The following is a 441,639-nucleotide window of genomic DNA, read 5'->3' as shown; positions in this document are numbered from 1 at the left end:
GGAGACCTCCTCCGGCCTGTTATTGCCGATATTGATCAGACGGGCGCCGTCCGCTGAACTGGGCGGACGGTCGAGGCAGCGAATCACCCCCTCCACAATGTCATCAATATAGGTAAAATCCCTCTTCAACCGGCCATGATCGAAAAGCTGGATCTCCTCTCCCTGGGTAATGGCTTTGGCGAAGGAATAATAAGCCATATCCGGTCGCCCCCACGGGCCATATGCCGTGAAAAAGCGCAAACCGGTCTGAGGAATCCCAAACAGGTGATCATAAGCCGCACTCATCAGCTCATCAGCGCGCTTTGTCACGGCATACAGCGAAAGCGGGCGCTCAATCCGTGCCGTCTCCCGAAACGGGGCTTCCAGATCGCCTCCGTAAACAGATGACGAGCTAGCATATACCAGATGACGCAGGTCCGGCAGGGTACGGGCCATCTCCAGAATGGCGAGATGTCCCATGACATTGGAAGCAACATAGGCGTAGGGATCCTGAAGCGAGTATCTCACCCCGGCCTGTGCCGCCAGATGCACAATTCTGTCCACGGAGTGAAAGCTTCGCGTAAACTCGGCCATCGCCAGGCGATCAGCCAGATCGACCTTAAAGAAACTGAACCTTGTCTCTCTTTCCAGCACAGCCAGTCTGGCCCGCTTGAGACCGACATCATAATAACTGTTCAGATTATCAATACCGATAACGGTTTCGCCCTGACGCATTAAGGCACGGGCGACGTGAAAGCCAATGAACCCAGCGACACCGGTAACGAGCACAGGCAATTATGTGGACCTTTTAATGTATTACGCTTCGCCCAGAAACCCGTCAGCAGCTACAGAATGACCAACGATCGTCTTGACTTAGCCTTCCCATAGCCAATTCCGCCATAGGATATGGCTCTTAAATGAGATGAATTCTCTTTCATGTTCATAAGGAGAAACGCCACCTCTGTTTTATGACAAAATCGCCCGGATGCTGTTCACTGGACCAACACCATCTCAAACCTTTGAAATGATGGCGAAATGGATATTGTCCGACAACAAGGCAGCTTACTACGGCGTTCAGGAAGGCTTCACGGATATGCGTCACTACCCGGCATTCATGGATATTATAGGGCGGAAAGCCCTTGTTATTGGTCAGGGCGAATCCGCAGACCGTAAGGCACAGGCTCTGCGCCGCGCCGGTGCCGAGGTGAACATATCGCCGACATTCAAGCCCGGTCTTCTCGACGGCTGCACGATTGCCATCGGCGCGGAAGCGACTGACGAGGATTTGCAAGCCCTTTCCAGAACCGCAATCGAGCGTGGCATTCCAGTCAATATAGTAGATCGCCCGGAATTATGCAGCTTTATCACACCCGCTATCGTTGACCGTAGCCCGTTGACCATCGCCATCTCCTCCGGTGGGGCGGCGCCTGTGCTGGCCCGGTTGCTGCGGGCAAAGATTGAAGCGCTGGTTTCACCCAGCTATGCCAGACTGGCTGCCCTGGCCGAGCAGTTCAAGGACAGATTACGCGCGGCTTTTCCTGATATGGCGATCAGGCGTCGGGCATTGGAGAGCCTGCTGACCGGCCCCGCTGCCGATCTTGCCCTGAACGGGCAAGAGAACGAGGCGGGAAAACTGTTCGAGGCTGCCATCAGCCAACCCGACACAATCTCTCGCAAGGGAATCGTTTATCTGGTGGGCGCCGGGCCTGGTGCACCCGATCTGCTGACGCTGCGCGCGCAACGCCTGTTGGGTGAAGCGGATGTGATCGTGCATGACCGGCTGGTCACCGATGAAATTCTCGACATGGGCCGTCGCGACGCCAGCCGTATTTTTGTCGGCAAGGCCCGCGCCAATCACTGCATGCGGCAGGAAGACATCAACGCCCTTCTGGTCCGTCTCGGACAGGAAGGGAAACGCGTCGTCCGACTCAAGGGGGGTGACCCGCTTATTTTCGGTCGCGGCGGAGAAGAGGCCGAAGCTCTGGCTGAAGCCGGAGTCGCCTTTGAGATCGTCCCCGGCATTACCGCAGCCCTTGGTTGCGCGGCGGGCTCCAACATCCCGCTCACACATCGAGAAGCCGCACGCGCCGTGACCTTCATTACCGGTCACACCAGAGATGGCACGCTGGAGATGGATTTTCACGGGGCGGTACAGCTGGGGGGTACTCTGGCCGTCTATATGGGTATCGTGACGCTTCCGCGCCTGAGGGATGGATTACTGGCCGCAGGACTGCCGGCTGAAACGCCCGCCGCCCTCATCGAAAGGGGAGGAACAAAGGCACAGCGCGCCCTGTTCGGCACCCTGGATTACCTGGTGGAAACCGCACCGGACTGGAGTGAAGGCGGCCCGGCTCTGGTCCTGGTAGGAAAAGCGGTCGGCCGAACGGTACCTGCGCATCAAGGCTAGCAGTCAGAGGGGAGATGGCCAGCACCTCCCCTCCCTCTTCTATCAGCCTCAGCCGCGAATCAGGGTGCCGATTCCCCCTTCTGTAAACATTTCCAACAGACAGGCGTGCGGCTGACGGCCGTCCAGAATCACCGCGCCGCGTACACCTTTTTCAACCGCATCGACACAGCATTCGACTTTCGGGATCATACCACCCGTAATCGTGCCATCGGCAATGCCTGCCTTAACATCCGTCGCACTCATTTCCGGAATCAGCTTTTTATCCGTATCCAGAACACCGGGCACATCCGTCAGCATCAGAAGACGCTTGGCGCCCAGCGCACCAGCAATGGCACCGGCGGCAGAATCAGCATTGATATTATATGTCTGACCGTCTTCCCCAATGCCAACCGGCGCAATGACCGGGATCAGCCCGGCTCCGGTCAGGGCATGAATGACGCGGACATCAATATGAGCAGGCTCTCCCACAAAACCGAGATCGAGCGCTTTCTCGATATGGCTGTCAGGGTCCATCGCCGTACGCTGCAATTTGCGCGCATGAATCAGACCGCCATCCTTGCCGCAAATCCCAACCGCCATGGCGCCCGCACGATTGATCAGGCCAGCGACCATCTTGTTGACAGTACCTGCAAGTACCATCTCGACGACCTCAACCATCGCCGCATCGGTAACGCGCAACCCGTCCACAAATCTGGACTGGATCGCCAGACGTTTGAGCATGTCATTGATCTGCGGACCGCCGCCATGCACAACCACGGGGTTGATGCCCACCTGCTTGAGCAGAGCGATATCAGCGCCGAACTGTTCGGCCAGACGCTCATCACCCATGGCGTGGCCGCCATATTTCACCACAACTGTTGCACCCGCATAGCGGCGCATAAACGGCAGAGCATGAGCAAGGATTCGCGCCTGCTCCCCTGCCGAGCCGAAATCATCGGTGTTCACATGGACCTCCGTCTGCGACGCGCCCGTCATACGTTCTCTTTCACTCGACATCATTCCATCGGGATAGGAAGTCCCCGCCGCCCTCACCACACACGGAACAGGCCACATTCGTCAAGAAACTGTCTTGGTGTGCCTTGAAACCGTCTTATTTCTGCCATGAAAATACTGGCTGAATGATACTGCGACCTTGACCTTTCCGCTGCGTTCACAATGCCGTAGGAATGGACAAAACTGAATAGAAAGGGAAACACTCGGATGTACAGTCGTATTGCAGGACGCATATTGCTTGCCGCCAGTATTCTCAGCCTGGGCGCCTGCACCAATCCTTATGATCCCGGCCAACGAGCCATTGGTGGAGCGGCCCTTGGTGCCGGCGGCGGCGCAGCTCTGGGGGCAATCGCCGGGGGCGGCAGAGGTGCTGCAATCGGTGCATTGGCGGGTGGTGCGCTGGGGGCTGTCGGCGGGGCCGTCACCACACCTCAGCAAAACGCTTATCCGGCTGGCTATTACCAGCGTCCCGCTCCCGGTCGTTACGGCTACTGACGCTCTTTCGAAGAGAACCGGCTGACCATCATCAGGGCACCTCGGATTTATACGAGGTGCCCTGCCTGCTTTTATAATCCTCATAAATGCTTAAGAAACTCCAAGCCTGCTCTCATCCCGTATGATCGCCAGACGTCTCCATTTATATTAATGGGTTCCAACAATGACTCGCTGATTCGCTTGATGGCGAGGGAACCCGAAATGGACTCGCCTGATGGATTATTACGATCTTAAGAATTTCCTGGCCGTGACACTGCTGTTTGTGCTGCTGCTGGGGGCCTATCGTGCCGGACTATGGCTCCGTATCCGCCTGCCGCCGCATCATCGCAACAGCGAGACATCGGCTGTCGTTCATGCCGTGATCGGCATGCTGGTGACATTCGGTGCCATTGTTCTGGGTCTGATGGTGACATCCGGCAAAGAATCGTATGATAGCCTGTCACGTTCCGTGAACGAGGAAGCCATCCAGATCGTTCAGTTCAACCGGCTGCTTATAGAATATGGTACTGATATTGCAGACGCCCAAACTCTTCTGAAAGAATTCACGGCCCATTGCATCTATGATTTCAATGACCCGGCCCCCAAAGCAACCGCTCAGGCCAAAAGACTGATGCAGATGGAAGCAATCGTGCGTGACTGGATGCCGAAAACCATCGAAAAGAAGCGGCTGCAATTTGAACTTGAGGAGCGCCTTTCTCCGCTGAACCGGGTTCACTGGCAGATTATTTCGCAATCAGCATCCTCTATCAGCAAACCGTTTTATATCACGCTGATCCTGTGGATGCTGGCATCTTTCTTTATATATGGGCTGAATGCTGATTTCAGCATTTTCATCAGTGTTGCGCTTGTTGTTTCAGCCATTTCAATCTGCGTCGCCCTGTTCGTCGTCATGGAAATGGCAACACCGCTTGGCGGAATTGTGGCTGTTTCCGATGAACCTTTCCGCTATGCGCTACAACAGATCAAAAGCGATACGTCCAGTCTGGTCCAATGAAAAAGCCGGAGCAAACAGTCAGAGTTTCACCAGCCAGCCAATGATACCACAGCAAGCCATCACCGCCACCGGATGCAGGTGCCACCGACACAGCACAAGCGTCGAGGCGGCCGTGATGGCATAAGCCGGCCAGCTATGGTCATTGCTTTTGGTGATGATGATCCCACTGGCCAGAACCAGCCCGACTGCCAACGGCGCCATGGCGCGTTCAAAGATACGCCGGAACCGGCCCTCCCCCATGCTTTTCCAGAGCATGGCGGCTCCGAATACCAGCAGGCTGCTGGGGATGAGCATGGCGATTGTGGCCAGCACCGCCCCCGAAATACCCGCCGCATCATAACCCAGAATGGTGACCAGCAATGTGCTTGGCCCCGGTGCAACCTGCGCCATGGCATAGGCATCAGCAAATTGCTGGGCTGTCAGCCAGTGATAGACCTCAACCGTCTGCATCTGGAGATGCGGCACGATAGCATTGCCACCGCCGAATGACAGCAGGGAAGCGCCGCCGAACAGCACAATAATATCGAGCAGTCGCGGCGGGATCATCCTTTCCGATCCTTCTCTGTTGTCAACCAGGCCCATACAAAACTGACCGGCAGCAGGATCAGCAGCATCCAGAGCAGAGACATGCGGACGACAGCCGATAACAGAACGCTGGCAGCAAAAATAAGGGCTGGAGCAGGGGCGGTCAGCACTTTCCTGCCCGTCTGCCAGGCCATGGAAAATGTCAGCCCGACAGCCCCCGCCGCCAGCCCGGCCAGCACATGCTGCAACCAGAGCGCATGCTGAAACTCCAGATAGCCGACACTCAGAGCAAGGATGATCAGAAATGGTAACATTACCAGCCCGGCAATGGCAGCCACGGCACCGCTGACACCTCTCAGGCGTGTGCCGACAAACACGGCGAGATTGACCTGATTTGCACCGGGCAGAACACGCGCCACCGTCAGAGCGCTCAGGAAGGTTGCTTCACTGAGCCAGCGGCGACGTAGAACCAGTACATCCCGTGACCATGCGGATAACCCTCCTCCGAATCCAAGCAGGGCGATCTGATTAAAGGTCATTGCGATACGCCACAGGCTGGGGCGCTCAACTGGGCTTATCGCCTCATCCGGCGACATGATGCACCCGGACACGGGATATGATCATTCATGAGCCACTTCGATATCATGAGGCTCATGGTCATCTTCGACATGCAGATGCACGGTCAGCGGATCCGGTGGATCATAGCGATGAGAGATTTTCCAGTCGCTTTTGAATATTTCGCGCAGATGCTTTGTCGTGCCTTCCCCATGCAGCACAATGCCCAGCTCCCGCCTGATATCGAAAGCGCTGCGGTCGATATTCATGGAGCCGATCAGGGCCGTTGTTTTGTCGGCAATCATCAGCTTCGCATGGGCACGGAGCGTTTTCTGCTTGTGAATGGCGATCTCCATACGCTGCATGATGCGCAGCGAGGAAAATGTGTCCAGCAGGTCAACTTCGCTGATGCCATGCCGCCCGCCACACAGGATACGCACCACAACACCCCTCGCCTGTGCCGCAACGATCCGGTCCAGCACAGTGGCATCAACGAATTTGGGGTGCTGAATCCACAGCGTTTCCTGCGCCGAATCAATAAAGGCACACATGGCCGTACGGGCGGAGGTATTACTCCACACCAGAGGGGAACCCGGGCGCGGCCAGAAAGGCTGCCGGTTCCAGTCAGCATCGAAACCTTGCAGGATCTCCGTAACCGTCGCCTGATCTTCGATAATCGCTCCATAATCCCTGGTGCGGGTGAAGTATTTTTCGACGAAATTAAAGGTGGCAATCAAGGCACGCTGCTCGTCGATCACCATCGATTTTTCATGCGTGACCGGGAAAGCCGGATTGGACCAGATCGCCTCGATTCCGGCGGCACGCAATTCTGCCATTGTCTCATCATTCGCGCGTGACCCCGATGAACGGGCCGGATTCAGCATAACGCGCACGCTGACGCCCCGATCGTGAGCCGCCTTGAGTGCAGTGATGATCGGCTCGTAGGTAAAGGTGAACATCTTCAGCCTGACCGAGCGGCTTGCCCCTGCAATCAGTTCAACGACCGGAGCAACACCATCATCAGGCTGCACGATGATCCGTGCTACGGGCAGAGCATCGGGTAAAGTCATCATTCCCCGCTTTCGGAAAGACATTCGCCGACATCATTCCAGAGTCGACCCGGATCGCCAAGCCACAGGAAACCCTGAAAAGTCAGCCGGTTTAAAAGGTTTTGCTTTTCCATCAGGGGCTACAATCAACCCGCCCCGCTGCCGCACAATCCTGAAACGCAATGAACGCTTGCAGACGTGGAAACAGCATCCACCCTGCCACAGCCAGACAGAGCAGACCCAGCAGCACCAGAACCGGCATCCAGTCCTGACCACGCATGGATGCTCAGTCCGTCAGGCCGGCCAGAGCCGCGCGCAACTCAGCGATTCCCGATCCTGTATCGCTGCTGGTGACAAAGACATGGGGATGCGCCGCAGGATGGGCGCGGGCCGCCGCATAGACATCCTCCACGCGGCGTTGCAACGGTGTCGGCTTCACGGCATCCGCCTTGGTCACGACCAGTTGGAAAGTGACGGCCGCCTTATCGAGCAATTCCATCACCGCAATGTCGGACGCCTTGAACTCGACCCGTGCATCGACCAGCAGCATGACCCGGCGCAGATTGGGTCGCCCGCGCAGATAGCTGAACATCAGCCCCTGCCAGTCTTCCTTCACATCCTTCGCCGCCTGTGCGTAGCCATATCCCGGCATATCCACCAGCACGAGCTGGTCAGCGAGGTTGAAGAAATTCAGCTGCTTGGTCCGTCCCGGCTGGGATGAGGCGCGCGCCAGCGTTTTCCGTCCGGTCAGGGCATTGACCAGAGTGGATTTGCCCACATTGGAACGCCCGGCAAAAGCGATTTCCACCCCCATAGGCGGCGGAAGCTGATCCAGCCTCTGCGTGCCATGGAAGAAGGTACACTCACCGGCAAAGAGCTTCCGCCCGGCCTCCAGAGCCGCCTCATCTGGTTCAGCTTCGGAGGGTATCTGCCCGAATTGCGGGGTCTGATCAGACATAAATCCCGCTCAGACCTTGGCGAGCTCGGGGCGCGGCAGCTTGGTGCGGCGCTGGATCAGCCATTGCTGCCCGATCGACAGCAGATTGTTCCAGCTCCAGTAAATCACCAGCCCCACAGGGAAGCGCGCCAGCATGAAGGTAAAGATGATCGGCATGAACTGGAACATCTTTGCCTGCACCGGATCCGGCATCGGCGGGTTCATCTTCTGTTGCAGATACATTGTGCCGCCCATGATCAGCGGCCAGATGCCCAGATGCAGGAAGGGCGAGATATGGGTGGGGTCGAAAGGCAGCAGCCCGAACAGATTGAACAGATTGGTCGGATCGACCGCCGACAGATCGTGAATCCAGCCGAAGAACGGAGCATGCCGCATTTCGATGGTCACGAAGATGACCTTGTAGAGTGAGAAGAAAATCGGGAACTGCAACAACATCGGCAGACAGCCGCTGGCGGGATTGGCGCCTTCAGCCTTGTAAAGCTGCATGACCTCCTGCTGCATCCGCGTCGTATCATCCTTGTAGCGTTCACGCAGGGACTGAATTTTGGGAGCCAGCAGACGCATCTTGCTCATCGAGCGATAGGATTTGCTCGCCAGCGGATAGAAGGCCGCCTTGACCAGAACGGTGAAGATCAGAATGGCAACACCGAAATTGCCAACCAGATGATACAGCCAGTCCAGCGCATAGAAGAACGGCCGGGTGATGAACCAGAACCAGCCGAAATCAACCGCCTCCCAGAAGCTGGGAATATGATACTCCGCCTGATAGTGATCGAGCAGGCTGACCACCTTGGCCCCCGCGAACAGATGCGTGGTGCTGGCGCTTTCTGCCCCTGCCGCAACCTGATCCGGAGTATGGGAGATGATGCCGACCTGATAGCCGTCCCGGCCATTCGGCTTGGTATCGCGGAAACTGAAATCGACCGAACTGGTCTGATCAGGAATCAGCGCCGTCAGCCAGTATTTGTCCGTGATACCCGCCCATCCGCCGGTGGAGGCATGCTCGAAAGCAAGGCCGTTATTCTTGGCCCCATCGCTGTCGGCGCTCTTGTAGGTGATCTCATGCAGGATGCCGTCCACCACACCGATCAGCCCTTCATGCAGAACGGTATAGCCCTCGACCTCCGGCCGGTAATCACGACGCACCCGTGCATAAGGATGCAACACAACCGGCTTACCGGTCGCATTGCGCACGGATTGGGTCACCGAGAACATGTAATCGGCATCGACCGCAACCTTGAGCATGAAGGTCAGGCCCGCGCCGTTATCCCAGCTCAGCGTCACCGGCTTGTTGGGGGTCAGGGTGGCGGCATCGGCCTTCCACTCCGTATCACGGCCCGGCGTGGCAATGCCCGATTCTTCCGGCACCCAGCCATATTCCACATAGTATGGCTCCGGCCCGCTCAGCGGAGCCAGCAGGCGGACCAGCGGGGAATTCTTGTCGACCGTCTCATGATAATCGCGCAGGACCAGATCATCGAAACGCGCACCGACCAGGCTGATGCTGCCCTTCACACGCGGCGCATCGACAGCCAGACGGGCTCCTTCCTTCGGAGGAGGCGACTGGGAGGCCGTGGCATCGGTCGGAACCGCGCCCAGCGTATTATTTGGTTTATCCTGCCCGACATTCGTGGCCGTCCGGGCCGCAGCAGGAGGCTCCGGCACGAAATGCCGGTACAACCCCTGGAAACCCAGCAGAATGCCCAAAGAAATCGCAATCGCGAGGAATAGCCGTTTCTGGTCCATCAACCCGCCGTCTGTCCTGAATGATCTTTGCAGCGGCATCTTCCGGCAGGAACCGGATCATAGCCGCCCTGGTGCCATGGGTTGCAGCGCAGAATGCGCCGCCCTGCAAGCATGGAACCCTGAAAAGTGCCGTGTTCGCGCAATGCCTGAAGCGCATAATCACTGCAACTGGGAACAAACCGGCAATTCGTCCCCAGCACGGGCCGCAGAACCAGTTGATACAGCCGCACCACAAGCCTCAGCCCGTATCCGATGATACGACCGGCGATCATACGACTCCGGCCTTGGCCAGAGCACGGCGCAGATCATCCAGCAGGGAATCGAATGGCCGCCCGCGTGTGCTGTCTCGTCCAATCAGAACCAGATCATGCGCCGATAAAGGCGTGCCTGCCTGATCGTATTCCCGCGCCACCAGCCGCGCCGCCTCGCGCAAGCGCCGACGGGTGCGATTGCGTACAACCGCATTGCCGACTTTTTTGGTCACAGTATAGCCAATGCGCAAAGGGGCGTCGGCAGCCTGCGCGGGCAGGGCCTGAAGAACCAGACCATGCACGGCGGCCTTGCGCCCCTTTGAGGCAACGCGGAGGAACTCCGCGCGCCGCTTCAGACGTTTTTCCCGCATGACTGCGGAACCCTTTCGTTGGGAGCCGGGCCGCATATCAGGGACATGCAAATCCGGCCTTACCGAAACAGGGCTGTCCGAAATCAGGCGGACAGACGCTTGCGGCCCTTGGAACGCCGGTTGGCAATCACCTTGCGGCCACCAACAGTCGCCATACGCGCGCGGAAACCATGCCGCCGCTTGCGGACCAGCTTCGAGGGTTGATAAGTACGCTTCACGTCAGGCTCTCCGAGGCTAGGGGCGTCCCAGCTTCGGGATCGCGCCCGGTCGAAATTTCCGGTACAAGACAGATGGTCCGCAGATGCCTGCGCATCTGACTGGCCGAGGCGCGGCTTATAGGGGGGTGAATGGCTATCCGTCAATCAGAAGCTGCGCATAGCGGACGATCCCGTGCTGTGATCCGCTTTTTTAACTTTCTGCGAGTCTGATCTCCCGTCATGGAACATGCTCTTGCTGCCCTTCACGCCTGGCTCGATCAGGCGCTTCCCTGGGCTGACCGACACCCGGTGCTGACTTTCACCCTGTATATGCTCGCCTATGCGCTCAGCGTCCTGCTGCTGCTGCCTGGCGGGCTTTTTCTGGGGCTGGCCGGCGGCGCTTTGTGCGGCACGCTGGCCGGGTCCGTCTCCGCCATTGCCGGGGCAACGCTCGGGGCCGCGGCTTTTCACTCTCTGACCAGACGATATATGCTGATGCACCTGCGGCGCTGGCTGCCCGCGCATTGCCTGCGCCGGCTCGATCAGATCGCCCCGCAAATGCAGCAGGACGGTTTCAATTACATGCTGGCGGCAAGGCTGATGCCGATGGTGCCATTCTGGCTCAGTACACTGGCCGCGCCATTTGCCAGCCATCGCATCCTGCCATTCGCCATCGCCACCGCGATCGGCAGCGCCCCCCTGATCAGCATCACGGTCAGCCTCGGCGCAGGATTGCGTCAGAGCATACAGCAATCCCTCGCCCCGGCAGACACGTTAATGAGTCCCTCGGTGCTGCTGCCGCTCTTTATCCTGTCGCTGCTATCCCTGCTGCCAGTCGCGCTGCGTCATGCAAAGGCGAAATTCGACAGGGCCTGATCCGGCCCTTCAAACTCGCTCTATAACGGCACGCCCGCAATATCGCGGCTGGTGCGAATCGTCTGGAGGGTCTGGACCCGCGTGACACGCTCCATCCCGGTCAGGCGCTGGGTCAGCTGATTTTCATGCGCCGTATCACGTGCCACCAAACGCAGCAGAAAATCGCCGCCGCCGCGAATCATGTGGCATTCACGCACTTCGCTCCACTCCCCCACCGTCTTTTCGAACTCGGCCAGAGCCTGTTCCTTCTGACTGTCCAGACCGACAATGGCGAAAAACTCAATCTCCCAGCCCAGTGCCTGCGGGTTGGTATCGGCGTAATAGCCCCGGATGATACCTGCTTCCTCCAACCGCCGGACACGCCGCAGGCAGGGAGGCGCCGAAATACCCGCACGACGCGCCAGCTCGACATTGGTCATGCGGCCATCGGCCTGCAATTCCGCCAGAATACGCCGGTCGATAGCGTCCAGCTCATGGGGAAGAGAATGATCGGCGGTCATGCGCTGGGGATGCTCATTCGTGGTGAAACGGAAAATTGTCATGAATGCTCTGGCTGCGCAATATTATGACTCAACGCGCTGGCTGCAAGCCATTCTCAGCCCGAAAAATTAAAAACTTTGTGCGAAGGCTTCAGCCTTGCCCGCAAGGGAGATTGGCCTCATATCCTGAGGCATGCCGTCCCTGTGTTTCAGATAGACAAAAACCATGATCCATCGCAGCAAGGTTCTCATTATCGGTGCAGGGCCTGCCGGCTATACCGCCGCCATCTACACTGCCCGCGCCAGCATGAAACCGATTCTGGTATGCGGCCTTCAGCCCGGCGGACAGTTGACCATCACCACCGACGTTGAAAACTACCCCGGCTTTGCAGAATCGGTGCAGGGCCCGTGGTTGATGGAGCAGATGGAAGCGCAGGCGCGTCATGTCGGCACCGAGATCGTGTATGATCTGATCACCGATGTGGACTTTACCCGCACACCTTTTCGCTGCACAGCGGATTCAGGCGATGTGTTCGAGGCGGATTCGGTCATCATCGCAACCGGTGCCCAGGCACGCTGGCTTGGGCTGCCGAATGAGAAACGACTTCAGGGAGCAGGCGTATCGGCCTGCGCCACCTGTGACGGCTTTTTCTTTCGGGGCAAGCGCGTGGCGGTGATTGGTGGCGGCAATACCGCCGTTGAGGAAGCCCTGTATCTGACCCACCATGCCAGCGAAGTGGTGTTGATCCATCGCCGCGATTCGTTGCGGGCCGAGAAAATCCTTCAGGACCGCCTGTTTGCGCATCCCAAAATCTCCGTCGTCTGGAACAGCGTGGTCGAGGACATCACGGCTTCCGGTCCACCGGATCGGGTGGACGGGATTGTCCTGCGCAACACCGCGACGGGGGATACCAGCACGCTGCCGGTGGATGGCGTTTTCGTGGCAATCGGCCATTCCCCCAACACCGCCATCTTCCGCGGCAAGCTGGAACTGGATGAAGAAGGATATGTGGTGACCCGCCCGGGAACCCCCTGCACCTCAATCCCCGGTGTGTTCGCCGCAGGGGATGTACAGGATAAAATATACCGTCAGGCCGTTACTGCTGCCGGAACAGGTTGCATGGCGGCGCTGGAGGCGGAAAAGTGGGTAGCTGAACATACCGATTCGTCAATGCTGGCAGCAGAATAGCGAATCGTCCGCCAACACCCGGCTTACGGGAGGGATGCGCGGAGAACAGGAGACCGCGGCCCGGCAGGCCGAATCATCGATGGGTCGCACATAGCGCACCCGGAAGCGGGGAGTGGCGTAAACAATGGACTGGGACAAACTGCGCGTCTTCCACGCCGTGGCCGAAGCAGGCAGCTTCACTCATGCTGGCGATACGTTGAACCTGAGCCAGTCTGCCGTGTCCCGCCAGATTTCGGCACTGGAGGAGGCCCTTCAGGTTCCCCTGTTTCACCGGCATGCCCGCGGCCTGATCCTGACCGAGCAGGGTGAAAGCCTGAACCGCACAGTGCGTGAAGTTTTTGCCAAGCTGGCCATGACCGAGGCTTTGCTGACCGAAAGCAAGGAAAAACCCGCCGGTCGTCTGAAAGTCACCACCACGGTCGGCTTTGGCGCTTCGTGGCTGGCACCACGCCTGCACCAGTTCCTGGCCACCTACCCCGACGTGTCTCTGTCACTGCTGCTGGATGATGCCGATCTTGATCTGGCCATGCGGGAGGCCGATGTGGCCATCCGTATGCATCCGCCCAAGCAGCCCGATCTGGTGCAGCGCCATCTGATGACTATCAAATGGCATGTGGTCGGCACACCTGCCTATTTCGAGCAATATGGTCGGCCGCAATCAGCGGAAGACCTCGATAATCACCGCCTGATTTTGTTCGGCGACTATCACTCGCCGGTCAACAACATCAACTGGCTGGCCGAAGCCGGGCGCAAGAGCGGCACGCCGCGGCGCCCATTGCTGGATGTCAACTCACTGCAGGCAATGGCGCTGGCCATTCAGTCCGGTCTGGGGATTGGTGCTCTGCCCGATTACATGAGCAATGAAATGGACGGGCTGGAGCGTGTCCTGCCGGAGATCGAATCTCCCAAAATCGACGTGTATTTCGTCTATCCGGAGGAGTTGCGCAGCTCCAAGCGCGTTTCCGTGTTCCGTGACTTCCTGCTCGGCAAGCTGGCCGAACTCGGCTGACGCAACGCCTGTGTCAGCCGGTTGCCACCAACTGGCTGACACGGCAGCGTCCGGCTTTCAACACTGCATCCACCAGAATATCAGCATCCTCCCGCCTCGTCCGGTGATTGACGATGGCAGCACGAATCGCGAGCCTCCCCTGCAAATGCGTCGTTGAGGGGACCGCAACACCGGATTCCTGAACATCCGCGACCAGCTCTATGTTCAGAAGGTCGAGATCACCCGGAGCCGCGATAAAGCGGAAACACACGACATTCAGCCCGTTCTGACCGGGCAGCGGGGCCAGCAACTCCAGCTCCGGCTCAGCTGCCACCCGTACGGCCAGATAGGCGGCGACGTCGCAGCACGTCTCTACCACCGCGCCGAGCCGGTCGGCACCGTAGGTTTTGAGCATCATCCAGACTTTCAGCGCCCGAAACCCACGTGACAGGTCCGGCCCAAGATCGCATGGCCATGGCGCGCCGCCGGACAAGCCCCGGATATCGCGCCGCAGATAAGCCAGATCCTGGGCAAAAGCCTGCCGGTGCAATACCGGATCGCGCACAAGCACACAGCCTGCGTCGTAGGGTACCTGCGGCCATTTATGGAAATCGAACGCAATGGAATCGGCCCGTGCCAGCCCCTTCACGCGATGGCGCAACACAGGCGAGAGGGCCAGCATCGCGCCGAACGCCCCATCCACATGCAGCCGCATCCCTTCGGTGGCACAGAATGTGGCCAGCGCATCCAGATCGTCGATAGCCCCGGTATCAACACTTCCCGCGGTCGCAATGACCAGAGCAGGCAGCCTCCCCTGCGCCCGATCCTCCGCCACCATGGCAGCCAACGCATCCAGCCTCATGCAATGCGCATCATCCAGCGGCACAGAACGCAGGGCATCGCTGCCGAACCCGGCCATATCCATCGCACGGGGAATACAACCATGGGCATTAGCCCCGGCATAAGCGGTGAAGCCGCTCTGCCCGACCCCTTCGTGCCGCACATCCGGCCCGAGCGCCGCCAGACGGGACACGAGAATACCAATAAAATTCGCCATGGAGGAGCCGGTCACCAGAATACCGGAGGTCTCCGGCGGCATGCCCAGCAGTTCAGCCGACCAGCGGATCACCTGCCGCTCCACCTCGACCGGAGCATGATCCCGCCCGCCCAGATTGGCGTTCAGCCCGGCCGCCAGCATATCCGCCAGCATCCCGACCGCCGTGCCGCCACCATGCACCCAGCCCATGAAGCGCGGATGAATATTTCCAGTCGCATAAGGCTGCACATGATTGCGGAACTGTTCGTAGACGGAGTCCAGACTGCTGCCATCACGCGGGGCGGGCGTTTTGAACGCATCCCTCACCTGAGTCGGTAAAGGCCGCCAAACCGCTCCGGAGCGTGCTCCGGCCAGATGGTCGAACATGTCATCCAGCATGCGATGACCAAGGCTGCGCAGCGCGTCCCAGTCATCAGGATCCAGCCCGTCAGCCACGCACGGAGTCTCCGATACGGGAAGCCGTCATGGCTGGATCGCTCGGCAGATGACGTTCCACGAAATAGAGTGGACGGCGCTTGGTCTCATTGAACACGCGACCGAGATATTCCCCGATCACACCCAGCGTCATCAACTGCACACCGCCCAGAAACAGCACCACCGCCATCAGGCTGGGATAACCCGGCACGGGATTGCCGAAAAACAGCTTGGACAGCACGATATTACCGCCATACAGCACCGCGAACAGTGCAACGAGAATACCCAGATACGTCGCCAGCTTCAGCGGCACGACGGTAAAGCCGGTGATCCCCTCCAGCGCAAGGTTCCACAGCTTCCAGTACGACCATTTGGACTCGCCCACCGCACGGGGGGCACGGTCGTACTGTACCGCAACCGAGGGATAACCGATCCAGGCGAACAGCCCCTTCATGAAGCGATGCTGCTCCCGCAGACGCAGCAGAGCATCCACCGCACGACGGCTCATCAGACGGAAATCCCCGGCATTGGGGGGCAGGCTGACATCCCCGAGCCGTGTCATCAGACGATAGAATGCATCGGCCGTGGCTTTTTTCAGCCAGGTCTCGCCTTCCCTGACACGGCGCTGGGCATAGACCATGTCGAAACCCTGCCGCCATTGCGCGGCCAGTTCCGGGATCAATTCCGGCGGATCCTGCAAATCCGCATCGGTGACGATCACCGCCTGACCGCGTGCATGATCCAGCCCGGCGGTGGTGGCAATTTCCTTGCCGAAATTACGGGACAGGCCCACCACGCTGATGCGGGGATCGGCCTGACGCAGACTCTGCATCACATCAAGCGTGCGGTCACGGCTGCCATCGTTGACATAGACCACCTCCCAGCTCTCCCCCATCCCATCCATGACGGAGGCCAGCCGGGTATGGAACATCTCCAGCCCGTCCTGCTCATTGTAGCACGGGACCACGATGGAAAAGACCGGATCGCCCTCCTGCAGAATGGGCGAAGGCGCGGAGCATGAAGTCTTTATCTCGGACATGGCCCCTCTCCTAACATGGCTCTACCGGCCTCACACCATTCTCTTTCCGCAAGGAGCATCCCCAGATCAGCGTACGGTTTCACAGAAGGTCACCAGACGCTCGCAGGCACGCGCCAGAGATGTCTCATCCGTGGCGTAGCTCAACCGTAAATAGGGACTCATGCCGAAGGCCGCACCATGCACCACGGCCAGATAGGATTCCTCCAGCAAAGCCAGCGCCACATCCTCATCGGTCTGCAACAGCCGACCGCCTGCGGAATGGCGGCCAAGCAGCCCGGCGACACCGGGGAAGACGTAAAATGCCCCCTCCGGCTTGTGGCAGGTCAGGCCGGGGGCCGATTGAAGGGCGGACACCACGAAGTCACGCCGCGCTGCATACATGGCTGCCCGCTCCGCCAGCAGGGCCGGATCACCATTCAGGGCCGCCGCTGCGGCCGCCTGTGCGATACCGGCGACACCAGACGTCGCCTGGCTTTGCATATTGTTCATCGCCTTGATCAGGGATGACGGCCCTCCCGCGAAGCCGACACGCCATCCAGTCATCGCATAGGATTTGGACACGCCGGAAATAGTGAGGATCCGGTCCCGCAGATCAGGCGCGACGGCTGCCATGGTGCGATAGACGAAGCCGTCATAGAGCAGATGCTCATAAATATCGTCGCACATGACCCAGACATGCGGATGGCGACGCATCACCTCGGCCAGTGCCGCCATCTCCGCAGGCATGATCGCGGCCCCGGTCGGATTGTTGGGAAAATTCAGCAACACCCATCGGGTTTTGGGGGTGATCGCCGCCTCCAGCACTTCCGGCTCCAGACGGAAACCAGTCTCCTGCGGGCAGTTCACGATCACCGGGATGCCTCCCGCCAGCCGGGTTACCAGCTCATAGGCGACCCAATAGGGTGCAGGAATAACGATTTCATCCCCCGGATCCACCGTCGCCATAATCGCGTTGTAGATGATCTGCTTGGCACCATTGGCGATGGCGATCTCGTTCGCTGCGAAATCCAGCCCGTTTTCCCGGTGGAATTTGGCCCGGATCGCACTGACCAGCGCCGGAGCACCCACAATAGGGGGATATTTCGTATCCCCTGCCAGCGCCGCCGCATGGGCTGCTTCAATCGCTGCCGGTGGAGTCGGAAAATCCGGCTCCCCAATCGACAGGGAGATGACATCATGCCCCTCCGCCCGCAGCACGCGCGCACGCTGCGTCACAGCGATGGTGGGGGAGACATCCAGCCCATTCAGGCGTTGCGCAAAACTCGGCATCAGAGGGCGTCCGTTTTTCCGTCGATACGATCAGCGCCATGCACTTAACGAAAAGGGCCGGACACGCAAGCGCCCGGCCCTTTTTCATTCTGTCAGGCCAGAGGATGCTTCAGGACAGAGCTGCACAGAAACGCTGGATACGCGTGCAGGCCTCCCGCAACGCCTCGGTGCTGGTGGCATAGCTGATGCGGAAATAGCCCGGATAGCAGAAGGCGGAGCCATGCACCGCCGCCACGCCTTCTTCCTCCAGCAGCGCAGTCACGAAGGATTCGTCATCGACGATCCTGACGCCCCCCTTGCTGGTCTTGCCGAAGCAGCCCTTCACGGAGGGGAAGACATAAAACGCACCTTCCGGCTTATGACATGTCACGCCCGGAGCCGCATTCAGCATCTCCACCACCAGATCACGACGCTCCTGATAGGTGGCCAGCATATCGGCGATGCTGTCCTGCGAGCCGATCAACGCCTCGACCGCCGCAGCCTGGCTGATGGAGGAGGTGTTGGAGGTAGACTGACTCTGCAACTTGTCCATCGCCTTGATCAGCGCCTTCGGACCACCGGCAAACCCGATGCGCCAGCCGGTCATTGCATAGGCCTTGGAACACCCGTTCACAGTCAGGGTGCGATCTTTCAGACGCGGCTCCACCTGCGCCAGCGTGGCGAAGGCAAACCCGCCATAAACCAGCTTCTCGTAGATATCGTCGGTCATGATCCAGACATGCGGATGACGCAGCAACACGTCTGCCAACGCCTTCAGCTCCGCCGCGGAATAAGCTGCCCCGGTCGGGTTGCCGGGGCTGTTGAGCATCAGCCATTTGGTTTTCGGCGTGATGGCGGCCTCCAGCTCCTCGGGGCTGATCTTGAAGCTGCGCTCCTCGCGACAGGAGACCAGAACCGGCTTGCCGTCACACAGGGCAACAATATCCGGGTAGCTCACCCAGCACGGGGCCGGGATGATCACCTCATCACCCGCATTCAGCGTGGCCAGCATGGCGTTGAAAATCACCTGCTTGCCGCCGGTGGAAACGATGATCTCGTCCGGAGCATAATCCAGACCATTATCGCGCCTGAATTTTTCCACGATCGCGTTGCGCAGGGCCGCAGTGCCCGCAACGTCCGTGTATTTCGTGTCACCCTTCTCAATGGCCTTGATCGCCGCTTTCTTCACATTGTCCGGCGTATCGAAATCCGGCTCTCCGGCGGAAAGGCTGATCACATCACGACCAGCAGCCTTCAGCGCACGGGCTTTGGTGCTGATGGCAATGGTCTGGCTGGGGCTGATACGGTCGAGACGCGCGGCAATCAGGCTCATGGGAACACTACAGTCCTGCTGAAGATAATCTGTTTAACCCTAACGCCGCCTTCCCTTCAGCGGCAATCGATCACCTCGTCAGCCCTGCCATCCCCTTTTCCCGCATCTGGCGACCCGCTTATGATCTCTTGCGACAAAAGCGGGGGCGACAAGAGCGGGGGCGACAGAAAACGCTGGCCGTCATATTCTGTCAGTATGGCATGTCATCGCATCATCGCTCTTTTTGCCGTTATCACGGCTTCTCTGGCGCTCGGCGTGGCTTTTTCCGTGGAGTGGTGGGCGCACCGGCCGCCTTGTGCCCTGTGCCTGGTGGAACGCTGGCCTTACCGGATTGCAATCGCACTGGGCGTGATTGCGTTCTTTCTGCCTCCCCGCCCGGCTCTCGTGCTATGCGGACTGGCGGCGCTGAGTTTCTGTGGAGCAGCCGGAGCCGGATTGCTGCATGCCGGGGTCGAGTGGCATTTCTGGCCCAGCCCTCTGCCGGAATGCGCGGCGCCACGCTTCAGCAGTCAACTCTCCATTACCGATATGCTGGCGCATATGCCGACCCGGCCTGACAAGCCCTGTGACGAACCAACCTATCTCATTCCTGGCTTTCCGGTTTCCATGGCATTCGGGAACTGTCTTTATGCTCTGGCTATGGCCATCATCATGGTGAAAATGCTGTTGGCCCTGAAACCAGACCGCGCCTGATCCGGAGAAACGCTGCATGACGCACACAGCTTCAGCCTCGGCTCCCATATCGCCTTCCTTGCCCGGCGATCTTCCGGCCCGTGAGCGGCTGGCGCGGATGATCCGGGTGGACCACGCAGGAGAATACGGCGCATCACGGATCTATGCCGGGCAACTGGCCGTTTTGCGCCGCTCCCGCCACGCGCCGACACTGGAACACATGAAGGCGCAGGAGGATGTGCATCGCGAAACATTCTCCCGCATGATCGCCGATCGTCGGGTCCGCCCGACCGCGATGCTGCCTTTCTGGCATGTGGCCGGTTTTGCGCTCGGAGCCCTGACGGCCGCCATTGGCGAACGCGCTGCCATGGCCTGCACCGTCGCCGTCGAGGAAACGATCGACAATCACTACGCCCGACAGATCGAGGCTCTGCCCGATGAAGAACACGCGCTGAAAGAAACCATCGCCCGCTTCAGGGAGGAAGAACTGGAGCACCGCGATATCGGCCTTGCCAATGAGGCAGAGCTGGCGCCAGCCTATCGGCTGCTATCCGGCGCAATCAAGGCTGGCTGCCGTCTGGCCATCGCCATCAGCGAACGCGTTTAAACTCCATCCTGTTCAGATCATACCGTCATTGCAGTTTGTTTAATGCTGTATCGAAATATTTTTGCATGCGTTTTTTGGCTTTCTGGTCCGGGATGTTCCTTTCACACCTTTGCCTGATTGTGAGGATACTGACCGGGATTCTGGTCGGTGCGGCGATGGGATTTTCGCTGATAACGCAGGCCTATGCACAATCTGAAACGCCGGGACTTGGCTCCATGCCGTCCCGGTCCCTGACGCAACCGCCTGATCCGACAATCCCGCCCATCGCGCCCAGAGAGCATTTTTTCGGTCACTGGGGCGGTATCAGGCCCTCTCTGGAACATCACGGGATCGAACTCATTGCCGGCTATCTCAGCGAGACGATGGGCAATGTCACCGGCGGTCGGGGGCGTGGCATTGCCTATGCCGATAATCGCGGCATCGAACTCAAGATTGACTGGAATAAATTGGCGGGCTGGAAAGGGTTGACCACACGCGCGATCGTTATCAACCGCGCCGGGCGCAGTCTGAGCAGTACCGTGATGGGGGATTCTCTCTATCCCGTGCAGGAAATCGCGGGCGGCGGCGGCAATGTCGCTGCCCATTTGTCGATGCTCTATGCTGAGCAGCTCCTGCTGAAAAAAAGAGTGTCGATTGCCGTGGGGCGATTGCAGGTCGCGACCGATTTCGCATCGTCGCCTATCTATTGCGAATTTGTCAGCAATGCTTTCTGTGGTGTGCCCACACCTTTATCAGCCGGCGACAGACCCGCCTTTACCAATGGCGCCGCCGCCAACTGGGGCGGACGCATCCGCGGTCGCCCTACACCGGAAACCTATGTGGAAACCGGTGTTTTCGAATCCAATTCCGCACGCGGCGGTCGTACGGGACTTCAGTTCAGCACGGCCACAGCCAACGGCATGATGATCCCGGTGGAAATCGGTTGGGAACCGGGTGGCGGGAATAACGAGCGGCCTGGGCATTATAAAATAGGGGCCTACTATGACAGTGCACGCACCAACACCCTGTACCGCGATCTCCCCTCTGACGAGGGATATGGCCTTCCCGTCCCTTCCAACAACAATCCGGCCACACAAAAAACGATCAGAGGCCGCTCGGGATTCTGGATCATGGCTGACCAGATGCTGCTGCGGCGCGGCCCCTATGCACGGGAAGGGCTGATCGTCTTTGCCGGTTTCACCCTGTCGGATGACAGATTTTCACCCTATCGCAGCCTCGGTTTTGTCGGCATGGTGGACCGTGCTTTCTGGCCCGCACGTCGCAGGGACAGCTATGGTTTCGCCGTCTATTACGCTCAGCAGAGCCGGGGCCTGAAGGCTCTCCAAAAAGCCGAGCAAGCCGCAGGGCAGCCCCTGACGGGGGGCGTTCCCGGGCCACAGGGTGATGAAGTTATCATAGAGGCCGAATATACGATCCATGCCTGCGAAGGTCTGGCAATCGAGCCTGACCTTCAGGTCGTGGTGCATCCCGGCGGTGTGCGGCAGTACGGAACGGCTTTGGTGCTCGGTTTTCGCACCAATCTGTCGTTTTAATATTTCCTTTCAGCCCGGCCCTTTCCGATCTGCCGGTGCAGTCGGCGGCTGGGGCGTCGCCTCCGTCGCTTTTGCTGGCATGACCTGTTTCAGGTAGGCGATGATATCCCGCCGGGCGACAGGATTATCGATGCTCATGGGCATCGCCGCACCGGGCAGCATGGCAGCAGGTCCGGCCAGCCAGCGGTCCAGATGCCCCTCATCCCAGATGAAATCCGCAGCCGCCAAAGCTTTGCTGTATGGATAACCCGGCACAGAACCGGCCTTACGGCCGATAATGCCTGCCAGACGGGGGCCTTCCTTATCGGTCCCCATCTCATGACAGCCTGAACATTGAGCGGCGAATATTTTCTTTCCCAGCGCCGCATCTGGCGGTCCGTCATGGAAACGCGCCAGATCCGCCGGAGTCTGCCCGGTCTCGGAACGGAAAAACGTGTAGGACAGCGTGATCTGATCCACATCCTGCATGGCCGGATCGTTGGCCATGGCCGGATCAACATAGAACAGCACCGGCATCTGCACCGAGCGATGCGCAGCCAGCCTCTCCTCCGTAAAGCAGAAGCACTCGATCTTCTTGAAGTAGATGCCCGCTTTATCCGGAGTCACATTGAAGGTGGCATGGCCCACGATATCCTGATCGCTGGTGTTCTCCGCTTCATAGAAAATCGGCACCTGCTGTCCCAGATGTACTTTGACGCTGCGTTGCAGAGGACGAAAACGCCAGGGGAGCTTCGGGGAAACATCGGCGTTGAAAAACACCGTGACCATGCGGGATGAGACTGCTTTGGCCGCCTCATCCTCCGTGACGCGCTGGGTTGTGCCGCCTGCCCCGGTCACCTGGCAGAACAGCCGGTACAAAGTCACCGAATAGGATACCAGCCCCGTCATCCCCGCGACCATGATCATGAGCGCCAGAGGAATACCGTATTGTCTCAGCCTGCCTGCCATTTTCTTTCTCTGCTGGCCGTACGGCCAGCAGAGCGGCGGGCCGTGCGGGCTCAGCTCTCCAGTTCGCTGTCCCAATACAGATAATCGCGCCAGCTTTCATGCAGATAGTTCGGGGGGAAAGCCCGCCCATTATCCTGCAATTCCCACGTTGAAGGCTGACGCGGCGTCGTCAGGGGCAGCATATTGCATTCACGCGGCAACCGCGAGCCCTTGCGCAGATTACAGCTTCCGCAGGCAGTAATAACGTTTTCCCAGGTCGTCCGCCCACCGCGGCAGCGTGGAATGACGTGATCAAAGGTCAGTTCAGGCGTCGGCATACGCTGCCCGCAATACTGGCAGGAAAAGGCATCGCGCAGGAATACGTTAAACCGGGTGAAAGCGGGGCGCCGGGCTGTGGGGACATAATCCTTCAGCGCAATCACACTGGGCAGTCTCAGCGTACGGCTGGGGGAACGAACTTCGTGATCGTATTCACTGAGCACTGAGACGCGATCCAGAAAGACCGCTTTTACCGCATCCTGCCAGGACCATAGCGAGAGCGGAAAATATGAGAGCGGGCGGAAATCCGCATTGAGAACCAGAGCCGGAAACTGTGCCGGTCCACCCGTTCTAACAAGGCTGTGCAACTGCTCACCATCAGGCATTGCCGCTTCCTATTCAGGCGGTCGCACACTCTGGTGAAGAAATCCTAGCCACGAACTGCCAGATCATGTGCGCCGCGGAGAACTTCGACTTTTATCGCAGACAAGCCGTGTTGTAGCAACCCGGATACAGGCACACGTCATGACTTCGTCATGAACCACCATGCCAGAAAGCGTCTAAGCATCCGCCTGTAAAACCCTGATGATAAACGCAAGTGTGCAATCAGCTTCTGCAGCGGTGACCTCATGCCCAATCCCCGGCAGGATAGTCAGTGTGACCGGCACATGCATGGCTTTCAGCCTGGAATCGGCCACCATACTGCGCGTAAGGGGCACCACATCATCCTGATCACCATGGAGCAGCAGAACCGCTGGCATATTATCCGCTGACGGGATCAAAGCCTCCTCAGCCAGGTGCAAGGCTCCGGCGATACTGACGATGGCACTTGCCACTTCTCCCGCGATCCGGCTTTCCGCGAACAGCCCGGCCGCCATTACGCTCATGGCGCCCTGGCTAAAGCCGACCAGCGCCACTTCCCTTGCGGTCAAGCCAAGCCGCACGGTGGCAATCCTGATCGTCTCCGCCAGAACAGGGCCGAGACGCGCCGCGCCGGCACGGTCGGTTTCCGGTGTGCGATCACGCAAAGACCACCATTGGCGCGTGCCGGGATGCAGCACACATGGCTCCCACCCGTTCAGAGATAAAAAAGCGGCATCGGGCAAATGCGACGCCCAACGCTCCGCCAGCCACATCATACCACCCGCATCATTGCCATGGCCGTGGCACAGCACGATCAGACATTGCGCCCGACTATTCACGGGCGGCTTCATCCATCCTGTGATTGCGGTTTCAGGACCACCCCCCTCATCAGAAGGCCAGGCTATCCATCCTTGTGGATGAGGCATCATGCATTCGTCTCCGCCAGAGGCCATGATAAACGCTTTCCATGACTGTCATCACCCGTTTTGCCCCCAGCCCCACCGGCTATCTGCATCTGGGCCATGTCTATGCCGCGTGGCAGGCCAGAAAGCAGGCCAGCCATGGCCATTTCCTGCTGCGGATTGAGGATATCGACACAACACGTTGCCGCCCGGAATGGAGTGCAGCCCTGCTGGAGGATCTCGACTGGCTGGGCTTTGAATGGCAGCAGCCTGTACGTATCCAGTCCCGCCATATGGCGGACTACAGTCAGGCACTGGAGCATCTCCGGTCAGAGGGGCTGCTCTATCCGTGTTTCTGCACCCGTGCCGCCATTACCCGCGAAATCGCCGAAGCCGGTCGTGCGCCACACAGCCCGGATGGTGTGCCGCTTTATCCGGGCACCTGCCGTTCTCTGTCACCGGCTGAACGAGAGGCGCGCCTGACTACTGGAGAAGCCTGTGCATGGCGGCTCGACATGCAGGCCGCATTACACCGCCTGTCTCATCCGCTGGAGCGGATCGAACATGGCATCCGCTTTCCATGCTACCCGGAACGCTTCGGTGATGTAGTACTGGCACGGAAGGACGTGCCTGCCAGCTATCACCTCTGTGCCGTGCATGACGATGCCGTGCAGGGCATTACACTGGTCACGCGGGGGGAGGATTTGCTGGCGGCCACCGATCTGCACCGACTGCTACAGACCCTGTTCGGCTGGCCGGAACCCGCTTATGCGCATCATGGCCTGCTGAGGGGGGCTGATGGACAGAGGCTGGCGAAACGCGATGCTGCTCTGACCGTGCGATCCCTGCGGGAAAGCGGAGCCTCCCCACAGGATATCATGGAACGCATCCGGCGGGCTGAAACTGTATCCTGACCTTAATTGCGGCTGATCACAACCGGTAGGGCGGCAGAAGCCAGCGCATGGTCATGCGCGTTCACGGCAACAACCTGTGCATGGGCGCTGGCATTGAACACTCTGGTGAAGCTGGTCGGGTAGAACCCCATCCACAGCGTCAACACGGCAAGCGGCACCAGCACCGCCATCTCCAGGCGCGTCATATCATGCAGAACGGCGACAACCCCGCTCAGCTTGCCGAACATGACCCGCCAGTAAAAGCTCAGCATGTAGATCGCGCCCAACACCATGCTGGTGCCAGCCAGCAGGGCCAGCCAGAAATTGACATGCAGGGCACCGAAAATAACCAGCACCTCGCCGACGAAGCCCCCCGTTCCCGGCAGGCCGATGCTCGCCATGGAAAAGGCCATCGCCAGAGCCGCCAGCCGCGGAGCGTAATTAACGACACCCGTGACTTTCACGAAATCACGGGATCCTGCGCGGAAGCTGACCATGCTGACACAGAAGAACAGGCCCGCGATGATAATTCCGTGCGAAACCATCTGAAACAGCGCGCCATCAATACCCTCGGTGGTCAGGCTGAACAGGCCAACCACCACCAGCCCCATATGGGAGAAGGAGGAATAGGCGACCATTTTCTTCATATCGGTCTGCGCACAGGCAATGATGGCTGCGTAGATCACCCCGACGACACCGAGGATCATCATCACCGGCGCATAGTGGCGGGCTGCATCCGGTGCCATACCAATGGCAAAGCGCAGCAGACCATACGCCCCCGCCTTGGCCATGACACCGGAGAGCAGCGCAGTCGCAGGTGCGGGCGCTTCGCCATAAGCATCCGGCAGCCAGGAATGCAGCGGCCAGATCGGAAGCTTGGTGCCGAAAGCCAGCACGAAAGCCAGGAAAATCAGGCTCTGTGCCGTCATGGGGAAGCGCGTATGCAGCAGCACATCCATATCGGTGGAGCCGGTGACATACCACGCATACAGCAGCACCAGCAGCATCAGCAGGGAGCTGCCGAAAGTCAGCAGGAAGAACTTCATCGCCGCGAAAGCGCGACGTGGACCGCCCCACAGGCCAATCAACAGGGAACCAGGAACCAGCGTCGCCTCATAGGAGATGTAGAAAACCACAAAATCCTGAGCAACGAACACGCCGATCATTGCCGCCTGCAACATCAACACGGCCAGCATGTAATGCGAAACACGCTCGTGAATGACCCGCCATGCCGCCAGAATGGAAATCGGCGTCAGCAAGGTTGTCAGCAGAAGCAGCAGAAGGCTGAAACCGTCCACCCCGAGATGATAGGAAACGCCGAAGCCCGGCATCCAGTTTGCCCGCTCCTCGAACTGGAGTCCCGTTACCGAAGGATCAAACTCGATCCACAACACCAGGGACAGCAGGAAGGTAATCAGGCTGACGCCCAGCGCGATACCCCGGGCTGTCGCCGCCTGCGAAATTCCCGTCCCCCGCAAGAACAGCAGAAGAAAGGAGCCAAAAACTGGCAGACCCACAAGGATAGACAGAATAGGAAGATGCAAGGCGATCACCAAAATTCACGGGCAGAGCGAACGGGACGGCGCATCGGGATGCTGGCTTGGGCAGTTTTTGCTGCACCGCAGCATCCATGGCAAGACCTGCCATCAATATTTTTAGCCAAGGCATCGACCAATGTCAGATGCTCCCCTCTGTAGCCGCCCCTCCCTCCTCCGCCAAGATGGCATTTAGTCCCTCCCTGAAAGACGGATAAAGCCAGTCGATTCCCAGTTCCGCCTTGGTAGCAGCACAGGAGACACGCCGGTTATCATCCCAGAAGCTGCGGGCCATCGGCGACATGGTGGTGACTGCCTCCTTGAACAGCACAGACGGTGGCAGGGGTGCATGCAGCAGCCGCGCTGCCTCCTCCACCACAGCGGCGCTTTCAGCCGGGCAATCATCCACAAAATTCAATATCCGCACGCCTCCCCCTGCACGGGAGGCTGCCACCAGCGTGGCACGGGCAATATCGTCCCGATGGATGCGCCCGAAAGCATGGCCTGGTTTGATGACGCGCCGCGCCCGACGGGCCCGAACATCATCCAGTGCAGAACGGCCCGGCCCGTAAATGCCAGCCAGCCGGATGATATCAACGGCACGATGATCGGCCAGAGCCTCCCATGCCTGCTCCGCCTCCAGTCGCCGCTGGCTGCGGGCGTGCGTCGGTCGAGGCTGGGTTGCTTCGTCCACCCATGCTCCGTCCCAGTCGCCATAGACGCCGGTGCTGGAATAATATCCAATCCATCGCAGCCGGGGAGCACCGCGAATAGCCTCCCCCCATCGAACCAACACCGGATCCCCTCCTTCATCCGGTGCGGCCGTCACCAGCAGATGGGTCGCGGAAAACAACCTCTCGGCGATAGCAGGATCATCAAAAGCCAAAACCTCTCCGCCTGGCAAAGCCGAGGAATCTGCCTGCCGTTTCGTCCCGATCACGGACCAGCCATCGGAAAGCGCCATACGCGCCGTCGCCGTTCCCGTGTAACCGAGGCCGAAAATCAGGAGTTTGCCTTGATCCATCGCTCACGCTCTTGTCAGGGGTGCAGACACGGGCCGCCATGCGAAACGCAAACCCGCCATTTCCGCAAGCCACATTAGCAGGCTAGACTGTTACCCGTCATGAAACCACCAGCGCCCCCGCATGTTCTGCTGATGATCCTGCTGCTTGCGGGCGCGGGTGGCAGTATCTGGTGGATCAGCCAGGATCAGTCGCCCTTCCCTGCGCCGATCAATAATGAAAACGCCACCGACTCAACCGAGGATCTCCCCGTCCCGCCAGTGCCTCCCCGGATTGCACAGGGCGCGGATTACGACCGTTGCCTGTCCATGCTCACAACCGATCCCTCCGGCGCTTATCAGATGGCGGAAAACTGGAAAACAGGGGGAGATGGGGCGGCCCATTGTGCTGCCCTGGCGGAAATCGCATTGGGCAATGCTGAAACGGGCGCCCGCATGCTGGAAACGCTGGGCACCACCAGCAAGGCATCCGCCATTGCGCGGGCCAGTATTTTCGGTCAGGCCGATCAGGCATGGATTATGTCAGGGAATACGCAGAAAGCTTTGGAAGCCGCCAGCCATGCGCTGGCTCTGGCCCCTGATGATCCCGACCTGCTGATCGATCGGGCTGTTGCCTTCGCGACACTGGATCGTTTCAAGGAAGCCATCGCCGATCTCAATCACGCGCTGGATATCGATCCACGCCGAACCGATGCGTTGGTCTACCGTGCCGCTTCCCTTCGGCGGCTGGATAAGCCGGATCAGGCGGCGGACGACATCGCCAGAGCGCTGGATCAGGACCCGGATAATGTCGATGCCCTGCTGGAACGCGGTATTCTGCGGCAACGACAGGGAAATGAAGACGGCGCCAGACAGGATTGGGAGCGGATCATCTCACTGGCCCCCGATTCCGCTACCGGCGATCTCGCGGCACAAAACCTCGCTTTGCAGGAAGCGGGACCGGAGCGGAAATAACGCCCTCCCCTTGAGCCAGCGCTGAAGATTCTAAAAATCGAGATCGGCGTAATGGGCGGGCGGAATAATACCGGGTACACGGTCAGCGAGAATACCACGGAAGCTGGGGCGACTTTTGATCCTCGCATACCAGTCACGGGCAGAAGGAAATTTCTCCCAGTCGATATCACCGCCGAAATCCAGACAGGATACATGCGCCGCCGCTGCGAAATCGGCCAGGCTGATAGCCGCACCTGCCAGCCATTTCCGTGTATCCGCAAGGTAGCCGAGATATTCCATGTGATAGCGCAGGCTGGTGAACCCTGTCCTGATCGCTGTCGCATCGGGATTGCCGCGCCCTAGCAGGCGTTTCAGATATTTTTCACCCACCAGATTTTTTGTCACTTCCTGATAAAATCTGCCATCAAACCAGGCCGCCAGACGGCGGGTCTCCACACGCTCGGCCAGGCTGCGCCCGAGCAGGGAGATATCAGGATAGGCTTCCTCCAGATATTCACAGATGACCGAGGAATCCGGGATGGGCAGACCATTCTGCTCCACCAGCACCGGCACCGTAGCCGCCGGGTTCATCTCCAGATACTCCGGACGACGTTCCCAGACTTTTTCGACTTTCAGTTCGAAAGGAAGCTTCCTCTCCGCCAGAACGACACGGACTTTCCTGGAAAACGGGCAAAGAGGAAGATGATACAAAGTGCGCATGCGGAAACTTCTATCTCATCCTCCACCGGCTCGATAAGCCCCATGCGCAGGACACGGGTACGAATTACTATCAATACCCGAAAAAAAGCAGGCGCCCCCTTATGGAACGCCTGCTTTCATCATCAGTCTTCAGTCTCTTTGAGCATAACCGTGAACGGCTTGATCAGGCCCTGATTGCATCTGCCCTGGTCTCATCCTTGATGGGCATAGGCAGATATTTCACGTAGTCCTTGGGCACGACCATCCAGAAATCACCGACATTCTCGTCCCAGTCATGCAGCAATGTGGCAGCATAGCGGCTGCCGGTTTCCTCTACATGCTCACGCACCAGTTCCCTGAGGAGATTGGCCCAGTCAGATGAGAAGTCACGATGCCAGGCGATGGTATCGGGATTGGCCCGCCCCGCGAAGCTTTCATGCGGATCATAGATGAAGGCCACACCACCGGTGAAACCGGCACCGAAATTATCCCCGACCGATCCCAGAATAACGACAGTCCCACCCGTCATATATTCACAACCGTTGGAGCCGCAGCCCTCGACCACGGTGCTGGCGCCGGAGTTACGCACCGCGAAGCGCTCACCGGCCCGACCTGCCGCAAAAAGCCTGCCGCTGGTGGCGCCATACAGGCAGGTATTGCCGATAATGGTGTTTTCCTCGGTCCGCAGCGGAGAAGACGGAGAAGTCCGGATCACAATGGTCGCACCGGACAGGCCCTTGCCGACATAGTCATTGGCATCGCCGAACACTTCCAGCTTCAGCCCCTGCACCGCGAAAGCGCCGAGTGACTGACCGGCATTGCCACGCAGACGCACGGTGACATGGTTCGGCTGGAGGCCGGTCATACCGAATTTCCGCACGATTTTCGAGGACATCTTCGTGCCGACCGCACGATGCGTATTCCGCACCCCGTATTGCAGCTGCATCTTCTCGCCACGCTCAAACAGGGGGGCGGCGTCAGCAATCATGCGGGCATCAAGGGTTTCGGGAACCTCGTTCCTGCCCTCGATGGTGCAATAACGGGCATGCGATCCCGGATCGGCCTGCACCAGCAAGGGATTCAGATCGAGGTCATCGAGGAATTCTGAGCCACGGCTGACCTGATGCAGCAGATCGGTCCGACCCACCACCTCCGCCAGCGTCCGCACGCCCAGAGACGCAAGAATTTCCCGCACTTCCTCAGCGATGAAGGAGAACAGGTTGATCACCTTCTCCGGCGAGCCATCATATTTCTCGCGCAGTGCCTCATCCTGTGTGCACACGCCTACCGGGCAGGTATTGGAATGACACTGACGCACCATGATGCAGCCCATCGCCACCAGCGATGCCGTGCCGATGCCGAATTCCTCGGCACCCAGCATCGCGGCGATAACCACGTCGCGGCCGGTCTTGATGCCGCCATCGGTGCGCAATTTCACGCGGTGGCGCAGACGGTTGAGCATCAGCACCTGATGCGTCTCCGACAGCCCCATTTCCCAAGGCAGGCCCGCATATTTCACTGAGGTCTGCGGGCTGGCACCGGTGCCGCCCACATGACCGCTGACCAGAATCGCATCCGCCTTGGCCTTGGCGACACCGGCAGCGATGGTACCGATGCCGGAGCGCGCAACCAGCTTCACGCAGACCGTCGCATCGGGATTGATCTGCTTCAGATCATAGATCAGCTGCGCCAGATCCTCGATCGAGTAGATGTCATGATGCGGCGGCGGGCTGATCAGCATGACCCCGGGGGTGGAGTGACGCAGCTTCGCAATCAGCCCCGTGACCTTGAAGCCGGGCAGCTGACCGCCTTCACCGGGCTTTGCACCCTGCGCGACCTTGATCTCGATTTCGCGGCAGTTGTTCAGATATTCCGCCGTCACACCGAAGCGGCCGGAAGCAATCTGCTTGATGGCAGAGGAAGCATTGTCGCCGTTCGGACGCGGCTTTGCGCGGGCCGGGTCTTCACCGCCCTCCCCGCTATCGCTGCGCGCGCCGATCCGGTTCATGGCGATGGACAGGGTCTCATGCGCTTCCGGGCTGAGTGCGCCGAGCGAAATGCCCGGTGCCACCAGACGCTTGCGGATCTCGGTGATGCTTTCGACATCATCAGTGGAGATAGGCGTGCGCCCTTCCATCCTGAAGTCCAGCAAATCACGCAGCGCGACCGGCGGCAGACGACGCACCATATCGGTGTAACGCCGATAGGTGGTGTAACTGCCGGTTGCCACTGCTTCCTGCAGGGTGTGGATCAGCGGTCCGTCGAAAGCATGAACCTCGCCACGACGACGCAACTTGTAAAAGCCGCCCACGGGAAGCGTCACCGCATCGCTGGACCATGCCGTCCGGTGCAGTTCCAGCGCCTTGTGCGCGATACCGCCCAGACCGATGCCGGAAATGCGGGACTGCATGCCGGGGAAGAACTCGCCCACCAGAGAGCGAGACAGGCCGATCGCCTCAAAATTATAGCCGCCACGATAGGAGCTGAGCACGGAGATACCCATCTTGGACATCACCTTCAGCAGCCCCTTGTCGATCGCCTTGCGATAACGGGTCACGCACTCCTTCAGCGACAGGTCACCGAACAGGCCGCGGCGATGCCGATCGGCAATGCTCTCCTGCGCCAGATAGGCATTCACCGTGGTAGCGCCCACACCGATCAGCACCGCGAAATAATGCACATCAAGGCATTCAGCGCTGCGCACATTCAGGCTGGTGAAAGTGCGCAGAGACTGCCCTACCAGATGCGTATGCACCCCGCCCGTGGCGAGGATCATCGGGATCGGCACGCGCATGGCAGACGTATTTTCGTCGGTCAGGATGACATGGGTGCATCCGGCCCGAACGCCTTCCTCGGCCTCCCGCTTCACCCGGGCGATGGCGGCGCGCAGGCCGGCCTCGCCTTCCTCAACCGCAAAAGTGCAGTCCACCACACAGGCTGATGCGCCCATGTAATCGCGCATCGCGTTGTATTCAGCATTGGACAGGACCGGGCTGGCCAGTTGCAGCAAATCGCACTGGGACTGATCCTCATCGAGGATATTGCCCAGATTACCCAGCCGCGTTTTCAGCGACATCACCTGCGTTTCACGCAGGCTGTCGATCGGCGGATTGGTGACCTGCGCGAAAGTCTGACGGAAATAATGGTGCAGACCGCGATATTTCTCACTCAGCACGGCAATGGGTGTGTCATCGCCCATGCTGCCTGTCGCCTCAATCGCATCCTCCACCATCGGGTGCAGAATGACTTCCAGCTCCTCCATCGTCACGCCGACGCCGAGCTGACGGCGACGCAGTTCCTCGCCCTGGAACAGGCACGGCTCACCCGCATCGGCGCGGACGATGTCGTCAAGCTGGGTAATGCCCTTGATCCATTCGCCGAAAGGACGACGCGCCGCCAGTGCATCACGCAGACGGGTAGAGGAATAGAATTCCCCGTTATCCAGATCGACGCCGATGGTCTCACCGGGGCCGACATGGCCTTTTTCGAGAATCTGACTCTCGTCGAGCTTCACCATACCGGCTTCGCTGCCGATGATCAGGCGCTGATCGGTGGTGATGGTGTAACGCAGCGGACGCAGGCCATTGCGGTCCAGACCGGCGATCATCCAGCGCCCATCAGTGCCGCACACCGCGGCAGGGCCGTCCCACGGCTCCATGACGGCATTGGCGTACAGGTAAAGGTCGCGATGCTCTTTCGGCATGTTCTCGTTCTGAACAGCCGGGATCAGCAGCGCTTTCGCCATCGGGGCATCACGGCCGCCACGCACCAGCAGCTCGAACACCGCATCCAGCGAAGCGGTATCAGAGCCACCATGCTGTACGATCGGCTTCAGATCCTCGAAATATCCGTCCAGCGCCGGATGGGCGAGGCGCGTTTCATGGCTGCGCATCCAGTTGACGTTGCCGATCACCGTGTTGATCTCGCCATTATGCGCGATCATGCGGAAAGGCTGCGCCAGCTTCCATGTCGGGAAGGTGTTGGTGCTGTAACGCTGATGATAGATCGCAAAGCGGCTGACGAAACGCCCATCCAGCAGATCGGGATAGAAATCCGTCAGGTTCTCCGCCAGGAACATGCCCTTGTAGATGATCGAGCGCGTGGAGAGCGAGCACAGATACAGCTCGGAAATACCATCGGCAGCAGCCTGCTTTTCGATACGGCGACGGATCACATACAGATCGCGCTCGAATTCCTGCTCCGACACGCCACGAGCGTTCCAGATCATGATCTGCTCGATTTCCGGCCGGGTCTGGTTGGCCTTTTCACCGATGCAGGCATAGTTGATCGGCACCTGACGCCAGCCATACAGGCCATAGCCGAAAGCCAGAATTTCAGTCTCCACGATCTGGCGGCAGCGTTCCTGCGCATTCAGATCGGATTTCGGCAGAAACACCTGACCAACAGCAATCTTGCCCGGATGCGGATCATGGCCACCACGGCGTACCGCTTCGGCAAAGAAATCCTGCGGAATTTCAATATGGATACCGGCCCCGTCACCGGTCTTGCCATCGGCATCCACCGCGCCGCGATGCCACACGGCCCGCAGCGCCTCGATCCCTGCCTCCACGACATCACGGCGGCGCTTGCCGTCCAGCGCGGCCACCATGCCGACGCCGCAGGCATCATGTTCCTGGTCAGGAGAATAGGTGTCGCGCAGAGCGGCAACATTCGCATCCCATTCTGCGACAAAATTCGTGGAAACGACGTTCATGGGCCGGGTTTCCTTTGCGTTCTCGCTGTTCATACGCCGCCTCATTCCGCCGCCGCCGGGACGCCCTGCGGCTCGCTCTCATGTTCTTTCAGGGTGCCGGACGCCTTGCCTTGCAGGAAACGATGCATCTCCGCCGCTGCATCACGGCCATCGCGCACCGCCCAGACCACCAGACTCGCACCACGCACAATATCACCGGCCGCAAACACCCCCGGCAGAGTGGTCATGAAGGTTTTGGGATCCACCTTCAGCGTGCCCCAGCGGGTTACCCCCAGCTCCGGCGTGCCAAACATCACCGGCATATCTTCCGGATCGAAGCCGAGCGCCTTGATCACCAGATCGGCCGGGATGGTGTAATGGCTGCCCTCCAACGGTTCCACCGACTGGCGACCGGACGCATCCGGCAGACCGAGATGCATCCGCACGGCCCGGACCCCATTGACCCGATCCTCACCGAGGAACGCTTCCGGCGCGGAGAGCCATACGAATTCGACGCCCTCCTCCTCCGCATTTTTCACTTCCCGCATCGAGCCCGGCATGTTGGCCTTATCGCGGCGGTACAGACACTTCACTGATTTAGCGCCCTGCCGGATGGAAGTACGGACGCAATCCATCGCCGTATCACCACCGCCGATGACAACGACATCCTTGCCAGCCGCATTCAGAACACCGTTATCGAAATCCTCCACCTTGTCCCCAAGGCCGACGCGGTTGGAAGCGGTCAGGAAGGTCAGAGCGGGCACGATCCCCGGCAGGCCGGAGCCGGGGCCACCCAGTTCGCGGGACTTATACACACCTGTCGCCACCAGAACCGCATCATGCTTTTCCTGCAACGAGGCCATGGAGACCGCACCCGGACCGTTGCCGATCTCCACGCCGCAATGGAACACGACGCCAGCGTCTTCCAGCAGCTTCCAGCGACGCAGAACGATGTCCTTTTCCAGCTTGAAGCCGGGGATTCCGTAGATCAACAGGCCGCCAACACGGTCATAGCGATCATAGACATGTACCTGATAACCGAGCCGGCGCAGTTGCTCCGCCGCGGCCAGACCAGCCGGGCCAGCACCGATGATCGCCACCGACTGCTCAAGCTCATGAGACGGACGGGGCGGCTTCACCCAGCCTTTTTCCCATGCCGTATCCGTGATGTAGCGTTCAACCGAGCCGATAGTGACCGAGTTGAAATCCTTCTCAATCACGCAATTGCCTTCACACAGGCGATCCTGCGGGCAGATACGGCCGCAAATCTCAGGGAAGTTGTTGGTGGCGCTGCTGACTTCGTATGCTTCCTCCAGCCGGCCTTCAGCGGTGAGCTTCAGCCAGTCGGGGATGTTGTTGGAAAGCGGGCAGTGGATCGAGCAGAAGGGAACCCCGCACTGGCTGCACCGCGATGCCTGCTCCGCCGCCTGTTCAGGCTGGAAATCAGCATAGATCTCGTCGAAATCCTCCACACGCTGCTCTGCCGCGCGTTTGTCGGGATAGGCCTGCGCACGACGGACGAACTGGAGCATGCGTTCAGCCATAAGCAATCTCCTCAAGGGGCGGCGGGCCGACCATGGTATGGATACGGCACAGCCTTTGCGTGGGCGGTGTGGAGCCGGACGCGCAAGCGCGACTATTCTGGCCGAAAGGGGATATTCGACCAGAGCAAATTGCTTATAAACAAGGCTGCATCATTTGACGAGCCTATTTTTCAGTCATAGGTCAATAGATATGACCAAATAATTTGTAATGCCTGATTTTAACCTCAAAAATCCCTGTCGCACCACGAAAAAAGGTCCATTTCGGACCTATTTAGGATATGGTGATCTTTCTTACCCGCCGCGCTACCAGCCCGCCTACCCGATAACGGGAGAGATAATGGGGCACCACAAGATCAATCGGGGTCGGCACAATCCGCAACGTCTCCAGCGTCAGAGCCTGCGGCGACACGACACTGCCGGACCCGAGCATGGCAAGTTGATCAGTGGTCAGCGGACGACCAGGCATTTTTTCCGCGATCATCGCCAACGCCATTGCTACCTTGTCAGGAATATCGATCAACGGCTTTTTCCGACCAATCATGGTCAGGATACGGTGTTGAATATCACGCATCGTCAGGACCTCTGGCCCGCCCAGTTCGATGACATTTCCAGCCGCCTGCATGGAAGCCGCCAGAATCGCACGGGCTACATCCTCTACATAGACGGGCTGCATCAGACTGTTGCCATAGATCACCGGTACAATCGGCAAGCTCACCGCCATAGCGGCAAAGCGGTTGAAAAAATGATCCTCGGCCCCGAAAATAACGGACGGGCGCAGAATGGCGGCCTGCGGCACGGCAGAGCGCACAGCCTGCTCGCCCTCTGCCTTGCTGCGTCCGTAAGCGGAGGGGCTGGCTGGATCAGCCCCAAGAGCCGATATATGCACAAAGGCCGAAACACCAGCACGGGCGGACAGGGATGCAATCAGCCCCGCCGCCTGCACATGGACGCGCTGAAAATCTCCTTTCCGTGCTTCCGCCAGCAGCCCCACCAGATTGACCACCAGCGATGCTCCCTGCACGGCCCGGGCAATGCCGGTCTCGGCATCAGGACTTCCCAGCGACACGCCCAACGGCACGATCTGCCCGACGCTACCTGCGCTCTTCAGCTTCAGAACCTGCTCAGGATCACGCACCGGAACCCGTATCTGATACCCCTCCCGCGCCAGCAGCCTGATCAGCGACTGCCCCAGAAAGCCCGAGCCTCCGAAAACCGTGGCGATCCGGCCCGGCATAGTGGATGGCGTAACCGGCACCGATTCCGTGGTGGTCATGACTGCATTCTCCCTGATAAGCATGTGCCGCCCATTCCCGTAACGCGCACCGGAACCATGACAAGGGTGACCTGACCTGTCTTGCGGAGCAGGATTCGTGATTTTTCAGCGTTCTGCAACGCGCCTAACGCTTCAGGACAAGGGATTTTCCATGACCGACAGAGGGCATGGCATGCAGCCTGTCACGTTTTTTTCAAAAAACCTGGCCGGCGGTCATTGACGCTCCATGCTGCGGACGCTAAATGCCGCTCCACACAACGCCCCGATGCCCAGGTGGCGGAATTGGTAGACGCGCAGGTTTCAGGTACCTGTGGCCGCAAGGTCGTGGAAGTTCGAGTCTTCTCCTGGGCACCATCTTCCCTCGGTTTGAGGGAGGCGGTCATGACTGAACAACCGGCGTTCTTTCCCTACAGTGACATGCGAGTTTGCAGGATGCAACGTTTTCCGTTGTCGTCCCTGCATTTCATTTATTCTTGCCTGTCTGGCAGGATACCGGGAATGAAGCGTGCTGCATTCCATCATCCGCCCTTCATCCATCGTAAGTCTCAGCCCGGTGATCACACAGTTCATGGCCGACAAAACCATTCATCTTCATCGGCACGACCTTCCCCCTTCGCTGGATCTTGGTTCCCTTATCGCCATCGATACTGAAACGATGGGGCTGAATCATCACCGGGATCGGCTGTGCCTGATCCAGATTTCCGCCGGGGATGGTCATGCCCACCTTGTGCAGATCGTGCCGGAGCGACTGGGCGGCAGAGGTGCCGACTGCCCCAATCTGAAGCGGTTGCTGAGCAATCCGGCCTGCGTGAAGCTGATGCATTTCGCACGGTTCGATGTCGGCATTTTGCAGAACGCACTCGGTATCACGATGTCCAACATCAAATGTACCAAGATCGCCGCCAGACTGGTCCGCACCTTCACCGATCGCCATGGCCTGAAAGATCTGTGCCGCGATCTGCTGGGGGTAGATATCAGCAAGCAGCAGCAGAGTTCCGACTGGGGCGCCCCTGAACTGACGCCGGAGCAGATGGCCTATGCTGCCTCCGACGTGCTGCATCTGCATGCGCTGTGGAACCGGCTGGAAGGATTGCTGATCCGGGAGGATCGGCTCGCTCTGGCCGAAGCATGCTTCGCCTTTCTGCCTGCCAGAGCACGACTGGACTATCTGGGATATGATCAGCCGGATATTTTTTCGCACTGATGAATCAGCGTAGATTACAGGATGATAGCAGAGGACAGGCTGCCGTATTTCTGACAAACTGTTATCCGATTTTCATGAAATGTCTGAATGCTGTATTTCGGGATCGTGGCCAGGAGCAACCTGCTTCAAAGCAAATATGGCATGGCTGTTAGTCAGTGGCTGTAAATCGGCAGCCTCGTGACGATTTGTCACACAATCTGTTTCGCCAGTCTCTGGATTTTTCTTATGTTTGCCACCATTCGGGTTTCCGAGCATAAGGTGACCGATCGGTCATTCCAATATTGCCGCACCGGTGCCGATGCCATCGTGGCATGAACATGATTCTGGATATGAGGATCGCCCTGTCATGACTGCGCAAACGGTCACCATGGCCACAGAGTCCGCTTCAAAACCTGTTTTTTCCGGCACGGATAAAGCCGGGCTTGTCGTAGCTCGTGATGTGCTGTTGACAGAGGCAGACGCGCTGAAGGTTCTGGCAGACGCGCTGGACGAGCAATTTCTGCATGCAGTGGCGATGATCGCTGCCAGCGCCGGACGGGTCGTGGTCAGCGGAATCGGTAAATCAGGGCATGTGGGGCGAAAAATTGCCGCAACCCTGTCTTCCACCGGTACCCCTGCCCTGTTCGTGCATCCGGCCGAAGCCTCTCATGGGGATCTCGGCATGATCGTGAACGGTGATATCGTGCTGGCCCTGTCGAATTCCGGCGAGACCTCGGAATTGGCTGATCTGGTGGCCCATACACGCCGCTTCGGCCTTCCCCTGATCGGTGTGACAGGTCGCTCCGGCAGCGCTTTGGCACGGGCCGCCGATATTGTGTTGCTGCTCCCCCCGGTGGCGGAGGCATGCCCGATGGGTCTTGCCCCCACCACCTCCACCACTTTGCAAATGGCGCTTGGGGATGCGCTGGCCGTGGCGCTGCTCAAGCGACGCGGCTTCACTGCCCGGGATTTCGGCGCCTTTCATCCCGGCGGCCGTCTGGGTGCGCAATTACGCACCGTCGGGGATATCATGCGCAGTGGGGACGACATGCCACTGGTCCCCCCCGACATGCGGATGGATGAAGCGGTACTGCTGATCAGCAGTAAAAGCCTGGGTTGCGTTGGGGTGGTGGATCAGGAAGGCAGGCTGATCGGCATCGTCACCGATGGGGATCTGCGGCGGCATATGGCCCCTGATCTTTGGCAACGGCCGGTGGCAGATATCATGACCCGCGATCCACGCACCATTGCCCCCTCCGTTCTGGCCGCTGAAGCTCTGCACGCCATGACCGGCCCGAACCGAAACGGCCCCCCAAACAGCAGTCAGACGGCGCGGCCAATCAATGCTTTATTCGTCGTCGACGCAACGCATACACCGATCGGGGTCATTCATATTCATGACCTGTTGCGCGCAGGAGTGGCCTAATGAACACCAGCCAGCCCCTCACCATGCAGGATAAACCTCGCCTCACCCAGACCGCCCCGATCAAAAGGGCCAAGGTGCCTTCCCCCAGACGGATTGCACAACGGCACCGTATGGTCATGGCTGTTAAATATCTTCTGCCGGCCACGGCCGCCCTGCTGTTGACGATGCTGGCAATCTGGCCGGAAATCGACCATGAGGTTGACGCCGCCCGCGTCACCTATCGACGCCTTGCGGCCACCGCTTCCAACGGAACGCGGCTCACCGGCGCCACCTATCGCGGCGTGGATGAGCAGAACCGCCCCTATACCGTGACCGCTCATGCCGCCGAGCAGGTTGATCAGGAACGGATCAATCTGGCCCAGCCAAAGGCCGACGCCACATTGCAGAACGGCAACTGGTTGATGGTGCAGTCAAAAAAAGGTGTTTATCTGCAGCATCTGGGTATGCTGGACATGACCGGCGACGTAACATTGTACCGTGATGACGGGACAGTCATGACATCCCAGACTGCCTCCCTCAACATGCATCATGGCGCCGTTTCCTCCAGCGACAAGGTCAGCCTCGAAGGGCCGTTCGGCACGCTTGATGCCAGCCATGGCTTCACCTTGCTGGATCGGGGCAATATCATGCAGTTTCATGGTCCTTCCCGGATGGTGCTCAATGCTGCCAGATCATCCGGCACAACGCAGGCGAAAACAGCCCCATGACTATTCGTGCGGTTCTTCTGACCACCGCGCTGGCGATCAGCCTGCCCTGCATCGCCTCGGCCCAGAGTCTTGATCTGTCTCATGGCGGACCGGTGCAGGTCACGGCGCAGGACGGAATCGACTGGCGGCAGCAGGAAAAGGAAGTCGTGGCCCGCGGCAATGCCGTGGCAATCCGTGACAATGTAACGGTTCGCGCCGATACGCTCATCGCCCATTACAGAAAAAAACAAACCCCGGACCAGACGCCAGCCACACCCACGCCCGCCAAAGCCTCCGCCAATCCGGCTGATGATAGCGGTGCCAACGAAATCTATCGGTTGGAAGCTGTCGGCAACGTTCACATCTACACCGACACTGATCAGGCTTGGGGCGATCGTGCAATCTACGACATGGATCAGGCCATTCTGCTGTTGACCGGGAAAAAGCTGAAACTCACCACGCCGCAGGATGTGCTGACTGCCCGCGATAGTCTGGAATACTGGGCGCAGAAGCACATGTCCGTTGCACGCGGCGACGCCGTGCTGACAACCAATGATGGTAAACGCATCAAGGCTGATACCCTGGTGGGCTACACCACCGAGCAATCACCGGACGCGAAAGCTGCCTCACAGCCCAAACCCGCTGCCCAGGATGCGAAAAAAAGCACTGATCCCGCTTCCGCGGCCGGCAAGCTCCAGCGCGCCGAGGCCTACGGCAATGTCGAGATCCGCACCCCTACGGAGACAGCTTATGGCGATCGCGGTGTCTATGTGCCGGATACCGGCATTGCCCGTCTGATCGGCCATGTGCGCATCACCCGCGGCCAGAATCAGGTCAATGGAGCTGCTGCGGATGTGAATTTGAAGACGGGCATTTCAACCCTGCTCTCTGCCCGGGACAGTCGCGTGCAAGGCATGATCGTCCCCACTGAAACGGGCAGTGAAAAGCCTGCATCCTCAGCAGCGCCCAAAAAAGACAAGACGCGATGAGCATGAACGAGCAACCTTCTGCCTCCAGCCTTGCCGCAGAGCCCTCTTCTGCCTCCGGATATGATCACGGGTCACAGGGGAGCGGATACAAGCCGAGGGTCGATCCGGCTAAAATCACGCATGGCCTTGCGGCCATCGGTGTTGGCAAAACCTATAAGAAACGCCCTGTCGTGCGGAACGTCTCGGTCTTCGTCCAACGTGGCGAGGCTGTGGGGCTGCTGGGACCAAACGGAGCCGGCAAAACCACCACCTTCTATATGATCGTCGGCCTCGTGCGACCTGATACCGGCTCGATCCAGCTTGATGGCAGCGATATTACCGGCCTGCCCATGTATCGGCGTGCCCGTCTGGGCATCGGCTACCTCCCGCAGGAAGCCAGCATCTTTCGTGGGCTGAATGTCGAACAGAACATCATGGCCGCTCTGGAGGTCGTCGAAAGCAACCGCACCACACGCGAGCATATGCTCGCGGAGCTGTTGTCCGAGTTCGGCATCGGCCATCTGCGGCGTACTCCCGCCCTGGCCCTGTCGGGCGGAGAACGACGCCGACTGGAAATTGCCCGAGCCCTGGCGACCCAGCCCGGCTATATCCTGCTGGACGAGCCGCTTGCAGGCATTGACCCCATCGCAGTGGGCGAAATCCGTGATCTGGTTGGTCATCTGAAGCAGCGCGGGATTGGCGTGCTGATCACGGACCACAACGTGCGTGAAACACTGGAAGTCATTGATCGCGCTTATATCCTGCATGGTGGACAGCTGCTGATGGAAGGCGCCCCTTATGAAGTGGTGCAGCATGAAGGCGTCCGCCGCGTCTATCTGGGTGAGAGTTTCTCTCTCTGATCTGATCGCGTATCCGCCTCGGAAGAGATCCTTTTTGGCAGGGTGACATTTTCGCCGCGGCTGATGCAAATCTCAGGCCATCAATGCAAATCTCGGGCCATCTTCTTGGCAGCCCGGACAGTCTTGCGATATTTTGATATCGTTCTGTTCGGGAAAAGGCACTCGCCGCATGGCGCTTGGCTCAGCTTACGGCACGGGCATCGGCCCCCGGCTTGATCTTCGCCAGTCCCAGTCTCTGGTGATGACGCCCCAGCTGCGTCAGGCTATCAAGCTGCTGCAGTTCAACAATATGGAAGTAGCCGCCTTTATCGAGGAGGAGCTGGAGCGTAATCCTCTGCTGGAGCGCGATGAAAGCACGGATCTGACCCAGGAACGGCCAGCCCCTGATCAGACCGGACCGGAACCGGATTTTCTCGATAGCGCCCAAGCCGCCAGTTCCGACCGATTGATATCCGATGGCAGCCCCCTGGATGTCGACCCTGGCTCCCTCTACGACGATCCGGGAGAAACCTCCCCTTTTCTTTCCAGCCAATCAGCCAGCAACCGCACAGAGTCTTTCGATAACAACCCGTTCGACGTCATCAGCCAGCGACTTGAATACCGGCCCAGCCTGAGGGAGCAATTGGCCGAGCAACTGCGTCTGTGTTTTGCAAGCCCACAGGACCGGCTGATCGGTGCACATCTGATAGCCGTGCTTGATGCGGCAGGCCGGCTGACCATGCCCCCCGCCGCGATTGCCCAGGCCCTGAACTGCACCCTGCCTCACCTGGAAACCATTCGCACGGCAATGCGCCATTTCGATCCACCGGGGCTGTTCTGTGTGGATCTGAAAGAATGTCTGACAACACAGTTGCAGGCCTTCAACCGCTATGACCCCGCCATGGCCATTCTGCTGGAGCATCTCGATCTGCTGGCCCAGCGGAATCACCGGCGATTGATGAGCCTGTGCGGGGTGGATGCGGAAGATCTGGCGGGCATGATCGCCGATATCAAACGCTGTAACCCCAAACCAGGTGCCGGCTTCGACTCTGATCTGCCCCAGACCATGATCCCGGACGTGCTGATGTCCCGCCGCCCCGCCACTGCCCGCAATGATGATGATGATCAGCTCTCCGCCCCGCTGCTGTTGGATGCCGCGATTGCCGGCGACTGGCTGATCGAGCTGAACCCCGACACGATGCCCCGCGTGCTGGTGAATATGGGCAGCCATCTCCGACTCGCCCGCCGGTCGATGAGCCGGGATGATCGCTCCTTTATCAATGAAAAATTAAATACCGCTCACTGGCTGGTGAAATCCCTTCAACAAAGGGCGCAGACCATTCTGCGCGTGTCCGCGGAGATCGTCCGACAGCAGCAGGCTTTTTTCCGCCACGGCGTCAGCCACCTGAAGCCCCTGATCCTGCGGGATATCGCAGAGGCGGTGGACATGCATGAAAGCACCGTCAGCCGGGTCACTGCCAATAAATACATCGCCACCCCTCGTGGAACGCTGGAACTGAAATATTTCTTCACCACCGCGATCAGCGGTACAGATGGGGAAAATGTCAGTGCAGAAGCCATTCGCCACCGCATCAGAACGCTGATTGATCAGGAACCAGCCAGCGATATCCTCTCCGATGACGCCCTGGTCACACATTTGAAACAGGAGGGTATAGACATCGCCCGCAGAACAGTGGCCAAATACCGGGAAGCGCTGCGCATCCCCAGTTCGGTGCAGCGCAAAAGGGAGAAAGCGATACTGGCCTGATTGGGTTGATTGCTATTTCTTGAGGCGGAACACATCCACCCGCGGTTTCGTCAGCCCATTGGCCAGAACTCGCCAATTCCGGAGACGGAACTGGAGACACTGGCTGATCGAGGTTAGAAACATGCATATTACGGTTTCCGGCAAGCAGATCGATCTATCCGACGCCCTGCAGGAGCGCGTTGCCAGTCAGCTCGATACCATCAGCCGAAAATACTTTGATCAGGCGCTGGAGGCTCAAGTCACCTTCAGCCGCCTGCGCAGTTTTTTCATCTGTGATATCAATCTGCATGCAGGACGAGGCCTGGTCCTGCGTGGCGAAGGCGAAGCCGCTGACGCAAATGGTGCTTTCGATGATGCCGCCGAACATATTGCCAAACGCCTGCGCCGTTATCGCCGCCGTATGAACGCACATGCGCGGGATATGACTCATCGCAAAAAACCAGAGCTGGCGCGGGAATATATTCTGCGCGAGGAAGATGAAAGCGCTGCCCCCGAAGCTCCGGCCAAGCATGATGACGCTCTTTCAGAAACATACGCCACGGTAGTGGCCGAGGCGCCAACTGACATTAATATCCTTACGGTACGGGATGCCGTGATGCGCATGGACCTCGCGGATCAGCCGGTTATGATGTTCCGCAACAGCGCCACTGGCACTCTTAACGTTGTCTATCGACGCACGGATGGACATGTCGGCTGGATTGATACGCAGTCAGGCAATCCCGGCTGAATATATTCTTTCCTACGCTCATAAAGATGCCCCGCGTCAAACGCGGGGCTTTTTTCATCAACACACCAGATCAAATCCGCGGCACCATGCCCGTGCATAAAAAAGGGCGCCCTTGCAGGAGCGCCCTTTTTTTGAAATCAGATTGGAAATCAATCCGGTTGATTGTGATCAATGAATGTAAGTCGGTATCATATCGTGATCCTGAATGGCTTCAAAAGCCGCAGCACACTCCTCGGCCAGCGCCATAGCGGTGCCATCGGCAGCATGAATGGAAAAAAGTGAATTTCCATCAACAATAACTGGCTTGATATAAGCAACCTGAGAAACACCAAGCATTGCGAGTTCCTTGGGTGAGATACGGCGAATATCGAACATGCCAGTGGTGTCCGACATCATGGAATCTGCCGGAATATCACGGCTGGGGCGAAAACTGGGATGAGCCATTTGAATGCTCCTGAATATTCTGCCAACACAGCAGCCTGATCAGTCAATCCGATTTGAAGACGTTTTGCACGCGATCATTTCTCAACCAACTTTGCAGTCAATAAAATAGTTGGTTTTCAAGGTTATCCCGGATCGCACTTATTGTCCGTTCGAAATACGCTCGACAATAGGGGCAACGGGTGCGCTGGGGCTACGGATGGGAATGGTGCGGATTTTTGTCTCCGGCTGAGGCCTCGCAATATCAATATGCAGCAACCCGTTATCCATCCAGGCGCCTTTAATCTCAATTCCCTCGGCGAGCACGAAGGCACGCTGGAACTGTCTGGCAGCGATGCCGCGATGCAGGAAAACCCGACCCTGACTGTCGTCGGCCTGACGCCCGCGAATGACGAGCTGGTTATCCTCCTGCGTGATCTGCAACTCGTCCATGCTGAATCCGGCCACTGCAAGAGTGATACGGAGTTCTGCCTGACTGAACTGCTCGATATTATAGGGAGGATAGCCGTCTGACGTGTTTTTGGATGCACGTTCCAGCATTTGTTCCAGATGATCGAACCCCAGAAACATGGGGGAAGTGAACAGTCGGGTTGACACACCGGCCTCCTCTGACGTGAGCGAAGCATTAAAAGCAGCCCATTCCGGCACTGCCCGCTGATAGTATGTCGGCAGGACGAGGCTGTCTTGCAAGAGGCGACTTTTTTCCAGGGCTCACCAGCAGGACGGCGCTTGCCGACAGGGGCATGGCATCGCTACATCACCTTCATGTCAGAGACCCGCACGGCAGAGCTGCTGCCCATCCTTATTGCTCCGCACAAGACGCTGAAAACACGCGCCCGCCCCGTCACGGCCGGAGATGCCTCTCTCATACGTGATCTGGTGCCACGCATGTTCGCGACGATGTACAAAGCTCCCGGCATCGGCCTTGCCGCACCGCAGATTGATAGTCTGTTGCGGCTGGCAGTGGTGGATGTGTCCCCGGATGATCAGAAAGCACCGCTGGTGCTGATCAATCCGGAAATTATTGCCCGCAGCGAGGAAATGGCCACCCGTGAAGAGGGGTGCCTGTCCCTGCCCAACCAGTATGCAGATGTCACCCGTCCGGCACGGATCAAGCTGCGCTATGAGGATCTCGATGGCAGCAGACGAGAAATGGAGGCTGACGACCTCCTCGCCACCTGCATCCAGCATGAGATCGACCATCTGGACGGCATTCTGTTCGTGGATCATCTCTCGACCCTGAAACGCAATATGCTGATGCGCCGCCTTGCCAAGGAGCAGCGCCAGAACAGCGGGGGCTGAGCCAGCGCCATGGCGGAACGTCTGACCCTCGCCTTCATGGGCAGTCCGGATTTTTCAGTCCCCGCACTGCATGCCCTGCATCAGGCGGGACACCACATTGCCGCCGTCTATACCCAGCCCCCGCGTCCGGCAGGGCGAGGCCACCGCCTGACCCCCTGCCCCGTCCATCGCGCTGCGGAGGCGCTGGGGCTGGAAGTCCGCCACCCGTCACGGCTGAAAAATGCCCCTGATGAGCATGAGGCTTTCCGGGCGCTGAACCTCGACGCTGCCGTGGTGGCGGCCTACGGGCTGATCCTGCCCCGGGTGATGCTGGATACGCCGAAGCGCGGTTGCCTGAACATTCATGCCAGCCTGCTGCCGCGCTGGCGTGGCGCCTCTCCGATCCAGAGCGCTATTCTGGCGGGCGATACCGAAAGCGGCGTTACCATCATGCGCATGGAAGAAGGGCTCGACACCGGTCCGATGCTGCTGAAGCGCGCCGTACCGATCACCGAAACCACCACCACGCCAGAACTGCATGATGCCCTTGCCGCAGCGGGCGCCGAAGCGATCCTGCATGTGCTGGAGACCCGGCCGGACGGCGAGAGTCAGGATGATACCCTTGCCTGCTATGCCCCCAAGCTGAGCCGCGCTGACGGCATGCTGGACTGGTCCCAGCCTGCCGCCGTGCTGGCAAGGCGCGTGCGGGCGCTCAATCCATGGCCGGGAACATTCAGTGGTGGCCTGAAGATTCTCGCGGCCCATGCGGTGACAGAGGCGTCCGGCATACCCGGCACCGTGATCGGCACCGGAGATGACAGGTTGCTGATCGCCTGTGGTGAAGGTGCGCTTTGCCTGGACAAGGTACAGAAACCGGGCCGCCCGGCGCTGGATGCCGCCGCGTTCCTGCGGGGCCATCAACTGCCGGCGGGAATCAGGCTGGATGAGCATGGGTTTTCCTGAGCCACCACCCGGATGGACCCGCTACGCGCTGCGGATCGAGTATGATGGCACCCCCTTCATCGGCTGGCAGCGACAGGGCACGGATGACAGCGCAGTGGATCAGGGACGGCCAGTTTCCGTGCAATGGGTGCTGGAAAAGGCTGCTGCCAGGCTGGCACAGGACCAGGCGGTCGCCAGTATCGTCGCGGGTCGCACCGATGCGGGGGTGCATGCGGAGGCTCAGGTCGCGCAGATAGACCTTCCCACCCGATTTCCCCCTGAGCGCGTACGGGAAGCCCTGAACTTCCATATGAAGCCTTACCCGGTGGCGATTCTGGAGGCTGCCTACGCACCGGAAGGCTGGAATGCCCGTTTTTCAGCGATTGGCCGATCCTATCGTTACCTGATTCTCAACCGCCGTGCGCGGCCAGCGCTGATGGAAGGGCGCGTCTGGCACGTTGCCCAGCCGCTGGATGCCGATGCCATGGATAGTGCGGCCAAGCATCTGCTGGGGCGTCACGATTTCACCTCATTCCGTGCCGCAGCTTGTCAGGCCAAAAGCCCGCTGCGCACTCTCGACCGGCTGGATGTGCGCCGTAATGGCGATATCATCAGCATCATCGCAGAAGCCCGCAGCTTCCTGCATCATCAGGTACGCAACATGGTGGGAACGCTGAAACTGGTCGGCGACGGACGCTGGACAGCAGAGCATATTTCCGCTGCGCTTGCTGCCTGTGACCGCGCCAAAGCCGGACCAACCGCACCACCGGACGGGCTGGCCCTGACCGGAGTAGTCTATGAACAGGACCCGTTTACGTGATCAGCCGGGCGCCATAGCCACCAGGCCGACAGACAGCATCGTATCCAGCGCCACCAGCCCGGCGGCAGCGAGTCCTGGCAGGCCCAGAGTATTCCGGGTTGCGAACCACTCGACCCACAACGCCCAGCCGCCGAAGCAGAGTGCGGCAAGCTGTATCAGCAAGGACGGCCAGTGCAGAAGCTGCGGCACATAGCTGATGGCGGTCATGACATACTGGATCAGAAACACCCAGTTGATGACCATGACGAAACGCGGCCATTGTGCCCGCCGCTCCGCCACGCCTGCCAGTTCGTAGGACAGAGCCAGATAACCCAGCCACGCCAGCATCAGCAGCAGGACATGCGCCGCCAACATATGCCCTGTCGAAATGCCGGGCGGGAGTGTGACGGCTCCTGACCTTACATCATACAGTCTGAGCAATCCGCCAATGATCAGACAAAGCGGTAACACCGCAAAACTGACCAGCAGTTCCCTCCCGCGGACCGGACCGGCAAGCTTGTCAGAACCATGCCCCACCACCATGCCGCATGCTATCCGGGCCGGAAGCAGGCAGTTCCGACCACTCACCCTGCTTTCTCCGCAGGAACAGACGCGTGGTGCGGAGGGTGCATCATGCGGGATATCTGCGCCGGCCCAAATGCCAGCACCGCAGTACCCAGATTGGTCAGCACGATCAGGACAATGATACGCAATGCAGAGATATTCAAAATGACCCGCGCCAGAAAACATTGCAACGCGATGCCATAAACAGCCAGCAGCATAACCAGCACAGCCACGGCATCTTCCTGCTGTAATCCGGCGCTGACCATCACCTGTGCCGCAAGCAACAGAATCATGCCCGCGAACAGTGCGATCCACTGGCTCCAGATCAGAACGGTTGCATACAGCCCCCATTCCTGCCGCCTGTTCCAGAAATGCACCAGAATGTCCGACACCAGCAGAGGGGTCAGCAGCAAAACGATGCTTTGCAGCAGATAGGCAAGTCCTGCCCGGCTTGCATGATTGAACACCAGCAGCAGTGACACCGCCAGAGCGCAGCCGATGACGGGCGCCAGAGCACCGAGCAGCGCTTCGATCCCCGATCCGAAATCACTCAGGCCACGCCGGTCAAAACGCGCCAGTCGCACCAGCCCGCGCAGCACGATACGCTGACGCGACTCTCCCGAAGGTGCGTCACCTTGCCTGAAACGGTTCGGGCCGATCATGAGCCGTCCTTTCCGAGATAGAGATCCAGCAGGGCTTCATAAATTCTGGTCAGATCCCGCAGATCCTGCACCGCAACTGCCTCGTCCCGCTGATGCATGGTGGCCCCCACCAGACCAAACTCCACGACAGGGCACAGATGGGTGATGAACCGCGCATCCGATGTGCCACCCCCCGTATCCAGCCGGGGTGACAGGCCGGTGATCTGCTGGATCGCCCTCCGCAACGCCGCGATGCCATGGCTGGCGCCGGGGCGCGGATCGCGATCAGGGTCCGTGACGAAAGCCTCACCGGAAATGGCGATATCCACCTCCGCATCCGGCGCATGATCCCGCACGATTCCGCGCAGCCATCTCGTCAGGTCAGCACCGTGATGCAGCGGATTGAAGCGGATATTCAACCGTGCCTGCGCCTGTTCCGGAATGACATTGGTGGCCGGATTACCGACATCCACCGTCGTCAGTTGCAATGAGGAAGGCTCAAACCCTTCCATGCCGTCATCCAGCCGCGTGGTCGCCAGGGCGTGCAGCGCCGCCACCAGACGGGGCAGCGGATTATCAGCCCGATGCGGATAGGCGACATGGCCCTGCCGTCCACGCACAGTCAGCGTGGCATTCAGGCTGCCGCGCCTGCCAATCTTGATGACCTCTCCCAGACGCGCCGGATTGGTTGGCTCCCCCACTACGCAGAAATCCGGGATTTCTCCGGCCTGCCGCATCCAGTCGAGCACGCGCACGGTGCCATCTGTGGCAACCCCCTCCTCATCCCCGGTGATCAGCAGGCTGATCGTGCCGGGATGATCAGGGCGGCCCGCACAGGCAGCAACAAAACTGGCAATCCCGCCTTTCATGTCGCAGGCGCCGCGGCCGATCAGAACACCGTCATGCACTTCGCCAGCAAAGGCATCCACACTCCATGGGGCATCACCGGGCGGCACGACATCCGTATGCCCGGCAAAGCAGAGATGCGGGCCGGGCCGTGTACCGACCCGTTTGGCATAGAAATTGACAATATCCCCGAAAGGCAACGGCGTAACCGTAAAGCCCTGCGCCGTCAGAGCCTGTGCCAGCACGGACTGCGCCCCCGCATCAACCGGCGTGACGGAGGGACAACGCAGCAGCGCCTGTGCCAGCGCCAAAGGATCAGACATCAGAGGATCAGACAAAGGAACAGGCACAGGGTTATCCTTCTTCATCCTCTCTCTTTGTCCTCTCTGGGTATCCTGACAAAGCCGCCTCCCATCCCGTTACGAGAGAGACGCAACGGGACCGGAAGCACCTTTACCAGCCACGTATCAGGCCCGCAGCAGCTCGTTGATCGAGGTCTTGGAACGGGTGCGCTCATCCACTCGCTTCACGATCACCGCACAGGCCAGAGAAGGACCGGGCGTCCCATCCGGCAGCGGCTTTCCGGGGAGTGAGCCGGGAACAACCACAGAGTAGGCCGGAACGCGGCCATACAGAACCTCACCGGTCGCACGGTCGATGATCTTGGTGGACGCGCCGATGAACACGCCCATTGAAATCACGCTGCCCTGTTCCACAACCACGCCTTCCGCAACCTCGGAGCGGGCGCCGATGAACACGTTGTCCTCAATCACCACCGGACCGGCCTGCAACGGCTCCAGCACGCCGCCAATACCGGTGCCACCGCTGATATGGCAGTTTTTACCCACCTGCGCACAGCTTCCGACCGTTGCCCATGTATCGATCATCGTGCCGCTGTCGACATACGCGCCGACATTCACGAAGCTCGGCATCAGCACGACGCCCGGTGCGATATACGCGCTGCGGCGCACGACTGCGCCAGGAACGACGCGGAAGCCGCCCTGAGCAAAGCGGGCCTGATCCCAGCCTTCGAACTTCAGCGGCACCTTGTCATAGGAGGCCACCGCACCAAATCCCGGCGCCGGAGTGGAATCGGTCAGACGAAAAGACAGCAGCACCGCCTTCTTCAGCCACTGATTAACCGACCAGCCACCTTCGGCCTTCGGTTCCGCGACGCGCACCTGGCCGGAATCAAGCAAACGCAGAGCTTCTTCGACCGCGTCCCGTGCCTCACCTGTCGTGGCGGAGGACAGACCCTCCCGGTTTTCCCAAAGGCGATCAATGCTATCCCGCAGGCTGTCGATGCTCATTCCAGTCTCCCCGGCTTGTCATTCAGTCATGTTCCGGGCCGGACCATGCTCAGGGCATGCCCGCCCTGTCAACGCACCATCATCGTACTGACTGTCAGAACAGCGGAGCAGACGCCCGTATTCCCATACCTTTATTCTCATAGGAGCCTTACGCAGGACGGGAATGTCGAAACCGAAAGGAAACGCTTATCCTCTCGCTCGCGTTGGAGCACAAAGCGCCTTCCAGCCCGGAAGACCGTAACCTGCACCAAGCATTGAGGAGAGAGGCATGCCGGATTCCAATCTCGCGAAGGCAAAAAGCCACGCCGCGCTGACTCACAAAAATCACATCGACCTTCAGTCCAATGCGCGCAAAGTCTCTATCGAGCTGCTGAACGCCCGTCTGGCGGATGCCATCGATACCGCGCTGATCCTGAAACAGGCCCATTGGAACATCAAAGGCCCGCAATTCATCGGCGTGCACGAACTGCTCGATACCCTGCGCACCCAGGTGGATGATCTGGTCGACAAATTTGCTGAACGCGTCGCAGTCCTCGGCGGCACCGCCTTTGGCACCCTGCAGACGGTCAGCGCCACAACTTCCCTGCCGCCCTATCCGACGGATATCTATACGATCAAAGACCACATTGTCGCACTGGTGGAACGGTTCGGTCTGTTGGCCAATGCGGTACGCAAAAACATCGACGATACCGATGAAGCCGGGGATGCAGGAACATCCGACCTGTTCACCGAGGCTTCGCGCGCCTTTGATAAGTCTCTGTGGTTCCTGGAAGCCCATATTCAGGAGCCAAGCGGCTTCTGATCCGATCCGGAGTCGGCGCTGAAGGCAGTTTCTGCCTGATCATAACGCCGGGGGCGGAAACGTCCCCGGCGTTATTGCTGACGGCACCACGCTTGCCCCACCTGCCCCGGACCGTTAAACGACATGGGGCAGCGGCACGGGAACACACCATGAACGATCTTTTTGGCGGCGCGAAATCCCCCCCTCCGTCTCAACGCGGCGCAAAGCAGCGGACGGAGATGCACGAGGATGATTACTCCGCCAAGGATATCGAAGTTCTGGAAGGTCTGGAGCCAGTTCGCCGCCGCCCCGGCATGTATATTGGTGGCACGGATGAAAACGCCCTGCACCACCTTGTTGCCGAAATTCTGGATAACGCGATGGATGAAGCCGTGGCCGGACATGCCACGGTCATTGATCTGACGCTCGATACCGGCAACACCGTGACCGTCCGCGATAACGGGCGTGGCATTCCGATCGATCCGCATCCGAAATTCAAGACTCTCAGTGCTCTGGAAGTCATTCTGACGACTTTGCACTCCGGCGGGAAATTCGCTGGCAAGGCATATGCCACCTCCGGCGGCCTGCATGGGGTCGGCAGCTCTGTCGTCAATGCCTTGTCCGCCACGATGGAGGTCGAGGTCGCACGCAACCGGGTGCTGTGGCGGCAAAGCTATGCACGCGGCAAGCCAATGACGCCGTTGATCGAGGTCGGCGCCACTCCGAACCGTCGGGGGACGCAAATTCGCTTCACCCCGGACGAAGAGATTTTCGGACGCCTCAGCTTCTCGCCCGCACGGCTTTACAGGCTGTGCCGGTCCAAAGCCTATCTGTTCCGCGGTGTGCAAATCCGCTGGAAATGCGATCCATCCCTGCTGAAAAACAGCGGCAAAGAAGACATTCCCGCCGAAGCAACCCTGCACTTTCCCGGCGGCCTGCGTGACAGTCTGGCCGAGGATATTGGCGAGACCCCGCTTGCCGTCTCCCAGATATGGTCCGGAGAAGCGGATATGAAGGGGGACGGACAAAAGGAAAACAGCACAGGCGGACGGGTTGAATGGGCGCTGGCCTGGCTGGAGGGCGCAGACGGTTTTGTCCACTCTTACTGCAATACAGTCCCGACTCCCCTTGGCGGCACACATGAGCAAGGATTTCGCGCAGCCCTTTTAAAGGGGCTGCGCGCCTGGGGAGAACAGCGCGGTAATAAACGCGCATCCGCCATTACCGCGGAAGACATCATGGGATCCCTGGCGGCCAAGCTGTCAGCCTTTGTGCGGGAGCCACAGTTTCAGGGCCAGACCAAGGAAAAACTGACCAGTCCGGAAGCGGTACGACTGGTTGAATCCGCAATGCGGGACCGCTTCGACCATTTTATGGCGGGCGATCCGGCCGGAGCGGATAATCTTCTTGCTTACGTCATCGAACGGGCGGAAGAGCGAATCCGGCGACGCGAGCAGAAAGACACGCCACGTAAATCAGCCACAAGACGGCTGCGTCTGCCCGGCAAACTGGCTGACTGTTCCAGCGAAAATGCCGCCGAAACCGAACTGTTTCTGGTTGAGGGCGACAGTGCGGGCGGATCAGCCAAGCAGGCCCGCCGGCGTGAAACACAGGCCGTACTGCCTCTGCGCGGCAAAATTCTCAACGTCGCCAGCGCATCCGCCGACAAATTACGACAGAATCAGGAACTTAAGGATCTGATCGAGGCGCTCGGCTGTGGGGTCGGGGAACGGTTTGACATTGCGCGGCTCCGCTATGGCCGCGTGATCATCATGACTGATGCCGATGTCGATGGCGCGCATATCGCCAGCCTGTTGATGACATTTTTCTACCGGGAATTGCCGGAACTGGTCCGTCGTGGACACATCTATCTGGCACAGCCGCCGCTATACCGTCTGACGCAAGGAGCCATCTCCCGCTATGCAATGGATGATGCGGAACTCGACAGGCTCATGAAATCCGGCTTCAAGAAAACTGGAAAAATCGAAGTCAGCCGCTTCAAGGGGCTCGGCGAAATGCCACCGGCCATTCTGAAGGAAACCACAATGGATCCCGCACGCCGGGTTCTGCTGAAAGTTCTGACGCCACCGGAAGATCGGGCACGGACAGGGGAACTGGTGGAAAGCCTGATGGGCAAGAAACCGGAACTGCGGTTTCAATTTATTCAGGACAACGCGCCCCGCGCAGGAGATCTGGATATTTGAGGCTTCAGAACAAAAAATCCAAAGAACAGACTACATAACAAAAACGGCCGCTTCCCCAGCGGCCGTTTTGCTTCAGTCAGACAGATTTTTTCAGGTTCGGAGAGGCCTTGAAACGAACTGTCTTTCCAGCCTTGACCTTGATCTGCTCACCTGTCCGCGGATTGAGACCCTTGCGCGCCTTGGTCTTCCTGACAGTAAAGGTACCAAAGCTCGGCAGTGTAAATTTGCCGTTCTTCTTCATCTCCTTCACGATCGCGGTGATAAGATCGCTCGCCGTGCGGTTTGCCGCCACGCCGGTCAGATCAGCGCTTTCCTGAATAACCTGGGCAATAAAAGCCTTAGACATCAAAATCCCCTTATTTGTCGCAAGCGTTGGCAAAACGCCCCCGAGGCCGATCATGTTTATAGTGATCGAGAATCGCTTTTCGCTTCTAGTCAAAGCTTTTCTGCTTTGCCAGCATCAGTGAAAAAATAAAGAACGATTTTATAAGGATTATTGCAGCGATAACACGCGCAATGTGTTGTGCAGGCACTTAACAGGCTCCTGCCAGTCCATCGGGGTGGTTTGGCGGAACAGCTGCATCGACGGATACCATCGCGTTTTCAACCCACCGGTTTCAGTATTCGGCACAGTGGATATCAATTCACAGGGGTCTGACCAGCGCCAGCAATGGTCCAGCCGATCCAGCATCAGCACCGGCACCCCCAATGCACCTCCAAGATGGGCAATGGATGTATCCACAGTCACCAGTGCGTCAAGCATACTCAGAATAGCAGCGCTGTCAGCAAAATCCCTGATCTGACCAGTAATGTCAGGGGCAAAGCGAAAAGCGTGCTTTTCCTGCGCCTGAATAGATGGAGGCCCCATCTGTAGATTGACGAAAACCATATCCGGAATTTCTGCCAGCGATGCCAGATCCTGCAAAGACATACTGCGACGTCGATCAATGGCGGTGGCATCAGGATGATTGCGTGAGGCCCCGGCCCAGACCAGACCGATCCGCCCACGCGCCGGACGGGGAGGAAGCAGCTCCCGCCAGTGTCGGGCACGCGATTCTGAAACCGCAAGATATGGTTCATGCATCGGAACAAAAGCGACATCCAGCAGATAAGGCAAACTCATCATCGGCACATGACGGTCAAAAGCGGGCGCAATGCCATCCATGCCTGCCACGCTTTCCACCCCCGCCACTGTCTCCGCCACAGTAACCAGTTCAGGAGGCACAAACAGCCGCACCCGTGCGCCACGGGCAGCAAGGAGCGGAATATAGCGGAGAAATTGGATGGTATCGCCAAAACCCTGCTCAGAAACGACCAGTATACGCACACCATCCAGCCCGGATCGGCATTCTTCTTTCTGCAACAGAGAAGAAACCGGAAACATGAGGCGATCTCCGATTGCCAGACGGGCTTCGTAATCAGCCCATCCCTCCGCATAACGGCCTGCTTTCAAAAGGGTCAAGGCCCGGTTCATCCGCATGCGTGGATCGTTGGGGGCGCAGGCAGCAGCCCGGTCATGAGCCTGCTGAGCAGCCGGGAAGTCTTTCAGCGCCGTCAGAATATTCGCCAGATTGGTCCATCCGGCAGCATGGTTCGGCTCCAGCGCGGTGGCACGCTTCATCGCCTCCCTTGCTTCGGGCAGAGCGTTACGCCCTGCCAGCAGCAGAGCATAAGCACGCAGGACGGCAGCCTCTCCGGCGGATTTTTTCAGGCTCGCCTGGGTCAGGAACTGTACAAGACGCGCTTCAGCCGCCTGTTTACGGCCTCGGAGCTCCAGCCATTCTGCATGAAAAATGGCGAGATTTGCATCCTCCGACGCATGCGCCCCTGCGGCGATCAGGAGTACCTCCATGGCGTGGTCACGGCCATGCATCAATCCGGCAAGATCACGAAACGGATGCGCTGCCTGTGGATGAGCACGGGCCACGCCCAACAGAAGCTCCAGCGATTCAGCTTTTTCTTCCTGCACTGCCAGAGCCAGCCCCAACAATAGACGGGCCTGATCGGCAGAGGCGGTCCTGTTTGCCAGCAGGCGACGACAGATGGTTTCGCATGCGGCGGCCTGTCCCGACCGCAATGCTATCAAAGCCTGCTGGAGACTCAAAACCCCGCCGCCTCCCGCAGCAGCGATGCCATACCGAGATAATCGGCACCACGCGGCGCATTATGCCGCCAGGCAAGCCCCAGTTCCCGCCATGCACCATCCCCTTCAAGCGGTCGCAGCACCAGCGACGTACCCGCCATCACCCCGGCATCCACCGCAATTTGCGGGAGCAATGTGATGCCCAGTCCACCTGCCACCATCTGCACCAGCGTATGCAGGCTGGTAGCCGCGAACTGATCAGTCAGGCCATCTCCGTTCTGGACGTCGCGGCTGCGTGTTTCGACAGTCCGGACAGGGTCACCCTCACTTTCCTTCTTACTGGCACTTTCCTTCTTACTGGCACTTTCCTCCTCACTGGCGTTTTTCTCATGCGCCATGAGCAGCCCGCAGGCGGCCAGCGCGTGCTCGCGCAGGCAGTGTCCGTCTTCCAGCAGCAACAAATTCTCCATGCTGAGAGCTTCAATAGGAATAACCTCCCGCTCCGCCAGCCTGTGCCCCTGTGGCAGGGCAACCAGAAACGAATCCCGCCCGATCGACACCGTATCCATTCCCCTGCAGTCACAGGGCATCGCAAGCAGCAGCAGGTCCAACCGTCCATCCCGCAGCCTTGCGACCAGACGGTCGGTGGTATCTTCCCGCAGATAGAGCCGGAGACTGGGATATTCACGCCGCAGGGCCGGCATCAGACGGGGCAGCAGAAACGGGCCGATCGTTGGAATGACCCCTACCCTCAGTGGCCCACTCATCGGTGCGCGAGCGGCAGAAGCGGCCTCCGACATTGCTTCCAGCGCATGCATGGCATCCCGGGCACGCTCCACCAGTTCTCGTCCCAGCGCCGTAAAAATCACGCGCTTTCCGCCGATCCGGTCGAGAATCTGCACATCCAGCTGCCGCTCCAGCGCCAGAATACCTGCCGACAATGTGGATTGTGTGACCGCACAAGCCTGCGCTGCCCGGCCAAAATGCTGGTATTCGGCCAATGCCATCAGATACCGGAGCTGCTGGGGAGTAGGCAGGGGTGTCATCGTTTCATTCGATCAAAAATTCAGGAATTATTCATTGGCATGAAATTCAGGGGCAGCCTATCGTGCAGTGCAGCATTAACACGCCCCTTCTGTGCAACGTCATCGCTGTGGCCTTACTCCTGCAGCAGCGTCGCATTATATAGGGGTGCGACGTGCCTGTCTTAACGACTTCGTGTGAAGGATATTCTGTATGCTCTCAGTGGGCGATAAATTTCCGTCTTTCAAGCTGACCGCCGTCAAGCCGGGTAAGGAAGGCCTGGATCTGAAGGATCCGTTCTTCGAGGTGACGGAGAACAGCGCCGAAGGCAAGTGGAAGGTCGTGTTCTTCTGGCCGAAGGATTTCACCTTCGTCTGCCCGACCGAAATCGTTGCTTTCGCCAAGCTGAACAGCGATTTTGCCGATCGTGATGCCGTGCTGTATGGCGTGTCCACCGATAATGAGTTCGTGCACGTTAACTGGCGCCTGCATCACGATGATCTGCGTGAACTGCAGATCCCCATGGTCTCCGACATCCGGCGTGAGCTGTCGGAAGCTCTGGGCATTCTGGATCGGGCCGAAGGCGTGGCACAGCGTGCGACCTTCATTGTGGATCCGCAGAACATCATCCGCTTTGCCTATGTGACCGACCTGTCCGTCGGCCGCAATCCGGCGGAAGTGCTGCGCGTCCTGGATGCTCTGCAGAGCGATGAGCTCTGCCCGTGCAACTGGTCCAAAGGCGACGAGTTCATCAAGGTCGGCTGAACCAGCCACTTGGCTGCACCGCCTTCATCTGACGCTTTCAGCGCAGATAAAGGCCGGTGGTATCGCAGCGGCCCGGCCCTGCCGGGCCGTTTCTGCGTCTGACGCACCCCTTCTCGTGACAGGAGTAAACAGCATGTCCATCGAAAGCCTGAAAAACGCACTGCCCGAATACGCCAAGGATCTGAAGCTGAATCTCGGCTCTCTGGCCAATGAAGACGTACTGAACCAGCAGCAGAAAGCGGGCACTTTCATCGCCTCCGCCCTCGCTTCCCGCAGCAACACTGTAACCGCAGCCATCCTCGCCGAATTCGGACCGCAGCTGAGTGCCGAAGCCCTTGCCGCTGCCAAGGCTGCCGCTGCCATCATGGGCATGAACAATGTCTATTACCGCTTCGTGCACCTGGTAGGAGGCGATTACGCGAACCTGCCGGCCCGGCTGCGAATGAACGTTATGGCCAAACCTGGTGTCGACAAGGTCGATTTCGAACTGTGGTCTCTGGCGGTTTCTGCCATCAACGGATGTGGCATGTGCATGGAAAGCCATGAGAAAATCGTGCGCCAGAATGGCCTGACGCAGGAACAGGTGCAGGCAGCAATCCGTATCGCCGCCACCGTGCATGCCGTGGCCGCCACCCTGGATGGTGAAGCCGCCCTGTCATAAGGAACGCCTTCGGCGCGGTTATAGAGCGCCGGCTGTATCTTTTAATGGAGATTGCATGCAGCCACTCCCTATCTTCAGCGTTAGTGATGTCAAAGCGGACTGGACCACAGCCCGGTTCTACGCATGAGGATGGGCCATGACTGGAGCAATCACCAGACAGGATGAGAGGGTACGAATTCGCGCATACCTTCTATGGGAAAAGGCAGGTCGCCCACACGGACGTAATGAAGAGTTCTGGGAAGAAGCACTGATTGAAATTTTGCAGGAGGAGACAGAGTCGCTGTCACCGACCCCTTCTTCGTCCTCCCTGATGACCGAAGCGCGGTAGCAGGCGACTGTCTTCGTCCCCACCTAGAACAGAAGACGAAGTCCGACGACCGTCAGGATACAACCGAGGACAGGGCGCAGAATATCCGCAGGTATGCGGGATGACAGAAGAGCGCCAACGATTACTCCCGGCAATGATCCTGTCAGCAGGGACAGCAGCAAATTCGTGTCCACCGCACCCAGCATCCAGTGCCCCAGACCGGCAATCAAAGTCAGGGGCACTGCATGTGCGACATCTGAACCGACAATCCTCACCATCGGCAATTCTGGATAGAGCGCAATCAGCACAGTAACGCCGATGGCACCCGCCCCTACGGAGGAAAGTGACACCAGCATGCCGAGGCATATGCCAAACAGGACAGTCAGAAGCGCTACAAGTCCCGGGGGAAGAGGTTTTCTTCTGGTCCCCGCAATCCGATGCAGCCATGGACGGAAAAACAGACTTCCCGCCGTCAGCAGCAGCGCACTGCCCAAAACGTAGGCCATCATACGGGATATGTCAGGCCCGAGCCCGCCATGGCTGTGTAGCCACAGCAACGTGCCTGCCGAGGCCGGGACACTGCCGGATGCAAGACGTCTGACAACGGCCCAGTCAATAGTGCGGGAAAAACCGTGAACCGAGGTGCCAACCGATTTAGTGACGGCGGCAAACAGCAGATCGGTGCCAACGGCCGTCTGGGAATGAACCCCAAACAGCAGAACCAGCAGCGGCGTCATCAGCGAGCCGCCGCCAACCCCGGTCATGCCGACAAGAAAACCCACTCCGAGGCCGGATAATAAATAAACGGGGTCGATATGTGTAAGCCAGCCCAAAACAGAAACCGTCCGCTGCCCTGAATCATCCAAAAAAAACTGAATGGATAAGCCGCCCGAAGCGACTGGCTATTTCCAGGTCAGCCCATGATCAGGCGGTGTATGTCCCCCCTGACAATACGGCAAGAGGAAGAAGGACAGGGTCATCATAAAAAGGGCGGCATGATGCATGGCATCATGCCGCCCTGTACTGACTAATCCAGTCTTTTCAATTAGCCGTGGCAGGCACAGCCAGCATGGTGACAGCCAGAGCCATCCTTGTGATGAGACGCACAGGCTTCATCGCAATAGGTATGCCCATCGCGCTGGATGCCCTTGCCCTGCTCCACTTCGCACACGCAATCCGGGCACGCACATTTAATGGTATTGGCAGCACTCATGGGTTCATTCCTCGATCATTTTTCTGATGACCGCAGGGAGCATCCTGGTGACCGCTGCGGCATGATCATTCCCTAATCCAACACCACCAATATATCAATACATATAGATATATTTGATACGAATTTGTAACCTGACTGCGCTTCAACCCAGACTGCGATCAACGATCTCCCTGACATTCCCGGACAGATCAGGCTTGGCTGCAATACGTCGCAACTGATCCTGCATCAGTTCTGCACGAGCCTGATCCTGCCGCCGCCATGCCCCCAGAGGAGCCGTCATCCGGGCCGCAATCTGGCCGTTGATTCCATCCAGACGCAGAATCGCGTCTGCCAGAAACGCATATCCTGCCCCCGACGCATCATGGAACCGGACCTGATTTCCGGAAGCAAAACTGGTCAGCACCGCCCTCACCCGGTTCGGATTGCGCCAGTCGAAATCAGGATGACGGATCAGCTGCCTCACCTGCTCCAGCGCGTCCGGTCGAGAGGACATGGCCTGGATGGCAAACCATTTATCCAGCACCAACGCATCCCCCCGCCAGCGATCATAGAACAGAGCCAGCGCCTTCTCCCGCTCCGGCACGCCCGTATCCGCCAGCACCGACAAGGCAGCCAGTACATCCGTCATGCAGCGATTGGCCTGAAACTGTTTCCAGGCCAGTGTCACACCCTCACCGGCTTCTCCCTCATCGGCTGCGACCAGATAGCCGAGACAGGCATTGCGGAAAGCCCGGCCGCCCATTGCCCTGCCATCCAGCGCGGTCACATCGCCCGTGCTCCATGCCTCATATCCTGCCCGCAACGCGGCCCCCAGTTGCTGGCCGATCGCAGCCCGCGCGGCACGGCGCACGGCATGAATGCCATCGACATCCACCACCTCCATCGCATCAGCCAATGTGGTTTCCGCAGGCAGGGCCATCGCCTCCGCCGCCAGTGCCGGGTCTTCCGGCGCACGGGCGATGGAGGCAGCCACACTCTCCATAATGCCATCATCCAGCGATGGAGCCGCGCCATTCCGGTAAGCCGTTACCTGCTGCAACAGTTTCTGTGTGGCGTATTGCTGCCCGGAATCCCAGCGCACGAACGGATCGGAATCATGGGCTGCAAGAAAACGCAGCCTTTCCGCAGGCGTATCGGCCAATTTTACCGGTGCAGAGAAATCCCTCAGCAGGGAAGGCTGTGGTGGCCGCGCCACATCATGGAACACGAAGCTCTGTGTTTCCTGTTCCAGACGCAGGATTCTTGTGTCGGGACGGGCTTTATCCTCCCCTTCCAACCGGAATGACAAAGCCGCGCCGGTTTCATCCAGCAACCCGACCGCAATGGGGATCAGCAAAGGCTGCTTTTCCTCCTGACCTGGTGTCGGCGATGTATGCTGGGTCACACGCAGGACATAACGGCGCGCCGAGGCGTCATACTCATCCGTAACCCGCAGAACCGGCGTGCCCGCCTGCCCGTACCAGCGCCGGAACAGGGACAGATCCACCCCGGATGCATCCTGCATGGCAGCGGCGAAATCCTCCAGTGTCACGGCGTGGTTGTCATGGCGCTGGAAATACAAATCCATCCCCTGCCGGAATTTCTCGCGCCCGATCAGGGTCCGGACCATACGGACGAGCTCGGCTCCTTTCTGATAAACGGTCGCCGTGTAGAAATTATCGATCTTCACATAAGCGTCCGGGCGCACCGGATGAGCCAGCGGCCCGGCATCCTCCCGGAACTGTGCTGCGCGCAAGGTGCGCACATCGGAGATGCGCTTCACCGCCCGGCTGCCCATATCGGCGCTGAATTCCTGATCCCGGAAAACCGTCAGCCCTTCCTTCAGGGTCAGTTGGAACCAGTCCCGGCAGGTGACGCGATTGCCTGTCCAGTTATGAAAATACTCATGGGCGATAACGGTCTCGATACCCTGATAATCGCTGTCTGTCGCAGTATCGGGACGGGCCAGCACATATTTGGTATTGAAGACGTTCAGCCCCTTATTCTCCATCGCCCCCATATTGAAGTCGCTGACGGCGGCGATATTGAACACGTCCAGATCATATTCCAGGCCGAACACATCCTCGTCCCAGCGCATGGAGCGTTTCAGGCTGTCCATCGCATGGGCACAGCGGTCCTGATCCCCATCCCTCACCCAGATCGCCAGAGCAACCGTCCGGCCAGAGCGTGTGACGAAACTGTCCCGCACGGCAGCCAGATCGCCAGCCACCAGCGCGAACAGATAACAGGGCTTCGGGTGCGGATCCTCCCACTTCGCCCAGTGCAATCCGCCTTCAGCCTCCCCCGCATCAACCGGATTGCCGTTTGACAACAACACCGGCACCGTACGCGGCGCGACGATGGTGGTGATATAGCGTGCCATGACATCCGGGCGATCCGGGAAATAGGTGATGCGCCGGAACCCTTCCGCTTCGCACTGCGTGAAGAATGCTCCCTGTGAGACATACAGCCCGCTGAGTTCGGTATTCTGCTCCGGTGCGATGGCAGTATCGATCTCCAGCACGCTTTCGGCAGGCAGACCGGCTATGTCCAGCCCGTGCGGGGTGAGGCGGTATTCTTCTCTGCTGGCCTCCCTGCCGTCGATGCGGAGGGACAGCAGTTCCAGCGCCTCCCCATCCAGGTGGAAAACGGCCCCTTCCGGCGTACCGGGCTGGCGGATCACATGCAGCCGCGATTGCACCACGGTTCGGGCGGGATCCAGACGGAACACCAGATCGACCTGCTCCACCCCGTAGGCGGGCGGCGTGTAATCACTCAGCCGGACCGGCACCGGAGCAACGGTGGAAGACGGTGCGGAACTGGCATCTGCGGGCATGAGGTCTGTGTCTTTCATCCGGAATGGGCATCAAAAGCCAAAAGGCGCGATCCCGTGCAGGATGGAGGGCATTCCCGACCGGCTCAACCACCCATCCACACGCACCATGTATCAGCCAGATGCATCAGCCTCATGCATTTTCACGGCTTCCCTCCACCACTGCGAAATGATATGCCGAAAATGAGGGGAGATTATGATATGAAATTGCTTAGACTTGGCCCTCCCGGGCAAGAAAAACCTGCCATCCTGGACGCTGCCGGTCGTCCACGCGATGTCTCGCATTATGTCAACGACTTCGCAGGCAGCGTATTGTCGCCGGAAGGCCTGGCCAGACTCGGTCGGCTGGACCCGGAAACCCTGCCGCTGGTCGAAGGCTCCCCCAGAATCGGACCATGCGTGCCGCTGCCGCTCAATTTTATCTGCATCGGCCTGAACTACGCTGACCACGCCGCCGAAACCGGTGGCAAAATCCCGCGGGAGCCGATCCTGTTTCTGAAATCGCTGGGTGCTTTCTGCGGCCCTTATGACGATGTCCGCATTCCGCCCGGATCAACCAGCACAGACTGGGAAGTGGAACTGGGAATCGTCATCGGCAGCCTCGCCCGTAATGTCAGCGAGGATGATGCCATGAAGCATGTCGCTGGCTACTGCATCATCAATGATGTCAGCGAGCGCGAATACCAGACCAAACGCGCAGGCACCTGGGACAAGGGCAAGGGCTGCGACACGTTCGGGCCGGTCGGCCCATGGCTGGTGACACAGGACGAAATTCCAGATCCGCAAAACCTTGATCTGTGGACCGATGTGGATGGCGAGCGGATGCAGACCGGTAACACACGCACCATGATCTTCGGCGTACGGACCCTGGTCAGCTATGTCAGCCAGTTCATCACCCTGCATCCGGGTGATCTGATTGCCACCGGCACCCCTCCGGGCGTCGGCATGGGCAAAAAGCCGGAGCCAATCTATTTGCGCCCAGGCCAGACCATGACTCTGGGCGTCTCCGGTCTCGGCGAGCAGCGACAGACCACCTATCAGGGCTGAAGGACGCCCCTCCCTGCTTGCGCCGTCAGCAACCGCGTGGACGGCGCGGCAGGTAGGAGCCGAGCATACGGGCCACCGCACAGGGGCTCTGCCTGCGATGGATGCGGGCAGGTTGGCGGCGGACATTGATCGCCAGTGATCCTCCCCCCGCCAGCGCCATATGCAGCGTCCCGGCCCGCTTTGCTGACAGGAAAGTCGGCGGAAAGGCAATGACCGTCGAGACCACTCCCGCCCCTACAGCCGCCACCCTGTTGCGATAATCAGCCGCCAGAGCCGGGGTCGAGGAATGGTAGAGTCCCGCAGCCAACCCCCAATCGCTATTGGCCGGACCATCATGCAGCGCTGTCAGAAACCGGGCGGCGTAGGTCACATTCGTGTGAGGATCAAACGCCTCCTCCACGGTTTTGAAGGCAGCAGGATGCATCTGCAAATCCACCTGCATGCATCCGATATCCATAAATTGAACGCGTTTCCGGGCGAGCGCCTGCTTTGCCCATGCAACCGCCGCAGCCTTGCTGTCAAAAAAATAGCCCTGCCCGTCCGCATTAATAGTCCATGGCCAGGGCTCCAGTGACTGTGCGGCTCTGTTAGCCTCAATCTGGATAGGGCGACCGCTTTCAACCCGGGAAATGGCCAGCAATAATCCTTTTTTGACGGGGAAAAGGCGCTCGGCCTTATCAATCGCGTTCCGGCACAGTCTCGATTGCTCACGCGCCCATGTTTCTGGAGAAACCTTCTGCTCCCGCACCGGTTTCTCCACGGGCGCAGCCATCAGGACTGGCTGTCCGATGACGAGCGGGACAAAATATACAACGAGCCTGAAACAGCGCATCTGAACGATCATGGCAGCAATGAACATGCGGCATGTCGGCCGAAAGGCCAAATATGACGCCATCAAGGCAGAACAGTATAATCGTTATCAACGATTGACCGTTCCGTACCTGCGTCATTATTGGTTGACCAATCGGTCAGATGACATGCTGACCGGCAATGGTAAGGCAGGATCTCACTTCCATGCATGATCGCTTCGTTCACATCCCTACCTCATCCGCATCGACGCATCGCTCCGATGTGGTGAAGCGTCCATCGCATGCAGGGGGAGGCTTGATGAAAGCGGCTTCTCTGGCCGCCTTCATCGCTGCTGCACTTCTGACCGGCACGGCTCAGATAGCGCTGGCGCAGGGACGGCCCGGTGGAGGGCCGCCGCCGGTTGGGGTCATTAAGGCCGAGAAGCTTCCATACACCCAGACCAACGAGTTTGTCGGACGTATTCAGGCCACTGACCGCGTTAATCTGGTGCCCCGTGTCACGGCCTTTCTGGAACAGCAGTTGTTCAAAGAAGGGGCCGAGGTCAAAAAGGGTGACCTGCTCTATACGCTGGAAAAGCCACCTTTCGAGGCGGATGTACAAGCGAAAGCCGCAGCGGTTCAGCAGGCGCAGGCCACGCTGAACAATGCCCAGCTTACCATGGGTCGTGCCAAGGCGCTGTTGAACACGCCTGCAGGCCAGCGCTCGGTCTATGATGACAGCCGCGCCGCTGTGCTGGCGGATGAAGCGCAGGTCATGGCCAATCAGGCCCAATTGCGTTCAGCCCAGATCAATCTGGCCTATACGGATATCCGTGCCCCGATTGCAGGCAAGATCGGTCGCACCAGTCTGACCATCGGTAACGTGGTCACACCGAATACCGGCACGCTGGCCACCATTGTCAGTCAGGATCCAATGTGGATCCTGTTCCCGGTTCCGGTGCCAGAGGCGCTGGAGCTGCGGAACCGCTACTACAAAAAAGGCGGCCTGAAAGCCGTCAAGATCAAGCTGCGCCTGCCGGATGGCCGTATCTACGACCAGACAGGCGATTTGAACTTCACCGACAACACCATCAGCAGCACGACAGATACGATCATGCTGCGCGCTACCATCGCCAATCCCATTATCAGCAAGGACGGTGATCACGCGGTAAGGGAGCTGATTGATGGTGAATTCGTGCAGGTCATCATGGAAGGTGTCCAGCCGGTCGAGGCCCTGACCATCCCGCGCGCTGCCGTTCTTTCCGACCAGGAGGGTAACTACGTTTATACCGTCAATACCCAGAACGAGGCCGTCCGCACCAATGTCGAACTTGGCGCCTCTGATCAGAAAAATGTCGTGGTGCTGAAAGGGCTGACACCCGGCCAGACGGTTATTGTGGAAGGTGTGCAACGCGTCATGAAGCCGGGCCAGAAAGTAGCACCCGGCCCGGCATCCCCCAATCCGGCGACCACTCCTCCTCCTCCGGCGCGCGGGTAAGCCCCGATGATCTCAGCCGTATTTGTCCGACGCCCACGACTGGCAATTGTCATCGCGATCGTCACTACAATTGCAGGACTAATTTCCCTCACCCGGATCTCGGTGGCCCAGTTCCCCGATATCGTGCCGCCACAGGTTCAGGTTACCGCATCCTATCCGGGCGCATCTGCCGCCGTGGTCGAAAGCTCCGTCGCCCAGCCGATCGAGGCCCAGGTCGTCGGTGTGGACCAGATGCTCTATATGAAGAGTACCGCGGGCAATGATGGCAGCTATAACCTGACCGTCAGTTTTGCGCTGGGCACCAACCCCGATATCGACACGGTCAACACCAACAACCGTGTGCAGACAGCCACATCGCGCCTGCCGGAAATCGTGCAACGGCAAGGGCTGACGGTGCAGAAGCGATCCTCCGCCATTCTGGAGTTCATCAGCTTCTACAGCAGTGATGGCAGCAAGGATCCTCTGTTCATCACCAACTATCTCCAGATTTCAGTGATGGATGCGATCAGCCGCACCTCCGGCGTGGGGCAGGCGATGCTGTTCAGCCAGCAGATGTACTCCATGCGGGTCTGGTTCGACATTCACCGCCTGACCAGCCTGAATCTTTCTCCATCCGACATTGCCGCGGCCATTCAGTCACAGAACACCGTCGCCCCGGTGGGACGCATCGGCGCGCGCCCAATCGGGCCGGATCAGCAATTTCAGTTCAATGTCCAGACGCAGGGCCGCCTGATCACCAAGGAGCAGTTCGGTAATATCATCGTCCGTGCCAATCCTGACGGCTCGATTCTGCGGGTTCGGGACGTGGCCCGTGTCGAACTGGGCGGTCAGAATGAGGACAGCGAAACCCGCCTGAACGGAAAACCGTCCGTCACCGTTGCAGTCTATCTGTCTCCCGGTGCCAATGCAGTGAACACGGCAGAGGCCGTCAATAAAAGACTGGCCGGACTGGCCGAGCGCTTCCCGCCAGGCATGAAATATCAGGTCAGCTATGACAGCACGACCTTCGTGACCGATACGATTCACGAGGTGCTGCGCACATTGGCCGAAGCCTTTGTTCTGGTCGTGCTGGTGGTGTTTCTGTTCCTTGGCAGCCTGCGCGCCACGATCATCCCCAGCGTGGCGGTGCCCGTCAGCCTGATTGGTGCCTTCGCCGGTCTGCTGGCCATGGGATATTCCGCCAATACGGTCTCCCTGCTCGCAATGGTGCTGGCGATCGGTATCGTCGTCGATGACGCCATTGTGGTGGTCGAGAACGTCGAGCGCGTGATGGAGGAGGAGCCGGAGCTTTCACCACAGGACGCAACCATCAAGGCGATGGAACAGATCACAGCGCCCATCATCGCCATCACGCTGGTGCTGCTGTCCGTGTTCGTCCCGGTCGCCTTCATTCCGGGTATTTCCGGTCAGTTGTTCCGGCAGTTTGCCGTCACCATCAGTATTTCGATGCTGATTTCAGCGATCAATGCGCTGACGCTGTCACCAGCGCTTTGCGCGGTGTTTCTCCGTCATACCGGTGAAAAGCGAGGCATTCTCGGCTTCATCTCGCGAGGGATCGACAAGGTTCGTGACGGATATGCCGCCATCGTGCTGCGCCTGTTGCGTATTTCCGCCCTGTCGATTCTGCTGGTCGGAGTATGCGGCGGCGGGATCTTCATGATCTCCCGCATGACCCCCACCGGGTTCCTGCCGGAAGAAGATCAGGGTGGCTTCTTCGTCATCGTCCAGCTGCCGGATGGAGCCTCCGTCAATCGTACTGCCGCCGTGATGGAAAAACTGAACAATATCATCCATCCCATCCCCGGCGTCCGGGATGTGGTGCAGATCATCGGTCGCTCCATTCTGGACAGTGCACAGGAACCAAATGCCGGCTTCATGTTCGTGAAGCTGAAAAATTTCGATCAGCGTACCGATCCTTCCATGTCGGCGCAGGCTATTATCGGCCGCATCGCAGGCGCGGCACAGCAGATCAGAGAAGCCATCGTCTTTCCGCTGAACCTGCCGCCCATCATCGGCCTGTCGACAACAGGCGGGTTTGAATATCAGCTTGAAGGTCTGGAAGGTCAGGATCCAGCCTCCCTCGGCAGTGTGGCACGGGGGCTGATCGCTGCCGCCAACCAGAATCCGGCCCTCTCCCGTGTTTTCACCACATTCACCAGCACCAATCCGTCCCTGTACCTGGATATCGACCGGGACAAGGCAACGGCGCTGGGACTGTCAATCAGTGATGTGTTCACCGCGCTGCAGGCAACCCTTGGCGGGCTTTATGTGAACGATTTCAACCTGTTTGGACGCGTCTGGCAGGTCAATATCGAAGGTGAGGCCGCCAACCGTAATGATGTACAGGATCTGTGGCAGATCTATGTGCGCAACAAGAACGGTGAGAGTGTACCCCTGCGTTCCATCGCAACGGTGCATTTCGTGGTCGGTCCGCAGGTCATCACGCGGTATAACAATTATCGTTCCATTACCATCAATGGCGGCCCTGCTCCGGGTATATCCTCCGGCACAGCGCTGAACACCATGGCGGCGGTGTCGAAAAAAACCCTTCCCCCAGGATATGATTTCGAATGGACCGGTACAGCCTATCAGGAAGTGGCTGCATCGGGACAGACCGGCGCCATTCTCGGGCTGGCATTGCTGTTTGCATATCTGTTCCTGGTCGGACTTTATGAAAGCTGGATGATCCCGGTTCCGGTGCTGATGTCTGTTGCCGTTGGCGTGCTCGGCTCTTTTGCCGGTATTCTGATCGCGCATCTCTCACTGGATATTTACGCTCAGATCGGGCTGGTGGTGCTGATTGCACTGGCCGCCAAAAACGGCATCCTGATCGTCGAGTTCGCCAAGGAAAGACGCGAACATGGTGACAGCATCAAGGAAGCCGCCATGCAGGGCGCAAAAACCCGGTTCCGGGCGGTGATGATGACCTCCATCGCCTTTATCCTCGGTCTGCTTCCCCTCGTGGTAGCGCATGGTGCCGCCGCGATCAGCCGGCGGGATGTCGGCACGTCGGTCATGGCCGGCATGCTGGCCGCCAGCTGTATCGGTATCTTCATGATCCCGATGCTGTATGTGACGTTCCAGAGCCTGCGCGAACGCATCAAAAGCGTCTTCTCCCGCAAGGAGAAACCACAACACTGAAACAGAAAGGCCGGGGGCATCCCCCGGCCTTTTGCATGTCAGCCGATGTTCCTCACCCGCAGACCATGACCAGAAAGGCGGCACAGACAGCACATTGCTCTGTCGCGCCCAGTACGTCCCCGGTGAAGCCAGCAAGCGTCCTTCGCGCATAGCGCCCGACCAGCCATGTGCTCAGCAAAGCCGCCAGAAAGGCGAGCCAGCCATGGATGCCTGCCAAAGAAGCCATTACCACCGTCGAAATTGCCGCCATGCCAAGCTGCACAGGGCCGATCCCTGCCATCATCGCCCCTGATCCTTCCGGTCGTGCAGGATTCAGGAAAAAAGGGATCAGCAGGATACAGAAACGAGACACTGCCAATGAGGCGATCATCGCCACCACCGCATACCCATCAGGAGGCAATGAAGCGATACAGGCCGTCCGTATCATCAAGGACAGCATAAGGGAGACAGCACCAAAACTGCCGATCCGGCTGTCATGCATGATCGTCAGCTTTTTCTCTGTCGTATGGCCGCCGGCAGCATCGGTAAAATCAGCCAGACCATCCTCATGCAGGGCACCGGTCATAAGGACACCCAGCGCCACGCAGATGACGGCGGCAGGCCATGACGGCATCCCGCACAGATCGATCAGCATGACCTGCACGCAACCGATCATCAGACCCAGCATGCCCCCAACGAGCGGAAACGCCCATGCCACCGATGCCATAGCGGGAAAAGAATGCTCAAAACGCAGGCCGGGCAAGCGCGTCAGCACCATGGCTGCCGCCGCGACCTCCCGGAAACGGTCATTCAGCCAGCCCATCAACGGATAGCCGCTGAAGCCCTTGCCACACTGGCTTCGGCGAAGGTTGCCATTCCGTTGTAACAGGCAAGCGCGGCCCTCAGAACGGAAAGCGCGATTGCCGCACCGGAGGCTTCTCCCAGTCTCATGCCGAGATCGAGCAATGGTTCTTTTCCCAGCCGCTCCAGAATGCGGCGATGTCCCGGCTCGACCGACAGATGCCCGACCAGAGTATGATCCAGCCCACCTTCGACCAGCACGGCCAGCGGAGCTGCCGCGGAGGTACAAACAAAGCCGTCCAGCATCACCGGAATACCAAGGCGTCTGGCCTGCCACACGGCACCCAGTATCGCTGCCAGTTCTCTTCCACCGAGTGCCGCCATCACGGCCAATGGCGTAGAAGCATCACGATGCAGCGACAGGGCTCGGTCGATCACCTTGCGTTTCACACTCAGCCCCTCATCATCAAGGCCGGTTCCCCTCCCGGCCCAGTCTGTTCCATTTCCCCCGAACAGACCCGCAGAGAGAGTCGCAGCAATGGTGGTGTTACCGATTCCCATCTCCCCCAGACACAGAAGGTCACAAGCCTTCACCGCCTGCGCGCCCACGCGCATTGCATTCAGAAGAGCAGACTCATCCATGGCGGGTGCCTGCGTGATATCTGCCGTGGGTCGATGAATATCCAGCGCAATCACCCTTAATCCGGCCTGTCCAGCCCGGGCGAGCTGATTGATCGCCGCACCGCCATTGGCAAAATTCGCCACCATTTGTTCCGTCACCTCAGCCGGGTAAGGTGACACACCCTGATTCACAACGCCGTGATTGCCGGCAAAAACCAGAATATCGACACTCTCCAGCCTTGGTCTGGAACGCCCCTGCCACCGCGCCAACCATCCGACCGCGTCCTCCAACCGCCCGAGACTGCCCTCCGGCTTGGTCAGCTCCGCCATTCTGGTGGCTACATCCCGCTCGGCCTGAGCATCTCCCCCCTGAAAAGCCCGCGCGTCAGAAACAAAGGCATCAAGGTCACTGATCAGGGTTTTCGATTTCTGCGACAACGGCTCTTTCCTTTTGAATGCCCTGTCCGTCATCATGGACATACACCAGACTGGACAGATCCACCCCGCAGGAGAGGGGGCAACCGTACCCGCATCCTGCAAGACTCCATTTAGTGTTTGATGCCAGGGGCGAACCTTTGCAACCATGCCCAGAGTAGTTATTCCGTTAGCACAGCAGGATACAGAACCGGCATGACGGCAGTTCCGGCCCCTTCAATCTCCTCCTCCCATGCCGCCCCCCCTATCGATCAGTTGCCCCGCAACTGTACCTTCGAGGCCGCAGACTGGCAGAAACTGGCCCGGTTCTGGTACCCGGTGGCCTTGGCACGGGAGGTAGGGGAACAGCCTCTCTCCGCCCGATTGCTGGATGAAGAACTGGTGATCTACCGCGCCGGACAACAGATCGTCATCGCTGGTGATCTTTGCCCGCATCGCGGCGTTCCTCTCAGTATGGGACATGGGGATGGACAGTCGATCACCTGTGCCTATCACGGATTCCGCTTCGGTGCGGAAGGACGCTGTCTCAAGGTGCCCGCCCATCCTGGCAGCGCCATTCCCGGAAAACTGCATCTGCGCACGTATCCGAGCACAGAGCGCTATGGTCTGATCTGGACCTGTCTGCGGCCTGATGAAACAGGATCCGCCTCTATCCCGCCCATGCCACATTGGGACGATTCCGGATTCCAGCAGATCACCTGTCCGTGGATCGATATTTTCGGCTTTGCCGGACGCCAGATGGAAGGATTTCTGGATGTAGCCCATTTCGGCTTCGTCCATACCGGAACGTTCGGGGATCCCGAGAATACCACTGTACCTTCCTATATTCCCGTCCCGACCCAGGATGGGTTTGAAGTCGAGTATCGCAGCTCTCTCAGCAATTACCCGCATGGTTCAGATAAGCCCGTGCCGGAAGATTTTGTATGGCTGAGGCACTTTCGCGTGCATCTGCCTTTCACCGCAACACTCAGCATTGATTTTCCGGATCATGGCAGGCTGGTGATCATGAATGCGGCCTCCCCCGTTTCGGCCCGCGTCACGCGCCTGTTCGTGCCGATTGCACGGAATTTCGATACGGACCGGCCCATTCAGGAAGTCTATGACTTCAACCGCCGTGTTTTCGAGGAAGACAAGGCCATCGTGGAAGCCCAGAAACCGGAATGCCTGCCGCTTGATCCGACGCTCGAAGCGCATGTCATGGCAGATCGAAGCTCGATCGCCTATCGTCGCGCCCTGCGGGAACGTGGATTCAGCCGCTTCTTTACGGCATGATCGAAAAAATCATGTCAAGACAAGGGTTTTTACACGCCGTTCGTGGTGAGATCATTTCTGTTTCTCATCATCCCCAACAACATGGCAGTGCTGCCATCCGCCATGATCCTGATGGCATGCTGGTGTTTGAGAACGGCATCATCATTGCACGTGGCCCCTATGCCATCGTCGCAGAACAATTTTCTGATGTTCCGGTCACGCATTATCCGGGCAAGCTCATCATTCCGGGACTGATCGACACCCATGTTCACTACCCGCAGACAGGGTGCATTGCTTCCCACGGATCGCAGCTTCTGGAATGGCTCAACCGCTATGTTTTTCCGGAGGAAATGAAGTTTTCAGATCCTGCCTACGCACAATCCTCGGCAGAGTTTTTTCTGGATGAGCTTCTGCGCAACGGCACCACCACGGCGCTGGTTTTTGCCACAGTGCATGCGACCTCGGTCAATGCCCTGTTTGCAGCCGCCAGCACACGCAACATGCGGATCATCTCCGGCAAAGTTCTGATGGATCTCGGCCCGGAGCATCTGCATGATACGGTCGAGACCGCCCGTGATGACACGCACAGGCTGATCAAACGGTGGCATGGCTGCAACCGGCTCGGTTACGCCATCGTGCCACGCTATGCACTGTCCTGCACGGATGCCCAGTTGCATCTTGCTGCCGATCTGCTGGGGACCTATCCCGATGCGCTGTTTCACACGCATCTGGCCGAGAACGTAGCCGAATGCTCCGCTGTGGCGGAGCGGTTTCCACCAGAGGCAGGATATCGGGATTATCTGGACGTTTATGCACGGTTCGGCCTGCTGACGGCCCGATCCGTTTTCGCGCATGGTGTGCAACTCGATGCCCGCGCCTTTCAGGCGCTGGCCGAGGCACAGGCCGGTATTGCGTTCTGTCCGACATCCAACAGTTTTCTCGGCTCCGGCCTGTTCGATCTGCAACAGGCAGAGGAGCACGGTGTTGGCATCGGTCTCGGCACGGATATCGGAGCGGGCACGAGCTTCTCCCTGCTGCATACGATGGGCGCGGCCTATCAGACCGGCCAGTTGCGCGGCACCAGCCTCGATCCTTTCACAGCACTTTATCTGGCGACGGCTGGGGGCGCCTCCATTCTCGGCCTGCGCGACCGGATCGGCGCACTGGAAGAAGGACAGGAGGCCGATTTCGTAGTGCTCGATCCAGCCGCAACCCCTCTGCTGGCCCGCCGCACACAAGGCCACTCAGCGGGAGGACATTCGCTGGCAGATCGTCTGTTTGCCCTGCAAATTCTGGGCGATGACCGTGCCGTGGTGGAAACATATATTGCCGGGCGCCCCTCCCGGCCCGGTCAGGCGGCCTCGCTGGCCAGCACGTGAAAAAAGCTGCCGCTGACCCGCCCGCGTATCCCTCCTGACAGGCCGAGCGCCCGCCCTTCCGCATCTGACAAACGCGCCAGAGGAGCATCACTACCGGGATCGATCACCCGCGCATAATGGAATTCATGCCCCCGCAGCACCGCTCCCTGCGACCCAAGCACGCAAGTATCCTCCAGAATAGCCTGCCTGTATCCAAGATTGAGCCGCCGTTGCCGGAAACTGGTAACATGCGACAGCAGAGAGAGCATGGGGTGGATCATACCCTCCGCATCTTCCAGACCGGCCCCGAGCACCATGTAGCCACCACACTCGCCATGCACCGTCCCCTGCTCCGCCGCCCGGAGCATGCCGGTCCTGAAGCGGGAGGCCGCGGCCAGCCGTGCTGCATGCAGCTCCGGATAGCCACCGGGCAGCCAGACCGCATCACACCCCTCAGGAGGCGGCTGATCGGCCAGCGGTGAGAAACAAACGATCTCCGCCCCATCCCTGCGCCATCCAGCCAGCATATGCGGGTAGGCAAAGCTGAACGCATCGTCCCAGGCCAGTGCAATCCTTTGTCCCGGAGGCGGAAGCGGAGGCACCGAATCCTCTCGGGGGGGCAAAATAACCGGAACGGCTGCGGACAGGATCGCCTCCAGATCAAACGAGGCCTCTGCAACACTGGCCAACGCCTCGAACAAGGACGGTAATGTGCCATGCTCCCGTGCCTGCACCAGCCCCAGATGCCGCTCAGGCAGGGAAGGCACAGCCCCGCGCCGCACGGTTCCCAGCAGCGGCAACCCGGCACGCTGCATGGAATGCGCCACGCCCCCTGCATGGCGGTCACTGGCAAGGTTATTGGCAATCACCCCCGCCAGACGCACCGCGGGATCGTGCGTGGCAAATCCCCGGGCCACCGCCGCAGCACTTTGCGACTGTCCACTGACATCCAGCACCAGCAGAACCGGCACCCCGAACCGGGCAGCAAGATCAGACGCCGCCCCCATCCGTCCCGGCTGGCTGCCGCCGCCATCGAACAATCCCATGGAAGCCTCGATCAGGATCAGGTCGGTCTCTACGGCCATCTCCGTCCAGATTGCATCCAGCGCGACCGGCGGCATCGCCCAGCTATCCAGATTAAAACAGGGCAACCCCACCGCTTCGGCATGAAAGGCCGGGTCAATATAGTCCGGACCGTTCTTCGCGATCCGCACCCGCACCCCACGCTGACGCAAGGCCAGAGCAAGGGCCAGCGTCACGGTCGTCTTGCCGGAGCCTGATTTCGGCGCGGCCACCATCAGTGCTTTTGTCACCGTCATGAAAGCCGCTCCCGGCGCGGTCTGTCCTGCACACCATGATCCTTTTTCATCGCGCCGACCTTCTGACACGTCATGGCGATGTGCAAGGCGCGGTTTCGCGTTACACTCGATGCTGTGACCTCATCCCCTTCCCTCCGGCGCGGATGGACCACCGGCGCCTGCGCCACCGCGGCGGCCCGTGCGGCCTTCTCGGCGCTTCACACCGGGCATTTTCCCGATCCGGTGGAAATATGCCTGCCCGGAGGAGCGCGACCGCTTTTCGCGCTGGCTGATCATCGGATCATGACGGAAACCCCCGATGGCATCGCCGCCATGGCCGGCGTAATCAAGGATGCCGGAGATGATCCCGATGTCACGCATGGCGCCATGATCCGCGCCACCGTGCGCAGCCTGCCGGACAAGGCCGGGCTGGTGTTCCGCGCCGGGGCGGGCGTCGGCACCATCACCCGTCCCGGCCTGCCGCTGCCCCCCGGTGAACCCGCCATCAATCCGGTTCCCCGCCAGATGATCACCCAGGCCATTACCGAGGAAGCCGCGATCCTTGGATGCGCACCCTCCGCCAGTATCGAGATTTCCATTGACCATGGCAGTGCGCTGGCAGAGCGCACACTGAACGGGCGTCTCGGCATCGTCGGTGGCTTATCGGTGCTGGGAACGACCGGGATCGTGGTGCCATTTTCCTGCTCGGCCTGGATCGACAGCATCCATCGCGGCATCGATGTGGCCCGCGCCAGCGGTCTCCGTCATATTGCGGGCAGCACCGGCCATGCCTCGGAACAGGCGGTGAAAAAACTGCACGCCCTGCCCGATACCGCGCTGATCGAAATGGGAGATTTCGTCGGCGGCATGTTGAAATATCTCCGCCGCCATTCTGTGCCGCGCCTGTCCATTGCGGGGGGGATTGCGAAAATCACCAAGCTGGCACAGGGAAGACTCGATCTGCACTCGCGGCGAGGACATGTGGATATGGAGGCGCTGGGCAGTCTGGTCAGCACGATGGGGGGCAGTCCGGCACTTGCCGCACAGCTTGCCGCCGCGAATACCACGCCCGAAGCATTTGTCATCGCCGCCCATGAAGGCTTTCCGCTGGGCGATACCATGGCATGTCGCGCATGGGAAACTGCGGCCAGTCAGTTGCAAGGCACCGGGATCATGCTGGATGTGCTGATCTTCAGCCGGGACGGCCAGTTGATGGGGCGCCACGAACAGGATTGCTGAGCCGGTTACGGCTGCCCGCCCCGGAAACGCCGACGATAATCGGTGTCATACAGCGCACTGTTCTGAAAATCCTCTTCTCCCAGCGCCGGACCGACCAGAATCAGGGCGGTGCGTTCCTCCGCCCCCGCCTCCACCAGCGCCACGATGGTGGCAAGCGTGCCACGATACAGGGCTTCCTCCGGCCAGCTTGCCCGCGCCGCCACGCAGACCGGGCAGTCCGCGCCATAAAAAGGCAACAGCCGAGCAACGACATCGCGCAAAACATGCACGGCCAGATGGATCGCCAGCGTTGCCCCGGTCGCAGCGAAGGCTTCCAGCGTTTCGCGTGACGGCATGGAGGAGGCACGGCCAGAGACACGCGTCAGCACCACGCTCTGCGCCACGCCCGGGAGTGTCAGTTCCCGCCCGATTGCCGCTGATGCAGCGGCAAAGGCCGGAACGCCCGGCGTGAAGCTGGTGGGAATACCCATCTGTTCCAGCCGCCTGCGCTGCTCCGCCACCGCGCTGTAGATCGACAGATCACCGGAATGCAGACGCGCGACATCCAGCCCGCGCTCATGCGCGGAGCGGCAATGCGCCATGATCCCCTCCAGATCGAGCGATGCCGTATCAATGATCTCCGCTCCGGGTGGGCAATGTTCCAACAGGGCTGCCGGAATGATTGATCCGGCATAGAGACAGACCGGACAGGAAGCGATCAGATCGCGCCCGCGCACTGTCATCAGATCAGCCGCCCCCGGTCCTGCCCCGATGAAGTGAACCGTCATGCCATCCCCTCTGTTGCCGATGCCGCCGCCAGCGCACAGGACACGCCATCAGCCGCGATACGTGGCAGGATCAAGTGTGCCAGCGGTCCCGCTGCCGCCAGTGCGGCCGCCTCCGCCACCGAGGCCAGACCGGTTGTCCGTAATGCCGCCGCCGAGCGGGTCACACAGCGATGCTGTACATCCTGCAAAGCCGCCATGCTTATCACCTGTACCGGATAACCAAGCCGCGTCAGCGCTTCCATCAACCCATCCGCTCCGGTGCGGAATTCCGGGATCGCCACCATGCTGAAAGGCGCCGTCTGCGCCGCCTGATACAGCAGCGCGATCACCGCCTCTGCTGCACAGAGCGGGCGGCAGCCGAGCCCTGCCACAACCCGCCTTCCCTCACTCATGAAACGGCTTCTGCCAGACCCATTGCGTCACCGTCATAGCGGGACGAAACGCATGCAGTCGTCCCACCGCACCCACCGTCGCAATCGAAAGCCGCGTCAATCTGCCACCATGGGTCTGATATATCCCGGCCAGCAGAGCCTCCGTCTCCAGCGTCACGGCATTGACCACCAGCCGCCCGCCGGAGCGCAGTTCTGCCTGACAGAAGGCAATCACCGCAGCGGAACAGCCTCCACCGATGAAAACCGCATCCGGCACAGGCAGGCCATCCAGTGCCTCCGGCGCACGCCCTTCGATCATGCTCAGGCGCGGCACGCCGAGTTGATGAGCATTCTGCCGCCCACGCTGCGCCCGCACCGTATCAGCCTCGATACCGATTGCCCGCATGGATGGATGATGTCGCAACCACTCGATCGCGATCGAGCCGGACCCGCATCCGATATCCCACAGCAATTCTCCCCGATGCGGAGACAATGCCGCCAGTGTCGCCGCACGCACATCCTGCTTGGTGATCTGCCCGTCATGCGCGAACCATGCATCCGGCAGGCCGGCACTCAATGGAAGAACACGCGCCGTCTGGTCTGCAACCACCTCAACCGCCAACATGTTCAGCGGCGCGATATCAGAGAAGCTGAAGGTCTGCGCTTCACTGTTACGAATGCGCTCCTCATTCCCGCCCAGCGCCTCCATCAGCCAGAGAGTGCTTGAGCCAAAGCCGCGCCGTGTCATCTCGCCGGCCACAAGCGCAGGTGTCGAAGCGTCTGCCGACAGAATCAGAATCCGACCGCCCGGCTGAAGAAACGGATGCAATGTCTCCAGAGGACGTCCGCATAAAGACACTGTTTCCGTCTCCGCTTCCGCCCAGCCGAGCGCGGAGCGCGCCAGAGACAGGCAGGATGGCACAGGAATGCAGAACCATTCCTCCCGCAACAGAGTGTCCGTCAGCCATGGACCGATCCCGTAGGAAAACGGATCCCCCGAGGCCAGCACAGCCACTTTTCGTCCCCGTTTCTCCATCAATGCAGGCAGGGACGATGACAGCGGGCTGGACCATGGAATACCGGTATCCCCGATCAGCGAAGCCGCCAATGCCAGATGACGGGTGCCACCATAGACATGGTCAGCCTCCGCCAGCCATTGCCTGGCCCGCTTGCTCAACCCCTCGACACCATTCTCGCCGATGCCCAGTATGCCGAGCCATGCTGTCCGGCCTGCGGGCGCACTCACGGCGAATTCTCTTTATGCATGTTCCATCCGATCCGACACGCTGCCTGATACTGGGTGGCACCAGCGAAGCCTCCGCCCTCGCACGCCTGCTGGCAGGCGATGAGCGGTTTGCGCCACTGCTTTCCTTTGCCGGACGCACACGCTCCCCTGTTCTGCCACCAATCCCCTGCCGCACCGGAGGATTTGGCGGTGCCAGCGGACTGGCCGCGATGCTGGAACAGGAAAGCATGCATGCGCTGATCGACGCGACCCATCCTTTCGCCGCCCGCATCTCCGCCAATGCAGCTCAGGCAATCGCGATGCGGCCTTTGCCGTTTCTTGGCATCGTCAGACCGGCATGGCAGCCGGTTACAGGCGATCACTGGCAAATGGTGGACTCGCTCGAAGAAGCCGCCACTGCGCTCGGCATGATCCCGCGCCGGATTTTTTTGACGATCGGTCGGCAGGAACTGGCGCCTTTTCGCGCCTGTCCCTGGCATCACTATGTCATTCGCAGCGTCGATGCGCCCGAGCCGCATCACCTGCCGCCACAAGCGACTGTTCTGACGGCGCGCGGCCCGTTTGCAACGGATGATGACATTGCCCTGCTGCGCCTGCATCGGATTGACGGTATCGTGACCAAAAATGCCGGTGGGAGCGCAACAGAAGCAAAACTCGCCGCATGTCGCGCGCTCGGCCTGCCCGTCTGGATGGTGCGCAGACCGGTGATGACACCTCCCTCCCATACCGTCACCACCGCAGAGGAAGCCATGCACTGGCTGGAGAGGCTGCATCATGAGCGCGTAACCGAGCGCGGGGCATAAACCCAGTGTTCACCGTTTGATTTCGTGATCAAACGCGTTGCTTCCGTGCAGATCAGCACAAGAGTCCGCATATCAGCCAAAGCCGCTTTGGCTTCCCGCAAGGGGCGGACAAGCAGTTTTTCATCGGGACGTGTGACGGCACGGGCGAAAATCACCGGGACCTCGCCCGGCAATAACGCCCGCAGCAGATCGAACGCTTGATCCAGTTGCCATGGACGCGCGGCGGAGACCGGGTTGTAGAGGGCCATGGCAAAACCAGCCTCTGCCGCCGCACGCAGGCGGTGCAGCAGCAGATCCCACGGCTTCAGATTATCCGACAGCGACAGGACGCAGAAATCATGGCCCAGCGGCGCACCGGCCCGCGCCGCCGCGGCGAGGCAGGCGGAAATGCCGGGCACGACTTCGATATCCAGACCAGTCCAGGCCGGATCGCCATTTTCCACTGCCTCGAACACTGCGCTGGCCATGCCGAACACACCCGCATCACCGCCAGAGACCACCGCCACACATCTTCCCGCCTGTGCCATGGCCAGCGCATGGCGAGCACGGGCCAGCTCTTCCCGGTTATCACTGGGATGAAGGCTCAGGCCCAGCCTTGCCGGAACACGGGCCACATAAGGATGATAGCCAACGACATCCGTTGCCAGTGCCAGCCATCGCGTGGCATCGGGCGTCAACAGCCCGTCACTGCCCGGCCCCAGCCCGATAATCCTGATCCAGCCCGCCATCGACGTTTTCCTAACGCGGTCCTTGCCGCCCCGGCACCAGAACGATGGAAAAATACGGAGCCTCTTCCTGCGTCAGGGCATGGAGCGCACAAATCCGCTCCCCTTCCATCGTGCCACGCTCGACATAGAGCGCACGTTCCGACAACCCGGCCCGTTCCAGCGCCATCCGGATTTTCGGCAGATTACGGCCTACTTTCATGATCACTGCCGCATCGCAACTGTGCAGCCGTGCCGTAAGCGTTTCCACATCCAGCGTGCCGGGCAACACGGAAAGCACGTCATCACCATGCAGCATCGGCACGCCGGCCTGCGTCCAGCAACCGCTCATTCCCGTCACGCCGGGAATCACCCGCGTCGGATACGCGCCGCCCAGCCGGTCGAACAGATACATGGAAGAACCATAGAAAAACGGATCGCCCTCGCAGAGCAGCGCAACATCCCGCCCATTATCAAGAACATTGGCGACACGCCGGGCGGCCTCATCATAGAATTGCGTGATACCTTCCGCATAACGCGGATCACGCAGTGCGATCTCGGTCGTGTAAGGATATTCGAGCCGTATTTCCTCGATGGCAGGGTGCAGATGCGGCCCGGCAATGCCGCGTGCATGTCCGCTGCGCCCGCGTTTTGCGAAAAAGGCAATCGCATCCACGCATCCCAGCAACCGGGCCGCCTTGAGCGTAATCAGCTCCGGATCGCCCGGCCCCATGCCAACAGTGTAGAGTGTCCCCACATGCCCGGTTGTCATTCTGGCCGTATCATGGAGCGGGATCATTCGATTTCGCTCGCCAGCGCATTGAGCGCCGCTGCCGTCATGGCGCTCCCTCCGCGCCGTCCATGGACCGTCACAAAGGGAATCCTCTCTCCGGAGGGAAGACGATAGGCTGCCAACGCCTGCTTGGATTCCACAGCGCCGACAAAACCCACCGGAATACCGATGATTGCCGCAGGCTTCGGCGCCCCCGCATCCAGCAATTCCAGCAGCCGGAACAGGGCGGTCGGCGCATTCCCGATGGCGACGATCGCCCCCCCCATCTTCCCAATCCACAAATCCAGCGCCGCAGCGGAGCGTGTATTGCCGATCCGGCGCGCCAGTTCAGGAATACCCGGCGCATCAAGCAGGCACAGCACCTCATTCTCGGCTGGCAGGCGTGAGCGGGTCACACCCTGCGCCACCATCTTGGCATCGCACAGAATGGGCGCTCCGCCTCGCAAGGTCTGACGGGCCACCGACACAAGATCACCGCCAAACACGACATCCTGCGCAACATCGACCATGCCGCTGGCATGAATCATCCTCACCACAATCTGCGCCTGGTCCTGCGTAAAACCGGACAGATCAGCCTCGGCGCGAATGGTGGCGAAAGACTGCGCATAGATCGCAGCACCATCTTTCTCGTAATGGTAGCAGGACGTCATGGATCGGCCTTCGTCTGTAACGCGGCCAACACCTGCCGCAAGCTCAGCCCCTGCGCAACCGGCTTATCCAGAGGGCCGCCATCCCGAATGAGATCATAGCCCTGCATGGTTCCCACCAGCGTGAGGCCACGGGGCTCCCGCCCTGCACAGCCTTTGGCACAACCGGACACATGGATATCGGCTCTGCCCAGCGCATCAAACAGACGCAGCGCATCCTCCTGCGTGCGCGCCAGCGTGGCTGCACAGGATGGCGCGCCCGGACAGGCCAGCAGGGTGCGCCGCTGATCCCCGGCGGAGACAATGACGCCCAAACCGGAATCGGTGGCCCGCTCCACAGCCTCCATGCGCGTGATTCCCGTCAGCAACAGACAGCGGAACGGGGAAAGGTAAAGCAGCCCATCCCCTTCCTCGGCAGCCATGGCGGCGATCCGTTCCAGCGTCTCCGCATCCATCTGCCCGAACAAGGGCTGGAGTGACAGCACGCCGTTTTCTTGATCGTATCCCGCCCCCCGGGCAGGTGGCGCAAGCGGAGCAGTTGTGAGCTCCGTCATTCCAGCGCGACGCAGTATTTCTACCGAATCATGCCCGGCCAGTGCCGTGCGCATACGGCCATGAGTCTGGGTAATCAACCATGAGGTCAGGGCGGCGATCCGCTCCGGCACGGCATCGACCGACAGCAGTGCGGCCATGCTGCCGCCATCCAGCGCCACCATGACGGCATCATCCCGCCATGTCAGGCGTATATCGGCCGGCATGGCGGCAATCGGATACGCAGTCTGCACCTCATCCAGACAAAGCCCGTATTTGGGGGGCAATCGGGGAGCCAGTGGCAGCAGCGCAGCCTCTATCGCATCTGCCAGATGGCGCACTGCTTCCCCACAGAGCGGGGGTACGGTGACGATCCGCGCTGCCTCCCGCAGCGGATCGGCAGAGGCCAGACCGGCTTCCACCATGGCATCGGCAAAAGGCTGCACCGTCTCTGCGCGAAAGCCACGGAGTTGCACATTCCCCCGCGAGGTCAATTGGATGACGCCACTCGCCCAAAGCCGGGCTGCCCGTGCCAGAGCATGCGCCGCTGCCACATCCAGACGCGCATGCGGCACCCGGACCCGGAGCAACAGCCCATCTCCTGATTCCATCGGTCGATAAAGGGAGGGGCACCAGCCTCGCCGCGTCACGTCTCCAGAGCCTCCGCACTGTCGGCAGCCAGACTGTTGCGACGGGGACGCCACAGATCACGCCGGATGGCTTCCGCAAAGCGTGCTTTCATGGCCGCATGAGCCGATTCATTGGCCTGCGCCATGAAGGCATCGACTTCACTGTCCTCGATAATGGCGGCATGCAGTGCCTCGAACTGCGCATCCAGCCGCTGCGGCAGCATGGCGGCAAAAGCGAACAGCCCTTCCACACCCCTCGCAATTTCCGCGGCGCCCCGAAAACCGTGCCGCATCATACCGCGCAGCCATACCGGATTGGCGGCACGGCCCCGGACGACGCGCGACAGTTCCTCACTCAGCAACCGCATGCGCGGGGTTCCGGCGGTAGACAGATCAGCATGATATAAAGTCGGAGAAGCCCCCAGCATGGCAGAAGCCGCCGCGAAACCGCCCTCATGCGCCGCGACCTCGGTCGTATCCAGCAAATCGGTTTCGGCGTTGTCCTGCTGGTGCAGGAAGATATCGGCCCCCGCCACACGGGCGGCGAGACCATCCCGATCCTGCCCCGCCGCATGCTGGCCGTAGGCATAGGAAGAGGCATCGAGATAGGCCGCACCGAGTTCATCCCGGCTCTGCCATGCACCCCGGTCGGTCAGAGCCGTCGCCCCCGCGCCATAGCTGCCCGGAGGGGCCCCATAAATACGGACCGGACGCGCCTCCCCGCTTTCCGCCAGAGGATTCCAGCCTTCCGGCTCCTCCAGCGCCGCCACCAGACCGACCGCCATGTCGAACAACGTCATCTGGTCGGCGAAAACATCCCGGAACAAGCCGGAGACACGCAGCGTCACATCCACACGCGGACGGTCCAGCACGGCCAGCGGCACGGTCTCGACCCCCGAGACCCGTGCCGAACCTTCATGCCAGACCGGGCGCACCCCCATCAGCACCAGCCCGAGCGCGAGATCTTCCCCGCCCGTGCGCATCGTGGCACTGCCCCAGAGATCGAGCACCAGACTGCGTGGATACAATCCATGATCGCGCATATGGCGTTCCAGCAGAGCAGCCGCATTCCGCTCCGCCAGCACCCAGGCGGAGCGCGTGGGAACGGCCCGCGGATCAATCGCCGTCAGATTGCGCCCGGTGGGCAGCACATCGGCGCGTCCCCGGCTGGGTGCTCCGGCGGGACCAGGAGGGATGAAACGCCCGTCCAGCGCCGCCAGCAGGGCATGCCGCTCCGCTCCGGCGCAGGCATCCAGCCGTGCGGCAATACCGTCCTTATCCTGCCCGCCCGCCGCATCGGTAACAGAGGTCAGCAGCGCAGCGCGACGCGCCTCATCCTGTGCCCGGCCGAACACATGCAGCCCGTCGCGAATCTGCATGTCCTTCACATCACACAGAAAAGCATCGAGGCGTGCCAGTGCGGTGTCTTCATCCTCCCCGGCGCTGACGCCGCTTTCAGCAAGCAGCCCTGCCGAGGCGGCCCGATCCAGAATCTCCCTCTTCAGCAGCGCCGTGCGGGCACGGTCCAAACCATCAGCCGCCGCATATTCATCGAGCAGTCGTTCGAGCATGCGTGCGTCTCCATGCAGCCCCGCCCGGCCCAAAGGTGGTGTCAGATGGCCGATCAGCACCGCGCCCAGCCGCCGTTTCGCCGCTGCCGCTTCCCCCGGATTATTGACGATGAACGGGTAGATCACCGGCATGCCACCCAGCAATGCAGCCGGGTAGCATGCCTCCGACAGCGCCACTGCCTTGCCCGGCAACCATTCCAGCGTGCCATGCGCGCCGAGATGGATCATCGCATGCACATCCATCCGGCCGCGCAGCCACAGATAGAAGGCAGCATAAGCATGGCGCGGCGGTAAATCCGGATCGTGATAACTGGCCTTGCGATCCAGCCGCTCACCGCGATCCGGCTGCACCGCCATCAGGATATGGCCGCAAAGAATAAAGCGCAGATGGAAATGCCCGTTTATGACGGACGGATCATCCTCCGCGGCACCCCATGCCTGTTCCATACGCAGGCGGGTCGCCTCCGGCAACGTCATGAGCAGGGCCTGATATTCTGATAGGCTCATGATCGGGTCGGGCGACGCAAGGCAAAGCATCCGGGCCAATGTCGCCTCATCGGGCAGTGTTTCGCCCGTCCGATATCCGGCCTCCTTCAGGTCATCGAGCATCGCCCGCAAGCTGGCAATACTGTCGAGACCGACCGCATGCGCCGACTGCCCCTCCGCCCCCGGATAATCGGAGAGAACCACCGCAATACGTCGATCACCCCGCCCCGTCCGGGCCAGACGCGCCCAGCCCAGTGCCCGGTCAGCCGCCAGGACGATACCGGCCTCGTAAGGCATATGCGCCGCAAGGGCCGCGCCATCCTCTGTCACGGTCAGACCGGTATCCTGCTTGAACGACACCACGCCGCCCAGCAATCGGCCATCATATTCCGGCAGCACGACCTGCATCGCCAGATCGGACTGGCTCAACCCCCGCGTCGATTCCTGCCAGGCCGGACAGGTGGACGCGGACAGGACCAGTTGAATCACCGGGGCATCGGCTGCATCCAGTGGCGATGTTCCCTCCTCCCCGATCCGGGCCGAGAAACCGGTTGCATTCAGCACGACATGAGGACGCCACAGGCGCAGATGCTCCGCCACGGACCGGGCACAAGCAGGATTTTTCAGGCTGTCGATGAACACCGCGCTGACACTGAAGCCTCGGGCTTGCAGGGCTTCCGTCATGGCTTCGACCGGCGCCATGTCTCCCGCCAGCCAGTAGGAGCGGTAGAACACCAGAACCGCCCGCAGCCCATCGGCAGCATGATCCCGGTCCTCCCGCCAGATGCCGAAGGGTGGTACCTGCCGGACCGGCCATGCCTCATCAATTCCCTTGCCCGCCAGCGACGCCATCACGTGCAGGGCAGAACAGAGATTCTCCGGACCACCATGCCGACAATACATGTCCAGACGGGTCCAGACCTCTTCCGGCACGGTACTGAGAGCAAGCCATGTGGCTTTCGCCTCCCGGTCCGGCGGCCTGCCATCACCCGGAATGACTGCGAACGGAATCGCGCGGTTCCGGCACAGTGCAGCCAGTTCCTCCAGCCCGTAGCGCCAGTATTCCGCGCCACCCAGCAGACGCAGTAACACGGCACCGGACCCGGCTACGGTCTGCTCCAGATAGAGATCGACCGACATCGGATGACGCAGCCGGGCCAGATTGGCCAGACGTAACGTCGCCTCAGTCTCTACCCATCCGGTCCGGGCCGCGCCGAGATCGCTGTCGGAAAAGGACAGAAACACCACATCGCCCGGCTTCTGGCCCAGCTCCTGCGCATGATCCGCCTGCTCCAGCGACCGTGTTTCCCGGACCAGCAGATGCATCAGGCAGGCACCGTCGCACCCAGACCGCTGTTGATCAGCGATGCCTCGATAGCAGCGCGGTCCAGGCCGGTGCGACCAATGATGACAAGCTGCCCCTGCCGCACCTCCCCCGGCTTCCACAGGCGATCGAAAGACTGGCGGAACCGTGTGCCAACCCCCTGCACCACGCCGCGCATGGGCCTGCCCTGCACCGGGACGAACCCTTTCATCCGCAGAATGTCATGCGCCTCCGCCAACGGACGCAGCAGGACGGCCACATGATCCAGATCAGCCTGTTCTTTCAAAGGAACAACGAAGCTCTCGAAATCATCATGTTCATGCTCGCCATCCACGCTGTCATGATGCGATGGCCGTGCGGAAAGATCGTTCTCCGCCGCAGCCTGCAGGCCGAGCAGAACGGCTGGATCCACCTGTCCCTCTCGGGTGGCGATCACCTTGACCGCACGTGGCAGATGCCGCTCCACCCCTTCCCGCACCGAAGCGAGCGCCGCATCATCCAGCTGGTCAGCCTTGTTCAGCAGCACGAGATCGGCGGCGGAAAGCTGATCCTCGAACACCTCGGCCAGCGGATTGTCATGATCAAGGTTCGGGTCCTCCGCACGCTGCCGAGCCACTTCCTCCGGATCATCGGCAAAGCGTCCGGACGCCACCGCGGGGGCGTCCAGCACCGTGACCACGCCATCTACCGTGACGCGACCTTTGACACCTGGCCAGTTGAACGCTTTCAGCAGCGGCTTCGGCAAAGCGAGGCCGGAGGTTTCAATCAGGATATGCTCGGGGGGCTGGGCACGACCCAGCAATGCCTCGATCGTCGGCAGGAAATCGTCGGCAACAGTGCAGCACAGACAACCATTGGCGAGCTCGACGATATTATCCTCGGTGCAGCCCTCGATGCCGCAGCTTTTCAGCAGATCACCATCAATCCCCAGAGAGCCGAACTCATTGACGATGATGGCAATACGACGCCCGCGCGCAGCGCTCAGCACATGCCGCACCAAAGTCGTTTTGCCCGCGCCGAGAAATCCGGTCACGATGGTCGCGGGAACGGGGGAGGCAATGGCCATGGCTGTTCTTCCTCGCACAGAATACGGTCTTGCAGAAACCGGTCAGGGTGCGCGAACAGATAATCGCCTCCAGACCGCTGGCCTGAAGCGGAAAGACGATCCCGGCGCACCCCGCGCGGTTTCGCGATCCGGACGATGGCAGGTCTCCTGGCTCACGGATCAGACGTATTTCACCCGCCTTCCCAATCCCGTATCCGGGATCAGTGGCGATACGGTGCTCCGGGTTTATTCTCCGGAGCGGACCGGGCAAAACACTCTCCGCCTACAGTTGCGGGGGCAGCCGCGACATCGCACAACCAACGGCCTGGCCGGAGCATGTGCTGGATCGCGTTCCCTTTTCATTTTCCGGCACGGAGATCGGTCCGCACGGAAAAACCATCGTGCAGGGATTTAGGAGCCGCCCCCTGATGAAGTCAAACACGATCATGCCAAATGCGATGGCAACAACACGCTGGCCGCATACGACCCTGATCATCGGCGGCGCACGATCCGGCAAAAGCCGCCATGCCGAGGTGCTGATCACCTCTCTGCCCCCCCCATGGCGCTATATCGCCACTGCGCAAGCCTTCGATGCGGAGATGCGGACACGGATTGCCGCACATCGCGCCGCACGGATCGATGGCTGGGAAACCGTCGAGGCTCCACTGGATATCGCCACCGCCCTGACCGAGCATCCGGAACGCCCCGTGCTGGTAGACTGCCTGACCCTGTGGCTGACCAATCTCATTCTGGGCGAACATGATCTGCCAGCCGCTGCAGAAGCACTTGAAAACGCACTGGCACGCCGCAGCGCCTGCACCATTCTGGTTGCCAATGAGGTCGGGCTGGGCATAGTCCCTGACAACGCACTGGCACGCCGCTTTCGCGATGAGGCCGGATTGCTGAACCAGAGGATCGCGGCAGGCGCGGGCCGTGTGCTGCTGATCGCGGCAGGGTGCGCACTGCCGCTCAAACAGCCTGATGAGGAAAGCCTCCGATGATGGAAACACCGGGAACCGAGACGGAAGAAGAACGCCGCCACCGGGACAAGATGGCCCATCGCAAGGCGGTACAGGATGCCGAGGTTGCCTCCAAGACACAGGAAAAAGGGCTGCTGATCGTCCATACCGGGCCGGGCAAGGGCAAATCGACCGCCGCCTTCGGCCTGATGCTGCGCAGCCTCGGCCGGGGCAAACGCTGTGCCGTGGTGCAGTTCATCAAGGGGGCCTGGTCAACTGGAGAACGCGACGCCCTGACCGTGTTCGGAGACCGCATCGAATGGCACACGATGGGCGAGGGCTTTACGTGGGAAACGCAGGACAAGGCGCGCGACATTGCCGCCTGCCGCCGGGCCTGGGATCAGGCGCTCAGCCTGTTGCAACGCTCCGACATCGACCTGCTGGTGCTGGATGAGCTGAATATCGCCCTGCGCTACGACTATCTTACGCTGGAAGAAGTGTTACAGGGGCTTTCCACCCGCCCCCCTATGCAGCATGTCGTCATCACCGGGCGCAATGCGAAACCCGGTCTGATCGAGGCCGCCGACCTCGTCACTGAAATGACCGCCGTGAAGCATCATTTCTCCGCCGGGGTAAAGGCGCAGGAAGGAATCGAGTTCTGAGCAGGGCCCTCATGATACAGGGAACCGGCTCCTCGGTCGGGAAATCCCTGCTGGTGGCCGGTCTGGCCCGTGCGCTCACGCGGCGCGGGCTGGCCGTGCGCCCGTTCAAGCCGCAGAACATGTCCAACAATGCCGCCATTGCCGCTGACGGTGGTGAGATCGGGCGGGCACAGGCTCTACAGGCCCGCGCCTGTCGAGTCAGCCCTTCCCACCACATGAATCCCGTCCTGCTGAAGCCGCAGAGCGAGATCGGCGCACAGATCGTGGTGCAGGGAAAAGTGCATGGTCAGGCCGCGGCCCGTGCCTATCAGGCCATGAAGCCACGGCTTCTGGGGGCCGTGCTGGAAAGTTTCGGCATCCTGCGGGAACAGGCCGACATCGTGCTGGTGGAAGGGGCCGGAAGCGCGTCGGAAATCAATCTGCGGACAGGCGACATCGCCAATATGGGCTTTGCCCGCGCCGCCAATGTTCCGGTCGTCATTGCGGGTGACATAGATCGCGGCGGCGTCATTGCCGCGCTGGTCGGCACCAAAACCGTGTTGGAGCCGGATGATGCCGCCATGGTACGGGGCTTTCTGGTGAATCGCATGCGCGGCGATCCATCGCTGTTCGCGGAGGGAATGCGACTGATCGAACAGCATACCGGCTGGGAAGCGCTCGGACTGGTACCACATTGCGAGGCCGCCCGCGCCCTGCCGGCCGAAGATGCCGCTGATCTCCTGCGCGGCCTGTCAGCCCCGACAAGACAGGGGAGCGCCGTCATTGCCGTGCCGATGCTGCCGCATATTGCCAATTTCGATGATCTCGATCCTCTTACCTCCGAAGACAGCGTGACACTGGTCATGGTGCCTCCGGGACACCCCCTGCCCGTTGCGGATGCGATTATCATTCCGGGATCGAAAACCGTAATCGCCGATCTGGCGGCTCTCCGTCACCACGGCTGGGACATCGATATTCTGGCGCACCGGCGCAGAGGACGGAGCATCATCGGTCTGTGCGGGGGCTATCAGATGCTGGGGCGTGCCATTCACGATCCGCAAGGGTTTGAAGGGCCCGCCGGCAGCGCCGCCGGGCTGGGGCTGCTGGAGATCGAGACCGTGCTGGAGCCGCATAAAATCCTGACCCCGCGCAGCGGTCATCTTTTCGGTCAGGATATACCGGTCAGCGGCTATGAAATGCATATGGGGGTCACGACCGGGGCAGGATTGCGGCGGCCCTTTCTGTCGCTCGGTCCCGATGCGCCGGAAGGATGCGTTTCAGCAGATGGGGTGGTGATGGGAACCTATCTCCACGGCCTGTTTCATGGGGGGGCCTTCAGGCGTCACCTGCTCGCGACCCTTGATGTGAGCAGCCATGGCGGCGATCACAAGGACGCTGTCGAGCATGCTCTCGATGCGCTGGCCGACCATATGGAGGCGCATGTCGCTATCGATCGGCTGCTGGCCCTGTCAGCATGAGATACGGTTCAGCCAAACGCCACAGCAGCGATCAGGGCCAGCAGCACCAGCAGCCAGAGCAGCAGGCAGGCGCGACGAAACAGCCCGAGTGCGCGCAGGATATCCTCCGCGTCAGCGTCCTTGCGGCCATGCCCCATCCAGGCATCCTCCACCGCGACACCATGATACAATCTGGGACCAGCCAGACGCAGCCCGAGCGCACCGGCCATGGCGGCCTCCGGCCAGCCAGCATTGGGGGAGCGGTGCAATCCGGCATCCCGCCTTATCGCTGTGAAAGCCTCCCCGCGTCGCCGCCGAGCCGCAAGGGCAAGGCATACAGCTGCCAGGCGGGAGGCAGGCAGGTTCACCACATCATCCAGACGCGCCGCCGCCCATCCGAACGCGGCATAGCGGGGAGAGAGATGGCCGATCATGCTATCCGCCGTATTGATGGCCTTGTAGGCAACAATGCCCGGCAGCCCCGCCAGCAGACACCAGACAGCAGGCGCCACCACCCCATCGGAGAAATTCTCGGCCAGACTTTCAATGGCAGCACGGGAAATGCCGGCCTCATCCAGTGCCGCGACATCCCGCCCCACGATCATGGAAACAGCCTCCCTGCCACCGGACAGGCCGTGCCGATGCAACCCCTCCGCGACGGCAGCGACATGCTGGTACAGGCTTTTCTGCGCGATCAGTGCCGAAACCGGCAGGGCAGACAACAGCAGGACGCTCCAGAGCGGAAGCCAGCGCAGGGCCAGACACGTTACGCCGATCGCTGGCAGCACTGTGACCGCCAGCAGCAGGATCATGGTCACAATCCCGAACACTCTCCGCCAGAGCGGGGAAAAAGCAGGTCGGTTGCCAAATCGCTCCAACAGCGTGATCAGGGCGCCAATCCATTGCACCGGATGGCCAATCAGACGCTGAAGCAAGGATGGATATCCAAACCGGGCATCAAGACAGAGCGCCACCAGCAGGATCAGCGCATGCGCCGGAAACAGGACATGCCAGAAGGAAGAACCGTCGAAATGCATCATCGGGGATGGGGTGCCGCGTGAGCATCAGAAAAGCAAGCACGCCGTCTCATGGCGGCCGGATCTCCGCCTTTCTCCGTGCCAATCCCGATGCGCCAACCCCGGTGCTGGATCTCTCCACCGGGATCAATCCCTTCAGCTATCCTATCCCCGCATTGCCCGCCCATGCTTGGAGCGCCCTTCCCGATCCTGATGACCTTACCACACTGGAGCAGATTGCGGCCGAGCAATACGGTGTGGCCGATGCATCCCGGGTCGTGGCCGCCCCCGGATCGCAGAGCCTGATCGGCTTGCTGCCGCTGTGCCTGGGCGGTCAAAACCGGATCGTGAATATCGCTGGCCCTACCTATGCAGAACACGCAGCCTCATGGGTGCTGCATGGGCACCGCGTCGTCCAGACATGCAGCTTCCCCGGCAGCTTCCCCGATCCGGATCAAAATCCGGAAGCCAGCATCAGCATTGTCTGCAATCCTAATAACCCCGATGGTACACGCTACATGCTATCCGATCTGCGCACCCTGTCTGATCGCATGGCAGACCGGAACGGATGGCTCATCGTAGATGAGGCCTTTGCCGATTTCGAGAAAGGAATCCAAAGCATTGGCACAATACAGCATTCTGCCGCCATTGCCCTTCGTTCCTTTGGAAAGGCTTATGGCCTGGCAGGGCTGAGGCTTGGTTTTGCGATTTTACCACCAGACCATGCTGATTTTCTGCGACGTATTTTGGGACCATGGCCGGTCTCTGGGGCTGCGATCACCATTGCCCGAGCAGCCCTGACGGATCATGCGTGGCAGCAAGCAACCATAACACGTATTCAGGCCGCGGCAGAACGTCTGGATACGTTGCTGATTTCAAAAGGGTTCGAGATTCTCGGGGGAACCCACCTGTTCAGACTGACCCGTCACCCGGAAAGCATCATGATTCATGACCGGCTGAGCCAAGCAGGTATTATGACAAGGCGCTTTGATTGGGATGATCGCCTGTTCCGTTTCGGGCTGCCCGAAAGCAACTGTGACTGGAACAGGCTTGATCAGGCATTGAGCTAAAATAAAGATAAAATCAAAAGAAATAAAAAGCCCGGTGCCCGAAGGCACCGGGAAGTGGTTGGAAATATCATGTCCCAGGGAGGACATGCCTCGACGATTTACTCGACGGCAAACACCGTGAGCACACCGCCAAGCTGCGTGTAGCTGGACAGAGCCTTATAGGCACCGACCGCACCCAGACCTTCGGTGTCACCCGCCAGACCAGCGGCCATACCGATACCGGCCCAGCCACCGACGCCAGACAGAACGGCGATGTATTCCTTGCCCTTATGCTCGTAAGGAGTGACATTGCCGATAATGCCGGACGGGGTCTTGTACTTGTAGAGTACCTTACCGGTCTTGGCATCGACTGCCTTCAGGAAGCCATCCAGCGTGCCATAGAACACGACACCGCTATCCGTCGACAAAGCACCGGCCCAGACCGAGAAGGTTTCCGGGATCGACCAGTTGATCTTGCCCTTGTCGACATCATAGGCGATGAAATTGCCCAGATGATCCTCGCCCGGGGGCGGGAACATGGAGAGCGTTGCACCTACGAAAGGCTGGCCCGCGGTGTAGGACACCTTGAACGGCTCATAATCCATGCAGACATGGTTTGTCGGCACATAGAACATATGAGTCTTCGGATCGAACGTTGCAGGCTGTTCGTCCTTGGAGCCCAGAGCGGCCGGACAGATGCCCTTCGTGTTGTGATCTTCACCACCGGCTTCAGTGGAGTATTTCTTCACACGATCAGGCAGACCGGTTTTCAGATTCACACCCGTGGCCCAGTTCACCGCCGGATCGAACTTGTTCGCCTGCAGCAGTTCACCCGTCACGCGGTCGAGCACATAGGCGAAGCCATTACGGTCGAAATGCACCAGCGCCTTGGTTTCCTTGCCGTTCACCTTGGTGTTGGCGAGGATCATTTCGTTGATGCCGTCATAGTCCCATTCGTCATGGGGGGTCATCTGATAGACCCACTTCGCGACACCGGTATCCGCATCACGGGCGAAAATGGTCATGGACCACTTGTTGTCGCCAGGACGCTGCACCGGGTTCCAGGTGCTGGGGTTGCCAGAGCCGTAATAGACAAGGTTGGTGTCCGGATCATAGGAAATCCAGCCCCAGGTGGAACCGCCACCCGTCTTCCACTGATCGCCCTGCCAGGTCTTGATGGAGCTGTCCTTGCCGACCGGCTTGCCCATTGATGTGGTCTTGTCATCGAACAGGATCTGGTCATCCGTGCCGACAGAATACGCCGTCCAGGCCTTGGAACCGTCCTTCAGATTGAAGGACATCAGACGGCCCTGAATACCGAATTCACCGCCGGAGATGCCGACCATTACCTTGTCTTTGATGACCAGCGGTGCAGAGGTGCCGGTTTCGCCTTTCTTGGCGTCGCCCGTCATGACCTTCCACACTTCTTTGCCGGTCTTGGCATTCAGCGCGACCAGCCCGTTATCCGCCTGGTGAAGAATGATCTTGCCATCACCATAAGCAACACCACGATTCACAGTATCACAGCACATGACCGGAATAACGTCCGGATCCTGCTTCGGCTCATACACCCAGATGATACGACCATTGTCGTTCAGATCGAGGGCGAACACCTTGTTCGGGAACGGCGTATGCACATACATGACATCGCCGATGATCAGCGGACCACCTTCATGGCCGCGCAGCACGCCGGTGGAGAAGCTCCATACCGGACGCAGCTTGCTGGCGTTGGCAACCGTAATCTGCTTCAGGGCGCTATGGCGCTGGTTTGCATAATCACCAGCAGGCATCGACCAGTTTGCAGAATCCTTGGACAGCTTCATCAGCTCATCATTTGCCTGAGCCTGGAAGGAAACCGCCAGAGCGCCGATGCCCAGCATCATGGCACAAACACGGGACAGCGTTTGCTGTTTCATAAGAGACATTTCCCCTGATTTAATTTTATTCTGGATTATTCTTGCAGTTTTGATGATGGTCCTTATCCGGCAGGCTGTTTGCCATGCGAGGTCGGACCATCTGAAAGCAATGGAAATTTCAGCGATGCATCTTCCATCGTCTCCTTGAGTCGTGAAACCGGAGCAGTCGAAAACTCCGTCGACGCAGGACTACCGAAGACAATACAGCCAAGAAAGCGGCTGATGTTCCGATTCCTGCCCATCACGCCTTGGCGCGATGCCATGAGACTTCACCTGACCGGCGATAGAGGAAATCTCTTTCCTGAGAGAATTGTTATTTCAGCTTTTGGGACTAAGTCAACATGCTTTTGCACTAACTGCAAAATAATATCTGCATAATCCGGGAAACGATTATTGTGCGATGCACAAAAAATATCGAATGTAATTGTCGCAGTGCAGCAAAAACGCGTAATGGCTGAATAGTTCCTCAGCCGAGTAATTCGTTGTAAACGTCCAGCGTGGCTCTCTGCATCGCATCCGTGGTGTAACGCGCCAGCACTTTCTGTCGCGCCCGCCATCCGGCATCGGCCCGTACATCCGGCGGCAAGGCCAGTGTTTCAGCCAAAGCAACCGCCAACGCCTCTACATCCCCAGGTGGAACCAGCAAACCACTGACTCCATGCTCCACCGTTTCCCGAGGCCCTCCGAGATCGCTGGCGATGACCAGCCGCCCCATCGCCTGCGCCTCTATCACTGTTCGTCCGAACGGTTCCGCTTCCAGCGATGCATGCACCACACAATCGGCAAGGCTCAATGCGGCCGGCATATCATCACAAATACCGCCCAACCGGATCTGCCCGGCAATACCGTTTTCTTTCGCCCGCTCCATCAGGGAACGGGCATAATCCTGCTGCCCCTTATCTCCCCCGATGAAAACACAGATCACATCCGGGCGCTGAAGGCGGCCCAGAGCATCAAGCAGAATGTGCTGCCCCTTCCAACGGCTGAAACGCGCTGGCATCAGAACAAGGGAAAAAACATCTCCTTCCGGCAATTGCCATTGCTGAACCAGACGCTGAATACGGGGGCCGGTGATCGTGGCCGGGTCGAACAGCACCGGATCGACACCGCGGGGGATAATACGCAGCCGGTCAGGCCCCACCCCGTGACGCTCCGCCACCAGATTCGCGACATGATGACTGATCGCAATAACGCGATCTCCCTTTGCCATCACCGCATTATAATGTCGTTTGAGGGGAAAGGACTCGCTATATACACCGTGATAGGTGGTGACAAACGGGACATTCATGCGCCGCGCTGCACGATAAGCCGCCCAGGCCGGAGCACGGGAACGCGCATGAACCAGCCGGACATTCTCCTGACGGATCAACCGCTCCAGCGTGCGGGCATTGCGCAAAATCCTGAATGGCTGCTTAGCCGGCATATCCGGGATCAGAACGTGTTCTCCTCCTCTACGCTCCAGCCCCGGCACCATACGACCACCCGCACTGGCGACCAGCGCCCGACCGCCGGCCTCTGTAATCGCCTGTGCCATTTCCAGCGTGCCACGCTCCACGCCGCCTACATCCAGGGCAGGAAGCACCTGTAAAACGCATGGCGCGGTATGAATCTGGTCCGCCCGATCAGAATCCGGCATTCTCTCTCCCGTTTGCGGTCGTCAGGCGAAACGCAATAAACCGGGTATAAATCCCTGTCCTTCGTTGGAGAAGAGGAAGCCCCTTATGACAGCAAGCCGTATCGTCCGCCCCGATGGTATCAGGCTGGCAACACATCACCATGCGGGGCGCAGTCCCACCGTGGTTTTTCTGCCAGGATTCCGTAGTGATATGGAGGGAGAAAAAGCCCTGCGGCTTGCTGCATGGTGCGAGGCTCAGGGACAGGCCATGCTCCGGCTGGATTACAGCGGCCACGGTCAGAGCGAAGGACGTTTCGAGGATGGCTGCATCGGCACATGGCTGAACGATGCCCTGACCGTGATTGAAAAAACCATACAGGAAAAATTGATCCTCGTTGGCTCCTCTATGGGAGGGTGGATCGCTTTGCTGGCGGCCCGACAGCTTGGTGACCGGGTTGTCGGACTGGTCGGTATTGCTGCGGCTCCGGATTTTACCGAGCGGCTGATGTGGGATGCCATGCCGGCAGAGGAACGCGCAACCCTGCTTCGCGAGGGTGTATTAATGGCCCCCAATCCCTACGGACCGCCTGTGCCGATCACACGGCTTCTGATCGAGGAGGGGCGCACACATCTGCTGCTGGATGCACCTCTGCCTTTGTCATGCCCGGTCAGGCTGCTGCAAGGGCAGGAAGATCAGGAGGTTCCGTGGGAAACGGCGATTACCCTCTCCCGCACCATAACACGCCCTGACGGAAGCATCCCTGATCTTCTTGTGACACTGATCCGCGATGGAAACCATCGCCTGTCACGGGAAAGCGATATTTCACTGGTCATCGCGTCAGTCAAAAACATCCTTGATCTTACCAATACATGAAAGCCAATACATGAAAGAAGATAAAAATATATTTTTTACAGTCCCTAATATTGCAAAAATACTTTGAAAAGCAGCCATCTCCTTTGCACGATGCTGCATTGTCTTGAGGATCGAAAAAAATATCGGGATGGCTCTTGCACCCTTATGACAGTCAGGCTACATCGCCCCCGTCAGCGCGGCGCCCGTAGCTCAACTGGATAGAGCACCAGACTACGAATCTGGGGGTTGGAGGTTCGAGTCCTTCCGGGCGCGCCATCATTTCAATGAATTAGCCGGTTTTTAACATTCTGCCATTGGCAGATGTTTTGCAAAACTGCTTGCACACGGCTCCCGGCTATTCGGTCGTTATTGTCATACCAGCCGCTCTTCGGCACGTGATGGCAGGTCCGTTATGCCTGCCATTGCAGCAAGAAAAAACTGTCCCCATCCAAATATAGAATGCAGCGGCAAGATTGTGTTCAGTGGCCTGCACAGTCTTTTCCCGAATATATTATCTGAGCCTTTGGGGAGACACCTGGCCATCCCAAAGGCTCAGCGCCTGGGATGATCTTTTGCCGTCCAGCGATACATCCAACTCTCCGAGATCACCTTTTTGCCTCGCCTGACACGAACCGTCAGATCGACCAAAGATGCATCACCGGGTTCAAGCTCGAACCCCACACGGTACAGAGCCATGCCGGAGCGTTGCATGCCGTGCATCGATGCCACCGGATAGGCAGGAATACGCTTGATCTCGGCCCATTTGAGCTGACCGGCCGAACATATCACCTCCGGCACCAGCATGGCGGCCAGCTGACGGGGAGATGCGGGCGGAGCCATCGCATCCAGCATTTTCTCATCGGCTTTTAAATCGCCTCCCGCCAGATCAAGCATGAAAAACCGCCTTTTGGGATCAGCGCTGGCACCGGCCCTGAATGCAACCACCCTCGCCAGAGCACGAGCCGGGATATCATCGCACCAGCGCAAACGATAGGCGTAGCGATACTGCTGCCCACCCTTCAACGGTGCGGTCGGACGCCAGAAAGTGACAATGTTATCCTGAAATTCCGTGCCGGTCGGCAGTTCGGCCAGATGCACCGCCCCCTCGCCCCAATCCTCATCAGGCTCCACCCAGGCGGAGGGACGCAGATCATAGCGGGCACCGATATCTTCATAAGCAGGAAAGCCACGCTGACGCTGCATCAGCCCGAAACCACGGGGAGAATGATCGGCAAAAGACGAAAGCTGCACCTTCTCCGGGTCTGCAAGGCTGCGCCAGATTATCTCTCCGGCACCGGTATGGATCAGCAAACCATCCGAATCATGGACCGCCTGCCGATAGTCATCCACGCCCACCCGATAGCTGGGGTCGAACCAGAACATGCTGGTCAGCGGAGCTATACCGATATTGTCGATATCCCGGCGTGGAAACAGGACGGAATCGACATCCATCACTGTCTCGACATCGGAACGCAGCACGAACCGGAAGGCGCCCGTGATGGAAGGACTGTCCAGGAGCGCATAGATCACCAGATGATCCGCATCCTGTACCGGACGCTCCAGCCAGAACTCCCGGAAAACCGGAAACTCCTCCGTGCCGCTCTCACCGCTGCCCAAAGCCAGCCCGCGCGCCGACAAACCAAAATTCTGCCCCGGTGCTACCGCCCGAAAGTAACTTGCCCCCAGAAAAACCACGATTTCCTTGCGATCCCGGTGCGCGGTGCCAGGGAAACGGGCCAGAATACGGAATCCGGCCAGCCCGATATCATCCTCCGGCGGCGAGATATCGCCCAGATCGAACCATGAGGGATTGTAGCGGATTGGATGGCTTATGCCGTCCACAATCTCGTTGATGGTCACACGATCCTTGAACAGATAGCCACGATGGAAAAACTCGGCTTCAAACCGCTCCCCACGCCCGCGCCACAAGGCGTGATCGGGGAGAAATCTGATTTTACCATATCGGTCGTAATCAAGGCCTGCCAGCATTTCGGGCAGTTGCTGCGAAGGGGGACTATAAGGCTGGCGGGCCAGGCTGCGGGCCCTCTCTTCCAGCGTTTCGGCATCAAAGGATGCAGGTTGCGACACCTGCCCGGCCAGCGCAGGTCGTAATGACAATCCCAGCGAAGCCAGTCCGGCTGCCATCCCCTTCTGCAATACAGCACGCCGAAAAACAGGAGAGGACAGTCGGGGTGATAAACGGGGTCGTTGCAGCATCGAGTCTCCTGCATCCTGATCTGCCGAAGAAGAGAATATCTTGGAGCCGGATTATACGATAGTAGTTGGCTGCATTCCGTTTCGGTCCCTGCCCTGATCCTTATTCCCATTCGAGGTTCTGTTTTGAATCGCTCTTTTCTCCATAAAGCATTACTGGCGGGCCTGATTGTTGCCATCCTCGCGGCACTCTGGTCGAGCCTGCATACAAGCTTTGATGTGTTCGGGTTCGACAGCGATAATGCAGCCCCCTACGTTGTCTGGCAGGGTATCCGTCAGAACGGGCTATCCTTTATCCGTTCATGGCATGCGACCCAGGATAACTGGCTGTTTTCTCTCTACCCTTTTTATTATGCCGCTTTCGAAACCATAGGCCCGGCAGCACTGAACCCGGCATGGGCAGGATGGGCTGTCTTTGTGGCACTCTGCTGCATGGGCGGCATACTGACAGCCAGGTTGGCAGGCCCCCTGGCCGGCCTGACAGCCGCCGCGCTGATGCTGGCTGCCGATTGCTCCGCGGTGGCTCATCCCGGAAACCTTGCCCATCCTGTCAGCCATAATATTTCTCTGTTCTGGGGGCTGGCTGGATTGCTGGCAGCCTGCTGTGCCCTGACACCCCGCAACGGATGGGGACATGCAGGCTATACTCTCCTTTCAGTTCTGGCCTTCATCATCGGAGGACTTTCGGATCCCTGGCTGAACGGCGCCATGCTGCTGCCTGCCATCGCCGCCTGCGGATGGGTTCTGGCCACCGCTTCGGGAATAAGGGAAAGAATTGTCTCTGTCGCACTGGCTATAGCCCTTGCCGGTGCCCTTGAGCTGGACCGTACCAGAATTTTCGGGCTGGCGACGTTTTTCGCTGCCTCAGCTCCGCAAATGAGCTTTTCTCCCGAACGGGCATGGCCAGCACTTAAAACCACCCTGCTGATTATCCCGGCATGGTTCAATCCGGTTCCGCTGGGGCATAGTGCGCTGACAGACAGACTATCCCTGCCCGCCATCGTTGCCTGTGTCGCTTTTGTGATCGCAACCATCATCCTGCTGTTCCCTCTGCGGCGCAGTTTGATGGACCGGACATCTCCCCAGCTGCGATTTATCACCGCTACTGCGCTTCTGTCCTATCCGGCCATTCTGGTTCTGTTCCTGCTGGTTTTCTCTGATCCAGCTTTTGGGTCCCTTCGCTTTTTCATTGCCCCTTTCGCATTATGGATTATTGCCGGGGTCAGCCTTGCCGCACGGCGCCGGGCCGATATGGCAGCATGGCAACAATACGGACTGACAACCTATGCGGTCCTTATGGTCATATCCGGCCTGCTCAGCGGACGGGAAAGCTGGTCGCATCCCTTAAAAGCAAACACGCAGTTCATCGATGGACTGAGCAGCTTCCTCGTGGAAAACGGGCTGTCGTATGGCTATGCCCCCTATGGAGAAGACAGCGCCAATGCGGTGCACTGGGCCAGCCACGGTAAAATCACGCTCCGTTCCGTGCATGCGGAAGCTGTAAGCGGCCATATTACAGAAGGAGGCGCCCAAACCTCCGATACCTGGTACGAAGCCAGTGATATCCCGCCCGACGCAAAAGAGCTGTTTCTGATCGTGCCGCATCATTGGTTCGACTGCGGAAAAGCCGGCCATTGCGAGGAAACGGCTGTGCAGCAGTTCGGACCACCTGCCCGTATCCTGCATTATGAAGACAATACCATCATGGTCTGGCCTTACTCCATCTGGACAGACCCGGCTGCAGTCGCCACAAATCTGCGGCCAATCGCTCTCGGGAAAGCAATCTCGTTCGGTGCAGAGGGAGAGGGCCTCCATCTGCTCGGCAAAGGATGGTCCAATCCGGCAGCAACAGGCACATGGAGCGACGGGGCCAATGCATGGATCCGTTTCCGCCTGCCCGAAGGAGCCACCTATCCCCTCCACCTTTCCTTCAGTCTGGCTGCTTTCACTGCCAGACATCATGACAGGCAGCGCATCGGATTATTCGCCAATCAGCATTTCATTGGCTGGTTCACAACGAGCAAGTGGGATGACCGGTTCGAAGCCACCATCCCGGCTCCGTCAGAGGACAAGGAAAAAAATGGCGTCGTTGTCCTGAAATTCGTGCTGCCTGATGCAGTGAAACCATCATCCGTTATGTATTCGGCCGACGATCGCAATGTCGCAATTCTACTGCATACGATGACAGTAGAGACCAGCCACAGATAAGTATCTCACCAAAAGGAAGGAAAAGCGGCTGAAAAGCCCCGTCTTTTCCTTCCTCTCCGCATCATGCCTCTGCATCCGCGGGCACATCACGGGCAACACTCTTTGCAGCGAGCGCCGCAACCGTCGCCGCCACAGCCTTCGGCTGCGTTGTGACCTGCGGCAATCCCATCAGCTCTCCATGTGTGCCACGGGCCAGCGGTCCTACGACAAAGGCATCGGGCCACGCCGTACCGTCACGATCCAGCACCCGGCTTTCCCAATCCACATCAATACCCAGACGGCAAGGGTCGGAGCGTAATGCGCCTTGCTGCGCCAACGCATGCAGAACCGGATGCACCTCTACCACCGAGCGATGGCCCGGGCCGGTGCAGTTCACGACGGCCCGTACGGTCAGGCGGCTGATATCTGCCTGCCCCCTTGGGCGGGACGTGATCACAATGTCACCGGATTTCTCACTGACCGCCGAGACCAATGATGCGGCCCGTACTGTCAACCAGCCCTCCTCCAGCCCTTGTCTGACCACAGCATCGATCTGAGGAGCGCACTGGAAACGGTGTACATCCCAGAATGGCCGCACATGTCGTAACAGACGCCGTTTTTCCGCTGTCTCCAGAGCACCCCATACGACGGGAGCCTGAACACGCAGCGCATCAATCACATCCTCCCATGGGCGCCCCTGTGCTTCACCCGCAGCAATGGTGCTGCGGATACGGCGCAGCAGAGATGAAGCCGTGCGGGCAGGCTCGGTGCTGAAATCTCCAGCAGCCTCAACCGGCAGAAGAGTCCGTGGGCGGGGTAGTAATCCGCGGCGGGACAAGGCGGTCATGGGCGCGCGATGCCCCCGCGCCCGCAGGGAGGCGATCACGTCGCACGCTGTCAGCCCCGTGCCGATAATGCAAACCGGCGCATCAGGCGCAACATCCGCCAATGCGTCAGGCCGCCACGGATCGGCGACCAATCCCTTTTCTCCCGCCAATCCGCGCAGAGCTGCGGGCAAGTCAGGGGCGGTGTGACTGACGCCCAACACCAGAATATCCGCTGCAATGAGCGATCCATCTTCCAGCGTAATCCCCCAACCAGTCTGATTGCGGGATGCCGACATAGCACGCAGCCGAAGATGACGAACTATAACCCTTCCAGAGGCGGCTTCTATCATGGAGCGGATCGTATCATCGACATAATCCCCAAATACCGATCTTCTGGCGTATATCCTTCCATCCTCCATCGTGGAGTGCGCATCACTCTGGGGCACGTTTCTCTGTCTGAGCCATTCATCAAAATGATCAGGCAGGTCTGGAAAAAGCGACATACGGGCTGCCGCGACATTGGTGCGGTGGACAGGGTCGGATGTGCCATACGCCAACCCGGCCCCCAGCTTTTCTGAAGGCTCCAACACCGTGATTCTGCCTGAAAAATCAGGATGATCACGGATAAGATGGGCCAGAAAAGCAGCTCCGGACAGACCACAACCGATCAGGGCAATATGTCTGCACACCCCATGATCCCTGATAGGCTGTAATTCTTTTGCGGGTTCAGGCTGCACGAGCATCGCTTGAGAATTTCCAGATCAATTTCACTATTATTTTTAGTTATTAATTCAAAACCATCATAGTTTGCAAATTTCCTCTTGCATAGTCGCCCCTTATGCACTCTGATAATCGTATCTTAAAAATTAAACGATCAAGATAAGTAAATACCGGAGCCGATCATGAGCGTGACGGAACTCGATCCCGCAAGCCTGCGGACAGTATCGACCCCAGACACATCTTCCACGCCGCATCGGGTAGGAAGCGGTGAGCGGGGAGTTCCCGGCGTGCCGCGTCCAGCTCAGCCCGCCCATGTCATTGCCAGCGATGCGGAAGCGATCGAAGTCGCTCACCGCCTTGCAGCACGCTTTGCGGAAGGCGCATCGGAACGAGACCGACATTCAGCCATTCCCAGGGATGAACTGGATGAATATTCCCAGTCTGGTCTATGGGCGATCAATGTGCCCCGTGCTTTCGGTGGCGCAGATGTTTCCTATGCGACCGTGGCTGAAGTCATCAGGATCATTTCCGCAGCCGACCCCTCCATTGGCCAGATCACCCAGAATCACCTGGGCATCGTCTTCTCCATCCGCGCCAACGGAACACCGGAACAACAATCGATCCTGTTCGAGAAGATTCTGCGGGGCACACGTCTCGGCAATGCATTCTCGGAACGGGGAACCAAGAACGTTGCTGAATTTGTCACACGTTTTACCGATGATGGTGATCATGTCATCGTCACCGGGCGCAAATACTATTCCAGCGGTGCATTGCTGGCGCATCTCGTGCCGATTGTGGCGCTGGATGATCAGAACCGCGCATGGTATGCCATTGCCGATCGTAACGCACCGGGTCTGACAGTCATCAATGACTGGTCTGCTTTCGGCCAGCGTGGCACAGCCAGCGGCACTGTGCTGATCGATCATGTCAGGGTGCCCAAAACCCATCTTATCGCCGGTTTCAAAGCCTATGATCCGGCCACGGTGCAGGCGGAAAGCGCTATCTTCCAGATCATTCAGGCGGCTGTCGATGCCGGCATCGCCGAAGCCGCCATCAAGGACACCATCCAGTTCGTCCGGGAGAAGGCACGTCCCTGGATTGACGCCGGACAGGATAATGCCTGGGAAGATCCCTACACCATTCAGACGGTTGCTTCCCTTCAGATTCGTCTGAATGCCGCATTGGCCATACTGGAAAAAGCAGGCCACGCCATTGATGAGGCTGTCGCCAATCCGACCACGGATACCGTGGCCCGTGCGCAGATTATCACCGCCGAATCAAAGGTTCTGACAACAGAAATAGCTATTGAAGCCACCAACAAACTCTTCGAACTGGGGGGAACCTCCTCCACGGATGGCAAATACAATTTTGATCGCCACTGGCGGAATGCGCGGACTCATACGCTGCACGATCCTGTGCGCTGGAAATATGCGGCCATTGGCAATTACTACCTGAATGGCATCAATCCTCCCCTGCATGCCTGGAGCTGAGAGTACGACAATGAGCCAGTTAAAATTTGCCTACTGGGTACCGAATGTCAGCGGTGGTCTGGTGGTCAGTAAAATTCCCCAGCGAACGCATTGGGGAATCGACTACAATGTCGAGCTTGCGCGCACGGCCGAAGAAGTCGGTTTTGATTATGCACTGACCCAGATTCGTTTCATCGGCAGCTATGGCGCTGAATCCCAGCATGAAAGCACGACGTTTTCCGCTGCTTTGCTGGGGGCCACGAAAAAGCTGCACGTGATCACCGCCATTCTGCCTGGACCGTGGCATCCCGCGGTGGTCGCCAAAATCGGAGCCACAGCCGATCATCTTTTTAATAGTCGCTGGTCGGTCAATATTGTCAGCGGATGGTTTCAGGGTGAACAGGAAGCCATGGGGCTTGGCTGGCCGGATCATGAGGCCCGTTATCGTCGCTCTCGTGAATTTATTGATATTCTCAAGGGAATCTGGACCACTGACCATTTCAGCTATGATGGTGAGTTCTATACGATCAACGATTTTACGCTCAATCCGAAACCGCTCAGCAAACCGCATCCGGAGATTTTCCAGGGCGGAAATTCCAGCGCGGCACAGCGTAACGCAGGCGCGGTTTCCGATTGGTATTTCATGAACGGAAATAACCCGGATGGGTTAAAAGAACAGATCACAAAGGTCCGTGCTCTGGCAGCGGAAAACGGCCGAACCGTCAAATTTGCTGTCAATGCTTTCGTCATTGCACGCAACAGCGAACAGGAAGCACGCGAAGAACTTGCCCGCATCGTTGGCGCTGCGGACAAGGAAGCAGTCGAGGCATTCGGCACTGCCGTCAAACAGGCCGGCCAGTCATCTCCGGATGGAAAAGGCATGTGGCAGGACAGCAAGTTTGAAGATCTGGTGCAGTATAATGACGGCTTCCGCACCAATCTGATCGGCACGCCGCAACAGATTGCAGAACGCATCCTGCATCTGAAATCGCTTGGTGTAGACCTTGTCCTGACTGGCTTCCTTCATTTCCAGGAGGAGCTGAAAGCATTCGGGGAGCAGGTCATCCCCCTGGTGCGTGCCTTGGAAAACGGACAGAAAATAGCTGCCTGATACCAGTGCTGTGGCGGATGAACGCATCTGCCACAGCCGATCTTCCTGTTGACTGAAAACCCGGTCGTCAGTCCAGAAAATCCAGCCCGATATCCAGTACCGCAGCGCTATGAGTCAGCCATCCGGCTGAAATCAGATCTACCCCGCTTTCAGCTATGGCTGGCGCTGTCTGCGGCGTAATCCGCCCCGAGGCCTCAGCAATGGCGCGGCCATTGATGATCCCCACTGCCTGCCGCAGAGTGGCCGGGTCCATATTATCCAGCAGTACGGCATCAATATCGTATTCCAGCACCTGATGCAGTTGCGCCAGTGTATCCACCTCGACCTCAATTTTGACCAGATGGCCGATGCTGGCACGTGCCCGCTCAATAGCTGTCGCAACGCCACCGGCAATGGCGATGTGATTGTCCTTGATCAACACCGCATCATCGAGACCAAAGCGATGATTGCTGCCTCCACCGGCACGCACTGCATATTTCTCGACGGCACGCAATCCTGGTGTCGTCTTTCGTGTGCAGCATATACGCGCTTTGGTATGAGCAATCGCATCGGCAATTCCGGCTGTTGCCGTCGCAATACCACTGAGATGCCCCAGAAAATTCAGGGCAACCCGCTCCCCGGTCAGCAACCCGCGTGCAGGACCGTCAATAGTGGCAATGGCATCACCCGGCATCACCCGGCCACCATCAGGAACATGGATAGAAAAATGGATCCGCGGTTCCACCAGATGAAAAGCGAGCCTGGCAAGGTCAAGCCCGGCAATAACCCCAGGCTGACGTGCTTGCAAAGCCACGCGCGCGGTCTGCGTCGCCGGGATGACGGCATCCGTGGTCACGTCCCCCGCCCGGCCCAGATCCTCCAGCAAAGCGGCACGGACCAGTGGTTCCAGCAACAGATCGGGCAAAGGGGTCATGATACCTCCCGTTTCGGCACTGCCGGACTGTCCGGCCTTGCCTGAGCATTCATCACACAGGCAGTACGCCTCAGCACCGCTACCGCCGAGTCACTGCGCCGGGATGGAGGCAAAGTCGAAGGATAATCATCCCTTGCATGCCCCCCGCGACTTTCTTTCCGCGCCAACGCAGCATCGGCAATCATCAATCCGATCAGGGCCGCATCATCATGCTCCGCAAGGGGGCGAAGGGCTGCAATAGCCCGGCTCAGTCCCGCATGATCGCGCAGGACGCCGACATCACAACTCATCACGGCACGCACGGCATCGCTGGCGCCACATGTGATCGCATCAGGCATGGCAGGCGCTGGCAGCAGCGGCACAACAGGCGGCGCCGTCTGCGCCGCGATGCTCTCCGCAACCCAGCCACCGGTGACGGCGGCCTCCAGCAACGAATTGCTCGCCAGACGGTTGGCTCCATGCAGCCCTGTGCACGCCGCCTCACCGCACGCCCACAGGCCGGGAACGGAGCTTCTGCCTTCCTTATCCACCACGATACCACCCATGTGGTAATGCGCGGCGGGACGGATCGGTATTGGCTGCAATGACGGATCGAGACCTGCCTCCCGACAAATGGCATCAATAGCCGGAAAGCGAACCGGAAAACGGGCACCGACCGCCTTTCTTGCGTCAAGGTAAACGCGATGGCCTTCAGCGAGACGCCGGAAAACGCCACGCGACACCACATCCCTCGGCGCCAGATCGTCAGGAAGAAAACGGTCTCCTGTCTCGTCGATCAGGGCGGCCCCTTCACCGCGGACGGCCTCGCTGATCAGCGGCATCGGATCGCGTCCGGCATCAAAAGCAGTGGGATGAAACTGCACGAACTCCATATCCCCCAGCAACGCTCCGGCCCGCGCCGCAAGAGCAAGCCCGGCTCCCGTTGCTCCTTTCGGATTGGTGGTATGGGCATACAGACCGCCAACGCCACCGGTGGCAATCACCACGCGGCCGGTGCGGATACAATGAAATGCTCCGTCCCGCACAAACAGCAAACCGGCCACGGCACCATTGACGGTGATCAGCCGTACCGCCCGCGCACAATCCAGCAGCGTTATCGACGATTCGTTTCTGGCTGCCGTGAGCACGGCGCGGAGAATCTCTCGTCCACTGCCATCGCCCTGCGCATGGACGATGCGACGGCGACTATGGGCTGCTTCCAGTCCCAGCCTGAAAGCGCCAGCCTCATCCCTATCAAACCGGGCGCCCAGCTCCGCCAGCGCCTCCACCGCTGCCGGAGCAGCAGCGGTGATCCGGGCCACCATATCAGGGTCGCAGAGTCCATCCCCTGCCGCCAGAGTATCCTGAGCATGTAAAGCCGGAGAATCATCCGGACCAAGCGCAGAAGCGATTCCTCCCTGCGCCCAGCCGCTTGCCGCCTGCTCCCCGAACGGAGCAACGCTCAGCACGACAGAAGGAACAGGCGCCAGCCGCAAGCCTGTCATCAGCCCGGCCAGCCCCGCCCCTATGATGACAACCCGCCCATCGAGGGATGATTGATCCATATGTCTGGACTCCAACAGTGCCGGCATGGCGAAAGGGCAACCGGATCGAAGCGGTTCAGATCGCCAGCATGCGCTCCACGGCCTGCCGCGCCCTGTCGGCGACGGAGGCATCGATGGTTACCTCATGGGTCATCGTTTCCAGACTGTGCCGGATATTGGCCAGAGTGACCCGTTTCATATGCGGGCACAGATTGCACGGGCGGACGAATTCTACATCCGGGTGATGCACGGCCACATTATCACTCATCGAGCACTCCGTGATCAGAACGACACGGCCCGGCTTGTTGTGCGCCACATAATCCGACATGCCTGCGGTCGAGCCTGCATAATCGGCCTCCGCCACCACGTCCGGCGGGCATTCCGGGTGCGCCAGCACGACAACACCGGGGTTTTCCGCCCGCAACTCCCTGATCTGTTCAGGCGTGAAGCGTTCATGCACCTCGCAATGCCCGGCCCAGGTGATGATGTTGACGCCGGTTTCGTTGGCTATGTTCTGCGCCAGATACTCGTCAGGGATCATCATGACGCGCTCATGGCCTTCCTGCGCCAGCCGCTCCACGATTTTACGTGCATTGCCGGACGTGCAGCACAGATCGCTCTCCGCCTTCACCGCCGCCGAGGTGTTGACATAGGTCACCACCGGAACGCCAGGATAACGCTCACGCATCAGCCGTACATCAGCCGCCGTGATGCTGTCAGCCAGCGAACAGCCAGCCTCCAGATCGGGAATCAGCACGGTCTTGGACGGGTTAAGCAGCTTTGCCGTCTCCGCCATGAAGTGCACGCCTGCCAGCACGATGACATCAGCATCGACGAACTGCGCTTCCCGCGCAAGTTTCAGGCTGTCACCGACAATATCGGACACACAGTGGAAGATTTCCGGCGTCTGGTAGTTATGCGCCAGAATCACTGCGTTGCGTTCCCGCTTCAGCCGCAGGATCGCCTCGATATCGCCTTCAAAAGCAGGCCATTCCATGGGGGGAATGACGCGCCTTACGCGGTCGTAAAGCATTGAAACGTTTTCGATCGAATCCAGCAAGCACGCCTCCCATTATGCTCTTTGTGAGCATATTAAGATAAAAGACCGACCTTTGTTGCGTCCATTATGCTATAAATGAGCATAAATGCTGTCAAGGGGTTTTCCACACTGACTGATAAAAGTGAAGCGAACCCGATCCTGCAACACATCGTTTCAATTTATATCAGCCCCTTACACCCTGCGCACATATAGCTTGGGCTTCCTCACCCGCACACTGGGAGCAAACCCCTGACGACGCACCCGATCCCATCCACAGCAACAGTGCCTTTCGACAATCGCGGGCGCTTCTGGCCCGGCAGACAGCATCTGAGCTTCATACTGGGCGGAAAGCGTATTCTGTATGCCTATATTCGCAAAAACGGGTGCAGCAGCTTCAAGGCTGCGATGGGTCTCGATCCCGAAATACGCATTGGGCATATTCCGCGGATATACAAACGCTGGCCATACGGCCGTTACGATGCCCGCATCTTTGTCTGGCGTGATCCTGAAGCGCGCCTTGTCAGCCTGTTTCGCAATAAAATTCTTGACCGACACAATGCAGAGGATCTGATCGCGCGATATCGACATATCATGCGGGAAGAGCCGTCAACATTTGAGAAATTTGCTGTTTTTGCTTCGTTGAACGGCGATCCGCATGTCGTGCCGCAATATCGGCATCTGCATCCGATCCGCTATTCCCATGCTATTGAACTCAGCCAATTGCATGATGCGATGGTCGATCTGGTCGGTGCGAAAGAAGCGGCCATATTCCGCAAGCCCTTCAATCCGTCCCACGCTACAATGATTGAGGTTTCACCCGAAGCCCGCCGGATTATCCGTCATTATTACCGGCAGGATTATGCCATGGTTGAAACACTGACCCGGTCATGACAGACAGAAAAGGGGCAGGACCAATCCGGTCGCGGCCCCTTTATCCAGCCTCGTACAGTTGGAAATCAGCGTGTTTTCCACACGCCTTGCGCTGTCTTACACCAGTCGAGCGTATAGACATTCGGAGCATTGCGCCTTTTCAGCATGACGTCATACCTGATCTTGCGGCAGGGCATTCCGTCCTTTTGGTACTGTTCGATCAGGGTCAGCGTGCCGCTGTTACCGGTTTTGGGATTGGACCACGGTTGGGTTGAACCGTTGAACAGAGGCTCGTTTCCGAAAAGCGGTCCCGCTGCCTTACCAAGAGTGGCCAGATCGCTCTTGTTGAGGGATGAACCGTCAACGCTGGTGTGAAACGGATTGAGCTGGGCATGGGCATGGCTGGAGGCCAGCAGGATTCCCATGATCAGTCCGGCTTTGAATAATTGCATACGTTCCAGCCCTCATTATAGCCAGCCTCGTTACAGATCGTCGCAGTCTGCTCACTCCGCTGAGCGTCACACTCTGCGCGAAAGCCAATCTGCCTGCGTAACACATGGCCGGTCAATGGACGCCTTGCCATCTGCTTCGCATGGAAGCGGTGGCTGGCTTTTCACCCAGGCTCGGTCCCCTGCTCACCAAACGCATCCATGGCGCGGGCAGAATAGACCAGAGCCGCGCCGGTATTCAGGGCGATAGCAACCCCCAAAGCTTCGGCTACTTCTTCTTTCGTGGCGCCCGCCTTGCGGGCGGCCTCGGTATGGAATGCCAGACAACCATCGCAGCGTGTCGTCACAGCGACAGCCAGTGCGATCAGTTCCCTTGTTTTGGCATCCAGCACATTCGGAGACGGCGCTGCCGCCGCGAGAATATCGTGGCCTTTCAGGACATCCGGGTTAACCTTCGCCAGCTTTCCCAGTTCACCGCCCAACTGGCCCCGATAGGCAGCCCAATCCAGCATTTTTCCGGCCATGAATGCATGCTCCCTTTCTTTTATTTCTGATCCGATCTGATCCGATCCGGATACCCGGCACCGATAGCCCGACAAGCTGAAACAGTCAGGGTACCCGGGCCAGGGGCAGTTTGGAACCAGCCATACTCCGCTCCCGCATCACAGCGCCCCGGAAGCGGTACAGTTTCGCAGGGCGGCCACCTGTCTGGACTGCCATGGCGCCTGTTTCCTCGACCAGTTCCTGCTGCTCCATCTGGCGACGAAAGTTCTGCTTGTGCAAGCGGTGTCCGGCCAGAGCCTCCATCGCCACCTGAAGCTGACCGAGTGTAAAAGCATCCGGCATCAGTTCAAACACCACCGGGCGGTATTTGATCTTGGCCCGCAGCCTTGCAATTGCGGTCGCCAGAATACGGCGATGGTCATACAGCATAGATATTCCCGGCACACGCCCGGCTGTCGGAGCACGGGATTCGGCCACCAGCCCCGCTTCGTACAAAAGCTCATAACGTTGCAGAACGAGTTCCTCGTTCCACTTCTCTCCACCGGTGCCAAAGGCGGCATCGCGTCGCAATTTCCGCTGCTGGCGGAGCATTCCCTCGGCTCCGGCGATCCATGTTTCCAGACGCCGGGCGATCTCCGCCCCCAGCGCGACCCCGCCTGTCTCGCGCCGGTCTTCCCACGGGAAATAGGCATACCAGTTGCGCCAACCCGCCTCCCGCTCCGCCATGCGGGTCAACCCGAGATAGGAAATGGAAATTGCCCGGCGGCCATCCCCGGCACGGTCATGATCAGCGAAAGTGTAAAGCTGCTCGATATACCCCAGCGGATGGCCGGTCTGCCGCTCCACCCAGGAGCGTGTGCCAGCCTGAAGCGAGCGATGCCCTTCCTCAAACGGGCCGGAAGGAAGAGCGTGCCCTTCCTGCACCGTCAGCATCTGCGGATCACCATCAGAGACCGCCGCCAGCACTGCGATCAGTTCAACCGCAACTGGAGAGTTTCCGTTGGCAGGCAAAGATCCGTTCCTTTTTGTGGCCGGACTGCGCCGACCTGTCTGCGAAGGTAAGCCTCAGAATCCGAACATATGATCCAGCGAGAAAGCATCCGCCCGCTCAAGACCATGATAGCCGAACAGTCGACAGGTACGGTCACGGATCAGCACATATCCGCCCCTTCCCGCCACCTCCATCAGCGTCGGACCAAAAATACGGTGGGGTCGCACCACATGACTGCCGGAGCAGGGAATCGCAAGGGATTCCTCGGCAATCACCTTGCCCTCCGCATCATACAGCAGCAGGGAAGTACGGGACAGCGTGCGCCACGGCGCGGAAGCCGGATAGATCAGATGCGCGAAGCTCTCCAGCCCATCCGAGCCCAGTTTCAGGAACAGCCGCGTGGACAGGCCCGGCGGTGGCCCGGAATAGGATTGCGGCTCCCCGCGATAAGTCATCGCCGTGTTGTAGATATGTGCGCCGAAGCTGGTCTCCGCCGCATGACCGGAGACGCGATGCTCGTAACGGAACAGGCCGTGCAGCCAGCCATCGGCCTCCCCACCCTCACGGAAGTCATAGACCAGCTCGCCATGGCCACCCTCCGGCAGCGCGTCCTCCGGCAGAATAGTGTCCAGATCGAGCGCCAGGCCATGGTGACGCGGCAGGTTCCCCAGAAAATGCTCCGCCACCTTCTTCCCGTCCGGCGTGAACAGATCGAGCCGGAGCGGCAGCGAGTTCTGCTCATGCGCCATCGGGGTCGGCTGGGCGATACTGCGGAAATACCGACGCGGCAGGATCGGGAATGGCAGCAGATAGCCCCTCCCCAGCAATGGCGACAGGGTACGGATGCCCGGATCGGGCCGCAGATCGGCGCGCTCCACATTCGGATGCGCAATGCGGGTCAATGCACCGCGGATCACCTCATAGCGCGGTCTGACCACATGGCGGCCTGCCAGAATCTCCACCTGAGCAGGCCAGTGCAGACCAGGCAGCAGCGCGGCAACATCCAGCGCCTCGGTCGCGAAAGGAGGAATAACCCGATCCAGCGCCACCGGTTTTTCCGCGCCCATGCGATCCAGCGCGATGGCTCCCGCCGGAATCGGCACGGCGTGACTGTTCTGCACCCACAGGATCACACGCTCATCCTCACGCGGGGCGGGCAGACCGGCATAGCGTTCAGACGGCCATGCATTGGCATCATGGGTGCAGGATAATGAATCACCGCCATAAGTATCCACGGCGTATTTCACCACATCATGCCCGGCAACACCGATGGCATGGATGAAAAGCTGGCCGGTGAATTCAGGCAGATTGAAGCGTGCCCTCACCTCGCGGCTGTCAATGACAATACCACCGGGACCGGCAGGCACCGGCTGTTCCCACGTTGCCAGCACCGATCCATCCTGCGCAAACAGACGCAGCCACAGCCGGACCGAGTTTGCACCGTATCCGGCCCAGTAATTGGCGGTGACCAATCTGGTGGAAAGACCATTCTGGTCCCGGAAAAACGCAAAATTGGTCGCAAAATTCAGCCTGTCGAGATAGCGCGGCGCGGTCTGCAGTGCCTCCGGAATACGGATATCCGCCAGCGTGACCAGCTCCGCCCCCTCGGGCATCAGAGATTCAAGACGGTCGGCCAACCGCATCGTATCGAACGTCGCCACCAGCACGATCTTCGCGCCGCTGCGCGGCAGATCGGTCACCGGACGCACATCCGGCTCCTGCAGGCGTTCCGTATCCTGCACATATAGTGCTTCCACCGGCGGTAGTTCGGGCAGCATGACGAACAGGGTCCGGGCGATTCCCTCGGGATCGAAGACGGCGACCTCCCCCTTGCCCGCCAACTGACGGGTCAGACGGGAGGCTGCCTCCGCCGCCAGAGGATGCGCCAGCGCCTTGTAGAGAACGTTGCCACCCTGGCGGTTATCAAAGGTTCTGATATCCAGCATACCCGTCTTCCAATCCTTGACTCAGATATTCAGACGATGGCGCAGCTCTGCCGCCACCGCAGGCGTATCATCCAGCGGCTCCGTCGCCCATTGCTCCAGCCGTCCGCGAAACAACCGGACCCGGCCGCAGGCCATCATCCGATCATTGAACTGACCAATCCGACGCGAACGGCCCGGCAACCGCGCCAACAGGACCGGCACAGAAGTCGCCACCGCCTCCGACACCATGGAGACACTGTCTTCGGTCGTCACGATAGCGTCGGCGCAGGCCAGCAATCCGAAATAAGGATTGTCCCCCTCACCATCCCAGACCCATCCACCCCGCGGTTCCAGCGCCTGCCGCAGGGCGGAGACAGCATCCGGCGCGGTACGGCGCGACGGAGTCAGCACGACCCCCACATGATCAGCCTGCATCATGGTCGCCAGATCAACCCCCAACGCTGCCGCCACATCCCGATCCAGCCGGTAGCGACCATTGGAGCCACCCACCAGAACGGCCACCAACGGGCGAGGCAGATGCGCAAACCGTGGCGCCCATATCGCCGCCGCCTCGGCCAGACGCTGTGGCGTCACGCCATGCAGCGCATTGCGGGTCACCAGAACATTCGGACCGGTCAGTCCATCATGCTCCGCCACCAGCACGACATCGAACCGGGCCGGATTCATACGCGGATGCTGGACCTGCACCACACGAAGCCCTGCCCGGTACCGGGATTTCAATGCCGCGCCGATCCGGGCCGCCATGCCGCCACCACCGATAATAATCTCCGGCATCGCCCCCGCCAGCGCCTCTGGTTCTATCCCGCGCAACGGCATCGGCCAGAGGGAAGGTGACAAGCCTTTCCATATCCCGCGCGCCTTCAGAGAGCGTATCTCGGGGGCCAGCCCCAACGCTTCTGCAATACCTTTGATCTGGGCTTGCAAACCAGCATAAGGCTCTGAGATAGCCCAGGCAGCAGGACACACGGCAGGCCCCATAGGCTCCACGGAAGAGGAACAGCCCTGCATGGCAGGCAGCATAACGGGGGTTGTAGCAACAGACGAAGCAACCATGTCCTTCCTATCCGGTGCATGGATCAGCACGTCAATGCACCGGATCAGGACCCACGCGAAAGCAGTGTTTTCGGCACAAAAAATCACCACCTTGATTGCAATCATTGCGATCCTGTTGGATTTTCAATCATGGACTCTTCCCGACTGATCATCCGCCGATTCAGACCATAACCGTGATGCAGACCACCTCTGCCATGATCCCTGAATTGACCGTCCGGCTGGAGACGCCCGACCTTGATCCGTGGATCATCGGCAATACCAGTATACAGGGCTTTACCAGCATCACCGGGCCTCGACCTGGCCCTCATGTTGTGCTGGTCGCCCTGACTCATGGCAATGAAATTGCCGGTGCCATTGTGCTGGATCAGCTGCTGAGACAGGGCATCAGGCCATTACAGGGTTGCCTGACTTTCGGCTTTGCCAATCTGGCCGCTTTTGCACGTTTCGACCCCCGACAACCTATCGCCAGCCGCTTTGTTGATGAGGATCTCAACCGGGTGTGGCAGAGCGACCTTCTATCCTCTTCCTGTGACAAAGCCTGCACCGGATTGCGAGAAGGCTATGAACTATCCCGCGCCAGAGAAATCAAACCACTGATCGACACGGCGGATGTCCTGATCGACCTGCACTCCATGTTGTGGCCATCGCGGCCACTGATCCTGTGCGGACGGAATCAACACGGTCTGGCGCTGGGGTGTAAGGCGGGAGATCCGGCGCTTCCTATTGCCGATGACGGACATGCAACTGGCCGCAGACTGATCGACTATACCCCGTTCTCCGAGGCCGGAACCAAACGTACCGCCTTACTGGTGGAAGGTGGGCAGCACTGGCATGCCGAGACAGTGACAACTCTGCACCAGATTGTACTCAATCTGCTGGCGGCGCTGGAGATGATCCCGTCACAACAGAATATTCCTCCCCCAGTACCATGCTGGAGCGTCACGCATACGATCATAGCACGTACCGGCCACTTCGCCTTTACACAGGCTTTCGTCGGCGGCCACATTATTCCACATGCCGGAACTCTGATCGCCCATGATGGCGATGAAACTGTTCGGACACCCTATGACGACTGTCTGCTGGTGATGCCAAGCCTGCGGGCCAGCGCCGGACACACCGCCGTCAGACTGGCGAAACGCCTTGAGACGATTCCCGCCTGACAACACAGGCGGCCCGGCATTATCGGCGCCTGTTATCTTCCTCGAACAGTTCCGACAGTTTCCGCATCATCGTACCGCCGAGCTCTTCCGCATCGACGATCGTTACCGCACGCCGGTAATAACGTGTGACGTCATGGCCGATGCCGATGGCTACCAGTTCGACCGCATTGCGTCCCTCGATCTCTCGGATCACATCACGCAGATGCCGTTCCAGATAGTTCCCCGGATTGACGGAGAGCGTGCTGTCATCCACCGGTGCGCCATCGCTGATCACCATCAGGATACGGCGATGCTCCGGCCGGGCCAGCAGGCGACGATAGGCCCATTGCAGAGCCTCGCCATCGATATTTTCCTTCAGCAGTCCTTCCCGCAGCATCAGGCCGAGATTGCGGCGGGCACGACGCCATGGCGTATCAGCCGCCTTGTAGATGATGTGGCGCAGATCGTTCAGGCGCCCGGGCAGACGCGGTTTTCCGGCGGCAACCCAGGCTTCCCGGCTCTGACCGCCTTTCCATGCGCGGGTCGTGAAGCCCAGCACCTCGACCTTTACCGCGCAGCGTTCCAGTGTGCGCGCCAGAATATCGCCGCACATCGCCGCAACCGTAATTGGCCGCCCGCGCATGGAGCCTGAATTATCGAGCAAAAGGGTGACAACCGTATCGCGAAACTCCGTCTCCCGCTCCCGCTTGTAGGAGAGCGGCACGGTGGGATTGGCAACGACACGCGCCAGACGGCTGACATCCAGCAACCCGTCTTCCAGATCGAACGTCCATGACCGCGTCTGCTGTGCCAGAAGGCGACGCTGAAGACGATTGGCGAGTTTCGAAACCACACCCTGAAGATGCTGCAACTGTTGGTCCAGCATCTGTCGCAGGCGCGTCAGCTCATCTGAGTCGCACAGATCCTCGGCCGCCACTTCCTCATCATAAGCCTGTGTGAAAGCGCGATAGACCGTATTGTTCGGATCATCCTGTATGTCCCGCCGCTGCTGAGGGCCACCCGGACTGTCCTCCCCGTCTCCAGCGGCTTCGTCAGAGCCAATATCGGCGGTTTCCTCGCGGGAGTCGGTTTCTTCCAGCTCCTGCGGGCTGGCGCCGAGCATACTGTCCTGCTCCTTGCGGCTTTCGCCCTCGCCATCCGGCGCATTATCCTGCGCACCGGACTGCTCGCCCTGATCCTCGTCCTCGCCTTCTTCCAGCTCCTGCGGGTCCGGCTGACTTTCATCAAAGGAGGATGGCTCCAGATCGAGGGTTGAGAGAAGCCGCCGTGTCACCCGTGCAAAAGCGGTCTGATCATCCTGATGCAGCACCAGATCGGCCAGCGCATCCTGCACCGCCGGGCCCAACTGCGGTCGCCAAAGATCGAGCACATGCCGCACTGAAGCCGGGAGGGGCTCACCGGTCATCTTTTCCCGTGCCAGCAGGGACAGGGCACGGGAAAGCGGAAGCTGATCCCGCTTTGTCATGCGATCACAGCCAGCCGTCTCGCATTCATCGGACAGGCGGGCCTGCAGATTTGCGGCGACCCCCGCCATATGACGGCTGCCGACGGCTTCCACCCGCATCTGTTCCAGAGCGTCGTAGACTTCCCTGGCTTCCGGCTGGGTTGGCTGACGGCTCTGATGCACGGCCTCGTCATGATGGCGCAGCCGCAGGGCCAGACTATCGGCAGCCCCGCGCAATTTGGCCATTTCGGCCGGCGGCAGGGCGCGCGTCGGCATCGGCAGCCGCGCGCGCCTTCCGGTCAGCACCGACGGGCCGGGCTGGAATGCCACCTGAGCCTCCGGCGTTCCCGCCATGGAGCGGAAGACCGAGGAAGTCGCCTTCTTGAACTCATCAACCCGGCTTACAGCATCCCGCACGCCGCCATCCTTCGAAGGGGGACCGTTATCCCTGCTGCCGCTCATTCCCGTCTGCCTGCCCGCGATCAGAAGGCTTTCCGATTAAACAGACCGGTCGGAATATCCTCGTTAAAGCAGCGCTGATAATACTCGGCCACGGTCGTACGCTCCGCCTCATCGCATTTGTTCAGGAAGGTGACGCGGAATGCAAAACCGAGATCCTTGAAAATCTGTGCATTCTGCGCCCAGGTGATCACCGTGCGCGGCGACATCACCGTGGAAATATCACCATTGATGAAGCCTGCCCGGGTCAGCTCCGCCAGAGCAACCATGCTTTCCACTTCCTTGCGAGCCTGCGGATTTTTCGATCCGTCCACGCCCATTTTGGCCAGCACGATCTCCGTCTCCTGTGCATGCGGCAGATAATTCAGGGTGGTGACAATGTTCCAGCGGTCCATCTGGCCCTGATTGATCTGCTGGGTGCCGTGGTACAGGCCGGTCGTATCACCCAGCCCGACCGTGTTCGCAGTCGCAAACAAACGGAAGGAAGGATGCGGGCGGATGACGCGATTCTGGTCCAGCAGGGTCAGCTTGCCCTCGACCTCCAGCACGCGCTGGATCACGAACATCACATCCGGGCGGCCTGCATCGTATTCGTCGAACACCAGCGCACAGGCATGCTGCAAAGCCCAGGGCAGAATCCCCTCGCGGAATTCCGTGACCTGACGGCCATCCTTCAGTACGATGGCATCCTTGCCGATCAGGTCGATACGGCTGATATGACTGTCCAGATTGACGCGGATACAGGGCCAGTTAAGCCGCGCCGCCACCTGCTCGATATGGGTGGACTTGCCGGTACCGTGATAGCCCTGCACCATCACCCGGCGATTATGAGCATAACCCGCCAGCAGGGCCAGTGTCGTTTCCGGATCGAAGCGATAGGTCGGGTCAGCCTCCGGCACATGCTCGGTCCGGATCGAGAAGGCAGGAACCTCCATATCGGAATCAATGCCGAACACCTCTCTCACACGCAGAGTGATGTCGGGAACAGTCAATGCAGAGGTTGGGGCAATCCCCTCCTCCAGATCCCTTGTTTCGGAAATGGCGGCAACCTTGGTCATCAGCGAACTCGTCCTGTCTCAAGAAGGAAGCACGGTAACGTCATTAGGCACAAAGAGGCAAAAACGGCAGAATGGGGAGGCATGAATCAGGCGGCCTGCTCGGAAGCGTCTCCATGCCGGGCGGTTTCCCCGGCCAGACCACGCCGCAGCGTGGCATAGGCCTGATTGATGACTTTCAGCCGCTCCTCGGCATCACGGCTGCCTCCGTTGGCATCGGGATGATACCTCTTCGCCAGCTCCTTGTAGCGGCTTCTGATATCGTCCCAGGTCACAGGCCAGGGCAGGCTCATGATCATCAGCGGCTCCCGTAATTCTTTGGGGGGCCGCTCCTCCTCCGGTTTTTTACGGCGGGGGGCAGCAGCCGGGCCATCGCGTAGCACGCCCAGCGGATCACGCAACAAGTCTTCCGGCGCAACGGGAACACCGTTTTGGCCCAAAGGCCAGGTCGGCCGCTGCCATGCGGTATCAGCCCGCAGATGCGCCTCAATCTGCCCTGGGCTCATCCCCTTATAAAAATCCCATGACGCATTGTAGGCGCGCACATGCTCCAGACAGAACCACCAGTAATGACGCAGCTCGGTCCTTGATTTTGGTGCACGATAAGCGGCCGGCATGTCACAGCCAGCCATGTCACAGTCACGGGTCGGCGCGTCCGGATCGGGCGCGTAGGCCCTCGTTCGCGGAGCGCGTCTGGCCATCATATCCTCTTATGTGCAACGGGAGGCACGAAACGCAACCCGTTCTGTGGCAGTCCGATCAATATCACCTGAGACTCTTTCGCAGAACAGCAAAAAAAGCGATACTGACGGCATGATACAGAAACAAGCTCACCCTGAAGGCAGCCGTGCACAGCGGATCGAGGACGTTTTACGCGCCCGCTTTAACCCGGTTCATCTTGATGTGCAGGATGACAGCGCCCGCCACGCAGGCCATGCCGGACTTCGTCATCAGAGCCGAGGGCCGGCCAGCACGGGCGAAACACATTTCAACGTGACACTGATCTCTGAAGTTTTCCGCGGCATATCCCGCGTCCAGCGCTCCCGCACCGTGCACGAAGCGCTGGACTCCGAATTCGCAGGCGGCCTGCATGCCCTGGCCCTGACCCTGCGCACGCCGGAGGAACAGGCGGCAATTGATGCCGCCTGAGCTATCCGGCCGGATCAGGTCGTGATCTGACCAGGCAGGCTGGATGGGTCCGTCCCCACAAAGGTCAGCGTCGTCTGATCGGACAGGCTGAGTGTCACATAGCCCGGCTGGACATTCTTGACGATACTCGCGGCATCATAGCCTTGCAGCACCAGCGAATCCTGACCTGGATTGAAATCAAAGATGACCGCCGAGCCACCGGCCTGCCCTGCAATAACGGTGTAGACATCATGGCCGGAACCTCCGGCGATGCTCATGGTACCACTACCAATATAGATGGTATCATCACCGCTCCCCAGCATCGCGGTCGTGCTACCCGAGCCGCCCCAGATCATGTCATTTCCAGAGCCACCCCAGAATAGGGCGTTTCCGTTGGAAAGAAGCTGCGTGCCCGCACTGCCGCCCACAACGGTCGTTGCATTCCCACCGACAATCGTATCTGTGGCGCTATTGCTGCCGAAGACCAGCATATTGCCCGCCTCCCCGACAATATGATCGCCTGACTGCCCGACAATGGTGCTGCTGCCACTGCCTCCGATGATGCTGTCCGCCCCCTGCGCACCACCAAAAATCAGGGCCGCTCCGCTGCCGCCAAAAACAGCGTTCCCGCCTCCTCCGATCACCGTGGCGTTGCCTGCACCATTGACGATCACGCTCCCTGCACCACCAGCAGCGAACATGCCATCTCCCTCACCACCGAAAACAGTCATGGCGCCACCACCCCCGTAAATCTGGGATGCCTCCTTTCCTCCCACGAATGTGAGCTTACCAACCCCGCTGGCTGCAACCTTAACCGATGCCATGCCGGCACTGATCGTATCCACGCCTGCGCTCCAGACCGTGGCGCTCCCACTGGTCAGGGAAAGCGCATTCGCCGAACCCGCAACCATTGCAACGCCGCCCGTTCCCAGACCGGAAGCCGAGCTTACAGCAACGCTGGCACCGTCCAGAACCGTACCGCCACTATACGTATTATTACCCGACACGGTCACAGTCCCGGGAGCCTTCACTGTCAGAAGGCCATTACCAGAAATCGTACCATCCAGGGACATGTCTCCAGCCCCCTGCAAGGCTGCCGGACCTGTCAGGAGAATGGATTGGGAAGATTGAAAACCAGCCGGAACACTCATATTGCCGGACAGTGAGAAAACCGGCTCGAACGAGACCGATGATTGGGGCGAGTGACCATTGGCCCTTAATCCGAACAGTCCGTTTGCCTCATCATACAATACATCGAAGCCCGCCAAAGCATGAAGGCCGGTATTCACGAAGGGGCCATTTGATGATGGATTGCCTACGCTGACAAAAGAAGGCGCCACACCGGTGGTTGTACCGGTATTGAACGAATATTGAACAGCACCGTTGGATCCCAACATGGAAAGAGTAATGGTGCTGTTGGCAGGCAACCTGCTTGCCCCATCGTATTTGAGGAACATCTCATCCAGACCCGTATCGATCAGCAATGAGGACGCAGGGAGTGTTTTTCCGTTCACAGTAGCCGTCACCGGCGGCGCCAGCCAGTCGCCGGATTGTGATGCGGGAGCCAGTTTAATAAAAGCCCATCCACTGCCCGCATTTGCCTGATTCAGTCCGACAGTAAGACCATCCTGACTGATGATATAGCCACGCGTCATAGCCCCCGACTGCATCGGGGCAAGATTCATGAGAGCGCTGTAGGCAGACGTATAGTTTTGCTGCGTCGTCGAATCATAATCGAAGCGTAAACCCATCATATGCGCTTGACTATTATCAGATACGAGAACCTTGAACGTCGTCGTGAGTGGCTGTCCACTGCTATCGGTTGCATCGGCAAAAGCCAGGGTCAACGGCACGTAGTAGCCAGTAATACTGACATTATCGCTGCCATATGTGATGGAACCGGGCGGATAGGTCTGTAACTGCGCTTCCGTAAAGCCGGACAACGCAGCCTGAACCAGGCTCAGTGGCATGACAGTCGGGAAAGAGCCTGTATCGACCGTAAAAGTCGATGTCATGTTGTGGATCTCCTGCGACGACACCGTTGGCACAGGGGCCGCGGTTAATGCACCGTTGGCCGCCTGCCCGGCCAATCCGACGACCCAAACTCTGACATTCAGCGTGCCAGTTGCCGTAAACTGACTGAAATCCGGCGTGACATATGGGCTGTTTTTGGAATGGAAAAGCAGTGGTATCGTCACTGCTTCAGCAGAATCAGAATAAATATTCCAGCCTTGTGTTTCATTCGAAGAGGCAGACATCCGATTCTATTCCTGACTAATATAAGCAGATAATTTTATCCATATTATAAACTGCTTGATTAAAAATCAGCACAATAAATTGCAACAAATACAAAAAATATTTATATTGTTTATGAAGAGGATCGATCCAATTCTCCCAAAACAGGAGAAACATTAAATTTTTTAAATAATTCTATAACAGAAACTGCAATTTCATCCAATTGCCGGGGATCAGTGCCCTTTGCAACAATAGCGATGCCGTAAATACGCTTCTTTCCGTTTTCCTCTTTCTGGAACGGATAGCTTCCTATTTCCACATCCGGCCAACGCAGTTGCAAAGCCGCCAGATCAGCAGCAATAGTGCCCTCCGCGATGTTCCACGCATGAACGGTGCGAGACAAAACTGGTAACCCTGCGGGCAGACGCCTGACCAGATCCTGAAACATCGCCTGCATAACGGACGGGATACCGGCCATAACATGCACATTGCCAATGCTGAACCCCGGCGCGAGAGAGACCGGATTGGCAATCAGCGTCGCCCCTCTCGGCATTGTCGCCATACGCTGACGTGCGGCATTGAAGCCACCCGGCGGATAATGCGCCTCCATCAAGGCCCATGCTTCCGGATGAGGCTCCCACGGAACGCCGAAAGCCGCCGCCACACATTCGCTGGTGATGTCGTCATGAGTAGGGCCGATACCACCCGTGGTCAGCACATGGGCAAAACGGGCACGGGTTTCATTCACAGTGGCGATAATGGTTTCCCGCACATCCGGAATAACCCTGACCTCCCGCAGCGGCAATCCGTGCTCACCCAGGGCAAGGGCCAGAAACTGGATATTCCTGTCCTGCGTACGGCCCGAGAGAATCTCGTTACCGATCACCAGCAGACACGCGCCTTGCGCAGAAGATGTATGGCTCATGCAGCCAGAGTGAAGGCTCAGAGCAAATCCCGCAATATAGGGATGAGCGGTATATCAGCCGGCGGCATCGGGTAGCGGTCGAGCTGATCCGGCAGCACCCATGCCAGAGCCTGCTCCTCTCGTGGTCTCGGCACGCCCTGCCAGCGACGACATGCGTAAAGCGGCATCAAAAGATGAAATTTTTCATACGCATGGCTGGCAAAGGCCAGAGGTGCCAGACATCCGGCAGACGCATCCACCCCCAACTCCTCCCGCAATTCACGGATCAGGGCCTGTTCAGGGGTTTCTCCAGGCTCCACCTTGCCTCCGGGGAACTCCCACAGCCCCGCCATGCTGCGCCCTTCCGGACGACGGGCCAGCAGGATTTCTCCCTGAGCATTCACCAGCGCCGCCGCAACCACCAGCAGGACTGGCAGATTGGCAGACACCGTACCCGGCATTATATCCGGTTGCGGAGGGATTGCCTGTTCCCGCCCACGCGGCAGGCCCGCATCGGGTGCTCCGAACAGATCATCGCGCAGCGCCTCGAAATGAAGCACCGGCACCTCTCCGGCCCGGGAGCGAAAAGTTTTGACGCCCGCCCCGACTTCCCTGAAGCCAATCCGCTTCAGCACCGCGATCGAGGCCAGATTATCGCGGTCAGCCGTCGCTTCCAGCCGGTTGATCGGCAGATTGGCCATGGCCCAGCGACACAGCCTTCCGACCGCCTCGGTCGCCACCCCGTGACCCCAGAAACGCCGTCCGACCCAGTAGCCAATGGTCGCCGCCCGCCCAGCCTGCCGGAGGCTGCCACGCCCTTCCGGCAGCAGACGCAGGCCGACACCGCCGATCAGGGTCTCCTTGGGAGCTGGCTCATAACCTTCATGGCCGGTAATGCCGAGATGCCATGCCGTGCCATCCCGGATACCCCGCAAGGTGGAACCGATCCACTCATCGGCCAGACTGCGCGGATAAGGGAACGGAACCTCCGCCAGAGTGCGGCTGATTTCCCAGTCATTGATCAGCCGGTGCAAGGCCGGCGCATCCTCGGGGGAAAATGGGCGCAGAATAAGCCGCTCCGTACGGAGCGGCTTGAAGGCAGGCGTTTCGGATGAAGTCTGGCCTGATGCCGTACGGGCTATCTCCGCCCCGCTGCTCCGCGCCCGAAAGCTGAACGGAGGCCGTTCCGGCCGTGCTCCATCCGCCACCCTGTCAGCTCCTGTAGGAGCCGTTGATGTCGATGTAACCGTGCGTCAGATCACAGGTCCATGCAGTCGCCCGGCCTTTGCCGAGGCCAAGATCAACAGCGATATTGATTTCCCGGCCTTTCATATGGGCCACGACCGGCGCCTCATCATACCCGTCGATCACCCCACCATTGCGGGCCATCCACACACCGCCAACCGCAACCCCAAGCTTGTCGCGATCGGCCGGTTCACCCGCTTTGCCAACCGCCATCACAATGCGACCCCAGTTCGCATCCTCCCCGGCAACGGCCGTTTTCACCAGCGGGGAATTGGCGATGGACATGGCAATTTTCTCCGCCGAGCCATTGCTGACGGCACCTTCGACATCGATCCGGATCAGCTTCTGCGCACCCTCGCCATCCCGTACCACCTGAAGCGCAAGATCGAGCAAAACTTCAGACAAGGCACGCGCAAAATCACGCAGGACCGGACCGCCTGTTTCCGGGACGTCAGGATGATCAGCCTGACCGGTCGCGAATAGCAGCACCGTGTCGCTGGTGGAGGTATCGCTGTCCACCGTGATACGGTTGAAACTGGTTTTGACAGCCCTGCCCAACATGGACTGCAAAGCCGCCGCGGGAATGGCCGCATCCGTAAACACGAAGCACAGCATGGTCGCCATATCCGGGGCGATCATACCGCTGCCCTTGGCGATCCCCTGAATACGCACCGTCTTGCCACCGATCTTCGCGGTGCGGACCGATCCCTTGGGAAAGGTATCGGTGGTCATGATGCCACGCGCGGCATCATGCCATGCGTCCTCGGTCAGCGCGGCATGCAGGGCGGGAAGAGCGGAGACGATCCGCTCATAAGGCAGTTGCTCGCCAATGACGCCGGTGGAGGCCAGAAAGACCTCCCCCTCCGCACAGCCAAGCAACCTTGCAGCCGCTTCAGCGCTGTGACGGGTGGCTTCTTCCCCGGCCCGGCCAGTAAAGACGTTGGCGTTGCCGGCATTGACCAGCAAGCCCCGCGCACGACCGCCTTTCAGCGCCGCCCGGCACCAGCCGATCGGCGCGCCGGGACATTTGTTGCGGGTGAACACCCCTGCAACCGTCGTGCCCTCTGCCAACTCCACCATGACCAGATCGGTGCGGCCCTTATAGCGGATACCAGCTGCCGCCGCGCCGAGCCTGACACCCGGCAGAGGCGGCATCTCAGGCAGCGTGACGGCCAAAGGAGAAACCGGATGAGTCATGGCTCAGTGCTTCGCGGGAGCAGGAGCCGCAGGAGCAGCCTCTGGCTTCGGCACGGAACCGTCAGGGTTGAAGCGTTCAACCTTCGCACCCTTCATGGCATTCACGACCAGTTCTTTCACCCCGTCCTGAATCACCTGCTGACGGAGCTGATCACGCGCCTGCTCGAAGGTCTGGGCCGGAGCACGACGATGTTCCAGCGTCTGGATCACGTGCCAGCCGAACTGGGTATGCACCGGCGTGGGGGAGACCTGGTTATCCTTCAGCGCAAAGGCGGCCTTGCTGAATTCCGGCACCATATCGGCCTGCTTGAAGAAACCCAGATCGCCACCATTCGCGGCCCCCGGATCCTTGCTGCGCTCCTTGGCGATCTTGGCGAAATCGCCGCCCGCCTTCAGCTCGGCAATGATGCGCTTGGCCTCATCCTCGGTCGGAACCAGGATGTGGCGGGCATGGACTTCTTCCTCACCCGGCTTGCCAGCCAGTTCCTTGTCGAATTTCTTCCGCAGCGCCTCATCGGTCAGCAGCGGAGCGACATGCTCACGAATATAGTCGTTCTGAAGCGTCTGGTTGGCAGCCCGCTTCATATCGGCAGCGACATCCGGCTTCTTGTCCAGACCTTCCTTGCGGGCCGCCTGAACCAGCGCCTCACGCTGGAGCATCTGGTTCAGCAGGATCGGGTAGATGACCTGCGGCGGGGCCTGACGCATCTGCTCCGGCAGATTGCGGGCGGCATCCTCCAGATCCCCCAGATGAATGTCGGCGCCATTGACACGGCCGACGACTGTGCTCGGGGGCGGTGCCGCCTTCTGGGCGGAAGCTGCGTCATCAGCCTGCGCTGCCGTGACAGAAAGCCCGGCACTCCCGGCCAGCAGGGCGGCGGCCAGTAAAGTCCGACTCCGCGTGCTGCTGAAGCAACGGGACACCGTAGGATAAAAAGTCATGGACGTTCCTTGGTTCTTGACGGGCGGCAGGGGTATCGCCTCTCGGCCACACCCCGCAAGCTTGCGGCAGGATCATGACGAATGCCGCGCCTTCACTCAAGCGGGGGGATGGGAGAAACCATGCAAGATAACCGTACCATCACGCTTCGGGAGGCTGTTTTGCACTTTATCCCGCCCCCCGGCAGGGCCGCTGCGTTGACCCGGCCCGCGACGGGTCCTATCTGAAGCGGCTGATGATGGGTCTGTCAGGCTCACCATCCACTGGCTATCACTCCGTGCCGGGCTCCGGGCCGGCGGGGAATCCTCATCCGGAAAGCACTTCGATGTTCGCGAGACTCGTCCGCTCCATCTTCGGCTCCAGCAATGATCGCTCCCTGCGCGGGTATCAGCGGCGGGTGCAGCAGATCAATGCCCTGGAACCCGAGTTCGCCGCGCTGACGGATGCAGAACTACAGGCCCGCACCATCCTGCTGAAACAGAAGCTCGCGGATGGCGCCACGCTGGACAGCATCCTCCCCGAAGCCTTCGCCACAGTGCGGGAGGCGTCGAAACGTGTTTTCGGCATGCGTCATTTCGACGTCCAGCTGATCGGCGGTATGGTGCTTCATGACGGCAAGATCGCCGAAATGCGGACCGGCGAAGGCAAGACGCTGGTGGCCACCCTGCCTGTCTACCTCAACGCCCTGACCGGAAAGGGCGTGCATGTGGTGACGGTGAACGACTACCTCGCCCGCCGCGATGCGGAAACAATGGGGCAGTTGTACAGCTTCCTCGGCCTGTCTACCGGCATCGTGGTGCATGGACAGGAAGAGCATGAACGCCGTGCCGCTTACCATGCCGACATCACTTACGGCACCAATAACGAATTCGGGTTCGATTACCTGCGCGACAACATGAAGTACCGGCTGGAGGATATGGTCCAGCGCGACTTCACCTATGCCATTGTCGACGAGGTCGACAGTATCCTGATCGATGAGGCCCGTACCCCGCTGATCATCTCCGGCCCGGCGGAAGACAGTTCCGACCTCTATCGCTCGGTCGATGCAGTGGTCAGGGAACTGGTAAAAGACCCGGCCACTTTCGAAAAAGATGAAAAGCAGCGCAGCGTACACCTGACCGAAGCCGGATCGGAAAAGGTCGAGGAAATGCTGCATGCAAGCGGCATTCTGACCGACGGAAATCTTTACGACACCTTCAACATCACCGTGCTGCACCATGTGCAGCAGTCACTGCGGGCCCATACCCTGTTCGAACGGAACGTCGAATATATTGTCCGCGACGACAAAGTGATCATCATCGACGAATTCACCGGCCGCATGATGGATGGCCGCCGCTACTCCGAAGGGTTGCACCAGGCGCTGGAAGCCAAGGAACATGTGACCGTCCAGCAGGAAAACCAGACGCTGGCTTCCATCACCTTCCAGAACTACTTCCGCATGTATCCGAAACTGGCGGGCATGACCGGCACCGCCCTGACCGAAGCGGATGAATTCGCCGAGATCTACAAGCTCGACGTGCTGGCCGTTCCCACCAATCTGCCGGTCCAGCGCAAGGATGGCGATGACGAGGTTTATCGCACCGCCCGCGAGAAATATGAGGCCGTCGCCAATCTGATCGAGGAAATCCGCACACGCGGTCAGCCTGTGCTGGTCGGCACGACCTCCATCGAAAAGAGCGAAGTGATCAAGCAGTTGCTGGATCAGAAGCGTATCCCGGCCGAATTGCTGAACGCCAAGCAGCACGAGCGTGAGGCCATCATCGTCGCCGAAGCCGGTGCGCCGGGCCGTGTCACCATCGCCACCAACATGGCCGGGCGCGGCACCGACATCAAACTCGGCGGCAATGCCGAGGCACGGATCCAGACCGAACTCGCCGATATGCCGGAAGGACCGGAACGCGACGCCGCGATCGCCCGGATCGAACAGGAAGTGCAGGAAGCGCATGAAGCCGTGCGCAAGGCTGGTGGCCTGTTCGTGATCGGCACGGAACGCCATGAAAGCCGCCGCATCGATAATCAGCTTCGTGGCCGCTCAGGCCGGCAGGGCGATCCGGGTGAATCCCGCTTTTTCCTGTCACTGGAAGATGATCTGATGCGCATCTTCGGCAGTGATCGCATGGGCGCGATGCTGCAACGTCTCGGCCTGAAGGATGGCGAGGCGATTATCCATCCCTGGATCAACAAGGCTCTGGAAAAAGCGCAGAAGAAAGTCGAAGCCCGCAACTTCGATATGCGCAAGAACGTGCTGAAATACGACGACGTGATGAATGACCAGCGCAAGGAGGTCTACGCCCAGCGCCGTGAATTCATGAACGCCGATGATGTGAGCGAGACCATCGCGGATATGCGGGAAGAGGTGATCGACGCCCTGATCACCCGCCATATCCCCGAGCGCGCCTTTCAGGAGCAATGGGATACAGCCGGTCTGGCCGCTGGCCTGCGTGAACTGTTGAATGCCGATATTCCTGTCGAGGAATGGGGGCGTGAGGAAGGCGTTGACGAGGCGGAAATGCGCCGCCGCGTTCAGGCTGCCGCCACAGAACTGATGGACGCGAAGGCCGCCCATGCCGGGGCCGAAGCCATGCGCTATATCGAAAAGGCCCTGTTGCTGCAAACGCTGGATCAGGTGTGGAAAGAACATCTGCTGCTGCTTGATCAGCTTCGTCAGGGCATCGGTCTGCGCGCCTATGGCCAGCGCGATCCGCTCAATGAATACAAGAGCGAGGCTTTTTCTCTGTTCAATGCGATGCTGGATGAGCTGAAGCAACGCGTCACCGCTATTCTGGCGCAGGTGGAATTCGGCGCACCACCCCCGGCCAGCGCCGATCCCTTTGTCAGCGGCGCCAGCCAATTCGTGGAAAGCCATCCCGAACCCGTCAGCATCCGTATGGCTGTCGGCCCGAACGGGGAGGATATTCCCCTGCCTCCCCCTCCGCCTGCGATGTTTTCCGCCGCCTATGCAGATGTAGAGGGGATTGATTTCAATGATCCCTCCACATGGATCAATGTTCCCCGCAATGCCCCCTGCCCGTGCGGTTCCGGGCAGAAATACAAGCACTGCCATGGAAGGCTTGGCTGAAACGCCAATTTTTCTGAGCAGGAAATGAAAAACGGGGCATTCACTGCCCCGTTTTTTGTTCTACCCTCACGTTGCCTGTTCAGAAACGCGTGTAGATAAAAGCCTCCAGCACATAGGCATTACCACCGACAACTGGCTGGTTACCGGTTGCAGGCTGATAGCTCGCGACATTGGCAAGGCCATTACGGCCGGGAAATGCAACACCTGCCAGCATGGCACCGGAGATAGTTGGGCTATACTGATAGTTGACAGAGACATCCACCTCATCGCTGTACTTGTTACTGCCGGTATTCAGGCCATATTGCGAGGGGTGATTCATGAGAACGTTATAATAGATGATGTTAAAAGCCGTCTTGTCATCATGCTTGAAAACATGAAAAGGCGGATTAAGGGTGATACCTACCTGATTAACATCATATCCTGAATATCCCATCAGATATTCGCCAACGACCTCGCCCGAAAAATATCCGCCATACAATTTGCGGGAGCCATTATAGAGAAACAGCGGATCATAGGAGTGCTTGACCGTTCCTTTGGGATTATTCTCACCGCTGTAGGTGGTACGGCGATAATAGACAGAGGGCGCCCATGGAAGATTAGAAAAACTGTAGCCTGGCTCTATATAATAAGCATACGCATCAACGCTTTGGTACCCTTGGCTGGCATTGCTGTTCTGCTGACCGACATATTGGCCATAGAGCGTAAAGTTCTTTCTGATTCCCAATGCCTTGATGGGAACGAACGAGCCACCGAAGCTGAGCGAATAAACATTCATGCCGTCGCGACTGGCGCGGCTGGTGTAATCATAGGTGCTGGATCTGTCGGAGTCATAAATATTGAAGTAAGTCAGCGTCACATATGCCTCGCGATTGGCATAGGTTGGTGCACCGTCAAGGCCCGGCTTGCTGCGGAACAGCGTGACATCGAAGCCCGCAAAACGGCTTCTGGGCCGATCAAAACCATATGTCAGGCCCGCATCGGAATTGACTTCCAGCGCGAAGATATCGGCGCGCACGGGATGCCCATCAAACTTGATCACCCCCGGACCTGAGAACGCCATGCGGGGCGCATACCACCATGCCGCACGCCCGCCTGTATTGTACGTTCCGCGACCAACGAGAAAGCCATCGTCGATTTTGAAAACCTGCCTCCCGCCCTGAATGGCGATTACATCCTTGCCACCACCAGAAGCAAGATTGGTTTCAAATCCCAGATAGGCTTCCTCCAGTCCCATGTAGAAAGGCTCATGCCCGGTCTGCGAAAATTGTTCAAAATCGCCATGCCCGACCGTTTTGGTGCCGATGGCATTGACCGATCCATACAAGGTTCCGATATCGAATTTATGTGATATCATCACCCCCGGTTTGAAATATAGCTCGGCCGTCACCGGGCCACGATTGGCAACCGGACGACCATCATGATAGACAATTGACCCTGCACCAAAGTTGATATTGGCGCCATTCATGATGACGCTGCCCAGTTCTATAAAAGCCTGAACGCGGGTACCGTGCGAATCATACAGAACCTGATCAGCCCAACCTGTCATCGGTGCAAAAACAGCCGCCATACCACAGACCAGGCCGCTGGAAGCCCAAACACGATCGTATATCGAATGTATCGATACACTCTTCAATAGAGTCCACATAGTGCACGTTTCCCAGCGCATCGCTCGGCGGTGAAGCCAGCTAAACTCACCCACTCACGGCCGTGCGTTGACTTTTCCCCTGCCCAACTTCGGCGGCTCTCTTAAAGCGAGAGTCTGTTTCGCCGTTGATGCCACTTCGTTTTTCAGCATAGCCGATATTTTATTCTGGCATCGATTGATGGATGTAACCTTAGAAAAGCATCCACGAGCTTGGATAAAAACGACAGAGATGATGAACAAACTAAACAATTGTATCAAACAATTGCTTGTTTTATTTATATTGAATGATCATTCAATATAATTTGCTTGGATTAATATCTACCAACCAAGGTTGATTGATAATCATCATCAAAAAGCAAATACAACACAGTCTATTTCATATTATACAATAAAGTATTTGAAGAAATATATTATAGTTCTCTGCGTAAATAAGGATCATCTTTTACTAAAAGATACTTTATATATCGTTATTAAATTTAAAAAGTGACTTTTAATTATAAATATGAACTGTATCCTGATCCACCCTGAAATACTGTATCGTCCTTTTGCTCGCCCGCGCCGGCAGAGCAACCTTATGTCATGATACTGTCTGTATGACAGGGACACCTGTTACTTGCCAGTCCGCATTCGTTCGGAAACTGCATGGTAAGCAGCCAGGTCATTCACCCGCAAGGTAAGAAGCAGCAATCAATTCCACGCAACAAAGCCTCACCTCTGCTCTCATAAAGCCTTCTTAAAGCATTATTTAAAATTGTTCCTGCCTCATAACCATCTGCAAAAATATGTGGCAATTGAATAACTTATCGCCTGCAAAATGATTTCCGTCATTTTATGCGATTGATGTCGCATTTTACGCAATTGACCGCACCCTGATGTCTTTCAAAAAACGGACAAAGGAGGGAACGGCCCATGAAAATATCAAAAAGTCTTTCAGGCTATGCTGCGGTTTTTGTCTGCCTTGCGCCGCAGCTTGCCTTTGCCCAGTCAGCGTCTTCAAAGGCTGTGCGCCCTGCGTCATCCGGTTTGCAGGACACGACAGACGCCAGCACCGTTACGCTTCCCGAACTTGATGTGATCGGCAGCACCCCCTTGCTTGGATCCGGGATCGACAAAAACAAAGTCCCGGCCGAATCAACAGTGCTGGATTCGAAAGACATCGCCTTACGCGGTGCGCCGAACATGCTCCGGGCACTGAACCAGCAAGTCGCCGGCGTCAATCTGGTCGACTCTTCAGGCAATCAGCAGCAGCCTGCACTGCTCTATCATGGTTTTACCGCCTCACCTTTGCAGGGAACGGAACAGGGGCTGGCTATTTACCTCAACGGTGTGCGCTTCAATCAGGCATTCGGCGATACCGTGAATTGGGATCTGATACCCAGTCTGGCGATCGACACACTTAATCTCGAAGGATCGAACCCGGCTTTCGGTCTGAACGCCATCGGCGGTGCCTTGAGTGTCAAAATGAAAAACGGCTTTACCTATCAGGGTGGAGAAATCGACCTGTATGGTGGCTCATTCGGACGGATGGGGGCCAATCTTCAATACGGCAAGCGGGTTGGTAACGTTTCTACCTACCTTGCCGGTAGTGTGCTGCATCAGGATGGCTGGCGTGATCAGCAATCAACCGACATCCAGAATTTCTATGGCGATGTCGGCGTTCGCAACGACCGTGCCGAGGTTCATTTCAACCTCAACATGGCCAATTCGGTTCTGAACGGTCCGGGAACTTCCCCGGTCCAGTTGCTTCAGGTTGATCCAGCGGCCCAGTTCACGGCGCCGAACCAGATTTCCAACCGCTATATCCTTGCCACTGTGAACGGCAATATTGAAGTCGGTCGCAACACATCCATCCAGGGCAATGCCTACTATTCCTATTTTCAGCAGAGGGTGATGAACGGAAACTCACCCAACGATCTCCCCTGTAATGATGGCTCAGGGCTGATGTGTAATTCCAACACCGGCCTGCCCAGCACCACCCTTGGCGGTAACGCAATTCCAGCATATCTCGGAAATAATCAGTTCTCCTATTCGGAACTTGATGCCCAGACCACCAATACCAACAGCTATGGCGCCTCGGCGCAGGTAACCAATACCGATGATCTGTTCGGTCATCAGAACCATTTCGTAGCTGGTGGCAGTTATGACGGTGCCACCACCATGTTTGGCGGCTCCTCCTATCTCGGTGGCATTACCCCTGTCTCTCGTGACTTTATCGGGCCTGGTATCATGCTGGATGAGCCGGGGCAAAATGTTCCGGTACGCGTCGGCCTGACCAATAATTTCTTCGGTCTGTTCCTGACTGATACATTCGATCTGACGGATCGTCTGTCATTGACGGTTGCCGGGCGCTTCAACTCCGCCCAGATCGACATCAATCAGATTGGCGGCGGAGATGTGACGGGTAATCATGTCTATAACCGCTTCAATCCCTCAGCCGGCCTGACCTACAAGATCATGCCCTGGCTGACCTTCTACGGCAGCTATGCAGAAGCAAACCGGGCACCGACACAGGCAGAGCTCTCCTGCGTCAATCCGGCACAGTCCTGCAGTCTGGCGAACTTCTTTACCGGTGATCCGGACCTCAAGCAGGTCGTCGCCCATACCTGGGAATCCGGCCTGCGCGGCAGCACGCATCTGACGGCCGATGCAAAGCTGGGTTATAAACTCGGTCTGTTCCACACCAACGTCGATGACGACATTGCGTTCGTCAACAGCGTGACACTGGATCGCGGCTTTTTCCAGAATGTGGGGCAGACGCGGCGTCAGGGCGTCGATTTCCATGTCGATTACACCACCAAGCGCCTGATGGCCTACCTCAACTATTCCTATGTCGATGCGACCTACCAGAGCACCTTCATTGAGGATGGCGGCAGCAATCCTGTGACGGATGCAAATGGCAACATTACCGTCAATCCCGGCAACCGGATGCCTGGCGTGCCGCAGAATACCGTCAAGGTTGGCATTACGTACAGTATTACACCGAAATGGATCATCGGTGCGGTGGGTATCGGTCAGAGCGGAACCTATCTGTTCGGTGATCCGGCCAACACCAATGCGAAATTACCTGCATTCTTCGTTGTTAATCTGAACACGTCCTATCAGATTACACCGCATGTCCAATTGTTTGGCATGATTATGAACGTGACCAACCAGAAATATTATACCTACGGCACGTTCTCTCCGACTTCATCCGTCTACCTGTCACAGTCACCGAATGCGACCAACCCGCGTTCCTACAGCCCCGCTGCCCCGATCGGCGGCTTCGGCGGCCTGAAGATCACGTTCTGAAACAGATACGCCCGACCAGAGCATTCTCTGGTCGGGCGTATCAGATAACAATGGAAGCGCGATCAGTGCGTGACTGTATCGCGCCCCATCCGCAGGAATTTTTCGCGCCGCTTTGCCTTCAACGCCGCTGCTTCCAGCCCCAACAAAGGCTGCAACTGAGCAGCAATCGCCTCACCGGTCAGGGCAATCGCCTTGTCCGGTGCGCGATGCGCCCCACCCAGCGGCTCATGCACAACCTGATCGATCAGCCCGAATTTCAGCAGATCATCGGCGGTGATTTTCATGGTCTCCGCCGCGACCGAGGCCTGCGCCGCATCACGCCACAGGATCGAACCGCAGGCTTCCGGCGAAATCACCGAATACCAGGCGTGTTCCAGCATCAGCACCCGATCCGCCGAGGCCAGCGCAATCGCACCACCGGAACCACCTTCACCAATCACCGTCGCAATAACGGGGGAAGGACTGTCCAGCAGGGCTTCGACAGAGCGCGCAATGGCTTCCGCCTGACCGCGGGCTTCGGCATCCACACCGGGATAGGCACCCGCCGTATCCACGAATGTCAACACAGGCAGCCGGAAACGACCTGCCAGCTCCACCAGACGCCGCGCCTTGCGATAGCCTTCCGGTCGGGGGGAGCCGAAATTATGTTTGATCCGGGTTTCAAGATCGGTGCCTTTCTCCGTTCCCAGCACCATGACAGGATGGCCCTGAAAACGGCCCAGACCACCGATAATGGCAGCATCATCGGCAAAGGCCCGGTCGCCTGACAGCTCAGTATAGTCGCTGATCAGCGTGGTGATGTAATCCTTTGCCTTCGGACGCTCCGGGTGGCGGGCCACCTGCACCTTCTGCCAGGGCGTCAGCTTCGCATACGTTGTACGCAGCAGCTTGTCCGCCTTGTCGGTCAGCCGGGATACCTCATCGGCAATATTGATGCCGTCAGGCTCCGACATGCGGCGAAGCTCTTCGATCTTGCCCTCGAGCTCCGCAATCGGTTTTTCGAATTCAAGGAAATGCCGGGTCATGGCAGCGGCTTTAGCAGCCATACGGGCGGCGCGCTACCCATCCGATGCACATGACGCCCCGCACCAGAGCTCAATCCTCTGCCGTGATGGACAACGGGTGGCAGGAGTCCACCAGCGCACGCAGCCGCTCCGACAGCACATGGGTATAGATCTGCGTGGTGGCGATATCAGCATGCCCCAGCAGCATTTGCAGGCTGCGCAGATCAGCGCCCCGCGCCAGCAGATGCGATGCGAAACAATGCCGCAGCACATGGGGAGACACCCGGGCCGGATCGAGGCCCGCCTGCAACGCGACCCGTTTCAGCATCAAGGCGAAACCCTGCCGGGTCATCGGTTTTGCCGGATCACGGCCGGGAAACAACCAGCGTGATTGCTCCCCCCCTCTCTGCATTGCCTCGACCGCGGCAATGGCTGAGGCTGAGACCGGCACCATCCTCTCCCGTCCGCCTTTGCCCCGCACCGTCATCATGGGCGCATCCCCACGGAAGGCACGGGCGGGCAGCGCCAGCACTTCGGAGACACGCAGCCCTGTGCTGTAGAGTATTTCCAGCGCCGCATGGGCCGCAGGCTCGGCCGGAGCCGCCTGCAACAGTGCATCGACCTCCGCCTCGTCCAGATATTTCGGCAGAGAACGTGGCAGCTTCGGTGCATCCAGCAGAGCAGTGGGGTCATCAGACCTTGCCCCCTGCTCCAGCAGGAAACGGTAAAACTGCCGGAACGCCGAAAGGCGACGCGACTGGGTGCGAGGCCCGTTCCCGGCCCCGCTCTGCGCGGCGAGGTAACCACGCAAGGCAGCCTCATCAGCATGTAACGGATCTACCCTGTGACGGGCGGCATAGCCCGACCAGTCGCGCAGATCAGTCCCGTAAGCCAGCAATGTGTTCCGTGCTGCCCCGCGCTCCGCCGCCAGCATCTCCAGAAAACTCTCGATATGCCGCTCCATGGCCGCAACCTCCGGCACACAGCGTCAGAGCATGTGGTCAGTGATGATCGAAACGATCATTGGGCAGCGTCTTCTGCACCGCCGCCACATGCGGTTGCGGCGGAAACATTCCCAGCCCCACGAAGATGCCCCCGGCCGCCACCAATCCAAGTGCGACAACAATCAATAATGCAGTCCGCATACGTCTTGGCCTCAACCTGTCCTGAATTCCGTCAGACGGTCCATGTCATCCTCCCCATCGCTTCCGATCACGCAAAAAAGGCGGAGAGGCGGACAAAACCGTGTGCCTGTGCTAGCCTCCGCCATCATGACACGCAACTCTGCCCTTGCCCCTTCTCTCCGCGATTCCGTGACACCCCCAGCCTGGCTGCAAGGCCGCAGCATCGTACTGGTCGGTCTGATGGGGGCTGGCAAAACCTCCATTGGACGCCGTCTGGCCGCCCGACTCGGAATGCCGTTCCGCGATGCAGATGCGGAGATCGAACGCGCGGCAGGCTGCACTGTCGCGGAAATTTTTGCCCGCCATGGCGAATCAGGATTCCGTGAAGGGGAGCGCCGCGTCGTACGCAGGCTGCTGTCAGAGGAACCCCTCGTGCTGGCCACGGGCGGGGGCGCCTTCATGGACCCCGAAACACGGCGCGTCATCAGGGAGGGCGCTGTCAGCATCTGGCTACGCTGCAACCTTCCGGTGCTGCTGAAACGTGTCTCCGGCCGCACGCACCGCCCTTTACTCAATCAGGGTAACCCGACGGATATCCTGCAACGGCTGATGAATGAGCGGCATCCCGTCTATGCGGAGGCTGATCTGATCGTGGAGTGCGGCGATGACAGTCAGGACAGCACCACCGATAATGTCCTGCGTCATCTTCAGGAATATCAGCCTCCACGCAGGCTGACCGTCAGCCTCACCTCCAGCCGCTATGATGTGGTGATCGGCGAATCCCTGCTCTCCCGTGCCGGCGCGCTGCTGATCCCTCATATTCCGCAGAAGCGGGCGATGATCGTCACCGATGAGACCGTCGCTGCCCTTCACCTGCCGACCCTCCTGAAAGGGCTGGAGGAAACCGGGATCAAAGCTGACAGCATCGTCGTACCACCGGGAGAAACCTCGAAATCTCTTGAGGTCTTTGGGCGTGTGACAGACGGTCTGCTGGCTGCCGGGGTGGAGCGCCGAACGACCGTGATCGCCCTCGGCGGCGGCGTCGTCGGCGATCTGGCAGGCTTTGCCGCTGCTGCAACCCTGCGTGGCCTGCCTTTCGTGCAGATTCCCACCACCCTGCTGTCACAGGTCGATTCCAGCGTCGGAGGCAAGACCGGTATCAACACCGCTTATGGTAAAAATCTGCTCGGCGCATTCCATCAGCCCCGTCTGGTGCTGGCGGATACGACGACGCTCGGCACCCTGCCGCATCGGGAAGTGCTGGCGGGCTATGCAGAGATTGTGAAAGCCGGGCTGATCGGCGATGCCGCCTTCTACGAATGGTGCGAAGCCAATGGGCATGCCGTCACCACCGGGGAACGCGACAGCCAGGCTGAAGCCATCATGCGCGCCTGCGCCTTCAAGGCGCAGGTCGTGGGGGATGACGAGCGGGAAGAAAAGCCGAATGACGGCCGCGCCCTGCTCAATCTGGGTCATACATTCGGCCATGCGCTTGAGGCCGATCTGGGCTACGGCACCATCCTGCATGGGGAGGGCGTGGCCGTCGGGCTGGGGCTGGCATTCCGCCTTTCTGCCAAACTCGGCCATTGCCGGAGCCAGGATGCAGACCGGGTGATCGCCCATGTCGCCTCGGTCGGGCTACCTGCCGAGTTGTCCATGCTCAACCGCCGTTTTTCCGCCGGGCAGTTGATCGGTCATATGCAGCGCGACAAGAAAATGCGGGACGGCAAGCTTGCTTTTGTGCTGGCTCGGGGTATCGGTCAGGCCTTTACCAGTCGCGATGTGCCGCAGGAAGCAGTCGTTGAAGTATTGAGGGAGGCTGGCTGCGAGGCTTAATCCCCGCAGCCTTCCGGCTGCTCAGGAGGCTTGCCAGTGCAGTCCGGTCACACCGACAAAAGTGACTGTCGCACCACCCGCCAGCGCCATAACGCTGTTTCCGCCCTGTGCCGCGACGGAAACATCACCTGTGGCATAACCGCTGAGCCGGACGGTATCCGCTGCCGCATTGAACCCGTAGATCTCGGCGTTGCCGCCTGTCTGTCCCCTGGTCATCTGAAACACGTCCTGACCGGTCCCGGCGAAAACAGTGGCCGCGCCACTGCCGAGAAAGATCGCATTCTGTCCGCTGCCCAACACAGCCTGCATCGACCCGGCGCCCGTCCAGAGTTCGGTGTTACCGGAACCGCCCCACAAGGTCGTGTTACCTCCACCAACCAGCGCCATATTCCCGGCCCTAGCAATGACAGTGTTGCTTCCCTGAGCCGCCACTACCGTATCCTGGCCAGACTGTCCGCCAAACACGCTGGACTGCCCGTTGCCAGTTACAATCATGTTGCCGCCGCCGCTGACCAGCACCCCCTGCCCTGATCCACCAACGAGCGTGTCCGTGCCAGAACCGAATATCACAGTACTGGACTCTCCGCCAAACAGCAGACTGTTATGGCCCGCCCCGACTAAGGTCGTATTTCCCTGCGCCGCGGCAACGCCCGATGTACCGACCTGATAAACGCCACCGCCGCTCCCACCGAGCAATGTCGATGCACCAGCCCCTCCGGATACCGTCGAAACTCCGCTGCCACCAATGAACAGGAAAGTGCCGGTGCCTTTCATGGCCACATTGGCTGCTCCGGCATGAATGGTATCCGTACCATTGGCAGTGACGGTTTCAACCCCGCTGTTCAGCCAAATCGTGTTGCTGCTGCCAGCCTGGGTAGCAATACCACCCGTACCTGCACCGGTTGCCGTAGTGACATGGAGCGTGACCCCGTTCAGCACGGTCCCGCCGCTATAGCTGCTGTTGCCATTGAGCGTCAGCGTACCGCCGCCCTGCACCAGCAACCCGGCCGATCCGGTCAGATTGGTAGTCATCGCATAGGTATTACCGGCCACCGTCGTAGCCGCATTGGGATCAACCGTGACAGTCAGACGATTATCGGTCACTGCCACGCCTGCACTCCGCAGATTGGCCAGTACTGCATCCAGATCAACACTGCCGATCAGGCGGGCCGCAGAGAGTTTCAATGCAGAAGGAGCACTGCTGGTTGGATGCCATCCGAAATCGTCCCGGAACATCAGATGAGTAATCTGTCCACTGGCAGTCGCGCCGAAATACAGCGTCCCCATGCCGATGCCACCAGCATGGATAGAGGCAGCAGCAGGCAGAATCCCGTCCTGAACACGTTGCACATAATGGTTGCCGCTGTTTTCCGGGCGGGAATCATTAGCGTGTGGGACATCACTGCTGTCGATCACATCAACGGCATACACCGTCACCACACCGGCCACCGCAAGGGCTGTTTGCTGGTCAGAAGGCAATGAAGAAACCGCCACGGTCGTCGGCGTATCCCTGACCACCATCACATGGCCGGTATCCCCCGTCGCGTTCAGTTCCGGATTGGTCGGTGCATTGGCAGCATCAGGATCAGTATAGATTCCGGTTGAATAAGCAATCAGATCCCCCGCCTGCAATGCCGTCAAACCGACCGAGGCATTATTGACGTCAATTGTCTGAAGCCCGTTTGTTCCCGCGCTGGCTGAAGCGAAGGCATCCTGGAACACATTGGCCTGCGCCCAAGGCTGGAATGAGCCGTTCAGAACGACTTCATGGCCGCCATACGCCTTCACCGTCTGATTATAAAGCGGAGCATTTCTCAGCGCCTGCACATAGGCATCCTGCACCGGCGCCAACGTGTTCATGACGTAATGAACCCAGCTGGAGCAATCCGCATATCCGTAAGGTGTCGCAGAGGTCAGATTAACAATGGGAGTCGTGGATATAACAGAGAGCGTCCCATCCTGAAGAATGGTCGGATAAATATAGGCCGTGGTTGCACCGCTATTATCCAGAACATTGGCGACAGCCTGACCATAGGCAGCCAACACGGTAGACGAGCCAGTGATCGCAACCATCTGTAAAATTCCTGCTTCTGAAAAATAAAGGCGCTATGGTGAAAGAATAAGCACTCTATTCCTGACTGCACATTCAGGAGTAGTTTGCCGGAAATCGCGCTCAAGACATAAAAAAAAACCGCCGGGCAGACGCCGCGGCGGTTTTTTTTGCAGTCAGCCTGACGGTTGAATAAATCAGGCAGCAACCTCGGCCTTCTTGGCCTGAGCACGCGTGATGCGACGCTTCAGTTCCAGGGCCTCGGTCGGCAGCTGGCGGTCCGGAGTGCCCAACAGGAAGGCATCAATGCCACCGTTCTTTTCCACGGTGCGGATCGCACGGGTGGACAGACGAAGGCGGACAGAGGTACCCAGCGTGTCGGACAGCAGGCCAGCTACCTGCAGATTCGGCAGAAAACGACGACGGGTCTTGTTGTTGGCGTGGCTGACATTATTGCCGGTCAGCACGCCTTTGCCCGTGATCTGGCAGCGACGCGACATGATCAAATCCCATGCGGAAAGGGTCAGCTTGCGCCGACCAGGTTCTTTCGGAAGGCGCCTTATGGCGAAGCGAAGCCTCTACGTCAAGCAAACTGTCATCCGGGCGACCCATAAAAGCGCCGGACAGCCATCGGTGCGGCGCAGCACCAGGGCGTTTACAGTCAGACGACTCGACCGTCAGGCGCGGCCGGAAGAAGTGGCCGCTGCCTCCCGCAGGCGCTTCAGTTCCCCTGAACGGACACTGGCAATAGCATTCTCCAGCACCGCGATCACACTGGCATCATCCAGTGAACGGCCCAGCATAGACAGGGAACCGCTCAGCAATGCCGATGCGATCGACAGCGAATTGAGCTGTTTGTCGGTCATGAAGGCAATGGCCTGATCGACCACCGCCCCCGCATGGCTCAGATCCTGCGGCAGCATGTCATCCTGCGCGTCGTGATCATGCTGTGTTTCATCTGTGGCCATGGTGGCCTCCTTCTTCGTAATGGCGCCACTTATCGACCGGAGCGGCTTCAGATTCAAACCGGAATCAGATCGGCAGGCTGTTCCTGCTGGGCGTCCCACATATGTGCGTAGACACCTGCCTTTGCCAGCAGCTCGGCATGGGTTCCCTGCTCGATCACTTTCCCCTCCGACAGCACAATGATGCTATCCGCATCGACCACCGTGGAAAGACGATGGGCAATGATCAGCGTCGTCCGCGCCTGTGAAACAGCCCGCAGAGCCGCACCGATCTCCTGCTCTGTGCGGGTATCGAGCGCACTGGTTGCCTCATCCAGAATCAGGATACGGGGATTTTTGAGGATCGTGCGCGCAATGGCGACACGCTGCTTCTCCCCGCCGGAGAGCTTCAGACCGCGCTCCCCGACTCTGGTGTCGTAGCCTTCCGGCAGGCGCAGCACGAAATCATGCACCTGCGCCAGCCGCGCAGCATGCTCGATCTCCGCCTGCGACGCACCGGGACGACCATAAGCGATGTTGTAGCGAATCGTGTCATTGAACAGCACCGTATCCTGCGGCACCACACCGATGGCGGCTCTCAGGCTTTGCTGGGTGAGATCGCGAATATCATGTCCATCGATCACTATCCTGCCCTGTCCCGGATCATAAAAACGGAACAGCAGGCGGCTGATAGTCGATTTTCCTGCCCCGGTCGGCCCGACAATCGCCAGCGTTCCACCCGGCGGCACGGCAAAGGAAACACCGCGCAAAATCGGGCGCTCCTCATGATAACCAAACCAGACATCATCAAACACCAGCGAGGCGGGAGCGCCTCCGTCAAGCGTGGCTGGCAGTGTGAGCGCACCGGGACGGTCCTTGACCTCCTGCTCCACCTCCATCAGGCGGAACATCTGCTCCATATCCACCAGCCCCTGACGGATGGTGTTGTAGACAAAGCCCAGAAAGTTCAGCGGCAGATAAAGCTGCATCAGATAGGTGTTGACCAGCACGAACCGGCCCACCGAGTAACGCCCTTCCACCACGCCCTGCGCCGCCATCAGCATGATGGCTCCCAGACCAATGGAAATGATCACTGCCTGCCCGATATTCAGCAGGTTCAAGGAAATCTGTGTCTTGACCATGGAGCGGGCATAGCGGCGCAGACTTTCATCCACCCGCTCAGCTTCCAGCGCCTCATTGCCAAAATATTTGACCGTTTCGAAATTCAACAGGCTGTCCACGGTACGGTTCTGCGTTTCCGTGTCCATATCGTTCATGGTGCGGCGAAAACGGATACGCCAACTGGCAAAACCCACCGTAAACAGAATGTAAGTCCCGACCGCCGCAAAAGCGACCAGCGCAAAACGCCAGTCGAACAGCCCCCACAAAATCCCGATCACCAACAGGATTTCGATCAGCGTCGGCAGGATGTTGAACACGGCGAAACGCAACACCTGCTCCACCGCCGTCACCCCGCGGGAGATGTTACGGCCCAACCCCCCAGTCTGCCGGTCCAGGTGGAACCGCATCGACAGCGTATGCAAATGGCGAAACGTCTCCAGCCCCAGCATGCGGGAAGCCTGCGCCTGTGTCTGCGCGAACAGCGCGTCACGAAGTTCCCCGAACAAGGCGCCCGCCACCCGCAGCAGCGTATAACCCACGACCAGAGCCAACGGCAGATAGATCAGCCCCTGCGGCCCGTGCGGCGTAAGTGCATCCACCGCCTGACTATAGACGACCGGCACATACACCATTGCCACTTTCGACAGGATCAGAGCAGCCATTGCCGCAACCAGCTGCATCCGGGCCGAGACATTATCCTTCGGCCAAAGAAAGGGCAGCAGCGAGCGGATTGTCGCCCAGGCATTGCGTGGCGGCGGTAACTGCCCGACCGGCCTTACAGAATCCTGACCAGATGCCGGCGCTCTCAGTGTCGTGGAAATGATCCTGCTCCTTCCCTTGTTTGAAACCTCATAGTGCAACCGGGCATCCGGATCCCTGCCAATACGATCATTGACACACCCCGCCCCGCGCCTCCATCCATCAGAAACACATGTCAGCAGCAGAGCGCCGTTCATGAGCCCTTTTTTACGCCCTGTCGCCGCCTGTCGCTCTCTTGTACTACCGGGCCATTTTCTACCCTTCAGACTGGGCAAACGGCAGATAGGCTGGGTCTCCCCTCACCTGCTGCCTGCATTGAAGAAGGCACAGCAGGAATTACCTGCCCATGCCCTGCGGCTCGACACAGATGGGGTGACACTGAGCGGTGACAACCCGGACCTGCCTGCGCTGCTGGAAAGGGCGCTGCACCGAAACACCGGTTTTCTGTGGCGAGATGAACCATTCGACATCAGGGAAACGATCGACGGGCCGGTTCTGTTCCAGCTCGATCGTGGCGTCCTGCCCATGCTCGGCGTGCTGGCGCAAGGTGTGCATGCGAACGGGCTGGTGCATCGTTCGGACGGGCTGCATCTATGGGTCTCCCGCCGCAGCGCCACCCGTCCGCTCGACCCCGGCAAGCTCGATCATCTGGCAGCGGGCGGCATTCCCGCCGGATATTCTCCTTTTGAAGCCCTGATCAAGGAAGCGGCCGAAGAAGCTTCCATTCCCGAGGCGCTGGCCCGTCAGGCGCGCAAGGTAGCCGTGCTGACCTATCGGCTGGAGCGGCCAGAGGGTCTGCGCCGCGATGTGCTGCACTGCTTCGACCTGGACCTGCCGGAAAGCTTCATCCCGCATGCAGAAGATGGGGAAGCAGCCGGGTTCGAACTCATGCCGGTCAAACGAGCCATGGAGATCGTCGCCGAGACGGATGAGTTCAAGTTCAATGTCAATCTGGTGCTGATCGACCTGTTCCTGCGTCTCGGTCTGATCCACGGCGCGGAAGCGGAGCTTGTTTCACGCGCCCTGTATGATGAGCCGCATCCCGCAGCATGAGTCTGCTGATAATTCCGGCGGCTGATATCGCCACAAAAAAAGCTGCCAGCCTCAGCTGACAGCTTTTCTGCTGGTTCATAACAGCGCGAAGATGCTCTCAGGCTTCCCCGGCATCCGCGGGGATGGCAGGCAGTTCCGGCTGATCACCCACGCCTTCCGGCGCGATATGCCGGGTGCGTGGACGACCCGGCCTACGGCCCCGCGGACGCGGAACCGCAGCAGACTGCTCTTCCGTCTGATGAGACGGATGGGCATGCTGATCAGCCGGCGGGACATCAGGCTGTGTCTCGGCAGCGGCAGACACCGTGGTCTCCGCCTGCTGGACGGACAGATCAAGAGTCTGTCGTTCCGGTGCAGCATGCGCGGTGTTACCACCCTCGCCCTGTGACGTTTCATCCCGGGAGCGATCAAACCGCTCGTTCTGACGATCGAACGAACGCTCCTGAGCATCCTGCTGCTGGGAAGGCGTATATTGGCCGTAACCTGAAGGGCCTACGCCATTGCCGTTCTGACCGTTATAGGACTGGTTGCCGTTATGGTGGCCGCCATTATTCTGCTGATTCTGCTGCTGCGCCTGCAGCATCGCATTCATAATGCGGAAATAATGCTCGGCATGCTGGAAATATCCTTCTGCCGTCACACGGTCCCCGCTGCTGGTCGCATCGCGACCCAGTTGCAGATATTTCTCGAACAGTTGCTGTGCCGTGCCACGTACGCGGACATCGGGGCCGTTACTGTCGAAAACATGGTTCCGGTTAAGCGGAATATTACCATTATTGTGGTGGCGCATTCCGCCACCGCCGCCGCCCCCACCGCCGCCGCGATGGTTCCGTCCGCGCATACGTTTCATATTCATGCGTTTGCCGTCGCGATTCCCGTTCGCTTTGCTTTTGCCAGGCCGCGCAAGCCAGCGTCATCAGACGCTCGACCGCGCTGTGTGCGCCCTGACGGAGCCAGCTCCTCCGTCCGGGCCGTATCTGCATTCCAGTTCATGGGCGGGCTGCCAAAAGCATTTTCACGCCGTTGCCCGGAGATAGATAATTGCCTCTCGGCACATCCCGAACATCACCGGATCATAGAGTCTGCAAAAACTGGATAAATTGATCCAGACCTGCCGCCCGGAACGCCGCGAAGCTGCCCACACAGTTGTTCTGGGGCAATTTTATACGTCAAGTCAATGCATACCACATAAACCTGTCACGCAGCCTTGTGGAAGGCCACCTGACGACGCTTTTTCACCACACGTCATTCTTGCAGGAGGCTGACAGCATCAAGGCCAAGCGCCAACGCTCTGGCAATACCGCCCAGATCGGCACGGCATCCGATCACGCGTAATCCGGCCTGTCCCGCCAAGGCTGCAACCTCGGTCTCCTGCCCGATCCCCAGCTCCAGAATCGCGATACCGGACGGGGTCAGCAGATCGGGCAAAGAAGGAATGATCCGGCGATAGGCCTCCATACCGCCATTCCCGGCAGCAAGGGCGGAGGCAGGCTCATAATCACGAACATCAGGCATTAATTCTGCCATATCCCTCTCAGGAATATAGGGCGGATTGGACAGGACCAGATCAAACCTGTCCGCACAGCAGGAGGCCCAGTCTCCTGCACAGAATGCAGCCCGATCCGCCATGCCCAGAGATACCGCATTGCGACGGGCCAATGCCGCCGCCCCCTGTATGCGATCGATACCCAGACCCGTGGCATGCCGATATTCATGCAGCGCCGCCAGCAGCAGGCATCCCGTGCCGGTTCCCAGATCAAGCACACGCCGCACCATCCCCTGCGCCGGAGGACGCAACGCCAGCGCATACTCAATCAGCGTTTCCGTATCCGGCCGTGGAATCAGCGTGTCAGGCGCCACCGCAAAAGACAGGCCCCAGAACTCCCGCGCGCCCAGAATATAGGCCAGCGGCTCCCGGTTTACCCTGCGCTCGATCCATTCGTCGAGCAGGGGCAGTGTCACCTCCCGCTCGCTGTCGCGCAGCAACCCGGTCGCATCCAGCCCGAGCAGCGCACCCAGCATCAGCCGTGCCTCCACCCGCGGAGAGTCCACTTCCGCCGCAGCAAGAGCCGAGGCAGCCCGGTTCAATGCTACGCGGATCGTCTCGGACATGATGTCACGCGGCCCGGCGCGCGATCAGAAAAACAATCGGCACAGCCCAGCTTGAGATGGCTTCATCCTGCACCCCAAGACGAGTACGCAGGGCGTGCGGCAGACATGCCAGCAAAGCGCGGATGGAGGCTTCATGCACAGGCGGCGTCGCCATACGCGCCAGCCATGCCGCGAAATCCATGACCAGACTATCGCTGCGTGCATCCTCGATCGAGAACCCGGCCCGTCCCAGCGCCTGCACCCATTCCGCCAGAGTGCGATTACGCACATGCGACGGATCACGCAGCAATTCGATGCTCTGCAACACCGTATCGGCTGCAGCCTCGGCAAATCCTGCCGTATCCATGAACACTGCGAGGCCACCCGGCTTCAGAACCCTGTAGGCCTGCCGTAATCCAGCCTCGAAATCCGGCCAGTGATGAGCGCTGTAACGGCTGACAACGACATCGAAATGATGATCCGCAAATGGCAAAGCCTCCGCCGTGCCGGACACTGTTTCGATTTGATGCAGCCCACGCCGGGCTGCCTCCGCCGCTGCCGCCTCCAGCATACGGGAAGACAGGTCACAAGCCACCACATGCTGCATCAACGGGGCTGCCGTAAAGGAAACATGCCCACCGCCACAGCCGAGATCGAGCATCACACCGCCCCGGTACGGTTCAAGCACCTGAATCAGGCGGTGAAGATCAGCACCCTTCGCATGCACGTCACTACTCACATAGGCCTCGGCACGGATGCCGAATTGCCGTTCAATATGTGCAGCCTGTGCAGCATGCGTCTGTGTCATCATAGCTCCTGCGCAGAAAGACGGGCGGCCTGATCCTCTGCTGTCAGCGCATCGACGAAATCATCAAGCTCGCCGAGCATGACACGATCAATCTTGTACAGCGTCAGATTGATGCGATGATCCGACACACGCCCCTGCGGAAAATTATAGGTGCGGATGCGCTCGCTGCGATCCCCCGTTCCCACCTGGGCACGGCGATCAGCAGCACGGCTGGCATGCAGGGCGGCACGCTGCTGCTCATACAGGCGTGCTTTCAGAATCTTCATCGCCTTGGCGCGGTTTTTGTGCTGGCTCTTTTCCTCCTGCATCGCCACGACGATACCGGAGGGAAGATGGGTGATCCGCACGGCACTCTCGGTTTTATTGACGTGCTGGCCGCCTGCGCCCGATGCCCGATACACATCGATACGCAGATCGCCTTCATCCACCTGCACATCCACATCCTCCGCCTCCGGCAGCACTGCGACGGTCACAGTGGAGGTGTGGATACGCCCCTGCGATTCCGTGGCCGGAACACGCTGAACACGATGCACGCCGCTTTCATATTTCAGCCGTGCAAAAACTGACCGGCCGGTGATTTCCGCCATACCACCCTTCAACCCACCGAGGCCGGTATCATCATAGTCGAGAATCTCGAAGCGCCAGCCTCTGATTTCCGCATAACGCTGATACATGGAAAAAAGCTGTGCCGCGAACAGGCTTGCCTCATCCCCCCCCGCCGCAGGACGAATTTCCAGAATGGCCGAACGCTCATCGGCTTCGTCCTTAGGCAGCAGGGCGATCCGGATTTCCCGTATCAGGGACGGCAATTTTTCACGCAGAATTTCGGCTTCGCTCTCGGCCAGCTCCCGCATATCGGGATCGGCCAGCATGGCCTCCGCCTCGGCCAGACCACGCTCCGCAACCCACAACTCCTCGATCCGGGCCACGACCGGCTCCAGCTCCGCCAGTTCCCGCGAGGCCGCCGCGAAGCTGTCACCACTCAGCCCTTCGGACAGGGAGGCCCGCAACTCCTCGGCCCGCGCGACGATCCGGTCGAGATTTGCCGTAAAACTCATGCCACCCCACGCGCCAGCAGCCATGCGGCGAGACCATCTAGCGCCACTTCCTGCTGTTCACCGCTGCGCAGATCCTTGACCTGCGCCACGCCCCGCGCCCGCTCCTCCGTGCCGAGGATAACCGCGGCCCAGGAACCAGCCTTGTTGGCGCGTTCCATGCGACGCTTCAGATTGCCGCGATAGGCCATTTCCGCCCGCAACCCCGCTGCCCGCAAGCTCTGTACCACATCCAGCGCCGCTTCTTCTTCCTCACCCACCGGCACCACCGCAACCGGAGCAGGGGCGGCAGGCGGCTCGGCCAGCAACATGGACAGGCGCTCGATCCCGGCAGCCCAGCCCACCGCAGGGGTGGCAGGACCACCCATCTCCGCCACCAGACCATCATAGCGGCCACCGGCCAGCACAGTGCCCTGTGATCCCAGCGCGTCCGTGACGAATTCAAAAGCGGTATGGTTGTAGTAATCCAGCCCCCGCACGATCCGCGGATTTTCCCGGAACGGAACGCCAAGCTGCGTCAGATGACGCTTCAGCCCGGCATAAAACGTAGCGGCCTCTTCTGTCAGATGATCATAAATCACCGGCGCATCAGCGATCAGCGCGCGATCCCCCTGATCCTTGCTGTCCAGGATCCTCAGCGGATTACGCTCCAGCCGGGTGCGGCTCTCTTCCGACAAAGCCTCCCGGTGCGCCGCGAAATAGGCCACAAGCGCCTCACGATAAGCATCGCGGCTGGCCTTGTCGCCCAGCGTGTTCAGTTCCAGCACCACGCTGCCACCAATGCCCAGTGCGTTCAGGATCTGCCGGCCGCAGGCAATCGCCTCCGCATCCGCCAGCGGTTCCGCAGCACCGATCAGTTCCAGCCCGATCTGATGGAACTGGCGATAGCGCCCTTTCTGGGGCCGTTCGTAGCGGAACATTGGCCCGGCATAGAACACTTTCTGTGGCAGGGATTGAGTCAGTCCATTGGTGACCAGAGCACGGCAGATGGCCGCCGTTCCCTCCGGCCTCAGGGTCAGCCCTTCTCCGCCGCGATCAGTGAAGGTGTACATCTCCTTCGTCACCACGTCGGAGGTTTCACCAAGAGTGCGACTGAAGACTTTCGTATCTTCGAAAACCGGCGTGGCCCATTCGTCGAAGCCATACAGCCCCACGATCCGGCGGGCGGTCTCCACGACATGGCGATAACGACGCTGATCTTCTCCGATCAGATCATGAGTGCCTCTGGGGGGTTGCAAGGCGGCCATATGCGGTCTCGATACACTCGGGTGATGGATAGACACGAAAAAGGCGCGGAGCCTGCGCCCCGCGCCAGAAACAGAACGGAGCCGGACTAAACGGTTTCGTGCTGAAGCGCGGCTTCCGTAGCGGCCTGCTCGGCCGCGGCCTTGGCAGCAGCCTCTTCTTCAACAATGCGGGCGGCTTTTTCTTCCACCAGCGTGACAATGTGATCGACCATGCCGTCGGCAGCAATGGTGTGATCGGTCTTACCCGCATTGTAGATCATATGGCGACCGCCTCCACCGCCGGTCAGGCCGATATCGGTCATCAGCGCCTCACCGGGGCCATTGACCACACAGCCGATGATCGAGAGCGTCAGCGGAGTCTGGATATGCGCCAGACGCTCCTCCAGCGCGGCCACAGTCTCGATCACGTTGAAGCCCTGACGGGCGCAGGACGGGCAGGAGATGATCTTCACGCCACGATGGCGCAGGCCAAGGCCCTTGAGAATTTCCCAGCCGACATGCACCTCTTCCTCCGGTTCGGCGGAGAGAGAGACACGCATCGTATCGCCGACGCCCGCCCAGAGCAGATTGCCGAGACCAATGGCGGATTTCACCGTGCCAGTACGGCGGCCACCCGCCTCGGTAATGCCGATATGCAAAGGATGATCACAGACTTCGGCCAGTTGCTGATAAGCCGCCACCGCCAGAAACACGTCAGAGGCTTTCACACTGATCTTGAATTCGTGGAAATCATGGTCCTGAAGAATTTTGGCGTGTTCCAGCGCGCTTTCCACCAGCGCATCCGGATTGGGTTCACCGTATTTCTCCAGCAGATGCCGCTCCAGCGAACCGGCATTCACGCCGATACGGATGGCGCAGCCATGATCGCGGGCGGCTTTCACCACTTCACGAACACGCTCGGCGCTGCCGATATTACCGGGATTGATACGCAGGCAGGCTGCACCGGCTTCGGCAGCCTCAATGGCGCGGCGATAATGGAAATGGATATCCGCCACAATGGGAACGTTCACCTCGCGCACGATTTCCTTCAGCGCAATGGTGCTTTCCTGATCAGGACAGGAGACCCGGACGATATCGACGCCCGCGAGTTCGGCACGGCGAATCTGGGCAATCGTCGCTTCCGCATCGGTCGTCAGCGTATTGGTCATGGTCTGCACGCTGATGGGCGCATCGCCACCCACAGCAACCTTGCCGACATGGATCTGCCGGGATTTACGCCGCTCAATCTGCTGATAGGGACGATAGCTCATTGAGCCTGCTCCAATTCACGCCAATACGACACGATGGCGCCCCAGTGGACGCACACCCTTAAAATGGGTCACTTCCGTGGATTGTGCCACAAAAGCCACGTCATGGCTGCCCCTAATCGGCCGAATTATCCTGATCCTGACCTTGTGGTGCCGGAGAAGACACACTGGATGATCGACCGGAAGCAGGTTCAGGAGAGGCAGAGGATCTGACAGAAGAGCGGGACTGGCCCGGTATGGCTGACTGTGCCGCTTTCTGAAGCGCCTCGGCTTCCAGCGGCACGTTGCGACGGACGGCACCATTGTTACCCAGAGGAGGCAGATCATGCCCATCCAGCACAATCTGCGTGCCCCCGGCATTGCCGGTGGTCAGCAGAAATGGTCCCTGCCCGGCCTGAGCCTCCGGCACGGCCCAGCTTTCGCCGGCATGCAGAACCTTGTTCAACAGGATCGTGCCATTCTGGGACTTTACCTGCATCCATGCATCGGCACTGGCTTTCAACACGATTCCACGCAGCGTTTTATCCTCAGCCGGCGCGACAGGTTTTCCCGCGTCCGGCCCATGGGATGGCCCAAGGGGTGGAACAGTTTGGCCCGCAGCAAAAGAGGGCTGCAATGAGGCAGGTGGCACAGCAGACGGAGACGTCATGGGAGCGTCCGCTGCCCGCTCCGATGTCTGGTGCTCGGCCCCCTGATGATCAGCAGGGTGGGATGGCGCTGATGCACCAGCAGTTTCAGCCTGCGTGCCCCCCGGTCCATTCGATGGGATCTGGGCCTGATGCGTCTCTGCGCCAGGCACCGGTGCAGGAGACGCAGAGGGCGGTGCAGAAGGCTGCGCCTGCGAAGTTGCAGGCGCCGATGGGGGGCTGGCGACCGGCGTTTTTGCTTCCTCTTTGCGGGCCAGCGGCGCAAGATGCTCGGGAACCTCCTGCACCGCATCCGGCACAGGATGATTTGCCGATAGTTTGTACCAGCCGATGTAACCTGCAACAGCGATCACTGCCCCGAGCAGCACAACCGCCCCCGCGGGAACGCCGCGTTCCGGCACTGGGGCAGGAAAATGAAGCTCCTGCTGATGATGGCTCGCACCTGCTTCGGTCTTGAAGCGTTGCACCGTCTCATCCGGATCAAGCCCGAGACTGGCGGCATAGGTGCGCACGAAACCCATCGCATAGCTGGTGCCGGGCAGATCCCCCACCCGGCCTTCCTCAATAGCCAGCAGATAGGCTGCCCGTATACGCAGTGAAGCCGCCACGTCCTCCAGCGCCCAACCCAGATGTTCACGCACAGCGCGCAGTTCGCCGCCCACACCCTGGGCATTCCCGGTCATGGCGTCACCAGACAATCCTCTCATACCCATGTCGCAGAGCCTCCGACCTCAGGCATGGAAACAGTCAACCCCCCTGGTACCCGATATGATCGCTCGCACAGCTTTGAAAAACTTGGCATCCGGATCAGGCCCAGCATGAGAAAACAGGAAGAGTAGAGCCAGCACGTAAAACGACGCCTCTCATGCATATCCCGTCATGGATACTCATGGTTGAGAGACCATCTTCCACAGGCGCTGCATCTAATCCCAGTCCACGACACTTGCCAACAGGCTGTAATAATATCGGGCATGCGCGGTTTTTCCCATTATCGCGAGCAGATATCACCAACAATCAGATATCCAGCCCCTGTTCCCGACACCATGAAACCAGAGGTTCACGATAGGAGGCCGCCCCCTTCTCTCCCCCGCGAATAGACATCAGAACGCGCCGCAAGGCCGGCAGATCACACAGCGACACGGCTTCCTTCACCGCAGGGAAAGCAGAAGCAGCCATGGAAAATGTAGATATACCCAGCGCTGCCATGACCAGCACCTCAAGAGGTCGTGATGACGCCTCACCACAGACAGAGAGGCGGCAGCCTGTATTATGGGCAGCAATACTGACCTCTTCCAGCAGATCAAGCATAGCAGGAGACAGAAAATCATATCGTCCTGCCAGCAGAGGGGTGCCGCGATCCGCCGCAAACAGAAACTGAAGCAGATCGTTGGTGCCAACGGACAGAAAATCCACCTCGGCCAGCAGATCAGGAAGCTGCCACAGCAGGGATGGCACTTCCAGCATGGAGCCAACCTCCAGCGTCACAGGCGGAATATCGGCACGCTCTATTTCGGCTTGCAGCAGGGCTCGCGCGGCACGGAATTCAGCCAGTGTCGCCACCATCGGGAACATGACCGATAAAGGCCGCCCGCGAGCCGCCTGAATCAAAGCACGCAACTGACGCCGCATCACCGCAGGCCGATCCAGCCCGACACGCAGGGAGCGCCAGCCCATGGCCGGGTTTTCCTCAACCGACGCACCAGACTCGGCCAGCATCTTGTCGCCGCCAAGATCCAGCGTGCGGAACATGACAGGACGATCCCCCGCCTGTGTCAGCACACGATCGTAAATCTCCGCCTGTTCCCGCGCATCCAGCATACGGCCATGAGCCAGCATCGCAATTTCGGTCCGAAACAGGCCGATGCCAGCAGCGCCGGTCAGGTCAAGCTGATCCAGCTCCAGCGTCAGTCCCATATTCAACATCAGGGTGAACGGCGTGCCATCCTTGCTGCGGGAAGGACGCTCCCGCAGCTCAGCCCAATGCGCCAGTTTCGCCTGTGATGCCTCCCTTGCCCGCAAATAGGCGATCCGCATTTCCTCTTCGGGCCGGAAGATCAGCAGCCCCTGCTCGGCATCGACAATGGCGGTATCGCCCTCGTCCACTGCATCCATCAGATTGGGCAGATCACCAAGCGCAGGCAGGCCAAGCGCACGGGCGATGATCGCGGCATGGCCACCTGTCGTGCCTTCCTCGATCGCGACCCCCGCAATACCCCTGCCGTGCCAATTGAGCAGTTCCGCCGGTCCCAGACGCCGTGCCACCAGAATGGCACCGGGTGGTACCGGGCCATGCTCCGCCCCATCCAGCACCGCCAGCAGACGCAGGGCCAGATCCTCCATATCGGCCAGACGCTCCCGCATATACGGGTCGGCGATCTTGCGCATTTTCTCCCGGATTTCGCCGCTGACCCGATGTACCGCCGCCTTTGCGGTCAGGCCGCTGCCGACTGCATCCCGCACCCGGCGCAGCCAGCCGCTATCCGCAGCCAGCAGCCGGTAAGCCTCCAGCACCTCCCGCGAGGCTGCTTTTGCACCCTCGGAAAGAGAATCTTCATCCAGTGTTACGCCATCTTCGGCACTTTCCGCCTCACTGACCGAGGACAGGGATTGCTCGATCAGCTCATCAAGGCCGCTTTGCATGCGACGAGCGGCTGCCATCAGCCGTTCCATCTCAGCCTGCGGATCAGACGCCAGAAGATTACGCGGTGGAGGCCCGGCGCCATGCAGGATCACCGGCCCGACCGCAATTCCACCCATCAGCCGCGTGCCGACGAAGCGACGCTGGACCGTCGTGGTGAAAATCGTGTCGGCACTATCCTGTGTGGTGGCGGCAAACAATTCCGCCAGCACCATGGCGACGGTTTCCAGTACCTCCACCTCATCCTCGGTGTAACGCCGGACCGCCCTGTTCTGCACGGCCAGCACACCCAGAACCCGGCCGCCCCGGCGCACCGGAACCGCCAGCAGGGAGGCATAAAGCTCCTCCCCCGTTTCAGGCCGATAGGCAAAGGCCGGATGATTCTGCGCATCAGGCAGATTGAGCAACTGACCGGACGCCGCCACGATGCCGACAATTCCTTCGCCCAGCCGCAGCCGGGTGCGCCCGACCGCATCGGGATACAATCCCTCAGTCGCCACCAGTTCGAGGATTTCGCCGGGACGCAGGGCGTAAATCGAGCAGACTTCGCTGACCAGCTCGGACGCGACAAGCCGCACCAGCTCTGCCAACGGCGCCTCGTCGCCGGCCATCAGTGCCCGCAACCGGGCCAGCAGGCGGCGCGGTGCGGCAGGAGGACGCATCACCATGGCAATATCAGGCCCGGACACAAAGGCGCATAAAAGCGCGGGACGTGCCGGAGGAACAGGAAGCTGTCGCTCCTCTGCCCCGCCCAGCGCATCCTCTGCCGCCCTGTCCTGTCCATCGCCGCGTCCTGTCGCGAATCACGAAAGACAATCTTGCATGACCGATTGGTCAACGAAAGCCATATGGGGCAGTCTCCCACAGAATGAAGAAGCTGCCGAATAGCCCGTATTTGTTGAGAAGCCTGCCCTGCCTTACAGGCTGCGGAGCGCTATGGCGGAAACAGCCTGCTCCACCAGTTCCGCGATTACCTCCGGAATGGCCTGTTCACCCGTCACCATACCGACAGACTGCCCGGCCATGACCGAGCCGTGCTCCACATCGCCATCAATCACGGCGCGGCGCAGCGCCCCGGCCCAGAAATGCTCGATTTCAAGCTGGGCCTGATCCCGCGTCAATTCACCCGACAGGAAGCGGTCGCGGGTTTCCAACTGATGACGCATGAACTGGCGGGTGCCTTCATTGATCAACCCCCGCACCGGAATCACCGGGAAGCGCTCATCCAATTGTACGCTTGGCAGGGCATCACGGGCATTGGCGCGATAAAAGGCCCGCTTGAAATTATCGTGTGCAATGCTTTCACGTGTGGCGGCAAAGCGAGTGCCGAGCTGCGCTCCGGCCGCCCCCATTTCCAGATAGGACAGGATCGCTTCACCCCGGCCCAGACCACCCGCGACAAACACAGGAACATCCCGCAGATGAGGCAGAATTTCCTGCGCCAGAACAGTCAGTGAAACCGGACCGATATGCCCCCCGGCCTCTGCCCCCTCGATCACCAGCGCATCAGCACCGGAGCGGACCAGACGTTTCGCCAGCACCAGGGCAGGTGCAAAACAGATCAGTTTCGCGCCACCATCCTTGACCGCCCGCACGGCGCCGCCCGGCGGCAATCCACCCGCCAGCACGATATGGCCCACCTTCGCCTCCAGACACACGCGGATCAGATCATCCAGCGCCGGATGCATGGTGATGAGGTTGACGCCAAAAGGCTGGGTGGTCAGCGCCTGCGTGGCGGCAATTTCCGCTGCCAGCTGATCCGGCATCATGGAGCCGCATGCGATCACGCCGAAACCACCCGCATTGGAAATGGCGGAGACCAGATGCCGTTCGCTCACCCAGCTCATTGCACCGCCGAGAATCGCGTACCGGGAACCGAGAAACTCCGTGCCGCGGGACCATAACTCTTCCAGCCTGACACTGGCGGCCGCCAGGCTGCGAGGGTCGAGAGCAGCAGCGTTACTGGCCTGAGTGATATCCGTCATGCGATCAGACCGCATCCAGACCATACGCGGTATGCAGGGCCCGCACCGCGAGTTCCGCATATTCCTCGGCGATCAGCACACTCACCTTGATCTCGCTGGTGGAGATCACCTGGATGTTGATCCCCTTTTCCGCCAGCGTGCGGAACATGGTGGTTGCCACGCCGACATGGCTGCGCATGCCGACACCCACCACGCTGATCTTGCAAACCTGCGGGTCAGCAGCCATCTCCGCGAAGCCGATCTCCGTCTGAGCCGCCGACAAAGCGGCCTGGGCACGCGGCAGATCGGCGGTGCCGACGGTGAAGGTCATGTCGGTTGTGCCGTCTTCCGCCACGTTCTGGACGATCATGTCCACATTCACATTGGCTTCCGTCAGCGGTCCCAGCACATGCGCCGCCACGCCGGGCCGGTCCGGCACCCGCCGGACAGTGATCTTTGCCTCGTCCCGCGAATACGCAATGCCGGACACGATTTCCTTTTCCACGATCTCGTCCTCATCCACTACCAATGTGCCGACATTCTCGCCTTCAGGGTCTGCGAAGCTGGACAGAACCCTGACGCGCACGCGTTCCTTCATCGCCAGCTCGACACTGCGGGTTTGCAGCACCTTGGAGCCGACAGAGGCCAGCTCCAGCATTTCCTCATACGAAATACGATCCAGCTTTCTGGCGCGGGAAACGATACGCGGATCGGTGGTATAGACCCCATCCACGTCGGTATAAATATCACAACGATCCGCCCGCACCGCCGCCGCCACCGCCACCGCCGAAGTGTCAGAGCCGCCCCGGCCAAGCGTGGTGATGCGATGATCTGGGCCAATCCCCTGAAAACCCGCCACAACGGGCACCTGACCGGACTGCATACGGTTGATCAGCTCGCCGCCCTCGATACTTTCGATACGGGCTTTTCCATGGGCATTATCGGTGCGGATCGGCAACTGCCAGCCAAGCCAGGAGCGGGCATCCACGCCTGCCTCCTGCAACGCGATCGACAGCAGCCCGGTGGTGACCTGCTCCCCTGTGGCCACGACCGTGTCGTATTCCCGCGCATCATGCAGCGGCGACAGGGACTGGCAGTAGCCGACAAGCTGATTGGTCACGCCAGACATGGCGGAGACGACGACCGAAACCTCATTCCCGGCATCCACCTCGCGTTTGACCAGACGCGCGACATTGCGGATGCGGTCGAGATCACCGACGGATGTGCCGCCGAATTTCATGACAATGCGGGCCATGTTACTTCCCGGAACAAGCGACCAACGGGTGGGAATGCCCCTTTCCCGCTGCGGCGAAGGGCGATCCCGTCACAGGCGGGTTGCCTCCCGGCGCGCGGGCAGACACATAACGATGACACGCAGCGGGGGCAACCTGTCCCGCACGAAGGAGAGAGTGATGGCCGAGGTCGATTCGCATGACAGACATGCCGCTCATGCTCCGGCAGCGAATGTTTCGGAGGAAGAGGTCTCCCGCTTCGATGCGCTGGCTTCCCGCTGGTGGGATCCGTATGGCCCGATGCGACCGCTGCATATGATGAATCCTGCACGGATCGGCTGGGTGACCGGGCACCTGCCTGATCAGTCCGCCATGCAGGATGCCACCATTCTGGATGTGGGATGTGGCGCGGGCCTCGCTGCCGAGGCGCTGGCCCATCAGGGCTACAGGGTTTTAGGGCTGGATGCCGCAGCGGAGGCTATTGTGGCGGCACAGGAACATGCCGCTCTTTCTGCCGGGCTGGATCTGTCCTACCGCGCCGGAACCGCTGAAGAATTACTGGCAGAGGGGCAGCGCTTCCGTGCCATCACCGCACTGGAAGTGATCGAGCATGTGCCCGATCCTGCTGCCTTCCTGTCCCTGCTGCATGATCTGCTGGAGCCGGGCGGGCGGGTTTTTATCTCCACCCTGAACCGCACCGCACGGTCATGGGCGGTGGCGAAGCTCGGGGCAGAATATCTGCTGCGCTGGCTGCCGGTCGGCACGCATGACTGGCAGCGTTTCATTGCCCCGCACGCGCTGACCAGCCTGCTGCGTCAGGCGGGTCTGCGTCCCTTCGACAGTGCCGGGCTGAGCTTCCAGCCGCTGCGAGGGCGCTGGATGATCAGCCGGAATCTGTCCGTCAATTACATCATCGCCGCGCAAAGAGATCGTTAACTCAGCTGTCTGAGCGGGGAACCCAGGGAATGGCGGCAAAGGAAACACCTTCATCCTGAAGCATCTCTGCTTCTTCGGCAGTGGCCTGACCGTAAATGCCACGGGCCTCCGCCTCGCCCCGATGAATACGCAGGGCTTCCTCGGCGAATTTCTCTCCCACCGGGTCGCAGTGCTTTTCCACCTGTGCCCGCAGAGCCTGCAAGGCCGCCCGCAACTGGGCAGGAACCCCTGCGGCAGGAGCCATTGCAGGCGCGGGCACGGATACAGCCTGCACCGGACCATCGGAGGCCGAAGCAGCAGGCAGGGCTTCAGGCACATGTTCGGATAGCGTATTGCCTTTACGACCCAGGGAGGGCGTCATCAGGCCACGCTCCACCTGCGTATCACCGCATACCGGACATTCGATCAGACCAGCCTCAACCTGACGGTCAAATGCGCTGCTGCTGGCGAACCACCCGTCGAAGCTGTGCCCATGCTGGCACTGAACACAATAATGGATCATTCCGCGTCGTTATCCGGCCACCCATCTTATACTCTTTCCCATTTCCAGAGGCGGCCATCAGGCTGGATCAGGGAGGTTAAAAAACGTGTTTATCGTTTATGCAGCTTAGGCAGCCTGCAATAACGGGTCCAGTTCCCCCGCCGCCTCCAGCGCCATCATGTCGTCACAGCCACCGATATGGCGGCCCCCGATGAAGATCTGCGGCACGCTGGTAAGACCGCCAGAGCGCTGCTTTGCCTCCGCCCGGGCGGGAGAGCCGGGAAGCGCCTGAATTTCCTTGAACGGCACTTGCTTCTTCTCCAGCAAGGCAAGCGCACGCGCGCAATATGGGCAGTAAGGCTGCGTATAGATTTCGATCAACGGTATTGTCTTCCTTGACTGTATCGGGGGGACTGTATCAGGGGAAACAGAATCAGGCCCCATCACATCGGGGTTTTGGCCTGTCCTGACAAGGGTATTTCATCCGGCAACTCCACCAGCGCCGCAGTCAGAACATCAACAGAGGCAGCTCCTGCCGCATAGAGCGCCCTGACACAGGCGGAAACGGTCGCACCGCTGGTCATCACATCATCCACGACGATGATTCGGGCCGCATGCAGCTTCTGCCTTCTGGCAGGGCGTATCTGAATGGCTCCCCGCATCATCCGTCGCCTTTGCGTGGCGCTCAGTGTGCCGAGGCTCGGGGTGCGGCGGATACGCTGCAACCCGTCCAGCATGGCCGGCACGCCGGTCAGACGCGACAGCGCCCGGCACAACAGGGCCGACTGGTTGTAGCGCCTTTGCCGTAAACGCGAGGGATGCAATGGAACCGGCAGCAACCAGTCCGCCTGCCGCAGCAGATCGGCCCCGGCATCCGCCATCCAGCGCGCCAGCAAGGAGGCATGCGCCATGCGATCACCATGCTTGAACGGCAGAATGATCCGGCGTGATCCCTCATCATACAGCAGCGCCGCACGCGCATGACGAAATGACGGAGGTTTGGTCCGGCAAACCTCACACACACCATCCGGTGCAATGCCCTCCGCCGCATCCATGGGACGCCCACAACACTGGCAGACGGGTGGCACGATGAAATTCAGCGTGGCGAAGCAGGAAGCGCAGAGCAGGCTGGACAGGCCATCAGGCCCTGTCATGGGAGTTTCGGCATGACAGACCGGGCATGTCGGTGGAATCAGCCAGTTCAGCAGACGCAACCCGGCCGAACGCATCATGGTTGGCATAACAGTCAGGAACCTGCCCGCTCTCGCGGCAGGAATGGAAAAGTCAGCCAAGGCAGGGTGATACCGTCAGCAATGTACCCGGCTCGACACCCAGCGCCTCAGCGATCTGCCCCAGCACCGTGATGCTCGCCGACACGTCCGCGCGCTCGATCGCACCGATATACCGGGCACTCAGGCCGGCGCGGTCTGCCAGCTCTTCCTGCGTCATGTCTCTGTCATGACGCATCCGACGCAGATTGATCGCCATGACCTCTTTCAGCTCCATGCTCGCACAGGAGCCCGCGTCGGAACGATCGTTCCAGGAATAATCGTTCCGATTCGTCGTTTTAGGCGATAAAAGAGGTTATCGTCTGGCGCCGACGAATGGCTTGCCGCGTGGATGGGAGTACGCGGCCAGTCGTCGTCCATTTCTCCGGGCAATGAGGGATAGGCGCAGACCACAGTCGTGGTACCGCCCAAGACCGAACGCTTCAAAGATTCGAAAAGACAGCACTATCGTATTGATTTTGAAAACTATTTCAAAGGATTTTTTCCTGAAAACAAATATATTATAACGAAATCGTTATCATTTTTATCCTGTGCTTATGAGCGCAAAACCAATGCGATATGTCCGGTATATTCCTTCTCTCCTGCTGCTCGCTTCTCTGGCCGCCTGTTCTGTGCCGGGAGCAAACGGGTCAACGGCTCATCCCCCTCCAACACCGAGCCACTGACATCCGCCAATACGGTTTTTGCAACAAAACTCGCCGGACCTTCGACCTTTCTTGTGCCGATGCCGACCGCGGTAGTGATTTTGAAACCGGGTGATCTCAACCGTAACCGCAGCTTCTGCCAGGCTTTTACCAGCCGCCTGCCGACGGCCCAGGCAGCCAATGCCGCCTCTGTCGTGGCCCCCAACCTGATTCTGACGCGCTGGCTGGTGCAGATGCCGGAGGTTCCCGCCGACCGTGCCACCGACTGCGATTTCCTGACCGGAACCTATGATTACGCCCGTGCAGCCCGCATCATCAGCGCCCTGAAGCTGACGGAGGGCCATTTGCAGGGCAATGGACCGTTTCTGCTGATGGTCATTCCCGATAATACCGGGCTGCATGTGGTTGGCCTCGATGGCTCCTCTGCCAATCCGGAGGATTTCAACCGCTATATTGATAGCTGGGGCAATCTGCTGACCCAGACTCAGGAACAGATTACCCGCACACCGGATCAGCCCGGTCTGATCAGAAGTGTTTTCAATCTGGTCTCCGCCATTGCCCGCACCACTGTCGGGGCTGTTGGAGGCCTGATTCAGGGAACCGTCTCAACGTTCTGAGGCAGCGTTTCCTGAACAGCCAACTCGGCTTATGCTGGGCGTCATGTCCGATGACGTCCTTATATTCGACCGCCATGCCGTCCGGCTGCACCGGGATCGGGCCGCGCGGCATGGCATCACTTCCGTCGCCGATGTGCTGGATGAGCTGGCCGGTCGTCTGCTGGACCGGCTGGACGATGTTACCCGCACGTTCAGCCATGCGCTGGACATAGGCGGGCGGGGCCGCATCGCCCCTCTGTTGCGGGCACGCGGGATTCATACCGTCAGTTGCGACCTGTCACCCTCCATGGCCTCTCTCTCCGGCACGCCCTGCCTCGCGGCAGATGAAGAGTGGCTGCCTTTCGCGCCGGCCTCATTCGATCTGATAGTCGCCAGCATGTCGCTGCACTGGATCAATGATCTTCCCGGCGCGCTGGTGCAAATCAGGCAGGCTTTGAAACCGGATGGGCTGTTTCTGGCCAGCATGCCGGTGCTCGGCACGCTCGATACGCTGCGGGAGGCGCTGAGTCGTGCGGAAGACAGCCTGACTGGCGGCGCATCGCCGCGCGTCGCCCCTTTCGCCACCCTGCAGGATGGCGCTGCCCTGCTGCAACGCGCGGGATTTGCACTGCCCGTTGCTGATCAGGATGAGGTGACACTGCTCTATACGACCCCGATGGCGCTGCTGCACGATCTGCGCGCCGCCGGGGAGACCAACGCCGTGCGGCTGCGTGATCGCAGCATACCGCCGCTTTCACTGTTTCCGCTCGCTTTGTCGCATCTGACGCAGGAAGGGCAGCCCCATATGCAGGCAAGGCTGCGTCTGGCCATGCTGACCGGCTGGGGCCCCGCCGACAGTCAGCCAAAACCGGCACGACGCGGCAGTGGTCAGGTCAGTCTGGCCGACATTCTTGGCCCACCCCCGAGAGAACCGGGCTGACCAGCCGCCTCAGCCGCCCGTCACACTCATATGCCGACCAACAGAGGGCGTATGCGTACGGCGGTCGATGATGAAGTCATGGCCTTTCGGTTTGCGAGTGATCGCCTCCTGCACGGCCTGACGCAGGGCGGCATCATCCGCTCCCTCCCGCAATGGACGACGCAGATCAGCCGCATCATCCTGACCGAGACACATATAGAGCGTGCCGGTACAGGTCAGCCGCACCCGGTTGCAGCTTTCGCAGAAATTATGTGTCATCGGCGTGATAAAGCCGATTCTGCGCCCGGTTTCCTGCACCGTGAAATACCGGGCCGGGCCGCCTGTGCGATAATCGGTTTCCTGAAGCGTCCAATGTTCCCGCAGCCGGGCCCGTACCAGAGAAAGCGGCAGATAGCGATCGGTACGATCCTCGTCGATTTCGCCCATCGGCATGGTCTCGATCAGGCAGAGATCGAAACCGTGCTCACCGCACCATCCCAGCATGCGGTCAAATTCATGGTCGTTCAGCCCCTTGAGCGCGACCGCGTTGATCTTCACCGCAAGCCCCGCAGCCCGAGCGGCGAAAATGCCGTCCAGCACCGTTTCCAGGTGCCCTCGCCTTGTAATCGAGCGAAAGATTTCCGGGTCGAGCGTATCAAGGCTGACATTGATCCGCCTCATCCCCGCCGCCGCCAGAGCCTCCGCATGACGGGCCAGCTGCGTCCCGTTGGTGGTCAGGGTCAGCTCCTCCAGCCCTTGCCCGCCACGATGCTCCAGATGCCGGCCAAGGCGGGAAATCAACTGCATGACATCCCGACGCACCAGCGGCTCCCCGCCAGTCAGCCTCAGTTTCCGTACCCCAAGGTCAATGAACACACGGCACAGCCGGTCCAGCTCCTCCAGCGTCAGCACATCGCGCTTCGGGAGGAAGGTCATATCCTCTGCCATGCAATAGGTACAGCGCAGGTCACAGCGGTCAGTGACGGAAACCCGCAGATAGGTAATAGTGCGCCCGAACGGATCGATCATGGCAGTATGGTCCGGCGCTCGATGGGCGATGCAGTGTTCATCACCCCCTCTAGATCGACCGTCCCCATACGAGCGTCAAGAGAAGCCTGTCACAAAGATGCTCTGTCATGACGCGGCTGAAGGGTCATCCACCACCAGAAGCGAGATAATGCGGGCATTGATCAGCACCTTGCCCGCATGTTCGAAATGGACCGTCACCCGCTCCCCGATGGCAGACTGGACCTGCCCCAGCCCCCAATCCGGCTGTTGCGGATGACGGACATACTGGCCGGGCTCCAGATAGGAGGAAAACGCTCTGCCCATCATGCAGCCCGGCCTGTGTTCAACTCAGTGACCTGTTCAACTCAGTGACCGGCATTCTCACCGGAAAAATCCGGTGCCGCGAGTCCGCTCTGCTCAAGCTGGGAGACCAGGGCGGCCTTCAGCCGTTCCAGCCCTGCCTCGCTGGTTGCCTCTGCACGCGCCACCAGCACCGCCTGCGTGTTGGACGCACGCAGCAACCACCAGCCATCCTCCGTCAGCACCCGCACACCATCGGTTTCCGCGACATTGGCGCCATCCTGACGCAGACGGGCAGCGACTTCCTCGATCACGCCGAATTTGCGGGTATCGTCGCAGTTGAAGCGCAACTCCGGCGTGTTGATCACCTGCGGCAATGCGCTGCGCACGGCAGAGAGCTTGCCATCCATCCGCGCGATAATGCCCAGCAGGCGCACAGCGGCATACAGCGCGTCGTCAAACCCATACCAGCGATCGGCAAAGAAAATATGGCCGGACATCTCGCCTGCCAGCGGAGCACCGGTTTCCGCCATTTTCGCCTTGATCAGTGAATGGCCTGTTTTCCACATCAGCGGCGTGCCACCAGCCTTGGCCACTTCATCGAACAGAACCTGACTCGCCTTTACATCGGCGATGATGGTGCCACCCGGATGCTGCTTCAGCACATCCCTGGCCAACACCACCAGAAGCTGATCGCCGAACAGGATCTCTCCGGTATCATCCACCACGCCGATACGGTCCGCATCACCATCGAAAGCGATACCAAGATCGGCCCCTTTACTGCGAACCGCGCTGATCAGCTGCTGAAGGTTCTTCGGCACGGTGGGATCGGGGTGATGGGCCGGGAAGGTGCCATCAATCTCGCCATTCAGGATTTCATGATGCCCCGGCAGGCTGGGTACGAGCTTTTGCAGCACCTCGCCCGCTGCGCCATTGCCGTTATCCCACACCACATTCAGCAGGTGATCACCGCCATCCCAATCGGAAATCAGGCGGGCCACATAGGCGGCGGACACATCCTCCGCCCGATCGGTGCCGCTGGCTTCATCGACCACGTCGCCACGCGCCGCCATGGCACCCAGTTCGGCAATCTGCTTGCCGAAAAATGGCTTGCGGCCCAGCATCATCTTGAAGCCGTTATAGTCCGGCGGATTGTGGCTGCCGGTCACCATGATGGCACCATCGGTTTCCAGCGTCGTCGCCGCGAAATACAGCATCGGGGTCGGGCCACGGCCAATGCGGATGACATCGATGCCGCTTTTCTTCAGCCCTTCCACCAGAGCTGGCTCCAGCTCCGGCGAGGAGAGACGACCATCATAGCCGACCGCCACCGTACTGCCGCCCGCACGCGCGACGATGGTTCCGAATACCCGCCCGATGGCGAAAGCGTCAGCGGGGTGCAACGTGCGGCCCACGATGCCGCGAATATCGTATTCACGCAAAGAGGTCGGATCGAATTGGTGCGTAAAGGCCATGGTCCGCTCATTCTCCCTGATACGATGCACCACACTGTGTGACAGGACATCGTATCTGCTGGCTTGCTGTGTCGTCCGGTGATTCTTCGCCATGCACGCATGATCGTCCAGAGGCATGATCAGAAAGCACCGCAGAAAAAACCGGCTGACCTACCAGGAGACCAGCCGGATAAAATCCAAATTACACGTAGTCTTTCAGGAATGCCCTGACCGCCGGAGCGAGGTCGGGGCGCTTCAATGCGAAGGCAATCTGCGCCTCCAGAAAGCCTGCCTTGTCGCCGCAATCGAAACGGCGTCCCTCATAACGCAGGCCATGGAACGGCATCCGGCCAATCAGACGCGCCATGGCATCGGTCAACTGAACCTCATTACCAGCCCCGCGCTCCATCCGCGCCAATTCGGCGATCACCTCCGGACGGAGCACATAACGACCGATGATGGAGAGGTTGGATGGTGCTTCCTCCGGCTTCGGCTTCTCGACCAGACCGGTCACCTCGACCATCCGGCCGTCATCCCTGCCCGTCTTGAGAATACCGTAGCGATTGGTCTGCTCTCTTGGCACTTCCGCCACGGCAACAACGTTACCGCCGGTTTCCTGATAGGCGTCGGCCAACTGCTTCAGGCAGGGCGTATCGGACAGGACCAGATCATCGGGCAGCAGGATCGCAAACGGATCATCCCCGATGAAGGCACGGGCGCACCAGATCGCATGGCCCAGGCCCAGCGGCTCCTGCTGACGCACCGTGACGATGGAGCCGGGCAGAAGCTGGGTATCTTCCAGCAATTTCAGCGCATCGTCCTTGTTACGCTCCCGCAATGTAGCCTCAAGCTCATATGCGACATCGAAATGCTCGACGATGGCGGTCTTGCCGCGGCCAGTGACCATGCAGAATTGCTCGATCCCGGCGGCCCTCGCCTCGTCAACCGCGTATTGAATCAGCGGTTTATCGACGACGGGCAGCATTTCTTTCGCCGTTGCCTTTGTGGCGGGCAAAAACCGGGTGCCTAGTCCGGCCACCGGTAAAACCGCCTTGCGCAACGGTTTATTCATGGCATGTCCCTTCTTCATAGACGCATTTTCAGACTGCGTGCGTGACAGCTTCAGCATGCCCCAACAAGAGGGCAAGGATAAGGCATAACCTTATGAAGCGTGTCTGATGGAGGACGGTTGCATAAAAATGATCCCTCATCAGCCCCCTTGGACGCAACATCCTTCCGCGACAAGCAATCAGCGGTTCTCCTGACGTCCGAAGAATCCTACCCGGCCACGCAGGGAATCGAACGCAACGGCGAAATAGCGATACAACAGCGTTCCGCTATTGGCGTGTTCAACATCTTTGGGGACGATGACCGTGGTACGATCCGTACGCACTGCGAAATGCAGCACATCCGGCACATCGAGAACAAAGATATGATCCGGTGGCAGACGGTGATGCCGGGTCAAGGGAATATCGCTTGAACCGGGGTTGAAAAGAGTCACCGTACTGCCGGAATCAAACACCGTTTCCTGACATCCCACCTTGATACCATCAATCGCAAAACATGCGGAGACAGATTCTCCGTCCCAGGAGGGAAGGTGATCAGGCCCTCTCTGAAACGAACGAAGAGGCGCAAAGGTGAAGCCACGCATATTATGCTCCGTCAGCCCTACGGTCAGGACCGGCTCATGCCCGAGTCTGGAATCGATAATATACCCGGTGGCATAAGGCCCCATCTGTGCCAACGGACTGACCACATGACGTCGTGTGGCCAGGCTGATACCCATCACCCCCGGCTTGTTGATGGATCCCGGACAGTTCGGTCTGTCCTGCGCACAATAGACACGGGTAATCACCCCGATCCTGATCGGGGCCGGAGTAGAGAGAGGGCGATCCGCATCCGTAAAACGGACTGTGGCGAGGGCAACATAACCCTCCAGCCTTGTGCCGTCCGCATAGCCCTGATGAATGACCTCCCCCGTCGCGACGGTGCCGGGGCCAATATCCCGCTCAGGCACGTAAAGACCGGCCGAGCCTGTATCAAGTGAGACCGGTGAAGGCGGTCCTCCCCCAACGGAGACGCTGGCGATCATGGGCAGATGGTCAGGCTTCAGCGCAAAAAGCGGCACATGGGCATTCACCCCATCCCCTGCGCAGACCGGAAAAAATGAATCCATGGCGGCCAGAAGAATCACGGCCAGAAGCACGCGCAAAAAGAAACGGGAACGCATGGAGACTCCGGCACGGATCATGTGGCTGACGGATATAGCAAACCCGCTCAGCACCACCAAAAGATGCCCGGCCACTTCCTGAAAGCAAAAGCTCAACAAACAAAAACCGGGCCACTGCCCGGTTTTGAATGGTGCGGTCGAGAAGACTCGAACTTCCACGGGGTTTCCCCCACAAGCACCTCAAGCTTGCGCGTCTACCATTCCGCCACGACCGCATCGCCTGCTGACGAAGAAACTGTTTCGCCATGCAGCGGCGGGGGTATAACTGATGCCCGTGAGCACTTCAATGTCTGATCCCCGACTCTTTTCGTCATCCGGAGAAAATCTTTCCGCTGTTTCCCCGGAAGCAGACCCTGTGGAGTGGCGTGTGACACCGGGTCTTACCCCTTATCAGGAAGCCCTGACCGCCATGCGCACCCGCGCCGAGGCCATCCATCGGGGGGAGGCACGCAGTCTGGTCTGGCTGGTTGAGCATCCGCCGCTCTACACTGCCGGAACCTCGGCCAAAATCGAGGATCTGCGTGATCCCGCCCGCTTCCCCACTTTCGAGGCAGGGCGCGGGGGGCAGTGGACCTATCACGGCCCCGGGCAGCGGATCGCCTATGTGATGCTGGACCTTAACCACCCGCACGGCATCGTACCGGCACGTGATCTGCGGGCCTACATCGCCGCGCTGGAGGATTGGATCATCTCCACGCTGGCCAGATTTGGCATCATCGGGGAAAGACGCGCTGGCAGGGTTGGTATCTGGGTGCAACGCGGCCAGGGGGAGAAGCAGCGGGAGGACAAGATTGCCGCGATCGGTGTGCGCATCACCCGCTGGATCTCGTGGCACGGCATCGCCATCAATGTCGCGCCGGATCTGGAGCATTTCACCGGCATCGTCCCCTGCGGGATCAGCGAGCATGGCGTCACCAGCCTCGCCGATCTCGGAATTCAGGCGGATATGGGCAGTCTCGATGCCGCGCTCAGGACAAGCTGGTCGTCTGTATTCGGCGGCAGCCCCATTCAGGCTTAGCCGGGCGGCTTGATGAGGGTCGGACTGAACAGGGTCGGATCGACGGGAATCCCCGTCTGGATATTGGACAGCTCCACCCTGGTAATCTTGTGCTGGGGATCAACCACGGTCCACTGAATCAGCTTAAGCGGATCGGCAGAAAAGACGATGGCCAGCAGCCCGGCCCCCGGATCGGTCCGCCGTACCACGGAAAGCTGGATCACACCGGGCGTGCGCGAAATTTCCCGCACAGCAACAGCGCCGTTAAAATCAATATGGTCTGACAGCAGAATGCTCAGCGGAGTGCGGTCCAGCGGAATACGGCTGACCTGATGCACCTGAAAATCCTGAAAAATCACCTCCCCATTGGTGGCCACCAGCAGAAGCGGTGTCGGCGGATCATACTGGAACCGGATATGACCCGGCCGCTCCAGCCAGACCGTTCCCTGCGTCACCTGCCCGTCCGGCGCCGTCTGACGGAAACGCGCCCGCAGCGTATGAATACCGTTCAGATAGGCTGCAATCCGGGCCAGCAAGGCATCATCGCTTTCCTCCGCCCGGGCCGGTGTGGTGATCGTACCGGCCAGAGAGGCCAGAATGCCCCCCAGTATCAGACGACGCCCGACGAGCCCGTCTCGAAAAAACGGACCAAAATGCTCTCTGGGATGCTCAGCGGGCGACATCGCGCCTCCGGAATAAAAGAGACTGTGTCATCAGACAGTCGGATACTGTTCAAAACCCGGTGTGGTGGGGTCAGTATCGAGATGTTCCTCGATCATATCCACCCGTGCGGCAGGCGGGCCGGTGCGGCAAGCGCGGATCAGTTCCTCGACCGCTGCAATATCCCCGGCAATCAGGGCCTCCACCCGGCCATCAAGGCGATTGCGGACCCATCCCGACAGACCAAGTGCCTCCGCGCGAGATCGCAGCCACGCACGATAGCCAACACCCTGCACCACACCGGAGATCAGCACATGCTTTGCGCTCACTGCGCCGTTTCTCCCTCCTGTTCCGCCACACCTGCGCTCAGGCGCAGGAAGCGGATCGCGGTTTCAACATCAGCGGCAAGATGGGCACGGCGTTTGGCGGCCTCGGCATCCGTACCCCATTTCTCTTCCTGATATATGTCATCCAGCAATGCGATTTCGAGTGCCTCCGCCGGATCAAGCCGCCCCTCTGCCAGGGCGAGGCCAATGACGAGACTGCCCAGGGCCGGGACCACAATCCCGAGCGCCGCCAGAGCGGCCGGGTCCAAAGCCGCCAGAGCGGCTCGCAACGCCATCAGCGATGCCTCTGGCTGGGACACATGAATAATCCCCGTCGTCACATGCAGGCGCGCACCATATCGCTGCTCTGCCCAGTCGAGCAGAGGCTGCCAAAGCCGTTCCTGCCGGGTTGTCAGTTCCTCCGGCCCATCGGCACGGTAACAAAGCAGGTCACTGCCGCCATAAGAGACCAGCGCCTCCACCGACGCCGCCGGATCAACCGCCACACGCTCCTGCGCGGTTCCCGCCAGACGGGTCATCGGCACCATGTCGAAGCTGAACGGCTCCCCCGGTGCACCTGCCTGCCCCCACTCCACGGCAATCGCCTCGGCCAGTGCCCGATTGGCGAAACGAAGCGAGACACCGCCCGGCAACCTCATCGGACGACCATCAAGGGTCACCGTCAGTCCCGCTGCTTCCTCCACCACCGCTGCTTCTTTCCAGAAACGCTTCACCGCAGCAGCCCTTTCAGCAGATCCTGCACCGATAGTTTTCCTTTTCCACCCTGCGAAGGGATTGGCGCCGGGGGACCGGCATGCTGCCCCCGTGCCGCAGTCAGTGCCGGCGCGCAATCACCCTGATCAGCACGGTTCATGATCTCCGAACCCGCATCAGCAGCCCCAGCCAGCGCAGAAACACCCAGCGCCGTCAGGGATGTCTGAATTGCCGCCCTCATCGCCGCCACATCCGCCCCACGCATTTTTGCGGAGGGCCGATCAAACGGCCCCTCCAGTATCAGCGGCAGCAGCAACCCGCTTCCCCCCGTGCGCAGCAAGGGATGCAGAAACAGTTTCAACGTCTGGTCACGAATATCCACATACCCCGCAGCGGACAGACGCAGCGGATCGGTTTCCAGTGCGAATGCCCTCAGCACGGCGATTCCATCACGGGCCTCGGCACGGGCGGCAAAGCAGGCAATACCCGCATCAGCACCCAGACGGGGATGCAATGGCAGACCAGCCTGCCTGACCAACTTCGACAGCATCGGATCAAGCGCAGTCCCGCTGACCACGCTGCCTACCGACCAGAGACTTGCATGGCCACTGAGATCATGAGGCCAGCTTGTCTGCTGCATATGCGCCTGCACAGCGGCATCGATCCCGATATCTCCGCGTGCCATACCGGGCTGCTTCATCAGGGCGACGATTGCCTCAAGCGGGAGCGCACCCGCATCGACTGCCGCGGAGAGCGTGCCATCCCGTCTCCAGTCCAGCATGGCCGAGACCGGGCCCCGCTGCCCCGGCGCCTCCATATGCAGCGGCTGAACGCGGATTCCCTCGGCACCAAGACTTATGCCGATCGTGGCTTTGCTCCAGTCCATGCCACCTGCATGAAGCGTTTCCACATCCCAGTCGATCTGCCCTCCCCCATGCTTCAGCCAGACAGGGAAAAACGGTGAAGGCGGCTCAGATGATCGCGGTGAAGCAACCGGAGAGGGCACAGAAGGGGCAGAGACAGGCGCAGAAGGCAATATGGCAGGCAGATCAACGCGGACCGGTTCTCCCTCCGGCTGAATGGATGGGATGGCCGGAAAAGGCTGGCGCAGCCTGTCTACATCCAGACGTGCTGAATGCAGTTTCGCCCCCAGCACCGGGCCGGAAACACCGGCTTTGCCTTCTTCCCTGGCTGCGGGAGCAGACCATGTGAGCGCGCCCGATACATCTCCGGCAGCACTGGTCAGGCTTGCATCATCCAGCCGCCACCCTCCGGCCTCCGCCGTCACATGTCCCCGGAGACCAACCGGGCCAATTTCCGGCAGCGCCGTACGGGTCAGCCTTGCCAGCAGGGAAACATCCGCCATACGAGCGGTCACGGAGAGAGACGTCCCCTGCCAGCCGGGATGCGCAACCACATCGCCCAGAACATCCAGATCAGCGGATATCGCAGGCTGCTCAGGGGAAGTGGCACTCAGCGACAGCCTCACCGGAACAGACTCACCCTCTATCCCATGCCCGGCCAGCAAAGATGAGGAGAGTGCCTGAACCTGCCCCACCTGCCCCGATACGGACAACGCGGCATTCCGGTACAGCCCCTGCGCCGAGAAACGCAGTGCGGCCTCGGCCCCCGGCCAGTCGGCATCCAGTTTCTTCAGCCGGGCCCAATGCCCCAGCAGCACATCCCCCACATGCAGTCTGACGACGGAGAAAACCGGTGACGCGCCCTGTTGCACCGTAACGTCATCATCAAGCCGGAATGTCAGGCTGGCATCATGCATAGCGGCAATCGCTGACCAGATTTCCGAAGGTGGCAGGTTTTTTCCGACCGGGCGGGCAAACGCGGGAATGGCGTGCATCAACGGCAGCAGACGGGCCCCATCCAGAACCCGCGACACGACCATCAGATGAAAACCTCGACCGTGACGCGGATGATCAACCACCCCGCTCACGGACAGATAAGGATTATTCCTATCCAGCCTGCCATGAAGTGTCGGGAGAAGCTGTGCATTGATCTGTACCGGCCAGCTATGTTGCTCATCCGGGTCAAGCAGGGCACCCACTGATCCGCCTTCTGCCCAGGCGCGCAGGGGTACACCCTGCACCAGACCGAACAGCATGAGTGCTATCGTACCCTGTTGTTCAGCGGCATGGAGCCTGAGCTTCTCAGCGCGCCAGATTCTGTCATTGCGCAGGTCATGATAGACCACGCTGGCTTCACCGACTCTGAACACGCGAACAGGCAGCACAGCCGGTTTCGGGCCAGTCGCAACCGTTTCTCCAACGGCTGACGGGGATGCCGGTGCTGCGGAAGCGGAGGGGGCCTTGATCCGCCTGATAATCCAGTTCTCTTCTCCCGCCTTATTGCGGGCCAGGCGGATATCAAGCCGCGCCAGGGACAGGGTGGAGACCGTGATATGGCCATGCAGCAAAGGCCATAAAGCAATCCCGGCTGTGATGTCCTGCGCCTTCAGAAACCATGGATCGGGCCATTCATGCCGGAGGGCAACGCCTGACGCTTCCTCGCCTGACGGTTCCTCCGGCTGGCCCAGCGACACCTCCCTGACAGACAGGACAGGCCATGGATTAAAAGTCAGGCCAAGCGATCCTTCGATATGGGCAGGATGTCCGGATGCTGTGTAAAGGCTGGCCTCTATCCGATGACGGATCACGGACTGATCAAGCATCAGCCAGACCGCCCCCGCCGCCACAACGGACACGACACACAGACCGGAGATTGCAATCCCGGCATAAAACAGCCGTCTCAGCACCCGACGCCGGAGCGGAGGCTTCGATTCTCCGGGCGGCGCCATGGTCACGCCCGGCCCGCTCACCGTAACCGGCCCTCCCTGGCTTTCGGTGCGGTAAAGCCCAGCGTTTCGAATGTCTCCGCCATATGCGGCGAGAGATCGGCCTCCACCGAAAGCACGCCACCCGCCGGATGCGGCAGGCTCAACCGCCGCGCATGCAGGTGCAGCCGGCGGGACAGCCCCTCGACCAGCGCAGTGTTGCGAACCCCGCGCTCATCGGTGTTCCGCCAGCTGCCATACCGCTCATCGCCCAGAATAGGCGCATCCATCGCCGCGCAATGCACACGCAGTTGATGCATCCTTCCCGTCAAAGGACGCAACTCCAGCCAGGCCAGTTTCCGTGCGGCATGGTCAAGCGTGCGGTAATCGGTGATGGCGGTTACCTTGTCGCGGTCCTTGCGATCGGCCAGCACAACCGGTTCGTTGCGGTCGTTCTGACGCAGCAAAGGCCGGTCGATACGCCCCTCTACCGGCACCGGCCGCCCCGCCACCACAGCCCAATAGACCTTCTCCGTCTCTCGCGTACGGAACAGCGCCGCAAGCTTGGCCGCCACACCGGGGGAACGGGCAATGACGATCACACCGGATGTGTCACGATCCAGCCGATGCACCAGACGTGGCCGATCCTCCCGCCCGAAGCGCAACCCGTCGAGCAAACCATCCAGATGGCGGGTAATGCCGGGGCCACCCTGACTGGGCAGGCCAGAGGGCTTGTTCAGGACTATCAGATGGTCGTCCTTGTATAAAATCCAGGACTCCAGTTCCTTCTGCTGGATCGGATCAAGTGCGCGCGGCCCTTCCCTCTCCTGCTCGGCGGCGGAGGGCACTTTCAGCGGCGGAATCCGCACCGACTGGCCCGGCTGAAGTCTCGTGGCCGCTTCGACCCGTGCCCCTTCGACCCTGATCTGGCCGGTGCGGCACATTTTCTGGATCGCAACCTGCGTCAGGCTCGGGTAATGGCGGCGAAACCAGCGATCAAGGCGGATATCCGCTTCATCATCCGTTACCTGCCGTGTCGTCACACTCATGATCGTCGTATTCCTGATCGGGCTGACCGCCGCGGAAACACGGCGCAGCACGCATAAGCGGTTGTGCCCCCGGAGCACCTATTCCCGCAACCTGCTCTGTTCATGAACCTGCTATCAGCCGCCGCGCTGCATCCGCAGACCGGCCCAGTATTCCAGCCGCTTGCGAATATCACGTTCAAATCCACGCTGATGCGGGCGATAAAGTTCCGGGCGGCGCGCCCCGGAAAGAGGCTCTGGGAAGAACTCCTGTCCTGAAAACGCATCCGGTGCATCGTGATCATACTGATACCCGGCATGGTAACCCAGTTCCTTCATCATCCGCGTCGGCGCATTGAGGATATGCAGGGGCGGCGGCATATGCGCCGTCTTTTCCGCCAGTGCCAGAGCCTCGTTGAAGGAGGCATAGGACGCGTTCGATTTCGGAGCCGTCGCCACATAATTAATGGCCTGCGCCAGAAATAAACGCCCTTCCGGCCAGCCGATCCGCTCGAAAGCCTGCCAGGCGCTGACCACCTGCACCATGGCCTGCGGATCAGCCATGCCGACATCCTCCGAGGCCGCACAGGCCAGCCGCCGGAACACGGTTTCAGCCGCCTCGCCCGCCACCATCATCCGCGCCGCATAATACAGCGCCGCCTGCGGATCGGAGCCGCGCAGGGACTTATGGAAACAGCTCAGCAGATCGTAATGACCGTCTCCGGCCTTGTCATGGACCGGCGGGCGGCGTTGCAGCGCCTGCCCCAGTGCCTGCATGTCCAGAACCTGATTGCCACCGGCAAAGGTATAAACCTGCTCGACCAGATTGAGCATATACCGCCCATCACCACTGGCCATGGCAACCAGCGCCTCCCGCGCTTCCGCAGAAACCGGGAGAGGGCGTTCCATCCTTTCCTCGGCCCGCGCCAGCAGCCTCTCCAGCGCGGCTTCGTCCAGCCGACGCAGCACCATCACCCGGCAGCGTGACAGCAATGCGCTGTTCAGCTCGAAAGAAGGATTCTCGGTGGTCGCACCGACCAATGTGACAGTGCCATCCTCCACCACTGGCAGGAAAGCGTCCTGCTGACCACGATTAAAGCGATGAATTTCATCACAGAACAGCAGCGTGCCCTTTCCGATGGCACGACGCTGACGAGCCGCTTCAAACACCTTGCGCAGATCGGCAACACCACTCTGAATCGCGGAAATCGCCTCGAAATGCAGATCGGTGGAGCGGGCCAACAGACGAGCAATAGTCGTCTTTCCAGTGCCCGGCGGCCCCCACAAAATAATCGAGGACAGGATCCTGCTCTCGGTCATCCGCCGCAACGGCCCCTCTGCCCCCAGCAGATGATCCTGCCCCACGACATCATCGAGAGAAGCCGGACGCAACCTGTCGGCCAGAGGACGCGCCGGATCATCAGCGTCCGGCAGAAACTGTGCTGTCCCGCCTCCGAACAAATCGGAGGATGAAGAGGTGTTGGCGCGTGATACCATGACCAGACTCTCGCCCTTCCCGGTTCTCAGGACAACAGCAGGATGAACAGCGGCAGAGTGATGGCCGACAGGATGGTCGAAATCAGAATGGCGCGTGAAATCATCCCGGCCTCCCGATCATACAGCCGCGCCAGCATAAACGCACCGGTTCCATTCGGCGTTGCCGCCAGCAGCACACAGGCTCTCGCCCAGAGCGGATCGGTCCGGAACACCCAGAACGCCAGCACGAAAGCAATCAGCGGCTGTACGATCAGCTTGATAAAGGTCAACACTGCCAGCAACAGCCCGTCCCCTGAGCGTGCCCAAGCAGCATCCCCCTGACGAGACGCCAGAAACAGGCCGATCACCACCAGCGCGCAGGGGCTGGAGGAATTGCCAAGCATGGTCAGGGTTGTCTCGGCCATCTGCGGCAAATGAAAGCCGCCCATATTGCCGGCCAGTGCAAAAGCGCCCCCGGCCAATGGCGAGGCAACCAGCGGATTGCACAACACCGTCCATATCAGACGCCGCCGGGAAAGGAGCGCCCCACCCTTCAACGCCCGCTCCTTTTCCATCAGCAGGATGGAACCGGCGAACTGGATACAGACCGTCATCACCGTGGCAATCGCCATAGGCATCATGGAGCGCGGCCCCAGCACCGCCATCAGCACCGGAATCCCCATATAGGAGGTATTGGCGTAGCTGCCGGTCAGGGAATCCACTGTAGCCTGTCCGATCCCCCGTCCGGCCCGTCTGGCCCAAAGATAAATTGCCAGGAAAGGCAGCATCTGCGCGCCGAGAAAGCTCAGCACAAACGGCAGATGCGAGAGGTCCTTGCCGGTCAGATGCGCCATTACCAGAAACAGCATCGCGGGCAATGCCAGCCAGACCACATACAGGTTGAGGGCATCGAGCGCACCCACCCCCAGCAACTGGCGCCTGCCACTCAGATAGCCGGCGCCGATCAACGCCACGACCGGACATACCGCATTGACAATCATGTTTATCATCGGCTGCCCGGCTGAAGCTTTCATGACAGGGATCAACAAACGAAAAACCCCCGGATTGCTCCAGGGGCCTGCCGTCTATCCAGGTCAGCGCATCGTTTCCGAAAAAACGAAAGGCTTATTCCTCGGTTTCGTCACGTTCCGGACGGGGACCGCTATCCTGTCCCTTGGCGGAAACATCGCGATCAACCAGCTCAATCACCGCCATGGAAGCAGCATCGCCATAGCGAACGCCTGCCTTCAGAACACGGGTGTAACCACCCTGACGGGCCTTGTAGCGCTCAGCGATCGCACTGAAGAGCTTGGTAACGATCACTTCGTCACGCAGCTGGGCATAAGCCTGACGGCGTGCATGCAGACCGCCGCGCTTGCCAAGGGTGATCAGCTTCTCGGCGACCGGACGAAGTTCCTTCGCCTTCGGCAGCGTCGTCGTGATCTGCTCGTGCTTGATAAGGGCAACGGCCATGTTGCGGAACATGGCCTGCCTGTGGCTGGACGTAACGCCGAGCTTCCGGCCGGCAATACCATGGCGCATAGTCTTCGATCTCCTGAGAACGCTCCCCGCTACCGCTTATCGCGGCTACGGGGAACGCCCTATATCTCTGTTGGGCGCCTCGGCGCACCTGTTTTTTGACCCCTGTTTTTGCAGGGCAGAAAACCGGAACCGGACGCGGTCTTGTCAAAAGGCGATTATCAGAAGGGCTCTTCCAACCGCTTGGCCAGGTCTTCAATATTTTCCGGCGGCCAGCCGGACACACTCATGCCGAGGGAAAGTCCCATATTGGCGAGGACTTCCTTGATCTCGTTCAGCGACTTGCGCCCGAAATTCGGGGTGCGCAGCATTTCCTGCTCGGATTTCTGCACCAGATCGCCGATATAGACGATATTGTCGTTCTTGAGACAGTTGGCGCTGCGAACCGACAGTTCCAGCTCATCCACCTTACGCAGCAGATTGCGGTTGAACGGCAGGTCGTCCTGCGGTTCGTCGTGACGGACCTGCTGCGGCTCTTCGAAGTTGATGAAGAGCTGAAGCTGATCCTGAAGAATACGGGCGGCCAGAGCCACCGAGTCTTCCGGAGTCACCGCACCATTGGTTTCGACCGTCAGCAGCAGCTTGTCATAATCGGTGACCTGACCAACGCGGGTCGGCTCCACCTTGTAGGACACGCGGCGAACGGGAGAGTAGATGGCGTCGATCGGGATCAGACCGATCGGGCTGTCTTCCTGCCGGTTCTGGCTGGCCGGGACATAGCCCTTACCGAGATTGACCGTGAACTCCATGCCCAGCTTCACGCCGTCATCCAGCGTGCAAAGGACGAGATCGGGGTTCATGATCTCAATGTCATGACCGGCCTGAATCTGACCAGCCGTGACTTCGCCCGGGCCGGTTGCTGTCAGCATCATGCGCTTCGGGCCTTCGCCATGCATGCGAAGGGCCAGCTGCTTGATATTCAGGACGATATCCGTAACGTCTTCACGCACACCGGCGACAGACGAGAATTCATGCAGCACGCCGTCAATCTGCACAGCCGTCACTGCCGCACCCTGCAGGGATGACAGCAGAATACGACGGATGGCGTTGCCGAGCGTCATGCCGAAGCCGCGCTCCAGCGGCTCCGCCACGATGGTCGCGATACGCGACGGCTCGTTGCCGGGCTCCACATCGAGCTTTTCCGGCTTGATCAGAGACTGCCAGTTCCTCTGGATGACCACGCTTCGCCTCTTGTCAAAAGGTTAGGCCGACACTGACGGGGACATCGTCCCTCACGCCAATGCCGGCTGGATCCACCCCGGATCGTATTTTGTCCGGGACAATTGCCACTCGCGTCTCAGACGCGGCGACGCTTCCGAGGACGGCAACCGTTATGCGGGATCGGCGTGGTATCGCGGATCGCGGTGATCGCGAAGCCAACCGCCTGCAGCGCACGGAGGGCGCTTTCACGTCCGGAGCCAGGACCGCTCACCTCGATCTCCAGCGTCTCCATGCCATGCTCGCGCGCCTTGCGGCCTGCGTCTTCCGCCGCGACCTGCGCCGCATACGGGGTGGACTTGCGGCTTCCCTTGAAGCCCTGCGCACCGGCCGAGGACCAGGCGATCGCGTTGCCCTGGGCATCGCTGATCGTGATCATCGTGTTGTTGAAGGTCGCGGCAACATGCGCCACGCCGGAAGAGATATTCTTGCGTTCCTTTTTACGGGGACGCGAAGAGGTGGCATTACGAGCCATAATGAGGTGATCCTGAGCTGTCTGTCGAACGGGAACGCACCGGAAAGGCCGAAGCCTTAACGGGTGACCTTCTTCTTACCGGCAATCGCCACGGCCTTGCCCTTGCGGGTACGGGCATTCGTGTGCGTGCGCTGACCGCGCACCGGCAGGCCACGACGATGACGCAGGCCACGATAGCAGCCCAAATCCATCAGCCGCTTGATGTTCATCGCAACTTCGCGACGGAGGTCACCCTCCACGCGATATTCACGATCAATCAGCTCGCGGATCCGCAGAATCTCGTCATCGCTCAACTGGTTCACCCGGCGCTCGTCCGGGATCGACAGCTCGGTGCAGATTTTCTGCGCCTGAGCAGGACCAATGCCATAGATATAACGCAGGCTGATCGCCACGCGCTTGTTGGTCGGAATGTTTACGCCGGCAATACGCGCCACGCTACGCCTCTCCATATTAGCCGCCGCCCCTTCCACGGATAGTCGGGAAGGAACAGTGAACGATGCGCCGGGTGATCCGCCATGCGGGCCGCGTCGCGTCATGAAATGATTCGATTAGGCGCGCCCGATCCCTCAAGCACGGCCAGAGGCGGGACTTATAGCGACCCTGCCGAATGAGTCAACGACAACAGATCAACTTCTCGTGAGCCGCATACTCATATGTCAAGCGGCAACCATGCGCATTGTGCATGTCGAGTCAAAAAAGACCGGATCCGGTCACCCGCAGCATTGCTGGACATACAATAAGAGCGCCAGCCCCACCTCTCAAGGGGCCAACGCTCCTGTTGCAGCATCAAAAATGCAGGGATCAGGCGCGCGCAGGCTGCGCCACATCATCAAGAATCGACTCGATGGCTTCGGTCACAGTGTCCATATCCGCCATGCCATCGACAGAACGCAGGCGGCCCTGCGCCTTATAATACGGGAGAATCGGTGCAGTCTGGCGGTGATACGCTTCCAGACGAGCGACAACCGTCTCTCTGTTATCATCCGCCCGACGAACGAACTCTGTGCTCCCGCACTGATCGCACACGCCCGCTTCCGCCGTCGGCTTGAACGTATCATGGTAACCAGTGCCGCATTTGCTGCATGTGAAGCGCCCGGCGATGCGATCAACCAGAGTCGCGTCATCCACCGCGAGTTCAATGACAACTGACAACTCAAGCGCCTTACTGGTCAGCATTTCATCAAGCGCTTCCGCCTGCGGCACCGTGCGCGGAAAACCGTCCAGAATGAAGCCGTTCGCGCAATCAGGCTGGCCGATCCGCCCGGACAACATATCGATGATCACATCATCCGGCATCAACGCGCCGCTTTCCATGATCGTCTTGGCGCGCAAGCCGATCCCACTGCCAGCCGCAACCTCAGCACGGAGCATGTCCCCTGTGCTGATCTGCGCAATGCCGTGCTTGTCCTGCAAACGCTTTGCCTGCGTCCCTTTGCCGGCACCCGGCGGACCGAGCAGGATCAGGTTCAGACGTTTGCTCATCGGCCTTTTCCTTTTGTACGTGCGCGACGAATCAGACCTTCATACTGATGCGCCAGCAAATGAGACTGTACCTGGGTCACGGTATCCATAGTAACCGAGACCACGATCATCAGGCTGGTGCCGCCGAAATAGAACGGTACACCGAACTTGCTGATCAGAAACTCCGGCAGCAGACAAACAATCACCAGATAGATCGCACCAACCGTCGTCAGCCTGGTCAGAATACGATCGAAATAATCGGCCGTCGCTTTACCCGGACGAATACCAGGAATGAAACCGCCATTTTTCTTCAGATTATCCGCCGTCTCCTGCGGATTGAACACCACCGCCGTATAGAAATAGGAGAAGAAGATGATCAGGCCAGCATAGAGCAGCATATAGATGGGTTGCCCATGGCCCAGCTGCCCGGACAGCCAGCTCAGCCAGCCATTGCCCGAATTCTTCGAGAAACCGGCAATCGTGGCCGGAATCAGCAGGAGGGAACTGGCGAAAATCGGCGGTATCACGTTTGCAGTGTTCACCTTCAGCGGCATATGCGTGCTATCGCCGCCGAACATGCGATTTCCGACCTGGCGCTTGGGATACTGCACCACCACACGTCTCTGGGCACGCTCCATAAAGACGACAAAGGCAATCACTGCGACGGCAATCACCATCACAGCCAGCAGAGATGGCAGGGAAAGGGCATTATTGCGGCTCATCTGAAGCAGATTGCCGAGCGCATGGGGCAGATTGGCGACAATACCCGCAAAGATAATCAGCGAAATACCATTCCCAACGCCGCGTGCCGTAATCTGCTCGCCCAACCACATCAGGAACATTGTTCCACCGACCAGCGTTACCACGCAGGACAGGCGGAAAAACCAGCCCGGATCAATCACCGCAGCGCCATGTGGTCCCTGCATCCCCTCCAGCCCTGCGGCAATGCCATAGGATTGCAGCAATGCGATCAGAACAGTGAGATAACGGGTATATTCGTTCATCTTGCGCCGACCGGTCTCACCCTCTTTCTTGAGGGCTTCCAGCGACGGCACAGCGGCTGTCAGCAACTGAACGATGATGCTGGCGCTGATATACGGCATGATGTTCAGCGCGAACACGGTCATACGACTGAGCGCACCGCCGGAGAACATGTCAAACATGCCCAGGATGCCGCCACCCTGCTGATTGAACATATCGCCGATGACAGAGGCATCGACCCCAGGCACCGGAACATAGGTACCGATACGATAAACGATCAGCGCCGCAAGGGTGAACCATATCCGCTTTTTAAGCTCGGTCGCCTTGGAGAAGGTGCTGAGATTGAAATTAGAAGCAAGCTGCTCGGCCGCCGAGGCCATAAGACTTTCCCCCTGTGGTCAGGCGATCAATAAGCACGCTGGCTGATCAGTTCCTGGCTCCAGCGCGCTGTAACAGGCCCCTTTTCAGGACTGTGGCGCCAACCGCAGGGCGGAAGGCGCCACATATATCGTTCGATCAGCGTTTGCTGACAAGCGAGTCATCCATCAGAGTGCGATCTCCTCTTTTACCGTGCCCTTGAAGGGCAGATAAAGAGAAGAACGATCCTGATCAGGCTTCTGCTGCTTCTGCCACCACGGTGGTGGTGACGCTGCCGCCTGCCTGCTCAACCGCAGCACGCGCCGCAGCAGAGGCACCGGCCACAGTGATCTTCACCGCACGGGTGATTTCACCACGGGCCAGCAGACGAACGCCCGCAACCTTGCCACCACGAACCAGACCCGCGGCGCGCAGGGCGTCCTCGGTGATTTCCTGGCTGGCATCGACGCGACCGGCTTCGATCGCATCATTCAGGGTGCCGATATTCAGCGGCGCATATTCCTTGCGGAAAATGTTGACGAAGCCACGCTTCGGCAGACGACGATAGATCGGGAGCTGGCCGCCCTCGAACCCGTTCAGCGAAACGCCTTCACGTGCCTTCTGACCCTTCACGCCCTTACCGGAGGTTTTACCCTTGCCGGAGCCGATACCACGGCCAAGACGCTTAGATTTCGGACGTGCGCCATGGTTATCGCGCAGTTCATTCAGCTTCATTGGTTTCCTCCACCTGGATAAGGTGGGCCACCTTGCGGGTCATACCACGGATGGAAGGAGTATCCTCCAGAACACGGGTGCGCCCGATCTTGTTCAGGCCGAGACCGATCAGTGTCTCCTTCTGGCCCGGCTTGCGCCCGGCCACGGAGGCGATCTGCGTAACGCGGAGCTTAGGCATGAGCCTCTTCCCCTTCCTGCCCGGCGACCGGTTCACGGCGACCGAGGATATCGGAGACTTTCTTGCCACGACGGGACGCAACAGAGCGCGGGCTCGAACAGCGTTCCAGGGCGGCAAACGTCGCCTTTACCATGTTATGCGGGTTACGGCTGCCGAGGCTCTTTGCCACGACGTCACCGATGCCGAGGCTTTCGAAGACGGCGCGCATCGGGCCGCCTGCGATGATGCCGGTACCGGCTGTAGCGCTGCGAAGCACCACCTTACCCGCGCCAAAATGACCATACACGTCGTGATGCAGCGTGCGGCCTTCCTTCATCGGAACGCGGATCATGCTGCGCTTCGCGCGCTCGGTCGCCTTGCGGATGGCTTCCGGCACTTCACGTGCCTTGCCCGCCCCATAGCCGACCCGGCCTTTCTGGTCACCCACGACCACCAGAGCAGCGAAAGCGAAACGACGGCCGCCCTTCACCACTTTGGCGACGCGATTGATCGTCACCAGCTTATCAATGATATCGTCGGCCTCGCGCTCGCGACCGCCACGACCTTCCCTGGGTTCACGTGCCATAGTTGGTCCCCTTAGAAGGCCAGCCCGCCTTCGCGGGCGGCTTCGGCCAGCGCCTTGACGCGACCGTGATACAGATAGGAGCCACGGTCGAAGACCACGGCAGACACCCCGGCGGCCTGGGCACGCTCGGCGATCAGCTTGCCAACAGCGGACGCGGCCTCACGGTCGGCGCCGGTGCGAAGCTGCTCACGCAGCGGCTTCTCAAGGGAAGACGCGGCAGCCAGCGTACGGCCGGCAGCATCGTCGATCACCTGAGCATAAATATGCCGCCCAGAACGGAACACGGACAAGCGCGGCCGGCCATTGGCCTTGGCGCGGAGCTGGAAACGCAGACGCTGTTTCCGACGCTCCTGAAGATCGATGCTCGGCATCTTACTTCTTCTTACCTTCCTTGCGACGGATCTCTTCATTGTCGTAGCGGACGCCCTTGCCCTTATACGGCTCAGGCAGACGCAGCTGACGCAGCTCAGAAGCGACCTGTCCAACCAGACGCTTGTCGACACCCTCGATCGTCACAGCCGTTGGACGCGGTGTGGTGATCTTGATACCGGCCGGAACCGGATAAGTGATGTCGTGCGAGTAACCCAGATTCAGAACCAGTGCATTGCCCTGCACGGCGGCGCGATAACCGGTGCCGTTGATTTCCAGGGAACGGACATAGCCCGTGGAAACCCCCTTCACCATATTCGCAACCAGCGCACGGGTGGTGCCCCACATCATACGGGCACGGCGATCATTACCCCGGGGGGCGACTTTCACCTGATTGCCTTCGATGGTGGTATCCACCAGATCGGTCAGAGGCAGGGAGAGTTCCCCCAGCTTACCCTTCGCCGTCAGAACGTTGTTGGCGATTGCCACCTGCACGCCCTGCGGGATCTCGACGGGATATTTGCCAACGCGTGACATGTCTCGCCCTCCCCCTTAGAACACGCGGCAGAGGACTTCGCCGCCAACATTGGCAGCGCGGGCCTCATTGTCGCTCAACACACCACGCGGCGTGGACAGGATGGAAACACCCAGGCCAGCATAGACGCGCGGCAATTCCTTGATCTTGGAATACACGCGGCGGCCCGGCTTGGACACGCGCGTGATCTCCTTGATCACTGGTTCGCCATCATTGTACTTCAGCTCGACGCGGAGCTGAGAAATACCCGGGCGAAGTTCTTCCGAGGTATAACCACGGATATAACCCTCACGCTTCAGGGCTTCGAGCACATTGGCACGAAGCTTCGAAGCGGGGGACACGCAGGTGGCGTGACGGCTACGCTGCGCGTTACGAATACGTGTGAGCAGATCGCCCAACGGATCAGAAAGCTGCATGATCCGGCTCCTTACCAGCTCGCCTTGACCAGACCGGGAATCTGCCCGGAGCTGGCCAGGTCACGCAGCGCCACGCGGCACAGCTTGAACTTGCGATAGTTCGCACGGGGACGGCCCGTCAGCTCGCAGCGCAGACGCACGCGATTGGCGGCGCCATTGCGCGGCAGCTGAGCCAGCCGCAGAGTTGCCTCGAACCGATCTTCCACCGGCAGCGAGCGATCCATGACGATCGCTTTCAGCGCCGCGCGCTTCGCCTTGTCGCGGGAAGCCATACGCTCCCGCATTTTATTCCGGTTGACCGCAGACGTCTTGGCCATGCCTTGTTTCACCCTCCGGAACCTGTCGGGCTTCCCCGACGGTTTTCCAACAAACTTTTAGATGACTGGCACTCCGCAGAGCGCCAGCCGCTCACGCCGCGAACGGCAGATCGAACGCCTTCAGCAGTGCCTTGGCTTCCGCATCGGTCTCGGCGGTCGTCACGAAGACGATGTCCATACCGCGCACCGCATCTACCTTGTCGTAGACGATTTCCGGAAACACGATCTGTTCCTTCAGGCCCATGGCGAAGTTCCCGCGCCCGTCGAAGCCCTTGCCTGTAATTCCGCGGAAGTCGCGGACACGCGGCAGAGCAATCGTCACGAGACGATCAAGGAACTCGTACATACGAGCCTTACGCAGTGTGACCTTCGCACCAATCGGCAGGCCCTTACGGATCTTGAAGCCGGCAATCGCCTTCTTCGCCACCGTCTTGACCGGCTTCTGACCGGCAATAAGGGTCAGATCGGCAACAGCGGAATCAAGCTTCTTCTGATCCGCAGCAGCTTCACCAACGCCCATATTGATAACGATCTTCTGGAGCCGGGGCACACGCATCGCGTTGTTATAGCCGAACTCTTTCAGCAGAGCCTCACGCACCACATCATTGTAGCGCTGCTGCATCCGCGGCAGCGGCTTGGACTGGTTTTCGCTCACCGCTCCCTCCCTCAGCTCTCGATGACCTGGCCGGTGACTTTTGCCACGCGAACCTTGTTACCATTATCCAGAATGCGGAAACCCACACGGGTGGGCTTGTCGCTCTTCGGGTCAACCAACATCAGATTGGAAATCGCCACCGGCGCTTCCTGTTCCTGAATGCCACCCGGCTGTCCCATGCCGCGCGGCTTCAGATGCCGCTTGGCAACCGCGACGCCACGCACAACGGCCCGGTTCTCACGAGGAATGACGCGCAGCACTTCGCCGCGCTTGCCCTTATCCTCGCCAGAGATGACGACAACCTGGTCGCCCTTGCGAATCTTCGCAGCCATTATAGCACCTCAGGCGCGAGCGAGATGATCTTCATGAACTTACGACCGCGCAGCTCGCGCACCACCGGCCCAAAGATACGGGTGCCGATCGGCTCCTGCTGCTTGTTGATCAGCACGGCCGCGTTACGGTCGAAACGGATCGCGCTGCCATCAGCACGGCGCACGGGGAAGCTGGTACGAACGATCACCGCCTGATGAACGTCACCCTTCTTCACCTTGCCACGGGGAATGGCTTCCTTGACGGAGACGACGATAACATCGCCGACCGAGGCGGTCTTCCGCTTGGAACCGCCCAGCACCTTGATGCACTGCACCCGGCGCGCGCCGCTGTTATCGGCGACTTCCAGGTTGGTCTCGGGATGAATCATCGATCAGGCTCCCTGATGCTCGGCCGCCGCAGCGGCTGCCTCACCGGAGGCCTCAGCATGCGCGATCTGGGTCGCGGCAGCGTCAATGGCTTCCTTATGGGCGGTGCTCAGCACATGCCCATTACGCCAGACCACTTCCCAGGTCTTGCGCTTGCTGATCGGCGGGCACTCAACGATACGAACGATATCGCCTTCACGGCACTCATTCGCCTCGTCATGCGCGGCATACTTCTTGGATTTACGAATAAACTTCTTGTACAGCGGATGAATAATGCGCCGATCGACAAGAACCGTAACGGTCTTGTCCATCTTGTCGCTGGTCACCCGCCCGGTCAGGACCCGCCTGGGCATTGCCCTACTCCTTTCAGGCCTTGGGAGCGGCAGCGCGCTGACGCTCCGCCAGAATCGTCTTCACGCGTGCGATGTCACGACGGACCTGCACAGCGCGGCCCGTCTTTTCAAGCTGACCCGTCGCCTGCTGAAAGCGCAGATTAAACTGCTCCTTCCGCAGATCGATCAGCAGCGCACCCAGTTCGTCCGCGCTTTTCACACGGATATCGGCTGGCTTCGTCATCACACCCTCACGCGTCAACCGAGCGGACGATAAACTTCGTCTTGATCGGCAACTTCGCCGCACCCAGTGCCAGCGCCTCACGGGCCAGCTCCGGCGCAACGCCGTCGATTTCAAACATAACACGGCCGGGATGAACCCGGGCCACCCAGTATTCGGGGCTACCCTTACCGGAACCCATGCGAACTTCCGCAGGCTTCGTGCTGACCGGCAGGTCAGGGAAGATGCGGATCCACACACGCCCGGCACGCTTCATCGCACGGGTAATCGCACGACGGGCGGCTTCGATTTGGCGGGCTGTAATACGCTCAGGTTCGAGCGCTTTCAAGCCAAATGTTCCGAAATTCAGCGTTGTTCCGCCTTTGGCGTTGCCGTGGATACGGCCTTTATGCGCCTTGCGGTATTTTGTGCGCTTCGGGGACAGCATATTCGTGATTCCTTACCGCTGCGGGGCCTGCTCGGCCGCGCGACGATCCTGCGCCATCGGGTCCTGGGCCAGGATCTCACCTTTGAAGATCCAAACCTTGACGCCGCATGTGCCATAGGTCGTCTTGGCGGTAGCAACACCATAATCAATGTCGGCGCGAAGCGTGTGCAGAGGCACCCGGCCTTCGCGATACCACTCGATACGCGCAATTTCAGCACCGCCAAGACGGCCGCTGCAGTTGATCCGGATGCCCTGGGCGCCCAGACGCATGGCAGACTGCACCGCACGCTTCATCGCACGACGGAATGCAACGCGGCGTTCCAGCTGCTGGGCGATGTTCTCGGCCACCAGAGTCGCGTCAATTTCCGGCTTACGGATTTCGACGATGTTCAGAGCCACATCGGTCCCGGCCATGCCGGTCAGACCCTTGCGCAGAGCCTCGATATCCTGGCCCTTCTTGCCGATCACCACACCCGGACGGGCAGCGTAGATCGTCACGCGAGGCTTCTTTGCCGGACGCTCGATCACAACACGGGACACACCAGCGCCGGAAAGCTTCTTGCGCAGATGGCCACGCAGCTTCAGATCGTCATGCAGCAGACGGGAATAATCGCCACCGGCATACCAACGGCTATCCCAGGTGCGGTTGATGCCCAGCCGCAATCCGATGGGGTTTACTTTGTGACCCATATTACGCGGCCTCCGCTTTCGTCTCGGTTTCCTGGGACCGTTCGGCAACGACGATCTTGAGGTGGCTGAACCACTTCTCGACCCGCGCCGCACGGCCACGGCCACGCGCATGGAAGCGGCGCATCACGATGGAGCGACCCACTTCAGCGCGCGAGACGACCAGGCGATCGACATCGAGCTGATGATTGTTCTCGGCATTGGCGATGGCACTCTCAAGCGCCTTCTTCACCGCCTGGGCGATGCGGCGTTTGCTGAAGGTCAGCGTCGCGACCGCGTCAGATGCCTTACGGTTCCGGATCAGCTGGGCAACCAGATTCAGCTTGCGCGGGCTGACGCGCAAATTGCTGACAATCGCCTGTGCTTCGTTCTCAGCGATGGAACGAGGGGTTTTCGGCTTGCTCATCTTAACCCCGCTTCGCCTTCTTGTCGGCCGCATGACCCGGGAAGGTACGGGTGGGGGAGAATTCGCCGAACTTGTGCCCGACCATGTTCTCCGTCACCTGCACCGGCAGGAATTTGTGACCGTTGTAAACACCGAAAGTCAGGCCGACGAACTGCGGCAGAATCGTCGAGCGACGCGACCAGATCTTGATGATCTCGTTGCGGCCCGACGCGCGTGCCGCGTCGGCCTTGTTCAGGAGGTATCCGTCGACAAACGGACCTTTCCAGACAGAGCGTGCCATCTTACTTGCCCTTGTTCCGACGGCGGATAATCAGGCTATCCGTGCGCTTGTTGGTACGCGTCTTGTAGCCCTTGGTCGGCTTGCCCCATGGGGTAACCGGATGACGGCCACCTGAGGTACGGCCTTCACCACCACCATGCGGATGGTCGACAGGGTTCATCACGACGCCGCGGTTATGCGGACGGCGACCCAGCCAACGGCTGCGGCCTGCCTTGCCGATATGAATGTTCGAGTTATCCGGGTTCGACACCGCGCCAACTGTCGCATAGCATTCCGCGCGGACAACGCGCAGTTCGCCGGACATCAGCTTGATCTGCGCATAACCGGCATCCTTGCCGACCAACTGCGCATAGGTACCAGCGGAGCGTGCAATCTTGCCACCCGCGCCCGGCTTCATCTCGATATTATGGATGATCGTTCCGACCGGGATCGCTCCCAGCGGCATTGCATTGCCCGGCTTGATATCAGCCCGTGCGCCGCTGACCACGACATCACCGGCCTTCAAACGCTGAGGCGCGAGGATGTAGGACAGCTCGCCATCCTGATACTTGATCAGGGCGATGAACGCCGTGCGGTTCGGATCATATTCCAGACGCTCGACCGTCGCGGGAACATCGGCCTTACGGCGCTTGAAGTCCACATAACGATAGGTCTGCTTATGTCCGCCGCCACGAAACCGGCTGGTAATCCGGCCATGGTTGTTACGACCGCCCGTGGAGTGCTTGCCTTCGGTCAGAGTCTTGACCGGCTTGCCCTTCCACAGTTCGCTGCGATCCACCAGAACCGTGCCGCGCAGAGACGCAGTCACGGGATTGAAATGCTTCAGTGCCATGGTCCGTGCCTCAGGCCAGCTTGGCGGTCAGGTCGATAGCCTGACCGGCGACCAGCTGGACATACGCCTTCTTCACATCGCTCCGCTGGCCAGGGCGGCCGCGAAAACGCTTCGTCTTGCCCTTGTTCACCAAGGTATTGACGCCAATCACCTTCACCCCGAACAGGCCTTCAACAGCGGCCTTGATCTCCGGCTTGGTCGCATCGATCGCCACGCGGAACACGACCTGGCTGCGCTCGCTGAGCAGCGTCGCCTTTTCCGTGATCAGCGGGCTACGGATGACTTCATACATCGCCTCGCGGGACATACGCTCGGCGCGACGACGCGCAGCCAGCGATGTTTTCTGCGGAGAGCTCATGCCGCGCTCCTTTCTTCAACCGCACCGAAACCAAGGCGGGCCTTGAGAGCCTCAACACCGGCAACCGTAATCGCCAGCACGTCGTGGTTCAGAATGTCATATACGTTGGCACCGATGGTCGGCAGCACATCAACCGCCAGCAGCGAGCGGCTTGCGCGGGCAAAGCCCTCGTCAACGCTGGCACCATCGACGATCAAAGCGGAGCGCCAGCCAAGGGCGCGCAACTTCGCGGCAAGGTCACGGGTCTTTTCCATACCAGCAGCCGCGTCGATGACGACGAGCTTGCCTTCCGCCTGTTTCTGGGACAGAGCGGAAATCAGGCCGAGACGACGCACCTTCTTCGGCAGATCATAGCCATGGTCACGAACGACCGGACCATGAACGGCACCACCGGTGCGGAACTGCGGAGCGCGCAGGCTGCCCTGACGGGCGTTACCCGTGCCCTTCTGGCGATACGGCTTCTTGGTCGTGCCGCTCACCTCGCCCATGCCCTTCACCTTGTGGGTGCCAGCACGGCGGCAGGCAAGCTGCCAATGAACCACGCGCGCCATGATATCGGCACGCGGGGTCGCCGCAAAAATCTCGTCCGGCAGCTCGGCCGTACCGGCGCTGCCGTTATCGAGGGTCTTGATCTCGATCTGCATGTCTTAGCCCTCGCTCGCCGCGGCGTCTGCCTGCAGCGCTGCCGGGTAGGCAACGCCTTCCGGACGCTTGCGCTTCACGGCGTCACGCACCAGCACATAACCACCCTTGGCGCCGGGAATAGAGCCACGGATCATGAGCAGTCCGCGCGCCGCATCGACATGCGCGACTTCCACATTCTGAGTGGTCACCCGCTCGTCACCGAGATGGCCAGCCATTTTCTTGTTTTTAAAGGTCTTGCCGGGATCCTGGCGGTTACCGGTCGAACCATGGCTACGATGGCTGATGGACACGCCGTGGCTGGCTTCCAGACCGGCGAAATTCCAACGCTTCATCGCACCGGCGAAGCCCTTACCCTTGGACGTACCGGTCACGTCGACCTTCTGGCCAACCAGGAAATGCTCGGCCGACAAAGTCGCACCGGGTTCCAGAATGGCGTCTTCCGCCACCCGGAATTCCACGAGCTTCTTCTTCGGTTCCACCTTCACACGGGCGAAATGGCCTTTATTGGCCTTCGACACATGCTTCGGCTTTGCCTGACCGAACCCTAGCTGCACCGCCGTGTAACCATCCCGCTCCTTGGTGCGGGTGTCCACGACCTGGACCTGGTCCAGATGCAGAACGGTGACGGGAACATGTGTCCCGTCTTCCTTGAACAGCCGGGTCATACCCAGCTTACGTGCAATTAATCCTGTGCGCATGGCTGGCTCTTACAGCTTAATCTCGACGTCGACACCGGCAGCCAGGTCGAGCTTCATCAGCGCGTCCACGGTCTGGGGTGTCGGCTCGACGATATCGAGGAGCCGGCGATGCGTCCGGATTTCGAACTGCTCGCGGCTTTTTTTGTCCACGTGCGGGGAACGGTTCACAGTGAACCGTTCGATATGCGTCGGCAGCGGGATAGGGCCCCGAACCCGCGCACCCGTACGCTTCGCCGTATTCACGATCTCCTTTGTGCTGTTATCGAGCACTCGATGATCGTACGCCTTGAGGCGAATGCGGATGTTCTGGTTATCCATTTGTACTAAGTCCGAATTCGGGGCCGTTGATTACTGCGAAATCTTCGCGACGACGCCTGCACCAACGGTGCGGCCGCCTTCACGAATAGCAAAACGCAGACCTTCATCCATCGCGATCGGCGCAATCAGCTCAACCTGCATGGAGACGTTATCGCCCGGCATCACCATTTCCGTGCCTTCCGGCAGGCTCACGACGCCAGTGACGTCGGTCGTGCGGAAGTAGAACTGCGGACGGTAGTTGGTGAAGAACGGCGTATGACGGCCACCCTCTTCCTTCGTGAGGATGTACGCCTCGGCGGCGAACTTCGTGTGCGGGGTGATGGAGCCCGGCTTGGCCAGAACCTGACCACGCTCGACGTCTTCACGCTTCGTGCCACGCAGCAGCGCACCGATGTTATCGCCCGCTTCACCGCGATCGAGCAGCTTGCGGAACATTTCAACGCCGGTCACGGTCGTCTTGGAGGTCGCCTTCAGGCCGACGATTTCGACTTCGTCACCAACCTTGACTTCGCCGCGCTCGATACGACCGGTCACCACGGTGCCACGGCCAGAGATCGAGAACACGTCTTCGATCGGCATCAGGAACGGACGGTCCAGCGGACGCTCCGGCTGCGGGATGTAGGCATCCACCGCTTCCATCAGCTTCAGGATCGCATCACGGCCGATTTCCGGGTTCTTGTCTTCGAGGGCGCACAGAGCGGAGCCCTTGATGATCGGAATATCGTCGCCGGGGAACTGGTAGGAAGAGAGCAGCTCGCGCACTTCCATCTCAACCAAATCCAGCAGTTCCGGATCGTCGACCATATCGACCTTGTTCAGGAACACGACCAGGGCCGGAACACCGACCTGACGGGCGAGCAGGATGTGCTCACGGGTCTGCGGCATCGGGCCGTCAGCAGCGGAGACAACGAGAATGCCGCCATCCATCTGGGCCGCGCCGGTGATCATGTTCTTCACATAGTCGGCGTGACCGGGGCAGTCCACGTGCGCATAGTGACGGTTGCCGGTCTCATATTCCACGTGTGCCGTGGAAATCGTGATACCACGGGCGCGTTCTTCCGGCGCCTTGTCGATCTGGTCATACGCGGTGAAAGTTGCGCCGCCGGTTTCGGCAAGCACCTTCGTGATTGCAGCAGTCAGCGACGTCTTGCCATGATCAACATGTCCGATCGTGCCGATGTTGCAGTGCGGTTTGTTCCGCTCAAATTTCGCCTTGGCCATGGTCTTCTCCGTGCCCGCTTTTCGGTCCGGTGTTTCTACTGAATATTACCAACGGTAATGGCTGAAGGCCTTGTTGGCCTCTGCCATCCGGTGGGTATCTTCGCGCTTCTTCACCGCGGAACCGCGGTTATGAACGGCGTCAAGCAACTCGTTTGAAAGCCGCTCTTCCATCGTGTGCTCACCCCGCTTGCGGGAAGCATCGATGATCCAGCGGATCGCCAGCGCCTGCCGACGGTCCGCGCGCACTTCCACCGGCACCTGATAGGTCGCACCGCCCACGCGGCGAGACCGGACTTCCACGGCCGGTTTCACGTTGTCCAGCGCTTCATGGAACATACGGACCGGATCGGCCTGATTCCCACCACGCTTTTTCAACACGTCGAGTGCACCATAAACGATGCCCTCGGCAACGGATTTCTTACCGTCATACATCAGCGCGTTCATGAAACGTGTGATGACGACATCGCCGAACTTGGGGTCCGGCAGGATCTCGCGCTTAACGGCGCGGCGGCGGCGGCTCATATCAGCCCTCTCCTTACTTCGGACGCTTCGCGCCGTAGAGCGAACGGCGCTGACGCCGCTTCGCAATACCCTGCGTGTCAAGCACGCCGCGCAGAATGTGATAACGCACGCCAGGAAGATCCTTCACGCGTCCGCCACGGATCAGAACGACGCTATGCTCTTGCAGGTTGTGGCCCTCACCTGGGATGTAGCTCACCACCTCATAGCCGTTCGTCAGGCGCACCTTGGCCACCTTACGAAGAGCCGAGTTCGGCTTCTTCGGAGTGGTTGTGTACACGCGGGTGCAAACGCCACGCTTCTGCGGGCACCCCTGCAGCGCCGGGACCTTGTTGCGCGCCTTGTTGGGCTCACGCCCCTTGGCGATCAGCTGGTTAATGGTCGGCATCGGGCCTCTTTCCGAACTCTCTGTCTATCCACCTCACCCGGATGGGCGAGCCACCGTCAACGCCATAACCCCGCGACGGGCCGAATCAAATTCGGCCTGCAGGGTATAACCGTGTCATTGGCCTAAGCCTAAGCCAGTAACCCGGCTATCATCGGCGGCACCAAAGACGTGGCTAGCGAAAACGAGGCCTTCCCTGCCCTGTCGGTGGGGGTCGGCCGAGGGCGCGGAACCTACGTGGGGTACGCCCTCAAGTCAAGCGTCACAGCGGCATGCGGGACCAAATTCCAGCAAATGAGTGCTGCATTCCCCGCGTGGCTGCCTCCCATACCGGCCTCATCGAAAGACTCGACAGCGATTCCGCTGGAGTCGGCAGCCTGCCAGACGCCGGTTTTCACCAGCCAAAAAGAAACGCCGGCCCTTTTCAAGACCAGCGTTCCCATTCCCTCAGAAGAAGAAGCCTTATTCAGCCGCTTCCTGACCAGAGATTCGGGGCGTTTCCTGCCCGACTCCCTTGGCCTCGTCCTGACCGGAGGCAATCCGGCGCAGGCGGTTCATCACGGAGCCTGTGCCCGCCGGGATCAGACGCCCGACAATCACGTTTTCCTTCAGACCGTTCAGAGTATCGACCTTGCCAGCGGTCGCAGCCTCGGTCAGCACGCGGGTGGTCTCCTGGAAGGAGGCCGCGCTGATGAAGCTCTGCGTCTGCAGGGACGCCTTGGTGATGCCCTGCAGAACCGGCATGGCTACCGCAGGACGCTCGCCCTCACGCTCACGCTTGCGATTCTCGGCCTCGAACTCCAGCCGGTCCACCTGCTCGCCGATCAGATACATCGTATCGCCCGGATCGAGAATCTCGACCTTCTGCAGCATCTGGCGAACAATCACCTCAATGTGCTTGTCGTTGATCTTCACACCCTGGAGTCGATAGACGTCCTGGATTTCGTTCACCAGATAATCCGACAGCGCCTCGACACCCAACACCTTCAGGATGTCATGCGGCACGCGCGGACCGTCCACCAGCGGATCGCCCAGACGCACAAAGTCGCCTTCCTGCACCGAGACGTGCTTGCCCTTCGGGATCAGATACTCGGTTTCCTCGCCGGTTTCGTCGTTCTTCACGATGATACGGCGCTTGGCCTTGTAATCCTTGCCGAATTCGACCCGACCATCGGTCTCGGCGATGACCGCGTGATCCTTGGGACGACGGGCTTCGAACAGCTCCGCCACGCGCGGCAGACCGCCTGTAATGTCACGGGTCTTGCTGCCTTCACGCGGAATACGGGCCAGCACGTCACCGGCATTCACCTCGGCGCCGTTCTCCACAGACAGAATCGAGTCAGGAGAGAGGAAGTAACGGGCATCCGTGTTGTTGGAGAGGCGCACGACATCGCCGTTCTCATCCTTCAACTGGAGTCGTGGACGCAGATCGACGCCACGCGCGTTCTGCTTGTAGTCCACCACCACCTTGGAGGTGAGGCCGGTCACTTCGTCCATCCGCTCAACCAGCGTCACGCCATCCAGCAGGTCCAGATATTCGACCTTACCGGCACGTTCCGTGATGATCGGCAGGGTGTAGGGATCCCATTCCGCCAGCTTCTGGGCGCGGGTTACCTGAGCGCCTTCATCCGTCAGCAGACGGGCACCATACGGCACGCGGTAACGCGCCCGCTCACGGCCTTTCTCATCTGCCAGCACGATTTCGCAGTTACGCGACATCACGATGGCAACGTTCTGGCTGTTGAGCACCACGTTCCGGTTCTTCACCGTCACGATGCCGTCGTGGCTGGCTTCAACGCTGGACTGCTCGGCACCACGCTGCGCGGCACCACCGATATGGAAGGTGCGCATCGTCAGCTGCGTGCCCGGTTCACCGATGGACTGGGCGGCAATCACGCCGACCGCCTCACCGATATTCACCGGCGTGCCACGGGCCAGATCGCGGCCATAGCAGTGGCCGCAGACGCCAACCGTGCTCTCGCAGGTCAGCACCGAGCGGATTTTCACCACCTCGATCCCGGCCTTCTCGATCTTCTCGGCGTGTTCTTCCTCAATCAGCGTGTTGCGCGGATACAGGAGCTTGTTGGTGGCCGGATCGAGCACATCCTCGCTGAGAGTACGACCGAGAATACGCTCGGACAGGCTGGAGACCACCTCGCCGCCATCCATTACCGCACGCACGGTCAGGCCGCGTTCAGTACCGCAATCGTTCTCAACGATAATGCAGTCCTGCGCCACGTCGACCAGACGGCGGGTCAGGTAACCGGAGTTCGCAGTCTTCAGCGCCGTATCGGCCAGACCCTTACGGGCGCCGTGGGTGGAGTTGAAATACTCCAGAACCGACAGGCCTTCCTTGAAGTTCGCGATGATCGGCTGCTCGATGATCTCACCAGACGGCTTCGCCATCAGGCCACGCATACCGGCAAGCTGACGCATCTGGGCCGGAGACCCACGCGCACCGGAATGGCTCATCATCCACACGGAATTGATGGGACGACCCAGTTCCTGCTTGGAAATCTCCTTCATCATCGCGCCTGCCACCTCATCGGTGCAGCGCGACCAGGCATCGACCACCTTGTTATAGCGTTCGCCAGCGGTGATCAGACCATCCTGATACTGCTGTTCGAACTCTTTGACCTCACCGGCGGTCTTTTCGATCATCTCCTGCTTTTCCGCCGGGATGATCAGGTCATCCTTGCCGAAGGAAATGCCGGCCTTCGCGGCCTGACCAAAACCGAGGCCCATCAGACGATCGGCGAAGATCACGCATTCCTTCTGGCCGCAATGGCGGTAGACCGCATCGATCACGTCAGAGACGTTCTTCTTGGTCAACTGCTTGTTGATCAGCGCGAAAGGCACGTTGGGGTGGCGCGGCAGAATCTGGGCGATCAGCATACGGCCCGGCGTGGTCACCACGCGCACGCGGATCGGGTTGCCCTGATCATCCACCGTGTGCAGACGCGCACGGATCTTGGTGTGCAGGGTCACGGTTCTGGCATGCAGCGCCGCCTCGATCTCGCCGAGCGTGCCGAAAGCCTGTGCCTTGTCATCCGGCGTATTGCGGAACTCCGGCGTTTCCAGCGACAGATAGTACAGACCGAGCACGATGTCCTGGCTCGGCACGATGATCGGCTTGCCGTTGGCGGGGCTGAGGATGTTGTTGGTGGACATCATCAGGACGCGCGCTTCCAGCTGAGCCTCAAGGCTCAGCGGCACGTGCACGGCCATCTGGTCGCCATCGAAGTCGGCGTTGAAAGCGGTGGTGACCAGCGGATGCAGCTGGATCGCCTTGCCTTCGATCAGCACCGGCTCGAACGCCTGAATACCCAGACGATGCAGGGTCGGCGCACGGTTGAGCATGACCGGATGCTCGCGGATCACCTCTTCGAGGATATCCCACACTTCCGGGCGCTCTTTTTCCACCATGCGCTTTGCAGCCTTGATGGTGGTGGCGTGACCATATTTTTCCAGCTTCGAGTAGATGAACGGCTTGAACAGTTCCAGCGCCATCTTCTTCGGCAGGCCGCACTGATGGAGCTTCATCTCCGGCCCCACGACGATCACCGAACGGCCGGAATAGTCGACGCGCTTGCCGAGCAGGTTCTGACGGAAGCGGCCCTGCTTGCCCTTCAGCATATCGGACAGCGACTTCAGCGGACGCTTGTTGGCACCGGTAATGGCGCGGCCGCGGCGTCCGTTATCGAACAGTGCATCCACACTTTCCTGCAACATGCGCTTTTCATTGCGGACGATGATGTCCGGCGCACGCAGTTCGATCAGGCGCTTCAGGCGGTTATTGCGGTTGATGACGCGACGATACAGGTCGTTCAGATCGGAGGTCGCAAAACGACCTCCATCCAGCGGCACCAGCGGACGCAGTTCCGGCGGAATAACCGGCACGACATCCAGAATCATCCATTCGGGCTTGGCACCGCTTTCCGCAAACGCCTCGATCAGCTTAAGACGCTTGACCAGCTTCTTGCGCTTGGTTTCGGAGGTCGTCTCTTTCAGCTCGGCGCGCAGGCGCACCTTGTCCTCGTCGATATCGATCCCTTCCAGAATCGACTTGATCGCCTCGGCCCCGATCGCAGCGCGGAAAGCGTCATCACCGAACTCATCCTGCTTGTTCAGCAACTGCTCTTCGGTCAGAAGCTGATGCAGCTTCAGATCGGTCAGGCCAGGTTCGAGAACGACGTAGTTCTCGAAATACAGAATCTTTTCCAGCTCTTTCAGCGTCAGATCGACCATCAGGCCGATACGGCTGGGCAGGCTCTTGAGGAACCAGATATGAGCAACCGGGGAGGCGAGCTCGATATGGCCCATACGCTCGCGGCGAACCTTGGCGAGCGTCACTTCAACGCCGCATTTCTCACACACGATGCCGCGGAACTTCATCCGCTTGTACTTGCCGCACAGGCATTCATAGTCCTTGATCGGACCGAAAATGCGCGCACAGAACAGCCCGTCCCGCTCCGGCTTGAAGGTGCGGTAATTGATCGTTTCGGGCTTTTTGATCTCGCCATAGGACCAGGAGCGAATCTGCTCCGGGCTGGCCATCTGAATCTTGATCTGGTCGAAGCTCAGCGACTGGCCGCCCTGACCCAGGATCTTCATCAGCTCGTTCATACGGTCACCTCATGAGAGAGGATAGACAGGGATAAATCCCCGCATCCTGGTCCGGAGAGGCGGAAGCCCCTCCGGAACATCCATTAATCAGGCAGAGCGGTTTTCAAGATCGACGTTCAGACCCAGTGACTTCAACTCCTTCATCAGAACGTTGAAGCTTTCCGGGATACCGGCCTCGAAGCTGTCCTGGTCACGCACGATCGCCTCATACACCTTGGTGCGGCCCGACACGTCATCGGACTTCACCGTCAGCATTTCCTGCAGGGTGTAGGCGGCACCGTAGGCTTCCAGCGCCCACACTTCCATTTCACCGAAGCGCTGGCCACCGAACTGCGCCTTACCACCCAGCGGCTGCTGGGTCACAAGGCTGTACGGTCCGATCGAACGGGCATGGATCTTGTCGTCGACCAGGTGGTGCAGCTTCAGCATATAGATATAACCGACTGTCACCTTACGTTCGAACGGCTCACCGGTACGACCATCGGTCAGAACCACCTGACCGGAGGTATCAAGACCGGCCCGGCTCAGCATATTTTCAATATCCGACGGACGGGCGCCATCGAAAACCGGAGTCGCAATCGGCACGCCCTTGCGCAGGTTCTCGGCCAGTTCGATCAGCTGGTCGTTGTTCATATCGGCGATCACGTCGTTATAGACGTTTTCACCGTAGATCTCCCGCAGGCGGGCCAGCAGCTCGTCCCGCTGCTGGCCATTGCGACGATAGTTCTCCACCAGCTCGCCGATCTGACGGCCGAGATTGGCGCAGGCCCAGCCCAGATGGGTCTCCAGAATCTGACCCACATTCATACGGCTCGGCACGCCCAGCGGGTTCAGCACGAGATCGACCGGGGTACCGTCCTCAAGGAACGGCATATCCTCGACCGGAACCACGCGGCTGACCACACCCTTGTTGCCATGACGGCCTGCCATCTTGTCGCCCGGCTGAAGCTTGCGCTTCACGGCCACGAAGACCTTGACCATCTTCATCACGCCCGGTGGCAATTCATCACCACGCTGGAGCTTCTCGACCTTGCCTTCGAAACGGGCCTGAATCTTGGCCACGGCAGCGTCAAATTCACGCTTCAGCAATTCGATGTCGGCCACCACCGCATCATCCTGCACGGAGATGTTGCGCCATGCGCCACGCGGATGCTCGGAAAGAACCTCATCGGTGATGATCGTGCCGGCCTTGATGCCCTTGAACCCGCCAGAAGCCGGATGGCCCAGCAGCTTCTCACGCAGACGGTTCAGGAATGCGCGCTCCTGAATGCCGCGCTCGTCATCACGGTCCTTGGCCAGACGTTCAATCTCGGCACGCTCAATCGCCATGGCGCGCTCATCCTTATCGACGCCACGACGGCTGAACACGCGCACATCCACGATGGTACCAGTCGTGCCGGGCGGCAGCTTCAGCGAGGTGTCACGCACATCGCTCGCCTTTTCACCGAAAATGGCGCGCAGCAGCTTTTCTTCCGGCGTCATCGGGCTTTCGCCCTTCGGCGTGACCTTACCGACCAGAATGTCACCCGGATTCACCTCGGCACCGATATAGACGATACCGGCTTCGTCCAGGTTCCGCAGGGCTTCTTCACCCACATTCGGAATATCGCGGGTGATTTCTTCCTGACCCAGCTTGGTGTCACGGGCCATCACCTCGAATTCCTCGATATGGATCGAGGTAAAGACGTCATCCCGCGCGATCCGCTCGCTGATCAGGATTGAGTCCTCGAAGTTGTAGCCGTTCCACGGCATGAACGCGCAGAGCACGTTACGGCCCAGCGCCAATTCACCCAGCTCCGTCGACGGACCATCAGCAATGATATCGCCGGCAATCACGTGGTCCCCGACCTTTACCAGCGGACGCTGGTTGATGCAGGTGCTCTGGTTGGAGCGCATGAACTTGCGCAGACGATAGATATCGACGCCCTGAGTGGCTCCATCCTCGCCGCTGGCACGGACCACGATGCGGGCACCGTCGATCTGATCGACCACACCGGCACGGCGAGCCACGATGGTGGCACCAGAGTCACGCGCCACGGCGGCTTCCATGCCGGTGCCGACCAGCGGCGCATCGGCGCGGATCAGCGGCACGGCCTGACGCTGCATGTTCGAGCCCATCAGCGCGCGGTTGGCGTCGTCGTTCTCAAGGAACGGGATCAGCGCCGCAGCCACGGAAACGAGCTGTTTCGGCGAAACGTCCATCGAGGTCACGTCTTCCGGCTTCACCAGACGGAAATCGCCCTGGCGACGCACAGAGATCAGTTCCTCGGTCAGCTTGCCTGCGCTGTCACGCGGGGCATCAGCCTGCGCCACGACCAGGCGGTCTTCTTCCATGGCGGAAAGATAGCGCCACTGATCACTGACCTTACCATCCTCGACCACGCGGTACGGCGTTTCGATGAAGCCGTACTTGTTGACCTTGGCATAGGTGGCCAGCGAGTTGATCAGACCGATATTCGGGCCTTCCGGCGTTTCAATCGGGCAGATACGGCCATAATGGGTCGGGTGAACGTCACGGACCTCAAAACCTGCACGCTCACGCGTCAGACCGCCCGGGCCAAGCGCGGAAAGGCGACGCTTATGCGTCACTTCAGAGAGCGGGTTGGTCTGGTCCATGAACTGGCTGAGCTGAGAGGAGCCGAAGAATTCACGCACCGCAGCGGCAGCCGGCTTCGCATTGATCAGATCATGCGGCATGACCGTGTCGATATCGACCGAGCCCATGCGCTCACGGATCGCCCGCTCCATACGCAACAGGCCAAGGCGATACTGGTTTTCCATCAGTTCACCGACGGAACGCACACGGCGGTTGCCGAGATTGTCGATATCGTCGATCGCGCCACGGCCGTCCTTCAGATCGCACAGAATCTTGACGGTGCGGAGGATGTCTTCCTTGCGCAGGGTGCGGACGGTATCCGGAGCATCCACGCCCAGACGCATGTTCATCTTCACACGACCGACCGAGGACAGGTCATACCGGTCCATATCGAAGAACAGGCCACGGAACAAGGCTTCCGCCGTTTCCGGGGTCGGCGGCTCACCGGGACGCATCACGCGATAGATGTCGATCAGCGCATCATCACGGGTGGAGTTCTTGTCGATCGCCAGAGTATTGCGAATCCACGGACCGGTGGTCTGGTCGATCGCCAAAGTCGGCAGGCTGGTGACGCCCAGCGTCTCCAGCGCAGCCAGACGGGCCTCGGTCAGTTCCTCGCCTGCTTCGGCATAGATCTCACCGGTCTGCTCGTTGACCAGATCCTCGGCCATATAACGACCCAGCAGATCAGCGCGGCCAACCAGAACAGTCTTGGCCTGCTCGGCAATCTTGCGGGCGCTGCGGGCCGTCAGCTTGGTGCCGGCCTCGGCCACAACAGCGCCGGTATCGGCGTCGATCAGGGCTTCGGCCAGCGTGATGCCGCGGAACGCTTCCGGATCGAAAGGACGGGCCCAGCCCTTCGGCGTGCTGGTGAACACAACCTGCGTATAGAAATAGGACAGGATTTCCTCGGCGGTCATGCCGTGGATTTCGGGCAGGTCCTGCGGATCAATACCGGACGCAATCGCCGCCTCGGTCCGCTGGCCTTCCAGCGCATAGAGCAGCGTGGTGACAGGCAGCTTACGACGACGGTCGATGCGGACGTAGACCAGGTCCTTGCTGTCGAATTCGAAATCAAGCCAGGAGCCACGATAGGGAATGACGCGCGCGGCGAACAGGAACTTGCCGCTTGAATGGGTCTTGCCCTTGTCGTGATCGAAGAACACGCCGGGAGAACGGTGCATCTGGCTGACGATGACGCGCTCGGTCCCATTGATGATGAAGGTGCCGTTATCGGTCATGAGCGGCATATCGCCCATGTAAACCGGCTGCTCCTTGATGTCGCGGATAGAGCGGGAACCGGTATCCTCGTCCACATCCCATACGATCAGACGGAGAATCACCTTCAGCGGAGCGGCGAAGGTCATGCCGCGCTGAATGCATTCCTCAACGTCGTATTTCGGCTCTTCCAGCTCGTAATTGACGAATTCCAGGCGGCCACGGCCCGCGAAATCGTCAATCGGAAAGACGGAACGAAAAACTTCCTGCAAGCCCGTCGGCGTCCGGTTGTCCGGATGCACGTTCATCTGGAGGAACGCTTCATAACTGGCGCGCTGCACATCAATCAGATTGGGCATCGGCACAACATCGCCAATACGGGCGAAACTTTTGCGTATGCGCTTGCGGCCGGTGAAAGATTTGCTGTCCCGCTGGGTGATCGCGTTCATGCCCTGCCCTTAGATCCCGAAATCTCACTCCGCCGGGTCCGCAGCGAAGGAGGATACCTTCGCCCGATAGTCCGGCGTCAAGCCCGGCCAATAACGTCGCCCTGAATCTTCCCATGGCCGCCCGGGAAGAGGCGTTTGCAAACAGAGCCCTATCGAACTCCGATGCGACAGAAACAGCCGGACTATCCGGCTGCAACGACCGATGGGGCGGAAATGGTATACATTTCCGCCCACACCGTATTCAACATCCAGGGCAAGCCCCGGAAACTGCCTTATTTGATCTCGACAGCGGCGCCCTGCTCTTCCAGCACCTTCTTGATCTTTTCGGCTTCGTCCTTGTTCACGCCTTCCTTCACGGTCTTCGGCGCGCCTTCGACCAGATCCTTGGCTTCCTTCAGGCCCAGGCCGGTGATGGTGCGGATTTCCTTGATGACGTTGATCTTCTTGTCGCCGGCCTTCGCCAGGACGACAGTGAACTCGGTCTGCTCTTCAGCCGGGGCAGCAGCAGCGCCAGCAGCCGGGGCAGCAGCCACGGCAACCGGAGCAGCGGCGGAGACGCCCCACTTTTCTTCCAACAGCTTGGACAGCTCAGCCGCCTCGAGGACGGTCAGGCTGGACAGCTGCTCAACCAGGTTTGACAGATCAGCCATTTGTTTATGCCTTTAGTTTAGTCGTTGTTCCGGTCCGTTCAAGCCTTTGCCTGAACAGTTGATCACTTTTCCGATGAGAATCGGGCCGATCAGGCCGCCTCTTCCTTCTTGGAATAAGCCCCGAAGACCCGTGCCAGCTGGCCAGCCGGTGCCTGGAGGACGCCAGCGATACGCGTCGCGGGGGTCGAGATGAGCCCCACGAGCTGCGCACGCAGCGTGTCCAGAGACGGCAGCTCGGCAAGCGCCTTGACGCCGGACGCATCAAGCGTCTGGCTGCCAAGAGAACCGCCGAGAATAGCCAGCTTGTCATTGGTCTTGGCGAAGTCGACGACAACCTTTGCCGCAGCGACCGGATCCTCAGACCACGCGAGCGCGGTCGGACCTTTCAGCAGCGGCTTGATGCCTTCGAACTGGGACCCTTCCAGGGCGAGGTTGGCCAGACGGTTCTTGGCGACCTTGTAATTCGCACCTGCCGCCCTGACCCGCCGACGCAACTCGGTCACCTCTGCCACCGTCAAACCCTTGTTCTGGGTGACGACAACAATCGAGGTTTCCGCGAACACGGCGGCGAGGGAGGCAACGAATTCTCGCTTCTCCGTACGCTCCAACGCACTCACTCCTGTTCAATCCGGCAGGACCACCCGGCCGGATCAGTTACCCATGCACCCCCGCATCAACGGTGATGCATTCGCCTGTCCTTTATCCGGAACCGACATCAGAGGCAGGACATAAGCCCCACCCAATGACCGACCCGTCTTCCACGCGCGGGATGCCTGCGGCATTTCCCTTTAAGTCAACCCGGACCGTGATCCGATGCGACACGTGTGGTCTTGGACAGGATAGCGGGAAGCCGAGACTTCCCTGCCCGCTCCGCCCGGCGAATGCCCGGCGGAGCGTATTCCATTCAACCGGATGATCTATCCGGTCAGACCGTCAGGGACGATACATCCAGACGCATGCCAGGCCCCATGGAGGAGCTGAGCGCGGCTTTCTGGAGATAAGTCCCCTTCGCACCGGTCGGCTTTGCCTTCTGGACGGCATCAACCAGAGCGCGAATGTTCTCGACCAGCTTGTCGGCATCGAAGCTCGCCTTGCCGATACCGGCATGGATGATACCGGCCTTTTCGGCGCGGAACTCGATCTGGCCGGACTTGGCGGCGGTCACCGCGCCCTTGACGTCCATGGTCACAGTGCCGAGCTTCGGGTTCGGCATCAGGCCACGCGGACCAAGGATTTTGCCCAGACGACCAACCAGGGCCATCATATCCGGGGTCGCAATGCAGCGATCAAACTCAATGGTGCCGTTCTGCACCAGTTCCGCCAGATCTTCAGCGCCGACCACATCGGCACCGGCCGCTTTCGCTTCCTCGGCCTTCGGGCCACGGGCGAACACGCCGACGCGCAGGGTCTTGCCCGTGCCATTCGGCAGAGACACCAGACCACGCACCATCTGGTCCGCGTGACGCGGATCAATGCCGAGGTTCAGGGAGATTTCGATCGTCTCATCGAACTTCGCACGGGCGTTGGTCTTCGCCAGCGCCACGGCCTCGGTCAACGGATAGAACTTTGTGCTGTCGACGGACGCGCGGGCCGCTTTCAGACGCTTGTTATGTGCCATCGGATCAGCCCTCCACCACGGTCAGGCCCATGGACTTGGCGGAACCCGCCAGCATCCGGACGGCACCGTCAATATCGTTCGCGTTCATGTCCTGGAATTTGGTTTCCGCGATTTCACGCAGCTGGGACATGGTCACACGGCCCACCGCAGCGCTCTTGCCAACCGTGGGCGACCCTTTCTGCACCTTCGCCGCCTTCAGCAGGAAATAGGTGTTCGGCGGGGTCTTGGTGATGAAGCTGAACGTACGGTCCGCATAGGCGGTGATCACCACCGGAACCGGCATGCCGGGCTCCATAGCCTGCGTAGCCGCATTGAATTCCTTGCAGAACTGCATGATGTTCAGGCCGCGCTGACCCAGCGCCGGACCAACCGGCGGAGAGGGATTCGCCTTGCCCGCAGGGATCTGCAGCTTGACATAGCCGACGATCTTTTTTGCCATAATCCTGGCTCCTGTTAGTCATCCAGGACCGTGGTTCGAACGACCGCCCACTCCGCACCAAAGCACGAAGAACCCGCCAGCCCTGATCAGGACCAGCGAGTGGGTGAACCGGTCTCCCACGTTCCGATTGAGCGGGCGGGTTTAGCGGATCACATCCGGCCTGTCCAGCATCATGACACGTCAGACACGCGCACCCGCCCCGCGTTCGATGGGAGGCTCCATCGATGCCTTCACCAAAACTAAAATAAACAAAAGGCAAAAATAAATTAACTTTTTTACAAATTATAAACTTTATGAAGTTAATACCTTCATTCAAAATTTCTTCCAATATGCCAGTTCACTTCCAAATGTACGATAAATATTTTGATTTTATCAAAATTATCCCACATATTACTTGAAAGTATATTTATATAAAAATTAATTACATGGATTAAGCCAGTGTCACAGCTAGTCATCAGTTCAGGCCAGACATCATCGGGCATTGTCGTTGGTCAATCCGGCAGCATTAACCAGCTCACTGTTGCAAATGGAGGTATTGCAATTGGCACAATAGTCCAGCCGAGCGTTACCATTTACACAGAATCCGGTGGCATCACCTCCAACAGCCAGATTGGAACATGGGGGGCCAGCCTGATTTTCAGTGGAGGCATTGACCACAACGCAACCGTATCCGGTTATGCAGCAGAATTTGATGTCTTTGAGGGTGGCGCAGCCAATAGAACCATCATTGATGGAGGCGCCAGAATGTATGTCGATGGCTTCTCCTTTGAGGCAAGCATCGTTTCTGGTACCGTCAATGTCAGGCAAGGCGGCAGCCTGGACGGCGCTGACTTGATTGCAGGCACCGTCAATGTTTCCAGCGGTGGAGTTGCCACCTCCACCGTCATCCATAGCGGTGCAGTTCAGCATGTTTACACGGGTGGCACAGCGGTCAGTGCAGTCATCAGTAGTGGCGGTTCCCTGGTTATTGATTCAGGGGGCACTATTGACGGCGCAACCAGCATTGTCAGCGGAAAACTGACCCTTAACAATCAGGCTGATCTGGCAAGCGGTTTTTATATTTCAGATTTTGACTCTTCGGACGTCATCGACATCAATAACCTGCAATTCTCATCAGGCAATACATCTGTCACTTATACATCCGGCAACAATCCGACTGCCACTCTAACGAATGGCACAGATCGCTTTACGCTCGCCCTCAGGACCAATCTGAGCGGCACAGAAAAACTGAAAACAATTGCGGATTCTGACGGCTCAACACTTCTCGTCATACGGGGGAATACCGTTTCTGTTGGCAATAATACGGTCTCAAGTGGATTGTTGCTGAAAAATGATGATCGCGCCGATTATCTCAACGGTATCGTCATGGCAGGCGGGACCGTCTCCTCCACACAGGTCCAAAGTGGAAGCCTGCTGACTGTCCAATATGGCGGACAAGCAATCAGCACCGTTCTGGCGCAAGGGGGTGTGCTCGATAATTACGGGACTACATCCGGCACAATCATCTCTAACGGCAGCACGGAAACCATTGAAGGCCCCGGCTTTCATTCGCCTTACAGCCCCATTGCCATCAGCGCGACTGTCCAATCAGGTGGTTCCCAGATTGTTCATGGCACTGCGTCCGGCACTCAGATTGAGAACGGAGGTAGTCAAAGCGTCATAGGGCAATCAGCGATTGCGCAAAATACCATCATCAGCAGTGGCGGCATTCTTCAGGCCGGCGGTGTTGCCATATGGTCCAGCGGAGGGGTTACCAGCGGAACACAGGTTCTGAATGGCGGAATAGAACGCATCTACGGGCCTTACAGTACATCAATCCCTGGCTCTTACGGTGCCTACGCGACAACCGTCAGCAGTGGTGGCATTCAGGAGATTCGTGGCGGAGGCACGGCTTTTAACACCACCGTTCTGGATGGCGGGGTACAGCACGTCATGTATGACTCCGCCTGGCGTGTAGGCGGCCTAGCATCCGCTACCGTGATCAGCGGCGCAGGAACGCTGATTGTTGATTCAGGAGCCAAGATAAAGGGAGGGATCAGCCTTTCTGGAACTGGGTCCAAAATCGTTCTGAACAGTACGGGCAACTATGATAATTTTCTGAGCATATATGGATTCACTCAAGGAGATAGCATTGACTTCAATAATATCTCCTATTCTTCCAACGCTCAGATTAGTTATAACTCAGGTGAGTTGATTGTTTCCGCTTCCGGCATTCAATACACCCTGCTTCTATCCCAGCCGCAGACAGATCCCGGCTGGCAATTTGTTGCTTATGCTGACCAGACAGATGGCAGCACACTGATCAAAGCTCTGAACCGTTATTATTATACAAGCTCTGGTGAAGTACTGAGCGATTTTACTCTGGGCGCTGATCTGGCCACATCTGCCACCCAGCTTTTTGCCGCACAATACAGCATAGTTCAGTCCACCTATATTTCCAGCGGTGGCATTGCCCATATCAGCAATGGAGCATCGACGAACAGTAACATTGTTCTTTCTGGTGGCAGTCAGATTATTGAATCCGGAGCGTATGCAATATCGTCCCTGGTTTCTGCCGGCGGTACGCAGAGTGTTGCCGGAATCGCATCCAATACACAGCTCTATGGAACAGAAACGGTTCTCGGCTCTTCATTGGACGCTGCTGTTTTCAATGGTGGTGTGCAGATCGTTTCTAACGGTGGCTCCGTCGCAAACATCACGGTTCAAAGTGGTGGCTTACAAACAATATCAGAAGGAGGAACCGCTACCAGCGTTTCCATCATGGATGGAGGCAGTCAGACTGTTCTTTCCGGTGGCTCATCATTCTTCACAACGATAAGCGAGGGAGGCCATCTGATTATTTCCTCAGGTGGACTGGCTTCAACCACGACAATATCAGGCAGCGGAACCATCGAAGTCGCCAGCGGCGGTCTGTTAAGCGATATGGTTACCATGGCAGGTTCAGGCAGCCTGCTGAAAATAGATGCACCTTCCTCTCTCGCCGCCAATCCGCTCATTAACGGGTTTGATGAAGGGGACAGGCTCGACCTTGGCTCAATCAATGCGACTGCGGCCGGAACAGTCGTTTCTATCGATTCCACATCGGCCAACAGCAATAACATCAGTTATCTTTCCGTCTCCAGTGGTCAGGATACGTACCGGCTGCGCCTGTCCGGTGATTATACAGGCTGGGGCGTATCATCATCATCTGATGCCCAGGATCAGTCTCTTTTACTGACTGCTCATCGTCTTGGAATTATCGTGACTTCCGCCGCTGACAGCCTCTCTATCGGTGGGAGCAACCCACAGAATTATATGTGGGTTATGGGGCAGAGCTGGAGCGGCAACACACAGTACACAGGCTTTGCAACCAGCAGCACTGTTGGAGCCAATGGCGTCCAACTTGTTCTTGGTTATACCGGCCAGACAGATATTTCCAGCGGGGGAACGCAACGTGTTTCCGCAGGCGGAAGAGCGATTGCCTCCATTATTCATAGTGGTGGTCTGCAATATGTCTATCAGGGTGGCGTTGCATCGAATTCAGTCATCGATGGAGCCGGCACGCTGACCATCCAGAATGGCGGCACCCTTTCTGGAACCCTGACCATGAGCGGAACAGGGGCTAGACTTGAGATTGCATCCCCCACAGCTCTGGCATCAGGCGCGCAGATCAATGGCTTCAGCAATGGCGACATCATTGATCTGAATTCACTTCGATACATCCAGGGCAGCAGAACAGTTTCTTATGATAATACCAGCCATTTGCTGACCATTTCCGGATCAGGGCAAACTTATCAACTCAAATTACAGGGTGATTACAGCGGCTGGGCCTTCAGCCAGACACAGGATAGCGGAGATGGGAGCACCCTGATCACCGGCCGCCAGGAAAGTATCATTGTATCGTCAGGGATCACCTCCAGCAGCGTGTTGCTTGATACCAGTACGGTTTCCTCAATGCTCGTCATGAACGGAGGGATCGCAAGCGGGACCACGGTCAATAGCGGAGGTATGCAGATAGTCTCCTCCGGTGGTACAGCGGCCAATACGATCGTTTCCGGCACCGGAACCCTGATCGTTTCTTCAGGCGGCCATCTGTCCGGGACGATCGATCTGGAGGGTACAGGCGGCCTGCTTCAAATCAATGATCCGGCAGCCAGTCAGAATGCAATCATCCAGGGCTTTTCCAATGGTGATTACATTGACCTCAACACCCTTTCTTATACCAGCGCCGTATCAGCAACGATTGATAGTGCAACAGATCGTTTGACTGTCACCGATGGCACAACATCATATACTCTTCAGCTGACAGGCAATTATGCTGCCAAACGGGTTGCCGTGATCCAGGATTCCGACGGCTCTTCCAAACTTGCTATCGAAGATTCACTGACGCCAACAATCACAGGCTTTAACTCCAGCCAGTCCGGGACAGATCAGGTTCCGCTGTCCATTCTGTCGGGTGTAACCGTCTCCCAGCAGAGTGGAGAAGGTATAACAGCAACGGTCACCATCACCGGCGCCAGTGGCACATTCACCGACCCGAGCCTTTATGGAACTGTCAGCGCTGACGGGAAAACTTTCACGATTTCCGGCAGCCCGACCCATGTCACCAACGTTCTGAATACGCTTACATTCACACAGACCGCGGGGCAGGCTGCCACCGGGCAGGTTACAACTTCAACCATTAACCTTGAAGTGGCGAATAACGCGGGCACAACATCCCGCAGCGGAATCGTAGCCCTGAGATCTGCGTTGCTCCCATTTGCAGATCAGACTTTCAGCGCAATCGATCCCAATACCATTATCACGGCCACAGCAACACTGGGAGCCGATGCCGAAGGAGCCTACAGCCATCTGAGCAACGGGACGCTGAGTGCTGATGGAAAAACCTATACTGTTACCGGCACCGTCAACCAGGTCTCGACAGCCCTGCAACAGCTTGCCTTCTCACCTTTCCATCCTGAAAGCGTTTCGCTTTCTCCCCAGGTTCAGACATCTGCTTCCGGGCCTATTACAATTCAGAACAACTCATCCACTCCCCGCATACTGGTAGGGGGCTCATCCCGTGATCTCATTATGGGAGGCAGTGGCGCGGATACGCTGGTCAGTGGACAAAATGGCGGTACACTGACTGCGAACGGGCGCGGGTCGCAGCTTGTTGGCGGAGACGGAAGCACAAATTTTGTCGATAATGCTGGCAATGCTACTATTTACGGTGGCCAGGGCCACGATACGATTGAAGCCCTTGGAGCAGGCAGCAAAATCCTGACCGGTCAGGCGGGCAGCCGAGTACAGCTTGTCGGTGATAACAATCTGACCTGGAGCCAGGGCGCGGATACAATTTACGCGGCCGGTGCTGCCAATACCGTCGTTGGCAGCAATGCCGGTGTCTATATGACGACCGGAAACTCCACGACTTTCATCAATGGAACAGGTGCCAGCACTGTTGTTGGCAGCATCACGGACACAGGTTCACCCACACTGTTCGGCGGAGCCGGTGATCTGACATATTATGCCGGCAATGCCCGTGGTCTGGTTATTCTGGACTCTGGCAATGCAACTGTTGCCACCGGAAGTGCCAACACGACCGTCTTTAACGGCAGCGGGCACGTGCTTTATTTTGGCAATACAGGTTATCCTGATACGTCCGACACTATCGAAGGTGGCACGGGCAACATAACCGTATGGGCCGGCCAGAATGGATATTTCAAGGGAGGCACCGCAGGTGCCAATCTTATCCAGGCCGCCAATAATTCAACCGTGACTGGCGGCGGCAACGGAGACGTTCTGAAATCACAGGGCCAAAACAATATCCTGATTGCCGGCAGTGGTCAGGAAACACTGGACGGGTCTCAGGCTTCAGGAACAATCATGTATGCCGGAACAGGCGATAACACGCTGATTGGTAATGCAAGTCAGGCAAATGCAGGTGCCGATCTGTTTGTTCTCAATGCAGGACAGGCAGGTGCCCATTATACAATCCAGAACTTCCATACATGGGAAGATCGCATTGTACTGAACGGTTATACCTCAGCAGATATTGATGCTGCCTTTACCAGCGCCATCAATACATCCGCAGGCAAGGTATTTACCCTGTCCGATCAAAGCACAATCACGCTTCTGGACGTGACAGCCATTGAAAGAAGCGCCTTCGGCTGACGCTTTTTGATTCTGTCTCTATCAACCCTCAACAAAAGCGGCCTGATTTTCAGTCAGGCCGCTTTTTGTTTTTCTACTACATCCCGCCGGGATAATTCGGACCGCCGCCGCCCTCCGGCACAATCCAGTCAATATTTTGGTCAGGATCCTTGATGTCGCAGGTTTTGCAGTGCACGCAATTCTGCGCATTGATCCGCAGAGCTGCCTCCCCCTCCTCCGCCTGTTCCACCTCATAGACACCGGCAGGGCAGTATCTGCTTTCCGGCGCACGAAACACATCCCAGTTGACGGACTTCCAAAGCCCCGGATCACGTAACCTCAGATGAACCGGCTGCTGTTCCTCATGATTGGTGCCACTCAGATAAACCGAGGACAGGCGGTCGAATGTCAGTACGCCATCGGGTTTCGGATAGTCGATCTTTTGCACCTGCTCCGCCGGGCGCAATGTCTTATGATCAGGGTGCTGATGATGCAGCGTCCATGGTGCTCGCCCCTTGAAAAGCACCGTATCCACCGCCGAATACAGAAAACCTCCAATATTCCCGAACCGCGAGAAACTGGGGCGGATATTCCGGGACGCGGACAGTTCCTCCCACACCCAGCTTTCCCTGATCTTGTCAGTGTAGCTGACCGGCTCTGCCGCACGGTCAGCAATGAATGCATCGGCAATCGCCTCCGCTGCCAGCACACCTGATTTCATCGCCGTATGCGTACCCTTGATCTTGGGCACGTTCAGAAAACCTGCGGCATCCCCGACCAGCAATCCACCCGGAAAAGTCAGCTTCGGAATGGATTGCAGGCCGCCCTCGCTGAGGGCCCGCGCACCATAGGCGATACGACGCCCCCCTTCGAAATGCGTGCGCATTTTGGGATGGGCTTTCAGCCGCTGCATCTCATCAAACGGGGAAAGCCAAGGATTGGCGTAATCCAGACCGACGACAAAACCGTAGGAGACCAGATTATCGCCGAAATGATACAGGAATGAGCCGCCATAAGTAGCGCTGTCCATCGGCCAGCCCATCGTATGTACGACCAGCCCGGGACGATGGTTTTCTTTCGGGATTTCCCATAGCTCCTTGATGCCGATCCCATAGGTCTGCGGATCCACGCCCTCACGCAGGTTGAAACGCTGCATCAGCTTCTTGCTGAGCGACCCACGGCAGCCTTCCGCGAAAATCGTGTAGGTGGCGCGCAGTTCCATCCCCGGCTGGAAATTCGGGCCAGGCTGACCATCACGCCCCAGGCCCATATCACCCGTTATTACACCGGCAATGCGGCCTTCTTCCTCAATCAGCCCAGCCGCTGCGAAGCCTGGGTAAATCTCCACTCCCAGTGCCTCGGCCTGCTCTCCGAGCCAGCGCACAAAATTACCCAGACTGACGATGTAGTTTCCTTCATTATGCATCTGAGGCGGGGTGGGCAGTCGAAATCCCCCCGTTTCGGTCAGATACATCATCCGGTCTTCCGAGGCTGGCGTGTGCAATGGCGCCCCTTTTTCACGCCATTCCGGGATGAGTTCCTCCAGCGCCCGCGGTTCAATCACCGCGCCGGACAGGATATGTGCCCCGACCTCGCTGCCCTTTTCCACCACGCATACGGTGAGATCAGAGGAAAGCTGCTTCAGCCGGATCGCCGCTGAAAGGCCCGCAGGCCCGGCACCGACAATCACCACGTCGAAATCCATCGACTCCCGCTCGATTCCTTCCAGCATATCAGGATCGGAGCAAAGGGCTTCGTTGTGTTGGCTCATGCTATTCTCTCCGCCCGCGCCACCGCGGCAATGGCCCGAACGCACCGGGCAAGAGGCGCGTTCTAACGAAAAAAACCGGAGATACCAGTGCCTCCTGCTCCCAAGCGGAGCAATAGAATTCACGGATGCCCTTCATAAAACCATTCCATAAAATACTATTTTAAATAGTTATTAATATTGACACACGCATGGTATGTGATATTTGATAAAAAATCACATCTGTTTGCACATCAGAAAACAGGCAGCCGGGAAACAGGCGGGAGGCTTCATGTCTGAGTCCATTTTCACAAGACCAGCCAGATCGGTGTCCTTATTTCCGTCCTGGTCCAGCCTGAGGGGCACGCTGAGCCGACGACTTCAGGGGGGACGACGGTATGTTTCTCTTGTCCTGCTGTTAGCCATCTGGCAGGCAGGATCGAGTTTCGGACTGATCTCCACCCGCACAATTGCCGCTCCATTCACCATTCTGGCAACTTTCCGGGATCTGCTGCTTAATGGCGAGCTGATCGGCCATATGTCAGTCTCCCTGCTGCGCGTCAGTGCCGGACTGGTGATCGGGATCGGTGCCGGCACAGTGCTGGCTCTGGTGGCCGGTCTGACCCGCCTGGGGGAAGAAATCGTCGATGCCCCGATGCAGATGGTACGGGTTCTGCCGCATCTGGCACTGGTTCCGCTGTTCATCCTCTGGTTCGGCATCGGGGAAACGCCAAAAGTGCTGCTGGTCGCGCTGGGGGCGGTGTTTCCGGTCTACCTGAACCTGTTCGCCGGCATCCGCAGTGTGGATCGTAAGTTACTGGAAGCCGGACGCACGCTGGGCCTCAGCCGTCGTGAAACCATCACTGCTATTGTCCTGCCCGGCGCACTTCCTCATTTTCTGACCGGCCTGCGCTATGCCGTGGGCATTGGCTGGCTGAGTCTGGTGGTGGCCGAGCAGGTCAATGCCGATAGCGGGATAGGCTTCATGATGATTGACGCCCGCGAATTCCTGCGTACCGACATCATTGTCGTAGGGCTGCTGGTTTATGCGCTGCTGGGGCTGATTGCTGATCAGGGTGTACGATGGATTGAAGCCCGCGCCCTGCGCTGGCGTCCAGTAGGGCTTGGAGCATAAGCCATGACACAGACACCTGTCGTTTCCTTGCAGCATGTGCACCAGCAATTCGGCACCACAACCATCCTGTCCGGCCTCAATCTCGATATTGCACCAGGAGAATTCGTGGCCCTGCTGGGCCGCAGCGGCTCTGGCAAGACGACTTTGCTGCGCCTGCTCTCCGGGCTGGATACACCATCGCAAGGACATTTACGGCTGCCGGAACGCAGGGCGGTCGTGTTTCAGGAACCCAGGCTGCTGCCCTGGAAGACTGTGTGGCGCAATGTCGTGCTCGGTGTGAAGGACCGGCCCACCCGCGACCATGCCATTGAGGCCCTGCGCGAAGTTGAACTCACGCACCGGGCTGACGCATGGCCACTGACCCTGTCCGGCGGAGAGGCCCAACGGGCTGGGCTGGCGCGTGCGCTGGTCCGCTCACCGGAGCTCCTGCTGCTTGATGAGCCTTTCGCCGCGCTTGATGCCCTGACCAGATTGCGGATGCAGAGTCTGGTGGCGAGGCTGTGGGAGATTCACCGTACGGCGGTGCTGCTGGTGACACATGATGTCGATGAGGCGCTGCTGCTCGCTGACCGTGTTGTGGTGCTGGAGCACGGGCGGATTGCGGCCGAACGAACGATCTCAATTCCCCGCCCCCGCCGCGCCGGCGATGCGGCATTTTCAAGCCTGAGAACAGAACTGCTGGGACTGCTGGGGGTCAGCGAAGCTCTGACGGCAGCGTGAGTTGCCATCATGCTCTGAGTGCTTTCATGATCGTCCGCCACAACAGAAAGAGGCAGGACAATCATGCCCGACGACAGTCACGGTGAGGCCAATGCCAACCCCCTTCACGGTATGGCACAGGAGGGAAAAGCCCCTTACACGCTGGCAATCGATATTGGCGGGACAGGGCTGAAAGCCTCGGTGCTGGATCGCGACGGCCAGATGGTGGTACCGCGTGTCTGGGTCAAGACACCCTATCCCTGCCCGCCCGACATCATGCTGGAAACACTGGAAAAGCTGGTGCAGCCTTTGCCCGCTTACCAGCGTATTTCCATCGGATTTCCCGGCATGGTACGGGGCGGCAAGGTTCTGACCGCCCCTCATTTCGACACCCGGCAATGGCAGCATTTTCCACTGGCGGAGAAACTGGGGTCAGCCCTGCACGCCCCGGCAAGGCTTGCCAACGATGCCGATATTCAAGGGCTGGGCGCTATTCAGGGACATGGGCTGGAAATGGTGCTGACCCTCGGCACCGGCGCAGGGACCGCCCTGTTCAGCGATGGCAGACTCACACCGCATCTGGAACTGGCTCATCATCCGGTGCACCGGAAGAAAACCTACAATGATTACGTCGGTCGCGAAGCACTGGAAAAATCAGGCAAGAAGCGCTGGAACCGGCATGTACAAAAAGTGATCGATATTCTCTACGATCTTGTCTGCTACGACACGCTCTATATCGGCGGCGGCAACGCAAAAGAAATCACTTTGGATTTGCCGGACAATGTTCATATCGTTTCAAACGATGCAGGCATTACCGGCGGCATTGCCCTGTGGCGGAACGAGCATTTCGGCGTTTAATCCTTCATCCGACCTTCGGCGCAGATCATGAGGATCTGCGCCGTGTGCAGCCAGATATAAGAATCAGGCAACCCGCGCGAGGGGGGCTCCCTGCGCCGCCAGTTCGTACAGGCGCACATAATCACGCGCCATGCGGGCGGCGGTAAAACGCTCATCGAAGCAGGCGCGTACAGCACCACGATCCATGCTTTCCACCTGACGCACGGCGGCAACGGCTTCATCCATGCTGTGGATGATCATACCGCTTTTCCCGTGCTCCATGACTTCCGGCACCGAGCCATTGCGCCACGCTATGACCGGCGTGCCGCAGGCCATGGCCTCGATCATCACCAGACCAAAAGGCTCCGGCCAGTCGATCGGGAACAGCAGCGCGGTGGCATTACCGAGGAACTCGGCTTTCTGCTGCTCATTGATCTCGCCGATATATTCGACCAGCGGATTGGCATCGACCATCGGCTTGATGACCGTATCCCAATAATGCTGATCGGCCTTGTCGACCTTGGCTGCGATCTTCAGCCGCACTCCGGCACGTATGGCGATCTCAATGGCCCGATCCGGGCCTTTTTCCGGAGAGATACGACCAAGGAAAGCAAAATATCCCCCTTTCGGATTGGCAGAGAAAGGCAGCAGATCGGCAGGAAGACCATGCAGGACCGTTCCCGCCCAGTTGACTGGCGGCATCGGCTCCCGCTGGTTATCGGAGATGGAGACGACCGGGATTTCATTGAACATGCGATAGAAGCCGGGCAGATCCTTCAGATCCAGCCGCCCATGCAGCGTGGTCAGGGTCCGGCTGGAAAAGGGACGCACCACCGGAAAATGGATCAGATCGGTATGGAAATGCAGCACGTCGAACTCGTGCGCCATCTGTCGCACCTGCTCCAGCTGCATCGTATGCCAGGGCAGATCGAGCTTGACCTCCGGGTTCAGTCTCAGCGCAACCTCACAGGGGGAAACAAGGCGGGCTTTGGTGATCGAATCACCGCTGGCGAACAGCGTGACTTCGTGGCCCTGCGCCACCAGTTCCTCCGTCAGGAAGGAAACGATCCTTTCCGTACCCCCGTACAGCCTGGGGGGAACGCGCTCATACAAAGGTGAAATCTGCGCGATCTTCATGGACGATTATGATCCCTGGCTCTGTCTGGCACACTGACGGAATAAAATAACTGGCGGCGATGCACGGCCCGCACCAGTGCCGGATACCGCTATCATCCCATCTTTGTGGCAAGATAAGGGCAATGATAGCGACCCTTTTGATTCTACTGCCGGCTTTATACCTCACCCTTGCGGGACAAGACGGGTTCGGGGACACTCCGCCCCATGAGTGTTGAGTCCGCCCCGCCCGTTTCCACTGATTTAGAGGCGACCGAGAATCGCTTTGCACGTGCGCGCGAAGCCCGGCAGACCGAGATTGCCGAAGATTATGTGGAGCTGATCGCCGACCTGATCGCCCGTCATGGACAAGCCCGCGCCATCGATATTGCCCGCGCACTCGGGGTAACCCATGTCACCGTGAACCGCACCATCGCCCGACTGGCGCGGGATGGGCTGGTCAACAGCATGCCGTACCGCTCCATTCTGCTGACCCCGGCCGGAGAGGCGCTGGCGCAACACGCGCGCCATCGGCATCAGATTGTGTTCCGATTCCTGCGGGTACTCGGCATCTCCCCGGAAGTCGCGTTACAGGATGCGGAAGGGATGGAACACCATGCCAGTGACGAGACTTTGGAAGCCTTCGCCGCATGGACCAGACGGCTGGAACCGGGTCAGGACTGATCCGCATCATCCGGCCATAACCACCATTCACGCGGGGCTGGGCAGCGCGCTTTATGCTGTGATCAGCGCGAAGAATGTTGCTATAGGGTCGGCTCTCGGCCGCTGATGACGGATGGGCGTGCGGCCCGTTGAAGAAATGCCCTCCATCATCTCCCCGACCGGATTTTATGCATTGATGTTTTCCGATACCGCCGCGACGCACGCGGATGCCGACAGGAACACCCATGCCGAGGCATCAGCCCCGGCCCTGTTTCCCGCGCTGCATCCAACCCTGAAAGCAGCCCTGGATGCCAAGGGCTATACCAGCCTGACCCCTGTTCAGGATGCCGTCCTGACCGCTGATGCCGCTGAGCGCGACCTGCTGGTCTCCGCCCAGACCGGCTCCGGCAAGACCGTTGCCTACGGGCTGGCTCTGGCCGACACACTGCTGGGCGCTGACGAACGGCTTGGCCAGGCCGGTGCACCGCTGGCGCTGATCGTGGCCCCGACCCGCGAACTGGCCATGCAGGTACAGCAGGAATTGCTGTGGCTGTATGGTCCCGCCGGCGCCCGTGTCGTCTCCTGCATCGGCGGTATGGATGCCCGCCGGGAAGCCCAGGCGCTGGAGCGCGGCTGCCATATTGTCGTCGGCACGCCGGGCCGTCTTTGCGACCATCTGGGACGCGGACGCCTGAATCTTTCCCGCCTCCGCGCCGTGGTGCTGGACGAAGCCGACGAAATGCTCGATCTCGGCTTCCGGGATGAGCTGGAGGAAATCCTCGACGCCACCCCCGCCGAACGCCGCACCCTGCTGTTCTCCGCCACCATCGCCCGTGAAATCGCCGCGCTGGCCAAGCGTTACCAGACCAATGCGCTGCGCATCGACACCGTTTCCCGCAACAAGCCGCATGCCGATATCGACTATCGCGTCGTGCGGGTGCTGCCGCATGAGGCACGTCACTCGGTGGTGAACGTGCTGCGTTTCTACGACGCTCCCATCGCCATGGTGTTCTGCGCCACGCGCGAGGAAGTCCGCCATTTTCAGGCCAGTCTGATGGAACGCGGCTTTTCCTCCGTCGCTCTGTCCGGCGAGCTGAGCCAGACCGAACGCAGCCGCGCCCTGCATCTGCTGCGTGAGGGACAGGCCCGCGTCTGTGTCGCCACCGATGTGGCGGCCCGCGGCCTTGATCTGCCTGCGCTGGATCTGGTGATCCATGCTGATCTGCCGACCAATTCCGCCACCCTGCTGCATCGCAGCGGCCGTACCGGTCGCGCCGGACGCAAGGGCGTCAGCGTGCTGATCGCCCCCGTGAACCGTCAGCGCAAGGCCGATCAGCTTCTGCATACGGCTGGCATTCGCGCTGAATGGACCCCGGTTCCGACGGTCGAGGAAATCTCCATCCGTGACCGGGAACGCATGCTGGAAAGCCCGGCCCTGAGCGCCCCCATCTCCGATGACGAGCGTGAAGCGGCCCGTATCCTGATGGAAGGCCGCGATGCGGAGGCTCTGGCTGTCGCCGTGCTGCGCCTGCATCGCGGACGCCTGCCGGAGCCTGAAGACGTTCAGATCGTGCATGAGCGCCCAAGCAACAGTGAGCGTGGAGACCGTCCGCAGCGTGAGCGGGGCCGTGAAAGAGACCGCAGCGATCAGGATCGCCCGACCCGTACGCCGCGTCGTGACAATGATGGCGAAGCACGCGCCACGCGCTGGTTCAAGCTGAGTGTCGGTCGCAATGACAATGCCGATCCGAAATGGATCGTGCCGCTGCTGTGCCGTGCCGGTCATATCCGCAAACCGGATATCGGTGCGATTCGCATCATGGAGACGGAGACCTTCTTCGAGATCGACTCTGCCCGTGCCGACACGTTCAGCAGCGCCATCGAAGGCCGCGAGGCAGATGAAGTGGCCATTTCCGCCGCTTCGGCTCCGCCCGCAGGCGTTTCAGGTGGCTACACACCCCGGCCCTCAACCTCGGAACGCGGCAAAGGCGGCTTCGAACGTGCCATGCGCGAAGCCGATCACGGCGGTGACGAGGCCGCCCGCCCGCGTCGCACTTCGAAAACCGCCCCGCGCTCCGGCGAGCGCAAGTCGTATGACAAGCCCTATGAGGCAAAGTCCTACGATTCAAAACCCGGCGGCAAACCCCGGACCGCACGAAGCGGCTCATCTGCCTATGCGGGTGATGCCCCCCGGCGTGGCGCGTCGAAAGACAAGCCGTCCTACGGCAAGTCCTTCTCCGCCCCCTCTGGTCGCAGCGCGGCTCCCCGCGGTCGGACCGCGGGACCGGGTGGCAGCAGCAGCCGCAAGAAAACCAGCCGTAGCTGACAGGATGAAGGCTTTCTCCCTCTCACCCGGGGGGGAAAGCCGATTTCCGTGCCAATCCGGCGGCATGGCAGGTTTTCCTGCCGCCTGAATTCGCCCATAATCGCAGGAACGATAAGGATCTTGCGTGGCGTCTGACCGGACAACACCGTCGCCCAACATGACAGAACGGCAGCTCAGCGCATGTGGTCCCTGGGGAGAAGGGGAACGGATGGGGCGAGACCGCCTGCCGGTCACGCTTGTCCTGTCGGTTGCCGTTCACGCCCTGCTTCTGGCGGCGCTGCTGTTCCTGCATGTCGGGCGGCCACCACAGGATCTGTCAGCCCCGAGCGATGTCGCCATGGTGTTCGAGGGCGGGGGAGAGAAAGCCCCGTCCAATACCAGCCCTGACAGCAAGACCGATTCGGACGCCTTGTCCAATAAGCCGGGAATGCCTCCCCCCACGCCGGAGGACAAGCCTGATACCTCCCAACCCTCTCCATCATCCGCGCCGCCCAGCCCCAGCCCGCCGGCGCCGCCTCAACCGCAGGAAGCTCCGCCGCAGGTCGCTCCGGTGCCGCCCGCACCGCAAGCTCCCGCACCATCAACACCCCCCGCACAGCAGCCGCCTGCACCGGTGCCTGATATCCCGTTGCCGCCAGAGCCATCGCCCGATGCCGTGCCGGTCGCCCCACCGCCGCCAGCGACCGAGGTCCCTCCGGCGCCCCCCTCCCCGCCACAGCCCCGGACCATGCCGCAGCCACCGGTGCGCACGCCCAAAGCAACACCCCGAACATCATCGCGTCCGCCGGGCAGGGTTCGCGAAGCACCCGGCAGTTCGCTTTCCTCCCCCATGAATTATTCACTGGGCGGAGCCGCACGCGGCTTGCGGCATAATAATCCGTTCGCCTCAATGCCGACCAATCTGCCACTGGGGAATGACTGGAAAGCCGCGCTCCGCCGCTGGGTGCAGGAACACGGCTACTACCCGCGTGACGCGGCGATGCGCGGGGAAGACGGACCAGTGACGCTTCAACTGACCATCAACCGCTTTGGCGTGGTGACGGACGTGCAGATGCTGGAAAGCTCAGGATCGCAAGCGCTGGATATGGCCTGGACCTCCGTCTGGCGCGGCTCCCGCGTGCCGCCTTTCCCGCCCGGCACCAAGGAAGATTCAATCACCATCACCTATACCGGCAATTACATTCTCCAGCGGCGCTGATCCCGTTGCAGCTACGCAGCACGGCGGGGGGACGCCTTGATAAGGGCCGCGAGATGCCCGGCCACAAACTCGGCCTGTCGCCGGATATCAGGCACAGCGGTCATTTCCCAGAATGCACCTTTGGTGATCGGTCCCACGGCAAACAGCCGTCGTGAAATACGCCCGGTCTTGTCCAGCAAGGCACAATTCCCCGTCACCTCCAGCCCCAACCCGAGCGGATCAGGTCTGACCCATCCACGATCGAGCAGGGAACGAATCAGCGGGTGGCCGATCCGGGCATAATCAGCGCAGGGGCCAGAGCAGTTGATGACCCGCGCCGCGCTGGTTGTAATGAGATCAGCCTCGCCCCGCTTCCGCCAGCGGATCAGAACCTTGCCTTGATCTGTGATATCGAAAGCCCTGATTCGTCCGGCCGCAATCCGCAACTGGCCCCGTGCTCTGGCATCGGTAATCCGGTCAGCCGTGGCGGGCGGTACGCGATGACGGTGAATATCCCACCATGGCCGCAGATGGCGCAGAAATCTGGCCCTGTCCCGCATCGGCATGGTTTGCCACACATCGATCGTAAAAGGACGCAGACTGTCCACCACCGGCTGCCAGCTTTCCCCCGATGCGATGGAGCGGGCGGCCTCCTGCCTTAAAAAGCGGAGTAAATCGTTGATGGTTGTCGGAAAGGCAGCATCATCCGGTGACAACTCACTATCCGGATGGCCCTGCCGGGCGCTGGACCGCAGAGGCGGCAACGCCCCCGCACCATGACGCAGCGGAACCAGCCCGCGTCTGGACACGGCAATGATCGGGCCATGATGGCCCTGATCCAGCAGGGAAACCGCGACATCCACCATGGTCAGGCCGGTGCCGATCAGGAAAACCGGAGCTTCCGGCTCCAGCCCCGTCAGTGCATCCGGGGCCCAGGGATCAGGGCTGTAGAACGGCGTATCGAAAAAAGAGGGGTCCTCGACCGGAGGCGGCGCAGGCGGGAAATTACCGGTCGCGAAGACAACGCGATCCGCCTCCACCACGCGCATGCTCTCGCCCTGTCCAAGCATAATCTGCAACCTGCCGTCAGAGCCACAGCACAGATCATGGGCATCGCCCCGTACCAGTTCGAGCCGCTCATCCTCCTTAAGCTCGGCATTGAGCAGGGAGCGGACATAACTGCCGAACAGGGAACGAGGCACAAAAGCGCTTTCTTCGAGACCCGTCTCCACGCCCAAAGCTGCGGCCTCCTGTGGATGCTCCCGCAGCCAGGCGACGAAATGATGGGGGTTATCGTGAAAGGCGCTCATACGCCCGGCGGGGACATTGAGCAGATGGCTCGGATTGCCTGTGGCGTAAGCCTGGCCCCGCCCGAACTGGCGGTTGCGTTCAATCAGTGTGACCATGGTACCAGGGGGACATCGTCGGAGGGCATGCAGGGCCAGTAACGTGCCGCTGAAACCCGCGCCGATGACAGCGATTTTATCAGGACTCATTGAGACCTCGATTCCGCTTATCGACAGGAAGTCCAAGCCTAGACGCATTTTCCACCAAAAAGGAAAGCAATCATGCCGCGATGCTTCAAATAGCTGAATTTTAGGGAGTGACTATATAATAACTTGCGTTACTATATGTTCGCGATGATCTCTTATCGACAGGAGAATGTGTATGGAAACCAGACAGCTTGGCCGATCAGGGCTTTTTGTTCCCGTGCTCAGCCTTGGCACCGGCACCTTCGGCGGCAAGGGAGCGCTTTTCAAGGAATGGGGCGATACAGATGTTCAGGCAGCGACGCGGCTGGTCGATATCTGCCTTGAGGCGGGTCTGAATTTTTTTGACAGCGCCGATATTTACTCAGCCGGGATCGCTGAAGAAGTGCTGGGCGGCGCCATTGCCGGGCGGCGGGATCAGGTTCTTATTTCCACCAAAGCCACTTTCCGTGCCGGGAGTGGATATAACGATGTCGGATCGTCACGCCTGCATCTGATCCGCTCGGTCGAAGCCTCCCTGAAGCGTCTGGGAACCGATTACATCGACCTGTTCCATTTACACGGTTTCGACGCGAAAACGCCGGTCGAGGAAGTGCTGAACACGCTGGATGATCTGATCCGGGCAGGAAAAATCCGCTATGTTGGGTGCTCCAATTTCTCCGGCTGGCACCTGATGAAATCACTGGCCTATGCGCAGACCTACAATCTGCCACGTTATATTTCGCATCAGGCCTATTACAGCCTCGTCGGTCGGGAATATGAGTGGGAGTTGATGCCGCTCGGTCTCGATCAGGGAGTGGGCTGCATGGTGTGGAGTCCACTCGGTTGGGGACGGCTGACAGGCAAAATCAGACGTGGGCAGCCTCTCCCCGAAACCAGCCGACTGCATCGCGCCGCCGATCCGGGACCGCAGGTCGATGACGACTATCTGTATAAAGTCGTCGATGCGCTGGACGAAATTGCGCAGGAAACCGGAAAAACCGTCCCGCAGATCGCCCTGAACTGGCTGCTGCAACGACCGGGGGTCGCCAACGTGATTATCGGTGCCCGCAATGAGCAGCAACTACGCGATAATCTTGGCGCCATCGGCTGGAATTTGACGGAAGATCAAGTTGCCAGACTGGATGCAGCCAGCGAGGTGCCAAAAATCTATCCCTACTGGCACCAGGCCCAATTCTCAGAGCGTAATCCATTCCCTGTCGGTTGATGTCTCACGGGTGCAACGGGCTGCACTGTCAGCCCGTTGGCCGATGAATACCGCATTCGGTTTTGGCGCGGCCTCTCCATCGACCTGATCTCGGATCGGCCCCGGGCGCCACCGGCTGAGTGCAAGGGGCACAGCCGATTGACGGGTATCCTTTTGCCACCAGAGGATGACGCGGCAACTGGCGCCGCGTCATTTCCGCCTCGATATCGGCAGCCCCCCAGTCGGCCAGCGGATTGAATTTGGTAAACTTGCCCTCGACCTCCCGGAATGGCAGCGCGGCACGTGTACTGGCCTGATGGCGTTTACGCCCACTGATCCAGGCATCGAAACCGGACAAAGCCTTTTCCAGCGGGCGCACCTTACGCAGGGCGCAGCATGCATCAGCATCAAAATACCATAATTCGGCATCCGGATCCTGAGCCGCTGCCTCATCCGGGTCCGGGTAGATATCGCGGATGCCGGTCAGACCAAGCAGGTTTGCCAATTCCTGCCGATAGGCGAGCGTCTCCGGAAAATGGCGCTCCGTTTCCAGAAAAATAATCGGTGTCGCAGGGTCTATCTCCGCCACCAGCGCGAGCAGCAGGGCGGACTCAGCCCCAAAGGATGAGACCACGGCAATGCGACCGGCGAATTCTTCCGTGATGGCCTGACGCAATAACGGCAGCCCGGCGCCATGAGGCGCTGAAACCATGTCTGTCACCGGATGCAGCGAGGCCTCCCGAGCTGCCGTGGCATCATCCTGTAAATGCTTTTCCAGCGCGGCATCCTGCATCTGCATCGTCCTTATCCGGCGGAGTCTGAAACACCTAGATAATCAGGCACGGCCCTGGCTTGAAGCACCGCAAGCATTCCCATCCATCAGATCAGCACATGCGCTTATGCAGAAACAGCATCTGCATGCATGTCCTTGACGTCCCGGAAAGTGATATCGGGACTCAGCTCCGCCGTACGCCGCATCATGAAGGCTGAGCTTGCCAGAAAAACCGGATCGCCGTCGACATCATCCGCCATGGCGCTGCGTTGCGCATCAATGAATTTCTCCAGCGCCGCTTTCTCCCCGGACACCCAGCGTGCCAGAGAAAACGGTGTCTGATCGAACGTAATCGGCACCCCATATTCATTGGCCAGCCGCGCCATCAGCACGTCAAGCTGCAACACCCCCACCACGCCCACGATCGGCTGGGAACCATCGCGTGGGCGGAACAGCTGTACCACCCCTTCTTCAGCCAGCTCCTGCAAAGCCTGCTTGAGCTTTTTGGCTTTCATCGCGTCCTTGATCTGCACACGGCGGAGGATTTCCGGGGCAAAATAAGGCACGCCGGTGAAGTTCAGCCCTTCTTCCTCCGTCAGCGTATCGCCAATGCGCAGCGTGCCATGATTGGGAATCCCCACCACGTCGCCGGCAAAGGCCTCCTCAGCCAACTGACGATCGCGCGCGAAGAAGAATTGCGGCGCATGCAGCGGAATCTGTTTGCCGGTACGGGCCTGCTTCATCCGCATGCCGCGCACGATCTTGCCGGAGCACACGCGGGCAAAGGCAATCCGGTCCCGGTGATTAGGGTCCATATTCGCCTGAATCTTGAACACCAGCGCAGTCGCTGTTTCTTCTTCCGCTGAAACAACACGGGTATCCGCCGGCTGTGCCCGTGGTGGCGGCCCGAAGGCGGACAGCGCATCGAGCAGATCGGTCACGCCGATATCCTTGATCGCCGCACCGAAGAAAACCGGGGTCAGATGGCCTTCCATGAAGCCTTCGACTTCGAATTCCGGCAGGGCGGCACGGACCAGCTCCAGCTCCTCCGCGACACCCTGCATACGGGCATCGGACTCCGGAACCTGCTGCGTCAGACGGTATTCCTGCAAACGCAGATCATAAGTGCCGATGAAATCCGCCGCCCTGCCCACCGGCCAGGTAACCGGCGCGGTATCCAGCGCGAGCGTATTCGCGACCTCGTCCAGCAACGCGAACGGATCCTGCGCCTCACGGTCCATCTTGTTGATGAAGGTGATGATGGGAATATCGCGCAGACGGCAGATCTCGAACAGCTTGCGGGTGCGGGCCTCGATACCTTTCGCAGCGTCAATCACCATCACCGCCGAGTCCACCGCCGTCAGTGTGCGGTAGGTGTCTTCCGAGAAGTCCTCGTGGCCCGGCGTATCCAGCAGATTGAACACACAATCCTTGTATTCGAACGTCATCACCGAGGTAACGACGGAAATGCCACGATCCCGCTCGATGGCCATCCAGTCCGACCGGGTGCGGCGCCGCTCCCCTTTCGCACGGACATTTCCCGCAAGCTGAATGGCCCCACCAGCGACCAGCAATCGCTCGGTCAGCGTGGTTTTACCCGCGTCAGGGTGGGAAATGATCGCAAAGGTGCGGCGGCGGCGGATTTCATTGGCAAGCGCGGTCATAACGCGAAGCGCACCCCATCAGGACAAGCGGCAGCAGAAACGGCAACGCCGGACATGCTGCCATGCCCGGCGTTGAAAAACGTACCGATAAAAACCGGATCAGCGAGAATAGTATTCGATGACCAGATTCGGTTCCATCTGCACCGGATACGGCACATCGGACAGCTTCGGATAACGGGCATAGGTGCCCTTCATCAGGCGATGATCAACATGCAGATATTCCGGCACATCGCGCTCACCACTCTGGGTGGCGTCCAGCACCATGGCAAGCTGCTTCGACTTCTCACGCACTTCCACCACATCACCGACCTTCACCAGATAGGACGGGATGTTGACGCGCTTGCCGTTCACCAGCACATGGCCGTGATTCACGAACTGACGGGCCGCGAACGGGGTCAGCGCGAACTTCATACGATAGATGACGGCGTCCAGGCGGCGCTCCAGCAGCTCAATGAGGTTCTCGGAGGTATCGCCCTTGCGACGCACCGCTTCCTCATAATACTTGCGGAACTGCTTCTCGCTGATATTGCCGTAATAGCCCTTCAGCTTCTGCTTCGCCATCAGCTGAATGCCGAAATCGCTCGGCTTGCCCTTGCGGCGCTGGCCATGCTGGCCTGGCGCGTAGTCACGCTTGTTCAGCGGAGACTTGGCGCGGCCCCACAGGTTGACGCCGAGGCGGCGATTGATCTTGAATTTCGATTCTGCGCGTTTGGTCATCGCAGGACAGCCTTCTTTATGTGACCCGGCATGCGCCTTGAGTCTTTTGTTGCACCGGTAGTCCGGATGCAGTGCATCCGGCGGGCGCGAACCCCGAAGGTCCGTCCTCGTTCCCGGCCGTGAGGGCGGGCCTATAGAGAGGGTTCATCCAAAAGTCAAATTTTCCCGCCGCCCTCATCACGGTCTGACCACCGGTTTCGGATGCCCCGCCGGACGGTGGGCCGGACGCACCGGCCGGGCATCAAAGACGGCAATCCATTGCTTCCACAGCGCCATCATCTCCCCTGCCAGATAGGCATATACCGGCCACTGGAACCGGTCCCGCTGATAGGTTGAAAAACCATAGGCCTGGATCGTTTCGTGATCCTCCAGCAGGGAGGTTACGGTCGGCAGAAAACCGGTACGGTGCATCAGATCGGTCTGCACCTGCGGCTCCAGCAGCATGTTACAGGCCAGGGCGGCCGCGGCAGGATCGGCATCACCGCGCAGCATGGCTGCCTGCATCATGACGGGAATCACCCCCTCCTCCGCCGCATGCCAGGACAGGTCACCTACCATCTGCTGCCAGATCACTGCATTGGCCTGCAAGGTCAGGGCGGCAACGATCTCTCCGGTGCGCAGGGCATTGCCCAATGCTTCATCACTCGGATAGCTCCGTGCACCATGGTGACGCAGGCGGCGCAGCCAGGTCAGGCCGGGCGCGTAATATGTCATGCTTCCGCCCATGGCCAACGTGGCAGCACCCATGACCTGAAGATACTGCGCATCCGAAAACCCCACCCGCCCATGCAGGCGCGGTGAAGCCAGATCACCATAGCGCAACAGCACCATATCCTTTGTCAGGGAAGCACGTCTGACGATGACCAGACCGCTCTGCATCTGCGGAACAGCATAGGGCAGGCGCAGATCCGGTTCGACACCGATCAAAGCCGGAAGAAATTGCGGCGTAGCCGGACGAAAAGGCTGGATCAGGGACAGGGTATACATGGCGATGTCATCGAGCAGCAGCACATCGCAAGGTGCAGGCCGCAACAGAGTGCGGGCCTGCCGGATGCTTTCCATCCTTGGTAGCGTATCGGTGACATCGACCACCAGCCTGGTCTGAAGACGCTCCAGCCTCTGCCCTGCAACCGCCTGCACGGCGCTGGCATAATCCTCGCCGCTGCATCCCATGACCACACGATGCAGCAGGCTGGCGGTCGCATCGAACGCGACAGCGGGCGGCACATGAGGTGTACGGGGAAGAGCACGGTGCAGAATACTGCCACGCCCCTCCTCCCGTCCCCATGCAGTGTGAGCACCCGTCAACAGGGATGCCGCCCATGCAAGCGCCATCCGACGACCTGGCAGAGATGATCCGGTTTTATACCCCGCCATGAGCGCCGCTTATGGCCTCCCTGTCCGCATAACGATTAACGGATGCGTGCGGTGTATCCTGCGGCCTCGATCCCCGCGACCACGGCGGCCTCGTCATTGTCGGAGGTATCGCCCGACGCGCCGACCGCCCCCAGCAGGGTGTCACCCGCCATGATCAGCACCCCGCCCGGTACGGGGATCAGGGAACCACCAACCGCATGAGTCACCGCCGCCACAAAACTGGGATCCGTCGCGGCACGATCAGCAATCGCCCGGCTGCCCATACCCAGCGCCACCGCGCCATGTGCCTTGCCGATCGCAACCTCACCCCGGCGCAGGCTGGTACCATCCGCCCCACCAAAAGCCTTCAGTGCTCCCCGCGCATCCAGCACCGCAACCGCCAGCGGCTTCATCCCCGCAGAGGTCGCCTTTTCGAGGCTGGCCTTAATGATCGCCTGCGCCTTGTTCAGTGTCAGCACTGTATCCTGCCCTGTATTGCTCATGATATCCAACTTCCTCTTTCAGCATTAGTGACCGGCATTCACGACTCTCTGGCCGCGTCATTTCATCGGCCCATGCGTTGCATGAAGCATCGCGGCAAGTCCAGAACGGCTTGAGCATGGAAGAGGATAAAGGCGGATGTTTCTACGCACCGGGGAACTGGCTGGAGATTTAAACGTACACTTGACGATCGATGGCCCGGAGGGAGCACCGGCTTTCCTGCTGCTCCATGCGCTCGGGGCGACCGGAGCGGCATGGGACAGCATCGCAGCCGAACTGGCCCGGAGCTATCGCGTCATCCGTCCCGATCTGCGCGGACATGGGCTGACGGAGGTGACGCAGGGACCATACAGCATCGACATGCTGGCACGGGATGCTCTGGCCGTACTGGATGCGCTGGGCGTGGATGAAGCCCATGTCGCGGGGATTTCTCTGGGCGGCATGGTGGCACAGATGCTCGCGGCCATCGCTCCGGCCCGGGTACGTTCGCTGATTCTCTGCGATACTGGTCTGGCGATGGCAGAACCATCCCGTTTTCTGGACCGTGCCTCTCTGGCGCGCGCAGAAGGAATGGCATTGCTGGCGGATCAGGTGCTGCCCGGTTGGGTGACAGAGGATTTTCTGGCTGATCCCGCCGCGCACGGCCTGTATACCATGCTCTGCCGAACCGATCCGGAAGGATATGCCGGGGCGTGCGAGGCCCTCTCCGTCGCCGATCTGTCGGATCATGCCGAGGCCATTCTGGCACCATCCCTTGTGCTGGTGGGGGATCAGGACCAATCCACCCCGATCCCCATGGCTGAAGCCCTGCGCGACCGGCTTGGAGCGGCCTTCACCATCATTGAAAATGCCGCCCATATGATCTGCACCGAACAACCCCGACAGGTTGTGGAGGCGATCCATCGCTTTATCGGCGCACAGGCACAGGCCGATGCGCTGACGCGCGGCCTGACGACGCGACGCGCCGTGATGGGGGAGGAATTCGTCCAGCATGCCTTCGACCACGCCTCCCCCTTCGAGCGGGATTTCCAGACCTGGATGACGGAGGCCGCCTGGGGCGGGCCATGGTCACGCCCCGGTCTGGATCGTCGCACCCGCAGCCTGATCACTCTGGCCGTCCTCGCCACCCTGCGCGCTGAGGACGAGTTCAAAGGCCATTGTCGCGCCACAAGGAATACCGGTGCCTCCCCCGGCGATGTCGCAGAAACACTGATGCATGTCGCGTGTTATGCGGGCATACCGGCAGCAAATGCTGCTATGCGCATTGCCCGGGCCATTCTGCCGGATCATTCTGGCACATGATATCTCTGAGGCGGGCAGAGTTTGGTACAGGCCAATCTGTCAGCCCGTCTCATTTCCTTCCCCCTGTCCGATAAGGAGACCCCTCCATGAGCGAACGTATTATCCTGCGTACCGGCGAGGCTCTGGTTGCTGGCGGGCCACCCGGCACCGCAGCAGAACCGGAGGTTGTCATCGGTGCGCTGGACGGGCCGGTCGGTACCGCTCTCGCCACTCTGGTAGGCGATCAGGTTGCCGGTCACAGTCGTGTTTTCGCTATTCTGAACACCGGGATTCAGGTTCGCCCGGTGACTCTGTGCGTGTCCAAAGTAACCGTGAAAAGCCAGCGCTACACCAATATCCTGATGGGCACGGTTCAATTTGCCATCGCCAACGGCGTTCTGGATGCCGTGCGGGAGGGCTATCTGCCGAAAGATCAGGTCAATGACCTCGGCATCATCTGTTCCGTGTGGCTGGCGCCGTCCGTCATCAATGACGACAATCTGGATCACAAGGCGCTGTTCGAAATCCAGCGCAAGGGCACCACGGAAGCTATCCGCAAAGCCATGCAGAATGAACCCTCAATCGACTGGCTGCTAGAAAACCAGGACAAGATCATTCACAAATATCATCAGATGGGACTGGACGGGAAAATCTGATTTTCTATCCTGACCATCGCAAACGCCGCATGCCCGGTAACAAGGCATGCGGCGTTTTTTATGATCTCTGTTTTACTGCATAAATCCCAATCGACCATTCTCTGCATCATAGGCAACCGCCATATAGCGAAACAGCGCAGAACCAATATTGGAAGAGGTAGCTGTTTTAGAGACGCAGAAAACAGTATTGGCCGTTGTTATCAGAGCCAGATGAAAAACATCCTTGAAATCAATCTCGAATTTCTGCCCCTGCGACAGACAGCCGGAACTGCTCAGTTTCGGTTGTAAATTTCCTATATTGAAAACACCATAGGAAGCGCCGGTATCAAACAAAATCGGCGTGCAGGAGGCAGCCTCCCCATTGACAGTATAGCAGCCTGTTAAAGAGGTTCCCGTCCATGACGGCGCACCAGATGGGCCTGCTTTGGCAGGTTTTAGGGGTGCAAAGCTGAATTTTGCCGTGTTTTGCTGGGTCAATCCGACTGTCAGGGTGGGTGTTTTTCTGTCCCGAACATCCAGAATATATCCATTCGATAATGGAGTTGGCAGCTGCGCCAATGGGCTGATCAGACTGGTGCTTGTGTTCATGCTGATACCCATAATACCCGGCTTGTTGATACTGCCTGGGCAATGAGGCTTGTCAGCCGAGCAGTAAACCCGCGTGATCACACCGATGACAATCGGCTGCCTTGTTGTAACCGGTCCATGAGAATCCGGAAATGAAATGGTTGCCTTTGCCCAGTATCCATCAAATCTCGTGCCATCCGTATAACCCTGCCGGATCCGTGTCGGAAGTGCGACGAGATCAGGCCCCGCATCCTTCTGCATGACGTAAAGACCCGCCGAGCCTGTATCCAGCGAAACAGTTGTTGTCGGTCCGCCACCGATAGAAATATGAACCATAATAGGTACATTGCCTGCCCGGCTTGGGAAAAGCGGAATGCCGACACTTTGCGATATAGCAGGGGACGATTTGGTAACAGAGACAGAGCGACTTACTTTGACAGAGGATGAAGCCTGCCAAGACTGGGCATACGCGAGTGGGGTCGATGCCAGAAACACGCCAGCTAAAACAAAGGATGAGTATAATTTGCCACTGATCATTTCAATTTTCCTGAATAAAAATTCAGGAAAATTAACGCAGAAAAAAATAAGAAAATCAAATATTCAATAAGCTTTCAAAATCATTTTTCAAGACATCAGGCATGATAAAATCCTGCCACGTGATGTTAGATTTCATATGTTAATATCTGCCAAACAAATATGTATAAAAAGAAATCTTTTTGTCTCAATTTTTGAGATATAAGTCCTGAATCTCATTTTCAAATTTAGGCCACCGATTTGCTATGCTTTCACAAGCTTTAGACAGGCAATCATAGGCGCTGTGCATTGGGGCCAAGCCTTTCACCGGAATTCAGGTTCGGCCGGTGACTCTGTGCGTGTCCAAAGTAACCGTGAAAAGCCAGCGCTACACCAATATCCTGATGGGCACGGTTCAATTCGCCATCGCCAACGGTGTTCTGGATGCTGTGCGGGAGGGCTATCTGCCGAAAGATCAGGTCAATGATCTCGGCATCATCTGTTCCGTGTGGCTGGCGCTGTCCATCATCAATGATGACAATCCCGATCACAAGAGGTGCTGTTCGAAATCCAGCGCAAGGGTATCACGGAAGCCATCCGCAAGACCATGCAGAACGCACCCTCAATCGATGACCCGAGCCTTTGTCGAGTGGCTCACTGCAGTCATTCCGCCCCGCATCAAGAGACGCGCGCAGCCGCCGATATTTATGAAAGGATAACGCATTGAAGAAAGGTCTTGTCGTGATTTCCGGCTGCTCGGGCGGCGGGAAATCGACTCTGCTGGCTGAGTTGAACGCGCGAGGCCATACGGTCGTCGAGGAACCTGGCCGTCGCATTATAGCCGAGGAACTGGCCTCCGGCGGCAGCGCGCTGCCTTGGGTCGATCTGCCGGCGTTCCTGCGCCGCGCGATCGAGATGGCGCAGGATGACCGGACGACCGTCGCAGATCATGAAGGTTGGGTGTTCTTCGACCGTGGTCTGGTGGATGCGGCGTCCGCGCTGGAGACGCTGACCGGCGATCCGGCCCTGCATTCTCTCTGCATGACGCATCGTTATCATCGCCGCATGTTCATGGCCCCGCCTTGGCCGGAAATCTATGTCACCGACGCGGATCGCAAGCATAGCTTCGACGCAGCGGTGACGGAATATGATCGCCTGATGGAAGTGTTCCCGGCCTTGGGCTATGAAGTGATCCTGTTGCCGAAGATGGTGACAGCACAGCGCGCCGACTTTGTGCTGTGTTCCCTTGAAGGCCGCGTTCCATCCGTATAAGCCTGCGTGATAGGCTTACTGAGTGATACCATACCCGGCCCTGCATCTCTCTGCATAACCTACAGACCCGCAGAGCCTGTATCCAGTGAAACGGTTGTTGGTGCTCCTCCACCGACAGCGATATGCACCATCACAGGGACTCTATGTACATGATTTTTCAAAGGAGCAGCCTGACATCGAATGTCAGGCCATAAACCAGTCAGCGTTCCCTTACAAAATACGTATAAAAACGGATCCTTCCGTCTTTATTTTCTCGATATAAGCCCTGAATCTCATTTTCAAATCCAGGGAATTGGTTCGCCGCGTCTTCAAAAGCTCTCAGATAGGCGATCATAGGCTCCGCATTGGGGCCGAGCCTTTCACCGGGAACAGTGGTCGCGATACCCGGCGGATAAACAAGCCACAATGTCGCAGCGATTCTTCCATACGCCTCCTCCAGCGGCAGGTAATCGACATTGTTGCGCACCAGCTCCCGCATGGCCTCGTGCGGCAGCATGGCCATCTCCGGCAGATGCTCCGCCATGAACTGTTCTGCCTGTAAACGGCTGACCTGCCGGTCACGATAGAAAGCATGCATTTCAGCGCAGAGATCACGCAAACGCACGTTCTTGTAACGCTCCCGTCGACGCGCCACAAAATCCGGAATAGCGTCAGACAGAAGAACGTTCTGATCATGCAGGTTTTTGAACGTCACAAGATAGGACAGCAACGTTCCAGCCTTGCTGCTTTCAATACCCGGTGTCAGCAGAAAAAGCAGAGAGTTAAGATCGTTTTTTTCCGGCACGATACGGTTCTGACGCAGATATTCCGCCACGACCGGTGCCGGCACCCCATGATCAGCATAATTGTCCTCGTTGCGTCCATCGAAACCGGGCGTCAGCAAGGTCAGCTTGTTCGGATCGGTCATGGCCCAACCCGCATGCAGAGCAGGGAAACCGTGCCAGTCATCACCGGGACGCAGCATCCATTGTTCCGGGTCGGAAGCCAGCAGATCCGTCGGCGCATCTTCCCAGCGTAGTCCGGCGAAGGCTTCAGACTTTTCCGATGGCTGCACACGCTTGGGCACGAACGGTTCAAAAAACCACTGCAGATCGGGGTTGGTCTGCGCCTGTTTGTATTCTTTCCGTGTCAAACGGATCTTTTTGCGCAGTTCGATTCCCAGCCGGACCGTATCATCCCACAATACCTCGCCAGAGCGGCCTTTCATCATCTGCGCGCCGACATCAAGCGAGGCGAACAGCGGATAGAACGGGCTGGTGGAGGCGTGCAGCAGGAACATCTCGTTGAAACGGTTGTGACCGATCTGACGGTCCTGCCCTTTCAGATGACTGTCCTTCACATGAATCTGTGAGGCCTGGGAGAAAGAAGCAAGCTGCTTGTGCGTGCTCTGTGTCACGATGATACCGGGATCGTTCTCACCCAGATTGCGCAGCCCCATGCCAAAGCGCCCCCGGAACAGCGGGTGGAACTTCATGAAGCCGGCCCATGCTTCATCGAACAGGATATAGTCACACAGGTGGCCGATCGTCGCCAGCACTTCCTCAGCAGAATGGATGGTGCCGTCATAGGTGCACTGCTCAATCATCGCCACACGGAACGGACGAGGCCTGCGCCACGCTTCCGGATCGCGCACCAGCGGATGGGTGCGGATCGCTTCTCTGAGCGCCTCTTCATTCAACGCATCACGCCGCATCGGGCCGATCATGCCATGCGGGTTGCGGACGGTATCGATATAAACCGGCACCGCACCACTCAGCAGCAAAGCACCATGGTGCGCTGCCTTGTGGTTGTTGCGGTCAAACAGCACCAGGTCGCCTTCTGCCAACAGGGCATTCAACGCGATCTTGTTGGATGTCGAAGTGCCATTCAGCACGAAATACGTCCGCTCGGCCCCGAAAATCGTGGCGGCCTCCCGCTGTGCTTTCAGGGCCGGACCTTCATGGGTCAGCAGATCACCCAGCTGAAGCACGGAATTGTCCAGATCGTCGCGAAAGATCGCCTCGCCCAGATGCTCAACGAAAATGCGGCCAATCGGGCTGCGGCGATAGAACATGCCACCATTATGTCCCGGACAGGTCCACAACATGTTGCCCTGCTCGGCATAGTCGACCAGCTGGCCGAAAAAAGGCGTCTTCAGCGTGTCGGCATATTGCCGCAGACGTGCCACGAGGTTTTTCGCGATAAAGTCAGGCGTTTCATCAGCCAGAAAGATGAAGCTGTCGATATTGTCCAGCACAGCGACCGGAATATCCTCCAGCCGGTGACGACGTACCAGCACGATGATCGGCACATCAAGGCCGCGCTTGCGGATCAGTTCAATCAGCCCGGCCGCCTTGCCCGCTGCTCCTTTCTTGCCCCAGTCAACGATGACGCACCCAATGGCGGCGTCGGTACGGATGGCCAGCTCCGCATCGTCATCCCGGCGGGCGCGCAGCACGAAATATCCGTCCTGCTCGATCTCCTCCAGAATCTGCTGAAGGCGGATCCCCTCCAGATCATCCGGGTTAAAGGTCGGTGCGCAGACCAGAAATTTGAAGCGGCGTCCGTATTCCATTCCAGGCTCCCTTGAGTCGTCATGTGGCTATAGCGGTCCGGGCCGATCTTCTGCAGTGGGAAAAGGCTCCAGAATGCAAATGTCTTTAATATTTCTCTTGAGGGGAAAAGCAGGCTGGCAGACCTTCCCTGAAGGTGCCTTTGTGCCTGAACAAAATACAGCCTGATTACCCTGGCTGTTCAGGCAGGGCTCACATCATAGTGTCCGGGGATTTTCTTGTTTATGCACTCTCTCAGCTTTGACGGTCGGATGGTCATTCTTGGCTTCGGCAGTATCGGTCAGGGCGTGCTGCCCTTGATCCTGCGTCATGTCGCAATGCCCGCAGATCGGATCACCATTGTCACCGCCGATGATCGCGGTGCGGCTATCGCGGCTGAATACGGGGTCGCTCATCACGTTATACCGCTGACCCGTGACAACTACCGGGACGTCCTGTTGCCACTGCTCGGCAAGGGGGATTTTCTGGTGAATCTGTCGGTGGAAGTCTCTTCCGTCGCGCTGATCCTGCTCTGCCGGGAGGCGGGGGCGCTTTATACCGATACCTGCATCGAGCCATGGCCGGGCGGCTATACCGATCCCGATCTGACACCCTCCCAGCGTTCCAACTATGCACTGCGTGAAAGCGCTCTGGCGCTACGCGAAGGCTGTCCGGAAGGTGCCCCGACCGCGCTGATCGCGCATGGTGCAAATCCCGGCTTTGTCTCCCATCTGGTCAAGGACGCGCTGTTAACCATTGCCCGCGATACCGGGCACGAAGCCCCCGCCCCGACCACGCGCGAAGGCTGGGCGGCGCTGGCACAGGCGCTGAACATTCAGGCCATCCATATCGCCGAGCGCGATACCCAGGTCAGCAACCGTCCCAAAGCGGTTGGCGAGTTCGTCAACACCTGGTCCATCGATGGCTTCGTCGGTGAAGGCTGCCAGCCTGCCGAGCTCGGCTGGGGCACGCATGAGGCGGAGTTACCGCCCGGCGGGCGTCATCACGATTTCGGCTGTGGTGCGGCGATCTACATGATGCGCCCCGGCGCTTCCACCCGGGTGCGTAGCTGGACGCCGCTGGAAGGCCCGTATCATGGCTTCCTGATCACACATAATGAATCAATCTCGATCGCCGATTACTTCACTGTACGGGAAGGTACCTCCGTTCGCTATCGCCCGACCGTTCATTATGCCTACCATCCCTGCGACGATGCGGTTCTGTCGGTGCATGAACTGGCGGGCAAAAACTGGCAGATGCAGCCCCGCCAGCGTCTGATGATGAACGAAATCGAAAGCGGCATGGACGAGCTCGGCGTCCTGCTGATGGGTCATGAACGCGGCGTTTACTGGTTCGGCTCCCGCCTGACCATTGAGGAAGCCCGCAAGCTCGCCCCCCATAACAACGCCACCAGCCTGCAAGTGACAGCGGCGGTGCTGGCCGGGATCGTCTGGGCAATCGAAAATCCGACCAGCGGCGTGGTCGAAGCCGATGAAATCGACCATGTACGCGCACTTGAGGTCATGCGCCCCTATCTGGGCGAAATGGCGGGCGCCTACTCCAACTGGACTCCGCTCGATGGCCGGGAAACGCTGTTCCCGGAAGATCTGGACCGCAGTGAGCCCTATCGCTTCAAAAATATTCTGGTCTGATCACTGCCACGACACCTATGCGGGGAGGATCAATTCCTCCCCGTCCTTACTGACTCGCGCCTCAGCAACCAGTTGCTGCAAATCAAGCTCCTTTTCCATATCACGAAGCACACCATCGGTGATTTCCCCGGCGCGGTGCAGGCGCAGAACCTCCTGCCGCCCTGCCTTGATCGCCTCCAGTATCGCCATGAAATGGGCAATTTCATGCGGGCGATGCTCTTCCGGATTTTTCGCATAGATAGACGCGACACTGGCCCGATGAGCATATTGCTCCAGCAGACGAGGATGACGCTCCTGGCCGTCAGGAGTATGAGAAGCCTTCTGGATGGCCCGATATTGCGCCGCTGTCATGCGAGCCCATGCCCGATCTTCCGAGTGCCGCTTCATTTTCAGTTCCTCGGCGCCGCTCAGACGCAGCAATCGGATGAGCGGTTCCAGTGTGGTACCCTGCACCAGAACCGTCACCAGAATGACAAGGAAGGTGGCGATGAGAATGAAATCACGGCCCGGCATGGTTTCGGGGACGGATAGCGCCGCCACCAGACTGACCACGCCCCTCATTCCCGCCCAGCCCATGATGGTCGACGCTGCCAGAGAAGGCGCTGGCCCGTTTCTGAAGCCAACCAGCCGTATCAGAGAATAAACTCCGTCCACCGCATACAGCCAGACAAACCGGCAGACAACGACAAGGGCCACTACCAGCAGGCAGGGTAGCAGAAAGGCTTGAACCGCATCCCCCTGATCTTCCAGCCTGCCCAGCACGCCCCGCAGGGAAAGGCCGATAAACATGAACAGGACAGATTCCAGCAGGAACACCAGAATCCCCCACACGGCATGGGCACGCATCCGCGTATCGGCCGAAAACACCTCATGCTGCCGCCAGCCAACGATAAGGCCGGTTGTCACAGTCGACAGGACGCCGGAAACATGGAGTTTTTCTCCGCCGATATAAGATATGGCGCCCATCAGCAGCGTGACCGTCACCACGGCCTCGCCATGGCCACGTAGCCAGCGGATCGCCAGCAATCCGGCGTACGCAATCACCACCCCAAGCGCCACACCACCCACCGAGAGAACGAGAAATGAGGTCAGTGCGCCGGACAGGCTGAATGTTCCTGTTAAAGCTGCGACAATCGCGAAACGGAACAGTACCAGCCCGGCGGCATCGTTCAGCAGGCTTTCTCCCTGCAACAGCACGGTGATACGGCTTGGCAGGCTCACCCGTGCCAACACCGCGTTGGCAGCAACCGCATCCGGGGGCGACACAATGGCGCCAAGCGCAAAACACACCGCCCAGGGCAGGCCGGGCAGCAACCATTTGACGCCAACACCCACCACCATGGTGGTAAAAATCACGGCTCCCACGGCCAGCAGCAGAATACCCCGGAGATTTTGCCGGAAATCACGCCAAACGGTCATATATGCGCCGCTCATCAGCAGAGGCGGCAGAAAAATCACCAGAATCAGGTCGGGATCAACATCGGGCATCCCGATCCCGGGCATGAGCGCCAGCGCACCACCCCCCAGAATGAAAGCCGCAGCAGGCGGCAGATGCAGCCGACGGGCCAGCACCTCCAGCCCGACAATGGCTGCCAGCAGAAGAATCAGAAACTCGAACTGTTCCAACCGTATCCTGCTCCTGCTGACGGGAGGATGGAGGAATCAGGTGACCTCCTCCTCCAGCGGCGCCAGATCAACACTGACCAGCATATCATGGCGGCCCCCGCCAAGAATGATGCCACGCACCGGGCTGACATCATCGTAATCACGGCCCCAGCCAATCACCACATGTTCATCGGACACGATCAGGTTATTCGTAGGGTCGATATCCACCCAGCCATGTGCGGGACCAAGCCAGCATCCGACCCAGGCATGGGATGCATCCGTTCCTTCCCGCCGTTTCTGTCCCGGCGGAGGATAGGTGCGGATATATCCGGAGACATAGCGGGCCGGCAGGCCGAGCCAGCGCAGCCCGGCAATCACCATATGGCTGAAATCCTGACAGACCCCCGCTTTCTGGGCCACCACCCGCGAAACCGGCGTGTGCAGATCGGTAATACCGGCCCGGAATTTGAATTCCCCCCTGATCCGCGCCAGCAGATCGCGCAGCCCGGTCAGAATTGGCCGTCCTGGAGGAAAGCTGATAGCGACATAGCGGCCGGCATCCGGATCAGCGGGGGCCATCACACTGGGGAATACATATTCCGCCGCCTCCATGGCTGCACCAGCGCCCGCACGCGCCAGGGCCACCACCTCTTCCCAGGCAGGCGTCTCTTCATCGGGTGGAGGCGGCGGGAAGCAGGCTTCCACCACACTCTCCGCCATAACAGAAAAAACCGGATGCGACTGATCCAGCGAAATCCATGAGAGATGATTGCCGAAATGATCCCGTCCATCCACACGACGGGAGGGGGCAGGGTCGATGTCCAGCCCTGTCGTCAGCACGTGCTGCCCGCGGCAATCACGCGGCGTCAGATGCAGGATATGGCTGGCAAGATCGACCGGATCTTCATAGCGATAGCGGGTCAGATGGCGGACACGGAATTTCACGATACCACCCCATCTTCCTCCGCCAACCGCGGCTGTCCGACGGACTGGCTGGGCAGCAGGGTGAAATACTGACGGGTAATCTGGTCGGAAAGAGCGGCCGCACCTGTTTCCAGCCCCCGTAAACGCTTCGCCGCCGTCAGGGTGGCGGCATATGGATCATCGGCCTTGACCACGTCTCCGGCAATGATCACCGCCTCCTCGCCCAACGCGTTTGCGGCCGCAATCAAACCGACTGCCTCATCCGGCTGCTGTGCGGCCTCGGCAACCTGCATCAACCGCTCCCTGATCGCAACGAGCTGAAAAATCAGGCTGCGTGGATTGTCGGGATCGGCAATCACCAGATCCAGCGCAGGATCAGGCTGGATTGCTGTCAGATACCGGTTCCGATAGGTTATGGCGCTGTCGCATAATTCCAGTGCAACGCGCAGACTGGTCTCCAGCCAGGACGGGCGCGTATCCAGAACTGTTGCGAGCATGCCGGCGGACGTCCATGCCCGTTCGATCCGGCGTCCCAGCTCCAGAAACATCCAGCCGCCACCGCGTACCATATTTTCCGCCGCAGCACCGGAAACGGCCGTGCAGAAGCGGGATATTTCCGCCATGGCCTGCGCCATCTGATCCAGACTTTTGCCGGTGACCAGCGTCTCTGCCCGCGCACTGCGCAGGGTGGTGGTGAAGGTGGCATACATTTCATCGGTCAGGCGATCCCGCACCAGCTCCGTCAACCGGGCAACCCGACCCAGCAGAACTCCCAGCGCGCCATCCTCCCGCGTTGCAGATAACAGCCCGCTGGCCAGCAGACCGTGCGCGCCCGCCCCCACCGGCGATGACAGCAGGCCGGAGGTCGCCAGACATTGACCGAGCGTATCCAGCTCCACCATCTCATGCGGCAGCAGGAGGCCCCGATTCAACCGGGTCAATGCGGCACGGGCCAGCCTCGCATCGCTGTCCAGCCGCTCCACATAGCGCCCCAGCCAATACAGATTGTCCGCCACCCGGCTCGGTACGGCAGCCGCCGTGCGGCGTGGCGCCAGTCGTGTGACAACGCGCAGGGCGGGACCGGCCAGATCCTGATGATCATCCGCCAGCACCCAGACATCCTTGCTCATGCCATGGGAAGCCAGACGTGCGCCTCCCGCCTGCCCCTCCTGCACGACATAAGCAAGCCCACCCTGCATGGCACGCCATGAGTTACCATCCCAGGCCAGAAAGATACGCAGCGTGATCGGCCGCGGCGTCAGCCCGTCCGGCCCGGCGCAAGGCGCCCTGGAAGGTACCATATGCGCGAAGGCGGACCAACGGCCGGGATTCGCTGCAATGGTCTTCTCCAATGCGGCCCGCTCATCCTCGGACAAGGCACCGGCAATAATGGGGGGTTCACTGCTATCCATGGCCGAACGGAGCACCCAGCGGGACAGATCCTGCCGGACCTCCGCCCACGCCGTCTCACCCCCCAGCCAGAGCGATGGCACCTGAGGAATATGCAATCCCTCGCCCAGCATTTTTTCGGCCAGCAGCGGGATGAACGCGGCAAGGCCCGGAGCTTCCGCCATATCCGTGCCGGGGGAATTGGTGATGGTGACGCTGCCGCTGCGCGCCGCTTCCAGCAGACCGACCGTTCCCGGCCCCGGTGCAAGCTCCAGCGGGTCTACTGCCACACCCTCTGTCCGGCGGAGCACGACATCCACCGGTTGCAACCCGCGCAGGGTTTTCAGAAAAACCCGACCATTGCGTACGGTCAGGTCGCCACCCTCAACCAGCGCACAGGACAGCTCCCGCGACAGAAACATATGCTCGAACCATTGCGGCGAGCGATAGCCGGGCGTCAGCAGCACGATCATCGGATTGGACTGCGACTGTCCATCCTCGCTGCGCGGCGCAATTTCCTGCAACCGGTCAAGCCAGAAGTCGAAGAAAGGCCGCAACCTCCGCACATGGGCGACGCGGAATGATTCCGGCATCACACGGGCCAGAATGCGCCGGTTTTCCAGCGCATAGCCCAGCCCCGCACAACCGCATGTCCTGTCTGCCAGCACATGCCATCGCCCATCCGGCGCCCGGATCAGATCGGCGGAGTAGAAATCGAGCATTTTTCCCGGGGGAGTGCCATTCTGCCTGCCGGGAGGATAATCCGGCTGGCTGCGACAGGCGCGCAGAAAAGCCCGGTTTCCATACACCAGCGCCGGAGGCAGCCAGCCTTCCGACAACACCCGCTGTGGTCCATAGACGTCCTGCAATATGGCCGACAGCAGGGTGGCACGCTGTGCCAGCCCCCAGGCCAAAGTCGAGAACTCCCGTGCCGTGATGGGCAACGGCACCGGATCGCACCGCCACCCCTCACGCTCAACCGTGCCGGGAATCAAACTGGAGACGCCCTCCTGCTCGAACATACGGTCCAGCCGGCGGGCGCGCTGAGCGATGCCTCCATCCCCCAGCGCGGTCAGGGTTCCAAGGATGGAGCGCCAGTGGGGGCGTATGCTCCCCTGGCCATCCACCATCTCGTCCAGCCCTTCGACGACGCTCACGTGCCTTGTCCATCTGCCATGAACAAAGGTTTTAGCGGCGCATCAGGGGGTGTCCACCTTCTTTCGACAGCACATGCACAGTCCGGCATGCACCCACCCCCTCTGTCAAACAATCCCACCCTGTTCAGTGTCCCCGCCGCAGATCGAGCGTCCGCGGCTGTTCCGGGTTCGGCAGAAGACGGGGACGCTCCATCGGCCCGGATGTATGGCCGAACGGGAAGAAACGGGCGCGACGCCTCGCCTCGGCCTCGTTCGCATTCACAGGGAAACGATCATAGTTCCGTCCACCCGGATGAGACACGTGATAGGTCATGCCGCCCAGCGAACGCCCGGTCCAGCTGTCATACACATCGAATACCAGGGGCCCATGCGCCGGAATGGTGGGGTGCAGGGAACTGGGCGGAGACCAGGCCTTGAACCGGACACCCGCCACGTATTCGCCCTGCGTTTCGGTTTTCTGCAACGGCACCTCTGCGCCATTGCAGGACAGGACATAACGTTCCGCTGACCATCCGGTGACCCGTGCCTGCAAACGCTCGACCGCACTGTCCACGTAGCGTACGGTGCCCCCGGCAGCAGGCTCTTCACCCAGAATATGCCAGGGCTCCAGCGCATGCCGCAGCTCCACCACCATATCGCGCACGGCGATTTCACCGACCAACGGGAAGCGGAACTCCTGATGCGGCAGGAACCAGTCAGGGTCCAGACGCTGCCCGGCAGCGGCCAGATGTTCCAGCGCATCCTTCAGATCCTGCGCGACGTAATGCGGCAGCATGAAATCGTCATGCAGGCGCGTACCCCACCTGATCAGACGGCGCTCATAAGGGAACTGCCAGAATGCCGCCACAGCCGCCCGCATCAGCAAAGCCTGCGCTGCGGACATACGCGCATGGGGCGGCATCTCGAACGCCCGGAACTCGACCAGACCACGACGGCCGGAGCTGCTTTCCGGCGCATACATCTTGTCGATGCAGAACTCGGTGCGATGCGTGTTGCCGGTCACATCCGCCAGAATGTTGCGGAAAATCCGGTCCGTCAGCCAGGGCGGGGTGGGGCTGAAGGGGGAGACCCGTTCGCACGCGATCTCCAGCTCCCGCACGCTGTCCTCCCGCGCTTCGTCGATACGGGGATGCTGGCTGAACGGGCCGATGAACAACCCGCTGAACAGGTAGGACAGGCTGGGATGGTTATGCCAGAAACCCAGCATCGACTTCAGCAGGTCGGGCCGCCGCAGGAACGGACTGTCCGCCGCATGCGCCGCCCCCATCACCACGTGATTGCCGCCACCCGTGCCGACATGGGTGCCATCGAGCATGAATTTTTCGGTGGCCAGCCCGACCGCGCGCGCTTCTTCGTACAGCTGCTCAGTGCGCTCCACATGCACCGCCCAGTTTTCCGAGGGATGCACATTGACTTCCAGCACGCCCGGATCAGGGGTGATGGAGAAAGACAGCAGGCGCGGATCTTCCGGCGGCGCATAGCCCTCCAGCACCACAGGGCGGCCTTCAGCGCGGGCCGTGTCCTCCACCCGTGCGACCAGTTCCAGCCAGTCCTCCGCATCATAGAGCGGGGGCAGGAAAACGTGCAGCACGCCACGACGCGCCTCGACCGCCAAAGCGGTGCGGACCACATCCGGCTCATCCCGACCGATCACCGGCGCTTCCTGCCGGATCGGACGTTCAAGCCATGCACCGGGCGAGACATAAGCCGTCGCACCCTGTCGATAAAGCGCGCCCTGCCCGCTGCGGGTCGCATAGGCGGCCTCCATACCATCCCGTGACAGCCCGCCATGTCCCCAACTGTAGGCGGCACGCGGTGCGAACGGGTTTCTGGGCGCGAACGGGTCCACCGGGAAATCGACATCCAGACTGGACGGATCAGCCCATGGCAGGCTCTGCAACGGCAGGCGGAAGCCGATCGGAGCATCGCCGGGGATCAGGAACAGCGTATCGCCCCGGAAGAACCAGCGCCCGGACTGCCAGATACGACGCCCGTCGAGAATGGCGCGACGCAGTGGCAGGATACTGCCGACTTCCGCATCCAGCCCCTGCCCGAACACCCGCGCCAGCCTTGCCCGCTCCGCCGGATCGCGCAGCTTGCTGCCTTCCGCCAGAACATTGGCGGGCAGGCGGGATTCACGCCACAGATAGTAATGTATGTCCTCATAAGCAGGGGCAACCAGACCGGCATCGACCTCCAGCCGCTCTGCCAGCGCCCGCGCAAAACGGCGCGCATCATCCGGAGTCGCGTGATCAATCGTATCGTCATCCGCCAGCAGGGCCGGATCGGTCCAGACTGGCTCCCCATCCACCCGCCAGTGCGCATGGAGTGCCCAACGCGGCAACTGCTCACCCGGATAATGCTTGCCGAGCGCCAGATGCATCGCCGCACCGGGTGACCAGAGTGCCGTCAGACGACGCATCAGACGACCGGCATAAGCGCGCTTGGTCTCCCCGAGCGCATCCGTTTTCCACTCCGCAGATTCGAAATCGGTCGCAGAGACGAAAGTCGGCTCGCCCCCCATGGTCAGACGCACATCACCCGCGTTCAGCGCGCGATCGGTCCGTGCACCGGCAGCCAGAATATCCTGCCAGGTTTTCTCGATATAAGGTTTGGTGGTGCGCGGTGTTTCCTTGATCCGCGTCACGCCCATGGCGAAGTCGAATTCGGTTTCCACCTTCTCGATCAGGCCGGAAATCGGGGCTGCCGAAGCCGGTTCCGGCGTCGCGGCCAGCGGGATATGCCCCTCGCCCGCCATAAGGCCGGAGGTCGCATCCAGCCCGATCCAGCCCGCGCCGGGCAGGTATACCTCGGCCCAGGCATGCAGATCGGTGAAATCCTCATCCGGGCCAGCCGGGCCGTCCAGCGGCTTCACATCCGCCGTCAACTGGATCAGATAGCCGGAGACAAACCGCGCCGCGAAACCGAGATGCCGCAGCACCTGCACCAGCAGCCACGCGCTGTCGCGGCAGGAGCCAAGCTGCTTTTCAAGCGTTTCCTCCGGCGTGAACACGCCAGGTTCCATGCGGACGACGTAATTGACGCGCTCCTGCACCCGGCGGTTCAGATCCACCAGCATGTTGATGGTGGGCAGGCCGTCGCCTTCCCCATCCGGCCGCGGCAGTTCATCCAGAAACGCCTTCAGCAGCGGGCCTGCCTCTTCCTGACGACGGAACGGAGCCAGCTCATGCTCCAGCACCGGATCATAGGCGAAGGGCCAGGATTCAGCTTCCGGTTCCAGAAAGAAGTCGAACGGATTGATCGTTGCCATATCGGCGACCAGATCGACCGTCACATCGAAATGAGTGACTTTTTCCGGGAACACGACCCGCGCCTGAAAATTGCCCTGCGGGTCCTGCTGCCAGTTGATGAAATGCGGCTGAGGCTCAACCTTCAGCGCATAGGACAGCACCGGGGTGCGGGCATGCGGTGCGGGCCTCAGCCTGATGACCTGCGGCCCCAAAGCGGCAGGCTTTTCATACCGATAGGAAGTGCGGTGGGTAAGAGCGACGTGGATCGACATGAGGTGTCCAACTGTTTCACCGGCGGAATAGGTGGCGTGAAATGCCGTGCTTCCGGTTGTAAGGTGGAAGCAATCCTTGCGCCACCGCGTAACCAAACTTTCTATAGACCTCTCAGACAGCCGGCAGGCAGCAGCACAGGTTGACACACCGGGCCGCCCGGTCTTGCCTGATCGCCTCATGGGCCTGATCGTCTCATGGGCAAGTCTTTCCCTTGACGCCTCTGCTGCCCGGCACGGATATGAAAAGGCATCCGGCATGGCTTTCCTGTCACGCAGACCGTTTCTGAACGCGCTGCTCGGAGCAGGCGCAACCAGCGTCTGCGCACCCTGCACTGGCAGAGCGGCTGATTATAACCGGTTCATTTCTGCGAGTGATGGCATCCGCCTGCACATGATTGAGGCAGGTCCTGCCTCCGCGCCATCGATTCTGTTTGTGCCGGGCTGGTGCATGCCGGCCTGGATCTGGGACCGGCAGCTCACCTTCTTCAGCAGATATTTTCACGTTGCCGCTCTGGACCCGCGCGGACAGGGGGAGAGCGACATTCCCGCCACCGGCTATGATCCATGGCGACGTGGACAGGATATTGCTGATGCCATTGCCCAACTCGGCGGAGACACAAGCGCAGGCGTGCTGCTGGTGGGCTGGTCGCTTGGCGTGCTGGATGTGTTGGCCTATCTGCATGAGCATGGCGATGCGCGTCTTGCGGGGCTGGTGCTGATCGATAATTCCATTGGCGAGAACCCCGCCCCCGGAGCAGCCGGCGGCAAGCGACAGAGAGGCAGAAAAACACGCCCGCTCAATCGGCAGGCTGCGATGCAGGCTTTCGTGCGCAGCATGTTTCATACGCCACAATCGACCGCCTTCCTGGAACAGCTGACCCAGGATGCGCTCCATACTCCACCCAATGTCGCGGCGGCCCTGCTGCGCTATCCTGTTCCCCGCACCTACTGGAAAGAAGCCGTGTATGCGACTGCCAAACCGGTTCTGTATGCCGTGCGCCCGGCTTTCGAAGGGCAGGCCATGAATCTTGCAGCCCACCACCCCAACGCGGAAATCAGCATCTTCCGCACCGCAGGACACGCCTTGTTCATTGATGATGCCGACCGATTCAACGGGCTGATGGAATCGTTCATCACCCGGAAAGTCTGGCCCCGGACCGCCCTGAAATGAGTCTTCCTCTCTCCTCTGAGCACAGCGCCGGGTTACGACCAGCACCGCTGCTGGCACTCGCCCTGATTTCCGGGGCGGCCGTCGGATATGAAACCGCCCTGACCCGCTATTTCGCCGTCGCGAAATGGTCGGAATATGGGTACTGGGTCATTTCCATCGTCATGGCCGGTCTGGCCCTGTCCGGGGTTGCTACCGCGCTGGCCCGGCAGACGCTGACGAAATACAGTGCAGCCTTGCAGGCCATTCTGCCATTGCTGCTGCTGCCAGCAGCAGCGGGCGGTTATCTGTGTGTGACAGCCAATCCGTTCAATCCGCTCCAGTTGCAGAACCCGGCCACGTATGGACCACAGCTCTGGCTGATCGGGCTGTATTATGCGGCCTTGCTGCCGTTTTTCTTTCTGACCGGGCTGTATATCAGCCTGTCTTTCATCCTCGGCTCGGCCAGGCTGGGCAGGACATATGGCTATGATCTTGCCGGGGCGGGAGGCGGGGCACTGCTGGTGCTGATCCTGATGCAGCATGTGCATCCATTCCAGTTGATGCCCTGCATGCTGCCTTTACTGCTGCTGGCCTGCTGGTTGGCCGGGGCACGTCTGCCGCCACGACTGCGCGCCGCCCATACCGCGCTGGCTATGCTGCTGTTTGCAACAGGCATATTGGGGCTGCGTTACGACAGCGCGGCGTTCAACGATTTCAAGCCGATCTATGCCCCCCTGCATGTCGAGGGAGCACGGATGGTGCAGGAAGTCCGCTCCCCGCGCGGTCTTTACAACGTGCTGGCGGACTTTACGGAGCGGGTTGATACCGACATCTCCAATGATGCCGGGATGCTCAATCTGCCGGGACCGCCCAGAACCCTCGGCGTCTATCGCGACGGCAATCGCATCGCCGCTCTGCCACTGAAGGGTCCGGGGCAGCCGGGACTTGATGCACGCTATGCTCCTGCCGCCCTCAATGCATTGCCCTACACGCTGGAAAGCACAGCCCTGAAAGCGGGCGGACAGGTGTTGCTGATCGGCAGTGGCGGAGGATTCAGGATCACCGAGGCCGGAACTCTGGGAGCCACCCATATCATGGCTCTCGAACCTGACCCGATCCTGCGCAAGCTGATGCCGGGAGGTCTCGAACTGTCCGGCGCCAATCCCGTTGGTGTGGCGCACCGCCATCCGGCGACCTTTGCGGTGATCGACGTCTCGTCGGATTTTCTCGACGAACAGGAAGCCAATGCCCATGTCTTTACCCGTGAGTCGCTCGATACCCTGATCGGAGCGCTGGCACCGGGCGGGGTGCTGTCCCTGCCTGTTTCGATCCGTGAATTTCCCGCCTATGCCGTGCGATTGCTGGCGACAGTACGCGATGCGCTCCGTGCACGCGGGATCGATCCCATGACACATGTGATCGTGTACCGCTCGGCGTGGAACCTGCGCATACTGGTCAGCAATCAACCATTCTCCGCAGCCGCGATTGCCGCTGCGCGCCACTTTGCCGATCAGCGTTCTTTCGACGTCCCCTATTTCCCCGGCATTGATCTGCAGGCCGCCAAAGCCTCGATTTACAATGATCTGCCACCGGTTTCATTCGAGGATGGGTCGGTGGCCAGTGGAAGCGGTCCGGCCGATGCCGTGGCCGATGAAGCCTTGCCCGTACTGTCAGAGCGGGATGACGCCGACCTGAAGACCGGATCGCAGCGTGCCTTCAACCTCTCGCCTATCACAGAGGATCGGCCCTTCTTTTATTCCGTGCTGCGCCTGTCCCATCTCGGGACCATTCTCCAGCGTCTGGAAATGCTGCCGCAGCAGGAGATCGGGCCGCTGGTCAATCTCGCTGTACTGGCCCAGGCCGCATTGCTGGCCATGATCGTGCTGGTTCTGCCCATGATCCGTCCCCGCCGGATCGGCATGAGCGCCGGAGGCACGGCCCGCGCCATAGCCTATTTTGCCGCTCTGGGCCTTGGTTTTCTGTTCGTGGAGATTGTTCTGATCGACAAGGCTGCTTTCTGGCTGAATGACCGCGCCACCGCCTTTGCCGCCGTGCTCAGCATGATGCTGATTTTTTCCGGGATCGGCGCGATGCTGTCCGGACGTTTCACCAGCACGGCTGCTCGCACCCTGCGTATTGCCGCCGGGCTGACCATACTATGGTGTGCCGCTATCCTGTATGGCCTGCCTGCGCTGGTGCTGAACACGCTGGACTGGCCAGCCATGCTGCGACTGCTGCTGCTGGGGGTCGTACTCGCGCCGGTTTCCACCCTGCTTGGTCTGTTCTTTCCGCTGGGTCTGCACGGCACGCCGCCAGGACTGCTGCCATGGGCCTGGGGCGTGAACGGCGCTTTTTCGGTTGTTGCAACGCCCCTCGCAAATTTATTGGCTTTGCAGAAAGGTTATTCCGTGCTGCTGATCGGAGCCGCTATCCTGTATGGCTTGGCTGCCCTTCTGTTCCACACGCCTTCCGCCACCAGGGCGGAATTCAGGCAAGGATATTGACCCGCATGTTTTCCCGCCGCTCCCTGATCGTTACAGGAGCCGCCGCCGGTGCTGCTCTGCCCTTCTCCAGCAAGGGGCCACGCCTGTTTGCACAGGCCAGTGCCGCCGATGCCGCCGCCCAGCCGTGGACACTTGAACGGTTTGAAAAGGCGATGGCCGAATCTGGCCGCCCCTGCAAGATCGATCAGAAAGCCTTTGATGCCATTCAGGCCCGTAAACCTGCGGCGCTGCAACGGATTGAATCCTATCTGAAGGAAAGGCTTGGCCATGCCGATCCCGCAGTGATGGAAGCCTTCCGCCAATTGCCGCGTGAGTATTACCATTATCACTATGACACCCATACCCCGACCCCCAGCGCGGCTTATGAGGCCGATCCGAAACCCTGGGCGCTGGGCTACGGATCGGCGCTGTCCGACTATCTGGGACAGGCCTACATGTCTCAGGTCTGCGAGGCGAAGCCAGAGCATGTGACGCTGGAAATCGGCACGGGCAGCGGGTTCCAGAGCTCCCTTCTGTCCCGCATCGTCAAGCACAGCTACTCGATCGAGATTATCGAGCCGCTGGGTAAGGCGGTCGGGAAAATCTTCACGCCACTGGGCTATGACAATATCTCCAGCCGGGTCGGCGACGGTTATTTCGGCTGGCCGGAGGTCGAGGGGGGATTCGATGTCATCATCGTCACCTGCGCCGCCCAGTATGCTCCGCCGGATCTGCTGAAGCAGTTGAAACCAAATGGCCGGATGATCATTCCCATCGGGCAGCCCTTCAAGCGCGGGCAGATTCTCTACATCTACACCAAAGATGCCGAGGGGAAAGTGCATTCCCGGCGCGATGTCGGTGTGTTCTTTATCCCGATGACGGGCGCCATGATGAAAACCCCGCGTCCTTCCAGCGACAATACCCATGCGCAGAAAGCCGCCCCGACCGCGTCTCCCGCAACAACGCCAGAAAATGGTTCCAAAGCCGAATAAAGAACGGCGGATTTATGTGCAGCCCTACGCACTCTTTTCTGCCTTATGAGAAAGCGGCACGCTTGATTTTTCAGGCGGGCCGTTTTCTCTTCGCTTTCATCTCCGCCCGGCCCGACCGGAGGAGAAAACGGTTTTTCATACGAGCGGGATTTTCATGGATTTTTCGAGCACGCGCGTCCTTTGCATCGGCGATGTCATGCTGGACAGATTCATGCATGGCAGCGTGGAGCGCATTTCCCCGGAAGCGCCTGTGCCGGTTCTGCGTATCACCAGCACCCATTCCATGCTCGGCGGCGCCGGCAACGTTGCGCATAACATTGCCGATCTGGGCGGCACAGCCATTCTGGTCGGGCTGATCGGCCATGATGACACCGCCGTCGCGCTGAGAACCCATCTGGAGCGGGCGAGCGGTATCGTCAATGCACTGGTGGAAAGTCCCCATCGGCCGACCATCTGCAAAACCCGCTTTCTGGCCGCACAGCAGCAGGTTGTGCGCACCGACGATGAAAGCCATCTTCCAACCCAGCCCGCAGAAGAAACCCTGCTCCAGACCATGGTCGCCACGCATATCGCAGAGTGTGGCGCAGTCATTTTGTCGGATTACGGCAAGGGTGTACTGTCGCCTGCCGTGATCAGGCATGTGATCGGACTGGCGCGGCAAGCCGGTATTCCGGTTTTCGTCGATCCCAAAACACTGGATTTTTCGGTCTATGCCGGCGCAACCTGCATTACACCGAACGTCAAGGAACTCTCCGCCGCCGCCCATCAGCGTGCCGATGACGAGGCTTCCGTTATTGCCGCCGCCCGGATCGTCATGGGACAGGCTGGCGGTGCATCGATTCTCGCGACACGTTCCGAAAAGGGCATGATGCTGATTGAGGCCCCTTCTGATGGACGGCCCGATATCGCCATTCACACCGTGCCGGCCCGTGCGCGGGAAGTATTCGATGTCTCCGGGGCTGGCGATACCGTGATTGCTACCCTCGCCCTGGCGCATGCCAGCGGCCTGACCCTTGAAAGTGCCATGCGAATCTCCAACGCTGCCGCAGGTGTTGTGGTCAGCAAGGCGGGAACCGCTACACTCACTCTGGATGAACTACGTGCAGAACTGGATGAATCCGCCATCTCCAATGGCAGCACCGGCTCTGCCCGCAGCGTGGGAGAAGCACGGTCGCTGGTCAAGAAATGGAAGCAGCTTGGTCTGACCGTCGGCTTTACCAACGGATGCTTTGATATCCTGCATGCAGGCCATGTCACCCTGTTGAATGAAGCCCGCAGGCGCTGTGACCGGCTTGTCGTTGCGGTCAATACGGATGCCAGCGTTTCGCGCCTCAAGGGGCCAACCCGCCCGATCAATGGATTTGAAGATCGCTGCACCGTTCTGGCTGGGCTGCGGGCGGTGGATTGCGTCGTCGGATTTCAGGAAGACACTCCCCTTTCCCTGATCTCCCTTCTGCTTCCGGACCGACTGTTCAAAGGGGCTGATTATCGCGAGGAAGATGTGGTCGGCGGTGATGTTGTCCGCGCAGCAGGTGGGAAAGTAGAGTTGATCGATCTGGTACCGGGCCGTTCAACCACCGGAATCGTGCAGAAAATCTCGGCACCCCTCTGAATCGCCATCATCCACAGGGGAACGAAGAGGGGCCATAGTCGTTGGTCCTGATGAAAACCCGGCACGGTCCCGGCCGGATCATCAGGAAGGAATGCCAATGAAACGCCCTGCCAGCCTTGGTACCGCTCTCGTTCTGTGCCTTGGTCTTACTGCGCCCTTATCAGTGCATGCCGAGGATACGGTCACTGAAAGCAATCACCAGCAAACACATCATAAGCACCACAAAGCGCGTCCTGCCGCAAAAACCGGCACATCATCCAGCACATCGGATGGTGCCATGGGTACCGGCACAACCAAAGACGACAAAGCTGGTCTTCAAACGAATGTGCCGGGTGCCGTGAAAGAAAAAGCACCCAACGCGCAATAAGGAATGACTTACACATAGAGAAGGGGAGAAGCGTTGCCGCTTCTCCCCTTTTTTGTCGATCTGCAGTGCTGTCGATTAGAAGAACAGCATCGTGCCGGCAGTGAAGTTGTTGGAATGCAGGGCGGTATCGCCATGCGACTTCGACTGCACATAAGCATATTCGCCAACCAGCGTCATCCAGTCGGTGAGGCTGTAATACACGCCGCCCATGGCCGCTTCGTTGGTGCGAATCAGGTCGGGATTGATCTCACCCGGGGCCTGATTCAGATTGCTCTGACCATAGCTGGCGACCAGCTTGAGCTTCTTCGTGACGTTGTAGGTACCCTGGACGTAATAGCCCTCGGAATCACGCTTGCGGCCATTGGCGGCAATAGCATCAAAGAAAATGCCGGTCGTGCCGAGACCCGAACCACGATAGTAGTAACCAACCATACCAAACGGGCCGTAATTGGCTTTGATACCACCATCAATGGCGGCAGACAGCACGCTGTCACGTGTGTTGGCACCGACAATACCCTGCAGCTTCTGCTGCGGCTGCACCAGGAAGCTGCTCCACATGCGTCCGGTCACCGGGCCGAAAGCATAGTCATATGTGACCTTGCCCTGGAACATCAGCGTATCGCTGGACGAGCCTGTTACACCCGGCTGACCGCTGAAAGCATTGGTCACAGAATAGGGGGACATCGCACCCACGGTAATCTGTACGCCGCCGAAAGTGGGAGAGGCATAGCTGATCTGCGGCAGCCAGTCAGCATACACATAGCCAATGCCGATACGGCCAAGAGCCGTATTGCCAGGCATCGCATTGCCACCAGATGCACCCACACCGAGCAGGGTCGCATCGCTCAAGATCGCGTCGGAGCCGAAGATACCCAGATCACGACCAACCTTGACCGTGCCAAATTTCTTGGTGCCTGCGGTCACATAGACCTGACGGAAATCGATACCCGAGGTGCTGAGGCCGTAAGCAGACCCGCCACCATTGGCACCAAACTGCGTGCCGGTATTGGAGCTGTTGATACCCGGATAAATACCGAACACGGCAGACATATCGATACCGGCCTGGGTCGTGCTGGCCTTGAAGATCAGGGCTGCAGGCAACAGGCCGCCACGGATAGCGGAGTTATCCCGATTGGGTTGTGCAAGACCACCACCCACGACTCCGCTGCCAACCGCACCGGCGCTGTAGGTGTAGTAGCCGTTCACGAAGCCGGAGAAGTTCAGGTCGATGTCACCAGCGCGGATCGTGATCCCCTTGCCCGGCACATAAGGCTTGCTGCGGATGATGTTCGATGCCTGCAGGGAGGACTGGGCAGACTGCGCAGCGGCCTGAGCAGCAGCAGCGCTGGCCGCTGCGCTGGCGGCAGCCGCCTGCGCATCAGCACCGGCATCAGTCTGGGCGGCGCGGGCCGTGCGGCCCCTTGCAGCGCGGGAGCCTGTACCATGCTTGGCCATCAGGGCGCTATATTCGTTCTGGGTCAGGCTGCCCTTGGCACGCAGAATGTTCAGCAGATCGGTATAGTCATCTGCGAAGGCCGGGGTGGCTGTAAAACCAGCGCCGACGGCAATAACAGTGCTCACTTTGAGCCATGTCGAGAACTTTATCGACATTAAAGGACCCCCCAAATTTCGGTTTATTATTATTTCGTGATCCGACCATACCGCCTTGGCATCGTCAAGGTTAACAGAAGGTCATTCTCCCGTAATCACTCCACTGTTGCATTTTTGCACAGCATATTGTGTTAAAGTGATGTAACGCTGGCCCCACACTCTAATTTTTGCTGCGCTGCACAAATAAACGAACCGGACCGATTACTTATGTTGCACCTGCACAACACAGGGATTTCGGTCCACGCGGGCTGAAAGCATTGCAACAGATAAACCATCATGTATGGTGATATAAAATATCAACCATATATTGGTGTGAAATGGGCAGAAAAGACGAACGCCTTCATCCGGCTACACTCGCCCTGCATGCGGGCTGGCGCCGCGATCCCGCCACCCGCGCAGTGGCTGTTCCCATCTATCAGACGACATCTTATCAGTTCGATGATACAGCCCATGCCGCCGATCTGTTCGGATTGAGACAACTCGGCAACATCTACACACGCCTCGGCAATCCGACCAATGACGTACTGGAACAACGCATTGCTGCGTTGGAAGGCGGCGCGGCCGCGCTCGCTGTTGCCTCCGGTCAGGCGGCCTCGGCATACGCTATCCAGAACCTTGCCAGAGCAGGCGACAATATCGTCAGCTCAACGGATCTCTACGGGGGAACATGGAATCTGTTTGCCCATACCCTGCGCGATCAGGGTATCGAGGTACGCTTTGTCGACCCCACCGAGCCGACCGCTTTCGTCCGCGCCAGCGATGATCGCACCCGTGCCTGGTATGCGGAAAGCCTCCCCAACCCAAAGCTGGAGGTTTTCCCAATTGCTGAAGTGGCCGCACTGGGCCGCCCGCTGGGCATTCCCCTGATCATCGATAACACGGCAGCACCGCTGCTGATTCGCCCGCTGGAGCATGGAGCAGCCATCGTCGTCTATTCCGCCACCAAATATCTTGGCGGCCACGGCACCAGCATCGGCGGGCTGATCGTCGATGGCGGGCAATTTGACTGGGCCGCTTATCCGGAGCGCCAGCCTGCGCTTAACCAGCCTGATCCCAGCTATCACGGTGCAGTGTGGGTTGAGGCAACCAGGGCGCTTGGGCCGGTCGCCTACATCGTCAAAATCCGCACCACCCTGTTGCGGGATCTGGGGGCGGCGATCAGTCCCTTCAATGCGTTTCTGCTGCTGCAGGGTATTGAAACACTGCCTCTGCGGATCGATGCACATAGCCGCAATGCCTCCATTGTCGCAGACTGGCTGGCCAGCAGGAAGGAGGTGATTCGCGTTATCCACCCCAACCATCAGACAGGAGCCGCACGGGCACGGGCTGACAAATATCTGCATGGCGGCAAAGGCGGGCTGGTCGGCTTCGAACTGGCAGGCGGTACGGAAGCAGGCCAGCGCTTTATCGACCGGCTGAAGCTTTTCCTGCATGTCGCCAATATCGGCGATGCAAGGAGTCTGGCAATTCACCCGGCCACAACGACACATTCCCAACTGGATGAAACGGCTCTTGCCGCCACCGGCGTCTCCCCCGGTTATGTGCGCCTGTCGATCGGGCTGGAGCATATCGACGATATTCTCCGTGATCTCGATCAGGCTCTGGAACAGGGCTGAACTGGCCTTACAGACAATCCCCCCTGTCAAAAACCGTGTCCCGGAGACCACAGCGTCGATGTGACACGGTGATTGCAAAAAAATGCAGAATGTCTTCGATTATAGTTGCGAAATGCCTCTGCCTGACTGCTAGGCTGTGTCCAAGAAGTTCCATTATGCGGGACGATCCGGCGGTCCATCAGTTCAGGAGTTCGGCGGAGCAGCCCTGACGGGTGCGATTATTCTGCAAGAGCGGAAATCGCTTTTTCTCCTCCCCTTCCCCTGATGCAGGACAGGCCGAGTTCCCACATATGGGATGCTGAAGTACAGCCTGCGCCGTCCGGGACAGAGACATGTGCGATTGTTGCGGACGACGTATGGCGGTTCGGTATCGCTGTTTTCTGCATACCGTTCCCTCCCCGGGGATACGGCATCTCAGGCAGGCTGATACCGGACGGACTGCACAGCCCCGCGCGCGAGCGCCAGACTGTCACCCGAAACGTCACGGAGCCGCCCTTCATGAGCTTGCTGGACGATCTGTTTTCCAAATCCAGGCACACTTACGAAACCCGTCGTGAAGTCGACATGTCGCTGAGCGAGTATCTGTCGCTCTGCCGGGATCAGCCGGATACCTACGCCACCGCCGCCGAACGCATGGTGAAAGCAATCGGCGAACCGGAGGTGATCGATACCTCCCGGGATGCGCGGCTGGGACGCGTGTTCATGAACCGCACCATCAAAGTTTATCCCAACTTTGCCGAATTCTACGGCATGGAGGAAACGATCGAGCGGATCGTCAACTTCTTCCGCTATGCCGCTCAGGGTCTGGAGGAACGGAAACAGATACTCTACCTGCTCGGTCCGGTAGGCGGCGGCAAATCATCGCTTGCCGAAAGGCTGAAAGCCTTGATGGAGCAGGAGCCGATCTATGTTCTCAAGGCCGGGACAGCGATCAGCCCGGTTTTCGAAAGCCCCCTTGGCCTGTTCGATCCGGAGGCGATGGGACCGCTGCTGGAAGACAAATTCGGCATCCCCCGCCGCCGCCTGACCGGGCTGCTCAGCCCGTGGGCGCTCAAGCGGCTGGACGAGTTCGACGGCAATATCGACCGGTTCCGGGTGGCCAAACTCTACCCGTCCCGCCTGCGCCAGATCGGTGTTGCGAAAACCGAGCCGGGAGATGAAAATAATCAGGATATCTCCAGCATGGTCGGCAAGGTCGACATTCGCATGCTGGAGCATTTCAGCCAGAATGATCCCGATGCCTACAGCTTCTCCGGCGGGCTGAACCGCGCCACGCAGGGGATGCTGGAATTCGTGGAGATGTTCAAGGCACCGATCAAGATGCTGCATCCGCTGCTGACCGCCACGCAGGAGGGCAATTACGTCGGCACGGAAAATATCGGCGCGATCCCGTTCCAGGGTGTGATTCTGGCCCATTCCAATGAAAGCGAATGGCAGAGCTTTCGTAACAACAAGAACAATGAAGCTTTTATCGACCGCATCTGCGTCATCAAGGTTCCCTACTGCCTGCGCGTCACCGAAGAGGAAAAAATTTATGACAAGCTGATCCGCAACAGCGATCTGGCCAACTCCCCCTGCGCGCCCGGCACGCTGGAAATGCTGGCACGCTGCGCGGTACTGTCACGTCTGACGCCGCCGGCGTCCGGCAGCCTGTTTTCAAAACTGCGGGTCTATGACGGAGAAAGTCTCAAAGAAACTGATCCGCATGCCAAATCGGTGCAGGAATATCGCGATGCCGCCGGACTGGATGAGGGTATGGATGGGATTTCCACCCGCTTTGCCTTCAAGGTGCTGTCCGCGACTTTCAATTACGATACGCATGAGGTCGCTGCCGATCCAGTGCATCTGATGTATGTACTGGAACAGTCGATCCGACGGGAACAACTGGCACCGGACACCGAGAAACGCTATCTTGAATTCATCAAAGCGGAACTGGCCCCACGCTATGCCGAGTTCATCGGTCATGAGGTACAGAAAGCCTATCTGGAAAGCTACAACGATTACGGCCAGAACCTGTTCGACCGCTATGTCGATTACGCCGATGCCTGGATTGAGCATCAGGATTTCAAAGACCCTGATACCGGCCAGATGATGGATCGCGAACTGCTCAATCAGGAGCTGACCAAAATCGAGAAACCCGCCGGGATCGCCAACCCCAAGGATTTCCGTAATGAGGTGGTCAAATTCTCCCTGCGTGCCCGCGCCAATTATGGCGGCCGCAATCCATCCTGGACCAGCTATGAAAAAATCCGGGAGGTCATTGAAAGGCGGATGTTCAGCCAGGTGGAAGACCTGCTGCCCGTGATCTCTTTTGGCTCCAAGAAAGAAGCGGAGACTGAGAAGAAACATACCGAGTTCGTCCAGCGCATGATGAGCCGCGGCTATACAGAGCGGCAAGTCAGGCGTCTGGTGGAATGGTATATGCGCACGAAGCAGGCGGGCTGAAACGCGCGCCGATCGGAGGCGGAATTTGAATATTGTCGATCGCAGGCTGAACCCACGAGGCAAAAGCCTGGCCAACCGTCAGCGTTTTATCCGCAAGGCGCGGCGACAGATCATGGAGGCGGTGCGCGATGCCGCCGCCCGTCAGGGCATCCGGGAAACCGGTGTCGGGGAAGGTATCCGGATCAATACCGATGCCCTGAGGGAGCCGACCCTGCATCATGCCTCCGGCAGCGGGAACCGGAACCATGTGCTGCCCGGCAACAAGGAGTTCGTGGAAGGTGACCAGATCCGCCGTCAGGGCGGGGGAGGCCGTGGCAAAGGGCGGGAAGGTGCTCCCGACGGAGAGGGAGAGGACGCCTTCACCTTCGCCCTGTCACAGGATGAGTTTCTCGATCTTTTTCTGGAAGACCTGGAACTGCCTGATCTGCTGCGTCGCCAGTTGCGCTCGGCCGAGGAAGCTACCCCCCGCCGGGCGGGATATGCGATCAGCGGAGCGGCCACCAATGTCAATCTGGTCCGCACCATGCGCAACAGCCTCTCTCGCCGCATTGCGCTGGGCCGCCCCCGCCTTGAGGAAACCGAGGCAGAGGAACGCGAACTGGCGAGCCTGCTTGAAAACGGCAGCGATCCCGAACGTCAGGCGGAATTGCGACACAGGATAGAACAGGCGCGCTCCCGCGGGCGGCGCATTCCGTTCATCGATCCGATCGATATTCGCTACAACCGCTATCAGAGCGTGCCGCGCCCGGCCGCCAGCGCCGTCATGTTCTGCCTGATGGATGTCTCCGGCTCCATGACCGAGCATATGAAGGATCTGGCCAAGAGGTTCTACAAGCTGCTCTATCTTTTCCTCAGCCGTCGCTACAAACATGTCGATATCGTCTTTATCCGGCACACCCATGTCGCGAAGGAAGTTGATGAGGAGACTTTCTTCACCAGCACCGAATCAGGGGGCACCGTCGTTTCCACCGCGCTGGAAAAAATGCTGGCCATCATCAAGGATCGCTACGCAAGGGAGGACTGGAACATTTATGCCGCGCAGGCATCGGATGGTGACAATCTGCCTTCCGACAACAGCCATGCCTGCGCGCTGTTAACGCGGGAAATTCTGCCGCAATGCCAGTATTTCGCCTATCTTGAGGTTGGCGCTGAAAACATGCCTGGTGGCGACACGGAATTATGGCGCGCCTACAAAACCGTAGCCGAATCAGGCCGGCCACTGGCCATGCGCCATGTCAGTCATCGCGGGCAGATTTATCCGGTATTCCGGCAGCTCTTTACCCGTGACAAAGCCACACGCGACAGCATCAGCGAGGTGGAGGCATGAACGCTCCCGAACCCGGTATCGCTGCCGGCCGTGACTGGAGCTTCGATCAGCTTCAGCGCAGCTATGACAGGATCGAAAAGATCGCCTTGCATGAGCTTGGTCTGAACGTCTATCCGAACCAGATCGAGGTCATTACCTCTGAGCAGATGCTTGATGCCTACAGCTCCATCGGCCTGCCGCTGATGTATCGGCACTGGTCTTTCGGCAAGCGTTTTGCACGGGACGAAACATTATACCGCAGCGGCCAGCAGGGGCTGGCTTATGAGATCGTCATCAATTCCGATCCCTGCATTGTTTACATCATGGAGGAAAACTCCATGGCGATGCAGGCGCTGGTCATGGCGCATGCCGCGTTCGGACACAACCATTTCTTCAAAAACAATGCCCTGTTCCGGCAATGGACCGATGCAGGCGGCATTCTCGATTATATGGATTTTGCAAAAAGCTATATCAGCCGATGCGAAGAACGCTATGGCGAGGAAGAGGTGGAAAGACTGCTGGATGCAGCACATGCCCTGATGACCCAGGGGGTCAGCCGCTATCCCCGCCGTAATCTTCCGACCCTGCAGGATGAGGCCAGACGCGAAGCGGAGCGCCGTGCCGAGGCAGAGCGTACCTTCAACGATCTCTGGCGCACCCTGCCCAGCCGCTCCGGCGTGGCGTCAGGATTGAGCGAGCGTGCGGCAAGACAATCTCTTCTGGGACTACCAGAGGAAAACATTCTTTATTTTCTTGAGAAAAAAGCGCCCCTGCTGAAAGACTGGCAGCGTGAGATCCTGCGGATCGTGCGTCATGTCGCGCAATATTTCTATCCGCAGAAACAGACCCGTCTGATGAATGAAGGCTGCGCCACCTGGACCCACTACCACATCATGAACCGGCTGCATGAACAGGGTTTTTTACAGGAAGGGGCGTTTCTGGAATTCCTGCATTCCCATACCAGCGTCGTATTTCAGCCGGATTTCGATGATCGCCGCTATTCCGGTATCAACCCTTATGCGCTCGGCTTTGCGATGATGGAGGATATTGTCCGGATCTGTGAAAATCCTGATGAAGAGGATCGTGCTTGGTTTCCTGATATTGCCGGAAACAGGGCCGGTCTGGAAACTCTGAAGGATGCGTGGGAAAATTATCGGGATGAAAGTTTTATCCGGCAGTTCCTCAGCCCCCGCCTGATCCGTAAACTCAAGCTGTTTGCGCTGCATGATGACAGCCGATCCGACCTTCTGGTCCGCTCTATCCATAACGAGCGTGGATACCGCACTATTCGCAGTACGCTGGCTGATCAGTTCGACACGGTGCGGATGGAACCGGAACTGGAAATCGTGGATGTCGATCTCGTCGGTGACCGCCGCCTGATCCTGCAACATCGCGTACATAACGGCATCCTGCTGGAAAGCGGAGACACAACCCTCGTGCTGCAACGTCTGGCGGAATTGTGGGGCTACGAAGTGAAGCTGGAGGAAATAGACGCGGTCACCAATGCCGTATTGCAAACCCACGAGGCCGGAAGCCGCTGACATGTTCGGCAGGCAGTGATATTGCCCTGCGCCTGCTTTAGCCAGGATAATGCATGTTTTGCAGACCGGCAGGACAGGACAGCGCGTGAGCAGGGGCCATTTTGCGGATACGACCAACAGACGCAATTTCCTGCTGCTGATCCAGTTGCGTTGGCTGGCGATCATCGGGCAGATCGTGACCATTATCTTTGTCCATCACCTGATCGGCATTGCCTTGCCGGTGCGGGCCATGGAAATGGTGCTGCTTGGCCTGCTGCTGCTCAATATCGCCGATCTGGTGCGCTACCGGTCGCAGAAAGTCTTTACCAGCATCGAGCTTTTCTTTGCCCTGCTGCTGGATGTGACGGCTCTGACCGCACAGCTTTATCTCAGTGGCGGCACCGATAATCCGTTTATCTCCCTATACCTGCTTCAGGTCATTCTGGGCACCGTCCTGCTGGATGCATGGTTCGCCTGGGCACTGGTGGCCATCACCAGCCTCTGCTTCATCTTCCTGACCATACAGGCCATCCCGTTTCATCTGTCCGGCTCCGGGGATGTCCTGCCCTTCCGTCTGCGCAGTCAGGGCATGTATATCGGCTTTGTACTGGCTGCCTGTTTGCAGGTCTTTTTTGTCTCCCGTATTCAACGCAACCTGAAGCAGCGTGACGCCTATCTGGCGGAATTACGACAGCAGAATGCCGAGGAGGCCCATATCGTCCGCATGGGCCTGCTGGCCTCCGGTGCGGCGCATGAGCTGGGCACGCCGCTTTCCACCCTCTCCGTCATTCTGAATGACTGGCAGCATATGCCCCGCCTGCATGACGATGCAGAGCTTGGCGACGACATTATCGAGATGCAGGCTCAGGTAAAACGCTGCAAATCCATCGTCTCCGATATTCTGGTCTCCTCCGGCGATGCGCGTGGTGAGGGTACGCTACGCACCACGGCCTCAGCCTTTCTGACGGATACGATCGAGGAATGGCGGGAGGCATGCTCCCCCTCCCGCCTTGATGTGCGTATCAATATCGACCCGGACCCTGCTATCGTTTCCGACATCGCGCTGAAACAGGTGTTGTTCAACCTGCTCGATAACGCTCTGGAAGCCTCCCCGGGCTGGATCGGGGTGAGCGCCAGCAGACAGGATAACACCATCGCCATTATCGTGCAGGATGAAGGGCCGGGATTTACGAATGCGATCCTTGCCGATTTCGGCAAGCCCTATCGCAGCACAAAGGGAAGGCAAGGCAGCGGCGTGGGGTTGTTTCTGGTGGTCAATGTCATCCGCAAGCTGGGTGGCACCGTTCAGGCAAACAATCGGAAAGGCGGAGGAGCCTCCATTACCGTGAGACTTCCCCTGGCGGCCATGGCGATAGACAATGATGCCGACAGAGAGCACAGGCCATGAACATTGAACCGACCGATCCTGATCCCACCCTGCTGATCATTGAGGACGATGCGACCTTTGCCAAAACGCTTCGACGTTCTTTCGAACGGCGGGGCTACCGCGTCTTCCATTCAGAGACTCAGGATGGAATCGACCTTGCGCTGGAGGGCAATACGCCTTCTTACGCGGTAGTCGATCTGAAGCTGGGCAGCGGCTCCGGCCTTGAATGCGTCCGGATCCTGCATGATCGTGTCCCCGAGATGCGCATCGTCGTGCTGACCGGCTTCGCCAGCATCGCCACCGCCGTCGAGGCCATCAAGCTGGGGGCCTGCCACTACCTGCCCAAGCCAGCCAACACGGATGACATCATCGCCGCCTTCGAACGGGAAGAAGGCGGAGATTCCTCCGTTCCGGTCAGTGCCCGCCCCACCTCCATCAAGACGCTGGAATGGGAGCGTATTCACGAAACGCTGGCAGAGACCGACTTCAACATTTCCGAAACAGCCCGACGGCTGGGCATGCATCGCCGCACACTGGCGCGGAAGCTGGAAAAGCGGCGCGTCACCTGATCAGGCGGCTTATCTCAGATCCAGCCGCCTTTCCTCCATCGCATCCAGCAAAGCGCCTGCGGTCAGCGAAGGCAGACGGGACAGCAGCCCGCGGCGGAGGCGGGGACGGAACAGCTTCGGCTGCGCCCCCTTCCCGCCCAGTTGTTCCACCAGAGTTGTCAGATCGGTCAGGCCATCAATCAGGCCCAGCGTCACTGCCTGACGACCCAGCATATAGCCGCCATCGAAAATAGCGCTCTCATCACTGGTCAGACGGGTGCCCCGACGCTGCCTGACCCAGTCCTTGAACAAGGCATGGATATCCTCCATCAACCCGGCGATGAAGGCCACATCCTCCGGCTTTTCCGGCAGGAATGGATCACCCCGACGCTTGTTCTGCCCCGCCGTATACAGGCGGCGATCGATACCCAGCCGCTCGATCAGCCGGTTCAGCCCGAAGCCTCCGCCCACGACCCCGATCGAGCCGACAATGCTCATCGGGCTGGCCATGATCTCATCCGCCGCACAGGCCAGCCAGTACCCGCCCGAGGCTCCAACCTCCTGAATGACGGCATAGACCCGGAAGGATTTCTCCTCCGCTTCCCGCCGGATCAGGGAAGCGATCTGATCGGACTGCACCGGGGAGCCACCGGGACTGTCAATGGAAAGAATCAGCGCACCACGCTTCTCAGCCAGTGCTGCCGCCTTGCGGATAGCGGGTTCGACCGTCTCGAAAGACAGCGGTCCGCGCCGGGACAGAATACCTTTCAGCTCCAGCACCGGAATGGCTTTTCCACGTAAAGATTTCAGGCGCCTGAACACGGTTTTCAGACACATCGTCATACACCCGTTTCTTCAGGGGTGTGGTGGAACATGTCGATCAGCAAGGCCACCATCCCGGTCCATCCCGTTTGATGCGAGGCTCCCAACCCGCGTCCGCTATCGCCATGGAAATATTCATGGAACAGCATCCTCCCTTTCATCCCGGGATCATCATGCAGCAGGGCGCTGTCCCCCAAAGCCGGAATCCGACCGTTTTCCCCCGGCAGGAACAACGTCATCAGACGGTGCGACACCTCATCAGCCAGATCTTTCAACGACGCTGTGCTGTCACTGCCAGGAGGATACTGCACCCGGAAATCATCGCTATAATAACGGTGAAACTCGCGCAGCGCCTCGATCAGCAGCACATTGACCGGCATCCAGACCGGACCACGCCAGTTGGAATTGCCTCCGAACAGGCCGGTATCACTTTCTCCCGGTGTATAGTGCAGCGAAACGCTATGATCACCGTAGGAAAAAACATAAGGCTGATCGCGATGATAACGTGACAGGCCACGAATCCCGTGCGGTGACAGGAACTCCTCCTCGTCCAGCATCCGCGCCAGCAGCTTCTTGATCCGGTGCCCGCGCAACAGCGACAACAGGGCCGAACGCCCACCGCCCGGCTCCTCCCAACGTGACACCAGCTTTGCCAGATCAGGCCGGTTTTGCAGAAGCCAATGTGTTCTGGCCCGAAAGTCCGGAAGGCGTTCTACGGTTCCCGATTCCCATGTCGCCACCGCCAGCAGCGGAATCAGCCCGACCAGAGAGCGGATGCGCAGCGGTATCCGCTGCCCGTCAGGCAGCACCAGCACGTCGTAGAAGAACTGGTCCTGCTCATCCCACAAACCGTTTTCCTGTGAGGCAGCCCGGGCGATCAACAGGAAATGTTCGAAATATTTCCCCGCCAGATCTTCATAAACCGGATCTTCAGCCGCCAGTTCCATGGCAATCCGCATCAGGTTCAGCGCATAGGAGGCCATCCACGCCGTTCCGTCAGACTGACTCATATGTCCGCCGGTCGGCAGCGGTTTGGAGCGGTCAAAAATACCGATATTGTCCAGCCCCAGAAAGCCACCCTGAAAGATATTGCGCCCTTCGGCGTCCTTGCGATTGACCCACCAGGTGAAGTTCATCGTCAGGCGCAGAAACATACGCTCCAGAAACTGGCGGTCTCCGCGCCCGCAACGCTCCTGCTCCATCCTGTATACACGCCATGTTGCCCAGGCATGTAAGGGCGGGTTCGCATCGCTGAACTCCCACTCATACGCCGGCATCATGGCATTTGGATGGCTGAACCAGTCCTGCACCAGCAGCAGAAGCTGCTTCTTGGCAAAATCAGGATCGATCAGCGCGAAAGTCACGCAATGACAGGCCAAATCCCATGATGCAAACCACGGATATTCCCATTTATCCGGCATGGAGATCACATCGCAGGCATTGAAATGCTGCCAGTCCGCATTCCTTCCCTGCATTCTGGAGGGAGGTGGACTGATCTGCCCCGGGTCTCCATTCAGCCAGGCATGGACATCATAATAATAAAGCTGCTTGGTCCACAGCATCCCGGCGAATGCCTGACGCTGGATGCGTTTCAGGTTTGGATCAGAAATATTCTTTTGTACGGCTGCATAAAATTCATCACATTCATCCTGACGGCGGGTCATGACCGCATCATAATCGGCAAAAGGATCAGCCACCTGCGTATGAACTGAAAAACGCAGACGGATCGAGCATTGCTCACCGGGAGCCAGCCGGCGCTTCACCCAGGCAGCGCAACGCGTTCCGGTTTGTGCTGGATTAACGGCGGACGCATTCCCTGCGACCACCGCCTGATTAATGGCATTCTTGCAGTAAGGGCGCGTGGGCTGCCCGAATAAAGCAGGGTCCGTCTCGTTCTCGCAGAACAGCAGAGTCGCATCTTCGGCATCCACGTCCCAGCGCATGGTCGGCATATAAGGATGTTCAGCGGAAACGCTGCGGGGACCGATGACCGTCAGGGACGGTTTCTCCGCATCCGGTTTCCAGCTCCATATGTTGCGTGCCCACAGCATTGGCAGGATATGGATATCCTCTGCATCCGGGCCACGATTGAGCACAGTGATCCGGCAGAGAATATCGTCCGCATCTCCTTTGGCATACACAACGTCAATGTCAAAGTAACGGCTCTCTGCAAAGATGCCGGTATCTTCAATCTCATACTCGGTATCATTCAGGCCACGTGCCGCATTGACCCGACGCAGCGCCTCATATGGGAAAGCTGCATGCGGGTATTTGTATTCCATCCGCATGAAGGCATGGCTCGGCAGGCCGTCAGTGTGGAAATAGATTTCCTTCACATCCTCGCCGTGATTGCCTTCAGCATTATTCAGGCCAAACAGGCGTTCTTTCAAAAACGGGTCACGCCCGTTCCACAATCCAAGCCCGAGGCACCAGTACAGCCGATCATCGCCAAACCCTGCCAGCCCATCCTCGCCCCACCGATAGGCCCGCGCACCGGCATGGTCGAACGGGAAATAATCCCAGGCATCCCCATTCGCGTTGTAATCCTCCCGCACCGTACCCCATTGCCTGTCACTGAGATAGGGCCCCCAGCGCCGCCATGCCTGAGGTGCAGACAGCCGTCGTCCTTCAGCAGTCTGGTCAGTAGCCTGCATGAAATGCTCCTATACGGGTCAGAATTGATCCGGGGCCTCAGCCTGCGTAGCGGGCGATCGCCAGATCGGCATGGTCGATATTGGGGCGCTTACCGCTGATCATATCCGCCAGCAACCGGCCGGAGCCGCAGGACATGGTCCAGCCCAACGTGCCATGGCCCGTGTTGAGATGCAGGTTACGATAGCGCGTCGGACCGATGATAGGCGTGCCATCCGGCGTCATTGGCCGCAGGCCGGACCAGAATGTCGCCGCTGGCAAATCGCCGGAATCCGGAAACAGCTCCTTTACGGATCCCTCCAGCGTCATACGCCTTTCCTGACGCAAACGTGTATCATACCCGGCCAGCTCCGCCGTGCCGCCAACGCGGATGCGGTTGCCGAGACGGGTGATCCCGACCTTGTAAGTCTCATCCATCACCGTCGAGACGGGTGCGCGAGTCTCATCGGTAACGGGGATGGTCAACGAATAGCCCTTGACCGGGTAAATCGGTGCGGCAATCCCGATCTGCTTCAGCAGCAGTGGTGAATAACTGCCCAGCGCACAGACATAGGCATCCGCTGTCAGATCGCCCCGTGAGGAACGGATGGCAGTAATCCGGTCGCCTTCCGTGTCAAATCCTTTGATCTGGGTTCCAAACAGGAAGGAAACACCGCGCTCCATGCAGATGCGGGTCAGTTCCCGCGTGAACAGATGCGCATCTCCGGTTTCATCTCCGGGCAGGCGCAAGCCACCCACCAGCGGCACCTGCGACCATTGCAGCCCAGGTTCTGCAGCGATGCATCCGGCGCGATCAAGAATTTCATAAGCCACGCCATAGGATTTCAGGACTGCGATATCATCGGCCGTGTGGTCCATCTGTTTCTGGGTACGGAAAAGCTGTAACGTGCCGCGCTCACGATGGTCATAGGCAATACCGGTTTCATCGCGGAGGTCACGCAACTGGTCACGGCTGTATTCGGCCAGCCTGACCATACGGGCCTTGTTACGGGCATAGGCAGCCGCCGTGCAGTTGCCCAGCATCTGCGCCATCCAGCGCCACTGTGCCCAGTCCAACTGGGGCCGAAGCACAAACGGGCTACGCGGCTGCACCAGCCAGCGCAGCACTTTCAGGGGGATGCCAGGCGCAGCCCATGGCGCAGAATAACCGGGCGACACCTGCCCTGCATTGGCAAAGCTGGTTTCCATGCCCGGACCGTCCTGACGGTCGGCCACCACCACCTCATGCCCTTCCCGGGATAGATAATAGGCTGTGGCAACGCCGACGACTCCGCTGCCAAGAATCAGAACTCTCACGATGCCTGCATCCCCGGTTCATGCGCTCAGGGCTCTATTTACATCCCACCGCCAATCCCCGCCAGAGATGAGCAGAAAGATCCCTTATTCCTGCAGAGCTGGCGGTGGTCTGGTCCCGATCTCACACAGGGAAGGCAGAGCCAGCCCGGTCCATTGCCCGACAATCCAGCCATGCGGTGCGGTTTGACGGATCAGCGCATCCGCTGGCGGCCGCGTGTTCAGTCGGGTCAGATAATACTGCATCCCCTTGTCATAGCTGAAATGGCTGACACTGAGCCACGCCAGATCCCCGATCGCGAAGCCCAGCGCCTGCGCCGCTTCAGCGTTTTTCGCCAGCAAAGGCTCAATATCGAACCATTCGGCCAGATGCGCCTCAGGCCCATATTCGGTGGGACAGGCCGCCTCTGCCTGAAGATCAGGGTAACAATAGCTGGTCAGACGATAGACCGGCCTGGGTGCCTCCGGATCGGTCAGCGTTCCGGAAGGCTGCATCAGGGCACGGGTGAATTCCCGTCTATGCCCGCCATCAAGCGCACGGGCAACGCATGTGGCGGCAGGCTGTGCGTGCACAGGCGGATGTGACAAGGGCTTATGAGCATAGCCCGCCTGAATCATGATGCCACCCATACCCATCAGTGCCCCCAACACGATCAGGGCCTTCCGTCGAAGCATCATCCTGCTGAACCACATATATCTGTCCATATTTCGTCGCAAGAAGGTGAGTCAGAGCTTTCCTGACCGTCCCGTCCAGCATCCGCAGCCAGAAATAAGTCCCGCGCAATCCAGCGAAAAATGCCGATGCGCATTGGACAGGGCCCCAAATCGCTGGATAGACCTGGCTGATCGAACAAACCGATGATGATTCCGAGAATAATTCATTGGACCTTTCATAAGAGCAGCTTATGTAGAGAGCACGCCTGAATAATCAGGCGGATGACTTTATCAATCCATGGAGGACGTCATGGCCTGGAATACCCCGAAGGTTGTCGAAGTTGCCCTGGGCGCAGAGATCAACGCTTACGCCTGCGCCGAAACGAAGTAATTCGATTATCAGCCGTCACCGGAGAGCGTCTTGAAAGCTTTATCCGGTTCATGGCGACACTGATAACCGGGCAGATAAATTCTGCGACGACAAAAATTGACACTGGCCGCGGCACTCCGCGGCCTTTTCTTTTTTATACGTTCTTTCGAACCTTCAATTCACCTATCACGGAACAAACCGCGCCGGTCAGATGGGCCAGATCATCCTTCTCCATGACAAGAGCCGGGGTGAGATAGATAATATTGCGGAACGGGCGAACCCATACGCCTCTCTCCAGCAACCGGGCCTTGATGTCAGCCAGAGGCGGCATTGGATCGAGTTCAACCACGCCGATCGCACCCATCACACGCACATCGCGCACCAGCCTGCTGTCACGGCATGGGGATAGCCCTGCTTCCAGCTGGGCCGATATGGCTGCGACCTGCGCCAGCCTGTCCTCCTGCGCGAACAGATCGAGCGAGGCGAGAGCGGCAGCACACCCCAGCGCGTGACCCATATAGGTCGGGCCGTGCATCAGCGCATGCTCCGGTCGATCACTCCAGAAAGCCGCCGTCACCTTTCCATTCGCCAACGTGGCCGCCAGAGGAGAGACCCCGCCCGTCAATGCCTTCGACAGCACGACAATATCAGCGGCAATCCCGGCCTGTTCGCAGGCAAACATGCTCCCCGTACGCCCGAACCCGGTAAATACCTCGTCCAGAATCAGGAAAATCCCCGCCTGATCCGCTGCCACCCGCAGACGCCGCAGCACATCCGGCGCATGAAACCGCATCCCCCCAGCGCCCTGCACCAGCGGTTCTACCAGAATGGCGGCCAGCTCATCTCCATGCCGCTTGAGTATGTCGGTCAACATTGCCTGCGATGCGTCGTCACAGGGCAGATCAGCGATCACATGCTGCGGCAGCACGCCCTGAAACAGGCTGTGCATCCCTTCTTCCGGGTCGCACACCGCCATGGTGGCAAAGGTGTCACCGTGATACCCGCCGCGAAAAGCAAGGATTTTACTACGCCGCCGCTCCCCGCGATTCAGCCAGTGCTGGATCGCCATTTTCATCGCGACCTCGACCGCGACACTGCCGCTATCGGAGAAAAACACCCGCTCCATCGCCCCCGGCACAATGGCACAGAGACGGCTGGCCAGCTTCTCGGCAGGTTCATGCACCAGACCGCCAAGCATCACATGCGGCATCCGGGCGAGTTGCTCCCGCATTGCCTCCATGATCGCAGGGTGATTATAGCCGTGGCAGGCGGTCCACCAGCTGGCGATTCCGTCCACCAGTTCGCGCCCGTCCTCCAGCACGATACGGGTGCCATAAGTCCGCACCGCCCGCAGCGGCGCAACCGCCGTCTGCATCTGCGTATATGGCAGCCAGAGACAGGAACCGTCTTTCTGATCCGATGGCGACATCACCCCTGACGCTAACCGGTCAGACCAGCCGCATACCCAGACGGGACAACAGCGCCCGATCGCGCTCCGCCGCAGGATTGCCGGTCGTCAACAGCTTCTCGCCATAGAAAATCGAGTTGGCCCCGGCGAGGAAACACAGCGCCTGCGCCTCATCAGTCATGGCCTCGCGCCCCGCCGACAGCCGGACCCTTGCATGGGGCATGGTGATGCGGGCAACCGCGATCATGCGCACAAAATCAATCGTATCGACCGGCTCCTGCCCTTTCAGCGGGGTGCCTTCGACCTGCACCAGCGCATTGATCGGCACACTCTCCGGATGACGCGGCAGGTTGGCGAGCGCCACGATCAGGCCCGCACGGTCATCCAGCCCCTCGCCCAGCCCCAGAATACCGCCACAGCAGACATTAATCCCTGCATCCCGGACATGAGCCAGCGTTTCCAGCCGGTCCTCGTAGGTACGGGTTGAAATGACCGAGCCATAATACTCGGGGGACGTATCGAGGTTGTGGTTATAGTAATCCAGCCCGGCCTGTTTCAGCCGCAGGGCCTGCTGATCCGTCAGCATGCCAAGCGTGACGCAGCTTTCCATGCCCAGCGCCTTCACGCCCTCGATCATCTCGCAGACCGTATCCATGTCGCGCTCCTTGGGGGAGCGCCAGGCGGCCCCCATGCAGAAGCGGCTGGCTCCGGCAGCCTTCGCCGCACGAGCCTCCTCCAGTACGGCATCCACCCGCATCAGACGACTGGCCTCAACCCCGGTATCATACTGGGCTGCCTGCGGGCAGTAGGCACAATCCTCCGGACAGCCGCCGGTCTTGATCGAGAGCAGTGTCGAGATCTGCACCTCACGCGGATCAAAACAGGCACGGTGGATCGCGGCGGCACGGAACAGCAGCTCCGGAAATGGCAGATCGAGCAGGGACCGCACTTCTTCCCTGCTCCAGTCGTGACGGATAACCACGGCTTCAGCCCCCGCCTCCTGCGTCGTGGACAGGGCGGATTCAGCCAGACTCTGGCAGGGGAGATTCGTATCGGGCATCACTTCCATTCCGGAACAGGCGGTTATAACCGTTCATCAGCCGGAGCAGACTAAAGCAGTTCCGAAGCGGATGAAATGTTTCTGTCACGCATTCCTCCGCCCACCCGCCCCTCTGCGGAGAAAGGAAGTCGACGCACCATGCAGGGTAACCCGATGCAGACTCTGGACGATTTCGCTGCCCGCAGGCTCTCCGCGCTGGAGAAACGCCAGTTGAGCCGCGTGCTGCATGAAACCGGCAGAGACAGCAGCCCGTGGGTCATGCGGGGGGGACGACGGATGCTGAGCCTGTCCTGCAACGATTATCTCAATCTTTCCACCCACCCCGCCACCATTCGCGCCGCCATCGACGCCACCGCACAGTTCGGGGTCGGTGCGGGCGGATCGCGGCTGGTGACCGGCAATCACCCGCTCTACACTGCGCTGGAAGCCAGATTAGCGGCCCTGAAAGGTACCGAGGCCGCCATCGTGTTCGGTTCCGGCTTTCTGGCGAATATCGGCATTATCCCGGCCCTGATTGCTCCCAATGACCTTATTCTGGTGGACGAGCTGGCTCATGCCTGCATCCATGCCGGCGCTGCTCTGACGCATGCAAGGACGATACGGTTTCCGCATAACGACATGCAGGCACTGACCGGGCTGCTGGAGCAGGAACGCCCGCAGCATGATCACGTGCTGATCATCACTGACGGCGTATTCTCCATGGACGGCGATCTTGCCCCGATGGCGGTACTGGCTGAACTCTCGGCACGATACAATGCATGGCTGATGACCGACGACGCCCATGGAATCGGTGTGTTGAACAAGGGGCATGGCTCCGCATACGGCCATGACGTTCCCTTGCAGATGGGCACGCTCTCCAAGGCGGTGGGGGCCTATGGCGGCTATCTCTGCGCATCCGCGCCGGTGGTGGCGCTGATCCGCAATCGGGCGCGCAGCTTTATCTATACCACAGGGCTTCCCCCCGGCACGCTGGCCGCGGCGCTGACGGCGCTGGATCTGATCGCCGCCGATCCAGCCCTGACCGCGCAACCATTGGAAAAAGCACGGCTGTTCACCCGTCTGGCGGGGCTGCCGGACGCACAAAGCCCCATCGTACCGATCCTGCTTGGCTCTGCTGAGGCGGCCCTGTCGGCCTCGGCGATGCTGGCGGAACATGGTTATCTGGCTGCCGCAATCCGTCCCCCCACCGTCCCGGCTGGAACAGCCCGGCTGCGGCTGACTTTCACCGCCCTGACCCCTGACAGCGACATCATCTGCCTGGCAGAACTCATCAGGCCCTTACTGTCTGGTACGCCAGTGTGACCATCGGAAAATAGGGACTTGACGCCATATATATGAATATATATTCATATGTTTAAGAAAGCGTTTTAGAGGTTCATCATGACTGAAGCGATGATCACGGCCGTCTCTCCTCCCCATGCCCATCATGATCACGGTCATGCGGGCCATGATCATGGCGCGTTGGGCCATTCCCATGGTGCGGGGGTCAAGGACGAACGAAGACTGGCGCTCGCATTCGTGATTTTGGCGGTTTTTCTCGGTGCTGAAATCGTCGGCGGCCTGTTGTCCGGATCGCTGGCCCTGCTGGCCGATGCGGGCCATATGGTGTCCGATGTACTGTCCCTGTTGATGGGATGGGCAGCCTTACGCATCGGCAGGCGTCCGTCCAGCACACGCCACAGCTACGGCTTCCGCCGATTGGAGGTGCTGGCAGCCTTCGTCAATGGCTCCTCCCTGCTGATTGTCTCCATATGGATCGCGATCGAGGCAGTGCGTCGCCTGCTGAATCCCCAACCGATTGGCAGCGGGCTGATGCTGACCGTTGCCGTGGTCGGGCTGGTGGCCAACGCCATCTCCCTGCTCATCCTGAATGGAGGACGGGATTCCAGCCTTAATATGCGCGGCGTATGGCTGCATGTGCTGAGCGACCTGTTCGGCTTTGCCGCTGCCATCCTGGCGGCCCTGATCATCATGACGACCGGCTGGGTGATCGCCGATCCGCTGCTGTCACTGATCTTTGCCGCCCTGATTCTGCGCGGCGCCGTGAGTGTGGTCAAAGGATCAGCCCATGTGCTGCTGCAGGGTACTCCGGCTGATATTGATCTGGATGCCATTGCCCGCGATCTGGTTCACACCATCCCCGGTGTGCAGCGCATTCACCACCTGCACGCATGGTCCCTGACCGGGAATGACCGGCTGATCACCCTGCATGCCGTGACCGGAGCCAGCGAGGAGACGAGCGAGGACCGGGATCGTATTCTCGATGCCATCCAGCGCCGGTTAAGCGACCGGTTCGGCATCTCGCATGCAACAGTGCAGATGGAAACCGGCTTACACTCCGACGACCATCCATGCGGTCTCTCTCCTCTCCCGGACCAGGCCCATCATACGGACCATGATCATCATGATCACGACCATGACTGACCGTGCCACATGCCCGGTTTTCATCACGGCCACCGGCACGGATATTGGCAAAAGCTATGTCACGGCCGGTTTGGTCAGAGCCTTCATCCGGGCCGGACAGCAGGTGCAGGCTCTGAAGCCGGTACTCAGCGGCACGGCCCATCCCCCCACCGATGCCGATCTGCTGATGGAGGCTCTGCGGGAAAGACCGGATGCAGATGACCCCGACCTTGATGAGATTGCGCCGTGGCGATTTGCCGCCCCTCTCTCCCCTGATATGGCGGCAGAGCAGGAAGGGCGGCGCATCCCCTTTGATGCCCTGATCCGTCACTGCGCGAAACCACGCACCGGACAGGTGTTGATCGAAGGTGTTGGTGGCGTGATGGTGCCGCTGGACCAGTCTCACACCGTGCTGGACTGGATCGCGGCATTACAGCCGCGCATTCTGCTGGTGGCCGGAACCTATCTGGGCACGATCAGCCATACGCTGACCGCTCTCTCTGCCCTTCAGGCGCGGGGGCTGAGCGCCGACTGGCTGGTATTGAACGAAAGTCCGTCCCAGCCCGTTGCCGCCCAGAAAACCGCCTCCACCCTGACGCGATTTGGTGCGCCCTTACCGTTCATTCTGCCCCGCCAGGCCGAAGAGGCGACCTTTGACCAGCTTTTCAGGCTCATCACGGCTGAACATAGACCCTGATCAGACTTAATTCTCCAGCTGATGCAGCGCCTGCGTGGCCCAATCGAGCTGGCGATCGAGATACGCGTAGTAGCGATCATAAAAAGTCCTGAAATCGGCCCGCCCGGTCGGAGTCAAGGTCAGACGCTGCAACCACCACTCTGCCGGGTGGCGGGATGCAATCAACTGTGCATATCGATCATGCCACCAGCGAATATTGGCGTGCAGATCGTAAAAACGGGGCTCGGACTGAATATCCTGAAAACGGTGGCGGTACCGCCCGATAATGGCCTCATCATAAAACAGCAGCATCAATTCATCGACATCGTAGACCTGATTCCGGGCCTGCGGAGGCTCGAACACCGACAGCACGCCCGGACCGGGAGGCAGGCGATTTTCACTTAAAAGCATGGTCCGGACATCATCATCACGATACAGGGCCGCCACGTCATCAAGCGGCAGAGACTGCGACCGCATCATGACGTTCACATACTCATTCTTCGGAACCGGGAAGTCGAAGATCGCCAGCAGCAAAGGTTTATCAATCGGCCATTCCGGCCAGTACTGCGCTGCACTGAGCGTATTATGCGCCAGATGACTGCAATTATCCGTAAAAACGCTCCACTGGAACACCTCCTTGCCGGAGCGGTATGGCGCGTTCTGTTCATTCATGAAATCGATGATCCGCAGCATATCCTCCTGCGAGACCGGCACGCGCGCGCAGTAGCTGCCGCGCCCCATGCCAAGCGCGAAATCGGTTCCAGCCGTCAGTTGATATTTCCAATCCTCCGCTGAAACAGTGGCAGGTTTTTCATCGAACCGGTCATCGTGAAAGGAAATACCGTCCAGCACTCCATCCTGCCGCGCCTGTTGCAGGATCTGCGTATATCGCGCCGGTGTCAGCGTTTCGTCCGGCCTCATCCCGCCATGGAAGAAAAAGCTGCGCCCCCGTGCCGCAGACCATTTGGCAGAGCTGTAATGGGCATCCATGCCGATGCCAACGCCATCTTCCTCCCCGGGACGGCAGAGATGCAGCACCGGGTAATGCGCATCACGATCCGCGCAGGCGCCACGGAGAAAGAAGCCCATATGGCCGCCCACACCACCGCGATCAGCCGCACCAAATCCCGGCTTTTTCAGAATCTGGGAGGTCGCGCAGATATCCACGTAATATGGGAACAGGCGTGTATAGGCCTGTTCCTCCACCTCTGTATGGGGATGCAGGCGGGAGAAATCCTCCGCGGCACATCCCCCCAGAATCGCGATCAGCAGGAGCAGGGCCGCCCGCCATCGCACATCCCGCCACGTCATAAATCAGGTGCGATGGGCTGAAACGTGAGCCGCCAGCGCCCGCAGGGAGGCAAAAATAGCCGGATTTTCTGCATCATCGGATTTCAGATTGACGCCGTAGGCGCGGCTGATGGCGAGTGACAACTCCAGCGCATCGATACTGTCGAGACCCAGCCCTTCTCCGAACAGCCGGGCCTCCGGCTCGATATCCTGCGGGCTGGTTTCCAGATGAAGGGTTTCGACGATAAGGGACGCCATTTCCTGCTCGAACGGGCTTTGCCCATGCTCTGTACCAGGCGCAGCTTGAGTGTGATCAGTCATGTAGAGCCATTCATCTTTAAAACGATACCTTCGGATAGCATGGCTACCCCTGACCGGATAGCGGCTTCACATCACATCAGAAGCCGGAACTTCATTGGTAACCAGGAGTTTGGCATCCACCCCGGAACAAGAAAGATGGAGGATGCATGTCTGGCCCTGAGCCTCCTCTGACACGCCGCTTTCGGCAGGTCCGGTCAGAAACCGAGCGGCTGAGCAGCCATCTGGATGATGAGGATCAGTGTATCCAGTCCATGCCGGATGCCAGCCCGGTCAAATGGCACCGTGCGCATACCAGCTGGTTTTTCGAGACCTTCATCCTGAAGCCTTACGATCCTGAGTACGAGGATCGTTTTCCCGCCTTCAATCTGCTGTTCAATTCCTATTACGAGGCCGTGGGGGCACGCCATCCCCGTCCACAGCGCGGTCTGCTGAGCCGACCATCCTGCATCACCGTCCGTGAATACCGCCATGTCATCGATATGGCGATGCTACGCCTGCTGGGACAGAAGGAACTCCCGAGGGAACTGGCCGACCTGGTGGAGTTGGGCCTGCAGCATGAGCAGCAGCATCAGGAGTTGATGGTCACGGATATGCTGCATGCCTTTGCGCAGAATCCCCTTTACCCGGCCATGCTGCCAGACTGGGAGGATGCACCAGCGCCACCACCAAAGCCGGGCCACAGCACAGACGGCTTCATCACGCTTGGCGGCGGATTGAGGCGCATCGGTCATAGCCAGCCTGGATTTTCCTTCGACAACGAAACGCCGGCCCATGACGTGTTTGTCCAGCCTTATCAACTGGCCACCGATCTGGTCACCAACAGAGACTGGAAAGCCTTTATCGCCGCTGGCGGATACCGGAACAGCGCCTTCTGGATGATGGAAGGCTATGAAATCGCCCGAGACTGGCAGGCTCCGCTTTACTGGGTCGAGCAGAACGGACGGTGGATGCAGATGGGTCCGGGCGGATTGCTGCCGCTGGAGAATGCGGCCCCGGTCCGTCATATCAGCTGGTATGAGGCTGATGCCTACGCACGCTGGGCCAGTGCAAGGCTGCCGACCGAGCAGGAATGGGAGATTGCCGCTTCCGACCAGCGGCTGAACAATATGCATGGTCGGGTATGGCAATGGACTGCCAGCGCCTATCGTCCCTACCCCCGTTTTCAGCCACCGACAGGCGCGATCGGCGAATACAACGGCAAATTCATGATCAACCAGATGGTACTGCGTGGCAGTTCCATCGCCACGCCCGCGCCACACGCAAGAAACACCTACCGGAATTTCTTCCATCCTGACAGGCGATGGCAGTTCAGCGGTCTGAGACTGGCCCGCGATATCGAACAGGCGGTTCCGCCTCTGACCCCTTCCCCTTCATTTCCTTGAACAATCAGGAACCGGAACGCATGCCGCGTGTCAGCCATAATTTGGTTCACCCTTCCCCCATCCAACCAGTCCCGCAGATTATGCAGGAGGTTCTGGATGGGCTGTCCCGCATCAGAAAAACCCTTCCTGCAAAGCTGTTCTATGATGCGGAAGGCTGTCGCCTGTTTGAGGCGATCACCACACTGCCGGAATATTATCTGACCCGTACCGAACGCCATTTACTGAGGGGTATAGGGGCCGATCTGGCATCCCATCTCCCGGACTGTCCTGCCCTGATCGAATTCGGCGCCAGTTCGGAAGACAAGGCCGTCCTGCTGCTGGAAACGCTGCTTGAGGCGGGAAAGCCTGTTCATACCTATGTTGCCATTGATGTCGCGGCAGAGGCTTTGTCCGCTCTGGCGTACAGGCTGTCCGTCTCCCATCCCGCTCTGACCGTGCAGCCGGTGGCGGCGGATTTTACAACCCTCGAATCGCTGCCCGCTTCCATCGCCAACAGGCCGCAACTGGCGTTTTTTCCTGGCTCCACCATCGGCAATCTCTCACCGGCGCAGGCTGTTGCCTTTATGCGGGATGTCCATCTTCTGACCGGACCGGATGCGTGTTTTCTGGTAGGGGCCGATCTCCGCAAGGATCCTTCCATCCTGCTGCCGGCCTATAATGACCGGGCCGGCGTGACCGCCGCGTTCAATCTCAATATTCTCAACCATATCAATGACGCGACCGGCTCCGATCTCGATCCGGACGGATTTGCCCATCGCGCCGTATGGAATGATCATGAAAGCCGGATCGAGATGCATCTGGTCAGCCGCCGCCCCCAGCAGGCCCGGATTGGCTCCAGAATCATTCATTTCCATCAGGGTGAAACCATTCACACAGAAAATAGCTACAAACATACGGTAAAAGGGTTTCATACTCTGGCAGGGCAGGCAGGGTGGCACGCTTCCGCCACCTGGACCGACTCTGATCACCTGTTTTCGATCCACCTCCTGAGGAAGGACCACTGATATGCAGCGTCGCTCCCGGACTGCCGCATGCAGCATTGCCATCAGCAACCAGAAGGCCACTCTTTACTGGGCGGGGCTGACGGGACTGATGCTGGCTGTGGTCATGCTGCTCTGTGCCGGATAATGAAGCCCCCGGTATAGCCCGGTTTCCGGCAGAATTTTCCTGATCCCTGACCGTGCCTCCTCCTGATCCGATGCAGAACCCGGAGTGGCCAGGCTGCGACCTTGAGGAGGCGGCTATCCACGCAGAGCATACCCGGACGGTTTCTCATCCACCTGGGGAAGTCCACCCGCGTGTCAGTGAACTGCCGACGCTGCTGGTCATCCTGAGCCTGTCGGTTCTGGGTGGCATTGTCGGCATGCAGATTCTGGTGAGGCTGGGCGTCACCCCCAACACCGCCATTATCGGTGCCGTGACCGCCATGATTCTGGGGCGTATCCCGTGGCAGCCCCTGCGTGGTTTCCGCTCCATCCATCGCCAGAATCTGGTGCAGAGCGCGATTTCCGCCTCCACCTTCGGCGCGGCCAATGCGCTTCTGTTACCCATCGGAATTCCATGGGCGCTGGGCATGCCGGACCTTGTCTGGCCAATGCTGGCAGGGGCGTCTCTTGCCATGTTGCTGGATGCGTGGCTGATGTACAGCACCTTCGGAACAGCCATTTTTCCGGCAGAAGCACCGTGGCCGCCCGGTGTCGCCGCCGCAGAAGCCATCAGGGCCGGTGATGAAGGCGGTCGCAAGGCTGTCACCCTCGGAGCCGGAATAACCGCCGGGGCCACCGGATCATGGCTGGGCCTGCCAATGTCTGCCATGGGCGTCGCTTTTATCGGCAATCCATGGGCGCTGCTTTTCTTTGCCATCGGATTACTGACACGCGGCTATCAGCATACCGTCTTTGCGCTTCCACCCCTGCATGCCTTGCTGCCGGGCCGTGATCTGGCTGCCGCCAGCGCACCCCATGCCGCCATGCTCGGCGCCGGACTCGCGGCGCTGGTACAGGTCGTCGCACTGTTGATCCGCAATGGCAGGCAACCGCATTCACCAGACACCGGGACCGGCACCCCTTCTCTGCGGCGCATGCTTGGGCTGGGCATGGCTGGCTATCTGGGCATTGCCCTGCTGCTGGCGCTGCTGGGCGGGCTGTATACGCATATGCCGCCTGCCATGATACTGGGCTTCGTAGTCTTCGCCGCGTTTGCCGCTTACATGCATGAACTGATTGTCGGACTGGCCGCGATGCATTCCGGCTGGTTTCCCGCTTTCGCTGCGGCCGTTGTGACCCTGCTGGTGGGGATGATCATCGGCTTTCCGCCGATAGCACTGGCTCTGCTGGTCGGTTTTTCCGCTGCGACAGGCCCCGCTTTCGGAGATATGGGCTGCGACCTGCGGGCCGGTTTTCTGCTGCGTGGTGAAGGGACTGATCCCGCCTTCGAGCGGGATGGTCGCTGGCAACAGTTTCTGGCCGCCATGACAGCCTTTGGAGTCGCCATCATACTGGTAGCCCTGCATGGAGGAGACTATCTGAAAGCCGGCTTACTCCCGCCGGTCGATCATGTCTTCGCAGGGCTGATCCAATCCGGCCTTGCCCCCGGCCTGATCGGACGTATCTGGCCCTGGCTGCTGATCGGCGCCGTCCTTCAGACCGGTGGCGGACCACACCGTCAGCTTGGCATCATGTTCGCCACGGGTTTGCTGATCAGCAACAGCGCCGCCGGATGGGCCGTGCTCGCCGGGCTGATCATCAGGCTGGCAGTGACCTGGCGGGCGGAAAAAAATGCTGCCGGGCTGGAAGTCCTTGCAGGCGGGCTGATTGCCGGAGACGCTCTGCTCTCTTTCACCAGTTCGATTGTCCAGATGTCGGCCCCACATGGCCAGCAACATGCGGGCGAGATCAACCATTCCGGCTCCGTGCGCGTTGCTTCCATCAAAGGAGCCTGACCTCTTGCCCGATTCTTTTGAGCGATCCCGACCGGACCTGTTTGATCTGCGCCGCACTGGCATTGACCCCGATTACTGGTATCCTCTCGCCTGGTCTGGAGAAATCAGAAAAGGCAAGGCGACAGGCCGCCATTTCGCCGGAGACCCCATCGTTCTGGTGCGTGGGGAATCAGGCCGCGTCTACGCGCTGGAAGATCGCTGCGCCCATCGCCAGGTGCCGCTGCATGCCGGTGTTGTAGAAGGTGATTGTCTGCGCTGCTGCTATCACGGCTGGACCTATGATGCGTCAGGTGGGTGTATCGACGTACCCTATCTGGGCAAGGATAAACTGCCCAACGGGGTCCGCGCCTATCCCTGTCAGGAGAAAGACGGGCTGGTTTTCATCTTTCCGGGCGATCCGGCCCACGCCGAAACGACCCCGCTGCCCGCACTGCCATCCATAAGCGACCCAGCCTATCGGACGCGCCGTTTCGGGCGGGAGGTCGCCTGCCATTACAGCTTCATGCATGAAAACCTGATGGATATGAACCATCAGTTTCTGCACCGGAAACAGATGGGACAGATCAGGCCACGCTATCTGGGCCATGATACCGGCGAAGACTGGCTGGAAGTGCGATACAGCTTCGCCCGAACGGCGGGGCGGCAACCACTGGGTGAGAGACTGATTTTCGGCACGCGGGAAGGCAAGGCCGAACCGAATGACAGCCTCATGACGATCCGCACCGATTATCCTTATCAACGCCTGACGATCGACCTGAAATCGGACCGGGTGATGCAGTTGTGGATCGTCTATGTACCGTTGGACAAGGACCAGAAACGCATTCGGACTTTTGGCCTGTTATCGGTCAGGAAGCCGCGTGCAGCCTTTCTGCTGCACGCGGCCTGGCCCCTACTGGGCTGGTTCACCGAGCGCATCTTCAGCGAGGATCGCTGGATCGTCGAACAGGAACAGGCAGCCCATGATGCGCTGGGGGGAAATATGAATCAGGAGCCGTTCCCGGTCATTCGTGCGCTTCAGGATCTGCTCGCCAGACGCGGCAGGCTTCTGTCCTTCTGAGCCTTATTTGCTGAGGACTGCCATCCGGCCCGCATCGGCTGGCAACGGCACGGTGGCATGCATCGTGACAGCAGACATAGCATCCTCAAGCGTATTGAATTCTCCCAGATCGCGCCCGGTTGCGCCATGCCAGGGCATATATTTCTGATCCACATAGGCTATGCCCCAGGCAGACCAGCTTTCCCCCTCCCGATAGAGGGAGATATAGGGATCGGTATCTGCCTCCCCATCGACCACAGTGACACGGGCAAATCCCCAGCGGGCGGCAAAATCGCTTTCATAAGCCTCGCCGAACCCGGAACGTGCCACGAGACGCTTTACGACGCCCGGCCGAAAAGGGAAGGGAATGATAGTCGCACCGGACTGCAATGTTGTCATGGGCGCACCGTGGGTATGAGGAAGAATGAACGGTTTTTAGCAACACCCTGTCCAAAAAACTGTGCCCTTTTGGGCACAGTAAAAGACCCACTATCAACGATTCGTGATCGAAAGAACTAAAAATATTTTTTGTCAGAGCCTTACAGGACGATATCAGCCTGTGACGTGAGCTTAAAAATACGCAGTCGCACCGACCTGAAAGAGAATCGGCATTCAATCCTAATGCTGCTCCTGAAAGCGATACGGGCTTTCCGCCGTTGTGTTCGGGTCAATCGCAATGCGGTGTTCCAGCGGCGGAAAGGCGCGACTGCGGCAGTCCTGTCGGTCACAGAGGCGGCAGGACAGCCCGATTCCCACGGCTGCCCGTTCGATGTCGATGCCATCGCCATAGATAATGTCCGGCGCATGGACGATGTCGCAGCCCATCGCCACCACATGCAGCGGCGGCGGATCGCCCCATCGCTCTGCCACACCACGCACGCAGCGCGCGAAACACAGAAAAGTCGCGCCATCCGGCAGCCGCGCCACCTGCACCCGGATGGCGCCGGGGGAAGTGAAAGCCTCATGCACGACCCAGCGCGGGCAGGAACCACCGAAACGCGCGAATGGAAAGCCGGCCGCGGAAAAACGCTTGGATACATTCCCCGCCGCATCCGTCCGCAGGAAAAAGAACGGCACCCCACGCGCTTCCGGCCGCTGTAAGGAGGCCAGACGCTGACAGGCTTGCTCGAAACTGACGCAAAAACGGGCCGCCAGCAGATCCATATCGTGTCGCAATTCCAGGGCCGCATGCCGGAACGCTTCATAAGGCATCAGGATCGCAGCGGCGGTATAGTTCAGCAGCCCGATTCGCAGCAGCCCTTCCGCCTCCGGCGTGCTGAGGCGGGAGGTCGTGATCACCCCCTCCACGGCGTCTCTGGTTTCCATCAGGGCAAGCTGGAATGCCATATGGAAACCCCGGCTTTCCCGCGGCAGCTGTTCTGACAGAAACAGGCTGGAACTCGGCGGATCGTAGCGCCGGTGTACACCTTCTGAAGGGCCGACCCGGATGGTCAACCCATGTCGGGCCCGCAGCCGCTCGGCAATTGCATGATTGGCCTCGGCCGGCGTGGTGCGCAGATCGGCACAGATCGCTCCGGCGGCGGCCTCCAGTTCAGCGAAGTAGTTCTGCCGTTCGGCAAACAGATCGCGCACCTCCTCGTTCGGCAGCAGAATACGGCGACCAGACGGCAGTGCGATGCCGCCCGCATCCTCCCGCGCGACACGCCAGGAGCGATACAGCGTCAGAATCGCCCGGGCCGCATTGGGGCTGGCGGCGGCAAGCTGCTCCACCTCCTCCACCGACACGCCCTCACTGGCCAGCATCGGATCGGCGAACACCTCGCGCAATCCGGTCTGAAGATGTCGCTCCTGCTGGCCGGACAGCGCACGCAGATCAACACGCAGCGTTTCCGCCAGCTTGATCAGCAACGATGCCGTCACACCACGCTGGTCGTGCTCGATCAAATTCAGATAGCTCGCGGATATCCCCAGCCTTACTGCAAGCGATTGCTGGGACTCTCCACGTTCCTGTCGCAACCGGCGGACGGTGCGCCCGATCAGAGGACGAGACATGACATTATTTTCACGCGTTGTAATTTACACAGTTTGCAAAATTACAACCAAGCCGTAAACAAATTTACTAAATTGCAGCAAATTTTTAATTTTAGGGGTGTCAAAGCTGCAAAAACGTGCCAAATGTTGCGCAGTTAAGAGCCGAGGGAGTAATAATTATGCGTCACATGGCCTCCATCTGTTTCGCGCCGGACGGCGCCGGCAGCGTTCCCTTCGATATGGAAGAACGCTTCGCTGGCGTTAAGCGCGACTATACCCAGGCCGATGTGGAGAAGCTGGCTGGCAGCTTCCGCGTCAAGCACACCATTGCCGAAATGGGCGCGAAGCGTCTGTGGACGCTGCTGCGTAACGAGCCGTTCGTGAACACACTGGGCGCCCTGACCGGCAACCAGGCGGTTCAGCAGGTCAAGGCCGGCCTGAAGGCCATCTACCTGTCCGGCTGGCAGGTTGCCGCCGATGCCAACCTGGCCGGTGAAATGTATCCCGACCAGTCCCTGTATCCCGCGAACTCGGTTCCGGCCGTTGTCCGCCGCATCAACAACGCACTGCGTCGCTCCGACCAGATCGCCCACATGGAAGGCGCCAAGGCCGGCCGTGATGGCGACATTCACTGGATGGCCCCGATCGTGGCCGATGCCGAAGCCGGTTTCGGCGGCGCGCTGAACTCCTACGAGCTGATGAAGGCCATGATCGATGCGGGCGCCGCCGGCGTTCACTTCGAAGACCAGCTTGCGTCCGAAAAGAAGTGCGGCCATCTGGGTGGCAAGGTTCTGGTGCCGATCAGCCAGCACATCCGCACCCTGAACGCAGCCCGTCTGGCCGCCGATGTCGAAGGCGTTCCGACCGTTCTGCTGTGCCGCACCGACAGCCATGCCGCCCAGCTGCTGACCACCAATGTTGATGAGCGCGACCATCCGTTCATCAGCGGCGAGCGCACCCCGGAAGGCTTCTATCGCATCAAGGAAGGCGTGGGCGTCGATTACGCGATCGCTCGCTCCCTGGCTTATGCGCCGTATGCTGACCTGCTGTGGTGGGAAACCAGCGAGCCGAACCTGGAAGAAGCCGAGCAGTTCGCCAACGCGATCGCCAAGCAGTTCCCGGGCAAGATGCTGGCCTACAACTGCTCCCCCAGCTTCAACTGGAAGAAGAAGCTCCCGCCGGAGAAGATCGCCGAATTCCAGCGCGCGATCGGCTCCATGGGCTACAAGTTCCAGTTCGTCACGCTGGCGGGTTTCCACAGCCTGAACTACTCCATGTTCCAGCTGGCCCGTGGCTACAAGGACCGTGGCATGGCAGCGTATTCCGAGCTGCAGCAGGCCGAGTTCGCGGCCGAAGCCGACGGTTACACCGCCACCCGCCATCAGCGCGAAGTGGGCGTGTCTTACTTCGACGCGATCTCCATGGCGGTGTCTCAGGGTCAGTCTTCCACCACTGCCTTCGCCGGCAGCACGGAAGAAGAGCAGTTCCACTAATACGGAACAACGAAATCCGGCTGTCCTGCCCCCTAACACAGGGCAGCCGGAGCTGGTCCCTGACCGCTGGAGAGTCCCCTTTCCGCAACACTGCTTTCCAGACACCGCGACAGGGATGCGCCGATCGGTTCGACGTCGCCCCTCGGCTCGGACCAATCGACGCGATGAGACGCCGGCACCCCCGGGCTGGCGTCTGGAACGGCCCCGCCCTGCGGGGCCGTTTTCCGTTTGCAGGCAATGTTGCAGACTGTTTTGCCCCGCCTGACTTAGCCGGATATGAATTCAGGCTCGTAATAAACCGGAAATTTCACCGAACGGGCGATCAAACACACCTCATGAATCCGGTGATGAATCGCCTCTGCAATGGCAAGGTCAGCATTTGCATCCACTGTGATACGGGGGTGCAGGGTCGCTGACACAAACTGGCCCGCTCCACCCGCCGCCACCTCCGCAATGCCGACAGGCTGATCTTCGTAGGAGGTGACAACGATGCCCGACTCTGAAGCGTAATGCAGATACCAGAGCATATGGCACGCAGCTAAAGCTGACAGCAGCAGATCTTCAGGGTTCATTCTGGTGGTGTCACCACCAAGCAACGGATCGTTGGAACAATGGATCACAGGCTTGCCCGGCACCACAATATCCCAGCTTCGATCATAATCGCGATAGCCGGACGTACCCCGCCCGCGATTCCCGGTCCAGACAATCCGGGAGACATAAGAATGGCTCATGCGAAAACACCCCCCGCCCAATCAGGCACGACCCTGCGATCAAGCCGCTTCCGTCTTGATCTGCACATCGACTGACAGGGTGTCGAAATCACCGGGGCGCCCCGTATAGCTCCCGGAAATCGGTACGGCCTGGGATGGGGTGCGGGCCACACAGATACGGATCAGGTTACGCCCGGCGATCAGCCCGTTGGTCGGATCGAACTCCACCCATCCCGCACCCGGCAGATAAACGGCACACCAGGCATGGGTCGTAGCGCCTCCAACCATGGCAGACCCTTTTATGTCGGGATCGTACAGATAACCACTGACAAAACGGGCCGCAAAACCAAGCGATCGCACGGCTTCCATCATCAGCAGGGCGAAATCCCGGCATGCCCCTCTGCCAAGATCAAGCGTCCTGAGAGGGGCCTGAGTACCCTGCGTATCACGCGCTTCATAAGTAAAATCCCGCTGGATCGCGCGCGTCATATCCATCAGCAGCCGCATCGTCCCGGTAGCACGCCCCTTGCGGACGAATTTGCGTGCCCACAGCTCCAGCCTGTGATCCGGATCGGGATGATGCCGTTCCTGCAACCGGGCAATATCCGGTAATTCCTCAGCCGCGTAACCAAACGGATACGTGCGTGCCACCGGATCAATCGGCAGATCTTCATTGCTGGGAAAGTGATCCAGATCAAGCCGTGAGGTGATTTCGAACCGATCGGACTCTGCTGGATCAGGCTGCACATAGCAGACCGAATTTCCAAAAACGTCATGTGCCCAGCGTGTCTCGACCGCTGGCGGATAGAATGTCAGGGTCGCATCGTTCATACGCAGATCATGACTGTCGCGCGGGCGCATCATCAGCCGGTGCCGACCCAGCGAAACCGGCTGATGATAGCGATATATGGTGATATGCGTGATCAGGACGCGAGGCATAAAACTGTGCTCATCCTGACTGACATTTCTCTACCCTTTTGCAAAGGGTCATGCCTCCGAGCTGGAATGGGAGGCTGACGGACCACCTGCCAGTCCTCCCGTGATCCGTGCCTTCAGGCGTCCGAACTGTGTGACACCGGCCAGCCTGCGATCCAGAAAAGCCAGCGCGGCTTCATCATGATCATATCGCTCCCGCAACCAGACCAGCAATGTCCCGCTCCATATTCCGGCCAGAATAACGCGCTTTGTGTACCAACTGGTATCCGCAGAACGATCCCCTGCCGCATACCAGATTGCATCCACCGTTCGCGCCAGACAGCGCGCCGCAACACGGGCCCGGCCAGGCAAGGCCAGCGCGGCAGCAGCCCTGCGTGCAGCCTCACGATGCGGACCCATCAGGGAGAGCCTGGCTGCAATGGCCAGACGGACACGGGCGCTCAGTTTCGTAACGCCCGCTGCCTGCTCGACCTCTGCCGTCATGGCCCGGTCCAGCCAGCCGGACCATGCCTCGATCAGGCCCGCAGCCCCGCCATGCCAGAATAAAGGCGCATCTTCAGGAGGAAGGTTCAGATCACTCAAGGCGCTGCGCAAAGCGGTCTCCGTCCATCCCAGAACCGGAACATGAGGCAACATCGCCGCAATGACCCGATCCTGCTCGGTATCATCGACCAGAGAGTCCAGAGTGGCGATCATTCTGCGTCATCCTTCCGTTCGGCCGCCTGCTCCGCTGCCAGAGCCGCCTGTGCGCGGGCAATTTCCTCCTCAAAGCCCAGCCGCCCCAGATCGTCCATGCGCATAGGATACAGGATACCATTCAGATGGTCGTATTCATGCTGAATGACATTCGCGTGAAAGCCGCTGGCTTCACGCTCGATAACAGCCCCGTCCAGTCCGATGCCACGATAACGGACCCGCATGGCACGAGGCACTTCTCCCCTGAAGCCGGGAATGGACAGGCATCCCTCCCAGCACATCTGAATCTCATCCCCCAACAGCGCAAGCTCCGGGTTGATCAGCACGGTAGGAGGGATTTCCTCGCCACCACGAGAGACAGGCACACGAAACACGAACATACGCAAGGATTGATATACCTGCGGTGCCGCCAGCCCCACACCGGGGGCATCAATCATGGTTTCAATCATATCCAGGGCCAGGCGTTGTATCTCCGGCGCGGTCGGATCCGGCACAGGATCAGCACGACGCAGCAGCACCGGATGCCCCATGCGTGCGATCTTCAGAATCGACATTGCGCCCCTCTCCCATACTTGCCGCTGCCGCCCGGCATGCCTCTGGTCATATTGTCCGTTACGAAACCGGCCGCCACAAGGCACGAAACAGTATCAGAAAGACCTGATTCGCCCCGCCGGAACCAGGAAATATCAGACCACAGAAACAGGCTTTGTTTTCTTCGGCAAAACTGTGCTATACGCCCCGCCTTCCGTTGGAATCTTCAGCGGAACCCGTTCGTACGGCCCGGGCTCAGACCGTCCAGAGAAAGGAGATGACTACCCAGTGCAAGTTCTGGTTCGTGACAATAATGTCGATCAGGCGCTCAAGGCGCTCAAGAAGAAGATGCAGCGCGAAGGCATTTTCCGTGAAATGAAGCTGCGTCGGCACTTTGAAAAGCCGTCGGAACGCAAGGCTCGCGAAGCTGCTGAAGCCGTTCGCCGCGCCCGCAAGCTGGAGCGCAAGCGTCTGGAGCGTGAGGGGTTCTGATACACCTTCCGCCAAGCCGGGCCCAACGGTCCCGCACATATACACGGCCAGCCATCGGGCGGCCGGACAGGGTTGGTGATAACCAGCCCGCCTGAAAACCGCTTCCGTCCCCTGCGCCATTCTGATGGAGCCTTATCAACGGACGGAGCCGGATCGGAGACCGCAGCGGGGGATTATCCCCCGCCGGCTTCCCTCTCCCACTACCTTTTCATTTTGATCTGATTGATGCCCATGAAAAAGGCCGGACACCCGCGTGCCCAGCCCTTTTTCGTAGGCATGTTTGCTCGTGTTTATTCGGCGGCAATCATCATGGTCTGCTGAAGCAACAGATCCCTGAACGGCCCGTCATTGCGCTCCAGCTCGGTCGGCGAGCCATCCTGCAAGATACGGCCATGCTGCATCACCACGATCCGATCGAAGTTTTTCAGCGTGGACAGGCGATGCGCCACGGCAATCACGGTTCGACCCTGCATCAAGCGATCGAGCGCCCTCTGAACTGCCCGTTCGCTTTCACTGTCGAGCGCACTGGTCGCCTCATCCAGCACCAGCACCGGCGCGTTACGCAGGAAAGCCCGGGCGATGGCCAGCCGCTGGCGTTGACCACCGGAAAGTTTCACCCCGCGGTCACCCACGATCGTGTCATATCCTTCGGTCAGATCATTGATAAAGTCACGGCAGCACGCAGCTTCCGCAGCCGCCTCCACTTCGGCAAAGCTCGCATCGGGCTTGCCGTAACGGATATTATCGATCACCGAGCGATGGAACAGCATGACATCCTGCGGCACGATGCTGATCGCATCACGCAGACTTTCCTGGGTCATGGTCGCGATATCGTGCCCGTCGATCAGGATCTGTCCCTCCCCGAGCTCACGCAGCCTCTGCATAAGGGTCAGAACTGTCGTTTTGCCAGAGCCGGAGCGCCCCACCAGCCCGACACGCTGCCCGGCGGGGACGACAAGATTGAACTTCTTCAGAACAGGACTGGCGCCCGGATAGGCAAAAGTGACATCCCTGAATTCGACCGCCCCTACCGCAGAAGGGAGGGTATGCGCATCCGTCTGGTCACGCAGATCATGCGGCAGCAACAATGTTGCCAGAGCTTCTGACAGACGGGCCACATCCTGCACCATATTCACCAGCGCCACGGCCAGATCGCGGGTACCATGCAGGATATTGAAGCCGAGCGTAGTCACCAGAACAACGTCACCGGTGCTCGCCATCTTGTGCTGCCACAACAGGATTGCCCAGACCAGCAGCCCGGCTGTCAGCGCCGCCGTAAACACCGCATGAAACAGGCGCAGCCGCTCCAGATAGCGCAGGGAATGGCCACGGGCCGACATTTCATCCTGCACACGCGCGGCAAACCGCTCCCGCTCCCTCAGGGTCGCACCGAAAGCCCGGACCAGGGGCATGTTGTTAATGACATCAACCAGTTCGCCATCCACCCTTGCCGCGTCGGTCGCATAGCGCTCATGCAACCGGTTGCCGCGTGCCGCCCAGATCATCAGCACGGCCCCAAGGCCCAGAGAGACCAGCGCCAGCGTGGCGGACATCAGCGGGCTGACCAGCGCCAGCATCGCTATCGACAGCACCACCGCAAAGGTCGGCGGCAAAACATTCCACGAGAAGAGCTGCTCAAGCTGAAAGATCGCATTGCCGGTGGCCGTGACGCGTCCGGCGAGCATGCCCGGCAGACGATCCGCGAAATAGGCCGGGGAGTGTCCGGTCAGATGTTCGAACAGATCACGGCGCAGATCGCCTGTGACGGCAACAAAAGTATGGGTGGAGACCCATCCGCCGATGCGCCAGCTCATATTATCGGCGGCGATCAACCCGGCGAGAATGGCGAATGCGCTCCAGACCTCATCCACACGATTACCGGAAAGCACGTCCACCAGATGCTTGACGCCGTATTGGGAAAACGTCGCAAAGGACACCGCCATCAGTACGGATAACAGGACCGTCAGATGCCCGACAGGGTGGCGACGCACGTAGTGAAAAATAAATGGCAGCGTCCGGGTCGGCAGGCTGCGGGTCTTATTGTCGTTGCTCACGCGCCCCCCGTGGACTGTCTCAAAAGGCTTCACCGACAGCATCTGCCGCAGGTGTTTCATGGTCCGGCCATCTCCTGCACCACCCTGTCTTTTTGCAACCATTGGGCACATCCCGGAATGGTCTGAAAAGGTGATCGTGACGGTTTTATTGGACATGAGTACTCCCGGATACGTGATATTGATCGATCCGTCACCCACGATGCGCATCCGTCATCGTCAATACGTTCACTGTCGCCGATCAGGCCAGAAAATCTGCCATTTTATCAGAGGCTGCGCCCCCTCAGAATGACACTCTTCCCTTCCGCCATCATCACAGCGCCGTTGCCGGAACACATCATGGCAGCAACCTTTTACGAACTGATCCGTTTCGGTCCCGGCAAAAATGCTGAACCATGATATCGGGCATTCGCAGAACGTTGCCTTTGGTCAGCACATTGTACCGATCATTGCGGCAGCACTAAGGCAAGCCTGTCTTATTACTGCCTGTATCAGGATGCATGTTTCACGCAGCGACACCGGCATCCAGATCGTTATCCGCAACAAATGGAGCTTATCGCCATGCGTATTGCCCAGATTGCCCCGTTACACGAAGCCGTTCCCCCCAAGCTTTATGGTGGTACGGAACGCGTCGTCTCCTTCCTCACCGAGGAACTGGTCGCAATGGGGCATGATGTGACCCTGTTCGCGAGCGGAGACTCAATCACCGACGCAAAGCTGGAAGCCACATGGCCGCAGGCGCTGAGGCTGGATCAGACAATTCGTGACACGCTGGCACCCCAGATCCTGCAAATGGAACGGGTGCGACAGATGGCAGACCAGTTCGACGTGCTGCACTTCCACAATGATTACATGCCGTTCAGCCTGTTTTCCCGCCAGCCGACGCCTTTCGTCAGCACTCTGCATGGGCGGCTGGATCTGCCGGAATTGTCCCAGATTTATGATACCTTCCCGGATACGCCGGTCATTTCCATCTCCCATTCCCAGCGCCGCCCTTTGCCGAATGCCCATTTCATCGGCACAGTCCTGCATGGTCTGCCTGCCGACCTGCTGACACCTCAGCCCGGTAACCATGATTATCTGGCCTTTCTGGGCCGCATCTGTCCGGAAAAACGGCCGGATACGGCCATCCGCATTGCCCGTGCAGTGGGTATCCCTCTGCGCATTGCCGCCAAAGTGGACAAGGCCGATCAGGACTATTTCGAAACCGTGATCAAGCCGATGTTGCCGGGCGGAGGCGTTGAGATGGTGGGCGAAATCGGCGATGATCGAAAAGCGGAATTTCTCTCCGGCGCCCTTGGCCTGTTGATGCCAATCGACTGGCCGGAGCCGTTCGGTCTGGTCATGATCGAGGCCATGGCCTGCGGCACACCAGTCATCGCCATGAATCGTGGGTCGGTACCGGAAATTCTGGATGATGGCGTAACCGGCTTTATTGTCGAGGATGAAAAAAGCGCCATCGCTGCTGCGCGCAAGCTTGATCGGCTAAACCGGACCAATGTGCGGGCCATATTTGAAAAACGCTTCACAGCCCGCCGCATGGCAGAGGATTATCTGGCGATCTATCGCAAGCTGGGTGTCGACGCACGTCCTGCCTTGCGCGTCATCACCTGAAATCCGGCATATTCCTACCCCCTTGCCGCCTATCCGTCAGAATTGCACGATCGCCGGATACAAGGGGCGGCCCGCTATATCAGGCTGGCCAACCGGCAGCAGGAGAAGTGCTTATGTTTATTGCCATGAACCGGTTCAAGGTTCTGCCGGATGCCACACAGGCATTTGAGGAAGTCTGGGCCAACCGGCCCAGCTTTCTGGAGACTGTACCAGGTTTCATCGAATTTCATCTTTTGAAAGGCCCGGTGCGGGAGGATCACGTCCTCTATGCATCCCATACAATCTGGGCAAGCAGGGATGCCTTTGAAGCGTGGACGAAATCAGAGGCTTTCCGCGCGGCTCATAAAAATGCTGGCAGCAATCGACCGCTTTATCTCGGGCATCCTGAATTTGAGGGGTTCGAGATTATCCAGACACTTCAGCAAAAAGCCTGATACCGGCCACGCTGCAGGACAGTTTTATTTTTTCACCGGATGCCGGGACGGTTCTGCACCGTCCGACATCTGACGCAGGCTGCCCTGCTCATACTCGGCCAAGCCTGCATCCCCCGCCCGATAAGGGTCACCAGACACATACCAGTATTGTGACCCGGCACCACTGCCAATGCCCAAACCGACATGCACGGCCTTCGCCGCCGCGATAGAACCGGCCGGCGCTTCGGCGCCAGGCTCATTCGCAAGAGCGGCTCCACTGAAGATAACACTCATCATCAGTATGGCTGCCCCAGTCAGGTTGTGACGGTCACGATAAAACCATACAGTCATGGCGCGTCCCTCTGGCTGTGATTGTCCCCGACACATTTCGGGTCACAGCATGCAACGCCTCACAAAGCGATCAGTTGTCTTTTTGTTTTTGCCTGTCCTCGCAAAAATCTCAGCGGATGGCACGGAGAATTTTGCAGGAGGCAGAATCCCCGGCGGCACAGTTCACCTGTGCACGAGTCCGAAAATCAAGCGTCTGCCCCGCCTGCGGATAGGGGGAATCCTCATAAGATGCTCCACCGCTATAAGGCGTACCTCCGCCTCTATAACGATGATGTGAAGACCCACATCCCGCCAGACCCAGGCAGAAGGCCAGACTTAAGGGAAGCAACAGGCAGGATGATTTCATCCTGAACAGCCTGCCCGGATGCTCAAGCCTTCTTTCCATTTGGCATCTCAACATCGATTTCCAGCGTGGAAAAAGCAGAGCCACGATCAAGTTTGACCTGCACCTTTTCCCGGTCGATCTCAACATGCTTCGCGATGACCGCAATAATCTCTTCCTGCAGGATGGCGGCGAGATCAGTATTACCCTCCAGCCCTCGCTCATGCGCCAGCAGAATCTGAAGCCGGTTGCGGGCGACCTGAGCCGTCGGTTTACGTTGGAGAAAGCCGAATAAGCTCACGCAACCCTCCTGCCGAACAGACGACCAACCAGCCCGCGCTTCTCGGACGGCACCACCATCGGCACATCCTCACCCAGCAGGCGCCTTGCAGCATCGAAATAAGCCTTGCCCGGCACGCTCTGCGGTGCGTTCACTGTCACCGGTGAGCCGACATTGGAGGCTTTCAGCACCTCTTCGCTATCCGGAATGATGCCCAGCAGAGGAATTGACAGAACCTCCAGCACGTCATCGACCTTCAGCATCTCGCCCTTCGCGGCCCGGGCAGCGTCATAACGGGTCAGTAACAGATGTTTGTCGATGCGTTCGTCTTTCTGCGCCTTGTCCGTTTTTGAATCCAGCAGACCGATGATACGATCACTGTCTCGCACGGATGACACTTCGGGGTTGGTCACCACCACCGCGACATCGGCAAACTGCATCGCGAGAGTGGCGCCTTTTTCAATCCCGGCGGGGCTGTCGCAGACCACCCAGTCGAAACGCGTGCGCAGTTCCTCGATCACGGTCTGCACGCCTTCCGGGGTCAGCGCATCCTTATCACGGGTCTGGCTGGCGGGCAGCAGGGAAAGATTTTCGATACGTTTGTCGCGGATCAGGGCCTGGCTGAGGCGCGCATCACCTTGCACCACATTGATCAGGTCGAACACGACACGGCGTTCCGCACCCATGATCAGATCAAGATTGCGCAGGCCCACATCAAAATCGACGACGCAGACGGTCTTACCCAACTGGGCCAACGCCGCACCCAGCGCCGCAGTCGATGTCGTCTTGCCGACACCGCCCTTGCCCGAGGTCACAACCAGAACCTTAGACATTTAAGCCTCCCTCAGGCGCTCAACCGCATCCACATCAGGGATGCTCCACCGTAGATCATGAACCGGTCATCCACATTGTGCCACGAGAAACAGAGTCACTGACACAAGGACGCCTTATCGTTTCGACTCTAGCCAACATATCGGACCAGCGTAAGAGGCCGCTTAGTCGAACGCGACGATCTTGATCGTTTCACCGTCACGCATGATCTGCACCGGCCTGCCGCGCAGGGATGGTTCCATATCGTCAGCGGTTTTCCAGACGCCTTCGATCGCCACCAGCTCGGCTTCCAGCTTGCTGCAGAAAATACGGGGGGTTCCGTCTTCCATCAATCCGGCAATCGCGCGTCCACGGAGCGTGCCGTAGACGTGAATGGAACCGCCCGCGACGACCTCCGCCCCGGATGCGACGGAGCCGATCACAATCACGTCCCCCTTGTCATGCACGACAGACTGGCCGGAGCGTACCGGGCGCTCCACGACCAGGGCCATCATTTCTTCCGGCCGGGTTTCTTCGGGAATATCCAGATCGCCCGCAGCACGGCTGCCGCGAATCACTGGCGGCAGGGAGGCGAGTAGATTGTCGCTCCATTCTTCTCCGGCCTCATCCAGCCCCTCAATGCCGATGGGACGGATGTTGCGGGCTTCCAGCTCGGAGAAAAGCGCCATCAGGCCGGGCTCCTGCAAGCCGGCAACAGACAGGTCCACCACCACCGGGCGACGGTCGAAAAAGCTTGGTGACCGCTCGATCTGCGCATCCAGCTCCCCCAGCCAGTCATCCACCGGTTGTTCCGGCACCAGGACGACAGCAATGAAGGACCGACCGCGCACGCGGAAAAAGGGACGGGTTTTGACTTCTGATGTCACGCTGCTCACGTACAATCGGAAGCGGTCCGACGTCAACAAGGACAGCAGAAGGAAGCCTCATTCAACCCGCAGACGACTGGCGGCCAGTTCCCCATGCGCCTCCAGCACCGGATAGGCTGCCGCTGCCACCAGATGCGTGTTCATCAGCTTCAGGTCACGCAGCACATCCAGATACAGGTTTTCCAGCTCGGCCGCTTTCCCTTCCGTGCGCAGCCGTTGGAAATATTGTTCAGTGGCACTGTTTTCGGCATCCCGGAACACTTCCTTCTCCGCTGCCAGACGGCGGGCAAGGCGCACATCCTCGGTCATGAACAGGGCCGCAGCGTTGCGAAGATTGGTGGTACAGCGCTCGATCAACGTCTGGATCTCGGCATCCGCCTCGGGGGAGAAGGCAATCCCGCCCTTGAATTTCTTCATCGCCTGCGACAGCAGATTACGTTCGATCACATCGCCCGCATTCTCGATATTCGTGCCGAAGGAAAGGATTTCCCGCACCCTGCGATGGTCGGCCTCACTCATGGCTTCCGGATCGATCCGGGTCAGATAGGAGCGGATCGCAGAATTGAGACGGTCGAGCACCGAATCGAGCCGTCTGGTATCGGCAATCCCCTTTCGGCCACCATGGGCGAATGCCTCCTTCAGCCCCTGCAACATCCTCTCCAGCACATCGACCAGCCGCAGCGCCTCCCGCGCTGCCCCGCCGAGTGCGGCGGGCGGGCTTTCCACTGCTGCTCCATCCAGATAGAGCGGGCGGGCCGGATCATCCTCATCCTGTCTGGCGGGCAGCATCCGCTTCAGCAGGTTCGCGAACGCGTCCAGAAGGGGAAACGCCACGATCGCCAGCACAAGGTTGAAGGCGGTATGGAAATCCGCGACGGCCCTGCCCGCATCCGGCTCGATCTGCACCATCAAGCGACCGACAGGCCCCAGCACCACCATGGCCACCACCGCCCCCAGCGTGCGGAGCAGCAGATTACCCAGCGGAAGCCGGCGGGCCGCGGGGTCTTCTCCTGACGCCCCTTCCAGCACCGGATTGATCGCAGTGCCGATATTCGCGCCGAGCACCATGGCAAAGGCGGCATCGGGAGAAATCGCGCCTTTTTGTGCGAAACTCATCATCAGCAGGACCGTCGCCACGCTGGAATGGGCCGCCCATGTCAACCCGGCCCCCAGCAGCAGGTCCAGCAACGGCCAGCTGGCGACAACGCCCAACAGATCCCTCGCCTGCCCTGCATGCTCATAGGGTTCCAGCAGAGACACAAAGCTGTGCAGCGCCATGAGCATCAGACCAAGCCCGATCATGATGCGTCCGGTATCCCGTGTGGCCGCCTGCCCGCGACGGAACATCATGACCCCGATCAGGATCAGCGCGGGCGCCACGGCGGCAATGTCGAAAGACAAAAGCTGCACGATCAGCGTGCTGCCGACATTGGCCCCCAGCATGACCGCCAGCGCGGGAGCGAGCTCCACCAACCCGCCTGCCGCGAATCCGGTCAGCATCAGCCCGGTGGCGGTGCTGCTTTGAAGAATAGCCGTGACGCCCATGCCGGCCAGAAAGGCCTTGAAACGGTTACGCAGCGCCCGGGTCAGAAAAATATTCAGCCGCGCCCCCAGCGCACGCTGAATGCCTGTCTGAACCATGTGCACACCCCACAGCAGCAACGCCACGGAGCCTGCCAGATTCAGCAATGCCATCGACACATCCATGCCGGCACCTTGCCCTGTTCGATCCTGTGCCGCCAGTGACGGATCGGTTTCTGTCAACGTCCGGGCATGCTTGACCGGCCTTATGCCACTATACCGGTCTGGCACAAAGCGTGACATGATGGTCACTTATTCTGCGAGGATGTGCTGCAATGCAGCCTCCGCGCTGGCATCAGAGCGGGAGGGCCGATATATGCGCCTCGCTGCACCTTTTCGTGACATGATGATGACCTTGAACCGGGCCACCCTCCATGGCGCTGTTATGCGCCCTGCCTTGATCCAGCCGCTATGAACTGGGTCGACCTGACCGTGCTGGCGGTTCTGGCCATATCGGCCATGCTGGCCTTTACACGGGGCTTCGTGCGCGAGGCTCTGGGCATTGGCGCATGGGTGGGGGCCGCCTGGATCGCGGCACGAAGCTTTACCTCCGTCACGCCGCAGATCCGTACTCTGATCCCGGATCATGCGCTGGCCGATCCGGCCGCCTTTGCCATCGTTTTTGTGGTGGCCTTGATCGTGTTGTCCGTTGTTGCCTCCATGATCGGGAAACTGGTACGCGGCTCCGTTCTCGGCGGGCTGGATCGTACGCTGGGGCTGGTATTCGGCATCGTACGCGGCTTTGCCCTGATGCTCTGCGCCTATATCGCGGCAGGGCTGCTGATTCCGGTGCAGAACTGGCCGGAGCCAGTACTGAAAGCCCGCGCCTTACCCTATATCTATGCGGGAGCGGTCCGCCTGACCGAAGAAGTCCCGGAAGAATACCGCCCGAAACTGGCCGCCCCTGAAAAGGCGGAAACCAGGGCGCAGGACTATATGCAGGCAAGCCCCCGCGGCTATGCCACCGGAAGACGGCCCAGCGAGGGGCAGGAGAGTAAATAAATGGCGCAGCCGACCCGTTCTGACGAGCTTCACGATGCCTCCGCCGCCGCCTCTTCCGGCGGAACCGATCCCATGATGCCTCAGACCATGCTGGTCGATCGGGCCGAGGATGATACGCTGCATGAGGAATGCGGAGTGTTCGGCATCTGGAATGCCACGGACGCCGCCGCCATTACGGCGCTCGGCCTGCATGCGCTTCAGCATCGCGGACAGGAAGCGACCGGCATCGTCAGTTATGACGGGCAGCGCCATCATACGCATAAGGGCTTGGGGCTGGTCGGGGATAATTTCGGCGATGCACGGATTATGGCCTCTCTGCCCGGCCCACACGCGATCGGCCATAACCGCTACGCCACCACCGGCGAGACCCTGCTGCGCAACGTGCAGCCGCTTTATGCCGATTTCGAGTTCGGCGGTCTGGCCGTCGCCCATAACGGCAACCTGACCAATGCCCTGACCCTGCGCAAGGCGCTGGTCCGGCGTGGCTGTCTGTTTCAGTCCACCACCGACAGTGAGGTCTTCGTCCATCTGATCGCGATCAGCCTCTATTCCACCGTGGTGGACCGGCTGATCGACGCCATCAAGCAGGTGACGGGGGCCTACTCTCTGGTGGCCCTGTCCACCGATGCTCTGCTCGGCGTGCGTGATCCGATGGGGGTTCGTCCCCTGATTCTGGGCCGCATTCCCGGTGCCGCCGGTGCGCCGGGATCCTGGGTGCTGGCAAGCGAGACCTGCGCGCTGGATGTCGTCGGTGCGGAATTCGTGCGGGATGTGGAGCCGGGCGAGATCGTCGTCATCAACGATCAGGGTGTGCACAGCATCCGGCCCTTCGGCCGCACGACCTCCCGCTTCTGCGTGTTCGAATACATCTATTTCGCCCGTCCGGATTCAGTGCTGGAAGGAATCTCGGTCTACGATGCCCGCAAGAGCATCGGGCGCGAACTGGCCCGCGAAAGCCATGTCGAGGCCGATGTCATCGTGCCGGTGCCTGACTCCGGCGTGCCCTCCGCCATGGGATATGCGGCGGAATCGGGCGTGCCGTTTGAACTCGGCATCGTCCGCAATCACTATGTGGGCCGCACCTTTATCGAGCCGACCGACCAGATCCGTCATCTGGGTGTGAAGCTGAAACACTCCGCCAACCGCGCAGCGCTGGAGGGCAAGCGCGTGGTGCTGGTGGATGACTCCATCGTGCGCGGCACCACCAGCCGCAAGATCGTGGAAATGGTGCGGCAGGCCGGGGCCGCCGAAGTCCATATGCGTATTTCGTCTCCGCCTACCACCTATTCCTGCTTCTACGGCATCGACACGCCGGAGCGCAGCAAGCTGCTGGCGGCCCGCAACAACGTTGAGGAAATGGCCAAGCTGATCGGTGCAGACTCGCTGGCGTTCATTTCTCTGGACGGACTGTATCGTGCGCTTGGACGGCCCGGACGCGATGACAGCAAGCCGTATTATTGTGATGCGTGTTTTACGGGTGAGTATCCGGTGCCGATTCCGGATTTTTCCGAGAACGCTATGCGGCAACCGCAGATGAGTGATCCGCGGTAATTTGCAATCTTTCTCGTTACCTGTCAGCGGCAAGCCTTATCCGCTGACAAATAAGGCGGATGACAAACCGAAGCCGCGTTCCAACAGCTTCGGTTTTAATGGTGCAAATTGGTTTGCGCAGCCAACAGGGCATTTTCTATCTTTGCTCTGAACGCCCCTTCCCTCCATAACTGCGCCGCCAACGCCTCCCCGCTCATCCGCCCTGCCTCCAGATCGCTGGGAAAATGCGAGCCCGCCTCCACACGGTTATGAGCAAAGCCCCCGGCACGGGCATAGAGCGCCTCCCGCTTCTCCGGGAAAATCCGGGCCAGGATGGCGGCTGTCATATAGGCGAAGGTGGCATGCCCGGACGGATAGGAAGCCTGCGCCGAGCGCGTCTCCAGCGTCCTGAGCGTAGGATCCAGCGTGTAAGGGCGAGGGCGGCCGATCTTCGCCTTCGCCTGTGCGACCAGTTGCGCCTCCGCGCGATAGACACGATCCAGCAGGGCGGCGAGACGCGGATAATGCTGGTGATCGAAATCCGGCCCGATCACAGAGGCAAACTGCTCCATGACGCACTCATGATCGGCGCGGATTTTCTGTTCCTGCTCCGGCGTGCGGGCGGCGATGGCTTGACGGACCGCCTCCATATCCATCTGCGCCTGTTGGCTGCCGGGTGCGGGCGGAGGGGGCAGCAGGCTTGCCAGATCAATGCCCTGCAGAGCCCGTAGAGCCTGATCAAACCCGGACGGCCCCAGATCGGCACGGCTGGCAGTGGCGGGGCCGAACAGAAGGCACAGCAGCAGCGAGACTGTAAAAACTCCGATCCGGGAGATGATTTTCATCTCTGTCACCCTCCGAGCATCCGCCTGATAGTCTGGATTGTTTTCTGATTTTATCACAGAAAAATCATATCAACCCGAGTGTTTTCGCCGCCTCATCCACCACCGCATCCAGGGCACCGGGAGAAAACGGGCTGGCCAGACCGGCCGAACGCGCCAGAGCGGTGAAAGGAGCTGCGCCGCCACGCCCGCACAGAGCGACATACTCCGTCAGTGCCGAGGCATAATCCTGCCGCATGCGCACCCAGAATTGCAGCGCACAGCACAGAGCCAGCGTGTAATCGATGTAATAGAATGGCGAATTATAAATGTGCTGCTTCGCCTGCCAGCGCCCGCCGGCGGCCGGCCATGCCAGATCCCCGTAATCAGCCCATGGCATGTAACGGGCTTCCAGCCGCTGCCATATCGCATGGCGTTCTGCCGGGGTGGCATCGGGCCTGGCATAAACCTCATGCTGGAAATGATCGACGCAGACGCCATACGGCAGAAAAGCCAGCGACTGGATCAGATGCATGCGCCGGTAGCGTTCGGCTTCGTCCTCTCCCACCAGCTTGCCGATCCCGGGCCAGGTCAGGAATTCCAGACTCATGGAATGGATTTCCGCCGCTTCATAGGTCGGCCAGAGAAGATCGATACCCGGCAGGGTGCGGCTGGCATAATTCTGGAAGGCATGGCCCATTTCATGGGTGAACACGCCGATATCGAGATGCGTGCCGGTAAAATTCGCGAAAATATAGGGCATCCCGTCCGATCGCGTAGGAAAGGACGTGCAGAAACCCCCACCCGCCTTGCCGGGACGGTTCTCCAGATCCATGAACCCCCCGGCCCGCATCAACCGGTAACAGGCCCCGATGCCTTTTGCGTCTCCTCCGGACAGGTGAGCATCCATCGCATCGAACATGTCCTGAGCAGCCTCGCCCAGCACCTCCACCCCGCCGAGCGGTTTCGGGTTGCCGCGCGGATCGACCAGCGCTTCATCCCAGAAACGCAGCCTGTCCCAGCCATGCTCCTGCCGCCTTGCTTCCAGCAACCGGGCAACCAGTGGTGTTACTTTCTCCGCCACGGCATCGCGATAGCGAGCAACATCCTCCGGCCCGTAATCGGTGCGACGCAACCGCCGGTAGGCCAGAGCGATGAAATTCTCGTCCCCCAGCTTGCGGGCCATGCCATGCCGCAGCCGGACCAGAGCATCGTAAATTCCGTCCAGCCTCTCACCATGATCAGCAAAATACTGCCAGCGTACCGCCTCCGCCTCATGACGGATCGCGCGATCCGCATGCTCGGCATAAGGGGCAAGGCCGGAGAGATTGACGGTTTGACCGCCGATCTCCAGCCGGGCCGCCGCCAGAAGCTCGGTATAGTCCGCCTCCAGCTTCGATTCCTGTTCCAGATCGTCAGCAATGGCAGGGATAAAGGTGGTGATATCCGCCTCCCACAGCGCCAGCACATGCTCACCATAAGGAGGTGCCAGCAAAGGCAGAATCGACGCACGGTCAGGATGGGCCAGCACACGCCGCTTCAGCGTGACCTCACAATCCTGCGCAAAAGGCGCCAGAGAATCCGCATAACTGCGCTCCGCCTTCGCCTCCGCATCCGCCGTGTTGCGGGAGAAAGCCAGATGTACCAATGCCGACCAGCGTGCATAATCCCGCCGATCCTGATCCATGGTGGACAGGGCCTGCGCCCACTCCCCTGCTTCCATCAGGGCCAGCACGGCGTCCCGTCCGGCGGCGAGGCTTTCCCGTGTGGGTCTCGGCGCGGATATGTCTTCGAAACGTGCGGCCATCAGAGTGAGACTCCCGTTGCGGTCAGTGGGATGTATGAAAACACAGGCTGCCGCATTCATGCTTGCCTGTCATGGTGCCCTGCCTGTTTCTGCTGCATTGAACGATTGATCCCGACGCATCCTTCGCGCAAAACGGCGGCATGCGGATCATCACGGACTGGCGACACATTCCCCCCGAAGCCCGCGGCGCAAGCGTCGCCCTCGGCAATTTCGACGGTGTGCATCTCGGGCACGAAGCCGTTATCCGCGCCGCCCATGCGGCCAGGCCAACCGCCCCTCTGATGGCGCTGACCTTCGAACCACATCCGCGCGAGTTCTTCCGCCCCTACGATCCGCCCTTCCGCCTGACCCTCTCCGCCGAGCGCGCCGACGCGCTGGCACGGCTGGGCGTGAACTGGGTGGTGGAGCTGGCCTTCGACGAGGCTTTCAGCCTGATGGAAGCCGAGGAATTCATCTCCAGCGTTCTGCTGGCCGGGCTGGATGCAAAACATCTGGCCTGCGGAGCCGATTTCGCCTTCGGCCACCGGCGCGGCGGCGATATCGCCCTGCTCTCCACCCGCAGCGAGGCGCTGGGGATCGGGCTGACCATCGTTCCGCCCGTCATGGATGCAGAGGGACCACTCTCCTCCACCCGCATCCGCCGCCTGTTGCAGGATGGCTATCCGGAGCGTGCAGCACAGTTGCTCGGACGGCCATGGGGAATTCGCGGCATCGTCTCCCACGGTGATAAACGGGGACGCACCATCGGCTTTCCCACCGCGAATATCCCCTTCGGTCGGCATCTGGAGCCGGCCCGCGGCGTTTATGCCGTCACGGCCCGGTTGCCGGACGGCACCGACTATCCGGGTGTTGCCAATATCGGCCGTCGTCCAACCGTCAATGAAGGGCCGGAAAGCAGGCTGGAAGCACATCTGTTCGACTTTAGTGGCGATCTGTACGATCAGGATGTCACCGTCAGTCTGCACGCTTTTTTGAGAGCAGAACGAAAATTCACCGGGCTGGACGATCTCCGCAGCCAGATTGCCAGGGATGCAGATGAGGCGCGGAAGCTGCTTGACCAGCTTCCGTCCAGCCAAGCATAGTCCGCCCCCCGATGCAGAATGCAGCCATGTCGTCCAGACCGTTTCAGTCCATCTCCACCCGCCCCTGCCTGCGAATTAGGTAGCTGGCCGCCCGCGCACCTTCCTGCGTGCCCTGTTGCGACGGCCAGCCAGACGCGGCGATTTCCATTTTCTTCTTTTCTTTCCGGGCCGTATCCTGACGGCCCTGCAGCGGCGGACCATCATGTCTCATAGCCAAGATCAGAGCGATCCTCAGACCCCGGATTACCGGAACACGGTTTTCCTGCCGGCGACCTCCTTCCCCATGCGCGGAGACCTGCCGAAGAAAGAACCGGGGATTCTCGCCCGCTGGGAGGCAATGGGGCTGGGGCGGAAGCTGCGTGAGACCCGCATCGGGGCGGAGCCGTTCGTGCTGCATGACGGCCCCCCCTACGCCAACGGGCATCTGCATATCGGCCACGCCCTGAACAAGATTCTGAAGGATGTGATCAATCGCGCCCGGCAGATGGCCGGATACGATGCCGCCTATGTGCCCGGCTGGGACTGCCATGGCCTGCCGATCGAATGGAAGATCGAGGAAGAATACCGCAAATCGGGCCGCAACAAGGATGAGGTGCCAGTTCTTCAGTTCCGGGCCGAATGCCGTGATTACGCTCGCAAATGGCTCGACATCCAGTCTGCCGAATTCCGCCGTCTTGGGGTGGAGGCCGACTGGACCAATCGCTACGCCACCATGGATTTCGGCTCCGAGGCCGCCATTGCGGGTGAGATCGGCAAATTCCTGCTGAATGGCGCGCTGTATCGCGGCCTGCGCCCGGTGATGTGGAGTCCGGTGGAGAAAACCGCTCTGGCAGAGGCCGAGGTCGAGTATCACGACCATACCAGCACCACGATCCATGTGCGCTACCCGGTGCTGAGCGCCCGCGAGGCTGATCTGGTCGGGGCTTATGTGGTGATCTGGACCACGACACCATGGACCATGCCGGGCAGCCGCGCCGTCGCCTACGGTCCGGAGATCGATTACGTGCTGGTGGAGACCCCCACTGCCCCGGACGGCACCGAAACCCTGATCGTGGCGGAAGCCCTGCTGCCGCAGACTTTGGCAGCCGCGGCGATCAGTGAACATCGCGTGCTGCGTCGCTTCAAGGGGGCCACGCTGGAAGGCGCCATCGCCGCCCATCCGCTGCGTGGCCGGGGCTACGAGTTCGATGTTCCGCTGCTGCCGGGCGATCATGTCACCACCGAGCAGGGCACCGGGCTGGTGCACACCGCCCCCGCCCATGGCGAGGAAGATTTCCAGCTCGGTCGCGCCCATGGCATCGAAGTGCCGGAAACAGTGGGAGATGACGGCACCTACTACAAACACGTGCCACTTTTTGCCGGTCTGCATGTCTACAAGGCCGCCGAGCCGGTCTGCGCGGCGCTGTCGGAAGCGGGCATGCTGCTGGCCCGCAGCACGCTGGTGCATTCCTACCCGCATTCCTGGCGCTCCAAGGCCCCGCTGATCTATCGCGCCACACCGCAATGGTTCATCCGCATGGACGGGCCGGAAGACATACGCGGGCAGGCACTGGCCGAGATCGACCGCACCCGCTTCATCCCCGATCAGGGCCGCAACCGGATCGGCTCCATGGTTGCCAACCGCCCGGACTGGTGCATCAGCCGCCAGCGCGCCTGGGGCGTGCCCATCGCCGTGTTCGTGGAAAAAGCCACCGGGCAGGTGCTGCGTGACGCCACCGTGATGGAGCGCATCGTCTCCGCCTTCCAGGAGGAAGGGGCCGATGCATGGTATTCCTCTCCCCCTTCCCGCTTCCTCGGCAATGATCGCGATCCCGAGGATTACGAACAGGTGTTCGACGTGATCGATGTCTGGTTCGAAAGCGGTTCCACCCATGCTTTCGTGCTGGAAGCGCGGGACATGAAATGGCCGGCCGATCTGTATCTGGAAGGCTCCGACCAGCATCGCGGCTGGTTCCAGTCCTCGCTGCTGGAAGCCGTCGGCACACGCGGATCGGCTCCGTTCGAGGCGGTGCTGACGCATGGCTTCGTGCTGGACGAGCAGGGACGGAAAATGAGCAAGTCCCTCGGCAACGTCACCGCCCCGCAGGAAGTGATCGACCAGTACGGCGCGGATATTCTCCGGCTGTGGGTCATGTCCTCCGACACGCGGGACGATCTGCGGATTGGCAAGGAAATCCTGAAGCAGCAGGGCGAACTGTATCGCCGCCTGCGCAACACGCTGCGCTGGATTCTGGGCAGCCTCGACGGGTTCGATGAGGAAGAACGTGTCGCTGAAGCAGACATGCCGGAGCTGGAACGCTGGGTGCTGCATCGCCTCACGGAGCTGGATACACGCTTCCGGCAGGCGGTGGAAAGCCATGACTGGACCGGACTTTATCCGGACCTGCACAATTTCTGCGCCACCGATCTGTCCGCTTTCTACTTCGATATCCGCAAGGACGTGCTCTACTGCGACCGTACCGACAGTCCGCGTCGCCGTGCCACGCGGACTGTGCTGGATCATCTGCATCGCTGCCTGACCATCTGGCTGGCTCCCGTGCTGGTGTTCACGGCAGAGGAAGCCTGGACCGCCCGCTTCGGCGAGCAGGACAGTGTGCATCTCCAGACCCTGCCCACCCTGCCGCATCACTGGCACGATCCGGTTCTTGCCCGGCGCTGGGAGGAAATCCGCAGCATCCGCCGCCGCGTCACAGCACCGATCGAGGAAGCCCGCCGCGCCAACCAGATTGGCGCCTCCTTGCAAGCTGCCGTCCGCCTGCCGCTGTCTCTGGAGGAAATGGATTTACTGCCGGAAGCGGACTGGGCGGACATCACCATCGTCTCGGCGCTGGAACAGGTCTATGATCCTACCCGCGATGCCGATGGAGTCACCAAAGGCGTGCTGGATGGTACACAGATGGAAGTCTCCATCACCCGCGCACCCGGCCAGAAATGCGCGCGCTGCTGGAAGGTGCTGCCGGAGGTCGGCAGCATTGCCGCACACCCGGCCCTGTGTGTACGCTGCGCGGATGCGGTTGAAAGCGGTCTGATCTGCCGCAGCGCCTGAGATCGGGGTTACAGGAATAGGCGAAGGATATGACGTCATGAGCAGCATTGCCGCCATCCGCCGCGCCGGAGCCGCCGAGAAAGCACGGCGGTTTCCGGGATTCTATATGCCGATCGGTATTCTGGCCGCCCTGATCGTGCTGCTGGCCGATCAGGGCAGCAAATGGTTCATTCTTGAAACGGTAAACTTGCCGGAGAAGCATCAGATTGTGCTGCTGCCCGTCCTGAACCTGACCATGGTATGGAACCGGGGGGTCACTTTTGGCCTGCTGAACGGGTTTGGACCTGCCGGTATCTGGATACTGGGCGGCGGAGCAATCCTGATCGTCGCCGGATTGCTGCTGTGGATGCGGCGTGCAGAAAACCGGCTTGTTGCAATGGCGCTGGGGATGATCGGTGGCGGAGCCATTGGCAATGTGATCGACCGATTCCGTTTCGGCGCGGTGGTGGATTTCATCCACGCGCATGTGGGGGATCTGTCATGGTTCGTGTTCAACGTGGCTGATGCCGCCATCGTCATCGGGGTCGCCCTGCTGATCATCGATACGCTGGTCGGGCGAACCCAGTCGAAAACAGGCTGAGACAACCTTTCCCTTTATGGCCGCAGCCGATGCAGACAGGCGGCATCGATACCGCTATTCTTTCCTCAAGATGCGCCGAAACCCAGCCCGGATGATGAACCCAGCCCCCATGACCCGCTTTCCGCGCCACCGTCCCCTCCGCCTTGCGGCGCTGCTCCGCTCCGTCTCTGCCATTGCAATCCTGTGCTCTGTCGCCGGTTGCGGCGAAGGCGCCCTGCGCACTTTCGGGCTGGTACATGATGCACCGGACGAGTTCAAAGTGACGACCCGCGCGCCACTGGACATTCCGGCCAATCTGGATGGGCCGCTGCAGCCACCGAAGCCCGGCGCGCCGCGTCCACAGGAACAGAACGAACAGATCGGTGCTGAAGCCGTGCTGAGTCCTTCCGCAGCGCTGTCCGATCCCGGCACCACGGACAGTTCGGGACAAAAGGCCCTGCTGAGCGCCGCAGGTCCGTCCAGACAGCCGCAGCATGCGCAAGCAGATCCTTTGCCGGGTCAGAAGAAAAAATCCGGGCTGATGGACAAGCTGATGTTCTGGCAGGACGATACCGTTCCCACCACGCTGAACGCCGCCGAGGAAGCCGCCCGCCTGCGTCAGAAGGGCATCACGGTTCCCCCGCCCCCGACAACTGCCAGCACGCAGGCACCAGAGAAGAAAAGCAGCTTCCTAGGGATCTTCTGAACCGGTTTCTTCTGGATCGGGCCGTTTCGGTCTATTATCCGATCCATGACAGAGTCTGCTGCTTCCTTCACCTCGCCGCGCATCCGCCTGCTGCCTGATGCGACCATCAACCGCATCGCCGCGGGGGAGGTGATTGAGCGGCCCGCCGCCGTGGTGAAGGAGCTGGTGGAAAATGCTCTGGATGCCGGGGCAAGCCGCGTCGTCGTCGTGCTGGAAGGCGGCGGGATCACCCGGATCGAAGTTCGGGATGATGGCAGCGGTATGACGGAGGAAGAGCTGACTCTGGCCATCCAGCGTCACGCTACCTCCAAACTGACCGATGACTCACTGATCCGCATCGCCACGCTGGGTTTCAGGGGGGAGGCGCTGCCCTCGATCGGGGCCGCCGGAAGGCTGAGCATCACCAGCCGCACGGTGGCCTGTGACCATGCCCACAGCATTACCGTTGAAGGTGGCCGCGTTGGAGCGGTCATACCGGCCTCCGGTCCGCAAGGAACCCGAATCGTGGTGCGGGATCTGTTTTTTGCGACCCCGGCCCGCCGCAAATTTCTCAAGACACCACGCAGTGAGGCCGATCAGGCCGAAATCGCCGTGCGGAGGCTGGCTTTCTCCGCCCCCCATGTTGCATTCCGCTGTGAAATCGACGGACGGGAAATCTTCGACCTTCCAGCTGCCTCAGCCCAGGCGCGCATCGCCGCTCTGCTGGGGGAAGAAGCCGCCGCCGCTCTCCTGCCCGTTGCTGCCGAGCGCGAAACGCTGCTGCTGGGTGGCTTCATCTGTGCCCCCACCGTGACCCGCGCCACCGGCGCTTCCCAGAGTTTCGTGGTGAACGGACGCCCGGTTGCCGATCCGATGCTGCGCACGGCCTTGCGCGTGGCCTATCGGGATGTGATCCCCTATGGACGCCACCCGATCGTGGCGCTGGAACTGACCGTGCCGCCGGAAGATGTGGACGTGAACGTCCATCCGGCCAAGACAGAACTGCGTTTCCGCGATGCAGCCGCAGTGCGCGGGCTGATCATCGGTGCGATCAGCCGTACTCTTGCGGCCGGGGTCGGCAGACCGGTCGGCCAGACAGAGAATGATGGAGAGGCATCCTCAACCCTCAGCATTCCTCCCCCGCGGCTGCATATTTCCCGTCCCAGCTACACGCCAACGCGCGGTGGCGGCTACGCTGCCGCTCCCCCGGCACGCCCGCGCTTCGGTTTGGCAGAGGCCCAGTTGCCTCTTCAGGATGCACCGGCCGCCCGTGGCGCCATGCCCTCCACTCCCGAGGCGGTTCAGGACGGGCCGACACCCGCCGCATCACCACCCGATCCCGCCTATCCACTGGGGGCAGCCGTGGCACAGGTGCTGGATACGTATGTTATTGCCGTCGCTGCGGACGGGGCGCTGGTGCTGGTCGATCAGCATGCCGCGCATGAAAGACTGACCCATGAGGCTCTCCGCAGTGCCCTGCTGGAGGGGGAGGTCAACAGTCAGGCGCTGTTGCTGCCCGAAGTGGTGGAGATGCCTCCACGAGAGGCGGCGCATCTGCTCGATGCTGCCTCCTCCCTTGCAAAACTGGGGCTCGATATCGAAGCCTTCGGCCCCGGGGCTGTGCTGGTGCGGGCCCTGCCCGCTCTGCTGAAGCCACAATCCGTCACTGCCCTTCTGCGCGATGTCGCGGAGGAGCTGGCCGAGCTGGGCGCCAGCACCGCGCTGGAAAGCAGGCTGGATGCCATCCTTGCCCGCATGGCCTGCCATGGCTCCATCCGCGCCGGGCGGCGTCTGACCGTGCCGGAGATGAACGCTCTGCTCCGGCAGATGGAGGCCACGCCACGTGCCGCCACATGCAGCCATGGCCGACCCACGGTACTGCGCCTCAGCAAAGCAGAGATCGAGACCCTGTTCGGGCGGCGCTGAAATAATGAAACACTCCCTTCCCTCATTCCCGTCATCAGGGTGGGGACGCGCCAGCTATACGCTTTTATGGCTGCTCGGGCTGCTGTCCTTCGGGCTGATTGCGGAGCGGATTCTGAGTTTGGGGGATCATCTCTCGCGCGATCCCAATGAGGGATGGAATGCGTTTCAGACCCGGCAGGTTTTTTCGGGACAGGTTTTGTATCCGCCTCTGGATGGGCTGACCGGCAATAACTATCCGCCACTCTCGTTTTACATCGTCGGCTGGACTGCAAAACTGACCGGTGACCCTATTATTGCCGGGCGGGTTCTGGCGCTGCTGTCGATGCTCACCGTGGGCGGGATCATCGTCTGGATAATCAGGCGGCTGGTGATCAGAGCTGCATCTCCGGCTGTCCATGCACCATGGCTGGGTGGGCTGTTGTTCATGGCGCTCAATGCCACCCTGCTGCGGCGCTATGTCGGGCTTGATGATCCTCAATGGATGGCGGATGCGGTGATGATGGCCGGAATGGCCCTCATCCTGCCAAAACAGGCCGGAGAATCACCATCGGCAGCGGCCTCCGTCGGCTCCGCGCTGCTGCTGCTGGGCGGCGGGATGATCAAGCATAATCTGCTGGCCGCACCCCTTGCAGTGGGGATATGGCTGCTGCTGCATCACCGCCATGCATGGCGTATCTGGTGCGTTACCACGCTGGCCGGACTGGCAGGGGTGTCTGCGCTCTGTCTGATGCTGTACGGGCCGGACATGATGCGCGATATTGCCGGCGCCAAACGGCATCTCTCCATGCTGCGTATGGCCGACAAATCCATCGTGCCCCTGCTGGTGCTGCTGCCAATGGCCATTGCCTCCCGACCTCTGCTACAGATGCGGCGGCTGGATAATCGGCTCGATCTGATCCTGATTTTCGTCCTGATCGCCCTGCCGCTCGGGATTTTTCAGCGCAGCGGGCAAGGCGTGGATGTGAACGCCCATATCGAGGCCGCGATTGCGCTCTGCCTGTCCGTTGCTGTGGCTGGGACTGTCTCCATACCCGCAGGCAATCCGTGGCGCATGCGCGTGATCATTGCCGTGCCATTATTGATCGTAGGGCTGGTCGCCATTCCAAAAATCATCAGCGAACGACGCCATCTCGCGGATGATCTGCGCGCCTGGCGTTCCATGGAAACCCGGATCGCCATAATCCCCGGACCAGTCGCCTGTGAAATGCCTGCTTTGTGCTTCTGGGCAGGCAAAAATTTCGGTCTCGACTTTTTCCTGTACGGCCAGAGCGTCGCCATATCCGGGGATGATCGCCTGTTACGGAAAGCATTACGGGACAGAATATTCAGCGCCATCATTCTGGAACGATCAAGGCATTCACCCGGTCCAGGTGAGATCGGCAACCCGCTGCCATCCCTGATCGAACAGGCTTACAAGCCGCTTTATTCCAGTGAGGCAAACTGGCGGATCATGGTGCCGGCATCCGCCACCCCTGATCGATAATGACGGAGATGGGGCCGCGAAAAGGCAGGCGGCCAGCCATGGCATTGGCTTTTCAGCTTCTTACCTGAGTCTGCTCCCAGGTTTCAGAGAATGATTGAAAGTAGCCAAAACAACATGTTGCTGATCATCATAAACACCCGTTACCAGGACTTCGGATTTAACCCCGGCAACCAATTTCGGGCGCAAATTACAAACGCATAGCACCTGCATCCCGATCAAATCATCTTGTGTGTATTTATCAGTGATTTGAGCACTGGAAATTTTTTCCCCCATCTCTCCCAGGTCGATCTTAAGAAGATAGGCCGGTTTTCTGGCCTTTTCATTGAATTCTACGGATCTGATAATTCCGATCCTGAGATCTATTTTTTCAAAATCATCCCAGCTTATCGGGTCCGGACAACCGCTCATCATACCTCCATGAAACAAAGATCAACTGCGCTGGTAAGCGAACGACCGAGCCGTACAGAGACCTGACAAGTTGCCACTGCCGCTTACCATGGCTTTTGTGATTCCCGGCTACAATCCGAACGGGATTGATCAGGCTGAATGAACGGACCGCCAGATCATGATCCTGGCCGCGCCATGCTCCCGTTCTGCCAGCAGCGCCCCGGCCGCCTCGGCTGGTTGTGCTTCGTCCCGCGCACATTCAGCGATAATCAGGGCATCGGGCGCTATCCAGCCCCTCCCCCGCAAGGCGGTGAGCGCCTTCGGCACGAAATCCTGACGATAGGGCGGATCAAGAAAAACAAGGTTGCATGCGAAAGACGCCAAAGGAGGAGCCAGTATATCGGCCGCCAGAACCTTTGCCCGCTCTCCTGCCCCCAGCGCGGTGACATTGGCCCGCAAGGCGCGGAGCGCCGCATGATCGCGCTCCATCAGCACGGCCTCCTTCGCACCACGCGACAAAGCCTCCAGCCCCAGCGCACCGGTACCGGCAAATCCATCCAGCACGGTGGCGCCGTCAAGCAGGCTACGTCCACCCCATGGCGCATGCAGCAACATATCGAATAAAGCCTGTCGAACCCGGTCCGCCGTCGGGCGGGTCGCCTGTCCGGGGGGAGCGATCAGCGCACGGCCTCGCCATTGTCCGGCGACGATCCTCATGAGGCAGCCTCAGTCGCGGGGAAGCTGTTCACGCAGCACCTTGCCGGTCACTTCCTCCACCTCGCCCTTGCCAAGCTGACCCAGCTGGAACGGGCCGTAGGCGATCCGGATCAGCCGGGTCACATGCAGCCCGATATGGCGCATGACTTTACGAATTTCCCGGTTTTTCCCCTCCTTCAGGGAAACGGTCAGCCAGGAATTGCTACCCTTGCTGCTGTCCAGCCCGGCCTCGATCGCACCATAGCGGACACCCTCCACGGTGACACCACGCGCCAGACTGTCCAGCATCTCCTGTGTCACATCGCCATGCACCCGCACACGATAGCGCCTGATCCAGCCGGTCTGCGGCAGTTCCAGCCTGCGGGCCAGCATGCCATCATTGGTAAGGAGCAACAGCCCCTCGCTGTTGAGATCAAGCCGCCCCACACTCACCACGCGCGGCATGCCGGATGGCAGTTTCTCAAACACGGTCGGCCGGCCCTGCGGATCACGATGGGTGGTCATCACCCCATCAGTCTTGTGATAGCGCCACAGCCGCGTACGATCCGGCGCATCCACCAGAGCACCATTGACGGTGACAAGATCACCCGATCCCACAAACGTCGCGGGATGCGTCACCACCTGATTATTCAGGCGGACCCGGCCATCTTCCACCAGCTTTTCCGCATCACGACGGCTGGCAACGCCAGCCCGCGCCAGCCATTTCGCAATACGCTCACCGCGCGGCGCCGCTGCATCCGTATCTTCCACCCGCTCCTCCGTCATGATGCACAGGCCGCGATGAAGGCGGCAAAAATACGGGTGTCACCGGGGTCGATCAGAAATTCGGGATGCCATTGCAGGCCGAGACAGAAGTGATAGCGTGTATCCTCAATCCCCTCGACCACGCCATCCGGCGCAACCGCATTGATACGTGCATGAGGCCCCGGCGCGCGAACCGCCTGATGATGGGCGGAATTCACCTGCATCTGCTCTGCCCCCACAATCGCGTGCAACAGAGTGCCAGGCAGGATCGCGACCTCATGCCCCGGTTGATGCCGCGGGTTGGGTTGCTCATGCTCCAGCGCGTTTTCGATGCTATCGGGAATGTGCTGAATCAGGGTGCCGCCCAGCGCCACGGCAAGCAATTGCTGGCCACCGCAAATGCCCAGCACCGGCATATTCCGCGCCAATGCCCCTCGTGTCAGGGCCAGTTCCGATGCCGTACGGGACTCCTTGAGAGTAACGGTCTCATGCATCGCACCATCGCCATACAGCGCCGGATCGACATCGAAGGCACCGCCCGTCACCACCAGACCGTCAAGCCGGTCCAGATAGGCTTCAGCCAGGAGCGGATCATGCGGCAATGCCACCGGCAGACCGCCAGAAGCGATGACCGCACCGGCATAATTTGCACGCAAGGCGTACCAGTCATATTTCGAATACCCGCCAGGTTGCTCGGTATCGAGGGTTACGCCAATCAGGGGACGAGTCGTATTGTTCATGGTCTCTAGCTAAAGCGGATCAGCGGCGGATGAAACACGTTATACGCAGCAGATGCAGCATAATGCACTGAGCATGCAGGAAAGCTGTCCCTCTCCCCTGTTTCGCCCCGGTCCGGGTGGGGCCATGGAACGTGCTCTCGAACAGGCTCGTCTCGCCGCTGCCGCGGGGGAGGTGCCGGTAGGGGCCGTGGTCATCAGCCCGGAAGGATATCTGCTGGCGCAGGCGCATAATCTGACGGAGGCCAATCATGACGCCAGCGCTCATGCTGAAATGCTCGCCCTGCGTCAGGCCGCGCAAAAGCTTGGCTCACCCCGCCTGATCGGCTGTGACTTATACGTGACGCTTGAGCCTTGCCCGATGTGTGCCCAGGCGGCCAGCCATTTCCGCATCCGCCGGATCATTTTCGGCGCATATGATCCGAAAGGCGGCGGAATCGAGCATGGTGCCAGAGTGCTCAATGCTTCCTCCTGCCATCACCAGCCGGAAATCATCGGTGGCGTGCGGGAGACAGAAGCGGTTGCTTTGCTGCGCGGCTTTTTTCAGGCCCGGCGGTAAATCAGAGTCTTGAAGATAATTCCGCCAATCCGGTGGCTCTGCCCGGATCAGCGGAACGATCAGTCAGCCAATGTTTCAGACTTTCTGAAGTTTTTTCGGATGGGAAGCTGTTTCGTTTTTTTTGACTGCTGCGCTGGCTTCCATCCGCGCCAGCTGCTTCTGAAAAGCAGGGATCGTACGGATCTTATCAATCACATAATCTGCAGAAATCAGCCTGGTGCATTCGAATTGACGCGGTGTGTCCTTCTGACGAGGGCACCACATGAAGTCGTGATGATCAAAGCGGATACTGCCATCGTTCCAGCAACTGTTACAGGTATGCCAGTTGTGAACACGGTAAGGCGTGTGAAACTCATTGGTCGGATGCGTGAAGCCGCTGATCATGACGACCGGCGTTCCGGCTGCCCAGGCCAGCCATGACAGGCCGGAACTCAGACCGACGAAGAAATCCGCGTGACGCAGCCAGCGGGCACGTTCTGTCAGCGGACGATTGCCGGTTTCGTCTTCCGCACCGTTGGGGATATGATTCCAGACCAGACCCACCCCATGAACAGCTTTCTGGTCGATACAGATCACGCGGTAGCCAGCCCGCTTCAGCTCAGCGATGACGCTGCGCCAGCCTGTCGGATTGTTCCAGTATTTCGACTGCGTCGAACTCTGGACAGCGATACAGACATACGGTTCAGGGATCGGGCGGCTTTCATCCGGCAGGGCCAGACGCGGTGCTTCCTCTTCCGGATCCACGCCAAGGATATAGCCGGCCGTCCGATGCAGGCCTACAAACCGGAAATCAGTCGGCTGCCAGGCACAGTCGACGTCATCGAAGAACAGACCCAGCGAATACGTGGCGTAGAATGTCTCCGCCAGCTTCTTTTCCTTCATCTCATCATGCGTGACGAAGGTAATATGGGGATAGGCTTTTTCCAGAACCGGAATGATGAGTTCCGACAAAGCGCAGGTCAGTTTGCAGCCATGCTTCTCGGCAAAACGGGCGGCATAGGGGAACCACGCCATGATATCGCCGAGCGTGCCGACCGGAAACTGAATCAGGATATCACGGTCCCGTGCATCGTAATCATGCACGAAAAATGGTTCCTTCCCACTGGCCGGACCCCCATCGGGAGAATCCCATACTTCGATCCGGAAGCGGACGAAAAACCGCTTTGCCGAATTGATGAATGTCGCAGGGCCAGATGACAGGAACAGGATGTTCCCCGTCTCAATATCCCGCAGACAGACAATAAACGGCTTCTCCTGATATTCAGGCAGGGCGATCCGTGCCCCGAGGTTGAAATCATAACGAATACCGCGCGGACCTTCCTGCGTCGGAATATCAGCCACTGCGGGATAAGGTGATTTGCTCTCAGGAGCAGGCTGCTCTGTCGGGGCAGGTCCGGTCGAGGAGGCTGGCATATGCGAAACAGGAACAGATGCAGAAGTGTCCTGTGCAACAGAAGAAGAGGTGTCGGTCAAATGTCTGATCTCGCGGCTGGTTTTAAGGAATTAAATATTATAAACAAAAATAATTAACTTCATGTTTCAAAAACAATCCTTTGTATTTTCAATGCTCTAATATTTTCATTCTCTTAAAGGATCCGCAGGACAAATCACTTATTACAAGTCATTGCATCGACCAGATCCAAGCATGCAGCCCAAAGGCAGCTCTGTCGCATTGGTTGATAGTCTATAGACTATACAACACAGCTGAAGATTGGCAATGGCATTCAGCCTCAACCGAGGCAGCACACACAATACTCGAAGATCGCCGTTTTATTGCAGGCCCTTATCGACCCATGCCAAGGCTCTGTTTCGAGCCAAAGCAGATCATTGTTTCAGCGAACAGCCTCATCCCGCTTTGCCTGTACCTGATAGGTGCAGGCCCGCGTATCAACAACCCCCTCAAAACTGTCCCCGGTAAAATGGCCGTCCAGGGTATTTCCCTTGAAGGTGGACATGAACGTGCCATCCGGCGCGAGAGGGGTACGGAACACCACCGGATGCCGGTGCGCGATAAAGCGCAGAATGGCCATGCCATGGGTTACCCTGATGGCCGCCTGATCAAAATCCTGCCCGCATTTGGCCCGGCTGCCTTTCACCGCGGAGATTGTACGGCTGCCAGTGTAGCTACCATCATAGGCATCCAATGACGTCTTGGCAGCAACCGGGGATGGAGCGGGATTACTGTTGGATGAACCGCAGGCGCTCAGCCCGAGCACGGCAGGAATCAGCAGGGACACAGTCAAAATCCGGGCACGCCGCAAAACGATATCTCCTGCGCACGAAACCGGGGGAGGTTCGATAGAGCGCGTTATCATGAGTTTCCGACTGATGATCGATCCGGGGATGCTATCCCATGGTCAGAAGTCGTAGAGGGGTGAGAAACGGCTGTAAATGCCTTCTGTGACACCAGATGTTCCGTCGCATCCTGGACCATCAATCGCTTGCGAATGGTCGGGCGCAACGGCACACCCGCATACACATCCTTGACGGCCTCACTGATTGTGACGCCTGCAAGCCCGGGTATCAGATGGCGCCCGGCCGATTCAAACAGCCATGCAGCACGCAGAAGCGCACGACTATGAAACACGGGAGGCATATACAGCGCGGCATCCCGGCGCTCCACCCGGAACAGGGAAGCGGCCAGCAGACGCTCGATCTGGCCATGAGAAAATGGCTGCCCTTGCCCGAACGGGTTGGTATCCAGATGCGCCCATAACCCGGTCCGGTTCGGTGCCACCACCATCAGCCGCCCATCATCTTTCAGGATACGCCATACTTCCCGCAGCAGGCCACGTGCATGATCCGTCATCTCCAGCGCATGAACCAGCACAATGCGGTCGATACTGAGATCAGGAAACGGTAATGCCGATGGTGTCGCATCACAGCTGAGCGTACGGCCGGCAGGGGGCCATACCTGACCGGCAGAAGGCTGCAGAGACCCGACAACACAGCGATACGCCGTGCTGCGCCAGCATCGCATGTATGGGGCGGCGTGACCCAGGCCCAGCAAGGTCTGTCCCTCACATTCTTCGCCTGGCCATAACAGACGCAGTCTTGCACGCAGCAGACTGGCCACGACCTCCCCCGCCAGCGTGCCGTAAAATGCGGTGGCCTGCTGCATGTCGGGTAGTTTTTCCATCCGCCGCATCCGGTTCACAAACCCCATCTGCTACAGATCCTGCCACAGACATGGTGTTGCCCATGTGTATGGCCTGTGTATTTCCGCAGCCTCTCAGCCATGGTACACTAACACCATGACACTGGCACTCCATCCTATTCCCATGCGCACCGACAACTATGCGTGGCTGGTCAGCGACACGGAAAGCGATCTCCGCGCGATCATTGACCCCTGCGAGGAGCAGCCCGCCTTGGAGGCGCTTCGGCAAGTGGGCGGCCACCTGGCTCTGATCCTGCTGACCCATCACCATGATGATCATATTGCCGCCGCCGCCGCCCTGCGGGAGCGGACCGGTGCCCTGATCGCCGGAGCCGCCGCGGATGCAGACAGACTGCCCCGGCTGGATCATGCCCTGCATGAGGGCGACAGGCTGCCCTTCGGAACGCTGGCCGAGTTCCAGGTGATTGACACGCCCGGCCACACACGGGGGCATATCTCCTACTTCATGCCGCAGGGACCGTTCCTGTTCTGCGGCGATACCTTGTTCAGCCTGGGATGCGGTCGTCTGTTCGAAGGCACGCCAGAGAACATGTTCACAAGCCTGCGCAGAATCGCTACCCTACCAGCCGATACACTGATAGCATGCGGCCACGAATATACGTCCGCCAATGCCCGTTTTGCGCTGCATGTTGATCCGGACAACGCGGCCTTGCAGCAACGAGCCGCTGATGTCGCGCGGATAAGGGCGTCAGGGCAGCCATCCCTGCCCGTTACTCTGGCGCAGGAGCTGACGACCAACCCGTTTCTCCGAGCCTCAACCCCGCATGCTCTTGGTAAGTTGAGGCAGATGAAAGACCGGTTCTGATCTTTTTTTCATTGAAAGTGCGGCCTCGTGAAACTGTTCTATTCCACACTCAGCCCGTTCGCACGCAAAGTCATCGCCTGTGCGATCACACGCGAGATTGATCAGCAGATCACGCTGATCCCGACCAACCCCCAAGCCTCACCGCCGGAACTGCTGGCCGCCAATCCCTTGTCCAAAATACCCGCCCTGCTGACCAGTGACGGGTTGGCGATCTATGACAGCCCGGTGATTTGCGAATATCTGGACAGCATCCCGGATGGCAGCATGAAGCTGTTTCCCCGTCCGGAAAGCCCGGCGCGGTGGGTCGTCCTGCGGCAACAGGCACTGGCAGACGGTATCATGGATGCTGCCGTACTGCGGCGTGGTGAAGAAACACGCCCCCGAGAGGAAGCCCGTGATGCAGTCATTGAACGGCAGCGTCAGGCAGTGCTGCGCGGGCTGGATTTTCTGGAAACGGCGATCCCCCATACCTTGCTGGACATTGGCAGCATCTCGGTCGCCTGCGCACTGGGATATCTCGATCTGCGTTTCAGCCAGGAAGACTGGCGTTCAGACCATCCGCGCCTTGCCCAATGGTTCGAGACCATTTCTCAGGAACCGGCCCTTGCCCGCAGCATGCCCAAGCCCGCGTGACCGGCAATATTCTGCCCGGGATTGATCTGCGCGACCCATCCCTCCCGGCCGGGACAGTAATCTCGCATCTTGGTCTTACCCCTCATCCGGAAGGCGGTTTTTACCGCGAAACCTGGCGCGCCGCAGCGTCAGGACCGGGAGAGAGAGAAGCCGGAACCGCAATCCTTTTCCTGCTGGCTGCCGGGCAGCGCAGCCACTGGCACAGGGTGGACGCATCAGAGCTCTGGCTATGGCAGGGCGGCGCGCCGCTTCATCTGCATCTGTCAGATGATGGGGCATCAACCACATGCTTGCGGATCGGGCCTGATCCCAGTCAAGGCGAAACGCTTCAGGGGGTGGTCAGGCCACATGCATGGCAGGCGGCGGAAAGTCTCGGAAACTGGACTCTGGTCAGCTGCATCGTAGCCCCTGCTTTCCGGTTTGAGGGCTTTGAACTTGCCCCACCCGGTTGGCAGCCGGGCTGATGCCTCAAAACCCGGATGCACAGACATCCGGGTTCATCAGCAGAACATTGCCGATCATATCAGAACGCGGCCTGTGCCCGTCCGACAATTGAATGCAGGGTCTGGCCGATCTGAACCTTGCCCGCGGAGTTCATCCGATCAACATCAATGTAGTTATAATCAAGCATGAAACGGAAATGCCGGTTCAGATACCAATTGACGCCTGCCGCAAACACCGCCTGACGCCCGCCATAGGTACCCCCCGTCACAGAGGCCGCAATCCCCGGCGTCACATTGCTGTTGAGATCGGCAATGCTGTAGCGTGCGACCAGTTCAAACGCACCCCAATGTCCATGCGACGGATCAAAATTATGCACCGGGCTGGGGCCACGGAAGGCCGCTGCACTGGGATCGTACTGCCGCACTTCACCCGTCAACACATAGCTGATTGAAGCGTAACCACCGCCGAAACCAAGCGACGGTCGCGGCAGAGTACCTGAAGGCTTCTGATCCACTCCAATTGCAATCCATTCACCCTGGATCAGCAGGTTTTTATAGCGAAAACCAAATTCAGGCCCGTATTCATAGGCGCTGGTCGCGGACAGGCTACCCGTGTCGATCAGGCGGATATTGGCAATACGCACCTCCGGCCGATCACGCAGACGAAGCGTCGTGTTGCCATTCACATCATTAAGATTGAACGCCTTGCTGGCTGAAAAGCCGACGTGCACGTCAACATCTTTGGCTGCGATCGGCCGGGTTGCCACACGCACGACACCACCCGTCTGATTACCGCTGAGTGTCTCGGTCATCTGGGAGCCATAGCTCGAACCAGTGCCATACAGTGCAGCATACCAACGCTTGCCATTGGCTTTTCCTCCCGCCGTCGCACGCGCATCACCGGCAGCAATATTACGGGCGATATCAACAATCGACGGACGCTCAAGGAACAGGAATTCGTTGGAGCTGGTGGAATCTTCCAGCGTCACGCGCGGCTGGAAATAACCCAGCGTGAACACAAAGGGCTGAATACCTGAATAGTTCAGGTTGGCTTCATACAACCCTGCCGCACCATCCACCGAGCTGCCGAATTCCGGCGTGATATTGGCCGTTACGTTTCCATACCGGAACATGAAAGGAATACGCCCCCGGCGCAGATTGGTGCCGAACGAGGTCAGACGTGTCACAGCCGGGTGCGTGCCGGGGGCTGGTTCGGGCATGATATACCCGCCCATATCGTAATGCAGCGCCAGACCGACCGCGAAGGCGTAACGGCCGTCAATGGCCGACAGGGTGGGACGGCCACGCTCAAACCCGACACGGACCCCAGGCGCACCTTTTTCAACCTGCGTGAAGGCCGGACCACCAATCGGCGACCCCTGCGGCGGAGGCGGCAGTCTGGAGAAAGCATCGGTAATGTGCTCGGCATCGTGATGAACGACGAGCGCCTCCTGATGGGCCTTCTGGGCCTCCGCATGAGCCTGCGTGGCGGCAGCAATCGCCCGCTGATGAGCAACTTCTACTTTCTGGGCATGGATTGCCACCTGCACGCGCATGTGGCGCAGTTCGGCCTGCAATTGCTGTATCTGACGCGCCTGCTGCGCCTGGACGGCCCGGATCTGACGTTCCAGCTCCTGAATGCGGTCGGAAGAATCCTGAGCCTGCGCCATCGCAGGCAATAACAGGCAGGCAGTGGCGACGCCTGTCAGCAAGGCACGACGCAGCACAATAGAAAAAACCATTAAAGAAGACCCCTGCTTCCATCATCTCAATCAGATGAACAGGCGGGGTTTAAAAACAGGATCAGAAATCTTCTATGTCAGTTTCAAGAAGATTTCTTTCTATATAAAACTATTATTTATTGTTTCTTTTTTGTTTATTTACATTTCTATATTATTTCAAAATATTTCTTTCTGGCTACCCATCCGCCATCAATACATGTGCTGACCACCATTGATGGACAGGGTAGAGCCAGTGATGAAATCCGCCGTCTCGTCGGTCAGGAAACATACGCCACGGGCTATATCCTCCGCCCGCCCAAGCCGACCGACCGGGATACGGGCCACGATTTTCTCCAACACATCGGCAGGAACGGCACGGACCATCTCTGTATTGACATAACCCGGTGCGATGGCATTGACCGTGATGCCATAGCGCGCGCCCTCCTGAGCAAGCGCCTTCGTCAAGCCATGAATGCCGGATTTTGCGGCCGCATAATTCACCTGACCATACTGCCCCGCCTGACCGTTGATGCTGCCGATATTTACGATCCGGCCGAATCTTCCCTCCCTCATTCCGGGAAAGGTCAGTTTGCAGAGGTTGAAACAGGCCCCGAGATTGGTATCCAGCACCGAATCCCACATATCCCTCGTCATACGGGCCATGGTGCCATCCCTTGTGATCCCGGCATTGTTCACCAGAATCTCCACCCGCCCCGCCCTGGCGCTGATTTCAGCAATGGCGGCCTCGCAGGCACTGTAATCGGCCACATCAAAGCGGATGGTCTCGATGCCGGTTTCCTCCGCAAAATCGAGTGCGGCCACATCATTATGAAGGTAATTCGCGAAAACACGGTGGCCCTGTGCCTGCAGAGCCTTGCTGATAGACGCGCCGATGCCTCGGGTACCGCCTGTTACGAGCGCCACTCTTGCCATACTTCCCCCAACCGGCCTTCTTCCGGGGCCATTATTGATGACGTCCATTCTCGATAACCAGAACCCTAACGGGAATCATCGGCTGCCGTCACGCGAAAGCGCAGGAGCAGCAGATATTATCAAGCCTCCACCCTATTCAGCCGCATGATTAAGGGGCCGAAGCCTTCGCCGGCTGCCCTTTTTCCCCCAGCCGCTTGCGATCAAAGCTGATCAAAGGCTGCCCGGTGATGTCATGTGTGGCTTTTTCTTCAACGATCTGAGTTTCCTCCACCAGAGAACGACGATGACGGGAGGAGACGATACGTTCGATCAGGGATTTCAGATCAGGCTGCTCCGCCACAAGATCACGGAACACATCAGCCTTCAGCTCCAGCAACTGGCCGAAACTGCGTGAACGCGCCGTGGCATGCCGACGACCGCCTTTCAGCACCTCATCCTCACCGAAAAAATCACCCGCCCCCAGCGTGATGACATGATTGCCATCCACCAGCTCCACCGTGCCGGAACTGATGAAGAACACGGATCGGGCAACCGCTCCACGCTTGAAGATCGCCTCTCCCGGCACTGGAAAACGCATGCTGAAATTCATCGACAGATCATGCAGCACAGCAGGCTGCAATTCACTCAGCAGCGGGAATTCGCGGATACGGTTATCCATCCCCGTCTGGAGATTAAAGCGCAGGGGCTGGGACAGCCGATCACGCCGCGCCTCAAGATCGCGCTGCAATTCTTCATACAGCTCCTCACCGATCAGCGATTCACGGTGCAGCTCGGCATATTCATTGGCTTCAAGACGCAGAGCGATCTGCCGCAGCATGCGGGTCTCCAGCGCTTCCGCATAACCGGGATACTGCACGCGGAGTGTATCGAGTGCCTCGGACAGCAACTCCCGCCGGCGACCGACAATCTCGGACACGATCTCGGACACGCGCTCACCCAGCACCGGCTCCATCCGCCGCTTCATGAAGCGCATCATGGTGAGATACACCAGATAGCTGAGCAGCAGAATTTCATACCGCTCCATCATACGGTACATCAGCGGCTTGTTGATGCGCAGATGCTTGTGCATCCACTGCGCCACCCTGAATTTCAGGGTCGGGCGCAGCCGCCGCCGGGCTGCGCGGATATAACCAAGGCGCCCATCGGAACGGACCCCGTCCACCATGCTTTCCGCCGCACGCAGCAGGTTTTCCATTACATGACGGGAAATCGCGCGGTCCTTGAACATCTCCAGCAGGGTGGCTTTTTCCTGACTGGCGAAGGTCAACAGACCGATCAACACACGCTCCCGGTCGGTAATGGCGGTATCGAAGGTGTTGGCTGCCGTTTCCTCGGCAATGCGGCGATTATAGATCTGCAGAACATGATCAACAGATTGCGGAGAAAAACCATACTCCTGCCCGCGTTCCTCGATCGCATCCCGCACATCCTGAAGGCCGATGGCGACCACCTGATTACGCAGCGCCTGATCGACCGGAGACAGCCGATCTAACCCCAGCCATGTCACCAGATAACGGAGCGTGGTGCCATTCACCAGCAAGGTGATCAGGGCAAAGCTGGTGGCCAGAATGGCAACCATCCGCTTCACATCAGTGGAGATAAAGGAGTTCTCGGTCACGGACAGAGCCAGCGCCAGCGTGATGGCGCCACGCAGACCACCCCACAGGATCGTGACCTGAAATTTGACCGGCACGCGCTGGGATAGTTTCAACGTAGCCAGGGCCGGCAGCAATCCAAACAGCACCAGCGCCCGTGCCGCCATGGCGGCCGCCACCACGATAGCCACCAGCAGCAGATCCGATCTGGTCACCCCGATCATCAGGCGCGGCACCAGCATCGAGGCGAGGATAAACACCATGGAGCTGGCCCAGAAACTGATCTGTTTCCAGATATCCTGCAAAAAGGACCAGCTCTGCGGACGGAAGGTCGAAGGACCGATGGAACTGACGGTCAACCCGGCCACGGAGGCCGCCACCACGCCGGACACATGCAGAAATTCGTCGCCGACGATATAGGCCAGATAGGGCAGCGCCAGAGTCAATGTCACCTCTGCGGCGATGATCCCGTTCAGTCGCGGAATAGCCGCCAGCATGATGCGGGCAAAGCCGTATCCCACCAGCAGGCCACCCATGAAGGCCAGCACAAAACTGGCGGCAGTCCCCATGATCGAGGGTACCTGATGCCGGACCAGAGTGGTCATCAGCATGGTAAACAGGGAAATCGCGGCCGCATCATTCAGCAGCGCCTCCCCTTCCACCAGCCGGGTCAGGCGCGCATCGGCCCCGATCTCCCGGAACACACCAACCACCGCGCTGGGATCGGTCGTAGCCACGATGGCGCCTACCATCAGGCACACGATCAGCGGTACAGGGGCGAAAGGCCAAAGAGCAAATCCGATTGCTGCCGTGGTCAGAAACACGGCCACCACCGCCAGCAGCAGAATCGGTGCCGCATCATGAACCATGCTGCGCACATCAATCGACAGACCGCCATGAAACACCAGCAGCGGAAGAAACACGAACAGGAAGGCTTCACTGTCGACAGGAATCGCCAGCAACGTGCTCGCCACATGATCAAGCGGGGTGTGATGATAGGTTTCCATCACCACCGTGGCTCCGACACCGATCGCCACCCCAACCACGGCCAGCAGCACCGCATCTGAAATCACCAGATGCCGGGCCAGTGGCTGAATGGCACTGACAACAATGAGAAGGCCGGAAATCGCGAGCAGGATGTGTGGCAGGTCGAGCATCGTTCTCCCTTACGGAAAAGGCATTCGGCTGAGCCGGTCTCTCCATGGCGCGCAACAGGATTTTCCTGAAGGCTGAACAACTTCCGCCACGTTCCTCACAAAAGAAAGTGAAGAAATGTCACTGGCGGGGCCAGAGAAATGAATCTTTTGAAAGATTCACACCCCGACAGAAAACAGGCCACCGAACAGGGCGGAGGGGAGATTCAACGAATGATCGCTTTCTGTCCACCCTGCTTCTGCTTCAGCTATGGACTCTCTCGACGCACATGGCCACCCCCATGCCGCCGCCGATGCAGAGTGTAGCGAGGCCTCGCCGAACCTGCCGACGCTGCATTTCATACAGCAGCGTCACCAGCACGCGGGCACCGGATGCCCCGATCGGATGCCCGAGAGCAATAGAGCCTCCATTCACATTGACCCGGGCGCTATCCCACCCCATCAGGGCATTCACGGCACAGGCCTGCGCGGCAAAAGCTTCGTTGCCCTCGATCAGATCCAGATCGGCGAGCCGCCATCCAGACAGATCAAGCGCCTTGCGGCTGGCCGGAACCGGTCCCAGCCCCATCATGGCCGGATCAACCCCCGCGGCGGCAAAGGAGACAATCCGCGCCAGCGGAAGCAATCCCCGGCGGGACGCCTCCGCCGCACTGGCAATCACCAGCGCCGCAGCGCCATCATTGATGCCGCTGGCATTGCCTGCCGTCACGGTGCCAGTGTCGGAAAAGCCGGGGCGCAAGGCCGCCAGTGCCTCCAGCGTAGTATCAGGACGGATATGTTCGTCTGCGTTGACTTCCACCGCCCCCTGACGACCAGGCAGGAACACGCTGGCGATTTCCTCCCTGAAAATGCCCGCCTGTGTGGCCCGGGCCGCCCGGCCATGACTTTCAAGAGCGAAAAGATCCTGCCTCTCACGGCTGATCCCGTGGGCCGATGCCACGTTCTCCGCCGTGACGCCCATGTGATAGCCGTTGAACACATCCCACAGCCCGTCCCTTATCATCGTATCGACAAGCTGGGCGTCACCGAACCGGGTTCCGTTCCTCAGATGGGCGACGTGCGGGGCCAGACTCATATTTTCCTGACCGCCCGCCACCATCAGCCGGGCCTGCCCGGTCATGACCTGCTGCGCCGCCAACATCACCGCCCGCAAGCCGGAGCCACAGACCTGATTGACGCCAAAAGCAGTGCGTTCGACCGGAATACCGGCAGCGATCGCGGCCTGGCGTGCGGGATTCTGTCCCTGTCCCGCCGTCAGCACCTGCCCGAGAATGACTTCCTCCACATCCTCCGGCGCCACGCCACAACGTTCCAGCGCAGCCTTGATGGCAACCGACCCCAGTTGATGCGCAGGAACAGATGACAGGCTGCCCCCGAAACGGCCAATGGCGGTCCGGGCCGCGCTCAGGATGACGGGCTGCTCCATGATTGGCTTTCTTCCCCCAGCTTTATTGTTTCGTTTTTATTATTTTGTTTTACAGGGGCCGACGCAGGCAAGTCATCAATCGATCCGGCGCTCTTTCCTGCTTTCCGTCCGCAACTGCCCGCAGGCAGCCAGAATATCGCGCCCACGCGGTGTACGGATGGGGGATGCAAAGCCCGCTTCCATCACAATCCGGGAGAATCGTTCCAACGCCTTCGGACGGCTCGGCGCATACTGGCTCCCCGGCCATGGGTTGAAGGGGATCAGATTCACCTTCGCGGGAATGCCCGCGATCAGACGCACCAGTTCGCGAGCTTCGGCCTCACTGTCATTGATGCCATCCAGCATGATGTATTCAAAGGTGATGCGGCGCGCATTGCTTGCGGCCGGATAACGACGACAGGCGGCAATCAGCTCCCTGATCGGATATTTACGATTCAGGGGCACCAGCTCATCCCGCAGTTCATCAGTGACGGCATGCAGGGAAATGGCCAGATTAACCGCCAGTTCCGTCCCGCAGCGATCCATCATCGGCACCACGCCACTGGTGGAAAGGGTGATGCGGCGGCGTGACAGGGCGATGCCATCGCCATCCATCACGATACGCATCGCCTGCTTCACGTTTTCATAATTATAGAGCGGCTCGCCCATGCCCATCAGCACGATGGTGGATAGCAGCCGCGGCGTCTCCCCTTTCGGGCTGGGCCACTCCCCGTAGGCATCACGGGCGGCCATGAACTGGCCGACGATTTCCGCCGGGCCGAGATTGCGCACCAGAGGTTGCGTGCCCGTATGGCAGAAACGGCAGGACAACGTACAACCGACCTGCGATGAGATGCACACCGCGCCGCGATCCTCGACCGGATCGGGGATGTAAACCGTCTCCGCTTCCTGCCCGTCGCGGAAACGGAACAGCCATTTGCGGGTCTCATCCACACTGGTCAGACACTCAGTCACCGCCGGGCGGCTGATGACGAAACGCTCGGCCAGTGCCTCCTGCTGTGGTCTGGCGATGCTGGACATCACCCGGAAATCGGTCTCACCGCGATGATAGATCCAGTGCCAGAGCTGCTTCGCACGAAAAGCCGGAAAACCGATCTCCGCCAGCGCTTCCGTCAGTTGCTCCCGCGACAGACCGACCAGATCCTTGCGCCCGTCCTCCAGCACGGAAGGCGGCGGCGCGAACAGGGCAGCCTTCGCCATGATGCGGGCATCTTCCGCATCCGGCATCACAGGAAGGGTGACAGGGGCGGCCTGGGCAGCGGAGGTCATGATGACGGACAGGCTTTCAGAATAGTGGCATAAGCAGCCGAAAAACCGCGCAGACTGAACGTGTCGGCAACCTCTGTCTGCTGACGGGGACCGGGACCACGCGCCACGGCCTGCCTGCCATTACGGAATGCCGCCACCGCCTCGTTGCCCTGACGCGCAAAGGCGGATCGCTGGGCGGTATAGAAATCAAAGGCCGTCCCATCCACCGTCACATGCACCGTGGCATTGGGGAGGTAGGCATAGCCGGCGCTGATCGCAACGGCATCGCGGTCCTTCGCTCGTTCTGTCACGGTCAGCACGACACGGGAACGCCCCGATAATTTTGGATCGGAGGCATGGGCGTAGGTAAAGGCGTAGCAAACCGTTTCCCCGGCTTCGATGTGTGTGGCGGCCGTCCAGTCATCGAAATGCCCCAGTACATGGGCGCCATCGGCCCTCGGCTTCGCGCCATGGCGATGCGGCGCTGCCGAAACGGCAGGCATCCAGCCGGCAAAAGCCAGAACGAGGACGATCAGACAGGGTAAAACGCGGGACATTGCAGGTAGATACGGAACCCGCCCCGGCGGAGCAAGCGTTGCGTGCTCAATGCACCCGCGCAGGGAAGCAGGTCCGGATGCCATGAGGAACCCGCCATCATGTCTTGTCGGTGTTTTTCAACCAGTCTGGCACGGTGCGCCGAAAAACCGGACTGCCATGACCGCCGCGTGACGCGGAAGCCTGTGCGGCTCCCCCCGCCATTACCGGACGCTCGGCATAGCGCCCGTGCTGGAGCAAACGATCATACAACACCAGGGCCCCGGCCACCGACAGATTGAGTGAAAACCGCGTCGGAATCCGCACCACATGCGTACAACGCTCCAGCAGCGCAGGGGAGAGGCTGGACCGCTCAGGCCCCAGCACATAAGCAGCATTGGCCGGATGGCGAAAACTGGGCAGCAGGGACGCATCATCGGTGATTTCCACCCCCACCAACGCGCAGTTTTTGGGCAGCACCACCGTCTCGACAGAATCAAACCGGTAAAACGGCACATGAGCAGGCGTATCGGCGGTATCCGCACTTCTGCCAGCCCGCGCATCAAACCCGGCGGCAATGGAAAAACAGAAATGCGCCCCGAAGGCGTGCGCGGTGCGCAATAACGCGCCGACATTGGCGGATTTGGAGATACCCTCCACCCCGATGCCGAAATAGCCGCGCGAAGACAGTGCCGTCATACGCCCGATCGCTCCCCTGCTACACTCCAGTCAGGCTTTGCGGCGTTGCAGCCCGCGATGCAAGTCCCGATACAGGATACGATATGCTCCGACAGCCCCTGCAAGACCGGCTTCAGACAGGCTATGCCATATTCATGAATGACAGCACCGACCGCCATCTGGCCGATCAGTACGAAGCTTTTCCCTATCCGCAGCGTGATCCGCGTGACGAGACCAAACGGCTGATCATCGGCAGCCCGAGCCATCTGAAAGAAATTGATTACTGGGTGTTCGGGGCCAACCGCCCCCGTTCCGCCGGGCTGCGCGCACTGGTGGCCGGAGGAGGCACCGGAGACGGCACGATCATGCTGGCGACACATCTGGCGCGTGACGGGCGTCCCGGTGGTGTGACCTATCTCGATCGTTCCGCAGCAGCCCTCCGGACCGCGCAGGCGCGGGCGGAGACACGCAGTCTGACGGTCGATTTCAGGGCTGGCTCAATCCTCGATCTCCCGCACGTCGCACCCGGCCCCTTCGATTACATTGATTGCTGCGGGGTGCTGCATCATCTGCCGGACCCCGCGGAAGGACTGCGCGCCCTGACCTCGGTGCTCGCACCCGGTGGCGGCATGGGGCTGATGGTCTATGCCCCGCATGGCCGAACCGGTGTCTATATGCTCCAGGATGCCCTCCGCAGCCTTGCCCCGCCGGAGGAAGAGCCTCGCCAGCGTCTGGATGTCGCCAAACGGGTCATGCGCCATCTGCCGGAGACGGCGTGGCTGCGCCGCAACCGGTATTTCGGTGACCATTTCGAGGGCGGCGATGCCGGGCTGTATGACCTGCTGCTCAACCCGCGCGATCGCGCCTACACGGTGCCAGCCCTGCACGCCCTGCTCGATAACGCCGGCCTGGAAGTCCGAGCCTGGATGGAGCCGCTTCGTTATGATCCCTCCGTCTGGCTGCCGGATCCGAAACTTCGGGCCAAAATGGCCGACATGACACCGCTGGAAAAAGCGGCTCTGGCAGAAAACCTCGCCGGAAACATGAGCACGCATGTCGTCTACTGCGTTCGCAAAGGGGAAGTGCCAGTCCGCGCCGATCCGCTCGACCCGACAGCCATTCCGGTAGCCCGCGAAATGCCCGTCCCCGAGCTGGCCCGGGCCATCAGACCGGATGGTGTACTGCCCTTGACCTTTGACGGACTGACCGTGCCGCTGGCCCTGCCGCCACCGGCGGCGGCGATTCTCAAGCTGATCGACGGCACGCGCAGCGTTGGAAATCTCCGCGAGATGCTGGGGAATCGCTTCTCCGGGGAGGCCTTTGACCGGGCCTGGAGCACTACCTTTAATGCGCTGGAACGTGCCAACCGTCTCCTGCTGCGGGCACCGGACTGATCAGGCAGGGCATGACGTACTCTTCTTCCCTGCCCGGCCAGCACCCCTGCATCGTCATCTTCGGTGCCGCCGTTCATCCGGGCGGCATTCCCAGCCCGACACTGCGGCGCAGAGTGGAAGCCGCCCATGCGCTGGGGCAGACAATGCCGGACGTTCTGTTCATGCCAACAGGGGGCGTAGGCCGTCATGGACCGGCCGAAGCAGAAATCATGCGTCGCCTTCTGCTGACACTCGGCGTGCCGGATGCCGCGATTCAGATGGAACCGACCGGCACGGATACGCTTTCCTCCGCAAAAGCCGTCGCAGCCTTGTTGCGGGAGGATGGTGCGTGTCATGCTCCGGTTTTCGTGGCGACCTCACGCTACCATATGGGGCGTTGCGTGACGCTGCTCCGGCTGGCCGGGATTGCCGCACGAGCCGGGATCGCACCCGATTTCCGCGCCCCCGGCGAATGGAAATGGTGGCTGAGGGACTGGCTCGCCTGGCCATACGACGTCATGCTCATGATTGCATGGCGACTCAATCAGCTGATGACATGGTCCCGTCACAGCGCCACTGGTTGAAACCTTGGACGGAATCACGTGAGTTATTGGGGTAAAATCCTCGGCGGTGTCGCCGGTTTCGCAGTGGGCGGTCCGTTCGGCGCCATGATGGGGGCGGCGCTCGGCCACGCAGCCGATAAGGGCATCCTTCCGGGAACGGGGCAATTCAAAGAGGGAATGGGTGGTTTCAAACTGCCTTTCGCTCAAGTGCTGGGTGGTCTTTCCACGCAGGGACCGGCCCGCATTGCGGCCCTGCTCGGACAGAAGGAACAGCTTTACGCACTCTCCATCATCGTGCTGTCGGCCAAGCTGGCCCGTGCCGACGGGCCGGTGAAACGGGTGGAAATCGACACATTCAGACAGTTGTTCCGCATTCCTCCGGAAGCGGTGAAACAGGTCGGCCATCTGTTCGATCAGGCCCGGGACAGTGGCGAATCCTTTGCTTTCTATGCTGATCAACTAGGGGAAAGCTTTGCAGATGATCAGGGCCGTCTTGAAGACACGCTGTCAGCCCTTTTCGCCATCGCCCGGTCTGACGGGCCGGTCAATCGGGCCGAAAACACGTTTCTGCTGCGTGTCAGACAAGGTTTTCGCCTGAATGACGCCGCGTGGGAGCGCGCCCGCGATCCGGACACAGCCCGATCAGCCCGCCCCGCCCCGGATGAGCCGGACCCCTATACGGTGCTGGGAACCAGCCGCAGTGCGGATGATACGACGCTGCGGCAGCGTTGGAAGATTCTGATGCGGGATCTTCACCCTGACAGCATGGCTGCACGCGGTGCTACACCGGCAGAGATCGAGGCAGCCTCCGATCAGGCGGCCATTGTCAATGCAGCATGGGACCGGATCAAGCGGGAGCGAGGATTGTAAACATGCCGGTGGAACCTTTCCCCCTGCCACCCATCCGGGAACGGCCCAGCCCCAATTACGATGCAAGACCCCCTGCCACGGATGGAACGCCGGGAGCGGTCGATATGCTGGTCCTGCATTATACCGGCATGACCAGCGCGGCGGCAGCGATCGACCGGCTGTGTGATCCGGAGGCACGAGTCTCTTCCCACTACGTGGTGGAGGAAGACGGCACTGTCTGGCGACTCGTGCAGGAACATTACCGGGCCTGGCATGCCGGTATTTCCCACTGGCAGGGACGATCATGGCTGAATGATTTTTCCGTCGGTATCGAGATCGTCAATCCTGGCCATGAATGGGGATATCGCGCTTTCCCCGAGGCCCAGATGCGCTCGGTGCTGGCGCTGTCGCATGCCATTGTCTGGCGCCATTCTATTCCCCCCTCCCACATTGTGGCCCATAGCGATATCGCACCGGACCGCAAGCAGGATCCAGGCGAGTTGTTCGACTGGCGCTGGCTGGCGCAGCACGGGATCGGCGTCTGGCCCGATGCCACCCCGCTGGAGGACAGGCCCAGGCAGCAGAACGATCCATGGGATTTTCTGGGCCGCATCGGCTACCGGACCGATCTGCCGCTGGACGTGGTATTACGGGCCTTTCAACGGCGTTTCCTGCCTGACCGGCCCGATGGAAGCGCGGATGCGGCCACACTTACCCGTCTCGCAACCGTCGCCCACGCATGCGCAATAGCAGACCGTGCGGCAGGGCACGGTTGACAGAACCCCTCCGCTGCGCGACCTACCCCCTGCCAGACGGCTGGACGGCCGCTGATCTCCCTGCTTTCGGGCAGAGGGGTTGGAGGAAAGTCCGGGCTCCACGGGAATACGGTGCCGGCTAACGGCCGGCGGGGGCGACCCCAGGGATAGTGCCACAGAAAACAAACCGCCCTTCCACCATGCTGCGGCATGATCCGAAGGGCATGGGTGAAACGGTGCGGTAAAAGCGCACCGCGCCCCCGGCAACGGGGGTGGCAGGGCAAACCCCACCGGGAGCAAGACCGAATAGGGGCGGCCAGCGAGGCCCGTGTGCTCAGGACCGCAAGGTCATGGGATTTCATGGGCCGGCGCAGGAGCATTCCCGCTCCGCTGCCCGGGTTGGTCGCGTGAGGCGTGCAGTAATGTACGTCCCAGAGGAATGGCCGTCTCATCCGTTTCTTCGGAAACGGGTGGACAGAACCCGGCTTACAGGCCGTCTGGCGCTTCTTTTCCATACTGCTCTACACGGCGCATTGAGCCGATTGGCCGTCTTTTGAGCCGCATAGACCCTCTCTATTTCGTACAAAGCCGTGAAGGCTGGCGCCAGTATGGCCCCTGCCCCCGGAGAGATCGCTAAGAAACTGGAAAATAATAAGATTTTATGCCCATCACCATGGTTTTGGTGCAGAATATCTTTTGACGCCCATATTATCCCATGGTAACCCATGAAAACCCAGAAAAGGCGGGGGGCCCGCAGTGATGGGAACGGGGGCATCAGCATCCGTAAAGACGGCAGCCACCTCCGACATTCGGTCAGGGGATGGAGCTTTGTGACAACAAATCTTGCACGCCCGGTCCGGTTCGGGTGCGCATCAACGAGGGGCGGTTCCTGGGCGGATGAGCCACTTTCTTGGCACCCACCAGAACAGGTTGGACGCCAAGGGACGAGTTTCCGTCCCTGCCCCCTTCCGTGCGGCCTTAAGGACATTCGGCGAAGGCAATGGGCAGATCATCCTGCGCCCATCGCACACTCATCCCTGCATTGAGGCGTGGCCACTGCCCGTTTTCCAGACGCTTGCGACCCCGCTCGATCAACTGGATATGTTCAGCGAAACCCATGATGATCTTGCGGCAGCCCTTTATGCCGATGCCTTCCCGGTCGATGCCGACAAGGAAGGCCGCATCATCCTGCTCGACAGCCTGACCGCCCATGCCGGACTGACCGACAGCGTCGTGTTCATGGGGCTGGGCCGCACCTTCCAGATCTGGGAGCCTGCTGCCGCAGAACGCCGCCGGGCGGAAGCGCGTGAACGGGCCCGCGCACGCGGACTGACCCTGCCCGGCACACCGCGTGGAGGCGCCGCATGAACGCCCTTCCCATGCGTACGGCCTCTCCTTCAGGGCATTCCGGAGGCTATTCCTCCGCTGGAACCCATGTTCCGGTTCTGCTGAATGAGGTTCTGGAAACCCTTTCACCTACCGCGGGGGGCGTGTTTCTGGATGGCACATTCGGGGGTGGCGGCTATACCCGCGCCATTCTCGATACGGCGGAAGACAGCACGGTCTGGGCCATCGACCGTGACCCTGCCGCCATTACACGCGGCGCAGCGCTGGCCGCGCGGTATCGAGACAGGCTTCATCTGATCCAGGGCAATTTCAGCCAGATGGCAAGCCTGCTGACCGACCGGGGTATCAACGCGCTGGACGGAATCGTGCTGGATATCGGCGTATCCTCCTTCCAGATCGATGATCCTGACCGCGGTTTCAGTTTTCGCACTGATGGCCCGCTGGATATGCGCATGGCGGGAGAAGGCACTTCCGCGGCAGATCTGATCGCGCGGCTGCCGGAAGCAGAAATCGCCAATATTCTTTACGAACTGGGCGAGGAACGTAAATCCCGCCAGATCGCCCGCGCCATCGTCAATGCACGGGCAGAAGAGCCGATCACGACCACCGGTCGTCTTGCCTCCATCATCCGTTGTGTTGTGCCGCCTGATCGCTCCGGCATTGATCCGGCGACCCGCAGCTTTCAGGCGCTGCGGATTGCCGTGAATGATGAACTCGGTGAGCTGGAACGGGCGCTGCAGCAGGCGACCAACCTGCTGAAACCGGGTGGGCGGCTGGTCATCGTGTCCTTCCATTCGCTGGAGGACCGGATCGTGAAGCGTTTCATGAACGATGCCGCCGGGCATGCCCCTTCCCCTTCCCGTTACGATCCGCGTGGCCTGGTTGCCCGCACTGAACCACGTTTTCGCCTGATCACATCCAAGGCAGTGCGCCCAGGCGCTGCCGAGCAGACCGCCAATCCGCGCAGCCGAAGCGCCCGGCTGCGCGCAATAGAATGCCTGCGCAGGGAGACGACGCCATGATTCGCCCCATCACCTGCATCTGCATGCTCGCCGCGAGTATCTCCGGCCTGTATCTGTATCAGACCAAGCATCGCACCCGGATGCTGGATCGCCAGATCACCGAGATCGAGCGTGACACCCGACAGGTACACGCACGCATAGACACACTGAAAGCAGAATGGGCGCTGCTGAACACGCCGGACCGCCTGAACGAACTGGCCACGCGCTATCTGAACCTGAAGCCGACCGCGCCGACACAGTTCGCCTCCCTTGCCGATCTGAACGCCCGGTTGCCGGCAGTTGTGCCGCCGGGCAGCCAGCCCGCCACATCGCCTGACCTGCTGCCGCCAGAGAGCGATCTTCAGGTGCCGTCCGGCCCGACCGTGGCCCCGACAGCCGTACCGATGGCACGTCTGGACCGGACACCGCATCCGCAGATGGCCCGCAGCAATATGGAACCGGCAGAACCAAGCCATACCCAGCCCCATAAAGATGCCAGCGAAATTGCTCCGCGTGGCATGGCGTCGCTGTCCCCACCTGCCTATGCCGGGGGGGATATGAACAGCACGGTGACCAGAGAGGCGAACCAGGATACGGCCAGCAAAGCCACATCGCATGATAGCGCTAAACTGAAGCTGACCTCCACAAACCACAACCGGACACCGCGTACCGTAACGGCTTCCGTCGGCACAGGGTTTGGCTCCTCACCCGCCCAGCCATCAGCACGGCCCGCGATGGCAGCCCCCAAACCGGTTCTGTTACAGACCGCCGCCCATGGCACGCCGCGTAACACCGGCGGATATCAGGCAAAGGGTGCTTTATCCGGCAATATGGTCGTCGCCCGCGCTGCGCCGGTTGCATCCGCTGCTCCGATGATGGCTTCCGCGCTCGGGATGAACCGGGGCTCCAGTCTGCCTCCTCCGGTTCCGGTGGGAGGCGGCTACTGACCCTATGACTGACGATTTCGGCACCCAGGCACCACCACCCGATTCTGCCCCCCGCCGCCCGGCGGGGTTGGGCTTTGTACAGCCCGATCCGTCCAGCCTGCCGTCCGAAACAGTACGCATCACGGCGCCCGATCTGGCGCGCCGGGCCTTGATGGACCGCACACGGGGACGATTGCTGTTTGCCGCTTTCGGATTTCTGGGCCTTTACACGGCCGTGATGCTGAAACTGGCAGATGCGACCGTGCTCCAGCCGATGCTGCCGCATATTCCGGTCCACACTGCCTATAAATCAGACGAGCATAAATCCGACGCCCCCACCGCCTTTGTGCAGCGCGCGACCATCGTAGACCGGAACAACCAGATTCTGGCGATTTCCCTGCCGACATCCGAGCTGTACGCCAATCCACGCGAAATGATCGACACGGCGGAAGCAGCCCACAAACTCAAAACCGTGCTGCCGCAACTGGATGAAGACGTGGTGAAGGCACGGCTGGCCAGCCAGAAACAGTTCGTCTATATCGCCCGCCAAATTACACCCCGGGATGTGCTGAAAGTGAATGCGCTGGGCATTCCCGGTGTCTATTTCCAGCCTTCAGAAAAGCGGCACTATCCGCTGGGACGTGTGGCGGCCCAGATTCTGGGTGGTGTCGACGTGGATGAACACGGGGTGGCCGGCGTCGAACGCGCTTTCGACGATCGGCTGCGCAAGGACACCACCCCGCTGCGCCTGTCAATCGATGTGCGCGTGCAGGCCGTGCTGAGTGAAGAACTCCAGTCCGCCATGACCACCTTCACCGCAATCGGCGCGTGCGGAATCGTGATGGATGTACGCACCGGCGAAGTCATCGCCATGGTCAGCCTGCCCGATTACGACGCCAACGCATTCGGCCAGACCGAAGCCAATGACCGATTCAACCGGGCCGTCACCGGCATGTACGAACCGGGCTCAACCTTCAAACTGCAAACTGCCGCGCTGGCGCTGGATACCGGCTCTGCCCATCTGTGGGATTATTTCGACGCAGCCAACAACATCCATATCGGCCGCTTCACGATCACGGATTTCAAGGGCAAACATCGTGCACTGGCTTTTCCGGAAGTGCTGGCGTACTCCTCCAATCTCGGTGCCGCCCATATGGCGATGACGGCAGGGCCGGAAAAACAGCGTACCTGGCTCCGCGCCATGGGCATGTTCCAGCGGATCGGCATTGAATTGCCGGAGGCAGGTCTGCCGATTGTGCCACCTGCCTCCCGCTGGAAAGAGCTGACCACCATGACAGTGGGCTTCGGCCACGGCATCGCGGTCTCTCCGCTGCATGTCGTGCGTGGCACGGCGACATTGGCCAATGGCGGAATTCTGGTGAAACCGACCATTCTGGCGGCTCCGGAAGAGGCTCCCGTCGGGGAAGCCGTCGGCACGCGCGTCATGTCACCGGAAACCTCGGCGACCTTGCGCAAGCTGATGCGGCTGGTGGTAACAGCAGGATACGGCAAGGCCGCGGACGTGCCCGGTTATTTCGTCGGCGGCAAAACCGGCACGGCGGAAAAGATCGGCGCGCATGGTTACAAAAAACACGCCAATGTCAGCGCCTTCATGAGCGTGTTTCCGATGAATGCCCCGCGCTATGCGGTTTATTTCATGCTCGATGAACCGCACGGCACCAAAGAAACCGGGGGCTACTCCACCGCCGGGCAGGTCAGTGCGCCAGGGGCGGGGCGTGTCATCGCCCGTATCGGGCCGATGCTGGGGCTGATGCCCGTGCCGGAAGACAAACGCGCCGCCATTCAGGCCAGTCTGGACATCCCCCTTCAACCCGCCGTCCCTGCGGGGGCCCGACGCACCATGGTGTCCTCCGCCGAAGAAAAAGCCAATGCTGCCCGCGAAAAGGCCGCTCTGGCAGCCGAAAAGCGCCGCGCACGCGAACAGGCATCTCCGGAGGTCGCCACCCCGACAGAAAGACAGCTCAGGGAGCAGCATATCAGGGATCTGCGCCACCAGGCGCGTTTCGACGTACCGGCGGGTCATGATGATGCTGAGTAATCTCCTGGCAGGTACTTCCGCCTCCCCGGTCACAAGCCTGACCGGCATGAATGGCGTTCATGTCAGCGGAATTACGGCCGACAGCCGTCAGGTTGCGCCCGGCTGGGTCTTTGCCGCTCTGCCCGGCCAGAAAACGGATGGAAGGCGCTTTATTGCCGATGCGGTGGAGCGCGGCGCGGCCGCCATTCTGGCGCCCACCGGCACTGCCTGGCCACCCGGCGTGCCGCCCCGCCCGATGATTCAGGATGCTGAACCACGCCGATTGCTGGCCTTGATGGCAGCACGACTGGCCGGCGCACAGCCTCATACCATCGCGGCCATCACCGGCACCAACGGGAAAACCAGTACGGCGGATTTTCTGCGGCAGATCTGGACTATGCTGGGCCGCCCCGCCGCCAGCCTCGGCACACTCGGCCTGATCGCGGAAGGCTTTCCCCCGCAGGACAGCCTGACCACGCCTGATCCGGTGACACTGGCCCAAACTCTGGCCATGCTGGCACGGACCGGGATTCAGCATACCGCATTGGAAGCATCCTCTCACGGTCTGGACCAGTTCCGGCTGGATGGCGTCCGGTTGTCGGCTGCCGCTTTCACGAACCTCACCCGCGATCATCTGGATTATCACAGGACCGAAGCCGCCTACCGCACCGCCAAGCTGCGCCTGTTCGCCGATCTGCTGCCCGCGGGCGCGCCTGCCATTGCCTCCCCCACGCTCGATCAGGTCACGCTGGATGCGCTGCGCGGCATTGCCAGACGGCGTGGGTTGAGGCTGATCATCGCGGGTTCGCCAGACTCTCCGCTGCCGCTGCTGGCGGTCGAACCGCATGCCGGGGGCCAGTATCTGACCCTCCGGGAAGAGGGCGTGACACACCGCATCAACGTGCCTCTGCCAGGCCGTTTTCAGGCGGATAACATCATTACCGCTGCCACGATTGCCGCCTCACTTGGCAAAAGGGGCATTGTGCCTCTGCTGTCGCGCCTGACCGGCGTGCGCGGCCGGATGGAGCAGGCCGCCACCCTGCCCAACGGGGCTGCGATCTATGTCGATTACGCCCATACGCCCGATGCTCTGGAGCGTCTGCTGGATGCGTTGCGGCCGCATACTACCGGAAAGCTTCATGTCGTGTTCGGGGCGGGCGGAGATCGCGATCCCGGCAAAAGGCCGTTGATGGGGGAAGCGGCCCGCACCCATGCCGACCGTCTGATTGTCACTGATGACAATCCGCGTTCGGAAAATCCGGCGAAAATCCGTGCTGCCATTCTCGCGGCCTGCCCCGATGCCGAGGAAATCGGCGACCGGGCCGAAGCCATTGCCCATGCCATCCGCAGCCTTCAGCCGGGGGATGTTCTGGTCATCGCAGGCAAAGGGCATGAGCAGGGCCAGACCGTCGGCAAAACGGTGCATCCTTTCGATGATGTCTCGGTCGCCCGCACCTTTGCAGCGCAGGTGGCGTCATGAGCGCGCTCTGGACCCATGAGGCCCTGCTGGCCGCAACCAGTGGCCGCTTCTCGATGCCCTTCGATGCGCATGGCGTCTCCATCGATACCCGCACGCTGGAACCGGGCGATCTTTTCGTGGCGCTGCAAGGAGAGAATGGCGACGGACACGATCATGCCGAGGCGGCACTGGCGCGCGGTGCGGCAGGTATTCTGGCCCATCGTGACGGTCCTGGCCCGCGCCTGCTGGTGAACGATACCATGAGTGCCTTGCAGGCGCTGGGCCGTTTTGCCCGCGACCGCTTCCACGGCACCGTCTTCGCCGTGACTGGCAGCGTGGGCAAGACCACGACCAAGGAAATGCTGCGCATTGCGCTGGCTCCATTCGGGGCGGTGCATGCGGCCTATGCTTCCTACAACAATCATTGGGGCGTGCCGCTGACCCTCGCCCGACTGCCGGAAAGCGCCCGGAGTTGCGTGGTCGAAATCGGTATGAACCATGCCGGAGAAATCGCACCACTCGCGGCACTGGCCCGCCCGCATGTGGCCATCATCACCACGGTCGAACGCTCCCATATCGGTCATCTCGGCAGTGTCGAGGCCATCGCCGACGAAAAGGCTGCTCTTTTCTCCGGGCTGGAAGCGGCTGGGGTGGCAATTATGCCCGCCGACAGCCCGCTGCTGCCGCGCCTGATGGCGCAGGCTGCTCCCCATCGCGTGATGACCTTCGGCACGGACGCCCGCAGCACGGTCCGGCTGCTGCAGATCGAGGCCGCGACGGACAGTTCACAGCTTGATCTTGTCGTGCGAGGCCAAAACCTGTCCTGCACCGTCGGCGCGCCGGGCCGTCATATGGCCATGAATGCGCTGGCAGCCCTCGCCGCCGTGGATGCGGCCGGATTTGACCCGCATCCGGCTGCCGCCGCACTGGAAAATTTCCATGCGCTGGCAGGACGCGGCGCGAAGCGTTCCCTCGCCCTCAACGACGGTCAGGCCGTGTTGCTGGATGAAAGCTACAACGCGTCCTCCGCCAGCATCCGCGCCGCTCTGGACGTGCTGAGACTGACCCCGGCCAGACGGCGCATCGTCGTTCTGGGCGATATTCTCGAATTGGGCGATCAGGCGGTTGCCGAACATGCCGGTCTGGCGCAAGACATCGCCGCCTGTGCCGATCTTGCCTTTACCTGCGGACCCATGATGCGCCACCTGTTCGATGCCCTGCCTTCCTCTGTCCGGGGAGCGCATAAAGCTGATTCTGCCTCTCTCGCTCCGGTGGTGAGCGCCGCTATCCGGGATGGTGATGTCATTCTGGTCAAAGGCTCCTTCGGCAGCCGCATGCGCATCGTGACGGCAGCGCTGGATGCCCTGACCCAATCCTCTGTCCGCGCCCAATCTTCTATCCGCGAGGGAGCACGCTGATGCTGTACGATCTCGCGCATCCGCTGGCAGAGCAGTTCTTTCTGTTCAACCTGTTCCGCTACATCACCTTCCGCTCCGGCGCGGCATGTATGACCGCGCTGATCGTCAGCTTTCTGCTTGGTCCCGCGCTGATCCGCTGGCTGAAAAGCGTGCAGCGCGGTGGTCAGCCGATCCGCGAGGACGGACCGGAACGCCATCTGCTGGAGAAAAAAGGCACTCCCACCATGGGGGGCGTGCTGATCCTCGCCGCCACCGGCATCAGCACCCTGCTCTGGACCGATTTGCGGAACGGCTATGTCTGGGCGGTCCTGCTGCTGACCCTCGGCTATGGCGGGATCGGTTTTGCGGATGATTACCTGAAGCTCAGCAAGCGCAACACCAAAGGCCTGCCCGGCCGCGTCAAGCTGGTCGGCCAGGCCGTTATCGGGCTGGTGGCAACGATCTGGATCATGTCGCTGACGCATGATCCGCTCTCCACCGGATTGGCCATTCCGCTGCTGAAGGACGTGCTGATTCCGCTCGGCTTTGCCTTCCCGCTTTTTGGCATGCTGGTCGCCATGGGGGCCTCCAACGCCGTCAATCTGACCGATGGGCTGGACGGGCTGGCGATTGTTCCCACCATCATCGCCGCCGGCGTGTTTGCCCTGATCGCCTATCTGGTCGGCAATCATGTCTTCGCCACCTATCTGCAACTGAATGAAGTGGCAGGCACCGGGGAACTGACCGTATTCTGCTCCTCCCTGATCGGTGCCGGACTGGGCTTTCTCTGGTTCAATGCGCCCCCGGCCCGCGTATTTATGGGCGATACCGGCAGCCTTGCACTGGGTGGCGCACTCGGGGGTGTCGCCATCGCCACCAAGCATGAAATCGTGCTGGCCATTGTCGGCGGGTTGTTCGTGGTGGAAACCATCTCTGTCATCGTGCAGGTGTTCTGGTACAAGCGCACCGGCCGGCGCGTGTTCCTGATGGCGCCGTTGCACCATCATTTCGAGAAGAAGGGCTGGCCTGAATCCACCATCGTGATCCGCTTCTGGATCATCTCCTTCATCCTGGCACTGGCCGGGCTGGCAACGCTGAAAATCCGATGAGCCGCTTTCCCGACATACTGCTGAAGGGCAGGCGTTACGGAGTGCTCGGGCTGGGCCGGAATGGTCTGCCGGCCGCCCAGGCGCTGATGGCGATGGGTGCGGATGTCACCGTCTGGGATGACGGCGAAGCAGCGCGGAGCGAAGCCAGCAATGCCGGACTGACCGTCTCCCCCCTTTCGATCGAGGGGCTGGATGCGCTGATCCTGTCCCCCGGCATTCCGCATCACCTGCCAAAACCACATCCCGTGGCCACAGCAGCTTTGCAGGCCGGTGTGCCGGTACTGTCGGATGCCGAGCTGCTGTATCAGGCCGTGCGCCTGAGCGGATCCCACGCCCGTTTCGTCGGCATCACCGGCACCAACGGCAAGTCCACCACCACCGCACTGACCGCGCATATCCTGCGGGAAGCGGGCTGCCCGGTTGCGGCCGGAGGCAATCTGGGGCCTGCCGCGCTGGCACTGCCCCTGCTGCCTGATAACGGTGTCTATGTGCTGGAGATGTCCAGCTACATGCTGGAGCGGTTGCAGACCCTGCGCTTCGATGCCGCCGCCATGCTCAATCTCAGCCCGGATCATATCGACCGCCATGGCAATATGGCAGGTTATGAAACGGCCAAACGGGAGATTTTCCAGCGCCAGACCGGGGCTGATCTCGCTGTACTCGGCATCGACGATCCGCTTTCCACCGCTATGGCAGAGACGCTCCGGAAAGATGGCCATCCCGCCCGCATAGCGCTGGTTTCAGGTGCGCTGTGCGGCGATACGCAAGCCGAATACGGCATGCAGTTCGGCATCCTGACCGACACGCACGGCCCGATCCTGTCCATGGCGCAAGCTGCGTCACTCCCCGGGGCTCATAATGCCCAGAATGCAGCGGTCGCAGCGGCAATCACGCTTTTTCTGGGTGTGAAGCGTGAGCAGGTTGCGGCGGGCATCGCCAGCTTCCCCGGCCTGCCCCATCGTCAGGAACGCATTACCGAGGCGGATGGCATTCTGTGGATCAATGACAGCAAGGCGACCAATGCGGATTCTACCGCCCGCGCCCTGATCTGCCATGAACGGATCATCTGGATTGCCGGTGGCATCGCCAAGGAAGGCGGTATCGAGGATCTGGCCCCCCTGTTGCCGCGTGTAGCGCATGCGCTGCTGATCGGGCGGGATGCGCCGATATTTGCCGAAACATTGCGGGCGCATGGTGTTCCGCATACCGATGTCGGTACGCTGGACAACGCCGTCACCATGGCCGCCACACGCGCAAAGGAAACTGGCAGCGGCGTCGTGCTGCTCTCCCCTGCCTGCGCCAGTTTCGACCAGTTCGCGAATTTCGAGGCCCGCGGCGATCATTTCCGCAGCCTGGTGCAGCAGCAGATCGGGGGAGGCGCCTGATGCCGAGCCTGTCCCGCACCGACACATCCCTGCTGGGCCGCTGGTGGTGGACGGTCGATCGCTGGACATTGCTGGCTGTCAGCACGCTGATCGGGTTCGGCTATGTCATGATGCTCGCCGCCAGCCCCGCCGTAGCGGAGCGCATCGGCGAAAACCGCGACATGTTCATCCTGAAGCAGGTGATCTTTCTGGCGCTTGCATCGGTTACTGTTGTCGCCACCTCGCTGCTGACCCCGCGCAATATCCGCAGGCTGGCGCTGGTGGCCTGTGCGGGTGCCATCCTGCTCACCGCCATGACGCTGGTGCATGGGGTGGAGATCAAAGGGGCCCGACGCTGGATCGCCCTGCCCGGCATGGCCTTGCAGCCAAGCGAATTCCTGAAACCCTCCTTTGCCGTTGTGGCCGCATGGCTGATCGCGGAGGGCAAGCGCAGCCGTGGTTTTCCCGGCACGATGGTGGCAGTCGGGCTGTTTCTGGTGATGGCCATGCTGCTGAAATCACAGCCGGATATCGGTATGCTGGCAGTGCTGTCCTCCGTGTTTTTCGCCCAGCTTTTCATTGCGGGGCTGAACATGCTGCTGGTGCTGATCGGTGTCGGTGGCTTTGCCGGGGCGGGATTGGCGGCCTACACACTCTTCCCCCATGTGCGCAGCCGCGTGGAGCGCTTTCTGCATCCGCAATCCGGCGACAGCTATCAGGTGGACAAGGCGCTGGAAGCATTTGGCAATGGCGGCCTGCTGGGGCGCGGCCCCGGCGAAGGCTATGTGAAAAACCAGTTGCCCGATGCCCATGCCGATTTCGTGTTCGCTGTGGCGGGCGAAGAGTTCGGCATGGTGATATGCAGCGTCATCGTGCTGATTTTTGCCTTCATCGTCATCAGGCAGTTGCTGCGTCTGATGCGGGAGCAGGATCTGTTCATCGTGCTCGCCTCTGCCGGGCTGGTCACCAGCTTCGGGTTGCAGGCTTTCGTCAACATGGCCTCCACCCTGCATCTGATCCCGACCAAGGGCATGACTCTGCCTTTTGTCTCCTATGGCGGCTCCTCGGTGATCGCGATTTCGCTCGGGATGGGGATGCTGCTGGCCCTGACCCGCAAGCGCCATCATGGAGATGTGTCATGAGGCGCGATCAGACACAGCGCCCGGTCATCATCGCCGCAGGCGGTACAGGCGGCCATTTCTTCCCGGCCGAGGCGCTGGCCGCCGAGCTGAAAAGGCGCGGACGGCGGATCGTGCTGATGACGGATGCCCGCTCCGGCGGACTGACCAGCGCCGTATTTGCGGATACGGATCGCTTCGTGCTGCCGGGGGCCGGGATTGCAGGGCGCGGCATCCGGCGGGCCGGCCAGGCGGTGATCGCATTGGGGCGCGGCGTTGTGAAAGCCGGAGCCTTGCTGCGCAGGCTGGAGGCTGGCTGCATCGTCGGCTTCGGCGGATATCCCTGCATTCCGCCCGTGCTGGGGGCCAGGCTGCGCGCCCGCAACGTTCCCGTCATCCTGCATGAACAGAACGCCGTGCTCGGGCGCGCCAACCGGTTGCTGGCCCGCCAGACTCGCTGCCTCGCCCTCAGCTTCGCCAGCACCAGCCATGTTCCGGCAGGCACCAGAACTCTGGTGACCGGCAATCCGGTCCGGCCTGCCATCGCCGCATTGGCAGGCACACCCTACACACCGCCCGGCGCGGAGGGGGCGATCAATTTCCTGGTATTGGGCGGATCACTCGGTGCGCGTGTGTTGAGCGATGTGGTCCCTGCCGCCCTCGCGCTGTTACCCCCAGCCCTGCGGCAGCGCATGCGGGTGACACAGCAATGCCGTGCAGAGGATATCGATCGCGTACGCACGGCCTATGCGGCCTGCGGAATCGAAGCTATTCTGGCGCCGTTTTTCACCGATGTCGCAGCCCTGATGACAGGCGCGCATCTGGTGATCGCCCGTGCTGGAGCCTCCACCGTCGCCGAACTGGCAACAATCGGGCGACCGGCCATCATGGTGCCCCTGCCGGGGGCCATTGATGACCATCAGGCCGCCAATGCCCGCATCCTCTCTGATGCGCAGGGTGGCTGGATGATCCGTCAGCCGGATTTCACCCCGGATACGCTGGCAGCCCGCATCGCCGGGCTGCTGGCCGAACCGGGCACCCTTGCCAGTGCGGCCAGCCATGCGGCCCGCCTTGGTATGCAAGACGCCGTGGCACGGCTTGCCGACACGGTGGAACAAAGTCTGGATACAGCCCGTGCGCCCCAGGGCGACTACAAGGGGGAGAAGAAATCATGAGGGCGCTGCCACTGACCATCGGCACGATTCACTTCGTCGGTATCGGCGGCATCGGCATGTCCGGCATCGCAGAAGTGCTGCACAATCTTGGCTATGCCGTGCAGGGCAGCGACATCAGCGACAACCAGAATGTGCGACGACTGCGGAAAGCGGGCATTCAGGTGATGATCGGGCATGAGGCCGCCAATCTCGGTCATGCGCAGGTGGTGGTGATTTCCTCCGCCGTCGGGCGTGACAATCCCGAAGTCGCCGCCGCCCGCGCAAAGCTGATCCCGGTGGTGCGCCGCGCCGAGATGCTGGCGGAGCTGATGCGGTTGAAATGGGCGGTGGCCGTGGGCGGCACCCATGGCAAGACCACCACGACCTCCCTGATCGCCGCGGTGCTTGAAGCGGCCCAGCTTGATCCCACCGTCATCAATGGCGGCATCATCAATGCCTACGGCACCAACACCAGGCTCGGCGCGGGCGAGTGGATGGTGGTCGAAGCTGATGAAAGCGATGGCAGCTTCCTGCGTCTGCCTGCCGTGATCGCCGTGGTGACCAATATGGACCCGGAGCATCTGGACCATTGGGGCACCGCCGAGGCCATGGAGGCCGGATACCAGCAATTCGTCAGCAATATCCCGTTCTACGGCTTTGCAGTTCTGTGCATCGATCATCCGACCGTGCAGAAAATGATCCCGCAGCTTTCAGATCACCGGATCGTCACATACGGGTTCTCGCCACAGGCCGATGTGCGGGCCGAGCGTATCAATACCGATAAATTCGGGGCGACTTTCGAGGTCGTGATCACCGACCGGCAGACACGCCGCACCCGCCGCACGCCTCCGCTGCGCCTGCCGATGCTCGGCGAGCATAATATCGCCAATACGCTGGCCGCCATTGCTGTCGCGGTGGAAATGGGGATTTCCGATTCCGTGCTGCAAAGCGCCTTTGCATCGTTCAAGGGCGTGAAACGGCGCTTTACGAAAACCGGGGAAACCGGTGGCATCACAATCATCGACGATTACGGCCATCATCCGGTGGAAATTGCTGCCGTGTTGCGGGCTGCCCGGCAGGCCGGTGCCCGCGATGTGATTGCGGTGGTACAGCCGCACCGCTACTCCCGTCTTGCCAGTCTGTTCAATGAATTCTGTACCTGCATGAATGATGCTGGTACCGTCATCGTTGCGGATGTCTATAATGCAGGCGAATCTCCGATTGAGGGTGTGGATCGTGACAGTCTGGTCGATGGCCTGCGCACCAGCGGGCATAAAAGTGTTGTACCACTCCCCGGTCCGGAGCATCTTGCCGAGATGATCCATGCCATAGCGCGCCCCGGTGATTTCGTGGTCTGCCTCGGCGCAGGCAACATCACCGCATGGGCGCAGACACTTCCGGAAGAACTCGCCGCACTACAGGCGAAAAACAGCAGAATCCGCAGGACAGGGAGCGGAAGATGATCGTTTCGGCGCAGCAGAACCCGGACGTCTTCGCCGCCCTGCGCGGACGGGTGACGCATGCTGCGCCGCTGGCACCGCAAACCTGGTTCCGGGTAGGCGGACAGGCCGAAACCCTGTTTCGACCCGCGGACGCGGATGATCTGTGCGCCCTGCAGCGGCGCATCAGCAATGCGGTGCCCATGACGATGCTCGGCGCGGCATCCAACCTGATTATCCGGGATGGCGGGCTGCCGGGGATTACCGTCAAGCTGGGACGCGGTTTCAACGAGATCACCACCGATGGCGACGGGATGATCGCAGGGGCCGCAGCACTGGATGCAACCGTGGCTGAACATGCAGCGCAGGCAGGTCTGGCCGGGCTGGAATTTCTGTGCGGTATTCCCGGCACGATTGGGGGCGCCATCGCCATGAATGCAGGCGCTTATGGCAGCGATATCGCATCTGTGCTGGACTGGGTGGAACTGGCGCTGGATGGCGACATCATCCGGCTGGAAGCGTCCCGCCTCTCGCTGTCCTATCGCCATGCCGCCCTGCCGCCGGGCTGTGCCGTGGTACGGGCGCGCCTGCGGACCCGCCCCGGCAATACCACCGACATCATTGCCCGCATGCAGGACATACGCACCGCCCGCGATGCGGCCCAGCCTGTGCGGGCGCGTACCGGCGGCTCCACATTCCGCAATCCGGACGGGCAAAAAGCGTGGGAACTGATCGACGCAGCCGGCTGCCGTGGCCTGAGCCGTGGGGGCGCGCAGGTCAGTGAAAAGCATTGCAACTTCCTGCTGAATACGGGGGACGCCACCGCCGCTGATCTGGAGGGGCTGGGCGAAGAAATACGGCAACGGGTGCAGAGCAGCTGTGGCATGACCCTGCATTGGGAAATCAAACGGATCGGAATCCCGTTCCATCAGCCGGAGTGTCAGTCATGAGCGTCAGACGCGTTGCGGTTCTGTATGGCGGCATCTCCGAAGAACGGGCCGTCAGCCTCGTCTCCGGTCAGCAGGTCGTCGCTGCCCTGCGTGAAGCCGGCTATGAGGTCACACCGGTCGAAGTCGGTACTGATCTGCGCGATACCATCGCCGCCCTGACCCCCGCGCCGGATGTAGTGTTCAATGCGCTCCATGGCCGTTTCGGCGAAGATGGCGCCATTCAGGGCGTGCTCGACTGGCTCGACATTCCCTATACCCATTCCGGCGTGCGCGCTTCCGCCATTGCGATGGACAAGGCCGCTGCACGGACCGCCTTTCTGGCCGCCGGGCTGCCGGTTGCCGAAGGCAGGCTGGTCACGGTCGAGGAACTGGCGGAACAGGACCCGCTCCCGCGCCCCTTTGTGATCAAGCCGGCCAATGAAGGCTCGGCGGTGGGGGTGCATATCCTGCATGAGGGCGATAACCGGCGCACAGAAATTGCCCGTGGCTGGAGCTTCGGCGGACAGGCGCTGGTCGAGGAATATATCCCCGGCCGGGAACTGACCGTGGGGGTGCTGAATGATCGCGCCCTGACGGTCACGGATATCAGGCCGCGCTCCGCCTTCTATGACTACGAATCCAAATATGCCGAAGGTGGCTCCCGCCATATCCTGCCCGCCCAGATGCACCCGGATGCATTCCAGCGGGCGCTGGATGTCGCTCTGGCGGCCCATCATGCGCTGGGATGCCGGGGCGCAACCCGTTCGGACTTCCGCTATGACGACACACGCGGCGAGCCGGGGCGTCTGGTGCTGCTGGAAGTCAACACCCAGCCGGGTCTGACACCGACCTCCCTGCTGCCGGAACAGGCAGCCCTGATGGGGGTGGACTTCGTCTCCCTGTGCCGATGGATGGTGGAGCAGGCAACATGTCGCGCGTGACCCGGACGCGCGAACGGCGCGCATCCTCTTCCAAAGATCGGCGCATGCAGGACCGGCCTGCCCGCATGACCATCCTGCTGCGGCGGCAACGCCGGCTGCTGCGCCCTCTGGGCTGGGGCGTGCTGGGAATCAGCGCCGTCGTGGGAATCGGCATGCTGCTGCATATCGCTGCACCACAACCCAATATCAACGGGAACGGAGCCTCCGCCACACTGGCCAGCCTGCGCAAAATGCTGGGGGATCACACAGCCGCCCTCGGCATGCGCATTCAGGATATCGTGATCGAAGGCCGCTCCAACACGCCGGAGCCGCTGCTGAATGCGGCGCTTGGTGTGCGTAAAGGCGATCCGCTGCTTGGTTTCTCGGTCGCGGAAGCCAGACAGCGCATCGAAACCCTGTCCTGGGTTGAAAATGCCTCGGTAGAGCGGCGGCTGCCCGGTACCATCGTAGTCAAGCTGACTGAACGCCGTCCCTTCGCCATCTGGCAGAATCAGGGCAAATTCGTGCTGATCGACCGGGATGGCCAGGTCGTGGCCGACCAGGATGTCGCCACTTTCCGTACCCTGCCGCTGGTGGTCGGGGCGGGCGCCCCTGCCGCCGCCACCACGCTGCTGGATGCGCTGAAGACCGAGCCGGAGGTGAAAGCCCACGTCATCGCCGCCGTCCGGGTCAATGAGCGCCGCTGGAATCTCCGGCTCCAGAACGGAACCGACGTGCTGCTGCCGGAGGATCATCCGCTGGAGGCTATCAGACGTCTGGCAGCCCTTCAGAAGGAGCATGAACTGCTCGACCGGCCGCTGCAATCGGTGGATCTGCGACTGCCTGACCGCATGGTGCTGCGCCCCCGTTCCGAGGCAATCACGGAAAAACCCGCCATCCGGACCGTGCGGAGGCAGACGTGAGCGACAGCGCCCGCCATCTGCATCAGCCCTCGGCTGGTCCTGAAACACTGCCACGGAATCGCCATTTCCGTAGCGGACCGTTCGGCGTGCTCGATATAGGAACCACCAAGATTGCCTGCGTGATCGGTCGTGCCGAGGCCGACGGCACCCTGCGTGTGCTGGGCTTCGGCTGGCAGAAAGGACGGGGCGTACGTGGTGGTGGCGTGACTGATCTGGATGAAGCCGAACGTGCCATTCGCGCGGCGGTCGGTCAGGCCGAAGATATGGCTGATACACGGCTGCGCAGCGTGACCGTCAACCTCTCCTGCGGTCAGCCGGAGAGCAGGCTGTTCAATGTGCAGTGGCCCGTGGGCGGCAGACCGGTGACCGATGCCGATATCCGCCGCGTGGTGCAGGAAGGCCGCTCCCGCGCCATGACGGAAGGACGGGAAACGCTCCATGCGATGCCGCTCAATTTTGCAGTGGATGAGATGGGTGGTGTGGCCGATCCCAGAGGCATGCACTGTGACACACTGACCGCACGGCTGCATGTGATCGATGCGACCAACACCGCGCTGCGTAATCTCAGCGCCTGCATCGGTCGGTGCGATCTGGACATTGCCGAACTGGTGTCCGCACCGATGGCGGCGTCCATGTCCACCCTGGTGGATGATGAGCGTGAACTGGGGGCCACCGTTATCGATATGGGCGGCGGAACCACTGGAATGGCTGTTTTTGCAGAAGGACAGGTGCTGCATACCGCCCAGTTGCCGATTGGCGGCGTGCATGTCACCAACGACATAGCCCGCCTGCTATCCACCACGGTTGCGCATGCCGAACGGCTGAAAACGCTGTACGGCAGCACGCAGGCCTCCCCCGACGATGAGAGAGAAATGCTGCCGGTGCCTCTGGTCGGGGAAGACGAAGAACACATTACGAAGGTGCCGCGCAGCACCATCGTCTCCATTATCAAGCCCCGGCTCGAAGAAACGTTCGAGCTGGTGCGTGAAAGGCTGGAAAGCTCCGGCCTTGGTCGCGCCTCCGGCGCCCGTGTCGTGCTGACGGGCGGCGCAAGCCAGCTTTCCGGCGTTCGGGAAATGGCGGCCGCCATCCTGAACAAGCAAGTAAGACAGGGCAGGCCGCATAATCTGCGCGGCCTGCCCGATAATGCATCCGGCCCTGCCTTCGCCACCGCAGCCGGGCTGCTCGCCTGGGCCGCCGGGCAGGGTCGCAGCATGCATGATCTCGATCTTGAGGCGGAGCGTCCAACCGGCCTGGTGCGCCGCTTCGTCAATTTTCTGAAGGAGCGGGTCTGATGCCTGTTCCTGTCACCCATTTCGTCCAGCCAGCGCCCAAGGGGGGAGACCGCCCATGACTCTGAACCTGACCATCCCGCAGCAGATGCACACAGATTTCACCCCGCGCATTACCGTTATCGGCGTAGGCGGCGGCGGTACGAACGCGGTTGACAATATGATCGCGCTCAATCTGGCCGGCGTCGATTTCGTCGTTGCGAATACCGATGCGCAACAGCTGATGCACAGCCGCGCCGATCGCCGCGTGCAGCTTGGCCCGCACATCACGCAGGGGCTGGGCGCGGGAGCCAAGCCGGAAATCGGCCGCGCCGCCGCCGAGGAAGCCGCTGATGAGCTGTACCGGCATCTGGACGGTGCCCATATGGTGTTCATCACCGCCGGCATGGGCGGTGGCACCGGCACAGGGGCTGCGCCGGTGATCGCGCGCATGGCACGGGAACGCAACATCCTGACCGTTGGAGTCGTCACCAAGCCTTTCAGCTTCGAAGGCAGCCGCCGCGCCAAATCTGCCGAGGCCGGGATCGAAGAGCTTCAGCAATATGTCGATACGCTGATCGTCATCCCCAACCAGAACCTGTTCCGCCTGGCCAATGAGCGCACCTCCTGGAAAGAAGCGTTCAAGATGGCCGATAATGTTCTTTATATGGGCGTGCGCGGTGTGACCGATCTGATGGTGGCACCGGGTCTGGTCAATCTGGACTTCGCCGATATCCGCACCGTCATGGCCGAAATGGGCAAGGCCATGATGGGCACTGGCGAGGCGGACGGCGAAAACCGCGCCATCCGCGCCGCCGAGCTGGCCATCAGCAACCCTCTGCTGGAAGACACGTCGATGAGCGGCGCACGCGGCCTGCTGATCAATATCACCGGCGGCGAGGATATGACGCTGTTCGAGGTCGATCAGGCCGCCAACCGCATCCGTGAGGAAGTGGACGAGGAAGCCAATATCATCTTTGGCTCTGCCATTGACGAAAGCCTGAACGGCAAGGTGCGGGTCTCGGTCGTGGCCACCGGCATCGACAGCCCGGCCAATCACATGTCTTCCCTGTCCTCCGAACGTCCCCGTCTGGTGGCTGTCGGTGGTGGCGCGGCCATGCCGGTCGATGCCGTCTCGTCCGGCCCCTCCCTGTCAGCGCAGTCTGCCGAGCAGGCTGAGGCTGCCGCCTTCGCCGCCTATCAGCCCGGCCATTATGCTCCGGCAGAAGCGGCACCTTTCCCCGCACAGGGTGCTGCTCCGGTGCATCAGCATCAGGCTCCGCAAGCTCCCTCCCCCACCGCTCCGGCCCGGACACCTTTCGTCCAGTCGCCGCCGCCTGCGACCGGTCATGTGCATGGCTATGCCGGAACGGATCCTGAAGCACCGCGCGCGCCGCTACCCGCCAGCGCACCGCGTGGTCTGTTCACGCAGGAGCCCTCCTCTGCCCCCCAGGCCGCACCGGCACGCAGCAGCATCTTCAATGTAGTGACCGGCGCTATCCGCCGCAGCATGGGAGGTGGCAGCGCCCATGAAGCCCCGGTTGCGCCGCAGCCGCCCCGTACCGAACCCGTGTTGCATGATGGTCAGCAGGCTGCCGATAATCATGCCGCGCCCGACCAGCAGGCACGCCCCTCTGTCCGGCCAGCGGCAACAGAAGAAATAGGACTGGATATTCCGGCCTTCCTGCGCCGCCAGTCCTCCTGAGTAACAAAGCCTGACCGCATGTAATAAACTGATACAAAATCTTTGAAAATCAGTCATTTATAGCGTAATAGTCAGAAATAATCCTTGAATTGGCCGGCAGGGCAAAGCGCGTTAGCTTTCCTCTGCCGGCCTTTTTATTGATGGGTGGGCACGGACTTCAATCCTTCCAGCACGGTCATATGCGTAGCAGGTCGGGCGGGATAGTGATGACAGGAAAGGGCACAGGAATGGATGGAATGACGGGAATGCCGAGCGGATTTTCGCCTGCCTCCCTTTCCAGCCCTTCTTCCACACCGGGCAAACGGCAGGTAACCCTGAAATCGCCGATTGATTGTGTCGGTCACGGGCTGCACAGTGGCGCACCGGTACGGCTGCGGCTGATCCCCGCTGCACCGGGAACAGGTATTGTATTCCGCCGCACCGATCTCGGCATTGATATTCCAGCATCTTTCAACAATGTGACCGATACACGGCTGTGTACCCTTCTGACTGCACCAGGCCGCCCGGATGCGCGCGTCGGGACCGTCGAACATCTGATGGCCGCGCTGGCCGCGCAGGGTATCGACAATCTGCTGATTGAAATTGACGGGCCGGAAGTGCCGATCCTTGATGGCTCTGCCGCACCGTTCATGTTCCTGATCGACTGTGCCGGGACCGAAGAACAATCCGAATCCCGTCTCAGCATCAGGATTCTGAAGCCTGTTCGGGTCGAGGCGGGGAATGCCTTCGCCGAACTGCACCCTGCGGAAAGCGGTTTTTCCCTTTCTCTGTCGATCGAATTTGATGAAGCTGCAATCGGACGGCAGGCCCTGACCATGACGATGGACACGGATAATTTCCGTCATGATCTGGCCAGTGCACGCACCTTCACCATGGCAAAAGAAATTGAGGCCATGCGTGCAGCCGGTCTGGCTCGTGGCGGCAGTCTCGATAATGCCATCGTGGTTGATGGCGATCAGATACTGAACCCCGCAGGCCTGCGCATGCCGGATGAATTCGTGCGCCACAAGATGCTGGATGTGGTGGGCGATCTGGCCATGGCCGGACGCCCTCTGATCGGTCGTTTTGTGGGGCATCGCACCGGTCACGCCCTCAATAACCGCCTGCTGCACGCTCTGTTGAGCGACGGATCCGCCTGGCAGACCGTTTCCGCCGACATAATGGGCTGGCTTTCCGCCGCCTGATACCCCTCCCCGCCAGCCCTGTCCTGCGACAACGGCTTGCCCCGCGCCAGTCCGTGCTATAAGCGCGGTAAGGTGCGTCTCACAGATCAGTCGGTGTCCATGGTGCTTCTCTCATCCTTCGCGCGCGCAAAGGCGGCTCGCCGCATCAGCGCAGCCCTGCTTCTTCCCCTACTCGCCAGCGGGTGCGGCAGCAGCAAAGATGACGAACTGGCCAAGCTCGATCCGGCAAAAATGTCAGTCGAGGAACTGTATAATACTGGCGTCGATGCCATGCAGGACCACCGCTACAATACGGCGGCCCAGCAATTCGATGCCGTTCAGCAATATTATCCCTACTCGTCATGGGCGGCGAATGCCCAGCTGATGCAGGGTTATTCGCAGTATCTGGAACATAAATATATGGATGCGATCGGTTCGCTGGACCGTTTCATCCAGCTGCATCCAACGCATAAGGACATTGCCTACGCCTACTATCTCCGCGCCCTGTCCTTTTATGAGCAGATCGCGGATATCCAGCGTGATCAGAAAGGCACAGAGGATGCCATGAATGCTCTTCAGGAAGTGGTTTCCCGCTTCCCGGACAGCGGTTATGCCCGCGATGCCCGCCTGAAGATCGATCTATGCCGGGACCATCTGGCCGGCAAGGAAATGGAAATCGGGCGTTATTATGAGCGGGAACATCTCTATGCCGCCGCCATCAACCGGTTCCAGACCGTCGTCAAGGAATACCAGACGACCAATCATGTTCCCGAAGCCCTGCACCGCCTGACCGAGCTGTATCTGCTGCTGGGTCTGCGCAGCGATGCACGCCGCACGGCTGCGGTGCTGGGACACAATTATCCCGGCAGTTCCTGGTATCAGAGTAGCTGGGATGATCTCGCCGCCGAAAATCTGGTGAAGGGGGAGCCGGTTCCCCGCGCCGGTACCAACGGTCCCGGTTTCTTCTCCCGCATGTGGCACTCCGTATTCTGACGGAATGGTGGCTGGCGTTTCCTGAACGGGGTTCCTCCCGATGCTGACGGCGCTCTCGATCCGGGATGTGGTGCTGATCGAACGTCTGGATCTGACGTTCAGCACCGGCCTGACCGTTCTGACCGGCGAGACCGGAGCCGGTAAATCCATCCTGCTTGACAGTCTCGGTCTGGCGCTGGGCGCACGGGCCGAGGCCGGGTTGCTGCGCGCCGGGGCTGAGCAGGCCTCGGTGACAGCGTGTTTCGCCCCACCACCATCCCATCCGGTCGAAGCCCTGCTGGCCGAGCATGAGCTGGAAATAGAAGATGAACTGGTCATACGCCGTATCCTCGGCAAGGACGGACGATCGCGGGCTTTCGTCAATGACCAGCCAGTCAGCATCGCGTTGCTGCGCCGTATGGGTGCCTTGCTGGTTGAAGTTCAGGGTCAGCATGAGCAAATGGGTCTGGCTGATCCCGCAATGCATGGGCCGATGCTGGATGCGTTCGGCATCGATCCCTCCCTGCAAACAGCGGTTGCCTCCCGCTGGGCTGACTGGCGCACGGTGATCGAGCGTCTTTCACAAGCCCGCATCGCACTGGAAGAAGCCGAACGGGATCGTGACTGGCTGACACATGCCGCCAACGAGTTGTCTTCACTGGCCCCTCAGGAAGGGGAGGACATTCAACTTGCCGCCGAGCGCACCCGGCTTCAGCAGGCGGAACGGCGAGGAGAAGCGATCGCCGCCGCTCTGGCAGAGCTGACACCGCGTGACCGGCGCTCGGCTGGTCCTGCCGCTGCCTTGCGGGCGGCCACGCGGTCCCTGCAAAGGGCCTCCACACCCCTCCAGGGAGAGGATCAGGGAGCAGATCTGCCGACCGCCCCGGCTCTGGCCGCGCTGGAAAGGGCGGAAGAAGCGCTCGCCGAAGCAGAGATGCTGCTAAGCCGGCTGATCAACGATTCCGATGCCGATCCCCGGCAACTTGAACATATCGAGGAACGGCTGTTCGCGCTCCGGGCCGCGGCCCGCAAGCACAATGTGACAGTGCTGGAACTGCCGGGCCTGCTGGAAACACTGCGCCAGCGACTATCCGCACTGGAAAGCGGCGATCACGCCATCGCCGCGCTGACAGTGGAGGAAAACCGGGCACGCCAGGCCTATCTGGAGGCCGCCGCCACCCTGAGCGCGGCACGGCAACAGGCCGCCACCCAGCTGGAACGGGCCATCAATGCCGAACTGCCACCACTGAAGCTGGAACGCGCCCGTTTCTTCACCCGGATCGAAACCCTGCCGGAACGGCAATGGGGAGAAGCCGGTCAGGACAGCATCGCCTTCCTGATTGCCGCCAATCCGGGGCAGCCGCCGGGACCATTGGCGAAAGTCGCATCGGGCGGGGAACTGTCCCGGCTCATGCTGGCTTTGAAAGTGGTGCTGGCCAGCCGCTCCACCGTGCCGACACTGGTCTTCGATGAGGTCGATTCCGGCATTGGCGGGGCAACGGCCGCCGCTGTCGGTGAAAGGCTGGCACAGGTGGCCCGGCACAGCCAGGTGCTGGTCGTCACACACAGCCCGCAAGTGGCCGCGCGCGGTCAGGCGCATCTTCGTGTGGCCAAATCGGTGACCAAAGACCGCACTGCCACCACGGTCGAGGTTCTGATCGGAGCGGAACGGCGAGAGGAAATTGCCCGGATGCTATCAGGCGAAACCATTACCGAGGCGGCCCGCGCCGCCGCTGACGATCTGCTGGCGAGACCATGACAAATCCGGATTCCACCTCTCTGTCCCTGACTTCGCCAGAGGCTCTGTCACCCGAGGAGGCTCGGGCGGAGCTGGAGCGGCTCGCCAGCCGTATCGCTGAACTGGACGAAGCCTATTATCGCGATGACGCTCCGCTGGTGACGGATGCGGAATACGATGCCCTCCGGCAGCGCAATGCCGAGATCGAGCGTCTGTTCCCCGATGCCATTCTGAAAAACAGCCCCGCGAGCCGCGTCGGCACGGCCCCCTCCTCCGCCTTTGCAAAAATCCGGCATCGCGTGCCGATGCTGTCGCTGGACAATGTGTTCGACGCAGAAGAATTTGCCGAATTCTGCGCCCGTGCCCGACGGTTTCTGAATTTACCGGCTTCCCCCCGTTTCGTGGCCGAGCCAAAAATCGACGGCCTGTCCATTTCCCTGACCTATGAAAACGGCATCCTGACCAGAGCAGCGACACGCGGCGACGGGATGGAGGGGGAGGACGTCACCGCCAATGTCCGCACCCTGCGCGACGTGCCACAAACCCTGCATGGAGAAGCGCCCGGCTTCATCGAAATTCGTGGCGAAGTCTTCATGAGCAAGGCCGCGTTTCTGGAACTGAACGAAACGCAGGCCCGGCTGGGGCAGAAAATTTTTGCCAATCCACGCAATGCCGCCGCCGGATCATTGCGACAACTGGATGCATCCGTGACTGCCAGCCGTCCGTTGGCCCTCTTTGCCTATGCACAGGGAGAGAGCAGCGCACCGGTCGCAGAAACCCACTGGGATTATCTGGCACGTCTGAAAGAGTGGGGATTCATCGTCAATCCGCTGTCAGAGCTTATTGAGGATGAAAACGCCGCCGCCGCGTTCACCACCCGGATCGCGACAGAGCGTTCCACGCTGCCCTACGATATCGACGGCGTCGTGTTCAAAATCGATGATCTGTCACTGCAACGACGACTCGGTTTTGTAGGGCGTGCGCCGCGTTGGGCGACAGCGTGGAAATTCCCTGCCGAACAGGCAACGACCGTGCTGGAGAAAATCGACATTCAGGTCGGTCGCACCGGTGCGCTGACACCGGTGGCCCATCTTCAGGCGGTCAATGTCGGCGGTGTGCTGGTCACCCGCGCCACCCTGCATAATGAGGATGAAATCGCCCGCAAGGATGTGCGGGAGGGCGATACCGTTATTCTGCAACGGGCGGGCGATGTCATTCCGCAGATCGTCTCGGTCGTGCTGGAAAAACGGCCGGACAGCGCCCAGCCTTTCGCGCCGCTGGAGCATTGCCCGGTCTGCGGCAGTCTGGCGGTACGCCCCCCCGGAGAGGTTGTGCGCCGCTGCACGGGCGGCCTGACCTGTGAAGCACAGGTGGTGGAACGGTTGATCCACATGGTATCCCGGCCTGCCTTCGACATTGACGGGCTGGGTGAGAAAAGCATCATCGAATTTCATCGTGACGGGCTGGTCTCCGGCCCTGCTGATATTTTCCGCCTCCCCACCCGCGAGGAGGAGATTGCCCGCCGTGATGGATGGGGAGCCCTGTCGGCCCGCAATCTCTCCCAGGCGATCGAGGCGCGGCGCAGCATCCCGCTCGACCGTTTTCTCTACGCGCTGGGCATCAGGCGCATCGGCGAGACCAATGCAAGATTGCTGGCCCGCCACTATGGCAGCTTCACGGAATGGCGGACCCAGATGCTGGCCGCCAGACAAATCGGCTCTGACGAAAGGCTGGCGCTTGGCAGCATCACCGGAATCGGACCCACCATCGCCGAGGAACTGGTCGATTTCTTCGCCGAGCCACGCAATATCGACACGCTGGATGAACTGGCCGGGATGCTGACCATCACCAGCCCGTCCGGCGGTCTGTCCTCTGCGGCGTCGGATTCTCCCCTCAATGGGAAAACCATCGTCTTTACCGGCACGCTTCAGGCCATGACCCGCCCTGAAGCAAAAGCCCGTGCCGAAGCCATGGGGGCGAAAGTCACTGACAGCGTCTCGAAAAAAACCGACTTCGTGGTGACCGGGACCGATTCCGGCTCCAAGGCTAAAAAAGCCGCAGAGCTCGGGATCCGCACCCTGTCGGAAGAGGAATGGCTGGCACTCGCCGGAGAAGGCTGAAAACAGTCCCGCCTGCTATCCCGGCACACATTGGGCGGGGGGAGGATGGGTCTCCTGCCAGTGGCGGGCGATATCCTCGCGGCGGCAGATCCATACATCGTCATGCGCCCGCAGATGGTCGATGAAGCGTTTCAGCCCCGGCAGACGCCCCGGCCGCCCGACCAGACGGCAGTGCAGCCCGATCGACATCATGCGCGGGGTCACGGCCCCTTCCTCATACAGAGTATCGAAACTGTCGCGCAGATAAGTGAAAAAATGCTCGGCGGTATTGAATCCCTGTGCCGTGGCAAAACGCATGTCGTTGGCATCCAGCGTATACGGCACCATCAGTTGCGGCCGCTCATGGTGCAGATCCCAGTACGGCAGATCATCAGCATAGGTATCGGCATTGTAAAGAAAGCCGCCCTCCTCTGCGATCAGGCGGTGCGTATGGGGGGAGCAGCGGCCCAGATACCAGCCGAGGGGACGCTTGCCTGTCACGCGGCGGTGCGCCTCGATCGCGCGTGCCAGATCGGCTCTCTCTGCGTCCTCGGTCACGAACTGATAGTCGATCCAGCGATAACCATGGCTCGCGATCTCATGCCCGGCTGCCATCATTGCCTGCGCCGCTTCCGGATGACGCTCCAACGCCATGCCCACCGCAAAACAGGTAAAAGGCAGCCCGTATGAGCCGAACAGACGCATCAACCGCCAGAACCCGACCCGGCTGCCATATTCGTACAGGCTTTCCATATTCATATGGCGCAGGCCGGGAACAGGTTGTGCGCCGATGATCTCCGACAGAAAGGCTTCCGATGCCGGATCGCCATGGAGAATGCTGTTCTCTCCGCCTTCCTCATAATTGACGACGAAATTGACCGCGATTCTGGCGCCGCCCGGCCAGCGCGCAAAGGGCGGTGTTTTGCCGTAGCCGATCAGATCGCGCGGATACATCCCACCATCCAGAGCCATGCGCCCGCTCCCCACGCAGTCTGTATCAACGGATATTGCCGATCAGGCGGCGCTGCAACATGGCATCCATCACAACCTGCCGCACCAGATGGCCATCCCTTGCCCATAGAACGACACGTTCACTCAACAGATCGCTCTCTGTCACCGGTTTTTCCAAAGTCAGCGTAAAATTCAGGGGGGCATCACCGTCCTGCGGCATTGCCAATGTCGTCAGTCCGATCATCCGGCCATGGCGATGGGCAGAAACGACTATCGGCCCTTGCGAGCGATCAATCCGTCGGTCCAGCAGCCAACCGCTTACTGTATCGCTTGCCAACCGGGTAAAGCAGCCGAAAAATGCGGCTTCCTCATCGCCCCAGCGCCGCATTTCACGCTGATAGCGGGAGGTCGCAAAACCGTGCGACGCCACGATCATGATAATCGCGGCCAGATAAAATACGCCGAAGATCAGCGCTGCCACGATCCGCCATTCCTTTTCGTGCCGCCGATCAGTTACATCAAATTCCAGCGGGATCAACCGCAACTGGATAGACTTTCCCGATTTTCAAGGGGAGTCCCTGACAGCCTGCACAGGCTGGAACAAAATCAGCTTTCTGTGCGCAACCACAGGCAAAGCGTATGGCAGGCCATCAAAGATGTTGCGATTATACAACAGTCTATACTCAGCCACCTCTGCATGCTGGCCGAAAAAACGAGAGCCATTACACTATGCCTCATGTCCGTTGCATCGACTCCCACACGCCGGGGCCGTCCTCCCGGAAGCAGTGCCGCCCGTGCCTCCAATGGGGATGGAGGTGAAACGGCTGCCGCCATTCCGGCAGGCGCCACACCCGCCATGGCGCAATGGTTCGTACTGAAAAACCAGCACCCCGATGCATTGCTGTTTTTCCGCATGGGTGATTTCTACGAACTGTTTTTTCAGGATGCGGAAAATGCCGCCGCAACGCTGGATATTCAGCTGACAAAGCGCGGGCTGCATGAAGGCGAGCCGATTCCCATGTGTGGCGTGCCGGTCCATGCCGCCGAGATGTATCTGTCCCGACTGATCCGCCGCGGCTGGCGGGTTGCGATTGTCGAGCAGATGGAAAATCCCAAAAACCGCGCCGGGAAAGGCCCGATCCGCCGCGATGTCGTACGTCTGGTGACGCCCGGTACCATTACCGAGGAAACTCTGCTGGATGCAGGCCGTCCCAATCTGCTGCTGGCCATTGCGCAGTCCGGGAATTGCCTGGGGGCTGCGTGGCTGGATATCTCCACCGGGCTGTTCGAGACGGAAGCGCTGGACGAATCCGGCCTGACCGCCCTGCTGGGCCGCCTTGATCCGGCGGAAATTCTCTGCCCCTCTTCCCTGCAACTGGAGATGTGGGACGCACGACGCGGACCGGAACAGCCGGTGAGCGACCCAGGCAATGCAAGGGCGCGACTCGCTGAAGCATACGATGTCAGCCATATCAACGTATTCGGCAGCTTTACCGATGCCGAAGCCATGGCGGCCATGCAGGCGCTGGATTACGTGCGGGATGCACAGATGGGGGCGCTGCCTCGCCTCGGGCATCCCGTGCCGGTGGGCGAGGCCAGACGATTGGCCATGGATGCCTCCACCCGCGCCAGTCTGGAGATTGACCGCGCCCGCGATGGCGGCACCGAACGTACTTTGCTCTCCGCCGTCCAGCGCACCCTGACCCCGGCTGGCGGCAGAATGCTCGCCGCATGGCTGGGTGCTCCCTTGACCGATCGGGCAGCCATCACCGCCCGGCAGGATGGATGGGGCTGGCTGCTGGAACAGCCAACTCTGTCCCTGCGCCTGCGGGAGACGCTGCGCGGTTGCCCGGATATGGCCCGCGCACTGGGGCGGATCGCGCTGGGACGCGGCACGCCCCGCGATCTGGCCGCCATTCGGGATGGTGCACACATTGCCATGGAAGCCGCCGGATTACTGGAAGGCATCCTGCCCGCCGCACTGGCCGAACTGCACGCCGACCTGCATCTGCCGCCCGATCTGCCGGAGATGCTGGATGCAGCGCTCGCCGATCCGGTGCCGGCCCGAATCGAGGATGGCGGCGTGATCGCCAGCGGCTTCGACGGTGAACTGGATGCCGAACGCGGGCTGCGGGATGACAGCCGCAAGGTCATCGCCGCCCTTCAGACCGAATATGCCCAGCGCTATGGCGTTGCCAGCCTCAAGATCCGTCATCACGCGCAGCTCGGTTACATGATCGAGGTGCCTGCCGTAGCGGTGGAAGCTCTGCGGAGCGTACCCGAATTGATCCTGCGACAGGGCATGGCCAACGGAGCACGTTTCACGCATCCAGATCTGTCGGAGCTGGACCGCCGCATTACCGAGGCCGCCGAACGCGCCCGGCAGCGGGAAATGATCGTCATCACTGCCCTGCGGCAGAAGGTGGAGGCCCATTCCAGCTCCATCGCCGCCTGCGCCGAGGCGCTGGCCCGTCTGGACGTGCTGCAATCCGCTGCCCGTCTGGCGGAAAACGGCACATGGTGCCGCCCCGTCATGACCGATGACCAGACCCTGACGATCGAGGCGGGACGCCATCCCGTCGTGGAGGCGGCTCTGGAAGGCGGCCCAACCCCCTTTATGCCCAACGATACGGATCTGTCCGCCAGCAGACGGGTCATGCTGCTCACCGGGCCGAATATGGCAGGCAAATCCACCTATCTGCGGCAGAACGCCCTGATCGTCATTCTGGCGCAGGCGGGACTGCCGGTTCCGGCCAGAGCAGCCCATATCGGTATTGTGGATCGCCTGTTCAGCCGGGTTGGCGCATCGGACGATCTGGCACGCGGGCAATCGACTTTTATGGTCGAGATGACCGAAACCGCCGCTATTCTGCATCAGGCCGGACCGCGTTCCCTGGTCGTCGTGGATGAAATCGGACGCGGCACGTCCACGCTGGATGGTCTGGCCATCGCCTGGGCGGTGCTGGAAGCCCTGCACAGCCGCATCGGCGCACGCACGATTTTTGCCACTCATTTCCATGAACTGGCGCGCCTGCAAGGGGAACTGCCAATGCTGCGCCCCTATACGATGAAAGTGCAGGAATGGCGCGGCAAGGTCGTGTTTATGCATGAGGTGGCGGAAGGGGCCGGAGGACGAAGCTGGGGTGTCCATGTCGCGAAACTGGCTGGTGTGCCTGCCGCCACCGTACGCCGGGCCGGACAATTGCTCACGGCGCTGGAAGAACGTTCCGCCGGACTGACCGACAGTGCAACGCTGCCCCTGTTTGCCGCCAGCCATGGCAGCGAAACAGAGAGACAACCGGAAGAAGAGAGGATTCAGGAGGCAAAATCCGCCTCCGGACCGCCGGAATTGATCGAGGCGCTGCGTCAGATGGAACCGGATAAACTCACCCCACGCGAAGCTCTCGATCTTATGTATCATTTTAAGTCTATGCTTTCTTCGCAGGCGCACAATGGCGATGTAGAAGCGGAATCATGGTGACACCTTCCTCCCCCGGCCTTGCGCCAAAAGCGCCCCGACAGACGGCATCCGAGCTTGCCGCCGTGGAACTAGATCGCGCCCTGACGGCGTTGGAGGAAGAGTTCGGCCCCGGCCCCCGCAAGGGGCCTTTATCGCAACTGGAACGTAATGCCGCCCTGGGTGTGTTCCGTCGTCATCTGGCGCGGATTCAGGGGCGGGTGCGTGATACGTTTGAACAGGGCAGGCTGGCTGGCCTGATGGCTGCCCATCTATTGTCCGACCTGACCGACGGGCTTGTTGCCGCGCTGTACCAATATGCCGACAGTATCGCCATTCCGGCCTCCGCCACACAGCAGACTGAACCTGTCACCGTTGCCGCTACTGGTGGCTATGGACGGCAGGAACTGGCCCCGTTCAGTGATATCGATCTGCTGTTCATTACGGCGGACACGCCTTCCGCCCGCACACTCGCGGTGGTCGAGTTCATGCTGTATTTTCTGTGGGATCTGGGGCTGAAAGTCGGGCACGCCACACGTTCCATCAGCCAGAGTCTGCAAGCCGCAACCGAAGATACCACCGTCCGCACCACCCTGCTGGATACACGCCATCTGGCTGGTGACCAGAGCCTGTTCGATTCATTCATCACCGCCTTCCGGGAAGCCTGTACCGAGGCGGGTGAACATGACTTCATCGCCGCGAAACAGGCCGAGCGCCATGCACGCCATCTGCGCTATGGCGAAAGCCCGTTTTTCGTCGAGCCGAACATCAAGGAAGGCCGCGGCGGCCTGCGGGATCTGCAAACGCTTTACTGGCTGTCCCGGTACGTCTTTGGCACCCGTAAACTGGCCGATCTGGTGGGCGCGGACGCTCCCGGTGGCGGCCTGATCACGGAAAACGAAGCCAGGCTGGCGAAACGGTCCTGGAATTTTCTGTGGACGCTGCGATTTCACCTGCATTACGTCGCCGGACGGGCAGAGGAACGTCTGACCTTCGATGTCCAGCCAGTGATTGGCGCGCGGATGGGGTATACGCGCCATGGTCGCCAGAATGGCGTCGAGCGCTTCATGCGCCACTATTTCCTGACCGCCCGCGAGGTCCTGCGCCTGACCCGCGTGCTGGAACCGGCATTGATCCGCGCTGCCCTCGGCCCTCCCGCTATCGCCGCTGAAACCGATATGGCGTTGATCAATGCGGGCTTCGTACTGGCGGAAGGCAAACTCCTGCCTGCCCCTTCCCATGATTTCGAGCGCAAGCCGATTCAGATGCTGCGCATCCTGAAGCTCGCACGTGATCGCGATCTGCAAATCCATCCTCTCGCCATTCGCAGCCTGATCCGCAATGAGCGGGGAGCCATCGCCCTGCGTGACGACAAACACGCCGCCGAATTGTTCCTCGATCTGCTGTGCGGCAATACGCTCCCGGAAGGCGCCCAGCGCCCATCCCAGCGGCCAAGCGGCGCACGCTGGATGTCCATCCTGAATGAAACCGGTTTTCTGGGTCGGTTCATTCCCGAATGGGCGCGTATTGTCGGACAGATGCAGTTCGACACTTACCACGTCTTTACTGTGGATGAGCACACGATCGAGGCGATTCGTGTTCTGAACCAGCTTGAGCATGGAGATCTGGCCGATATAGCCCCGGTCGCCAGCGGGCTGGTTGATCACCTCCAGTCCCGCCGTGCCCTGTATGTGGCAATGCTGACGCATGACATCGCCAAGGGACGGGGCGGCGATCACTCCGAACTCGGGGCTGAACTGGCGCTGGAGATCGGCCCGGCACTGGGGCTGGATTCAGAGGAGACGGAAATGGTCTCCTGGCTGGTGCTGCATCATCTTCTGCTCAGCCAGACCGCGTTTCGGCGCGATATAGACGATCCGAAAACCATTCTCGATCTGGCCGATACCATCCAGTCACCGGAGCGGCTGAAGCTGCTGCTGGTGCTGACAGTCGCGGATATGCGGGCCGTCAGTTCCAAGGTCTGGAACGGCTGGAAAGCGACGCTGCTGCGCGAACTCTATGCGCGCGTGGCCGAGGTTCTGGCGGGCGGTCTGGCCACCACAGAGCGCGACACCCGCGTCGCCCGCGCCAAGGAAGCCGCCGCCGAATTGCTCTATGACTGGCCGGAGGAACAGCGGGAAGCCTTCCTGACACTCGGTTATCCCGGGTACTGGCTGTCCTTCGACCCCGAAACCCATGCGCGCCATGCCCGCCTGATCCGTACCGCAGGCACGCAGCTTCTGACCGTTGATACCCAGCCTTTACCCGCCCGTGCCGTGACGGAAGTGACCGTGTATGTCGCCGATACGCCCGGTCTGGTCGGCAAGATCGCCGGTGCGCTGGCCGTGGCTGGAGCCTCCATCGTCGATGCCCGTATTCACACCATGACCAATGGTATGGCCATGGATACGTTCTGGGTACAGGATACGTCCGGGGAAGCCTTCGATCAGCCGAACCGGCTGGCAAAAATCGCCGTGCTGATTGAACAGGCCCTGTCCGGCCAGCTGGATATCGACGAGGAAATCCGCAAGGCCTCCAACCCCCTGCTTGGCACACGGATGCGGGCGATCCATGTACCGCCGCGTGTGGTGGTGGATAACCATGCCTCCCATACACATACGGTTCTGGAAGTGAACGGGCGTGACCGCCCCGGCCTGATGCACGATATTGCCGCCGCGATCGCACAGCAGGGCCTTCAAATTGCCAGCGCTCACATCACCACCTATGGCGTGCGGGCGGTGGACGTCTTTTATGTGAAAGACGTATTCGGGCTGAAAGTCGAAAACGAACGCAAGCTCGCCAAGTTGAGACAGGCTCTGCTGGGGGCACTGACCTCCCCCGATGATACCGGCCCTATGCCTTTGCCTCCACCAATGCGTCGCACATACGCCACCGGTGATGATTTTTAACGACCCGTTTTGATCGATTCCAACATCTTATTGCCATGGAGCCTGTGATGCGCAGCGGCCCTCTTTCCGTTCTGATCGTGTCCACCGGCGGGACAATCTCCAAGCGTTATGTAGAAGCCACCGGGGCCTTGGACCCGCATCCGGACTGGCTTGCAGCGCTCGGCCCACGACTGCGCCTGCCGCAGACGGAGATCACCATGGTGCAGCCGGTGCTGAAGGACAGTCTGGACTTTACCAATGCGGATCGTGATGCAGTGGCAGATGCAGTTTTTGGTGCAGAGAGCCGCTTTGGCGGCATTCTTGTCACTCATGGCACCGATACGGTGCGCGAGACGATGCGTCACCTGGAAGCCCGCGTCACGGCCGGAAAAGCCGTCCTGACGCGCCCCGTCGTGTTCACCGGCGCCATGGCTCCCCTTCATATTGATGGCTCGGATGCCGTGCAGAACCTGTCAGCCGCGCTGACGGCGCTGCGCCTGCTGCAACCGGGGCTGCATCTGGCATTCCATGATCAGGTTCTGAGCGGCACGCAGTTCGAAAAAGATCGGACGATCGGCACGTTTCGTCAGCTTTGAAGGCTAGGCGGCTGTCCGGACAGAAGATCCGCGGGTAATCTGACGGCCACTGAGCACGATTTTGCGCACCGGTTGATCCGGCTCACGCAAGCGGCTGAACAGCATCTCCATCGCCATGCGCCCGATTTCCTCGACCGGCTGGGCCATAACGGTCATGCCTGGCCCTACCAGTTCGGTCCAGTGATCATTATCGAATCCGGCCAGCCCCAGTTGCTGCGGAATTGACAGGCCGAGCGATCGGGCGGCACGGGTAACCCCCATCAGAGTCAGGCTGTTACTGACCAGCAATGCCTCTGGCGGATTAGGGCTGCTCAGCCAGGCATGGGCCGTCTGCTCGCTGTCGGGGATCGTGGCGGGAGACTGCCGGGACTCAGAAGCCAATCCTGCTTCACGCATTGCCTGTTCATAGCCCTCCCGACGTTCCACCGCCGTAGTGCTGGCCATCCCGAACAGGCCGCCGATACGGCGATATCCATTTTGCAGCAGATGCCGGGTCAGGGTACGGCTGGCCTCCCGGTTATCCAGCACCACGGAGTCCAGACAGCCGGCAGGCCCTTCACGGTCGATCAGAACCACCGGTAACGAAGGCCTGTGCATCGCCAGACGGCTTATCGCAGAGAGAGTCGGGGCAAGGATCAGGCCGGTTGCGCGCTCCTCTTCCATCAATTGCAGGTACATGGCTTCGCGTTCCGGATCTTCATCCGTATTACACAGGATCACCCGCATGCCGGACGCAAAGGCAATCTGCTCGACAGAACGGCTGACAGCGGTGAAAAACGGATTGCGGATATCTGCAACAATCAGACCAATCGTCTGGGTATTGCGGGAGCGCAGGCGGCGCGCCGACAAATTGGGGCGATAGCCGGAGCGGGCAATAGCGGCCTCCACCTGCGCTTTCAGTGCCTCACTGACCTTGCCGCCAGCCAACACGCGGGAGACTGTTGCGGGTGAAACACCTGCTGCCTCCGCCACATCCTTGATGCCGACAGCCCGCATCGTGGAGGAAGTTCCATCAGCTAAAGAGCTCAAGGCTTTCTCCATCGTTCTACCAGCGACCCAATCATCTGGAAAACGTTTTCCTTATTATCTCTGAAACCTACTGCACAAGCAATTTTCAGCAAGATCTTCGCAGGTGCAGCAAAGATAGAATGCAGCATAAACAAGTTCTAGGAAATAAATTCTACAAAATAAATTCTTTGACGTAGCTCTGAAAACGTTTTCATATAATCTTACACCCGGCAGATAGACCGGTCGTCAAAATGGATTGGGGAGGACGCCGCGAGATGAATGCAATCGCGAGCGCACAGACCGCGCCGCGTGCCATGGTGCGCGTGGGAGCGGCTCCGGCAGACAAGCAGCAGGCGATTGAGGAAGTCGCCCAGCTTCTGGCTGCTGCCGGTCATGTTGATCCCGCCTACACCGAAAGCATGCTGAAGCGGGAAAATGTCGCCAATACATGGCTCGGCCATGGAGTCGTCATTCCTCATGGCATGGTGGATGACCGCGCCATGGTGCGCAGCGATGGCATCGCAGTGCTACAGGTGCCGGAAGGTGTCCTGTGGAATCCGGGACAGATCGCCCATCTGGTGGTCGGGATCGCTGCACGATCTGACGCGCATATCGCCATTCTCCGCCGCCTGACCCGGCTGTTGCAGGATGAGGAGCGCCTGAAAACACTGTTCCAGACTGGCGATGCCACCCTGTTGCAAGCTGCCCTGAGCGAGGATGCGCATCCTGCCGCCGTCAGCATGTCCTCTGATACGGTGACAACCGATCTCCGCCATCACTTTGAATGGAGCGTCCCCTATCCAAGCGGCCTGCATGCCAGACCGGCTTCGGCGTGGGCTGAAACCGCGAAACGCTTCCGGGCTCGGCTTCAGATCAGTCATAACGCTGAAATTGCCGATCCGCGCCAGTTGATTGGCCTGTTGCAGCTTGGGCTGAAACAGGGCGACCGCATTACCGTCTCCGCCGATGGGGACGATGCCGAACAGGCGTTGCAGGCTCTGAAATCCACCATGGACAGCCTGACTGCCGGAGAACGCGCGGCCGCTGAAAAAGCCATGCGGGCTGCCCGGCCCGTCGCAGGCTGGACACCACCCCATGAGCTGATGCGTATTGATGGCGTTTCCGCTGCCCCGGGACTGGCTATCGGGCCAGTCTATGTCCTGAAAGGGCACAGCGTATCCGTGACTGATCATCCGCAGGATCTGCGGGAGGGCGCGGACCGGCTGAATGAGGCATTGCGCGTCACGCGCGCGCAGCTTCATGCCCTGTCCGATGACGCGGGCCGCCGCCTTGGTGCCGCCGATGCCGCGATTTTTCAGGCACAGGCAGGTTTGCTGGATGATACCGACCTGATCACCCGCGTCTGTCAGTTGATGGTGGACGGACATGGCGCGGCCTGGGCCTGGCATCATGCCGTCGAACAGACCGCCGAGGGGATGGCTGCACTCGGCAACCCGGTTCTGGCCGCGCGTGCGGCCGATCTGCGGGATGTCGGCAGGCGGGTTCTGGCCCAGCTTGATCCGTCCCAGGCCGGGGGGTCGCTGCTGACCCTGCCGGATTATCCCTGCATTCTGGTGGCTGATGATCTCGCCCCTTCCGACACGGCGGGACTGGATCCGGCGCGCGTGCTGGGGCTGATCACAGCGCTGGGCGGCCCGACGTCCCACACCGCGATTCTTGCCCGGACACTGGGCCTGCCCGCCATTGCGGCAGCCGGACCGGATGTGATGGAGCTGCCATCCGGCAGCATGGTCATTCTCGATGGCCGTGCCGGTGTGGTGCATCTGCACCCGGATGAGACAGCCATCGCCTCGGCACAGGACTGGTCATTGCGCCAGACCGAGCTTCGCAACGAAGAAGCTGCGCAACGGAGCCGCCCGGCCCGCACCACGGATGGTCATCACGTGACCGTGGCCGCCAACGTCAATCGCCCTGATCAGGTGGCTTTCGCGCTCGAACAGGGCGGTGAAGGGGTCGGTCTGATGCGGACCGAGTTCCTGTTTCTGGAGCGTGACCATGCCCCGGATGAGGAGGAGCAGTTCGAAACCTACCGTGCGATGCTGGAAGCATTGGATGGCAGGCCGCTGGTTGTGCGCGCCCTGGATATTGGCGGTGACAAACAGGTGCCGCATCTGAACCTTCCGCATGAGGAAAATCCTTTCCTCGGCGTGCGGGGCGCCAGACTTCTGCTGCGCCGGCCTGATCTGCTGGAGCCTCAGCTGCGTGCGCTGTACCGTGCCGCCGGACATGTCAGGCGCTGGCAGGCAGAGACGGAGCCAGCCGCGGAAGCGCCGCTATCCATCATGTTCCCGATGATCACGTCACTGGCGGAAATTGCCGGCCTGCGTGCCGTCTGTGACCGTGTCCGCACCGCGTTGCAGGCACCGGAAGTACCGTTGGGCATCATGGTGGAAGTACCGGCGGCGGCACTGCTGGCCGACCGGATTGCCCCCCATGTGGATTTCTTTTCCATTGGTACCAATGATTTGACACAATACGCGCTGGCCATGGACCGGCAGAATTCCGGGCTGGCCGCTGAGGTGGACGGGTTGCACCCTGCCGTGCTCGCGCTGATCCGCCGTACAGCCGAAGCCGCCGCACCTCTGCGCCGCTGGGTCGGGGTCTGCGGTGGTCTGGCAGGCGATCCGTTCGGTGCGGCGCTGTTGGCCGGGCTGGGTGTTACCGAACTGTCAATGACGCCCCGTGACATTCCCGGTGTCAAAGCCTGCCTGCGGCAGTACCGCATGGACGATTTGAAGGCATTGGCCGAGCGCGCTCTGGCAGCTTCCTCTCCGGCTGAAGTGAGAGCGCTGGAAACCGGCTTCCACGCTGATACCGGCTTTGGAGAAGCCATATGAGCGCGATTCTGACCATCACCCTGAACCCCGCCATCGACGAGACGGTAGAGTTGACGACCCTGCATCCGGGACAGGTCAATCGGGCCCTGGCCGCCGCCTCCTATCCCGGCGGAAAAGGGATCAATGTCGCAGGCTGCCTTGCTGACTGGTTCGCGGCCAGAGATGAAAACGCGCCGCCTGTCAGGGCCTGTGGCATTCTGGGGGATGCCAATGATGTACTGTTCTCGACGTTTTTTGCCGAGCGGGGGATCGAGGATCTGTTCCTTCGCGTGCCCGGTCATACACGCCGCAACCTGAAACTGATCGATCATACAGCCGCAGAGACCACCGACATCAACACGCCCGGCCTGCCCTGCAATGATGAAGGTGCGGCGATCATCACGCATATCTCTTCAGTGGCGCAGGCTGGAGACATTGCCGTACTGGCCGGCAGTGTCCCCAGCGCAATGCCGCACGATATCTATGTCACGCTGCTGGACATGCTGCACCGTCAAGGTCTTCGCACAGTACTGGATACCAGTGGAGCCGCGCTGGGAGCCGTGCTGAACGAAGCGAAAACACTGCCCTTTTGTTTGAAGCCCAACCGGCATGAGCTGGAAGAATGGGCAGGTACCCCGCTGGACCATATAACCGACCTCCTGCGTGCAGGGCGTGAGCTGACAGCGCGTGGCGTAACCCTCGCCGCTATTTCACTGGGAGCAGAGGGTGCCCTGTTTGTCACTGACGATCAGGCTGTGCATGTGCAGCCGCCCCCCATGCAGGTGCTGAACACTGTCGGCGCGGGTGATGCGCTCGTTGCCGGGATTGTCACGGCGCTTCATGACGATCTGCCACTGGAACAACTGGCGCGCCGCGCCGTAGCCCTTGCCTCCGCCAAATTGACGCTACCGGGCGCATCCCTGCCGGGAAGCGATCTGGTGCTAACGCTTGAAAGCCGCCTGATCGTTCAGAACCTGCAAGATAACGCAGGCCATTTTCGAAATATCGGGCATAATGCGGGAGTGTTGCCGTCATGACCATTCTCGCCATCATCGATGGACAGGCACGCCGCACACATGCCGTACTGGCTGCCGAAGCACTGCGCAAAGCTGCCTCCAACCGTAACCGTACCATTCAAATCGATCTGCGCGCAGCCGGCTCGGCGTCACCTGAGCCCGACACACGTATGATCTCCACCCTGTTGCTGGTTGGCGAAAGTGAAGGCGATACCACGCATCTGGCTATAGCAGACAAGCTTTCAGGTTTTCCAAAACATCAGACTACATTGGATACTATCCTGACTGATGCAGATCTTGTCCTGGATAATATTGCAGACGTGCCGAGCTCACCCCCTGCATCACCGGATGGAAAACTGGCACAGGGAAGCAGGATCGTTGCCATCACATCCTGCCCCACCGGCATCGCGCATACTTTCATGGCGGCCGAGGGACTGCAACAGGGTGCTGCCGCGCATGGCTGCATGATCCGGGTGGAAACACAGGGATCAGTCGGGGCGCGGGATGCACTGAGTGCTGAAGAAATTGCCTCTGCTGATCTGGTGATTATTGCAGCCGATACACAGGTTGATCTGTCCCGCTTCACCGGTAAACGACTTTTCAAAACCGGCACCAAAACGGCCATCAGGGATGGAGCCGCCCTGATTACAGAAGCTTTTGCTCAAGCCAGCATATGGGGTCAGGACAACAGGGAGCAGGCTGCTCCATCCACCTCCGACCGGTCGGCAGACAACGCCAGGCCGGCCCGGACGGGCCCCTACAAACATCTGATGACCGGTGTTTCCTTCATGCTGCCCGTCGTGGTGGCAGGCGGCATTCTGATCGCCATGGCCTTCGCACTGGGCGGCGTTCATGTGACCGATGCATCGCAGGCAGGCACACTGGCACATGCCCTGTTTCTCATCGGTGCGAAATCAGCTTTTCCACTGATTGTGCCGGTTCTGGCAGGATATATCGCCTACTCTGTTGCTGATCGTCCCGGTATTGCTCCGGGACTGACCGGCGGCATGATCGCGTCCTCAATGGGCGCCGGATTTCTCGGTGGCATTCTCGCTGGGTTTATCGCTGGATACAGCACGGCTTTTTTCAATCGCTGGATCAAGCTCGGTCGCAATCTGGATGGTCTGAAACCGGTTCTGATCCTGCCCGTGCTCGGTAGTCTGGTAACCGGCCTCGTCATGATGTACGGCGTTGGCGATCCGGCAGCTCACCTGCTCTCTGCCCTGACGCACTGGTTGCAAACTCTTCAGGGCAGCAGTGCCATTCTTCTCGGCCTTCTGCTGGGCGGCATGATGGCAATCGACATGGGCGGCCCGATCAACAAGGCTGCCTACACCTTCTCCGTCGGATTACTAGCCAGCGATATCTATACACCGATGGCGGCGGTGGTAATCGCCGGCATGACACCTCCGCTTGGTATGGCACTGGCAACACGCCTCTATCCGGACCGCTTTACCGCGCAGGAAAGAGAGGCCGGTAAAGCCGCCAGCATTCTGGGGCTGGCCTTTATTACCGAGGGCGTCATTCCCTTTGCCGCGGCTGATCCTCTGCGTGTTCTTCCCGCTACGGCAGGCGGCGCTGCCATCGCCGGAGCCATCTCCATGGCCTGTGATGTGCAGATGCGCGTGCCGCATGGGGGTGTGTTCGTGCTGCCAATTCCCAACGCCATCAGCCACCCGCTCTGGTATCTGGCCGCACTCGCGACGGGAACAATCGTCACCGCCGTTCTGGCCGGGCTGCTCAAGAAAAAACGCCCCACAGAAGCCGTCCTGTAAAATCGTTTCACATTCATAACATCATGGCCATGCTTCGTTTTTTCACAGCTCTCTGCCTGCTGATGGCAGAACTGTCTCTGCTCGCTCCTGCCCTTGCCGCTGAGCCGGGCAAGCCGGTCACCCATAACAGCGACCCCTGGCAGATTCAGGAAAACGCCGTGGGAGAAATCACGACAGATACGAACCGGCTCGGCATCGATGCGACGTCGCATAATCTTCCCGATCATGTCTCACTGGCAAACGGTGTCGATTTCATCGCCGCCTATACGGCAGAAATGGCCGCCAACCCGGTGGGGGGCATCAGACAGGAAGCCGCCTATGCCGGGCAGATTCTCGTCGGTGCCGATTTAGATATGAATAAACTGGTCGGCCTGAACGATGTCAGTGTGCACATTGCTGTCACCAATCGTCAGGGCCGCAGCCTTTCCCGCGATGCCATCGGCAACAGCACCTCCGTGCAGGAAATCTGGGGTGGCGGCCAGACGACCCGCCTGACCCAGTTCACCATCGAGAAAAAAGCTTTTAACGACCGGATAATTCTCGAAGCAGGCCGAGGCATTGCCAATACCGAGTTTCTGTCGTCACCGCTTTATTGCCAGTTTCAGTCGAATTCTGTCTGCGGCAGTCCGACTTTCGTGTTCCGCACCAGCAGCCTGACATGGTGGCCTGCATCCAGCTGGATGGGCCGCATCAAAGTCTGGATGACACCACGCGTCTATCTGCATGCCGGTGCTTATGAAGTGAACCGCAGTTTTCAGGGCAATAACGACCACGGTCTCAACTGGTCCACAAGCCGTGCCAATGGCGTGATTGTGCCGTTCGAACTCGGATATGCCACGACTTTTGAAAATGATCGTCTGCCACGTCATTACCAGATTGGCGGATGGTATGACGCCACCCATTACGATGATCCGTCACGGGACATACAAGGGGGCTATGTGCAGGTGAGCGGCCTTCCGGCCCAATCGCTGTACGGCCGCTCAGGCGCCTATATCCGGTTTGACCAGATGGTATGGCGCCCTGGTCGCTCCCAACGCGGGGTGACCGTGTTCGGGGTGGCTATGACCGGCGTGTCCGGCCGGCTGGGCGAGGATTACTTTCTGGAAGCGGGCATGGTAGTGACAGCGCCTTTCAAAACGCGCCCTTATGATACGCTCGGCTTCATGATCAACAATCAGTCTCTGAGCGGTGCAGCCCTTCAGGGCGTCAGCGAAGCCAGAACGCTGGCCGGGTTGTCACCCGGAACCAACCGCAACCAGATCATGATGGAACTGAACTATACGTTCCAAGCATTGGAAACCGTACGAATCACGCCGAACCTGCAGTATATCGTCAACCCGGATCAGCTTCGCTATCCAACCCGTCCGAAATCTATCCCGAATGCTTTCGTGATCGGGCTGAAATTGACCGTCAGCATTGCCAATCTGGTTGATAACATGATCAAGGGACATCCACTTTAACGCCCTGATCAATACCAAATGCAGCCGATTACTCATCAGTTCGGATCAATCATATCCGGTCCCACGGCGCTGAATTCACGCCACAGATGGGTCAAAGCCGCCATCAGTGCCGGGCCGAGAAACAGGCCGAACAATCCCCAACATTCCACGCCGCCCAGAATACCGAGCAGCACCAGAATAAACGGCAGCCGTGTTGCTCCACCGATCAGAAACGGGCGCACGAAATGATCCGCGATGAACACGATCAGACAACCGTATCCGGCGATGATCGCAGCGGATAGCAGCGCACCATTCGCGGCCAGAAGCAGGGCCGCCAACAGAAACGCAGCCGGGGCCCCAAACGGGATCATCGCGGCAATCGCCGTCACCGCGCCGAACAAAGTGGGATGCGGCACGCCTGCAATGGCATAGCCGATACCGATCAGGATTCCCTCGGCCAGCCCGACCAGAACCAGACCATCCACCGTACCATGGATCGAGGCAATCACCTGCCGCCCGACACGCGCCCCATGCGGGCCGAAAGCACGGGCACTGGCGCGGGAAAGCTGGGCCGTCAGGGTATCCCCGTCACGGTACAGGAAAAACAGCGTCACCAGCATGAAGCTGAACAGCACCACACGATGGGCCAGCACCGCGCTCAGATGACGGCTGATCGCCACCAGCTGGGAACGGTCGATATGTCTGGCGAGACGGGCCGCTCCTTCACCACTGCCAAGATTATTCTGCCACCACTCCACCAATGTACTGCCGAGCGGCAAGGAGGACAGGGCTGATGGCACTGGAATACCATTATGCAGCACATGCTCCACACCGTCGATCACACCGCGCGCGTCATTGGCCACCTCAATCCCCGCAAGGGTCAAAGGCCCCAGAAACAGCAGCGTGACCGCCACAGTAAACAACAACGGCAGCAACACCCGTCCCCCGCCCGGCCAGGCATTGCGCGCGCGTCGATAAAGCGGCCAGGTCGCAATGGCGAATACCGCGGCCCATGCCAGTGCAGGCATAAAACTGCCCAGGGTCCAGAGTGCGGCTGCAGTAATGATCAGAGCGAGCGCACAGAATGCGATTTTCTGGCCCGGTCGCTGCTTGCCGCCATTCTCGCAATCCTGCCGGATCACATCCGCTTCGGACCAGACGGGCGGAGAAAACGGAGAGATGGGCTGGATCATGGATGACCTTATACGCTCAAAATCTCGGGAGTGGTGACAGAGTATGACATACTCATTCCGCCGCGGCACGCAGGCCCGCACCAGCAGCGAACGGACATAGGGACGCCGCCACCACGGCAACAGCGCAGAGCAGTAAAAGATGCGGACGCGGAGAGAGCCCCCCGGCCGCTGCATCGGCCGCCGCCGCACCAAAAATCAGGATCGGCGTTGTCAGCGGCAGCACCAGCAGCGGCAACAGCACCGCCCCCCTTCGTGCCCCCAGCACCACCGCAGCCCCCATTGTGCCGAGCAGGGAGAGCGCCATCGTCCCCGGCAGCAATCCCGCAAGCAGAACCGGGACAATCTCCGGCCGCATGCGCAGCATCATGGCAAGCGGGCCGGCGCAGAGCAGCAATGGCAGGCCAGTGACCAGCCAGTGGGCCAGCGCCTTGCCCAGTGCCACCCCGAAAGCAGGCAGGCCGGACAGCAACAGGTGGTCCATCGACCCGTCCTCCTGATCCGCGCCGAGCAACCGTTCCAGCGGCAACAGGGCAGCAAGCAAGGCACACACCCACACCACCCCCGGCGCCATCCGCGCCAGCATCTCCGGCCCTGGCCCGATAGCCAGTGGGAACAGGCTGCCAGTGACAAAGAAAAACAGCAGCACAGCCAGTGTATCAGCCCCGTGACGCAGGGACAGACGCAATTCGCGGGCCAGCAATGCCGCGATCATGACATGATCATCCAGTCATCCCCATCCCACTCATCCCGGCCCCCCTCAATCGCTGTTTCCCCTGCTTCAGCAGCCAGTGCATGAGGATGAAGCGACAGCACACCCGCACCCGGCAAAGGCAGCGGCACATGAGTGGCCGCCATCACAACGCCACCCCGGGCGCGATGCGCACGCAACATATCACCGAACAGGGCAATCGACGCATCGTCCAGCCCCAGAGTAGGTTCATCCAGCAGCCAGACCGGTGTTTCCCTCAGCATCAGCCGTGACAGGGCCAGTCTCCGTTTCTGCCCTGCCGACAGCATGCGACCCGGCAGGGCCGACAGGGCCGACAGGCCTACTGCCTCCAACGCGTTCGAAATGGCTTCCCGTCGTCGGCCACGCGGGTGCCATGCCGCATCGAACAGCAGATTTTCCGCCGCCGTCAGCCCAGGCTTCACCGCATCCTGATGCCCGATATAGGTGACAATCCGGGCGCGATCGGCAGGATCCGCCGGCAGAGGCTCCTCCTGCCACCACACGGTCCCTGCGGCCGGGCGGACGAAACCAGCCAGCAGTCGCAGCAGCGTCGACTTGCCCGATCCGTTCGGTCCGATCAGGGTCAGGGCATCCTGCGCCCCCTCTCCTGCCGGTCGCAAAGTGGCCGGCGCGAGGGAAAAATCCAGATCGCGGAACACCAGACGCTCCGCCCGGAAAACTGCCAGCCCCCTTGCAGTCAACATCCTGCCACGCCCATCTCTCGTGCAGATTTTATCGCTTTCACGCTGACGGCATCCCTGCATCCTTGTCCTGATGCTGCCTATGCTCTAAGCGGTGCCGTGTTGCAACGCAGCCATCCGCGGGGGCGGGCAGGCGTGCCATTGATGAGGCAAGCACTATGAAGTCAGTCGGTCGGGACACCCTGCAAACACGCCGGACATTATCTGTCGGCGGCAAGACCTACAGTTATTTCTCCCTTCCCGAAGCAGCCAAGACCATCGGTGATATCAGCCGCCTTCCGGTAACGCTGAAAATCCTGCTGGAAAATGTCCTGCGTTTCGAGGACGGCACCTCCTACACCGTCGAGGACGCAAAGGCCGTTGTGCGCTGGCTGGAAAAGGCTTCCTCCACCGAGGAAGTGCCGTTCAAGCCCGCACGCATTCTGATGCAGGATTTCACCGGCGTCCCGGCCGTGGTGGATCTGGCCGCCATGCGTGACGGCATCACCCGTCTGGGTGGCGATCCGCAGAAAGTGAACCCGCTGGTGCCGGTCGATCTGGTGATCGATCACTCCGTGATGGTCGATACCTACGGCACGCCGAGCGCGCTCAAGACCAATGTCGATATCGAATTCGACCGCAATGGCGAGCGCTACAAGTTCCTGCGCTGGGGTCAGGAAGCATTCGAGAATTTCCGCGTGGTGCCGCCCGGCACCGGCATCTGCCATCAGGTCAATCTGGAATATCTGGCGCAGGCCGTATGGACCGCCGATGTGGATGGCGCGACCTATGCCTATCCCGATACCCTGTATGGCACGGACAGCCACACCACCATGGTGAACGGTCTGGGCGTGCTGGGCTGGGGCGTCGGCGGGATCGAGGCTGAAGCCGCCATGCTTGGCCAGCCCATCGCCATGCTGATCCCGGATGTGATCGGCTTCCGCCTGACCGGCCGCCTGCCGGAAGGCGCCACCGCCACCGATCTGGTGCTGACCGTCACCCAGATGCTGCGCAAAAAGGGCGTGGTCGGCAAATTCGTCGAATTCTTCGGCCCGGCGCTGGATCACCTGCCCGTCGCCGACCGCTCCACCATCGCCAACATGGCTCCGGAATATGGGGCGACCTGCGGCTTCTTCCCGGTGGACAAGGCAACCGTCGAATATCTGCGCCTGTCCGGCCGTGATGAAGACCGTATCGCGCTGGTCGAGTCCTATCTGCGTGCGCAGGGCATGTGGCGCGACGAGACCATGCAGGAGCCGATCTTTACCGACACGCTGGAACTCGACCTGTCCACCGTGCAGCCGAGCCTGGCCGGACCGAAGCGCCCGCAGGACCGCGTGCTGCTGAAGGAAGCCGCCAGCGCGTTCAATACCGAACTGACCAAGAGCCTCGGCGTCGCCGCCGGTGATGTCGCCCGCAAGAGCGCGGTGAAGGGCAAGAACTACGAGATCGGTCATGGTGACGTGGTGATCGCCGCCATTACCTCCTGCACCAACACCTCCAACCCCTATGTGATGGTGGCCGCCGGTCTGGTGGCGCGGAAAGCCCGCGCGCTCGGCCTCACGCCGAAACCGTGGGTCAAGACCTCCCTCGCCCCCGGATCGCAGGTGGTGACGGAATATCTGGACCGTTCCGGCCTCTCCGCTGATCTGGATGCCGTCGGCTTCAACACCGTCGGTTATGGCTGCACCACCTGTATCGGCAATTCCGGCCCGCTGGACGACACCATCGTCGATGCGATTGAAGACGGGAAGCTGGTGGCCGTCTCCGTGCTGTCCGGCAACCGTAACTTCGAAGGCCGCGTCCATCCGAACGTCCGCGCCAACTACCTCGCCAGCCCGCCGCTGGTGGTGGCGTATTCCTTCCTCGGCAATATCCGGGAAGACATCACCACCGCTCCGCTCGGCACCGGCAAGGATGGCAAGCCCGTCTATCTGAAGGATATCTGGCCGACCACGCAGGAAGTGGCCGATACCGTCCATGCCAACCTGACCCGCGAACAGTTCCTGTCCCGCTACGGCGAAGTGTTCAAGGGGCCGGAGCAGTGGCAGGCGATCGAGATCGATGGCAGCTCCGACACCTACAAATGGTCGGACAGCTCCACCTATGTCCGCAACCCGCCCTACTTCACCAACATCACCATGGAGCCGCCGGGTGTCGCCGATATTTTCGGCGCGCGTGAGCTGGCTCTGCTGGGTGACTCCATCACCACCGACCATATCAGCCCGGCCGGCAGCATCAAGAAATCCTCTCCGGCAGGCCAGTATCTGCTGGAGCGGCAGGTGCTGGAGAAGGACTTCAACAGCTACGGCGCCCGTCGCGGCAACCATGAAGTGATGATGCGCGGCACCTTCGCCAATATTCGCATCAAGAACGAACTGGCTCCGGGCACGGAAGGCGGCGTGACCACCCATCAGCCCTCCGGTGAAGTCATGCCGATCTATGACGCCGCCATGAAATACAAGGCCGATGGCGTGCCGTTGATCGTCTTTGGCGGCAAGGAATACGGCACCGGCTCCTCCCGCGACTGGGCGGCGAAGGGCACCCTGCTGCTGGGCGTGAAGGCGGTGATCGCGGAAAGCTTCGAGCGTATCCATCGTTCCAATCTCGTTGGCATGGGCGTGCTGCCTCTGCTGTTCAAGGACGGTATGACGCGCCACACGCTGGGGCTGGATGGCAGCGAGACGCTGGACATCGTCGGACTGGATGATCTGTCACCGCGTATGGACCTGACCCTGGTCATCCATCGTGCCAACGGCACGGTCGACAAGGTGCCGCTGCTGTGCCGTGTCGATACCGCTGACGAAGTCAATTACTACAAGCATGGCGGCATTCTGCATTACGTGCTGCGCGGTATGGCCCGCGCGGCGTAAGACCAGCCCGCCGGAGGCGGGTGAACAGGCCGGACGGCACGATCATCATTCTCCATCCGGGGGGATGAACATGGGAAACCAACCGTGACGCGCCGCTCCAGCCTTTCGCCCCTCTCCCTGCTGTCAGGAAAGCCGCCCGGGGAGACCCTCGGGCGGCTTTCGCTGTCCATGGACCCATGGGCGATCAGCGTGGCCGAGGGTCTGCGCGCCGCCTTCGCCACCGCACCGCTGGTCGCCGCGGATGCCTGGTTCAATCAACCCCTTTTACTGGAAGCCGCCCTGGGAGCGCTGCTGAGCTGCTATTGCGATCCGGGGGGACCGACCAAGCAGCGCATCCGGCCACTGACGATTTTCGGCCTGCTGGGGGCACTGATCACGTTTCTGCTGGGTATACTGGCCCCCTGGCCGGAGATGAGTATTCCCGCCGCCGGAATCATCATCTTCATGACCAGCTTTGCCCGGATTTATGGGCTTTCCGCGCAGAGTGTCGGCAATCTGCTGGGCGTGGTCGTGGCATTGTGCATGGGCCATGCCGCCATGCCGGACCATGATGCCAGTGTTACCGGCTGGCCCGGTGCGATCGCGTTCCTCGGGGGGAGTCTGTGGACGCAGATGATCGCTTTGGGCGTCTGGAATATTCGTCCCTTCACCCCTGCCAAACGCGCCGTATCGGCCGTGTTTTCCTCCCTTGCCGATCTCGTGGCTGGCATGGAGGGAATGCTCTCGCGGCACAGCCCGACTGATCGTGATCACGCGGAGCTATGGGCCCGCATCGCCCGTATCAGCCGCGCCCGGACGCGTGACCATATCGAACGGGCGCGCAACCTGCTGATCGACATGCGCCATCGGCGCGGCGTCGGCAGTGAACTGGGCGCTGTATTGCTGGCGCGACTGGAAGCCGCCGATCAGATTTTCGGTGCTCTCATCGCCATGAGTGATATTCTGGAGACCGGAGACAGCGCCGGCTCATCCACCGGACGCAACGCTCAGGCAGCGGTCTTTTTGCGCCGTATGCGTCCCGTTTTATCGGCGTTGTCACGATATATGTCCCAGAATACGCCGCTTCCCGAACAACGCCTGTCCCGTATCATCCCGGCGCTGACACGTGGACGAGCAGAAACGGATGGCGCACTGGCCGCGCTGGAAGACATCATTCAGGACCGGTTGAGAATCATCATTGCTGTCCAATCCACCCCTGCCAGCCTGCCCGGTGAGGACAGACCCCGAACATGGGGGTTTGATGCCATCAAGGCGCCTCTGACCGCCAATCTGGTCTGGTCCTCCGCGGTGCTGAGGCACGCCACCCGTACTGCGCTGCTGGTGATGCTTGCTCTGACCGCCTGCACCATCCAGCCGGCACCCTACCAGCAATGGCTGATCATCACCCTGATCGTGACCCTGCAACCGCATTATGCCATGACCATGCAGCGAACGTTCGAGCGTGTGGCAGGCACGCTGGCCGGCGGCGCTCTGGCAGGTGTGCTGACTTTCCTGATTCACGGTCCGCTGGAAACGGCCATGGCCCTGTTTCCGCTCGCGATTCTGGCCCTGTCGCTGCGCCCGGCAAGCTATGCACTTTTCGTCATGTTTCTGACCCCGATGATCGTGCTGCTGACCCAATACGAGCAGGGATCAGAGAACGACCTGCTGATCGCCGTCATGCGGGCTCTGTTCACGGTTATCGGAGGATTGCTGGCTCTGGTCGGTAATCTGCTGCTGTGGCCAAGCTGGGAACCGGGGCGATTGCAGAGCGCATTGCGCAACTGCATCAAAGCCCATGCGCGTTATGCTGATATCGCTCTCTCTGCCCTGATCGGCGAGGCACCACAGGAGGCGGCTCATCAGGCCAGACGTCAGGCCGGCCTCACCAGTAATAATCTGGAGGCCAGCCTCTCCCGAGCTCTGCTGGAGCCACGTCGCTCCACCATCGCCACATGGATCAAACCCGTGATGCTGGCCGATACTGCACTCCGCCGCATCGCCGGACGGCTGAGCGTGCTTCATCTGGCCAACACCGATACGATTGATCGTGAGAAGCTGATCATCTGGAAGGACTGGATCGCGACAGCCTTCGCCTATATTGAGGCTCGTCTGGATGCTGCGAACGGTCTCGCCTTCCCCTTGACGGAGCTGCCGCCGCGACCGGAAATCACAGAAGGTGCCGGTTCCCTCCAGGAAGCCCTGCGACGCATTGCCGGACAACTGGAACTGATGGCCGGCATCGACCGTCCAAACGAAAAAACCGCCCCGTTGGACGGAGCGGTTGTTCCTGAAAGCAAGTATGCCGGCATGAAAGCTGCCGCCGGGCAAAACAGCTCAGTCGGATGACTGCTGAAACGGGGCCTGATCAACGGCCGGACGCGGGGCGGAAGCATCGGGACGCGGCGCCTCAACCGGACGGGCTCCATCGGTCAACATCTGGATGCTGCCTGTGATCTGGCCGCCATCCTCGACCTGAAGGCGGCGACAACGGGCCGTGCCCAGCACCTTGCCGGAAGCCCGCACGATCAGGCTTGCGGTTGCGGTCAGGGTTCCGTCGATGGTGCCTGCGACTTCTGCATCCTCGACCTCGACTTCACCCTTGAAAACGCCGCCAAGGGAAATTGACAGTTCGGTCGCACGGATCATGGTCGCTTCAACCGTGCCCTCAACCACCAGACGCTCGGCATCCTGCACCGTGCCCTGAACGGAGATGCCACGGCCCACCACCAGTGTGCGGCGCTCCGCCGTATCCTTGCCTGCCGGACGGGCTGATCCTGCGGCGGCGGGTGCGCCAGGGCGGGGCGGCACAGCTGTAGAGGACGGGGTATTGGCGAAAGGCGCACGGCTCACGGCTTCGGCCTCCTTCTGATGGCTTGGTCGGAAAGGGGGAACACCGAAACCGCTTGCGGCCTGCTGGCCGGGCGCGGCGCCGGATGGGGCAGGCGGTACGCCCAGACGAACCGGGCCGTCAGAGGGTGACGTTCCCGCGCCCGGGGAAGCTCCCGCCGCTGATTGGATATCCCCAGCCTCGGGAGACTGGTCATCGGGTTTGCGTCGCTTAAACACGTGCACTCCATCATTCTGGACGTCACGACTCGATTCGCTAACATGCCCGGAGAAGCAGAACAACCCGCTTCCTCAATATGTTGCAGGACATTCCGCATACAGATCAATCCGGTCGTGCCTGCTGTCGCTCTGTTAAAAGGCTCCGCGATGCATTCGTAATCCGGGCCAGAACATGCACCATGACGGCCGGACCAAGGGCAGGCAGAAGCAGATTGACAGCCGGGATCATCCCGATGGCAGCAAGAATTCCACCCTGCACGAGTATCGTGCCACGCCATGTGCGATAAAGGCGTCTGGCATCAGCCCGGCTCATCCGGCGCATGGCGACACTGACGAACAGCCCCTGCCCCAGCGCCCAGGCAGAAACCACCCATCCCAGTACAAATCCGGCCCCTGGCAGCAACAGAACCACGGGCAGCGTGATCAGGCTGACCACCAGCACGCGCAGGCCCAGCGCCAATCCGTCCCATATCTGCATCTGAAGTGATGCCGATGTGGCGGGCTTCCATTGCGGATACCAGCGCCGCTCCACACAGATCGCCACCGTATCGGCAAACAATCCGCCAATCGCCGCGCTGATCGGCACAAACAACCAGAGGCCGAGTGCCGCAATTGCCATCGCCCCCACGATTCCAGCAAGCCAGTCCCATCCACCCCAGTGGTCGCCATGCCACCAATGCACTGGCACCCAGCCAGCCCCCTTGAAACCGAGCCAGACCAACAGACACAGCAGCAACAGGGCCCAGCCGAGAGACCGCATCACCACAGCCCGAAACGGCGCATCCTCCAACTGGGTGACCGCCCGCTGTAGCGGTTGGAAAACAGAAGGCCGGTCGGCAATGGGCAATGGATCATCACGCATAGGCGGATATTCCGCCGGAGAAGCCAATTTGACCAGACCGCCATTGTGGCAGGCCCCTCACGGTGATACCTGCGAGCGTCGGTATCGGGCAGGTCGCCCGCCGCCCCTTGATGGATATTCTGGAGCCTCTCCGCATGACTGCACCCCGCTTCGACCTGCTCGGTATCGGCAACGCGATCGTCGATGTCATTGCCCTGACCGATGATGCCTTTCTCAGCCGCCATGACATGCACAAGGGCAGCATGGCGCTGATCGATGCGGAACAGGCAGCCTCGCTGTATGCGGCACTGCCCCGCGGGACGGAAGTCAGCGGCGGCTCTGCGGCCAATACCTGCGCCGTGGCTGCCAGCATGGGGATCAGGGTCGCTTTCCTCGGCAAGGTCGCTGACGATGCACTGGGGGAGGCCTTCCGCCATGACATCACGGAAACCGGTGTGCATTTCCCCACCCCCAGCCTGCAAGACGGTGCATCAACCGCGCGATGCCTGATTGCCGTTACGCCCGACGGGCAGCGGACCATGAACACCTATCTCGGTGCCTGCGTAACCTTCTCCGCCGAAGATGTGGACACGTCTCTGGTGGCTGATTCCGCCATCACCTATCTGGAAGGCTATCTGTTCGATCCGCCAGCCGCGCAGGCCGCCTTCCGCAAGGCCGCCACTGCCGCGCATGAAGCGGGACGCAAAGTAGCGCTGTCCCTGTCCGATGCATTCTGCGTGCATCGCCATCGCGATGATTTCCTCGCTTTGCTGCCGAACGTGGACATCCTGTTTGCCAATGAAACAGAGATCACCGCACTGTACGAACGCAACACTTTCGAGGAAGCCGCCGAGCTGGCGCGGCTTGACGTCGCACTCGCCGCCCTGACCCGCAGCGAGGCTGGCAGCGTCATTCTTCACGGCGCAGACACAATCCGGATTCCGGCTGTCTCCACGAAGGTTCTGGATACGACCGGGGCAGGCGATGCCTATGCAGCCGGGTTCCTTGCCAGCTTCGCACAGGGGCAGGATCTGAAAAACTGCGGCATCCAGGGCAGCCGGGCCGCGGCGGAAATCATCGCCCAGATCGGTCCTCGTCCCCTGTCGCGCTGATACGCTCCGTTATCGGAAGAAACCGTCAGCGCCTTATGCAGGCACTGGCGGTTTGCGAACATACAGCACCCGCCAGAGCAATGCTGCCAGCAGCAATGTCAGAACGCCTGCCGTCAACACGCTGGTCGGAGTCGCCCCCAAACGCTCGAACCATTGAGTCTGGAAATGGATCGCCCCGAAAATCGCGGCTGTGGTGATCAGCCAGCGGCGACCGCTCCAGGCCCCCCATGCGGCCGCAGCCACCAGAACCACGGCCCAGCCGATGCTGAACATATCGGCGGACACCAGCACTGTATTCCTGTTATCATTGAACAGCAGCCGGTCCTCTCCCCAGAGAGAGCCGACCCAGAAAGCAAAATTGACCATCAAGGCCGAACAGCGGGCTGCGGCCAGCACCACGCCCTCCAGCACAGGCGACACACGGGTCGAGGCGAACAGCAACGCAAGGCCAAGACCGGTAAACACCAGAATCGTCTGTGCCGGCCGTTCCACCCCCAGCATATAGGTGGCATGCACATAAGCGAACGAGGTATCGAGCGAGGCCGCCAATGCGAGAACGGCCAGAACGCTCAGCATCATGCTACGGGCGAACAATGCTCCACCGGCACAGCAAAGCGCCAGCAGCAGCATTGAAGACGGTCCATGGCCAATCCAGTAAAGACTCATGCCGGTGGTCAACACGCCGAGCAGGGCAAAAATATCCGACAGGATTCCCCATTGCTGCGCCCGCTCATGCCGCAGCAACACCGCAGCCCCGATGGCAACCACGCCCATGAGCAGACCCAGAAGCGGATCAGGCGCCAGTGCAAACAACCCGGCGCACACCGCAGCCGCACCGAAACCGACCAGCACGTTCACGAACAGAGACCCTGTCTGGACCTTGCCAAGCCGGATCAGCCTGTCCCGCTCTTCCGGTGTTATCTGCCCTTCCCGCAGCAGACGGTCGAGATCGAGCACGACTTTCATGGCCCTGTCCTCCTGATACGCTCAGACCCTATAACAGGCATCACGACCAATCAGATGATCGTCAGCGCGTCCTGAGCCGCACGTCTTGCCTGATCAAGGGAGGTAGCACGAATCGCCTTTTTCACACGCGGCACTGCCCCTGCCCCCATACTGAACTGCCGGAAACCAAGCCCGAGCAGAACAGGGACCGCGGCCGGATTGCCCGCGATCTCACCACAGAGTGACATAGGCTTGCCGGCCAGCGCCGCCGCACTGGCACAGGCGGCAATCAGGCGCAGCAAGGCGGGATGGAGGGGATCATATAAACCCGCCAGCCCGGCATCCCCGCGATCAACGGCCAGCGTATACATCGCCAGATCATTGGTCCCGATCGCGAGGAAATCTGATTCTCTCGCCAGTTCCTCTACAATCAGGGCCGCGGCTGGCGTCTCGATCATCGCCCCCAGCGGCAGGGCAGCCCCATCCCATGCCTCGTGATGCAAAATCCGGGCATAGATCGTGCGGGCCGTGCGCATTTCCTGCAAGGTCGTGATCATCGGCAGTAAAATACGCACGCGGCTTTCCGCCTTCACATCACGCGCTGCCCGTAAAATCGCCGTTAACTGGGTTTCCAGCAGTTCGGGATGGGCCAGCAGCAGCCTGATCCCGCGCAGACCCAACGCCGGATTATGCTCTGTCTCGCTACGCAACAGACCGGCGGTGCGAAGAGCCTCACTTTCTTTCTCGCCGCCCCAATCGAGCACACGGATCGTGACCTGTTCCCCTTCTGTCGCCGCGATCACATGGGAATAGGTTTCAATCTGGGTTGCGATATCAGGCAGACTTTCCCGGTTCATAAACAGGAATTCAGTCCGCAACAGTCCGATCCCACTGGCACCGGCCCGCACCATCTGGGGCAATTCCGCCGGCAGTTCGATATTCGCCTGCAACAGCACTGCCTCGCCATCCGTCGTCACGGCAGGCAGACGGCTGAGTTGCGCCAGCACCAAGGCTTCCTGCTGATGGGCGGCAAGACCCTGCTTCGCCTGCCGTCGTGTGTGGTCGGACGGGTTGACCGTGACTACACCCTGATCTCCATCCAGCACCATATGCAGGACCAGCCCCGGCAAAGTCAGCTGCCGGATCGTATGCATCAGGGCCGGAACCCCGAGCACGGAGGGAATCCCAAGCGCACGCAGCATGATCGCCACATGCCCGTCCGCTCCGCCTTCTTCCGTCACCACGCCTGCGATCACGGCGGGGTCCAGCAACGCTGCATCGGACGGACGTAACATCTCGCACACCAGCACCGCCCCGCGCGGCGCAGCCTTGAAGCTGCGGAACGGGGTAGAGGCAAGGGTGCGCAACAGGCGCTGTCCCACCTCCTGAATTTCCGAGGCCTGTCGGGCCCGCATGGTACGCTCCGCCCATTCTCCGCCGGGGGCCAGCACGGCGGCAACGGTCGCCTCGACCTCATCGACCACCGCTGTCGCGGCGGAGACCAGCGCGGTCTCGATCCGCCGATGCGCTCCCCGCACCAGACGGGAATTGGCAAGCATGCGCTGATACACATCGATCAGCGCCGATAATTCCTCCTGCCCGGCCTCCGGGAGCTCCCGCAGCCCTTCACGCAGCTTTTCGAGCTGACGTCTGGATTCCTCGACCGCACGGCTGAGCTGCGCACGCTCATGCTCCACCTCATGCGCGGCAATACCCCGCCGTTCCTGCGGAGCCTCAATTTCCACCACCCCGAAAACCGGGCCAATGGCAATGCCCGGGCTGACGCCGATCCCTTCCAGCCGAATATCCTGCCCCAGACCAGATGGACCGGCAGAAGGCGAATCAGCAGAACACGGACCAGCCAAAGGCGGCTCAATCTGTTTCATGGAAACCAGCCTCGACCAGCTCAGTCAGCGCTTCCAGCGCTTCCTTGGCATCCCAGCCCTCGACCCGAAGCTCGATTTCCGAATCCTTGCCCGCACCCAGCATCATCAGCCCCATAATGGAGCGGGCAGAGACGAACTGCCCATCTTTCCCCACTTCCACCGAGGCCCCGAAACGTTCTGCCAACGTGACGAATTTGGCGGCTGCACGGGCATGCAGGCCGCGCCGGTTGCAGACAATCAGGCGGCGGCTGAGCACAGAGTTTTCCATGGCGCGTTTTACCTGTGGTTCTGTTTATCGGCAGCCGTGCAGCACGTGGGAGGCAGCAGCAATATATTTGCGCCCGGCCGTCTGAGCCCCTTCCACCACCTCGCATAAGGGCTGTGTGCAGCGGATTTTCGCCAGCTTCACCAGCATGGGGAGGTTGACCCCGGCAATCACCTCGACACCCGGTCGGTCCATCATGGAAATGGCCAGATTGCTGGGTGTACCCCCAAACATGTCGGTCAGCAGGATGACACCATCCCCGGTATCCACCTGCTGAATCCCGGCCTGGATGTCGGCGCGCCTGCCCTCAATATCATCATCAGGGCCAATACATACGGTCACCACGCTGCTTTGCGCGCCAACCACATGTTCCATGGCGCGGCGCAGCTCATCCGCGAGCCGTCCATGCGTCACCAGAACCAAACCGATCATGGCATGTATTCCATTATGATGTTGTGCGGGAGAGTGCATCGGGCGCCTGTGCGCTGCCATGCTCTTCCGGTCTTCCATTTATCTCGACAGAGCCTGCTCCAGCGGCTTCCGCCTGCGGAGCATCGTCACTGATCCCTAATTCCCGATGCGTACGCAGGACGGACCAGCCCTGAGCCCGTAATTCTCCGGCCAGTCTTTCCACCAGATGAACCGAGCGGTGCCGTCCGCCAGTGCATCCGATAGCGACGGTGGCATATTTCTTTCCTTCCTGGACGAAGCGCGGCAGCAAAAGCCTCAGCAACGCATCGATCCTGTCATGGAAAGTGGCATAATCCGGGTCTGCTTCAATATAGGCCGCAACATCCCTGTCCTGACCGGTGCGCGGCTTCAGGGTCGGATCGTAATGTGGGTTACGCAGAAACCGTGCGTCCAGCACCAGATCGGCTTCCCGCGGCAATCCCTTGGGATAGGCAAAGGAAATCAGGGATACGACCATTCCCTGCCCGGTTTCCTCCGGCCCATAGCGTTCGGCGATCATCGCCCTCAGCCTTGTGACCGGAAGATCGGTGGTATCGACAACCAGATCCGCCACATCCACCAGCGATGCGGTCAGGGCTTCTTCGGCCCGGATGCCATCCTGCACCCCCACCCCTGAAGCCAGCGGATGGCGATGGCGGGTTTCCGTATAGCGGGACAGCAGCGCCGCCGTATCAGCCCGCACGAAAACCAGATCCGCCCTGACACCGGGCAGTTGCTTCATGCGTTCCATGGCCAGAGCCAGCCCGTCCGCGGTGAAGCCACGGCTGCGGGCATCCACCGCGAAAGCCAGAGGCCCTTCCCCCCGGGTCACAAGGTCATGCACCAACGGTAACGGAGGATTATCCACCGTTTCATATCCCGCATCCTCCAGAGCACGGAGAATTGTGGATTTGCCTGCGCCGGACAGGCCGGTGATCACGACCACCCTGCGATGTTGGTCAGTGCTCATACTGCTTCCTCCTGCGCGAAGGCACCTGCCCTGCTGGCACGGCAGCCCAACGCGCATTCAAGCGCCCATTCCACACGGCAGGGCGCGGAAGCGGCGTGAGGATCAATGGCAATCAAGGGAAGGTCCAGTTGACTGTCACGGCGGGGGGATGGCAGACGTTCCTCCGTCTCCAGCGAGACAACCAGCGACAGCTTCGCCAGCGGCACATAGGGAGAGACCATGATCCCGAGGCCGCGGATTTCAATCAGCCCGGCCAGCGCCATCGGCGGGCTGGCAAGACCATCGCATATATCAACCCGGTCATCAGCAACAAGCCGGAAACCGCGATCCATCAGTCGCAACAGAAGATCTGACTTGCCCGCCCCTGCCGGGCCTATAATCAGAACAGCAGGAGGCGGGGATGCCGCATCCGTATCCGGCCTTGCAGCACAGCTTGCGTATCTCTGGCCCCGAAACTGCACCGATGCATTCATAAGCGGGACTTTGCAACCTTCATCGCCATGAGGGAAGCCCGATCCACAGTCATGCCGCATGCATATCAGGGGGAAAGATCACTCTTTCGCCAGTGATCTTATCAGATCCAGAATACGTTCCCTCACAGCCGGGTCAGTAATGCGGAAAAAAGCCTGAATCAGTTCCAGAGCTTCCTGCCGCATGGTATCGTCATCGCCAAAACCTTCCTGAGGTTCCGCAAAGCCCCCCAGTCGGGACATAGCGGCTACGCCATGACTGGCAACCTCCTGCTCCGGCATTTCATCGAAAAAGAAACTGATCGACACATCCATGGCGCGGGCCAGATCAAATAATCTGATGGCTCCAGCCCGTACAGCGCCCGTTTCATATTTTTGAATCTGTGATGCGCTGATACCAATCAGATCACCCAGTTTCTGCTCAGATACACCCAGAAAAGCACGCCGAAGGCGGATCCGCCTGCCCACGTGAATATCCAGCGCGTTGGGCTGACCATCTTTTTCAAAATTCTGGCCGATACCGATGTGACTTTCCGACAACTGGATAATCTGCCTTCACATTGCAAAGTGGAAACCACGGAACATCATATGAACATAGACCGGTTGCAAGTCTGTTATATGGATAGGCATTATAAAAAATAAATCTTATCCAAAGACTGTCGCGCAATCACCGTTCGTCGCAGTTCAGAGCGGCCACGCTCGGATTTTCTGGCGCTCGCAAATGATGGCCGCCAACAGCAGCAGGATCGCCAAAAGGACCGGAACGATCAGTCCGTATCGGCTGAAAAAAGTGGGGGCCAACGGACCGGGCAGTCTGGCCAGCAGAAAACCGGCCTGCCCCTGATTCATACGCGCCACCTGATGCCCGTATGCATCATAGGCCACGGTAATACCGGTATTGGCCGCCCTCATGACCGGCAGCCCTTCCTCTACCGCACGCATCCTGACAGCAGCAAGATGCTGATGCGGCCCTGTTGATTGGCCAAACCAGGCATCATTGGTGATATTCACAATCCAGGCAGGGCGCTGGACCTCATTGACGATCTGAGCAGGAAAAATGGCCTCATAACAGATCAGCGGCGCAAATGGCGGCAGACCGGACAAGTCAAGGGTACGCGGCCCAGGACCGGGGACAAAGCCCCCACCCGGCACAAGCTGCACCGCGAAAGGCAACCAGCCTGGCGCAAATTCACCGCCCGGGACAAGATGCCATTTATCATAAAAATCCTGAATGCTTCCCTGGCCATCCATCGCGATCAGACTGTTGCGCGGACGCCCATCGTCGCCAAACCGCACGGAGCCAATCAGGGTCGGATTACCTTCCGCAGCCTCTGCGATACTCTGCCGTGCCGCTGCATCATCGGCCAGCAGCACGACGCTCGCCGTTTCAGGCCAGACCACAACAACAGGATCGCCCGGCATCGCCTTATGCGCGGCCTCCACGCCCTCTCGGGTCAGGCGCAGATAGGTTTCCCATGTCGTACGCAGGAAGCGCCGGTCAAATTTCTGGCCCTGCGGAATATTCCCCTGTACCAGCACCACATTGAGGGCACTGGCCCGGTCAGGATGTTCTGACAGATGCATCCATCCCAAAGCAGCCCATACCGCCATACCACCAGCCCCTACGCCCCATGCGAAAGGACGCAGCACCGGCAGACAGGCCAGCAGCACTGTCAACGCAGTCACACCTGGTGTGCCAATCCAGGCAACCGGTTGGAGCATGATATCTCCGGCCAGCCCGGGGATTGCCCAGATACTGGCCAGTGGATTCCATGGAAAGCCCGTAAACAGGAACTGGCGCAGCAGATCCATTGCTGTCCATGCGGCCGAAAAGGCCAGCAAACGGGGCAACCCACGCAGGAAGCCTTTGGCGAATGCACAGGCGGCAGCAATGAACAGAGCCATCAGGGCGGACAATCCGGGCACTGCAATCGGCACGAACCACCAGTACCGGGCAGCCTCCAGCAGAATGGCTTCCGTAATCCAATACAAACCGGCGACATTCAGCCCAAAGCCGAACCAGAAACCCCGCCTGAACGCAACACGCCGAGTGGCTGCCCCTCCGATCAGCGCCATCAGGGCTGGAAAGGACAGCAACAGAACCGGAATACAGAAAAAGGGCGGCAGAGCGATGGCCGCAGCAGCACCGGCCAAAGCCCCGGCACCATCAGCCCGCCATCCCGTCAGATCGCGCAGATACAGATACCAGCGCGCAGCGTGTCCGGCAGAAGAAGAAGCTGGTACAGCCATCGCAGGCAATGCAATCAAGTCAGTGCGTCACGCAGCTGACGTTCATAGTGGCGATAATATTTATCCGTGATCAGATCCGTCTTGACCACAACCGCGACATCGGTGGTGTTAAACTCGGTATCGACCACCGCCCCGTCGCCGATAAACCCGCCCAACCGAAGATAGCCCTTGATCAAAGGCGGCAGCATCGCCTGCGCCCGGCGGATATCCAGCTCAGCCGGATCAAGCCGCCGCATGTCGATATACCGGCTTTCCAGCGCACGGGGGCGCAGACCCGGGGGGGCCAGATGATTGCGATAGAGATAGGTCAGCTCGGTCGACAGCGCCTCGACATTGGTACCCGACAGGCTTGCGCAGCCGAACATCAGGTCAATCTGGTGCAGAAAGATATAGGCGGCAATGCCACGCCACATCAGCTGCATAGCGGCACGCCCCCGATAATCGGAGGCAATGCAGGAGCGACCCAGCTCCAGCAGCTTGCCCGGAAAGGAGGTCAGGATGGAAATGTCATATTCGTTGGAAGTATAGAAACGTCCGACTTTACGCGCATCCGCATCCTGGATCAGGCGATATGTGCCGACAATGGCCTCCGGCCCGCTGCCACGCTCATGGTCGATCACCAGCAGATGATCGGCGACGGGATCAAATTCATCCCGGTCCAACCGGTCCCTGCGGATGGCGGGGGCTGGTTCGGCCCCCATTTCCTCATAAAATACGCGGTATCGCAACGCCTGGGCTGCGATGATTTCAGACGGGCTTTCCGCAATGCGGACCCCCAGATTGCCGGCACGGAGCTCACCGAAGCTTCGTTCGCTTCGTGTCGCAATTCCTAAGGGGGTCTCAGCGGTCATCGGCCTGACTTTCGTTTTGCAGCAGCCGTTTTCTGATCCGCGCCCGCAGGGTCGGCCAGTTTCCGACCGAACAGTTCCAGACGCAGCGAAACGAGGCTGAACCCCAACCGGGCCGCAATGGACCGCATCAGGCGTTCATGTTCCTCATCCTCGAATTCGATCACCTTGCCGGTTTCGACATCGATCAGATGATAATGAGGCCCATGTTCGCTGGCCTCGTAGCGGGCACGCCCGCCGCCGAAATCACGGCGGGCAAGAATGCCCTTGTCCTCCAGCAACCGCACGGTGCGATAGACCGTCGCGATGGAGATACGGGCATCAAGGGCGGAGGCGCGGCGGTACAGCTCCTCCACATCCGGATGATCACTGGCTTCCGACAGAACACGGGCGATCACACGGCGCTGGCCGGTCATCTTGAGGCCCCGCTCAACGCACATCCGCTCTATGCTGCTGCCACCCTGCCGCTCTGTCGCGTGGGGGGAATGGTTTGCCGGAGTACGGCGAACCGGAGAAGGCTCAGAAGAGCGGCGTTCCATCGGGCGGCTTCCCATCGATCCTTAACGTCCGATTGATCCCATTCAGCCCGACCCGATCACTCAGGCAGGTTGCTGATCTGCTGCGAGGTAGCCGATCAGACATGGCGTGTCGATAACCGGTATCATGACGATGCCATGAAAGACAGCCAGATCACCATGTTTATAATCGCGGCATGAACAAAAAAGGCGGCAGGATATGATCCAGCCGCCTTTCCCGACTACAATTGTGCAGTTCAGTCCCTCAGCCTGGGCTTGGTCCCAAGGCCAATTTTCTTGGCCAGCGAACTGCGATGCGTCGCATATTCAGGTGCCACCATGGGATAGTCCGGCGGCAGGCCCCAACGCTCCCGGTATTGTTCCGGAGTCATGTTATAGACGCTCTTCAGGTGCCGCTTCAGCATCTTCAGCTTCTTGCCGTCTTCGAGACAGACGATATAATTCGGGAAAACAGATTTGCGGACAGGAACGGCAGGCTGAGGCTTTTCGACCGGAACCTGTTCCTCACGCCCAAGATTCGAGATAGCGCGATAGACTTCCTGAATGAATCCAGGGAGTGCTTCGGTCTGAAGCGCATTATTCGAGATGTGGGCGGAAACAATCTGCGCAGTCAACGCCAGTAAATCAGCAGACGCCTCTGGATTGGACATCAAAAAACGGCCTTGTTTAAAAACAAAATGATCACATTATGATACTTATCAGCGCCGTTTAAGCAACAGGGCGTTTCTTAAAATAATGGTATCTATATGCAGCAGGATGAATCACATCCCATTTCAATACCGGAAAGAAGCGGCGAAATGATGACACTGCTGGATGTCACGGCGGATATATGCCCAATGACCTTCGTCCGGACCCGGATCGCACTGGACAAGCTTCCATCCGGGGCATTGCTGTCCGTTCTGACAGCTGGGGACGAAGCATCGCGTAACGTACCGCAAAGTGCTGCCGCACTCGGCCACGAGATCATTGCAATCGAACATCCCCAGCCTGGCCAGACGCGTATTCTTATTCGCCGCCAGTAATCTTTGCGCCGTCCAGAGAGCGGCTCAGGACCAGCGCATCACCGCCGCCGTGGTAATATTGACGACGCAGTCCAATCGCACTGAAGCCGAGCCGGTCATATAATGTGCGGGCAGGGAGATTGGTGGTCTCTACTTCCAGTAACATATGCTCTGCGCCCTGATCGGCAGCATGTTTCATGGCAGCCCGCATCAGCAAACCACCCATCCCCTGCCTGCGACAATACGGGGCAACCGCAAGGGTCAGGATCTCACAATCCTCGAAAATGGTCCGAAACAGTACGAAACCTGCCGGATCAGTGGCCTGCTCGCCCCTGACCGCCATCAGAGCCACAGTACCCAGTTGCTGAAGCTGCACAGCGAAAGAAGCTTCATCCCACTGCTCCTCCAGCGGAAAAGCGGCTTCATGCAGGGCCGCCAATACCGCCGCATGACCAGGGCCCACCGCTATCACCGCATCATGATCGTCCGGCAAAGGCGCCATCATGCCCGGGGGGCAGGACGGACTGTTCCGGCCTTGATCCGCGCTTCTTCCGCATAAACAGGCAATGCCGGGCGAGACGCTATCGCCCCGGATAAACGTGCACGACCAACCCGATCCAGTGCCATTACATCCGGCTCCTGCACTGCACCTACACGCAGATGAAGGTCGGGGCGCCCGGACAGCAAGCCGGCACATGATTCTGCGGCTGCCCCCGTCAGCCAGATCCGACTGCCAGACACCGGCAATCCAGTGATGCCATCAAGCGGCACCACCACAAAACCGGCCCCATTGTTCAGATAGATGTGCTCCCGCCGGGCAGGGATGACCGTCCAGAGAGTATAACCCGGCTCGGGCGGCTCCATGACGGCCAGTGCCTCGTCCACTGCCACACCGGCCAGTCTCAGACCGGCTCCCAACGCATAACCCTGCGCCACTGCCAAAGCCGCACGAATCCCGGTAAAACTGCCCGGACCAATGGAAGCGATCACCGCATCAGGCTGGCGACTATCCGGATATGTCCGCTCCATCTCGTCCAGAATCTCTGCCGCCAGTACCGGCAGACGTGATGCAGCATCCTGAACCTCAGCCGAGCGACAGACCAGCACGGTGCCATCTGCCACCCATGCGACATCAGCACCGGCAGACCGGCTGTTGAAAACCAACGTGTTCATGATGCCGCCATAACCGAATACGGAGCCGTTACCAATGCGATGCCTCAGTGGCCGGCCTCGCAAATGCGTGTATGGGAAACGGGGAAGACCTGATCGTAGCTCCAGTTATAAACGAACGCATAGACAAAATAGAATCCGGAAATGCCGATATCGGTCATCAGCGCCGCCCAGAGGCTCATCGACAGATACCAGGCAGTGAGCGGCAGAAACATGGCCAGCATCCCCCCCTCAAACAACGCCGCATGCAGCACGCGCACAGCGGTGTTCTTGCGGGTAGAGCCAGTCAGTTGCAGCATCACCTGATCAAAGCCAAGATTGAACAGGTAAGCCCAGATCGCAGCTATCACTGCGACAATGACGCTCAGGCCACCAAAAGTCCCCGTATCCACACCAAGCACGACATGACCCATCGGAATCAGTAACAGAAGGCCGATCACCTCGAACAGGATGGCATGCCGGATACGATCCCACGACGAACGCATGATGTTCACCAATCTTCACTTCATTAAGCCCGCAGAACAGGCGACAGGGCTCTATGTATCAGTAGAATTCAGTAGATAAAGTTAGATACTATCTGTTTTTCAGATAGGATCACGTCCAACATGGACATATCGTTTGAGCAACTGACCATTTTCGTCACCACAGCCGAAATGGGCTCTTTTTCAGCTGCCGGACGTCATCTGGGCAAAGCCCAGTCGGCGATCAGCACCGCGATCAGCAATATGGAAATTGATCTGGGCGTGACCCTGTTTTCGCGGGCCGGGCGCACACCATCCCTGACCGAAGCCGGAACCCGGCTGCTGGCAGAGGCGCGGGTCGTGCTGGATCGTCATGCCCATTTCATCGGCGTTGCCTGCAGTCTGGAAAAACATGTCGAGACGAGACTGGTTCTGGCCGTTGACGAATTATACCCGGAACCGGTCCTCGCGCGTCTTCTGCACTCTTTTGCCGAAACTTTCCCCAGCGTGGAACTGGAAATCCTGTTTCCGTTTATGGAGGATGTGAGCCGCCTTGTCCTCGATGGTCAGGCCGATCTGGGCATTATGTGGCGGCAGGAAACGCTGCCAGCCGTGCTGGGCTTTCACACCCTTGGCTGGGTGCCACTGCAACTGGTCTGCGCACGTGATCATCCGCTGGCGGACCAGGTGATCGAGTGGGAAGAGTTGAAGCGACACCGGCAACTGATGGTCGCGACCCGCAGCGAAAGTGAGGAAAAGCGCCGGCTGCGCATTGCGGCGGATGTCTGGTGGGTGGAAAGCCAGTGGGTCATTCTGCAACTGGCCAGGCAGGGAATCGGCTGGGCTTTCGTCTCCGATCACATCATTGCCGCCTCCAGCGCCGCCCGTGATCTCGTCATTCCGCGCCTCGCTTTCGATACGGCGGACTGGCCGGTAGCCATGGAGCTGATCTGGCACAAGCAGCGGCCGCAGGGACCGGCGTCTCAATGGCTGGCCAAGCGGTTTATCAGCGAAAAAATCGGAGTCATGAGCACCGCTGACTGCAATTCATGACCATAACAGCAAGTGCAGACCAAAGCGCGTTTATGCAGTGCAAGGAAATTTTGGAGCGGGTGAAGGGAATCAGACTTGGCTCAAAAGTGATTGATCCGAAAGAAGATTCCATCAATCAGCGCGGACTGATAGACAAGATGCTGGACTAACTTTCGTACCTTGGCAAGAGGCGTCTCCTGGGCATGTCAGTCAGGGGTAGACGATCGCTCTTCAGAAAACATTCTCAACTGCTCCGACAGGCAACACCGTTAGTCATCAGGAGTTTCATAGCGGACAAGCTCCTGAAGTTGATCCGCAACAGCACCAAAGTCATCCGAATGGCATCCCTTCATCTGGCGACCAAGTCACCACATCATGCGGCCGCACTCGGAAAGGCTCGCGCAGCAGCGAGGACGGCACGGGCCGCGGCGTTCCCATCATGGCCCATCATGTCCTTCCGACCGACACGCCGATCGCCCTCGCCCAGAACAGCCGTGTCGAGGTGCGCCTGGAAGCCGGCCATGGCCAGATCACGGGAACGCTCTCACCCGGAGGCGGACAACCCGGACAGGGCCGGCCAACAATCTTGTTTCCCGTCGCAGGATCTCATGCTGATGATCATTGCAACACCAAGCCTGCCATCGGCTTCACCGCAACAGACAACGGCGCCGATGCACTGGAGAACCTGTCGCCGACACTGAGAGCGCACGGTATTAGCGGGGTCGCCCATGACAAAGCGCAAACCTGACCGCAATGCGATCCCCGAACCCCAGCACAGAGCCAGGTCTGTCGCCTTGCGCGACCGAGACGGCGGCTCGACTGCCGAGCTCGGCGGAGAAATCTGCGACGCCCTACGAAGCAAGCTCGGGCGGAAGCGACAAAGCCCATATTCTATTTGCTTCGACCAAAGAGCACTTCCTCGGCAGCCTGTTGTCCGCAGGTGAGACAGGATGGTCGGATTGGGCGGGATGGCAGGTCGCAGGCTCATGCCGGTGGAATGCGAGCGCTTACAGGGGATACCCGACCATTACACGCTGGTGCCCTACCGCGGCAAACCCGCCGCAGATGCCCCACGCTACCGGTCCATCGGAAATTCCATGGCAGTGCCATGTGTCGCATGGATTGGGAAGCGACTGCTGCAGGCCCGCTGAGGAAACAGACCAGCGTCGGGGTCCGTTCCTCCTTCGTTCGGTCATCGACCCCATCATGGCGGTCAGCGGAATCATCGTATTGGCACATGACATCCTCCGTCATCGGCCGAATGCTTCCAGGCACGTGTTGCTGACGAAGCCAGCACCATGCAAGCAGCCAGGGTCAACCGGCTGCTGCGGAATTTCATCCGTTCGACCCGCCAGTCCGCCTCGCATCGCCCCCGCGGACGCGCGCCTCACAGGCGCTGATGCCTGTCCTGTTCCATCCAACGCGTTGGCTCGATTTACCAAACCACGGCAAGACCCGGCAGAACCGCCGATGGTCAACGCGATTGCCTTGCCATCCCTTACTACTTCCGCCAGGAGATTTCTCGTGAACCAACCTTTCCATCGAGACGTGCTCGAACTGATCGCACAAGAGGATCTGCATGCCGCGCAGGCTCCTGCAGCGTTCTTTCAAGCATGGAAGCGCGGCGCAGAAATCGCCGGCTACCAATGGTTCGGTGATGGCACCTGCGATGGCTTTCAACGTGCCACCGACAAATGGGACCTGCAACCAAGCCTGCTGATGCTCGGTGACGCCCTTGGCGTCCTGAGTGGTGGCGAGCGGATGTTCCTCGCTGCCATGGTGAGTTTCTATAACGATCGCGAGGGCGGCGCCATGCTCAAGCGCTGCAGCTTCCATGGACTTGCCGATTTTGGTGGCCTCGATCTGCGGCGCCGGCAGGTGTTCGCCAACTTGCTGCTCAACTACAATGGTTGGTGAGGCAGCCAGCTACATCACCGTCTTCTTTTCCGTCTCATGAGGGACATGCGCTCGCGCTCGGGGTCATGTCCCTCCTTTTTGCAAGGAGCCTCTACATGCTCCAGTTATCTAAAACGCCGTTTTGAAAAACCAGATCAAGCGAGTCTCCACGCACTTCGGTATTTCCGGAAGCCGCATCGGAAGCCCGCTGCATTTGCGCTAGGTTCTCGTTCACTCTAATGAGAGCGTTGGACATCCCAACGCCAGGAACCACTCGCGCAATGCCAGTCAGCATGCCCATCGAGCCGGTTTGCTCCCGCCTGTAGGTCCAGTAGACACGGTCACCACCCTGGGTGCTGCGACGGAAGGGTTGACCATAAAGCGCCTGCACGTCCCGCATTGTCGTTTTGCCTTTAAAGAGGTGCGACTGAATATACGATTGGCTGAACTTGTCCTCATACGTCTCGCCACCAGTTGCTCCTGGACCGGTGCAGGCAGCTAGTCCGATCATCGTTGCGGCCAGCAGTGGAAAGACTTGAAAGGATTGTCTCGTGATCATGGTATCCCCGATTCGGTTGCGATATAGATTGTTCTGCACGGCATCCGGATACACGGTACGTGGTCAGCCCGGAATTAGCAAAGGTGTGCTAATGGCTTGCTTAGGATGACATTGCCCCCAAATTTTATCCAGTTTTGAGTTCGCTCCAGCGGTTTTGGGTTGCTGTATTTGAGGCTGTAGCGGCGGGTTGCGGTGCGGAGCCATTCCGGCTGCGCAGCACCGCATCACGTCGCGGGTTGATTATCTGAGCGAATTCGGCAGGTGTCATCCAGCCGAGTCCATAGTGTGGTCGATGATCGTTGTAATCGCTGCGCCAGTTTGAAAGCGCTGATCGAGCATGGATCAGTGACGAGAATAGAGTTTCATTCAGGAACTCATCTCGCAGCCGCCCATTGAAGCTTTCGATGAAGGCATTCCGGATCGGTTTGCCCGGTGCGATGTAGTGCCATTCCACCTTGGCCCGATCCGTCCATTGCAGGATCGCGTTGCTGGTGAACTCGCTGCCATTGTCGCTGACGATCATCGTCGGCTTGCCTCGTCCCTCGATGATCCGATCCAGCTCACGGGCAACCCGCAGGCCGGAAAGGGACGTATCGGCGACGAGGCCCAGGCATTCCCTGGTGCAATCGTCGACGACCGTAAGCACCCGGAACCTGCGACCATCGGTGAGCTGATCCGACACGAAGTCCAGTTACCAGCGATCATTGGCGGCAAGCGGGATCAGCATCGGTGCTCGTGTGCCTATCGCTCGTTTCCGACCGCCGCGCTTGCGCACCGTCAGCTTCTCTTCCCGATAGAGCCGGAAGAGCCGCTTGTGGTTCACAAGGTGACCCTCACGCCTGAGCAGCACATGAAGGCGTCGATATCCAAAGCGGCGGCGTTCGTGCGCCAGCGCCTTCATACGCTCGCGAAGGTCATGATCATCGCGGCGCCTGGTTTCGTAACGGATCGTCATCCGGCAAAAGCCGATGGCTTTACACGCCCGCCGTTCGCTCATCTGGTGGTGATCCATCAGATGAGCGACAGCTTTCCGCTTTGCTGCGGGCGTCACCACTTCTTTCCCAAAAGGTCTTTCAAAGCCGCATTGTCGAGCATCGCATCTGCCAGGAGCCGTTTCAGCTTCGTGTTCTCGTCTTCCAGCGTCTTCAGACGCTTGGCTTCGGATACGTCCATGCCGCCGAATTTGGCCTTCCATTTATAGATGCTGGCATCGCTGACGCCGTGCTTGCGGCAAAGCTCCGAGACCGGCGTGCCAGCCTCGTGCTCCTTCAGAACGCCGATGATCTGTTCGACCGTGAAACGATTGTGCTTCATTCCCTGGTCCTCTCAATGGGCCAGAGCTTACTTCAAAATGGATTATTTCAACGGGGCAAGGTCACTCGAGCTGAAACGTGCAAGGACAAACCGTCGAGATCACCGAGGGTGTAGTCCCTCCCGGCGAACTTAGCCTGCCGAACGGCGGTATCGGTAAGAGGCATTTCTGGCTCCTGTTCTTGTCAGGAGCCAAACCTTCATCCCTTCCCCGCTTCGTTCGAGCAGCAATCCGGACTCGCCGCCAACCGCTTAGATGGACTAAAAATGGACTAAAACGTCCTGGCTGCGGATGGCTTTCGGTAGAAGTCACTGAAACAAAATCAGAGATTTTTCCTTTGAATTCAAGGCATTACAGAACTTCTCGGAACTCTGTAGAACTTAAATTGGAGCGGGTGACGGGAATCGAACCCGCACAGCCAGCTTGGAAGGCTGGAACTCTACCATTGAGCTACACCCGCAGCCCTGAAACGGATTAGCGCAGGACGCGCATGGCGTCGAGCCTTTAAACCGTGCTGTCCATCCCTTAGACATCCGGGCCTGTCGGCCTGTGAAAAATGAAGGATGGTGGAGGGGGTTGGATTCGAACCAACGTAGGCGTTAACCAACGGATTTACAGTCCGTCCCCTTTAGCCACTCGGGCACCCCTCCGGAGCGGGGTGCGGACTAGAGCCAAAAGGCGGCCTTGTCAACGTATCCGATGCGCATTTCTGGATATTTCAAGCCCCACGAAAGCGGATTATACCGGCGCGATGAAGCCACCTTCAAAACATACGGGCCGTGGTCGGCCTGCAAAAAACGCATCCTCCAGCGGTTTTTCCCGCTCAGGGCGCTCCAGTAATGATCAGGGCGGCAGTTCCCGTCCATCGGCGGGAAAATCCTTCCGATCCCGTGAGGATGCCGCACGCAGCGAACAGGGTGGAGAATACCGCTCACGCTCCGACAAGCCGCGTTTCGAGGGCAACAAGCCCACGCGTGAACAACGATTCACCGAGCGTGGGGAGCGCCCCTATCAGGGCGGAGAACGCCCGACAGGCGGCAAACCCTCTTTTCGTTCCCATGATGGAGCCCCCCGATCCGGTCCTCACGCCAGCGAGCGCACGGAACGGCGTCCGCGTTTCGATGCCCCCAGAGATGAGCAGAATTTCGGAGAACGGCCCACCCGCCATCGGCAGGACGGCGAACGCCCGTCAGGCGGACGCTCTTTCCGCCCGCGTGATGGCCGCCCGCGTGATGGCCGCCCGCGTGATGGAGCCGCCCGCTCCGACGAGCATGCCGAGCGCCGCCCGCGTGCCGAGCATTCCGGATCGAACAGCACAGCGCATGCACAACCGGCTGTGGAGCGTGCGTCCCGCTCCGGCGGACGGGCATTACAGGCCCCGGTGGGCGCAGTCTGGCTGCATGGCCTGCACGCGGTTGAGGCCGCTCTGCGCAATCCGGCACGTCGTCTCCGTCGCCTGCTGCTGACCGAAGAGGCCGAGGCAACCCTTGCCGAGCGCCTGCCGCCCCCCTGGGCGCTGGTACCGGAGCGCACGGAACGCGCCCATATGGATCAGCTGCTCGGCACCGAATCGGTGCATCAGGGCATTGCTCTGCTGGCGGACAAGCTGCCATCCCCGCCGCTGGGCGAGATTCTGGCGCAACGTCCCGGCCCGGTTCTGGTGCTGGATCAGGTCAGCGATCCCCGCAATGTCGGCGCCATTCTCCGCTCTGCCGCCGCTTTTCAGGCCTGCTGCGTCATCGTGCAGGACCGGAACGCTCCGGAAGAAAGCGGCACTATGGCCAAGGCTGCCTCCGGCGCGCTGGACAGGCTGCCGATGCTGCGCGTGGTCAACATCGCCCGCACCATCGCTGCCCTGAAAGCCGCCGATCTATGGGTGGTCGGTCTTGATGCGGAAGGCACGACCCTCTCCGGCCCGGCACTGGGCAAGCGTCGCGTGGCGCTGGTGATGGGCGCAGAAGGGGACGGGCTGCGTCGCCTGACGCGGGAAAACTGCGATGAAATCGTATCCCTCGCCATGGCTGAGGGAATGGAGAGCCTGAATGTCTCCGTCGCCACCGCCATCGCCCTGTACGAAATCAGCCGGAACGGGTAATCCGCTCCGGCTGAACAAGCTGCCACTGACCGAGGGATGGCCGGGATAACCGGCCATCCTTCATATCTGATCAGCCGTCGTTGGTGTCACCCTTCAGATTAACCCCAACAAAGCCGATCTGGCCATTCCGCATAATACGCAACGCCACTGTGTTCCGCTTGCTGGCCGCATGAATAGCGGAAGCCGCCTGAGAGGGGCTGGTCACGCTTGTTGTATTGACCCCTACCAGCACATCGCCCGCCTTGATCCCGGCCTGCTCGGCAGCCGATCCCGGCTGCACGTTTGCAATGACCGCTCCCTTGACCTCAGCGGGGATTTCAAGCTCGTTGCGCAGCTCCGGCGTCAGCGGCTGCAACGCCACACCAATTCGGCCCTGCCCGCTTTCCACACCGGTGCCACTCTGAAGGCTGGCGGTTTCCGTGGACGGCATGGCACCGATGGTCACCGTGACATCCCGCGCCGTACCGTCATGCACCACTGAAAGCGTCGCATGACTGCCTGGCTTCAGGGAGGAGACTTTCAGCGCCAGATCCCGCGGCGAGCCGACAACCTGACCATTCACAGTCTGCACCACATCCCCCGGGTGCAGGCTGGCTTTCGCTGCCGGGCTGTCCTCCTCAATAGAGGAGATCAGCGCACCTTTGGGCGATCCTTCTTTCGCCAGCGGCAGGTTCAGCGCCGCCGCCATATCCTTGTCCACCTGCTGGGCCGTCACACCAATAAAGCCGCGCGTGACCTTGCCACCATTCTCAAGCTGGCTGACCACATTGCGAACAATGCTGGAGGGAATGGCGAAGCCAATACCCACGCTGCCACCGGTCGGTGAGAAAATCGCCGTGTTCACGCCGATCACTTTACCATCCTGGGAAAACAGCGGACCACCCGAGTTACCCTGATTGATCGGTGCATCGACCTGGATGTAATCGTCATACGGGCCTGAGCCGATATCCCGTCCCCGCGCCGAGACAATCCCGGCCGTCACCGTGCCGCCCAGCCCGAACGGATTGCCAACCGCCACCACCCACTGCCCGGGCAGCACATGGTCGCTGTCACCCAGTTCAATATACGGCAGCGGATGACCCGCGGAGACTTTCAACACCGCCAGATCAGTGCGCGGGTCACGACCAACAATGGTGGCAGGAAGCTCCGTCCCGTCATCCAGAGTGACGGAGACGGTTTTCGCATCTTTCACAACATGATTATTGGTCACGATCGTGCCATTGGCATCGATAATAAAGCCGGACCCACGCGCCTCCGCCATACGGGGGGCAGGCCGTCCACCGTCTTCAACGCCCGGACCAGCACCCGGCATGCCGAAAGGCAACGGAATGCCGCCTGGCACTTCCTGCGCTACCTGACGCGGCACCATCTTAACGGTGATAGAAACAACAGCTGGCCGCACATGCTGCACCAGAGCAGAAAAATCACCGATCGGCGCAGCGGCGGGAACCGATTTCGTCAACTCTTCAGCCTGGGTAACATGTTCAACGCCATAGCCGGCCAGTGCGGTGGCAGCCAGCAGCGCCGCCGCCAGGAACATGCGTGCGCGACGCGGGGCATGGTGCAGAATGGTGGCCGAAGCCGAATAGTCGGGTGCCACATGGATTTCAGGTTGATCCTGACGAAGAGACATACAGCGAATCCTTTTGGTGTGACCGAAAGATGACAATGAACAAAGATCAGTTTGACAATGTCGTTTTCCGGCCAATACGGCGCCGAAAAATCTTGTGTGTCTCTTATATGCGCCACAACACGTGACAGGAACAAAGCAGCGGGGTGAAACCCTGTTCATACGGATTGATAGCGTAACCAATCGTGCTCCACCTGCATGGCAGAAATTGCGACCGTGTCTCTTGGAAAAAGGCCGCCCCGCGGCTTAACTCACATTGCAGGATCGTATGTCACGCCAAACTCCGCGTGATAGCGGTTTCAATCACCTCCCGGCCTTAAGACCGGAAAGCGTATCAGGCAGGATCAGATCAATCATGGTATCCAGACAGGAATACCGGGACGCGATGGCCCGGCTGGGTGCAGCCGTCAACGTCATCACGACAGCCTCTGCAGCACAGCCCGGGCGGCAACAGGAGCGATGCGGCTTCACCGCCTCGGCGGTATGCAGCGTGACTGATGATCCGCCAACTCTGCTGGTATGTATGAACCGCTCCAGCCAGCGTCATGCCACATTCGCCCGGAACGGTATTTTATGTGTCAATGTGCTGTCAGCAGATCAGGAGGCCCTGTCGAATATTTTTGCATCCTCCGATAACGCCACCGGTGATGCCTTCGCACAGGCTGAATGGACCACTTTGACCACGGGAGCGCCGGTACTGGACGGGGCCGTCGTTTCTTTCGACTGCCGCATTGCGCAGGCTACGGATGTCGGCACCCACACCGTGTTTTTCTGCGAAGTAGAAGCCATTCGCACCGGCCCATCCCATGAAGGGCTGATCTATTTCGGGCGCGGCTATCACAAGATCATCAAACTGCCCTGACCCATCCGTCGTTCCGGATCAGCGCCAGCCGGAGAGGCGTTCCACGGCCTCCCTGATATCACTTTCCGCACCGCAGTAGCTGAAGCGCATCGTACGATGCCCACGAGCAGCATCAAAATCCAGTCCTGGTGTGACAGCAATACCGATCTCTTCAAGCATACGGGTGCAGAAGGCGGCGCTGTCCCCGGTCCGGCCTGAAATATCGGCATAGATATAGAAAGCCCCCTGTGCCTGCGACAACCGCGCGAAACCGCATCGGGGCAGATTGGCCAGAAGTTCCAGCCGGTTGCAGCGGAAACGATCAAGATTCGCTTCCAGCTCTGCCGTACAGTCGAACGCAGCCAGAGCCGCACGCTGGCTGATATGCGGTGCGCTGATGAACAGATTCTGTGCCAGCCGCTCGACCGGACGAACCAGATCCTCCGGCAGCACCATCCAGCCGACCCGCCATCCGGTCATACTGAAATACTTGCTGAAACTGTTGATGACGATCGCAGAGGACGAAAAAGCCGAGGCAGTCGAAAGCGGCGTATCATATTGCAGCCCGTGATAAATCTCGTCGGAGATCAATCTGACTCCTGCCTGCTCACACCACTCCGCCAGCGCTTTCAGCTCATCCGGCAGCAGCATTGTTCCCGCCGGGTTGCAGGGGCTGGCAATGATCAGCCCATCAGGACGTGGATCAAGCGCCTCCAGCGCCGCAAGATCAGGCTGGTAGCGTGTATCAGGCCCGGTTTCGATGACAACCGGCTCCAGCCCCAGCGCCTTCAGAATATTGAGGTAAGGCGGATAATAAGGGGCCGCCAATGCCACCCGATCCCCCGGATTGAACGCAGCCAGAAAAGCCAGCGGGAAAGCGCCGGAGGCACCAACCGTGACCGCAATGCGGGACACAGGCACCTCAATGCCATACCAGTCACGAATATGCGCGGCGATACGCTCCCGCAGCACCGGCAGACCGAACGCTTCGGTATAGCCGAGCGGATCACCACTCCCGAGCGCCTGCTTTGCGGCCGCGATCGCTCCGGCGGGGGCGCCGGTGGAGGGTTGGCCAACCTCCATACGGATCACTCCGGGCATACCGGGGGGCAAAGACCGCGCCCGCGCATTGGCGGCTGAAATCACATCCATGACGATGAAAGGAGGGGTCAGACCACCCCGCCCGATTTTCAGTGCCATCAGCGTGCCCCCAATGCGACTCCAGCCCCTTTGGGATCAGTCACCCAACCACAGCTTCCGCTACTACCCGGCAGATAGCCGGCACAGCCAATGGCGTTCATCCGCGCCGGTTCCGGCAGTTTTGTGGCAATGGCTTCACGGCTGCGCAGGGCATTGGCCATCGCGGCGCCGGCGGCAAGCGGGGCGCCTTCCTGACCCGATCCCGCCGTTGCCGCACGAAATGCGTTTTTCTCAGGGCTCCATGCCAGCGCCGCAGACAGCAGCGGCTGCGGACCACGATCAGGTGACGCTGCGAGCAGAATACCGGTTCCCGGCAGGACTTCCCCATTCCCGAACAGATTATTCATCGTCAGGGCGCAGGAAACCGCATTGCCGTCCCGGTCCATGGTCACAAAGCTGGTCGAGGCCGGCAGAGGCGGCAGGGCATGGCTGCTGCCAGCCCCGTTCAGAATACCTTCCACCGAGGCATGACCACTCCGCCATGCGGAAGCGGCAGCTTCTGCACGCTGTTGCGCCCGACGCCACTGACCCGGATCAGATTGCAACAGCTTGAACGCAGCAGCAGCAGCGATACCGCCATCGGCGGGCGGCGGCAGAAAAGCGACACTGTCCCGCCCGGCCTTCACCACCACGGGGGGCGCGAGCTTGGCCTGTGATGTGTCGATCGTCAGTCTCAGGCCAAGCTTCGGAGCAGCGGCTTCAATAGCCGCCTCATAGCTCTGATCGCCAAACCCGCGCAGTCGCAACAGGCTGTTGGCCAGTTCGGGCTGAACCAGTTGATCGCCGATACCGGGCAGCCAGCCATTGGCACCGAACACGGCACGGCTGCCGGCATCTTCCAGCAAAGCCCCGCCAACCACCTGAAAATCCGCCGCCAACGCAGCCGAAACCGGAAAGCCGAACCGGGCCGTTTCTTCGGCTTTCAGCACCAGACTGCGAAAGCTTTTGCTGCCGAAACGGCTGTTGAGAAGCTGAAAGCCCTGCGCCATGGCTGGAATCGCCGCCGGACGGGAAGAACCGCCAATCTGCGGCGCGGGCTGTGGCAGGAACATGATTGCCTGCGGTTCCTTCAGCCCTCCCTTACCATCAGGACGATAGGCCAGACAGGCACCGCCCCCGCCCAGCGACGCGCGTGATGGCAGCGTGACCGTCAGCATCATGGCCAGCGCCACCGCCGCATCGGCCGCATTGCCGCCAGAAGACAGCACATCGCGCGCCACCAGAGCCGCCCGCGGCTCATCAGCGGCCACCCCGCCAACAAAACCCTTGATATAACCCGGCTGGGGGCCAACAGGCTTGTCGGAACCGAACACGAGATCGCTCATGCCGCTGACTGTCGAGCATCCTGCCATCATCAGGGCGGCCGACAATGCGACACCCTGCCGCAAGCGGTGTGTCCATCGTATCCGGGCGGAATTCACAGGCTGCGACCCCTTATGACTGATTCGGCGGCACCGCTATGATGCCGCAATCAATCAAGGCTTAAAACAGCTTCCCGCTGCGGGCAACGCAGAGCAGGAGCATAACTTCGCCCCGCATGCCTCTCTGTCCTCTTGCAACCTTCTTCCGCCAATCCTGACCTGACCGTAACTGGACGTTACCGGCCCGATCCGCCAAAGCTTGCGTATCACGGCCATCGCCACGCCCGGCTTCGGGCAGAAAAGCAGTGCAGGAAACAGCCTTATGTCCAGCCTTTCTCTCTTTTATTCCGAGGCCCCGCGCCAGTCTTTTCGGCGTCATGGCCTGCTTGTCCTGCCCATCCTTGCTGGCCTGCTGCTGCCCGGTGCCGTCCACAGCGAAACCTTCACACCGGCCCAACGCTCCGAAATCGTGACCATCCTGCGTCAGGCTCTGGTCAAGGATCCGACTATTCTGAAAGACGCCATCACCGCCCTGCAACAGGATGAAAACCGCCGCGCGCTCACCGCCAGGGAAAGCGCCATTGCAGCCAATGCGTCCCGTCTGACCAGCGATCCGGCCGACCCCGTTGCGGGCAATCCGAAAGGATCCACCTCGATCGTCGAATTCTACGATGTGCGCTGCCCCTATTGCCGGCGCATGGTACCGGTCATGAATGAGCTGATCCGCAAACACCCAGAACTCCGGGTTGTCTATAAAGACATGCCGATTCTGGGGGCCAAAAGCGAACTTGGTTCCCGTGCTTTGCTGGCAGCACAGAAACAGGGTGGTTATGTGCAGTTGCGGGCAGCCCTGATGCATGGCTCTCCCGATCTGACGCAGGAGGAAATCGACCGGCAGGCCCGCACGCTGGGGCTGGATGTCGACAGACTCCACAAAGACATGCAGGACCCGGCCATCGAAAAGCGACTGGCGGATAATATCGCTCTCGGGCGCTCGCTGGGGCTGGAAGGCACACCGGCCTATGTCATCGGGTCCAGGCTGTTCCCCGGTGCAGTCGATCTGCCGACGCTGGAAAACGCCATCGCTCCCGCAGCCCGCTGAACCAGATTTTTTCTTCCGCCACCAGACACAAAAAAACCGGCCGGGATGCAATTCCCGGCCGGTTCTGATTCAGGACTGACAGTGGGGTGGATCAGTCGTTGCTGGCGCGATTACCCAGCAGGCGCAACAGCATCATGAACAGGTTGATGAAGTTCAGATAAAGCTGAAGCGCATCGAACACCGAACGCCGGGCGGCGAAATCGCTGCCACCCTGAGCGGCGAACTGCGCATAATCCACCTTGATACGCTGGGTGTCGTAGGCGGTCAGCCCGGTGAACACCAGTACGCCGATCACGCTGATCATGAAGCCCATCATGCCGCTATGGACAAACAGATTGACCACCGAGGCAATCACAATCCCGATCAGCCCCATCATCAGAAAACTGCCGAAACGGGTCAGGTCGGATCGCGTGGTGTATCCATACAGGCTCATCGCCGCGAATGTCGCCGCAGACACGAAGAAGGTCTGCACGATCGAGGCATTGGTATAAACCAGAAAGATATTGGTCAGGCTGGCGCCCATGGCAACACAGAGCAACCAGAACAGCGCCTGCACCGTACCGAGGCTGAGCCGGTTGATGCCGAAGCTCAGCACCAGCACGAAAGCCAGCGGCGAAATCATGGAGATAAAGGCGAGCGCCGTGGGCTGGATGCTCACACCCTGCTCGGTCATCACCGGATGATAGAAAGCATTCATCAGGCTGGTATGGGCAATGGCGTAGGCCACAATACCGGTCAGAGCCACACCGGATGCCATCCAGTTGAACACACGCAGCATGTAGGCGCGCAGACCGGCATCCATGGATGCGGTGTCGGCGGCACCCCAGACGCCCGGGCGGACGCTGTTATCTGGACGAAAGGCCATACACGATTCTCCTGTAGACGGTCGGAACGAAGCCCGGCCATGGATCTTGATGTCACATTATCTTGTTTCAGGACAAAAAGCGATCAAGCTCTGCGTTTATGACAAGATGTAAAAGAAACGCCTTTGCCCGGCTGCCGTCTCCATGGAAAATTAATAACCGGTCATGAGCCGTCATGGTTGACCATGGCTGATATTACCGGGCACCGTACGGCGTTGCTCTGGTCCTGCCAGCCGGATTGCCTCGCGCATGCTGCCCCCGCCACCCCTTCCCCCGGGAGAGCACCCATGAGACTGTTTGTCGGGCTCGATCTTCCCTGGATTCTGAAAGATGAACTCTACGGGATTGCCTACGGTCTGCCGGGGGCACGCTGGATTTCACCGGAAAATTACCATCTGACGCTGCGCTTCATCGGCGACGTGCCGGGCCATCGTGCCGATGAGCTCGATCTGGCCCTGTCCTCCCTGCGGGCGCGTGGTTTCTCTCTGGTGCTGACCGGAATCGGTATTTTCGAGCGGGCCGGGCGCTCCACCCTGTATGTCGGCGTAGAGAAAAATCCGCAGCTGGACCATCTTCAGAACAAGATCGAAACCGCGTTACAGCGCGTGGGACTGCCCGCGGAACGCCGCCGCTTCATGCCTCATGTCACGCTGGCGCGCCTGGATGGCACGGCGGAAAATCGGCTGGCTTCCTATGTCCAGAGCCATAATCTGTTCCGTACCGACCCGATCCCGGTGGAGCACTTCACCCTGTTCAGCTCCCAACTGGGCAAGGAACAGTCGGTTTACACCGTGGAAGCGGATTACGCTCTGGCATAAGGGGAGTGAGATGGCCCCTTTGGCACATTGCCGCGGATAGGCTAGAGCATGTCTTCGTTTGGCAGACAGGTGCGGCGCGGGAATGGACCTTCCACAAGATCAATATAGCCAACTGGCGGAAACATTCCGTCTTCTGGGCGAGCCAAACCGGTTGATGATTGTCGTTGCCTGCCTGGAACAACCGCTGAATGTCGGGACGTTGGCGGAACGGACCGCGCTGAGCCAGTCGCTGGTTTCGCACCATCTGCGCCTGCTGCGGGCGGCGCGGTTGCTGAAAGCCGCGCGGCAGGGACGACAGGTGTTCTATGCCATCGCTGACGGCCATGTGCGGGATATGCTGACCGCCATGATCGAACACATGACCGAACCGCATGACGAAGAGGATGCCGAAGGCAAGTCTTTACACGATCACGAAAACTGACACGAAAACTGAACTGAAACGCTTGGTGCCCTGTCTCAGTGACGGGCGGCACCGTCGCGGGTTTTCTGCTCCAGCGCCTCGATCTGCTCATCGGTGAAGCCGAAATGATGTGCGATCTCGTGAATCAGCACAGTCCGCACCAGATCCGGCAGGGAGTCTCCGGTTTCGATCCACTCCAGCAGGATCGGCTCCCGGAACAGAACAACCTGATCAGGCTCCTGCCCCCAATCTGCGATCCCGCGCTGATCGAGCGGAATTCCTTTGTAAAGCCCCGTCAACTCCCACGGAGAGGACAGGCCAAGCTCGGCCAGCATCTCGTCATCCGGTGAATCTTCCACCGCGATGGTCAATTCCCGGATGCCGGGAAACTGGCCGAGAGGAATTTCATGCAAGGCGCGTTCGGCAAGCGCCGCAATATCGTTCAGGCCGGGCGGCAAGCCATAATCGGACATGCAGAGACTGTTTCCCAAAAGCCGCTCAGGGCATATGTGCTGGTCCGGGCGACGGGATTTGAACCCGTAAGCCATAAAGGCGTTCGATTTTAAGTCGAATGCGTATACCGTTCCGCCACGCCCGGTCCGGCAGCCTTCTAGCGTAACTTGTTTTACGGCGGAACCCGGCCTTTCATTTTTCGGATGCTGATCTCATCCCGCAGAGAGCGGGATGAAACCAAATCTATACTCGTTCAATCAGAAAGAAACGGTCATCGACAGGTTGTAGGACCGCCCCAGTCCCGGCAGGGCACGCAGGACGCCGGTTGCATCAAAGTCACCCAGCGACAGGCCACCAAGCGGAAGATAGTATTTCTGATCGAAAATATTCTCGATCCCCCCTTCCACTTTCACGTTTTTCCAGCTGTAGGCCGCCCCCAGACCGAACAGGGCATAACCCGGTGTGCGCGGTTCGTTTCTGGTCGGGTCGATGATGGTCTTGCTGTTGACGAACGTAGCCTCCGCACGGCCGCTCCAGTTGCCGCGCGTCTCGTACAGACCGATCAGCCCGTTAATCGGCATCATGTGATACAGGCTGTGGCGGGTCTCCAGATCCTCACCCCGCACATAGCTCAGCGTGCCGCCGAGTTCACCATGCCCCCAGCGTGCGGAATGCCACAGACGCGCCGAGCCTGACACGTTGACACCATAGAGCTGCGCATTGTGGTTGGCGAACTGAAGCTGATTGAAGTGGCTCGACAGGGATTTCAGCAGATTGGCGTTAATGAATCCCTCTACGTAGGTGTAGAATGGCTGGATACTGATTTTCCAGCGTTCCTGCTCCGGATCACGGAAAAGGACCGTGGTGCTGACGGTATGCGCGATTTCCGGCTTCAGATCCGGATTGCCGACATAGCCATTCCCATCCCCGAACCATCCGATCATCTGGCTGGTCATTGCACTCTGCCCCCAGGCATAGCGTTCATACAGATTGGGGGAGCGCGTCTTGCGGGCATAACCACCTTCGAGGCTGATCATGTCAGAGACACGGTAACGTCCCAGCGCCGTGACATCGAAATTCACATCGGTCCGGCCCCGATACATGGCGTTGAAGGCCTTGGCGGCGGCGGCATCGGGATTTCCCATTCCCATCATGCCACCCATACCGCCCATCCCCATCATCATCCCGCCAGAAGAATAGGGCGATACCTCCCCGGTATTCATCATCACGATATCATTGCGGAAACCAAGCAGGGAGGAAAACCGGTTGGTCCAGCGGGATTCCCACTCCGCAAAATGACCCAGCCGGTCACGATGCCCATTATTGATGTTGTGATAGGTATCCGGCCCCATCATCATGCTGCCCACCAGCGGCGGCCACCAGTCGTTCAGCCCCTGATGATCGAAAGAACTGCCAAGGCGCAGCGTGTTCCAGCTTCCCAGTGGAATGGTCGCCTTGATTGCATAACCGGCCAGGCGGGAATCCGAATTCATCGGCATGCCGGTAGTGGCGGAATGGCCGCCTTTGTCATCCAGCATATTCATGACATGGGTAATGCGCTGCCAGTAGCCACGCACATCCAGCTCACCCCATGAAAAATCGCCTTCGTAATGACCATTCACGAAAGTAGAGCGATTATTGGTCATGTCCATGAACTGGTTGGGGAAACCCTCATACGGGATGTCCTGCTGTCCGGCGGTCAGCGTCAGACGATGATTGTCCCGCTTCAGGCCCAGCGTCACCGCATGATTGAAGCTCTGATATTTGGTGGAGCGGACGATCCCCGCATCTCCGCCGCCTTCGTAGTTACCGGCCTGCGACCATGATCCTTCGTAACGCAGGCTGACTGTATCATTGGCGACCGTGACCGCGCCGGAAGTACCGACCGTGTTGCCATTGCTGCGATAACTGGCCGTCACGTGGCCGGTCGCCAGAATGGACTTGTCCTTCGAAAAGATCGGATCGGTCCGTTCCACCGAGACGGTACCGGCAATGCTGTCACCACCTGCACTGACCGGAGTGATTCCGGCAATCACGCTCGCGGTTTTCACCATACCGGGGTCTACATAGGACAGGGCCGGGTTCATATGGTTGGGGCAGGCCGCGCTGATCCGCACCCCGTCTACCTCAGTTGCCACACGATCATCATTCATGCCGTTGATGACCGGCAGGGCCGAGACACGACCGGCCTGATAGAAACTGACGCCCGCCACCCCCTTGAACAGTTCGGCGGTATCCGGGCTGTTCAGCCGGTTACGATCCATCATGGTCTGCGACACTGTCGTCTTATCCAGTGGTTCCCCGATCAGCGAAAGCGGGCTGTCCGCCAGCACATGCAAAGTGGGCAGGGAGGAGGAGCCAGTCGTGGCATTGGGAGCGGAAGCAGCGCCCTGCGCCCATGCGGGAGAAAAAGGCCATCCTGCGGCAAGCATATTGCCGGCAAGAATGGTTCCGGAGGCGAGCAGCGCAGCACGCCCTGCCCGGCCGTGAAGATGCCTGATCATATGAAAAATCCTGACCTGATGTTTGAAAAGATGCGCGCACGATCGGCGCGTCGCTTTCAGACAGGGACAGGAGGGCCTCGTGCATAGGCGGACAGCCACACTGAACCGGGAGGCGCCCGTGGCTGCATGACGCGCCGGATAATGCGCACCCATATGCCGGAAGAGAGTGGGGGCAACACGGGCATGACCAGCAGTGCTGCTGCCATGGCGAGAAACACACAGATGGAGCAGGCCTGATGCTGATCATGCCCCGGTTGGTCATGGTCCCGTTGGTCATGCCCCCCATGATGCATTTGCGCCATCAGTTCATGCGGCACCGTGACAGACATATCCGCCTCGTGGGAGGCATCAACGCAGTCACCTTCCTCCGACGAGGCATATGTCGGCACATTCACCGGATCGGTCAGCAACAATCCGGTCAGACGCTCCAGCGCCGCACGCGGCACCTCGCCGGGACGGGACAATGCCATCAGCGCCATCTGCGCCAACATGCCCACGATGACCAGAATCACCAGCGCCCGCGTCAGTACATCCTGCATCAGCCGGAGAGACAGCCGGTGCTGAAGGATGCGGGACTGGCGGAACAAGGACCGCAACTGGATCATGATGGGGGCGTGCGTAACGTCGGCTCCCCGCCACTGCAAGGAGCATGTATTCATTTCATCATCAATCAGGTCTGTTTTGTCGGGTGCTGTGGTACCTTCATCGGTACAGCCCTGCCTGCCACAACCGTTGACGCCCGCACCATGCGGGTTCATCCATACGCCCCTCATGCCGCGTCAGGACCAGCCCCGTAGCCGTACCGCCCGCCCGGATGCCCGATATCGGGCGGATCAGGACGCCGTACAGGATCCAGACTTCATCCGCCGTGGCCCGCCCGGTCGTGCAAAGCGGCGGCCTTCTCCCCCTCCCCCCTCATCCCGGCGCAAGGGAAAGGCTGCGAAAGAATCAGTTGCCAGCCGGCAGAAATGGCGCTGGCTGCGCTGGGGGATCATGGCCCTGATCTGGGGTGGCCTCACAGCCGCGGTTTTTCTGGTCTATTTCGCCTGGGACCTGCCGCGCCCGGAGGAAGCGCTGGATGCACCGCGCCGGCCAAGCCTGATCCTGCGTGATCAGGAAGGACTGACCTTCGCCACCTATGGCGATGTGGTAGGCGAAAGCCTGCGTCTGGGCGACATGCCGCGCGCCATGCAGGAAGCGGCCGTCTCCGTGGAAGATCGCCGCTTCTGGTCTCATGGCGCGATCGACCCGATCGGTATCGCGCGGGCAATCTGGGTCAATCTCAGCTCCGGCCGTCTGCGGCAGGGCGGGTCCACCATCACCCAGCAGGTGGCCAAAACCCTGTTCCTGTCCAACGAGCGCACCCTGCGCCGGAAGGTGCAGGAACTGATGCTGACGATATGGTTGTCCGAGCATTTCACGCGGCAGGAAATTCTCGAAATATGGCTCAATCGCGTCTATCTCGGCGCAGGCGCATGGGGGGTGGATGCGGCGGCGCATGTCTATTTCGGCATCTCCGCCCGTCATCTGAACATCTGGCAGGCCGCCATGCTGGCCGGATTACCGCGCGCGCCTTCCCGGTTTAACCCACGGGTCGATCCCACCGCCGCCATTGCAAGAACCAGAGAGGTTCTTCAGGCCATGGTGGAAACCCACGCGCTGACCGCGGCGCAGGCGAGCGCCGAAGCCGCGAAAATCTCTTTCCGTCAGCAGGCTCCGACCGGCGCCCCATGGTTTGCCGACTGGGCGGCGGAACGGGCGCAGAGCCTGTTGCCGCAAGGGGCCGATGCCGTCATCAGAACGACGCTGGACAGCCATATCCAGAGCATTGCCGAAGCGCGCCTGACCGCCATGCTGGACGGCCCCGGAGCAGCGGCCAATGTGCATGAGGCTGCCGTGGTGGTCATGGATGCCCGCACCGGCGCTGTGCGCGCCATGGTAGGCGGGGCCGATTACCGGCGCAGCTCCTTCAACCGCGCGACCATCATGCGGCGTCAGCCCGGCTCCTCCTTCAAGCCTTTCGTCTGGCTGGTGGCGATGGAAAATGGTGAGGAACCGGATGATACCGTGTCGGATGCCCCCATCAGGGTCGGCAACTGGAGCCCCTCCAATTACGAACCCGGCTCGGTGGGTGACATCACGCTGGAAACGGCGCTGGCCCATTCCGTCAATACGGCGGCTGTCCGGCTGCTGCTGCGCGATGGCGGACCCGCCGCCGTGATCGAGGCCGCGCATCGTCTGGGGGTGGAGGATAGTTTCCCCCGCAATGCCTCCATCGCATTGGGCACCGCCGATGCGGGATTGCTGGAAATGACCGCTGCCTATGCCAGTTTTTTCAATGGCGGATATCGCGTGACACCCCGTGCCATCGAGGCAGGCACCGCTGATCACCGCCCGATCCAGATCACCGCCCCGGTCGGCGAGGCAGTGATGACACCGGAAGTCGCACGGGACATGGCCCGCATGCTGCAAGCCGTGGTAGCGCGAGGCACCGGTCGGGCCGCCGCCATTCCCGGACATGCAGTCGGCGGCAAGACCGGAACCACACAGGATTACCGCGATGCGTGGTTTATCGGCTGCATCGATGATCGCACCGTTATCGGCGTGTGGGTCGGCAATGACGACAGAACGCCCATGCGGAACATTACCGGCGGCAGCCTGCCCGCACGCCTGTTTCATGACATCGCCGCCGCTCTGCCGCCCACCCGTAACTGAGCCCCGTAACTGAGACGGTAGCCCCGTCTCAATCCTGCCGTATCTCCAGCCCTACCGCAGCAAGTGCCTCAGCCTGACGGCGTGCCATATCCTCGCTGGAGAAGCCTTCGATCATCTCCTGAAACAGGCGATACCAGTTCAGCTCTGCCTTCAACCGCAGGAACACGCTGCCAAGTCCAATCGCCGAGCGGTCCATCAGCACGAATTCACGCGGCGGACGCACACCGCCGGTGCGCTTCAGCCCCTGATGCACACGCTCCGCCACCGCGCGGCCGAAATTCGGATCATCGGTTTCCTGAATCGGGCGCACCCTGTCCTGCATCAACGGCTCGTACAGGAAGCGCGCCCATTCATTGAGCACCGCCAGTTTTTCGTTATTCAGATCGGTGAAGCCCCATGTGCGATAGGCATCCATGGCGCGTTCGTCATCACCATCCCGCACCGCTTCATAGAGAGCGATCACCCCCCGCACGAAACGCGGCGGAAACACGCGGATCGCCCCGAAATCAAGCAGGTTGACATGACCTTCCTCCGTCACCTGATAATTGCCGAGATGCGGATCGCCATGGATCACGCCATAGCGATACAGGGGGATATACCAGGCGCGGAACAGCGCCTCGGCGATGCGGTTGCGCTCCTCCTGCGGCGGGTCTTCCTTCAGCCGCTGCAACAGGGGCCGCCCGTTGAGCCATGTCATGGTCAACAGACGGCGGGAGCTGAGTTCAGCCACCGGCTCCGGCACATGCACCGTCGGCGTGCCGGACAGCAGGGAGGCATAAAGCCGCATCTGCTTCGCCTCACGCTCGTAATCCAGCTCCTCCCGGAAACGGTCGGCGAGTTCCTCATAAATATCCTCCTGCTGGATGGCGTTATCCATCCGCCGGTACACGGCCATGGCCATGCGAAGCTGACGCAGATCGGCTTCCACCGTACTGGTCATGTCCGGATATTGCAGCTTGCAGGCCACATCACGCCCATCATGCAGCCGGGCGCGATGCACCTGACCCAGACTGGCCGCCGCAGCCGCCGTTTCAGAGAATGATTCGAAGCGGGATCGCCAGTCCGGCCCAAGCTCACCGCTCATCCGGCGCCGCACGAAAGCAGGCCCCATCGGCGGAGCATTGGACTGCAGCTCCGCCAGTTGCGCGGCATATTCCGCCGGAAGCGCATCCGGCACGGTGGAGAGAAACTGCGCCACTTTCATCAGCGGTCCCTTCAGCCCGCCGAGAATCACCCGCAGATCATCGGCATGGGCCGACCGATCGGTTTTGACGCCGAATACCCGCTCCCCCGCCACACGCGCAGCGATACCGCCAACCGCGCCGGAGGTACGGGCCAAACGCCGCATCTCCCCGAACAGGCTGCGCCGCTCGTCATTCGCCATCAGGCGCTCTCCTCCAGCGCGTCGATAAAGCCGGCAATCACATCCAGCCCCTTTTTCCAGAAAGCCGGATCAGAGGCATCCAGCCCGAATGGAGCCAACAGCTCACGGTGCCGCTTCGTTCCCCCGGCCCGCAACATATCCATGTATTTCTGCTGAAAACCGGGATGCCCATCCTGGAATACTGCATACAGTGCATTCACCAGACAATCGCCGAACGCATAGGCATACACATAGAACGGCGTGTGGATGAAATGCGGAATATAGGCCCAGAAGACGTCGTATTCCGGCGTGAAGTCAAAGACCGGGCCGAGGCTTTCCACCTGCACCTGACGCCAGATTTCCCCCAGCCGCTCCGGCAGGATCTCCCCGGACCGACGCTCGTTATGCACCCGCGTTTCGAACTCGTAGAACGCCGTCTGGCGCACCACGGTGTTGAGCATGTCCTCGACCTTGGAGGCCAGCATCAGACGGCGGCGCGCAGGATCGGTCTCGGCCTCCAGCATGGCGCGGAAAGTCAGCATCTCCCCGAAGACAGAGGCCGTTTCCGCCAGCGTCAGCGGCGTGTTGGAAAGCATGTAGCCCTGCGCCTGACCGGCCAGCACCTGATGCACCCCATGGCCCAACTCATGGGCCAGCGTCATGACGTCCCGGGTACGGCCATGATAATTGAGCAGGATGTATGGATGCACCGAAGGCACGGTCGGATGTGCAAAAGCCCCGCCCGACTTGCCCGGCAGCAGACGGGCATCGATCCATGGGTGATCAAAAAACCGGCTGCCGATCTCCGCCATCTCCGGTGAAAACGCGCCATACGCATCCAGTACGCGGCGCTTTGCCTCCGGCCAGGGAATGTCCCGATCATCATCGCCCGGGAGGGGAGCGTTGCGGTCCCAGTGACTGAGCTTGTCCAGCCCCAGCCATTTTGCTTTCAGAGCATAATACCGATGCGACAACCGCCCGTAATCGGCACGGACGGCAGAGACCAGCGCATCCACCACCTCATCCTCGACCATATTGGCGCGGTTGCGATAGCTGCCCGGACGCTCATAATGGCGCAGCGTGTCGATGATCTCCTTATCCTTCGCCAGCGTGTTGGTGATGAAGGAGAACAACCGTTTCTGGGCACCGAACGCGGCCCCGATCGCCTTTCCGGCTTCCTCCCGCATCGTACGGTTGCCGGAGGACAGGCGGTTCAGCGCCGTGCTGACCGTCAGCTCCTCCCCGCCCACCGTAACGCGCATGGCGGCGATGGTCTCATCGAACAGGCGGGTCCAGGCGGAATGACCGGTCACGTCCTTTTCATGCAGGGCTTTCTCGACGTCGTCGGAAAGCTGATGCGGGCGGAACACACGCAGATCACGAAGGAAGGGCTGCCACCGCGCCGCTTTGGGATCGGCCAGTTGCCGTTCCAGTGTTGCGTCATCCAGCCGGTTCAGTTCCAGCGTGAAAAAGATCAGATGGCTGCTGATCCCCGTCACACGCTCATTCATCGACTGGTAGAATCGACCAATTTCAGGATCGGAGCTGTCCTCGCTGAAGCGAAGCTGGGCGTAGGACATCAAACGCCCGAGAATTTCCTCGATCCGCTCATAGTCGCGCAGGGCCTCATCCAGCCCGGCCCCGTCCAGACCGGCCAGCTGACCGGCATAGCGCTCCGCGAACCGGACCGAGTCGCGGGTCGCCGCGGCAATATCAGCCTCCAGCGCCGGACTGTCCGGACCGGGATACAGATCAGACAGATCCCATGCCGGAAGCTGTCCACCCGCATCACTGCCGGACCCGGAGGTGACAGCCTGTCCATCCGGTGTATGGACACCCTGAAGTCGATAACGCATGCGGAGCCATCCTTGTCATTCGTCAGGCTCCAGCATTTAAGCGCCCGGGCGGCGACGTCAAACCGTTCCCGCCCCAGGCGCGCATGTCTCACATGCCCAGAGCGCGGCGATAAACGTCCAGCAGGCTTTCCATTTCCTCCACTTCCGCAGGTTCCTGCTTGCGGATGCGGATCAGCTGGCGAATCACCTTGACGTCGAATCCGGCGGATTTCGCTTCGGAATAAATATCCTTGATGTCACTGCCGAGGGCTTTACGCTCCTCTTCCAGCCGCTCGATACGCTCGATGATACTGCGCAGGCGGTCTGCGGCGATGCCACCGCTGTTCACGTCATCCGGCTTTCTGTCCGTATCGTCCAAGGCCATGATCCCCGGCTCCTTCCTTGATGCCTGTTGCGCGTCATTATGCCCGCAGACAGCCCACGGATGCACCACGCCGTCAGGCGGGCGGGCATACGCCCGCGCAGGCCACCGGATCAAGCCCGGTGCATCCAGGTGGGCTTGCAGTCAGTGTGCTTTCTGCGCCTTCTCGAACGCCGCCTGCTGCTCCGGGGTCACGGGCTGCTGATGCAGGGACTGCCATTCCTTGTAAGGCATCCCGTAAACGATCTCCCGCGCATCGGCATCCGCCAGCGTCAGTCCTTTCTCCTCCGCAGCCTCCCTGTACCAGCGGGAAAGGCAGTTGCGGCAGAATCCGGCCAGAATCATCAGATCGATATTCTGCACATCGCTGCGTTCACGCAGGTGATCACGCAGCCTGCGAAAGGCGGCTGCTTCCAGTTCAAGGCGGGTTTGTGCATCGAAATCAGGAACGGGCATTGGCTTTTCTCCTCATGCAGTCCAGAAGGACGGCACAGATGGTGCTATGGCAGGCTGACAGAGATGGCATCGCCCCGGTCGCCGCGCCATACCCGACGGACTAGAACTGCCAGGACGCCATGACACCGGCCACCTGATCGATACAGGTATCCGGGAGGGGGAGAGCAACGATGGAATGGACCGAGGACCGCGCCCGCCGTGCGCTGAATACAATTTTCACCGCCGCGGTGAAAGCTGCCGATCCGCATCAGGTTCTGGCCGCGCATCTGCCGGAAAAGCCGCGCGGGCGCTGCATTGTCGTCGGTGCCGGCAAGTCGGCGGCAGCCATGGCGGCCGCCCTTGAAAACGCATGGCCCGATGTGGATCTGTCCGGCGTGGTGGTAACGCGGGACGGGCATACCTGCCCGACCAAGCGCATCGAAGTTCTGGAAGCCTCCCACCCCGTTCCCGATGCCCGCAGCGAGGCCGCTGCACGCCGTATTCTGGAGACCGTGTCCGGGCTGACCGAAGAGGATCTGGTGATCGCACTGATTTCCGGCGGCGGCTCCTCCCTGATGGTGCTGCCGGGTGAAGGGCTGACCATCGCTCACAAGCAGGACATCAACCGTGCCCTGCTGCGCTCCGGCGCCACGATCAGCGAAATGAACGCAGTGCGCCGTCAGCTTTCCGGTATCAAGGGGGGCCGTCTTGCGGCCGCCGCGGCGCCAGCGCGGGTCATCACACTGGGCATCAGCGACGTCCCGGGCGACGAGCCAGCCGTGATCGCCAGCGGACCGACCGTCCCTGATCCGACCACCGCCGAGGATGCCAAGGCCATTCTGAAGCGGTACAAGATTGAGGTTCCGCCGGAAGTCTCCGCGCTGCTGGACCGCGCCGCAGCGGCAAAACCGGCTCAGCCGAAAGGCGATTTCCGCATGATCGCAGCACCGCTGATGGCGCTGGAGGCCGCCGCCGCCGCCGCCCGCGCCGAGGGGCTGACCCCGCTGATCCTCGGCGACAGTCTGGAAGGCGAAAGCCATGTCGCCGGCACCCTGCTGGCCGGAATCGCGCAGAGCGTCCGTCAGCATGGCTATCCGCTCAAAGCCCCGGCCGTGCTTCTGTCCGGTGGTGAAACCACTGTCACCATCGCCAAGGGCCAGAGCGCCGGACGCGGTGGACGCAACACCGAATTCCTGCTGAGCCTCGCGCTGACCCTGAACGGGGCCAGCAACATCTATGCGGTGGCTGGCGATACGGACGGTATCGACGGAACCGAGGATGCCGCCGGGGCCATCGTGACCCCCGATACGCTCGCCCGCGCCCGGGCCAAGGGACTCGACCCGCGCGCCTTCCTTGATGGTCATGACAGCTACTCGCTGTTCGATGCGGTCGGTGATCTGATCAAGACCGGCGCCACCCTGACCAACGTCAATGACATTCGGGCCATCGTTATCCTCTGACCAGCCTTCCCGGACCGGCGGAGACAGAGACACTCAGCCACCGCCGGTCCTGCCAACCACCCCTGCAAAATACCACCGCAAAACTACGCCGGATCAAATCAATGGCCATTCGTTCCCGTCTCCGCCGCCAGCGGCGTACCAAGATCGTCGCGACCATTGGACCGGCCAGCTCCTCGCCCGAGATGCTGGCCCGCCTGTTTCAGGCCGGGGCCGATGTGTTCCGCATCAATTTCAGCCACGGCTCCCATAGCGATCACGCCGAGCGCATCCATGCAATTCGGGAACTGGAAGCCGAAATGCGCCGTCCCATCGGCATTCTGGCAGACGTGCAGGGACCGAAGCTGCGTGTCGGCACATTCGGCGGTGGCCGGGCGCATCTTCAGACAGGACAGAAATTCCGGCTCGATCTCAGCCCAATTCCCGGTGACCGTGAACGGGTGCAGCTCCCCCACAAAGAAATTATCGAAGCAGCCACCTACGGCACCACCCTGCTGCTGGACGATGGCAAGCTGCGTCTGCATGTAGACCGTAACCGGGGCGATCATCTGGAATGCACCGTGCTGGTCGGCGGCCCACTGTCCGACCGCAAGGGCGTGAATGTGCCGGATGTGGTGTTGCCGATTCCCGCCCTGACCGAGAAAGACCGCGCCGATCTTGCTTTCGCGCTGGACCATGGGGTGGACTATATCGGCCTCTCCTTCGTGCAGCGGGTCGAGGATGTGCTGGAAGCACGTGCTCTGATTGGTGACCGCGCCTGGATCATGACGAAAATGGAAAAGCCGCAGGCGCTGGAAAATCTCGAAGGTATTCTGGAAGCTTCCGACGCCGTGATGGTGGCGCGTGGCGATCTGGGCGTTGAACTCCCCCCGGAAGAAGTGCCTCTGGCGCAGAAAAACATCATCCGCGCCGCCCGGAAACTGGGTCTGCCTGTGGTGGTGGCGACACAGATGCTGGAAAGCATGATCAATGCGCCAGCCCCGACCCGCGCCGAAGCCTCCGACGTCGCCACCGCGGTGTTTGATGGGGCTGATGCGGTGATGCTCTCGGCGGAGACCGCTGCCGGGCAATTCCCGTATGAAGCCGTCAACATCATGGACCGTATTGTTGCCCGCGTGGAGCGCGATGCTGGCTGGCGCGCCATTACGGACTCCAACCGCCCCGCGCCGGAGCCAAAAACCGCCGATGCCATCGCCACCGCGGCCCGGCAGATCGCACAGACCATTCAGGCACGCGCCATCGCCGCCTACACTGCCAGTGGACGCACCGCCCTGCGGGTAGCCCGGGAACGCCCGGAATGCCCGGTGATCGGCCTGACCACCGAGGAAAACACAGCCCGTCGTCTGGCCGTGGCCTGGGGGGTACATGCGGTGGTGACACCGCCCACCCAATCCATGACCGATACGGTCAGCCGCGCCATACGGCATGCGCAGTCGGAAGGATTTGCCTCCGTTGGCGAGGAAATCGTGGTGACCGCCGGTATTCCGCTGGGTCTGAAGGGCGGCACCAACGCAATCCGGGTTGCCTCCGTTATTTGATGGCCTGTTTCTGCAGGCCCATGTCACTCGGTCAGCAACACACCCGCAAGCGGGCCACTTTATGGGTGGCGCGCTTGGTAGCTGCCTGCATTACTGCACTCATTGCGGCCTCCTGCGCCCCCCATGCAGGGCATTCCGGAGACTTCACACGCAACGATGGCAGTGTGGAGCTGACATTCCTGAACAATCCACAATCGGGAGAAGCACGGAGAGAATCACCTTCCCTGCTTGTTTCGCTGGGCGGTGTCCGGATGCGGGCCATCATGGATACCGGGTCAACCGGCGTCGTGATTAGCGCCACAGCGCTACCTGATAATGCAACCTTGCGTGATCTGGGGCCAGCCGAACTGACCTACAGCAGCTCCGGTCGCATCATGATCGGGCGCTGGGTACTGACACGCGTTACCGTAACCGGTGCACACGGGCATCAATTTATTTCCTCGCCGATCCCTGTGCTGGCCGTCATGCAAATTGCCTGTCTGCCAACAGCCCGCAGCTGCATACCAAGCGATCATCCCCGGGACGTCGCCATGCTGGGAATCGGGTTTGCCCGCGAAGACGACCACCAGCAACAGAGCGGCCCCTCTCACAATCCATTCCTCAATCCCTCCCCCGGCATGGGGGGCGATACAGGCACGCCCGGCTACATCATCACTTCCCGTTCGGTTCGGATCGGTCTGCCGTCAGGCGGTGCAATGGCCATGGCTAAAAGGGGATTTTCCCTGGTCAGGCTGCCCCATTCCAATGTTGAAGGCGACTGGGGACCAATCCCTGCCTGTATCGGTGTCGCCTCTCATCAGCCTGTCTGCGGCGGCACCCTGCTGATGGATACTGGCGTCACCCGCATGTTCGCGACTGTTCCTGTCAGTTGGCTGTCCGATCTCTCTCTCAACGGGGAGGAACTGGGCACAGGAACCCCTGTCACGATCACAGCAGGAGACACAGCCGCACACTACAGCTTCGTCATCGGGGATCGCGGCCTCATGACCCCCTCAGCCGTGATACTGGTTGAACCCCGCACCAACGGACATGTACAGCGACCGATCTTCGTCAATACCGGTGTGCACTTCCTCAACGGATATGACTATCTGTACGATGCCGCCAATGGCTGGGCGGGTTTCCGCCCGCATCGAAGATAAACTCAGGGACTATTTTGAGTCTGCGTCTGGCTCTGGAAAGCAGGGAGGTCCGGCTGCTCGGTTAAACGGGGCGGCCAGTCACGGAAAAATGCCTGCCCGATCTCGAAGGAGAGGTTGCTCAGCCCATTCTGCAACCCATCCAGAAAATCATGCAGCCCACCGGCCAGAATATCAGCGATGGATGGCACCATCACACAATCACGCAGCGTTTCGACCTGTTCCAGCGCAGGCGCCGTACCCCTCAGCCCATATTGGCGACGAAGTTGCGTCACATGCCATTCGATCTGCAAAACACAGACCGCAACGCTACGTGGAAAAGACGTGTCGTTCAGCAGAAAGGCGACAATATCACCCGGCAGAAATGAAGGCGGCGAAATGCGCCGGAATGCATGATACCCGGCCGCAGCACGCAATATGGCCATCCACTGCGTCAGTTCCTTAACCCGCCGCTCCTCGACGTTTTTTGGCATCAACAGATTATATTTGATGTCGAGCAGGCGAGTAGACTGGTCAGCCCGTTCAATCTGCCGTCCCAACTGGTAGAAATGCCATCCTTCATCCCGAAAGAACGTGCCTTCGGTAATCCCTGTATGCGCCTGCACTCCTTCCTTCAGACGGGTACAAAGGCGTGAGAGATGATCCCCCTCCAGGTCACTGTCACGGATCGCCATGACGTCACGATGGAAAATATTGAGCTGAAGCCACATTTCCGTGCTGATTAACGGCCTCAAGGCCCGCGCGTTGGTCCGGGCGGCTTCGATGCTGGCCTGCATGCTGGTCGGATTGTCAGGCGATAAAAGGTAGAAACGCTTGATGCCATCAGCATCGGATTGCAGACCACTCTCCAGGAAATTGGCCTCGTCCCCATTGATGCAGATCAGGCTGTACCAGGATTCCGTTTCCCGCCCCGGACTTTCGAAATTCTGAATAACATCAATCAGACGGGCCAGATTTTCCACGCGTTCCAGATAGCGGGCCATCCAGAACAGGGATTCGGCATAACGGGCAAGCAGCGGCACGTGACGGGAGGGCATGAGAAAACCTTTCTCGTCAGATCAGTGTAACAGGTTTGGTTTCGCCCATTGGCTGGGCATCGCTACCAATGGCCCCCGGCTCGACGAGACCAACAGAGGATGGAGGAGCCGTCACCGGATCCTCCAACACCCACGTATCCTTCGAACCGCCACCCTGAGAAGAATTCACCACCAGACTGCCGGCCTTCATCGCCACACGGGACAAACCACCCGGCAGAACCCAGGTATCCCTGCCAGTCACTGCAAAGGGTCGCAGATCAAGGTGGCGGGGCTGAATACCCGCCGGTGTCAGGGTCGGCGCAACAGAGAGATTGACCACTGGCTGACTGATCCAGTTGGCAGGATCGGCAAGCAACGCGGCACGCGCATGATCCAGTTCCTCCCGCGTTGCGCGCGGGCCGATGGTGATGCCATAGCCACCTGATTCACCAACCGGTTTGACGACCAGCCTGTCCAGATTATCCAGCGTGTAGGCCAGCCCGTCTTTCTCCCGACAGATATGGGTATCCACATTCGACAGGATCGGATCCTCATTCAGATAATAACGGATGATCCGGGGCATGTAGGCATAGATCGCCTTGTCATCGGCCACGCCGGTACCGACGGCATTGGCCAGAGTGACGTTGCCCTTCCGCCATGCGCCGATCAGACCAGCAACACCCAGCAGACTTTCTGGACGGAACACGGTCGGGTCCAGAAAATCATCACCGATGCGGCGATAGATCGTATGCACCATCTTCAACCCGGCAGTCGTACGCATGTAAACGCGGTCATTCTCGACCGTCAAATCAGCCCCCTCGACCAGCGGCACGCCCATCTCACGGGCCAGAAACACATGCTCGAAATAGGCTGAATTATAAATTCCGGGTGACAGCAGCACGACCTGCGGATCATCCACACCCTCCGGCGCGATTTCCGCCATCGCCTCCCTCAGCCGGTGCCCATAATCATCCACCGGACGCAAGCGCATGCCCGCCATCAGATCAGGAAAGGCGCGCAGCATCAGATGACGGTTTTCAATCACATAGGACACACCCGACGGAGTGCGGGCATTGTCCTCCAGAACGCGAAACGCACCGCTTTCATCACGAACAATGTCGATTCCGCAGATATGGGCATAGGTGCCAAAACGGATCGGGAAATGCTCCATTTCGGGACGGTAATTACTGTTGCCCAATACCAGATCGCGCGGAATGGTACCGTCATTCAGAATGTGCTGCTCATGATAAACATCATGCAGAAAGGCATTCAACGCTGTGACACGCTGCTTAACGCCTGCCTCAAGCTGGGCCCATTCCGCACTGGTGATAATACGGGGAATACAGTCGAACGGCAGGATCCGGTCTATCGCCGTCGCCTCTGAATAGACCGTAAAGGTGATCCCCAGATTGATAAGATCATTCTCCGCCGCTGCAGCCCTTTGGCGAAGATTATCCAGACCAATCTTCGCCATGCGCTGACGCACTTTCTCACCGGCCTGACCACCGCCTTCCCTGTGAGTGGTCAGTTCGCAGAAATACTGTCCGGGATCGTATCCAAGGAACGGGTCCGGATGGGATGCGGAGTCGGCTGAAACAGTGAGAGGAACCTGCATGGGCGCTCCGTGACGGACAGACGTATCATATGATGTCAGGAAGCTATTGCGGCTGTTTTACGACAAAAACGCAACGGGCAAGTCCCTTGAAAATGGCGCATTGCGAAAAAATAAGCAAAAAAAGAGGGGCACCGAAGTGCCCCTCCATTTCCGTCCAGAGTGCGCAGGCGCTTAGTGGAGGATGATTTCCACGCGGCGGTTCTGCGGCTCACGCACACCCTGTGCCGTCGGCACGAGGGGGTGGGTTTCACCGAAACCATGGATGAAGATGACATTACGCGGAACGCCGTCCTTGACCAACTCGGCCGCAACGCTCTGGGCGCGACGGACGGACAGACGCTGGTTGTACTGCGGCGTGCCCGACTTGTCGGTGTAGCCGTTGACTTCGATGCGGGTGGCCTGAACCTGCGTGGAAGCGCGGGCGGCTTCGGCAACGATCTCACGCGCACGGGCGGTCAGATCAGCGCGATCCCAATCGAAGAACACCAGGTAGGTGCGGGCAGCGGTCGGCTTCGGCGCCACGATCGGGGCCGGCGGCGGCGGCGGCGGGGTCACGCCGAACGCATAACGAACGCCGATCAGGATCTGGTGGTTGAAGTCATTGCCGAACTTCATGTTGCCACGGGCCTGGCTGGTGATGGCACCGTTGGTCAGGCCGTAAACGGCACCGCCAGCGGCAGGCTGCGGGTCCAGAATGCCCATGAAGCGGTATTCAGCCGTCAGAGACAGGCCGGGAACCGGCAGCGGGTAGGACAGACCAGCGATACCCTGGTAACCGAAATTGTCGGTGCTCTTGTCGTAGTGCAGAGCACTACCACCATTGGCGGCCACAGCGTTCACAACGTTGTGGTCCCACACGTAACCGGCGCCAACGCCGACATACGGGTAGACCGGCAGACCCAGGTCGAAGTCATAGAGCAGGTTGACGAAAGCGCCAGCCTTCTCGTTCTTGCCGCTGCTGCTGGTCGGGCCGCTGCTCTTGATGGAGCGGAGATCGTTCCAGCTGTAGAACCCTTCGAGTTCTGCGCGCAGACCATTGCCGAGGCCGTAGCCGACACTGGCCTGACCGGTCACACCGGGTTCAGAACGGGTGTTGAAACCAGCACCGGAAAAGATGCCACCGGCATTGACGGTCTGGTTCTGCTGAAGATTAACGCCAACGCCGCCGCTGACATACAGGCCGGTGACCGGCTGTGCCTTCGCGGCGATTGGTGCCGCAATGACTGTCGCGGCCAGGAGCGCACTCCGGAACTTCATTTTCTCTCTCCTCGTTCATATGCTGCGTTTCTGCGCAGCCAAGGCAGTAGGCTCAATGTGCCTGTTCATCTGCAGTCGGTAAACGATGATGTAGCACTTTGGTCGCCTGGTTGCAGAAGATAGCGATGCTTTTTTCCAAGGTGTGGCAATCGTGCTATCTTTTAGGCTGCGAGCGCCAAGAAATACGGTTCTGGATCGTACCAAACTAAAGGTTGCTCGCAGAGATCAGAGCCACTGAAACAATGACAAAGCTCGCAAAACGCAACGGGCAAGTCCCTTGAAAATGGCGCATTGCGAAAAAATAAGCAAAAAAAGAGGGGCACCGAAGTGCCCCTCCATTTCCGTCCAGAGTGCGCAGGCGCTTAGTGGAGGATGATTTCCACGCGGCGGTTCTGCGGCTCACGCACACCCTGTGCCGTCGGCACGAGGGGGTGGGTTTCACCGAAACCATGGATGAAGATGACATTACGCGGAACGCCGTCCTTGACCAACTCGGCCGCAACGCTCTGGGCGCGACGGACGGACAGACGCTGGTTGTACTGCGGCGTGCCCGACTTGTCGGTGTAGCCGTTGACTTCGATGCGGGTGGCCTGAACCTGCGTGGAAGCGCGGGCGGCTTCGGCAACGATCTCACGCGCACGGGCGGTCAGATCAGCGCGATCCCAATCGAAGAACACCAGGTAGGTGCGGGCAGCGGTCGGCTTCGGCGCCACGATCGGGGCCGGCGGCGGCGGCGGCGGGGTCACGCCGAACGCATAACGAACGCCGATCAGGATCTGGTGGTTGAAGTCATTGCCGAACTTCATGTTGCCACGGGCCTGGCTGGTGATGGCACCGTTGGTCAGGCCGTAAACGGCACCGCCAGCGGCAGGCTGCGGGTCCAGAATGCCCATGAAGCGGTATTCAGCCGTCAGAGACAGGCCGGGAACCGGCAGCGGGTAGGACAGACCAGCGATACCCTGGTAACCGAAATTGTCGGTGCTCTTGTCGTAGTGCAGAGCACTACCACCATTGGCGGCCACAGCGTTCACAACGTTGTGGTCCCACACGTAACCGGCGCCAACGCCGACATACGGGTAGACCGGCAGACCCAGGTCGAAGTCATAGAGCAGGTTGACGAAAGCGCCAGCCTTCTCGTTCTTGCCGCTGCTGCTGGTCGGGCCGCTGCTCTTGATGGAGCGGAGATCGTTCCAGCTGTAGAACCCTTCGAGTTCTGCGCGCAGACCATTGCCGAGGCCGTAGCCGACACTGGCCTGACCGGTCACACCGGGTTCAGAACGGGTGTTGAAACCAGCACCGGAAAAGATGCCACCGGCATTGACGGTCTGGTTCTGCTGAAGATTAACGCCAACGCCGCCGCTGACATACAGGCCGGTGACCGGCTGAGCCTTCGCGGCGACAGGTGCTGCTAGCACGGTCGCAGCCAGGAGCGCGCTCCGGAGCTTCATTCTTTACTCTCCTCGTTCATACACTGCGTGTTCACGCAGCCAAGTCACATGGGCTAGGCTTACCTGAACGCACGTGCTCGGTGGCCGGAACCTAGCAGGTTGGCGGTGCAGTTGTAGATAGGGGTGATGCCTTTATCCATCACTGTGGCAGCGCCGCCACAGATGCCGCATATGACCGGGAGATTTGTCTTCCTCTCACGATAAAAGCGTCTGTTTCCTACAATATTTTTGCCTCAAATGGTGGAGTCAGATCGGGAGAATCGAACTCAACCACCCAAAGGTCGGAGTCTATGGAGGTCTGGCGGGTCAGATATTGATCAACTTCATCCTGTGTGAGGGAACCTGCTCCCCCTGCCGCACGCATCCAGGCAGGACTTCCATCCGGCGCCCGCGTCTGCATCAGCACGCAAAATCCATCCCGCCCCCGTAAAACAGCTGCGATTCCACCGGCATCATCATCCCCATGACGCAGAACCATCCCCGGGCGGCCTGTCAGATCAGCCTGACGAAGCGCAGCCTGCACCCAAAGTCTGGCCTTGATCCTCGCCTCGCTCATGGCAGCCATTCCAATTCGATCATGCCAATTGATAGTCGACATCACTTGATTGTGATTGCGTCATGAAACCACGCTCCCGCCAGCCGGACAATCCCGGTCGGTTTTCCTCCGGCTTCTCTCCTTTACCTGCGTATAGCCTGGCTTGCTGGCCCTCCGCGGCTTTGGCACAAGCAAGAGAACGTGAAGGTCGGATAAAATTGCCTTTCAACAGGTAAGCCAGATGACGCCTCCTTATTTCAGTATGCACCAGGAACCGTATGACCAGATCTTCTTCTGCTTCCTCTACCAGAACGGCCGCAAAGGGAGCCCCGAAAGCAGCGCAGTCCCTGTCCGCAGGCAAGCGTGCCTATGAGGAGCGGCGCGCCGCCAAGGCTGGTATGTCACTGGACAAATGGCTGACAGCGAAACGGGCAGAAGCCGAGGCCGCCCGTCAGCAGACAGCCCAGCCCGCGCACGCTCCGACTGAGCCGCGTAAACCCGGTTTTCTGGGACGCCTGCTGGAACGTGCCCGTCGGCCGCTCTGAGAGAAGCGTTGCTCCCGGACCATGCCACCGGATAATCCCATGATTGTCGGAATAACCGCCCAAAGGCCATTGGCCTGCACCCGCTTTTTCCGGCCCAAGCCTTTATTGATGCAGGATAATGGTTCCCATGGATCAGACTGAAAGCCGCCCGGACTCCCCCAAAGCGCCTTTCCAGCCGCTCTCTCCGCAGGAAGCCATTATTCCAGTGATCCTGTCTGGAGGGACGGGCACCCGCCTGTGGCCCGTCTCCCGCGAGTCGTTTCCAAAGCAATACTGGAATCTGACAGGGGAACACTCCCTGATCCAGGACACCATGCACCGGGCGCAAGGACCGCAGTTCGCCCCCCCCATTCTGGTGTGCAATCAGGACCATCGCTTTCTGATCGCCGAGCAGGCACGATCGGCCGGAGTCGAGAACGTACGCATCGTTCTGGAACCATGCGGGCGAAACAGTGCGCCGGCGATTTTAGCGGCTGCCCTGCTTGCCGCTGAAACCAACCCGGATTCGATACTGTGGATGCTTGCAGCGGATCACTCCGTCACCCGGCCGGATGCATTGCTGGAGGCCCTTGCCAAGGCAATCATGGCGGCAAAAGCCGGATATTTCGTCACATTCGGCATGCAGCCCACCGCCCCGGAAACCGGATATGGCTATATTGAGGTTGGCGACTCGATCACTGACCTTTCCGGTGTGCACCGCCTGCGCCGCTTTCTGGAAAAGCCGGATACCGCCACCGCGCAGGCGCTGGTCAGTTCCGGTCAGCATCTGTGGAATTCAGGGATGTTCGTCTTTACGGCCCGTACCCTGATCGAGGAAATGCGCCAGCATGCCCCCGCCGTACTGGAAGCTGTGACCGCTGCCGTGGCCGGGCGTACGCAGGATCTGGATTTCCTGCGGCTGGCCCCGGAACCGTTCATGGCCTGCCCGGATATCAGCCTCGATTATGCCGTCGCAGAGAAAACCAGCCGTGCTGCCGTGGTTCCGGCTGATATCGGCTGGTCCGATGTTGGCAGCTGGAGCGCATTGTGGGAGCTGGGCGATAAGGATGATCACGGCAATGTCGTTCAGGGCGATGCTGTGCTGGAGAGCGCCAGCGACTGTTATGTGCGCTCTGACGGCATTGTCACCGCAGTGATCGGGCTGAAGGATGTTGTGGTTGTCACGACAAAAGATGCCGTGCTGGCCATGCATCGCGATCATGCACAGGATGTGAAAAAGATCGTCGATCGCCTGAAACGCTCAGGCAAACCCGAAGCAGCCAGCCATAACCGTATCTATCGTCCATGGGGCTTTTATGAAAGCCTGATCCAGAGCGACCGTTTCCAGGTGAAGCGTATTGTGGTTTCCCCCGGTCATCGTCTGAGCCTTCAGAAACATTACCATCGGGCCGAACATTGGGTTGTTGTCGCGGGCACAGCCATCGTGACCCGCGATGAGGAAGACATTCTGGTGCGGGAGAACGAAAGCATCTATCTGCCGCTCGGCACTGTGCATCGCCTGTCCAATCCCGGTCATATCCCGCTGGCCCTGATCGAGGTGCAGTCCGGCGCCTATCTGGGTGAAGATGATATCGTCCGGCTGGAAGACACGTACGGGCGGCAATAATTTCGCCACGTCAGGCAGGCGCGACACCCTTTGTCTTTACGGCTGGGTGCGCGCCTTCCATTCCACTGCGAACTTGACCAGCGCGGCCCCGGTGCGAATTTTGAGCCGGGTGCGCAGCGCACCGCTCATATTGGCCACCGTCTTGTAACTGACGCCCAGCTCGTAAGCGATTTCCGACAGACTCAACCCATCGCCGAGCAATTCCAGCACACGCTTTTCTTTGACAGACAGATCAGCTGCCACATTGGAATCCGGCATCAGCCTTCCCAGAGCCAGAGATTGCGCCACCACCTGCCCAAGATAGACGCCGTTATTCATCACCTGATCAATTGCCAGCAGGATTGTCTCCGGATCGTCGTTCTTGGTGACATATCCCTTGACGCCCCGATCCAGCGCGCGGCGCACGAAATGCGTATCGCCATACATGCTGAGAACGATAATACGCACTTCAGGATTATCACGCAGCAGATCATCAAGCAGATCGAAGCCATTGCTATCCGGCAGATTGATATCGAGGATGATGACATGCGGTTTCTGTGCAGCATTGATGGCGACACCATCCTGACCGGAACTGGCCTCCAGCACTTCCAGCGTGTCCCGGCGGCTCAGCACGCGATGACATCCGGCACGCACCAGCGGATGATCCTCCACAACCAGAACCTTGATCATCGGCTGCGTCATTCCGCTGTTTCCTTCTGCACGGCTGAAACCGGCATGACTGCTTCCACCACGGTGCCTTGGGGATGATTGTTCCGCACTTTCAACTCGCCCCCGCATTGCCGCAACCGCTCCGTCATTCCCAACAATCCGAATCCCATCCGGAAATGCTCCGGCAGGCCTGTGCCATCATCTGTCACCAGAAGATGAAGGCGCCGCGCTGAACCCTGTCCTGACGCTCCATCATGCCATGACAGAGTGACATTCACCCGATCGGCAGAGGAATGTCGCACCGCATTGGTCAGGCATTCCTGCACAGTCCGGTAGAGAACCAGGTTGATCTGATCATTTTCTATCCTGAGATCGCGTGGCATGGAAAGCCACCACTCCATCTCCGGATAGCGATCCTGCCACTGGGTCATCAGATCCCGAATGGCATCGGCAATCCCCATGTGATCCAGCGCCATCGGGCGCAGCCGTTCCAGAATACGGCCATTTTGCTGTTGAATCTGATCAATCAATTTCGCGACAGCATGAGCGCGCTCGATAATGAGCTGCCCCGCATCGCCCTGCCTGCGCGCTTCCAGCAACAAGGTAGCCAGCTCTGCGCGGGCGCCGAACAAAGTAGCGCCAAAATCATCGTGCAGTTCACGGGCCAGTTCACGACGCTCCGTTTCCTGCAACGAGACCATCTGTTCCAGCAGACGCTCATTATCCCCGCGCACCGCACGAAGCGTTTCGGCAAGCTGATTGAAACGCTCCCCAATGGGCTTCAGCTCCGTTACATCAAGTGGCGAAAGCGTGTCGAACTGCCCGGCCCGCATACGCTGCAACCCCTCCGCCAGCGTGCTGATCGGCTTCAGCGCATAGCGGGCGGTCCAGAACATGGCCGCCATGATCATCAATGATACACAGGCCAGCAATTCGAGAAGAAATTTAAGCTCCTCCCAGATTTCAGCAATTTCGTTATGAGGATCGCCAACCATCACGATATCGCCACGAAATACGCCTTCAATCTGCACCGGGAAGGAACGAACGGGACGCGGAACATGAAACCACCCCGCAAACCATGCGGGCGCCCCGCTCTCCACGAGCGGCGGGGCCGCATGCGGCGGCGTGGCACCAGACGGCACATAGATAAAAATCACATGGCGAATGTTCGAGAGATCAGAAATCAAATGCTCGATCTCGGCATCCTGATCGCCAGAATGGCCCAGGCTGCGCAACGCATAATGAATCAGCATGTCGCCCAATTCTGTGCCGGACTGAATTTCCTGCTCGATCCGCTGGTTGGAATCGAACAGGACCACCCCGATGACAAACAGGATCGCTGCCGCCAGAATAACCAGTGGCAGCACGATCAGACGGGCCTTGATGGAATGCTTAAGCGCGGTAAAGGGCCGTGGAAGCAGGATTGCCCGCCACAGAGGACGCCTTATTGCTGTCTCTTCCTGCATTCCTGTCCTCCAGCCGCCGCCGGGCCTGCGCACGGGATCGCCAGACTGCGACCGCACCCCATACGGGAAGGACAAGATAACATAAACCCAATGCCACAAGCGACAGCAGGGCAGGAATCCACGAGATTTCCACCAGTTGCCTGACCGGACGTTTCGTCATCCGCTTTTCAGCAACATCATTCAGATCGCCTGTGCCGAGATGAAAATAATCGAGGCCGGTTATTGTTCCCAGTGATTGCAGGTGTTTTTCATCCACGGCTGATAATGCGCCAGATGCATTACCGCCGACATTACCGAAAGGCGCATTACGAGGGTTGTACCCTTCACGGCTTTCCGCATCCGGCGGTGGGGGGGCCGCCTCGTTTTCTGCCGGAATATCCTGCGGTCTCCAGTATCCAACCTGACGGCCATGATCGTCGTATTTGGGAATCGGTGTGGGCGTCAGCCCTCCGACACCTACGATCAGCCCTTTGACAATGCTCTTCTTCCCGTCGAAAGGCGGCGGTCCAGTCCATGGCAGCGGGGGGGCTTCCTGCCCGTCCGTCATGAACATCAGATCGGCATTCAGATCATGCGCAAGAACGATCGAGCGGTACAGCCCCTCCGTAATATGGCTGTCTCCTTCCCACGCCATGCGCCAGTCAAGATGCGTAATCTCGTCGTCCAGAGCAGGGAAATTCGCGCATGTTTCAACGGGTTCAACCACCAGATAGGGGCGACGCTCCGTAAAAATCGCCAGCCCGAACTGTGATCCACACGGCAGCCGGCCCACAAAATCACTCAGATCATGCCGCACTTTATCCAGACGACTGACGACCTGACCATTCAGCATCTGGTCCCGCGTGTTCATACTGCCCGTGATATCGACCACGGCAACCATGCGGTAAGACGGGCCTGTATGATAAACCCGCGGCAAAATGACTGCCAACACCAGCAGGAAAACAGCCCCTGCGCTCAACCAGAACCGGGGATCGTTCGCAGCAGGCCAGGAAAAAATGCGGGGCCTTGCCATCAGGGTAGTCCCTGTGGCTGACCGGGCATGTTGGGCCACAATTTTTTGGTGGCAGGGAGAGAGTCACCCTCCTCCTGCTCGGCAGCGGGGAAATCCCGCACCATCCGCATGGCGACGTCCAGATTGAACTTCATGTCCCAGTTCAGGGGATCATCTTTCAACGCGCGACGGTAATCCTGCTTGGCGCTGATCACCAGCGGGATGCTTTTCTCCAGAGCATCATTGTCAATCTCGTCGATGGCCCGCCGCATCATCGTGTTGGCAATATCGTAAGACAGCATCGCACGCAGATGCGGGGGCGCATGCTGCATATGCTCCAGCACAGACCGTGCATCCTCGTATTTGCCCATTTCCAGCAGATAACGTCCCCTGGCCACATAAACCTCGGGAGCTGCATTGGGGGGAATGACAACGTCATTGCGGTGTCGCAGCTGCTTCATAAGATGTGTATCACGCAGGGCGCGCTGCCAGTGCATCCCCTGCCATCCGGCCATTCCCAAAGCCCCACCGAACACCAGCCATGCCAGGGCGATCCTGATCCTTCCGGGCGTCAGCCATTGTATTCTGCTTATCATGCCGCTCTCCTGCCGCGATAAAGATCGCGTTCCAGAAATCGTGCCATGCACAGAACCGCGAGAACCAACGCTGCAATGCCGTAGCAAAACCGGTTGTAATCCTCACGCGGCACATATTCGTTGTAGATGATAGACGCTGTTTCCAGCCGGTTGATGGTATCAACAGCAGATTTCAGGGCATTCGGATTATCGGCCTCAAACGCCTTGTATGGCACGCCCAGACCAGAAAACCATGCATCCAACGCGGCAGGGGCATCGGCATCCGCCGTTTCACCTGTTGCATGCAAGCCGGGATCACCCTCCGTGCGGAGATACAGATAATAGATATGCACGCCCAGCCGTACGGCCTCGGCATGAAGCCGAGGTTCCAGCTCGCCATCGATGACGCCTGCACCATCCGAGACGAACAGAACCACACGCGCCGCATCGGGAGAACTGTTCTGAAGCTGCGCGAAAGCCAGCGACAGGCCACGGCCTATATTGGTCCGGGCAATGGCCGGACGCCGCATGGCATCGAGAGAGGCCTCTACCGCTGCACGATGCTCCGTCAAAGGCATTGCCAGAATAGGAGATGTTGAAAACGCCACAACACCAAAACGATCATGCGTGCGTTGACGGAAAAAATCCTTCACCAGACGAATAGCCGCATCAGTCTTGGATTCCTTGGCGGCATTTGGAGTCTGGTTGTCGAAGGTCTGGTCCATGCTGATGCTGCGATCAATCAACAGCATGATCTGTGCACCCTGACCGACTTTCTGGATCGTCAGCTTTTCCCGATGCAGACCTGCCAGCCCCAACACCGCCGCGATGATCGCAACCGCCCCCAGCGCACGCAGCACGCCCACCACCACGGCAGAGAGACGATCCGCCGGAACCACCATGACAGATGGAAAAGCGATCCTGCGGAAGCCAGCGCCAAATAACGGCCACAACGCCAGCAATCCCGCCAGCAAGACCCATGGTCTATCAATGGCGAGATGCATCATGCGCGTTCAGACCGGCTGAGTTGACGCGCCAGTGTCAGGATCGCCTGCGGTGGGAAAAATTGCATCGCCTGCACAGCATCGGACGCATAAAAGCAGCGTCTCGATGCCTCAAAAAATCGCTCGATCTCTGCCTTCAACCCGGCGAAACGCTGATGACGGGTTATGAAGCCGGGGACATCCTCAGCCAGAACGAGACCGCCTTCGGTACGGTTGAACGCTTCGTGCAAGGCTTTTAGGCCGTTGCGGTACGCTTCCCTCTCCTCCCGACCACGCTCCCGGCGAATCTGCTGGACCGCAAATCCAAAAGGCCGTGACTGTCGACGCAACACCGTGCCGAACCAGCCCGAGAGCCAGCCGAGCCAGATCAGAGACAGCAGCGCCACGCCCAGCGCCACCAGCGTAGCCCTGAGTGGGATGGCGACATCCGGCAATGGCGGCAGATGATCCGGTTGAAGAAAACTCGCATCGACATCTTCACCAGGGCTGACTTCGCGGATAGGCGAACTCATGAACTGCCATGTCGGCGTGCTGAGTTTTCTGTCCGCTCCTGCACCATGGATCACAAGTGTAAAGCCAGGAACCGGCAATTTCTTTGGTTCCAACGGATCATAAAACGTCTGATATTGCAGAGTCAGCCGAACCTGTTCTCCACCATCTGCCAGCTTGTGACGGATGACATCGACCCTGCGCAGTGTAAGCCAGTAATTGATATCGCCGGGTGTCGGCACGGTAGACGGGTCGAGTGTCTCTCCCTTTGCAAGGGTTATATCGACCGCACTGTCCAGAACATCCCCGATATAATAGCCGAACAGACGACCAGGTGGATGAAACACCAGAGAAGCGCCTTTGACGGCAGCATCATGATGCGTCATGTCGGCCGCCCTGACGGGGCAGGATGGGTTTACGGTCGCAGCCGTTAGTGCCAACAGCAACGCCACCGCCGATCTGTGCGAAAATGCATTCATCTCAGCCTGCCAGCAAATGTTCGCTCAAGCGTTCGTAATTGATCCGGTCCCAGGCGAAGAAAGGAGGCCGGCCATAAGGAGACAACAACTGTCCCAGCATCCGCATATTCTCGGCTGCCGCCTGCGACCATCGTCGACGCAGAGCCGGACGCAACAACAGGCTCCGCGGCTGCCCGGTTTCCACATCCCTCACATGGATGAAGCCGAAACCGGATGGCAATTCCCGCTCACGCTGATCCCTCAAAACGACAGGAACGATGTCATGACGCCCCAGCGCCGCCAGTGACGGTTCCAGCACCGACCGCGGCGCATGAAAATCAGACACCAGCAACACCAAACGCCGGCGGGTACCCAGATAGGCAGCGACATCCTTCAGACCATCGATGTTACGTGCCGTCAGCGGCTCCGTCTGCAAACGCTCAAGAATAGCCTGCTCTGCTCCCCTGATACGGGAAGCCTTGAGAAGACAGTCCCGCATCACAGTTTCACCGAAACCGATAAAGCCGAACGCATCCCCACTTCTGCGGGCTGATTGCGACAAAACCTTCACCAGCCTGGCAATTTCGGCTCGGCGCGCACCATCCTCGGTCGGATCCATCGACGCCGACAGATCAGCGATCACGTAGACATCAATGGCGCTGCGCTGCTCAATCTGGCGGACCATCAGCGTGCCGTCCGGCTCCTTCGCCGAGCGGGCAAAGTCGATACGCCGCGTGTCGGGGGAGGACCAGAAGGGAACATATCCCCTCAACTCCCCTCCGCTGCCATTCTGGCGGCCCCGGTGACTGCCGGGTCTGGCACCCGGCACTCGCCAACGCACTTTGTAGGCCAGATCAGGCAACGCGGCGTCATCGAACGCCGACATTGCGTCGCTCACGGGGCCGAAACGCGCTCTAGCACCTGGCGGCACAGCGCCGGCACCAGAGTCTCCCGCCGAAGTTCATAGAGTGGATCAAGGAAAATGCGATGTGCCATGGATTCCATGAACACGGCACGCAGATCTTCCGGCACCACCATATCCCGCCCGTTGAGGAAAGCATTGACCCTGGCCGCACGCACCAGATAGCTGAGGCCGCGCGGGCTGGCGCCTCCCTGCACCAGACGATCCATATCAACACCATCCAGCATGATGCCATGTTGACCGGGATAGCGCAGAGCATTCCAGAGCCGTACCACATACGCTTCGAACGCATCCGAAGAATGGATGCTGGCCTGAATAGTCCTTGCCACTCCATCCAATGTAGTATGGGGCAGAATATTGGTCTCGACCGAACCGATCAGACTGTCCACATCATGAAAACGACGATCAAAGATCAACTGCCGCCGAATAGTATCATCGGCAGGGGTTTCGACCGGAATTTCCATAAAGAAACGGTCTCGGGCCGCAGCAGGCAGCTCATAGGTTTCTTCACGTTCCAGACGGTTTCGATCGGCGAAAACCAGAAGATGCGGCAACAGAACTTCGCGATTAAACGCCGTTACGCTCCGCTCGGCCATCAGACGCAGAAGCAGGGAATGCACCTGCGGACGGGCACGATTGATTTCGTTGAAGAAAAAAACGGCCAGATCTTCACCATGATGCAACACCGGCCCCGGCTCCAGCCTGGGCTTACCATCATCGCCAATGGCCGCATGATAAATCAGATCGCCGGGCATCAGATCGATCGTGCCTTCGACACGTTCGTATGGACCGCCAATCGCTTTTGCAACTGCTCTTAAAAGAGTGGTTTTACCAACACCGACATCGCCTTCAAGCAGCACGTGGCCCCGTGCCAAAATAGCGATGGTAATAAGGCGAACGACACGTTGCTGTCCCAGAACGGCACCAGACACCGCCGCCTCAAACGCAACCGCACGCTCCCGCCAACCGCCGAGGCTAAAAGCCTCGGCGCTGGCGTCGGCCACTGATTCTGACATAAAGTCAGAGACCTCAGTTACCCTGACCCTGCAGCTTGTTCACATCGAACTCGAACTTGCCGGTCTTGACGAAGTTTTCGACACGCAGCTTGTTGCGGGCTTCCTGAGCGTCCAGAGCAGCCTGCTGCTTCGCCAATTCCTTCGGATCATGATGCGGATCATATTTTGATCCTTTCAGAACCGCCGGATAACCGGGTTCCGGCTCCCAGCAAACGCCCGGTGCCTTGCAATGCGTGCCGTCATAAGCGGCATGAGCAACGGAAGCACCAGCCGCACCGGCGATCAGGGCCGCTGCCAGGGTTCCCTGGATGATTCTCTTGAACATATGACTTCCTCCTGATTAGGTTTTGGATGGTTAGCCGGGAAGCTTGCAGGCCTTTGCGTCCTCGCTTGCAGGGAACTTGGCCTCATCTTCCTTCTTGAAGAGCTTGAAGCTCTTGCGCTGAGCGTCCGTCAGCCACGGCATGTCTTCATCCGTGTGCTTCGGGCCTTCATAGTGGAAACGAATCCAGGCCATCACGCGCAGGATCTGATCCATCGTCAGATCCTGATTATGGGGGCCCATCATACCGTTCGCACCACCGAAGATTGTGGAGAACAAGCCCTGATCGGTCTTATTCGTCTCATAAGTCCAGTAGTCATCGGCCAGAGAGGGGCCAACTTTGCCCTCCATCTCTCCACCATGACAGCCTGAGCAGGCAGAAAGCCACAGGCTTTTGCCGTTGGGGAGGCAGGATTCAATCAGATTGTAAGGGTTATGCCCGGTCTGAAGGAACTGCTTCACGGCCGCTGTATCGCGCCCGTCAGGCAGGGAGTCGTTCAGGTCCAGCGCATCACCGGTTACAGTATTGGTGAATTTGATAGCGCTGGGCGGAACAGGCGTATCACCCGCGCGTGCCGGTCCGGAGACCGCGACAACAGCCGCGAGCAGGGAAGCAGCCAGAGTTCCATTGATGAGATGTTTAAACGTCAAGGGTCCGTTCCATTTTTCTCGGCTGTGTGTCTCGATCTTACACAACCATCGGTCTTCCAGAGTTCTCAGGAATTAGGCGCGAGGGTCTGAATATTCTCGTCCTTGAGAATACTCTCTATCTGTGGTTTCGCCTTTTCCAGAGCAGCATCGAGCTCTGCCTGCAACGCCGCATCATCCCGGCGAACACCCATGACCTCGCTATAGTGCATCGGCACTTTCTGGCCATCAGAGCGCGTCGCAGTATCGGGGATGACAGTCACGCGCAGCTTTACCGGAGACGCCTTGACGTAGCGTGCTACCTCCGGATCAAACGCAACTCCGAGATCGGCAGCACCGGATGCAACCTCGGATACAATTTTGTCAGATGGAACCTGAACATACTGATTTCTGGGGGACTTGAACCCGACCAGAGACTGCTGATAGCTAAGATTGTCTTCGTATTTTCCAATCTGGCGCAGCATCACCTCACCAGGAGAACCGAAGGCAACAGCAATTCTCGTGATATGCTCAAAAGCCGGATCCTTCCAGTCCTTTGGCTGCGCCTTACCATCCTCACGGGTGATAAAGACATAGCTGGACCGGTAATAAGGCTTCGTCGTCAGAACGCGATCATCGCCTTCATCAAGACCAGCCACGACATCACAGGCATTTTTATACAGCTGGTCACGCACGGAGTAGATGGCAGGCCGGTCAGTCCAGACAAAAACCGCCTTACGTCCCATGGCTCCCGCAATAGCGGACATAATTTTGTTTTCAACACCCGTTGCTCCGGGCTCGGAAAACGGGGCCTGCTTGGTGGAGGCACAAATCCGCAGAGTCTTCTGCGTATCCTGCCTGGAAGACGCGCTTCCTGTCTCATCAGACCATGCGGGCTGCATTGTGGCAGACATTGCAAGCAATGCCCCCATGGCTGCTGCCGCAACATAGCGACGCTGATTGTTCATATGACGATAGCGCATCGTAAAACCATTCGATTGCTGAAGCTGTGAGACCCGCCACGAAAGATATCATGGCGGGTCTTTCTTCACAGGCGAACCCGATTAGTTGGCGTACTCGCCGACCTTCGGATTGTCATACGGACCCTTGCCGCCCAGGGAGAACACGAACACGCCGCCACCCTGCTGGGTGTAGTGTGCCAGTTCCTTGAAAGCACCGACTGCACCGAGACCGGCGGACGGATCGTTCAGGTCAAACACCATACCAACACCGGGCCAGCCCCCAACACCGTAGTAGATGGCAACATACTGGGTGCCCTTGTGTTCATAGGTGATCGGATAACCGATCACACCGGATGGCAGCTTGAACTTCCACAGCAGTTCACCGGTGTCCTGGTTACGAGCCTTGATGAAGCCATCAAGCGTTCCGTAGAATACCAGATTGCCAGCCGTGGCCATCGTGCCACCCCAAACGGCAAAGCGTTCCATCTTCTGCCATTTGAACTGACCGGTGATCGCGTTATAGGACTTGA

The 441,639-nt window shown here is 60.0% G+C and carries 395 protein-coding genes, 6 tRNA genes, 1 other RNA gene, 3 pseudogenes and 1 riboswitch (2 of these 406 cut by a window edge); of the genes and pseudogenes, 156 read left to right on the top strand and 249 right to left on the bottom strand.

Annotated elements, in window-relative coordinates; all coding sequences use genetic code 11:
* Positions 1-774, bottom strand: partial view of an NAD-dependent epimerase/dehydratase family protein gene (locus tag GbCGDNIH8_RS03775; RefSeq protein ID WP_072572144.1) — the 5' portion only. 198 nt of this gene lie to the left of the window's left edge; the window shows 774 of its 972 coding nt (coding positions 1-774); it begins with the start codon at positions 772-774; the stop codon falls past the left edge of the window.
* Between the two features lie 247 nt (positions 775-1,021).
* On the opposite strand from GbCGDNIH8_RS03775, the gene cysG reads away from it, so the two are divergent.
* The gene (cysG, locus tag GbCGDNIH8_RS03770) at positions 1,022-2,386 is read left to right on the top strand and encodes a siroheme synthase CysG (RefSeq protein ID WP_253736102.1); all 1,365 of its coding nucleotides are present in this window, start codon (positions 1,022-1,024) and stop codon (positions 2,384-2,386) included.
* 48 nt (positions 2,387-2,434) lie between these two features.
* Here cysG and argB read toward each other — a convergent pair whose 3' ends face one another.
* Positions 2,435-3,361, bottom strand: coding sequence for an acetylglutamate kinase (gene argB, locus GbCGDNIH8_RS03765; protein WP_072572143.1), 927 nt, complete (start codon positions 3,359-3,361; stop codon positions 2,435-2,437).
* Positions 3,362-3,586: 225 nt separating this feature from the next.
* On the opposite strand from argB, the gene GbCGDNIH8_RS03760 reads away from it, so the two are divergent.
* Together GbCGDNIH8_RS03760 and GbCGDNIH8_RS03755 are read left to right on the top strand one after the other, a co-directional pair.
* Positions 3,587-3,874 carry a YMGG-like glycine zipper-containing protein gene (locus tag GbCGDNIH8_RS03760; RefSeq protein ID WP_072572142.1) on the top strand — a complete coding sequence of 96 codons (288 nt, stop codon included), beginning with the start codon at positions 3,587-3,589 and terminating at the stop codon, positions 3,872-3,874.
* A 214-nt stretch (positions 3,875-4,088) separates the two neighbouring features.
* Positions 4,089-4,868 carry a bestrophin-like domain gene (locus GbCGDNIH8_RS03755; RefSeq protein ID WP_072572141.1) on the top strand — a complete coding sequence of 260 codons (780 nt, stop codon included), beginning with the start codon at positions 4,089-4,091 and terminating at the stop codon, positions 4,866-4,868.
* 18 nt (positions 4,869-4,886) lie between these two features.
* Here the strand turns inward: GbCGDNIH8_RS03755 and GbCGDNIH8_RS03750 are convergent, their stop codons facing one another.
* From GbCGDNIH8_RS03750 to rpmH, 9 genes are all read right to left on the bottom strand, one after another.
* Complete coding sequence (locus GbCGDNIH8_RS03750) at positions 4,887-5,414, bottom strand: chromate transporter (RefSeq protein ID WP_072572140.1); 528 nt, start codon at positions 5,412-5,414, stop codon at positions 4,887-4,889.
* Positions 5,411-5,989 (bottom strand): chromate transporter, encoded by a 579-nt coding sequence (locus tag GbCGDNIH8_RS03745; protein ID WP_072572139.1) that lies wholly within the window; start codon positions 5,987-5,989, stop codon positions 5,411-5,413. Before GbCGDNIH8_RS03745 ends, GbCGDNIH8_RS03750 begins: the two co-directional genes overlap by 4 nt.
* Before the next feature lie 24 nt (positions 5,990-6,013).
* Entirely contained in the window at positions 6,014-7,021 is a 1,008-nt protein-coding gene (locus GbCGDNIH8_RS03740; protein WP_072572138.1) for a phospholipase D-like domain-containing protein, read from the bottom strand.
* A gap of 109 nt (positions 7,022-7,130) precedes the next feature.
* Positions 7,131-7,277, bottom strand: coding sequence for a hypothetical protein (locus GbCGDNIH8_RS12800; RefSeq protein ID WP_157692540.1), 147 nt, complete (start codon positions 7,275-7,277; stop codon positions 7,131-7,133).
* A 6-nt stretch (positions 7,278-7,283) separates the two neighbouring features.
* On the bottom strand, positions 7,284-7,955 hold the full coding sequence (gene yihA, locus GbCGDNIH8_RS03735; protein ID WP_072572137.1) for a ribosome biogenesis GTP-binding protein YihA/YsxC: 672 nt from the start codon (positions 7,953-7,955) through the stop codon (positions 7,284-7,286).
* 9 nt (positions 7,956-7,964) lie between these two features.
* Positions 7,965-9,701: a membrane protein insertase YidC gene (gene yidC / locus GbCGDNIH8_RS03730; protein ID WP_072572136.1), complete on the bottom strand. Its 1,737-nt coding sequence runs from the start codon at positions 9,699-9,701 to the stop codon at positions 7,965-7,967.
* Positions 9,701-9,973 carry a membrane protein insertion efficiency factor YidD gene (gene yidD / locus GbCGDNIH8_RS03725; protein WP_072572135.1) on the bottom strand — a complete coding sequence of 91 codons (273 nt, stop codon included), beginning with the start codon at positions 9,971-9,973 and terminating at the stop codon, positions 9,701-9,703. The genes yidC and yidD overlap by 1 nt, the downstream gene beginning before the upstream one ends.
* On the bottom strand, positions 9,970-10,323 hold the full coding sequence (rnpA, locus tag GbCGDNIH8_RS03720; RefSeq protein ID WP_072572134.1) for a ribonuclease P protein component: 354 nt from the start codon (positions 10,321-10,323) through the stop codon (positions 9,970-9,972). The genes yidD and rnpA overlap by 4 nt, the downstream gene beginning before the upstream one ends.
* Before the next feature lie 83 nt (positions 10,324-10,406).
* Positions 10,407-10,541, bottom strand: coding sequence for a 50S ribosomal protein L34 (gene rpmH, locus GbCGDNIH8_RS03715; protein ID WP_011631430.1), 135 nt, complete (start codon positions 10,539-10,541; stop codon positions 10,407-10,409).
* 219 nt (positions 10,542-10,760) lie between these two features.
* Between rpmH and GbCGDNIH8_RS03710 the strand changes: the two genes are divergently transcribed.
* Positions 10,761-11,396: a TVP38/TMEM64 family protein gene (locus tag GbCGDNIH8_RS03710; protein ID WP_072572133.1), complete on the top strand. Its 636-nt coding sequence runs from the start codon at positions 10,761-10,763 to the stop codon at positions 11,394-11,396.
* A 20-nt stretch (positions 11,397-11,416) separates the two neighbouring features.
* Here the strand turns inward: GbCGDNIH8_RS03710 and GbCGDNIH8_RS03705 are convergent, their stop codons facing one another.
* Positions 11,417-11,896 carry an Lrp/AsnC family transcriptional regulator gene (locus tag GbCGDNIH8_RS03705; RefSeq protein ID WP_011631428.1) on the bottom strand — a complete coding sequence of 160 codons (480 nt, stop codon included), beginning with the start codon at positions 11,894-11,896 and terminating at the stop codon, positions 11,417-11,419.
* 205 nt (positions 11,897-12,101) lie between these two features.
* Between GbCGDNIH8_RS03705 and trxB the strand changes: the two genes are divergently transcribed.
* Both trxB and GbCGDNIH8_RS03695 read left to right on the top strand, forming a co-directional pair.
* Positions 12,102-13,064, top strand: coding sequence for a thioredoxin-disulfide reductase (gene trxB / locus GbCGDNIH8_RS03700; RefSeq protein WP_072572132.1), 963 nt, complete (start codon positions 12,102-12,104; stop codon positions 13,062-13,064).
* Between the two features lie 124 nt (positions 13,065-13,188).
* Positions 13,189-14,073: a LysR family transcriptional regulator gene (locus GbCGDNIH8_RS03695; protein WP_072572131.1), complete on the top strand. Its 885-nt coding sequence runs from the start codon at positions 13,189-13,191 to the stop codon at positions 14,071-14,073.
* Between the two features lie 13 nt (positions 14,074-14,086).
* On the opposite strand, the gene GbCGDNIH8_RS03690 is transcribed toward GbCGDNIH8_RS03695, so the two are convergent.
* From GbCGDNIH8_RS03690 to GbCGDNIH8_RS03675, 4 genes are all read right to left on the bottom strand, one after another.
* Positions 14,087-15,487, bottom strand: coding sequence for a pyridoxal phosphate-dependent decarboxylase family protein (locus GbCGDNIH8_RS03690; protein WP_216634501.1), 1,401 nt, complete (start codon positions 15,485-15,487; stop codon positions 14,087-14,089).
* A 49-nt stretch (positions 15,488-15,536) separates the two neighbouring features.
* The gene (locus tag GbCGDNIH8_RS03685) at positions 15,537-16,562 is read right to left on the bottom strand and encodes a glycosyltransferase family 2 protein (protein ID WP_095206415.1); all 1,026 of its coding nucleotides are present in this window, start codon (positions 16,560-16,562) and stop codon (positions 15,537-15,539) included.
* Positions 16,563-16,628: 66 nt separating this feature from the next.
* Positions 16,629-17,831 carry a pyridoxal phosphate-dependent aminotransferase gene (locus GbCGDNIH8_RS03680; protein WP_072572129.1) on the bottom strand — a complete coding sequence of 401 codons (1,203 nt, stop codon included), beginning with the start codon at positions 17,829-17,831 and terminating at the stop codon, positions 16,629-16,631.
* A 109-nt stretch (positions 17,832-17,940) separates the two neighbouring features.
* Complete coding sequence (locus GbCGDNIH8_RS03675) at positions 17,941-19,143, bottom strand: pyridoxal phosphate-dependent aminotransferase (RefSeq protein ID WP_072572128.1); 1,203 nt, start codon at positions 19,141-19,143, stop codon at positions 17,941-17,943.
* Positions 19,144-19,338: 195 nt separating this feature from the next.
* On the opposite strand from GbCGDNIH8_RS03675, the gene GbCGDNIH8_RS03670 reads away from it, so the two are divergent.
* The 3 genes from GbCGDNIH8_RS03670 to GbCGDNIH8_RS03660 all read left to right on the top strand — a co-directional run bounded on the left by GbCGDNIH8_RS03670 (position 19,339) and on the right by GbCGDNIH8_RS03660 (position 21,954).
* Entirely contained in the window at positions 19,339-19,836 is a 498-nt protein-coding gene (locus tag GbCGDNIH8_RS03670; RefSeq protein ID WP_072572127.1) for a disulfide bond formation protein B, read from the top strand.
* A gap of 16 nt (positions 19,837-19,852) precedes the next feature.
* Complete coding sequence (locus GbCGDNIH8_RS03665; protein ID WP_072572126.1) at positions 19,853-20,422, top strand: demethoxyubiquinone hydroxylase family protein; 570 nt, start codon at positions 19,853-19,855, stop codon at positions 20,420-20,422.
* A 119-nt stretch (positions 20,423-20,541) separates the two neighbouring features.
* Positions 20,542-21,954 carry a carbohydrate porin gene (locus GbCGDNIH8_RS03660; RefSeq protein WP_157692539.1) on the top strand — a complete coding sequence of 471 codons (1,413 nt, stop codon included), beginning with the start codon at positions 20,542-20,544 and terminating at the stop codon, positions 21,952-21,954.
* Between the two features lie 9 nt (positions 21,955-21,963).
* On the opposite strand, the gene GbCGDNIH8_RS03655 is transcribed toward GbCGDNIH8_RS03660, so the two are convergent.
* From GbCGDNIH8_RS03655 to GbCGDNIH8_RS03645, 3 genes are all read right to left on the bottom strand, one after another.
* Entirely contained in the window at positions 21,964-22,902 is a 939-nt protein-coding gene (locus tag GbCGDNIH8_RS03655; protein WP_072572124.1) for a cytochrome c oxidase assembly protein, read from the bottom strand.
* A gap of 50 nt (positions 22,903-22,952) precedes the next feature.
* Positions 22,953-23,546 (bottom strand): HNH endonuclease, encoded by a 594-nt coding sequence (locus tag GbCGDNIH8_RS03650; protein WP_011631418.1) that lies wholly within the window; start codon positions 23,544-23,546, stop codon positions 22,953-22,955.
* A 174-nt stretch (positions 23,547-23,720) separates the two neighbouring features.
* On the bottom strand, positions 23,721-24,452 hold the full coding sequence (locus GbCGDNIH8_RS03645; protein ID WP_157692691.1) for an alpha/beta hydrolase: 732 nt from the start codon (positions 24,450-24,452) through the stop codon (positions 23,721-23,723).
* A 38-nt stretch (positions 24,453-24,490) separates the two neighbouring features.
* Here GbCGDNIH8_RS03645 and gluQRS point away from each other — a divergent pair, with 38 nt between their 5' ends.
* The gene (gluQRS, locus tag GbCGDNIH8_RS03640) at positions 24,491-25,339 is read left to right on the top strand and encodes a tRNA glutamyl-Q(34) synthetase GluQRS (RefSeq protein WP_072572122.1); all 849 of its coding nucleotides are present in this window, start codon (positions 24,491-24,493) and stop codon (positions 25,337-25,339) included.
* Positions 25,340-25,341: 2 nt separating this feature from the next.
* Here gluQRS and GbCGDNIH8_RS03635 read toward each other — a convergent pair whose 3' ends face one another.
* Together GbCGDNIH8_RS03635 and GbCGDNIH8_RS03630 are read right to left on the bottom strand one after the other, a co-directional pair.
* The gene (locus tag GbCGDNIH8_RS03635) at positions 25,342-26,862 is read right to left on the bottom strand and encodes a complex I subunit 4 family protein (protein ID WP_072573606.1); all 1,521 of its coding nucleotides are present in this window, start codon (positions 26,860-26,862) and stop codon (positions 25,342-25,344) included.
* Positions 26,863-26,995: 133 nt separating this feature from the next.
* Positions 26,996-27,877 (bottom strand): SDR family oxidoreductase, encoded by an 882-nt coding sequence (locus GbCGDNIH8_RS03630; RefSeq protein ID WP_072572121.1) that lies wholly within the window; start codon positions 27,875-27,877, stop codon positions 26,996-26,998.
* A gap of 99 nt (positions 27,878-27,976) precedes the next feature.
* Here GbCGDNIH8_RS03630 and GbCGDNIH8_RS03625 point away from each other — a divergent pair, with 99 nt between their 5' ends.
* Positions 27,977-28,828 (top strand): tetratricopeptide repeat protein, encoded by an 852-nt coding sequence (locus tag GbCGDNIH8_RS03625; protein WP_072572120.1) that lies wholly within the window; start codon positions 27,977-27,979, stop codon positions 28,826-28,828.
* Positions 28,829-28,858: 30 nt separating this feature from the next.
* Here GbCGDNIH8_RS03625 and GbCGDNIH8_RS03620 read toward each other — a convergent pair whose 3' ends face one another.
* From GbCGDNIH8_RS03620 to GbCGDNIH8_RS03605, 4 genes are all read right to left on the bottom strand, one after another.
* Positions 28,859-29,527 (bottom strand): glutathione S-transferase family protein, encoded by a 669-nt coding sequence (locus tag GbCGDNIH8_RS03620; protein WP_072572119.1) that lies wholly within the window; start codon positions 29,525-29,527, stop codon positions 28,859-28,861.
* 163 nt (positions 29,528-29,690) lie between these two features.
* Positions 29,691-34,220, bottom strand: a complete 4,530-nt coding sequence (gene gltB, locus GbCGDNIH8_RS03615) for a glutamate synthase large subunit (RefSeq protein ID WP_072573605.1) — start codon at positions 34,218-34,220, stop codon at positions 29,691-29,693.
* Positions 34,221-34,261: 41 nt separating this feature from the next.
* Positions 34,262-35,743 (bottom strand): NAD(P)-dependent oxidoreductase, encoded by a 1,482-nt coding sequence (locus tag GbCGDNIH8_RS03610; protein WP_072572118.1) that lies wholly within the window; start codon positions 35,741-35,743, stop codon positions 34,262-34,264.
* Positions 35,744-36,014: 271 nt separating this feature from the next.
* Positions 36,015-37,016: a complex I NDUFA9 subunit family protein gene (locus GbCGDNIH8_RS03605; protein WP_172822886.1), complete on the bottom strand. Its 1,002-nt coding sequence runs from the start codon at positions 37,014-37,016 to the stop codon at positions 36,015-36,017.
* Positions 37,017-37,283: 267 nt separating this feature from the next.
* On the opposite strand from GbCGDNIH8_RS03605, the gene GbCGDNIH8_RS03600 reads away from it, so the two are divergent.
* The 8 genes from GbCGDNIH8_RS03600 to hpf all read left to right on the top strand — a co-directional run bounded on the left by GbCGDNIH8_RS03600 (position 37,284) and on the right by hpf (position 44,613).
* Positions 37,284-37,370: transfer RNA gene (locus GbCGDNIH8_RS03600), tRNA-Leu, on the top strand.
* A gap of 214 nt (positions 37,371-37,584) precedes the next feature.
* Entirely contained in the window at positions 37,585-38,220 is a 636-nt protein-coding gene (locus GbCGDNIH8_RS03595; RefSeq protein ID WP_072573603.1) for a ribonuclease D, read from the top strand.
* Between the two features lie 346 nt (positions 38,221-38,566).
* On the top strand, positions 38,567-39,625 hold the full coding sequence (locus GbCGDNIH8_RS03590) for a KpsF/GutQ family sugar-phosphate isomerase (RefSeq protein ID WP_095206413.1): 1,059 nt from the start codon (positions 38,567-38,569) through the stop codon (positions 39,623-39,625).
* Positions 39,625-40,332, top strand: coding sequence for an LPS export ABC transporter periplasmic protein LptC (lptC, locus tag GbCGDNIH8_RS03585; RefSeq protein ID WP_072572117.1), 708 nt, complete (start codon positions 39,625-39,627; stop codon positions 40,330-40,332). The genes GbCGDNIH8_RS03590 and lptC overlap by 1 nt, the downstream gene beginning before the upstream one ends.
* Positions 40,329-41,300 (top strand): LptA/OstA family protein, encoded by a 972-nt coding sequence (locus GbCGDNIH8_RS03580; RefSeq protein ID WP_072572116.1) that lies wholly within the window; start codon positions 40,329-40,331, stop codon positions 41,298-41,300. Before lptC ends, GbCGDNIH8_RS03580 begins: the two co-directional genes overlap by 4 nt.
* Positions 41,297-42,139 (top strand): LPS export ABC transporter ATP-binding protein, encoded by an 843-nt coding sequence (gene lptB / locus GbCGDNIH8_RS03575; protein WP_253736099.1) that lies wholly within the window; start codon positions 41,297-41,299, stop codon positions 42,137-42,139. The genes GbCGDNIH8_RS03580 and lptB overlap by 4 nt, the downstream gene beginning before the upstream one ends.
* 169 nt (positions 42,140-42,308) lie before the next feature.
* Positions 42,309-43,886 (top strand): RNA polymerase factor sigma-54, encoded by a 1,578-nt coding sequence (locus tag GbCGDNIH8_RS03570; RefSeq protein ID WP_072572115.1) that lies wholly within the window; start codon positions 42,309-42,311, stop codon positions 43,884-43,886.
* 121 nt (positions 43,887-44,007) lie between these two features.
* Positions 44,008-44,613 (top strand): ribosome hibernation-promoting factor, HPF/YfiA family, encoded by a 606-nt coding sequence (gene hpf, locus GbCGDNIH8_RS03565; RefSeq protein WP_072572114.1) that lies wholly within the window; start codon positions 44,008-44,010, stop codon positions 44,611-44,613.
* A 168-nt stretch (positions 44,614-44,781) separates the two neighbouring features.
* Here hpf and GbCGDNIH8_RS03560 read toward each other — a convergent pair whose 3' ends face one another.
* Both GbCGDNIH8_RS03560 and GbCGDNIH8_RS03555 read right to left on the bottom strand, forming a co-directional pair.
* Positions 44,782-45,057 carry a DUF1150 family protein gene (locus tag GbCGDNIH8_RS03560; RefSeq protein ID WP_253736098.1) on the bottom strand — a complete coding sequence of 92 codons (276 nt, stop codon included), beginning with the start codon at positions 45,055-45,057 and terminating at the stop codon, positions 44,782-44,784.
* A gap of 138 nt (positions 45,058-45,195) precedes the next feature.
* The gene (locus tag GbCGDNIH8_RS03555; RefSeq protein WP_072573599.1) at positions 45,196-45,651 is read right to left on the bottom strand and encodes an Hsp20 family protein; all 456 of its coding nucleotides are present in this window, start codon (positions 45,649-45,651) and stop codon (positions 45,196-45,198) included.
* A 168-nt stretch (positions 45,652-45,819) separates the two neighbouring features.
* Between GbCGDNIH8_RS03555 and def (GbCGDNIH8_RS03550) the strand changes: the two genes are divergently transcribed.
* Genes def (GbCGDNIH8_RS03550) through truA form a run of 3 tightly spaced genes read left to right on the top strand, consistent with a single transcriptional unit; the run spans position 45,820 to position 48,097 of the window.
* Positions 45,820-46,356: a peptide deformylase gene (gene def, locus GbCGDNIH8_RS03550; RefSeq protein WP_072573598.1), complete on the top strand. Its 537-nt coding sequence runs from the start codon at positions 45,820-45,822 to the stop codon at positions 46,354-46,356.
* Between the two features lie 9 nt (positions 46,357-46,365).
* Positions 46,366-47,298 carry a methionyl-tRNA formyltransferase gene (fmt, locus tag GbCGDNIH8_RS03545; RefSeq protein ID WP_408874688.1) on the top strand — a complete coding sequence of 311 codons (933 nt, stop codon included), beginning with the start codon at positions 46,366-46,368 and terminating at the stop codon, positions 47,296-47,298.
* Entirely contained in the window at positions 47,285-48,097 is an 813-nt protein-coding gene (gene truA, locus GbCGDNIH8_RS03540; RefSeq protein ID WP_072572113.1) for a tRNA pseudouridine(38-40) synthase TruA, read from the top strand. The genes fmt and truA overlap by 14 nt, the downstream gene beginning before the upstream one ends.
* Here truA and GbCGDNIH8_RS03535 read toward each other — a convergent pair whose 3' ends face one another.
* The 4 genes from GbCGDNIH8_RS03535 to dapD form a co-directional block, all read right to left on the bottom strand.
* On the bottom strand, positions 48,098-48,664 hold the full coding sequence (locus GbCGDNIH8_RS03535; RefSeq protein ID WP_157692538.1) for a hypothetical protein: 567 nt from the start codon (positions 48,662-48,664) through the stop codon (positions 48,098-48,100).
* Positions 48,661-49,302 (bottom strand): hypothetical protein, encoded by a 642-nt coding sequence (locus GbCGDNIH8_RS03530; RefSeq protein WP_072572111.1) that lies wholly within the window; start codon positions 49,300-49,302, stop codon positions 48,661-48,663. The genes GbCGDNIH8_RS03535 and GbCGDNIH8_RS03530 overlap by 4 nt, the downstream gene beginning before the upstream one ends.
* The gene (gene dapE, locus GbCGDNIH8_RS03525; RefSeq protein WP_072573596.1) at positions 49,299-50,450 is read right to left on the bottom strand and encodes a succinyl-diaminopimelate desuccinylase; all 1,152 of its coding nucleotides are present in this window, start codon (positions 50,448-50,450) and stop codon (positions 49,299-49,301) included. The genes GbCGDNIH8_RS03530 and dapE overlap by 4 nt, the downstream gene beginning before the upstream one ends.
* Positions 50,451-50,594: 144 nt before the next feature.
* Positions 50,595-51,437, bottom strand: a complete 843-nt coding sequence (gene dapD, locus GbCGDNIH8_RS03520) for a 2,3,4,5-tetrahydropyridine-2,6-dicarboxylate N-succinyltransferase (protein WP_072572110.1) — start codon at positions 51,435-51,437, stop codon at positions 50,595-50,597.
* Positions 51,438-51,705: 268 nt separating this feature from the next.
* On the opposite strand from dapD, the gene dps reads away from it, so the two are divergent.
* The gene (dps, locus tag GbCGDNIH8_RS03515) at positions 51,706-52,239 is read left to right on the top strand and encodes a DNA starvation/stationary phase protection protein Dps (protein ID WP_072572109.1); all 534 of its coding nucleotides are present in this window, start codon (positions 51,706-51,708) and stop codon (positions 52,237-52,239) included.
* Between the two features lie 149 nt (positions 52,240-52,388).
* Positions 52,389-54,422 (top strand): DNA topoisomerase IV subunit B, encoded by a 2,034-nt coding sequence (parE, locus tag GbCGDNIH8_RS03510; RefSeq protein WP_072572108.1) that lies wholly within the window; start codon positions 52,389-52,391, stop codon positions 54,420-54,422.
* A 76-nt stretch (positions 54,423-54,498) separates the two neighbouring features.
* On the opposite strand, the gene GbCGDNIH8_RS03505 is transcribed toward parE, so the two are convergent.
* From GbCGDNIH8_RS03505 to GbCGDNIH8_RS03495, 3 genes are all read right to left on the bottom strand, one after another.
* The gene (locus GbCGDNIH8_RS03505; RefSeq protein WP_072572107.1) at positions 54,499-54,768 is read right to left on the bottom strand and encodes an HU family DNA-binding protein; all 270 of its coding nucleotides are present in this window, start codon (positions 54,766-54,768) and stop codon (positions 54,499-54,501) included.
* A gap of 147 nt (positions 54,769-54,915) precedes the next feature.
* Positions 54,916-56,526 carry a tetratricopeptide repeat protein gene (locus tag GbCGDNIH8_RS03500; RefSeq protein WP_157692537.1) on the bottom strand — a complete coding sequence of 537 codons (1,611 nt, stop codon included), beginning with the start codon at positions 56,524-56,526 and terminating at the stop codon, positions 54,916-54,918.
* Complete coding sequence (locus GbCGDNIH8_RS03495) at positions 56,523-57,551, bottom strand: hydrogen peroxide-inducible genes activator (protein ID WP_072572105.1); 1,029 nt, start codon at positions 57,549-57,551, stop codon at positions 56,523-56,525. Before GbCGDNIH8_RS03495 ends, GbCGDNIH8_RS03500 begins: the two co-directional genes overlap by 4 nt.
* 190 nt (positions 57,552-57,741) lie before the next feature.
* Here GbCGDNIH8_RS03495 and GbCGDNIH8_RS03490 point away from each other — a divergent pair, with 190 nt between their 5' ends.
* The 3 genes from GbCGDNIH8_RS03490 to GbCGDNIH8_RS13285 all read left to right on the top strand — a co-directional run bounded on the left by GbCGDNIH8_RS03490 (position 57,742) and on the right by GbCGDNIH8_RS13285 (position 59,282).
* Positions 57,742-58,293, top strand: a complete 552-nt coding sequence (locus GbCGDNIH8_RS03490) for a peroxiredoxin (RefSeq protein WP_072562859.1) — start codon at positions 57,742-57,744, stop codon at positions 58,291-58,293.
* A 133-nt stretch (positions 58,294-58,426) separates the two neighbouring features.
* The gene (gene ahpD / locus GbCGDNIH8_RS03485) at positions 58,427-58,954 is read left to right on the top strand and encodes an alkylhydroperoxidase, AhpD family (protein WP_072572104.1); all 528 of its coding nucleotides are present in this window, start codon (positions 58,427-58,429) and stop codon (positions 58,952-58,954) included.
* Positions 58,955-59,090: 136 nt separating this feature from the next.
* Positions 59,091-59,282: a DUF2934 domain-containing protein gene (locus GbCGDNIH8_RS13285; protein ID WP_072572103.1), complete on the top strand. Its 192-nt coding sequence runs from the start codon at positions 59,091-59,093 to the stop codon at positions 59,280-59,282.
* A 23-nt stretch (positions 59,283-59,305) separates the two neighbouring features.
* Here GbCGDNIH8_RS13285 and GbCGDNIH8_RS03475 read toward each other — a convergent pair whose 3' ends face one another.
* The 3 genes from GbCGDNIH8_RS03475 to pepN form a co-directional block, all read right to left on the bottom strand.
* Complete coding sequence (locus tag GbCGDNIH8_RS03475; RefSeq protein ID WP_081368816.1) at positions 59,306-60,127, bottom strand: sulfite exporter TauE/SafE family protein; 822 nt, start codon at positions 60,125-60,127, stop codon at positions 59,306-59,308.
* 179 nt (positions 60,128-60,306) lie between these two features.
* Positions 60,307-60,474: a metallothionein gene (locus GbCGDNIH8_RS03470; protein ID WP_072572101.1), complete on the bottom strand. Its 168-nt coding sequence runs from the start codon at positions 60,472-60,474 to the stop codon at positions 60,307-60,309.
* Positions 60,475-60,616: 142 nt separating this feature from the next.
* Complete coding sequence (gene pepN / locus GbCGDNIH8_RS03465) at positions 60,617-63,289, bottom strand: aminopeptidase N (RefSeq protein WP_072572100.1); 2,673 nt, start codon at positions 63,287-63,289, stop codon at positions 60,617-60,619.
* A 198-nt stretch (positions 63,290-63,487) separates the two neighbouring features.
* On the opposite strand from pepN, the gene GbCGDNIH8_RS03460 reads away from it, so the two are divergent.
* Entirely contained in the window at positions 63,488-64,333 is an 846-nt protein-coding gene (locus tag GbCGDNIH8_RS03460) for a fumarylacetoacetate hydrolase family protein (RefSeq protein ID WP_072573595.1), read from the top strand.
* Positions 64,334-64,358: 25 nt separating this feature from the next.
* Here GbCGDNIH8_RS03460 and GbCGDNIH8_RS03455 read toward each other — a convergent pair whose 3' ends face one another.
* Positions 64,359-65,105, bottom strand: a complete 747-nt coding sequence (locus tag GbCGDNIH8_RS03455) for a lysozyme family protein (RefSeq protein WP_157692536.1) — start codon at positions 65,103-65,105, stop codon at positions 64,359-64,361.
* A 70-nt stretch (positions 65,106-65,175) separates the two neighbouring features.
* Between GbCGDNIH8_RS03455 and GbCGDNIH8_RS13035 the strand changes: the two genes are divergently transcribed.
* From GbCGDNIH8_RS13035 to GbCGDNIH8_RS03445, 3 genes are read left to right on the top strand one after another with little or no spacing between them, the layout of a single operon-like run.
* Positions 65,176-65,355: a hypothetical protein gene (locus tag GbCGDNIH8_RS13035; RefSeq protein ID WP_172822885.1), complete on the top strand. Its 180-nt coding sequence runs from the start codon at positions 65,176-65,178 to the stop codon at positions 65,353-65,355.
* Entirely contained in the window at positions 65,348-66,619 is a 1,272-nt protein-coding gene (locus GbCGDNIH8_RS03450; RefSeq protein ID WP_072572098.1) for an efflux RND transporter periplasmic adaptor subunit, read from the top strand. Before GbCGDNIH8_RS13035 ends, GbCGDNIH8_RS03450 begins: the two co-directional genes overlap by 8 nt.
* A 6-nt stretch (positions 66,620-66,625) precedes the next feature.
* Positions 66,626-69,760: an efflux RND transporter permease subunit gene (locus GbCGDNIH8_RS03445; RefSeq protein WP_072572097.1), complete on the top strand. Its 3,135-nt coding sequence runs from the start codon at positions 66,626-66,628 to the stop codon at positions 69,758-69,760.
* A 52-nt stretch (positions 69,761-69,812) separates the two neighbouring features.
* On the opposite strand, the gene cobS (GbCGDNIH8_RS03440) is transcribed toward GbCGDNIH8_RS03445, so the two are convergent.
* Positions 69,813-70,562, bottom strand: coding sequence for an adenosylcobinamide-GDP ribazoletransferase (cobS, locus tag GbCGDNIH8_RS03440; protein ID WP_072572096.1), 750 nt, complete (start codon positions 70,560-70,562; stop codon positions 69,813-69,815).
* Complete coding sequence (gene cobT, locus GbCGDNIH8_RS03435) at positions 70,562-71,599, bottom strand: nicotinate-nucleotide--dimethylbenzimidazole phosphoribosyltransferase (protein WP_253736096.1); 1,038 nt, start codon at positions 71,597-71,599, stop codon at positions 70,562-70,564. The genes cobS (GbCGDNIH8_RS03440) and cobT (GbCGDNIH8_RS03435) overlap by 1 nt, the downstream gene beginning before the upstream one ends.
* Positions 71,600-71,791: 192 nt before the next feature.
* Between cobT (GbCGDNIH8_RS03435) and GbCGDNIH8_RS03430 the strand changes: the two genes are divergently transcribed.
* Entirely contained in the window at positions 71,792-72,868 is a 1,077-nt protein-coding gene (locus GbCGDNIH8_RS03430; RefSeq protein ID WP_072572095.1) for an aromatic ring-hydroxylating oxygenase subunit alpha, read from the top strand.
* Positions 72,869-72,879: 11 nt separating this feature from the next.
* Positions 72,880-74,226 carry a guanine deaminase gene (gene guaD, locus GbCGDNIH8_RS03425; RefSeq protein ID WP_072573593.1) on the top strand — a complete coding sequence of 449 codons (1,347 nt, stop codon included), beginning with the start codon at positions 72,880-72,882 and terminating at the stop codon, positions 74,224-74,226.
* On the opposite strand, the gene GbCGDNIH8_RS03420 is transcribed toward guaD, so the two are convergent.
* Complete coding sequence (locus GbCGDNIH8_RS03420) at positions 74,199-75,524, bottom strand: cobyrinic acid a,c-diamide synthase CobB (protein ID WP_072572094.1); 1,326 nt, start codon at positions 75,522-75,524, stop codon at positions 74,199-74,201. The genes guaD and GbCGDNIH8_RS03420 overlap by 28 nt on opposite strands.
* 72 nt (positions 75,525-75,596) lie before the next feature.
* Between GbCGDNIH8_RS03420 and GbCGDNIH8_RS03415 the strand changes: the two genes are divergently transcribed.
* A complete protein-coding gene (locus GbCGDNIH8_RS03415; RefSeq protein WP_072572093.1) occupies positions 75,597-76,742 on the top strand; it encodes a cobalt-precorrin-5B (C(1))-methyltransferase in 1,146 nt (381 codons plus the stop codon).
* Positions 76,743-76,747: 5 nt separating this feature from the next.
* Here the strand turns inward: GbCGDNIH8_RS03415 and cobM are convergent, their stop codons facing one another.
* From cobM to GbCGDNIH8_RS03400, 3 genes are read right to left on the bottom strand one after another with little or no spacing between them, the layout of a single operon-like run.
* Positions 76,748-77,509, bottom strand: a complete 762-nt coding sequence (gene cobM / locus GbCGDNIH8_RS03410; RefSeq protein ID WP_072572092.1) for a precorrin-4 C(11)-methyltransferase — start codon at positions 77,507-77,509, stop codon at positions 76,748-76,750.
* A complete protein-coding gene (locus tag GbCGDNIH8_RS03405; protein WP_072572091.1) occupies positions 77,506-77,901 on the bottom strand; it encodes a cobalamin biosynthesis protein in 396 nt (131 codons plus the stop codon). Before GbCGDNIH8_RS03405 ends, cobM begins: the two co-directional genes overlap by 4 nt.
* Positions 77,894-79,126, bottom strand: a complete 1,233-nt coding sequence (locus GbCGDNIH8_RS03400; protein ID WP_072572090.1) for a bifunctional cobalt-precorrin-7 (C(5))-methyltransferase/cobalt-precorrin-6B (C(15))-methyltransferase — start codon at positions 79,124-79,126, stop codon at positions 77,894-77,896. Before GbCGDNIH8_RS03400 ends, GbCGDNIH8_RS03405 begins: the two co-directional genes overlap by 8 nt.
* A 14-nt stretch (positions 79,127-79,140) precedes the next feature.
* Here GbCGDNIH8_RS03400 and GbCGDNIH8_RS03395 point away from each other — a divergent pair, with 14 nt between their 5' ends.
* On the top strand, positions 79,141-79,929 hold the full coding sequence (locus GbCGDNIH8_RS03395) for a cobalt-precorrin-6A reductase (protein WP_072572089.1): 789 nt from the start codon (positions 79,141-79,143) through the stop codon (positions 79,927-79,929).
* On the opposite strand, the gene cobJ is transcribed toward GbCGDNIH8_RS03395, so the two are convergent.
* From cobJ to cobW, 6 genes are read right to left on the bottom strand one after another with little or no spacing between them, the layout of a single operon-like run.
* The gene (cobJ, locus tag GbCGDNIH8_RS03390) at positions 79,899-80,657 is read right to left on the bottom strand and encodes a precorrin-3B C(17)-methyltransferase (protein ID WP_072572088.1); all 759 of its coding nucleotides are present in this window, start codon (positions 80,655-80,657) and stop codon (positions 79,899-79,901) included. The genes GbCGDNIH8_RS03395 and cobJ overlap by 31 nt on opposite strands.
* Positions 80,658-80,667: 10 nt before the next feature.
* Positions 80,668-81,432: a precorrin-2 C(20)-methyltransferase gene (locus GbCGDNIH8_RS03385; protein WP_095206412.1), complete on the bottom strand. Its 765-nt coding sequence runs from the start codon at positions 81,430-81,432 to the stop codon at positions 80,668-80,670.
* Positions 81,429-82,076 (bottom strand): precorrin-8X methylmutase, encoded by a 648-nt coding sequence (locus GbCGDNIH8_RS03380; protein WP_072572087.1) that lies wholly within the window; start codon positions 82,074-82,076, stop codon positions 81,429-81,431. Before GbCGDNIH8_RS03380 ends, GbCGDNIH8_RS03385 begins: the two co-directional genes overlap by 4 nt.
* Positions 82,073-83,215 carry a hypothetical protein gene (locus GbCGDNIH8_RS03375; protein WP_072572086.1) on the bottom strand — a complete coding sequence of 381 codons (1,143 nt, stop codon included), beginning with the start codon at positions 83,213-83,215 and terminating at the stop codon, positions 82,073-82,075. The genes GbCGDNIH8_RS03380 and GbCGDNIH8_RS03375 overlap by 4 nt, the downstream gene beginning before the upstream one ends.
* A 35-nt stretch (positions 83,216-83,250) precedes the next feature.
* Positions 83,251-86,616: a cobaltochelatase subunit CobN gene (gene cobN, locus GbCGDNIH8_RS03370; RefSeq protein ID WP_072572085.1), complete on the bottom strand. Its 3,366-nt coding sequence runs from the start codon at positions 86,614-86,616 to the stop codon at positions 83,251-83,253.
* The gene (gene cobW, locus GbCGDNIH8_RS03365; RefSeq protein WP_072572084.1) at positions 86,616-87,680 is read right to left on the bottom strand and encodes a cobalamin biosynthesis protein CobW; all 1,065 of its coding nucleotides are present in this window, start codon (positions 87,678-87,680) and stop codon (positions 86,616-86,618) included. Before cobW ends, cobN begins: the two co-directional genes overlap by 1 nt.
* 120 nt (positions 87,681-87,800) lie before the next feature.
* Positions 87,801-88,075: riboswitch (cobalamin riboswitch) on the bottom strand.
* A gap of 12 nt (positions 88,076-88,087) precedes the next feature.
* Between cobW and cobU the strand changes: the two genes are divergently transcribed.
* The 3 genes from cobU to GbCGDNIH8_RS03350 are packed head-to-tail and all read left to right on the top strand — an operon-like array spanning position 88,088 to position 90,737.
* Positions 88,088-88,660, top strand: coding sequence for a bifunctional adenosylcobinamide kinase/adenosylcobinamide-phosphate guanylyltransferase (gene cobU, locus GbCGDNIH8_RS03360; protein WP_253736095.1), 573 nt, complete (start codon positions 88,088-88,090; stop codon positions 88,658-88,660).
* On the top strand, positions 88,657-89,280 hold the full coding sequence (gene cobO / locus GbCGDNIH8_RS03355) for a cob(I)yrinic acid a,c-diamide adenosyltransferase (RefSeq protein WP_408874687.1): 624 nt from the start codon (positions 88,657-88,659) through the stop codon (positions 89,278-89,280). Before cobU ends, cobO begins: the two co-directional genes overlap by 4 nt.
* 11 nt (positions 89,281-89,291) lie before the next feature.
* Positions 89,292-90,737, top strand: a complete 1,446-nt coding sequence (locus GbCGDNIH8_RS03350; protein WP_072572083.1) for a cobyric acid synthase — start codon at positions 89,292-89,294, stop codon at positions 90,735-90,737.
* Between the two features lie 8 nt (positions 90,738-90,745).
* Here the strand turns inward: GbCGDNIH8_RS03350 and cbiB are convergent, their stop codons facing one another.
* A complete protein-coding gene (cbiB, locus tag GbCGDNIH8_RS03345; RefSeq protein WP_172822969.1) occupies positions 90,746-91,753 on the bottom strand; it encodes an adenosylcobinamide-phosphate synthase CbiB in 1,008 nt (335 codons plus the stop codon).
* A gap of 20 nt (positions 91,754-91,773) precedes the next feature.
* Between cbiB and cobD the strand changes: the two genes are divergently transcribed.
* Positions 91,774-92,802 (top strand): threonine-phosphate decarboxylase CobD, encoded by a 1,029-nt coding sequence (cobD, locus tag GbCGDNIH8_RS03340; RefSeq protein ID WP_216634481.1) that lies wholly within the window; start codon positions 91,774-91,776, stop codon positions 92,800-92,802.
* Positions 92,803-92,900: 98 nt separating this feature from the next.
* Here cobD and GbCGDNIH8_RS03335 read toward each other — a convergent pair whose 3' ends face one another.
* Together GbCGDNIH8_RS03335 and GbCGDNIH8_RS03330 are read right to left on the bottom strand one after the other, a co-directional pair.
* Complete coding sequence (locus GbCGDNIH8_RS03335) at positions 92,901-94,697, bottom strand: methanol/ethanol family PQQ-dependent dehydrogenase (protein ID WP_081369034.1); 1,797 nt, start codon at positions 94,695-94,697, stop codon at positions 92,901-92,903.
* 466 nt (positions 94,698-95,163) lie between these two features.
* Positions 95,164-96,333 carry a glycosyltransferase family 4 protein gene (locus tag GbCGDNIH8_RS03330; RefSeq protein ID WP_072572080.1) on the bottom strand — a complete coding sequence of 390 codons (1,170 nt, stop codon included), beginning with the start codon at positions 96,331-96,333 and terminating at the stop codon, positions 95,164-95,166.
* A gap of 85 nt (positions 96,334-96,418) precedes the next feature.
* On the opposite strand from GbCGDNIH8_RS03330, the gene GbCGDNIH8_RS03325 reads away from it, so the two are divergent.
* Both GbCGDNIH8_RS03325 and GbCGDNIH8_RS03320 read left to right on the top strand, forming a co-directional pair.
* A complete protein-coding gene (locus tag GbCGDNIH8_RS03325; protein WP_072572079.1) occupies positions 96,419-97,186 on the top strand; it encodes an alpha/beta fold hydrolase in 768 nt (255 codons plus the stop codon).
* 178 nt (positions 97,187-97,364) lie between these two features.
* Positions 97,365-97,441 (top strand) — tRNA-Arg (locus GbCGDNIH8_RS03320).
* Positions 97,442-97,717: 276 nt separating this feature from the next.
* Here the strand turns inward: GbCGDNIH8_RS03320 and GbCGDNIH8_RS03315 are convergent.
* Positions 97,718-99,382, bottom strand: a complete 1,665-nt coding sequence (locus GbCGDNIH8_RS03315; RefSeq protein ID WP_081368814.1) for an OpgD/OpgG family glucan biosynthesis protein — start codon at positions 99,380-99,382, stop codon at positions 97,718-97,720.
* 123 nt (positions 99,383-99,505) lie between these two features.
* Here GbCGDNIH8_RS03315 and GbCGDNIH8_RS03310 point away from each other — a divergent pair, with 123 nt between their 5' ends.
* On the top strand, positions 99,506-101,587 hold the full coding sequence (locus GbCGDNIH8_RS03310) for a hypothetical protein (protein WP_072572077.1): 2,082 nt from the start codon (positions 99,506-99,508) through the stop codon (positions 101,585-101,587).
* Between the two features lie 61 nt (positions 101,588-101,648).
* On the opposite strand, the gene GbCGDNIH8_RS03305 is transcribed toward GbCGDNIH8_RS03310, so the two are convergent.
* A complete protein-coding gene (locus tag GbCGDNIH8_RS03305; RefSeq protein ID WP_081368813.1) occupies positions 101,649-103,136 on the bottom strand; it encodes an FAD/NAD(P)-binding protein in 1,488 nt (495 codons plus the stop codon).
* A 159-nt stretch (positions 103,137-103,295) separates the two neighbouring features.
* Here GbCGDNIH8_RS03305 and GbCGDNIH8_RS03300 point away from each other — a divergent pair, with 159 nt between their 5' ends.
* Together GbCGDNIH8_RS03300 and sfnG are read left to right on the top strand one after the other, a co-directional pair.
* The gene (locus tag GbCGDNIH8_RS03300; RefSeq protein WP_095206411.1) at positions 103,296-104,603 is read left to right on the top strand and encodes an SfnB family sulfur acquisition oxidoreductase; all 1,308 of its coding nucleotides are present in this window, start codon (positions 103,296-103,298) and stop codon (positions 104,601-104,603) included.
* Positions 104,604-104,613: 10 nt separating this feature from the next.
* Entirely contained in the window at positions 104,614-105,693 is a 1,080-nt protein-coding gene (gene sfnG / locus GbCGDNIH8_RS03295) for a dimethylsulfone monooxygenase SfnG (protein WP_072572076.1), read from the top strand.
* Between the two features lie 67 nt (positions 105,694-105,760).
* Here sfnG and nadC read toward each other — a convergent pair whose 3' ends face one another.
* Genes nadC through nadA form a run of 3 tightly spaced genes read right to left on the bottom strand, consistent with a single transcriptional unit; the run spans position 105,761 to position 109,162 of the window.
* Positions 105,761-106,606: a carboxylating nicotinate-nucleotide diphosphorylase gene (nadC, locus tag GbCGDNIH8_RS03290; protein ID WP_072572075.1), complete on the bottom strand. Its 846-nt coding sequence runs from the start codon at positions 106,604-106,606 to the stop codon at positions 105,761-105,763.
* Positions 106,603-108,150 carry an L-aspartate oxidase gene (locus GbCGDNIH8_RS03285; protein WP_253736094.1) on the bottom strand — a complete coding sequence of 516 codons (1,548 nt, stop codon included), beginning with the start codon at positions 108,148-108,150 and terminating at the stop codon, positions 106,603-106,605. Before GbCGDNIH8_RS03285 ends, nadC begins: the two co-directional genes overlap by 4 nt.
* A 55-nt stretch (positions 108,151-108,205) precedes the next feature.
* Positions 108,206-109,162 carry a quinolinate synthase NadA gene (gene nadA / locus GbCGDNIH8_RS03280; protein WP_072573585.1) on the bottom strand — a complete coding sequence of 319 codons (957 nt, stop codon included), beginning with the start codon at positions 109,160-109,162 and terminating at the stop codon, positions 108,206-108,208.
* A gap of 288 nt (positions 109,163-109,450) precedes the next feature.
* Here nadA and GbCGDNIH8_RS03275 point away from each other — a divergent pair, with 288 nt between their 5' ends.
* Positions 109,451-110,059 carry a sulfotransferase family 2 domain-containing protein gene (locus GbCGDNIH8_RS03275; protein ID WP_072572073.1) on the top strand — a complete coding sequence of 203 codons (609 nt, stop codon included), beginning with the start codon at positions 109,451-109,453 and terminating at the stop codon, positions 110,057-110,059.
* A gap of 65 nt (positions 110,060-110,124) precedes the next feature.
* Here the strand turns inward: GbCGDNIH8_RS03275 and GbCGDNIH8_RS03270 are convergent, their stop codons facing one another.
* From GbCGDNIH8_RS03270 to GbCGDNIH8_RS03250, 5 genes are all read right to left on the bottom strand, one after another.
* On the bottom strand, positions 110,125-110,490 hold the full coding sequence (locus tag GbCGDNIH8_RS03270; protein WP_072572072.1) for an RT0821/Lpp0805 family surface protein: 366 nt from the start codon (positions 110,488-110,490) through the stop codon (positions 110,125-110,127).
* A 161-nt stretch (positions 110,491-110,651) separates the two neighbouring features.
* Positions 110,652-110,999 carry a carboxymuconolactone decarboxylase family protein gene (locus GbCGDNIH8_RS03265; RefSeq protein ID WP_072573584.1) on the bottom strand — a complete coding sequence of 116 codons (348 nt, stop codon included), beginning with the start codon at positions 110,997-110,999 and terminating at the stop codon, positions 110,652-110,654.
* Between the two features lie 97 nt (positions 111,000-111,096).
* Positions 111,097-111,924, bottom strand: a complete 828-nt coding sequence (locus GbCGDNIH8_RS03260; RefSeq protein ID WP_216634499.1) for an NUDIX hydrolase — start codon at positions 111,922-111,924, stop codon at positions 111,097-111,099.
* A gap of 132 nt (positions 111,925-112,056) precedes the next feature.
* Entirely contained in the window at positions 112,057-113,928 is a 1,872-nt protein-coding gene (locus GbCGDNIH8_RS03255; RefSeq protein WP_072572070.1) for a hypothetical protein, read from the bottom strand.
* A 21-nt stretch (positions 113,929-113,949) separates the two neighbouring features.
* Positions 113,950-114,981 (bottom strand): mitochondrial fission ELM1 family protein, encoded by a 1,032-nt coding sequence (locus GbCGDNIH8_RS03250; protein ID WP_253736093.1) that lies wholly within the window; start codon positions 114,979-114,981, stop codon positions 113,950-113,952.
* Between the two features lie 176 nt (positions 114,982-115,157).
* On the opposite strand from GbCGDNIH8_RS03250, the gene GbCGDNIH8_RS03245 reads away from it, so the two are divergent.
* Positions 115,158-116,141 carry a M14 family metallopeptidase gene (locus GbCGDNIH8_RS03245; protein ID WP_072572069.1) on the top strand — a complete coding sequence of 328 codons (984 nt, stop codon included), beginning with the start codon at positions 115,158-115,160 and terminating at the stop codon, positions 116,139-116,141.
* Between the two features lie 19 nt (positions 116,142-116,160).
* Here GbCGDNIH8_RS03245 and cobT (GbCGDNIH8_RS03240) read toward each other — a convergent pair whose 3' ends face one another.
* The 3 genes from cobT (GbCGDNIH8_RS03240) to GbCGDNIH8_RS03230 form a co-directional block, all read right to left on the bottom strand.
* Entirely contained in the window at positions 116,161-118,047 is a 1,887-nt protein-coding gene (gene cobT, locus GbCGDNIH8_RS03240) for a cobaltochelatase subunit CobT (protein ID WP_081368811.1), read from the bottom strand.
* 20 nt (positions 118,048-118,067) lie between these two features.
* Positions 118,068-119,102: a cobaltochelatase subunit CobS gene (cobS, locus tag GbCGDNIH8_RS03235; RefSeq protein ID WP_072572068.1), complete on the bottom strand. Its 1,035-nt coding sequence runs from the start codon at positions 119,100-119,102 to the stop codon at positions 118,068-118,070.
* Between the two features lie 86 nt (positions 119,103-119,188).
* Positions 119,189-119,803 carry a J domain-containing protein gene (locus GbCGDNIH8_RS03230; protein WP_072572067.1) on the bottom strand — a complete coding sequence of 205 codons (615 nt, stop codon included), beginning with the start codon at positions 119,801-119,803 and terminating at the stop codon, positions 119,189-119,191.
* A gap of 109 nt (positions 119,804-119,912) precedes the next feature.
* Between GbCGDNIH8_RS03230 and GbCGDNIH8_RS03225 the strand changes: the two genes are divergently transcribed.
* Positions 119,913-120,248: a BolA family protein gene (locus GbCGDNIH8_RS03225; protein WP_072572066.1), complete on the top strand. Its 336-nt coding sequence runs from the start codon at positions 119,913-119,915 to the stop codon at positions 120,246-120,248.
* Between the two features lie 14 nt (positions 120,249-120,262).
* On the opposite strand, the gene GbCGDNIH8_RS03220 is transcribed toward GbCGDNIH8_RS03225, so the two are convergent.
* The 5 genes from GbCGDNIH8_RS03220 to GbCGDNIH8_RS03200 form a co-directional block, all read right to left on the bottom strand.
* On the bottom strand, positions 120,263-122,242 hold the full coding sequence (locus GbCGDNIH8_RS03220; RefSeq protein WP_157692534.1) for an autotransporter outer membrane beta-barrel domain-containing protein: 1,980 nt from the start codon (positions 122,240-122,242) through the stop codon (positions 120,263-120,265).
* A 353-nt stretch (positions 122,243-122,595) separates the two neighbouring features.
* The gene (locus GbCGDNIH8_RS03215; RefSeq protein WP_072572064.1) at positions 122,596-123,387 is read right to left on the bottom strand and encodes a competence/damage-inducible protein A; all 792 of its coding nucleotides are present in this window, start codon (positions 123,385-123,387) and stop codon (positions 122,596-122,598) included.
* A 17-nt stretch (positions 123,388-123,404) separates the two neighbouring features.
* Positions 123,405-124,574 carry a bifunctional GNAT family N-acetyltransferase/(deoxy)nucleoside triphosphate pyrophosphohydrolase gene (locus GbCGDNIH8_RS03210; RefSeq protein WP_081368810.1) on the bottom strand — a complete coding sequence of 390 codons (1,170 nt, stop codon included), beginning with the start codon at positions 124,572-124,574 and terminating at the stop codon, positions 123,405-123,407.
* 4 nt (positions 124,575-124,578) lie between these two features.
* On the bottom strand, positions 124,579-125,808 hold the full coding sequence (gene argJ, locus GbCGDNIH8_RS03205) for a bifunctional glutamate N-acetyltransferase/amino-acid acetyltransferase ArgJ (protein WP_072572063.1): 1,230 nt from the start codon (positions 125,806-125,808) through the stop codon (positions 124,579-124,581).
* A 3-nt stretch (positions 125,809-125,811) separates the two neighbouring features.
* Entirely contained in the window at positions 125,812-126,750 is a 939-nt protein-coding gene (locus GbCGDNIH8_RS03200) for a peptidylprolyl isomerase (protein WP_072572062.1), read from the bottom strand.
* 323 nt (positions 126,751-127,073) lie between these two features.
* Here GbCGDNIH8_RS03200 and secA point away from each other — a divergent pair, with 323 nt between their 5' ends.
* A complete protein-coding gene (secA, locus tag GbCGDNIH8_RS03195) occupies positions 127,074-129,827 on the top strand; it encodes a preprotein translocase subunit SecA (RefSeq protein ID WP_072572061.1) in 2,754 nt (917 codons plus the stop codon).
* Between the two features lie 79 nt (positions 129,828-129,906).
* On the opposite strand, the gene GbCGDNIH8_RS03190 is transcribed toward secA, so the two are convergent.
* Positions 129,907-131,526, bottom strand: coding sequence for an alginate export family protein (locus GbCGDNIH8_RS03190; RefSeq protein ID WP_157692533.1), 1,620 nt, complete (start codon positions 131,524-131,526; stop codon positions 129,907-129,909).
* Positions 131,527-132,381: 855 nt separating this feature from the next.
* Here GbCGDNIH8_RS03190 and GbCGDNIH8_RS03185 point away from each other — a divergent pair.
* Positions 132,382-134,760, top strand: coding sequence for a TonB-dependent receptor family protein (locus GbCGDNIH8_RS03185; RefSeq protein ID WP_072572059.1), 2,379 nt, complete (start codon positions 132,382-132,384; stop codon positions 134,758-134,760).
* Between the two features lie 62 nt (positions 134,761-134,822).
* Here the strand turns inward: GbCGDNIH8_RS03185 and GbCGDNIH8_RS03180 are convergent, their stop codons facing one another.
* The 3 genes from GbCGDNIH8_RS03180 to GbCGDNIH8_RS13030 all read right to left on the bottom strand — a co-directional run bounded on the left by GbCGDNIH8_RS03180 (position 134,823) and on the right by GbCGDNIH8_RS13030 (position 136,909).
* On the bottom strand, positions 134,823-135,785 hold the full coding sequence (locus GbCGDNIH8_RS03180) for an acetyl-CoA carboxylase carboxyltransferase subunit alpha (RefSeq protein WP_038515417.1): 963 nt from the start codon (positions 135,783-135,785) through the stop codon (positions 134,823-134,825).
* A gap of 70 nt (positions 135,786-135,855) precedes the next feature.
* Positions 135,856-136,728: a tyrosine recombinase gene (locus tag GbCGDNIH8_RS03175; RefSeq protein WP_072572058.1), complete on the bottom strand. Its 873-nt coding sequence runs from the start codon at positions 136,726-136,728 to the stop codon at positions 135,856-135,858.
* A 37-nt stretch (positions 136,729-136,765) separates the two neighbouring features.
* Entirely contained in the window at positions 136,766-136,909 is a 144-nt protein-coding gene (locus tag GbCGDNIH8_RS13030; protein WP_172822884.1) for a hypothetical protein, read from the bottom strand.
* Between the two features lie 126 nt (positions 136,910-137,035).
* Between GbCGDNIH8_RS13030 and aroB the strand changes: the two genes are divergently transcribed.
* Positions 137,036-138,724: a 3-dehydroquinate synthase gene (aroB, locus tag GbCGDNIH8_RS03170; protein ID WP_408874686.1), complete on the top strand. Its 1,689-nt coding sequence runs from the start codon at positions 137,036-137,038 to the stop codon at positions 138,722-138,724.
* 21 nt (positions 138,725-138,745) lie between these two features.
* Here the strand turns inward: aroB and GbCGDNIH8_RS03165 are convergent, their stop codons facing one another.
* The 4 genes from GbCGDNIH8_RS03165 to GbCGDNIH8_RS03150 form a co-directional block, all read right to left on the bottom strand.
* Positions 138,746-140,797, bottom strand: coding sequence for a hypothetical protein (locus GbCGDNIH8_RS03165; RefSeq protein ID WP_072572056.1), 2,052 nt, complete (start codon positions 140,795-140,797; stop codon positions 138,746-138,748).
* 174 nt (positions 140,798-140,971) lie between these two features.
* Positions 140,972-141,274, bottom strand: coding sequence for a 50S ribosomal protein L28 (gene rpmB / locus GbCGDNIH8_RS03160; RefSeq protein WP_025286128.1), 303 nt, complete (start codon positions 141,272-141,274; stop codon positions 140,972-140,974).
* Between the two features lie 177 nt (positions 141,275-141,451).
* Complete coding sequence (locus GbCGDNIH8_RS03155; protein WP_072573580.1) at positions 141,452-141,742, bottom strand: hypothetical protein; 291 nt, start codon at positions 141,740-141,742, stop codon at positions 141,452-141,454.
* 53 nt (positions 141,743-141,795) lie between these two features.
* Positions 141,796-143,796 (bottom strand): ABCB family ABC transporter ATP-binding protein/permease, encoded by a 2,001-nt coding sequence (locus tag GbCGDNIH8_RS03150; RefSeq protein ID WP_301335568.1) that lies wholly within the window; start codon positions 143,794-143,796, stop codon positions 141,796-141,798.
* Here GbCGDNIH8_RS03150 and GbCGDNIH8_RS03145 point away from each other — a divergent pair.
* A complete protein-coding gene (locus tag GbCGDNIH8_RS03145; RefSeq protein ID WP_072572055.1) occupies positions 143,795-144,652 on the top strand; it encodes an NUDIX hydrolase in 858 nt (285 codons plus the stop codon). The genes GbCGDNIH8_RS03150 and GbCGDNIH8_RS03145 overlap by 2 nt on opposite strands.
* Positions 144,653-145,205: 553 nt before the next feature.
* On the opposite strand, the pseudogene GbCGDNIH8_RS03140 reads toward GbCGDNIH8_RS03145, so the two are convergent.
* The 10 genes and pseudogenes from GbCGDNIH8_RS03140 to GbCGDNIH8_RS03095 form a co-directional block, all read right to left on the bottom strand.
* Positions 145,206-145,508 (bottom strand): annotated as a pseudogene (locus tag GbCGDNIH8_RS03140) (DUF4167 domain-containing protein); the annotation flags it as partial.
* Between the two features lie 389 nt (positions 145,509-145,897).
* Positions 145,898-146,764 (bottom strand): peptide chain release factor N(5)-glutamine methyltransferase, encoded by an 867-nt coding sequence (gene prmC, locus GbCGDNIH8_RS03135; protein WP_072572054.1) that lies wholly within the window; start codon positions 146,762-146,764, stop codon positions 145,898-145,900.
* 4 nt (positions 146,765-146,768) lie between these two features.
* On the bottom strand, positions 146,769-147,551 hold the full coding sequence (locus GbCGDNIH8_RS03130; RefSeq protein WP_253805634.1) for a class I SAM-dependent methyltransferase: 783 nt from the start codon (positions 147,549-147,551) through the stop codon (positions 146,769-146,771).
* Positions 147,551-148,609, bottom strand: coding sequence for a peptide chain release factor 1 (prfA, locus tag GbCGDNIH8_RS03125; protein WP_072573578.1), 1,059 nt, complete (start codon positions 148,607-148,609; stop codon positions 147,551-147,553). The genes GbCGDNIH8_RS03130 and prfA overlap by 1 nt, the downstream gene beginning before the upstream one ends.
* Positions 148,606-149,853 carry a histidine--tRNA ligase gene (hisS, locus tag GbCGDNIH8_RS03120; protein WP_072572052.1) on the bottom strand — a complete coding sequence of 416 codons (1,248 nt, stop codon included), beginning with the start codon at positions 149,851-149,853 and terminating at the stop codon, positions 148,606-148,608. The genes prfA and hisS overlap by 4 nt, the downstream gene beginning before the upstream one ends.
* An 86-nt stretch (positions 149,854-149,939) precedes the next feature.
* Positions 149,940-151,103, bottom strand: a complete 1,164-nt coding sequence (gene ispG / locus GbCGDNIH8_RS03115) for a flavodoxin-dependent (E)-4-hydroxy-3-methylbut-2-enyl-diphosphate synthase (RefSeq protein ID WP_072572051.1) — start codon at positions 151,101-151,103, stop codon at positions 149,940-149,942.
* A gap of 112 nt (positions 151,104-151,215) precedes the next feature.
* Positions 151,216-152,430 (bottom strand): helix-turn-helix domain-containing protein, encoded by a 1,215-nt coding sequence (locus GbCGDNIH8_RS03110; RefSeq protein ID WP_072572050.1) that lies wholly within the window; start codon positions 152,428-152,430, stop codon positions 151,216-151,218.
* 331 nt (positions 152,431-152,761) lie between these two features.
* On the bottom strand, positions 152,762-155,053 hold the full coding sequence (locus GbCGDNIH8_RS03105; RefSeq protein ID WP_253805633.1) for a phosphoenolpyruvate--protein phosphotransferase: 2,292 nt from the start codon (positions 155,051-155,053) through the stop codon (positions 152,762-152,764).
* Positions 155,054-155,302: 249 nt separating this feature from the next.
* On the bottom strand, positions 155,303-156,370 hold the full coding sequence (locus GbCGDNIH8_RS03100) for an NAD(P)H-dependent flavin oxidoreductase (protein WP_253736091.1): 1,068 nt from the start codon (positions 156,368-156,370) through the stop codon (positions 155,303-155,305).
* A gap of 4 nt (positions 156,371-156,374) precedes the next feature.
* Positions 156,375-157,604, bottom strand: coding sequence for an aspartate kinase (locus GbCGDNIH8_RS03095; protein ID WP_072572049.1), 1,230 nt, complete (start codon positions 157,602-157,604; stop codon positions 156,375-156,377).
* A 157-nt stretch (positions 157,605-157,761) separates the two neighbouring features.
* Between GbCGDNIH8_RS03095 and ubiG the strand changes: the two genes are divergently transcribed.
* Positions 157,762-158,517 carry a bifunctional 2-polyprenyl-6-hydroxyphenol methylase/3-demethylubiquinol 3-O-methyltransferase UbiG gene (gene ubiG, locus GbCGDNIH8_RS03090; protein ID WP_072572048.1) on the top strand — a complete coding sequence of 252 codons (756 nt, stop codon included), beginning with the start codon at positions 157,762-157,764 and terminating at the stop codon, positions 158,515-158,517.
* A 1-nt stretch (position 158,518) separates the two neighbouring features.
* Here the strand turns inward: ubiG and GbCGDNIH8_RS03085 are convergent, their stop codons facing one another.
* The 4 genes from GbCGDNIH8_RS03085 to GbCGDNIH8_RS03070 all read right to left on the bottom strand — a co-directional run bounded on the left by GbCGDNIH8_RS03085 (position 158,519) and on the right by GbCGDNIH8_RS03070 (position 160,504).
* A complete protein-coding gene (locus tag GbCGDNIH8_RS03085) occupies positions 158,519-159,019 on the bottom strand; it encodes a DUF1178 family protein (RefSeq protein WP_072572047.1) in 501 nt (166 codons plus the stop codon).
* Between the two features lie 105 nt (positions 159,020-159,124).
* Positions 159,125-159,385, bottom strand: a complete 261-nt coding sequence (grxC, locus tag GbCGDNIH8_RS03080) for a glutaredoxin 3 (RefSeq protein WP_072573575.1) — start codon at positions 159,383-159,385, stop codon at positions 159,125-159,127.
* Positions 159,386-159,441: 56 nt separating this feature from the next.
* Positions 159,442-160,230, bottom strand: a complete 789-nt coding sequence (locus GbCGDNIH8_RS03075; protein WP_072573574.1) for a ComF family protein — start codon at positions 160,228-160,230, stop codon at positions 159,442-159,444.
* Between the two features lie 52 nt (positions 160,231-160,282).
* Positions 160,283-160,504: a helix-turn-helix domain-containing protein gene (locus tag GbCGDNIH8_RS03070; RefSeq protein ID WP_072572046.1), complete on the bottom strand. Its 222-nt coding sequence runs from the start codon at positions 160,502-160,504 to the stop codon at positions 160,283-160,285.
* A 501-nt stretch (positions 160,505-161,005) separates the two neighbouring features.
* Between GbCGDNIH8_RS03070 and GbCGDNIH8_RS12795 the strand changes: the two genes are divergently transcribed.
* Both GbCGDNIH8_RS12795 and GbCGDNIH8_RS03060 read left to right on the top strand, forming a co-directional pair.
* Positions 161,006-161,548 carry a hypothetical protein gene (locus GbCGDNIH8_RS12795; protein WP_157692532.1) on the top strand — a complete coding sequence of 181 codons (543 nt, stop codon included), beginning with the start codon at positions 161,006-161,008 and terminating at the stop codon, positions 161,546-161,548.
* A 43-nt stretch (positions 161,549-161,591) separates the two neighbouring features.
* Positions 161,592-162,467 (top strand): methyltransferase domain-containing protein, encoded by an 876-nt coding sequence (locus tag GbCGDNIH8_RS03060; protein WP_253736090.1) that lies wholly within the window; start codon positions 161,592-161,594, stop codon positions 162,465-162,467.
* Between the two features lie 9 nt (positions 162,468-162,476).
* On the opposite strand, the gene moaA is transcribed toward GbCGDNIH8_RS03060, so the two are convergent.
* The 6 genes from moaA to GbCGDNIH8_RS03030 all read right to left on the bottom strand — a co-directional run bounded on the left by moaA (position 162,477) and on the right by GbCGDNIH8_RS03030 (position 167,653).
* Entirely contained in the window at positions 162,477-163,475 is a 999-nt protein-coding gene (gene moaA, locus GbCGDNIH8_RS03055; protein WP_216634479.1) for a GTP 3',8-cyclase MoaA, read from the bottom strand.
* A gap of 105 nt (positions 163,476-163,580) precedes the next feature.
* Positions 163,581-163,781 carry a DUF3553 domain-containing protein gene (locus GbCGDNIH8_RS03050; RefSeq protein WP_095206410.1) on the bottom strand — a complete coding sequence of 67 codons (201 nt, stop codon included), beginning with the start codon at positions 163,779-163,781 and terminating at the stop codon, positions 163,581-163,583.
* A gap of 38 nt (positions 163,782-163,819) precedes the next feature.
* The gene (gene pgmG, locus GbCGDNIH8_RS03045) at positions 163,820-165,229 is read right to left on the bottom strand and encodes a phosphoglucomutase/phosphomannomutase PgmG (RefSeq protein WP_072573572.1); all 1,410 of its coding nucleotides are present in this window, start codon (positions 165,227-165,229) and stop codon (positions 163,820-163,822) included.
* A gap of 181 nt (positions 165,230-165,410) precedes the next feature.
* Entirely contained in the window at positions 165,411-166,280 is an 870-nt protein-coding gene (gene galU / locus GbCGDNIH8_RS03040; protein ID WP_072573571.1) for a UTP--glucose-1-phosphate uridylyltransferase GalU, read from the bottom strand.
* A gap of 177 nt (positions 166,281-166,457) precedes the next feature.
* Positions 166,458-167,438, bottom strand: coding sequence for a hypothetical protein (locus GbCGDNIH8_RS03035; protein WP_157692531.1), 981 nt, complete (start codon positions 167,436-167,438; stop codon positions 166,458-166,460).
* A gap of 129 nt (positions 167,439-167,567) precedes the next feature.
* Positions 167,568-167,653, bottom strand: a tRNA-Leu gene (locus GbCGDNIH8_RS03030).
* 71 nt (positions 167,654-167,724) lie between these two features.
* On the opposite strand from GbCGDNIH8_RS03030, the gene lipB reads away from it, so the two are divergent.
* Complete coding sequence (gene lipB / locus GbCGDNIH8_RS03025; RefSeq protein WP_072572041.1) at positions 167,725-168,456, top strand: lipoyl(octanoyl) transferase LipB; 732 nt, start codon at positions 167,725-167,727, stop codon at positions 168,454-168,456.
* Here lipB and GbCGDNIH8_RS03020 read toward each other — a convergent pair.
* The 43 genes and pseudogenes from GbCGDNIH8_RS03020 to rplK all read right to left on the bottom strand — a co-directional run bounded on the left by GbCGDNIH8_RS03020 (position 168,453) and on the right by rplK (position 204,868).
* Positions 168,453-169,118, bottom strand: coding sequence for a LolA family protein (locus tag GbCGDNIH8_RS03020; RefSeq protein ID WP_081368806.1), 666 nt, complete (start codon positions 169,116-169,118; stop codon positions 168,453-168,455). The two genes, lipB and GbCGDNIH8_RS03020, sit on opposite strands and share 4 nt — an antisense overlap.
* Before the next feature lie 30 nt (positions 169,119-169,148).
* Positions 169,149-169,424 (bottom strand): acylphosphatase, encoded by a 276-nt coding sequence (locus tag GbCGDNIH8_RS03015; protein ID WP_072572040.1) that lies wholly within the window; start codon positions 169,422-169,424, stop codon positions 169,149-169,151.
* Positions 169,421-170,155 carry an ATP12 family chaperone protein gene (locus GbCGDNIH8_RS03010; protein WP_072572039.1) on the bottom strand — a complete coding sequence of 245 codons (735 nt, stop codon included), beginning with the start codon at positions 170,153-170,155 and terminating at the stop codon, positions 169,421-169,423. Before GbCGDNIH8_RS03010 ends, GbCGDNIH8_RS03015 begins: the two co-directional genes overlap by 4 nt.
* Complete coding sequence (locus GbCGDNIH8_RS03005) at positions 170,152-172,947, bottom strand: AsmA family protein (RefSeq protein ID WP_253736145.1); 2,796 nt, start codon at positions 172,945-172,947, stop codon at positions 170,152-170,154. Before GbCGDNIH8_RS03005 ends, GbCGDNIH8_RS03010 begins: the two co-directional genes overlap by 4 nt.
* A 17-nt stretch (positions 172,948-172,964) precedes the next feature.
* A complete protein-coding gene (locus tag GbCGDNIH8_RS03000; protein WP_072572037.1) occupies positions 172,965-173,972 on the bottom strand; it encodes an RluA family pseudouridine synthase in 1,008 nt (335 codons plus the stop codon).
* A gap of 114 nt (positions 173,973-174,086) precedes the next feature.
* Positions 174,087-175,445 carry a replication-associated recombination protein A gene (locus GbCGDNIH8_RS02995; RefSeq protein ID WP_095206409.1) on the bottom strand — a complete coding sequence of 453 codons (1,359 nt, stop codon included), beginning with the start codon at positions 175,443-175,445 and terminating at the stop codon, positions 174,087-174,089.
* A 26-nt stretch (positions 175,446-175,471) separates the two neighbouring features.
* Entirely contained in the window at positions 175,472-176,434 is a 963-nt protein-coding gene (locus tag GbCGDNIH8_RS02990) for an AEC family transporter (RefSeq protein ID WP_172822882.1), read from the bottom strand.
* Positions 176,435-176,549: 115 nt separating this feature from the next.
* A complete protein-coding gene (rplQ, locus tag GbCGDNIH8_RS02985) occupies positions 176,550-176,966 on the bottom strand; it encodes a 50S ribosomal protein L17 (protein WP_011631286.1) in 417 nt (138 codons plus the stop codon).
* Between the two features lie 158 nt (positions 176,967-177,124).
* On the bottom strand, positions 177,125-178,144 hold the full coding sequence (locus tag GbCGDNIH8_RS02980; RefSeq protein WP_011631285.1) for a DNA-directed RNA polymerase subunit alpha: 1,020 nt from the start codon (positions 178,142-178,144) through the stop codon (positions 177,125-177,127).
* Positions 178,145-178,260: 116 nt separating this feature from the next.
* Positions 178,261-178,656, bottom strand: a complete 396-nt coding sequence (rpsK, locus tag GbCGDNIH8_RS02975) for a 30S ribosomal protein S11 (RefSeq protein ID WP_011631284.1) — start codon at positions 178,654-178,656, stop codon at positions 178,261-178,263.
* Positions 178,657-178,712: 56 nt separating this feature from the next.
* Positions 178,713-179,090: a 30S ribosomal protein S13 gene (gene rpsM, locus GbCGDNIH8_RS02970; protein ID WP_011631283.1), complete on the bottom strand. Its 378-nt coding sequence runs from the start codon at positions 179,088-179,090 to the stop codon at positions 178,713-178,715.
* Positions 179,091-179,457: 367 nt separating this feature from the next.
* Positions 179,458-180,126 carry an adenylate kinase gene (locus GbCGDNIH8_RS02965; RefSeq protein ID WP_072573567.1) on the bottom strand — a complete coding sequence of 223 codons (669 nt, stop codon included), beginning with the start codon at positions 180,124-180,126 and terminating at the stop codon, positions 179,458-179,460.
* A gap of 8 nt (positions 180,127-180,134) precedes the next feature.
* Positions 180,135-181,478, bottom strand: coding sequence for a preprotein translocase subunit SecY (gene secY / locus GbCGDNIH8_RS02960; RefSeq protein ID WP_072572036.1), 1,344 nt, complete (start codon positions 181,476-181,478; stop codon positions 180,135-180,137).
* A gap of 229 nt (positions 181,479-181,707) precedes the next feature.
* Positions 181,708-182,190: a 50S ribosomal protein L15 gene (gene rplO, locus GbCGDNIH8_RS02955; RefSeq protein ID WP_072572035.1), complete on the bottom strand. Its 483-nt coding sequence runs from the start codon at positions 182,188-182,190 to the stop codon at positions 181,708-181,710.
* The gene (gene rpmD, locus GbCGDNIH8_RS02950) at positions 182,177-182,368 is read right to left on the bottom strand and encodes a 50S ribosomal protein L30 (RefSeq protein ID WP_011631279.1); all 192 of its coding nucleotides are present in this window, start codon (positions 182,366-182,368) and stop codon (positions 182,177-182,179) included. Before rpmD ends, rplO begins: the two co-directional genes overlap by 14 nt.
* Entirely contained in the window at positions 182,361-182,933 is a 573-nt protein-coding gene (gene rpsE / locus GbCGDNIH8_RS02945; RefSeq protein WP_011631278.1) for a 30S ribosomal protein S5, read from the bottom strand. The genes rpmD and rpsE overlap by 8 nt, the downstream gene beginning before the upstream one ends.
* 11 nt (positions 182,934-182,944) lie before the next feature.
* Positions 182,945-183,304: a 50S ribosomal protein L18 gene (gene rplR, locus GbCGDNIH8_RS02940; protein ID WP_011631277.1), complete on the bottom strand. Its 360-nt coding sequence runs from the start codon at positions 183,302-183,304 to the stop codon at positions 182,945-182,947.
* A 1-nt stretch (position 183,305) separates the two neighbouring features.
* Positions 183,306-183,839, bottom strand: coding sequence for a 50S ribosomal protein L6 (gene rplF / locus GbCGDNIH8_RS02935; protein ID WP_072572034.1), 534 nt, complete (start codon positions 183,837-183,839; stop codon positions 183,306-183,308).
* 15 nt (positions 183,840-183,854) lie between these two features.
* On the bottom strand, positions 183,855-184,253 hold the full coding sequence (gene rpsH / locus GbCGDNIH8_RS02930; protein WP_011631275.1) for a 30S ribosomal protein S8: 399 nt from the start codon (positions 184,251-184,253) through the stop codon (positions 183,855-183,857).
* A gap of 11 nt (positions 184,254-184,264) precedes the next feature.
* Entirely contained in the window at positions 184,265-184,570 is a 306-nt protein-coding gene (gene rpsN, locus GbCGDNIH8_RS02925; RefSeq protein ID WP_025286096.1) for a 30S ribosomal protein S14, read from the bottom strand.
* 91 nt (positions 184,571-184,661) lie between these two features.
* Positions 184,662-185,192: a 50S ribosomal protein L5 gene (gene rplE, locus GbCGDNIH8_RS02920; RefSeq protein ID WP_408874704.1), complete on the bottom strand. Its 531-nt coding sequence runs from the start codon at positions 185,190-185,192 to the stop codon at positions 184,662-184,664.
* A gap of 44 nt (positions 185,193-185,236) precedes the next feature.
* Entirely contained in the window at positions 185,237-185,557 is a 321-nt protein-coding gene (gene rplX, locus GbCGDNIH8_RS02915; protein ID WP_011631272.1) for a 50S ribosomal protein L24, read from the bottom strand.
* Positions 185,557-185,925 (bottom strand): 50S ribosomal protein L14, encoded by a 369-nt coding sequence (rplN, locus tag GbCGDNIH8_RS02910; protein WP_011631271.1) that lies wholly within the window; start codon positions 185,923-185,925, stop codon positions 185,557-185,559. Before rplN ends, rplX begins: the two co-directional genes overlap by 1 nt.
* Positions 185,926-186,024: 99 nt before the next feature.
* Positions 186,025-186,276: pseudogene (rpsQ, locus tag GbCGDNIH8_RS02905) on the bottom strand (30S ribosomal protein S17); the annotation flags it as partial.
* Between the two features lie 13 nt (positions 186,277-186,289).
* Entirely contained in the window at positions 186,290-186,499 is a 210-nt protein-coding gene (rpmC, locus tag GbCGDNIH8_RS02900) for a 50S ribosomal protein L29 (RefSeq protein ID WP_011631269.1), read from the bottom strand.
* A 7-nt stretch (positions 186,500-186,506) separates the two neighbouring features.
* Positions 186,507-186,923: a 50S ribosomal protein L16 gene (gene rplP, locus GbCGDNIH8_RS02895; protein ID WP_011631268.1), complete on the bottom strand. Its 417-nt coding sequence runs from the start codon at positions 186,921-186,923 to the stop codon at positions 186,507-186,509.
* Positions 186,924-186,935: 12 nt separating this feature from the next.
* Positions 186,936-187,613, bottom strand: coding sequence for a 30S ribosomal protein S3 (gene rpsC, locus GbCGDNIH8_RS02890; RefSeq protein ID WP_011631267.1), 678 nt, complete (start codon positions 187,611-187,613; stop codon positions 186,936-186,938).
* Position 187,614: 1 nt separating this feature from the next.
* Positions 187,615-188,016, bottom strand: a complete 402-nt coding sequence (gene rplV, locus GbCGDNIH8_RS02885) for a 50S ribosomal protein L22 (RefSeq protein WP_011631266.1) — start codon at positions 188,014-188,016, stop codon at positions 187,615-187,617.
* Position 188,017: 1 nt separating this feature from the next.
* Complete coding sequence (rpsS, locus tag GbCGDNIH8_RS02880; protein WP_011631265.1) at positions 188,018-188,296, bottom strand: 30S ribosomal protein S19; 279 nt, start codon at positions 188,294-188,296, stop codon at positions 188,018-188,020.
* 1 nt (position 188,297) lies between these two features.
* Positions 188,298-189,128 carry a 50S ribosomal protein L2 gene (rplB, locus tag GbCGDNIH8_RS02875; protein ID WP_011631264.1) on the bottom strand — a complete coding sequence of 277 codons (831 nt, stop codon included), beginning with the start codon at positions 189,126-189,128 and terminating at the stop codon, positions 188,298-188,300.
* A gap of 10 nt (positions 189,129-189,138) precedes the next feature.
* Entirely contained in the window at positions 189,139-189,435 is a 297-nt protein-coding gene (locus tag GbCGDNIH8_RS02870) for a 50S ribosomal protein L23 (RefSeq protein ID WP_080504533.1), read from the bottom strand.
* Positions 189,436-189,482: 47 nt separating this feature from the next.
* On the bottom strand, positions 189,483-190,130 hold the full coding sequence (rplD, locus tag GbCGDNIH8_RS02865; protein WP_072572032.1) for a 50S ribosomal protein L4: 648 nt from the start codon (positions 190,128-190,130) through the stop codon (positions 189,483-189,485).
* Positions 190,131-190,133: 3 nt separating this feature from the next.
* The gene (rplC, locus tag GbCGDNIH8_RS02860; protein WP_011631261.1) at positions 190,134-190,829 is read right to left on the bottom strand and encodes a 50S ribosomal protein L3; all 696 of its coding nucleotides are present in this window, start codon (positions 190,827-190,829) and stop codon (positions 190,134-190,136) included.
* A 9-nt stretch (positions 190,830-190,838) separates the two neighbouring features.
* The gene (gene rpsJ, locus GbCGDNIH8_RS02855; RefSeq protein WP_007282720.1) at positions 190,839-191,147 is read right to left on the bottom strand and encodes a 30S ribosomal protein S10; all 309 of its coding nucleotides are present in this window, start codon (positions 191,145-191,147) and stop codon (positions 190,839-190,841) included.
* Between the two features lie 30 nt (positions 191,148-191,177).
* On the bottom strand, positions 191,178-192,368 hold the full coding sequence (gene tuf, locus GbCGDNIH8_RS02850; RefSeq protein WP_011631260.1) for an elongation factor Tu: 1,191 nt from the start codon (positions 192,366-192,368) through the stop codon (positions 191,178-191,180).
* 45 nt (positions 192,369-192,413) lie between these two features.
* On the bottom strand, positions 192,414-192,890 hold the full coding sequence (rpsG, locus tag GbCGDNIH8_RS02845) for a 30S ribosomal protein S7 (protein ID WP_072562793.1): 477 nt from the start codon (positions 192,888-192,890) through the stop codon (positions 192,414-192,416).
* Positions 192,891-192,903: 13 nt separating this feature from the next.
* Positions 192,904-193,275 (bottom strand): 30S ribosomal protein S12, encoded by a 372-nt coding sequence (gene rpsL / locus GbCGDNIH8_RS02840; protein ID WP_011631258.1) that lies wholly within the window; start codon positions 193,273-193,275, stop codon positions 192,904-192,906.
* A 459-nt stretch (positions 193,276-193,734) separates the two neighbouring features.
* Positions 193,735-197,898 (bottom strand): DNA-directed RNA polymerase subunit beta', encoded by a 4,164-nt coding sequence (gene rpoC, locus GbCGDNIH8_RS02830; RefSeq protein ID WP_072572030.1) that lies wholly within the window; start codon positions 197,896-197,898, stop codon positions 193,735-193,737.
* 87 nt (positions 197,899-197,985) lie between these two features.
* A complete protein-coding gene (rpoB, locus tag GbCGDNIH8_RS02825; protein WP_072572029.1) occupies positions 197,986-202,161 on the bottom strand; it encodes a DNA-directed RNA polymerase subunit beta in 4,176 nt (1,391 codons plus the stop codon).
* 272 nt (positions 202,162-202,433) lie between these two features.
* Positions 202,434-202,811 carry a 50S ribosomal protein L7/L12 gene (rplL, locus tag GbCGDNIH8_RS02820; RefSeq protein WP_072572028.1) on the bottom strand — a complete coding sequence of 126 codons (378 nt, stop codon included), beginning with the start codon at positions 202,809-202,811 and terminating at the stop codon, positions 202,434-202,436.
* A gap of 89 nt (positions 202,812-202,900) precedes the next feature.
* Complete coding sequence (gene rplJ / locus GbCGDNIH8_RS02815) at positions 202,901-203,419, bottom strand: 50S ribosomal protein L10 (protein ID WP_072572027.1); 519 nt, start codon at positions 203,417-203,419, stop codon at positions 202,901-202,903.
* A gap of 317 nt (positions 203,420-203,736) precedes the next feature.
* Positions 203,737-204,429 carry a 50S ribosomal protein L1 gene (rplA, locus tag GbCGDNIH8_RS02810; RefSeq protein WP_072572026.1) on the bottom strand — a complete coding sequence of 231 codons (693 nt, stop codon included), beginning with the start codon at positions 204,427-204,429 and terminating at the stop codon, positions 203,737-203,739.
* Between the two features lie 4 nt (positions 204,430-204,433).
* Complete coding sequence (gene rplK, locus GbCGDNIH8_RS02805; protein ID WP_011631251.1) at positions 204,434-204,868, bottom strand: 50S ribosomal protein L11; 435 nt, start codon at positions 204,866-204,868, stop codon at positions 204,434-204,436.
* 438 nt (positions 204,869-205,306) lie between these two features.
* Here rplK and GbCGDNIH8_RS02800 point away from each other — a divergent pair, with 438 nt between their 5' ends.
* A complete protein-coding gene (locus GbCGDNIH8_RS02800) occupies positions 205,307-211,003 on the top strand; it encodes an AIDA repeat-containing protein (protein WP_072572025.1) in 5,697 nt (1,898 codons plus the stop codon).
* Between the two features lie 76 nt (positions 211,004-211,079).
* Here the strand turns inward: GbCGDNIH8_RS02800 and GbCGDNIH8_RS02795 are convergent, their stop codons facing one another.
* Entirely contained in the window at positions 211,080-212,753 is a 1,674-nt protein-coding gene (locus GbCGDNIH8_RS02795) for an electron transfer flavoprotein-ubiquinone oxidoreductase (RefSeq protein ID WP_072572024.1), read from the bottom strand.
* A gap of 268 nt (positions 212,754-213,021) precedes the next feature.
* Here GbCGDNIH8_RS02795 and GbCGDNIH8_RS02790 point away from each other — a divergent pair, with 268 nt between their 5' ends.
* The 3 genes from GbCGDNIH8_RS02790 (at position 213,022) to GbCGDNIH8_RS02780 (ending at position 215,421) form a co-directional block, all read left to right on the top strand.
* Positions 213,022-213,864 (top strand): ABC transporter permease, encoded by an 843-nt coding sequence (locus GbCGDNIH8_RS02790; protein WP_072572023.1) that lies wholly within the window; start codon positions 213,022-213,024, stop codon positions 213,862-213,864.
* A gap of 3 nt (positions 213,865-213,867) precedes the next feature.
* On the top strand, positions 213,868-214,584 hold the full coding sequence (locus GbCGDNIH8_RS02785; protein WP_072572022.1) for an ABC transporter ATP-binding protein: 717 nt from the start codon (positions 213,868-213,870) through the stop codon (positions 214,582-214,584).
* Between the two features lie 63 nt (positions 214,585-214,647).
* A complete protein-coding gene (locus GbCGDNIH8_RS02780) occupies positions 214,648-215,421 on the top strand; it encodes an ROK family protein (RefSeq protein WP_216634478.1) in 774 nt (257 codons plus the stop codon).
* 63 nt (positions 215,422-215,484) lie between these two features.
* Here the strand turns inward: GbCGDNIH8_RS02780 and GbCGDNIH8_RS02775 are convergent, their stop codons facing one another.
* Positions 215,485-216,537: a glycosyltransferase family 4 protein gene (locus tag GbCGDNIH8_RS02775; protein WP_072572021.1), complete on the bottom strand. Its 1,053-nt coding sequence runs from the start codon at positions 216,535-216,537 to the stop codon at positions 215,485-215,487.
* A 204-nt stretch (positions 216,538-216,741) separates the two neighbouring features.
* Here GbCGDNIH8_RS02775 and mntR point away from each other — a divergent pair, with 204 nt between their 5' ends.
* From mntR to GbCGDNIH8_RS02760, 3 genes are all read left to right on the top strand, one after another.
* Positions 216,742-217,197 (top strand): manganese-binding transcriptional regulator MntR, encoded by a 456-nt coding sequence (gene mntR, locus GbCGDNIH8_RS02770; RefSeq protein WP_072572020.1) that lies wholly within the window; start codon positions 216,742-216,744, stop codon positions 217,195-217,197.
* A gap of 112 nt (positions 217,198-217,309) precedes the next feature.
* Positions 217,310-219,502 carry a DEAD/DEAH box helicase gene (locus GbCGDNIH8_RS02765; RefSeq protein WP_072572019.1) on the top strand — a complete coding sequence of 731 codons (2,193 nt, stop codon included), beginning with the start codon at positions 217,310-217,312 and terminating at the stop codon, positions 219,500-219,502.
* 157 nt (positions 219,503-219,659) lie between these two features.
* A complete protein-coding gene (locus GbCGDNIH8_RS02760; protein ID WP_072572018.1) occupies positions 219,660-220,700 on the top strand; it encodes an energy transducer TonB in 1,041 nt (346 codons plus the stop codon).
* A gap of 11 nt (positions 220,701-220,711) precedes the next feature.
* On the opposite strand, the gene GbCGDNIH8_RS02755 is transcribed toward GbCGDNIH8_RS02760, so the two are convergent.
* Entirely contained in the window at positions 220,712-222,175 is a 1,464-nt protein-coding gene (locus GbCGDNIH8_RS02755) for an FAD/NAD(P)-binding protein (RefSeq protein ID WP_072572017.1), read from the bottom strand.
* Positions 222,176-222,347: 172 nt separating this feature from the next.
* Here GbCGDNIH8_RS02755 and GbCGDNIH8_RS02750 point away from each other — a divergent pair, with 172 nt between their 5' ends.
* Positions 222,348-223,376, top strand: a complete 1,029-nt coding sequence (locus tag GbCGDNIH8_RS02750) for an aldo/keto reductase (protein ID WP_072572016.1) — start codon at positions 222,348-222,350, stop codon at positions 223,374-223,376.
* A gap of 28 nt (positions 223,377-223,404) precedes the next feature.
* Here the strand turns inward: GbCGDNIH8_RS02750 and GbCGDNIH8_RS02745 are convergent, their stop codons facing one another.
* The 5 genes from GbCGDNIH8_RS02745 to GbCGDNIH8_RS02725 form a co-directional block, all read right to left on the bottom strand.
* On the bottom strand, positions 223,405-224,154 hold the full coding sequence (locus GbCGDNIH8_RS02745; RefSeq protein WP_172822881.1) for a phosphoadenylyl-sulfate reductase: 750 nt from the start codon (positions 224,152-224,154) through the stop codon (positions 223,405-223,407).
* A gap of 98 nt (positions 224,155-224,252) precedes the next feature.
* Positions 224,253-225,791, bottom strand: a complete 1,539-nt coding sequence (locus GbCGDNIH8_RS02740; RefSeq protein WP_072572015.1) for a peptide chain release factor 3 — start codon at positions 225,789-225,791, stop codon at positions 224,253-224,255.
* A 99-nt stretch (positions 225,792-225,890) separates the two neighbouring features.
* The gene (rpsD, locus tag GbCGDNIH8_RS02735) at positions 225,891-226,508 is read right to left on the bottom strand and encodes a 30S ribosomal protein S4 (protein WP_025286076.1); all 618 of its coding nucleotides are present in this window, start codon (positions 226,506-226,508) and stop codon (positions 225,891-225,893) included.
* A 177-nt stretch (positions 226,509-226,685) separates the two neighbouring features.
* On the bottom strand, positions 226,686-227,885 hold the full coding sequence (locus GbCGDNIH8_RS02730; protein ID WP_157692529.1) for a type 2 periplasmic-binding domain-containing protein: 1,200 nt from the start codon (positions 227,883-227,885) through the stop codon (positions 226,686-226,688).
* Between the two features lie 35 nt (positions 227,886-227,920).
* Positions 227,921-228,367, bottom strand: a complete 447-nt coding sequence (locus tag GbCGDNIH8_RS02725; protein WP_072572013.1) for a GlcG/HbpS family heme-binding protein — start codon at positions 228,365-228,367, stop codon at positions 227,921-227,923.
* Positions 228,368-228,503: 136 nt separating this feature from the next.
* On the opposite strand from GbCGDNIH8_RS02725, the gene pcaDC reads away from it, so the two are divergent.
* Together pcaDC and fae are read left to right on the top strand one after the other, a co-directional pair.
* A complete protein-coding gene (pcaDC, locus tag GbCGDNIH8_RS02720) occupies positions 228,504-229,667 on the top strand; it encodes a bifunctional 3-oxoadipate enol-lactonase/4-carboxymuconolactone decarboxylase PcaDC (protein WP_072572012.1) in 1,164 nt (387 codons plus the stop codon).
* An 86-nt stretch (positions 229,668-229,753) separates the two neighbouring features.
* Entirely contained in the window at positions 229,754-230,302 is a 549-nt protein-coding gene (fae, locus tag GbCGDNIH8_RS02715) for a formaldehyde-activating enzyme (protein ID WP_011631232.1), read from the top strand.
* A 72-nt stretch (positions 230,303-230,374) separates the two neighbouring features.
* On the opposite strand, the gene GbCGDNIH8_RS02710 is transcribed toward fae, so the two are convergent.
* A complete protein-coding gene (locus GbCGDNIH8_RS02710; RefSeq protein WP_157692528.1) occupies positions 230,375-231,406 on the bottom strand; it encodes a hypothetical protein in 1,032 nt (343 codons plus the stop codon).
* A 350-nt stretch (positions 231,407-231,756) separates the two neighbouring features.
* On the opposite strand from GbCGDNIH8_RS02710, the gene GbCGDNIH8_RS02705 reads away from it, so the two are divergent.
* Both GbCGDNIH8_RS02705 and GbCGDNIH8_RS02700 read left to right on the top strand, forming a co-directional pair.
* Positions 231,757-232,101 (top strand): formaldehyde-activating enzyme, encoded by a 345-nt coding sequence (locus tag GbCGDNIH8_RS02705; RefSeq protein WP_253805632.1) that lies wholly within the window; start codon positions 231,757-231,759, stop codon positions 232,099-232,101.
* Positions 232,102-232,105: 4 nt separating this feature from the next.
* The gene (locus GbCGDNIH8_RS02700) at positions 232,106-232,654 is read left to right on the top strand and encodes an AAA family ATPase (protein ID WP_072572010.1); all 549 of its coding nucleotides are present in this window, start codon (positions 232,106-232,108) and stop codon (positions 232,652-232,654) included.
* A 199-nt stretch (positions 232,655-232,853) separates the two neighbouring features.
* Here the strand turns inward: GbCGDNIH8_RS02700 and GbCGDNIH8_RS02695 are convergent, their stop codons facing one another.
* Positions 232,854-235,208 carry an Orn/Lys/Arg family decarboxylase gene (locus tag GbCGDNIH8_RS02695; RefSeq protein WP_072572009.1) on the bottom strand — a complete coding sequence of 785 codons (2,355 nt, stop codon included), beginning with the start codon at positions 235,206-235,208 and terminating at the stop codon, positions 232,854-232,856.
* Between the two features lie 222 nt (positions 235,209-235,430).
* Between GbCGDNIH8_RS02695 and GbCGDNIH8_RS02690 the strand changes: the two genes are divergently transcribed.
* The gene (locus GbCGDNIH8_RS02690) at positions 235,431-236,837 is read left to right on the top strand and encodes a homospermidine synthase (protein WP_072572008.1); all 1,407 of its coding nucleotides are present in this window, start codon (positions 235,431-235,433) and stop codon (positions 236,835-236,837) included.
* 15 nt (positions 236,838-236,852) lie between these two features.
* Here the strand turns inward: GbCGDNIH8_RS02690 and GbCGDNIH8_RS02685 are convergent, their stop codons facing one another.
* The 4 genes from GbCGDNIH8_RS02685 to GbCGDNIH8_RS02670 form a co-directional block, all read right to left on the bottom strand.
* Positions 236,853-238,463 carry a Na+/H+ antiporter gene (locus GbCGDNIH8_RS02685; protein ID WP_072572007.1) on the bottom strand — a complete coding sequence of 537 codons (1,611 nt, stop codon included), beginning with the start codon at positions 238,461-238,463 and terminating at the stop codon, positions 236,853-236,855.
* A gap of 36 nt (positions 238,464-238,499) precedes the next feature.
* A complete protein-coding gene (locus tag GbCGDNIH8_RS02680) occupies positions 238,500-239,387 on the bottom strand; it encodes a transglutaminase family protein (protein WP_072572006.1) in 888 nt (295 codons plus the stop codon).
* Complete coding sequence (locus GbCGDNIH8_RS02675) at positions 239,384-241,912, bottom strand: circularly permuted type 2 ATP-grasp protein (RefSeq protein ID WP_072572005.1); 2,529 nt, start codon at positions 241,910-241,912, stop codon at positions 239,384-239,386. Before GbCGDNIH8_RS02675 ends, GbCGDNIH8_RS02680 begins: the two co-directional genes overlap by 4 nt.
* A 124-nt stretch (positions 241,913-242,036) precedes the next feature.
* Positions 242,037-245,435 (bottom strand): transglutaminase family protein, encoded by a 3,399-nt coding sequence (locus GbCGDNIH8_RS02670; RefSeq protein WP_072572004.1) that lies wholly within the window; start codon positions 245,433-245,435, stop codon positions 242,037-242,039.
* A gap of 163 nt (positions 245,436-245,598) precedes the next feature.
* Here GbCGDNIH8_RS02670 and GbCGDNIH8_RS02665 point away from each other — a divergent pair, with 163 nt between their 5' ends.
* The 5 genes from GbCGDNIH8_RS02665 to GbCGDNIH8_RS02645 all read left to right on the top strand — a co-directional run bounded on the left by GbCGDNIH8_RS02665 (position 245,599) and on the right by GbCGDNIH8_RS02645 (position 252,039).
* On the top strand, positions 245,599-246,606 hold the full coding sequence (locus GbCGDNIH8_RS02665; protein ID WP_172822880.1) for an alpha/beta fold hydrolase: 1,008 nt from the start codon (positions 245,599-245,601) through the stop codon (positions 246,604-246,606).
* Complete coding sequence (locus GbCGDNIH8_RS02660; RefSeq protein WP_072572002.1) at positions 246,603-249,089, top strand: hypothetical protein; 2,487 nt, start codon at positions 246,603-246,605, stop codon at positions 249,087-249,089. Before GbCGDNIH8_RS02665 ends, GbCGDNIH8_RS02660 begins: the two co-directional genes overlap by 4 nt.
* A gap of 5 nt (positions 249,090-249,094) precedes the next feature.
* The gene (locus GbCGDNIH8_RS02655) at positions 249,095-250,060 is read left to right on the top strand and encodes a protein-L-isoaspartate O-methyltransferase family protein (protein ID WP_253736088.1); all 966 of its coding nucleotides are present in this window, start codon (positions 249,095-249,097) and stop codon (positions 250,058-250,060) included.
* A 154-nt stretch (positions 250,061-250,214) separates the two neighbouring features.
* The gene (gene rfaE1, locus GbCGDNIH8_RS02650) at positions 250,215-251,672 is read left to right on the top strand and encodes a D-glycero-beta-D-manno-heptose-7-phosphate kinase (RefSeq protein WP_072572000.1); all 1,458 of its coding nucleotides are present in this window, start codon (positions 250,215-250,217) and stop codon (positions 251,670-251,672) included.
* A gap of 97 nt (positions 251,673-251,769) precedes the next feature.
* On the top strand, positions 251,770-252,039 hold the full coding sequence (locus GbCGDNIH8_RS02645; protein ID WP_072571999.1) for a hypothetical protein: 270 nt from the start codon (positions 251,770-251,772) through the stop codon (positions 252,037-252,039).
* A gap of 75 nt (positions 252,040-252,114) precedes the next feature.
* On the opposite strand, the gene GbCGDNIH8_RS02640 is transcribed toward GbCGDNIH8_RS02645, so the two are convergent.
* Entirely contained in the window at positions 252,115-253,650 is a 1,536-nt protein-coding gene (locus GbCGDNIH8_RS02640; protein WP_072571998.1) for a porin, read from the bottom strand.
* A 317-nt stretch (positions 253,651-253,967) separates the two neighbouring features.
* Between GbCGDNIH8_RS02640 and GbCGDNIH8_RS02635 the strand changes: the two genes are divergently transcribed.
* The 6 genes from GbCGDNIH8_RS02635 (at position 253,968) to GbCGDNIH8_RS02610 (ending at position 262,493) form a co-directional block, all read left to right on the top strand.
* A complete protein-coding gene (locus GbCGDNIH8_RS02635; RefSeq protein WP_072571997.1) occupies positions 253,968-255,266 on the top strand; it encodes an O-acetylhomoserine aminocarboxypropyltransferase/cysteine synthase family protein in 1,299 nt (432 codons plus the stop codon).
* A 498-nt stretch (positions 255,267-255,764) separates the two neighbouring features.
* Positions 255,765-257,711 carry a PrkA family serine protein kinase gene (locus GbCGDNIH8_RS02630; protein WP_072573564.1) on the top strand — a complete coding sequence of 649 codons (1,947 nt, stop codon included), beginning with the start codon at positions 255,765-255,767 and terminating at the stop codon, positions 257,709-257,711.
* 25 nt (positions 257,712-257,736) lie between these two features.
* Complete coding sequence (locus GbCGDNIH8_RS02625; protein ID WP_072571996.1) at positions 257,737-259,038, top strand: YeaH/YhbH family protein; 1,302 nt, start codon at positions 257,737-257,739, stop codon at positions 259,036-259,038.
* Complete coding sequence (locus tag GbCGDNIH8_RS02620) at positions 259,035-260,558, top strand: SpoVR family protein (RefSeq protein ID WP_072571995.1); 1,524 nt, start codon at positions 259,035-259,037, stop codon at positions 260,556-260,558. The genes GbCGDNIH8_RS02625 and GbCGDNIH8_RS02620 overlap by 4 nt, the downstream gene beginning before the upstream one ends.
* A gap of 85 nt (positions 260,559-260,643) precedes the next feature.
* Positions 260,644-261,945: an ATP-binding protein gene (locus GbCGDNIH8_RS02615; RefSeq protein WP_367593391.1), complete on the top strand. Its 1,302-nt coding sequence runs from the start codon at positions 260,644-260,646 to the stop codon at positions 261,943-261,945.
* Positions 261,942-262,493: a response regulator transcription factor gene (locus tag GbCGDNIH8_RS02610; RefSeq protein ID WP_072571993.1), complete on the top strand. Its 552-nt coding sequence runs from the start codon at positions 261,942-261,944 to the stop codon at positions 262,491-262,493. The genes GbCGDNIH8_RS02615 and GbCGDNIH8_RS02610 overlap by 4 nt, the downstream gene beginning before the upstream one ends.
* Before the next feature lie 9 nt (positions 262,494-262,502).
* Here GbCGDNIH8_RS02610 and GbCGDNIH8_RS02605 read toward each other — a convergent pair whose 3' ends face one another.
* The 4 genes from GbCGDNIH8_RS02605 to GbCGDNIH8_RS02590 form a co-directional block, all read right to left on the bottom strand.
* Positions 262,503-263,315 carry a S49 family peptidase gene (locus GbCGDNIH8_RS02605; RefSeq protein ID WP_081368803.1) on the bottom strand — a complete coding sequence of 271 codons (813 nt, stop codon included), beginning with the start codon at positions 263,313-263,315 and terminating at the stop codon, positions 262,503-262,505.
* Positions 263,312-265,948, bottom strand: a complete 2,637-nt coding sequence (locus GbCGDNIH8_RS02600; protein ID WP_072571992.1) for an MGH1-like glycoside hydrolase domain-containing protein — start codon at positions 265,946-265,948, stop codon at positions 263,312-263,314. The genes GbCGDNIH8_RS02605 and GbCGDNIH8_RS02600 overlap by 4 nt, the downstream gene beginning before the upstream one ends.
* 37 nt (positions 265,949-265,985) lie before the next feature.
* The gene (locus tag GbCGDNIH8_RS02595; protein WP_072571991.1) at positions 265,986-267,242 is read right to left on the bottom strand and encodes a D-amino acid dehydrogenase; all 1,257 of its coding nucleotides are present in this window, start codon (positions 267,240-267,242) and stop codon (positions 265,986-265,988) included.
* An 84-nt stretch (positions 267,243-267,326) separates the two neighbouring features.
* The gene (locus tag GbCGDNIH8_RS02590) at positions 267,327-267,917 is read right to left on the bottom strand and encodes a hypothetical protein (RefSeq protein WP_157692527.1); all 591 of its coding nucleotides are present in this window, start codon (positions 267,915-267,917) and stop codon (positions 267,327-267,329) included.
* A gap of 274 nt (positions 267,918-268,191) precedes the next feature.
* Between GbCGDNIH8_RS02590 and pqqA the strand changes: the two genes are divergently transcribed.
* Entirely contained in the window at positions 268,192-268,284 is a 93-nt protein-coding gene (gene pqqA / locus GbCGDNIH8_RS13280) for a pyrroloquinoline quinone precursor peptide PqqA (protein WP_072571989.1), read from the top strand.
* Between the two features lie 133 nt (positions 268,285-268,417).
* Here the strand turns inward: pqqA and GbCGDNIH8_RS02580 are convergent, their stop codons facing one another.
* Positions 268,418-269,692 (bottom strand): adenosylmethionine--8-amino-7-oxononanoate transaminase, encoded by a 1,275-nt coding sequence (locus GbCGDNIH8_RS02580; protein WP_072571988.1) that lies wholly within the window; start codon positions 269,690-269,692, stop codon positions 268,418-268,420.
* Positions 269,693-269,711: 19 nt separating this feature from the next.
* Positions 269,712-270,731 (bottom strand): biotin synthase BioB, encoded by a 1,020-nt coding sequence (gene bioB / locus GbCGDNIH8_RS02575; RefSeq protein WP_072573562.1) that lies wholly within the window; start codon positions 270,729-270,731, stop codon positions 269,712-269,714.
* Positions 270,732-270,884: 153 nt separating this feature from the next.
* Between bioB and GbCGDNIH8_RS02570 the strand changes: the two genes are divergently transcribed.
* From GbCGDNIH8_RS02570 to bioD, 3 genes are all read left to right on the top strand, one after another.
* Complete coding sequence (locus GbCGDNIH8_RS02570; protein ID WP_072573561.1) at positions 270,885-272,033, top strand: aminotransferase class I/II-fold pyridoxal phosphate-dependent enzyme; 1,149 nt, start codon at positions 270,885-270,887, stop codon at positions 272,031-272,033.
* Positions 272,034-272,111: 78 nt separating this feature from the next.
* A complete protein-coding gene (locus GbCGDNIH8_RS02565) occupies positions 272,112-273,155 on the top strand; it encodes a cation diffusion facilitator family transporter (protein WP_072571987.1) in 1,044 nt (347 codons plus the stop codon).
* Entirely contained in the window at positions 273,148-273,831 is a 684-nt protein-coding gene (gene bioD, locus GbCGDNIH8_RS02560) for a dethiobiotin synthase (protein ID WP_072573560.1), read from the top strand. The genes GbCGDNIH8_RS02565 and bioD overlap by 8 nt, the downstream gene beginning before the upstream one ends.
* A gap of 6 nt (positions 273,832-273,837) precedes the next feature.
* Here the strand turns inward: bioD and GbCGDNIH8_RS02555 are convergent, their stop codons facing one another.
* Together GbCGDNIH8_RS02555 and GbCGDNIH8_RS02550 are read right to left on the bottom strand one after the other, a co-directional pair.
* A complete protein-coding gene (locus GbCGDNIH8_RS02555) occupies positions 273,838-275,121 on the bottom strand; it encodes a hypothetical protein (protein WP_072571986.1) in 1,284 nt (427 codons plus the stop codon).
* Positions 275,122-275,124: 3 nt separating this feature from the next.
* Positions 275,125-275,421 carry a phosphopantetheine-binding protein gene (locus GbCGDNIH8_RS02550; RefSeq protein ID WP_072571985.1) on the bottom strand — a complete coding sequence of 99 codons (297 nt, stop codon included), beginning with the start codon at positions 275,419-275,421 and terminating at the stop codon, positions 275,125-275,127.
* Positions 275,422-275,567: 146 nt separating this feature from the next.
* Here GbCGDNIH8_RS02550 and egtB point away from each other — a divergent pair, with 146 nt between their 5' ends.
* Genes egtB through GbCGDNIH8_RS02530 form a run of 5 tightly spaced genes read left to right on the top strand, consistent with a single transcriptional unit; the run spans position 275,568 to position 280,801 of the window.
* The gene (egtB, locus tag GbCGDNIH8_RS02545; RefSeq protein ID WP_072571984.1) at positions 275,568-276,803 is read left to right on the top strand and encodes an ergothioneine biosynthesis protein EgtB; all 1,236 of its coding nucleotides are present in this window, start codon (positions 275,568-275,570) and stop codon (positions 276,801-276,803) included.
* A gap of 20 nt (positions 276,804-276,823) precedes the next feature.
* The gene (gene egtD / locus GbCGDNIH8_RS02540; RefSeq protein WP_072573559.1) at positions 276,824-277,807 is read left to right on the top strand and encodes an L-histidine N(alpha)-methyltransferase; all 984 of its coding nucleotides are present in this window, start codon (positions 276,824-276,826) and stop codon (positions 277,805-277,807) included.
* A gap of 1 nt (position 277,808) precedes the next feature.
* On the top strand, positions 277,809-277,931 hold the full coding sequence (locus GbCGDNIH8_RS13240) for a hypothetical protein (protein WP_301335567.1): 123 nt from the start codon (positions 277,809-277,811) through the stop codon (positions 277,929-277,931).
* A gap of 52 nt (positions 277,932-277,983) precedes the next feature.
* On the top strand, positions 277,984-279,744 hold the full coding sequence (locus GbCGDNIH8_RS02535) for an OPT/YSL family transporter (RefSeq protein ID WP_072571983.1): 1,761 nt from the start codon (positions 277,984-277,986) through the stop codon (positions 279,742-279,744).
* 4 nt (positions 279,745-279,748) lie between these two features.
* Positions 279,749-280,801, top strand: coding sequence for an aromatic ring-hydroxylating oxygenase subunit alpha (locus GbCGDNIH8_RS02530; protein WP_072571982.1), 1,053 nt, complete (start codon positions 279,749-279,751; stop codon positions 280,799-280,801).
* Between the two features lie 3 nt (positions 280,802-280,804).
* Here the strand turns inward: GbCGDNIH8_RS02530 and GbCGDNIH8_RS02525 are convergent, their stop codons facing one another.
* Together GbCGDNIH8_RS02525 and GbCGDNIH8_RS02520 are read right to left on the bottom strand one after the other, a co-directional pair.
* Positions 280,805-281,179, bottom strand: a complete 375-nt coding sequence (locus tag GbCGDNIH8_RS02525) for a hypothetical protein (protein WP_072571981.1) — start codon at positions 281,177-281,179, stop codon at positions 280,805-280,807.
* A 219-nt stretch (positions 281,180-281,398) separates the two neighbouring features.
* Entirely contained in the window at positions 281,399-282,793 is a 1,395-nt protein-coding gene (locus GbCGDNIH8_RS02520; protein ID WP_072571980.1) for a helix-turn-helix domain-containing protein, read from the bottom strand.
* Positions 282,794-282,960: 167 nt separating this feature from the next.
* On the opposite strand from GbCGDNIH8_RS02520, the gene aceA reads away from it, so the two are divergent.
* Positions 282,961-284,265: an isocitrate lyase gene (gene aceA, locus GbCGDNIH8_RS02515; RefSeq protein ID WP_072571979.1), complete on the top strand. Its 1,305-nt coding sequence runs from the start codon at positions 282,961-282,963 to the stop codon at positions 284,263-284,265.
* A 266-nt stretch (positions 284,266-284,531) separates the two neighbouring features.
* Here the strand turns inward: aceA and GbCGDNIH8_RS02510 are convergent, their stop codons facing one another.
* The 4 genes from GbCGDNIH8_RS02510 to def (GbCGDNIH8_RS02495) are packed head-to-tail and all read right to left on the bottom strand — an operon-like array spanning position 284,532 to position 287,161.
* Positions 284,532-284,996: an OsmC family protein gene (locus tag GbCGDNIH8_RS02510; RefSeq protein ID WP_072571978.1), complete on the bottom strand. Its 465-nt coding sequence runs from the start codon at positions 284,994-284,996 to the stop codon at positions 284,532-284,534.
* A 39-nt stretch (positions 284,997-285,035) separates the two neighbouring features.
* Complete coding sequence (locus GbCGDNIH8_RS02505; protein ID WP_072571977.1) at positions 285,036-285,914, bottom strand: transglutaminase family protein; 879 nt, start codon at positions 285,912-285,914, stop codon at positions 285,036-285,038.
* 48 nt (positions 285,915-285,962) lie between these two features.
* Entirely contained in the window at positions 285,963-286,607 is a 645-nt protein-coding gene (locus tag GbCGDNIH8_RS02500; protein WP_072571976.1) for a COQ9 family protein, read from the bottom strand.
* Positions 286,604-287,161 (bottom strand): peptide deformylase, encoded by a 558-nt coding sequence (gene def / locus GbCGDNIH8_RS02495; RefSeq protein ID WP_216634474.1) that lies wholly within the window; start codon positions 287,159-287,161, stop codon positions 286,604-286,606. The genes GbCGDNIH8_RS02500 and def (GbCGDNIH8_RS02495) overlap by 4 nt, the downstream gene beginning before the upstream one ends.
* Positions 287,162-287,426: 265 nt before the next feature.
* Between def (GbCGDNIH8_RS02495) and rpsU the strand changes: the two genes are divergently transcribed.
* Positions 287,427-287,630, top strand: coding sequence for a 30S ribosomal protein S21 (rpsU, locus tag GbCGDNIH8_RS02490; RefSeq protein ID WP_043455061.1), 204 nt, complete (start codon positions 287,427-287,429; stop codon positions 287,628-287,630).
* A gap of 290 nt (positions 287,631-287,920) precedes the next feature.
* Here rpsU and GbCGDNIH8_RS02485 read toward each other — a convergent pair whose 3' ends face one another.
* On the bottom strand, positions 287,921-289,786 hold the full coding sequence (locus GbCGDNIH8_RS02485) for an ABC transporter ATP-binding protein (RefSeq protein WP_216634473.1): 1,866 nt from the start codon (positions 289,784-289,786) through the stop codon (positions 287,921-287,923).
* Positions 289,787-290,242: 456 nt separating this feature from the next.
* Here GbCGDNIH8_RS02485 and GbCGDNIH8_RS02480 point away from each other — a divergent pair, with 456 nt between their 5' ends.
* A complete protein-coding gene (locus GbCGDNIH8_RS02480; RefSeq protein ID WP_072573558.1) occupies positions 290,243-291,295 on the top strand; it encodes a glycosyltransferase family 4 protein in 1,053 nt (350 codons plus the stop codon).
* Between the two features lie 113 nt (positions 291,296-291,408).
* Positions 291,409-291,729: a heme-degrading protein HmuQ gene (gene hmuQ / locus GbCGDNIH8_RS02475; protein ID WP_072571974.1), complete on the top strand. Its 321-nt coding sequence runs from the start codon at positions 291,409-291,411 to the stop codon at positions 291,727-291,729.
* 24 nt (positions 291,730-291,753) lie between these two features.
* On the opposite strand, the gene GbCGDNIH8_RS02470 is transcribed toward hmuQ, so the two are convergent.
* The 5 genes from GbCGDNIH8_RS02470 to GbCGDNIH8_RS02445 all read right to left on the bottom strand — a co-directional run bounded on the left by GbCGDNIH8_RS02470 (position 291,754) and on the right by GbCGDNIH8_RS02445 (position 296,182).
* Positions 291,754-292,059 carry a hypothetical protein gene (locus GbCGDNIH8_RS02470; protein WP_072571973.1) on the bottom strand — a complete coding sequence of 102 codons (306 nt, stop codon included), beginning with the start codon at positions 292,057-292,059 and terminating at the stop codon, positions 291,754-291,756.
* Positions 292,060-292,427: 368 nt separating this feature from the next.
* Positions 292,428-292,682, bottom strand: a complete 255-nt coding sequence (gene minE, locus GbCGDNIH8_RS02460; RefSeq protein WP_072548186.1) for a cell division topological specificity factor MinE — start codon at positions 292,680-292,682, stop codon at positions 292,428-292,430.
* On the bottom strand, positions 292,679-293,494 hold the full coding sequence (minD, locus tag GbCGDNIH8_RS02455; RefSeq protein ID WP_072571971.1) for a septum site-determining protein MinD: 816 nt from the start codon (positions 293,492-293,494) through the stop codon (positions 292,679-292,681). The genes minE and minD overlap by 4 nt, the downstream gene beginning before the upstream one ends.
* Before the next feature lie 162 nt (positions 293,495-293,656).
* A complete protein-coding gene (gene minC / locus GbCGDNIH8_RS02450) occupies positions 293,657-294,358 on the bottom strand; it encodes a septum site-determining protein MinC (protein WP_072571970.1) in 702 nt (233 codons plus the stop codon).
* 57 nt (positions 294,359-294,415) lie between these two features.
* Positions 294,416-296,182, bottom strand: coding sequence for a Na/Pi cotransporter family protein (locus GbCGDNIH8_RS02445; RefSeq protein WP_253736086.1), 1,767 nt, complete (start codon positions 296,180-296,182; stop codon positions 294,416-294,418).
* A 168-nt stretch (positions 296,183-296,350) separates the two neighbouring features.
* Between GbCGDNIH8_RS02445 and GbCGDNIH8_RS02435 the strand changes: the two genes are divergently transcribed.
* Together GbCGDNIH8_RS02435 and purF are read left to right on the top strand one after the other, a co-directional pair.
* The gene (locus GbCGDNIH8_RS02435; RefSeq protein ID WP_072571967.1) at positions 296,351-296,941 is read left to right on the top strand and encodes a CvpA family protein; all 591 of its coding nucleotides are present in this window, start codon (positions 296,351-296,353) and stop codon (positions 296,939-296,941) included.
* Positions 296,942-297,013: 72 nt separating this feature from the next.
* Entirely contained in the window at positions 297,014-298,492 is a 1,479-nt protein-coding gene (gene purF, locus GbCGDNIH8_RS02430) for an amidophosphoribosyltransferase (RefSeq protein ID WP_072573557.1), read from the top strand.
* Between the two features lie 95 nt (positions 298,493-298,587).
* On the opposite strand, the gene GbCGDNIH8_RS02425 is transcribed toward purF, so the two are convergent.
* Together GbCGDNIH8_RS02425 and GbCGDNIH8_RS02420 are read right to left on the bottom strand one after the other, a co-directional pair.
* On the bottom strand, positions 298,588-299,316 hold the full coding sequence (locus GbCGDNIH8_RS02425) for a phosphatase PAP2 family protein (protein WP_072571966.1): 729 nt from the start codon (positions 299,314-299,316) through the stop codon (positions 298,588-298,590).
* A gap of 64 nt (positions 299,317-299,380) precedes the next feature.
* Positions 299,381-301,099, bottom strand: a complete 1,719-nt coding sequence (locus tag GbCGDNIH8_RS02420) for a M3 family oligoendopeptidase (RefSeq protein ID WP_072573556.1) — start codon at positions 301,097-301,099, stop codon at positions 299,381-299,383.
* Positions 301,100-301,239: 140 nt separating this feature from the next.
* Between GbCGDNIH8_RS02420 and GbCGDNIH8_RS02415 the strand changes: the two genes are divergently transcribed.
* The gene (locus tag GbCGDNIH8_RS02415) at positions 301,240-302,181 is read left to right on the top strand and encodes a bifunctional riboflavin kinase/FAD synthetase (protein WP_072571965.1); all 942 of its coding nucleotides are present in this window, start codon (positions 301,240-301,242) and stop codon (positions 302,179-302,181) included.
* 43 nt (positions 302,182-302,224) lie between these two features.
* Here GbCGDNIH8_RS02415 and GbCGDNIH8_RS12790 read toward each other — a convergent pair whose 3' ends face one another.
* Positions 302,225-302,398, bottom strand: a complete 174-nt coding sequence (locus GbCGDNIH8_RS12790) for a hypothetical protein (RefSeq protein WP_157692526.1) — start codon at positions 302,396-302,398, stop codon at positions 302,225-302,227.
* On the opposite strand from GbCGDNIH8_RS12790, the gene ileS reads away from it, so the two are divergent.
* From ileS to GbCGDNIH8_RS02390, 5 genes are all read left to right on the top strand, one after another.
* Positions 302,384-305,227, top strand: coding sequence for an isoleucine--tRNA ligase (gene ileS, locus GbCGDNIH8_RS02410; protein ID WP_072573555.1), 2,844 nt, complete (start codon positions 302,384-302,386; stop codon positions 305,225-305,227). The two genes, GbCGDNIH8_RS12790 and ileS, sit on opposite strands and share 15 nt — an antisense overlap.
* 37 nt (positions 305,228-305,264) lie before the next feature.
* The gene (lspA, locus tag GbCGDNIH8_RS02405) at positions 305,265-305,807 is read left to right on the top strand and encodes a signal peptidase II (RefSeq protein ID WP_253736085.1); all 543 of its coding nucleotides are present in this window, start codon (positions 305,265-305,267) and stop codon (positions 305,805-305,807) included.
* Between the two features lie 109 nt (positions 305,808-305,916).
* The gene (locus GbCGDNIH8_RS02400; RefSeq protein WP_072571964.1) at positions 305,917-306,492 is read left to right on the top strand and encodes a DUF3035 domain-containing protein; all 576 of its coding nucleotides are present in this window, start codon (positions 305,917-305,919) and stop codon (positions 306,490-306,492) included.
* Positions 306,493-306,537: 45 nt separating this feature from the next.
* Complete coding sequence (gene mutL / locus GbCGDNIH8_RS02395; protein WP_072571963.1) at positions 306,538-308,397, top strand: DNA mismatch repair endonuclease MutL; 1,860 nt, start codon at positions 306,538-306,540, stop codon at positions 308,395-308,397.
* A 4-nt stretch (positions 308,398-308,401) separates the two neighbouring features.
* The gene (locus GbCGDNIH8_RS02390) at positions 308,402-309,880 is read left to right on the top strand and encodes a hypothetical protein (protein ID WP_072571962.1); all 1,479 of its coding nucleotides are present in this window, start codon (positions 308,402-308,404) and stop codon (positions 309,878-309,880) included.
* A gap of 60 nt (positions 309,881-309,940) precedes the next feature.
* Here GbCGDNIH8_RS02390 and GbCGDNIH8_RS02385 read toward each other — a convergent pair whose 3' ends face one another.
* The 4 genes from GbCGDNIH8_RS02385 to GbCGDNIH8_RS02370 all read right to left on the bottom strand — a co-directional run bounded on the left by GbCGDNIH8_RS02385 (position 309,941) and on the right by GbCGDNIH8_RS02370 (position 312,468).
* Positions 309,941-310,291, bottom strand: coding sequence for a tRNA-binding protein (locus tag GbCGDNIH8_RS02385; RefSeq protein ID WP_095206404.1), 351 nt, complete (start codon positions 310,289-310,291; stop codon positions 309,941-309,943).
* Between the two features lie 126 nt (positions 310,292-310,417).
* Positions 310,418-310,984 (bottom strand): 16S rRNA (guanine(966)-N(2))-methyltransferase RsmD, encoded by a 567-nt coding sequence (gene rsmD / locus GbCGDNIH8_RS02380; protein ID WP_072571961.1) that lies wholly within the window; start codon positions 310,982-310,984, stop codon positions 310,418-310,420.
* A gap of 9 nt (positions 310,985-310,993) precedes the next feature.
* Positions 310,994-311,749: a pseudouridine synthase gene (locus GbCGDNIH8_RS02375; protein WP_072571960.1), complete on the bottom strand. Its 756-nt coding sequence runs from the start codon at positions 311,747-311,749 to the stop codon at positions 310,994-310,996.
* Entirely contained in the window at positions 311,746-312,468 is a 723-nt protein-coding gene (locus GbCGDNIH8_RS02370) for a gamma-glutamyl-gamma-aminobutyrate hydrolase family protein (RefSeq protein ID WP_072571959.1), read from the bottom strand. Before GbCGDNIH8_RS02370 ends, GbCGDNIH8_RS02375 begins: the two co-directional genes overlap by 4 nt.
* Before the next feature lie 52 nt (positions 312,469-312,520).
* Between GbCGDNIH8_RS02370 and GbCGDNIH8_RS02365 the strand changes: the two genes are divergently transcribed.
* On the top strand, positions 312,521-313,024 hold the full coding sequence (locus GbCGDNIH8_RS02365) for a nucleoside deaminase (protein WP_408874685.1): 504 nt from the start codon (positions 312,521-312,523) through the stop codon (positions 313,022-313,024).
* A gap of 75 nt (positions 313,025-313,099) precedes the next feature.
* On the opposite strand, the gene GbCGDNIH8_RS02360 is transcribed toward GbCGDNIH8_RS02365, so the two are convergent.
* From GbCGDNIH8_RS02360 to GbCGDNIH8_RS02350, 3 genes are all read right to left on the bottom strand, one after another.
* A complete protein-coding gene (locus GbCGDNIH8_RS02360; RefSeq protein ID WP_216634497.1) occupies positions 313,100-314,437 on the bottom strand; it encodes an autotransporter strand-loop-strand O-heptosyltransferase in 1,338 nt (445 codons plus the stop codon).
* 419 nt (positions 314,438-314,856) lie between these two features.
* Positions 314,857-315,261 carry a hypothetical protein gene (locus tag GbCGDNIH8_RS02355; protein WP_157692525.1) on the bottom strand — a complete coding sequence of 135 codons (405 nt, stop codon included), beginning with the start codon at positions 315,259-315,261 and terminating at the stop codon, positions 314,857-314,859.
* 74 nt (positions 315,262-315,335) lie between these two features.
* Positions 315,336-316,190 carry a methyltransferase domain-containing protein gene (locus tag GbCGDNIH8_RS02350; RefSeq protein WP_072571956.1) on the bottom strand — a complete coding sequence of 285 codons (855 nt, stop codon included), beginning with the start codon at positions 316,188-316,190 and terminating at the stop codon, positions 315,336-315,338.
* An 88-nt stretch (positions 316,191-316,278) separates the two neighbouring features.
* On the opposite strand from GbCGDNIH8_RS02350, the gene gloB reads away from it, so the two are divergent.
* Genes gloB through GbCGDNIH8_RS02335 form a run of 3 tightly spaced genes read left to right on the top strand, consistent with a single transcriptional unit; the run spans position 316,279 to position 318,104 of the window.
* A complete protein-coding gene (gloB, locus tag GbCGDNIH8_RS02345) occupies positions 316,279-317,007 on the top strand; it encodes a hydroxyacylglutathione hydrolase (protein WP_072571955.1) in 729 nt (242 codons plus the stop codon).
* Between the two features lie 27 nt (positions 317,008-317,034).
* Complete coding sequence (locus GbCGDNIH8_RS02340) at positions 317,035-317,640, top strand: glutathione S-transferase (protein ID WP_072571954.1); 606 nt, start codon at positions 317,035-317,037, stop codon at positions 317,638-317,640.
* The gene (locus GbCGDNIH8_RS02335) at positions 317,637-318,104 is read left to right on the top strand and encodes a cupin domain-containing protein (RefSeq protein WP_253736084.1); all 468 of its coding nucleotides are present in this window, start codon (positions 317,637-317,639) and stop codon (positions 318,102-318,104) included. Before GbCGDNIH8_RS02340 ends, GbCGDNIH8_RS02335 begins: the two co-directional genes overlap by 4 nt.
* A gap of 59 nt (positions 318,105-318,163) precedes the next feature.
* On the opposite strand, the gene GbCGDNIH8_RS02330 is transcribed toward GbCGDNIH8_RS02335, so the two are convergent.
* The 7 genes from GbCGDNIH8_RS02330 to GbCGDNIH8_RS02300 form a co-directional block, all read right to left on the bottom strand.
* Positions 318,164-319,825 (bottom strand): OprO/OprP family phosphate-selective porin, encoded by a 1,662-nt coding sequence (locus GbCGDNIH8_RS02330; protein ID WP_072571953.1) that lies wholly within the window; start codon positions 319,823-319,825, stop codon positions 318,164-318,166.
* A 189-nt stretch (positions 319,826-320,014) separates the two neighbouring features.
* Positions 320,015-320,737, bottom strand: coding sequence for an acetoacetyl-CoA reductase (phbB, locus tag GbCGDNIH8_RS02325; RefSeq protein WP_072571952.1), 723 nt, complete (start codon positions 320,735-320,737; stop codon positions 320,015-320,017).
* 148 nt (positions 320,738-320,885) lie between these two features.
* A complete protein-coding gene (locus GbCGDNIH8_RS02320; RefSeq protein ID WP_072571951.1) occupies positions 320,886-323,489 on the bottom strand; it encodes a cation:proton antiporter in 2,604 nt (867 codons plus the stop codon).
* Between the two features lie 241 nt (positions 323,490-323,730).
* The gene (locus GbCGDNIH8_RS02315; protein ID WP_072571950.1) at positions 323,731-324,912 is read right to left on the bottom strand and encodes an acetyl-CoA C-acetyltransferase; all 1,182 of its coding nucleotides are present in this window, start codon (positions 324,910-324,912) and stop codon (positions 323,731-323,733) included.
* Between the two features lie 75 nt (positions 324,913-324,987).
* The gene (gene rlmN / locus GbCGDNIH8_RS02310; RefSeq protein WP_072571949.1) at positions 324,988-326,181 is read right to left on the bottom strand and encodes a dual-specificity RNA methyltransferase RlmN; all 1,194 of its coding nucleotides are present in this window, start codon (positions 326,179-326,181) and stop codon (positions 324,988-324,990) included.
* Entirely contained in the window at positions 326,178-326,801 is a 624-nt protein-coding gene (locus tag GbCGDNIH8_RS02305) for an invasion associated locus B family protein (RefSeq protein ID WP_253736083.1), read from the bottom strand. Before GbCGDNIH8_RS02305 ends, rlmN begins: the two co-directional genes overlap by 4 nt.
* 13 nt (positions 326,802-326,814) lie before the next feature.
* A complete protein-coding gene (locus GbCGDNIH8_RS02300) occupies positions 326,815-327,393 on the bottom strand; it encodes an RNA methyltransferase (RefSeq protein ID WP_072571947.1) in 579 nt (192 codons plus the stop codon).
* A gap of 83 nt (positions 327,394-327,476) precedes the next feature.
* On the opposite strand from GbCGDNIH8_RS02300, the gene GbCGDNIH8_RS02295 reads away from it, so the two are divergent.
* The 25 genes from GbCGDNIH8_RS02295 to ligA all read left to right on the top strand — a co-directional run bounded on the left by GbCGDNIH8_RS02295 (position 327,477) and on the right by ligA (position 357,005).
* On the top strand, positions 327,477-328,766 hold the full coding sequence (locus tag GbCGDNIH8_RS02295) for a class I SAM-dependent methyltransferase (RefSeq protein ID WP_408874684.1): 1,290 nt from the start codon (positions 327,477-327,479) through the stop codon (positions 328,764-328,766).
* Between the two features lie 11 nt (positions 328,767-328,777).
* Positions 328,778-329,329 carry a YdcF family protein gene (locus tag GbCGDNIH8_RS02290; RefSeq protein ID WP_072571946.1) on the top strand — a complete coding sequence of 184 codons (552 nt, stop codon included), beginning with the start codon at positions 328,778-328,780 and terminating at the stop codon, positions 329,327-329,329.
* A gap of 18 nt (positions 329,330-329,347) precedes the next feature.
* The gene (locus GbCGDNIH8_RS02285) at positions 329,348-330,178 is read left to right on the top strand and encodes a TerB family tellurite resistance protein (protein WP_072571945.1); all 831 of its coding nucleotides are present in this window, start codon (positions 329,348-329,350) and stop codon (positions 330,176-330,178) included.
* Positions 330,179-330,180: 2 nt separating this feature from the next.
* Complete coding sequence (locus GbCGDNIH8_RS02280; protein ID WP_072571944.1) at positions 330,181-330,933, top strand: N-acetylmuramoyl-L-alanine amidase; 753 nt, start codon at positions 330,181-330,183, stop codon at positions 330,931-330,933.
* A gap of 32 nt (positions 330,934-330,965) precedes the next feature.
* Positions 330,966-331,417: RNase P RNA component class A (gene rnpB / locus GbCGDNIH8_RS02275), an RNA gene on the top strand.
* Positions 331,418-331,809: 392 nt separating this feature from the next.
* Positions 331,810-332,280 (top strand): division/cell wall cluster transcriptional repressor MraZ, encoded by a 471-nt coding sequence (mraZ, locus tag GbCGDNIH8_RS02270; RefSeq protein WP_072571943.1) that lies wholly within the window; start codon positions 331,810-331,812, stop codon positions 332,278-332,280.
* An 11-nt stretch (positions 332,281-332,291) separates the two neighbouring features.
* A complete protein-coding gene (gene rsmH, locus GbCGDNIH8_RS02265; RefSeq protein WP_072571942.1) occupies positions 332,292-333,281 on the top strand; it encodes a 16S rRNA (cytosine(1402)-N(4))-methyltransferase RsmH in 990 nt (329 codons plus the stop codon).
* Positions 333,278-334,207 carry a cell division protein FtsL gene (gene ftsL / locus GbCGDNIH8_RS02260; protein WP_072571941.1) on the top strand — a complete coding sequence of 310 codons (930 nt, stop codon included), beginning with the start codon at positions 333,278-333,280 and terminating at the stop codon, positions 334,205-334,207. Before rsmH ends, ftsL begins: the two co-directional genes overlap by 4 nt.
* A gap of 4 nt (positions 334,208-334,211) precedes the next feature.
* Positions 334,212-336,245: a peptidoglycan D,D-transpeptidase FtsI family protein gene (locus GbCGDNIH8_RS02255; protein WP_072571940.1), complete on the top strand. Its 2,034-nt coding sequence runs from the start codon at positions 334,212-334,214 to the stop codon at positions 336,243-336,245.
* On the top strand, positions 336,232-337,704 hold the full coding sequence (locus GbCGDNIH8_RS02250; protein WP_081369029.1) for a UDP-N-acetylmuramoyl-L-alanyl-D-glutamate--2,6-diaminopimelate ligase: 1,473 nt from the start codon (positions 336,232-336,234) through the stop codon (positions 337,702-337,704). Before GbCGDNIH8_RS02255 ends, GbCGDNIH8_RS02250 begins: the two co-directional genes overlap by 14 nt.
* Positions 337,701-339,101, top strand: a complete 1,401-nt coding sequence (locus GbCGDNIH8_RS02245; RefSeq protein ID WP_072571938.1) for a UDP-N-acetylmuramoyl-tripeptide--D-alanyl-D-alanine ligase — start codon at positions 337,701-337,703, stop codon at positions 339,099-339,101. The genes GbCGDNIH8_RS02250 and GbCGDNIH8_RS02245 overlap by 4 nt, the downstream gene beginning before the upstream one ends.
* Positions 339,101-340,189 (top strand): phospho-N-acetylmuramoyl-pentapeptide-transferase, encoded by a 1,089-nt coding sequence (gene mraY / locus GbCGDNIH8_RS02240; protein WP_072571937.1) that lies wholly within the window; start codon positions 339,101-339,103, stop codon positions 340,187-340,189. The genes GbCGDNIH8_RS02245 and mraY overlap by 1 nt, the downstream gene beginning before the upstream one ends.
* On the top strand, positions 340,186-341,574 hold the full coding sequence (murD, locus tag GbCGDNIH8_RS02235; RefSeq protein ID WP_072571936.1) for a UDP-N-acetylmuramoyl-L-alanine--D-glutamate ligase: 1,389 nt from the start codon (positions 340,186-340,188) through the stop codon (positions 341,572-341,574). Before mraY ends, murD begins: the two co-directional genes overlap by 4 nt.
* On the top strand, positions 341,574-342,695 hold the full coding sequence (locus GbCGDNIH8_RS02230) for an FtsW/RodA/SpoVE family cell cycle protein (RefSeq protein ID WP_072571935.1): 1,122 nt from the start codon (positions 341,574-341,576) through the stop codon (positions 342,693-342,695). Before murD ends, GbCGDNIH8_RS02230 begins: the two co-directional genes overlap by 1 nt.
* Entirely contained in the window at positions 342,692-343,846 is a 1,155-nt protein-coding gene (gene murG, locus GbCGDNIH8_RS02225) for an undecaprenyldiphospho-muramoylpentapeptide beta-N-acetylglucosaminyltransferase (RefSeq protein ID WP_072571934.1), read from the top strand. Before GbCGDNIH8_RS02230 ends, murG begins: the two co-directional genes overlap by 4 nt.
* Positions 343,843-345,288, top strand: coding sequence for a UDP-N-acetylmuramate--L-alanine ligase (gene murC / locus GbCGDNIH8_RS02220; RefSeq protein WP_072571933.1), 1,446 nt, complete (start codon positions 343,843-343,845; stop codon positions 345,286-345,288). Before murG ends, murC begins: the two co-directional genes overlap by 4 nt.
* Entirely contained in the window at positions 345,288-346,214 is a 927-nt protein-coding gene (murB, locus tag GbCGDNIH8_RS02215; RefSeq protein WP_072573549.1) for a UDP-N-acetylmuramate dehydrogenase, read from the top strand. The genes murC and murB overlap by 1 nt, the downstream gene beginning before the upstream one ends.
* Positions 346,211-347,134, top strand: coding sequence for a D-alanine--D-alanine ligase (locus tag GbCGDNIH8_RS02210; protein ID WP_072571932.1), 924 nt, complete (start codon positions 346,211-346,213; stop codon positions 347,132-347,134). Before murB ends, GbCGDNIH8_RS02210 begins: the two co-directional genes overlap by 4 nt.
* Positions 347,122-348,036 carry a cell division protein FtsQ/DivIB gene (locus tag GbCGDNIH8_RS02205; protein ID WP_253736082.1) on the top strand — a complete coding sequence of 305 codons (915 nt, stop codon included), beginning with the start codon at positions 347,122-347,124 and terminating at the stop codon, positions 348,034-348,036. Before GbCGDNIH8_RS02210 ends, GbCGDNIH8_RS02205 begins: the two co-directional genes overlap by 13 nt.
* Positions 348,033-349,331, top strand: a complete 1,299-nt coding sequence (ftsA, locus tag GbCGDNIH8_RS02200; RefSeq protein ID WP_025319628.1) for a cell division protein FtsA — start codon at positions 348,033-348,035, stop codon at positions 349,329-349,331. Before GbCGDNIH8_RS02205 ends, ftsA begins: the two co-directional genes overlap by 4 nt.
* A gap of 55 nt (positions 349,332-349,386) precedes the next feature.
* Positions 349,387-351,012: a cell division protein FtsZ gene (ftsZ, locus tag GbCGDNIH8_RS02195; protein WP_072571931.1), complete on the top strand. Its 1,626-nt coding sequence runs from the start codon at positions 349,387-349,389 to the stop codon at positions 351,010-351,012.
* A gap of 227 nt (positions 351,013-351,239) precedes the next feature.
* On the top strand, positions 351,240-352,196 hold the full coding sequence (gene lpxC, locus GbCGDNIH8_RS02190) for a UDP-3-O-acyl-N-acetylglucosamine deacetylase (RefSeq protein WP_216634471.1): 957 nt from the start codon (positions 351,240-351,242) through the stop codon (positions 352,194-352,196).
* Between the two features lie 99 nt (positions 352,197-352,295).
* Complete coding sequence (locus tag GbCGDNIH8_RS02185; RefSeq protein ID WP_072571930.1) at positions 352,296-353,168, top strand: outer membrane protein assembly factor BamD; 873 nt, start codon at positions 352,296-352,298, stop codon at positions 353,166-353,168.
* 40 nt (positions 353,169-353,208) lie between these two features.
* Positions 353,209-354,906 (top strand): DNA repair protein RecN, encoded by a 1,698-nt coding sequence (gene recN, locus GbCGDNIH8_RS02180; RefSeq protein ID WP_072571929.1) that lies wholly within the window; start codon positions 353,209-353,211, stop codon positions 354,904-354,906.
* 26 nt (positions 354,907-354,932) lie between these two features.
* On the top strand, positions 354,933-357,005 hold the full coding sequence (gene ligA / locus GbCGDNIH8_RS02175; protein ID WP_172822965.1) for an NAD-dependent DNA ligase LigA: 2,073 nt from the start codon (positions 354,933-354,935) through the stop codon (positions 357,003-357,005).
* Positions 357,006-357,020: 15 nt separating this feature from the next.
* Here ligA and puuE read toward each other — a convergent pair whose 3' ends face one another.
* Positions 357,021-357,956, bottom strand: coding sequence for an allantoinase PuuE (puuE, locus tag GbCGDNIH8_RS02170; RefSeq protein WP_072571927.1), 936 nt, complete (start codon positions 357,954-357,956; stop codon positions 357,021-357,023).
* Between the two features lie 25 nt (positions 357,957-357,981).
* Positions 357,982-358,416 (bottom strand): hypothetical protein, encoded by a 435-nt coding sequence (locus GbCGDNIH8_RS02165; protein WP_157692524.1) that lies wholly within the window; start codon positions 358,414-358,416, stop codon positions 357,982-357,984.
* Positions 358,417-358,791: 375 nt separating this feature from the next.
* Here GbCGDNIH8_RS02165 and mutS point away from each other — a divergent pair, with 375 nt between their 5' ends.
* The 3 genes from mutS to GbCGDNIH8_RS02150 are packed head-to-tail and all read left to right on the top strand — an operon-like array spanning position 358,792 to position 364,876.
* Positions 358,792-361,416, top strand: a complete 2,625-nt coding sequence (gene mutS, locus GbCGDNIH8_RS02160) for a DNA mismatch repair protein MutS (RefSeq protein WP_072573546.1) — start codon at positions 358,792-358,794, stop codon at positions 361,414-361,416.
* Positions 361,410-364,301 carry a [protein-PII] uridylyltransferase gene (locus tag GbCGDNIH8_RS02155; RefSeq protein ID WP_072571925.1) on the top strand — a complete coding sequence of 964 codons (2,892 nt, stop codon included), beginning with the start codon at positions 361,410-361,412 and terminating at the stop codon, positions 364,299-364,301. Before mutS ends, GbCGDNIH8_RS02155 begins: the two co-directional genes overlap by 7 nt.
* A 47-nt stretch (positions 364,302-364,348) precedes the next feature.
* The gene (locus tag GbCGDNIH8_RS02150) at positions 364,349-364,876 is read left to right on the top strand and encodes an asparaginase domain-containing protein (RefSeq protein ID WP_072573545.1); all 528 of its coding nucleotides are present in this window, start codon (positions 364,349-364,351) and stop codon (positions 364,874-364,876) included.
* Positions 364,877-364,879: 3 nt separating this feature from the next.
* On the opposite strand, the gene GbCGDNIH8_RS02145 is transcribed toward GbCGDNIH8_RS02150, so the two are convergent.
* Positions 364,880-365,905 (bottom strand): substrate-binding domain-containing protein, encoded by a 1,026-nt coding sequence (locus tag GbCGDNIH8_RS02145; RefSeq protein ID WP_475690355.1) that lies wholly within the window; start codon positions 365,903-365,905, stop codon positions 364,880-364,882.
* Between the two features lie 254 nt (positions 365,906-366,159).
* Between GbCGDNIH8_RS02145 and ptsP (GbCGDNIH8_RS02140) the strand changes: the two genes are divergently transcribed.
* From ptsP (GbCGDNIH8_RS02140) to GbCGDNIH8_RS02125, 4 genes are read left to right on the top strand one after another with little or no spacing between them, the layout of a single operon-like run.
* Positions 366,160-368,742 carry a phosphoenolpyruvate--protein phosphotransferase gene (ptsP, locus tag GbCGDNIH8_RS02140; RefSeq protein ID WP_072571924.1) on the top strand — a complete coding sequence of 861 codons (2,583 nt, stop codon included), beginning with the start codon at positions 366,160-366,162 and terminating at the stop codon, positions 368,740-368,742.
* On the top strand, positions 368,739-369,758 hold the full coding sequence (locus GbCGDNIH8_RS02135; RefSeq protein ID WP_072571923.1) for a 1-phosphofructokinase family hexose kinase: 1,020 nt from the start codon (positions 368,739-368,741) through the stop codon (positions 369,756-369,758). The genes ptsP (GbCGDNIH8_RS02140) and GbCGDNIH8_RS02135 overlap by 4 nt, the downstream gene beginning before the upstream one ends.
* Positions 369,755-371,512: a PTS fructose transporter subunit IIC gene (locus tag GbCGDNIH8_RS02130; RefSeq protein WP_072571922.1), complete on the top strand. Its 1,758-nt coding sequence runs from the start codon at positions 369,755-369,757 to the stop codon at positions 371,510-371,512. The genes GbCGDNIH8_RS02135 and GbCGDNIH8_RS02130 overlap by 4 nt, the downstream gene beginning before the upstream one ends.
* A gap of 23 nt (positions 371,513-371,535) precedes the next feature.
* Positions 371,536-372,972: a carbohydrate porin gene (locus GbCGDNIH8_RS02125; RefSeq protein WP_253736081.1), complete on the top strand. Its 1,437-nt coding sequence runs from the start codon at positions 371,536-371,538 to the stop codon at positions 372,970-372,972.
* Positions 372,973-373,007: 35 nt separating this feature from the next.
* On the opposite strand, the gene GbCGDNIH8_RS02120 is transcribed toward GbCGDNIH8_RS02125, so the two are convergent.
* From GbCGDNIH8_RS02120 to ccmA, 3 genes are read right to left on the bottom strand one after another with little or no spacing between them, the layout of a single operon-like run.
* A complete protein-coding gene (locus GbCGDNIH8_RS02120) occupies positions 373,008-374,144 on the bottom strand; it encodes an AI-2E family transporter (protein WP_072571921.1) in 1,137 nt (378 codons plus the stop codon).
* A gap of 52 nt (positions 374,145-374,196) precedes the next feature.
* Positions 374,197-374,856 carry a heme exporter protein CcmB gene (gene ccmB, locus GbCGDNIH8_RS02115; protein ID WP_072571920.1) on the bottom strand — a complete coding sequence of 220 codons (660 nt, stop codon included), beginning with the start codon at positions 374,854-374,856 and terminating at the stop codon, positions 374,197-374,199.
* Positions 374,853-375,578, bottom strand: coding sequence for a heme ABC exporter ATP-binding protein CcmA (gene ccmA, locus GbCGDNIH8_RS02110; RefSeq protein ID WP_072573542.1), 726 nt, complete (start codon positions 375,576-375,578; stop codon positions 374,853-374,855). Before ccmA ends, ccmB begins: the two co-directional genes overlap by 4 nt.
* Positions 375,579-375,733: 155 nt before the next feature.
* Between ccmA and acnA the strand changes: the two genes are divergently transcribed.
* Both acnA and GbCGDNIH8_RS02100 read left to right on the top strand, forming a co-directional pair.
* Entirely contained in the window at positions 375,734-378,427 is a 2,694-nt protein-coding gene (acnA, locus tag GbCGDNIH8_RS02105) for an aconitate hydratase AcnA (RefSeq protein WP_072571919.1), read from the top strand.
* A gap of 84 nt (positions 378,428-378,511) precedes the next feature.
* Positions 378,512-380,755, top strand: a complete 2,244-nt coding sequence (locus GbCGDNIH8_RS02100; RefSeq protein WP_072571918.1) for an FUSC family protein — start codon at positions 378,512-378,514, stop codon at positions 380,753-380,755.
* On the opposite strand, the gene GbCGDNIH8_RS02095 is transcribed toward GbCGDNIH8_RS02100, so the two are convergent.
* Together GbCGDNIH8_RS02095 and GbCGDNIH8_RS02090 are read right to left on the bottom strand one after the other, a co-directional pair.
* The gene (locus GbCGDNIH8_RS02095) at positions 380,744-381,475 is read right to left on the bottom strand and encodes a bactofilin family protein (protein WP_253736080.1); all 732 of its coding nucleotides are present in this window, start codon (positions 381,473-381,475) and stop codon (positions 380,744-380,746) included. The genes GbCGDNIH8_RS02100 and GbCGDNIH8_RS02095 overlap by 12 nt on opposite strands.
* Before the next feature lie 103 nt (positions 381,476-381,578).
* Positions 381,579-382,337, bottom strand: a complete 759-nt coding sequence (locus GbCGDNIH8_RS02090; protein WP_081368797.1) for an EI24 domain-containing protein — start codon at positions 382,335-382,337, stop codon at positions 381,579-381,581.
* 134 nt (positions 382,338-382,471) lie between these two features.
* Between GbCGDNIH8_RS02090 and GbCGDNIH8_RS02085 the strand changes: the two genes are divergently transcribed.
* Positions 382,472-383,428, top strand: coding sequence for an adenosine kinase (locus GbCGDNIH8_RS02085; RefSeq protein WP_072573539.1), 957 nt, complete (start codon positions 382,472-382,474; stop codon positions 383,426-383,428).
* A 33-nt stretch (positions 383,429-383,461) separates the two neighbouring features.
* Here the strand turns inward: GbCGDNIH8_RS02085 and GbCGDNIH8_RS02080 are convergent, their stop codons facing one another.
* From GbCGDNIH8_RS02080 to GbCGDNIH8_RS02030, 11 genes are all read right to left on the bottom strand, one after another.
* Entirely contained in the window at positions 383,462-384,394 is a 933-nt protein-coding gene (locus tag GbCGDNIH8_RS02080; protein WP_072571917.1) for a hypothetical protein, read from the bottom strand.
* Positions 384,395-384,444: 50 nt separating this feature from the next.
* On the bottom strand, positions 384,445-386,259 hold the full coding sequence (gene ptsP, locus GbCGDNIH8_RS02075; protein WP_081368796.1) for a phosphoenolpyruvate--protein phosphotransferase: 1,815 nt from the start codon (positions 386,257-386,259) through the stop codon (positions 384,445-384,447).
* Entirely contained in the window at positions 386,246-386,527 is a 282-nt protein-coding gene (locus tag GbCGDNIH8_RS02070; protein WP_072571916.1) for an HPr family phosphocarrier protein, read from the bottom strand. Before GbCGDNIH8_RS02070 ends, ptsP (GbCGDNIH8_RS02075) begins: the two co-directional genes overlap by 14 nt.
* Before the next feature lie 24 nt (positions 386,528-386,551).
* Positions 386,552-386,956 (bottom strand): PTS sugar transporter subunit IIA, encoded by a 405-nt coding sequence (locus tag GbCGDNIH8_RS02065; protein WP_072573537.1) that lies wholly within the window; start codon positions 386,954-386,956, stop codon positions 386,552-386,554.
* Positions 386,957-386,969: 13 nt separating this feature from the next.
* Positions 386,970-387,944 carry an RNase adapter RapZ gene (gene rapZ / locus GbCGDNIH8_RS02060; protein ID WP_081368795.1) on the bottom strand — a complete coding sequence of 325 codons (975 nt, stop codon included), beginning with the start codon at positions 387,942-387,944 and terminating at the stop codon, positions 386,970-386,972.
* Positions 387,941-388,417: an HPr kinase/phosphorylase gene (locus GbCGDNIH8_RS02055; protein WP_081368794.1), complete on the bottom strand. Its 477-nt coding sequence runs from the start codon at positions 388,415-388,417 to the stop codon at positions 387,941-387,943. Before GbCGDNIH8_RS02055 ends, rapZ begins: the two co-directional genes overlap by 4 nt.
* A gap of 78 nt (positions 388,418-388,495) precedes the next feature.
* A complete protein-coding gene (locus GbCGDNIH8_RS02050) occupies positions 388,496-388,954 on the bottom strand; it encodes a helix-turn-helix domain-containing protein (protein ID WP_072571915.1) in 459 nt (152 codons plus the stop codon).
* A 144-nt stretch (positions 388,955-389,098) separates the two neighbouring features.
* Entirely contained in the window at positions 389,099-390,664 is a 1,566-nt protein-coding gene (gene lnt / locus GbCGDNIH8_RS02045) for an apolipoprotein N-acyltransferase (protein WP_072571914.1), read from the bottom strand.
* A 14-nt stretch (positions 390,665-390,678) separates the two neighbouring features.
* Entirely contained in the window at positions 390,679-391,515 is an 837-nt protein-coding gene (locus tag GbCGDNIH8_RS02040) for a GNAT family N-acetyltransferase (protein ID WP_072571913.1), read from the bottom strand.
* Positions 391,512-391,952, bottom strand: coding sequence for a Fur family transcriptional regulator (locus tag GbCGDNIH8_RS02035; protein WP_072571912.1), 441 nt, complete (start codon positions 391,950-391,952; stop codon positions 391,512-391,514). The genes GbCGDNIH8_RS02040 and GbCGDNIH8_RS02035 overlap by 4 nt, the downstream gene beginning before the upstream one ends.
* Positions 391,953-392,284: 332 nt before the next feature.
* Complete coding sequence (locus GbCGDNIH8_RS02030) at positions 392,285-392,698, bottom strand: Ros/MucR family transcriptional regulator (protein ID WP_072571911.1); 414 nt, start codon at positions 392,696-392,698, stop codon at positions 392,285-392,287.
* A 186-nt stretch (positions 392,699-392,884) separates the two neighbouring features.
* Between GbCGDNIH8_RS02030 and GbCGDNIH8_RS02025 the strand changes: the two genes are divergently transcribed.
* Positions 392,885-393,070 carry a sulfurtransferase TusA family protein gene (locus tag GbCGDNIH8_RS02025; RefSeq protein WP_231130808.1) on the top strand — a complete coding sequence of 62 codons (186 nt, stop codon included), beginning with the start codon at positions 392,885-392,887 and terminating at the stop codon, positions 393,068-393,070.
* Here GbCGDNIH8_RS02025 and rimI read toward each other — a convergent pair.
* From rimI to GbCGDNIH8_RS02010, 3 genes are read right to left on the bottom strand one after another with little or no spacing between them, the layout of a single operon-like run.
* The gene (gene rimI, locus GbCGDNIH8_RS02020; RefSeq protein ID WP_253736079.1) at positions 393,054-393,542 is read right to left on the bottom strand and encodes a ribosomal protein S18-alanine N-acetyltransferase; all 489 of its coding nucleotides are present in this window, start codon (positions 393,540-393,542) and stop codon (positions 393,054-393,056) included. The genes GbCGDNIH8_RS02025 and rimI overlap by 17 nt on opposite strands.
* Before the next feature lie 8 nt (positions 393,543-393,550).
* Positions 393,551-394,222 (bottom strand): tRNA threonylcarbamoyladenosine biosynthesis protein TsaB, encoded by a 672-nt coding sequence (locus tag GbCGDNIH8_RS02015; RefSeq protein WP_072612671.1) that lies wholly within the window; start codon positions 394,220-394,222, stop codon positions 393,551-393,553.
* Positions 394,223-394,266: 44 nt separating this feature from the next.
* A complete protein-coding gene (locus GbCGDNIH8_RS02010) occupies positions 394,267-394,704 on the bottom strand; it encodes a PACE efflux transporter (RefSeq protein ID WP_072573535.1) in 438 nt (145 codons plus the stop codon).
* Between the two features lie 120 nt (positions 394,705-394,824).
* Between GbCGDNIH8_RS02010 and GbCGDNIH8_RS02005 the strand changes: the two genes are divergently transcribed.
* The 5 genes from GbCGDNIH8_RS02005 to GbCGDNIH8_RS01990 all read left to right on the top strand — a co-directional run bounded on the left by GbCGDNIH8_RS02005 (position 394,825) and on the right by GbCGDNIH8_RS01990 (position 397,629).
* The gene (locus GbCGDNIH8_RS02005) at positions 394,825-395,733 is read left to right on the top strand and encodes a LysR family transcriptional regulator (protein WP_072571907.1); all 909 of its coding nucleotides are present in this window, start codon (positions 394,825-394,827) and stop codon (positions 395,731-395,733) included.
* Positions 395,730-395,882 carry a hypothetical protein gene (locus GbCGDNIH8_RS12785; protein WP_157692522.1) on the top strand — a complete coding sequence of 51 codons (153 nt, stop codon included), beginning with the start codon at positions 395,730-395,732 and terminating at the stop codon, positions 395,880-395,882. Before GbCGDNIH8_RS02005 ends, GbCGDNIH8_RS12785 begins: the two co-directional genes overlap by 4 nt.
* A 269-nt stretch (positions 395,883-396,151) precedes the next feature.
* Positions 396,152-396,460, top strand: a complete 309-nt coding sequence (locus GbCGDNIH8_RS13095) for a hypothetical protein (protein ID WP_072571906.1) — start codon at positions 396,152-396,154, stop codon at positions 396,458-396,460.
* Between the two features lie 202 nt (positions 396,461-396,662).
* Positions 396,663-396,863, top strand: coding sequence for a DNA cytosine methyltransferase (locus GbCGDNIH8_RS13320; RefSeq protein ID WP_408874683.1), 201 nt, complete (start codon positions 396,663-396,665; stop codon positions 396,861-396,863).
* A 373-nt stretch (positions 396,864-397,236) separates the two neighbouring features.
* On the top strand, positions 397,237-397,629 hold the full coding sequence (locus GbCGDNIH8_RS01990; RefSeq protein WP_072571905.1) for a hypothetical protein: 393 nt from the start codon (positions 397,237-397,239) through the stop codon (positions 397,627-397,629).
* A gap of 91 nt (positions 397,630-397,720) precedes the next feature.
* Here the strand turns inward: GbCGDNIH8_RS01990 and GbCGDNIH8_RS01985 are convergent, their stop codons facing one another.
* The 4 genes and pseudogenes from GbCGDNIH8_RS01985 to GbCGDNIH8_RS01960 all read right to left on the bottom strand — a co-directional run bounded on the left by GbCGDNIH8_RS01985 (position 397,721) and on the right by GbCGDNIH8_RS01960 (position 400,129).
* Entirely contained in the window at positions 397,721-398,167 is a 447-nt protein-coding gene (locus GbCGDNIH8_RS01985) for a hypothetical protein (protein WP_157692521.1), read from the bottom strand.
* A gap of 124 nt (positions 398,168-398,291) precedes the next feature.
* A pseudogene (locus tag GbCGDNIH8_RS01980) lies at positions 398,292-399,481 on the bottom strand (IS3 family transposase).
* A 384-nt stretch (positions 399,482-399,865) separates the two neighbouring features.
* Positions 399,866-399,939: transfer RNA gene (locus GbCGDNIH8_RS01965), tRNA-Gly, on the bottom strand.
* 104 nt (positions 399,940-400,043) lie between these two features.
* Positions 400,044-400,129 (bottom strand) — tRNA-Tyr (locus tag GbCGDNIH8_RS01960).
* 686 nt (positions 400,130-400,815) lie between these two features.
* Between GbCGDNIH8_RS01960 and rlmB the strand changes: the two genes are divergently transcribed.
* A complete protein-coding gene (gene rlmB / locus GbCGDNIH8_RS13160) occupies positions 400,816-401,574 on the top strand; it encodes a 23S rRNA (guanosine(2251)-2'-O)-methyltransferase RlmB (RefSeq protein WP_072573534.1) in 759 nt (252 codons plus the stop codon).
* Positions 401,575-401,644: 70 nt separating this feature from the next.
* Here rlmB and GbCGDNIH8_RS01950 read toward each other — a convergent pair whose 3' ends face one another.
* The gene (locus GbCGDNIH8_RS01950; protein ID WP_408874702.1) at positions 401,645-403,114 is read right to left on the bottom strand and encodes a trypsin-like peptidase domain-containing protein; all 1,470 of its coding nucleotides are present in this window, start codon (positions 403,112-403,114) and stop codon (positions 401,645-401,647) included.
* A 445-nt stretch (positions 403,115-403,559) separates the two neighbouring features.
* Here GbCGDNIH8_RS01950 and GbCGDNIH8_RS01945 point away from each other — a divergent pair, with 445 nt between their 5' ends.
* Positions 403,560-404,066, top strand: a complete 507-nt coding sequence (locus GbCGDNIH8_RS01945; protein WP_072571902.1) for a flavin reductase — start codon at positions 403,560-403,562, stop codon at positions 404,064-404,066.
* An 18-nt stretch (positions 404,067-404,084) separates the two neighbouring features.
* Here the strand turns inward: GbCGDNIH8_RS01945 and GbCGDNIH8_RS01940 are convergent, their stop codons facing one another.
* Both GbCGDNIH8_RS01940 and GbCGDNIH8_RS01935 read right to left on the bottom strand, forming a co-directional pair.
* Positions 404,085-405,245, bottom strand: coding sequence for a pyridoxal phosphate-dependent aminotransferase (locus GbCGDNIH8_RS01940; RefSeq protein ID WP_072571901.1), 1,161 nt, complete (start codon positions 405,243-405,245; stop codon positions 404,085-404,087).
* Positions 405,245-406,633, bottom strand: coding sequence for a gamma-glutamyltransferase (locus tag GbCGDNIH8_RS01935; protein ID WP_072571900.1), 1,389 nt, complete (start codon positions 406,631-406,633; stop codon positions 405,245-405,247). The genes GbCGDNIH8_RS01940 and GbCGDNIH8_RS01935 overlap by 1 nt, the downstream gene beginning before the upstream one ends.
* Before the next feature lie 295 nt (positions 406,634-406,928).
* Here GbCGDNIH8_RS01935 and GbCGDNIH8_RS01930 point away from each other — a divergent pair, with 295 nt between their 5' ends.
* Positions 406,929-407,708, top strand: coding sequence for a DsbA family protein (locus GbCGDNIH8_RS01930; protein ID WP_081368791.1), 780 nt, complete (start codon positions 406,929-406,931; stop codon positions 407,706-407,708).
* Positions 407,709-407,799: 91 nt separating this feature from the next.
* On the opposite strand, the gene GbCGDNIH8_RS01925 is transcribed toward GbCGDNIH8_RS01930, so the two are convergent.
* On the bottom strand, positions 407,800-408,573 hold the full coding sequence (locus tag GbCGDNIH8_RS01925; RefSeq protein WP_072571899.1) for a Bax inhibitor-1/YccA family protein: 774 nt from the start codon (positions 408,571-408,573) through the stop codon (positions 407,800-407,802).
* Positions 408,574-408,858: 285 nt separating this feature from the next.
* Between GbCGDNIH8_RS01925 and thpR the strand changes: the two genes are divergently transcribed.
* Together thpR and GbCGDNIH8_RS01915 are read left to right on the top strand one after the other, a co-directional pair.
* Positions 408,859-409,389: an RNA 2',3'-cyclic phosphodiesterase gene (gene thpR, locus GbCGDNIH8_RS01920; protein ID WP_072571898.1), complete on the top strand. Its 531-nt coding sequence runs from the start codon at positions 408,859-408,861 to the stop codon at positions 409,387-409,389.
* Between the two features lie 82 nt (positions 409,390-409,471).
* The gene (locus GbCGDNIH8_RS01915; protein WP_072571897.1) at positions 409,472-409,810 is read left to right on the top strand and encodes an ArsR/SmtB family transcription factor; all 339 of its coding nucleotides are present in this window, start codon (positions 409,472-409,474) and stop codon (positions 409,808-409,810) included.
* 35 nt (positions 409,811-409,845) lie between these two features.
* Here GbCGDNIH8_RS01915 and GbCGDNIH8_RS01910 read toward each other — a convergent pair whose 3' ends face one another.
* The 4 genes from GbCGDNIH8_RS01910 to GbCGDNIH8_RS01895 form a co-directional block, all read right to left on the bottom strand.
* The gene (locus GbCGDNIH8_RS01910; RefSeq protein WP_072571896.1) at positions 409,846-410,262 is read right to left on the bottom strand and encodes a metallopeptidase family protein; all 417 of its coding nucleotides are present in this window, start codon (positions 410,260-410,262) and stop codon (positions 409,846-409,848) included.
* A gap of 40 nt (positions 410,263-410,302) precedes the next feature.
* Positions 410,303-410,387, bottom strand: a tRNA-Leu gene (locus GbCGDNIH8_RS01905).
* 112 nt (positions 410,388-410,499) lie between these two features.
* Positions 410,500-412,746: a TonB-dependent receptor gene (locus tag GbCGDNIH8_RS01900; protein WP_072571895.1), complete on the bottom strand. Its 2,247-nt coding sequence runs from the start codon at positions 412,744-412,746 to the stop codon at positions 410,500-410,502.
* Between the two features lie 56 nt (positions 412,747-412,802).
* Positions 412,803-413,504 carry a DUF2946 domain-containing protein gene (locus tag GbCGDNIH8_RS01895; RefSeq protein WP_253736077.1) on the bottom strand — a complete coding sequence of 234 codons (702 nt, stop codon included), beginning with the start codon at positions 413,502-413,504 and terminating at the stop codon, positions 412,803-412,805.
* A gap of 13 nt (positions 413,505-413,517) precedes the next feature.
* Here GbCGDNIH8_RS01895 and GbCGDNIH8_RS01890 point away from each other — a divergent pair, with 13 nt between their 5' ends.
* Positions 413,518-415,461: a transglycosylase domain-containing protein gene (locus GbCGDNIH8_RS01890; RefSeq protein ID WP_253736076.1), complete on the top strand. Its 1,944-nt coding sequence runs from the start codon at positions 413,518-413,520 to the stop codon at positions 415,459-415,461.
* Positions 415,462-415,489: 28 nt separating this feature from the next.
* Here the strand turns inward: GbCGDNIH8_RS01890 and GbCGDNIH8_RS01885 are convergent, their stop codons facing one another.
* The 4 genes from GbCGDNIH8_RS01885 to GbCGDNIH8_RS01870 all read right to left on the bottom strand — a co-directional run bounded on the left by GbCGDNIH8_RS01885 (position 415,490) and on the right by GbCGDNIH8_RS01870 (position 419,497).
* Entirely contained in the window at positions 415,490-416,845 is a 1,356-nt protein-coding gene (locus tag GbCGDNIH8_RS01885; protein WP_072571892.1) for an ABC1 kinase family protein, read from the bottom strand.
* Positions 416,845-418,680 (bottom strand): M3 family oligoendopeptidase, encoded by a 1,836-nt coding sequence (locus tag GbCGDNIH8_RS01880; protein ID WP_072571891.1) that lies wholly within the window; start codon positions 418,678-418,680, stop codon positions 416,845-416,847. The genes GbCGDNIH8_RS01885 and GbCGDNIH8_RS01880 overlap by 1 nt, the downstream gene beginning before the upstream one ends.
* A gap of 88 nt (positions 418,681-418,768) precedes the next feature.
* Entirely contained in the window at positions 418,769-419,044 is a 276-nt protein-coding gene (locus GbCGDNIH8_RS01875; RefSeq protein WP_025285929.1) for a DUF2312 domain-containing protein, read from the bottom strand.
* A gap of 141 nt (positions 419,045-419,185) precedes the next feature.
* On the bottom strand, positions 419,186-419,497 hold the full coding sequence (locus tag GbCGDNIH8_RS01870) for a DUF1244 domain-containing protein (protein WP_072571890.1): 312 nt from the start codon (positions 419,495-419,497) through the stop codon (positions 419,186-419,188).
* A 170-nt stretch (positions 419,498-419,667) separates the two neighbouring features.
* Here GbCGDNIH8_RS01870 and GbCGDNIH8_RS01865 point away from each other — a divergent pair, with 170 nt between their 5' ends.
* The 3 genes from GbCGDNIH8_RS01865 (at position 419,668) to GbCGDNIH8_RS12585 (ending at position 423,610) form a co-directional block, all read left to right on the top strand.
* The gene (locus tag GbCGDNIH8_RS01865) at positions 419,668-420,936 is read left to right on the top strand and encodes a glycerate kinase type-2 family protein (RefSeq protein WP_072571889.1); all 1,269 of its coding nucleotides are present in this window, start codon (positions 419,668-419,670) and stop codon (positions 420,934-420,936) included.
* 101 nt (positions 420,937-421,037) lie between these two features.
* Positions 421,038-422,471: a pyruvate kinase gene (pyk, locus tag GbCGDNIH8_RS01860; protein ID WP_172822879.1), complete on the top strand. Its 1,434-nt coding sequence runs from the start codon at positions 421,038-421,040 to the stop codon at positions 422,469-422,471.
* 20 nt (positions 422,472-422,491) lie between these two features.
* Entirely contained in the window at positions 422,492-423,610 is a 1,119-nt protein-coding gene (locus tag GbCGDNIH8_RS12585; RefSeq protein ID WP_081368789.1) for a hypothetical protein, read from the top strand.
* Positions 423,611-423,612: 2 nt separating this feature from the next.
* On the opposite strand, the gene GbCGDNIH8_RS01850 is transcribed toward GbCGDNIH8_RS12585, so the two are convergent.
* From GbCGDNIH8_RS01850 to GbCGDNIH8_RS01830, 5 genes are all read right to left on the bottom strand, one after another.
* Positions 423,613-424,644: an alpha-E domain-containing protein gene (locus GbCGDNIH8_RS01850; protein ID WP_072571888.1), complete on the bottom strand. Its 1,032-nt coding sequence runs from the start codon at positions 424,642-424,644 to the stop codon at positions 423,613-423,615.
* 16 nt (positions 424,645-424,660) lie between these two features.
* Positions 424,661-426,238, bottom strand: a complete 1,578-nt coding sequence (locus GbCGDNIH8_RS01845) for a circularly permuted type 2 ATP-grasp protein (protein WP_072571887.1) — start codon at positions 426,236-426,238, stop codon at positions 424,661-424,663.
* Between the two features lie 171 nt (positions 426,239-426,409).
* On the bottom strand, positions 426,410-427,495 hold the full coding sequence (locus GbCGDNIH8_RS01840; protein WP_072571886.1) for an OmpA family protein: 1,086 nt from the start codon (positions 427,493-427,495) through the stop codon (positions 426,410-426,412).
* 362 nt (positions 427,496-427,857) lie between these two features.
* Positions 427,858-428,943 carry an OmpA family protein gene (locus GbCGDNIH8_RS01835; RefSeq protein WP_072571885.1) on the bottom strand — a complete coding sequence of 362 codons (1,086 nt, stop codon included), beginning with the start codon at positions 428,941-428,943 and terminating at the stop codon, positions 427,858-427,860.
* 217 nt (positions 428,944-429,160) lie between these two features.
* Positions 429,161-429,499 (bottom strand): DUF1491 family protein, encoded by a 339-nt coding sequence (locus tag GbCGDNIH8_RS01830; RefSeq protein ID WP_072573529.1) that lies wholly within the window; start codon positions 429,497-429,499, stop codon positions 429,161-429,163.
* A 257-nt stretch (positions 429,500-429,756) separates the two neighbouring features.
* Here GbCGDNIH8_RS01830 and GbCGDNIH8_RS01825 point away from each other — a divergent pair, with 257 nt between their 5' ends.
* Entirely contained in the window at positions 429,757-430,023 is a 267-nt protein-coding gene (locus tag GbCGDNIH8_RS01825; protein ID WP_081368788.1) for a hypothetical protein, read from the top strand.
* Between the two features lie 118 nt (positions 430,024-430,141).
* On the top strand, positions 430,142-431,629 hold the full coding sequence (locus GbCGDNIH8_RS01820) for a mannose-1-phosphate guanylyltransferase/mannose-6-phosphate isomerase (RefSeq protein WP_253736075.1): 1,488 nt from the start codon (positions 430,142-430,144) through the stop codon (positions 431,627-431,629).
* Positions 431,630-431,665: 36 nt separating this feature from the next.
* Here GbCGDNIH8_RS01820 and GbCGDNIH8_RS01815 read toward each other — a convergent pair whose 3' ends face one another.
* From GbCGDNIH8_RS01815 to GbCGDNIH8_RS01760, 12 genes are all read right to left on the bottom strand, one after another.
* Positions 431,666-432,310, bottom strand: a complete 645-nt coding sequence (locus GbCGDNIH8_RS01815) for a response regulator transcription factor (RefSeq protein WP_081368787.1) — start codon at positions 432,308-432,310, stop codon at positions 431,666-431,668.
* A complete protein-coding gene (locus tag GbCGDNIH8_RS01810) occupies positions 432,307-433,743 on the bottom strand; it encodes an ATP-binding protein (protein ID WP_157692517.1) in 1,437 nt (478 codons plus the stop codon). The genes GbCGDNIH8_RS01815 and GbCGDNIH8_RS01810 overlap by 4 nt, the downstream gene beginning before the upstream one ends.
* Positions 433,670-434,755, bottom strand: coding sequence for a VWA domain-containing protein (locus tag GbCGDNIH8_RS12780; RefSeq protein WP_072571884.1), 1,086 nt, complete (start codon positions 434,753-434,755; stop codon positions 433,670-433,672). The genes GbCGDNIH8_RS01810 and GbCGDNIH8_RS12780 overlap by 74 nt, the downstream gene beginning before the upstream one ends.
* The gene (locus tag GbCGDNIH8_RS01800; protein WP_072571883.1) at positions 434,755-435,330 is read right to left on the bottom strand and encodes a tetratricopeptide repeat protein; all 576 of its coding nucleotides are present in this window, start codon (positions 435,328-435,330) and stop codon (positions 434,755-434,757) included. The genes GbCGDNIH8_RS12780 and GbCGDNIH8_RS01800 overlap by 1 nt, the downstream gene beginning before the upstream one ends.
* Positions 435,327-436,316 carry a vWA domain-containing protein gene (locus GbCGDNIH8_RS01795; RefSeq protein WP_081368785.1) on the bottom strand — a complete coding sequence of 330 codons (990 nt, stop codon included), beginning with the start codon at positions 436,314-436,316 and terminating at the stop codon, positions 435,327-435,329. The genes GbCGDNIH8_RS01800 and GbCGDNIH8_RS01795 overlap by 4 nt, the downstream gene beginning before the upstream one ends.
* On the bottom strand, positions 436,313-437,188 hold the full coding sequence (locus GbCGDNIH8_RS01790; RefSeq protein ID WP_072571882.1) for a hypothetical protein: 876 nt from the start codon (positions 437,186-437,188) through the stop codon (positions 436,313-436,315). Before GbCGDNIH8_RS01790 ends, GbCGDNIH8_RS01795 begins: the two co-directional genes overlap by 4 nt.
* A 94-nt stretch (positions 437,189-437,282) precedes the next feature.
* Positions 437,283-438,158: a DUF58 domain-containing protein gene (locus tag GbCGDNIH8_RS01785; protein ID WP_172822992.1), complete on the bottom strand. Its 876-nt coding sequence runs from the start codon at positions 438,156-438,158 to the stop codon at positions 437,283-437,285.
* Positions 438,155-439,198 carry an AAA family ATPase gene (locus GbCGDNIH8_RS01780; protein ID WP_095206400.1) on the bottom strand — a complete coding sequence of 348 codons (1,044 nt, stop codon included), beginning with the start codon at positions 439,196-439,198 and terminating at the stop codon, positions 438,155-438,157. Before GbCGDNIH8_RS01780 ends, GbCGDNIH8_RS01785 begins: the two co-directional genes overlap by 4 nt.
* A 13-nt stretch (positions 439,199-439,211) precedes the next feature.
* Positions 439,212-439,523, bottom strand: coding sequence for a methanol dehydrogenase [cytochrome c] subunit (locus GbCGDNIH8_RS01775; RefSeq protein ID WP_095206399.1), 312 nt, complete (start codon positions 439,521-439,523; stop codon positions 439,212-439,214).
* 30 nt (positions 439,524-439,553) lie between these two features.
* Positions 439,554-440,171 (bottom strand): cytochrome c(L), periplasmic, encoded by a 618-nt coding sequence (moxG, locus tag GbCGDNIH8_RS01770; protein WP_081368784.1) that lies wholly within the window; start codon positions 440,169-440,171, stop codon positions 439,554-439,556.
* A gap of 65 nt (positions 440,172-440,236) precedes the next feature.
* The gene (gene moxJ / locus GbCGDNIH8_RS01765) at positions 440,237-441,130 is read right to left on the bottom strand and encodes a methanol oxidation system protein MoxJ (protein ID WP_081368783.1); all 894 of its coding nucleotides are present in this window, start codon (positions 441,128-441,130) and stop codon (positions 440,237-440,239) included.
* A gap of 81 nt (positions 441,131-441,211) precedes the next feature.
* Positions 441,212-441,639: the end of a methanol/ethanol family PQQ-dependent dehydrogenase gene (locus GbCGDNIH8_RS01760; protein WP_072571880.1), read on the bottom strand. The gene runs 1,450 nt beyond the window's last position; 428 of the gene's 1,878 nt are visible here — the last part of the coding sequence; its start codon lies beyond the right edge, outside the window — the gene reads right to left on this strand; the stop codon is at positions 441,212-441,214.

This window comes from Granulibacter bethesdensis (genome assembly GCF_001889545.1).
Taxonomy (GTDB): Bacteria; Pseudomonadota; Alphaproteobacteria; order Acetobacterales; family Acetobacteraceae; genus Granulibacter; species Granulibacter bethesdensis_B.
The sequence above is the reverse complement of the archived record's forward strand: the minus strand, read 5'-3'. Positions and strand labels throughout refer to the sequence as shown.

Excerpts from the sequence above, each read along its gene's own strand:
- argB (WP_072572143.1), bottom strand. The coding sequence starts at position 3,361 with ATGACGGGCGCGTCGCAGACGGAGGTCCATGTGAACACCGATGATTTC.
- GbCGDNIH8_RS03760 (WP_072572142.1), top strand. The coding sequence starts at position 3,587 with ATGTACAGTCGTATTGCAGGACGCATATTGCTTGCCGCCAGTATTCTC.
- GbCGDNIH8_RS03755 (WP_072572141.1), top strand. The coding sequence starts at position 4,089 with ATGGATTATTACGATCTTAAGAATTTCCTGGCCGTGACACTGCTGTTT.
- GbCGDNIH8_RS03750 (WP_072572140.1), bottom strand. The coding sequence starts at position 5,414 with ATGATCCCGCCGCGACTGCTCGATATTATTGTGCTGTTCGGCGGCGCT.
- GbCGDNIH8_RS03745 (WP_072572139.1), bottom strand. The coding sequence starts at position 5,989 with ATGTCGCCGGATGAGGCGATAAGCCCAGTTGAGCGCCCCAGCCTGTGG.
- GbCGDNIH8_RS03740 (WP_072572138.1), bottom strand. The coding sequence starts at position 7,021 with ATGATGACTTTACCCGATGCTCTGCCCGTAGCACGGATCATCGTGCAG.
- GbCGDNIH8_RS12800 (WP_157692540.1), bottom strand. The coding sequence starts at position 7,277 with ATGCGTGGTCAGGACTGGATGCCGGTTCTGGTGCTGCTGGGTCTGCTC.
- yihA (WP_072572137.1), bottom strand. The coding sequence starts at position 7,955 with ATGTCTGATCAGACCCCGCAATTCGGGCAGATACCCTCCGAAGCTGAA.
- yidC (WP_072572136.1), bottom strand. The coding sequence starts at position 9,701 with ATGGACCAGAAACGGCTATTCCTCGCGATTGCGATTTCTTTGGGCATT.
- yidD (WP_072572135.1), bottom strand. The coding sequence starts at position 9,973 with ATGATCGCCGGTCGTATCATCGGATACGGGCTGAGGCTTGTGGTGCGG.
- rnpA (WP_072572134.1), bottom strand. The coding sequence starts at position 10,323 with ATGCGGGAAAAACGTCTGAAGCGGCGCGCGGAGTTCCTCCGCGTTGCC.
- GbCGDNIH8_RS03710 (WP_072572133.1), top strand. The coding sequence starts at position 10,761 with ATGGAACATGCTCTTGCTGCCCTTCACGCCTGGCTCGATCAGGCGCTT.
- GbCGDNIH8_RS03705 (WP_011631428.1), bottom strand. The coding sequence starts at position 11,896 with ATGACCGCCGATCATTCTCTTCCCCATGAGCTGGACGCTATCGACCGG.
- trxB (WP_072572132.1), top strand. The coding sequence starts at position 12,102 with ATGATCCATCGCAGCAAGGTTCTCATTATCGGTGCAGGGCCTGCCGGC.
- GbCGDNIH8_RS03695 (WP_072572131.1), top strand. The coding sequence starts at position 13,189 with ATGGACTGGGACAAACTGCGCGTCTTCCACGCCGTGGCCGAAGCAGGC.
- GbCGDNIH8_RS03690 (WP_216634501.1), bottom strand. The coding sequence starts at position 15,487 with ATGCTGGATGACATGTTCGACCATCTGGCCGGAGCACGCTCCGGAGCG.
- GbCGDNIH8_RS03685 (WP_095206415.1), bottom strand. The coding sequence starts at position 16,562 with ATGTCCGAGATAAAGACTTCATGCTCCGCGCCTTCGCCCATTCTGCAG.
- GbCGDNIH8_RS03680 (WP_072572129.1), bottom strand. The coding sequence starts at position 17,831 with ATGCCGAGTTTTGCGCAACGCCTGAATGGGCTGGATGTCTCCCCCACC.
- GbCGDNIH8_RS03675 (WP_072572128.1), bottom strand. The coding sequence starts at position 19,143 with ATGAGCCTGATTGCCGCGCGTCTCGACCGTATCAGCCCCAGCCAGACC.
- GbCGDNIH8_RS03670 (WP_072572127.1), top strand. The coding sequence starts at position 19,339 with ATGGCATGTCATCGCATCATCGCTCTTTTTGCCGTTATCACGGCTTCT.
- GbCGDNIH8_RS03665 (WP_072572126.1), top strand. The coding sequence starts at position 19,853 with ATGACGCACACAGCTTCAGCCTCGGCTCCCATATCGCCTTCCTTGCCC.
- GbCGDNIH8_RS03655 (WP_072572124.1), bottom strand. The coding sequence starts at position 22,902 with ATGGCAGGCAGGCTGAGACAATACGGTATTCCTCTGGCGCTCATGATC.
- GbCGDNIH8_RS03650 (WP_011631418.1), bottom strand. The coding sequence starts at position 23,546 with ATGCCTGATGGTGAGCAGTTGCACAGCCTTGTTAGAACGGGTGGACCG.
- GbCGDNIH8_RS03645 (WP_157692691.1), bottom strand. The coding sequence starts at position 24,452 with ATGATGCCTCATCCACAAGGATGGATAGCCTGGCCTTCTGATGAGGGG.
- gluQRS (WP_072572122.1), top strand. The coding sequence starts at position 24,491 with ATGACTGTCATCACCCGTTTTGCCCCCAGCCCCACCGGCTATCTGCAT.
- GbCGDNIH8_RS03630 (WP_072572121.1), bottom strand. The coding sequence starts at position 27,877 with ATGGATCAAGGCAAACTCCTGATTTTCGGCCTCGGTTACACGGGAACG.
- GbCGDNIH8_RS03625 (WP_072572120.1), top strand. The coding sequence starts at position 27,977 with ATGAAACCACCAGCGCCCCCGCATGTTCTGCTGATGATCCTGCTGCTT.
- GbCGDNIH8_RS03620 (WP_072572119.1), bottom strand. The coding sequence starts at position 29,527 with ATGCGCACTTTGTATCATCTTCCTCTTTGCCCGTTTTCCAGGAAAGTC.
- gltB (WP_072573605.1), bottom strand. The coding sequence starts at position 34,220 with ATGAACGTCGTTTCCACGAATTTTGTCGCAGAATGGGATGCGAATGTT.
- GbCGDNIH8_RS03610 (WP_072572118.1), bottom strand. The coding sequence starts at position 35,743 with ATGGCTGAACGCATGCTCCAGTTCGTCCGTCGTGCGCAGGCCTATCCC.
- GbCGDNIH8_RS03605 (WP_172822886.1), bottom strand. The coding sequence starts at position 37,016 with ATGACCACCACGGAATCGGTGCCGGTTACGCCATCCACTATGCCGGGC.
- GbCGDNIH8_RS03595 (WP_072573603.1), top strand. The coding sequence starts at position 37,585 with ATGGCCGACAAAACCATTCATCTTCATCGGCACGACCTTCCCCCTTCG.
- GbCGDNIH8_RS03590 (WP_095206413.1), top strand. The coding sequence starts at position 38,567 with ATGACTGCGCAAACGGTCACCATGGCCACAGAGTCCGCTTCAAAACCT.
- lptC (WP_072572117.1), top strand. The coding sequence starts at position 39,625 with ATGAACACCAGCCAGCCCCTCACCATGCAGGATAAACCTCGCCTCACC.
- GbCGDNIH8_RS03580 (WP_072572116.1), top strand. The coding sequence starts at position 40,329 with ATGACTATTCGTGCGGTTCTTCTGACCACCGCGCTGGCGATCAGCCTG.
- lptB (WP_253736099.1), top strand. The coding sequence starts at position 41,297 with ATGAGCATGAACGAGCAACCTTCTGCCTCCAGCCTTGCCGCAGAGCCC.
- GbCGDNIH8_RS03570 (WP_072572115.1), top strand. The coding sequence starts at position 42,309 with ATGGCGCTTGGCTCAGCTTACGGCACGGGCATCGGCCCCCGGCTTGAT.
- hpf (WP_072572114.1), top strand. The coding sequence starts at position 44,008 with ATGCATATTACGGTTTCCGGCAAGCAGATCGATCTATCCGACGCCCTG.
- GbCGDNIH8_RS03560 (WP_253736098.1), bottom strand. The coding sequence starts at position 45,057 with ATGGCTCATCCCAGTTTTCGCCCCAGCCGTGATATTCCGGCAGATTCC.
- def (WP_072573598.1), top strand. The coding sequence starts at position 45,820 with ATGTCAGAGACCCGCACGGCAGAGCTGCTGCCCATCCTTATTGCTCCG.
- fmt (WP_408874688.1), top strand. The coding sequence starts at position 46,366 with ATGGCGGAACGTCTGACCCTCGCCTTCATGGGCAGTCCGGATTTTTCA.
- truA (WP_072572113.1), top strand. The coding sequence starts at position 47,285 with ATGGGTTTTCCTGAGCCACCACCCGGATGGACCCGCTACGCGCTGCGG.
- GbCGDNIH8_RS03530 (WP_072572111.1), bottom strand. The coding sequence starts at position 49,302 with ATGATCGGCCCGAACCGTTTCAGGCAAGGTGACGCACCTTCGGGAGAG.
- dapE (WP_072573596.1), bottom strand. The coding sequence starts at position 50,450 with ATGTCTGATCCTTTGGCGCTGGCACAGGCGCTGCTGCGTTGTCCCTCC.
- dapD (WP_072572110.1), bottom strand. The coding sequence starts at position 51,437 with ATGAGCATCGACAGCCTGCGGGATAGCATTGATCGCCTTTGGGAAAAC.
- dps (WP_072572109.1), top strand. The coding sequence starts at position 51,706 with ATGCCGGATTCCAATCTCGCGAAGGCAAAAAGCCACGCCGCGCTGACT.
- parE (WP_072572108.1), top strand. The coding sequence starts at position 52,389 with ATGAACGATCTTTTTGGCGGCGCGAAATCCCCCCCTCCGTCTCAACGC.
- GbCGDNIH8_RS03505 (WP_072572107.1), bottom strand. The coding sequence starts at position 54,768 with ATGTCTAAGGCTTTTATTGCCCAGGTTATTCAGGAAAGCGCTGATCTG.
- GbCGDNIH8_RS03495 (WP_072572105.1), bottom strand. The coding sequence starts at position 57,551 with ATGACACCCCTGCCTACTCCCCAGCAGCTCCGGTATCTGATGGCATTG.
- GbCGDNIH8_RS03490 (WP_072562859.1), top strand. The coding sequence starts at position 57,742 with ATGCTCTCAGTGGGCGATAAATTTCCGTCTTTCAAGCTGACCGCCGTC.
- ahpD (WP_072572104.1), top strand. The coding sequence starts at position 58,427 with ATGTCCATCGAAAGCCTGAAAAACGCACTGCCCGAATACGCCAAGGAT.
- GbCGDNIH8_RS13285 (WP_072572103.1), top strand. The coding sequence starts at position 59,091 with ATGACTGGAGCAATCACCAGACAGGATGAGAGGGTACGAATTCGCGCA.
- GbCGDNIH8_RS03470 (WP_072572101.1), bottom strand. The coding sequence starts at position 60,474 with ATGAGTGCTGCCAATACCATTAAATGTGCGTGCCCGGATTGCGTGTGC.
- pepN (WP_072572100.1), bottom strand. The coding sequence starts at position 63,289 with ATGCCCGCAGATGCCAGTTCCGCACCGTCTTCCACCGTTGCTCCGGTG.
- GbCGDNIH8_RS03460 (WP_072573595.1), top strand. The coding sequence starts at position 63,488 with ATGAAATTGCTTAGACTTGGCCCTCCCGGGCAAGAAAAACCTGCCATC.
- GbCGDNIH8_RS03455 (WP_157692536.1), bottom strand. The coding sequence starts at position 65,105 with ATGGCTGCGCCCGTGGAGAAACCGGTGCGGGAGCAGAAGGTTTCTCCA.
- GbCGDNIH8_RS13035 (WP_172822885.1), top strand. The coding sequence starts at position 65,176 with ATGGCAGCAATGAACATGCGGCATGTCGGCCGAAAGGCCAAATATGAC.
- GbCGDNIH8_RS03450 (WP_072572098.1), top strand. The coding sequence starts at position 65,348 with ATGCATGATCGCTTCGTTCACATCCCTACCTCATCCGCATCGACGCAT.
- GbCGDNIH8_RS03445 (WP_072572097.1), top strand. The coding sequence starts at position 66,626 with ATGATCTCAGCCGTATTTGTCCGACGCCCACGACTGGCAATTGTCATC.
- cobS (WP_072572096.1), bottom strand. The coding sequence starts at position 70,562 with ATGGGCTGGCTGAATGACCGTTTCCGGGAGGTCGCGGCGGCAGCCATG.
- GbCGDNIH8_RS03430 (WP_072572095.1), top strand. The coding sequence starts at position 71,792 with ATGACGGCAGTTCCGGCCCCTTCAATCTCCTCCTCCCATGCCGCCCCC.
- guaD (WP_072573593.1), top strand. The coding sequence starts at position 72,880 with ATGTCAAGACAAGGGTTTTTACACGCCGTTCGTGGTGAGATCATTTCT.
- GbCGDNIH8_RS03420 (WP_072572094.1), bottom strand. The coding sequence starts at position 75,524 with ATGACGGTGACAAAAGCACTGATGGTGGCCGCGCCGAAATCAGGCTCC.
- GbCGDNIH8_RS03415 (WP_072572093.1), top strand. The coding sequence starts at position 75,597 with ATGGCGATGTGCAAGGCGCGGTTTCGCGTTACACTCGATGCTGTGACC.
- cobM (WP_072572092.1), bottom strand. The coding sequence starts at position 77,509 with ATGACGGTTCACTTCATCGGGGCAGGACCGGGGGCGGCTGATCTGATG.
- GbCGDNIH8_RS03405 (WP_072572091.1), bottom strand. The coding sequence starts at position 77,901 with ATGAGTGAGGGAAGGCGGGTTGTGGCAGGGCTCGGCTGCCGCCCGCTC.
- GbCGDNIH8_RS03395 (WP_072572089.1), top strand. The coding sequence starts at position 79,141 with ATGCATGTTCCATCCGATCCGACACGCTGCCTGATACTGGGTGGCACC.
- cobJ (WP_072572088.1), bottom strand. The coding sequence starts at position 80,657 with ATGGCGGGCTGGATCAGGATTATCGGGCTGGGGCCGGGCAGTGACGGG.
- GbCGDNIH8_RS03385 (WP_095206412.1), bottom strand. The coding sequence starts at position 81,432 with ATGATCCCGCTCCATGATACGGCCAGAATGACAACCGGGCATGTGGGG.
- GbCGDNIH8_RS03380 (WP_072572087.1), bottom strand. The coding sequence starts at position 82,076 with ATGACGTCCTGCTACCATTACGAGAAAGATGGTGCTGCGATCTATGCG.
- GbCGDNIH8_RS03375 (WP_072572086.1), bottom strand. The coding sequence starts at position 83,215 with ATGGAATCAGGAGATGGGCTGTTGCTCCGGGTCCGGGTGCCGCATGCG.
- cobN (WP_072572085.1), bottom strand. The coding sequence starts at position 86,616 with ATGCATCTGCTGGTCCGGGAAACACGGTCGCTGGAGCAGGCGGATCAT.
- cobW (WP_072572084.1), bottom strand. The coding sequence starts at position 87,680 with ATGGCCATTGCCTCCCCCGTTCCCGCGACCATCGTGACCGGATTTCTC.
- cobU (WP_253736095.1), top strand. The coding sequence starts at position 88,088 with ATGAAGTCAAACACGATCATGCCAAATGCGATGGCAACAACACGCTGG.
- cobO (WP_408874687.1), top strand. The coding sequence starts at position 88,657 with ATGATGGAAACACCGGGAACCGAGACGGAAGAAGAACGCCGCCACCGG.
- GbCGDNIH8_RS03350 (WP_072572083.1), top strand. The coding sequence starts at position 89,292 with ATGATACAGGGAACCGGCTCCTCGGTCGGGAAATCCCTGCTGGTGGCC.
- cbiB (WP_172822969.1), bottom strand. The coding sequence starts at position 91,753 with ATGCATTTCGACGGTTCTTCCTTCTGGCATGTCCTGTTTCCGGCGCAT.
- GbCGDNIH8_RS03335 (WP_081369034.1), bottom strand. The coding sequence starts at position 94,697 with ATGAAACAGCAAACGCTGTCCCGTGTTTGTGCCATGATGCTGGGCATC.
- GbCGDNIH8_RS03330 (WP_072572080.1), bottom strand. The coding sequence starts at position 96,333 with ATGCCGGATTCTGATCGGGCGGACCAGATTCATACCGCGCCATGCGTT.
- GbCGDNIH8_RS03325 (WP_072572079.1), top strand. The coding sequence starts at position 96,419 with ATGACAGCAAGCCGTATCGTCCGCCCCGATGGTATCAGGCTGGCAACA.
- GbCGDNIH8_RS03315 (WP_081368814.1), bottom strand. The coding sequence starts at position 99,382 with ATGCTGCAACGACCCCGTTTATCACCCCGACTGTCCTCTCCTGTTTTT.
- GbCGDNIH8_RS03305 (WP_081368813.1), bottom strand. The coding sequence starts at position 103,136 with ATGCTCGTGCAGCCTGAACCCGCAAAAGAATTACAGCCTATCAGGGAT.
- GbCGDNIH8_RS03300 (WP_095206411.1), top strand. The coding sequence starts at position 103,296 with ATGAGCGTGACGGAACTCGATCCCGCAAGCCTGCGGACAGTATCGACC.
- sfnG (WP_072572076.1), top strand. The coding sequence starts at position 104,614 with ATGAGCCAGTTAAAATTTGCCTACTGGGTACCGAATGTCAGCGGTGGT.
- nadC (WP_072572075.1), bottom strand. The coding sequence starts at position 106,606 with ATGACCCCTTTGCCCGATCTGTTGCTGGAACCACTGGTCCGTGCCGCT.
- GbCGDNIH8_RS03285 (WP_253736094.1), bottom strand. The coding sequence starts at position 108,150 with ATGGATCAATCATCCCTCGATGGGCGGGTTGTCATCATAGGGGCGGGG.
- nadA (WP_072573585.1), bottom strand. The coding sequence starts at position 109,162 with ATGCTTTACGACCGCGTAAGGCGCGTCATTCCCCCCATGGAATGGCCT.
- GbCGDNIH8_RS03270 (WP_072572072.1), bottom strand. The coding sequence starts at position 110,490 with ATGCAATTATTCAAAGCCGGACTGATCATGGGAATCCTGCTGGCCTCC.
- GbCGDNIH8_RS03265 (WP_072573584.1), bottom strand. The coding sequence starts at position 110,999 with ATGCTGGATTGGGCTGCCTATCGGGGCCAGTTGGGCGGTGAACTGGGA.
- GbCGDNIH8_RS03260 (WP_216634499.1), bottom strand. The coding sequence starts at position 111,924 with ATGCTGACGGTGCAGGAAGGGCACGCTCTTCCTTCCGGCCCGTTTGAG.
- GbCGDNIH8_RS03255 (WP_072572070.1), bottom strand. The coding sequence starts at position 113,928 with ATGCTGGATATCAGAACCTTTGATAACCGCCAGGGTGGCAACGTTCTC.
- GbCGDNIH8_RS03250 (WP_253736093.1), bottom strand. The coding sequence starts at position 114,981 with ATGGTTGCTTCGTCTGTTGCTACAACCCCCGTTATGCTGCCTGCCATG.
- GbCGDNIH8_RS03245 (WP_072572069.1), top strand. The coding sequence starts at position 115,158 with ATGCAGACCACCTCTGCCATGATCCCTGAATTGACCGTCCGGCTGGAG.
- cobT (WP_081368811.1), bottom strand. The coding sequence starts at position 118,047 with ATGAGCGGCAGCAGGGATAACGGTCCCCCTTCGAAGGATGGCGGCGTG.
- cobS (WP_072572068.1), bottom strand. The coding sequence starts at position 119,102 with ATGACCAAGGTTGCCGCCATTTCCGAAACAAGGGATCTGGAGGAGGGG.
- GbCGDNIH8_RS03230 (WP_072572067.1), bottom strand. The coding sequence starts at position 119,803 with ATGATGGCCAGACGCGCTCCGCGAACGAGGGCCTACGCGCCCGATCCG.
- GbCGDNIH8_RS03225 (WP_072572066.1), top strand. The coding sequence starts at position 119,913 with ATGATACAGAAACAAGCTCACCCTGAAGGCAGCCGTGCACAGCGGATC.
- GbCGDNIH8_RS03220 (WP_157692534.1), bottom strand. The coding sequence starts at position 122,242 with ATGACATCGACTTTTACGGTCGATACAGGCTCTTTCCCGACTGTCATG.
- GbCGDNIH8_RS03215 (WP_072572064.1), bottom strand. The coding sequence starts at position 123,387 with ATGAGCCATACATCTTCTGCGCAAGGCGCGTGTCTGCTGGTGATCGGT.
- argJ (WP_072572063.1), bottom strand. The coding sequence starts at position 125,808 with ATGACTCATCCGGTTTCTCCTTTGGCCGTCACGCTGCCTGAGATGCCG.
- GbCGDNIH8_RS03200 (WP_072572062.1), bottom strand. The coding sequence starts at position 126,750 with ATGACTTTTTATCCTACGGTGTCCCGTTGCTTCAGCAGCACGCGGAGT.
- secA (WP_072572061.1), top strand. The coding sequence starts at position 127,074 with ATGTTCGCGAGACTCGTCCGCTCCATCTTCGGCTCCAGCAATGATCGC.
- GbCGDNIH8_RS03185 (WP_072572059.1), top strand. The coding sequence starts at position 132,382 with ATGAAAATATCAAAAAGTCTTTCAGGCTATGCTGCGGTTTTTGTCTGC.
- GbCGDNIH8_RS03180 (WP_038515417.1), bottom strand. The coding sequence starts at position 135,785 with ATGACCCGGCATTTCCTTGAATTCGAAAAACCGATTGCGGAGCTCGAG.
- GbCGDNIH8_RS03175 (WP_072572058.1), bottom strand. The coding sequence starts at position 136,728 with ATGGAGCGGCATATCGAGAGTTTTCTGGAGATGCTGGCGGCGGAGCGC.
- GbCGDNIH8_RS13030 (WP_172822884.1), bottom strand. The coding sequence starts at position 136,909 with ATGCGGACTGCATTATTGATTGTTGTCGCACTTGGATTGGTGGCGGCC.
- aroB (WP_408874686.1), top strand. The coding sequence starts at position 137,036 with ATGACACGCAACTCTGCCCTTGCCCCTTCTCTCCGCGATTCCGTGACA.
- GbCGDNIH8_RS03165 (WP_072572056.1), bottom strand. The coding sequence starts at position 140,797 with ATGGTTGCGATCACTGGCTCGTCTACCGTGTTGGCTGCCTATGGTCAG.
- rpmB (WP_025286128.1), bottom strand. The coding sequence starts at position 141,274 with ATGTCGCGTCGCTGCCAGATCACGGGCAAAGGCGTGCTGACCGGCAAT.
- GbCGDNIH8_RS03155 (WP_072573580.1), bottom strand. The coding sequence starts at position 141,742 with ATGGCCACAGATGAAACACAGCATGATCACGACGCGCAGGATGACATG.
- GbCGDNIH8_RS03145 (WP_072572055.1), top strand. The coding sequence starts at position 143,795 with ATGAGCCCTTTTTTACGCCCTGTCGCCGCCTGTCGCTCTCTTGTACTA.
- GbCGDNIH8_RS03150 (WP_301335568.1), bottom strand. The coding sequence starts at position 143,796 with ATGAACGGCGCTCTGCTGCTGACATGTGTTTCTGATGGATGGAGGCGC.
- prmC (WP_072572054.1), bottom strand. The coding sequence starts at position 146,764 with ATGTCCGAGACGATCCGCGTAGCATTGAACCGGGCTGCCTCGGCTCTT.
- GbCGDNIH8_RS03130 (WP_253805634.1), bottom strand. The coding sequence starts at position 147,551 with ATGACACAGACGCATGCTGCACAGGCTGCACATATTGAACGGCAATTC.
- prfA (WP_072573578.1), bottom strand. The coding sequence starts at position 148,609 with ATGAGTTTTACGGCAAATCTCGACCGGATCGTCGCGCGGGCCGAGGAG.
- hisS (WP_072572052.1), bottom strand. The coding sequence starts at position 149,853 with ATGGCCGCCTTGCAACCCCCCAGAGGCACTCATGATCTGATCGGAGAA.
- ispG (WP_072572051.1), bottom strand. The coding sequence starts at position 151,103 with ATGAGCTATCGTCCCTATCAGCAGATTGAGCGGCGTAAATCCCGGCAG.
- GbCGDNIH8_RS03110 (WP_072572050.1), bottom strand. The coding sequence starts at position 152,430 with ATGACCGGGAATGCCCAGGGTGTGGGCGGCGAACTGCGCGCTGTGCGT.
- GbCGDNIH8_RS03105 (WP_253805633.1), bottom strand. The coding sequence starts at position 155,053 with ATGGTGATGCGTCCTCCTGCCGCACCGCGCCGCCTGCTGGCCCGGTTG.
- GbCGDNIH8_RS03100 (WP_253736091.1), bottom strand. The coding sequence starts at position 156,370 with ATGACGGATATCACTCAGGCCAGTAACGCTGCTGCTCTCGACCCTCGC.
- GbCGDNIH8_RS03095 (WP_072572049.1), bottom strand. The coding sequence starts at position 157,604 with ATGGCCCGCATTGTCATGAAATTCGGCGGCACATCCGTCGGTGATCTC.
- ubiG (WP_072572048.1), top strand. The coding sequence starts at position 157,762 with ATGGCCGAGGTCGATTCGCATGACAGACATGCCGCTCATGCTCCGGCA.
- GbCGDNIH8_RS03085 (WP_072572047.1), bottom strand. The coding sequence starts at position 159,019 with ATGATCCATTATTGTGTTCAGTGCCAGCATGGGCACAGCTTCGACGGG.
- GbCGDNIH8_RS03075 (WP_072573574.1), bottom strand. The coding sequence starts at position 160,230 with ATGATGCGTTCGGCCGGGTTGCGTCTGCTGAACTGGCTGATTCCACCG.
- GbCGDNIH8_RS03070 (WP_072572046.1), bottom strand. The coding sequence starts at position 160,504 with ATGGAGCTGAAAGAGGTCATGGCGATCAATCTGCGTCGGATGCGTCAT.
- GbCGDNIH8_RS03060 (WP_253736090.1), top strand. The coding sequence starts at position 161,592 with ATGTCCGATGACGTCCTTATATTCGACCGCCATGCCGTCCGGCTGCAC.
- moaA (WP_216634479.1), bottom strand. The coding sequence starts at position 163,475 with ATGATCGATCCGTTCGGGCGCACTATTACCTATCTGCGGGTTTCCGTC.
- GbCGDNIH8_RS03050 (WP_095206410.1), bottom strand. The coding sequence starts at position 163,781 with ATGATGGGCAGAGCGTTTTCCTCCTATCTGGAGCCCGGCCAGTATGTC.
- pgmG (WP_072573572.1), bottom strand. The coding sequence starts at position 165,229 with ATGGCCTTTACGCACCAATTCGATCCGACCTCTTTGCGTGAATACGAT.
- galU (WP_072573571.1), bottom strand. The coding sequence starts at position 166,280 with ATGAATAAACCGTTGCGCAAGGCGGTTTTACCGGTGGCCGGACTAGGC.
- GbCGDNIH8_RS03035 (WP_157692531.1), bottom strand. The coding sequence starts at position 167,438 with ATGCGTTCCCGTTTCTTTTTGCGCGTGCTTCTGGCCGTGATTCTTCTG.
- lipB (WP_072572041.1), top strand. The coding sequence starts at position 167,725 with ATGTCTGATCCCCGACTCTTTTCGTCATCCGGAGAAAATCTTTCCGCT.
- GbCGDNIH8_RS03020 (WP_081368806.1), bottom strand. The coding sequence starts at position 169,118 with ATGTCGCCCGCTGAGCATCCCAGAGAGCATTTTGGTCCGTTTTTTCGA.
- GbCGDNIH8_RS03005 (WP_253736145.1), bottom strand. The coding sequence starts at position 172,947 with ATGGCGCCGCCCGGAGAATCGAAGCCTCCGCTCCGGCGTCGGGTGCTG.
- GbCGDNIH8_RS03000 (WP_072572037.1), bottom strand. The coding sequence starts at position 173,972 with ATGAGTGTGACGACACGGCAGGTAACGGATGATGAAGCGGATATCCGC.
- GbCGDNIH8_RS02995 (WP_095206409.1), bottom strand. The coding sequence starts at position 175,445 with ATGGTATCACGCGCCAACACCTCTTCATCCTCCGATTTGTTCGGAGGC.
- GbCGDNIH8_RS02990 (WP_172822882.1), bottom strand. The coding sequence starts at position 176,434 with ATGATAAACATGATTGTCAATGCGGTATGTCCGGTCGTGGCGTTGATC.
- rplQ (WP_011631286.1), bottom strand. The coding sequence starts at position 176,966 with ATGCGCCATGGTATTGCCGGCCGGAAGCTCGGCGTTACGTCCAGCCAC.
- rpsK (WP_011631284.1), bottom strand. The coding sequence starts at position 178,656 with ATGGCTCGTAATGCCACCTCTTCGCGTCCCCGTAAAAAGGAACGCAAG.
- secY (WP_072572036.1), bottom strand. The coding sequence starts at position 181,478 with ATGGCCTCGGCGGCCGAGCAGCTTGCTTCTAATTTCAATCTCAGCACC.
- rplO (WP_072572035.1), bottom strand. The coding sequence starts at position 182,190 with ATGAAGCTGAATGAACTGCGCGATAACCATGGCGCACGTCCGAAATCT.
- rpmD (WP_011631279.1), bottom strand. The coding sequence starts at position 182,368 with ATGCCTAAGCTCCGCGTTACGCAGATCGCCTCCGTGGCCGGGCGCAAG.
- rpsE (WP_011631278.1), bottom strand. The coding sequence starts at position 182,933 with ATGGCACGTGAACCCAGGGAAGGTCGTGGCGGTCGCGAGCGCGAGGCC.
- rplR (WP_011631277.1), bottom strand. The coding sequence starts at position 183,304 with ATGCCGAGCATCGATCTTCAGGAGCGTCGGAAACAGCGTCTGCGTTTC.
- rplF (WP_072572034.1), bottom strand. The coding sequence starts at position 183,839 with ATGTCACGCGTTGGCAAATATCCCGTCGAGATCCCGCAGGGCGTGCAG.
- rpsH (WP_011631275.1), bottom strand. The coding sequence starts at position 184,253 with ATGCAGCTTTCTGATCCGTTGGGCGATCTGCTCACACGTATTCGTAAC.
- rpsN (WP_025286096.1), bottom strand. The coding sequence starts at position 184,570 with ATGGCCAAGACGTCTGCGGTCAACCGGAATAAAATGCGGGAGCGTATG.
- rplE (WP_408874704.1), bottom strand. The coding sequence starts at position 185,192 with ATGCAGCAGCGCTACAATGATGTGGTGCGTGAGGCTCTGCTGAAAGAG.
- rplX (WP_011631272.1), bottom strand. The coding sequence starts at position 185,557 with ATGGCTGCGAAGATTCGCAAGGGCGACCAGGTTGTCGTCATCTCTGGC.
- rplN (WP_011631271.1), bottom strand. The coding sequence starts at position 185,925 with ATGATTCATCCCGAGACCAACCTGGAAGTCGCCGATAACAGCGGCGCG.
- rpmC (WP_011631269.1), bottom strand. The coding sequence starts at position 186,499 with ATGACGAAGCCAGCCGATATCCGTGTGAAAAGCGCGGACGAACTGGGT.
- rplP (WP_011631268.1), bottom strand. The coding sequence starts at position 186,923 with ATGCTGTCCCCGAAGCGCACAAAATACCGCAAGGCGCATAAAGGCCGT.
- rpsC (WP_011631267.1), bottom strand. The coding sequence starts at position 187,613 with ATGGGTCACAAAGTAAACCCCATCGGATTGCGGCTGGGCATCAACCGC.
- rplV (WP_011631266.1), bottom strand. The coding sequence starts at position 188,016 with ATGAGCAAGCCGAAAACCCCTCGTTCCATCGCTGAGAACGAAGCACAG.
- rpsS (WP_011631265.1), bottom strand. The coding sequence starts at position 188,296 with ATGGCACGCTCTGTCTGGAAAGGTCCGTTTGTCGACGGATACCTCCTG.
- rplB (WP_011631264.1), bottom strand. The coding sequence starts at position 189,128 with ATGGCACTGAAGCATTTCAATCCCGTGACTGCGTCTCTGCGCGGCACG.
- GbCGDNIH8_RS02870 (WP_080504533.1), bottom strand. The coding sequence starts at position 189,435 with ATGTCCCGCGAGGCGATGTATGAAGTCATCCGTAGCCCGCTGATCACG.
- rplD (WP_072572032.1), bottom strand. The coding sequence starts at position 190,130 with ATGCAGATCGAGATCAAGACCCTCGATAACGGCAGCGCCGGTACGGCC.
- rplC (WP_011631261.1), bottom strand. The coding sequence starts at position 190,829 with ATGCGCACAGGATTAATTGCACGTAAGCTGGGTATGACCCGGCTGTTC.
- rpsJ (WP_007282720.1), bottom strand. The coding sequence starts at position 191,147 with ATGGATAACCAGAACATCCGCATTCGCCTCAAGGCGTACGATCATCGA.
- tuf (WP_011631260.1), bottom strand. The coding sequence starts at position 192,368 with ATGGCCAAGGCGAAATTTGAGCGGAACAAACCGCACTGCAACATCGGC.
- rpsG (WP_072562793.1), bottom strand. The coding sequence starts at position 192,890 with ATGAGCCGCCGCCGCCGCGCCGTTAAGCGCGAGATCCTGCCGGACCCC.
- rpsL (WP_011631258.1), bottom strand. The coding sequence starts at position 193,275 with ATGCCGACCATTAACCAGCTGATCGCCAAGGGGCGTGAGCCCAACAAG.
- rpoC (WP_072572030.1), bottom strand. The coding sequence starts at position 197,898 with ATGAACGAGCTGATGAAGATCCTGGGTCAGGGCGGCCAGTCGCTGAGC.
- rpoB (WP_072572029.1), bottom strand. The coding sequence starts at position 202,161 with ATGAACGCGATCACCCAGCGGGACAGCAAATCTTTCACCGGCCGCAAG.
- rplL (WP_072572028.1), bottom strand. The coding sequence starts at position 202,811 with ATGGCTGATCTGTCAAACCTGGTTGAGCAGCTGTCCAGCCTGACCGTC.
- rplA (WP_072572026.1), bottom strand. The coding sequence starts at position 204,429 with ATGGCACATAACAAGCGTCTGAAAGCGGCCCGCGCGTCCGTCGACAGC.
- rplK (WP_011631251.1), bottom strand. The coding sequence starts at position 204,868 with ATGGCAAAAAAGATCGTCGGCTATGTCAAGCTGCAGATCCCTGCGGGC.
- GbCGDNIH8_RS02795 (WP_072572024.1), bottom strand. The coding sequence starts at position 212,753 with ATGAGCCAACACAACGAAGCCCTTTGCTCCGATCCTGATATGCTGGAA.
- GbCGDNIH8_RS02790 (WP_072572023.1), top strand. The coding sequence starts at position 213,022 with ATGTCTGAGTCCATTTTCACAAGACCAGCCAGATCGGTGTCCTTATTT.
- GbCGDNIH8_RS02785 (WP_072572022.1), top strand. The coding sequence starts at position 213,868 with ATGACACAGACACCTGTCGTTTCCTTGCAGCATGTGCACCAGCAATTC.
- GbCGDNIH8_RS02780 (WP_216634478.1), top strand. The coding sequence starts at position 214,648 with ATGCCCGACGACAGTCACGGTGAGGCCAATGCCAACCCCCTTCACGGT.
- GbCGDNIH8_RS02775 (WP_072572021.1), bottom strand. The coding sequence starts at position 216,537 with ATGAAGATCGCGCAGATTTCACCTTTGTATGAGCGCGTTCCCCCCAGG.
- mntR (WP_072572020.1), top strand. The coding sequence starts at position 216,742 with ATGAGTGTTGAGTCCGCCCCGCCCGTTTCCACTGATTTAGAGGCGACC.
- GbCGDNIH8_RS02765 (WP_072572019.1), top strand. The coding sequence starts at position 217,310 with ATGGGCGTGCGGCCCGTTGAAGAAATGCCCTCCATCATCTCCCCGACC.
- GbCGDNIH8_RS02760 (WP_072572018.1), top strand. The coding sequence starts at position 219,660 with ATGACAGAACGGCAGCTCAGCGCATGTGGTCCCTGGGGAGAAGGGGAA.
- GbCGDNIH8_RS02755 (WP_072572017.1), bottom strand. The coding sequence starts at position 222,175 with ATGAGTCCTGATAAAATCGCTGTCATCGGCGCGGGTTTCAGCGGCACG.
- GbCGDNIH8_RS02750 (WP_072572016.1), top strand. The coding sequence starts at position 222,348 with ATGGAAACCAGACAGCTTGGCCGATCAGGGCTTTTTGTTCCCGTGCTC.
- GbCGDNIH8_RS02745 (WP_172822881.1), bottom strand. The coding sequence starts at position 224,154 with ATGCAGATGCAGGATGCCGCGCTGGAAAAGCATTTACAGGATGATGCC.
- GbCGDNIH8_RS02740 (WP_072572015.1), bottom strand. The coding sequence starts at position 225,791 with ATGACCGCGCTTGCCAATGAAATCCGCCGCCGCCGCACCTTTGCGATC.
- rpsD (WP_025286076.1), bottom strand. The coding sequence starts at position 226,508 with ATGACCAAACGCGCAGAATCGAAATTCAAGATCAATCGCCGCCTCGGC.
- GbCGDNIH8_RS02730 (WP_157692529.1), bottom strand. The coding sequence starts at position 227,885 with ATGGCGGGGTATAAAACCGGATCATCTCTGCCAGGTCGTCGGATGGCG.
- GbCGDNIH8_RS02725 (WP_072572013.1), bottom strand. The coding sequence starts at position 228,367 with ATGAGCAATACAGGGCAGGATACAGTGCTGACACTGAACAAGGCGCAG.
- pcaDC (WP_072572012.1), top strand. The coding sequence starts at position 228,504 with ATGTTTCTACGCACCGGGGAACTGGCTGGAGATTTAAACGTACACTTG.
- fae (WP_011631232.1), top strand. The coding sequence starts at position 229,754 with ATGAGCGAACGTATTATCCTGCGTACCGGCGAGGCTCTGGTTGCTGGC.
- GbCGDNIH8_RS02710 (WP_157692528.1), bottom strand. The coding sequence starts at position 231,406 with ATGATCAGTGGCAAATTATACTCATCCTTTGTTTTAGCTGGCGTGTTT.
- GbCGDNIH8_RS02695 (WP_072572009.1), bottom strand. The coding sequence starts at position 235,208 with ATGGAATACGGACGCCGCTTCAAATTTCTGGTCTGCGCACCGACCTTT.
- GbCGDNIH8_RS02690 (WP_072572008.1), top strand. The coding sequence starts at position 235,431 with ATGCACTCTCTCAGCTTTGACGGTCGGATGGTCATTCTTGGCTTCGGC.
- GbCGDNIH8_RS02670 (WP_072572004.1), bottom strand. The coding sequence starts at position 245,435 with ATGTCGATCCACGTCGCTCTTACCCACCGCACTTCCTATCGGTATGAA.
- GbCGDNIH8_RS02660 (WP_072572002.1), top strand. The coding sequence starts at position 246,603 with ATGAGTCTTCCTCTCTCCTCTGAGCACAGCGCCGGGTTACGACCAGCA.
- GbCGDNIH8_RS02655 (WP_253736088.1), top strand. The coding sequence starts at position 249,095 with ATGTTTTCCCGCCGCTCCCTGATCGTTACAGGAGCCGCCGCCGGTGCT.
- rfaE1 (WP_072572000.1), top strand. The coding sequence starts at position 250,215 with ATGGATTTTTCGAGCACGCGCGTCCTTTGCATCGGCGATGTCATGCTG.
- GbCGDNIH8_RS02645 (WP_072571999.1), top strand. The coding sequence starts at position 251,770 with ATGAAACGCCCTGCCAGCCTTGGTACCGCTCTCGTTCTGTGCCTTGGT.
- GbCGDNIH8_RS02640 (WP_072571998.1), bottom strand. The coding sequence starts at position 253,650 with ATGTCGATAAAGTTCTCGACATGGCTCAAAGTGAGCACTGTTATTGCC.
- GbCGDNIH8_RS02635 (WP_072571997.1), top strand. The coding sequence starts at position 253,968 with ATGGGCAGAAAAGACGAACGCCTTCATCCGGCTACACTCGCCCTGCAT.
- GbCGDNIH8_RS02630 (WP_072573564.1), top strand. The coding sequence starts at position 255,765 with ATGAGCTTGCTGGACGATCTGTTTTCCAAATCCAGGCACACTTACGAA.
- GbCGDNIH8_RS02620 (WP_072571995.1), top strand. The coding sequence starts at position 259,035 with ATGAACGCTCCCGAACCCGGTATCGCTGCCGGCCGTGACTGGAGCTTC.
- GbCGDNIH8_RS02610 (WP_072571993.1), top strand. The coding sequence starts at position 261,942 with ATGAACATTGAACCGACCGATCCTGATCCCACCCTGCTGATCATTGAG.
- GbCGDNIH8_RS02605 (WP_081368803.1), bottom strand. The coding sequence starts at position 263,315 with ATGACGATGTGTCTGAAAACCGTGTTCAGGCGCCTGAAATCTTTACGT.
- GbCGDNIH8_RS02600 (WP_072571992.1), bottom strand. The coding sequence starts at position 265,948 with ATGCAGGCTACTGACCAGACTGCTGAAGGACGACGGCTGTCTGCACCT.
- GbCGDNIH8_RS02590 (WP_157692527.1), bottom strand. The coding sequence starts at position 267,917 with ATGATGCTTCGACGGAAGGCCCTGATCGTGTTGGGGGCACTGATGGGT.
- pqqA (WP_072571989.1), top strand. The coding sequence starts at position 268,192 with ATGGAGGACGTCATGGCCTGGAATACCCCGAAGGTTGTCGAAGTTGCC.
- GbCGDNIH8_RS02580 (WP_072571988.1), bottom strand. The coding sequence starts at position 269,692 with ATGTCGCCATCGGATCAGAAAGACGGTTCCTGTCTCTGGCTGCCATAT.
- bioB (WP_072573562.1), bottom strand. The coding sequence starts at position 270,731 with ATGCCCGATACGAATCTCCCCTGCCAGAGTCTGGCTGAATCCGCCCTG.
- GbCGDNIH8_RS02570 (WP_072573561.1), top strand. The coding sequence starts at position 270,885 with ATGCAGACTCTGGACGATTTCGCTGCCCGCAGGCTCTCCGCGCTGGAG.
- GbCGDNIH8_RS02565 (WP_072571987.1), top strand. The coding sequence starts at position 272,112 with ATGACTGAAGCGATGATCACGGCCGTCTCTCCTCCCCATGCCCATCAT.
- bioD (WP_072573560.1), top strand. The coding sequence starts at position 273,148 with ATGACTGACCGTGCCACATGCCCGGTTTTCATCACGGCCACCGGCACG.
- GbCGDNIH8_RS02555 (WP_072571986.1), bottom strand. The coding sequence starts at position 275,121 with ATGACGTGGCGGGATGTGCGATGGCGGGCGGCCCTGCTCCTGCTGATC.
- GbCGDNIH8_RS02550 (WP_072571985.1), bottom strand. The coding sequence starts at position 275,421 with ATGACTGATCACACTCAAGCTGCGCCTGGTACAGAGCATGGGCAAAGC.
- egtB (WP_072571984.1), top strand. The coding sequence starts at position 275,568 with ATGTCTGGCCCTGAGCCTCCTCTGACACGCCGCTTTCGGCAGGTCCGG.
- egtD (WP_072573559.1), top strand. The coding sequence starts at position 276,824 with ATGCCGCGTGTCAGCCATAATTTGGTTCACCCTTCCCCCATCCAACCA.
- GbCGDNIH8_RS13240 (WP_301335567.1), top strand. The coding sequence starts at position 277,809 with ATGCAGCGTCGCTCCCGGACTGCCGCATGCAGCATTGCCATCAGCAAC.
- GbCGDNIH8_RS02525 (WP_072571981.1), bottom strand. The coding sequence starts at position 281,179 with ATGACAACATTGCAGTCCGGTGCGACTATCATTCCCTTCCCTTTTCGG.
- GbCGDNIH8_RS02520 (WP_072571980.1), bottom strand. The coding sequence starts at position 282,793 with ATGTCTCGTCCTCTGATCGGGCGCACCGTCCGCCGGTTGCGACAGGAA.
- aceA (WP_072571979.1), top strand. The coding sequence starts at position 282,961 with ATGGCCTCCATCTGTTTCGCGCCGGACGGCGCCGGCAGCGTTCCCTTC.
- GbCGDNIH8_RS02510 (WP_072571978.1), bottom strand. The coding sequence starts at position 284,996 with ATGAGCCATTCTTATGTCTCCCGGATTGTCTGGACCGGGAATCGCGGG.
- GbCGDNIH8_RS02505 (WP_072571977.1), bottom strand. The coding sequence starts at position 285,914 with ATGCCTCGCGTCCTGATCACGCATATCACCATATATCGCTATCATCAG.
- GbCGDNIH8_RS02500 (WP_072571976.1), bottom strand. The coding sequence starts at position 286,607 with ATGATCGCCACTCTGGACTCTCTGGTCGATGATACCGAGCAGGATCGG.
- def (WP_216634474.1), bottom strand. The coding sequence starts at position 287,161 with ATGTCGATTCTGAAGATCGCACGCATGGGGCATCCGGTGCTGCTGCGT.
- GbCGDNIH8_RS02485 (WP_216634473.1), bottom strand. The coding sequence starts at position 289,786 with ATGGTTGCAAAAAGACAGGGTGGTGCAGGAGATGGCCGGACCATGAAA.
- GbCGDNIH8_RS02480 (WP_072573558.1), top strand. The coding sequence starts at position 290,243 with ATGCGTATTGCCCAGATTGCCCCGTTACACGAAGCCGTTCCCCCCAAG.
- hmuQ (WP_072571974.1), top strand. The coding sequence starts at position 291,409 with ATGTTTATTGCCATGAACCGGTTCAAGGTTCTGCCGGATGCCACACAG.
- GbCGDNIH8_RS02470 (WP_072571973.1), bottom strand. The coding sequence starts at position 292,059 with ATGACTGTATGGTTTTATCGTGACCGTCACAACCTGACTGGGGCAGCC.
- minD (WP_072571971.1), bottom strand. The coding sequence starts at position 293,494 with ATGTCTAAGGTTCTGGTTGTGACCTCGGGCAAGGGCGGTGTCGGCAAG.
- GbCGDNIH8_RS02445 (WP_253736086.1), bottom strand. The coding sequence starts at position 296,182 with ATGTCACGCTTTGTGCCAGACCGGTATAGTGGCATAAGGCCGGTCAAG.
- GbCGDNIH8_RS02435 (WP_072571967.1), top strand. The coding sequence starts at position 296,351 with ATGAACTGGGTCGACCTGACCGTGCTGGCGGTTCTGGCCATATCGGCC.
- purF (WP_072573557.1), top strand. The coding sequence starts at position 297,014 with ATGATGCCTCAGACCATGCTGGTCGATCGGGCCGAGGATGATACGCTG.
- GbCGDNIH8_RS02425 (WP_072571966.1), bottom strand. The coding sequence starts at position 299,316 with ATGAAAATCATCTCCCGGATCGGAGTTTTTACAGTCTCGCTGCTGCTG.
- GbCGDNIH8_RS02420 (WP_072573556.1), bottom strand. The coding sequence starts at position 301,099 with ATGGCCGCACGTTTCGAAGACATATCCGCGCCGAGACCCACACGGGAA.
- GbCGDNIH8_RS02415 (WP_072571965.1), top strand. The coding sequence starts at position 301,240 with ATGCGGATCATCACGGACTGGCGACACATTCCCCCCGAAGCCCGCGGC.
- ileS (WP_072573555.1), top strand. The coding sequence starts at position 302,384 with ATGTCTCATAGCCAAGATCAGAGCGATCCTCAGACCCCGGATTACCGG.
- lspA (WP_253736085.1), top strand. The coding sequence starts at position 305,265 with ATGAGCAGCATTGCCGCCATCCGCCGCGCCGGAGCCGCCGAGAAAGCA.
- GbCGDNIH8_RS02400 (WP_072571964.1), top strand. The coding sequence starts at position 305,917 with ATGACCCGCTTTCCGCGCCACCGTCCCCTCCGCCTTGCGGCGCTGCTC.
- mutL (WP_072571963.1), top strand. The coding sequence starts at position 306,538 with ATGACAGAGTCTGCTGCTTCCTTCACCTCGCCGCGCATCCGCCTGCTG.
- GbCGDNIH8_RS02390 (WP_072571962.1), top strand. The coding sequence starts at position 308,402 with ATGAAACACTCCCTTCCCTCATTCCCGTCATCAGGGTGGGGACGCGCC.
- GbCGDNIH8_RS02385 (WP_095206404.1), bottom strand. The coding sequence starts at position 310,291 with ATGATGAGCGGTTGTCCGGACCCGATAAGCTGGGATGATTTTGAAAAA.
- rsmD (WP_072571961.1), bottom strand. The coding sequence starts at position 310,984 with ATGAGGATCGTCGCCGGACAATGGCGAGGCCGTGCGCTGATCGCTCCC.
- GbCGDNIH8_RS02375 (WP_072571960.1), bottom strand. The coding sequence starts at position 311,749 with ATGACGGAGGAGCGGGTGGAAGATACGGATGCAGCGGCGCCGCGCGGT.
- GbCGDNIH8_RS02370 (WP_072571959.1), bottom strand. The coding sequence starts at position 312,468 with ATGAACAATACGACTCGTCCCCTGATTGGCGTAACCCTCGATACCGAG.
- GbCGDNIH8_RS02365 (WP_408874685.1), top strand. The coding sequence starts at position 312,521 with ATGCAGCATAATGCACTGAGCATGCAGGAAAGCTGTCCCTCTCCCCTG.
- GbCGDNIH8_RS02360 (WP_216634497.1), bottom strand. The coding sequence starts at position 314,437 with ATGCCAGCCTCCTCGACCGGACCTGCCCCGACAGAGCAGCCTGCTCCT.
- GbCGDNIH8_RS02350 (WP_072571956.1), bottom strand. The coding sequence starts at position 316,190 with ATGGGGTTTGTGAACCGGATGCGGCGGATGGAAAAACTACCCGACATG.
- gloB (WP_072571955.1), top strand. The coding sequence starts at position 316,279 with ATGACACTGGCACTCCATCCTATTCCCATGCGCACCGACAACTATGCG.
- GbCGDNIH8_RS02330 (WP_072571953.1), bottom strand. The coding sequence starts at position 319,825 with ATGGTTTTTTCTATTGTGCTGCGTCGTGCCTTGCTGACAGGCGTCGCC.
- phbB (WP_072571952.1), bottom strand. The coding sequence starts at position 320,737 with ATGGCAAGAGTGGCGCTCGTAACAGGCGGTACCCGAGGCATCGGCGCG.
- GbCGDNIH8_RS02320 (WP_072571951.1), bottom strand. The coding sequence starts at position 323,489 with ATGCTCGACCTGCCACACATCCTGCTCGCGATTTCCGGCCTTCTCATT.
- GbCGDNIH8_RS02315 (WP_072571950.1), bottom strand. The coding sequence starts at position 324,912 with ATGGAGCAGCCCGTCATCCTGAGCGCGGCCCGGACCGCCATTGGCCGT.
- rlmN (WP_072571949.1), bottom strand. The coding sequence starts at position 326,181 with ATGACCTCCGCTGCCCAGGCCGCCCCTGTCACCCTTCCTGTGATGCCG.
- GbCGDNIH8_RS02305 (WP_253736083.1), bottom strand. The coding sequence starts at position 326,801 with ATGGCATCCGGACCTGCTTCCCTGCGCGGGTGCATTGAGCACGCAACG.
- GbCGDNIH8_RS02300 (WP_072571947.1), bottom strand. The coding sequence starts at position 327,393 with ATGACGGCACTGTCTTCGCGCGGCTATTTCGGCATCGGGGTGGAGGGT.
- GbCGDNIH8_RS02295 (WP_408874684.1), top strand. The coding sequence starts at position 327,477 with ATGCTCCGACAGCCCCTGCAAGACCGGCTTCAGACAGGCTATGCCATA.
- GbCGDNIH8_RS02290 (WP_072571946.1), top strand. The coding sequence starts at position 328,778 with ATGACGTACTCTTCTTCCCTGCCCGGCCAGCACCCCTGCATCGTCATC.
- GbCGDNIH8_RS02280 (WP_072571944.1), top strand. The coding sequence starts at position 330,181 with ATGCCGGTGGAACCTTTCCCCCTGCCACCCATCCGGGAACGGCCCAGC.
- mraZ (WP_072571943.1), top strand. The coding sequence starts at position 331,810 with ATGAGCCACTTTCTTGGCACCCACCAGAACAGGTTGGACGCCAAGGGA.
- rsmH (WP_072571942.1), top strand. The coding sequence starts at position 332,292 with ATGCGTACGGCCTCTCCTTCAGGGCATTCCGGAGGCTATTCCTCCGCT.
- ftsL (WP_072571941.1), top strand. The coding sequence starts at position 333,278 with ATGATTCGCCCCATCACCTGCATCTGCATGCTCGCCGCGAGTATCTCC.
- GbCGDNIH8_RS02255 (WP_072571940.1), top strand. The coding sequence starts at position 334,212 with ATGACTGACGATTTCGGCACCCAGGCACCACCACCCGATTCTGCCCCC.
- GbCGDNIH8_RS02250 (WP_081369029.1), top strand. The coding sequence starts at position 336,232 with ATGATGCTGAGTAATCTCCTGGCAGGTACTTCCGCCTCCCCGGTCACA.
- GbCGDNIH8_RS02245 (WP_072571938.1), top strand. The coding sequence starts at position 337,701 with ATGAGCGCGCTCTGGACCCATGAGGCCCTGCTGGCCGCAACCAGTGGC.
- mraY (WP_072571937.1), top strand. The coding sequence starts at position 339,101 with ATGCTGTACGATCTCGCGCATCCGCTGGCAGAGCAGTTCTTTCTGTTC.
- murD (WP_072571936.1), top strand. The coding sequence starts at position 340,186 with ATGAGCCGCTTTCCCGACATACTGCTGAAGGGCAGGCGTTACGGAGTG.
- GbCGDNIH8_RS02230 (WP_072571935.1), top strand. The coding sequence starts at position 341,574 with ATGCCGAGCCTGTCCCGCACCGACACATCCCTGCTGGGCCGCTGGTGG.
- murG (WP_072571934.1), top strand. The coding sequence starts at position 342,692 with ATGAGGCGCGATCAGACACAGCGCCCGGTCATCATCGCCGCAGGCGGT.
- murC (WP_072571933.1), top strand. The coding sequence starts at position 343,843 with ATGAGGGCGCTGCCACTGACCATCGGCACGATTCACTTCGTCGGTATC.
- GbCGDNIH8_RS02210 (WP_072571932.1), top strand. The coding sequence starts at position 346,211 with ATGAGCGTCAGACGCGTTGCGGTTCTGTATGGCGGCATCTCCGAAGAA.
- GbCGDNIH8_RS02205 (WP_253736082.1), top strand. The coding sequence starts at position 347,122 with ATGTCGCGCGTGACCCGGACGCGCGAACGGCGCGCATCCTCTTCCAAA.
- ftsZ (WP_072571931.1), top strand. The coding sequence starts at position 349,387 with ATGACTCTGAACCTGACCATCCCGCAGCAGATGCACACAGATTTCACC.
- lpxC (WP_216634471.1), top strand. The coding sequence starts at position 351,240 with ATGGATGGAATGACGGGAATGCCGAGCGGATTTTCGCCTGCCTCCCTT.
- GbCGDNIH8_RS02185 (WP_072571930.1), top strand. The coding sequence starts at position 352,296 with ATGGTGCTTCTCTCATCCTTCGCGCGCGCAAAGGCGGCTCGCCGCATC.
- recN (WP_072571929.1), top strand. The coding sequence starts at position 353,209 with ATGCTGACGGCGCTCTCGATCCGGGATGTGGTGCTGATCGAACGTCTG.
- puuE (WP_072571927.1), bottom strand. The coding sequence starts at position 357,956 with ATGGCTCTGGATGGTGGGATGTATCCGCGCGATCTGATCGGCTACGGC.
- mutS (WP_072573546.1), top strand. The coding sequence starts at position 358,792 with ATGGCGCAATGGTTCGTACTGAAAAACCAGCACCCCGATGCATTGCTG.
- GbCGDNIH8_RS02155 (WP_072571925.1), top strand. The coding sequence starts at position 361,410 with ATGGTGACACCTTCCTCCCCCGGCCTTGCGCCAAAAGCGCCCCGACAG.
- GbCGDNIH8_RS02150 (WP_072573545.1), top strand. The coding sequence starts at position 364,349 with ATGCGCAGCGGCCCTCTTTCCGTTCTGATCGTGTCCACCGGCGGGACA.
- ptsP (WP_072571924.1), top strand. The coding sequence starts at position 366,160 with ATGAATGCAATCGCGAGCGCACAGACCGCGCCGCGTGCCATGGTGCGC.
- GbCGDNIH8_RS02135 (WP_072571923.1), top strand. The coding sequence starts at position 368,739 with ATGAGCGCGATTCTGACCATCACCCTGAACCCCGCCATCGACGAGACG.
- GbCGDNIH8_RS02130 (WP_072571922.1), top strand. The coding sequence starts at position 369,755 with ATGACCATTCTCGCCATCATCGATGGACAGGCACGCCGCACACATGCC.
- GbCGDNIH8_RS02125 (WP_253736081.1), top strand. The coding sequence starts at position 371,536 with ATGGCCATGCTTCGTTTTTTCACAGCTCTCTGCCTGCTGATGGCAGAA.
- GbCGDNIH8_RS02120 (WP_072571921.1), bottom strand. The coding sequence starts at position 374,144 with ATGATCCAGCCCATCTCTCCGTTTTCTCCGCCCGTCTGGTCCGAAGCG.
- ccmB (WP_072571920.1), bottom strand. The coding sequence starts at position 374,856 with ATGATCGCGGCATTGCTGGCCCGCGAATTGCGTCTGTCCCTGCGTCAC.
- ccmA (WP_072573542.1), bottom strand. The coding sequence starts at position 375,578 with ATGTTGACTGCAAGGGGGCTGGCAGTTTTCCGGGCGGAGCGTCTGGTG.
- acnA (WP_072571919.1), top strand. The coding sequence starts at position 375,734 with ATGAAGTCAGTCGGTCGGGACACCCTGCAAACACGCCGGACATTATCT.
- GbCGDNIH8_RS02090 (WP_081368797.1), bottom strand. The coding sequence starts at position 382,337 with ATGCGTGATGATCCATTGCCCATTGCCGACCGGCCTTCTGTTTTCCAA.
- GbCGDNIH8_RS02085 (WP_072573539.1), top strand. The coding sequence starts at position 382,472 with ATGACTGCACCCCGCTTCGACCTGCTCGGTATCGGCAACGCGATCGTC.
- GbCGDNIH8_RS02080 (WP_072571917.1), bottom strand. The coding sequence starts at position 384,394 with ATGAAAGTCGTGCTCGATCTCGACCGTCTGCTGCGGGAAGGGCAGATA.
- ptsP (WP_081368796.1), bottom strand. The coding sequence starts at position 386,259 with ATGAAACAGATTGAGCCGCCTTTGGCTGGTCCGTGTTCTGCTGATTCG.
- GbCGDNIH8_RS02070 (WP_072571916.1), bottom strand. The coding sequence starts at position 386,527 with ATGGAAAACTCTGTGCTCAGCCGCCGCCTGATTGTCTGCAACCGGCGC.
- GbCGDNIH8_RS02065 (WP_072573537.1), bottom strand. The coding sequence starts at position 386,956 with ATGATCGGTTTGGTTCTGGTGACGCATGGACGGCTCGCGGATGAGCTG.
- rapZ (WP_081368795.1), bottom strand. The coding sequence starts at position 387,944 with ATGAGCACTGACCAACATCGCAGGGTGGTCGTGATCACCGGCCTGTCC.
- GbCGDNIH8_RS02055 (WP_081368794.1), bottom strand. The coding sequence starts at position 388,417 with ATGAATGCATCGGTGCAGTTTCGGGGCCAGAGATACGCAAGCTGTGCT.
- lnt (WP_072571914.1), bottom strand. The coding sequence starts at position 390,664 with ATGGCTGTACCAGCTTCTTCTTCTGCCGGACACGCTGCGCGCTGGTAT.
- GbCGDNIH8_RS02040 (WP_072571913.1), bottom strand. The coding sequence starts at position 391,515 with ATGACCGCTGAGACCCCCTTAGGAATTGCGACACGAAGCGAACGAAGC.
- GbCGDNIH8_RS02035 (WP_072571912.1), bottom strand. The coding sequence starts at position 391,952 with ATGTGCGTTGAGCGGGGCCTCAAGATGACCGGCCAGCGCCGTGTGATC.
- GbCGDNIH8_RS02030 (WP_072571911.1), bottom strand. The coding sequence starts at position 392,698 with ATGTCCAATCCAGAGGCGTCTGCTGATTTACTGGCGTTGACTGCGCAG.
- GbCGDNIH8_RS02025 (WP_231130808.1), top strand. The coding sequence starts at position 392,885 with ATGACCTTCGTCCGGACCCGGATCGCACTGGACAAGCTTCCATCCGGG.
- GbCGDNIH8_RS02015 (WP_072612671.1), bottom strand. The coding sequence starts at position 394,222 with ATGAACACGTTGGTTTTCAACAGCCGGTCTGCCGGTGCTGATGTCGCA.
- GbCGDNIH8_RS02010 (WP_072573535.1), bottom strand. The coding sequence starts at position 394,704 with ATGCGTTCGTCGTGGGATCGTATCCGGCATGCCATCCTGTTCGAGGTG.
- GbCGDNIH8_RS02005 (WP_072571907.1), top strand. The coding sequence starts at position 394,825 with ATGGACATATCGTTTGAGCAACTGACCATTTTCGTCACCACAGCCGAA.
- GbCGDNIH8_RS12785 (WP_157692522.1), top strand. The coding sequence starts at position 395,730 with ATGACCATAACAGCAAGTGCAGACCAAAGCGCGTTTATGCAGTGCAAG.
- GbCGDNIH8_RS13095 (WP_072571906.1), top strand. The coding sequence starts at position 396,152 with ATGGCCCATCATGTCCTTCCGACCGACACGCCGATCGCCCTCGCCCAG.
- GbCGDNIH8_RS13320 (WP_408874683.1), top strand. The coding sequence starts at position 396,663 with ATGGTCGGATTGGGCGGGATGGCAGGTCGCAGGCTCATGCCGGTGGAA.
- GbCGDNIH8_RS01985 (WP_157692521.1), bottom strand. The coding sequence starts at position 398,167 with ATGATCACGAGACAATCCTTTCAAGTCTTTCCACTGCTGGCCGCAACG.
- GbCGDNIH8_RS01950 (WP_408874702.1), bottom strand. The coding sequence starts at position 403,114 with ATGTTCCTGGCGGCGGCGCTGCTGGCTGCCACCGCACTGGCCGGCTAT.
- GbCGDNIH8_RS01945 (WP_072571902.1), top strand. The coding sequence starts at position 403,560 with ATGGTATCCAGACAGGAATACCGGGACGCGATGGCCCGGCTGGGTGCA.
- GbCGDNIH8_RS01940 (WP_072571901.1), bottom strand. The coding sequence starts at position 405,245 with ATGGCACTGAAAATCGGGCGGGGTGGTCTGACCCCTCCTTTCATCGTC.
- GbCGDNIH8_RS01930 (WP_081368791.1), top strand. The coding sequence starts at position 406,929 with ATGTCCAGCCTTTCTCTCTTTTATTCCGAGGCCCCGCGCCAGTCTTTT.
- GbCGDNIH8_RS01925 (WP_072571899.1), bottom strand. The coding sequence starts at position 408,573 with ATGGCCTTTCGTCCAGATAACAGCGTCCGCCCGGGCGTCTGGGGTGCC.
- thpR (WP_072571898.1), top strand. The coding sequence starts at position 408,859 with ATGAGACTGTTTGTCGGGCTCGATCTTCCCTGGATTCTGAAAGATGAA.
- GbCGDNIH8_RS01915 (WP_072571897.1), top strand. The coding sequence starts at position 409,472 with ATGGACCTTCCACAAGATCAATATAGCCAACTGGCGGAAACATTCCGT.
- GbCGDNIH8_RS01910 (WP_072571896.1), bottom strand. The coding sequence starts at position 410,262 with ATGTCCGATTATGGCTTGCCGCCCGGCCTGAACGATATTGCGGCGCTT.
- GbCGDNIH8_RS01900 (WP_072571895.1), bottom strand. The coding sequence starts at position 412,746 with ATGATCAGGCATCTTCACGGCCGGGCAGGGCGTGCTGCGCTGCTCGCC.
- GbCGDNIH8_RS01895 (WP_253736077.1), bottom strand. The coding sequence starts at position 413,504 with ATGAACCCGCATGGTGCGGGCGTCAACGGTTGTGGCAGGCAGGGCTGT.
- GbCGDNIH8_RS01890 (WP_253736076.1), top strand. The coding sequence starts at position 413,518 with ATGCCGCGTCAGGACCAGCCCCGTAGCCGTACCGCCCGCCCGGATGCC.
- GbCGDNIH8_RS01885 (WP_072571892.1), bottom strand. The coding sequence starts at position 416,845 with ATGGCGAATGACGAGCGGCGCAGCCTGTTCGGGGAGATGCGGCGTTTG.
- GbCGDNIH8_RS01880 (WP_072571891.1), bottom strand. The coding sequence starts at position 418,680 with ATGCGTTATCGACTTCAGGGTGTCCATACACCGGATGGACAGGCTGTC.
- GbCGDNIH8_RS01875 (WP_025285929.1), bottom strand. The coding sequence starts at position 419,044 with ATGGCCTTGGACGATACGGACAGAAAGCCGGATGACGTGAACAGCGGT.
- GbCGDNIH8_RS01870 (WP_072571890.1), bottom strand. The coding sequence starts at position 419,497 with ATGCCCGTTCCTGATTTCGATGCACAAACCCGCCTTGAACTGGAAGCA.
- GbCGDNIH8_RS01865 (WP_072571889.1), top strand. The coding sequence starts at position 419,668 with ATGGAATGGACCGAGGACCGCGCCCGCCGTGCGCTGAATACAATTTTC.
- pyk (WP_172822879.1), top strand. The coding sequence starts at position 421,038 with ATGGCCATTCGTTCCCGTCTCCGCCGCCAGCGGCGTACCAAGATCGTC.
- GbCGDNIH8_RS12585 (WP_081368789.1), top strand. The coding sequence starts at position 422,492 with ATGTCACTCGGTCAGCAACACACCCGCAAGCGGGCCACTTTATGGGTG.
- GbCGDNIH8_RS01850 (WP_072571888.1), bottom strand. The coding sequence starts at position 424,644 with ATGCCCTCCCGTCACGTGCCGCTGCTTGCCCGTTATGCCGAATCCCTG.
- GbCGDNIH8_RS01845 (WP_072571887.1), bottom strand. The coding sequence starts at position 426,238 with ATGCAGGTTCCTCTCACTGTTTCAGCCGACTCCGCATCCCATCCGGAC.
- GbCGDNIH8_RS01840 (WP_072571886.1), bottom strand. The coding sequence starts at position 427,495 with ATGAAGTTCCGGAGTGCGCTCCTGGCCGCGACAGTCATTGCGGCACCA.
- GbCGDNIH8_RS01835 (WP_072571885.1), bottom strand. The coding sequence starts at position 428,943 with ATGAAGCTCCGGAGCGCGCTCCTGGCTGCGACCGTGCTAGCAGCACCT.
- GbCGDNIH8_RS01830 (WP_072573529.1), bottom strand. The coding sequence starts at position 429,499 with ATGAGCGAGGCGAGGATCAAGGCCAGACTTTGGGTGCAGGCTGCGCTT.
- GbCGDNIH8_RS01825 (WP_081368788.1), top strand. The coding sequence starts at position 429,757 with ATGACCAGATCTTCTTCTGCTTCCTCTACCAGAACGGCCGCAAAGGGA.
- GbCGDNIH8_RS01820 (WP_253736075.1), top strand. The coding sequence starts at position 430,142 with ATGGTTCCCATGGATCAGACTGAAAGCCGCCCGGACTCCCCCAAAGCG.
- GbCGDNIH8_RS01815 (WP_081368787.1), bottom strand. The coding sequence starts at position 432,310 with ATGACGCAGCCGATGATCAAGGTTCTGGTTGTGGAGGATCATCCGCTG.
- GbCGDNIH8_RS01810 (WP_157692517.1), bottom strand. The coding sequence starts at position 433,743 with ATGCAGGAAGAGACAGCAATAAGGCGTCCTCTGTGGCGGGCAATCCTG.
- GbCGDNIH8_RS12780 (WP_072571884.1), bottom strand. The coding sequence starts at position 434,755 with ATGGCAAGGCCCCGCATTTTTTCCTGGCCTGCTGCGAACGATCCCCGG.
- GbCGDNIH8_RS01800 (WP_072571883.1), bottom strand. The coding sequence starts at position 435,330 with ATGATAAGCAGAATACAATGGCTGACGCCCGGAAGGATCAGGATCGCC.
- GbCGDNIH8_RS01795 (WP_081368785.1), bottom strand. The coding sequence starts at position 436,316 with ATGATGCATCTCGCCATTGATAGACCATGGGTCTTGCTGGCGGGATTG.
- GbCGDNIH8_RS01790 (WP_072571882.1), bottom strand. The coding sequence starts at position 437,188 with ATGACGCATCATGATGCTGCCGTCAAAGGCGCTTCTCTGGTGTTTCAT.
- GbCGDNIH8_RS01780 (WP_095206400.1), bottom strand. The coding sequence starts at position 439,198 with ATGTCAGAATCAGTGGCCGACGCCAGCGCCGAGGCTTTTAGCCTCGGC.
- GbCGDNIH8_RS01775 (WP_095206399.1), bottom strand. The coding sequence starts at position 439,523 with ATGTTCAAGAGAATCATCCAGGGAACCCTGGCAGCGGCCCTGATCGCC.
- moxJ (WP_081368783.1), bottom strand. The coding sequence starts at position 441,130 with ATGCGCTATCGTCATATGAACAATCAGCGTCGCTATGTTGCGGCAGCA.